General features: G+C 35.6%; 402 protein-coding genes, 3 tRNA genes and 3 pseudogenes (2 of these 408 only partly in view). 221 read left to right on the forward strand and 187 right to left on the reverse strand.

The window, feature by feature from the left end; translation table 11 throughout:
- Positions 1–539: the start of an ABC transporter permease gene (locus tag FEZ18_RS06795; protein ID WP_153267626.1), read on the reverse strand. Its footprint begins 664 nt before the window's first position; only the first 539 of its 1,203 coding nucleotides appear in the window; it begins with the start codon at positions 537–539; its stop codon lies beyond the left edge, outside the window.
- A 58-nt stretch (positions 540–597) separates the two neighbouring features.
- Positions 598–996: a 30S ribosome-binding factor RbfA gene (gene rbfA / locus FEZ18_RS06800; protein ID WP_153267627.1), complete on the reverse strand. Its 399-nt coding sequence runs from the start codon at positions 994–996 to the stop codon at positions 598–600.
- Between the two features lie 178 nt (positions 997–1,174).
- On the opposite strand from rbfA, the gene mce reads away from it, so the two are divergent.
- A complete protein-coding gene (gene mce, locus FEZ18_RS06805; RefSeq protein WP_153267628.1) occupies positions 1,175–1,579 on the forward strand; it encodes a methylmalonyl-CoA epimerase in 405 nt (134 codons plus the stop codon).
- Between the two features lie 85 nt (positions 1,580–1,664).
- Positions 1,665–1,738, forward strand: a tRNA-Ile gene (locus FEZ18_RS06810).
- A gap of 250 nt (positions 1,739–1,988) precedes the next feature.
- Here FEZ18_RS06810 and FEZ18_RS06815 read toward each other — a convergent pair.
- From FEZ18_RS06815 to FEZ18_RS06845, 7 genes are all read right to left on the reverse strand, one after another.
- The gene (locus FEZ18_RS06815; protein WP_153267629.1) at positions 1,989–2,447 is read right to left on the reverse strand and encodes a hypothetical protein; all 459 of its coding nucleotides are present in this window, start codon (positions 2,445–2,447) and stop codon (positions 1,989–1,991) included.
- A 387-nt stretch (positions 2,448–2,834) separates the two neighbouring features.
- Complete coding sequence (locus FEZ18_RS06820) at positions 2,835–3,263, reverse strand: hypothetical protein (protein ID WP_153267630.1); 429 nt, start codon at positions 3,261–3,263, stop codon at positions 2,835–2,837.
- A gap of 157 nt (positions 3,264–3,420) precedes the next feature.
- Positions 3,421–4,044, reverse strand: a complete 624-nt coding sequence (locus FEZ18_RS06825; RefSeq protein WP_153267631.1) for an SIMPL domain-containing protein — start codon at positions 4,042–4,044, stop codon at positions 3,421–3,423.
- A 70-nt stretch (positions 4,045–4,114) separates the two neighbouring features.
- A complete protein-coding gene (locus FEZ18_RS06830) occupies positions 4,115–4,726 on the reverse strand; it encodes a collagen-like protein (protein ID WP_153267632.1) in 612 nt (203 codons plus the stop codon).
- A 182-nt stretch (positions 4,727–4,908) separates the two neighbouring features.
- Positions 4,909–5,607 carry a hypothetical protein gene (locus FEZ18_RS06835; RefSeq protein ID WP_153267633.1) on the reverse strand — a complete coding sequence of 233 codons (699 nt, stop codon included), beginning with the start codon at positions 5,605–5,607 and terminating at the stop codon, positions 4,909–4,911.
- 33 nt (positions 5,608–5,640) lie between these two features.
- Positions 5,641–6,534 (reverse strand): GAF domain-containing protein, encoded by an 894-nt coding sequence (locus FEZ18_RS06840; RefSeq protein WP_153267634.1) that lies wholly within the window; start codon positions 6,532–6,534, stop codon positions 5,641–5,643.
- 298 nt (positions 6,535–6,832) lie between these two features.
- On the reverse strand, positions 6,833–10,675 hold the full coding sequence (locus FEZ18_RS06845) for a hybrid sensor histidine kinase/response regulator transcription factor (protein ID WP_153267635.1): 3,843 nt from the start codon (positions 10,673–10,675) through the stop codon (positions 6,833–6,835).
- A 628-nt stretch (positions 10,676–11,303) separates the two neighbouring features.
- Here FEZ18_RS06845 and cas6 point away from each other — a divergent pair.
- The 4 genes from cas6 (at position 11,304) to FEZ18_RS06865 (ending at position 16,770) form a co-directional block, all read left to right on the forward strand.
- On the forward strand, positions 11,304–12,092 hold the full coding sequence (gene cas6, locus FEZ18_RS06850) for a CRISPR-associated endoribonuclease Cas6 (RefSeq protein ID WP_153267636.1): 789 nt from the start codon (positions 11,304–11,306) through the stop codon (positions 12,090–12,092).
- 27 nt (positions 12,093–12,119) lie between these two features.
- A complete protein-coding gene (locus tag FEZ18_RS06855; RefSeq protein WP_153267637.1) occupies positions 12,120–12,740 on the forward strand; it encodes a plasmid pRiA4b ORF-3 family protein in 621 nt (206 codons plus the stop codon).
- Positions 12,741–13,223: 483 nt separating this feature from the next.
- Positions 13,224–15,677, forward strand: a complete 2,454-nt coding sequence (gene hypD, locus FEZ18_RS06860) for a trans-4-hydroxy-L-proline dehydratase (protein ID WP_228122896.1) — start codon at positions 13,224–13,226, stop codon at positions 15,675–15,677.
- A 184-nt stretch (positions 15,678–15,861) separates the two neighbouring features.
- Positions 15,862–16,770: a glycyl-radical enzyme activating protein gene (locus tag FEZ18_RS06865; protein ID WP_153267638.1), complete on the forward strand. Its 909-nt coding sequence runs from the start codon at positions 15,862–15,864 to the stop codon at positions 16,768–16,770.
- 17 nt (positions 16,771–16,787) lie between these two features.
- Here FEZ18_RS06865 and FEZ18_RS06870 read toward each other — a convergent pair whose 3' ends face one another.
- On the reverse strand, positions 16,788–17,387 hold the full coding sequence (locus FEZ18_RS06870; protein WP_153267639.1) for a riboflavin synthase: 600 nt from the start codon (positions 17,385–17,387) through the stop codon (positions 16,788–16,790).
- 76 nt (positions 17,388–17,463) lie between these two features.
- On the opposite strand from FEZ18_RS06870, the gene pdxA reads away from it, so the two are divergent.
- The 18 genes from pdxA (at position 17,464) to FEZ18_RS06960 (ending at position 32,513) form a co-directional block, all read left to right on the forward strand.
- The gene (gene pdxA, locus FEZ18_RS06875; RefSeq protein WP_153267640.1) at positions 17,464–18,510 is read left to right on the forward strand and encodes a 4-hydroxythreonine-4-phosphate dehydrogenase PdxA; all 1,047 of its coding nucleotides are present in this window, start codon (positions 17,464–17,466) and stop codon (positions 18,508–18,510) included.
- 74 nt (positions 18,511–18,584) lie between these two features.
- Entirely contained in the window at positions 18,585–19,124 is a 540-nt protein-coding gene (locus FEZ18_RS06880; protein WP_153267641.1) for a YceD family protein, read from the forward strand.
- A gap of 8 nt (positions 19,125–19,132) precedes the next feature.
- Positions 19,133–19,336, forward strand: coding sequence for a 50S ribosomal protein L32 (rpmF, locus tag FEZ18_RS06885; RefSeq protein WP_153267642.1), 204 nt, complete (start codon positions 19,133–19,135; stop codon positions 19,334–19,336).
- Positions 19,337–19,518: 182 nt separating this feature from the next.
- Positions 19,519–20,514: a beta-ketoacyl-ACP synthase III gene (locus tag FEZ18_RS06890; protein ID WP_153267643.1), complete on the forward strand. Its 996-nt coding sequence runs from the start codon at positions 19,519–19,521 to the stop codon at positions 20,512–20,514.
- Positions 20,515–20,540: 26 nt separating this feature from the next.
- The gene (gene accB, locus FEZ18_RS06895) at positions 20,541–21,035 is read left to right on the forward strand and encodes an acetyl-CoA carboxylase biotin carboxyl carrier protein (protein WP_153267644.1); all 495 of its coding nucleotides are present in this window, start codon (positions 20,541–20,543) and stop codon (positions 21,033–21,035) included.
- A gap of 73 nt (positions 21,036–21,108) precedes the next feature.
- Positions 21,109–22,461, forward strand: a complete 1,353-nt coding sequence (gene accC, locus FEZ18_RS06900; protein ID WP_153267645.1) for an acetyl-CoA carboxylase biotin carboxylase subunit — start codon at positions 21,109–21,111, stop codon at positions 22,459–22,461.
- Between the two features lie 489 nt (positions 22,462–22,950).
- Positions 22,951–24,066 (forward strand): NAD(P)/FAD-dependent oxidoreductase, encoded by a 1,116-nt coding sequence (locus FEZ18_RS06905; RefSeq protein WP_153267646.1) that lies wholly within the window; start codon positions 22,951–22,953, stop codon positions 24,064–24,066.
- A gap of 91 nt (positions 24,067–24,157) precedes the next feature.
- A complete protein-coding gene (gene mtgA / locus FEZ18_RS06910) occupies positions 24,158–24,835 on the forward strand; it encodes a monofunctional biosynthetic peptidoglycan transglycosylase (protein ID WP_228122899.1) in 678 nt (225 codons plus the stop codon).
- Positions 24,832–25,281 carry a 3-oxoacyl-ACP synthase gene (locus tag FEZ18_RS06915; RefSeq protein WP_153267648.1) on the forward strand — a complete coding sequence of 150 codons (450 nt, stop codon included), beginning with the start codon at positions 24,832–24,834 and terminating at the stop codon, positions 25,279–25,281. The genes mtgA and FEZ18_RS06915 overlap by 4 nt, the downstream gene beginning before the upstream one ends.
- A 62-nt stretch (positions 25,282–25,343) precedes the next feature.
- On the forward strand, positions 25,344–25,859 hold the full coding sequence (locus FEZ18_RS06920; RefSeq protein ID WP_153267649.1) for a YceI family protein: 516 nt from the start codon (positions 25,344–25,346) through the stop codon (positions 25,857–25,859).
- Entirely contained in the window at positions 25,860–26,990 is a 1,131-nt protein-coding gene (locus tag FEZ18_RS06925) for an NAD(P)/FAD-dependent oxidoreductase (RefSeq protein ID WP_153267650.1), read from the forward strand.
- Positions 26,990–27,700 (forward strand): methyltransferase domain-containing protein, encoded by a 711-nt coding sequence (locus FEZ18_RS06930; RefSeq protein ID WP_153267651.1) that lies wholly within the window; start codon positions 26,990–26,992, stop codon positions 27,698–27,700. The genes FEZ18_RS06925 and FEZ18_RS06930 overlap by 1 nt, the downstream gene beginning before the upstream one ends.
- Positions 27,701–27,773: 73 nt before the next feature.
- The gene (locus FEZ18_RS06935) at positions 27,774–28,826 is read left to right on the forward strand and encodes a type III polyketide synthase (RefSeq protein ID WP_153267652.1); all 1,053 of its coding nucleotides are present in this window, start codon (positions 27,774–27,776) and stop codon (positions 28,824–28,826) included.
- Complete coding sequence (locus tag FEZ18_RS06940; protein WP_153267653.1) at positions 28,827–29,621, forward strand: SDR family oxidoreductase; 795 nt, start codon at positions 28,827–28,829, stop codon at positions 29,619–29,621.
- Between the two features lie 19 nt (positions 29,622–29,640).
- Entirely contained in the window at positions 29,641–30,081 is a 441-nt protein-coding gene (locus FEZ18_RS06945) for a 3-hydroxyacyl-ACP dehydratase FabZ family protein (protein ID WP_153267654.1), read from the forward strand.
- 271 nt (positions 30,082–30,352) lie between these two features.
- Positions 30,353–31,639, forward strand: a complete 1,287-nt coding sequence (locus FEZ18_RS06950; protein WP_153267655.1) for a beta-ketoacyl-[acyl-carrier-protein] synthase family protein — start codon at positions 30,353–30,355, stop codon at positions 31,637–31,639.
- 57 nt (positions 31,640–31,696) lie between these two features.
- Positions 31,697–31,948, forward strand: a complete 252-nt coding sequence (locus FEZ18_RS06955) for an acyl carrier protein (RefSeq protein ID WP_153269070.1) — start codon at positions 31,697–31,699, stop codon at positions 31,946–31,948.
- Position 31,949: 1 nt separating this feature from the next.
- Positions 31,950–32,513, forward strand: coding sequence for a 4'-phosphopantetheinyl transferase superfamily protein (locus FEZ18_RS06960; RefSeq protein ID WP_153267656.1), 564 nt, complete (start codon positions 31,950–31,952; stop codon positions 32,511–32,513).
- A gap of 353 nt (positions 32,514–32,866) precedes the next feature.
- Here the strand turns inward: FEZ18_RS06960 and FEZ18_RS06965 are convergent, their stop codons facing one another.
- The 7 genes from FEZ18_RS06965 to FEZ18_RS06995 form a co-directional block, all read right to left on the reverse strand.
- Positions 32,867–34,228: a hypothetical protein gene (locus FEZ18_RS06965; protein WP_153267657.1), complete on the reverse strand. Its 1,362-nt coding sequence runs from the start codon at positions 34,226–34,228 to the stop codon at positions 32,867–32,869.
- Positions 34,229–34,557: 329 nt separating this feature from the next.
- Positions 34,558–35,124: a hypothetical protein gene (locus tag FEZ18_RS06970; RefSeq protein WP_153267658.1), complete on the reverse strand. Its 567-nt coding sequence runs from the start codon at positions 35,122–35,124 to the stop codon at positions 34,558–34,560.
- Positions 35,125–35,275: 151 nt separating this feature from the next.
- The gene (locus tag FEZ18_RS06975; protein ID WP_153267659.1) at positions 35,276–36,133 is read right to left on the reverse strand and encodes a universal stress protein; all 858 of its coding nucleotides are present in this window, start codon (positions 36,131–36,133) and stop codon (positions 35,276–35,278) included.
- Positions 36,134–36,136: 3 nt separating this feature from the next.
- Entirely contained in the window at positions 36,137–37,768 is a 1,632-nt protein-coding gene (locus FEZ18_RS06980) for a BCCT family transporter (RefSeq protein ID WP_153267660.1), read from the reverse strand.
- A gap of 66 nt (positions 37,769–37,834) precedes the next feature.
- The gene (locus FEZ18_RS06985; RefSeq protein WP_153267661.1) at positions 37,835–38,986 is read right to left on the reverse strand and encodes a hypothetical protein; all 1,152 of its coding nucleotides are present in this window, start codon (positions 38,984–38,986) and stop codon (positions 37,835–37,837) included.
- 787 nt (positions 38,987–39,773) lie between these two features.
- Positions 39,774–40,685, reverse strand: a complete 912-nt coding sequence (locus tag FEZ18_RS06990) for an ABC transporter ATP-binding protein (RefSeq protein ID WP_153267662.1) — start codon at positions 40,683–40,685, stop codon at positions 39,774–39,776.
- 129 nt (positions 40,686–40,814) lie between these two features.
- On the reverse strand, positions 40,815–42,959 hold the full coding sequence (locus FEZ18_RS06995; protein ID WP_153267663.1) for a prolyl oligopeptidase family serine peptidase: 2,145 nt from the start codon (positions 42,957–42,959) through the stop codon (positions 40,815–40,817).
- Between the two features lie 97 nt (positions 42,960–43,056).
- On the opposite strand from FEZ18_RS06995, the gene FEZ18_RS07000 reads away from it, so the two are divergent.
- Positions 43,057–44,013: a M28 family metallopeptidase gene (locus FEZ18_RS07000; RefSeq protein WP_153267664.1), complete on the forward strand. Its 957-nt coding sequence runs from the start codon at positions 43,057–43,059 to the stop codon at positions 44,011–44,013.
- Between the two features lie 59 nt (positions 44,014–44,072).
- On the opposite strand, the gene FEZ18_RS07005 is transcribed toward FEZ18_RS07000, so the two are convergent.
- From FEZ18_RS07005 to FEZ18_RS07020, 4 genes are all read right to left on the reverse strand, one after another.
- Positions 44,073–45,062, reverse strand: coding sequence for an aspartate-semialdehyde dehydrogenase (locus FEZ18_RS07005; RefSeq protein ID WP_153267665.1), 990 nt, complete (start codon positions 45,060–45,062; stop codon positions 44,073–44,075).
- A 131-nt stretch (positions 45,063–45,193) separates the two neighbouring features.
- Positions 45,194–45,598, reverse strand: a complete 405-nt coding sequence (gene mscL / locus FEZ18_RS07010; RefSeq protein ID WP_153267666.1) for a large-conductance mechanosensitive channel protein MscL — start codon at positions 45,596–45,598, stop codon at positions 45,194–45,196.
- Positions 45,599–45,637: 39 nt separating this feature from the next.
- Positions 45,638–46,744 carry an alanine racemase gene (gene alr, locus FEZ18_RS07015; protein WP_153267667.1) on the reverse strand — a complete coding sequence of 369 codons (1,107 nt, stop codon included), beginning with the start codon at positions 46,742–46,744 and terminating at the stop codon, positions 45,638–45,640.
- On the reverse strand, positions 46,737–47,387 hold the full coding sequence (locus FEZ18_RS07020) for a thymidine kinase (RefSeq protein WP_153267668.1): 651 nt from the start codon (positions 47,385–47,387) through the stop codon (positions 46,737–46,739). The genes alr and FEZ18_RS07020 overlap by 8 nt, the downstream gene beginning before the upstream one ends.
- Positions 47,388–47,521: 134 nt before the next feature.
- On the opposite strand from FEZ18_RS07020, the gene FEZ18_RS07025 reads away from it, so the two are divergent.
- The 4 genes from FEZ18_RS07025 (at position 47,522) to FEZ18_RS07040 (ending at position 51,624) form a co-directional block, all read left to right on the forward strand.
- Positions 47,522–48,259, forward strand: a complete 738-nt coding sequence (locus tag FEZ18_RS07025; RefSeq protein WP_228122902.1) for a hypothetical protein — start codon at positions 47,522–47,524, stop codon at positions 48,257–48,259.
- 186 nt (positions 48,260–48,445) lie between these two features.
- A complete protein-coding gene (gene rsmI, locus FEZ18_RS07030) occupies positions 48,446–49,120 on the forward strand; it encodes a 16S rRNA (cytidine(1402)-2'-O)-methyltransferase (RefSeq protein ID WP_153267669.1) in 675 nt (224 codons plus the stop codon).
- A gap of 297 nt (positions 49,121–49,417) precedes the next feature.
- Positions 49,418–50,224, forward strand: coding sequence for an SDR family oxidoreductase (locus FEZ18_RS07035; protein WP_153267670.1), 807 nt, complete (start codon positions 49,418–49,420; stop codon positions 50,222–50,224).
- 23 nt (positions 50,225–50,247) lie between these two features.
- Positions 50,248–51,624, forward strand: a complete 1,377-nt coding sequence (locus tag FEZ18_RS07040) for an aldehyde dehydrogenase (RefSeq protein ID WP_153267671.1) — start codon at positions 50,248–50,250, stop codon at positions 51,622–51,624.
- Between the two features lie 5 nt (positions 51,625–51,629).
- On the opposite strand, the gene FEZ18_RS07045 is transcribed toward FEZ18_RS07040, so the two are convergent.
- The 7 genes from FEZ18_RS07045 to FEZ18_RS07075 all read right to left on the reverse strand — a co-directional run bounded on the left by FEZ18_RS07045 (position 51,630) and on the right by FEZ18_RS07075 (position 57,060).
- Positions 51,630–52,172, reverse strand: a complete 543-nt coding sequence (locus FEZ18_RS07045; RefSeq protein WP_194269527.1) for a CIA30 family protein — start codon at positions 52,170–52,172, stop codon at positions 51,630–51,632.
- Positions 52,173–52,420: 248 nt separating this feature from the next.
- Positions 52,421–53,080, reverse strand: a complete 660-nt coding sequence (locus tag FEZ18_RS07050; protein WP_153267673.1) for an HD domain-containing protein — start codon at positions 53,078–53,080, stop codon at positions 52,421–52,423.
- Positions 53,081–53,143: 63 nt separating this feature from the next.
- Positions 53,144–54,136, reverse strand: a complete 993-nt coding sequence (locus FEZ18_RS07055) for an acyl-ACP desaturase (protein ID WP_153269072.1) — start codon at positions 54,134–54,136, stop codon at positions 53,144–53,146.
- A gap of 10 nt (positions 54,137–54,146) precedes the next feature.
- Positions 54,147–54,884, reverse strand: coding sequence for a lysophospholipid acyltransferase family protein (locus FEZ18_RS07060; protein WP_153267674.1), 738 nt, complete (start codon positions 54,882–54,884; stop codon positions 54,147–54,149).
- Between the two features lie 70 nt (positions 54,885–54,954).
- A complete protein-coding gene (gene nadD / locus FEZ18_RS07065) occupies positions 54,955–55,533 on the reverse strand; it encodes a nicotinate (nicotinamide) nucleotide adenylyltransferase (protein WP_153267675.1) in 579 nt (192 codons plus the stop codon).
- Between the two features lie 10 nt (positions 55,534–55,543).
- Positions 55,544–56,131: a guanylate kinase gene (gene gmk / locus FEZ18_RS07070; protein WP_153267676.1), complete on the reverse strand. Its 588-nt coding sequence runs from the start codon at positions 56,129–56,131 to the stop codon at positions 55,544–55,546.
- A gap of 71 nt (positions 56,132–56,202) precedes the next feature.
- Positions 56,203–57,060 (reverse strand): YicC/YloC family endoribonuclease, encoded by an 858-nt coding sequence (locus FEZ18_RS07075; protein WP_153267677.1) that lies wholly within the window; start codon positions 57,058–57,060, stop codon positions 56,203–56,205.
- Between the two features lie 297 nt (positions 57,061–57,357).
- Here FEZ18_RS07075 and FEZ18_RS07080 point away from each other — a divergent pair, with 297 nt between their 5' ends.
- From FEZ18_RS07080 to FEZ18_RS07110, 7 genes are all read left to right on the forward strand, one after another.
- Entirely contained in the window at positions 57,358–57,744 is a 387-nt protein-coding gene (locus tag FEZ18_RS07080; protein ID WP_153267678.1) for a hypothetical protein, read from the forward strand.
- 188 nt (positions 57,745–57,932) lie between these two features.
- Complete coding sequence (locus tag FEZ18_RS07085; protein ID WP_194269528.1) at positions 57,933–60,206, forward strand: TonB-dependent receptor domain-containing protein; 2,274 nt, start codon at positions 57,933–57,935, stop codon at positions 60,204–60,206.
- A gap of 148 nt (positions 60,207–60,354) precedes the next feature.
- Positions 60,355–61,080, forward strand: a complete 726-nt coding sequence (locus FEZ18_RS07090; RefSeq protein WP_153267680.1) for a class I SAM-dependent methyltransferase — start codon at positions 60,355–60,357, stop codon at positions 61,078–61,080.
- A gap of 298 nt (positions 61,081–61,378) precedes the next feature.
- Positions 61,379–62,863, forward strand: coding sequence for a potassium/proton antiporter (locus FEZ18_RS07095; RefSeq protein ID WP_153267681.1), 1,485 nt, complete (start codon positions 61,379–61,381; stop codon positions 62,861–62,863).
- Between the two features lie 108 nt (positions 62,864–62,971).
- The gene (locus tag FEZ18_RS07100) at positions 62,972–63,481 is read left to right on the forward strand and encodes a DUF3124 domain-containing protein (protein ID WP_153267682.1); all 510 of its coding nucleotides are present in this window, start codon (positions 62,972–62,974) and stop codon (positions 63,479–63,481) included.
- 263 nt (positions 63,482–63,744) lie between these two features.
- A complete protein-coding gene (locus tag FEZ18_RS07105) occupies positions 63,745–64,662 on the forward strand; it encodes a ClpXP adapter SpxH family protein (RefSeq protein WP_153267683.1) in 918 nt (305 codons plus the stop codon).
- A gap of 144 nt (positions 64,663–64,806) precedes the next feature.
- Positions 64,807–65,175 carry a hypothetical protein gene (locus tag FEZ18_RS07110; protein ID WP_153267684.1) on the forward strand — a complete coding sequence of 123 codons (369 nt, stop codon included), beginning with the start codon at positions 64,807–64,809 and terminating at the stop codon, positions 65,173–65,175.
- A 147-nt stretch (positions 65,176–65,322) separates the two neighbouring features.
- Here the strand turns inward: FEZ18_RS07110 and FEZ18_RS07115 are convergent.
- Positions 65,323–65,404: transfer RNA gene (locus FEZ18_RS07115), tRNA-Leu, on the reverse strand.
- A gap of 147 nt (positions 65,405–65,551) precedes the next feature.
- Between FEZ18_RS07115 and FEZ18_RS07120 the strand changes: the two genes are divergently transcribed.
- The 3 genes from FEZ18_RS07120 to pth all read left to right on the forward strand — a co-directional run bounded on the left by FEZ18_RS07120 (position 65,552) and on the right by pth (position 67,903).
- Positions 65,552–66,493, forward strand: a complete 942-nt coding sequence (locus tag FEZ18_RS07120; protein ID WP_153267685.1) for a ribose-phosphate pyrophosphokinase — start codon at positions 65,552–65,554, stop codon at positions 66,491–66,493.
- 76 nt (positions 66,494–66,569) lie between these two features.
- Positions 66,570–67,196, forward strand: coding sequence for a 50S ribosomal protein L25/general stress protein Ctc (locus tag FEZ18_RS07125; protein ID WP_153267686.1), 627 nt, complete (start codon positions 66,570–66,572; stop codon positions 67,194–67,196).
- A gap of 80 nt (positions 67,197–67,276) precedes the next feature.
- On the forward strand, positions 67,277–67,903 hold the full coding sequence (pth, locus tag FEZ18_RS07130) for an aminoacyl-tRNA hydrolase (protein WP_153267687.1): 627 nt from the start codon (positions 67,277–67,279) through the stop codon (positions 67,901–67,903).
- Between the two features lie 80 nt (positions 67,904–67,983).
- On the opposite strand, the gene FEZ18_RS07135 is transcribed toward pth, so the two are convergent.
- Entirely contained in the window at positions 67,984–71,022 is a 3,039-nt protein-coding gene (locus FEZ18_RS07135) for a reprolysin-like metallopeptidase (protein WP_153267688.1), read from the reverse strand.
- An 83-nt stretch (positions 71,023–71,105) separates the two neighbouring features.
- On the opposite strand from FEZ18_RS07135, the gene FEZ18_RS07140 reads away from it, so the two are divergent.
- The 13 genes from FEZ18_RS07140 (at position 71,106) to FEZ18_RS07195 (ending at position 90,473) form a co-directional block, all read left to right on the forward strand.
- The gene (locus FEZ18_RS07140; RefSeq protein ID WP_153267689.1) at positions 71,106–72,044 is read left to right on the forward strand and encodes a bifunctional riboflavin kinase/FAD synthetase; all 939 of its coding nucleotides are present in this window, start codon (positions 71,106–71,108) and stop codon (positions 72,042–72,044) included.
- A gap of 140 nt (positions 72,045–72,184) precedes the next feature.
- On the forward strand, positions 72,185–73,456 hold the full coding sequence (gene serS, locus FEZ18_RS07145) for a serine--tRNA ligase (RefSeq protein WP_153267690.1): 1,272 nt from the start codon (positions 72,185–72,187) through the stop codon (positions 73,454–73,456).
- Between the two features lie 176 nt (positions 73,457–73,632).
- Positions 73,633–73,758 carry a hypothetical protein gene (locus FEZ18_RS14845; protein ID WP_255473338.1) on the forward strand — a complete coding sequence of 42 codons (126 nt, stop codon included), beginning with the start codon at positions 73,633–73,635 and terminating at the stop codon, positions 73,756–73,758.
- Positions 73,759–73,922: 164 nt separating this feature from the next.
- Positions 73,923–75,698 (forward strand): tetratricopeptide repeat protein, encoded by a 1,776-nt coding sequence (locus FEZ18_RS07150; RefSeq protein WP_153267691.1) that lies wholly within the window; start codon positions 73,923–73,925, stop codon positions 75,696–75,698.
- Positions 75,699–75,702: 4 nt separating this feature from the next.
- On the forward strand, positions 75,703–76,215 hold the full coding sequence (locus FEZ18_RS07155) for a GNAT family N-acetyltransferase (RefSeq protein ID WP_228122905.1): 513 nt from the start codon (positions 75,703–75,705) through the stop codon (positions 76,213–76,215).
- Between the two features lie 48 nt (positions 76,216–76,263).
- Positions 76,264–76,587 (forward strand): DUF4286 family protein, encoded by a 324-nt coding sequence (locus tag FEZ18_RS07160; protein WP_153267692.1) that lies wholly within the window; start codon positions 76,264–76,266, stop codon positions 76,585–76,587.
- Positions 76,588–76,742: 155 nt separating this feature from the next.
- A complete protein-coding gene (gene rsmA / locus FEZ18_RS07165) occupies positions 76,743–77,543 on the forward strand; it encodes a 16S rRNA (adenine(1518)-N(6)/adenine(1519)-N(6))-dimethyltransferase RsmA (RefSeq protein WP_153267693.1) in 801 nt (266 codons plus the stop codon).
- A gap of 55 nt (positions 77,544–77,598) precedes the next feature.
- Entirely contained in the window at positions 77,599–78,972 is a 1,374-nt protein-coding gene (gene mgtE / locus FEZ18_RS07170; RefSeq protein ID WP_153267694.1) for a magnesium transporter, read from the forward strand.
- 616 nt (positions 78,973–79,588) lie between these two features.
- Positions 79,589–80,020: a deoxycytidylate deaminase gene (locus FEZ18_RS07175; RefSeq protein ID WP_153267695.1), complete on the forward strand. Its 432-nt coding sequence runs from the start codon at positions 79,589–79,591 to the stop codon at positions 80,018–80,020.
- Positions 80,020–81,621 (forward strand): S41 family peptidase, encoded by a 1,602-nt coding sequence (locus FEZ18_RS07180; RefSeq protein WP_153267696.1) that lies wholly within the window; start codon positions 80,020–80,022, stop codon positions 81,619–81,621. Before FEZ18_RS07175 ends, FEZ18_RS07180 begins: the two co-directional genes overlap by 1 nt.
- A 308-nt stretch (positions 81,622–81,929) precedes the next feature.
- Positions 81,930–82,688 (forward strand): UDP-2,3-diacylglucosamine diphosphatase, encoded by a 759-nt coding sequence (locus FEZ18_RS07185; RefSeq protein ID WP_153267697.1) that lies wholly within the window; start codon positions 81,930–81,932, stop codon positions 82,686–82,688.
- A 430-nt stretch (positions 82,689–83,118) separates the two neighbouring features.
- The gene (locus tag FEZ18_RS07190; protein WP_228122906.1) at positions 83,119–88,155 is read left to right on the forward strand and encodes a translocation/assembly module TamB domain-containing protein; all 5,037 of its coding nucleotides are present in this window, start codon (positions 83,119–83,121) and stop codon (positions 88,153–88,155) included.
- Between the two features lie 89 nt (positions 88,156–88,244).
- Entirely contained in the window at positions 88,245–90,473 is a 2,229-nt protein-coding gene (locus FEZ18_RS07195) for a BamA/TamA family outer membrane protein (protein ID WP_153269075.1), read from the forward strand.
- 218 nt (positions 90,474–90,691) lie between these two features.
- Here FEZ18_RS07195 and FEZ18_RS07200 read toward each other — a convergent pair whose 3' ends face one another.
- Genes FEZ18_RS07200 through FEZ18_RS07210 form a run of 3 tightly spaced genes read right to left on the reverse strand, consistent with a single transcriptional unit; the run spans position 90,692 to position 94,119 of the window.
- The gene (locus tag FEZ18_RS07200; protein WP_153267698.1) at positions 90,692–91,957 is read right to left on the reverse strand and encodes an MFS transporter; all 1,266 of its coding nucleotides are present in this window, start codon (positions 91,955–91,957) and stop codon (positions 90,692–90,694) included.
- Positions 91,958–91,972: 15 nt separating this feature from the next.
- Entirely contained in the window at positions 91,973–93,667 is a 1,695-nt protein-coding gene (gene recJ, locus FEZ18_RS07205; RefSeq protein WP_153267699.1) for a single-stranded-DNA-specific exonuclease RecJ, read from the reverse strand.
- A 29-nt stretch (positions 93,668–93,696) separates the two neighbouring features.
- Positions 93,697–94,119: an OsmC family protein gene (locus tag FEZ18_RS07210; protein WP_153267700.1), complete on the reverse strand. Its 423-nt coding sequence runs from the start codon at positions 94,117–94,119 to the stop codon at positions 93,697–93,699.
- Positions 94,120–94,194: 75 nt separating this feature from the next.
- On the opposite strand from FEZ18_RS07210, the gene FEZ18_RS07215 reads away from it, so the two are divergent.
- Positions 94,195–95,658 (forward strand): M14 family zinc carboxypeptidase, encoded by a 1,464-nt coding sequence (locus FEZ18_RS07215; RefSeq protein ID WP_153267701.1) that lies wholly within the window; start codon positions 94,195–94,197, stop codon positions 95,656–95,658.
- 7 nt (positions 95,659–95,665) lie between these two features.
- Here FEZ18_RS07215 and FEZ18_RS07220 read toward each other — a convergent pair whose 3' ends face one another.
- Entirely contained in the window at positions 95,666–96,928 is a 1,263-nt protein-coding gene (locus FEZ18_RS07220; RefSeq protein ID WP_153267702.1) for a D-alanyl-D-alanine carboxypeptidase/D-alanyl-D-alanine-endopeptidase, read from the reverse strand.
- Positions 96,929–97,141: 213 nt separating this feature from the next.
- On the opposite strand from FEZ18_RS07220, the gene FEZ18_RS07225 reads away from it, so the two are divergent.
- The gene (locus FEZ18_RS07225) at positions 97,142–100,273 is read left to right on the forward strand and encodes a SusC/RagA family TonB-linked outer membrane protein (protein ID WP_153267703.1); all 3,132 of its coding nucleotides are present in this window, start codon (positions 97,142–97,144) and stop codon (positions 100,271–100,273) included.
- Positions 100,274–100,284: 11 nt separating this feature from the next.
- The gene (locus tag FEZ18_RS07230) at positions 100,285–101,766 is read left to right on the forward strand and encodes a SusD/RagB family nutrient-binding outer membrane lipoprotein (protein ID WP_153267704.1); all 1,482 of its coding nucleotides are present in this window, start codon (positions 100,285–100,287) and stop codon (positions 101,764–101,766) included.
- Positions 101,767–101,843: 77 nt separating this feature from the next.
- Here the strand turns inward: FEZ18_RS07230 and FEZ18_RS07235 are convergent, their stop codons facing one another.
- From FEZ18_RS07235 to FEZ18_RS07260, 6 genes are all read right to left on the reverse strand, one after another.
- On the reverse strand, positions 101,844–102,869 hold the full coding sequence (locus FEZ18_RS07235; protein WP_153267705.1) for an aminotransferase class I/II-fold pyridoxal phosphate-dependent enzyme: 1,026 nt from the start codon (positions 102,867–102,869) through the stop codon (positions 101,844–101,846).
- Between the two features lie 7 nt (positions 102,870–102,876).
- Positions 102,877–103,884: a dipeptide epimerase gene (locus FEZ18_RS07240; protein WP_153267706.1), complete on the reverse strand. Its 1,008-nt coding sequence runs from the start codon at positions 103,882–103,884 to the stop codon at positions 102,877–102,879.
- Between the two features lie 553 nt (positions 103,885–104,437).
- Complete coding sequence (locus FEZ18_RS07245; protein WP_153267707.1) at positions 104,438–105,220, reverse strand: enoyl-CoA hydratase/isomerase family protein; 783 nt, start codon at positions 105,218–105,220, stop codon at positions 104,438–104,440.
- A gap of 4 nt (positions 105,221–105,224) precedes the next feature.
- Positions 105,225–106,712 carry a sensor histidine kinase gene (locus FEZ18_RS07250; protein ID WP_153267708.1) on the reverse strand — a complete coding sequence of 496 codons (1,488 nt, stop codon included), beginning with the start codon at positions 106,710–106,712 and terminating at the stop codon, positions 105,225–105,227.
- Positions 106,713–106,903: 191 nt separating this feature from the next.
- On the reverse strand, positions 106,904–107,491 hold the full coding sequence (locus FEZ18_RS07255; RefSeq protein ID WP_153267709.1) for a HupE/UreJ family protein: 588 nt from the start codon (positions 107,489–107,491) through the stop codon (positions 106,904–106,906).
- A gap of 95 nt (positions 107,492–107,586) precedes the next feature.
- Complete coding sequence (locus FEZ18_RS07260; protein WP_153267710.1) at positions 107,587–108,552, reverse strand: NAD-dependent epimerase/dehydratase family protein; 966 nt, start codon at positions 108,550–108,552, stop codon at positions 107,587–107,589.
- A 156-nt stretch (positions 108,553–108,708) separates the two neighbouring features.
- Between FEZ18_RS07260 and FEZ18_RS07265 the strand changes: the two genes are divergently transcribed.
- Complete coding sequence (locus FEZ18_RS07265) at positions 108,709–109,233, forward strand: hypothetical protein (RefSeq protein WP_153267711.1); 525 nt, start codon at positions 108,709–108,711, stop codon at positions 109,231–109,233.
- Between the two features lie 113 nt (positions 109,234–109,346).
- Complete coding sequence (locus tag FEZ18_RS07270; protein WP_153267712.1) at positions 109,347–111,431, forward strand: M13 family metallopeptidase; 2,085 nt, start codon at positions 109,347–109,349, stop codon at positions 111,429–111,431.
- Positions 111,432–111,506: 75 nt separating this feature from the next.
- On the opposite strand, the gene FEZ18_RS07275 is transcribed toward FEZ18_RS07270, so the two are convergent.
- Positions 111,507–112,220 (reverse strand): hypothetical protein, encoded by a 714-nt coding sequence (locus tag FEZ18_RS07275; RefSeq protein WP_153267713.1) that lies wholly within the window; start codon positions 112,218–112,220, stop codon positions 111,507–111,509.
- A gap of 176 nt (positions 112,221–112,396) precedes the next feature.
- Between FEZ18_RS07275 and FEZ18_RS07280 the strand changes: the two genes are divergently transcribed.
- The gene (locus tag FEZ18_RS07280) at positions 112,397–112,864 is read left to right on the forward strand and encodes a CBS domain-containing protein (protein ID WP_153267714.1); all 468 of its coding nucleotides are present in this window, start codon (positions 112,397–112,399) and stop codon (positions 112,862–112,864) included.
- A 2-nt stretch (positions 112,865–112,866) separates the two neighbouring features.
- Here FEZ18_RS07280 and FEZ18_RS07285 read toward each other — a convergent pair whose 3' ends face one another.
- From FEZ18_RS07285 to FEZ18_RS07345, 13 genes and pseudogenes are all read right to left on the reverse strand, one after another.
- Entirely contained in the window at positions 112,867–113,217 is a 351-nt protein-coding gene (locus tag FEZ18_RS07285; protein ID WP_153267715.1) for a hypothetical protein, read from the reverse strand.
- Between the two features lie 2 nt (positions 113,218–113,219).
- Positions 113,220–113,750, reverse strand: coding sequence for a GNAT family N-acetyltransferase (locus FEZ18_RS07290; protein WP_153267716.1), 531 nt, complete (start codon positions 113,748–113,750; stop codon positions 113,220–113,222).
- Positions 113,751–113,978: 228 nt separating this feature from the next.
- The gene (locus tag FEZ18_RS07295) at positions 113,979–114,203 is read right to left on the reverse strand and encodes a type II toxin-antitoxin system RelE/ParE family toxin (RefSeq protein ID WP_228122658.1); all 225 of its coding nucleotides are present in this window, start codon (positions 114,201–114,203) and stop codon (positions 113,979–113,981) included.
- Positions 114,196–114,435, reverse strand: a complete 240-nt coding sequence (locus FEZ18_RS07300; RefSeq protein WP_153267717.1) for a type II toxin-antitoxin system ParD family antitoxin — start codon at positions 114,433–114,435, stop codon at positions 114,196–114,198. The genes FEZ18_RS07295 and FEZ18_RS07300 overlap by 8 nt, the downstream gene beginning before the upstream one ends.
- A 452-nt stretch (positions 114,436–114,887) precedes the next feature.
- Positions 114,888–115,862 (reverse strand): permease, encoded by a 975-nt coding sequence (locus tag FEZ18_RS07305; protein ID WP_153267718.1) that lies wholly within the window; start codon positions 115,860–115,862, stop codon positions 114,888–114,890.
- A gap of 126 nt (positions 115,863–115,988) precedes the next feature.
- Positions 115,989–116,261: an OsmC family protein gene (locus tag FEZ18_RS07310; RefSeq protein ID WP_228122660.1), complete on the reverse strand. Its 273-nt coding sequence runs from the start codon at positions 116,259–116,261 to the stop codon at positions 115,989–115,991.
- Positions 116,262–116,269: 8 nt separating this feature from the next.
- Entirely contained in the window at positions 116,270–116,506 is a 237-nt protein-coding gene (locus tag FEZ18_RS07315; RefSeq protein ID WP_153267719.1) for a thioredoxin family protein, read from the reverse strand.
- 50 nt (positions 116,507–116,556) lie between these two features.
- A complete protein-coding gene (locus FEZ18_RS07320; protein WP_153267720.1) occupies positions 116,557–116,862 on the reverse strand; it encodes an ArsR/SmtB family transcription factor in 306 nt (101 codons plus the stop codon).
- A 182-nt stretch (positions 116,863–117,044) separates the two neighbouring features.
- Positions 117,045–117,391, reverse strand: a pseudogene (locus tag FEZ18_RS07325) (arsenic resistance protein); the annotation flags it as partial.
- Between the two features lie 60 nt (positions 117,392–117,451).
- Positions 117,452–118,084 (reverse strand): low molecular weight phosphatase family protein, encoded by a 633-nt coding sequence (locus FEZ18_RS07330; protein ID WP_153267721.1) that lies wholly within the window; start codon positions 118,082–118,084, stop codon positions 117,452–117,454.
- A gap of 190 nt (positions 118,085–118,274) precedes the next feature.
- Entirely contained in the window at positions 118,275–119,069 is a 795-nt protein-coding gene (locus FEZ18_RS07335) for a cation transporter (RefSeq protein ID WP_194269457.1), read from the reverse strand.
- Between the two features lie 181 nt (positions 119,070–119,250).
- Positions 119,251–119,427 (reverse strand): hypothetical protein, encoded by a 177-nt coding sequence (locus FEZ18_RS07340; RefSeq protein ID WP_153267722.1) that lies wholly within the window; start codon positions 119,425–119,427, stop codon positions 119,251–119,253.
- Between the two features lie 177 nt (positions 119,428–119,604).
- Positions 119,605–119,856 (reverse strand): hypothetical protein, encoded by a 252-nt coding sequence (locus FEZ18_RS07345; protein ID WP_153267723.1) that lies wholly within the window; start codon positions 119,854–119,856, stop codon positions 119,605–119,607.
- 552 nt (positions 119,857–120,408) lie between these two features.
- Here FEZ18_RS07345 and FEZ18_RS07350 point away from each other — a divergent pair.
- The 3 genes and pseudogenes from FEZ18_RS07350 to FEZ18_RS14990 all read left to right on the forward strand — a co-directional run bounded on the left by FEZ18_RS07350 (position 120,409) and on the right by FEZ18_RS14990 (position 122,135).
- The gene (locus FEZ18_RS07350; protein ID WP_255473342.1) at positions 120,409–120,885 is read left to right on the forward strand and encodes a tyrosine-type recombinase/integrase; all 477 of its coding nucleotides are present in this window, start codon (positions 120,409–120,411) and stop codon (positions 120,883–120,885) included.
- Positions 120,780–121,001 carry a tyrosine-type recombinase/integrase gene (locus tag FEZ18_RS14850; RefSeq protein WP_255473280.1) on the forward strand — a complete coding sequence of 74 codons (222 nt, stop codon included), beginning with the start codon at positions 120,780–120,782 and terminating at the stop codon, positions 120,999–121,001. Before FEZ18_RS07350 ends, FEZ18_RS14850 begins: the two co-directional genes overlap by 106 nt.
- A 2-nt stretch (positions 121,002–121,003) precedes the next feature.
- A pseudogene (locus FEZ18_RS14990) lies at positions 121,004–122,135 on the forward strand (IS91 family transposase).
- Between the two features lie 271 nt (positions 122,136–122,406).
- On the opposite strand, the gene FEZ18_RS07360 reads toward FEZ18_RS14990, so the two are convergent.
- The 7 genes from FEZ18_RS07360 to FEZ18_RS07390 form a co-directional block, all read right to left on the reverse strand.
- Positions 122,407–122,859: a hypothetical protein gene (locus FEZ18_RS07360; protein WP_153267724.1), complete on the reverse strand. Its 453-nt coding sequence runs from the start codon at positions 122,857–122,859 to the stop codon at positions 122,407–122,409.
- Positions 122,856–123,182, reverse strand: a complete 327-nt coding sequence (locus FEZ18_RS07365; RefSeq protein WP_110476697.1) for a hypothetical protein — start codon at positions 123,180–123,182, stop codon at positions 122,856–122,858. The genes FEZ18_RS07360 and FEZ18_RS07365 overlap by 4 nt, the downstream gene beginning before the upstream one ends.
- Positions 123,183–123,334: 152 nt before the next feature.
- Positions 123,335–123,850, reverse strand: coding sequence for a VOC family protein (locus FEZ18_RS07370; RefSeq protein ID WP_317164428.1), 516 nt, complete (start codon positions 123,848–123,850; stop codon positions 123,335–123,337).
- A gap of 61 nt (positions 123,851–123,911) precedes the next feature.
- Positions 123,912–124,637 (reverse strand): helix-turn-helix domain-containing protein, encoded by a 726-nt coding sequence (locus tag FEZ18_RS07375; RefSeq protein ID WP_153267725.1) that lies wholly within the window; start codon positions 124,635–124,637, stop codon positions 123,912–123,914.
- A 355-nt stretch (positions 124,638–124,992) separates the two neighbouring features.
- The gene (locus FEZ18_RS07380; protein WP_153267726.1) at positions 124,993–126,300 is read right to left on the reverse strand and encodes an MvaI/BcnI family restriction endonuclease; all 1,308 of its coding nucleotides are present in this window, start codon (positions 126,298–126,300) and stop codon (positions 124,993–124,995) included.
- Positions 126,263–127,546, reverse strand: a complete 1,284-nt coding sequence (gene dcm / locus FEZ18_RS07385; RefSeq protein WP_228122663.1) for a DNA (cytosine-5-)-methyltransferase — start codon at positions 127,544–127,546, stop codon at positions 126,263–126,265. Before dcm ends, FEZ18_RS07380 begins: the two co-directional genes overlap by 38 nt.
- 291 nt (positions 127,547–127,837) lie before the next feature.
- Positions 127,838–128,746 carry a hypothetical protein gene (locus FEZ18_RS07390; RefSeq protein ID WP_153267727.1) on the reverse strand — a complete coding sequence of 303 codons (909 nt, stop codon included), beginning with the start codon at positions 128,744–128,746 and terminating at the stop codon, positions 127,838–127,840.
- Positions 128,747–128,841: 95 nt separating this feature from the next.
- Here FEZ18_RS07390 and FEZ18_RS07395 point away from each other — a divergent pair, with 95 nt between their 5' ends.
- Positions 128,842–129,099, forward strand: coding sequence for a hypothetical protein (locus FEZ18_RS07395; protein ID WP_153267728.1), 258 nt, complete (start codon positions 128,842–128,844; stop codon positions 129,097–129,099).
- A gap of 87 nt (positions 129,100–129,186) precedes the next feature.
- Here the strand turns inward: FEZ18_RS07395 and xerA are convergent, their stop codons facing one another.
- Positions 129,187–130,329, reverse strand: coding sequence for a site-specific tyrosine recombinase/integron integrase (xerA, locus tag FEZ18_RS07400; RefSeq protein ID WP_228122665.1), 1,143 nt, complete (start codon positions 130,327–130,329; stop codon positions 129,187–129,189).
- Between the two features lie 337 nt (positions 130,330–130,666).
- On the opposite strand from xerA, the gene FEZ18_RS07405 reads away from it, so the two are divergent.
- Positions 130,667–130,999: a single-stranded DNA-binding protein gene (locus FEZ18_RS07405; RefSeq protein WP_153267729.1), complete on the forward strand. Its 333-nt coding sequence runs from the start codon at positions 130,667–130,669 to the stop codon at positions 130,997–130,999.
- A 360-nt stretch (positions 131,000–131,359) separates the two neighbouring features.
- Here FEZ18_RS07405 and FEZ18_RS07410 read toward each other — a convergent pair whose 3' ends face one another.
- The 14 genes from FEZ18_RS07410 to FEZ18_RS07475 form a co-directional block, all read right to left on the reverse strand.
- Positions 131,360–132,484 (reverse strand): hypothetical protein, encoded by a 1,125-nt coding sequence (locus FEZ18_RS07410; protein WP_153267730.1) that lies wholly within the window; start codon positions 132,482–132,484, stop codon positions 131,360–131,362.
- A 341-nt stretch (positions 132,485–132,825) separates the two neighbouring features.
- Complete coding sequence (locus FEZ18_RS07415) at positions 132,826–133,728, reverse strand: sugar-transfer associated ATP-grasp domain-containing protein (RefSeq protein WP_153267731.1); 903 nt, start codon at positions 133,726–133,728, stop codon at positions 132,826–132,828.
- Between the two features lie 2 nt (positions 133,729–133,730).
- On the reverse strand, positions 133,731–135,308 hold the full coding sequence (locus FEZ18_RS07420; RefSeq protein WP_194269458.1) for a 7TM domain-containing protein: 1,578 nt from the start codon (positions 135,306–135,308) through the stop codon (positions 133,731–133,733).
- 401 nt (positions 135,309–135,709) lie between these two features.
- A complete protein-coding gene (locus FEZ18_RS07425; RefSeq protein ID WP_153267733.1) occupies positions 135,710–136,480 on the reverse strand; it encodes a 3-hydroxybutyrate dehydrogenase in 771 nt (256 codons plus the stop codon).
- Positions 136,473–137,258, reverse strand: a complete 786-nt coding sequence (locus tag FEZ18_RS07430; RefSeq protein ID WP_153267734.1) for an alpha/beta fold hydrolase — start codon at positions 137,256–137,258, stop codon at positions 136,473–136,475. Before FEZ18_RS07430 ends, FEZ18_RS07425 begins: the two co-directional genes overlap by 8 nt.
- A 27-nt stretch (positions 137,259–137,285) precedes the next feature.
- Positions 137,286–139,757 (reverse strand): TonB-dependent receptor, encoded by a 2,472-nt coding sequence (locus FEZ18_RS07435; protein WP_153267735.1) that lies wholly within the window; start codon positions 139,755–139,757, stop codon positions 137,286–137,288.
- Between the two features lie 155 nt (positions 139,758–139,912).
- Entirely contained in the window at positions 139,913–141,331 is a 1,419-nt protein-coding gene (locus tag FEZ18_RS07440) for a hypothetical protein (protein ID WP_153267736.1), read from the reverse strand.
- Positions 141,328–142,275 carry an alpha/beta fold hydrolase gene (locus tag FEZ18_RS07445; RefSeq protein ID WP_153267737.1) on the reverse strand — a complete coding sequence of 316 codons (948 nt, stop codon included), beginning with the start codon at positions 142,273–142,275 and terminating at the stop codon, positions 141,328–141,330. Before FEZ18_RS07445 ends, FEZ18_RS07440 begins: the two co-directional genes overlap by 4 nt.
- On the reverse strand, positions 142,272–143,777 hold the full coding sequence (locus FEZ18_RS07450; RefSeq protein WP_153267738.1) for a class I adenylate-forming enzyme family protein: 1,506 nt from the start codon (positions 143,775–143,777) through the stop codon (positions 142,272–142,274). The genes FEZ18_RS07445 and FEZ18_RS07450 overlap by 4 nt, the downstream gene beginning before the upstream one ends.
- Entirely contained in the window at positions 143,765–145,261 is a 1,497-nt protein-coding gene (locus tag FEZ18_RS07455; RefSeq protein ID WP_153267739.1) for a sodium/pantothenate symporter, read from the reverse strand. Before FEZ18_RS07455 ends, FEZ18_RS07450 begins: the two co-directional genes overlap by 13 nt.
- 351 nt (positions 145,262–145,612) lie before the next feature.
- The gene (locus FEZ18_RS14675; protein WP_228122667.1) at positions 145,613–145,774 is read right to left on the reverse strand and encodes a putative toxin-antitoxin system toxin component, PIN family; all 162 of its coding nucleotides are present in this window, start codon (positions 145,772–145,774) and stop codon (positions 145,613–145,615) included.
- Positions 145,775–146,139: 365 nt separating this feature from the next.
- Complete coding sequence (gene nadB / locus FEZ18_RS07465) at positions 146,140–147,699, reverse strand: L-aspartate oxidase (RefSeq protein ID WP_153267740.1); 1,560 nt, start codon at positions 147,697–147,699, stop codon at positions 146,140–146,142.
- A 5-nt stretch (positions 147,700–147,704) separates the two neighbouring features.
- A complete protein-coding gene (gene nadA / locus FEZ18_RS07470; protein ID WP_153267741.1) occupies positions 147,705–148,631 on the reverse strand; it encodes a quinolinate synthase NadA in 927 nt (308 codons plus the stop codon).
- A gap of 118 nt (positions 148,632–148,749) precedes the next feature.
- A complete protein-coding gene (locus FEZ18_RS07475) occupies positions 148,750–150,558 on the reverse strand; it encodes a hypothetical protein (RefSeq protein ID WP_153267742.1) in 1,809 nt (602 codons plus the stop codon).
- Positions 150,559–150,808: 250 nt separating this feature from the next.
- Here FEZ18_RS07475 and FEZ18_RS07480 point away from each other — a divergent pair, with 250 nt between their 5' ends.
- The gene (locus tag FEZ18_RS07480) at positions 150,809–153,400 is read left to right on the forward strand and encodes a phosphoenolpyruvate carboxylase (RefSeq protein WP_153267743.1); all 2,592 of its coding nucleotides are present in this window, start codon (positions 150,809–150,811) and stop codon (positions 153,398–153,400) included.
- Positions 153,401–153,444: 44 nt separating this feature from the next.
- Positions 153,445–154,551 (forward strand): DUF6920 family protein, encoded by a 1,107-nt coding sequence (locus FEZ18_RS07485; protein ID WP_153267744.1) that lies wholly within the window; start codon positions 153,445–153,447, stop codon positions 154,549–154,551.
- Positions 154,552–154,602: 51 nt separating this feature from the next.
- On the opposite strand, the gene rnc is transcribed toward FEZ18_RS07485, so the two are convergent.
- The 3 genes from rnc to FEZ18_RS07500 all read right to left on the reverse strand — a co-directional run bounded on the left by rnc (position 154,603) and on the right by FEZ18_RS07500 (position 156,937).
- Positions 154,603–155,343, reverse strand: coding sequence for a ribonuclease III (gene rnc / locus FEZ18_RS07490; RefSeq protein WP_153267745.1), 741 nt, complete (start codon positions 155,341–155,343; stop codon positions 154,603–154,605).
- Between the two features lie 99 nt (positions 155,344–155,442).
- Positions 155,443–156,693, reverse strand: a complete 1,251-nt coding sequence (gene fabF / locus FEZ18_RS07495; RefSeq protein WP_153267746.1) for a beta-ketoacyl-ACP synthase II — start codon at positions 156,691–156,693, stop codon at positions 155,443–155,445.
- A 10-nt stretch (positions 156,694–156,703) separates the two neighbouring features.
- Positions 156,704–156,937 carry an acyl carrier protein gene (locus FEZ18_RS07500; protein WP_007647141.1) on the reverse strand — a complete coding sequence of 78 codons (234 nt, stop codon included), beginning with the start codon at positions 156,935–156,937 and terminating at the stop codon, positions 156,704–156,706.
- A 275-nt stretch (positions 156,938–157,212) separates the two neighbouring features.
- Here FEZ18_RS07500 and purN point away from each other — a divergent pair, with 275 nt between their 5' ends.
- The 4 genes from purN (at position 157,213) to FEZ18_RS07520 (ending at position 162,118) form a co-directional block, all read left to right on the forward strand.
- Entirely contained in the window at positions 157,213–157,785 is a 573-nt protein-coding gene (gene purN / locus FEZ18_RS07505) for a phosphoribosylglycinamide formyltransferase (protein ID WP_153267747.1), read from the forward strand.
- A gap of 40 nt (positions 157,786–157,825) precedes the next feature.
- Complete coding sequence (locus FEZ18_RS07510; protein WP_153267748.1) at positions 157,826–158,467, forward strand: viroplasmin family protein; 642 nt, start codon at positions 157,826–157,828, stop codon at positions 158,465–158,467.
- Positions 158,468–159,186: 719 nt separating this feature from the next.
- The gene (locus tag FEZ18_RS07515; RefSeq protein ID WP_153267749.1) at positions 159,187–160,113 is read left to right on the forward strand and encodes a PfkB family carbohydrate kinase; all 927 of its coding nucleotides are present in this window, start codon (positions 159,187–159,189) and stop codon (positions 160,111–160,113) included.
- A 106-nt stretch (positions 160,114–160,219) separates the two neighbouring features.
- A complete protein-coding gene (locus FEZ18_RS07520) occupies positions 160,220–162,118 on the forward strand; it encodes an amidophosphoribosyltransferase (RefSeq protein WP_153267750.1) in 1,899 nt (632 codons plus the stop codon).
- A 350-nt stretch (positions 162,119–162,468) separates the two neighbouring features.
- On the opposite strand, the gene FEZ18_RS07525 is transcribed toward FEZ18_RS07520, so the two are convergent.
- Complete coding sequence (locus FEZ18_RS07525) at positions 162,469–163,077, reverse strand: superoxide dismutase (protein ID WP_153267751.1); 609 nt, start codon at positions 163,075–163,077, stop codon at positions 162,469–162,471.
- Positions 163,078–163,195: 118 nt separating this feature from the next.
- Between FEZ18_RS07525 and FEZ18_RS07530 the strand changes: the two genes are divergently transcribed.
- From FEZ18_RS07530 to FEZ18_RS07545, 4 genes are all read left to right on the forward strand, one after another.
- Entirely contained in the window at positions 163,196–166,339 is a 3,144-nt protein-coding gene (locus FEZ18_RS07530; protein WP_153267752.1) for a UvrD-helicase domain-containing protein, read from the forward strand.
- A 17-nt stretch (positions 166,340–166,356) separates the two neighbouring features.
- Positions 166,357–167,550 (forward strand): glycine C-acetyltransferase, encoded by a 1,194-nt coding sequence (gene kbl, locus FEZ18_RS07535; RefSeq protein WP_153267753.1) that lies wholly within the window; start codon positions 166,357–166,359, stop codon positions 167,548–167,550.
- Positions 167,551–167,694: 144 nt separating this feature from the next.
- Positions 167,695–169,080 carry an OmpA family protein gene (locus FEZ18_RS07540; RefSeq protein WP_153267754.1) on the forward strand — a complete coding sequence of 462 codons (1,386 nt, stop codon included), beginning with the start codon at positions 167,695–167,697 and terminating at the stop codon, positions 169,078–169,080.
- Between the two features lie 104 nt (positions 169,081–169,184).
- Positions 169,185–171,944, forward strand: coding sequence for a PD-(D/E)XK nuclease family protein (locus FEZ18_RS07545; RefSeq protein ID WP_153267755.1), 2,760 nt, complete (start codon positions 169,185–169,187; stop codon positions 171,942–171,944).
- A 126-nt stretch (positions 171,945–172,070) separates the two neighbouring features.
- Here the strand turns inward: FEZ18_RS07545 and FEZ18_RS07550 are convergent, their stop codons facing one another.
- The 10 genes from FEZ18_RS07550 to panC form a co-directional block, all read right to left on the reverse strand.
- Complete coding sequence (locus tag FEZ18_RS07550) at positions 172,071–173,363, reverse strand: erythromycin esterase family protein (protein ID WP_153267756.1); 1,293 nt, start codon at positions 173,361–173,363, stop codon at positions 172,071–172,073.
- A gap of 307 nt (positions 173,364–173,670) precedes the next feature.
- Positions 173,671–174,540 (reverse strand): patatin-like phospholipase family protein, encoded by an 870-nt coding sequence (locus FEZ18_RS07555; protein WP_153267757.1) that lies wholly within the window; start codon positions 174,538–174,540, stop codon positions 173,671–173,673.
- Positions 174,541–174,671: 131 nt separating this feature from the next.
- Positions 174,672–177,776, reverse strand: coding sequence for a VPS10 domain-containing protein (locus FEZ18_RS07560; protein ID WP_153267758.1), 3,105 nt, complete (start codon positions 177,774–177,776; stop codon positions 174,672–174,674).
- Positions 177,777–178,212: 436 nt separating this feature from the next.
- Positions 178,213–179,388, reverse strand: coding sequence for a P1 family peptidase (locus tag FEZ18_RS07565; protein WP_153267759.1), 1,176 nt, complete (start codon positions 179,386–179,388; stop codon positions 178,213–178,215).
- A 2-nt stretch (positions 179,389–179,390) separates the two neighbouring features.
- The gene (locus FEZ18_RS07570; protein WP_153267760.1) at positions 179,391–180,158 is read right to left on the reverse strand and encodes an aspartate/glutamate racemase family protein; all 768 of its coding nucleotides are present in this window, start codon (positions 180,156–180,158) and stop codon (positions 179,391–179,393) included.
- 317 nt (positions 180,159–180,475) lie between these two features.
- On the reverse strand, positions 180,476–181,834 hold the full coding sequence (gene radA / locus FEZ18_RS07575) for a DNA repair protein RadA (protein WP_153267761.1): 1,359 nt from the start codon (positions 181,832–181,834) through the stop codon (positions 180,476–180,478).
- 33 nt (positions 181,835–181,867) lie between these two features.
- The gene (locus FEZ18_RS07580) at positions 181,868–183,016 is read right to left on the reverse strand and encodes an alpha/beta hydrolase (protein WP_153267762.1); all 1,149 of its coding nucleotides are present in this window, start codon (positions 183,014–183,016) and stop codon (positions 181,868–181,870) included.
- A 104-nt stretch (positions 183,017–183,120) separates the two neighbouring features.
- On the reverse strand, positions 183,121–184,101 hold the full coding sequence (locus FEZ18_RS07585) for a lysylphosphatidylglycerol synthase transmembrane domain-containing protein (protein ID WP_153267763.1): 981 nt from the start codon (positions 184,099–184,101) through the stop codon (positions 183,121–183,123).
- Between the two features lie 4 nt (positions 184,102–184,105).
- A complete protein-coding gene (panD, locus tag FEZ18_RS07590) occupies positions 184,106–184,456 on the reverse strand; it encodes an aspartate 1-decarboxylase (RefSeq protein ID WP_153267764.1) in 351 nt (116 codons plus the stop codon).
- Between the two features lie 12 nt (positions 184,457–184,468).
- Positions 184,469–185,320 carry a pantoate--beta-alanine ligase gene (panC, locus tag FEZ18_RS07595; RefSeq protein WP_153267765.1) on the reverse strand — a complete coding sequence of 284 codons (852 nt, stop codon included), beginning with the start codon at positions 185,318–185,320 and terminating at the stop codon, positions 184,469–184,471.
- Between the two features lie 143 nt (positions 185,321–185,463).
- On the opposite strand from panC, the gene FEZ18_RS07600 reads away from it, so the two are divergent.
- The 7 genes from FEZ18_RS07600 to FEZ18_RS07630 all read left to right on the forward strand — a co-directional run bounded on the left by FEZ18_RS07600 (position 185,464) and on the right by FEZ18_RS07630 (position 196,731).
- Positions 185,464–186,273: a glycogen/starch synthase gene (locus FEZ18_RS07600; RefSeq protein WP_153267766.1), complete on the forward strand. Its 810-nt coding sequence runs from the start codon at positions 185,464–185,466 to the stop codon at positions 186,271–186,273.
- 70 nt (positions 186,274–186,343) lie between these two features.
- On the forward strand, positions 186,344–188,026 hold the full coding sequence (locus tag FEZ18_RS07605) for a DUF4270 domain-containing protein (RefSeq protein ID WP_153267767.1): 1,683 nt from the start codon (positions 186,344–186,346) through the stop codon (positions 188,024–188,026).
- A gap of 315 nt (positions 188,027–188,341) precedes the next feature.
- Positions 188,342–190,189, forward strand: a complete 1,848-nt coding sequence (glmS, locus tag FEZ18_RS07610; protein ID WP_153267768.1) for a glutamine--fructose-6-phosphate transaminase (isomerizing) — start codon at positions 188,342–188,344, stop codon at positions 190,187–190,189.
- A gap of 217 nt (positions 190,190–190,406) precedes the next feature.
- Positions 190,407–193,172, forward strand: coding sequence for a TonB-dependent receptor (locus FEZ18_RS07615; RefSeq protein WP_153267769.1), 2,766 nt, complete (start codon positions 190,407–190,409; stop codon positions 193,170–193,172).
- A 10-nt stretch (positions 193,173–193,182) separates the two neighbouring features.
- Positions 193,183–194,670 (forward strand): SGNH/GDSL hydrolase family protein, encoded by a 1,488-nt coding sequence (locus FEZ18_RS07620; protein ID WP_153267770.1) that lies wholly within the window; start codon positions 193,183–193,185, stop codon positions 194,668–194,670.
- A 170-nt stretch (positions 194,671–194,840) separates the two neighbouring features.
- Positions 194,841–196,349 carry a F0F1 ATP synthase subunit beta gene (atpD, locus tag FEZ18_RS07625; protein ID WP_153267771.1) on the forward strand — a complete coding sequence of 503 codons (1,509 nt, stop codon included), beginning with the start codon at positions 194,841–194,843 and terminating at the stop codon, positions 196,347–196,349.
- A gap of 103 nt (positions 196,350–196,452) precedes the next feature.
- Positions 196,453–196,731 (forward strand): F0F1 ATP synthase subunit epsilon, encoded by a 279-nt coding sequence (locus FEZ18_RS07630; protein ID WP_153267772.1) that lies wholly within the window; start codon positions 196,453–196,455, stop codon positions 196,729–196,731.
- A 90-nt stretch (positions 196,732–196,821) separates the two neighbouring features.
- On the opposite strand, the gene FEZ18_RS07635 is transcribed toward FEZ18_RS07630, so the two are convergent.
- Positions 196,822–197,262 carry a LexA family protein gene (locus FEZ18_RS07635; RefSeq protein WP_153267773.1) on the reverse strand — a complete coding sequence of 147 codons (441 nt, stop codon included), beginning with the start codon at positions 197,260–197,262 and terminating at the stop codon, positions 196,822–196,824.
- Between the two features lie 698 nt (positions 197,263–197,960).
- Between FEZ18_RS07635 and FEZ18_RS07640 the strand changes: the two genes are divergently transcribed.
- Positions 197,961–199,235, forward strand: a complete 1,275-nt coding sequence (locus tag FEZ18_RS07640; RefSeq protein WP_153267774.1) for a ribonucleotide-diphosphate reductase subunit beta — start codon at positions 197,961–197,963, stop codon at positions 199,233–199,235.
- Between the two features lie 73 nt (positions 199,236–199,308).
- A complete protein-coding gene (locus FEZ18_RS07645; RefSeq protein WP_228122925.1) occupies positions 199,309–201,030 on the forward strand; it encodes a ribonucleoside-diphosphate reductase subunit alpha in 1,722 nt (573 codons plus the stop codon).
- Positions 201,031–201,347: 317 nt separating this feature from the next.
- Here the strand turns inward: FEZ18_RS07645 and FEZ18_RS07650 are convergent, their stop codons facing one another.
- Positions 201,348–201,911, reverse strand: coding sequence for a DUF3109 family protein (locus FEZ18_RS07650; protein WP_153267776.1), 564 nt, complete (start codon positions 201,909–201,911; stop codon positions 201,348–201,350).
- A gap of 319 nt (positions 201,912–202,230) precedes the next feature.
- Between FEZ18_RS07650 and FEZ18_RS07655 the strand changes: the two genes are divergently transcribed.
- From FEZ18_RS07655 to FEZ18_RS07685, 7 genes are all read left to right on the forward strand, one after another.
- Complete coding sequence (locus FEZ18_RS07655; RefSeq protein ID WP_153267777.1) at positions 202,231–202,818, forward strand: MarC family protein; 588 nt, start codon at positions 202,231–202,233, stop codon at positions 202,816–202,818.
- A 516-nt stretch (positions 202,819–203,334) separates the two neighbouring features.
- On the forward strand, positions 203,335–203,538 hold the full coding sequence (locus FEZ18_RS07660; protein ID WP_153267778.1) for a hypothetical protein: 204 nt from the start codon (positions 203,335–203,337) through the stop codon (positions 203,536–203,538).
- On the forward strand, positions 203,538–204,137 hold the full coding sequence (locus FEZ18_RS07665) for an FAD-dependent oxidoreductase (protein ID WP_153267779.1): 600 nt from the start codon (positions 203,538–203,540) through the stop codon (positions 204,135–204,137). The genes FEZ18_RS07660 and FEZ18_RS07665 overlap by 1 nt, the downstream gene beginning before the upstream one ends.
- 490 nt (positions 204,138–204,627) lie before the next feature.
- A complete protein-coding gene (ileS, locus tag FEZ18_RS07670) occupies positions 204,628–208,032 on the forward strand; it encodes an isoleucine--tRNA ligase (protein ID WP_153267780.1) in 3,405 nt (1,134 codons plus the stop codon).
- 4 nt (positions 208,033–208,036) lie between these two features.
- Positions 208,037–208,414, forward strand: coding sequence for a TraR/DksA family transcriptional regulator (locus FEZ18_RS07675; protein ID WP_153267781.1), 378 nt, complete (start codon positions 208,037–208,039; stop codon positions 208,412–208,414).
- A gap of 269 nt (positions 208,415–208,683) precedes the next feature.
- A complete protein-coding gene (locus FEZ18_RS07680; RefSeq protein ID WP_153267782.1) occupies positions 208,684–209,304 on the forward strand; it encodes a lipoprotein signal peptidase in 621 nt (206 codons plus the stop codon).
- 90 nt (positions 209,305–209,394) lie between these two features.
- The gene (locus FEZ18_RS07685; protein ID WP_153267783.1) at positions 209,395–211,278 is read left to right on the forward strand and encodes a hypothetical protein; all 1,884 of its coding nucleotides are present in this window, start codon (positions 209,395–209,397) and stop codon (positions 211,276–211,278) included.
- Here FEZ18_RS07685 and FEZ18_RS07690 read toward each other — a convergent pair.
- The 4 genes from FEZ18_RS07690 to FEZ18_RS07705 are packed head-to-tail and all read right to left on the reverse strand — an operon-like array spanning position 211,275 to position 214,168.
- A complete protein-coding gene (locus tag FEZ18_RS07690; protein ID WP_153267784.1) occupies positions 211,275–211,838 on the reverse strand; it encodes a 5-formyltetrahydrofolate cyclo-ligase in 564 nt (187 codons plus the stop codon). The genes FEZ18_RS07685 and FEZ18_RS07690 overlap by 4 nt on opposite strands.
- A gap of 38 nt (positions 211,839–211,876) precedes the next feature.
- The gene (locus FEZ18_RS07695) at positions 211,877–212,848 is read right to left on the reverse strand and encodes a succinylglutamate desuccinylase/aspartoacylase family protein (protein WP_153267785.1); all 972 of its coding nucleotides are present in this window, start codon (positions 212,846–212,848) and stop codon (positions 211,877–211,879) included.
- Between the two features lie 25 nt (positions 212,849–212,873).
- A complete protein-coding gene (gene rimK / locus FEZ18_RS07700; protein ID WP_153267786.1) occupies positions 212,874–213,749 on the reverse strand; it encodes a 30S ribosomal protein S6--L-glutamate ligase in 876 nt (291 codons plus the stop codon).
- Positions 213,746–214,168, reverse strand: coding sequence for an ATP-dependent zinc protease (locus tag FEZ18_RS07705; RefSeq protein ID WP_317164430.1), 423 nt, complete (start codon positions 214,166–214,168; stop codon positions 213,746–213,748). Before FEZ18_RS07705 ends, rimK begins: the two co-directional genes overlap by 4 nt.
- A gap of 86 nt (positions 214,169–214,254) precedes the next feature.
- On the opposite strand from FEZ18_RS07705, the gene uvrC reads away from it, so the two are divergent.
- The 10 genes from uvrC to FEZ18_RS07755 all read left to right on the forward strand — a co-directional run bounded on the left by uvrC (position 214,255) and on the right by FEZ18_RS07755 (position 229,584).
- Complete coding sequence (gene uvrC, locus FEZ18_RS07710; RefSeq protein WP_153267787.1) at positions 214,255–216,054, forward strand: excinuclease ABC subunit UvrC; 1,800 nt, start codon at positions 214,255–214,257, stop codon at positions 216,052–216,054.
- A gap of 350 nt (positions 216,055–216,404) precedes the next feature.
- Positions 216,405–218,567: a patatin-like phospholipase family protein gene (locus tag FEZ18_RS07715; RefSeq protein ID WP_194269459.1), complete on the forward strand. Its 2,163-nt coding sequence runs from the start codon at positions 216,405–216,407 to the stop codon at positions 218,565–218,567.
- Positions 218,568–218,740: 173 nt separating this feature from the next.
- A complete protein-coding gene (locus tag FEZ18_RS07720) occupies positions 218,741–219,898 on the forward strand; it encodes a homogentisate 1,2-dioxygenase (RefSeq protein ID WP_153267788.1) in 1,158 nt (385 codons plus the stop codon).
- 236 nt (positions 219,899–220,134) lie between these two features.
- Positions 220,135–221,295, forward strand: coding sequence for a 4-hydroxyphenylpyruvate dioxygenase (gene hppD, locus FEZ18_RS07725; protein ID WP_153267789.1), 1,161 nt, complete (start codon positions 220,135–220,137; stop codon positions 221,293–221,295).
- 295 nt (positions 221,296–221,590) lie between these two features.
- Positions 221,591–222,370 (forward strand): DUF3108 domain-containing protein, encoded by a 780-nt coding sequence (locus FEZ18_RS07730; protein WP_153267790.1) that lies wholly within the window; start codon positions 221,591–221,593, stop codon positions 222,368–222,370.
- A 13-nt stretch (positions 222,371–222,383) separates the two neighbouring features.
- Positions 222,384–223,295 carry a tryptophan 2,3-dioxygenase family protein gene (locus tag FEZ18_RS07735; RefSeq protein ID WP_228122670.1) on the forward strand — a complete coding sequence of 304 codons (912 nt, stop codon included), beginning with the start codon at positions 222,384–222,386 and terminating at the stop codon, positions 223,293–223,295.
- A complete protein-coding gene (locus tag FEZ18_RS07740; RefSeq protein ID WP_153267791.1) occupies positions 223,277–224,584 on the forward strand; it encodes a peptidoglycan DD-metalloendopeptidase family protein in 1,308 nt (435 codons plus the stop codon). The genes FEZ18_RS07735 and FEZ18_RS07740 overlap by 19 nt, the downstream gene beginning before the upstream one ends.
- Before the next feature lie 2 nt (positions 224,585–224,586).
- Positions 224,587–226,206: a glucose-6-phosphate isomerase gene (gene pgi / locus FEZ18_RS07745; RefSeq protein WP_153267792.1), complete on the forward strand. Its 1,620-nt coding sequence runs from the start codon at positions 224,587–224,589 to the stop codon at positions 226,204–226,206.
- A gap of 166 nt (positions 226,207–226,372) precedes the next feature.
- Positions 226,373–229,003, forward strand: coding sequence for a TonB-dependent receptor (locus FEZ18_RS07750; protein WP_153267793.1), 2,631 nt, complete (start codon positions 226,373–226,375; stop codon positions 229,001–229,003).
- A 146-nt stretch (positions 229,004–229,149) separates the two neighbouring features.
- Complete coding sequence (locus FEZ18_RS07755; RefSeq protein ID WP_153267794.1) at positions 229,150–229,584, forward strand: hypothetical protein; 435 nt, start codon at positions 229,150–229,152, stop codon at positions 229,582–229,584.
- 284 nt (positions 229,585–229,868) lie between these two features.
- Here the strand turns inward: FEZ18_RS07755 and FEZ18_RS07760 are convergent, their stop codons facing one another.
- Complete coding sequence (locus FEZ18_RS07760) at positions 229,869–230,930, reverse strand: endonuclease/exonuclease/phosphatase family protein (RefSeq protein ID WP_153267795.1); 1,062 nt, start codon at positions 230,928–230,930, stop codon at positions 229,869–229,871.
- 121 nt (positions 230,931–231,051) lie between these two features.
- On the opposite strand from FEZ18_RS07760, the gene FEZ18_RS07765 reads away from it, so the two are divergent.
- From FEZ18_RS07765 to FEZ18_RS07785, 5 genes are all read left to right on the forward strand, one after another.
- Entirely contained in the window at positions 231,052–233,856 is a 2,805-nt protein-coding gene (locus FEZ18_RS07765) for a carboxypeptidase regulatory-like domain-containing protein (protein ID WP_153267796.1), read from the forward strand.
- A gap of 11 nt (positions 233,857–233,867) precedes the next feature.
- Entirely contained in the window at positions 233,868–235,313 is a 1,446-nt protein-coding gene (locus tag FEZ18_RS07770; RefSeq protein WP_153267797.1) for a DUF5689 domain-containing protein, read from the forward strand.
- A gap of 206 nt (positions 235,314–235,519) precedes the next feature.
- The gene (locus tag FEZ18_RS07775; RefSeq protein WP_153267798.1) at positions 235,520–236,287 is read left to right on the forward strand and encodes a hypothetical protein; all 768 of its coding nucleotides are present in this window, start codon (positions 235,520–235,522) and stop codon (positions 236,285–236,287) included.
- Positions 236,284–236,766, forward strand: a complete 483-nt coding sequence (locus FEZ18_RS07780; RefSeq protein WP_153267799.1) for a PIN domain-containing protein — start codon at positions 236,284–236,286, stop codon at positions 236,764–236,766. The genes FEZ18_RS07775 and FEZ18_RS07780 overlap by 4 nt, the downstream gene beginning before the upstream one ends.
- 71 nt (positions 236,767–236,837) lie before the next feature.
- The gene (locus FEZ18_RS07785) at positions 236,838–237,215 is read left to right on the forward strand and encodes a hypothetical protein (RefSeq protein WP_153267800.1); all 378 of its coding nucleotides are present in this window, start codon (positions 236,838–236,840) and stop codon (positions 237,213–237,215) included.
- Between the two features lie 345 nt (positions 237,216–237,560).
- Here FEZ18_RS07785 and FEZ18_RS07790 read toward each other — a convergent pair whose 3' ends face one another.
- Positions 237,561–238,529 carry an endonuclease/exonuclease/phosphatase family protein gene (locus FEZ18_RS07790; protein ID WP_153267801.1) on the reverse strand — a complete coding sequence of 323 codons (969 nt, stop codon included), beginning with the start codon at positions 238,527–238,529 and terminating at the stop codon, positions 237,561–237,563.
- Between the two features lie 151 nt (positions 238,530–238,680).
- Between FEZ18_RS07790 and hflX the strand changes: the two genes are divergently transcribed.
- Both hflX and FEZ18_RS07800 read left to right on the forward strand, forming a co-directional pair.
- The gene (gene hflX, locus FEZ18_RS07795; protein ID WP_153267802.1) at positions 238,681–239,895 is read left to right on the forward strand and encodes a GTPase HflX; all 1,215 of its coding nucleotides are present in this window, start codon (positions 238,681–238,683) and stop codon (positions 239,893–239,895) included.
- Positions 239,896–240,193: 298 nt separating this feature from the next.
- Positions 240,194–242,464 carry a penicillin-binding protein 1A gene (locus FEZ18_RS07800; protein WP_153267803.1) on the forward strand — a complete coding sequence of 757 codons (2,271 nt, stop codon included), beginning with the start codon at positions 240,194–240,196 and terminating at the stop codon, positions 242,462–242,464.
- Positions 242,465–242,661: 197 nt separating this feature from the next.
- Here FEZ18_RS07800 and FEZ18_RS07805 read toward each other — a convergent pair whose 3' ends face one another.
- Both FEZ18_RS07805 and FEZ18_RS07810 read right to left on the reverse strand, forming a co-directional pair.
- The gene (locus FEZ18_RS07805) at positions 242,662–243,615 is read right to left on the reverse strand and encodes a DUF3078 domain-containing protein (protein WP_153267804.1); all 954 of its coding nucleotides are present in this window, start codon (positions 243,613–243,615) and stop codon (positions 242,662–242,664) included.
- A gap of 113 nt (positions 243,616–243,728) precedes the next feature.
- Entirely contained in the window at positions 243,729–244,235 is a 507-nt protein-coding gene (locus tag FEZ18_RS07810; protein ID WP_153267805.1) for a DUF2480 family protein, read from the reverse strand.
- 298 nt (positions 244,236–244,533) lie between these two features.
- Here FEZ18_RS07810 and FEZ18_RS07815 point away from each other — a divergent pair, with 298 nt between their 5' ends.
- The 5 genes from FEZ18_RS07815 to FEZ18_RS07835 all read left to right on the forward strand — a co-directional run bounded on the left by FEZ18_RS07815 (position 244,534) and on the right by FEZ18_RS07835 (position 248,083).
- Entirely contained in the window at positions 244,534–244,854 is a 321-nt protein-coding gene (locus FEZ18_RS07815; RefSeq protein ID WP_153267806.1) for a hypothetical protein, read from the forward strand.
- 22 nt (positions 244,855–244,876) lie between these two features.
- Positions 244,877–245,851: a PQQ-binding-like beta-propeller repeat protein gene (locus FEZ18_RS07820; RefSeq protein WP_194269460.1), complete on the forward strand. Its 975-nt coding sequence runs from the start codon at positions 244,877–244,879 to the stop codon at positions 245,849–245,851.
- A 151-nt stretch (positions 245,852–246,002) separates the two neighbouring features.
- Positions 246,003–246,440 carry a hypothetical protein gene (locus FEZ18_RS07825; protein WP_153267808.1) on the forward strand — a complete coding sequence of 146 codons (438 nt, stop codon included), beginning with the start codon at positions 246,003–246,005 and terminating at the stop codon, positions 246,438–246,440.
- A 1-nt stretch (position 246,441) separates the two neighbouring features.
- On the forward strand, positions 246,442–247,440 hold the full coding sequence (locus FEZ18_RS07830) for a PQQ-binding-like beta-propeller repeat protein (protein ID WP_153267809.1): 999 nt from the start codon (positions 246,442–246,444) through the stop codon (positions 247,438–247,440).
- 139 nt (positions 247,441–247,579) lie between these two features.
- Positions 247,580–248,083 (forward strand): hypothetical protein, encoded by a 504-nt coding sequence (locus tag FEZ18_RS07835; protein WP_153267810.1) that lies wholly within the window; start codon positions 247,580–247,582, stop codon positions 248,081–248,083.
- A gap of 153 nt (positions 248,084–248,236) precedes the next feature.
- Here FEZ18_RS07835 and FEZ18_RS07840 read toward each other — a convergent pair whose 3' ends face one another.
- From FEZ18_RS07840 to FEZ18_RS07875, 8 genes are all read right to left on the reverse strand, one after another.
- Positions 248,237–248,563: a DUF59 domain-containing protein gene (locus FEZ18_RS07840; protein ID WP_153267811.1), complete on the reverse strand. Its 327-nt coding sequence runs from the start codon at positions 248,561–248,563 to the stop codon at positions 248,237–248,239.
- Positions 248,564–248,661: 98 nt separating this feature from the next.
- The gene (locus FEZ18_RS07845) at positions 248,662–249,084 is read right to left on the reverse strand and encodes a SufE family protein (protein WP_153267812.1); all 423 of its coding nucleotides are present in this window, start codon (positions 249,082–249,084) and stop codon (positions 248,662–248,664) included.
- 39 nt (positions 249,085–249,123) lie between these two features.
- Positions 249,124–249,552: a hypothetical protein gene (locus FEZ18_RS07850; RefSeq protein ID WP_153267813.1), complete on the reverse strand. Its 429-nt coding sequence runs from the start codon at positions 249,550–249,552 to the stop codon at positions 249,124–249,126.
- Between the two features lie 36 nt (positions 249,553–249,588).
- Positions 249,589–250,803, reverse strand: coding sequence for an aminotransferase class V-fold PLP-dependent enzyme (locus FEZ18_RS07855; protein ID WP_153267814.1), 1,215 nt, complete (start codon positions 250,801–250,803; stop codon positions 249,589–249,591).
- Between the two features lie 108 nt (positions 250,804–250,911).
- Positions 250,912–252,225 carry a Fe-S cluster assembly protein SufD gene (gene sufD / locus FEZ18_RS07860; RefSeq protein ID WP_153267815.1) on the reverse strand — a complete coding sequence of 438 codons (1,314 nt, stop codon included), beginning with the start codon at positions 252,223–252,225 and terminating at the stop codon, positions 250,912–250,914.
- A gap of 126 nt (positions 252,226–252,351) precedes the next feature.
- Positions 252,352–253,104, reverse strand: a complete 753-nt coding sequence (sufC, locus tag FEZ18_RS07865; RefSeq protein WP_153267816.1) for a Fe-S cluster assembly ATPase SufC — start codon at positions 253,102–253,104, stop codon at positions 252,352–252,354.
- A 106-nt stretch (positions 253,105–253,210) separates the two neighbouring features.
- On the reverse strand, positions 253,211–254,659 hold the full coding sequence (gene sufB, locus FEZ18_RS07870; protein ID WP_153267817.1) for a Fe-S cluster assembly protein SufB: 1,449 nt from the start codon (positions 254,657–254,659) through the stop codon (positions 253,211–253,213).
- A 20-nt stretch (positions 254,660–254,679) separates the two neighbouring features.
- Positions 254,680–255,009 carry a HesB/IscA family protein gene (locus tag FEZ18_RS07875; protein ID WP_153267818.1) on the reverse strand — a complete coding sequence of 110 codons (330 nt, stop codon included), beginning with the start codon at positions 255,007–255,009 and terminating at the stop codon, positions 254,680–254,682.
- 430 nt (positions 255,010–255,439) lie between these two features.
- Here FEZ18_RS07875 and thiL point away from each other — a divergent pair, with 430 nt between their 5' ends.
- Positions 255,440–256,492 (forward strand): thiamine-phosphate kinase, encoded by a 1,053-nt coding sequence (gene thiL / locus FEZ18_RS07880; protein WP_153267819.1) that lies wholly within the window; start codon positions 255,440–255,442, stop codon positions 256,490–256,492.
- Between the two features lie 74 nt (positions 256,493–256,566).
- On the opposite strand, the gene FEZ18_RS07885 is transcribed toward thiL, so the two are convergent.
- Together FEZ18_RS07885 and FEZ18_RS07890 are read right to left on the reverse strand one after the other, a co-directional pair.
- Complete coding sequence (locus FEZ18_RS07885; protein ID WP_153267820.1) at positions 256,567–256,815, reverse strand: hypothetical protein; 249 nt, start codon at positions 256,813–256,815, stop codon at positions 256,567–256,569.
- A 60-nt stretch (positions 256,816–256,875) separates the two neighbouring features.
- Positions 256,876–257,652, reverse strand: a complete 777-nt coding sequence (locus tag FEZ18_RS07890; protein WP_194269461.1) for an alpha/beta hydrolase — start codon at positions 257,650–257,652, stop codon at positions 256,876–256,878.
- A gap of 33 nt (positions 257,653–257,685) precedes the next feature.
- On the opposite strand from FEZ18_RS07890, the gene brnQ reads away from it, so the two are divergent.
- Positions 257,686–258,978, forward strand: a complete 1,293-nt coding sequence (gene brnQ / locus FEZ18_RS07895) for a branched-chain amino acid transport system II carrier protein (RefSeq protein ID WP_153267822.1) — start codon at positions 257,686–257,688, stop codon at positions 258,976–258,978.
- Positions 258,979–258,980: 2 nt separating this feature from the next.
- Here the strand turns inward: brnQ and FEZ18_RS07900 are convergent, their stop codons facing one another.
- Positions 258,981–259,637 carry a hypothetical protein gene (locus tag FEZ18_RS07900; RefSeq protein ID WP_153267823.1) on the reverse strand — a complete coding sequence of 219 codons (657 nt, stop codon included), beginning with the start codon at positions 259,635–259,637 and terminating at the stop codon, positions 258,981–258,983.
- Positions 259,638–259,733: 96 nt separating this feature from the next.
- On the opposite strand from FEZ18_RS07900, the gene FEZ18_RS07905 reads away from it, so the two are divergent.
- Entirely contained in the window at positions 259,734–261,059 is a 1,326-nt protein-coding gene (locus tag FEZ18_RS07905) for an aspartate kinase (protein ID WP_317164431.1), read from the forward strand.
- 156 nt (positions 261,060–261,215) lie between these two features.
- On the opposite strand, the gene FEZ18_RS07910 is transcribed toward FEZ18_RS07905, so the two are convergent.
- A complete protein-coding gene (locus FEZ18_RS07910) occupies positions 261,216–262,508 on the reverse strand; it encodes an aminopeptidase P family protein (protein ID WP_153267824.1) in 1,293 nt (430 codons plus the stop codon).
- A gap of 455 nt (positions 262,509–262,963) precedes the next feature.
- Here FEZ18_RS07910 and FEZ18_RS07915 point away from each other — a divergent pair, with 455 nt between their 5' ends.
- The 7 genes from FEZ18_RS07915 (at position 262,964) to FEZ18_RS07945 (ending at position 273,327) form a co-directional block, all read left to right on the forward strand.
- On the forward strand, positions 262,964–265,807 hold the full coding sequence (locus FEZ18_RS07915) for a VPS10 domain-containing protein (protein ID WP_153267825.1): 2,844 nt from the start codon (positions 262,964–262,966) through the stop codon (positions 265,805–265,807).
- Positions 265,808–265,915: 108 nt separating this feature from the next.
- The gene (locus tag FEZ18_RS07920; protein WP_153267826.1) at positions 265,916–266,602 is read left to right on the forward strand and encodes a succinate dehydrogenase cytochrome b subunit; all 687 of its coding nucleotides are present in this window, start codon (positions 265,916–265,918) and stop codon (positions 266,600–266,602) included.
- A 2-nt stretch (positions 266,603–266,604) separates the two neighbouring features.
- Positions 266,605–268,620, forward strand: coding sequence for a fumarate reductase/succinate dehydrogenase flavoprotein subunit (locus FEZ18_RS07925; RefSeq protein WP_153267827.1), 2,016 nt, complete (start codon positions 266,605–266,607; stop codon positions 268,618–268,620).
- Positions 268,621–268,630: 10 nt separating this feature from the next.
- The gene (locus FEZ18_RS07930) at positions 268,631–269,371 is read left to right on the forward strand and encodes a succinate dehydrogenase/fumarate reductase iron-sulfur subunit (RefSeq protein ID WP_153267828.1); all 741 of its coding nucleotides are present in this window, start codon (positions 268,631–268,633) and stop codon (positions 269,369–269,371) included.
- Positions 269,372–269,896: 525 nt separating this feature from the next.
- Positions 269,897–270,658, forward strand: coding sequence for an exodeoxyribonuclease III (locus tag FEZ18_RS07935; protein ID WP_153267829.1), 762 nt, complete (start codon positions 269,897–269,899; stop codon positions 270,656–270,658).
- A gap of 40 nt (positions 270,659–270,698) precedes the next feature.
- Positions 270,699–271,658, forward strand: coding sequence for an OmpA family protein (locus FEZ18_RS07940; protein WP_153267830.1), 960 nt, complete (start codon positions 270,699–270,701; stop codon positions 271,656–271,658).
- Between the two features lie 631 nt (positions 271,659–272,289).
- On the forward strand, positions 272,290–273,327 hold the full coding sequence (locus FEZ18_RS07945) for an aldo/keto reductase (protein ID WP_153267831.1): 1,038 nt from the start codon (positions 272,290–272,292) through the stop codon (positions 273,325–273,327).
- A 400-nt stretch (positions 273,328–273,727) separates the two neighbouring features.
- Here the strand turns inward: FEZ18_RS07945 and FEZ18_RS07950 are convergent, their stop codons facing one another.
- The 7 genes from FEZ18_RS07950 to FEZ18_RS07980 all read right to left on the reverse strand — a co-directional run bounded on the left by FEZ18_RS07950 (position 273,728) and on the right by FEZ18_RS07980 (position 280,572).
- Positions 273,728–274,519, reverse strand: a complete 792-nt coding sequence (locus tag FEZ18_RS07950; RefSeq protein ID WP_153267832.1) for a heparin lyase I family protein — start codon at positions 274,517–274,519, stop codon at positions 273,728–273,730.
- On the reverse strand, positions 274,516–275,400 hold the full coding sequence (locus FEZ18_RS07955; protein WP_153267833.1) for a hypothetical protein: 885 nt from the start codon (positions 275,398–275,400) through the stop codon (positions 274,516–274,518). The genes FEZ18_RS07950 and FEZ18_RS07955 overlap by 4 nt, the downstream gene beginning before the upstream one ends.
- 11 nt (positions 275,401–275,411) lie before the next feature.
- Complete coding sequence (locus FEZ18_RS07960) at positions 275,412–276,008, reverse strand: hypothetical protein (RefSeq protein WP_153267834.1); 597 nt, start codon at positions 276,006–276,008, stop codon at positions 275,412–275,414.
- A 250-nt stretch (positions 276,009–276,258) separates the two neighbouring features.
- Positions 276,259–277,191: a heparin lyase I family protein gene (locus FEZ18_RS07965; protein ID WP_153267835.1), complete on the reverse strand. Its 933-nt coding sequence runs from the start codon at positions 277,189–277,191 to the stop codon at positions 276,259–276,261.
- 542 nt (positions 277,192–277,733) lie between these two features.
- Positions 277,734–278,117: a PQQ-binding-like beta-propeller repeat protein gene (locus tag FEZ18_RS07970; RefSeq protein ID WP_153267836.1), complete on the reverse strand. Its 384-nt coding sequence runs from the start codon at positions 278,115–278,117 to the stop codon at positions 277,734–277,736.
- A gap of 189 nt (positions 278,118–278,306) precedes the next feature.
- On the reverse strand, positions 278,307–279,854 hold the full coding sequence (locus FEZ18_RS07975; RefSeq protein WP_153267837.1) for a ribonuclease E/G: 1,548 nt from the start codon (positions 279,852–279,854) through the stop codon (positions 278,307–278,309).
- A gap of 409 nt (positions 279,855–280,263) precedes the next feature.
- Positions 280,264–280,572 (reverse strand): HU family DNA-binding protein, encoded by a 309-nt coding sequence (locus FEZ18_RS07980; protein WP_255473345.1) that lies wholly within the window; start codon positions 280,570–280,572, stop codon positions 280,264–280,266.
- Between the two features lie 123 nt (positions 280,573–280,695).
- Here FEZ18_RS07980 and mutY point away from each other — a divergent pair, with 123 nt between their 5' ends.
- The 4 genes from mutY (at position 280,696) to gldD (ending at position 284,364) form a co-directional block, all read left to right on the forward strand.
- On the forward strand, positions 280,696–281,736 hold the full coding sequence (gene mutY, locus FEZ18_RS07985) for an A/G-specific adenine glycosylase (protein WP_153267839.1): 1,041 nt from the start codon (positions 280,696–280,698) through the stop codon (positions 281,734–281,736).
- Between the two features lie 261 nt (positions 281,737–281,997).
- A complete protein-coding gene (locus FEZ18_RS07990; RefSeq protein WP_153267840.1) occupies positions 281,998–282,447 on the forward strand; it encodes a single-stranded DNA-binding protein in 450 nt (149 codons plus the stop codon).
- Positions 282,448–282,478: 31 nt separating this feature from the next.
- Complete coding sequence (locus FEZ18_RS07995) at positions 282,479–283,783, forward strand: gliding motility-associated protein GldE (RefSeq protein ID WP_153267841.1); 1,305 nt, start codon at positions 282,479–282,481, stop codon at positions 283,781–283,783.
- Complete coding sequence (gene gldD / locus FEZ18_RS08000; RefSeq protein WP_153267842.1) at positions 283,783–284,364, forward strand: gliding motility lipoprotein GldD; 582 nt, start codon at positions 283,783–283,785, stop codon at positions 284,362–284,364. Before FEZ18_RS07995 ends, gldD begins: the two co-directional genes overlap by 1 nt.
- 368 nt (positions 284,365–284,732) lie before the next feature.
- On the opposite strand, the gene FEZ18_RS08005 is transcribed toward gldD, so the two are convergent.
- Positions 284,733–285,110, reverse strand: a complete 378-nt coding sequence (locus tag FEZ18_RS08005; protein ID WP_153267843.1) for a heavy-metal-associated domain-containing protein — start codon at positions 285,108–285,110, stop codon at positions 284,733–284,735.
- Positions 285,111–285,579: 469 nt separating this feature from the next.
- Here FEZ18_RS08005 and FEZ18_RS08010 point away from each other — a divergent pair, with 469 nt between their 5' ends.
- From FEZ18_RS08010 to FEZ18_RS08055, 10 genes are all read left to right on the forward strand, one after another.
- On the forward strand, positions 285,580–286,581 hold the full coding sequence (locus FEZ18_RS08010) for an ABC transporter substrate-binding protein (RefSeq protein ID WP_153267844.1): 1,002 nt from the start codon (positions 285,580–285,582) through the stop codon (positions 286,579–286,581).
- 91 nt (positions 286,582–286,672) lie between these two features.
- Positions 286,673–287,707 (forward strand): FecCD family ABC transporter permease, encoded by a 1,035-nt coding sequence (locus FEZ18_RS08015; RefSeq protein ID WP_153267845.1) that lies wholly within the window; start codon positions 286,673–286,675, stop codon positions 287,705–287,707.
- Positions 287,704–288,468, forward strand: coding sequence for an ABC transporter ATP-binding protein (locus FEZ18_RS08020; RefSeq protein ID WP_153267846.1), 765 nt, complete (start codon positions 287,704–287,706; stop codon positions 288,466–288,468). The genes FEZ18_RS08015 and FEZ18_RS08020 overlap by 4 nt, the downstream gene beginning before the upstream one ends.
- Before the next feature lie 8 nt (positions 288,469–288,476).
- Entirely contained in the window at positions 288,477–289,157 is a 681-nt protein-coding gene (locus tag FEZ18_RS08025) for a class I SAM-dependent methyltransferase (RefSeq protein ID WP_153267847.1), read from the forward strand.
- A gap of 12 nt (positions 289,158–289,169) precedes the next feature.
- Positions 289,170–291,518, forward strand: a complete 2,349-nt coding sequence (locus tag FEZ18_RS08030) for a TonB-dependent receptor (RefSeq protein ID WP_153267848.1) — start codon at positions 289,170–289,172, stop codon at positions 291,516–291,518.
- Positions 291,519–291,868: 350 nt separating this feature from the next.
- Entirely contained in the window at positions 291,869–292,321 is a 453-nt protein-coding gene (locus FEZ18_RS08035; RefSeq protein WP_153267849.1) for a DUF4199 domain-containing protein, read from the forward strand.
- A gap of 76 nt (positions 292,322–292,397) precedes the next feature.
- On the forward strand, positions 292,398–293,015 hold the full coding sequence (gene rplU, locus FEZ18_RS08040) for a 50S ribosomal protein L21 (protein ID WP_153267850.1): 618 nt from the start codon (positions 292,398–292,400) through the stop codon (positions 293,013–293,015).
- A 42-nt stretch (positions 293,016–293,057) separates the two neighbouring features.
- A complete protein-coding gene (rpmA, locus tag FEZ18_RS08045) occupies positions 293,058–293,318 on the forward strand; it encodes a 50S ribosomal protein L27 (protein WP_153267851.1) in 261 nt (86 codons plus the stop codon).
- A gap of 383 nt (positions 293,319–293,701) precedes the next feature.
- On the forward strand, positions 293,702–295,291 hold the full coding sequence (locus FEZ18_RS08050; protein WP_153267852.1) for an FMN-binding glutamate synthase family protein: 1,590 nt from the start codon (positions 293,702–293,704) through the stop codon (positions 295,289–295,291).
- A 377-nt stretch (positions 295,292–295,668) separates the two neighbouring features.
- Positions 295,669–297,696, forward strand: coding sequence for an FUSC family protein (locus FEZ18_RS08055; protein WP_228122673.1), 2,028 nt, complete (start codon positions 295,669–295,671; stop codon positions 297,694–297,696).
- Positions 297,697–298,109: 413 nt separating this feature from the next.
- On the opposite strand, the gene FEZ18_RS08060 is transcribed toward FEZ18_RS08055, so the two are convergent.
- Complete coding sequence (locus tag FEZ18_RS08060) at positions 298,110–300,524, reverse strand: protein-disulfide reductase DsbD family protein (protein ID WP_194269462.1); 2,415 nt, start codon at positions 300,522–300,524, stop codon at positions 298,110–298,112.
- Positions 300,525–301,062: 538 nt separating this feature from the next.
- Positions 301,063–302,211 (reverse strand): universal stress protein, encoded by a 1,149-nt coding sequence (locus tag FEZ18_RS08065; RefSeq protein WP_153267854.1) that lies wholly within the window; start codon positions 302,209–302,211, stop codon positions 301,063–301,065.
- Positions 302,212–302,679: 468 nt separating this feature from the next.
- On the opposite strand from FEZ18_RS08065, the gene FEZ18_RS08070 reads away from it, so the two are divergent.
- Positions 302,680–303,699, forward strand: a complete 1,020-nt coding sequence (locus FEZ18_RS08070) for a LacI family DNA-binding transcriptional regulator (RefSeq protein WP_153267855.1) — start codon at positions 302,680–302,682, stop codon at positions 303,697–303,699.
- Positions 303,700–303,791: 92 nt separating this feature from the next.
- Here FEZ18_RS08070 and FEZ18_RS08075 read toward each other — a convergent pair whose 3' ends face one another.
- Entirely contained in the window at positions 303,792–304,295 is a 504-nt protein-coding gene (locus FEZ18_RS08075; protein WP_153267856.1) for a DUF456 domain-containing protein, read from the reverse strand.
- 141 nt (positions 304,296–304,436) lie between these two features.
- On the opposite strand from FEZ18_RS08075, the gene FEZ18_RS08080 reads away from it, so the two are divergent.
- From FEZ18_RS08080 to FEZ18_RS08090, 3 genes are read left to right on the forward strand one after another with little or no spacing between them, the layout of a single operon-like run.
- A complete protein-coding gene (locus tag FEZ18_RS08080) occupies positions 304,437–304,802 on the forward strand; it encodes a BlaI/MecI/CopY family transcriptional regulator (RefSeq protein ID WP_153267857.1) in 366 nt (121 codons plus the stop codon).
- Positions 304,799–306,685, forward strand: a complete 1,887-nt coding sequence (locus FEZ18_RS08085; protein WP_228122675.1) for a M56 family metallopeptidase — start codon at positions 304,799–304,801, stop codon at positions 306,683–306,685. The genes FEZ18_RS08080 and FEZ18_RS08085 overlap by 4 nt, the downstream gene beginning before the upstream one ends.
- Complete coding sequence (locus tag FEZ18_RS08090) at positions 306,678–307,457, forward strand: tetratricopeptide repeat protein (RefSeq protein WP_153267858.1); 780 nt, start codon at positions 306,678–306,680, stop codon at positions 307,455–307,457. Before FEZ18_RS08085 ends, FEZ18_RS08090 begins: the two co-directional genes overlap by 8 nt.
- 71 nt (positions 307,458–307,528) lie before the next feature.
- Here the strand turns inward: FEZ18_RS08090 and FEZ18_RS08095 are convergent, their stop codons facing one another.
- From FEZ18_RS08095 to FEZ18_RS08105, 3 genes are read right to left on the reverse strand one after another with little or no spacing between them, the layout of a single operon-like run.
- Complete coding sequence (locus FEZ18_RS08095) at positions 307,529–308,251, reverse strand: N-formylglutamate amidohydrolase (protein ID WP_153267859.1); 723 nt, start codon at positions 308,249–308,251, stop codon at positions 307,529–307,531.
- A complete protein-coding gene (locus FEZ18_RS08100; protein WP_153267860.1) occupies positions 308,248–309,474 on the reverse strand; it encodes a glutamate-cysteine ligase family protein in 1,227 nt (408 codons plus the stop codon). The genes FEZ18_RS08095 and FEZ18_RS08100 overlap by 4 nt, the downstream gene beginning before the upstream one ends.
- A gap of 2 nt (positions 309,475–309,476) precedes the next feature.
- Positions 309,477–310,922 carry a RimK family protein gene (locus tag FEZ18_RS08105; protein ID WP_153267861.1) on the reverse strand — a complete coding sequence of 482 codons (1,446 nt, stop codon included), beginning with the start codon at positions 310,920–310,922 and terminating at the stop codon, positions 309,477–309,479.
- 499 nt (positions 310,923–311,421) lie between these two features.
- Here FEZ18_RS08105 and FEZ18_RS08110 point away from each other — a divergent pair, with 499 nt between their 5' ends.
- The 7 genes from FEZ18_RS08110 to FEZ18_RS08140 all read left to right on the forward strand — a co-directional run bounded on the left by FEZ18_RS08110 (position 311,422) and on the right by FEZ18_RS08140 (position 319,210).
- The gene (locus tag FEZ18_RS08110; protein WP_153267862.1) at positions 311,422–311,898 is read left to right on the forward strand and encodes a hypothetical protein; all 477 of its coding nucleotides are present in this window, start codon (positions 311,422–311,424) and stop codon (positions 311,896–311,898) included.
- A gap of 140 nt (positions 311,899–312,038) precedes the next feature.
- Entirely contained in the window at positions 312,039–312,668 is a 630-nt protein-coding gene (locus FEZ18_RS08115; RefSeq protein WP_153267863.1) for an outer membrane beta-barrel protein, read from the forward strand.
- Positions 312,668–313,222, forward strand: coding sequence for a crossover junction endodeoxyribonuclease RuvC (gene ruvC / locus FEZ18_RS08120; protein ID WP_153267864.1), 555 nt, complete (start codon positions 312,668–312,670; stop codon positions 313,220–313,222). The genes FEZ18_RS08115 and ruvC overlap by 1 nt, the downstream gene beginning before the upstream one ends.
- A gap of 40 nt (positions 313,223–313,262) precedes the next feature.
- A complete protein-coding gene (gene hemW, locus FEZ18_RS08125) occupies positions 313,263–314,519 on the forward strand; it encodes a radical SAM family heme chaperone HemW (protein ID WP_410505106.1) in 1,257 nt (418 codons plus the stop codon).
- A 12-nt stretch (positions 314,520–314,531) separates the two neighbouring features.
- Entirely contained in the window at positions 314,532–315,281 is a 750-nt protein-coding gene (locus FEZ18_RS08130; RefSeq protein ID WP_153267866.1) for a cyclase family protein, read from the forward strand.
- Positions 315,282–315,682: 401 nt separating this feature from the next.
- Complete coding sequence (locus FEZ18_RS08135; protein ID WP_153267867.1) at positions 315,683–316,309, forward strand: hypothetical protein; 627 nt, start codon at positions 315,683–315,685, stop codon at positions 316,307–316,309.
- A gap of 51 nt (positions 316,310–316,360) precedes the next feature.
- Entirely contained in the window at positions 316,361–319,210 is a 2,850-nt protein-coding gene (locus FEZ18_RS08140; RefSeq protein ID WP_194269463.1) for a CHAT domain-containing protein, read from the forward strand.
- Here FEZ18_RS08140 and FEZ18_RS08145 read toward each other — a convergent pair.
- Complete coding sequence (locus FEZ18_RS08145; RefSeq protein ID WP_153267869.1) at positions 319,193–319,909, reverse strand: tetratricopeptide repeat protein; 717 nt, start codon at positions 319,907–319,909, stop codon at positions 319,193–319,195. The genes FEZ18_RS08140 and FEZ18_RS08145 overlap by 18 nt on opposite strands.
- Positions 319,902–320,459 (reverse strand): RNA polymerase sigma factor, encoded by a 558-nt coding sequence (locus FEZ18_RS08150; protein WP_153267870.1) that lies wholly within the window; start codon positions 320,457–320,459, stop codon positions 319,902–319,904. Before FEZ18_RS08150 ends, FEZ18_RS08145 begins: the two co-directional genes overlap by 8 nt.
- A 109-nt stretch (positions 320,460–320,568) precedes the next feature.
- Here FEZ18_RS08150 and FEZ18_RS08155 point away from each other — a divergent pair, with 109 nt between their 5' ends.
- From FEZ18_RS08155 to FEZ18_RS08235, 17 genes are all read left to right on the forward strand, one after another.
- On the forward strand, positions 320,569–321,174 hold the full coding sequence (locus tag FEZ18_RS08155) for a collagen-like protein (protein ID WP_153267871.1): 606 nt from the start codon (positions 320,569–320,571) through the stop codon (positions 321,172–321,174).
- A gap of 113 nt (positions 321,175–321,287) precedes the next feature.
- Positions 321,288–322,031 (forward strand): hypothetical protein, encoded by a 744-nt coding sequence (locus FEZ18_RS08160; RefSeq protein WP_153267872.1) that lies wholly within the window; start codon positions 321,288–321,290, stop codon positions 322,029–322,031.
- Positions 322,032–322,089: 58 nt separating this feature from the next.
- The gene (locus FEZ18_RS08165) at positions 322,090–323,403 is read left to right on the forward strand and encodes an OmpA family protein (protein ID WP_153267873.1); all 1,314 of its coding nucleotides are present in this window, start codon (positions 322,090–322,092) and stop codon (positions 323,401–323,403) included.
- Between the two features lie 11 nt (positions 323,404–323,414).
- On the forward strand, positions 323,415–323,759 hold the full coding sequence (locus FEZ18_RS08170; protein ID WP_153267874.1) for a DUF4870 domain-containing protein: 345 nt from the start codon (positions 323,415–323,417) through the stop codon (positions 323,757–323,759).
- Between the two features lie 3 nt (positions 323,760–323,762).
- Positions 323,763–324,803, forward strand: a complete 1,041-nt coding sequence (locus FEZ18_RS08175; protein WP_153267875.1) for a hypothetical protein — start codon at positions 323,763–323,765, stop codon at positions 324,801–324,803.
- A gap of 15 nt (positions 324,804–324,818) precedes the next feature.
- Positions 324,819–325,385, forward strand: a complete 567-nt coding sequence (locus tag FEZ18_RS08180; protein ID WP_153267876.1) for a hypothetical protein — start codon at positions 324,819–324,821, stop codon at positions 325,383–325,385.
- Positions 325,386–325,424: 39 nt separating this feature from the next.
- A complete protein-coding gene (locus FEZ18_RS08185) occupies positions 325,425–326,228 on the forward strand; it encodes a hypothetical protein (protein WP_153267877.1) in 804 nt (267 codons plus the stop codon).
- 11 nt (positions 326,229–326,239) lie between these two features.
- Positions 326,240–328,303, forward strand: coding sequence for a hypothetical protein (locus tag FEZ18_RS08190; protein WP_153267878.1), 2,064 nt, complete (start codon positions 326,240–326,242; stop codon positions 328,301–328,303).
- Positions 328,304–328,413: 110 nt separating this feature from the next.
- Positions 328,414–328,992 carry a hypothetical protein gene (locus FEZ18_RS08195; protein WP_153267879.1) on the forward strand — a complete coding sequence of 193 codons (579 nt, stop codon included), beginning with the start codon at positions 328,414–328,416 and terminating at the stop codon, positions 328,990–328,992.
- A gap of 35 nt (positions 328,993–329,027) precedes the next feature.
- Entirely contained in the window at positions 329,028–330,050 is a 1,023-nt protein-coding gene (locus FEZ18_RS08200) for a hypothetical protein (RefSeq protein ID WP_153267880.1), read from the forward strand.
- A 40-nt stretch (positions 330,051–330,090) separates the two neighbouring features.
- Positions 330,091–330,576: a hypothetical protein gene (locus FEZ18_RS08205; protein ID WP_153267881.1), complete on the forward strand. Its 486-nt coding sequence runs from the start codon at positions 330,091–330,093 to the stop codon at positions 330,574–330,576.
- Positions 330,577–330,612: 36 nt separating this feature from the next.
- Positions 330,613–331,209, forward strand: a complete 597-nt coding sequence (locus FEZ18_RS08210) for a hypothetical protein (protein WP_153267882.1) — start codon at positions 330,613–330,615, stop codon at positions 331,207–331,209.
- A gap of 22 nt (positions 331,210–331,231) precedes the next feature.
- Positions 331,232–331,834 (forward strand): hypothetical protein, encoded by a 603-nt coding sequence (locus FEZ18_RS08215; RefSeq protein ID WP_153267883.1) that lies wholly within the window; start codon positions 331,232–331,234, stop codon positions 331,832–331,834.
- Between the two features lie 11 nt (positions 331,835–331,845).
- Entirely contained in the window at positions 331,846–332,343 is a 498-nt protein-coding gene (locus FEZ18_RS08220; RefSeq protein ID WP_153267884.1) for a DUF3592 domain-containing protein, read from the forward strand.
- Positions 332,344–332,443: 100 nt separating this feature from the next.
- Positions 332,444–333,229 carry a hypothetical protein gene (locus FEZ18_RS08225; protein ID WP_153267885.1) on the forward strand — a complete coding sequence of 262 codons (786 nt, stop codon included), beginning with the start codon at positions 332,444–332,446 and terminating at the stop codon, positions 333,227–333,229.
- A gap of 506 nt (positions 333,230–333,735) precedes the next feature.
- Complete coding sequence (locus FEZ18_RS08230; protein WP_153267886.1) at positions 333,736–334,098, forward strand: MmcQ/YjbR family DNA-binding protein; 363 nt, start codon at positions 333,736–333,738, stop codon at positions 334,096–334,098.
- A 52-nt stretch (positions 334,099–334,150) separates the two neighbouring features.
- A complete protein-coding gene (locus FEZ18_RS08235) occupies positions 334,151–334,729 on the forward strand; it encodes a PhnA domain-containing protein (protein WP_153267887.1) in 579 nt (192 codons plus the stop codon).
- Between the two features lie 173 nt (positions 334,730–334,902).
- Here the strand turns inward: FEZ18_RS08235 and FEZ18_RS08240 are convergent, their stop codons facing one another.
- The gene (locus tag FEZ18_RS08240) at positions 334,903–335,751 is read right to left on the reverse strand and encodes an AraC family transcriptional regulator (RefSeq protein WP_153267888.1); all 849 of its coding nucleotides are present in this window, start codon (positions 335,749–335,751) and stop codon (positions 334,903–334,905) included.
- A 363-nt stretch (positions 335,752–336,114) separates the two neighbouring features.
- Here FEZ18_RS08240 and FEZ18_RS08245 point away from each other — a divergent pair, with 363 nt between their 5' ends.
- The 4 genes from FEZ18_RS08245 (at position 336,115) to FEZ18_RS08260 (ending at position 342,839) form a co-directional block, all read left to right on the forward strand.
- Positions 336,115–338,373: a S9 family peptidase gene (locus FEZ18_RS08245; protein WP_153267889.1), complete on the forward strand. Its 2,259-nt coding sequence runs from the start codon at positions 336,115–336,117 to the stop codon at positions 338,371–338,373.
- A gap of 257 nt (positions 338,374–338,630) precedes the next feature.
- Positions 338,631–339,923 carry an aminopeptidase P family protein gene (locus tag FEZ18_RS08250; RefSeq protein ID WP_153267890.1) on the forward strand — a complete coding sequence of 431 codons (1,293 nt, stop codon included), beginning with the start codon at positions 338,631–338,633 and terminating at the stop codon, positions 339,921–339,923.
- 12 nt (positions 339,924–339,935) lie between these two features.
- Positions 339,936–341,153, forward strand: coding sequence for a M24 family metallopeptidase (locus tag FEZ18_RS08255; RefSeq protein WP_153267891.1), 1,218 nt, complete (start codon positions 339,936–339,938; stop codon positions 341,151–341,153).
- 360 nt (positions 341,154–341,513) lie between these two features.
- Entirely contained in the window at positions 341,514–342,839 is a 1,326-nt protein-coding gene (locus tag FEZ18_RS08260; RefSeq protein ID WP_153267892.1) for a S28 family serine protease, read from the forward strand.
- Positions 342,840–342,996: 157 nt separating this feature from the next.
- Here FEZ18_RS08260 and FEZ18_RS08265 read toward each other — a convergent pair whose 3' ends face one another.
- Both FEZ18_RS08265 and FEZ18_RS08270 read right to left on the reverse strand, forming a co-directional pair.
- Positions 342,997–343,491 (reverse strand): GNAT family N-acetyltransferase, encoded by a 495-nt coding sequence (locus tag FEZ18_RS08265; protein WP_153267893.1) that lies wholly within the window; start codon positions 343,489–343,491, stop codon positions 342,997–342,999.
- Positions 343,492–343,494: 3 nt separating this feature from the next.
- Positions 343,495–343,926, reverse strand: a complete 432-nt coding sequence (locus tag FEZ18_RS08270; protein WP_153267894.1) for a YybH family protein — start codon at positions 343,924–343,926, stop codon at positions 343,495–343,497.
- A 213-nt stretch (positions 343,927–344,139) separates the two neighbouring features.
- Between FEZ18_RS08270 and FEZ18_RS08275 the strand changes: the two genes are divergently transcribed.
- Positions 344,140–344,418, forward strand: a complete 279-nt coding sequence (locus tag FEZ18_RS08275; RefSeq protein WP_153267895.1) for a hypothetical protein — start codon at positions 344,140–344,142, stop codon at positions 344,416–344,418.
- A 56-nt stretch (positions 344,419–344,474) separates the two neighbouring features.
- On the opposite strand, the gene FEZ18_RS08280 is transcribed toward FEZ18_RS08275, so the two are convergent.
- Together FEZ18_RS08280 and FEZ18_RS08285 are read right to left on the reverse strand one after the other, a co-directional pair.
- Complete coding sequence (locus FEZ18_RS08280) at positions 344,475–345,341, reverse strand: DMT family transporter (RefSeq protein WP_153267896.1); 867 nt, start codon at positions 345,339–345,341, stop codon at positions 344,475–344,477.
- Between the two features lie 123 nt (positions 345,342–345,464).
- Entirely contained in the window at positions 345,465–346,853 is a 1,389-nt protein-coding gene (locus tag FEZ18_RS08285; protein ID WP_153267897.1) for a dipeptidase, read from the reverse strand.
- 180 nt (positions 346,854–347,033) lie between these two features.
- Here FEZ18_RS08285 and FEZ18_RS08290 point away from each other — a divergent pair.
- The 15 genes from FEZ18_RS08290 (at position 347,034) to FEZ18_RS08360 (ending at position 364,468) form a co-directional block, all read left to right on the forward strand.
- Positions 347,034–347,115 (forward strand) — tRNA-Leu (locus FEZ18_RS08290).
- Positions 347,116–347,497: 382 nt separating this feature from the next.
- Positions 347,498–349,285: a ParB/RepB/Spo0J family partition protein gene (locus tag FEZ18_RS08295; protein WP_121666353.1), complete on the forward strand. Its 1,788-nt coding sequence runs from the start codon at positions 347,498–347,500 to the stop codon at positions 349,283–349,285.
- 261 nt (positions 349,286–349,546) lie between these two features.
- The gene (locus FEZ18_RS08300) at positions 349,547–349,708 is read left to right on the forward strand and encodes a hypothetical protein (protein WP_153267898.1); all 162 of its coding nucleotides are present in this window, start codon (positions 349,547–349,549) and stop codon (positions 349,706–349,708) included.
- A 16-nt stretch (positions 349,709–349,724) separates the two neighbouring features.
- A complete protein-coding gene (locus FEZ18_RS08305) occupies positions 349,725–350,561 on the forward strand; it encodes a DUF932 domain-containing protein (RefSeq protein ID WP_153267899.1) in 837 nt (278 codons plus the stop codon).
- Between the two features lie 973 nt (positions 350,562–351,534).
- A complete protein-coding gene (locus FEZ18_RS08310) occupies positions 351,535–351,879 on the forward strand; it encodes a single-stranded DNA-binding protein (RefSeq protein WP_092205827.1) in 345 nt (114 codons plus the stop codon).
- Positions 351,880–351,957: 78 nt separating this feature from the next.
- Positions 351,958–352,338 (forward strand): DUF6876 family protein, encoded by a 381-nt coding sequence (locus FEZ18_RS08315; protein WP_117157994.1) that lies wholly within the window; start codon positions 351,958–351,960, stop codon positions 352,336–352,338.
- 12 nt (positions 352,339–352,350) lie between these two features.
- Positions 352,351–352,548: a hypothetical protein gene (locus FEZ18_RS08320; protein ID WP_153267900.1), complete on the forward strand. Its 198-nt coding sequence runs from the start codon at positions 352,351–352,353 to the stop codon at positions 352,546–352,548.
- Positions 352,549–352,980: 432 nt separating this feature from the next.
- Positions 352,981–353,361, forward strand: a complete 381-nt coding sequence (locus FEZ18_RS08325; RefSeq protein ID WP_153267901.1) for a BfmA/BtgA family mobilization protein — start codon at positions 352,981–352,983, stop codon at positions 353,359–353,361.
- Between the two features lie 11 nt (positions 353,362–353,372).
- The gene (gene mobB, locus FEZ18_RS08330) at positions 353,373–354,404 is read left to right on the forward strand and encodes a MobB family relaxase (protein ID WP_153267902.1); all 1,032 of its coding nucleotides are present in this window, start codon (positions 353,373–353,375) and stop codon (positions 354,402–354,404) included.
- Between the two features lie 3 nt (positions 354,405–354,407).
- The gene (locus FEZ18_RS08335; RefSeq protein WP_153267903.1) at positions 354,408–355,988 is read left to right on the forward strand and encodes a type IV secretory system conjugative DNA transfer family protein; all 1,581 of its coding nucleotides are present in this window, start codon (positions 354,408–354,410) and stop codon (positions 355,986–355,988) included.
- Positions 355,989–356,111: 123 nt separating this feature from the next.
- Positions 356,112–358,094: a DNA methyltransferase gene (locus FEZ18_RS08340; protein ID WP_153267904.1), complete on the forward strand. Its 1,983-nt coding sequence runs from the start codon at positions 356,112–356,114 to the stop codon at positions 358,092–358,094.
- Positions 358,091–360,664 (forward strand): DEAD/DEAH box helicase, encoded by a 2,574-nt coding sequence (locus tag FEZ18_RS08345; RefSeq protein ID WP_228122676.1) that lies wholly within the window; start codon positions 358,091–358,093, stop codon positions 360,662–360,664. The genes FEZ18_RS08340 and FEZ18_RS08345 overlap by 4 nt, the downstream gene beginning before the upstream one ends.
- A gap of 44 nt (positions 360,665–360,708) precedes the next feature.
- A complete protein-coding gene (locus FEZ18_RS08350) occupies positions 360,709–360,969 on the forward strand; it encodes a winged helix-turn-helix transcriptional regulator (protein WP_153267905.1) in 261 nt (86 codons plus the stop codon).
- A 73-nt stretch (positions 360,970–361,042) separates the two neighbouring features.
- Positions 361,043–362,206, forward strand: a complete 1,164-nt coding sequence (locus FEZ18_RS08355; protein WP_153267906.1) for a hypothetical protein — start codon at positions 361,043–361,045, stop codon at positions 362,204–362,206.
- Positions 362,207–362,209: 3 nt separating this feature from the next.
- Positions 362,210–364,468 (forward strand): hypothetical protein, encoded by a 2,259-nt coding sequence (locus FEZ18_RS08360; protein ID WP_153267907.1) that lies wholly within the window; start codon positions 362,210–362,212, stop codon positions 364,466–364,468.
- A gap of 39 nt (positions 364,469–364,507) precedes the next feature.
- Here the strand turns inward: FEZ18_RS08360 and FEZ18_RS08365 are convergent, their stop codons facing one another.
- The 8 genes from FEZ18_RS08365 to FEZ18_RS08400 all read right to left on the reverse strand — a co-directional run bounded on the left by FEZ18_RS08365 (position 364,508) and on the right by FEZ18_RS08400 (position 371,734).
- Positions 364,508–364,870 carry a hypothetical protein gene (locus tag FEZ18_RS08365; RefSeq protein ID WP_153267908.1) on the reverse strand — a complete coding sequence of 121 codons (363 nt, stop codon included), beginning with the start codon at positions 364,868–364,870 and terminating at the stop codon, positions 364,508–364,510.
- Positions 364,871–364,877: 7 nt separating this feature from the next.
- Complete coding sequence (locus FEZ18_RS08370; protein ID WP_153267909.1) at positions 364,878–365,738, reverse strand: DUF4138 domain-containing protein; 861 nt, start codon at positions 365,736–365,738, stop codon at positions 364,878–364,880.
- The gene (traM, locus tag FEZ18_RS08375; protein ID WP_153267910.1) at positions 365,735–366,664 is read right to left on the reverse strand and encodes a conjugative transposon protein TraM; all 930 of its coding nucleotides are present in this window, start codon (positions 366,662–366,664) and stop codon (positions 365,735–365,737) included. The genes FEZ18_RS08370 and traM overlap by 4 nt, the downstream gene beginning before the upstream one ends.
- Before the next feature lie 52 nt (positions 366,665–366,716).
- A complete protein-coding gene (locus FEZ18_RS08380) occupies positions 366,717–367,331 on the reverse strand; it encodes a conjugal transfer protein TraK (protein WP_153267911.1) in 615 nt (204 codons plus the stop codon).
- A gap of 11 nt (positions 367,332–367,342) precedes the next feature.
- A complete protein-coding gene (locus FEZ18_RS08385; RefSeq protein ID WP_153267912.1) occupies positions 367,343–368,185 on the reverse strand; it encodes a hypothetical protein in 843 nt (280 codons plus the stop codon).
- A 2-nt stretch (positions 368,186–368,187) separates the two neighbouring features.
- Positions 368,188–368,769 carry a conjugal transfer protein gene (locus FEZ18_RS08390; RefSeq protein WP_153267913.1) on the reverse strand — a complete coding sequence of 194 codons (582 nt, stop codon included), beginning with the start codon at positions 368,767–368,769 and terminating at the stop codon, positions 368,188–368,190.
- A 10-nt stretch (positions 368,770–368,779) separates the two neighbouring features.
- Positions 368,780–371,176 carry a TraG family conjugative transposon ATPase gene (locus FEZ18_RS08395; protein ID WP_153267914.1) on the reverse strand — a complete coding sequence of 799 codons (2,397 nt, stop codon included), beginning with the start codon at positions 371,174–371,176 and terminating at the stop codon, positions 368,780–368,782.
- 270 nt (positions 371,177–371,446) lie between these two features.
- Positions 371,447–371,734 (reverse strand): hypothetical protein, encoded by a 288-nt coding sequence (locus FEZ18_RS08400; protein WP_153267915.1) that lies wholly within the window; start codon positions 371,732–371,734, stop codon positions 371,447–371,449.
- A gap of 189 nt (positions 371,735–371,923) precedes the next feature.
- On the opposite strand from FEZ18_RS08400, the gene FEZ18_RS08405 reads away from it, so the two are divergent.
- The gene (locus FEZ18_RS08405; RefSeq protein ID WP_153267916.1) at positions 371,924–372,571 is read left to right on the forward strand and encodes an N-acetylmuramoyl-L-alanine amidase; all 648 of its coding nucleotides are present in this window, start codon (positions 371,924–371,926) and stop codon (positions 372,569–372,571) included.
- Between the two features lie 97 nt (positions 372,572–372,668).
- Here FEZ18_RS08405 and FEZ18_RS08410 read toward each other — a convergent pair whose 3' ends face one another.
- The 4 genes from FEZ18_RS08410 to FEZ18_RS14860 all read right to left on the reverse strand — a co-directional run bounded on the left by FEZ18_RS08410 (position 372,669) and on the right by FEZ18_RS14860 (position 375,851).
- The gene (locus tag FEZ18_RS08410) at positions 372,669–373,694 is read right to left on the reverse strand and encodes a CBASS cGAMP-activated phospholipase (RefSeq protein ID WP_153267917.1); all 1,026 of its coding nucleotides are present in this window, start codon (positions 373,692–373,694) and stop codon (positions 372,669–372,671) included.
- Entirely contained in the window at positions 373,675–374,163 is a 489-nt protein-coding gene (locus FEZ18_RS08415; RefSeq protein ID WP_153267918.1) for a hypothetical protein, read from the reverse strand. The genes FEZ18_RS08410 and FEZ18_RS08415 overlap by 20 nt, the downstream gene beginning before the upstream one ends.
- Positions 374,160–375,398, reverse strand: coding sequence for a nucleotidyltransferase (locus tag FEZ18_RS08420; protein ID WP_153267919.1), 1,239 nt, complete (start codon positions 375,396–375,398; stop codon positions 374,160–374,162). Before FEZ18_RS08420 ends, FEZ18_RS08415 begins: the two co-directional genes overlap by 4 nt.
- A 327-nt stretch (positions 375,399–375,725) precedes the next feature.
- Entirely contained in the window at positions 375,726–375,851 is a 126-nt protein-coding gene (locus tag FEZ18_RS14860; RefSeq protein ID WP_255473292.1) for a hypothetical protein, read from the reverse strand.
- 146 nt (positions 375,852–375,997) lie between these two features.
- Here FEZ18_RS14860 and FEZ18_RS08425 point away from each other — a divergent pair, with 146 nt between their 5' ends.
- Genes FEZ18_RS08425 through FEZ18_RS08435 form a run of 3 tightly spaced genes read left to right on the forward strand, consistent with a single transcriptional unit; the run spans position 375,998 to position 377,793 of the window.
- Complete coding sequence (locus tag FEZ18_RS08425; RefSeq protein ID WP_153267920.1) at positions 375,998–376,687, forward strand: sigma-70 family RNA polymerase sigma factor; 690 nt, start codon at positions 375,998–376,000, stop codon at positions 376,685–376,687.
- On the forward strand, positions 376,674–377,018 hold the full coding sequence (locus FEZ18_RS08430) for a hypothetical protein (RefSeq protein ID WP_153267921.1): 345 nt from the start codon (positions 376,674–376,676) through the stop codon (positions 377,016–377,018). The genes FEZ18_RS08425 and FEZ18_RS08430 overlap by 14 nt, the downstream gene beginning before the upstream one ends.
- Entirely contained in the window at positions 377,005–377,793 is a 789-nt protein-coding gene (locus FEZ18_RS08435; protein WP_228122678.1) for an ImmA/IrrE family metallo-endopeptidase, read from the forward strand. The genes FEZ18_RS08430 and FEZ18_RS08435 overlap by 14 nt, the downstream gene beginning before the upstream one ends.
- A 43-nt stretch (positions 377,794–377,836) precedes the next feature.
- Here the strand turns inward: FEZ18_RS08435 and FEZ18_RS08440 are convergent, their stop codons facing one another.
- From FEZ18_RS08440 to FEZ18_RS08600, 33 genes are all read right to left on the reverse strand, one after another.
- Positions 377,837–378,886: a nucleotidyl transferase AbiEii/AbiGii toxin family protein gene (locus FEZ18_RS08440; protein WP_153267923.1), complete on the reverse strand. Its 1,050-nt coding sequence runs from the start codon at positions 378,884–378,886 to the stop codon at positions 377,837–377,839.
- A 24-nt stretch (positions 378,887–378,910) separates the two neighbouring features.
- On the reverse strand, positions 378,911–379,741 hold the full coding sequence (locus tag FEZ18_RS08445; protein ID WP_228122679.1) for a DUF6577 family protein: 831 nt from the start codon (positions 379,739–379,741) through the stop codon (positions 378,911–378,913).
- Positions 379,710–380,372, reverse strand: a complete 663-nt coding sequence (locus FEZ18_RS08450) for an ATPase (RefSeq protein ID WP_085767712.1) — start codon at positions 380,370–380,372, stop codon at positions 379,710–379,712. The genes FEZ18_RS08445 and FEZ18_RS08450 overlap by 32 nt, the downstream gene beginning before the upstream one ends.
- Positions 380,356–381,108, reverse strand: coding sequence for a hypothetical protein (locus tag FEZ18_RS08455; RefSeq protein ID WP_085768267.1), 753 nt, complete (start codon positions 381,106–381,108; stop codon positions 380,356–380,358). The genes FEZ18_RS08450 and FEZ18_RS08455 overlap by 17 nt, the downstream gene beginning before the upstream one ends.
- A gap of 3 nt (positions 381,109–381,111) precedes the next feature.
- On the reverse strand, positions 381,112–381,396 hold the full coding sequence (locus FEZ18_RS08460; RefSeq protein WP_085767713.1) for a helix-turn-helix domain-containing protein: 285 nt from the start codon (positions 381,394–381,396) through the stop codon (positions 381,112–381,114).
- 347 nt (positions 381,397–381,743) lie between these two features.
- Positions 381,744–382,595, reverse strand: a complete 852-nt coding sequence (locus FEZ18_RS08465; RefSeq protein WP_085767714.1) for an RteC domain-containing protein — start codon at positions 382,593–382,595, stop codon at positions 381,744–381,746.
- A 60-nt stretch (positions 382,596–382,655) separates the two neighbouring features.
- A complete protein-coding gene (locus tag FEZ18_RS08470) occupies positions 382,656–383,828 on the reverse strand; it encodes an MFS transporter (protein WP_228122681.1) in 1,173 nt (390 codons plus the stop codon).
- Between the two features lie 60 nt (positions 383,829–383,888).
- Positions 383,889–385,085: an IS256 family transposase gene (locus tag FEZ18_RS08475; RefSeq protein ID WP_153267032.1), complete on the reverse strand. Its 1,197-nt coding sequence runs from the start codon at positions 385,083–385,085 to the stop codon at positions 383,889–383,891.
- Between the two features lie 128 nt (positions 385,086–385,213).
- Positions 385,214–387,301 (reverse strand): copper-translocating P-type ATPase, encoded by a 2,088-nt coding sequence (locus FEZ18_RS08480; RefSeq protein WP_153267924.1) that lies wholly within the window; start codon positions 387,299–387,301, stop codon positions 385,214–385,216.
- Positions 387,302–387,320: 19 nt separating this feature from the next.
- On the reverse strand, positions 387,321–387,614 hold the full coding sequence (locus FEZ18_RS08485; RefSeq protein ID WP_099647571.1) for a phosphoribosylpyrophosphate synthetase: 294 nt from the start codon (positions 387,612–387,614) through the stop codon (positions 387,321–387,323).
- A 6-nt stretch (positions 387,615–387,620) separates the two neighbouring features.
- On the reverse strand, positions 387,621–388,217 hold the full coding sequence (locus FEZ18_RS08490; protein ID WP_228122683.1) for a hypothetical protein: 597 nt from the start codon (positions 388,215–388,217) through the stop codon (positions 387,621–387,623).
- Between the two features lie 44 nt (positions 388,218–388,261).
- Positions 388,262–389,155, reverse strand: coding sequence for a ribose-phosphate pyrophosphokinase (locus FEZ18_RS08495; RefSeq protein ID WP_153267926.1), 894 nt, complete (start codon positions 389,153–389,155; stop codon positions 388,262–388,264).
- An 8-nt stretch (positions 389,156–389,163) separates the two neighbouring features.
- Positions 389,164–390,666, reverse strand: a complete 1,503-nt coding sequence (locus FEZ18_RS08500) for a thymidine phosphorylase family protein (protein WP_153267927.1) — start codon at positions 390,664–390,666, stop codon at positions 389,164–389,166.
- A 3-nt stretch (positions 390,667–390,669) separates the two neighbouring features.
- A complete protein-coding gene (locus FEZ18_RS08505) occupies positions 390,670–392,046 on the reverse strand; it encodes an MBL fold metallo-hydrolase RNA specificity domain-containing protein (protein ID WP_153267928.1) in 1,377 nt (458 codons plus the stop codon).
- Positions 392,047–392,061: 15 nt separating this feature from the next.
- Positions 392,062–392,316 carry a hypothetical protein gene (locus FEZ18_RS08510; RefSeq protein WP_008616402.1) on the reverse strand — a complete coding sequence of 85 codons (255 nt, stop codon included), beginning with the start codon at positions 392,314–392,316 and terminating at the stop codon, positions 392,062–392,064.
- A 36-nt stretch (positions 392,317–392,352) separates the two neighbouring features.
- Complete coding sequence (locus FEZ18_RS08515; RefSeq protein ID WP_008616403.1) at positions 392,353–393,195, reverse strand: restriction endonuclease; 843 nt, start codon at positions 393,193–393,195, stop codon at positions 392,353–392,355.
- A 2-nt stretch (positions 393,196–393,197) separates the two neighbouring features.
- Positions 393,198–394,028, reverse strand: coding sequence for a universal stress protein (locus tag FEZ18_RS08520; RefSeq protein WP_153267929.1), 831 nt, complete (start codon positions 394,026–394,028; stop codon positions 393,198–393,200).
- 18 nt (positions 394,029–394,046) lie between these two features.
- Positions 394,047–395,042, reverse strand: a complete 996-nt coding sequence (locus tag FEZ18_RS08525) for a 2-hydroxyacid dehydrogenase (protein WP_153267930.1) — start codon at positions 395,040–395,042, stop codon at positions 394,047–394,049.
- Between the two features lie 3 nt (positions 395,043–395,045).
- Positions 395,046–396,020 (reverse strand): ATP-dependent 6-phosphofructokinase, encoded by a 975-nt coding sequence (locus FEZ18_RS08530; protein ID WP_153267931.1) that lies wholly within the window; start codon positions 396,018–396,020, stop codon positions 395,046–395,048.
- On the reverse strand, positions 396,010–396,927 hold the full coding sequence (locus FEZ18_RS08535) for an alpha/beta fold hydrolase (protein WP_153267932.1): 918 nt from the start codon (positions 396,925–396,927) through the stop codon (positions 396,010–396,012). The genes FEZ18_RS08530 and FEZ18_RS08535 overlap by 11 nt, the downstream gene beginning before the upstream one ends.
- Positions 396,924–398,267: a dicarboxylate/amino acid:cation symporter gene (locus tag FEZ18_RS08540; RefSeq protein WP_026813300.1), complete on the reverse strand. Its 1,344-nt coding sequence runs from the start codon at positions 398,265–398,267 to the stop codon at positions 396,924–396,926. The genes FEZ18_RS08535 and FEZ18_RS08540 overlap by 4 nt, the downstream gene beginning before the upstream one ends.
- Positions 398,268–398,275: 8 nt before the next feature.
- Positions 398,276–399,337: a class I fructose-bisphosphate aldolase gene (locus FEZ18_RS08545; protein WP_026813301.1), complete on the reverse strand. Its 1,062-nt coding sequence runs from the start codon at positions 399,335–399,337 to the stop codon at positions 398,276–398,278.
- Positions 399,338–399,438: 101 nt separating this feature from the next.
- A complete protein-coding gene (locus FEZ18_RS08550; RefSeq protein ID WP_026813302.1) occupies positions 399,439–400,452 on the reverse strand; it encodes a type II glyceraldehyde-3-phosphate dehydrogenase in 1,014 nt (337 codons plus the stop codon).
- Positions 400,453–400,472: 20 nt separating this feature from the next.
- Complete coding sequence (locus tag FEZ18_RS08555; RefSeq protein WP_153267933.1) at positions 400,473–401,828, reverse strand: NAD(P)/FAD-dependent oxidoreductase; 1,356 nt, start codon at positions 401,826–401,828, stop codon at positions 400,473–400,475.
- Positions 401,825–402,286 carry a universal stress protein gene (locus tag FEZ18_RS08560; RefSeq protein ID WP_110473908.1) on the reverse strand — a complete coding sequence of 154 codons (462 nt, stop codon included), beginning with the start codon at positions 402,284–402,286 and terminating at the stop codon, positions 401,825–401,827. The genes FEZ18_RS08555 and FEZ18_RS08560 overlap by 4 nt, the downstream gene beginning before the upstream one ends.
- Positions 402,287–402,298: 12 nt before the next feature.
- Positions 402,299–402,913 (reverse strand): lycopene cyclase domain-containing protein, encoded by a 615-nt coding sequence (locus tag FEZ18_RS08565; RefSeq protein ID WP_228122685.1) that lies wholly within the window; start codon positions 402,911–402,913, stop codon positions 402,299–402,301.
- A 114-nt stretch (positions 402,914–403,027) separates the two neighbouring features.
- Positions 403,028–403,306 (reverse strand): DUF5676 family membrane protein, encoded by a 279-nt coding sequence (locus FEZ18_RS08570; RefSeq protein WP_008616426.1) that lies wholly within the window; start codon positions 403,304–403,306, stop codon positions 403,028–403,030.
- 17 nt (positions 403,307–403,323) lie between these two features.
- Positions 403,324–403,542 carry an SHOCT domain-containing protein gene (locus FEZ18_RS08575; RefSeq protein ID WP_008616427.1) on the reverse strand — a complete coding sequence of 73 codons (219 nt, stop codon included), beginning with the start codon at positions 403,540–403,542 and terminating at the stop codon, positions 403,324–403,326.
- A 22-nt stretch (positions 403,543–403,564) separates the two neighbouring features.
- On the reverse strand, positions 403,565–403,780 hold the full coding sequence (locus FEZ18_RS08580; RefSeq protein WP_008991346.1) for a heavy-metal-associated domain-containing protein: 216 nt from the start codon (positions 403,778–403,780) through the stop codon (positions 403,565–403,567).
- A gap of 10 nt (positions 403,781–403,790) precedes the next feature.
- On the reverse strand, positions 403,791–404,060 hold the full coding sequence (locus tag FEZ18_RS08585; RefSeq protein WP_008616429.1) for a hypothetical protein: 270 nt from the start codon (positions 404,058–404,060) through the stop codon (positions 403,791–403,793).
- 24 nt (positions 404,061–404,084) lie between these two features.
- Positions 404,085–404,534: a hypothetical protein gene (locus FEZ18_RS08590; protein ID WP_153267934.1), complete on the reverse strand. Its 450-nt coding sequence runs from the start codon at positions 404,532–404,534 to the stop codon at positions 404,085–404,087.
- 75 nt (positions 404,535–404,609) lie between these two features.
- The gene (locus FEZ18_RS08595) at positions 404,610–405,191 is read right to left on the reverse strand and encodes a helix-turn-helix domain-containing protein (RefSeq protein WP_153267935.1); all 582 of its coding nucleotides are present in this window, start codon (positions 405,189–405,191) and stop codon (positions 404,610–404,612) included.
- A gap of 169 nt (positions 405,192–405,360) precedes the next feature.
- On the reverse strand, positions 405,361–405,783 hold the full coding sequence (locus tag FEZ18_RS08600; RefSeq protein ID WP_153267936.1) for an HYC_CC_PP family protein: 423 nt from the start codon (positions 405,781–405,783) through the stop codon (positions 405,361–405,363).
- 290 nt (positions 405,784–406,073) lie between these two features.
- Here FEZ18_RS08600 and FEZ18_RS08605 point away from each other — a divergent pair, with 290 nt between their 5' ends.
- The 30 genes and pseudogenes from FEZ18_RS08605 to FEZ18_RS08745 all read left to right on the forward strand — a co-directional run bounded on the left by FEZ18_RS08605 (position 406,074) and on the right by FEZ18_RS08745 (position 440,317).
- Positions 406,074–406,490, forward strand: coding sequence for an HYC_CC_PP family protein (locus FEZ18_RS08605; RefSeq protein ID WP_153267937.1), 417 nt, complete (start codon positions 406,074–406,076; stop codon positions 406,488–406,490).
- A 134-nt stretch (positions 406,491–406,624) separates the two neighbouring features.
- Complete coding sequence (locus FEZ18_RS08610; protein WP_153267938.1) at positions 406,625–410,365, forward strand: efflux RND transporter permease subunit; 3,741 nt, start codon at positions 406,625–406,627, stop codon at positions 410,363–410,365.
- On the forward strand, positions 410,362–411,573 hold the full coding sequence (locus FEZ18_RS08615) for a TolC family protein (RefSeq protein ID WP_153267939.1): 1,212 nt from the start codon (positions 410,362–410,364) through the stop codon (positions 411,571–411,573). The genes FEZ18_RS08610 and FEZ18_RS08615 overlap by 4 nt, the downstream gene beginning before the upstream one ends.
- A 48-nt stretch (positions 411,574–411,621) precedes the next feature.
- On the forward strand, positions 411,622–413,994 hold the full coding sequence (locus FEZ18_RS08620; RefSeq protein ID WP_153267940.1) for a multicopper oxidase domain-containing protein: 2,373 nt from the start codon (positions 411,622–411,624) through the stop codon (positions 413,992–413,994).
- Positions 413,995–414,015: 21 nt separating this feature from the next.
- Positions 414,016–414,402, forward strand: coding sequence for a DUF302 domain-containing protein (locus FEZ18_RS08625; RefSeq protein ID WP_008991354.1), 387 nt, complete (start codon positions 414,016–414,018; stop codon positions 414,400–414,402).
- A gap of 57 nt (positions 414,403–414,459) precedes the next feature.
- The gene (locus tag FEZ18_RS08630; protein ID WP_153267941.1) at positions 414,460–415,062 is read left to right on the forward strand and encodes a DUF3347 domain-containing protein; all 603 of its coding nucleotides are present in this window, start codon (positions 414,460–414,462) and stop codon (positions 415,060–415,062) included.
- Positions 415,063–415,515, forward strand: coding sequence for a heme-binding domain-containing protein (locus FEZ18_RS08635; protein ID WP_153267942.1), 453 nt, complete (start codon positions 415,063–415,065; stop codon positions 415,513–415,515). It begins immediately after the preceding gene.
- A 23-nt stretch (positions 415,516–415,538) separates the two neighbouring features.
- The gene (locus FEZ18_RS08640; RefSeq protein WP_153267943.1) at positions 415,539–416,105 is read left to right on the forward strand and encodes a DUF3347 domain-containing protein; all 567 of its coding nucleotides are present in this window, start codon (positions 415,539–415,541) and stop codon (positions 416,103–416,105) included.
- 761 nt (positions 416,106–416,866) lie between these two features.
- Positions 416,867–417,577 (forward strand): PepSY domain-containing protein, encoded by a 711-nt coding sequence (locus FEZ18_RS08645; protein ID WP_153267944.1) that lies wholly within the window; start codon positions 416,867–416,869, stop codon positions 417,575–417,577.
- Positions 417,578–417,599: 22 nt separating this feature from the next.
- A complete protein-coding gene (locus FEZ18_RS08650) occupies positions 417,600–418,082 on the forward strand; it encodes a DUF305 domain-containing protein (protein ID WP_153267945.1) in 483 nt (160 codons plus the stop codon).
- A gap of 11 nt (positions 418,083–418,093) precedes the next feature.
- Complete coding sequence (locus FEZ18_RS08655) at positions 418,094–419,896, forward strand: efflux RND transporter periplasmic adaptor subunit (protein WP_153267946.1); 1,803 nt, start codon at positions 418,094–418,096, stop codon at positions 419,894–419,896.
- 262 nt (positions 419,897–420,158) lie between these two features.
- Entirely contained in the window at positions 420,159–420,725 is a 567-nt protein-coding gene (locus FEZ18_RS08660) for a helix-turn-helix domain-containing protein (protein ID WP_110473897.1), read from the forward strand.
- Positions 420,725–420,928 (forward strand): annotated as a pseudogene (locus tag FEZ18_RS14690) (GDCCVxC domain-containing (seleno)protein); the annotation flags it as partial. The gene FEZ18_RS08660 and the pseudogene FEZ18_RS14690, both read left to right, overlap by 1 nt.
- Positions 420,929–421,053: 125 nt before the next feature.
- Complete coding sequence (locus tag FEZ18_RS08670) at positions 421,054–421,386, forward strand: hypothetical protein (RefSeq protein ID WP_228122689.1); 333 nt, start codon at positions 421,054–421,056, stop codon at positions 421,384–421,386.
- A gap of 118 nt (positions 421,387–421,504) precedes the next feature.
- Complete coding sequence (locus tag FEZ18_RS08675; RefSeq protein ID WP_110473895.1) at positions 421,505–425,920, forward strand: CusA/CzcA family heavy metal efflux RND transporter; 4,416 nt, start codon at positions 421,505–421,507, stop codon at positions 425,918–425,920.
- 17 nt (positions 425,921–425,937) lie between these two features.
- Complete coding sequence (locus FEZ18_RS08680; RefSeq protein ID WP_153267948.1) at positions 425,938–427,191, forward strand: efflux RND transporter periplasmic adaptor subunit; 1,254 nt, start codon at positions 425,938–425,940, stop codon at positions 427,189–427,191.
- Between the two features lie 115 nt (positions 427,192–427,306).
- Complete coding sequence (locus tag FEZ18_RS08685) at positions 427,307–427,645, forward strand: P-II family nitrogen regulator (RefSeq protein ID WP_110473893.1); 339 nt, start codon at positions 427,307–427,309, stop codon at positions 427,643–427,645.
- Between the two features lie 15 nt (positions 427,646–427,660).
- Positions 427,661–428,083 (forward strand): Fur family transcriptional regulator, encoded by a 423-nt coding sequence (locus tag FEZ18_RS08690; RefSeq protein ID WP_153267949.1) that lies wholly within the window; start codon positions 427,661–427,663, stop codon positions 428,081–428,083.
- Positions 428,084–428,127: 44 nt separating this feature from the next.
- On the forward strand, positions 428,128–428,481 hold the full coding sequence (locus tag FEZ18_RS08695; RefSeq protein WP_153267950.1) for an STAS/SEC14 domain-containing protein: 354 nt from the start codon (positions 428,128–428,130) through the stop codon (positions 428,479–428,481).
- Positions 428,482–428,487: 6 nt separating this feature from the next.
- On the forward strand, positions 428,488–431,016 hold the full coding sequence (locus tag FEZ18_RS08700) for a heavy metal translocating P-type ATPase (protein WP_153267951.1): 2,529 nt from the start codon (positions 428,488–428,490) through the stop codon (positions 431,014–431,016).
- 50 nt (positions 431,017–431,066) lie between these two features.
- A complete protein-coding gene (locus FEZ18_RS08705) occupies positions 431,067–431,504 on the forward strand; it encodes a Fur family transcriptional regulator (protein WP_045079535.1) in 438 nt (145 codons plus the stop codon).
- An 81-nt stretch (positions 431,505–431,585) separates the two neighbouring features.
- Entirely contained in the window at positions 431,586–432,902 is a 1,317-nt protein-coding gene (locus FEZ18_RS08710) for an APC family permease (RefSeq protein WP_153267952.1), read from the forward strand.
- Positions 432,903–432,912: 10 nt separating this feature from the next.
- Positions 432,913–433,089 (forward strand): hypothetical protein, encoded by a 177-nt coding sequence (locus FEZ18_RS14595; RefSeq protein ID WP_165586669.1) that lies wholly within the window; start codon positions 432,913–432,915, stop codon positions 433,087–433,089.
- An 84-nt stretch (positions 433,090–433,173) separates the two neighbouring features.
- Positions 433,174–433,473, forward strand: coding sequence for an STAS/SEC14 domain-containing protein (locus FEZ18_RS08715; protein ID WP_410505107.1), 300 nt, complete (start codon positions 433,174–433,176; stop codon positions 433,471–433,473).
- 24 nt (positions 433,474–433,497) lie between these two features.
- Positions 433,498–433,764, forward strand: coding sequence for a hypothetical protein (locus FEZ18_RS08720; protein WP_110473888.1), 267 nt, complete (start codon positions 433,498–433,500; stop codon positions 433,762–433,764).
- Positions 433,765–433,934: 170 nt separating this feature from the next.
- Positions 433,935–434,477, forward strand: a complete 543-nt coding sequence (locus FEZ18_RS08725) for a hypothetical protein (RefSeq protein WP_045079774.1) — start codon at positions 433,935–433,937, stop codon at positions 434,475–434,477.
- A 32-nt stretch (positions 434,478–434,509) separates the two neighbouring features.
- Positions 434,510–436,465: a heavy metal translocating P-type ATPase gene (locus FEZ18_RS08730; protein WP_153267953.1), complete on the forward strand. Its 1,956-nt coding sequence runs from the start codon at positions 434,510–434,512 to the stop codon at positions 436,463–436,465.
- A gap of 574 nt (positions 436,466–437,039) precedes the next feature.
- Positions 437,040–439,298 carry a heavy metal translocating P-type ATPase gene (locus FEZ18_RS08735; RefSeq protein ID WP_153267954.1) on the forward strand — a complete coding sequence of 753 codons (2,259 nt, stop codon included), beginning with the start codon at positions 437,040–437,042 and terminating at the stop codon, positions 439,296–439,298.
- 20 nt (positions 439,299–439,318) lie between these two features.
- Entirely contained in the window at positions 439,319–439,531 is a 213-nt protein-coding gene (locus FEZ18_RS08740; RefSeq protein WP_027884418.1) for a heavy-metal-associated domain-containing protein, read from the forward strand.
- A 12-nt stretch (positions 439,532–439,543) separates the two neighbouring features.
- Positions 439,544–440,317 (forward strand): zinc-dependent peptidase, encoded by a 774-nt coding sequence (locus FEZ18_RS08745; RefSeq protein ID WP_153267955.1) that lies wholly within the window; start codon positions 439,544–439,546, stop codon positions 440,315–440,317.
- Between the two features lie 117 nt (positions 440,318–440,434).
- Here FEZ18_RS08745 and FEZ18_RS08750 read toward each other — a convergent pair whose 3' ends face one another.
- From FEZ18_RS08750 to FEZ18_RS14915, 9 genes are all read right to left on the reverse strand, one after another.
- A complete protein-coding gene (locus tag FEZ18_RS08750) occupies positions 440,435–441,214 on the reverse strand; it encodes a hypothetical protein (RefSeq protein ID WP_092205751.1) in 780 nt (259 codons plus the stop codon).
- 3 nt (positions 441,215–441,217) lie between these two features.
- Positions 441,218–442,123: a hypothetical protein gene (locus FEZ18_RS08755; RefSeq protein WP_228122692.1), complete on the reverse strand. Its 906-nt coding sequence runs from the start codon at positions 442,121–442,123 to the stop codon at positions 441,218–441,220.
- Between the two features lie 91 nt (positions 442,124–442,214).
- The gene (locus tag FEZ18_RS08760) at positions 442,215–443,429 is read right to left on the reverse strand and encodes a site-specific integrase (RefSeq protein ID WP_153267956.1); all 1,215 of its coding nucleotides are present in this window, start codon (positions 443,427–443,429) and stop codon (positions 442,215–442,217) included.
- Positions 443,430–444,230: 801 nt separating this feature from the next.
- Complete coding sequence (locus FEZ18_RS08765; protein ID WP_153267957.1) at positions 444,231–446,210, reverse strand: putative porin; 1,980 nt, start codon at positions 446,208–446,210, stop codon at positions 444,231–444,233.
- A 145-nt stretch (positions 446,211–446,355) separates the two neighbouring features.
- Positions 446,356–447,708, reverse strand: a complete 1,353-nt coding sequence (locus tag FEZ18_RS08770) for a DUF4302 domain-containing protein (RefSeq protein WP_153267958.1) — start codon at positions 447,706–447,708, stop codon at positions 446,356–446,358.
- Between the two features lie 6 nt (positions 447,709–447,714).
- Positions 447,715–448,569, reverse strand: coding sequence for a putative zinc-binding metallopeptidase (locus tag FEZ18_RS08775; RefSeq protein ID WP_153267959.1), 855 nt, complete (start codon positions 448,567–448,569; stop codon positions 447,715–447,717).
- 22 nt (positions 448,570–448,591) lie between these two features.
- Positions 448,592–450,097: a RagB/SusD family nutrient uptake outer membrane protein gene (locus FEZ18_RS08780; protein ID WP_153267960.1), complete on the reverse strand. Its 1,506-nt coding sequence runs from the start codon at positions 450,095–450,097 to the stop codon at positions 448,592–448,594.
- Between the two features lie 11 nt (positions 450,098–450,108).
- Positions 450,109–452,988: a SusC/RagA family TonB-linked outer membrane protein gene (locus FEZ18_RS08785; RefSeq protein WP_317164461.1), complete on the reverse strand. Its 2,880-nt coding sequence runs from the start codon at positions 452,986–452,988 to the stop codon at positions 450,109–450,111.
- The gene (locus FEZ18_RS14915) at positions 452,989–453,477 is read right to left on the reverse strand and encodes a carboxypeptidase-like regulatory domain-containing protein (RefSeq protein ID WP_317164432.1); all 489 of its coding nucleotides are present in this window, start codon (positions 453,475–453,477) and stop codon (positions 452,989–452,991) included.
- 452 nt (positions 453,478–453,929) lie between these two features.
- Here FEZ18_RS14915 and FEZ18_RS08790 point away from each other — a divergent pair, with 452 nt between their 5' ends.
- From FEZ18_RS08790 to FEZ18_RS08805, 4 genes are all read left to right on the forward strand, one after another.
- Positions 453,930–457,013, forward strand: a complete 3,084-nt coding sequence (locus FEZ18_RS08790) for a SusC/RagA family TonB-linked outer membrane protein (protein WP_153267961.1) — start codon at positions 453,930–453,932, stop codon at positions 457,011–457,013.
- Between the two features lie 36 nt (positions 457,014–457,049).
- Positions 457,050–458,390, forward strand: coding sequence for a RagB/SusD family nutrient uptake outer membrane protein (locus FEZ18_RS08795; RefSeq protein ID WP_228122694.1), 1,341 nt, complete (start codon positions 457,050–457,052; stop codon positions 458,388–458,390).
- A gap of 220 nt (positions 458,391–458,610) precedes the next feature.
- Positions 458,611–459,210 carry a ribonuclease HII gene (locus FEZ18_RS08800; protein WP_153267963.1) on the forward strand — a complete coding sequence of 200 codons (600 nt, stop codon included), beginning with the start codon at positions 458,611–458,613 and terminating at the stop codon, positions 459,208–459,210.
- 123 nt (positions 459,211–459,333) lie between these two features.
- A protein-coding gene (locus FEZ18_RS08805) for a ribonuclease HII (RefSeq protein WP_153267964.1) crosses the window boundary here: on the forward strand, positions 459,334–461,373 show its 5' portion. Its footprint extends 384 nt past the window's final position; the window shows 2,040 of its 2,424 coding nt (coding positions 1–2,040); it begins with the start codon at positions 459,334–459,336; its stop codon lies off the right edge, out of view.

The raw sequence follows: 461,373 nt of genomic DNA on the forward strand, positions 1-461,373 counted from the left end.
ATGGAGGTTATGGGGCCTTTTCCCGGTTTTGGCACATACAAATTTAGGGGTTTGGTGAAGTTTAATGCGCCTAGGGATAGGTTGTTAGAAATATTCCAGCCAACAACAATCTCGTTGGATTTGTCGTCTAGCCAACGGCCTTCAGAAATTACAGAATCTATGGCAACCACGTTTTTAAAATGCCCATCGACGCCTTTTATGGTGGCTAAATAATTCTTGTCGTTTGTGGCTATAATAACCCGTTCTTCAATAATTTTTGAAACTTGTTCAACCGATTCTAATTGTCTTAGTTTATCGAGGTCTTCGTCGCTTATAAAAAACGATTTGCCTACGGCGCTTTCGGCTTTTAAATCGGGGTCGACAATAGAGGAGAATTCTAGCGTAAAATCTTTTAATCCCGCAAATCCAGAAAGTGCTATAAATAAGGATGCAGCTCCTAAAATAATACCTAAAATCGCAATTTTGCTAATAATATTAATGGCATTATTGCTGCTTTTAGAGATTAAATAACGTTTGGCAATGTGAAGTGACACTTTCATGCTTTAAATATAAAAATAAAATGCGTTTTAATTTAAAGCATCATGCTTTTAGGACGGTTTAAGATTTTTTGCGTTTATCTAAAGACGTTGGATCTTTTATTGGATTGTCTTCTCCTTTTAAGGACTTATCAATTTGGTCGATGTATTCTAAGGAATCGTCAATAAAAAACTCCAATTTTGGCATACGTCTTAACTGGTGTTTGGTGCGTTGCGCTAATTCGTGCTTAATTAAGGGTGCGTTCGATTTTATGCCCTCGATAAGCTCTTGAGCTTTTTGGTTTGGAAAAATACTTAAATATACTTTTGCAAAGGCTAAATCGACCGTTACTTTTACCTTAGATACCGAAATGATAATGCCATGTAAGCCCCCCTCGGTTGCTGCACGTTGTAAAACGTCTACTAAATCGCGTTGCAAAACCGACGCTATTTTTTTTTGTCTTTGACTTTCTTCTTCCAATGAATTGCTTTTTTATAAGTTGTTAGTGTATAAATTACTGGTTTGTAGAATATACCTAATAACATATTCTCGGGCAAAAATAATGGATATTTAAAGATTATCTTACTATTTTAACGAAATTTGTATAATTAGGTTTGTGCGATAACGCAGATTTACACCTATACTTAAGCATTTTGTTATGAATAAGATTGAACATATTGGTATTGCTGTTAAAAACCTTGACGATTCTAACGCATTGTTTTCTAAATTATTTGGGAAGCCCCACTATAAAATTGAGGAGGTGGCGAGCGAAGGCGTAAACACGTCTTTTTTTAAAGTGGGCGATAATAAGATTGAATTATTAGAAGCCACGACTAAAACCAGCCCTATTGCAAAATTTATTGAAAAAAAAGGCGAAGGTATTCATCATATCGCTTTTGATGTAGATGATATTCGCGCCGAAATTAAAAGGCTTAAAAATGAGGGCTTTAAAATGATAAATGAAACCCCAAAGTTGGGCGCCGACAATAAATTAGTGGCTTTTTTACACCCAAAATCTTCAAATGGTGTTTTAATTGAGTTGTGTCAAGAGATAAAAAAATAATTTTTCTTGTAAACAATCAAAATAAGTAGTAATATTGCACTCTCTTTGAAAAAGGAGAAAGTAATAAGTTAGCCTTAGGCTAATGGGTCCTATAACTCAGCTGGTTAGAGTATCTGACTCATAATCAGAAAGTCCCTGGTTCGAGCCCAGGTGGGACCACCCAGAAACCCTTCAAAACATTGATTTTGAAGGGTTTGTTTTTTTAAAGAGAATTTTAAGTCAAGACTATACAGGGATCAAGACAAAATGTTGCGTCTAAGCAAAAAATGAGGTTAATCTAAAAAGGAAAATTTCCGCATTTGATCGCCTCTAAACGGTGATTAATGGGCTTTTATTTATTTCTCTTTAGTTCGTAATTTATCTTGGCTGTTTTAAAATAGAGAACCTGTAGGTTTAAAGTGGTTTATTGTTATTTCCAAAACTGCCACCAGCTCTTTTTGTTTACATGAGATTCTGGAATTGTACTGGCTTTTTTTGTTGTGTTTAATTGGCTTGCTGCAACGATTTCATCAAAAACTCCTGCGATTTCGTAAAATGAACTTATAGAATCGAACAGGCCTTGGGCACTTATAAACTTGTATACTTTTGAGATGGGTGACACGGTATAAGACCTTATTTTAATGCAAAAACCATGTTTGTTTTCTATCCAAGTGCCGTTATAATTTTTAACCATACACACCCCTATGAAGGAGCCAATTTTATAAGAAATATGTTGTTTTTCTTTGTCACTTTTTTGTTCATAATGGGCTCTATTATCATTTATTTCATTTTCAATAATTTTGATTCCTTCAAGATTATAATCTATAGAGAAGTGGGATCTTACTTTTTCGGCGAGATCGTTAATCTGAGTTAAAGTATCATTATCCATAGTTTCGATGACATCATTTTATTGAGCTGTTTTCATTACGATTAGAAATCAACCTTGCAGCCAATATTTAAATTAAGTGATGGCTTCGTTGCTAAATTGTTGATAAAGCATAGTGATGCGTTTAAAGGTCTCATTTACAAGTAAGATTAATTAGCAAGTGGGACACGGTTTTTTGAGGCAGGTTTTGTACTGTTTAATGTGCTTTTCTTTAAACGATAAATGCCATTGGTTGGCTCTTCGTTAATTTCAAAGTGGTTTAGTCGATATTTTTTTGTTGAGGTTTTAAGCTCTAAAAATACTTGGTAGTCAAAAAACCGATAGTATTGTTGATGTGATCTTGATTTATTGATGTGTTTTCTTATTTTTTACTCAGTATTTTTTTTTTTTTTAATTGGCAATCACACGCTTATATATAATGCCTTCAGTTCTATATACAATAAGCATTGTATTGGCTAAATTATTGGTGTAAAATTCTGGTGTACTTGTTGTTTTCCAGTCTTTTGCGCGCGCTTCAATAATTTTTTCAGTCCAATTTAAATTGTAATCTGTGAAATCTATTTTTTGCATGCCTTCCGTCCATTTGTCTACGTTAGACGGTGTTACTCGAATCGCAAATTTATAGTCCCAAGACGATGCGCCAGGAATCGAAGTTGGTCTTCTTTTGGAAAACCCATTAACATTAAACAATTCAAATTCGGCGTTATAAAAATCACTATTCGACTTAATTTCTTTTTTTAATTGCGCCACACGTTCTTCTGTAGTTTTAAATGCATCGCTATCCAATAGACTAGAGCTGTTTATGTCTGTACAGCTCATGCAACCCATTGTTATTATCACTATTATAAGCGTTAATCTTTTCATTATGATTATGAGATAAGACTGCGTATATGGTCTTTATAATTTCCTTAAGGTAAGGAATTCCAATAGTAAAGGATTATAATGTTATTGGATTTTGCTTCATTTTTTATAGGATTCACTTTACCGAAAATACCACATTAAGCGAATAAATATATTGAGCAGCAGGTTTGTCGTGGTATAGATACGTTTCAATGTCTTCTCCCAATCGGTTATTTAAATCTTCTATTTCCTGTATGTCCCCAAGTTCTTTGCCCATGGCCGCTGCAATGGTTTTTGCGCTTTCTTTAGCGCTATTTATGGCTTTTTGGCTTAATGCTATAGCCTCTGCTTTGTCTATAGTAAGCACCGAAACATAACTTGTAATGTTCACGCCTAACGATTTTACCTTAAGGAAGTTTATCATTTTTTCTATGGATGTAGTTCGGTATTCATAAAGCGTTCCTTCTTTACCATAGTTCATCGTTTCATAGCCAAAATCGTTGGGGTTTTCTTTTAAATCAATCCAAGAAATACCTTTGGCCTCAAGAGCCGATCTGTATTGTTTTTTTAGTATGTCTATTGTAGTGAGTTCAGACTGAAGACTTGAATAGGTATTGCTAAGTGAAATGATGGCCTTAAATTCTGGCGTATCATCGATGTAAAATGCACGCGCATTTACTTTTATTGTTGTTGGCTTTTGTTGTGCTATGGTTAAAAACGGGACCAACACGATTGCTATTAACACTATTGTTTTTTTCATGATGCTGTCTTTGTATTAAAAAAAATAGCCCTTACTTAACATTAGGGAGAAAAGTTAAGGGCTATAGCTATTAATCGGGGATGTTAAAGTGGTCTATAATTTCTTGGTAGGTCATGGTAGTGTAATCCAAACCCGAGGATTTTGAACCTGTCGATTCTGAGTTACCATTGCGATTACTACTAACAGGGTTGCCTCCAGGGATAATCACATATCTAAAGTCATCAAAAAAAGTAAATAAATTAGATCCCCCATCTAGAGTTGACACTTGAATTCTGAGCGAATAACCACCATTAAAACTCGAGATATTAAAACCGTAATACTCTTGTTGCGATGCTAGGATGTAAGGAAGTTGATAGACCTCAGATACAAGAACATTCACCTCATTTCTTCCATAGACTAGTAGTACATCTTCATCAAAATCAATATCGTTAAGCCCCAATGTAGCTATCAATTGTTGATTAGTTTCAGATGCAACCGCAATATCAAAATCACGTACAATCCAATCAGAATAAATAACATTGGCGGTACCTGTATCTCCTTGGGCTCCATCAGCTCCAGCTTCACCTGGTTCTCCCTGTTCTCCTTTGGGACCAGTAGCGCCATCTCTACCATCATCTGGCGAGCAAGCGAATAGCATACTTGCTATAAAAAGAACACTAAATAATTGTTTTGTAAATTTCATAATTGTTTTTTTTAAGTTTATAATTCAAAAGTATGCTTAGCTTACAATACTAAAGTCCAGTTTCTTTAACTGTTAAAGAATTGGGACAATTTTATATCGGTAAAGAGGCATATTGTGTGCCTTTTTCTAACACAACAGGTTAATTTCTAATGAAGTGGTAGTTTAGTGGTTTTGTCTTACCACTATAGTATGCCGCAATATCCTATTGTGAGGTAATGAATATTTCCTGTATTATTTTGAGAGTTACCCGAAGGTCTTTGCACACCGAAACCATATCTAATTCTAACAAAAGTGATAGCGGTATTATTATTTTTAGAGCCTCTTTTTATATCAAAATTAACCCCGAAATTATAAGTTTTAGATTTCAATAAAGGGTCCTTTCTCCATGTTGATTGCTCTGAAGGTTCTCTTATCGGGTTTAAGCTTATAGAACCAATACCTAAAAAGGGTGATAATTTAATGCGATTTGTATGGTAAACCTCATAGCTTAATGACAACTCCGCTAAAAAACTGATGAGCCGATATCCTTTGTCCAACGTTTCAGAAGAATAATCAAATTCGGTTTTTGTTTTATTAAATCCAATAGCGTTTCTTACAGAGATATCAAGTGTTTTATAGCGCAGATAAATGGCAAGACCAACAGGCGCATAGTTTGTATAATTTTCATTTAGACTCCCTGTATAGAAGATATAACCGCTATAAACCTCAAGACCAAAGCCAATATCTTTAAAACTGAAGGGTTTATTCGTGTTAATATGGCTTTGTAATGAGTGCTTTCTAACATCTCTAACTTTATTTAAGCCTTCGTTTGTAAAATAAGTTTGGCTATAGAGACCGTTAGATAGTATGAGCACAAGCAAAAACCTAAATATTTTAATCATAGTACTTTTTAATTGTGTTACTGGTTGCTTTTCTTATGAATTGCTACACTTTAAAAAGCGTTGACTTTTATACGCCATAGGTGTAAAACCTGTATGTTTTTTAAAGGCTGAATAAAAGGTAGATTTTGAATTAAAACCAGCTTCTAATCCTAGTGATACGATGGTGTAATGGGCAAATTCTTCGGAATGAAGATGCTTTTTTACATCTTCTACACGGTATTCGTTTATAAAATCGATAAAACTTTTATTTAGTAACGTATTTATCATGCTTGAAAGATAGCAGGCCGAAATCCCTAAATTTTCTGCAGTAGAGGATAGGCTTAAACAAGGGTTTCGATAGATTTTACTTAAACGCATTAAAGCTTCAAGTTTTTTAAAGTATTGATTGGCTCTTGAAAATGGTTTACGTGTTTTAGTCTGAATTTCTCTTATTCTTTGTGAACATAAAGCGGCAACTATGGTAAGCAGGTGTAGATGTTTTTCGGTAAAGAAATTGGGCTCAGGATGTTCGGAGTCTATAATACCAAAAAGCGTATCGTCCATAAGTATTGGGATACATATTTCAGAACATCGTGCTTCGTCATCAATAATATAACGCTTATCTTGCGTAGTATTTGGAATAATTTCTGCTTGTTTACTTAGTGCAACATGGCCTACAATGCCCTCCCCAAGTGATATCTCGATACAATTGTAGATAATATTTTCAAAAGGATTTTTTTGACCATAAGCAGCCTTTTGATGCAGTATGCCTTTTTCTTTATCAAGCACGTAAATAACGCAGTCCACAAATCCTAATTGATGAATAACGTTTTTAGTAATGGCCCAAAGCACTTCCTCTACTGAATCTTTCTGATAAAGTGATGTTGAAAAAAAACTAATGGCTTTAATATCGTCTAATACATGGTTTGAATTATATGTGTTGTTCATGACTTTAGGCTTTTAAATTAAGCAAGAGCGTTTATTTTGAAAACGGGAAATAGACAACAACTTGGGATGGTGTTTAGTATAGTCTGAAATACGCTGTTTTCTCTTCTTAGAGGTTAATTATAAGTCCATTTTTAAAAGACCCAGTATTTATTAAGTGTCTTTGTTTTGGGCATGATCTAATGTTTAGAAATATGTTGTTTCCAAAATTACATGCAATACTTATAAGTGCATATCAGATATGTTTCAAGACGTCGTAGAAATGTAACATTTCTAAAAAAAAGCAACCAATTTGTAAGTGTTATTCTTCTAAGAACTGCGAAGGTGTTTTATGGTAAGTCTCTTTAAAGCATTTAATGAAATAACTAACGGAATTAAAGCCTACAGAATACGCTGCTTCTGAAACAGAGACATTTTGATTGGTTAAAATATCTTTAGCTACAGCTAGGCGTTGCGATCTTATATATTCTGAAGCCGACATATTAACTAGCGCTTTTAATTTTCTGTGTAATTGTGTTCTGCTCATCAACATTTTTTCTACAAATTTTTCACTTGTAAACTCTGAATGGGTTAGATTTTTATTGAGCACATCTTGAAGTCTATTTAAGAATTCGGTTTCGGCTGAGGTGATTATTATTTTTGGATGGACTCTAAAGCCTTTGCTGTAATGTTCTTGTAATTGTAGTCTGCTTTCAAGCAGTTTTTTTACTCTAACTTTTAATTTTTCTACACCAAAAGGTTTTGTTATATAAGCATCTGCGCCAGAGCTTAAACCCGAGATTTCATGGGCTTCACCAACCTTAGCTGTTAACAATACAAAAGGGATATGACTTGTTAATGGGTTATTCTTAATGTGTTTACATAAAGCAACGCCATCCATTTCGGGCATCATAACATCACTGATAATAAGATTTGGAATATGCTTTAATGCCGCTGCTAATCCTTGTTTACCATTTGTGGCTTCTATAATTTTATAGTTGTTTTTAAATATGGATTTTACGAATTGACGAATATCCTCCTCGTCTTCTACAATAAGAAGAATGTCGTCATTGTTTAAAACTTCAGTATGGTCTGGCTCTAAATTATTAGTTAATGTGTCGTTCGACTTTATTTCTGTATTGGTAAAAGCATTTTTAACAATTGGCATAGTGACTTTAAATAGAATCTTGTTATTATTTATTTTTTTAACAATCACATGGCCTTTATTAAGATTAACCAATTCTTTAACCAAAGCCAAACCCACACCAATCCCTTCAGAAGACGCATTACTCTGATAAAAACGCTTAAAAAGTTCACTCAAGTTTTTATTTTCCAGAGACATACTTTCATTGATAATGGATATGATAAGATTGGCACCTTCTTGATGGGCTTCGAACTCTACTATTGTGTTGGGTTTTGAGTATTTTACCGCATTAGCTAGTAAGTTCGATACTATTTTTTCAATACTATCGCTATCAAACCAAACCTCTTCTAGACCATAGATTTTAGATCTAATTTCAATATTCTTTTTATTGGCTTGATATTGAAACGCAGAAATCGACTGGTTAAGGAGTAAATTTAGATTTCTTCGGGTGACGTTTAGTTTTAACTGACCAGAATCAATACGCGCTAAATCCATTAATTGATTGACTAAATTAAGTAATCGATCGGTATTTTGTTTCACTAAAACCAGTTCTTCTTTATCGTCCTTATCAAGTTTTTGTTTGGATAATTGGTGTTCTATGGGACCCGAAATTAAAGTGAGTGGTGTACGCAGTTCATGGGAAATATTGGTAAACAGATTTGATTTTACACGGTCTAAATCTTCAACCACCTTTAATCGGTCTGAAGCTAATTTTTGCTTAAACCTCAGTTGAAAAAATAATAATATAAGCAGAGCCAATACTAATGCAAACAGTACATAGGCCAACGTGGTTTGGTACCAAGGTTTTGAAATTTTAATTGTAAGCCTAGCTATAGGTGTTTCCATTTCGGTTTGATAAGATGCCTTGAGTAAAAAGTTGTAATTACCAGGATTTAAATTGGTGTAATTTACTCGATTAGCAGCTGCTTTTCTCCAATCGGTATGGCCGTTTTCTAAAATATAATAGTAGTTTATCTTTTCAGGAAACCTATAGTCGTTAAGAGAAAAATCTATAAAAATATCGGTTTGCTCATGATTTAGATTAATAGTTTTTCCGTTGAGAATAGAAACCTGGTTTTCTAATGGTTTTTTGCCTAAAACACTAAGGTTGGTAATTAAAGGTGCTTTGTTAATTTTTGGGGTAATAATAAGATCGGGGTTAATGATTTGTATGCCTTTATCTGTCCCAAAGTAAAGTTCGTTACCGTTATACATGCTGGATGTATAAAGACAAGCGTTAGAGAGTAAGCCGTCGGTTTTTCTTAAATTAATTAAACTTTCTTCGGCTTTATTATAAACATAAATACCATTGGAAATTGTACTTATCCAAAGTAAGTTGTTGGCATCGGTTTCAATGGCCATAACTTTTTTATCAAAAACCTCGTTTTTAATTTTCATTATCTCAAAGGCATCCTTTTCTGGAAGGTATCTATTAATGCCAAAATCTGATCCTATCCAAATATTGCCTTCACTATCTTCATGTAAATCAGTAGCTGTGTTAGTGTTTAGAGAGCTTGTATCCCCTGGTATATGATGGTAATGTTTATAGTTGAATGCTACTTTATTCGAGCTGATGTTTGCTATTTGTGGTACTTTATATATGCCATTTCCTACGGTTACAATCCATAAATTTCCGTGTCTATCTATGTGAATTTTAATGGCTTTTAATTCTTTTTCGTCTTGGTTTTTATTGAATTTATATTGTTTAACTATTAATCCGTTTTTTTTCATGAGGTAGATGCCTTCCCAAGAACTTACCCATAAAAAGCCATTTTTATCTTCTGCTAAACCGTATAGTTTTAAAGATTTATTAGCCTGGTCTTGTAAATTATAGGTGGTCACGTTATGGTTACTAGGTATAAAAAAAACTGCACCAATCATGTCGCCAGCCCAAATCCCTTCTTTGGTTTTAAGCAAAGAAAAAATAGATTTGTCCTCTATAATTACTTTTAGGGCTTTTGTTGCTTTTGAGTAGTAATAAAGCCCATTTTCACCGCCAATATAAAGTCCGTCTTTATCGTCTAGAATACGCCTAGCATGTAAATCGATAGAATTTAAAAATACATTTCCAGCTTTATTTTCTTTAAAGACACCCTTACTTGTGCCTATCCAAATTATGTCATTTTGGTCGAGATATAGGCTGTTAATTTCCGAGAGGTTAATGCTTTCTGTGCTATAGCGCAATTTATTGGTTTTGTTGGTCTTAAAGTCGTATTTATAAACATGCTTATTACCAATAAACACACATTTATCATTTACGACATTAGAGATGGTATGTACGAATTCAGGAATAATAATAGGGGTTGGGGCTTGGTTACTCTGCTGGGTAAAAACCATGCCGTTATAATTATAAACTAATTTGTTTTTTGAGTTGACCGATAGCTGATTTAAAGGCGCATTTTGGTATAGTAACTCTAGTGTATTGTTTAAAGGGTTATAAGTATAGATACTTTTATCAATAGATAAAATGACTTGTCCATCTAGCGTTTCTGAAATACTAGTTTTTCCTGGGGGTCTTTTTATTTTGATAAAAGTACTGTCATCTCCCGATTTTCTAAAAAGACCCGTATCTGCATCTACCCAAACAGCATTATTGGAGGTTACAAATGTTGAAAAAGTAATAGTGCTATTAAGACCTTCTGGTGTATTCGATGAGATTCGTTTAAATGTGTTCTTATCCTGATCAAATCTCACTAAGCCTTCTCCTAAAGTAGACAACCAAAAAATGCCATCTTTATCTTGGCTAAGATGTCGCACCCAATTAGCTGGAAGCGAATTTAACTGCAACGGATTGTATTTATAGGCGTAAAACCGATATCCATCGTATTTATACAGACCATTTTGAGTGGCAAACCACATAAAGCCCTCTTTGTCTTCTAATATAGAGGAAACCCACTGATTTTCTAAGGCTTTGCCCAGGTAGGTAAAGTTTATAGACGCATTGTTGTCTATAATTGTTGCTGGTGTTTGAGAAAACACCATATAGTTTATTAACACGACAAGAAATAAAAACAACCTCATTGGTCTAAAATTAAAACAAACATCGAAAAAACTAGTATTATTGGAAATACTCTAACCAATTAAAATGGTGAATACCACCTACCTTTTATAAAAATAAGAAATGAGGCGCATAAATAACACCATTAAAATTGTAATTAAACAGAGTCTTTTTCCTTTATAAATTTTTATTTACAATCCTCTAAATATCGCTTTTTTTTGGGGTGTTATGTTTTACCTATGTTTCAAATAGTATAACGAATGTTACATAAGCTTAAAAATTCAATAAACTTTTAAGGTTACTGCAAATTGATATTTACTAGAAAGGTTTTTAGAGTTGGTCTAACCTAACTACAATGTGCTTTTGGCAAATTACGCAAAGTTAATTGATGGACGGCGTTGCGCAAGCGGCAACTTAAATCCTTTAAGCATCCTATTGGTGCAAGCACCGAAGCTAGTCGCTTTCTAGAGATTTGTTATCCAGTTTAACACAAAAACCAATCCAATTTAATGTCTTATTCTTTTTCTAAAATAATGAAATCTAGCGGTTTTATATTAAGATTTAATGGATGGTAATTTGTAATTTATTCCTAATGTTTTTTGTAAGTTTATAGGTTAATTGAATTACAGACTATTTAATAAGAGAATTAACATGCGTTTTCAACTACAACTGGATTCTAAAAACAGGAGTCCAACTATCCCAATAAATTATCAGTATCCTTTAAGTGCTGCGATATATAAAATACTAGACAAAGCAGATTCTCATTATGCTACATTTTTACATGAAGAGGGCTATACTGTTAATGGTGGTCTAAAACATTTTAAGCTGTTTACGTTTTCAGATTTAAAAGGTCGCTGCAAGGTTAATCACGATAGGTTGCATATCAACTCAACTATGGAGCTTATAGTTTCTTTCCATTTGCCCGAAGCTGCTCAGCATTTTGTAAAAGGCTTGTTTCTATCGCAAGATATGGATATAGCAGATAAGAAAAGTAAAGCCACCTTTAAGGTTAATAGTGTTGAGGCCTTGTCTTATCCTTTTGCTGAAATTGAGAATAAAGATAAGAGTACAATTACAGTGCGCGCTATTTCGGCTTGTATCGCTGGTATAAAAAATGACAAAGGTGAATACGACTTTATACCGCCAACCGATGCGCGCTTTGCATTTTGCATCAAGCATAATTGGGAACAAAAACTAAAAGCGTTAAAAATTCCCTTTCATGAAAACGAACTAAAAGTTGCTGTAAATCTAAAAAACACTAAACCTAAGTCCCGATTAATAACTGTTAAAGCGTTTACCAAGCAACAAACGCGAATAAAAGGTTACTTAAATTTTGAGATGGAGCTTACAGGAAACCAAGAACAATTGCAGGTAATTTATAATGCTGGAGCAGGTTTGTATAATGCTTTGGGGATGGGGTGTTTGGAGGTTGTAAAGTAAAAAATCATAACACATAAAACTAGTACTATGGCGTATATTTTTAAAATTAAACTGGAAGGCTCCTCCAAACCTCCAATATGGAGAAAAGTGAAATTAAATGAAAACCTAACTTTTTTAGATCTCCATTTGGTGATACAAGGTGTTTTTAATTGGTACAATACACATTTATTTAGGTTTTCGCCACGAGGATGGGGAAGCACACCTTGTTTACAACAAAAGCTAGATGATGAAGATAATTGGTATGAAGAGCCTTTTTCCAAACCTAATACTTGGCCTTATGGAGAACTTTATGATGCCAGTAAGATTAAGTTAAAAGATTATTACAAAAAGCTAAAACAGAAAATAATATATATCTACGATTTTGGTGATGATTGGAAACATAGTATAGAACTCGTTGAAATAACCAACGAAACCATTTTGACGCCAATATGTTTGGCGGGTAAAGGCGCAGCTCCCATCGAAGACTGCGGTGGTATTTGGGGTTATTATAATATGGTAGAAGCTCTAAATAACAAAAAGCACCCAGAACATAAAGATTTTAGAGATTGGCTAGATTTTAAAAAAGGCGAAAAGTGGGATTTGAATGAATTTGATTTAGAAGATACCCAAGAACGATTGCGAGTTTTTTGGACACTTGATAAGGAATAGGAAAATAGTAAAACATTTAAAAAAAAGTGTTTTACACAAAATGGATTGAACTCTTAATCGTCCCATAAAGGAATTGAAATTGAAAAAAAAATCGCTGCGCTTTTCTCGATTCTTTTTTTAGGAGTTACTGTTAGTTTTTGGCTAATTTTAAAGCTTTTTTTACTCATATTAAGCTTAACTATTTTTAGCCATAGCGTTGTTTCAAATAATAAATTTTGTATATTGCTCAGTTAAAGCTTTATTACAGCAGGTTTAGGTATTAAATAACAAGCTGCTTTTTTGTTAAGCTGCTCTCGGTTTTAATATCGAAAACTATAAAAACAATTGGGTTTACAGCCATGTATTTAACTAAAAACATATCGAATTTAACCAAAACATACAGACAATTGTTTGAGTGTTTAATGTTTTTCGCCTAGTTTTTTTAGTTGCTTTTTGTTTTAAAACCTGTTTTTTTCAATTTCCTATTTAATATTTTTATCACTTATGAAAATTGCACATACATCTGTACAACCAGAACGCCCAGCGGCAGTTCAAGGTAATTTTTACGAGCCTATAACCAATGCCATTGGTCCTGGAATGAATACCCGCATTCAAAAACTTAGAAAATTAAGTTTCGAAACTCAGCCGTCGTTATCTATCGAGCGCGCTTTAATTCAAACTAGATTTTATAAAGAACACTTCGGGAAACATTCAATCCCAGTGTTACGCGGGTTAAATTTTCTAGAAATATGTAAGCAAAAAACCATTTACATAGGCGATGGTGAATTAATTGTGGGGGAGCGCGGTCCTAAACCTAAAGCAGTACCCACGTTTCCAGAGCTTACCTGCCATAGTGTTGAAGATTTTCACGTGTTAAATACGCGCGAAATGCAACGTTATACTATTCCGCAGGAAGATATCGATACTTACGAAAAAGAAGTGATTCCTTATTGGGAAGGAAAAACCATGCGCGAGCGTATTTTTAGTCACGTGCCTACCGCCTGGCGCGATTTGTATGAAGCCGGTCTCTTTACCGAGTTTATGGAGCAACGCGCACCAGGGCATACCGCTTTAGATGGTAAAGTTTATGAAAAAGGCATGTTGGACTTCAAAAAAGAAATCCAGGAACATTTAGACCGTTTAGATTTTTTAAACGACCCAGAAGCGACCGATAAAAAAGAACAATTAGAAGGCATGAAAATTTCTTGCGATGCCGCCATTGTCTTTGCCGAGCGTCACGCCAATTTAGCCGAAGAGCTGGCCGAAAAAGAAACCGACGACACGCGAAAAAAAGAACTACAAAAAATAGCTGAGGTTTGCCGTTGGGTGCCTGCAAATGCACCACGAACCTTTCACGAAGCGATTCAAATGTATTGGTTTACACACTTAGGAACTATTACGGAATTAAACGGCTGGGATGCCATGAATCCCGGGCATTTCGACCAACATTTAGCCCCGTTTTACGAAAAAGAAATCGCCGAAGGTACCTTAACACGTGAGGAGGCTAAAGAATTATTAAGTTGTTTTTGGATTAAAGTAAACAATCATCCAGCACCTCCTAAAGTGGGGATTACCGCCAAAGAGAGTGGCACATATAACGATTTTACCAACATTAACATTGGTGGTGTAAAGCGCGATGGATCCGATGGGGTTAGCGAAGTATCGTACATTATGTTAGAGATTATTGAGGAATTGCACGTGTTACAGCCCGGAAATTCGGTGCATATTAGCTCCAGAACCCCAGATCGGTTTTTAAAAGAAGCCTGTAAGGTTATTCGTCAAGGACACGGCTATCCGTCCATTTTTAATCCAGATGTTTATATTCCAGAAATGTTACGTCAAGGCAAGTCGTTAGAAGATGCCCGAGAAGGCGGATGCAGTGGTTGTATAGAAGTGGGGGCTTTTGGTAAAGAAGCTTATATTTTAACAGGATACTTAAACGTGCCTAAAATCATAGAAATTACACTTAATAATGGTGTAAATCCGCTTACAGGTAAACAAGTGAGTATAAAAACTGGCGATCCAAGAGATTTTAAGAGCTACGACGAGCTGTATAATGCCTTTAAAACACAGCTTAATTATGTGGTTAATCAGAAAATTTTAGTCAGTAATTATATCGATAGGATGTTTGCAAAATACAGTCCAGCCACATTTTTATCGGTAGTTATTGAAGATTGTATTTCTAAAGGCAAAGATTACTACAATGGTGGTCCGCGCTACAATACCAATTATATACAATGTACCGGTTTAGGCACGGTAACCGATAGTTTAGCCACTCTAAAAAAACACGTTTTCGAAGAGCAATCTGTGGCAATGGATACTATTCTTGAAGCCGTTTCAAAGAATTTTGAAGGTGAAGAGATTTTGCGTCAAACCATAATTAACAATACCCCATTTTATGGGAATGATGACGATTATGCCGATGCGATTGCCCTACAAGTTTACGACGATTTACTTGATGCCATAGATGGAAAACCCAATACAAAAGGCGAAACTTTTCATTTAAATATGTTGTCTACAACCTGCCATGTGTATTTTGGTAAAGTTATGGGGGCTACGCCAAATGGGCGTTTAGCGCACAAATCTATTTCCGATGGAACCTCACCCTCGCATGGGGCAGATACCAATGGGCCATCGGCAGTTATAAAATCTTTAACAAAACTCGATCAAACCAAATCTGGAGGCACTTTATTAAATCAGCGCTTTTTACCAAGTTTATTAAAACGCGACGAAGATTTAAAAAAATTAGGACAATTAGTACGCAGTTATTTTGCTTTGGGTGGTCACCATATTCAATTTAATATTGTAGATACTGCAACCTTGTATGCCGCTCAAAAAAATCCTGAAGATTATAAAGATTTGTTGGTGCGAATGGCGGGTTACAGCGACTATTTTAACGATATGAATGCCGATTTACAACAAGAAGTTATTGATAGAACTGAGAACGAATCGTTTTAGTAAGTTTTCACTAGTTTAAGTTTTTTTTTTAGAAATAAAACAGATATAAATTTACAGGTCTCTAGCCTTTAGCTAGCTCAGGATTTTATTTGTAGATGAAAAGATGGCTGGTGTTTCTCAAATACATTTGAAGTAGCTAAACGAACGAAAATATGGGGTTTAATACCGGTAAATAACACTAAAAATGAGCACAGGATTAATTTTCGATATTAAAAAATATGCCATCAACGATGGGCCGGGTATTCGGTTAACCGTATTTTTTAAAGGTTGTAATTTAAATTGTAAGTGGTGCCATAATCCTGAAAGTATTTCTCCAAAAATTCAGAAAATGTACAATGCCAAAAAATGTATTGGCGCTGCAAGTTGTGTAGAAAATTGCCCTCATGAGGCTTTAAAAATGACTCCCGAAGGCATTGTAACCGATTTTGATGCCTGCAATTTATGCGGAAAATGCGCAGAGGTTTGTCCTACAAAAGCCTTTGAAATGCTGGGGTCTCAAATTCCGATTTCAGAACTCATGAAAAAAATTGATAACGAAGCTATATTTTTCGATCAATCTGGCGGTGGCGTTACATTTTCTGGAGGCGAACCTTTAATGCACTCCGAGTATTTGCTAGAGGCCTTGAAAGCTTGCGGCAAACGTATGTATCATCGCGTTGTCGATACCACAGCTTATGGACGCTTAGAAACGGTACTTGAAGTCGCTAAGCACACCGAACTTTTTTTAATCGATTTAAAAGTAATGGATTCAGCCAAGCACAAAGAGTATACAGGAGTTCACAATAAAAAAATAAGGGAAAATATTAGAGCCTTGGCAAAAACCCCCTGCGAAATTATCTTTAGAATGCCTTTGATTGAAGGCGTAAACACTTCAGAAGAAAATATTATTGAGACCGCAAATTTTATAAATTCACTAGAAGGGAACAGAAAGGTAATCAATCTACTACCTTACCATAATATTGCTGAAAATAAACATGTAAAATTAGGAACTCCAAAGAATAATCGAGTCTTTGAAGCTCCAAATTTAAAGACTATTGAATATATCATAGAATTGTTTGCAAAACGCGGTATAAGCGCTACTGTTGGTGGGTAATTAAACAGCAACTAACTTTAAGTGTTTAATAAGTTTTGCTCTAAAATTTTAGCCACATATTTACCCAAAACATCAAATTCTAAGTTAACCACGGTGCCAACTTTAAAGGTGTTAAAATTAGTGTGCTGGTAGGTGTAAGGGATAATAGCCACACTAAAAGAATCTTTTTTGGAGTCCAGTACAGTTAAACTAACCCCATTTACAGTTATCGATCCTTTTTCAATAGTGATGTTATTTAATTTAGAATCGTAGTTAAACGTAAATATCCAGCTCCCATCTTCTTCTTTAATGCTAGTGCATACCGCGGTCTGATCGACGTGTCCTTGTACAATATGACCATCGAGTCGGTCGCCAAGTTTCATGGCGCGCTCTAGGTTAACCTTATCCTTAACTTTAAGGTCTTTTAAATTGCTTTTCTCTAAAGTTTCGTTAATTGCCGTAACCGTGTACTCATCGTTATTAATGTTAACAACGGTTAAACAAACACCATTATGAGAAACACTTTGGTCTATTTTTAACGCAGATGTGATACCACTTTGTATTGAAATATGAAGATTGTTTAAGTCCTTTCTTAAATCTGTAACAACACCTATTTCTTCAATTATTCCTGTAAACATAATATTGTCTGTTTATTTGGTTAAATTTGCACTATAAATCAAAAGTCAAAATTACAAACAATAGTTGTTATTTTTTATGAAGAACCCAGAAAATATAATTGTAGGCATATCTATAGGAGATTTAAACGGTATTGGTGGCGAAATCGTACTAAAAACCTTTGAAGACGATAGAATGTTAGATTTTTGTACTCCTGTAATTTTTGCTTCTGCTAAAACCATTGGGTTTTTAAAAACCCATTTTAAGTCGGCCATAAATTTTAATAACATTAATAATATTGAGCAATTAGCCATTGGAAAGGTAAATGTACTTAACTGTTGGAACGAGCTTGTAAAGATTAATTTCGGTAAAGAAGACCCAAAAATTGGCGAATATGCTATAAAGTCTCTGGAATCGGCTACAAAAGCCTTAAAGGAAAACGCTATTGATGTTTTAGTGACAGCGCCAATTAACAAACACAACATACAATCTGAACGGTTTAATTTCCCCGGACATACCAATTACTTGGCACAAGAGTTAGAGGGCGACAGTTTAATGTTTATGGTGCATGATGATTTACGAGTGGGTTTGTTAACCGATCATGTGCCCCTTAAAGATGTGGTTACGCACATCACGGAAGAGCTGATAATAGAAAAAATCTCGACGGTTTATAAATCTCTTAAACAAGATTTTAGAATAAGAAAGCCTAAAATAGCCGTTTTGGGTATTAATCCGCATACGGGAGACAATGGTGTTATTGGAACTGAAGACGATACCGTTTTAAGGCCAACACTAAAAAAAATAAAAGATGCTGGCAAGTTGGTTTTTGGACCCTATGCGGCCGATAGTTTTTTTGGTTCAGACAATTATAAAAATTTCGATGCCATTATTGCGGCTTACCACGACCAAGGCTTAACACCGTTTAAAACGCTGTCTTTTGGTAGAGGGGTCAATTTCACAGCAGGATTAAATAAAGTAAGGACATCGCCAGATCACGGTACCGCTTATGAGATAGCTGGAAAGGGCAAGGCCGACGAGAATTCGTTCAAAGAGGCACTATTTACGGCTTTAAAAATTTATAAAAACCGAATAGAGTATGCAGAGATCACTGCAAATCCCTTAAAAAAAGCACCAAAAAAGATATAAACAAAAAAATGTTTATAAGTAGAGTGGTGTAAATAAAAAAGTTATATATTTGCAGGCTCAAATAAGATGTGATAATGAAACCATTAAAAGAGTTTACAATTCCTTTTGTAGGATTAAAGCTGGGTGAGCATCATTTCGATTTTGAAATTAAACGAGCGTTCTTTGAGTATTTTGAATATGAAGAGTTTAATGATGCAAACATTCAAGTAGATGTCGATTTTGTAAAGAAATCTACACTGTTAGAATTGCATTTTAAAGCCTCGGGTTATGTTAACATTAATTGTGATGTAACCAACGAACCCTACAATCAAGATATCGACAACGAATTTGATTTGGTGGTGAAATTTGGAGATGAGTTTAACGATGAAAACATCGATATTCTGGTTATTCCGCATGGCAGTTATGAGCTTAGTATCCAGCAATATATATACGAGTTAATCGTGCTTTCGGTACCGATTAAACGTGTGCATCCTGGAGTTACAGATGGTAGCTTAGGCTCAGAAATACTCGAAAAATTAGAAGCATTAAGCCCAAAGCTTAAAGACAAAAAAGAAACTAACGAGGAAATAGATCCTCGCTGGAATACATTAAAGAAATTATTAACGGATAAATAATATAAAAAATGGCACATCCTAAAAGAAAAACTTCGAAAACCAGAAGAGATAAAAGAAGAACACATTATAAAGCAACTGTGCCACAGATTGCGACATGTCCAACTACTGGAGAAGCACATTTATATCACAGAGCGCACTGGCACGAAGGTAAATTGTACTATAGAGGTCAAGTTTTAATTGACAACTCAGAAGAAGTAGAAAACGTAGCATAAATATTATGCACGCATATTAAAAACGCTCATGAATGAGCGTTTTTTTTTGCGATAAGCAATTTTTATAAAGACAAAAACAAATAATTGCTATTGTTATTTAGCTAATATTTAGTAGTTTTCGGAAAAATTTTGAATGTTTTTGTCGAGATTAATTTTTATTTAGTCGAATTAACTATAAAGTTATGAGTAAAATCTCAGCAGCAATTACGGCCGTAGGGGCGTATTTGCCAGAATATGTATTAACCAATCAAATTCTTGAGACTATGGTTGATACAAACGATGAATGGATAACTAGTAGAACAGGAATAAAAGAACGTCGCATTCTCAAAGACGAAGGCAAAGGCACCTCTTTCTTAGCGATTAAAGCAGCTAAAGATCTCATCTCTAAAAGAAACATCGATCCTAAAGACATAGAACTGGTAATCGTAGCTACCGCAACACCAGACATGAAAGCAGCGTCTACCGCAGCTTATACAGCTTTTGAAATTGGAGCTACAAATGCCTTTTCATTCGATATGGATGCCGCCTGTTCAAGTTTTCTTTACGGCATGTCGGTAGCAGCTAGTTATATTGAATCGGGACGCTATAAAAACGTACTGCTTATTGGCGCAGATAAAATGTCTTCCATTGTAAATTATAAAGATCGCGCAACTTGTATTATCTTTGGAGATGGTGCAGGTGCCGTTTTGTTCGAACCCAATGAGGAAAACTTGGGGCTTCAAGATGAATATTTAAGAAGCGACGGTTCGGGTAGACCTTTTCTACAAGCTACTTATGGTGGCTCTTCTTACGCCTTAACACCAGAGGTGTTAGAATCTGGAGGGCATTACGCTTTTCAAGAAGGTCGAACCGTATTTAAAAATGCCGTTTTTAATATGGCAGATGCTGCCATAAAAATATTAGAACGTAATAAATTAACCAATAACGACGTTGATTGGTTAGTAGCACATCAAGCGAATAAACGTATTATTGATGCGACGGCCAACAAAATGGAACTAGAAGATAGCAAGGTCATGATGAATATTGAGAAATACGGCAATACCACATCGGCAACCTTACCTTTACTTTTAAACGATTACGAAGCCAATTTAAAAAAAGGCGATAATCTTATATTTGCCGCTTTTGGAGGCGGCTTTAATTGGGGCTCCATTTATTTAAAATGGGCATACAACTCATAAACTAACCATTAATTAAACTCAAGATTATGGATATTAAAGAAATTCAAAATTTAATTAAATTCGTTGCTAAGTCTGGTGCTAACGAAGTTAAATTAGAGATGGATGATATAAAAATCACTATCAAAACAGGATCAGACTCAGAGACTACAATAGTACATCAAGTACCAGCTGCTGCACAAGTACCTCAAATGATACCAATGCCTCATGCTACAGCAGAGCCTAATGCTCCGGCACCAGAAGCTGGCAAAGCGGTAAGCACTGAAAGCACTGAAGACTCTAAATACATTACCATTAAATCACCAATAATTGGAACCTTTTATAGAAAACCTGCCCCAGATAAACCATTATTTGTGGAGGTCGGACAGACGATTGGAGAAGGTGACGTGTTGTGTATTATTGAAGCAATGAAACTTTTTAACGAAATTGAGTCTGAAGTTTCAGGGAAAATAGTTAAAATTTTAGTTGACGATGCCTCTCCAGTAGAGTTCGATCAGCCATTATTTTTAGTAGATCCGTCATAACCAAATTTAAAATTCCAAAACAAATCCCAACACGCTGGAATTTGGAATTTGAAATTTTAAATACTTAGAAGTTATGTTTAAAAAAATATTGATTGCCAATCGAGGTGAAATAGCCTTACGTGTTATTAGAACCTGTAAAGAAATGGGTATTAAAACGGTAGCAGTGTACTCGACTGCCGATGCCGAAAGCTTACATGTAAGATTTGCTGATGAGGCCGTTTGTATTGGGCCTCCTGCTAGTAACGAGTCTTATTTAAAAATATCGAATATCATTGCGGCTGCAGAAATTACTAATGCCGATGCCATTCATCCCGGTTATGGGTTTTTAGCAGAAAATGCTAAATTTTCTAAAATCTGTGAAGATCACAATATTAAATTTATTGGTGCCTCTGCAGAGATGATTGAAAGGATGGGCGATAAAGCCAATGCCAAAGAAACTATGAAAGCTGCAGGCGTACCTTGTGTGCCTGGTAGTGATGGAATTATCGAGAACTTCGAACATTGTAAAAAACTAGCCGTGGAAACAGGCTACCCTGTGATGCTCAAGGCCTCCGCTGGTGGAGGAGGTAAAGGCATGCGTGGTGTATTTAAACCCGAAGACCTCAAAGAGGCTTGGGAGTCTGCAAGGAAAGAAGCTAAAGCGGCCTTTGGTAACGACGATATGTATATGGAAAAACTCATTGAAGAGCCTAGACATATTGAAATTCAAATTGTAGGAGATTCTACAGGTAGAGCTTGTCATTTATCAGAAAGAGACTGCTCGATTCAACGTCGCCATCAAAAGTTAACTGAAGAAGTACCATCGCCATTCATGACACCAGAATTGCGAAAAAAAATGGGAGATGCTGCGGTTAAAGCTGCCGAATATATAAAGTACGAAGGTGCCGGAACTATTGAGTTTTTGGTAGATAAACACCGTAACTTTTACTTTATGGAAATGAATACACGTATTCAAGTAGAGCATACCATTACAGAGCAAGTTATCGATTTCGATTTAATTCGAGAGCAAATACTTTTAGCAGCCAAAGTGCCAATTATTGGTAAAAACTACATCCCAAAATTGCACTCTATTGAATGTAGAATTACCGCCGAAGATCCGTATAACGACTTTAGACCTTCGCCAGGTAAAATTACAACTCTACATGCGCCTGGAGGGCATGGTGTACGTTTAGATACGCATATTTATGCGGGTTATACCGTACCGCCAAATTACGACTCTATGATTGCAAAGTTAATTACCACTGCGCAAACAAGAGAAGAAGCCATTAATAAAATGAAACGCGCTTTAGACGAGTTCATTATAGAAGGTATTAAAACATCAATTCCTTTCCACAGACAATTAATGGATCATCCAGACTATAGAGCGGGTAACTATACCACGAAATTCATGGAAGATTTTGAGATGGACGAATCTCAAAAAGAATAAATAATTTAAAACTCCGAAAGAAATTTTGGAGTTTTTTTTTGCGTAGTGTTTTGGGCTGGTTACAAAGAATAGTTTAGAACAAAATCGGCTATCAATCTATTTGGTGATAAAGACCTAACAGGTTTCAGAAACCTGTTAGGTCTAAATAAAGTATAAAATAAGATGTGTTGATAGCTTTCTATCATGTGTTTTAAAAATTTATTTTCCTTATTTAAACTTATATTGAGCTCACAAACACAATAGTTTAAAAGGATAGTGGTCTTATATCTTTTATCGAACATTAATGGTATATAACAAATTATGCCTATTTTTATCGGATTATGTATCCTTCTTAGACCTAAAGATTTTCACTAGCAAAGCCCATTATCATTAGTTTTTTGTCGTTTAAATTTTTAAAAAGAGGGTACTCACTAGTATTACAATTCAAAAAAATTAATCCGAAATAAGACGCCTTAAAGCACTCCTTAACCACTTAAAAACAATATTATTTTGAAACTCTCCTATTGGGAAATTAAAACCTGGCTCACTCAGGTAGATTATACTATTGTGGGCAGTGGTATTGTGGGTTTAAACTGCGCTCTACAATTAAAAAAGCGTTTCCCAAAAGCAAACGTTCTAATCCTTGAAAAAGGCATATGGCCTCAAGGGGCTAGTACAAAAAACGCGGGGTTTGCTTGTTTTGGAAGCCTTAGTGAAATTATAGAAGACTTAAATCACCATTCTCAAGAAGAAGTGATCCGGCTTGTTAAAGAGCGCGTAAAGGGTCTTAATCTGCTTCGTAAAAATCTAGGAGATACCACTATTGATTACCAAAACTTGGGCGGCTATGAGTTGTTTTTAGATTCCGATGAGGCACTTTATCAATCCTGTCTTAACAAACAAGATGAAATCAATGCGCTTTTATATCCCATTTTTAATGCCGATGTATTTTCATTTGAAAAAAACGCACTCAGATTTAAAAACATAAAATCTCATTATAGTTTTAATGCTTTTGAAGGCCAAATCGATACGGGAAAAATGATGGAAGGTTTATTGAATAAAGTACAGACTTTAGGTGTAAAAATACTTAATAATGTTACGGTTGAAGCATTTTCAGAAATCTCAAATTCAGTGAACATAAAAACCAATGTATTTGAGTTTTCTACTTCAAAACTGTTCATTACAACAAACGGTTTTGCTTCACAACTTTTAAACGAAGCTGTAAAACCCGCTCGTGCTCAAGTGTTAATTACAAAACCTATAAATAATTTACAAATTAAAGGCACGTTTCATTTGGATAAAGGTTATTACTATTTTAGAAATATTGATGGTAGAATTTTACTTGGAGGAGGCCGAAACCTCGATTTTAAAACCGAAGAAACTTCAGAGTTTGGCGAAACAAAAATTATTCAAAACAAGCTTGAAGACCTACTACAAAACACAATTCTACCTAATACAAATGTTGAAATTGAACACCGCTGGTCTGGAATTATGGGCGTTGGTAATCAGAAAAAACCTATTGTAAAACCATTGAGCAATCATGTGTTTTGTGGTGTTAGGTTGGGGGGTATGGGTGTTGCTATTGGTAGCACTATTGGTTATCAATTAGCCAATTTGTTAGATTAATTTATGAAACATCTATAACTAAAACTTGTAAGCAAGGAAATGATGAGGTGTATGTCGCCTATGGCCGATGAAAAAAAAGAAATATAAACACATGAAACGATTTTTTCGGTTTTTTGCCAAACTTGTGTTCTGGGGTATCGTCTTTTCGGTGTCCATTGTGGTTTTATTTAAGTACGTTCCAGTACCCCTCACGCCATTAATGGGTATTCGTTACTTTGAAGGCACTAATAAGGCTTGGAAACACGAGTGGGTCGCCATCGATAACATATCAAAAAACATGCAATTGGCCGTTATTTGCAGTGAGGACCAAAAGTTTTTAGAACACCATGGATTTGATATTAAGGCCATTGAAAAAGCCTACGAAAACAATAAAAAAGGAAAACGCATTAAAGGCGCCAGTACCATTAGCCAGCAAACCGCTAAAAATGTGTTTTTATGGCCTCAGCGCAGTTGGTTACGTAAAGGCTTAGAAGCGTATTTTACATTTTTAATTGAAACGCTATGGTCTAAAGAACGGATTTTAGAGGTGTATTTAAACAGTATTGAAATGGGGCCAGGTGTTTATGGAGTAGAAGCTGCCGCAAAACATTGGTTTAACAAATCGGCGGCAAATTTAAATGCCTACGAAGCTGCGGCTATAGCGGCCATATTGCCTAACCCTATAAAATATAGAGCAAATCCTGCTTCGGCGTATATCGAAAAGCGAAAACAGTGGATTGTAATGCAGATGCGGTTTTATGGTAAATTAAATTTAAAAGGTAGGGAATGACAGTTAAAGAGAATTTATATAGTTTATGTTTAGCGTTTATCGATAGCCGTTTATTGGTGGTTAATAAAACCATAAACGATATTCAAAACGCTCTACAGTCCGAAACCAAAAGCAGTGCAGGCGATAAGCACGAAACTGGACGCGCTATGTTACAATTAGAACGTGAAAAAGCGGGTCATCAACTCGCCGAAATTGAAAAACAAAAGCAAATTCTTCAAAAAATAAATACAGAGGTAAATCATCAGAAAGTAACTTTAGGAAGTGTGGTTTATACTTCAAAAGCCCATTATTTTATTGCCATTAGTGCGGGTGAAATTAGCATAGCCAATGAGCAGTTTTATGCCATTTCCATAGCGACACCAATGGCAGAGTTACTGCTTTCTAAACAGGTTGGTAATACAGTGCAATTTAGAAATGAAACCATTACAATCACAAAAATTCTTTAAAAACTACAATTTAATTTTAAAGGCTTTAAACTATGCCGTAACTTAACATTTTAAAATAAAAAATGTTGAGTTACTTCGTATTGATACTTTCTATTGGGTTTTCGTGTTTAGGCTTCGCTCAAAACGCGTCTGCAATAGATTTTACAATCCGTAATATGGGTTTTAACGTAGAGGGTCGTTTTGAAACCTATAGTATTACGACACAGTTTAACAAGAATGGTAATTTAGACGATCTCTCGGCTAAAATTGAAGTCGCGAGTATACAAACTGGGATCGAGGCTAGAGATCAGCACCTTTTAGAAGCAGATTATTTTCATGCGGAAAAATATAAAGATATCAAGCTTCAAAGTGTTTTAATCACAAAAAAATCCGACTCCAGTTATTTGGTAAAGGCCACACTTCGTATTAAAGGAATTACCAAGACTATTATTTTTCCAGTTCAGGTCGAAAAGCATCCCCACCATTATAAAATCACATCTAATTTTGAGTTAAACCGTCGTGATTTTGATGTTGGCGGCGGTAGTTTTATAATGGGTAAAAGTGTTAAAGTTAAGGTTGTCTATTTTCAAGATTTATAAATGAAAGCTAAACAGTACGATGTGATAATTATTGGTGGTGGCTTGGCCGGTTTAACCAGTGCTATTCATTTGTCTAAAGCAAAGTTTAAGGTCTTACTCATCGAAAAAAACGCCTATCCTAAGCATAAGGTATGTGGCGAATATGTGTCTAACGAAGTCTTGCCATATTTAGCCTATTTGGGCTTTAACCCTTTTAAGTTTGGCGCCAAAAAAATCTCTAAATTCGAGTTAACTACCCATAACAATAAAAGTATTTCGGCTAATTTGCCTCTTGGAGGTTTTGGGATGAGCCGTTACGACATGGATTTCAGGTTGTATCAATTAGCGCTTAAAAACGGAATTGAAGTGCTGCAAGACACGGTTGTCGATGTTCATTTTGAGAACGATAATTTTCAAGTGAAAACAAAATTGCAATCAAATTTTAATACTAAAATCGTTATTGGTTCTTATGGCAAACGCTCTAATTTAGATGTACAATTCAACCGAAAATTCATAAAAAAGAAGTCGCCTTATTTGGGTGTTAAAATGCATGTTTCAGGCGATTTTCCCGAGGATAAAGTCGCCCTTCATAACTTTAAAGGTGGATATTGCGGCGTTTCAAAAGTAGAGAATAACCATATTAATTTATGTTATATCACCAATTTTGAAGCCTTTAAAAAACATAAAGACATTGAGGCTTTTCAAGAGCAAGTCCTATTTAAAAATGAGGCCTTAAAGTGGTTATTTACAAACTCGAAATCAGCATTCGAAAAACCATTAACCATCAGTCAGATTTCATTTAAAACAAAGCAACCAATAGAAAATCATATCATCATGTGTGGCGACACCGCAGGGATGATTCATCCCTTATGTGGCAACGGTATGGGTATGGCCATTAGAAGCGCCCAATTAGCATCGGTATTGATTATTGATTATCTTCATGGAAAAATTGCGTCACGCAAAACCCTGGAAACCGCCTACACCAAACGTTGGAAAAAGACCTTTGGTCTGCGTTTAAAAGCCGGACATGCTATCGCTTATTTGTTTAGGCAAGACAGCTTGGCACCAAAACTATTAACCGTTTTAAGATGGTTTCCTTTTTTAATGCCACTAATTATAAAAATGACGCATGGTAAACCAATGAGTACATAATGAATTTATTTGTAGACACCTCTAAACGAAGCGATAAGACCGAGATTATGGACGATTTTTCCATTAACGGCGCATTACTTCGCGACACCTTAGACAAGCTTGGAAATATTAATAAATGGCTAGGTGGCAACCGCGTCACGCTAAATGGTATTGAGCAACTTTTAAAAAACCGATCTAAAGATAAAGTGTATACCATTATAGATTTGGGTTGTGGCCATGGCGATATCCTGCGATTGGTCTCAAAATATGGAAAAAAGCATGGCTACAAATTTAAATTAATCGGTATTGATGCCAACCAAGAGGCCATCGATTATGCCAACGAATTATCGGCAGATTACCCAGAATTGACCTTTGTAAACATCGATATCTTCTCAGGGGCCTTTGAAGCCTTAGATTTCGATATAGCCTTAACCACCTTGTTTTTGCATCATTTTAAAGACGAGGCGATTTTAAGTCTTTTGGCAAATCTTTCAAAAAACGCTAACTTAGGTGTGGTGGTTAATGATTTGCACCGCAGTGAAATCGCATACGGCTTGTTTAAATTATTGGGTTTAACCATTTCAAATCACATGGTGGTTCAAGATGGTTTAACCTCTATTTTAAGAGCCTTTAAACGAAAGGATTTAGAACAGTTCTCAAAAGCCCTAAAACTCAAATCTAAAATTAGTTGGAAATGGGCTTTTCGTTATCAATGGCTTATTATGCGTTAAAAATTAGTAGTGATTAGGATGAGAGTGCAAACGAATAGTAATAAAAACAGTACCGCTTTCGCGGAAATAAAATATGAGTGTAAAAATTACAGCAGTAGCCAAACAATTACCAAAATATGCCAGAGCAACTAAGGATATTTTACCTTTAGTTGAATTTTGGTTAGAAGGGCAGGAAGAACGTTTTAAGCGAAAAGTTTTGAAAATTTTTGAAAATGCAGCCGTCGATAAACGCTATTCCATTATGGATCCTGAAGACGTGTTTTTAAAAACATCTTTTGAAGAGAAAAACGATATTTATATTAAAGAATCCATAAAACTTGCAGAGCAAAGTTTAACTAAAGCGCTCGATAAAGCCCAGCTAAAAGCCACCGATATCGATTATATTATTACCGTAAGTTGCACAGGTATTATGATTCCGTCTTTAGATGCCTATTTAATTAATAGCCTAAAAATGAAACAAGATATTGTGCGATTACCAGTTACCGAAATGGGTTGTGCCGCTGGTGTTTCGGGCATATTGTATGCCAAAAACTTTCTAAAGGCGAACCCCAATAAACGAGCAGCTGTTGTTGCAGTAGAGGCGCCAACGGCAACCTTTCAGCTCGACGATTATTCGATGGTAAACGTGGTAAGTGCAGCCATTTTTGGCGATGGTTGCGCCAGTGTTATTTTATCGTCTTATGAGGAGGAGAGCGGACCAGAAATTAAAGCAGAAGGCATGTATCACTTTTTCGATACCGAGCACATGATGGGTTTTAAATTAAGAAATACGGGCTTGCAAATGGTGCTGGACCAATCTGTACCAGAAACTATTGCAACTCATTTCCCGAAGATTATACATCCGTTTTTAGCACAGAACGGACTAAGCATTAAAGACATCGACCATTTAGTATTTCATCCTGGCGGCAAAAAAATCGTGCAAACCGTCGAAGATTTATTCGAAGATTTAGGAAAAAATATTAACGATACTAAAGATGTTTTAAGACTTTATGGCAACATGAGTAGCGCAACCGTACTTTATGTTTTAGAGCGTTTTATGGATAAGAATTTACCCAAAGGCGATACGGGTTTAATGCTTAGTTTTGGTCCTGGCTTTTCGGCACAACGTATTTTATTAGAGTGGTAAATGAAAACATTTAAAGATAAAAATTATTGGGCTATAATTTTAGGTGGCAGTAGCGGTCTGGGTTTAGCCACAGCAAAAAAATTGGCAAAGCATGGCTTGAATATTTGTGTAATTCATAGAAACTCCAGAATGCAAGAAGCAGCCATTCAAGCAGCATTCGAAACTATAAAACAAGATGATATAGAATTTAAGGCCTATAATATAGATGCTTTTAAACCTGAAAAACGAGAGGAAGTCATTTTAGAATTAAAAGTGTTATTTAAAGACCATCAAAAAGTAAAAGTTCTGGTGCATAGCGTGGCCAAAGGCAATTTAAAGCCAATGGTTTCTCAGGACAAACCGGTATTAAAAAACGACGATTTTGCCTTAACCATAAATACTATGGCGATTAGCTTATACGATTGGACTAAAGCACTTTTTAATGCCAATCTTTTTGCCAAAGATGCTAGAATTATTAGTTTTACAAGTGAAGGCAATACCAAAGCTTGGCAAAATTACGCGGCTGTTTCGGCAGCAAAAGTCACTTTAGAAGCGCTAACACGAAATATCGCATTAGAGTTTGCACCTTTCGGAATTAAGGCCAATTGCATACAAGCAGGCGTTACAGATACGGCGTCTTTAAGGCTGATACCAGGAAGTGAAACCATTATAGAACACACGCTAAAACGCAACCCTAATAAGCGGTTAACACAACCAGAAGATATTGCTAATGTGGTGTATTTGTTGTGCAAAGATGAAGCCTCTTGGATTACGGGAACTGTTATTCCTGTTGATGGTGGTGAGCATTTGAGTTAATAATAGTTAGTCCGCAAACATGGAAACAAACCAAATTATAAAACACTTACCCTACCAAAAACCATTTCTATTTGTAGAGGGTATTAATGCGGTTTCAGAAAACGGTATTACGGGTTTTTATACGTTTAAGGCAGAAGAGTTTTTCTATCAAGGGCATTTTAAAAACAACCCCGTTACACCTGGTGTTATTTTAACCGAATGTATGGCACAAATAGGTTTGGTTTGTTTCGGAATTTATTTGTTAAAGGATAAGTTAGACGATGTAAGTGTTCCTAAAATAGCATTAACGGCGCATCAAATGGATTTCTATTTGCCTGTTTTACCTAATGATAAAGTAACCGTGATTTCAGAAAAGGAAGTGTTTCGGTTTAATAAATTAAAATGTAAGGTAAAAATGATTAATGAAAAAGGAGCCTTAGTTTGTAGAGGACAAATTTCGGGCATGATACAAATGCCTTAGAACGTTGAAATTAAAAACGTATTAATAAATTGAGTTTAACAAAAATTATTAATATTTTAAGACATGACGAATAGGTATCGACCGCAGGTAAACACTTTTTGCTAAGCGCTTTGTGGTTTATTCGTTTCGGAGACCTAGCAGGTTTCCGAAAGCTGTTAGGTCTTAATTGTCGAGAAAATAATAGTTGTTAGCCATCTAAATTATATTTTATCATAGGACAAGAATTACCACGTTTAATTAAAGAGACTCCCACTTTGTTGGGAAGTGAAAAATGGAAAAAAGAGTAGTCATAACAGGATTAGGCGTTGTCGCACCAAATGGCGTTGGTGTGGTAGAATTTACCCAAGCTTTAAAAGCTGGCAAATCTGGTATAACCTATCACCAAGAGCTTAAAAACCTTAATTTTTCCTGCCAGATTGGTGGTGTTCCCCAAGTTTCAGAAGCCAAAATATTAGACTATTTTACAGCCTTGCAGTTGCGCGGTTTTAACAGCTCAGGCATACTTTATGGTTGTATGGCCGGTATCGATGCTTGGCGAGATGCGGGTTTTAAAACAGAGGCTGAAAGTGAATTGGATTACGATACCGGACTCATTTTTGGCGCGGGAACCTCTGGTGTAGAAAAATTCCGTGAAGCCATTTACAATATTGATAAAAGGAATGTAAGGCGTTTAGGTAGTACGGTTGTGCTACAAACCATGACCAGCGGTGTGAGCGCGTATTTAAGTGGTATGTTGGGTTTTGGAAATCAAGTAACGAGTAATTCATCGGCATGCACCACAGGAACTGAAGCGTTATTAATGGGTTTTGACCGCATTCAAAACGGAAAAGCCAAACGGATGTTGGTGGGCAGTTGTAGCGACCATGGCCCTTATATTTGGGGCGGTTTTGACGCCATGCGGGTTATGGCTTATAAATATAACGATACTCCTGAAGTAGCCTCCAGACCCCTTAGTGCCACTGCAAATGGTTTTGTTCCAGGAAGCGGTGCTGGCGCTCTAGTTCTCGAATCTTTAGAAAGTGCTTTAGAACGTGGGGCGAATATTTATGCCGAGGTTTTAGGTGGCGAAGTGAACTCTGGCGGACAACGACAAGGCGGCACTTTAACCGCTCCAAATGCCAGCGCTGTAAAGCGTTGCATTGAAAAAGCTGTTGAAAACTCAAAACTATCGAAAAACGACATTGATGTTATTAATGGGCACTTAACGGCCACTTCTAAAGACAGTCTAGAGGTTAAAAATTGGTCTGAAGCTTTGGGAAGAAAAGGCGAAAACTTCCCCTATATTAACGCTACAAAATCTATGATTGGGCATTGTTTAGCAGCGGCAGGAGCAATTGAGTGTGTGGCAAGCATTATTCAATTAAAAGAGCAGTTTGTAGCGCCTAATATAAATTGCGACGATTTACACCCTGAAATTGAGGCGCTAGTGACCTCTAAAAAAATCCCCACTAAAAAAATAGATTTTGATTTTGATGTGATAGCCAAAGCGAGTTTTGGTTTTGGCGATGTGAACGCTTGTGTAATTTTTAAGAAATTTGAAGATCTAGCTGGTTTTTGAAATTGTTAGGTCTTATTTTCAACAGACATTCATTAACTTTACAATAAAAAGATTATGATGACAAAAGAAGAACTCATTAGCAAACTTAAAGCCATTATCGCGCCGTATATTCAAGATGAAGACGCTTTTAAAAACTTATCTGAAGACACCGATTTTGTTAAAGATTTAAAGATAAATTCGGCAAATTTGGTAGATATTATTTTAGATATTGAAGATGCCTTCGACATACGGTTAGAAAACGAGGATATGGAAAAAATGCTCGATGTAAAATCGGCAATGCACATCGTGAATACCAAACTAAAAGCTTAAAATGGTTGGTAACGATATTGTTGATTTGGAGGAAGCAAAAAAAGCTTCGAATTGGAAACGCCCACGTTTTTTAGACAAACTTTTTACTTCAAAAGAGCAGCAGTTAATCCATAATTCTAAAAATGCGTTTCTTATGGTGTGGCGTTTATGGACTATGAAAGAAGCGGCTTATAAATTGTATACGCAATTACATCCGAGTCGCTTTTATAACCCGAAAGGTTTTGAGTGTTTTATCGATAATGGAAACGGAACCGTAAGATTTAAAGATTTTCATTGTCATACTAAAACTCAAATAGAATCTAAATATATTGTATCTGAAGCGCGATTAACCGAGGCTAAAATGACTTCAAAAGTCATCAAGTTTAAAGAGAATTCAAGCTCAGAAAAACAAGGTAATCTTATTAAAAATAGGGTATTACATGCACTGTCTAAGCTTAATAAAGTTCCTGTAGCCCATTTAATATTTAAAAAATCAGAATTTGGTATTCCTGCGGTTCACTTTAATTCTGAAACAATAGAAATAAGTATGAGTCACCACGGATGTTTTGGCGCTTATGCGATATAAATTGATAACCGTTTAAGTTTCATCATTTTTAATTTTTAAGAGGACAACTTATGTTTTAGTATTGCTTCTCATACCAATTTAATTTTGAAATGTCATATGGTTAATTTGAATTATTTTTAGCCCAGATGAGATAGAAATCGCAGATTCACGAACTCGTTATTTTACTATAGTATGGGCGTGAGCTAAAATCAAAGCATAGCCAAAGTTATGGTTTTATGTTGCACCGAAATGTGGGTTAAAAAGAACTGCGAAGCACATCATGAACACCTATTTTATAAAATAGAAAAATGTGAGTAAACAAATTATATGCGGCATGACATAGGTAATTTGGTATAAACGAAATATAGGTGACATTACATGGTTAATTTGGTATTATTGCTTTTATTGAGTTGGTTTTTAACCAGTTGTTTTCTTATTCGATAGCTAGAAATAATTTTGATTAATGTATAACCGGCAAACACTATTATAATAGTGCATATACTCACAAGTCCGAAAGTTTGCCGAATTTTCGCATTCAGTCTTTTTTGATTGCTGATCGAAATCAAAGTATTCTCTTTCGGGTCGTAAAAACCAGTAACAGTCACTGGGTTTTCTAGACTTTTTTTAATAGAGTATAAGGCTGTTTTTGGAGCATTAAAAGTATGGGGATCTAGAGATAAAATAGGATTTTTTGGTTGTAAACTGTCCAGTATTTTTTGAGCTTCAATGGCCTTTAATATGTTTCTATTATAGATTTTGAGTTTTCTACGTAATTCTTCTTCAACATTTTTATTCCATATAGAATCTGGTATCTGTTTATAATCTAAATTTTTAATATGATAGTAGTCTTTTAGTGCGGTTTCAAGGCTTTGTTTGTTGGGTTTTACGAGGTGATTTGGTAGAGATACCAGTTGGTAGTAAAAATCTGAGTTTGGATGATTATATATTCGATTTCTTTCAGCCTCAGCGATTAAAAAATAGTGGCCTAAATAATCTGTGCTTGATTTAAATTGGTGCACCCAAGCTTTCTTTATAGTGAGATAACTAGGCGAGGTAACGTTGGCGAGATCGTTTGATGAGTTTAGGTCTATCATCCGATTTTCATTTTTAAAAACCTGTTGTATTTTAAGTGCTTTATCGAGATCATTACTAAAAAATAGTGATAGTAAAACAGGAATAAGTAAAAACAGACATAAAGCCCCAAAAAAGGAAGGCGGCTTTGCTTTTTGCAGGCCATGTTTAAGTTCGTAGTCTAGAGTCAAGACCTGGTTAACAGCCACCACATAGCGCGTAGCTCCTTCGGTTGCGGCAACTTGTTTATCTCTATAAACATACTCGTAGGTAATTGCTGTTTTTTGCGATTTCAGGTATTTTCGCCAATGCCACGGTATGCTTACACTTATGCCATCAATGGTATCGTAGTATCGACCAGACCTGCCATGTTGCACATAAATACGTTTGTAAAGACCACTGTCTGTATAAACTGCGGGATTAATTTTATGTTTTTGGTAGCCTTTAAATATATAATAAAGCAATGAAATGAGTAAAATCATCATACCAAAAGCCAAATTCACACTTAAGTTGTTTTCGTCCAACTCTACGTATACTGCAAAGGCAGTTATAGAGATGATGAGCACTGCTATTACAAATAGTATGAGTAGTATATGCTTTGTTCTACTAATTTGTTGCTTTATAAAAGCTGTTTCACTGGGGTTTAAATCTCTGGTATTAAACATTTACTTAGCTTAGGGTTTAAATGTAGCTCAAAAAAAAATAATTTAGTAGCTTGAAAGAGAAAATAGCTCTTTAAAACCTTTTAGAGTTTATATTTTAAAATTTTTAACCTAAGGTGTTTATGCAGTTTGGATTTAAAGTCGAATACCAATTTAATATTGAAATGTCGTATGGTTAATTTGAATTATTTTTTATTCAAATGATATAGAAGGTGCAGATTCACGAACTCGTTATTTTACTATAATATGAGCCTGAGCTAAAATTAAAGCATAGCCAAAGTTATGGATTGACTTTATTTGATAAACTTTAAAACAGAAATTTTTCTCATGCCTTACTGCTCTGTTCCCCACGGGGCATCTGGTGTTTTAATAGCTTTAGTTAGGTCGAAACTTACTGAAAAGTAACGTTCTGAGCCTAGGCGACGTAGGTTATAGGTTAGCGTGGTGTTGTTTATGGTAAACCACCATATGTTGGTTGCAGCTGCAGGTAAAATGTTTGCCGTATGGGCATCTGCAGGAAACATTTGTAGGTTTTCTAAGCCCACATTCGTACTTGTACCACCATATTGAGTAAGATCTTCTTCTGTGCCGTCTGGATGACGATGGTCGTGCTTTAGGCTCATTATTTTATCGTCATTCATACGCAAAACCCAGGTACGCGATTTATTTTCGCCAACAAAAAACGGAATTTTAATCGTGTTGGGCTCACAAGAACGCACGTGCATAACTAATTTTTCTCCTGTAAAACCATCACCTGCAACACCGCCAGCAATAATTTCACCTTGGTAAGCCTTACCACAATGCGCTTTTAATTGGTTCCAAAATTTCTCGGAACTTGTTTGTTCTTGGGCGAGCATATGTAGGGGTAATACCAATAAAAAAAAGATAAAATTTTTCATGTTATGTCTGTTTTAAAATGGAAATATACAAATAATACGTTTCGAAAAATTGCGTTGGCGATAATAAAAAATGATAGGAGTGAGATTTGTTAATTTAATGACGTTTCTATTCGTTTTTGGCATAATGTGAATAGAAACGCCATTTAAATCTTTATTTTACAACCCACAAAGGCACTTGTAAATCTTGATTAAATAGTTCTTCAGTAACACTTCCTATAATAAGGGATGAGAACGTATTACCGCCTTTTGCACCAACAATTATGAGGTCTGCTCCAGATCTTTCTGCCAGAGCTCTAAATGTTTCGGCTACACCACCTTCTTTGGCCTTAGTAATAAGATTGGTTAGCTCACCTTTATAGTCAACCTTTTTAATGAATTTCTTGTACTTTTCATTTAAATGATTTTCTATTTTACGGTCTAGATGGTTTTTAGGGATATAGGGTGAGAACTGCATGGGTATGCTATACACGTGCAAACTTTTTACTTGAGCGCTGGTAAGACGTTGTAAATGTTGCGCAACGTTTAACACTCTTTTAGAGGCGTTAGAAAAGTCTGTTCCAGCCCAAATATTACTAATTACTGGTTTGGCATCTTCAGGAATGGATAAGATGTTACATTTAAGTAAACGCAGTAATTTACCACTAACCACACCAATACCCTTTGATTTATTTTTATTTCCGATTAAAGCGAGATGAATTTGATACTTGTTTACTATATAATTAATGAGGGACTCAGAGTTTGGATCTTCTGATATGAGTACCTCCCATTCTACAGCCGATTTGAATGTTGCTTCAACTTTATCATTTAATTCATCACCAATGAGTTCATCCAAATTTAAATCGCGTAACTGTTCTTCAAATAATTCTGAAATAGCATATTTTTTTATATTGTGAACAAAGTACACTTTTTCAGCCTGAAGCGTATCGGCAATAAATGAAGCGTAATTAATTAAAGTATCGTCTGTATCGGATAGATCTAGGGCAACTAGAATGTTTTTTATATCTGTCATAGCTTAAGATTCTTTTAAGGTTTTTTGAGGGGTAATATTACGTTTTTTAACAATAGTAGATACAATTTCTTCGTAGTTTTCAAGCTCTTTTCTGGATTCTCGCTTTTTAAGTTCTTGGAGGTCTTCACTCAAGCCTTTATACAGCGAAAAACACATGATGATTAAAATTATGGCAAAGGGTAAACCCGTTACAACCGTTGCGGTTTGTAAGGCTTGTAAACCACCGCCTAACAATAGTACTGCTGCAATGCCACCTTCGGCAAATGCCCAAAAAATACGTTGTCCCACAGGGGCATCAATTTTACCACCGGTTGTTAAACTATCTACGACTAAAGAACCAGAATCAGATGAGGTTACAAAAAATCCTGTAATTAAAACGATTGCTACAATGTTAAGAATAAATGTAAACGGATAATCTTCTAAAAACACAAAAAGTGCAGTGGCAACATCGTTATTAACGGCATTCACTACAATTTCACTTCCCAGCAGGGCGTCGTGTAAAGCCGTACTACCAAAAGCAGTCATCCAGAAAAATGTAACTATAGACGGTACTAATAACACACCAAGAACGAATTCTTTTACGGTGCGCCCTTTAGAGATACGCGCAATAAACATCCCTACAAAAGGCGACCAAGCAATCCACCAGCCCCAGTAAAAGATAGTCCAAGCATTCTGCCAATCGGTTTCGGTGTAACTGGCTGTCCAAGTTGAGATTTCAAGAAAACTAGATAAATAATTTCCTGTATTTTGAACAAAGGATTGAAAGATAAATATCGTAGGACCTAATATAACAACAATTATAAGTAATAAAACGGCAATCCTCATATTCCATTCACTTAAAACCCTCACGCCTTTATCTACTCCTAAAACTACAGATATAGTGGCTACAGCAGTAATGCCCAGAATTAAAAGTATTTGTGTTTGTACGCCGCTATCAATTTCAAAAAGATGATTTAAACCCGCCGAAATTTGTTGTACCCCAACCCCTAAAGAGGTTGCAAGACCACATAAGGTTGCTAAAACCGCAAAGATATCGATGGCGTCTCCAATTCTACCGTATATTCTATCGCCTAAAAAGGGATAAAAAACAGATCGAATGGTAAGCGGAAGCCCTCGAGTATAGGTAAAATAAGCTAGAGATAAGCCCACTAAAGCATAGGCTGCCCAGGCATGAAATCCCCAGTGTAAAAAAGTAAAGCTCATGGCTTCTTTTGCAGCTTCTACGGTGCCACCCTCTGCCATTGGTGGATTTGCAAAATGATAAATAGGTTCTGCGATACTGTAAAATAATAAACCTATACCCATACCAGCGCTAAATAGCATGGCAAACCAAGATAGTGTTTTAAATTCGGGTTTTGCATTTTGCCCTCCAATTCTTAGTTTCCCGAATTTACTGAAGGCTAAATAGGCCATGAATACCAGATAAATATTTACAGATAGAATAAAAAACCATCCTACATTATTAGATATTAGACTCAGGGTATCTGAGAAAAATTTATCAGCCTTTTCTTCAAATAATAGGACCAAAGTTATGATAATAACAATGGTAATTGCCGATGTAAAAAAGACGGGCCCATTAACTTCTAATCCGAATTTGGATTTTTTTTCGTCACTTCTTATAATTTTCTTAGCCATATAGCATTTTATTTTTTATGTTATCTAGTTGTTGCGCTTAAAACGCATTGATTTATTGTATTGTTCTTAAAAATAATAACCCAAATTGATGTTAAAACGCGCTTCCCATTTGGCCTCTGGATTGCCCTTAGAAAAATCGTCAACAAAATTTCCTCCTAACCAAGAGTGGTTGTAACCCGCAGCATAATCAATATAAGTGTATAAATTTCCTGCCGTAATTAAAACCCCAGTAACATTCATATAAGAGTCTGTAAAGCCATTAGCTTTTTTCTGCATGTATCCAAAATCATTATAAAACCGGAGGTTTGTTAAAGGGCCCCATTCTAAAGGCAGGTTTCTGGCAATACTTAAGGAATACATGTTAAAATCTGCCGCGACTTCATAAGGTGCTCCGTAGGCCGCCATAGAAATCACATCTCTAGATTGACCAACAGCATTTTTGGGGTTGTGCGAGGCCGTAATATATTGAGTTTTAGCATTCCATTTGCCAAGAGTAATTTCGTAGTGAGCAGCAAGGGCAGCGCGATCTCCCATGTCTTCAGTATCTAGGTTATATAAACCACCATATTCTAAAGAGATACCTAATCTACTTGTAGCGTTTTCTCCAAATTTATAGACAAATTTTCCGTTAAACTGATTGACTTCCTTGTTTCTACCAGTAATATCGTAAGCGTAGCGACTTGGAGAAGTTTCGCTGTTGTTGCCAAACTTTAATTCTTCAGCATTTTTAAAAAAAGCTAAATGATATTCAAATTTTTCATCATTATGAATGTATTTTATGCCCATATCGTGATCGTCTTCCATACCAGCATAATAGGCTAAGCTAAAAAAATAGCTGTTAGAATTATATTGTTGAAGCCCAAAAGGCACCTGAGTTAAACCAATATGAATTTGATTTTGTGCATTAAAACTATAACCTATCCAGCCCTGTTTTAGGAAGTCCCCTCCAGAATTTTCAGCATAAAATCTATATTCAGCATTAAGGCGTAGTCCTTTATAAGCAGCCTCTGCATTTAGCCTAAATACATCGTAGCCAAAATCACCACCACGGTTTTTTTGTCCATCTTTCCAAGACGATAAATTATAATTGTACCGTAATGCACCACCAATTTTTACTTTCGGTTTGTCTTGAGCTATGGCTGGTGCAGATAGTATAAAACTTAGAAATGTAAAGTTAAAGGGTTTTAAAAATTTTAAATAAGTAATTATTTTAAACATATAGCTATGCTATTTATAAAAATGAATTAGCGGTTAATTATAAGTATAAATTATCGGGATAATGTGTAATACAGAATCCTTACGATAGAAGAGAGGGGCGATAACTCTATGTTACCCAATTTTTTTTGTTCTGTACGAGCAAAACAATTAAATAAAAACCTTGTAATGGTTTTTTTGAAATTTTAAAAGTAGGGTTAAGCTTAATGAAATCCTTTAGTTTATTGAGTTCTGAAGAAAATGGCATGTGAAGAGTTTTTTGATGCGCTTTAAGGTTGTCGCGTTCAATTTGAGTAAAACGCTTAGGTGTTGCAAAGCCAGCAATACGGTTCTGGACAGAACGAATTTTGTAACCATTAAAAATTAAAGCATCAAACATTACTTATTTTTTTAAATATGCTTGGAAATTATTTAGATACCATTTGTAATTAAAAATACTAGTACAATGGTTGTAAAGGCATTCCGATTGTCGCCTTTGTATGGGGGTGCATGAAAACCCGAAGGTGCAAATGTAAAAAAAAATAAGCCCTCATGCAAATTGGCCGTCAATACAGCTCATAAAACCTGGGTTATACCAATTTAATTTTGAAATGCCGAATTGTTAATTTGCTATGAGAACTTGCGAAAACAATAATTGTAAAAAAGTTAAGCTAAAACAGTGCCCTGCTATTTCTTTAAATTTAGCTGAAAAAAAGTTGAATGGTTAATAGCGCACACTAAAATAATATACTTTGAAGCCTGAACGTTCTGGCTTTTTTTGAGCATTAATGTTTAGAGCAAAACATTAGAGTTATGAAGCTATAGATAAATATACTTCTTGGTTTTTTTCTAAGAAAAATGGGTGCTCAAAAAAGATGTTATTTCCATTGAAAAGGGCTTCAATCACATAATAATGCCCTTTAAAATAGCACTGTTTTACAACGGCTTTTATGTTGGATGTGGTAACTACTTTAAGCTGGTGTGCATAAATAATTTGATTATTAATCTCATTAAATTCTCCAAAAAAAGAAGCTATTAATTTATTTTGAGGATTTTTATAAAGGTGTTCAGGTGTGTTATTGGCTATAATTTTACATTGATCTAAAACCATCATACGGTCTGAAAACGCTAACACATCATCTTTATCATGAGTGGCTACAATACAAGTTATATTGTGGGTCTTTAGGTATTTAAATAGGCGACGTCTTAACGATTGTTTTTTAAAATTATCGATATGGCTAAAAGGTTCATCCAGTAAAATTATTTCGGGTTGTTTGGCTATAGCTCGAGCTAAAGCCACACGTTGTTTTTGTCCGCCACTTAATTCTTTAACGAATACATTTCTAAAAGAAGTTAATTCTACAACTTCTAAAAGTTCATCAATACGGTTTTCTTTTTCTTCAGGATAAAAGTTAGAGAGAAACGCGCCAATATTTTCTGCGACAGTAATAAAGGGCATCAAATCGAATTCTTGAGCAACATATTTCATATACTCTGGGCCAACAATAAGATTGTGTTTTGGTCCTAGAATTTCTTTATCCTTCCAGAATATTTCACCTGTGTTTAAATCGTATGTGCCGTATAAAAGTTTTAAGATGGTGCTTTTACCAGAGCCACTTTCTCCAATAAGTGCAACGTGCTCACCAGCGTTTATTTTAAAAGAAATGGACTTTAAAACAGGTGTTTTTTTATAAGAAAATGTTAAGTTTTTTACTTGAAGCATAAGGTTATAAAAAGTATAAAAATAGTAAAAAAAATTCGCCCAATTTTTGGGCGAATTTTAAATAATATATGGTCTGTATTAAATTTTTAGACCAATTTAATTTTGAAATGTCGTATTGTTAATTTGGTATTACTCTTCTTTAGAACTTGCTAGTGATTCTATACCCATGTTAAAAAGCGTAAAGCCAAAAATATCTACGTATTGATTAATAATTTTAGTTACTGGAGTACCAGCACCGTGACCTGCATCGGTTTCAATACGAATTAAGGTTGGGTTGGTTCCTGTTTGCTTGCTTTGTAATTCGGCAGCAAATTTAAAACTGTGAGCTGGAACCACTCTATCGTCGTGATCGCCCGTAGTGATTAGGGTTGCTGGGTACTCAACACCTTCTTTTACATTATGTACAGGAGAATACGCTTTTAGGTATTCGAACATTTCTTTGCTTTGATTGGCAGTACCATAATCGTAAGCCCATCCTGCCCCGGCGGTAAATGTATGGTAGCGTAGCATATCTAAAACACCAACGGCCGGTAAGGCTACTTTGGCTAAATCTGGACGTTGAGTCATTACGGCACCCACTAATAAGCCACCATTTGAGCCGCCTCGAATAGCCAAATAATGAGATGATGTATAATTGTTTTCGATTAAATACTCGCCTGCCGAAATAAAATCATCGAATACATTTTGTTTTTTAAGTTGCGTGCCTGCATTGTGCCATTTTTTTCCGTACTCACCACCACCACGTAAATTTGGAACAGCATAAACGCCGCCTTGTTCCATCCAAACGGCATTAGGGATGCTAAAAGAAGGTGTTAAGCTAATATTAAAACCACCATAACCATATAAAATAGTCGGGTTTTTTCCATTAAGCTCTAACCCTTTTTTGTGCGTAATCATCATAGGAATTTTAGTTCCATCTTTCGAGGTGTAAAACACTTGCTTCGACTCGTAATCTGCACTATTAAAGGCGATAGCAGGCTTCCAATACGATGTGGTTTCTCCAGTTTCTGGCGTTAATGCGTACAGACTAGAAGGTGTGTTGTAGTTGGTAAACGAATAATACAATACGGTGTCTTTCTTTTTACCGCTAAAACCATTGGCGGTACCCAAGCCTGGAAGCTCAATATCTCGAACCAATTCACCGTTATAGTTATATTGTTTTACTTTAGAAATAGCGTCGACCATGTATTTAGCAAAGAAAAAGCCACCTCCAGTTGAAGGACTTAAAACGTTTTCGGTTTCTGGAATAAAATCTTCCCAATTTTCTGGAATTGGATTTGAGGCATCAACAGTAACTATTTTTCCGTTTGGCGCATTTAAATTGGTAACTAGAAACAGTTTGCTATCCTCATTTTCAATACAATAGGTGTCGCTATCGGTGTGATCTAAAATAGTTTTTAATTCGCTATTTGGTTTAGACAGGTCTTTAATAAAGAGTTTATTACCCGATGTTGATGTTTTTGCAGAGATTAACAAATAACGGTTATCTTCAGTGACATAGCCAGAAACGTAGCGGTGCTTTTCCTCTGGTTTGGCACCATAAACAACAACATCTTCTTTTTGTGGGGTGCCCAACTTATGATAGTATAATTTGTGTTGGTCGGTTTTTGCAGAAAGCTCACTACCTTTTGGTTTGTCATAACTAGAGTAATAGAAACCTTCATTTTTATACCAAGACATACCACTAAATTTAACATCTATAAGCGTGTCTTCAATAATGTCTCGAGTTTCGGGATTCATAACAATAATTTTTCTCCAATCGCTACCGCCTTCAGAGATCGAATAGGCGAGAAACTTACTGTCTTTAGAGAAATTTAAACCACTTCCTAGAGATACTGTACCGTCTTTAGAGAAGGTATTCGGGTCTAAAAACACTTGGGCGTCTTCATCTTCTTTTTTTCTATAGTACACATTTTGGTTTTGTAAGCCATCATTTTTAGAAAAATAAGTGTATTCGCCTTCAATAAAAGGAGCTCCAACTTTTTCATAATTCCACAGCGTAGATAAACGGTCTTTTAAATCGTCGCGAAATGGGATGTTTTCAAGATACGCATTGGTAGTTTCATTTTGTGTTTTTACCCAAGCTTCGGTTTCGGCACTTCTATCATCTTCTAACCAACGATAAGGGTCTTTAACCTCAACATCAAAATAGTTGTCTACTGTATCGACTGTTTTTGTTTCAGGATAATTCACGGCAACAGCATTTTTCTTGTCCTCTTTCTTGCACGATACAAAAATTGTAAGTACTAAAAGACTAGTTAATAGTTTTTTCATAATTAATTAAAATGATTTAATCTTCAAAAATAGGGAAAACAGATTAGATTTTATAGCAAGTAGTTATATATTTAGGGGCTTAAAAACACAATAAACCATGAAATCTATATTTTTTTGTTTATGGGTAGCGAGCCTAAGTTTTAATGGATTCGCTCAAGTTGAGATTACAGAAAATGAACTACAAGGGCATCTTGAGTTTTTAACTTCTGAGCGTAATGCTGGTCGATTTCCTGGTGGACGGTCCAATAGGCGTGTTGTTAGTTATTTAAAAAAGGACTTAAAAAAAATGGGAGTTTCTGCTTTTGATTTGGGATATATTCAAAAATTTAGAGCGAGGCTTCGAGTAGAAAAGGGGTTGGATAAAAAACCTATTGTAAAAACAAGCAATGTGGTTGGCTTTATTGAAGGTAACGATGCTGCTCTTAAAAATGAATTTATTGTTTTGGGTGCGCATTACGATCATTTGGGACTAGGTGGGCCATCTTCAAGATCTGATAAAAGAAACACAATTCATTATGGCGCTGATGATAATGCGAGCGGAACAGCAGCTTTATTAGAAATTGCTGAAAAGTTAATAAGTGAAAAACACCGTTTAAAACGCAGCATTATTTTTATAGCTTTTGGTGCCGAAGAGCAAGGCTTACTGGGAAGTCAGTTTTTTGTTGAAAATCCCTTAGTACCTCTGTCTCAAATTAAGCTGATGATTAATATGGATATGGTGGGGCGATTAAACCCCGAAAAACACGTTTATATGGGTGGTGCGGGTACATTTCCTGATGTTGTAAATTTGATGCAAAATCTAGGTGAGTCTTTAAATTTAACGCCTATTGTACATGCGGGCGCTGTTGGCGGATCGGATCACGTATCTTTTTATAAAAAGGGAATCTCGGTGTTAGGGATACATACGGGTGCACATCCTCACTACCACACGCCTGAAGATACTTTAGACTTAATAAATATTGAAGGTCTTAAACAAGTTAGTGACTATGTTTTTAAAACCGTCATGAGGCTCTCTACAACCCATTACGAGATGGCATTTATTAATCAAGATTAAATCAAAAAAAAAGCTCTTGCAATACAACAAGAGCTTTTTATAATTCTAAAAATATAAATTTAAACGAGCTTATTTTTAACTAAATACTCTGCGATTTGTATGGTATTGGTGGCGGCACCTTTACGCAGATTATCTGCTACAATCCACAGGTTTAAAGTATTGGCTTGTGTTTCGTCTCTTCTAAGTCGGCCTACAAATACTTCATCCTTATCGTGTGCATAAATTGGCATAGGATAGGTATTTGTATCGGTATTGTCTTGTAAAACCAGACCTGGAGTGTTATGAATCATTTTACGAACATCAGATAAATCGAAATCGTTTTCAAACTGCACGTTTACGGCTTCAGAGTGTCCTCCAGAAGTTGGAATTCTAACGGCGGTGGCGGTTATAGAAAAGCTATTATCGTCAAATATTTTTTGAGGCTCGCGTGCTAATTTCATTTCCTCTTTAGTGTAACCGTTGTCTAAAAAAACATCGCAATGCGGTAAAGCATTTTTGCCAATAGGGTAAGGGTAGGCCATTTCGCCATTAATACCAGCTATTTCGTTTTCGAGCTGTTTTATGGCTTTAACCCCTGTTCCAGAGACCGATTGGTAAGTAGAAACTACAATGCGTTTCATCTTGTATTTTTCGTGAAGCGGTGCCAAAGCCATTACCATTTGTATGGTTGAGCAATTGGGGTTGGCTATAATTTTGTCTTCTTTGCTAAGCACGTGGGCATTAATTTCTGGAACTACTAATTTAATATTAGGATCCATTCTCCACGCCGAAGAGTTATCTATAACTGTAGTACCAGCTTCTGCAAATTTGGGCGCCCACTCCAATGAGGTTTCACCACCAGCAGAAAAAATCGCTATTTCGGGTTGAGCTTTAACCGCATCGGCTAAGCCTATTACGGTAAGCTCTTGATCTTTATATTTTAGTGTTTTGCCCACAGAACGCTCTGAAGCTACTAACAATAATTCAGTAATAGGGAAATTACGTTCTGCTAATACTTTTAGCATGACTTCGCCAACCATTCCTGTGGCACCTACAATGGCTACTTTCATCGGTTTGATTTATTAAAATTAATTGGTAAAATTAGGTAATATTTCTATTATTGATACCAAAAAAGGCCTCAAATTATTGAATTTGAGGCCTTTTTTGCGGATATATTATTAAAAAGCGAATTATTTTAAATTTATTTATTTTTAAGTAAGTCTCTAATCTCTGCTAGCAAGTCTTCTTGAGAAGGTCCAGCAGGAGCTTCAGGTGCTGGCTCTTCTTTCTTTTTCATTTTATTAACCCCTTTTACGAGCATAAACATTACAAAAGCTACAATTATAAAATCGATAACATGGGTTAAAAATGTACCGTATTCTAAAAATACTTCGCCAACCATCTCTCCAGCATCATTTAAGGTGCCGTCTTTTAATTTTAATTTTAGAGCTTTAAAGTCTGATTCGAAAATTAAGCCCACTAACGGTGAAACTATACCTCCAGTAAAGGCAGTGACTACTTCTTTAAAAGCGGCACCCATTACAAAACCTACGGCAATGTCTATAAGGTTGCCCTTCATGGCGAACTCTTTAAATTCTTTTAGCATGATTATTTGTTTTGGTTAATAGATTACTAATTTAACAAACTATTTTAAAACAATACGCTTTACACGTTGAGAAATGGCGCTTAAAAGTTCGTAAGAAATAGAGTTTACGGTTTCTGCTAGATTTTCAGAGGTGTGTTGGGCATCAAAAACAATGGCTTCGTCACCCTCTTCACAATTAATGTTGGTAATGTTTACCATAATCATATCCATACAAACATTGCCTAAAATGGGAGCTTTTTGGCCGTTAATGGTTACAAAGCCTTTACCCTTACCATATTGTCGACCAATACCATCGGCATGGCCAATGGGAAGTGTTGCCGTTTTTACTGGCAACTCACTTTTAAATGCACGGTTGTAACCCACGGATTCTCCTTTGTCGATATGGTGTATTTGAGATATAACTGTTTTTAAACTAGCAATAGGTTTTAAATTTTTGTTTTCTACAGTAGAATTGCCAAAACCGTATAAACCAATACCGCTTCTAACCATATCGAAATGGGCTTCGGGATAATTTAATATACCAGACGTGTTACACATATGCAGCATGGGTTTGTAGCCTACGGCCTTTACGAATTTTTCAGATATGGTTTTAAAGGATTGTATTTGGTTTAAGCTGAATTCTTTTTCGTTTAAATCTTCACTCGCTGCGAGATGCGAAAAGATAGATTTTGTTTTTACTACAGCCGATTTTTTTAGTTGTGAGGCGATACCATGTATATCATTTACACCAAATCCCAATCGGTTTAAGCCGGTATTAAATTTAAGGTGTATGGGGTACTGATGGAGTTTTTCCGCGGAAGCGAAACCTATAAATTCTTTTAAAATTTTACTGCTATACAAGCTAGGCTCTAAACAATGTGCGACACATGTTTTAAAATTTACGGCTTGAGGATGCAAGACCAAAATAGGTGTTGTAATACCAGCTGCTCTTAATGCAATGCCTTCATTTACATAGGCTACAGCAAAATAATCGACCTTTAGATCTTGTAAATAATTTGCTATTACACAGGCATCGCTACCGTAAGCAAACGCTTTAACAACAGCTAGAAACTTAGTGTTAGAATCGAGTTTAGATTTTAAATGCTCGAAGTTATGTTTAAGTGCTTTTAAATCGATTTCAAGGGTGGTTTCTTGTGCCTTACGCATTGTTGTTCTGGTTGGTTTTGTTAGGAGGTGATTTAGCGTCTTCGGTGTTTTTATTTCTAGCTTTATCGCGCATCATGGCTTTATAATACGCAGCTCTACTTAAGGGCTCGTACTCGTCTACTTCGCCCAGTAATACCAAATTATCATTCTTAGACTTGCGATAACTGTACTGCGCCAAATTGCCTGTTCGGGTGCAAACAGCGTGTACTTTTGTCACATACTCTGCTGTTGCCATTAAATTAGGCATGGGACCAAAAGGGTTGCCTTTATAATCCATATCTAGTCCGGCAACAATAACACGAACGCCTTTATTGGCTAAATCGTTACAAACACGTACAATCTCATCGTCGAAAAACTGAGCCTCATCTATACCAACCACATCGCAACCATCCGCAAGAATGGGGATATTAGCTGCAGCGGGAACAGGGGTTGAGGGAATCTTGTTGGCATCGTGAGAAACGACTAAATCATCATCATAACGCACATCCATAGCAGGTTTAAATATTTCAACTTTTTGTTGTGCGAACTGTGCGCGCTTAAGCCTACGGATAAGTTCTTCGGTTTTTCCAGAGAACATGGAGCCGCAAATAACTTCAATCCATCCAAATTGTTCTTTATGATTTACAGTGTTTTCAAGAAACATTTCGTAATTTTAACGTTGAAATTTTTGTTCACACTAATTTGTTGGTTTAGTATGTAAACTTTTATTTGTTTGTATAAAGGTGATGCAAATTTATTAAAAACAAAAATCTAAATAGTAATAATATAAAAATATAAATGATGAAGAAGAAGTTAGAGGCAGAGCTCATAAGTATTGCACATAGAATATTGAAGCTAAAGGGAAAAGAAGATGTTTTGAAAATGCATGCAGAGGTTGTCGCACTTCATGAAAAACTATCGGTGCTTAAATTTGCACAAGATAATTTTGAAGACGATTTACCATCTCTAGGAAACGATTCTTCCTTTTTTGGTATGTTAGACAGTGCTTTTAATAATAAAGTGAGCGATAATATTGAGGTAGAAGACAAGATATATGTGAATCTTGATGAGGATGAAAACGAACCCATAACAGAACCTTTAATGGAAACTATTAAAGATATGGTTGCCCAAATGCCACAAGAAAGTTTGCAGGCCGATATGCTTTTTGAAGAAGCGACATCAAACTCAAAACCGGTTAACAAGGATTTTGAAACACTTACAGCTGGATTTGAAGAAACACCAGTTTTTGTGCCGGTGTCGAATCTCCACTCTGGCAGTAGAAAATCGTTAAATGACATTCTTAAAAATGGCGGTCTTCATGTTGGACTCAACGATAAAATCGCCTTTATCAAGCATTTGTTTAATGGTGAAAGTGAAGATTACGATCGTGTTATATCGCAACTTAATACGCTGAATTCGTTTGAAGAATCTAAAGAATTTCTACAGGACTTAGTAAAACCAGATTACAATAATTGGCAAGGTAAAGAGGAATTTGAAGAACGCTTTATGCAAATTATCGAGAATAAATTTGTTTAAAACAACTGGTTTTTGGCGTAGGGCTATCAGCATAAAAAAATTGCGACTTTAATTTTTGTCAGGTCTTTTTGTGAATTTTAATGCCAGGCATGCATGGTTTGTTATTCTTTTATCTGTTACGGTTGAAAAAGCAAAGAAATAGCCCTTAAATAAATCAAACTATAACACAGTAGTAATTATAATTACATGAGTAAACTCTATATTGTACCTACACCTATTGGAAATTTAAAGGATATCACCTTTCGAGCTATTGATGTATTAAAGGCAGCCGATTTAATTTTGGCCGAAGACACCCGTACCTCAGGAAAGCTTTTAAAACATTATGAGATCTCCACGCCAATGCAATCACACCACATGCATAACGAGCATAAAACGACCGATAGTGTGATTCAAAAAATAAAAACAGGCACGGTAGTGGCCCTTATTAGCGATGCGGGTACTCCAGCGATTTCCGACCCGGGGTTTTTACTTACACGAGCTTGTATTGAAAACCATATTGAAGTAGATTGTTTACCTGGAGCAACAGCTTTTGTACCAGCTTTAGTAAATTCTGGTTTGCCAAACGATAAGTTTGTTTTCGAAGGCTTTTTACCAGTTAAAAAAGGCCGACAAACACGCTTATTACTTTTAGCCGAAGAGACCAGAACGCTTATTTTTTATGAGAGTCCGCATAAATTGGTGAAAACTTTAGGGCAATTTTGTGAGTATTTTGGTGAAGACAGACAAGTTTCGGTCTCTCGAGAACTCACCAAATTATACGAAGAAACTATTAGAGGGACAACTAAAGATGTTTTAGAACATTATACTAACAAACCTCCAAAAGGCGAGATTGTAATCGTGGTAAACGGAAAGCAGAAGTAGGTAGTTCATCCCGATAACGGGATAAGTACTGTTTTAAACACATTGGAGCTTAAGGGATAGCTTTTCAATTTATAGTAAAGAATTTTAGAGATAAATCCCATAAACGACCACTTGAATTTTAGACCATTTACTTAACCTTATTGGTGTTTTTTACTTCCTCATGTTAGGCTAAGAGATTCTAATTAGCTGGTTGTGCTTCTTGATCGAGGATTACAGCCCGTTTGATAATAGGCTAGCAAGTATTCTGGAAAAACTAAATGTTGGTTTAATTTAAAAAAACAATCAAATTATAGCATTATGACAGACCTTTTCGGGAAAACAGTTTTAATAACGGGTGGTGCTGCTGGGATTGGTAAAATTATGGCACGATTACTATTAGAGCGTGGTGCCAATGTGGTTATTTGGGATATTGATGCGGTAAAAATTGACGAAACTATAACCGAGTTCGCTAAAAAAGGTAACATTTACGGGTATCAAATAGATGTTTCTAATATTCAAAAAATTGAAGATACTGCAAAACAAGTAAAAGCCGATGTTGCTAAGGTTGATGTGCTTATAAACAATGCGGGAATTGTTGTTGGCAAGTTTTTTCATGAGCACAGCACCAAGGATATTACTAAAACTATGACTATAAATGCCGAGGCGCCCATGCACGTAACCAAGGCATTTATTGGCGATATGATAGAGCAGAACTCTGGCCATATTTGTAATATAGCGTCTTCTGGAGGGCTTATTTCAAACCCGAAAATGTCGGTTTATGCTGCGAGTAAATGGTCTGTAATTGGATGGTCTGATACCTTACGTATTGAAATGAATCAATTGCAAAAGAATATAAAAGTAACAACCGTAATGCCCTATTATATTAATACAGGTATGTTTGACGGTGTAAAATCAAAAATACCCATTTTAGATCCAGAAGCCGCTGCACTCACCATTGTAAGAGCCATTGAGAAAAACCAAAAAATGCTAACTATACTGGGTTATATTTACAGATTGACACGATTAGGACAGGCGATTATGCCTGTTAGCGTGTTCGACTGGTTTGCGGGTAAGCTTTTAGGAATTTATAAAACCATGGAACACTTTAAGGGTCACCAAAAATAACAATTTCAAAAGACGATATTTTTATGAACGATACAGCCGAACACATCGTAGATGAACTTATAGAAAATCAAAAAGTATTTTTTGCCACAAATCAAACCAAATCGGTTAAATTTAGGTTAAAACAGCTTAGAATACTCAAAAACGCCATAGTAAAATATCAAACTAAAATCGAAGAGGCTTTATGGAAAGATTTACATAAATCGCCAGAAGAAGCCTACTTAACCGAAATTAGTTTAGTGAACAGCGAAATTGATAATCATATAAAACATTTGAAAAACTGGACTAGAATAGCGCGTGTCGCTACACCTTTACACGTGTTGCCGTCTTCAAGTAGGGTTGTATATGAGCCTTTAGGGGTTGCTTTAATTGTAGCCCCATGGAATTATCCATTTCAATTACTTATTAACCCGCTAGTTGGAGTCATATCTTCGGGCTGCTGTGGCGTTTTAAAACCTTCGCCTAGAGCCCCCAATACGGCCAAAGTTGTAGAGGAGATGATTGCAGATAGTTTTGCTCCAGAATATATTAATACCGTACAAGGCGGAAGAGCGACCAATACCATTTTGTTTAATAAGCGTTTTGATGTCATTTTCTTCACTGGAAGCCCTAAGGTTGGCAAAGTGGTGATGCGGGCTGCTGCCGATCACCTTACACCCCTAATATTAGAGTTGGGCGGAAAAAGTCCTTGTATTGTTGATAAAGATGCCAATATTGATGTTGCTGCAAAGCGTATTGCTTGGGGTAAGCTCATTAATGCTGGCCAAACCTGTATTGCCCCAGATTATCTATTTGCCCATAAAACTATAAAAGCAGAGTTGCTGGACAAAATTGCCCAAAACATCGTAGTGATGTATGGCGAAAATATAAAAGAGAGCCGGTTTTACCCGCGTATTGTAAATGAACAGGCCATGGATAGATTAGAGGCCTTATTAAAACAAGGGGAAATTCATTCGGGCGGACAAATGGATAGAAAAGAAAAGTTTATTGCGCCTACAATTATTGATAAGGTCGACCCTGATTTTGCTGTAATGCAAGACGAGATATTTGGACCTATTTTGCCAGTAATGGAGTTTGAGAATCTGGATGAGACTATAAATTACATCAATAAAAACGAAAAACCTTTGGCGCTATATTATTTTGGCAAATCTAAGACGGGAAGGCGTGTGTTAGCCCAAACCTCATCTGGTGGGGCTTGTATAAACGATACGCTTATGCATATAATTAATCACGATTTACCTTTTGGGGGTGTGGGAAATAGCGGAATGGGGAAGTATCATGGAAAAGATAGCTTTCTTGCTTTTACCAATAGAAAGGCGGTAGTAGTAAGTCCTACTTGGATTGATATACCTCTTAAATACGCACCGTTTAAACACTTTAATATTATAAAAAAATTAATTTAAAAATCTTATTCAAATTTTATATAATCAATTTCAATATCAAAAGCCCCGGCTTTACTATCGCTCACAATTAAAGCAATGTTGAAGACTTCAGGTAATACATCAAGCGGCATATTATCGCCAATAATTTCTGAAATGCGGTAATGTTTAAATTCGGAAATATTAACTTTTAAAACTTCCCAGTCGCCCGATTTTGGTTTAAACGTAAATTTATGATAAGGCACGTAATAGCGTTGAGAGGTTTTAAGCGAAAGCCCGAAAGTTCTATCGGTGCTAGAGCTTTTAAAACGTATTGTCATGGTTTTACAATTTTTTAAACTGCCTTTTTCGATAAGGGTTCTTATACTTGCAAAACCACCATTGTTCTCTAAAGAGGTTTCGCCTTTAAAAAGAACCGTGTTTTTATTTTCGGTTATACTGGAGGTTGACAAGCCACCCATAACACCATCGTTAACAATACGCCATGTTTCGGTGTGGTTCTGAGTTCCAAAATTAAAGATAATGCCAGGAGAAGAGGTGATAAGTGCCATAAGAATGATTAGATTTTTCATAAGCTTAAAGCTAATACAAAACGATTTAAAACCCAATAGACTTATGAGAATGTTAACAGTTTTATAGAGTACACCATAAGAACCAATCATTTCTTTTGCCTTAGAGTCTTCAAAGGTTTCAAAAACCTGTGAGACTTCCCAGCGAAATTATATTTAAGGTGCTAAAAACAACATGTTTATGTTTTAAAAATCTATACTGTTCTAAGTAAATTTTTAATTGGAAAATATATTAATTTACAAAGTAAGAACTATAGCTTACCAAGCCACTCGGCATAAAACTGCTCAAGAAAACCCAACATGTAGATGTGTCTAGCTTCTGCAATTTGCTGGCCTGTTTTGGTGTTCATTTTATCTTTAAGTAACAATAGTTTTTCGTAAAAATGATTAATGGTTGGTGCAGTAGATGCTTTATACTCCGCTTTAGTCTGGTTGAGTTTAGGCGCAATCTCTGGGTTATAAAGGGGTCTGTTTTTAAAACCGCCATAATTAAAACAACGTGCAATACCTATGGCTCCAATAGCATCTAGTCTGTCGGCATCTTGAACAACCTCTAATTCTTTGGATTTAAAGGCTTGCTCATGTTCTAAAGACTTGTTAAACGATATGTTTTCTATAATTTTTACAACATGCTCAATAACTGCTGAATCTACATGTATTTTAGATAAAAAATCTCGCGCTTTTTTAGGACCAATAGTATCGTCGCCATTATTAAACTTGCTATCGGCAATATCATGTAGTAATGCCCCTAATTGCACTACAAAATCATCAACGTCCTCATTTTTTGAGATAAGCAGGGCATTATTGTATACTCTTAAGGTGTGAAACCAATCGTGCCCGCCCTCGGCATTTGCAAGAGTTTCTTTAACAAAGCTTATGGTTTGATGTATGATGTCTTCAGAATTGTACATGATATAAAAATAAAAATTCCTTTCGGTTAAGAAGGGAATTTGTTTCTAAATTAAAATGGTATGTTATCTAACAACCGCGGGTTCTACCCATTTAAATTGAAAAGAGTTTTCAGGAATTTTAATTCTATCAGCCAAACGCAACATGCGACTTGGCAGTTTCATTAAGTAATCTCTTGCTTTTTCTGCCTCGTCTGTTAGGTTGGTAATTTTATCAATTTCCCAACGGTTAATTAGTTTTTGTAAGATTTCTACATAATCTCTCGAGGTGTATACGCCTATGCGCTGTGCGGTATTTGAAAACTCTTCAAAAGCCGTACCTATTTGATTGCCCGATTCTCTTAAGAAATGAGCCGGCATGGTTATTTTTTGTTTCATCATATAATGAAAAGCCATCATCATTTGGCTGGGGTCTACTTTAAAAATGCGTTCTACAAACTCAGAATAAGCATGGTGGTGGCGCATCTCGTCGCCCGAAATAATTTTACACATTTTAGCGAGTTGCTTATTGCTTTTGTCTTTAGCAAGTTTTGCCACTCGATTGTGAGATACATAGGTGGCTAACTCCTGGAAACTGGTATAGACAAAGTTTTTATAAGGGTCTCTATCGGTACCAATATCAAAACCGTCGGCAATTAAGTGTTGTGTGGTTTTTTCAATTTCGCGCATATTTACACGCCCAGAAAGATATAGGTATTTATTAAGCACATCGCCATGGCGGTTTTCTTCACCTGTCCAATGGCGCACCCATTTTGCCCAAGCGTTTTCCCCGTCTACTTGATCTACACCTTCAACATCCATAAGCCAAGATTCGTAGGTTGGCAGCGCTTCTTCGGTGATCATATCGCCAACTAAAACGACCCAAAAATCATAAGGTAATTCTTTTGATAATTCTCGTATTTCTTTCAATTCATCAAAAAAATGCTCGCCTTCAGAATTGGGTAAAAAATCGGATGGTTGCCATATTTTTTCTACAGGAATTAGATATTTTTCTATTAAAGAATCCACATCTTTTTCTATAAATTTCATGACTTCTAATCTGATGTTTTTTGCCGACATGGTTAAGGTTTTAAGTATGCACATGCTCCTTTATAGTAGTTTCAATACTACTTATAAGCGCTTGCTTGTCCTTAAAGGTACTCAATTTGATTGGTTTATGCACCGTAAAAGTGATATGAGTTCCTAGATTTATGGGAAAACTACCATATTTCATGGTCTTCCATGAGTTATTTATAGAAACAGGCACCACAACTGCCGATGGTATTTTTTTAAATAAAATCTCTAGTCCTTTGGTTTGAAATGGTTTTAAATGCCCATTTTTGCTTCGGGTTCCTTCAGGAAAAATAACAGCAGTGCGTTTGTTGGTTTCAATGTATTCACCAAATTTCATGAGTGCGGGTAAGGATTGTCTTGGGTTTTTGCGGTCTATTAATGCACCACCACCATGACGTAAGTTAAAAGAGACACTTGGTATGCCTTTACCTAATTCTATTTTACTAATAAATTTGGGGTGGTGTTTGCGTAAAAACCAAGTAAGCGGGTAAATATCATGCATACTCTGGTGGTTTGCCACCACAATTAAAGGCTGATTGGTGTCTATTTGATTTGGGTTGTTAAAGGTGTATCGCATACCCACTACTTTCCCGCAAAGCATGAGGACAAGCTGTAAAGCATCAACACTTTTTTTATGGGCTTGATATCCAAAAACATGAAAACTAACCCATTGTATGGGATGAAATATAAGTAAAGCTATTAAAAAAGAGAGGTAATAAATAGCAGTTAACGGGTATGATAATAATTTTAACATAAACAAAAATAATTAAAAACTTGTTTTTTGGTAACTGTGAAGTCGAACGTTATTTATTTTAAATTCCGTGCTATCTGTAGAAAAGCATTTGGTCTATATATTTCCAAACCGGTTCTGGGAGCATGGGTTTAACATTTTTTCCAGCTTGTATGGCGTTTCTAATAAAGGTTGAAGACAGCTCTATTCGCGGTGCATCGACATGATGAATTTTTTGGTGATTATCGAAAGGTGTTGCTACTTTCCCGCTTGAAATTCTAGGATAGACATAGATATGATGATTTTCTAATATTAATTCATAGTTCTTCCATTTATGAAAACTTTTTAGATTGTCTTCTCCCATAATTAATGAAAACTCATGGTCGGGGTGCTTTTCTTGCAGATAAACTAAGGTGTTAATCGTGTAATTAGGCTGAGGTAAATCGAATTCTATTTTGCTTGGCTGCAGTTTTGTATAGTCTTTTGTGGCAAGATATACCATTTCTAAACGCTCATAATCATCTAAAAGACTACTCTTTTTTTTAAAGGGATTGTGAGGTGTAACCACAAACCAAATTTGATCTAAATCACTATGTTCTACCATATGATTTGCGATGATAAGATGCCCAATATGTATAGGATTAAAGGAACCAAAATACAATCCAACTTTCATTATTCTAATTTTAAGAATTTACAAATTCACTTACTAAAGTTTCTGCTTCTTGAAGTGCTGTTTCTAAATTATCGTTTTCAATAATAACGTCGAATAAAGGTGCGGTTGCTAATTCTGCTGAAGCTTTAGCAATACGCATATTAATTTTATCATTACTTTCTGTTTTTCGCTTTTTCAATCTAATTTTAAGCTCGTCTATACTTGGGGGTTTTACAAAAATTGCAAGTGTTTCTTCTGGGAACTTGCGCTTTATACGTAGTCCGCCAGACACATCAATATCGAAAACCACGTGTTTGCCTTCGGCCCAAATGCGTTCGATTTCGGTTTTTAAAGTACCGTAGAAATTATCGCGATACACTTCTTCCCACTCTAAAAACTCTTCGTCTTTTATCTTATTTTTAAACGCACTTGCTGTTAAAAAGTAATAATCTTTTTTATCGACTTCTTCGCCGCGTTTTTCTCTAGATGTTGCCGAAACAGAAAATGCTAAATTTAAATCCTTATTTGCCAATAAGTGCTTTACAATGGTGGTTTTACCAGAACCCGATGGTGCTGAAAACACGATAAGTTTGCCTTTTTTTTGATTGGTTTTTGTCACTAATACAAAATATTTTATGTTAATCTCACTAATTACAGTCTATTACATATGCCATGTAAACGGTAATCTAATTATAATACATTTAACAATTGTTCCTTAATTTTTTCGAGTTCGTCTTTCATTTGCACAACCAATTGTTGCATGGGCGCATAATTACTTTTCGAGCCTATCGTATTTATCTCTCGTCCTATTTCTTGGCCAATAAATCCAAGTTTTTTGCCGTTAGAGTCGTTGGAGTTTATACTCTCTGTAAAGTAGTTTAAATGATTTTTTAAGCGAACAATTTCTTCGGTTATATCAAATTTTTCTATGTAATAAACCAGTTCTTGTTCAAATCTGTTTTCGTCGTATTTCTCTTTTAATTCTTCAATACCTTTTGTTAAACGTTCACGCACGCCATCAATACGATCGGGGTCTATGGCGATTACTTGTTCAAGTAAATCATCTATAACAGCAATGCGGTTATTAAAATCTTGTTCCAAGACTTGGCCTTCTGTTCGTCGGTAATCGATAAGATTGATTACCGCTTTATTGATTTCATCTTGAATGGCTTCCCATTCGTCTTCGTCTATGTCTTCACGAATGGTGTTTAAAGCATCTGGAAAACGAACAGCCATTTTAAGTAAATCCATTGCATCACCATCAACCACATTTTTTAACTGACTCATGTATTGTTTAACAACAGGGGTGTTAATTTGTGTCGAGGTATCTTCAGCAGTGGTTTCAACATAAATGGAAAATTCTATTTTACCCCGCTCTAATTTTTTAGCGAGAAGCTTTCTTATAGCGAGTTCTTTCTCTCTATAAATCGAGGGCATTCTAGCGTTTAAATCTAAGTTTTTACTATTTAGAGATTTTAGCTCGATAGTAATTTTTTTTGTAGGTAATTGCAAAACAGATTTTCCGTAACCCGTCATTGAATGTATCATATTCAAAATATATTAAGTTGCGCAAAGGTACGTAAAACCAAAGGTTTAGAAAACCTATTAGTTTAAAAATAGCGGGGCTTTTTCTGCTTCAAATTTATCAACTTACAAAGAATAGGCTTGTTTATTTAGTTTTTAAAACAAACTAAAATGCTTAAAACGATGTTTGTAGCCCTAAGAATTCCAGAATTCTATTGGCGATTTAGCTGTTACTACCATTAAAAATTGATATCGATTTAATGATAAAAATCATATTTAAGCATAATATTAGTTTGTAATTTTGTTTGAGAAAGCAATTTAGTGAAAACACAATACGCTTATTTTTTTATATTATTATATGCAACGGCATTAATACGACCAATTATTCCAATAATTGAGTACAGTATTAATTTTGATTACATATCAAAAGTGTTGTGTATAAATAAGGACGAGCCTGAACTTGAATGTGCAGGTAAATGCCAGCTTGCTAAAGAAATAAAAAAAACGATGCCCACAGAGACAGGAGATAAGAAACCTGTATTGCCTTCAACAGAATTTGATAAATTTCCAATTACTTATCATAACACCGTACAGCAGATATGCTTTATATTTGCGCCTTTAAAAACATTAAATTGTTTTGGAAACCATGTGGGTAAAACCATTAATTACATCTCTTCTGTTTTCCATCCACCCGATGTTTTAGTTTAATCGATTCGTGTCTGCAGCTTGATTTGTGGACTTCCTTTTGAGCTCTTATTAGAGCGGTCAAAACTATGCTTTTGATAGTTTTGGTTTAGGATTTCATGTTTTTTTCAATCGAATACATGCGATTTGGAAACTATAAACCTACCCTAGAATTACTGCAAAGTTTTTCGAGGATTAAACTAAAAACAAAAATGAAAAAATATATTTTAATGATGCTTTTAACGGCATCGTCAACCCTTATGCTTTTTGGGCAACCATTAACTGTAAAAGGCAAAATTGTAAATGCTAGCAATAATATGCCTATTGAAGCGGTTTCTATTCATATTAAAAACACCTCTAAATTTACTTCTTCCAATCGCGATGGCACATTTGTATTGGATGCCCGTATTAATGATATTCTAGTTTGTAATCATGTAAGTTTCAAAACCAAAGAAATTGTGGTCGATGGCAGTACCCTATTAATTACACTAGAAGAAAAAATAATTAATTTAGATCATATTATTGTCGAGGCCAATGTTTTGCGAGATATATCGCAATCTACCGTAGTGGTCGATAATGTTAAAAGCGCCACCCAACCAAGAAATGTAGGTGATCTTTTTAGAGACATAAGAGGATTTGGAGTGCAAAAAAGAGGGGCCTATGCCTCAGAGCCAACTTTTAGGGCTTTTAAATACGAGCAACTCAATATTCAATTAGATGGCGGTATGAAAATTTTAAATGCTTGCCCTAATAGGATGGACCCCATAACCACACATATTATTTCTGATGAAATTGAGAGAATTGAAGTGGTAAGAGGGCCTTTTACAGTAAGATTCGGTCAGAATTTTGGAGGGATTATCAACTTAGTATCTAAAAACCCAAGTGCTTTAACTAAAGGCATTCACGGTAGTGTTAGTACAGGTTATGAAACCAATGGGGATAATTTGTCTACCACAGGAAACATAACGTACAGAGGCCAGAAACTGGATGTATCTTTAAATGGTGAGTATCGCGATTATGGCGATTATAAAGATGGAAATGGTACAGAAGTCACATCGTCTTTTAGAACCACAGATTATTCTGTAAAACTGGGTTATAACCCCACCGAAAACCAACGTATGCAGTTAAGCTGGAGGCAATCTTTTGGTAGGGATATAGACCATGCGGGTTTGCCAATGGATTCCCCTTACGACGATAGCTTTCTTGCGGGATTAGATTATAAAATATATGGAATCTCCGATTTTATAAATTCATTTGCTTTTAAAGGGTTTTACTCTGAGGTGGATCATTTAATGACTAATGAAAATCGCCCAAGTTTTATGGCTACCGATGCAGCTTCAAATGTGTTTGCAACAACTTACGGTGGTAAAATGGAATTGGTGTTATCGCCAAGCGAAAACATGCTTGTTTTCACAGGATTAGACGCCAATCTTATTGAAAGAGAAGGCGATAGAATAAGAACAGTTAAGATAATGAACGGCAATCCCTTACCAATACCCCGAGTTTTTACAGATAAAATTTGGCAAGATGCAAAAATAAACGATTTTGGTGTTTTTGTAGAGGGCAAATATAGAATTGGAGATGCTTATACCTTAACTGCTGGTATACGGTCGGATTTTGTGAGAGCTTCGGTAAACGATCCAGCACAAGACTTCTTGATGCTGTATGGTGGTACTATTGATGCTGTTAATGAGACCAATATTAGCGGAAATGTTTCCGTAAAATACAAAGCAAACCACAGCCAAATTCAATTGGCATTGGGTAGAGGTGCACGAACGGCGTCTATGATAGAGCGCTTTGTAAATCATTTTAGTGTGGGTGTCGACCCGTATGAATATGTGGGAAACCCCAATTTGAATCCTGAAATTAACAACCAAGTTGAATTGTCTTTCAATAAAAAACACCATCAATTTGAGTTTGGTGCTAGTGTATTCTATTCTTTTATAGAAGATTATATTGTGCCTGTTGTAGACCAAAGTATACCACGAAAGTTCATGCCTATGGCACAACCAAGATTTGCCAAACGTTTTATTAATATTGATGAGGCCACACAATCGGGATTTGAGATGTATTTTAATTACGACATCAACAATAACTTTAAATTCTCGTCGGATATGTCTTATACATACGCAAAAAACGTCGATTTCGATGAGCCATTACCTCAAGTAACACCATTTACTGCACATGCAGCGTTAAAGTACGAAAAAGCCAAATATTGGTTTAACTTAAATTCAAGATTTGTAGCCGCACAAAATCGAATTTCTGAAAGTTTTATGGAAACTAAATCCAGTGATTTTGCAACTTTAGATTTTAGCGTAGGTGTTATGCCATTTCATAATTTAACCCTTGGCGCTGCGGTTTTAAATATTTTCGATACGGCCTATTACGAGCACTTAAATTTCTCATATAAAAACTCTAACCTCTTGTCTGGCAGAATATACGAGCCTGGTAGAAACTTTACGGTTAAGTTAAATTATAAGTTTTAATACGCGTTTTATTTATCTATTATAAACTGTGGTTGAAAGTAATTTTAATCACAGTTTTTATTTTAAATAGTTCATTCAAAAAAAATACAGGCACAAAGGGAAACTAAAATTAGCGCACATCAACTATCTTTGAAAGAAAATAATTATTATGAGTTTTTACCAGCAAATCGCCCCCTATTATCATCATATTTTTAAAATTAATGAGAAACAAGTCGAATTTATCACCTCCAGAATACCAAAAAGCGAGTCTAAAATTTTAGATATCGGCTGTGGTATTGGAACACTTTCTTTTGAATTGGCCAAACATTACAACAATGTTTTAGGTATTGATATGGATTCTGAAATGATTCGAGTAGCCCTAAATAAAAAGGAGAACCAATCTGAAGCCGTTCAATTTAATCAAATGAGTATGCTTGACTTAAGTACAGCTTTAAACAAGCATACTGTTGGAGGCATCGTTTGTTTTGGTAATACTTTAGTCCATTTAAAAGCTTTAGATGAGGTGGCAGATTTTTTGCAGCAATCAAAAAACGTTCTAAAACCCAAAGGAAAACTGCTATTACAAATTGTTAATTACGACAGAATTATTGAAAACAACGTTAAAAGTTTACCAATTATAGACAATGATGTTATCACTTTTAAACGTCAATACAACTACCGAAAATCTGAAAATAAAATAGATTTTAACACCTATTTAACCGTTAAATCAACCCAACAAACTATTAAAAACACCGTTGAATTATTACCTCTATTAAAAAACGAACTCGAAGAGCTTTTGCACAAAGCAGGTTTCAATAATTTAAAGTATTACGGTAGTTTTAATTTAGAAGCCTATACTTTAAATAGTCCTGCTTTAATTGTAGAGGCTTGGTAGGCGGTTTTATTTTAAAAGAAAGCCATAAAGTTTTAGTAAAAGAGATTTTTAAGAACCAAACTAATTTGTATATTAACACGCCAGCATTGTAGCGCCTTGTATTAAATACCAAATTAGCCATGTCATGTCGCATATAATTGGTTTTTTTTTCGCTCATATTTCGGTATAAAATAAAACCATAGCTACGGCTATGCTTTGATTTTCTACCTCATCTGAACAAAAAATAATTCAAATTAATTATACGACATTTCAAAACTAAATTGGTATAATAGGCGTAAATTCAAATAACTTTTAATTAATGAATATAACAATTGAAAATATACTTTTAATAGGTTCTATTTTACTTTTAATAAGCGTTGTAGCAGGTAAAACCTCCTATAAATTTGGAGTGCCTACCTTATTGCTTTTCTTGGCAATAGGGATGTTGGCTGGCACCGATGGTATAGGGGGCATTAATTTTAATAATCCTAAAATTGCACAGCTTATAGGGGTTATTTCACTTAATTTTATTTTGTTTTCGGGGGGTCTAGATACGAATTGGAAATCTATAAAGCCCATACTTGGTGAAGGGATCGCTTTATCTACCTTAGGCGTGCTGTTAACGGCACTTAGTATTGGGGGTTTTGTTTATTATATTACCGATTTTACCTTTTATGAAAGTATGTTACTGGGTTCTATTGTCTCTTCAACCGATGCTGCAGCCGTATTCTCAATTTTACGCTCTAAAGGATTGGCATTAAGAGAAAATTTAAGACCTACCCTTGAGTTAGAAAGTGGTAGTAACGACCCTATGGCTTACGTCTTGACACTCTCTTTTTTAACCTTAGTGGTTAATCAAGATCAAAGTATTTTATCGATTATTCCAGCGTTTTTTCAACAAATGATTGTTGGTGCTATCGCAGGTTTTGCATTTGGTATAGCAAGTAAGTTTATTATCAATAATATAAAGTTAGATTTTGAAGGGCTTTACCCTGTTTTGGTTATTGCCTTGATGTTTATAACCTTTTCGGCAACCGATTTTATTGGTGGTAACGGTTTTTTGGCTATCTATATCTGTGCCGTTTATCTGGGTAATCAGGTTTTAATGCACAAAAAAGCCATATTAAAAATGTACGACGGTTTGGCTTGGCTTATGGAAATTGTACTGTTCCTCACCTTGGGTTTGTTGGTCTTTCCGTCACAAATCATACCTTTTATGGGCATTGGTTTGCTAATTTCTGTGTTTTTAATTGTGGTAGCTCGTCCCGTAAGCGTGATGATAAGTTTAATGTTTTTTAAAATGAAATTTAGAAGGGGACTGTATATTTCCTGGGTGGGTTTGCGTGGAGCCGTTCCAATTGTGTTTGCAACATACCCGCTCTTGGCAGGTGTAGATAAGGCAAACATTATTTTTAATATTGTCTTTTTTATTTCGGTAACTTCGATATTAATTCAAGGCACAACACTTTCGGTGGTGGCAAAATGGCTAAATGTGGCCTTGCCGCAGAAATCGAAAAAAATTACCCCAACCGATCAATTTATGTTGGAATTACCTAAATCTTTACTTCAAGAATTTAATGTTTCATCAGATTTTTATTGTGCTAATAAAAGAATTGTGGATTTAGATTTCCCTGAGAATGCTTTTATAGTTATGATAAAACGGGATAAGGAATATATTCGTCCAGTAGGCTCTACCGAGATTAAACCAGACGATATTTTAATGGTTCTAGCAGATACCGAAAACGATTATAAGAAAGTTTACCAATGTCTTAAGTATAGAAAGCAAACAGCGGAGTCGCAATAAAAATGAGGGAAACCCAAAATATTGGGCTTTTAGAATAAAGATGCACAAAGGGCTATGATTTGATTATGGTATAAGTATAATAACAAATTCTAAAAACATAATTTTCAAATGAAAACAATATATGTATTTCTAATCTTACTATTTGTTTTTTTTAGTTGTAATGATAAGAGAGAGCTGAGCTCTATAAATCCAGAAAATTGGGAGAAACGGCGTGCTGTTATTAAAACAAGCGATTCGCTAGACTACGGTAAATCTTACCTTTCGGTGTATTCTGAAATTTTTAGCTTGTCAGAGCACACCACTCATAATTTAACCTCTATGGTAAGCCTAAGAAATATTAGCGAAACCGATACCATTTATATTTTAAGAGCCGAATATTACGACACTCACGGTAAATCGGTTAGAACCTATTTCAATTATCCCATTTATTTAGCACCTTTAGAAACCACCGAAATAATTATAGATGAAATTGACGTTTCTGGTGGGACAGGTTCAAATTTTATATTCGAATGGAAAACTCCAAGAAACTGCCCAGAGCCATTATTTGAAGGTGTCATGAGTTCTACGATGGGGCAACAAGGCTTATCGTTTACAACGCAGGCCAAGCGCATAAATTAACATATGCGTTTGGGGTTGTTGCTACAGGCATTCAATAAAATGATTACTAGGAGTTTTACATAGAGGTAGGACTTATACATAAGCTTAAATACAACAATTTAACCCTTTAAAATGATAGTAAACCTGATAAAAACCGACCAACGAAATTAAAATCACGAGACCCTCAAAACATAGCTCTAACACGAGTTTATAAAAACAACAAGGTTAGCACATCTACTATAATTTTACAGGGTACTCGCTAAAATAATTGAAGATCTAAAAAAATGAAAAAAGAAAACAATCCGCTATTATGCGATATAGAAACTGGAATTTGCCAAACAACTGGCGAGAATATAGAAGTGCAAACAGAAACTAAAAAGGCCTCTCATAATAACCAGATAAAAGCCATTTATTATACAGATCCTATTTGTTCTTCCTGTTGGGGAATAGAACCGCAATTGCGCAAACTTAAATTGGAGTACGGGCACACCATCGAGATCCAATATAAAATGGGCGGCTTACTGCCAGATTGGAATTATAATAGTGGCGGTATTAGTAAACCATCAGATGTGGCCGGACACTGGGACGAAGTCAGTGTGCACTACGATATGCCAATTGATGGCGATGTGTGGCTTGAAGATCCGTTAGCCTCATCTTATCCACCTTCAATTGCTTTTAAAGCCGCACAAATGCAAAGTCAGGAAAAAGCCATTTTATTTCTTCGTGAAATAAGAGAAATGGTGTTCTTAAAAAAGATAAATATCGCCAAATGGGAACATTTAGAAGTAGCGGCTAAAAAAGTTGGCCTCGATATCGAGCAGTTTAAAACCGATTTTAAAGGCCCGGCAGAAGCTTTATTTCAAGACGATTTAAAGTTTGGAAAAGAACTAGGGGTAAGAGGGTTTCCAACCATATTTTTTGTGGATCATGCCGGAAACAAAGAAGTTGTTTATGGTGCAAGACCTTATGCTTTTTACGAAATGGCCATTCTAAAACTAAATCCGAATCTTATAAAAAGTGAATACAGTAAACATTGGGAGTCACTTTTCAAAATTTACCATTCACTTACGGCCAAAGAATTTTCAGAACTATCTGGAACCCCAAGACACGAAAGTGAACAGGTTTTAAATACGCTTTCAAATGATGTTAAATTGGAAAAATTGACCACAAAAAACGGATCTATTTGGGTGTGGTTGCCATAAAGCTTTTGTTCTGTTTTTAGTTGGTATAAAAATCTTATTGGGAGTGTTTTTAAAGCAGTAAACAAGATCCTTAACTGGTAAAGACCAATATAAATTATAGCTTTTTTACTACTGTTATTACTTCTTTTTTACTACATTTAAGGTATGAAAATAGTAAAAACCATTTTTTGTAATAATAAAATGGCTTCCTGTTTAATTTGCAATACCACCTATCGAGCTGGGGAGTCCATTATTCCGTTACCTAGTTGTAAATGTGGCAACATCCCATTTTTTGATGTTACAGTACATCAGGTGAGATGCAGTGTTAGCTGGGAGTATGTAAAAGTAGACTGCAAAAACAACTGGCAACATGTGGTTTTAGAGCAAATTAAACAATTTGGTAAACCAAAGCATGTGATTAAATTTAAGACTGAAGAAGAAAAAATAGATTACAGTCTTTCTTTATTACTGCACCCACATGATATACATTTCGAAACGTCAAGAAAAGATGGGTTTAATTATTTTGATGATTAATTATTTATATGCTTCACAAGCTCTTTAAATCTTAATTGAAGTAACCGGATAGCGGTGTTATTTGAATAAATTAGCTAAAAGTCTGCAAGATTTCGGCATTTTAAATTAAAAAACCCTTTAAAAACGAATGTTTCAAAGGGTTTTGTGTACTCAAGGCGGGAATCGAACCCGCACGTCTCGCGACATTGGATTTTGAATCCAACGTGTCTACCAATTCCACCACTTGAGCGTGTAGTAGGCTGCAAAAATAAATATAATTTCTATAATAATCCTAAAAATACTAGACAATATACTTTTTAGGTTAAAATAAATGTATAAATTTGCACCTCGGTAAAATAAAGTGCGCTTTTTTGCGCTAAAAAACAACTAGTTAACTATGTCCACTGTCATTACAGAAGCCAAAATTTTCTCATGTACCCAAAGTACAGAACTTGCTCAAAATATTGCTGCGGCCTATGGCACCAGCTTAGGAAAGGTTATAACTTCAACATATAGTGATGGTGAGTTTCAGCCGTCTTACGAGGAGTCTATTCGAGGGACAAGAATTTTTATAATTGGATCTACAAATCCGAGTTCTGAAAATTTAATGGAGCTGTTGTTAATGATAGATGCTGCAAAACGCGCATCGGCCAGACACATTACAGCTGTAATGCCTTATTTTGGATGGGCAAGACAAGACAGAAAGGATAAGCCTAGAGTACCCATCGCTGCTAAACTTATAGCTAAAATGCTTGAAGCTGCAGGAGCAACTCGAATCATCACAATGGATTTGCACGCCGATCAAATTCAAGGCTTTTTTGAAAAACCTGTAGACCACTTATTTGCGTCTACCATTTTCTTGCCGTATTTAAAAAGTTTAAATCTGCCAAATTTAACCATAGCTTCGCCAGATATGGGCGGATCGAAAAGAGCTTATGCTTATTCTAGAGCCTTAGAGAGCGATGTCGTGATTTGTTACAAGCAACGCGCAAAAGCTAATGTGGTTTCGCATATGGAGCTTATTGGTAATGTTGAAGGTAAAAACGTCGTCTTGGTTGACGATATGGTAGATACCGCAGGAACCTTAACGAAGGCTGCAGATTTAATGATGGAAAGAGGCGCTTTAAGTGTGCGCGCCATTTGTACTCACCCGATATTATCTGGTGATGCTTATAAGAAATTACAAAACTCGAAATTAGAAGAGTTAATAGTAACAGACTCGATTCCTTTACAGCAAAAAAGTGATAAAGTAAAGGTTTTAACTTGTGCCAACTTATTTGCTAATGTGATGCATAAAGTACATCACAACAAGTCTATTAGCTCTGAGTTTTTAATGTAATTTCGGCTTTGCTAAACAGCCCAAAGGTTGTAGTTTAAGCTAAAAAAAGAATATTAATTAATTATATAAATAGAAAATGAAATCAATTACAATTAACGGATCTCAAAGAGAAAGCGTGGGCAAAAAAGCAACAAAAGCCTTACGTAATGCTGGTCAGGTTCCTTGCGTATTATACGGAGGAGATAAACCAGTGCATTTCTCAGCACCAGAATTAGCCTTCTCTAAACTTGTATACACGCCAAATGCGCATACAGTTGTAATTACTTTAGATAGTGGCGAGACTTTTAACGCAGTACTTCAAGACATTCAATTTCACCCGGTAACAGACAGAATCTTACACGTAGATTTCTATCAGTTATTTGAAGATAAGGAAATTGCTTTAAATATCCCAGTTCGTCTGGTTGGTAGTTCAAGAGGTGTTAAAAACGGTGGTGTTTTAAGAAGAAACAACAGAAAATTACGTATTAAAGCGCTTCCAGCAAACTTACCAGATTTTATAGAGATCGATATTACGCCTCTTAAAATTGGTGATAAAATTGCTGTTGGTGATTTACCTACCGATGGATACACATTCTTACATAACGACAACACACAAGTAGTTCAAATTAGATCTTCTAGAGTTGCTGTTGCAGATGAAGAAGATGAAGAAGAATTAGCTGAAGGCGCAGAAGCACCAGCAGAAGAGGCTAAGGCTCAAGAATAAATAAATATTTCGATATTTAATAAAAAAAGCATTCTGTTTTATTCAGGATGCTTTTTTAATTTTGCATAAATTGGTTTTTTATGTTTAAATTTTTATTCAGATTATTTAAAAAGAAAACGCATACAGAGGATTTAGATGCTATGAAAAAATACTTGATAGTTGGTCTTGGTAATATGGGGGCGAAGTACGAAAACACCCGACACAATATAGGCTTCAAAATTTTAGATTACTTTGCAGATAAAGAAAATTTGGTTTTCGAGACTCAAAAACTGGGTGATGTTTGCACCTATAAATTAAAGGGCAGAACATTTGTATTCTTAAAACCCAATACTTACATGAATTTAAGCGGTAAAGCCGTTTTGTATTGGTTAACGAAAGAGAAAATTCCTTTAGAAAATTTATTAATTATCACAGACGATTTAAATTTACCTTTTGGTACTATTCGGCTAAAAACCAAAGGGAGTGATGGTGGCCATAATGGGTTAAAAGATATTCAAGACAAGCTGAATACGACTAAATACAACCGTTTTAGATTTGGAATTAGCGATGCCTTTGGTAAAGGCAGGCAAGTAGACTATGTTTTGGGAGATTGGTCTGAAGAAGAAAACAAAACCCTTCCCGAGCGTCTAGAAAAAGCCGTAGAGCTAATAAAATCTTTCGCTTTGGCTGGTGTAAGTAATACCATGAATGCTTTTAATGGCAAGTAATATGATTTTAAAGCAAATAGAACCCTATCCTTTATATCATGTTTATAGTCGTCTAGAAACAGCGTACCGATCTTAATCTGCTATTTAAAAATCAACTTTTTAGTAGACTTTCGTTTATTGTCGCTTACATTTAAAATATACATGCCCGATTGCGGGTAGTTTAAAGCTATTTCTTCTTTAAAGTCACCGCCATCCTGGAATGTTTTTTTGTAAATTAATTGTCCAGTAAGGCTAAAAATTTCAACTACGATATTACTAGACAAAGAGCTGTTGAGTTTAATGTAGAATTGACCTTTGTTAGGATTGGGGAACACCACAAAGTTATCAAAACCAAATTCTTCTATGGCTTTAGAGGCTTGTACAGTGAGTGTATAATCTTCAACTTCACCATCAAAACCATTTTCACAAGATCTTGGGCTAGTACCATCGTTAAACTTTGTAGTAACCCGCATGGTTGTGTTTCCTAAAACGGCATCAGTAGGAATGGTTATAGATAATGGTGAGTTAGAAGTTTGGCCGTCTAACTCATTAAAAGTAGTGCCTAGATTGTAGGTTTCGCCCGCATCATCAAAATCACAATCTTGGTTCCAATCAATCCAGACCGTGGTGTTGGTCCCAAAATTACCGTCGGTGTTTGTATTTACGGTTAAATTATAAGCGCTGCCTCTATTAACATCGGTTGAAATAGCAGTGTAATCAGAATAACCAGAAGGTTTCAGGGAGCTATTGTTAATGGTATTAAATTCAACAAGTGTGGTACTTGTTGCATAGTCTGTATTTGCCACCGACGGGCAAATTTGGTTATAAAACGGAAATAACACATTCCTGGTTTTCGGACTTCCTGCGGTTGGTGTTCCTGTTATTGTTATAGGATAATCATCTTGTGCCACGCCCTCTAAATTAGAAATAGTCATAGTTACCAGCCCCGAGGTACTTAAATTCTCTGGTAAAAAAGTAACTGTAGCTCCTGCAGGAATACCAGATGCACTAAAGGTGGTGTTTTCAGAAAAACCATTGGCAGCAACATATTCGAAGGTGAAATAGGCCGTAGTCTCCTTACAGTCTATAGGTTCTAGGGTTTCGTTAGCTATAAAAAAATCTGGATTTGTAGAAATTGAGAAATCAAAATCAGACACATCGTAAAAAATATTATCGGCAGCTTCGATAAGTAGTCTAGCCATTGAGGTGTTTGTTATGGCTGGTACCATAAAAGTGTATGACCCGGTATTGGGTATGTTTGAGGCAATTAAAGTATCAAAAGTAGTGCCGCCATTTGTAGAGAGAACAATGTTTACATTTTGACAATTAATGGGGCTATTATTTGTTTCTCCTACATTCCAATTAATGGTTTCTGTTACACCTTGAGTCCACGATATTGGGTTTACTATGCTAAAGGGTGTGACGTCTTCTACCGTTATTTGCATCGTGTCGTAACTTGTTTGACCGCCACTGGGTAGAGCAGGCGATCTATCTCTAACAGTTAATGCCCAATTTAAAGTGCGAGGTACTGTCGAGACGGTTTCCCAGTCGCTACCTAGTGTAGGATTAGTCTGAATGGTGTTGCCGTCTAAAACACTCGTAAGTTTGGGGATATATCGATTTGGTGATGCCGATGGTGGTAAGGATCTATTCATTGCGCCTGAGTTTAAATTGGGGCCAAAATTTAAGTAGTTAGTGGTGCCACTATCTATTTGTTCCCAAGTATAGGTAAGCATATCACCGCTATCAAGATCTGTTGCCGCCCCTTTTAAAACATAGGCTGTCCCTTTGGGAATACTATAGTTGCTTCCCGCATTAGCAATAGGTGGATTATTTAAAATAGGCTGAGAGGTCTGGCAAGTTTTGGTAGCGAGATTGTCTAATATTTGCTTTATACTGTGGTAATGAAAATAATCATCACTGTTTAGGCTTACGTTGTTCGGTCCTGTAATTCCGGCGTAAGCCATAATGGTTGTGCCGCTTCCGGGTTCAGAATTCACCCCAGTACCCTCAGATTCAAAAGCAAAGGTGTGGGACGCACCCATTTGGTGTCCAATTTCATGCACCACATAGTCAATATCGAAGGTGTCTCCTTCTGGTCTGTTATCAGATGGCGAGGTGTAAGCACTTCCTTTATTTCTGTCATTGGTGTTTAAGGGGTCGTCGTCCACACAAACACAGCCAATACAACCAGCGTTCCCTCCACCGCCAGAGGCGCCAAACAAATGGCCAATATCATAAGCGGCATTACCAATAACACTGGTTAAGGTGTTTTGTACTTGTAAGCTCCATCCGTCTAAGCCGTTAGATTCTGTACCTATATTCGCATCAGAATAGGGGTCTGTTAAAGCATCGGTATATATAAGCTGCGGGGCGTCTACAAGCTCAAAGCTCACGGCCATATCGGTTTCAAAAACGGCATTTACTCGCGTTAACGTAGCGTTTATAGCAGCTAAGGCACCAGCAACTGTTCCGCCGTGGTATGCGGTGTATTCTCCTGTTGCAGATATAGCTATTCTAAATTTTTGAAGGGTTTGGTTATTTGCTCCGCCTTCATTTTTGTTATGATTGCTTGATTTTTTAGGACTTGTACTTAAGGCTGCCATAGTAGTACAGCTAAAGCGGTCTAGTGTTGTCTTTTTAGAGTTTTTTTGATAAACCACATAAGTGTTTAAACCTTTTGTTACAGGTTGCATAAATACTGTGGGTTTATCGGGGTAAGATATCATGGTTTGGATGCCCTGAGGAGAAACACTCATACGTAAACGTATTTTAGCATCTTTTGTACTGTACCCGACGTAAGACTTTATGTTTGGGTATTTTGCAGCAAGTTCTGGCGTAAAAACTGGAGCTTCATAAACCCTAAAAGATTCAAGTATACCGTTTAAACCAGGAACACTTATTATTTTTCCAGAAGTTTTGGTCTGAGCTTGTCTTAAAGGCGCAGATGAAACAAGTTGTTTAAATCCTGAGGTATCTAACTTAAAGAGATGTGTTTTACTCTCGAGGAGATTTAATGCTTTAAAATCTTGGGTATGTTCTATTTGATTAACTTTATTCCACGTGTCATCTTGAGCTAAAACTGAAAACACACATAAAAGCATTGCTATTGTTAAAACATAATGTAGTTTTGTTTTCATGAATTTAATTTTTGTGCAAAACTTTTAAGAGATTGTCAACAAATCTAATTTTTTAAGTCGAAACCTGCAATTTTATTTATTACATGAAAAGCGTAAATACTATTGAAACCTATAAAGCAAATGCTCCAGCAGTGGTTACTATTGGCACTTTTGATGGTGTGCACATCGGTCATCAAAAAATTGTTGAACGCTTAATCAATACAGGTAAAGCAGAGGGTTTAAAATCTGTAATTCTCACTTTTTTTCCGCATCCGCGAATGGTTTTGCAAAAAGAGTTATCTATAAAACTTATAGATACCATTGCCGAGCGTCAGGCTAAATTAAAGGCCTTAGGTCTAGATCACTTATTAATAATAGAATTTACCGAGGCCTTTTCAAGACTCTCTGCCGAAGAGTTTGTGAAAACGATTTTAGTCGATAAGCTCCGTACAAAAAAGGTAATTATTGGTTACGACCACAGGTTTGGCAGAAATAGAAATGCCGATATAAACGATTTAAAACACTATGGGAAGCTGTATAATTTTGAAGTTGAAGAAATCTCTGCCCAAGACATTAACAATGTTGCTGTGAGTTCGACAAAAATAAGAAAAGCTTTAAATGAGGGCGATATAGCTAAAGCTAATGCCTTTTTAGGTTATAATTTTACAATTACTGGCACTGTAATTACAGGTAAAGGTCTGGGGAGGCAATTGGGCTTTTCTACAGCCAATATTAGAGTAGAAGAAGATTATAAGTTAATACCTAAGCAGGGCGCTTATGTGGTGAGTTCTCTTATTGATGGTGAAAAAGTTTTTGGAATGCTTAATATTGGCTTAAACCCTACAGTTCGGGGTAACAACACACTAAGCATCGAAGCGCATTTTTTTAATTTTAATAAAGATATTTACAACAAAACCATTAAGATAGAATTGCATAAACGCCTGCGTGACGAACAAAAGTTTGAATCGCTAGAGGCCTTAAAAAGCCAGCTAGAAAAAGATAAAAAAACCGCTTTGGTTTATTTTCAAGAGCCCCAAGGTTAGTATGTGCCTAAAAATAATTGCTAATCATTCGGCATAAATTGTTTCTGGACACGAATTTAAATAACACAGTTGTATTTTGCCTGTAAATTTTTATGTTTTATGGAGTAATTCATTAAGTTTGTTGTTTAAATTTTTAAAGTATGTTACAAGTCCCTTTTATTAGAGAGAACAAAGCCTTGGTAATTGAAAGATTAGCAAAAAGAAATATAGACGCAACCGAAATGATTGAAGCTGTTATAGCGCTTGATGACGATAGGAAGCGGTTGCAATCGGAGTTGGATAATACTTTGGCAGAATCAAATACCTTATCTAAACAAATTGGGATCTTATATAAATCTGGCGAAGCGCAAAAAGCAAATGCTTTAAAAGATAAAACTAGTGCGCTTAAAGACAGTTCTAAAACACTTAATGATGACCTTAACAACACCGTTGTAGCCTTACATGAGTTGTTGTGTAAAATACCAAACGTACCGAACCAAATCGTCCCTTCTGGAAGTACAGAAGACGATAATTTAGAGGTTTATAAAGAAGGAGATATTCCTGTTTTAAGCGATAATGCCCTGCCACACTGGGAGTTAGCTAAGAAATACGATATCATAGATTTTGAACTTGGTAATAAAATAACTGGTGCGGGATTCCCAGTTTATAAAGGTAAGGGGGCTAAATTACAACGTGCTTTAATTACTTATTTTTTAGATAAAAATACGGCAGCAGGTTACACCGAATATCAATTACCACTTTTGGTGAATGAAGACTCTGGTTTTGGTACGGGACAATTGCCAGATAAAGAAGGGCAAATGTATCACGTAACCGGAGATAATTTATACTTAATACCAACGGCAGAGGTGCCAGGAACTAATATTTTTAGAGATGTGGTGTTAAATGAAACCGAATTGCCTATTGCAGTTACGGGTTATACGCCATGTTTTCGTCGAGAGGCTGGCAGTTATGGTGCGCATGTTAGAGGTTTAAATAGGTTACACCAATTTGATAAGGTTGAAATTTTACGGGTAGAACATCCCAGCAAATCATACGAAGCTTTAGAGGGTATGGTAAACCACGTTAAAACTATTTTACAAGAATTAAAACTGCCTTATAGAATTTTAAGACTTTGCGGTGGCGATTTAGGGTTTACTTCGGCACTAACTTACGATTTTGAAGTGTTTTCTACAGCCCAAGATCGTTGGTTAGAAATTTCTTCAGTATCTAATTTTGAAACTTTTCAGGCCAATCGTCTAAAATTACGTTTTAAAAATAGTGAGGGTAAAAACGAATTAGCACACACGTTAAATGGCAGTGCATTGGCTTTACCAAGAGTGTTGGCTGGAATTTTAGAAAACTACCAAACCGAAGAAGGTATTCTAATTCCAGAAGTATTGCAGCCTTATACAGGGTTTTCCATTATTAATTAAATGGATGGAAAAAACGGTAAGCTAAGAATAGCAATAGATAAAAATCTCTGTTATCGCAAATTTTATCGATAAAATGCTAATAAAACACGTTGTTTAACGTTTTTTGATTGGATTTCTTTTGAGATTTAATTTTTTTTCAGAGCTTAGCGACTAGCAAAAGAATAAAGCTTGGCAACATGAAAAATATTTTACGTTTATTGCTTTTAATAGTTTTGGTGCTAGTAGCGAGTCAGGTGCTGTTTTCAGATTTTGAAATTTCTAAAAACGAAAATACCACTACCGCGGTCTTAGTAACCGAGTAATAGCTTCCCAGTTAAAAAGGCCGTTTTACGGCAATGAGAATTCTTGACTATGTGTAGTCGTTTGTACTTGTTAGTTTTTAATTAACAGATTTTAACCTCCTAAGGACTTAGAATCGCTTACGCAATGGTTTTTAAGTGACATTCACATTTGTTATATTTACACCATGAGAATTCTTTTTCCAATATACTTTTTGTGCTGTTTCACGCTTTTCGCGCAAAGCGATGAGCTTGCAAGAGATTATTTTGAAAATGGTGATTTCGAAAAGGCATTATACCAGTATGAAAAACTGCATGAACAATCGCCGTCAAACATAAATTACATCACCAGTCTTGTTTCTACACACCAACAATTAGAGCAGTATGACCAGGCCGAAACCTTTCTTCTTAGTTTAATAAAACGCATTGATTATCCCGCTTTTTTTGTTGAATTAGGGTATAATTTCCAACTTAAAAACGATTTAGAGAAAGCCCTTATAAATTATCAAAAAGCAATTCAAAGCTTAGACGATAATGTTAGTAATGCCTTTTCTGTGGCACGCAGTTTTCAAACACATAACTTGTTAGACGAAGCTATTGTGGTTTACGAAAAAGCCATGCTTATCAAGCCCGAATTAAATTTTAAATTTCAACTTGCTCATCTATACGGTGAAAAAGGTGAAATTGAGAAAATGTTTCTAAGCTATATGGAGTTTGCTGAGAGAAACCCCGTCGCCTTAAACAATATAAAACGTTATCTAAACGATTTTATAAGTGACAATCCGAATAACAACAACAATATATTGTTCAGAAAAACCTTGCTAAAAAAAATGCAGCAGGAACCTAATTTACTTTGGAATGATATGTTGAGTTGGCTTTTTATTAAGCAAAAAGATTTTGAAAAAGCCTTTATTCAAGAAAAAGCTATTTTTAATCGAATGCCAGAAAGTTTAACTGGTATTGAAGCACTTGGAGATATGGCTTTTAACGAAAATGATTATGAAGTTGCTAAAGCCATATATACTTTTTTAATTGAAGCCGCTCAAGATTCAGACACACAGCTCCATGCTCATTATAATTTGTTACAGCTTGAAACTAAATTAAGCGCAGTTAAAAATTACGATGTCATAAACGACAAATATGTAGAACTGTTCAAGCAATACGGTATCTTTCCGCAAACTTTAAAACTTCAACTCGCTTACGCTCACTTTTTGGCTTTTAATAAAGATGAAACAGGGAAGGCTACCGAGTTTTTAGAAAAGACCTTAACACTGCCCTTATCGCAATTTGAAACGGCTAAGGTTAAACTAAAATTAGCAGATATTTTGGTGCTGCAAGAAAAGTTTAATCAAGCCTTGATTTATTACACACAAATACAACGTAACTTAAAAAATAGCACCATCGCACAAGAGGCGCGCTTTAAAGTAGCTAAAACAAGTTATTACAAAGGCGATTTTAAATGGGCAGAATCACAGCTCAATATTTTAAAAGCCTCAACATCGCAGCTTATCGCTAACGATGCCCTCAACTTAAAATTATTAATCGCAGATAACAAATACCAAGATTCCTTGCAAACCGCACTAAAATTGTACTCGAAAGCCGATTTGTTAGCGTTTCAGAATAAAAATGACGAGGCTATTTTGGTTTTAAATTCTATTTTAGAGCATCATAAAACCGAGCCAATAATAGCCCAAACATTATTAAAACAAGCGGCCTTATTTGAAGAAAAAAAACAATTTAAAAAGGCACAAGCTAATTACGAATTAATAATTGCAAATTACAGAGACGGCATTTTAGTGGACGACGCCTATTATAAATTAGCGCTTATTTTAGAGACTCATTTAAATGCACCCGAAAAAGCCAAGGCGATGTTCGAGCAAATCATTTTTAATCACCCCGACAGCATTTATTTTGTTGAAGCTCGAAAAAGATATAGAGCGTTGCGCGGCGACGCCATAAATTAATTTTATGATAATAGTCGAAACAGAACGATTGTTAATTTCAAAAGTCAGTTTAAAAGACGCCCCTTTTTTTGTGGAGTTGATGAATACCCCACATTGGCTCAAGTATATTGGCGACCGAAATATTAAATCTGTAAAAGAGGCTGAAGAACATCTTAAAAACGGCATTTTAAAAAGTTATAAAATCAACGGTTTTGGATTGTATAAAATTTTATTAAAAGCTGAAAACAATAAAACAATCGGAACTGCAGGACTTATAAAAAGAGAACAATTAGACCATGTGGATATCGGTTTTGGTTTTTTGCCAGAATACGAAGGTAAGGGGTACGGTTTTGAAGCCTCCGTTGAAATTATAAAGCTTGCAAAATGGGAATTTAAACTAAAGAAAGTGGTAGCCATAACCAATCCCATTAATAAAAACTCGATTAAATTACTGGAAAAACTAGGTTTAGTTTTCGAAAAAAGAGTAAAACCTTTTGATGATGATGCAGAACTTCTGTTATTTGCAAAAACATTTTAAATCTTGGTTATTTCTAGATTAGCTGGAAATATCGCAATATCTCACAATATGATTATATACAACGAAACATTAAGTATAGACGACTCCATTCACGACGAATGGTTGGTTTGGATTAAAGAGCACATACCGCAAGTATTAGCGACAGGTAAATTTGAAAAAGCCACATTAACTAAAGTTTTAGTAGACGAAGAAATGGGAGGCCAAACCTATTCCATTCAATACCGCTCGTATTCTCGCGAAGCTTTAGACGCTTATTATCGTGAAGATGCCGATAGACTTAGGCGACTTGGTATGGAAAAATTCGCCGATAAAATGTTAGCGTTTAGAACAGAGCTTCAAATTGAAGATGAATATACCGTTAGTTTTAAATAAAAACCTCCAGTAAAGGTACATAGTGAAAAGGTTTAAAGCAACACGTTTTATACCTTAACGTTTTGGCGAATCAAAAAAAATCTTCATGCACATTACCCTTTTTGAAGCTTAGTTTTCTATCTTCGTAAACATCATAAAAAAACATTCGCGAATTCGTGTCAAACAAACCCAATCAACAGCAGGTAAAAGCAAAAAAACACTTAGGTCAACATTTTTTAACCGATGAGGCTGTTGCACAAAAAATTGCTAACACTTTAACCTTAAAAAATAACGATAATATTCTGGAAATTGGTCCGGGAATGGGAGTGCTTACCAAGTATTTACTTCAAAAAAATATTAAAACCCATGTTATAGAAATCGATACCGAATCGGTAGCCTATTTAAAAGCTAACTATTTGAATTTAGCACCAAGAATAATAGAAGAGGATTTTTTAAAGTACGATTTAAATGTGGTTTTTAAAGGAGAACCCTTTGCAATTATTGGAAATTTTCCTTATAATATTTCCACACAAATTATTTTTAAAACTTTAGACATGCGCGATCAGATTCCAGAATTTTCTGGGATGTTTCAAAAAGAAGTTGCGCAACGTATTTGCTCTAAAGAAGGTAGTAAGGTTTATGGTATTCTATCGGTGTTGGTGCAAGCATTTTACGAGGCGGAGTATTTATTTACGGTACCGCCTTCGGTATTTAATCCACCACCAAAGGTAGATTCGGGTGTGTTAAGACTCATTAGAAAAGAAAATTACAGTCTAGGCTGTGATGAAAAACTATTATTTAGAACCGTTAAAACAGCTTTTCAGCAACGCAGAAAAACACTGCGCAACAGCTTAAAGAGTTTCGATTTATCAGATGAGTTGAAAGCGAACCCTCTATTTAGCAAGCGCCCAGAACAGCTTAGTGTAGAGGCTTTTATTGAGCTTACACAATTAATTGAAAAAGACATTAATTCGTGACTTCGAGTGGTTTTAGAATGTGATTTTGAAATAGTAACGCGAAGTTTTAGACCTTATGGCAGACGAAAAAGAAAACATAAAATTTGAGCTAACCAAGGACCTCGTTAGGCAGGTTGAACAACTTATTGAAGTCCAAGATAACAAGGCGCTTCGAAAGCTGCTTAAGGAATTTCATTATGCCGACATAGCCGAAATTCTTGACGAATTAGGTCTGGAGGAGGCCATGTATGTGATCAAGCTTTTAGATTCTGAAACCACCTCAGAAATACTCATGGAACTCGATGAAGACAATCGAGAAAAGGTGTTAAAAAATCTATCGGCCCAAGAAATTGCCGAAGAAGTTGATGAATTAGATACCGATGATGCGGCAGACATTATCGCCGAACTTCCCGAAGAACGCCAGCAGGAGGTTATCAATAGGTTAGAAGACCTAGAACATAAAGCCGAAATCACAGAACTTTTAGCCTACGATGAAGATACCGCAGGTGGTCTTATGGCAAAAGAACTTGTTAAGGTTTACGAAACCTGGACTGTCGCAGGTTGTATGCGTAGAATTCGCGGTCAAGCCAAAGAAGTAACCCGGGTACATTCCATTTATGTGGTTAATAAAGAAGAAAAACTTATTGGTCGCTTGTCTTTAAAAGATTTAATAGTAGCTAAAAGTGACCAAAAAATATCAGACTTAGTCAAGGTTAATGTAGACTATGTTAATGTAAATGATGATGCTGAAGATGTGGCCAAAATCATGGCAAAATACGATTTAGAAGCCATTCCTGTTGTAGACGACAATCACGTATTATTAGGAAGAATTACGATTGATGATATTGTAGATGTTTTAAAAGAAGAAGCCGAAAAAGATTACCAGTTAGCCGCGGGTATCACCAAAGATGTTGAGGCCGACGATAGCATCTGGAAACTCACCTTAGCACGTTTACCATGGCTACTTATTGGTATGTTTGGCGGTTTAGGTGCTGCCAGTATTATCGAATATTTTAACGAAGAAATGGGTTCGTTTATCGTACTGCTTAGCTTCGTACCTCTTATACAGGCAACTGCGGGGAATGTAGGGGTACAATCGTCGGCAATTGTGGTTCAAGGTTTAGCAAACAATGCAGTAGACGGCAACATTGTAAAACGCCTTTTTAAAGAGTTTTTTCTCGCCGTGGTTAATGGTCTCGCCATAGCTCTTGTTGCCCTAATTGTAACACATTTTGTGTTTGGTACGCCCTATATTGTATCATTCACCATTGGTATAGCGCTTATTTCGGTAATTATTATGGCGGCTATAATAGGGACATTCATCCCTATTTTCTTATACAAAAGAGGTATCGACCCGGCAGTAGCCACCGGACCATTTATTACAACTAGTAATGATGTTTTTGGTATTTTAACATACTTTTTAATAGCAAAGCTTATTCTAGGGTTTTAAGTTTTTGCCACCTCTAAGTTTATTTCATGCTCCTAAAGTTTCGGTGTTTTGCATGTCGTTTTTACTGTGTTTTAAAACCAGCGTAAATGGTACCTATGCTGTTTATTGGTTTTTCTAAACTAGACGTTCTTATATATGGCGTTCCAATAACTCCCAAAACCCTAAAAGCATACGATTAATGTTATAAATTAAGAAGCTAGTTTCAACTTAATGTATAAATTTGCATTTTTCGTAAAAGTTTAACGAACAAGCGTTGTAATTAAAATACGAAGCGAGTATATTCGTGATATGAAACATCCATAACTATAATTTGATACCCAACGAAATGATGAAATGGATGTCGCATGTGACCGATGAAAAACAATGAATATAAACACATGAAACATCCATAACTAAGACTTGATACCCAAGGAAATGATGATGTGGATGTTGCCTATGAGCGATGAAAAAAATAAATATAAACACCTATTAGAATTTAGCGTTTGCGTTAAGGATTGCAGCGGCATCCTTTTGCTTTTTTGCAAAAGATATAGCGTAAAGCCTGACCTTTTTTTACGCTAACAACGTTTATATCTACGGTTATGAAAAAAAGGTAACGCCCAAATTAATGACATAAATGCCAGAACACAAACAACTAAAATACGATAAAGCTTATTTGAGAATAGCCAAAGAGTGGGGTAAATTATCGTATTGTAAACGCCGTCAAGTTGGCGCAATTATTGTTAAAGATAGAATGATAATTTCCGATGGATATAACGGTACGCCCACAGGATTTGAAAACTTTTGTGAAGACGAGCAAGGCTACACCAAATGGTATGTCCTGCACGCCGAGGCCAACGCCATTTTAAAAGTAGCATCGTCTACACAATCTTGTCATGGCGCAACGTTGTATATTACGATGTCGCCTTGTAAGGAGTGTAGCAAATTAATCCATCAAGCAGGTATTATAAGAGTGGTTTACAGTCAGGCCTATAAAGACGACTCGGGATTGCAATTTTTAGAAAAAGCAGGTATAGAACTTAAAAAAATAGATGCCATAGACGAATAATGTCCTACCAAAAAAAATATTTACCATTAGTTATAGGCACTGCAATTGCGGTGGGCATTTTTATTGGCGGAAAGTTAAATTTTTCTGATGCCCCAGACCGCTTATTTTCTACTAATAGTAAGAAGGATAAACTAAACAGGCTTATCGATTATATCGATTATGATTATGTGGACCATGTTAATACCGATAGTATTGTAGACGTTACCGTGAATGCCATTTTAGATAATCTGGATCCCCATTCTGTATACATTCCAAAAGAAGATATGCAGCGTGTTAGTGAAAACATGAAAGGTGATTTTATTGGCATAGGCGTTAGTTTTTATTCTTATAAAGATACAATCGCTGTGATTAGACCAATAGAAAATGGTCCCAGTGCTAAAGCGGGTATAAAAAGTGGCGACCGCATTATGATTGCTAATGGCGATACGCTTTTTGGTGGTAATTTTAAAGACGACGAGATTATTAGAAAGCTTAAAGGCCCCATAAATAGCAAAGTAAATCTAAAAGTGTTTAGAAAAGGTGAGCCCGATTTGTTAGATTTTACGGTAAAACGTAGCGTTATACCTATAAAAAGTGTAGATGCTGCTTATATGATTACCGAAAATTTAGGTTATATAAAAATTAACCGTTTTGCAGAATCTACTTATAAAGAGTTTAAAAAAGCATTAGAAAAATTAATAGCCAATGGCGCTGCCGAAATTGCTTTGGATTTACGCGATAACCCTGGAGGTTTTTTAGGTATTGCCGAGCAAATTGTCGATGAGTTTTTAGAAAAAGATAAACTTATTTTATTTACTAAGAATAAAAGCGGTCGTATTGATAAAAGCTTTGCATCAAGTAAAGGTGATTTTGAGAATGGCCATGTGTATGTCTTAATTAATGAGAATTCGGCGTCGGCAAGCGAAATTATTGCAGGGGCTTTACAAGATAACGATAAGGGCACTATTATTGGTAGGCGTTCTTATGGTAAAGGGCTCGTACAACGCGAAATGGCTTTGGGCGATGGCAGTGCTGTGCGATTAACCGTATCTCGCTATTATACACCAACGGGACGCTCTATACAAAGGCCCTACCAAAATGGCGAGCAAGATTATTTCGATGAGTACTTTAACAGGCTAGAAAGTGGCGAACTTTTAGATCCAGAAAAAATTACAGTGGCCGATTCGTTAAAATTTACAACTCCTAAAGGTAAAATAGTGTACGGCGGCGGCGGTATTATTCCCGATGTTTTTGTGCCTATAGATAATAGCTTGCACAATGAAACACTAATGTATATTCAGCGTCACGGTTTTATTGCTTATTTTGTGTTTGAAGAGTTAGAAAAAGACAGGCAAATTTACAGCGGTATTTCTAGGCAAGATTTTATTGATAATTTTGAGGTGGGTCAAGATTTAGTATTCGCTTTTGAAGATTACTTAAACGTGCGAACAAAATCTGAAATTTCTTTCCAAGACTATCACGATAAAGTAAAACAATACCTTAAGGCGACTCTGGCAGATCAACTTTATGGGAATGGTGCTTTTGAAGAGGTGTTTAATAAACACGATATGATGATTAAAGAGATTGTCAAATTAAGCGAAGCCAAACAAGATGTTAATTAAAAGCTTTTGTTTTTCAGGAAACCTAAAAACGAGATATTGAATGAATTTATACCAATTTAGTTTTGAAATGTCGTATTATTAATTTGAATTATTTTTTGTTCAGATGAGATAGAAAATTAAAGCATAGCCTGAGTTATGGTTTTATTTTATACTGAAATATGGGCGAAAAAGAAACAAATTATATGCGTCATGACATGGCTAATTTGGTATTAAAAGGGAATTATATTCTGGGATGCCGATAAAATTGAAAAAATTAATACTAGAACTGAAGTTTTTGTCTTAGGCAGAATATACTATATATTTACAGCATGCAAATTCCCGAAGGAAAAAAAATATATTTCGCCTCAGATAACCATTTAGGTGCCCCAACCATGGAAGCTTCTCGTATTCGCGAGAAAAAATTTGTGGCTTGGTTAGACACTGTTAAACAGGATGCCGCAGCCCTATTTTTGTTGGGTGATTTGTTTGATTTTTGGATGGAATACAAGTATGTTGTGCCAAAGGGCTTTACCAGAACTCTTGGTAAACTGGCAGAAATATCAGATTCTGGCATACCAATTTACTTTTTTGTAGGCAATCACGACCTCTGGATGAATGGGTATTTTGAAGATGAGCTCAATATTTCTGTACATCACAAGCCAGCCGAATTTACCTTTAACGATAAAACATTTTTTATAGGTCATGGCGATGGTTTAGGTCCAGGTGACAAAGGCTATAAACGCATGAAAAAAGTGTTTACAAATCCGGTTTTTAAATGGCTCTTTAGATGGCTACACCCCGATATTGGCGTGCGAATAGCACAATATTTGTCGGTAAAAAATAAGCTTATTTCAGGCGACGACGATGCTATTTTTTTAGGAGAAGACAACGAGTGGCTCGTGCAATATTGCAAAAAGAAATTAGAGGATAAACACCGCGATTTTTTTGTGTTTGGTCACAGACATTTACCTTTAGATATAAGCCTAAATGAGAACTCTAAATACCTCAATTTGGGCGATTGGATGCAGTATTACACCTACGGCGTTTTTGATGGCGAAACACTTCAGCTTAAAACCTTTGAGCCATAAAGTTTAGTTGCATATCTTATCTCAATTAAATTTTACGCTTTGTTTTTGAATGGGTCACTATTCCTATGGAAATTATTAATAAGTTGTACTTTAATGTGTTAATTTTACGTTTACACCAATTTAATTTTGAAATGTCGTATTGTTAATTTGAATTATGTTTTGTTTCGATGAGATAGAAATCGCAGATTCACGAACTCGTAATTATAAAATAATATGGGCGTGAGCTAAAATCAAAGCATAGCCCAAAGGTATGGTTTGATGTTATACCTAAATATGGGCGAAAAAGAACTGCGAAGCACATCATGAACGCCTATTTATAAAATAGAAAGATGTGAGTAACCGAATTATAGGCGACATAACATTGTTAATTGGGTATTTACCGCACTTATGTTTCAATTAAAAACATCTGAAATAGCCATTTTATTACACCGTGACTAATACTAAAGAGACCACAGAAAAGAAATCTAAAACGAAAAATAAGATTCTTAAAACAATTAGCAAGATTGTTTTAGGCCTTATCTTGGTATTCGTTGTGGTTATACTTTTTGTGAGAAGTCCGTGGGGACAAGATATAATTGTTAATAAAGCGGTTTCTTATATTTCAGATAAAACAAACACTAAAGTCGCTGTTAAAAACTTGTTTATTACCTTTAGTGGCGCTATTCAATTAGATGGTTTATATCTTGAAGATACCAAAGGCGATACGCTTGTTTATTCAAAATCGTTAGAAGCCAATGTGCCACTGTGGTCTATCATTACGGGGAAAGGAGTAGGTGTAGATGCACTTACTTGGGAAGGGCTGCGTGCAAATATTATAAGGAAAGACTCCATTTCGGGTTATAATTTTCAATTTTTAGTCGATGCCTTTACAACACCAGATCCCACTGCGGTTAAAACTGATACAACTGCAGCACCATTGCATTTAGTTTTGGGTAAACTCAACTTTAAAGATTTCGATATTGTTTTCGACGATGCTGTTGCCGGTATTGACAGCCATTTTAAAATTGGGAATTTGGCTGCCGATATGGAAAAAACCGATTTGGAGAACATGGTATTTAAAGCTTCTAAACTGGAGTTGTCAGATTCAAATATGACATTCATTCAAAATCCTGTTCCTGAAATACCCGATACAGAACCTAGCATTTTACCTGTTTTAGCCGTAGATAATTTGAACGTGACACAAGTTTCTGCCAACTACCAATCTTATACCGATAAGATGATAGCAGAGGTTACTATTGAAGACTTATCGTCTAAAATCCCTAATATCGATTTAGCAAATAATATTGTTGAGGTAGAGACTTTCCAATTACACAATTCAAGCCTTGTTTTACGCACAGAAACCAAAACAAAAGCCATAAATTATACGAGCAAAAAAGCATCTGAAGCCTTAGTTAAAGAAACTCCTGCTTTTAATTGGCCAGCTGTTCAGGTGGCAGTTGGTCATCTCGATTTGCAAAACAATAATTTCAGCTATTTTGTTGATAATACACCCACAAGACAAGGTGTTTTTAATCCTAATGCGATTGCGGTGACCAATTTTAATTTGCTTGCGAATACAATCAATCTTAAAAATCAAAATGCTGAAATGCAGGTTGAAAATATCGGGTTTCATGAGGTTTCGGGAATACACTTAAAAAACTTGAGCTTTAATTTTAAGGCAACCCACCAAGCATTAAATATTTCAAACCTAGAAACGGTCTTAAATAATAATGCCTTAAGCGCGAATTTAAGCATAGATTATCCGAGCATTTCGGCTTTAATTAAAAACCCAGAAACATCTAAATTCAACTTAGATATAGCTTCATTTCAAGTGGGGTTGCAAGATGTTTTTTTAATCGAGCCAGAATTGAAAAACATTGTACAACTCGAGACATTAAGTAAAAAACAGCTTAAAGGTCGTTTAAAAGCCAATGGTAATCTTTCAAACATTAAGGTTACTGAAATGAACACCCATTGGGGCAGCGATACCCAAATTTCACTGTTTGGAACACTTGAAAATGCCACCCAACTAGATAGCCTTCAATTTGATGTTCCAGAGTTTTCAGCAGTGACAAAAAACTCAGATATACTTCAATTTGTAAACGAAAAAGACCTCGGGGTACATCTTCCAGAAGATGCTGTATTAAAAGGGAGTCTAAGCGGAACGCCTAAAGCTATTTTCACCCAAGCCACACTAAGCACGACCCATGGAGTTGCCAAAGTTGATGCCCATTTTAAAAACGATAAAAAGTTAGCATTCCGTGCAGACATCAACATAGAAGATTATAAGTTAAACGCGCTACTTGATAATCCGCAAATGGGCCCCTTAAGCCTCAATCTTCAGGCTAGTGGCGAAGGCGAAAATATTAATGAGCTGGATGCTCGCCTTGACCTTGACCTTTTGAGTTTTAAATACAATGATTACGATATAAGTAATTTAAAAATCCTTGGTGATATTGAAGATGGCCGTGGCACCATCACATCAAAATACAAAGACACCAACCTCAATACCAATTTTTATGCCTTTGTAGTTTTAGATTCTCTAGCCTCACAGGCGAGTATAAAACTGGATATTAAAGGGGCAGACTTGCAAGCCTTAGGACTTTCACAACGGCCTATAAAAACAGCGATGATAGTGTATGCCGATTTTAAAGGCCATACTAATAATTTTGATCTGGCTGCGCTGGTAGATGAAGGTGTGGTGGTTTACGATAAAAAAAACTATTTAATAGGCGATATAAATGCCGTAGCACATGTCGATGCCGATACCACATCGTTTTCATTTAATAATAAGTTGATTAATATCGACTTACAATCTAATGCAGACCCAAGCAGGTTTACTAAATCTCTGCAGCGGCATGTGGCTCGTTATTTTTCGCGAGATATAAAAGTTACAGACACGATTAACAAACCGGTACGTTTAAAACTCACCGGAAACATTAATCAAAGTCCCATTTTAAAAGAGGTGTTTTTTGATAATATTAAAACATTAGATACTATTAATTTGGCGGTCGATTTTAATGAAAGCCATCGACAACTTAAAGCCAATATTACCGCACCGCGAATTAATTATTCGGGCGCAGAATTGGATAGCTTGTCGTTTTCTATGAATACCCATGCCGAAAAATTTAATTTTAATCTTGGTTTTAAAGCACTAAAGGCAGAACCGCTTCATATTCAAAAAACCGAGATTAAAGGCGAGCAAATTGACAAGACCCTTGTTCTAAGTTTTTTAGCGTATCATAATGAAGAAAAACTCATTCAGATTTTAAGTGAAATCACAGGCGACCAAGAGCAATTGCGTTTTCATGTGAAGCCTACGAATTTAATTTTAGACAAGCAGCTTTGGAATACCCCAGATAATAATGAAATCCTTATTACTAACAACAAACTGGAATTTAATGATTTTAGGTTTTTTAAAGACCAACAATCGGTTGAAATAACCGATAAATTAGCATCACAAACCAGAGACCATATTGCTATAAATTATAAAAATTTTAAAATAAGTGAGTTTTTAAGTTATTTAAATCCCGACGAAAAACTAGCCACAGGAAATCTAAATGGCGATTTTATTATTGAAGACCCGTTTACAAATCCTGGTATTGTTGCTAATTTACAGATATCACAATTCAAGTTTATGGATGTGAACTTAGATACTTTAGAGGTTGACGCCAAATCTTTGGGAGAAAATAGCTACGATTTTCATGCCAATTTAAGAGGTGGCGACATCGATTTAGATGTAAAAGGCGATTATATCGCGCTAAATACGGGTCCAGAGCTGGATTTAAACTTGGATATTAACCAATTTAACATGTCGGTTTTAAAAGCTTTTTCGCAAAATCAAATTACCGAATCGAGCGGGTGGTTTTCTGGGCAATTTAATTTAAGTGGGCCGCTAAGTAAACCGCAATACCAAGGACAACTTAACTTTAAAAATGCAGGGTTTAAACTCGCTGTTTTTAATGCCGCTTTTACTTTAAAAAACGAAAGCATAACAGTTAATAATAGTGGTTTTTTCTTAGATAATTTTACGATTCTAGACGAAAACAATAACCCCTTTGAAGCTACCGGATCCATTGGAACAAAATCGTTTACCAACCCCAGCTTCGATATCGTAGCAAAGGCTAGTAATTTTCAGTTTCTTAACGCGACAAAAACCGACAATAATTTTCTTTATGGTCAAGCAAGTTTCGATGCCGAAGCTAAAATTACGGGTAACTTGCAAATTCCCAAGGTTAAAATGAAGCTGGCCGTAGGTGCAAATACTAACATTACTTATGTATTGCCATCGGCCACCGCCAATATCGAGGAGCGTGATGGCGTGGTAGTTTTTGTAAACCGAGAACATCCAGACGCCATCTTAACACGCACTGAAGAGCGAAGAGCAACCATTAGGGGCTTAGACATTGAAGCACTTTTAAACATAGATAAAGATGCGGCAGTAAGTCTTATTATTAATGAAGATACGGGCGATAATTTTAAAGTCTCGGGTGAAGGGGATTTAAACCTTAGCATAAAACCAAATGGTAGCATGACCCTTGCTGGTATTTACGAAGTGCAAGACGGCCATTATGAAATGAACCTTTATAATGTGGTAGACCGCAAGTTTAAACTAAGTCCTGGAAGTCGGGTTATTTGGTCTGGCAACCCGTTTGATGCCGATTTAGATATTAAAGCCCTTTACGAAATAAAAACCTCAGCCTCGGCATTAATGGCACCTGTACTTTCTGGAGATGATGTGGCGTCTCGAGGTAAATTCCGTCAAGTGCTTCCCTTTTACGTCTTTTTAAACATAGATGGCCAATTAATGGCACCAAAAATTAATTTCGGTTTAGATATGCCAAAAGATTCTCAAGGTGCTATTGGCGGGCAAGTGTACGGACGCGTGCAACAACTCAACCAGCAACAGGATGAACTTAACCGTCAAGTATTTTCATTATTAGTACTTAACCGTTTTTATCCTAACCCGGGGAGTGATGGTAGTGCAGGTGGTGCAACATCTATTGCAAAGCATAACTTAAATGATGCCATTTCAGACCAATTAAACATATTTTCAGAAAAGGTTTTAGGCAAAACAGGTTTCGACCTCGATTTTGGCTTAGACAGCTATACCGATTATCAGGGATTAAACCCCGAAGAGCGCACCCAATTAGATATTGCTGCTCAAAAAAAACTGTTTAACGATCGCCTAATTGTAAGGGTGGGTAGTGAGGTAGATATTCAAGGCGGCAGCTCTACAAACAAAGAAACACCACTTATTGGAAATGTAAGTATAGAATACTTGATTACTGAAAACGGCCGTTATCGTTTAAGAGGTTTTAGACGTGACGAATTTGAAAACGTTATTGATGGCCAAACCATTGTAAGTGGTATTGCCCTAATTTTTACTAAAGAGTTTAATAAATTTAATGAGCTTTGGAAAGCGCTATTAGCCTCAGAACAAGAAGCTGAAGCTGAAAAACAGAAAGCTAAGGGCAACAAAAAATAAAATACTATCATAAGCATTATAAAAAAATAAAAGTCTTAAATACATTGGGTACTCATATTAAATACGGTTTCATTCTTTTTGCCATAGCCATGCTATTGTCATGCAGCATAAATAAATACATTCCTGAGGGAGAGCAGCTTTATACAGGCGCGCGTTTAAGCATAGAAAAAGATACCATCATAAGAAACGAAAAGGCTTTAAAATCAGAACTTGAAGCGGTGATACGGCCAGAGCCCAATAAAAAATTTCTAGGAATGTACCCCGGCTTATTTTATTATTACAAAAACCAAAAAGAAAACCCCGGTTTTCTAAACAAATGGCTCTATAAGAAAATTGGTGCTACCCCAGTTTACCGTTCTTATGTAGAAGCAAGTAGCATTGAAGAACTACTTTTAAACCGATTAGAGAATAGAGGGTATTTTTATAGTACTGCGACTTCAAATTTTGAAGACCAAGAGAAAAGGACATCTGTGAGCTATACCGTGAATATTCCTAAGCCCTACAGAATGGAAAGCTACCACTTAGATACCATGCCCAAACCCATTTATAATGCGGTTAAAACTTTAATGAAAAGCAGTCCGTTTAAAAAAGGAATGCGTTTTGACTTAGGTAATATGAAGAAGGAACGACAACGTATTGATGCCCATTTAAAAACAAAAGGCTATTATAATTTTAATGAAAATTTCTTGATTTTTGAAGCCGATACCAATTGCTTAAAGCGGAAAAAATTCGATTTATTTTTAAGATTAAAAAAAGAGGTTCCAGAAAAAAGTATCATACCCTATAATATTGGTAAAATAAATATTTATACCAACTATAAAATTGAAGATTCGGCAAACACCCAGATCACGCGGTACAAGGAAAAAAACTTCATTCAAAAAGAAACCTTTTTTAAGCCCAAATATTTAGACCCTTTTATAAAACTAAAAGAAGGCAGTTTGTACAACCCCGAAACCTCGCGTAATACCGCAAGGCGACTTTCTAGTATTGGGGCATATAAATATGTAAACATTCAATACAAAGAAGTCGATTCGGTTGCTTCAGACAGCTTAGGTAAGTTAGAAGCCAATATTTATTTGTCGCCCTTAAACAAGCGTGCGCTTAAAGCCGAGTTACAGGTGGTTTCAAAATCCAATAATTTTTCTGGCCCCGCCTTAGCTTTTACCTATAGTAATAGAAATTTATTTGGTGGTGGTGAAACCTATAACATCAGCTCTAAAATAGGGTACGAAACCCAGTTTGGTGGCGGTCAAAAAACCGGTAAAAGCAGTTTGGAATTGGAGATTAAAAATGAATTAATTTTTCCTAGAGTGCTTTTCCCTATTAAGATAAACGAAGATTTTTTTAAATACGCCATACCCAAAACTAGAACGTCTTTAGGTGTTAATTATCTTAACCGAAGCCAGTTGTACACCTTGCTATCAGGCTCGATATTGTTTGGTTATACCTGGGATGGCAACGCCTATGTGAGTCATCAAATTAATCCTATTTCGGCAAATTATACCGAGTTATCTAATACCACTCAAGAGTTTGAGCAAATTTTAACCGACAATCCTTTTTTACAACGCAGTTTCGATCAGCAATTCATTTCAGGATTAACCTATTCCTTTACTTATAACGGCATGGTAAACCCCAATAAAAAGCATCAAATCTATTTGAATTTAGGCTTAGATGTGGCGGGGAATTCCGTTAGTTTATTTGGAAAAGAAATGGGACCTAATGAACCAAAAACAATTTTAGGTCTGGCCTATGCCCAATACGCCAAAGCCGATATGGATTTTCATTATCATTTTAATTTAGGCAAAGAGCAGGTTATCGCTTCAAGAATTTTTGCGGGTTATGGTTTAGCTTATGGAAACTCGGAGGTAATGCCCTTTGTAAAACAGTATTTTTCAGGAGGACCTTATAGCGTGCGTGCTTTTGGCATTCGCGACTTAGGTCCCGGAACTTACAGTGGTGATGCGTCGACAGATAGTGGAGCTTTTTTTGATAAAACAGGAAATATTAGGTTGGAAGCCAATATAGAATATCGATTCCCTATTTATTCGTTTTTTAAAGGTGCTGTATTTGCCGATGCCGGAAATATTTGGAACTCTAAACCCAATCCAACATTTAATGGAAAAGATACGTTTACCAGTAATTTTATAAATGAATTGGGTATGGGTGCTGGTTTCGGACTTCGAATAGACATTCAAAGTTTTGTGATTCGTTTTGATTTAGCCGCACCGTTTCACGACCCTTCGCTACCCAAAGGTAAGCGTTTTAATTTCGATGTTGGGGAATCCGTTTTTAACTTCGCTATTGGCTATCCGTTTTAATTTTATTGGGTTTTATTACGAATATTTCGATATGTGGGACTTCTTGACTTCATGACATAGGACTTAAGGCCAAAATACTGGTGATATTGATGTCTTTAGTATTAAACGATGAATCGATTTTTCATCAATCTAGGCTGTTAAGTCTTGCGTCCTTTTGTTTCATGTTTTATTCAATACATCAAAATACCTACCCACAGGATTAATGTTAGAACCTAAACTTAAGAGGCTTCGTGGGCTTTTATATCTTCGGTTAAATCTAATGTTCTAAGAGCTGGGTTTTTAACACCGATAGTTAGAGCCGTAATTAAGGTCATACTCCCACCAAAAACAACGGCAGCCACGGGGCCAATAAGTTTTGCTGCTAAACCACTTTCAAAAGCACCTAATTCGTTAGACGACCCTACAAACATGGAGTTTACTGAAGATACACGACCACGCATATCATCGGGCGTTTTTAATTGTAAAATGGTTTGTCTAATAATCATTGAAATACCATCGGCAGCACCGCTAATAAAGAGCATTAAAACACTTAGCCAGAATACAGAAGATAAACCAAAACCAATAATACTCAGGCCAAAAACAAATACCGCAACCAATAGTTTCTTACCAGTATTTTTGTTTATAGGAATGTAAGTGGTAATAAACATAGTTACAATACTCCCCATAGAAATCGCAGCATTCATAATCCCGAAACCTTTACTGCCTACCTCCAAGATATCTTGTGCAAATACAGAAAGTATGGCCACTGTACCACCAAATAAAACCGCAATCATATCTAAAGTTAAGGCCCCAAGAATTACTTTGTTTTGGAAGACAAATTGGATACCCACTTTAAGACTTTCTTTTAAAGGCTCGCCAATTTTGGTATTAAGTACGGGTTTTTTCTTAATTAAAAACACCAAAACGAAGGCTATTAATACCAGAACAAAAACCAGAGATAGGGTTTTTGCAACGCCCATCCAACTTATGGCAAAACCACCAAAAAGTGCGCCTAAAACCGTTGCCGTTTTCCAGGTGCTGGTGCTCCATGTGGCTGCATTAGGATATGTTTTTTTGGGTACAATAAGACCTATTAGCGAAAAAATTAGGGGTCCAAAAAACGACCGTAAAAATCCGCCAAAAAACACCAGAGCATAGATAGAGTACAGCACGCTATGGGTAGACCAATCGCTTACTACGGTTTCTGTGGTGAGTAAAAATAAGCCCAAGCTAATTAAAGAAAAAAGAGCAATACAAAGCGCAAAGAGATTGCGTTTTTCTTTTTGATCCACAATATGACCAGCAAATAAAGCCATGGTAAATGCGGGGATAATCTCCATAAGCCCGATAATACCTAGAGATAATGGATCTTTTGTAATGCTATACACCTGCCACTCAATAACAATAAATTGCATAGACCAGCCAAAAACCAAAAACAAGCGCACTAATAAAAAAATGTTGAATTCTTTAATGCGCAAGGCTGCATATGGGTCTCTTTTTGCCATGTTAGCTCATCGGTTTTAGGCTTTAATATCGCGTAATTTAAGTTGCAGAGACACCTCGCCTCTAAACTCATTTTCGTCGATAGAATAAACGGCTTTAAAAGGTTTTTCTTCAGTAATAAGATCAATTTTATCGCCCATACCAAACCCAATACAAACGATATTTTTAGTAGATTGGGTCTGTTTTACGGTTAAGCGCAAGTGGGTTTTATCTTGTCCTACACATTTTCCGAAGCCTGTATCGTTTAAATTATCGGTCATGAAAATGGGTGTCATATTCGCCGGACCAAAAGGTGCAAATTGTTTTAAAATTCTGTAAAACTTTGGGGTGATATCGTCTAGATTAATTTGAGCATCAATTTTAATTTCTGGAGTTAATAAGTTTTTATCGATGGTTTTAGAAACCTCATCTTCAAAAGCTTGTTTAAAAGCCTCATAATTTTCTTCTTCAAGGGTTAATCCCGCCGCGTATTTATGACCTCCAAATTGCTCAACGTGTGCGCTACACGCTTCAATAGCATTGTAAACATCAAAGCCGCTAACCGAGCGCGCAGAGGCTGCTAATTTATTGCCACTTTTAGTAAATACAAGGGTGGGTCTGTAATAGGTTTCTATTAATCTTGAGGCTACAATACCAATAACCCCTTTATGCCAGCTTTCTTGGTAAACCACGGTGGTGTAGCGGTTTTGTTCATGGTTTTCTTCAATTTGCTGCAGCGCTTCCTCGGTAATTGTTTTATCGGTTTCACGCCTGTTTAGGTTGTACTGGTCAATTTCAGAGGCGTATTCTCGTGCTTTTTCCAAGTTTTCTTCAGCTAAAAGGGTAACCGCATAATCTCCGTGTTTCATACGGCCTGCAGCGTTAATTCTGGGGGCAACAATAAACACCACATCGGTAATGCTAAGCTCGGTTTTTTTTACCTGTTCTAGAATGGCTTTAATACCTGGTCTCGGGTGGGTGTTAATTACTTTTAAACCTAAATAAGCTAAGGCTCTGTTTTCTCCATTAATTGGCACAATATCGGCACCTATGGCAGTAGCGACTAAATCGAGATACTCGGCTAAATCTTGAGCTGTTTGTCCTTCTTTAGCGGCTAAGGCTTGAATCAATTTAAAGCCTACGCCACAACCACATAATTCCTTAAATGGGTAATTACAATCGTTTTGTTTGGGGTCTAAAACGGCAACAGCTTCAGGAATTTGGGCACCAGGGCGGTGGTGATCGCAGATTATAAAATCGATACCTAGGGTTTTGGCATAGGCGACTTTTTCTATGGCTTTAATACCACAATCTAAAGCGATGATAAGAGAAAAATCGTTATCGCATGCGAAATCTATGCCCTTATACGAGATTCCATAACCCTCATCGTAGCGGTCTGGAATATAGGTGTGTACTTGTGGGTGTTTTGTTTTTAAGTAGCTAAACATTAAAGCAACGGCCGAGGTACCATCAACATCATAATCGCCGTAAACCAGAATATTTTCGTTGTTGGCGATGGCTTGTTCTATACGAGCCACGGCGAGATCCATATCTTTCATTAAAAAGGGATCGTGCAAATCACTAAAACTAGGTCTGAAGAAAGTTCTAGCCGCTTCAAAAGTTTCAATACCACGCTGAATGAGTAAGGATGCAATAGTCGCATCTACTTGTAAAGCATCTTTTAACGCCTTTATTTTATCAGCTTCTGGTTTGGGCTTGAGTGTCCAACGCATAAAGTTTTTTCAGAAAGAATTATAAGTTTTTAGTTTGTGTGGTAGTGTATTCCAATCTTTACTTCGGCAAATTGACGGAACATTTCCATAACGCCACAATATTTTTCAACCGATAAATCTACGGCATTTTTTATTTTATCTTCTTTTAAATCTTTACCATAAAAATGATAGTCGACACTAACTTTATGATAAATTTTTGGATGCTCGTCGGTAAGTTCGCCTTTAACAATCATTTTAAAATCGTCTACTTTAACCCGCATTTTGTTTAAAACCGAAATCACATCTAAACCTGAACAACCGGCAAGCGATGATAACATCATGGCCTTTGGTGCCATACCTGAGTTGGTGCCACCAAATTCTTCAGAAGCATCCATCATTATGGAATCCCAACGCGGGTTATCCGATTCAAAAACCATATCACCTTTCCATTGTGTTGTAACTATATCTGCCATTGTGTAAATATTTTTGTTTCTTGTAGTATCAAAAGTACCATTTATATACTTAAAACAATAATCTGAATTATTATTATGAAGTCTTTTTTTAAATTATTCGTCATATTTATCACCCTATCGGTTACAAGTCAAACTACAGATTTCACTTCGGCGATTTACGATACTTACGACAATTATAAAGCCACTAGCTTAGAAAAACGACGTATAAAACATCAAGATATTCAACCTTTAATACAGGCGCTTAAAACTCGACCAGAGTTTACTGTAAACAAAGTGGGACAATCTATTGAAGGACGTGATTTAACCTTGATTAGTGTAGGTTCTGGAAAAACCAATGTGTTCTTGTGGTCGCAAATGCATGGTGATGAGCCCACGGCAACACTGGCTATTTTCGATATTGTTAACTTACTAGCCAGCAGAGATTTTATCACAGAAAAAGAAAATATATTAAATCGTGTTACGCTTCATTTTTTACCAATGTTAAACCCCGATGGTGCCGAAAAATTTATGCGCCGAAATGCCTTAGGCATTGATATTAACCGAGATGCCTTGCGTTTACAATCTCCAGAGGGGCAAACCTTAAAACGGGTTAGAGATAGCCTTGATGCCGATTTCGGGTTTAATTTGCACGACCAAAGTATTTATTACAATGCAGAACGCACCAATAAACCCGCAACTATTTCTTATTTAGCACCCGCCTTTAATTACGAAAAAGACGTTAACCAGGTACGTGCAGATGCTATGAAAATAATTGTTTTTATGAATGCGGTTATTCAGAAATATGCACCTGGTCAAGTAGGAAGATACAGTGATACTTTCGAGCCTAGAGCTTTTGGCGATAATATACAAAAATGGGGCACGAGTGCTATTTTAATTGAATCTGGAGGTTATAAAAACGATGTTGAAAAACAAGAAATTAGGAAACTAAATTATGTGTCTATTCTATCGGCTATTTACGCCATTGCCAACCAGCAGTACCAAAATATTCCTATTAGTGATTATGAAAGGATACCAAGAAACGACAGGAAACTATTCGATTTAAAAATTGAAGAGGCTACCTATAACTTGTTAGACAAACCTTACACTATTGATGTTGGTATTAATCGATTTGAAATGGATAACGCCAATAATACCGATTTTTATAATGTGGGAAGGGTTGTAGATCAAGGCGATTTATCGACCTTTTACGGCTATAATACGTTTAATGCCAAAGGTTATACCATTGTTGAAGGAAAAATTTATGCTGAGGTATTTAATAGTGTTGAAGACACTTCTGGTTTAGACGTTTACGAACTTTTAAAATCGGGTTACACTTATTTGCAAATGGAACACTTACCCAAACACCAAATCGAAGCCCAAAAACCTATTCATTTGGTTAAAAAAGGCTATAAACTTCCGGGTTTTAAAATTAATCCAGGCGTAAATCCAACTTTTTTATTACAAAAAAATAACATTAACGAGTATGCCGTAATTAACGGATTTTTAATTGATTTAAAAACCAAAAGTACTAGGCTTAAAAACGCTTTAATTTACAAATAAACGGCAGTTAATATGTATCGCGCAACCACTCTAAAATAGTTTGCATGCGTTTTTTAACATCGCTTGTTCGTGTTTTGTAATGGTTGTTCATAAAACTAAAAATTAAGGTGTCTCCAGACTTTGTGATTAAATAACCACTTAACGAATAATTATTACCTAAGGTACCCGATTTGGCATAAATATAAGGTTTACTTGTTCCGGCAAAATAATCTTCTAAGGTGCCTGATACGCCACCAACAGGGAAGAAATTAAATAAGCGTTGCTCAGGTATTTGCTGGTGTAATTTGCTAAGCACTTCCACAAAAGAGCTTGGTGTAAATAGGTTGTAACGACTTAAACCAGAGCCGTCTACCCAGCGGGGTTTGTGTTTTAAATCTTTTAATTGATTATTTAAAATGGTATCTCTAATACGTTGTGAACTCAAGGTGTCTGAAAGTGTTGAAGACGCCATAATGAGCATCTGTTCTGCTAAAAAATTATCGCTAACAAGCATCATGCGTTTGTATAAAGAATCGGCACTCACGCTATAAGCGGTTTTGTCTAAAGTTTTACCAGCATACTTGGAAACAGATATTTTATTGGGTTGTAGATCATCCCACAACTTTCTTACTAATAACGAATCTATAACCATGGGGATTTCTAGGCTGTCTTTTCTCCTATGGTTGACATAAAATATATTGGCATCAAGTTCTCTTTTTTTATACGAGGGAAATACATTAATGTTGTTTTTTAGAATCTTAGGGATACTTTGTAAGCTGTCTTGGTAATGTATTGTTAATACGTTGCCATACATAGGAAAACTGCTTTTTTCTGTACTAAAATAACTGTCGTAATCTTCCCAAGCCCAACCAGGACCAAATTTATCATCGGTTAAATTTCCTAAAACAATATTGACGTTTTTGTAATGGCTGGCCATTTTTAAGGCTGTACTATCATTAAAAAAAGGATGTAAAAACGAGGGATCCCCAACACCTTGAATTGTGAGGGTATCCTTGTCTACACGATATTTAAAGGCTGGTATTTTTTCAGGTAATACTTGTAAGGCGGTATATAAAGTAAAGATTTTAGTATTACTAGCAGGTGTAAAATACTTGTCGGCATTATACTTAAAAACCGTATCCTTTGTTTTGGGGTTATAAACTATTAAGCCTGTAAATTGGTTGTTATAAAAGTTATCGTCCAGTTGTTTAGCAACATATTTGCTTTTACAACTGTGTAAAGCAATAGTTAAAAAGTATAAGCAAATCCATTTTGTTGTTAAACCACGCATATTTTTACTAATGATATTGATAAGTATTGTTTTTCTGTTATTTATTTTTTTAAACCAGCGATAAATTTGGCGTAGGTCTTACAAGTTTTAAATTTATCAAATATGCGGAAAAGATGTTTAAAAACCATTAAAAACATAAAAAAATTTATTTAATAATACATATTATGCAGATAAATTGTTACATTTAAAGACTAATTAATCTATTTTAATCCTATGAAAAAAAAAACGACTCTCTTATTGCTTGTTTTTTTCACCAGCACATGCAGTTTTTTGTTTTCTCAAAACATTACTGTAAATGGTCAGGTAACCGATGCTTCTAATATGCCGTTACCTGGTGTAAACATTCAAGTTAAAGGAACAACAACAGGAACAGCAACCGATTTTGATGGTAATTATACCGTTTTGGCGAATCGAGGTGATGTATTAATATTTTCTTTTTTAGGTTTTAAAACTAAAGAAGTTGCGGTTTTAAACGCGAGCTTAAATGTGAGGCTTGAGGAGGATACTGATCAACTAGACGAAGTTGTTATTACGGCCTTTGGTGTTGCTAAAAGGCAGAAATCTTTAGGTTATTCTGTGACTCAAATAGATGCAAGCGATGTAAGTTTTAACGGGCAAAACAATGCTTTAGAAGCGCTCCAAGGACAAGTCGCTGGAGTGCAAATAAACCGAACCTCTGGATCTGCGGGGGGAGGTGTAGATATTTTGATTAGGGGAATTACCTCTGTTAACCCCGCTAGAAGTAACCAGCCACTTATTATTGTTGATGGTCTAGCTCTTAATAACGACACCTTTTCTGGAGAAGTAAGACCAAGTGCAGGCTCTAATTCTGCTAGCAGTTCGGAACAATTCGCATTTTCTAACAGAGCAGGTGATATTAATTCTGAAGATATTGAAAGTTATAGTATTTTAAAGGGAGCGGCGGCAACTGCTCTTTATGGTGTTAGAGCTTCTAACGGAGCCATTATTATTACAACCAAAAAAGGTAAGTTAGGTAAGGCCAAGTTAAACTTAACGGCTTCCACTACGTTTAGAAATGTGCAAACAACACCAGATGACCAAACGGAGTATCGAGAAGGATTTAACAACCTACCAAGAACGTTATATACACCAGAAACAGATCTTGGCTTTACCAGATTGGGCGGTACCTCATTTTATTCTTGGGGACCAAGATTTAGTGAAAACTCAGCAACTTTAGACAATGGTAATGTGGTTGATTTATCAAACGATGCTTATTACAGCCCTTATGATATTTTTAGAACAGGTTTAAACACGCAAATTAATTTAAATGTTAGTGGGGCTTCAGAAACTATGGATTATTTTTTATCTGTTGGTAATAGTAACGACGAAGGCATCTTACCTAATACAGACTACGAGAAGACCAATCTTAGACTAAAAGCCGGTTATAAAGTGACCAACAACTTTAATATTAATAGCTCTGTATCATATAGCAAGTCTGGTGGTAAAAGAGCAAATGGTGGGGACAAATCGGTAATGAGTGCATTATCTTATTTTTCTGGTACATTTCCCATAAACGATTTTCGAAATCCAGACGGTTCTGAACGTGATTATTCTTTCGGGATTATTGATAATCCAAGATATTTAATGGAAACCAGTAGTCTTGTTGACGATGTTAACCGATGGATTGGGAATGCAACTTTTAATTGGCAACCAAAAGAATGGGTTAATATTACTTACGCCGCTCAAATTGATAACTATTCAGACAGGCGTAATCGCTATGTAGGTCCAGATTTAGATGGTGGTTCACAAGTTGGAGGCTTTATTTTAAATCAAAATATAAACTCTACGGCTTTAGAGTCCAATTTTTTAGTGGCATTTAGTAAAACTTGGTCTGAGGATTTTACAACAGATTTAACTTTAGGTCATCAACTCTCCGATACGAAAAGAAATTATGACGAGGCACGAGGAGAGGGTTTAAATATAGCTGGTGTTAATGAAATAGGAAACACGACCAATTATTTTATAGACAGTACGGTAGAGCAATTACGTAATATGGGGGTGTTTGGAGAGCTTAAATTAGCTTACAAAGACAAATTATTTTTAACACTAACAGGTCGAAACGATTGGTTGTCAACGCTACCAAAAGAAAACCGTTCATTCTTTTACCCTTCAGCCAGTTTAGCTTACGACATCTCAGATCTTTTTGGAGATAATGATACGTTCACTTTCGGAAAATTAAGAGCTTCGTGGGCAGAAGTTGGTAAAGGACCGAATTTTGGTGAAACAGGGAGCTACTTTGTAGTTGATGGCGATTTCCCTTTTACTGGTGTTGGAGGCTTTAGAAGAAGCACCTTATTAGGAGATCAAACTCTAATACCAGAGCGAAATCAATCTATTGAGTTTGGTGCCGATTTACGCTTTTTTGATAGCCGTTTTCGTATAGACTACGCTTATTTTAACACACGGGTTAAAGATCAAATATTTAATGTTGGTACAGCTTATTCTTCAGGACTATCGGCCATAACGAGAAATGCTGGAGATTATGAGGTTTTTGGACACGAACTATTGTTGAGTGCAGATATTATTAGAAGAGACAGTTTTAAATGGAATATGTCTTTAAACTGGTCTACGAGTGAAGGTAATGTTTTAGACATTCCAGATGATATCCAATCTATAATATTTGCTGATTCAGGATTTGCAGGCGTAACCTCCGAAATTAGAGAAGGTGACAAAATGGGAAATCTATACGGTTACAAATGGCGTTATGAAAATGGCCAGCGTTACATAGGTAGCGACGGCTTACCTCGTGTTAATTTAGACGAAAAAGTAATAGTCGGCAATGCTTTTCCTGACTACATAGCATCAATTACTAATAGTTTTAAATGGAAAGGTCTCGGATTTAATTTTGTTTTAGAATACAAAAAAGGAGGTGACCTTTATGATTCTGGTTTACGTAATTCTATTAGAAACGGTGTGCGTGGTCTAACTGCATTTAGAAATGTAAATACCGTGTTACCTGGGGTAATGGACGATGGAAATGGTGGGTTTATAGCCAATACTATTGAAACCACAATAGACCAAAATTATTACCGAAGTTCAACGCGATATAACCGTGCCTCAGAAATTTTAGTGCAGGACGCCTCGTGGGTAAAACTTCGAAACATTGGGCTGTCGTACGACTTGGGTTCTAACATCCTTGAAAAATTAAAGATAGAAAGACTTAGTTTTAACTTGAGTGCCAATAATATCTTACTATGGACACCCTTTGATGGTTTTGACCCAGAAGGCAATCAGTATAGTGCGGGAAGTAATGTATACGGATTTACTGGGCTAAGTATCCCATTAAGCCAGAGTTATTCATTTGGTATAAATGTCACATTCTAAAAAAGGAAATCATGAAAAAAAATAATATTATAACAACCATTTTTACTCTATTGGTAATTACACTGGTAGGGTGTAGTGATGAGTATTTTGATGTTAATACACCATCCAATACAGCGACCTTAGAACAATTAGGAATGAAAGATTTAATTGCGCCTGTTATTCACAGCACTATGGAAGGTCAACGTTCGGCAGAATTATCTTTTGGAAACTACACACAGTATTTTGTTTCAACCGGAGGAGGTGCTGCGGGTCAAACCTCTGCGGAGGGATTATGGAATCAAGTATATCTTTACATTTTACCTAATTTACAAGTTGTAAAAGCAAAAGCTATTGAAAATAATGCTCCTCATATCGGCGCCATATCAGACATTTTAATTGCCATTAATCTGGGGATAGCTACTGATACTTGGGATAATATACCTTATTCGGAAGCTATTCAGGGACCAGAATCAAATTTTCCTGCTTTTGATACGCAAGAAGAGATTTATACCGAAATTTTCAATCTTTTAGATGGTGCCATAGCAGCTTTAAATAGTGCGGATACCTCTGGGTTTAATTTAGGATCTGCCGACTTAATTTACGGTGGAGACTCAGAATCATGGTTAAGAGCAGCGTATACAATAAAGGCACGATATCAGTTACATCTTGTAGGTAAAGGTGTTACAACTGCGAACGATGTCTTGACAACCATAGCAAACGGATTTACATCCAATAGTGATAACTTCGCAATGTTTTATGATGATAAAAGTATAAATCCATGGTATGCTGCTGAGGTATTAGCTCGAGAAACGGGTAACTTAAGTAATGATATTGCTAGCCAAATTGTAAGTTCAATGAATGGTGATTATTATCCATTTAATGGAGCAATAAGTATAGATCCTAGATTACCTGAAATTGCCGAAATACCCGATGGAGAAACTGAATATAGGGGCTTTATTAGCGGTGGTGCAGGAAAATCTCCAAGTGGATTAGAGGATGCCAATACGAGATTTAAAACCAATGGTTTTTATACCAGTATAGATTCCCCTTTAATTTTAATTTCTTATGCCGAAGCGTTATTTATAAAAGCAGAGGCCGCATTTTTAGCCAATGGAGGTACTACTACCAGTATTGGCTCAAGTGCTGTAGCCTATGATGCTTACATGGAAGGTATCGCTGCAAGTATGGAAATGTGGGGTGTAGATGGTACAGATTATTTGGCAGATACAGCTATTGATGTGGGTGCAGGTAATTTAGCCTTGCACCACATTATGAAAGAAAAATATATCCATAATTACCTAAATCCTGAGACTTTTGTGGATTTTAGAAGATACGATTTTTCAGATGATGTTTTCACTGGGTTAACTATTAGGGAGGAATTAGAGAGTGATGCCGATTTTTTTGGACAATGGTTTAGACGTGCTAATTATCCATCTACAGAATTAAATAGAAATGAAGCCAATGTGTTAGCTAATCAAAAAGATCCTATAGCCCCAGTATGGTGGGACGAATAGATTTTTTAGTCTAAAACTGCCTAAAACCACTCTTTGAAACAGTTGAAGAGTGGTTTTTTTCTATATTAAATTAGGTTTCAAAAACTCACCAACATCGCCTTCAACCTTACCAAATCTGATTTGGTGTGGTTTGCCGTGATTACAATTCTGTTCATACCGTTTTTATAATTGGGGTATTTAAAATTTGTAATTATAATGCCGTTTTCTTTTATGCTTTCGTAAAAATTAGCAATGTTGCAATAGAGAACAGGATAATTGTTGTTAAACTTAAAAGCGTCTTTTAATTTTAAATTTTCAAACAAAAAAGCTAAATTGTCTTTAAGCATTTGATGTTGATTTTGGATTAAATCTTGCGACATCATATAACTTTCTAAATAGGCTGGGTTCGCACAAGATGATGAGACAAAAAGCGCTTCTTCTCGTATAGTATCAATAAACTTAGCATCGGCAGCGATAATACCTCCAGAGATTCCCAACGCTTTCCCTAAAGAGGCGATCATTATTTTTCTTTTAATGTTTTTACTACAAATGGTATTAAAAATACCCTGTCCTTGTGTTCCTAAAATACCTATACTATGCGATTCATCAACCACCAAGGTGATTTGCTTACTGGGAGATATATCGTCTAAAAAATTAAAAGCAGTAGGTAAAACCTCTAAGGCTAAAACGGCATCTAGGGTTATAACAATATCTTCTTTTATGTTATTGCGTAAATTTTGGTGTAGTATACCATTTTCAAATAAAGGTAAACTATAACTTTGCAGAATAGCTGGATGGGTTTTTGGATAGTGGTAAAACGTGTTTTTGGTTTTTGATAAATACTCTAAAACCAATTTTCCGGCTAAAGTTCCAGACGATGTCGTTAGCGTTTTTTCTACACCTATTTGTCGAGCAAATAACTCTTCTGTTTTGTCAAAAATCGATAGTTTTATGTTTGAGCTTCTGGAACTCCCATAGAAAGATCCCCATTTTGTTATGCTTTTTGCTAGTGTGTTTTGAAAATTTGCATTTGTAGGCAAGCCTAGATAGGCGGTACCACCAAAATACAAATACTCTTTTTTATTGATAATGATGGTTCTATCTGGAAAGCTATCAACAATCATGAGTGTGCTATATTAAAGAAACGCCAGTTCCGTTTAAGTGACTGTATGTTACAACACCATTTTCTATGCTTACGCCTTGAGCAATATCTTCAGACAATAGTAAGGCGCCATCCATATCTACATAATCCAACAAGGGCAATAAATGTGCTATGGCCGAAATACCCACAGAAGACTCAGTCATACAACCCACCATGGTTTTCATACCAAGTGTTTTGGCATGGATAAGCATTCTTCTTGCTGGGGTTAAACCGCCGCATTTTACAAGCTTTACATTAATACCGTGAAAGTGGTTGTGGCATTGGTCTACATCTGCTTCAACTTGGCAGCTTTCGTCGGCAATAATGGGTAATACCGATTTCTTATACACTTCTTTATGTCCTTCCCAGTCGTCTGCTTTTAGGGGTTGTTCTAAAAACTCAACACCCAATTCTTTTAGCAGTTTGGCGTTTTTTATGGTTTCTTCGACCGTCCACCCGCAGTTGGCATCAATTCTAAAGATGGCATCGGTTTGTTTTCTTAAAGCTTTAACAATGGCTATATCTTCTTTTGTGCCTAATTTTATTTTATAAATAGGCCATGGTAAGGCTTTCATTTTTGCCACCATTTTATCAATGGTATCTATGCCAATGGTGTAATTGGTTAAGGGATTATTCTGGGTTTTATAGTTCCAGAGTTCATAAAGTTTTTGTCCTTTTTTACGTGCATATAAATCGTTATACGCCATATCTAAAGCGCATAAGGCAAACATATTGTGTTTTAAATTTGGGTAGATTTCTTCCCAAAACGCTTCGAGTGTTTTATTATGAGATGTTATTAGATGCTCAATACGCCTAAGGTCTTCTTCCATTTTCTGTACTGTTACGCCGTAATAGGGGTTTGAAGTCGCCTCGCCATACCCACTAAACTCACCCTCTCGAAGTTCAACAATTAAAGTGGGCTGTGTATTGTACGAATCTCTAGAAATAGTAAATGTGTGCCTAAGTTTTAATTCGAAAGTTCTTAAAATCAGTTTCATGTGCTATTGTTTAATGTTTTTTCATGGGTCACATGCGACATCCATGTAATCATTTGCTTGAGTATCGAGTTTTAGTTATGGATGTTTCATGTGTTTATATTAATTGTTTTCTATCGGTCTCACGCGACATCCAAATAATCATTTTCTTGTGTATCAAGTTTTAGTTATGGATGTTTCACAAAATAGGAATTTGCTATACTTTGGGAAGTTAATAAAATTTGTAATTACATTTTCTAAATTTCCTTTAATGTTTTTAAAGCTAACTAGTGGTCATGGTTTATAAATAGAAAGGGTCTATAAACTGCTGAAGTGCTTAAACTGCAAGCGTTTTTAGCTGCATGATAGTTGTTTTAGGTCTTATACCAAATTAACCTTGACCCGTCGCATATAATTTGTTTACTCACATCTTTCTATTTTATAAATAGGTGTTCTTGTTGTGCTTCGCAGTTCTTTTTCGCTCATACTTAATTAAAGCCGATTATAAATATGATTAAACGACTTGCAAATACTTCCCAAAGTAAAGAAGGTAGAGGTTTAAAGCGCAAACCAAAATTTAGTTTCCTGGGAAATGCGCCTTGCGTTTTTCTAAGAACGCGGTTGTACCTTCGGTAAAATCTTCGGTATCGAAACAGTTACCAAATTCTTCAATTTCAATTTTAAAACCATTTACACCGTCTTTAAAACTAGCATTTATAGCTTTTATGGCAGCGCTAATGGCCACAGAGGAGTTTCTGGATATTTTGTTTGCAATGTTTTGGCAAAGAGGCATTAAGTTTTCGGGTGAAGTCACATGGTTAACCAGACCGAAATTATGGGCTTGATCTGCGTTAATCATGCCTGCGGTCATAATGAGCTCCATGGCGCGTCCTTTACCAACCAGTTGTGGTAAACGCTGAGTGCCGCCATAACCGGGAATAACCCCAAGCGATACTTCTGGTAAACCCATTTTTGCGTTATCGCTGGCGACTCTAAAATGGCAAGCCATGGCTAATTCTAGTCCGCCGCCAAGTGCAAAGCCATTAATTGCAGCAATGCTTGGGGTAGATAGGTTTTCAATAAAATCGAACAATAACTCCTGTCCTTTTTTGGCTAATTTTTTACCATTTGTAGCGTTAAAATTTGCAAATTCGGAAATATCGGCACCAGCAACAAAAGCTTTTTCGCCACTTCCTGTTATTATGATCACTTTGGTATTTTTATCGGTATCGGCATGTTTAAAAGCTTGGTGTAACTCTTGAATGGTTGCCTTATTTAATGCGTTTAATTTGGTTGGGCGATTAATGGTTATCGTGGTAATACCGTCTTTAAATGCTGTTAAAATGTTGTTGTAATTCATGGTGTTATGCTTTAGGAATGGTTACTGTAAATATGGTGCCTTTATCTTTTTTTGAAGTGAGTGTAATGGTGCCGTTATAGGTTTCTACGATGTTTTTTACCATAGCTAAACCCAAGCCTGTACCACTAGTTTTGGTGGTAAACTTGGGTTCGAAAACCTTTGTTTTATTATCTTCAGATATGCCTTTACCATTATCTATAACCTGTATTTGAACGTGTTTGTTAGCAGATTTCACTTCGACAATGACCTTCGGGTTATTTTTATTTTCAGGAATGGATTGTATGCTGTTTTTTACTAAATTAGTGACTACTCGAATAAGCTGCGTACGATCCATTTTAGCGATAATCTCGTCTTCTTCGGCTTTAAATTCGATATAATCTTCGTTAAAAATATCTAAGGCCAGTTTTACAATTTCAACCACATTTAAGGTTTCTTTTTGTTGCGCCGGCATTTTGGCGAAATTGGAAAAGGCTGAGGCAATGGAGCTCATAATATCAATTTGCTGGATGAGTGTTTTGCTATACTCATCGACTTTCTTATAAATATTCTCGTCATTTGGATTGAACTTTCGTTGAAAATTCTGAACCGTTAAACGCATAGGTGTTAAGGGGTTTTTTATTTCGTGGGCAACCTGCTTTGCCATTTCCCTCCAGGCTTGTTCGCGCTCGTTTCGAGCTAGCTGTACGGCACTATCTTCGAGCTCGTCAATCATGTTATTATAAGAATTTACAAGTGTAGAGATTTCTTCGCTAGTGGCCTCGATATTTATTTTTTCATTCCGCTTTTCCAGTCTGGTGGTTTTAATTTTATCGCTAATGGTTTTAAGCGATTTGGTGATGTATTTTGATAGTAGAAAAGCAATACCCACGGCCATGAGTAAAATAAACAAATAAGCATAGCTTATAAGCTCCAGAAATTCGTTTAGTTCTTTAGAGAGAAAATCGTCGTTCTCTAAATAGGGGATGTTTAAGATAGCTAAGGGTTTGGAGTTTTTATCGCTAATGTAGGTGTATAGCGATTGAAAGGTTTCGCCGTTTTCTTTATGAAAATCTACATAGCGATGTTCGGCAGTATTGGTGATGCTATTTAATTCTACGGTGTTGGAAAGGGCGTTTAGGGTTTCGGCTGCTATGCATTGTTCTTTTAAACTGGGTTGTAAATTGGCTTTTGATGATATTAAAAGCGCTCCTTCTAAATCGTATAAGTTTATTTGAAGTCGGTGTATTTCTGCGATATTCGAGATGACTTCTTTAAAGATTAAGGGAATGTTTTCGGTTTTAACTTCCCAGGTGTTTTGTCGGCTATTTAATACGCTACTTATGTGCGTTTTTACACTTTGTTCTTTACGTTCTAAGCGCTGTTTATGATAGTCTTTAGTCTCTTCGCTATATTGATAAATGGCGACTACTGCGATTAAAACAGAAGCCACCAACACCAAGAGTATCATGGTTAAAAAAATACGTGTTCGAAGGGAAAGTTTTTTTAATCTCATTAGCCGTAATAATCTATAAATATAGCAATAATCGAACCAAATAACATCATGCTAATTTTAAAAACTGCCCTTAACTGGTAAGTGCGTTAGGGATAGTAACGGAAAGCCCACAGTAGCCCTTTTTGGGGCGTACGCGGACTTGCAGTGATAGCCCGACCCCATTTTTGGGGTAACGCCCAAATGTTTTTAGCTTAAAAGATGGGGTTTTTTAATATCATAGGTATGGTTAAACCTACTACGATTGCCGATATTATCATGACCCAATCGCGTTTGGTAAACCTAAATATGGTTTGTACAACGTAGCTTATAAATAGGACTAGAAATACGATAATAATTTGAGCAATTTCGATGCCAAGGGCAAATTCTAGTAACAGGATGAATTTATTGTCTGAAGGTTTTTGTAGCTTTTCGAATTCTCGAGCAAAGCCTAAACCATGTATTAAACCAAAAAATAAGGTTGTTATAAAGAGTAAGCCTATTTTTTCTTTTTGTGGACCTTTGCCTGCTGTGAAAATATTGTAAACCGCGACAATTAAAATTGTGATGGGTATAAGAAATTCTACAATTTGGCTGTTTATACGCACCACATTGTAAGTGGCCAGAATAAGCGAAAGGGTATGGCCTAAGGTAAATACAGTAACGAGTACGATAACGCGTTTCCAGTCTTTAAATACAAATGGAATGCTAAGCATAATTAGAAATAAAATATGATCGTAGGCGTGAATATCTAAAACATGATTAATGCCATGTTTTACATTAAATAGGAAATTATCTAGCATGTTATATGGTTTTTGGGGTTCTTCCGAACTAGAATTTTGGGGTTAATTTGGTATAATTCACAGTTTAGAATACAAATTTGCTACTAAGGTACGCATTATGGTGTTTTGGTATTGTTGTATTTTCTACCTAATTGAAGCAACATTTCTTTTGTAATATCTTCGAGAGTAAAATCGGGTTTCCAGCCCCAATGTTGTTTTGCACAGTCGTCGTTTATGCTTTTTGGCCAACTGTTTGCAATATCTTGTCTAAAGTCTGGAGTGTAGCTAATTTTAAACTCTGGGATATGGTTTTTAATAGAAGCAGCAATTTCTTTAGGTGTAAAACTAATAGCCGCCAAATTGTAAGACGATCTTATTTTAACACTATTGGCATCGGCACGCATGATATCTATGGATGCCTTAATTGCATCATCCATAAACATCATAGGGAGTTTGGTATGCTCTGATAAAAAGCAGTCGAAGTTTTTATGGGTAATGGCTTTGTGGTAAATATCTACAGCATAGTCGGTTGTGCCACCACCCGGCAAGGTTTTCCAGCTAATAATACCAGGGTAGCGCAAACTTCTAACATCGACACCGTATTTTTGGTGGTAATATTCGCACCAACGCTCGCCAGCCAATTTCGTAATACCATAAACGGTTGTAGGTTCTGTAATGGTGTATTGCGCGGTGTTTTCGGCGGGAGTAGTGGGGCCAAAAACGGCAATACTTGATGGCCAGAATACTTTTTGTATCACTTTATCTTTTGCTAAATTTAAGACATGAAACAGAGAGTTCATGTTTAAATCCCAGGCTTTCATAGGTGATTTCTCGGATGTGGCACTAAGCATAGCAGCCATTAAATACACCGTATTTATTTCGTGCTTTTTAATACAGGCACTAAGGCTATTAAAATCTTGGGCATCTAAAATTTCAAAAACACCAGAATTTACAACTTCCAAATTACTGTCTCTTATATCGCTTGCAATAACATTTTCATTGCCATAAAGTGCTTTAAGTTTTAATGTTAACTCCGAACCTATTTGTCCGCAAGCGCCAATAACTAAAATTTTAGGATCCATTTATAACCGTATTTAAAATAATAATTCGACTAAATTAATAAGATTTTAGTGATAATAATTCATTTAAAAGCTGAAAAATATCGACTGAATCGCTAATTATTTAAATAACACAAACTATTGCTATATCTTTGTAACGCATCTAAAAGTTGTAGCGCTATGAATTTTAAGGTTTTAAGTGTGTTAAGTTTCTGTGTCGTACTATGTTCCTGCAAAGACACTAACGAGCATACTATTAATGACGAGGTTATTACAGAAAACAGCAGTCGAGAGTTAACAGAAAGTGACATCTCAAAATTCGACTATGTTGAGTTTGGTTTGGATGGAAAAACCGAGCAAGTTATTGCAAACTGGCAAGAATATCACCAAATACAAGATGTTGTAAATGCTGTAAAAAGTGGCGATCTTGTTTTTTTTAGTTCTAATGTAGAGACTATAAAAACCCTGTTAAAAGATTTAAAAGAAAATATTCCAGAAACTGTAAATACGCCAGCAACTTTAGCTAGAATTTTGGTTCTAGAAACTAAAATTTATAAGTTAAGAGACCTTTATAATCTCTCTACAACCTCTAAAGCAGAACTTTCTGAAGAGGTCAAGGGCTTTTTAGTGTCGTTTTCAAATTTAAACTTTCAGATGAATAAAAAGTTAGAAAGAGACAGCCAGAACATTCAAAAACCTCAATAAAATAGAATATTTGGGTTTTGATGGCTGTTAAAACTTTCTCAAATAGCACTTATAATGGCACATAATTGTTAACTTGTGTAACATTTTTTAAAATTAACCTTTAATATAATTAAATGAAAACCAAATTGAATTATTTGTTTTATGGCTTGGTCTTTTTAGGACTAGTGGCTTGTAAAAACGAGACCAAAAAAGAAACGGCTCAAATCGACGTTGTTCCAGGTATTAATTTGCAATACATGGATACCACAGTAAAACCTACTGAAGATTTTTTTAGATACGTAAACGGTACATGGCTAGATAATAACGAAATTCCGGCCGACAGAACACGCTGGGGTAGTTTTAATGAGCTAAGAAAGAAAACCGACGATGATGCTTTAGCCATTTTAAAATCGGCGATGTCTACTAATGACAGTCCGGGTGCTACCCAGGTATTACTAGATTCAGATCAAGAAAAGGCGGTTTTTCTTTTTGAAACTATTATGGATACGACAACCCGTGATGCCCAAGGTATTAAACCTTTAGAGGCCACATTAGCAAAAATCGATGCGATTAAAACCAGTAACGATTTACAACAATTTTTAATTGAAACCACGCCAAAAGGAGGGCGTGCTTTTTTTGCTGTTAGTGTAGGAGCACATCCTAAAAATAGTAATATTAATGCAGGTTACTTAAGAAACGGTGCGCTGGGTTTAACACGCGATTACTATGTAGATCAAGATGAAGACACGCAGGAAAAAAGAGAAAAATACCGTGCTCATATTGCCAAAATGCTAACCTTTGTTGGAGACTCTGAAGCCGAGGCTAAATTAAATGCCGATAAAGTATTGGCTTTCGAAACTAAATTAGCAGAGCCAAGAATGACGAAGGAAGATAGTCGTGACGCCAGAAAAAGGTTTAACCCAAAATCTATGGACGATTTGGCTAAAATGACACCTTCAATACAATGGGAGGCTTATTTTGAAGGCATAGGTGTAAAGGAACTAGACACTATTATTGTTACAGATCCTGGATATTTTAAAGCTTTAGAGGGCATTTTAAAAGAGAATAATGTAGACGATTGGAAAAACTATTTGCGTTGGACTGCAATTGATGGGAATGCCGACTTATTGTCTACCGAAATTGATAGAGCTAACTGGGAGTTTTACAGTAAAGCTATGCGAGGTTCTAAAAAACAATTGCCTAGAGAAGAACGTGCACTAAGCGTTATAAACGGTACAATAGGTGAGGCTTTGGGAAAATTATATGTCGAAAAACACTTTCCTGCAGAAGCTAAGGTTAAGGCTAAAAAGATGATTGATAATGTGATGCTAGCTTACCAAAATAGAATTGACAATCTGGAGTGGATGACTCCCGAAACTAAAGAAAAGGCTAAGGAGAAGTTAAGCAAAATGAATGTTAAGATTGCCTACCCAGATCAATGGAAAGATTACTCTGATTTGGAAGTGAAAAGTGCAGCATCTGGAGCAACTTATTTTAGTAACATGCAAAATATTAGAGCATGGCGTTTTAAAGAAGGGTTAGATAAATTAGGAAAACCCGTTGATAAAAGTGAATGGCTTATGGCTCCACAAGTTGTAAATGCGTATTTCATGCCGCCATACAACGAAATTGTGTTCCCAGCGGCTATATTACAACCTCCATTTTACAATTTCAATGCAGACGAAGCGGTTAATTACGGTGGTATTGGTGCTGTAATAGGGCACGAAATTTCACATAGTTTTGATGATTCTGGGTCGCGTTATGATGGCGATGGTAATTTAAATAACTGGTGGACCGAAACAGATTTAGAGCGTTTTACTGCTTTGGGTAAAAAACTGGCCGATCAATATTCTGCTGTTGAAGCGTTACCAGACACTTTCTTAAATGGCACGTTTACTTTGGGTGAAAACATTGGAGATTTAGGGGGTGTGAATGCCGCTTACGATGGGTTACAATTACATTTAGCAGAGCATGGAACACCAGAAAAAATTGATGGATTTACACCAGAACAACGTTTCTTTTTGTCTTGGGCAACCATTTGGAGAACTAAGTTCACCGACGATGCTTTACGTAATCAGATAAAAACAGGACCACACTCTCCTGGTATGTATCGCGCGGTAATGCCACTTCAAAATCTAGATACGTTTTATGAGGCCTTTAATATTACAGCCGGTGATAACATGTTTGTAAAACCAGAAGATCGGGTTAAAATTTGGTAGGATTTTAACTTTCTTCCACAAAAAAAGCGCAGTTTCAAAACTTTGAAACTGCGCTTTTTTATATTCTTGTAATTCCTACTTTTTTTCTTGGTTAGCAGCTTGTGCTAACGCTTGTTTCTGTCGAAGTAATTCGTTTTTCGTTAATTGAATTAAGTTGAAATTGGGTGACGCTTTAAGTGTCGCATCTAGGATATCGACGGCTTCATCAATATTCTTCTTTTTGTCCTTATTGTATACAACAAGAGCTTTTAAATACATAAAAGCCGATTTTAAAGCGACTTGATAGGGTTGTTGTGTTTCGTAAAAGGCCTTCATCATATCGGTTTTAGAATTGGCAATACCGTAAGCTATATGTTTAGAAGCCGCATCGAAGTTATTAGTTTGCATGTTTAGTTCTGCTAATTCATAAGCTACAAGCGGATTGGGATCTCTGTTAAACAAGGCTTGAAAATGCACAATAGCTAATTCTGGTCTTTTAACAGCTTTTAGCGATAAAGCCTTAACCTCTAAGGCGATATCGGAGTCGCCAACATTCTCTTCAATCCCAATGGTATTTAAGGCTTGTACGTACTTGCCTTCGCTCATATAAATATACGCTAAAGTGTCTTTTCTCGCTACCGATGGCGATAAGACGTTTAAATGCGTCATGGCATTAATCATACCCTGCACATCGCCTTGTGTTCTCATCTGTTTATAAAAGGCTTCGTAATGTTTTAACAATTCTGGGTTTTTTTGAGCGTTTAAGTTAAAACAGCTTACCACTAAAATTAATACTAAAAATCGTTTCATGTTTATTTTTATAATTTTTGCTAAAACTATAAAAAAATAGCAGGTAAAGCCTTAAATATATACTAATTGTTTTGGTTTTTGAATTATTTATTGGAGAAATATTTTGTGTGAATGATTGTTTTTTTTGGAAAATTCGATAAAAATAAGTACATTAAATTCTTTAAAGGATTGAAATTATGGGGATTAAAAGTTTTCAAGGATCGAGAAGACAGCAAAACAATGCTGAGAATACTATACTTTTAAGGGTTAGTGACTATATGACTAGGGATTTGATTACGTTTACAGCAGACCAAACCATTGAGAGCGTGATGCAGTCCTTAATTAAAAATAGAATTTCTGGCGGACCTGTAATTAATGATAAAAAGGAACTCATTGGTATTATCTCTGAAGGCGATTGTATTAAACAAATTAGTGAGAGCCGTTATTACAATATGCCTATTCAAGATAAGTCTATTAAAAATTTTATCACGTTAAACGTGGAAACCATCGATGGAAATATGAATATTTTCGATGCCGCCAATAAGTTTTTAGAATCAAAACGCCGTCGATTTCCTATCGTAGAAAACGGTAAATTGGTAGGTCAAATAAGCCAAAAAGATGTACTTAAAGCGGCCATGGCTTTAAAAGGTCAAAACTGGAAATAGTGTTATTCTTCTCTTTTAACCAGCGCGTAATAGTCGCCCTCTAAAGGCAAATACCCTTGGTTGTACACAAAGTAATACACTGTGCCTGCTTTGGTAGTGTATGTGCTTGTAAAGTAATTAAAATCGAAACCTGCCTCAATAAGTTTAGCTCTTGAGGTTTTTGTTTTTTGATTGGGGTTTAGTGTCTCTAGAATTCTATAGTTTTTTCGAAGCCTGTTATTGGTATTTCTAATGAGGTTTTTATTGTCTTTATTTATGCGGTTGTTAAATGCGTTTCTGCAACCATCACTACAGAATTTTTTATCGATTCTTCCAATTATTTTATCACCACATTCGGGGCATTTTTTTTCCATAACTAATGGTTTTCTATTTTATACCAACGCAAGTTGAGTTGCTCGTGCTCGCAATAAAAATCTTCGACATAATGTAAACCAATTTTTAATAGCGCTTTGTGCGAAGCTTGATTTCCAATCTCGGTTGTGGCATAAAGTTCTGGGAGTTTAAGTGTTTTAAAGGCATAATTTACAGCGGCTTTTCCAGATTCGGTGGCATAGCCTTTTCCCCAATATTTGGGTATAAAGCGATAACCAACATCGTAATATTTTGTATAACCATTCATGTTGTATTCGGTATTAAGCCGTATACCAGACCAGCCTATAAAATTACCCGAAGCTTTTTCAATAACCGCAAATCGGCCAATGCCACGTTCTTGGTATTGCTTGAGAACACTTTCAATATTTTTTTTAGCGGCTATTTTTGTAGTTATTGGTTTGTTGCCTAAATATCGGTGTACTTCTGGGTTAGCATCGAGCTCAAACATAGCCTCTATATCGGTAATTCTCAGGTCTCTTAATAGGAGTCTTTTGGTTTCTATATGGAATAACATCTGTTATAAATATGATTCAATATACAAATAAATCAGTCATTTACAAACGACTACAAGAGTTTACGGGTGGTTTTAAATCCGCAACACGCAATTATCTTCGCACTATATCACTCCATTGGATTTTTGTGTGTATCTAAAAAATTAATGTAGTTTAAAGCAGGAGGCTGCGCTCTGCTTTCTTGAATGAATTAGATAAGGCGAATAAATTTTGTCTTCCAACGATTGCAATTATTGCCACAATATTTTCATTGATTTTATGGTAAATACGGTCAACTCCACATACGCATCGTCTATATCCTTTTTTATATAATCTACTGAATCAAAAGAAAAAGGTCGTTCGGCAATACTGTCAAAATATTTGTCTGCTTGTTTCATTCCAAATTTTTCAACTCCGTCGTGGTGATTCCGAATTAAGTCATTTTTTGCTTCATTAGTCAGTTTGTATTTAGCCATTTAGCAAGGACTTTGATTGGGCTAGAATACGTTCTTTACCGTCGTTCGTAAATCTGCTATTTTCAGCTTTTTCCAATTTAGCTCTAATCCAGTCAATTCGAACTTGTTGCTTTCGAGCTTGTCTAATTAAATCGTTAATTAACTCACTTTTACTCGAATATTTTTTATTGTCCACTTGAGTTTTTAGCCACTCATCGTTAGGCACTGTAAATGGTATACTTTGCTTGGCCATAATTTAATATGTTGGTGTAAATACACACCAAAACCGCATCTTCTACAAGTGTGATAGTTTGTTTTAGAAAGTTAGAATATTTGACCATTTTAAAACATATATCACTAAAACTGTTCCGGCTGTACTTTAAAATATTGAACTCTGCCAGAAGTAAACTTTGTTTCCCCAAACATTTAACCACTTTTTCCCCAATGATTCTTTAATGAAGCTTTTCATAATTTTATAATGAATAAGATTAATAATCAAGAAAATTGTTGTGGCTGTTACGATTATCAAAATTTTATTCATATCTAAATTTATATTATTTGGTAGAGGTCTTAAATGTTAATAGGCATGGCTACAGGTAGTTGTGGTTGTTTTGTTTTTGTCTTTACTATTGTTAGATATTAGTATTGGACTAATTATGAGCACTAAAAAAGTTTGATTGTTTTTTATTTTTATTAAATTATGATTTATAACATTATATTAAATAGAAACCCTGAAAAGATGATAGCGAGGGTAATAACACTAAAAAATATCGCAATTAATTTTAACGACATCACTTTTTTAAGTAGGGTCGCTTCGGGAATTGATAAACCTACGGTTGCCATCATAAAGGCAATGGCAGTTCCCAGCGGCACCCCTTTCGCAACAAATACTTCGATAATAGGAACAATTCCCGCTGCATTGGCATACATGGGCACGGCAACAATTACTGCGAGCGGAACAGTCCACCACTCTCCACCTCCAAGATATTGCTCAAAAAAGTTTTCTGGAACATAACCGTGCATAGCTGCACCAATAGTAATACCTATAACTACATAAAGAAGAACACCTCTTACAATGTCCCAAGATCCCCGAGTGATTTCGGGTAAGCGTTGGTAGAACGATTGTTTTTCTTCTTCGTATTCAGCTTGTTTCATTTTATTATCAAGAATCTTTTTAACCCAATCAGAGAGTAAAGGTTCAAGCTTGAATTTGCCAAGTAGCCAACCGCCAATTGTACCTAATAAAATACCTGAAACAGCATAAATTAACGTTGCTTTTACACCAAACATCCCAAGAAACATGGCAATAGCAACTTCATTTACTAAAGGAGAAGTTATTAAAAAAGAAAAAGTGACACCTAGTGGGATTCCTCCTTGAACAAAACCAATAAATAAAGGAACTGAAGAGCAGGAACAAAAGGGTGTTAAGGCACCAAATACAGAAGAGAAAAAATATTCTAAACCGTATAGCTTTTTTTTGTTTAGATAATTTTTAAGCCGTTCGATAGGAAAATAGGCATTTACAATTCCCATTAAAAAAACAATGAAAAATAGCAGAATGAGAATTTTGAGTGTATCATACACAAAGAAATTCAGGGCTGTGCCAAATTTAGTTTCCGCTCCAATCTCAAAAATCGAATAAATTAACCAATCGGCAAAATTTTGTAACCAATCAAACATTTTCAATCGTGTTAATCGTTCCTGAAATTGAACAAGACATTTTTACAGTATTGTAAATAGTACCAAATTTTTCAATATTTTTTTTAAGTAAATCTGAATTCAATTTTTTGTCGTTGCTGTAAATTGTTAAATTGTAAACGATATTTCCATTCTAGGTGGGTTTTCAAGACGTGTCGCACTAACTTCAATGGTGGCTTTTGAATAGGCGAATTTCATCATTCCTGAAAATCTTTCAACATTTTTAAGAATGCAGGAAGCGAAAGAACCCAAGAATAATTCAGCTGGATTCGGTAAGGTTTCGGCAGACTTTGAAGTTATGCCAAAATCTATATGCGATTCTTTTATATGAACAACTGCATCTTGATTAGAAATGGATGAAGCCTTGATATGATAATTCACAGTACTTTTTAGTTTAAAAGAGCCAATACTTCATCTTTTGAAGGCACTCTACCTTTAATGGTGATCACATCATCTATTACTAAAGCTGGTGTGGTCATGACGTTAAATTTCATAATCTCCATGATATCTTCAACTTTTTCAATAGATGCATCGATGTTGTTTGCTGAAACCACCTCTTTAACAACACCTGTCATTGATTGGCATTTTGGACAGCCTGTACCTAAAATTTTAATTACTTTGGTCATAATATTTATGTTTGTTTATCGCCAATAGACGATATATTAATAAAAAAATATCAATTAAAAAATTCTTGAAATAACGTTTTCGCAATTTCCCAATTTTCTTGATGGATACAATACTTTATTTTTGGTGGTTTTAATTCTCCTTGAATTAAACCTGCGTTTTTTAATTCTTTTAAATGTTGTGAAACTGTTGATTGAGAAATTGGCAATATTTCAACCAAATCTCCTGTAAAACAACAAGATTGATTTTCAAGATGTTTTAAAATAGCAATACGAGTAGGATGTCCTAAAGCTTTGGCAAATTTTGCTAAAACTTCGGTATCTTCTTTATATTCTATGTGTTCTAAACTTCTTTTCATATTTCTTATCGCAAATTTACGATAAGTTTTTTAATTGAAATATAACTTTTGTCATATTTACTTAATACAACAGAACCAAGTTTAATTTACGTAATATAATAATTGCCGTTTTATTTGGTCACAAACACGAGAAACTCACTCCAAATAAATGAGTCTAAACTTCTTACTTGGGTTGGGAAATCCAAACCTGCAACATATTCGCTACTTCTTTCTGCAAGGTCGTTCTAAACCAAATCCAATCAAGATTAGACCAACCATATATTCAGGATAATCTCGTAAAAATATAATGGCTAAAACAAACATTAAAACAGAACCAATTATCCAATTTAAAATAAGTGAAATAGAAAGGATTTTTGTGTTTCTAAAAACCTACCTATGGCAGCAGAGTATAATTAACCTTTGCCAAAGGTGGATTTATAGTTATAATCAAACCGATTACAAGCGGAAAATTGACTCTTCCGCGATTAAATGGGTTTATACCATTTGTGAAACTTGGATTAAAGTATCCAAGTCGAACACCAAAAGCCATTGCGACAAATATTCAAAACGTTAGTTTTCTGTCAAGACTTAATTTTTTTGAAGACATTTTTTACGCTTTTATTTGTGAGAAAACGTAGAATAATTCATTTGCAATTTGCAGACTTCTTTCATGGTATTTTTCTGCTTGTTGTGGTGTGTTGTCAAATGCTTTTGGGTCTTCAAAAGTAATTGGTATGCGTTTTTCAGCTCCAGGAACAAATGGACAGGCTTCATTTGCTGAATCGCAAGTCATAATTGCTACAAATCCAGATTTTGGGTTGAAATCGTCGTCTAATTTTTTTGAAAATCCTAGTATTGGATGTTCGTTTTCTGCATATTTAATGCTGTAAACAGGATTCTCGGTTTTTGAAATGATTCTTATCTGAAAACCTGAATTTTGCAAAGTTTCTGCAACCATTGGAAAAAGTGCTGTGGCCTCTGTTCCTCCTGAATAACAAAACACATTTTTAATGTTAAAGTAATGTGCCATAGTTTGCGCCCAAACTTGCGATAAATGGCTTCTTCTTGAATTGTGAGTACAAATAAAGTTGATTCTAATTTCTTGATGATTTGAAACTTTAGACTGAATAAAATCTGTTAGCGGTTGTAAAACTGCTTTACGTTCCTCCGAAATTGTTTGAGGATTTAATTCTTTGATTACATTTTTTATTTCTGAAAACAGGGTTGTTTTGGTTGTTATCATACTTAGTTATTTGTTGCGATTAATATGTTCAATTTTTTTAACAATAATAAGAGGCTATTTAAAGCATTTTAAACAAGTCTTGAATACCCTTGAAATAAATGGTGTGTTTTTAAAAATAGCGATTTATCAATTTTAGTTCGATTCCCCAGGTTGTGCAACGTTTATTGGTGTTGTAAATAGTGCTTTTCGTTCACTTACTTAATTTTAGTATTCGAAAGGCTCCTTGAATTACCAAAACAAAAACAATTGTTCCGATAATCAAATCAGGTTTACTCGAACTTAACCAATTCACCAAAAGTCCTGCGATTATTACACCTAAATTAATTATCACATCATTCGAAGTAAATATCATACTCGCTTTTATATGTGCCTCTTCTTTGTGCTTTGATTGTTGTAAAATATAAAGACAAATTCCGTTTGCGATAAGTGCAAAAACCGAAACGATAATCATTGTCGAAAAATCAGGAAGTTTCTCGTCTCCGAAGAATCTTCTTAAAACTTCTACAAATCCAATAATCGCAAGTATTATTTGAAAATATCCAGCAAGTTTGGCAATCCGTTTTTTCTTTATTACTGTTCCGCCAACCGCAAACAAACTAATTCCGTACACAAAACTGTCCGCAAGCATATCTAAACTATCGGCAACAAGTCCCATAGATTTTGAGATAATTCCTGTTGTCATTTCAATAATGAAAAAAGCAAAATTTATTGCAAGTACAGACCAAAGTAGCTTTTTTTGGTTTGCGTTTTCTTTAAATTCCGTTCGGTCGGTTTGTTCCGTTGAGATTTTTTTTCCACCTAAATTCAATTCGATAACGGACTTTTCGATTTGGTCAATTTCTCCGCTGTGAAAAACGGTCAATTTTCGATTCGGAATATCAAAGTCCAAATTCGCAATGCTTGAAATTCCGTCCAATTTCATTCGGATAAGATTTTCCTCTGAAGGACAATCCATTTTGGTAATTTCAAATATTGTTTTATTCACTTGGTTTCTGGGTTTTTCGGCATTACTTACAACGTGTTTGTGTATGATTAGTGGCGTGTTTTAAGCACCTAATTTAGCAAATAAAAACCGAATAGAAAATCCGCGAGGATTTTCGTAAGTAGGCGAGAACCAGCCATTAATTATACACGGTGTTGGCATTTCGTTATTTTTATTCAGTTTATTAATTTTCATCCTTCTTCTTATTCGCTCTAATTGTCAAAACCATTGATATTATAATTAAAACACTCGATAATGTTGACATCCAAAATCCTCGATCAATTTCATCGGTCGTTATAAAATTCCCAATCATTAAAATTGCACTTGCAATAATTACTATTAAAGGTAAATTCTTTTTCATTAATTCAGTTTTTGTTTATGAGCGAATTCGGTCAGCGTCTTATTCCGCAAACTTTTGCAATTCCGATTGAGTGAGCAAATCTGCAACTTGCTAAATTCCGGATTCAATTCGGGTTTTGCTTTTCAATTAATTTTCCGATTCCGCAAACGAGCTAAAAGTCAAATGTTTTGTTTTAAATCACTCTTTTTTATATTTCTTATGTTCTATTTTCTTTTTTTTTAAAATCGCATAAAATTTTCGTGGCGAGATTTTCAAGTCTTTTGTTATTTCGCTTACTTTTTTCTCTCCTTTTTTATATAGCTTTAAATCCTGGTTTACTTTTTTGTCAAAGTAATGTTTTTCTAGTTTCTCAATGATTTGTAATTCAGTCAGATTTGAGTCAGTTGTATATTTTTCAATTTCCGATTTAATGTCTTTTAAATTACTCATAATTGTCATTTTTAACGGTTCTGCTCAATGAATGCCAACGGTCTTGTATATGAAAAGTAGCGGATTTTAAGTACTAACTTTTCGGATTTTAACAGACCTTTAATTTATTCATTTTGTTTCGATTAAGCGATTAAACCGCTATTTTTTATATACGTTGTTGAACTAAACCTAAAGGTAGCTTCACGAGACAGTTACATCACGATTCACTACCTTTAGGATCAAGGTTTAATCTAATACTCAATATTATGAAAAAAAAATGACACTCTCATTGAAAGAGCCATTATTTCCGTTCCAGAGTTTGCAATACTCTACCACAAACTCAAGCGCTCCGTTGAGCTCGCTGGTAAAAGCCAGAGCACACTTACCAACTATGCTCGCTGTCTGGCGCACATCGCACTCCATTTTAACTGTAGTCCACTTGAGCTCGATGAGGAACAGATCTTAGATTATCTACACGTTTTAAAGTCACAACATAAGACCCCCTCAGATAGTTTTTTCAAGCACACTGTTTATGGGCTTCGCTATGCTTATCGCATCTTTGGGATGAAAGAAATGCGGGTCATACTTCCTTCTATTGAACGCCCCAAGAAGCTCCCCGTGGTATTAAACCAAAGGGAGGTAAAAAAACTGCTTCGCACTCCAAGACTGCTCAAGCACCGATTGGTACTTGCCATGCTCTATGGCTGTGGGCTCCGCAATTTTGAACTTCGCAACCTACAACGCAGGGATCTAGATTTTGACAGGAAGTTGCTGCACGTGCGCCAGGGCAAGGGGCGCAAGGATCGCTATGTTCCCTTATCCGAGATACAGATCCGTGGCCTTAAGAAGTACCTACAGGCAGAGAATCCGGTCACTTGGTGCTTTACGGCAATGATAGAACAGGCAGTCCGGCGCAGCTTTCCTCGCAAGGGATACAGTGGATCGTGCGTGAGGCCCGCAAGCAAAGCGGTATTACAAAGGAGATTACCGCCCATATCCTGCGCCATAGCTATGCCACCCATCTTTTGGAAATGGGTCTGGACATTATGAGCGTGAAGGACCTCTTGGGACACGCAGATATTCAGACCACTCTTATCTACCTCCATGTGGCACAATCAGGTAGGCAAAAGCCGTTCAGTCCGCTGGATAGGCTTTATGGTCAATAGGGATGTGCTGTCCCGATCATGAAGTAGCGCACGTATTGGAGCGCAACAGGGAGCACCTTGCCAATCATTGTGCCAACAGTTGGCAAGTCCGCACCCTGCATGCCCTGCGCAAGTGCCGCACCGCGGCCCTTGGCGGCCACATTGATTGTTGTAATAATCCTGCCTGTTATAAGCTCCATCTTAGCTACAACAGTTGCCGTAACCGTCATTGCCCCAAGTGCCAGGGACACAAGAAGGAAGCATGGATCCAGGCAAGGGAGGCAGATTTATTAAAGGTTTCTTACTTCCACGTGGTCTTTACCCTGCCCTGTGAGCTGAACAGGTTATCTCTGTACGAGCCAAAATTGGTGTACAACCTTTTGTTCACAACGGCCTGGGGCATCGTTAAGGATTTTGGCGCTAATCCCAAGTTCTTGGGTGGCAGGATGGGAATGGTCGCTATACTGCACACTTGGGGGCAGAACCTCTCGTTGCACCCACACCTGCACTGCATTGTCCCGGGAGGTGGGATTACCAAGACTGGCAAATGGAAGAACACCAAGAGCAAGGGAAAGTACCTGTTTCCGGTAAAGGCGATGAGCATAGTTTTTAGGGCTCGGTTTGTTGCTGGGCTGCGCAAAGAGCTTGGAAAATCACAACCCGCTTCATTTTACGAAAGCCTGTTCAAAACCAGTGGGTGGTCTATTGCAAACGCCCATTCTTTGGGCCTTCACAGGTAGTGGAATATCTAGGGCGCTATACCCATAAAATTGCGATAAGCAACCATCGTTTAAAAAGTCTTGAAAGTGGAAACGTACGGTTTATGGTAAAGGATTATCGCCAAGGGGGTAAGAAGTCGGTACTTGCACTATCCGATGCCGAGTTCATCAGGCGTTTTTCATTGCATATCCTGCCCAAAGGGTTTACCCGCATCCGGCACTATGGTATCTTGAGCAGCTATTATAAAAGAACCATAATCCCAGAACTACAAAAAGATCTGGGTAGGCCAGAACTAGCGGAAAAAGTACTTTAAAGCACCGCAAGTGTCCCAGCTGTAAAAAAGGAAACCTGGTTACCATTGCAACCTTCCCCGCTCGTGGACCACCGAATGGTTGGCGCGAACAGATCGAGAAACACCTAAACAGACCAATATGAAAAAAACGCAAAACCGACGTAACGGGACTGCTATGGCCAAAACTGAAGAAAACACATCAAAGCAGTAATGAACAAGGAAAAATAAGTCCTAAATCTGCCATGTTCTTTTAATATTCCAAAGAAAGGGAGGCCAAAAACTCCCAAAACAGAAAAAACCAACTCCTAAAAATCCAATCCAAAACAGACCATTCCCCATAAGGGCGAACCGACAAACACCGGTTCAGTCAACACGGCATTCATGTTGGGTCGTACCGACCACACGAATGCTTAGTTATTGCCACCAGTTTTTATATTCAGTCGTTTTCTTTTGGGTTAATTTCAAAAATTGATAGTTGAATAAAACTCCCAAAGCTCCGAACACATAAAAATACCATTGAGGTCTCACTAATTCTGGAAATATTTCAGGCCATTGCCAAGTCGCACCAAAAATAATTCGGTAATCCCAAGCAATTGACGTACACGCAAAATAGTAAAAAACAAGATAGAATATTATAATACCTATCCTGTATAGATACTTGCGAAATAATTTAGGTGAAAGCCATAGAAATAAAAAAGTTAAAATAATAGATAGAACACTAAAAATTAAAATTCCATCACGATAAATTCCAAAGAAATCATTAGTTTCAACATCTAATATTCTAAATGCTTTTTCAAAGGAAAATATCGGTAAAAAGTAAGTTCCCCAAAACAAAACTCCTATGAAAAGTTTATAGAGTAATTTCATTTCATATATGTTTTTTCCCAACTACAACATTCTTTTGTCAGTTGATAAGTTAAACGTTCTAATCTAAAATAGGCTTTCATACCGCCAACTCTTTCGTGAAAATCAAAACTACCATACTTATTAGGACGCATTCTAATAAAAATATCTTTCCAATTCGTTTGATTATAATCGTGTTGTTGATATTCAAATACTTGAAATCTGAACATACAATATGGCATTTCTCTGTACCAACCTATATGGATTGGAACGAACCATATAATAGCTAAAGCAAGAATTAAAATTGAAGATAGTAATCTTTTAATATTTTTTCTTACTCTATTCATTTGTTCAAATTGGTGGCAACGGTCTAGTATAAGAATAGTAGCGGATTTGTAGCACTACGTTTCGGATTAAACACAGACCTTAAATATAAAAAAAACGGTTTCGATTAAGCACCGAAACCGCTATTATTTTTATACATTGTTGGCGGTAGTTTTTATTCCGCACTTTGAATTGGTGTACAAATCTCAATTATAAATCCGTTCAAATCACGCAGGTAACCAACTTTTTGTCTCCAAGGTTTTGTTACCGTTTCTTCCAATAGTTCAGCTCCGCTTTTAATTGCACTTTCCATTACTTTCTCAACTTCTGAGGTCGTAAATGCTAATTCGATTCCAAATGGTTTTTCACTTAATTTACTCTCTGAAAATCCTTTTTTAAAGTTAGAATTACCAAGTTCAATATTCGCAAATGCGATTGTAGTAGTTCCCGAAATTAGTTCTCCGTAATCGTTTTCCGGTGTCAAGAATTTTTGCTCAAATCCAAATGCTTTTTTGTAAAACTCTATTGTTTTTGGTACGTCTGGAACGTAGAGAATTGTGTATGCGTACTGAATGTCCATTTCTAATGTTTTAGATTGTTGATGTTTAACAATACTTTTTTCTGTGCTGTTATCTTTGTTTTTGCAAGAAATTAGTAAGACTAAACTAATTGATAATAGCCAAAATTTCATATCGTTGATTTTCTCACAAAGTTACTCGACCAACAAAACAATGCTTTGTAAAAAAACGACATTATCTAAAAAAGCTGGGATTTTCCCCTGAAATACGTTTAAATTCATAGGTCATATGGGAATGGTCAAAAAATCCCATATCGAAGGCTATTTCCAAAAGGCTTGTTTTGGTGAAAGTTGCTATTGAATTCTTTGTATTGTTGAAACGTACAATGTTTGAAAATTCCTTGACTGTCACACCAATATAACTTTTGAAACGCCTTTCCAATTGCCTTAAACTTATATGATGCAATTTTGCTAAATCTCCAACATTTACAATTCCCTGTAAAGTCCTTATTTTTTCTGCAACTGTTAAAATGATTTGGTCTTGACTTTCAACGTCTTGTTTAAATGATGTTGCTACAAAGTTTTCGAGAAAGGATATCTTATCCGTTAGCTTTTCTATGTCAGTTAGTTGGTTTAATACTTTCAGGTTTTGCGTTGGAAATATTTCTGCTAATTCAAGGCGTAAGTTTTTAGTTTGGTAAAGAGGTATTTTAGATAGAAAACCAAACTTTTCGGATTTAAAACGAACTCCAATTAAATCCGATTCGGTCGCTAATTCTCGATATTGGTAATTTGTCATAATTCCCGAGAGAAATCCCTTATTTTGGTTAAGGTCAAAAATCAAATCCACACAAGTATCAGGAAGTACCTTGAAATTCTCACTTGATTTATTATTCGAGAAAGCCCAAAATGAGTCGATTAAATTATCAATTCCTTTTGATGGTTTTATTTCTTGGTACATTGTTTTTTTAAATTACCGCCAACGGTCTTGTGTATGAAACGTAGCGTATAAATAGACGCTAACTTTTCGGATTTAGCACGAGCCGAATTTTTTATTTTTATGTTTAATTTTCTTTTATAAATATAACCAAATAAAAAATTTGGCGTACTTTGTAAATATACAAAAACCTCTCGGAAAGCTTATAATAGCTATGTTTTATACACGTTGTTGTAAGTAGTGCTTTTTACGTTCAGCTTGGTTTTCCGATGTTTGTTATTTAGTTCAAATGTGAGCGTTGGCAAGACATACTCTTTTGCAATTTTTGGTGTAGTGTTGGCTTTAGCGAATTGCAAATGTGTATGGCTTTAAGCGTTGGCTATTCCGCAATATCAATTATTTCATTCTGTTTATATAAATTTGGTAAAAAACCAGACTTTATTCTAAACTGACTTCGTTTCTTAATTTTAGGTTTGGTAGAAATATTTTCCAATTTAATTCCTGGGTCGTAATAAATATTCCCAAGAGCCATTTGCGAAAGAAATAGTTGGAAATCAGTTCCTGTTCCTAAAATTATTTCATTTCCATATCTGTACTTTCTTTCAGGTTTAATTTCTGATAATGAAGGTACATAACAAGCTTGATTATGTTTTCTGTTCCAATGTGTTAGCATTGAGGAAAAACTCCAAGAAGCTGTTTCATTCTCTTTTTCGTCCAGTAATGCAATTCTACCATTCGTATTGCGTATTTTTCCGCTTTCAACGTCAAATCCGATTAATTGCATTGTTAAATCTGTTAGATGATTTTTTTCTCCAACTTTGTGAACTCCACCAAAATTCAATCTATCTGGTCTTCCTCTTTTGTCTTCGTAACCATAAGTTCTGACAAAATATTCTGTTCCTTCGGTTTTGTATAATCCGTCCGTTGGTTCAGGTGTCATTAGAGTTATTGCTTTGGATTTGGTTCTATTGAAATTAGCAACTCCGAACTGTTTGACTTCCCAACCCATAAAATCAGGTTCGGAATATCCATTTGGCGTAACTCCTAATTCTGCTTCCAAAGTATAACCTCCACAATTTGGTGCTCGACAATCCATTATGTTTCCATTGCTGTCTAACCTTTTTGAGTTAATCCAACCTAATTCGTGAATACGTTTTAATTCGCTCAATAAAACTGCTCGATTGTTTTTAGCTTTCGGTAAATCTATAACAGAGAAAACTCCGTGAACAGAATCAAATTCAGTTTGATTAAATTCATTTGTGATTTCTGAATCAGGCGAAGTTACATAGCCTAAAATTGTTCCGTTTTGTGCAACAGAAAAGAAAAGTAGACGACCAGCTAATCTTTGTGTCATTAATTCCGAAGGTGCTTTTTGACACCTTGCAAGAAATCCAGAAAATCTAACTTCAGGATATTTTGGATAGAGGATAAGCTGTGCTTTTGGTGCTGGAAAAACTGAACCTTCGTCATCAATCCAAGAAAAGTTGATTTTAGCTTTAAATCTTTCTTTATTCCAATCTCCAGCTTCTTCGGTAACTATTTCCGAAAGTGGTAATATGTTTAAAATTTCGAAACTGCCACCAAAATAAACTTGATTTTTAGAGTTGTCATTTGGTGCGAGAGTTTTTACATAAATCTTCTTACATCCATTATTTATGAACAGCGATTTTAGATTGGTTAGATTCATTAATTTTTGAAAGTTCTTTTACAATATTTTTTGCAACTGCTTGTATTAAAGGTGTTACAACAGAATTGCCAAATTGTTTATATGCTTGATTATTTGAGACAGGAATTATAAATTTATCTGGAAATCCTTGAAGTCTCGCACATTCTCTTGGTGTTAATCTTCTTGGGTTTTTTCCTTTTTGTGGAATTAAAACCTCTGAACCATCTTTATAATATCTTGCACTAATTGTTCTTGAAATACCATTTAAGTCAGTCAATCCAAAACCAAAACCATTTCCTTTAGCTTTATGTTTTCGTGCGTGTTCTTGTAGATAATTCCAGAGTTTATCAGACAAAGTATATTTGTCGTCAACTTTAGGTTCAAGAATATCTTTGAAAACAAAGTTTGATTCTTGTGGGTCTGGAAACTCAAACGTTTCTTTACTTTTAAAAACTGTCTTTTTGAATCCTACAATTATAATTCGTTCACGATTTTGAGGAACATAGTGTTTGCCATTTAGAATCTTGAAATGAACGTTGTAGCCTAATTTTTCTAAAGTACTAATTATGACTTTAAATGTTTTCTTTTTGTCGTGAGACACGAGATTTTTTACATTTTCAAGCATAAAAGCCTTTGGCTTTTTATGTTTTATTATTCTTGCGATGTCAAAAAATAAAGTTCCTTGAGTTTCATCCAAAAAACCGTGTTTTCTTCCCAACGAGTTTTTCTTCGAAACTCCTGCGATTGAAAATGGTTGACAAGGAAAACCACCTAACAGAATATCGTGGTCAGGAATATCCTTTTCTGAAATTTGAGTTATGTCTCCAAAAGGTACTTCTCCAAAATTAGCTTCGTAGGTTTTTTTTGCATAAGTGTCCCATTCACTTGTGAATACACACTTTCCGCCATTATTTTGATAAGCCAATCTTATTCCTCCAATTCCAGCAAAAAGGTCAATAAACTTGAATGTTGGGTTTTCTGTTGGTGGAAATGGAATATCCCATTTTATCGGTAAATAATATTGAAAGTTTGGTTCTTCTGCTATATTCAGTTCCTCGTGCAGTTCGTTCAAATATTCAGTTGCAGATGGTCTAAAATATTTAGAAACACCATTTTTGTGATTTTGAAAATAGTGTGTCAAATGTGCCAAGTCGTTAGTAGTTTTCTTATCTACAACGATTTGAAGTTTCTCTTTTATGTCTGAATATTTTTTGCCCATAACTAATCTGTAAAGTAACGAAAATTTAGGATAAATTCCATTTTTCATTTTTCAATTTTTTAACAATCTTATGAACGTGTGTAAGCATTGGAAAAAGGCAAGCTCTTTTTATTTTTTGAGGCACGAAAAAAATGAAATGTGCTTGACTATGCGGTTGGCTTTTTTAGTTCAAATGTTCAATTTCAGCTCGATTTCCGCATTACTTACAACGTTGTTGTATAAGATTAGTTGCGTGTTTTAAGCAATAAAGTTAGCAAATAAATCACAGATAGAAAGTCCGCTAGGACTTTCGTAAATAGGCTAAAACCAGCAATTAATTTTATACGGTGTTGGCGTTAGTTATTTCCAATCAACATTTAAATTTGTTAATTCTATTGTTCCATATTCATAAGAACCACCATCATCAGCTTTAAACCCTACTTTTATAGTTGAAAAACTCATTTTTGATTTGTCTGACAAGACTTGTTTAAATATTATTTTACCTTTTACTGGTACATTTGTTGGTATTTTATTACAAGCAAAGTTTCCAAATCCACTTGTTTTATTAATAGCTCCGACTTCAACTCCTTTTGCTAAGTACTCATTACCCTCAAAGTCATATAATTTAGCATCATTTTTCCCATAATTAAAACATACTTTTTGATGAACAATTTTGTGTTTTAAAAGTAATTCAATTTCAACTGTTTGATTATTTTTATTTCCAATAACTGATAATAGTTTTATTTCAAAATTAGGGGAAAAACTTTTCACATAAGTATCTTGTTCTTTAGTTTCAATTTCTACAGATGAAATGTAGTTTGGATTTTTTGAATTTAATTCGCCAAGACTTAAAGCAATATTAATCGGAATTGCTAAATATATTTCGGTCGTGTATGGAACTATTGCGTATTGCGTAACTATGCCATCTTTCGATTTTAAAATTTTGAAAAACTTGATTCTTGCGTCTTGCTTATTTCTTAATTCTTTAGGGCTTAAATTAAATTCTGTAGATTTTATGTTCTCACCTGCTAATGTTCCTGTAACATCACTTACATTATCTAAGAATGTTTTTCTTTTAAATGAAGTTATCGCAGCATATTTATCTCCTTTCATAGGTTGTCCAAAAGTAATAATATCTCCAACTTTGTAAGTCACACTATCTATAGCTGTAAAATCTGCTTTGCTTCTTTTTCCAGGAAATTGGGCGTTTACTAAATTGATGCTCAATAAAAAAATCAAGATTAAAGTAATAGAGTATTTTGTTTTCATTTTATATTTTTTAATACGTTAAGGTTTTCTTAATTCAAATTTCGTGCCGTTCTCATTTTAATTAACGCCAACTCTACAGGTATAACCGTAGTTGCGTGAAATTAAAAACAAAATTAGATATGAACACAGACAAAATAGTAGATAACAAAGTAACAATAATGACTGATTTAAGCGGTAAAAAATCAAAAGTATTACTGCTTAAAAACGAAACTGAAATAGAAGCCTTTAAAGAGCAATTACGGTTATACAGTGTTGTTGTGCCGAAGGGTACGTTGTGCGATGTATGCGGTAGTGAAAATACAATTACTGTATCTCATAAAGGCGAGAATTGCGGTTGGTGTAACCCACTTTAAGCACAATGCACTACAACTAGTTATATAACAACGAAAATAAACTTTAAAACCTTAAATTCACAGGATAACACAACTTTTTAGTTGTCTTTATCGAAGTAATTTAAAATTTCTTACTGCTACATCTAATGGGTTTTCTATTTCTAGTAAGTCCGATTTGCGTACATGCGTATAAATCATCGTTGTTTCTGGTCGGGAATGGCCTAATAAGCTTTGTATGTAACGAATATCTACACCGTTTTCTAATAAATGCGTCGCATAGCTATGCCGTAAGGTATGTGGTGTTACTTTTTTTATAATACCAGCTGTTTTACAACTTCGCTTTAAAAATTGCCTCACAGATTGCGGACTGTATGGTTTCCCATTCGTGCCTTCAATAAAATAATACTTCGGTTGGTAGGTGTTTAAATAATTTTTGAGTAACGGCAAAAAACTTTTTGCAAAACCAACATATCTATCTTTTCTACCCTTACTATTTTGAATATGAATTTGCCGTCTCTCAATATCAATATCAGAAACGGTTAAATGCATAGCTTCACTTATTCGTAATCCGCAAGAATACAGCATCACAATAATAGCTCTATGTTTTAAATTTTTTGTTGCTGCAATGAGATCAATAACTTCTTTCTGACTTAAAACAACGGGTAACTTTAATGATTTATAAGGTCTTACCAGTTCTAAACCTTCAATTTGTGTACAAGGCTCAAACAATATAAACGCTTTTAAGGCACTTATAAATTGACGTTGCGAACTTATACTATAGCCACGTTTTATAAATACAGACTCAATAAACACTTCTACATCCCTGTTGTTTAATGTATCAACTGGCTTTTCAGAATAAAACTCTACAAAATCTGCCATAAAAAACACATATATATTTATGGTGCTTTTACTGTAGCGTTTGCCACGTAAATACTTGTAAAAATTATTGAGTAAAGTTTTTTGCGAATCATTTAATTGTCGTTCTACTTTAGTCGAAGTGTTCTTGACTTTGGCCATATTATTAGCAGACAAACCAGTTTCGTCCACAAAGGCATGGTTCTGATACTTTTGTTTAATAAGTTGAATATTTTCTTCTGAAAACGAAACATACCATGTCTTATGGGTATCACTCCATCGACATGACGGGAACGATTTGGCAATCAGTTTTAAAGTTCTATTATAGTCATATTTAATACCAATTTGATACTGCTTTTGATATTGGAATTTAATAAGTTGAACTCGAGGAAGCATATTTATAAAAAAACGAACAGAAATATAGAGATTAAAAACCACAAATCAAAATGCTAATGTTGTACCGTCTCCTCTTTAATCTGTCTTCCTTCGAGCCTGCCATCTTCACATGCTAACATACCTTAAACTCTAGTTGTTAGTGCAGCAGAGACTTCATTAATATTGTTGCCTTTATTTGATGTCTTTCATTTGCAAACGACTACAAACGACTACAAGCATTTACAAACGATATTAAATAGGTAACAACCGATTAACGTTTGCATGCCGTCGCATATTTGCCCTGTCGAACCATAAGAACTCGATAGTATTAACTGTTTAACAATAAAATTTAGAAATTATGAGCACACTTAGAAACAAAGTACAGTTGATTGGTAACTTAGGAAACGATCCAGAAATCATCAATCTTGAATCGGGAAAAACCTTAGCAAAATTTAATTTGGCTACCAACGAAAGTTATACCAATAATAAAGGGGAGAAAATTACTGATACCCAATGGCATAACATCGTGGTTTGGGGAAAAACAGCCGAAATTGTTGAAAAATACGTCACCAAAGGCAAAGAAATTGCTATTGAAGGCAAATTAACGTCACGCAGCTACGACGATAAAGAGGGAAATAAACGCTACATCACAGAAGTGGTTTGTAGTGAGCTATTATTACTAGGAAAATAACCTATTAATTTTCCCATATAAAGCGCCTACGTACATAAGGCGCTTTGTGTTTAATCTTAAAATTCCCCGATGGCCAAGCCTTCGGGGTTTCTGCTTTTATCTTCTCTTTATATAAATTAAACCAATTTAACCATATAAAGTCGTAATAAATAGCTTCTTTTTTGCTTGCTTTTCATCAAAAATAATTACCGTAATGATGCTATGCTATTTATTTTTTATTTCAATTAATTAAAAAATAATTCAATTTATTTACAAGATGTTACAAAGTTAAATTGGTATAACGTGCAAACTTCATCATAAAGAAGATGTGCGTTTTGTGTTTTTATTTTGAAATTTTTGTCATGTACAAAGCTAGTTCTGTTATATTTCCCATTTTATACCAATACCAGCATATTGATGACGGTACCCTCTAAAAGAACGCGCTGCTACACTGGTATAATTTGTTTGGCGAATGCGGCTATACACTGTTGTTGTTAAAAAAAAGTGATCGCTTAGCGCATGTTCGGCGTTTAATACAAAATCGGCATAGTTATATTGTATTTTTTCATTAATAAGACCAGTGTTATCTCTAGCTTCTATTTCGTTATAGTTTCTGGTTATGTATTTAAAAGCCGATCTTATTTTCGTGTTTTTATTAGTAAATCTTAGCGCTAATTCTGGTCCATATTGCTTAAAACCAGAGCGTTTATCTTGGTCTGTTCGCACGTAATACATAAAACTAGGCTTTAGTTCCAATTGCTTACCAATAGGATAGGTGTAAAAAGCGGTTGTTTTTACATAACCCCAATTACGCTCGCCCTCAGGTATCACATCTGATGCATTAAAGGTTTTGTACTTTCGTTTTTTTACAAATCCGGTTAGCCCATATTTATGTGTAAGGCTATTTACCCTAAAAGCTTGCTCGGTTTTAAACTGTACACCCATTTCCTTAAATTCTAAATCTCGAATTCCGAAGGCATCAAAATTTCTAAAATTATATAAGGCCATAATGGTAGTTTTATTGTTTTTTAGAAGGCCGAATCGCATTCCTGCTTTTGCCCCGTAATTGGTATATCCCAAAGGGTTAATTAAAACGTCTTGGGCGCCATCAAGACCTTCGCGATTCATCCGTTTAAAAGATATTTCGGCTAATAATCTGGTATTTCGGTTAAATCTGTAATCGTATTTTCCATGGGTTAAAAAACTCCAATAGCTATCGTCTGTATTCTCATAAAAGACAATAGCCTCGGGTTGCGCAGAAAATCGAAATCTGTGTTTCCCCCATCTTTTCCTGTAGTCGTAATCTAATTTAAGATATTGATATAGGCTGCTTGCAATCAAATCGTCTGCTGTAAAGATTTCTCCATTTTGGTGCACTTCATTCGGACTTTTAAAATAATTGTATTCATAACCGGTTTGAGTTTCTGCCTCAAAACTGTGCTTAACTTGCGCTGTGATTACTACCGAAAATAAAAGTGCTAAGAGTGTGATTTTTGTTTTTTTCATTTTTTAAATTTTAAGGGATCTTGTGTTTTCAACAGATTTTCAAACGTGTGACGAGAAATCTTATAATGATGCGACTCCAGTTTTTTTATACATTTTAACGGCAAAGCATGCCCTTAAAAGCAGTTATGCTTCTGTGAAAACAATGGACTTTCGAGTTTATAGGTCTATATGACTTCTAAGTACATGACAAATAATAATTTTGAGTGCTAACAGCTATGCATTCTCACGATAATAAAGAGATTTTAGAAACTGTTAGGTTCGCTAACATGTAAAACACAAAGTGTTAATAACAAAGTGTTAATGTGCGCTCACCAAGTATTTGTTATGTACTTAAATATGTTTTAATTAAATAAAGCTGAGTGGTTTTGGGTTCCAAAATTATCTTCAATCGCTTTTTGCAATCCATATTGATTAACCAATTGAATGCCTAATCCTGAACGTACGTTAACTTCCATGATTTGAGGGCCTTTCTGGCGGTCTATCACAATATCAATCCCTAGAAAATTTAAAGGAAATGCTTTTGAAGTGGCTACCACCAAATCCATAATCTCTTTCCAATAAGGAATGGTTTTGCCAAAAACTACAGTCGGGTTATCGGGGTGGTGGTGCGCATAACGCTTGCCATCAAACACTTGTGTTAATGTTCCTTTGCCCATATCAACACCAATGCCTACACCGTTTTGATGAAGATTGGCCTTGCCATCAGACTTTGAGGTTGGCATTCGAAGCATAGCCATAAGCGGCTTGTTTTTTAGGGTGATGATTCTAAAATCTGGCACCCCATCGCCATAAATTTCAGCGAAAAATGGGTGCGGGACAATACACTCTTCAATTAAGCAAGTATCTGTAGTACTCATAGAATACATGCCCGAAATAATGCTTGTAATATGTCTAAATATGTCGTCTTCAGATATCTTTTCGCCACTACTAACCCAATGGCCATCTTCATCTTTTTTAAGAATTTTTATACCGTCTCCGCCAAATCCGTTGGATGGTTTTATAGCAAGGGCTTGGTAATTTTTACATTTTTCCCACATGGTTTTCATGTCTCTTATGCTTTCTATTACGGCATAGGTTTCTGCACAAGATATTGCATTATCGTGTAAAATCTCTTTGCTCCTTACCTTATCATCTGCTAAATGATAATCTTCACGGTTGTTATGCGCATAGATTAGTTCTAAGTTTCGTTTGTTAAGGCCTATCACGCCTTTAGGGTTTCTTATTTTTAATAATCGTTGTAACATGATTAAACAGTTTTTGTAGTTAATAAAGGTTTAAATCGAAATAATTCTGTAAGGCGCAAGCCAATGTATCTTCCCAATAGCATGGCTATTACAACAACTATCAATAAAAACTCAGGGAAAAGTATAAGGCACGACGTTAACCATTCGCTAGACAGTAGAAAATAGCAAAAGCTTACTGCAATAAGGGTTTGAAATAAAGTGCTGGTTGCTTTTTGAAAACCATCTTCAACAATTAATGTTGAAAAGCGCTCTGCAGAAATGGTTAAGATAATTGTAGGGAATAAGGTTAGGGATGTTAACCACATCGTGTCGGTTTTCATGCCTATGTAGGTGCCCAATACCATTATCAACACCATCAAACTCAGTGAAATAACCAACTTTGGTGTGTGTAATAAACCTAATTTGTTAAATGGTCTTGCTATAATCCCTACAAATAATATTAGAAATATAAATAAAAGCATACCTATAATAAAACCGGTTTCCAATAAAGAGAATGCTATAAGTACAGGCAGAAAGACGCCAAAAGTTTTTAAGCCAATCACGTTTCTTAAAAAGGCAACTAACAACCCGCCAACAGGAAGCATGAGTAAAAGCAGTATGGCATCTTTAGAAATAATTTGGTTTTCCAATAGGCCCAAAAGCGAACGTGGTATAATTTCGCTCAAAGAACTTTCGTTGGCTTTTAAGAAGTGAATGTTGTTTCTTTCTTCGATTTCATAAGTATAATCGAACTCAATATTTGCTGTACGGGTAATTAAAAACTCATCACCTTCATACAGTTCTAAATAATTTGCCGGTAAAAACCCAAAATGATGGTTTAAGGCATCAAAAGGCACCCATGTCCCATCAATGTTTATTTCAGTCCAAACATGAGACGTTCGCTTATTGCTTTTCTCGAGGATAATCCCTCCTTTTATACGTGCTGGATAGCCTAAGTTTCTTGCTAAAGCAGTTAATAAACGGCTTTTACCATTACAAGAGGCGCGATTTTGGTGTATTGTTGTTACCGCATCGGTAAGTGTAATAATGGGTGCTGCAGGGATTTCATACACATAATTAAAAATAGCCCTTATTTTTTGTTTATCTGTTTTTAAATTAGCTGTTAATCGGGTTGCGACACTATCGATTATGGAGTCGTTAACTTGAATATATTCACTGGGCTTTAATTGGTGGTTATATAAGGCTGAAGGACGCTTAAAATTATCGGGAAGGTCTAATGTTTTTGATTTACCCTCGAAGATAAATTGGTAGCTAATGTTTTCATAATGGTCTGCTTTGTTGCTCGTCCAAACCCCAAGCAAATTATTATCTCGATTTGTTTTTTGAAATTGCAAACCGTTGCTAGTCTCAATGGTTTCGGCACTAATTCTCTGGCGATTATTATTCTGGGGTAAAAAAGTCTTTACTTTTGTTTTTCCTTCATGGGTTTTAAAGAAATATAGGTAATTAACTTTATAAACTTTTTGAGCATAAAAATCATCGAAATGATCGTTTATGGTCTCGAACTTAAAAGCCATTGATAGTATTGCTATAACCAATAATATTGTAATTGTGATTCTAAAATAGTTGCGTGAATTCATATTAAATACGTTTTGGTACTTTATGGATAGAACAAGCCAAATCATATTTCACCCACCCCCGTCGTTGAAAGAATTATTTAAAAGCCCTACAGTAAAACCTTTAAAACGAGGCGTAGATTGCTATTGAAGAATAACACAATTTTTTTAAATTTATTGATTTGAGCGTCTTATAAAACTTAAAAACCAAGAGTTGCATAATAACATTTAAACAAAAATACAACAGCGTGGTTTAGAGGTAAACCACTTAATAATTATAGTTTTTGCGTTTGATTTAGACGTATCATTACTGAAGTAGTTGTAATGTATCGGTCTTATTAAAAATACAATCATAAAAACAGCATCAGAAATGGAAGGACTAATTCTTGTTTTCTGATGCCGAAGATTTATAAATAAAGAACCAGTTATTGCGCACTCCAGCCACCATCTAAAACAAAAGAAGATCCTGTTATGGTAGTAGCGCTATCTTTTGCTAATAATACGGCCATATCTGCAATAGCGTCTAATGGCACAAATTGTTTTACCGCTTGTTTTTTGAGCATTACTTTTTCTATCACCTCGTCTTCAGTCATATTATGTGCTTTGGCCTGGTCTTTTATTTGGCCTTCTACCAAAGGGGTTTTAACATAACCTGGGCAAATCGCATTGCAGGTAATATTAAAAGCTGCGCCTTCCAGAGCTAGCACTTTCGTCATACCAATAACACCGTGTTTTGCGGTGACGTAAGCCGATTTAAATTCGGATGCTCTTAATCCATGCACAGATGACACATTGATAATCCTTCCAAAATTCTGCTTTTTCATCTGGTTCCAAGCCGCTTTTGAAGCGTAGAAAACGGCATTCATGTTTATGGCGATAATATTTTCGTATTTATTATTTGGAAATGCTTCAATGGGCGATACGTATTGTATTCCTGCATTATTTATTAAAACGTGTAAGGCTCCAAAGCTTGTAATGGTCTGCTTAATTAAATCTTCAATCGCTTCAGATTTCAATAAATTAGCACTAGAAAAAGCGACTTTCACATCATACTTTTCACCGACTTGTTTTGCTATGTGTGCTCCATCTTTTTCTAAACCATGAAACATTATATTATAGCCTGCTTTAGCAAAACGTTTTGCGATTCCTAAGCCAATACCACTGGTGCTTCCTGTTATTAAAACGCTTTTATTCATGTTTTAAAAATTTATTAAGTTCAAAATTAAAAGCATCTGGTTGGTCTATAACCACGCCATGTCTTGAGTTTTTTATAACAACCAATGTAGCTTGTTGTAGTCTGTTTACATAGTCTTCTTTAAAAGCCACTGGTGTATAATCCATATCTGAAGCCACAACCAAGGTTCTTGCTGTGATATCATGTATTTTTTCGCCCAAGCCCCAATGCATTAAAGTGAAAAAAGATTGGTAATAGGCCTTATAATCGTTGTTTTTACAGCGTGCTTCAAATTCGTTTCTTAAATCCTTTTGATGGTCTTCTGGAAACATATTAAAAGCGATCTCTTTGGCCAAGGGGGCTAGACCTTTAGTTTCTAAAAATTCAATTCTATTGTTTAAAAGGTCTTCACCTATTTTGCCCATATTATTAAAATCTGGACCACTATTTACAATTACCAAATTATCTACATATTCAGGATAACTTACAGCCATTTGGAAAGCTACGGCACCGCCCATTGAAAAACCAATAACCGTGGCTTTTTTAATATCTAGATGATCTAAAAACTGTTTTACATCTTCTGTCATTAGTTCTACACCATAAGCGTCTTTTGGCTTTGTAGAATCGCCATGACCTCTTAAATCTAATGTAATTACGCGATGTGTTTTAGAAAAGAACGGGACTTGAGCGTCCCAATCTTTTTTGGTGGACCCTAAACCATGAAGGAATACAAGTACGTTTCCTTTGCCGTGGTCTTCATAGTCAAGTGTTATGCCCTTATTTACTTGTATTTTTAACATACCAAAGATGCTTTCTAACAATATTGTTTATTTGTTTTCAAAAAAATTGATATTGTATTTTAACTCTAAAGAAATTAAGGTTTCTATAACTGGCGAGGCCACAAACTCTCTAATTTCGGCATTAAATAAATTGGTAATGCTAAGGCCTAAGGATAAGTTGTCATTAAAGTTATAGCCCGCATTGGCATCGACCGTGAAACCGCCAAGTTGACCGTAATTCCAAGTTCTGCCATTTTGAGCATTTTCAACAATTTCATTAACCCCATCGCCATCTAAATCTTGTGTTTTGGCTGCCACGTTTATACCGGAGAAGAAATCGTATTTCTGAACATATCTTCCGTAAATAGCACTGTAAAACTTCCCTTTGTTGTAGTGAAAACCTAAACTAAATTTATGGTTTGGGGTGTTAATGGGTAATTCGCTTTCTAGAACTTGACCATCTAAATTTCCATCGTTTGCAAGATCATTTTTATCTAAATCACGATCAAAATACGAGTAGTTAACAGTGGCTCTAAAGCTATCAGAAAAATAATAGTTTAAGCCCAAATCAAAACCATAAGTATCTACGCTACCAAAGTTTAAATACGTTAACACAAATGCTCCAGTAGAACCTGGAATTACATCTGCTAAAGCTTGGTCGCCTATCTGGGTTACAAAATTGCCGTTGGCTGCATCGGCAATATTTACTAAGGGACTAATAAAATTATCAGATTGGTTATAATACGCATTGGTGTCGATAAATAATTTATCAGATAACTGGCCTTTAAATCCTATTTCGTAAGAGTTAATGGTTTCTACATCTAATTTCGCGATTTTGGTGCCATCTGTTAATGTAAACCCTTCGCCATTACCTAAAACTAAACCACCAAACAGGTTGCCTTTAAGATTCAAAATAGAAGGTACCGCAATACCTTTACCATAAGTAATTCTAAAAGTACCCTTATTTATTTTTTTGGTTACCGCTACTTTTGGAATAAAATTAGTGCCGTATAATTCATGATTATCAATACGTCCACCTAACAAGAAATTTAATCCAGAATCTAACTTATACTCTAATTGCGTGTAAACTCCGGTCTGATCTAAGTCGATACCTCCTTCATCTAAAAGATAAGTGCCTTTAGAGTCTGCCATATCCAACTGGTATTGTGCGCCTAGAGTTAAATAAAACCGGCTCCAATTATTATTGTACTGGGCCTCTGCATTAAAACGTTTTGAGGCATCTTTAAAAAGGGCACCACGTGGAAGTACTAATCCAGTTCCTGGGCCAGTAGGGAACCATTGTTCTGTAAACGAACGCTCGCGTGCTTCTGCCTCAGAAAAACCATTATTTATAAACGACACATAATTTTGTGTGCGTTGATTAATGGCATAGGTGTCTTCTGTTTTACTCCAGGTGTAATAGGTGTTAGCAAAAAAGTTTTTCGACACAAATTTTAATTGCGCCACGTCAATACTCCAATCTTTTATTTGGTTTCTACCGGCATTGGTAACCCCTAAATTGTTGTTGTTACTATGGCCGTAATATCCAATAATCTCAGAATCATCACTTGGCTTAAAGTATAATGACGCTCCATATTTTTGAGAATCGAAATCGCGATCTAAATCTAATTCTTTATAAGCTGTGGTTCCCACATATACGCTATCGGTGTAGTTAAATTCTGTACCTTGAGACCTTTCAAAATGAAATTTATAGGCGAATTTATCGTTTATTACTTGGGCATGTCTCAGCCTAGCCGTGAGCACATTTTGGTTTCCCGCACCTATGGCAAAAGTTGTACCTTCAGATTGTCTTGGGTTTTTAGTAATGGTGCTTACCAGACCATTATGTGCGTTTGGACCATAGAGTGTGCCATTTGGCCCTAGTAATATTTCAACACGCGAAATATCATCTTTTGTAACCGTAGAGAAAGAACCCATTGGTAATCCTGTAGCGATTAAGGTTGACAACCTGTCGTCGGTAACTTGTAAGTTTTTAGAATTAAAAGCCGAGTTAAAACCTCTAATATTTATTCCTGTGCCCAAAACACCGCTTCTTACAAAATCGACACCTTTTTGTCTAGCCGCCAGTTCTCCTATATTAAAGCTTGGGAATTCCTCAATATCTCTTGCCGAAATGACATTTACCGTGGCGGGTACATCGGTGATTTTTTGTGGGGTTTTGCTTGCCGTTAAAATTACCTCATCTAAAATGCTATTAGACTCGCTTAACTGGGCATTTAATTGCGTTACGCTCCCAGAAGTTACAGAAACACTTTTATTTAAAGTGCCGTAACCAATAAAAGATACAGACACATTGTAGGTGCCTTCTTCAAGGTTATCAAGACTAAAATTTCCGTCGTAATCGGTAACGCTTCCTTGGTCTAAATTTTGGATATATACTGTGGCTCCAACGAGGGGCAGGCCCGATGTATCTGTAATTTTTCCCTGAATACTTCCAGTGGTTTGAGCACTTACAACCAGAGAACTAAATAATATAAATAAAGAGCATAATTTTTTCATGACACAAATAGGATTTAAGTTCAATTTATATGGCAATCTATTATGAAAAAGGAAAGCAGTGCTTAAAAAAAATCTTAATACGAAGTATGACTTTAATTGTAATTTTTAAAGAGCAATAAATAGTTTTACTTTATTTATAGTACTATAAAGCGATTTTAATTGATGTGTGACTTTAGTTTTAAAAAGGCCTCTGGTAAATTATTGGAAAGGGTATCGATAACCCGAATCATGAGTTGTTTTTGATTTTTTGTGGGCTCAATACCTATTAGAGGTGCTTTTATCTCATCTAATAAGCGTGAGGTATTTATCTTGCCTTCCATATATCTGGAAAGCGATATGCTCCAAGAGATATTAGGTACATAATTACTTTGTTTTTGTCGTTCAATCTCTTTTTCAGTCAAATTATATTTTGCTGAAAGCTTTAAAACTTCGTTGTATTTTTCTTCAATAATTAAGACGTTAATAAAAGACGTAAAAAAATGATGCCATCGGTGTTTAAACACCTCCTTTTTATATTTTCGCAAAAATGTTTTTGCTGTATTTTCAGCAAGGGTATTTTTTTTAAGTTCGGATAACACACGTATTTGGTATGAACAGTAGCCAATTTTTTGATGGTAATTATGTGTCTCGACGTATAAATCTTGATAGTCTTCTAGGAGTTTATAGGCTTTTTCTGGTTTGTTATTTCGTAATAAAATAGCTACCAAATTATTTAAATACATTAAAACATCGTTATTGTATTGCCTAATCGATAAATAGCCATAGTACTCGGCTTCTTTAAGCTCATCTTGTTTGGAATGCAACAATACCCGGCTGGCATAATAGTTAGAGAGCAAACGTCTGGAGTACATTTCGCCTTGACTAAAGTAATCGTCAATTTGATCAAAAACCACTTTTAACTTATCATGCTCGTTGTAATTGGTATACATAAAAGCTACTAAAACAAAGGCTTGGTATCTGTTTTTACCATCAATATTTTTATTGTTAAACACTTCAAGCAACCAATTTTCTAAATGTTTGGTTTCGTTGTTATGGAGTGTGTATTGGTTTGTAATTTCTGTAGTTGCTCGATAGAGTTTCTCCTTAATGGTTATAGCTTGGGCATAATCTTGTTTATAAGTTTCTAAAAAATCGGCTATGATTTGATGGTCCTTATAACGCATTCTCACTAAGAGATAAGGTTTGTATTCTTTAGCCAGTTCAAACAAAACCTGAAAACTGAAGTCTGGATTTTTATAATCTTGAATATAGTTTAGGAACTCTTTTTCTTCATGGGAAGTAATGGCATCGGTAAGAATCTTTTTTGTTAACGACATCAACCAATTAATTGTATTATCGACATCAAGCTTAGTTAATTTGTTTTCAACCCAGTCTTTAATATAAGAATATTTGCGTTTGTTGATGGATGTGTCGAAGTCCTGAAACCTGTTTTGAGACAGTGCATTAGCAATTAACAATTCCACGATTTGGAGTTTTTCAGGATCGGTAAATCGGTAGCTGTCTTTTAGATATTTGGCCTCGTTTGGTAATATAGTTTTACTAAATTCGGTAAATTTTTTAAGCTTGGTTTTCATTGTTTAAAATCAACAAATTGCTGAATTAATTGGTTTACTTCAAGAGGTTTTTCAAATTGAACAAAATGACCTGCATCTTCAACAAAGGCAAGTTTTACCTGTTTTATTTTTCCTGAAGTGCTATTAGCCACACTTTTAACGGTTAAACCAGGATTAAGGTAACGATTAGGTATTAACATATCTTTATCCCCGAAAATGACGAGCGTGGGTTGTGTTATTTTACTTAAATCCTCATTTACAGGATCGTCTAGCATTCCAGAAATACTCTTTACAATGGCTTGGCAATGGGCATTAAAATCTGAGGCTAAGGTAATTTGTTTTCTATCGTTAATCATCTTAAAAGCTTCTTTTGGCTGTACATAAAAATTAAGGGCATAGTTTTTTTCTATCTGCTGGTCTGTGGTATTTTTTATCACTTCTGGGGTAAAAAAGCCCTTTAAAATACCTGCATTAATCTCAGAAAACTGTTCGAGACCCGCAGGGGCCACAAGAATTAGTTTTTCTATGGCTTCTGGATAATTTACGGCCAGCTTTACACTAGCTTGTCCGCCCATAGAATGTCCTACAAGGACAACTTGGTTTAAATCTAATTTCTCAATAAATTTATTTAGATGATCGGCAAAATAAGAGGGGGTGTAATCTGCTTTGGGCTTAGACGATTTCCCGTAGCCAGGGAGGTCTAAAGCAATGCAGGTATAGGTTTGTTTTAAGGTTTCGATGTTTTTGTACCAGGCATCGGCATTACTGCTTAAACCGTGTACAAACAGTAAGGTTGTTTTACCAGAACCTTCTTTAATATAACTTATTTCTAAGCTATCAATTATGGCGGTATGGTTCTTAAAATGGTAAGGAGAAAGTATGTCTTTCATAAGTTTTTCTGGATTTTGCGAGAATAGAGTCGTGTTGGTTAATATGAGGATACACAGAAATGCTAATCGTTTCATTGTTCAGATGTTATAGAATTAAAGTAATTGTAAAGTTGTTTTCTAGACACTTTACCTAAAGATGTTAAAGGAATCTTATCTAAAATAAAAATATATTTGGGGTGTTTATAAGGCGCTAAGTTTGTTTTTAAAAACGCACGTATTTTTGCTACCGACATGTCTTTTTTAGAACTGGTTACAAAGGCTATGCCGCATTGTCCCCAAGTGTTATGTGTGGTGCTTAACACGACGGCTTTTTTAATACCTTTTAGGGCTTCTAATTGTGTTTCTATTTCTTGCGGATAAATGTTCTCGCCCCCCGAAATGTACATATCGTCTTTTCGTCCTTTCATATATAAAAAACCATCGCCATCGCGAGTTACATAATCGCCCGTAAACAGCCAGCCCTTTTTAATTTTTTCGTTTGTTTTAACCGAGTTGTTCCAGTAACCAGGGGTTACAATAGGGCCTTTTATACATAATTCGCCTACCTCATTTGGTTTCACACGAACGCCTTTTTGGTTTACAATTTTAGTTTCTAAATAAAAATTAGGTTTACCAATCGAGTTGGGTTTTAATTGAGCCATTTTATGATGCAGTGAGGTGATGCTTGGTCCTGCTTCGGTTAAACCGTAACCTGGGCGGATATAAATATTTTTTTTACTTTTCCAAAACGACACCAATTCTTGTGGTACTTTTTCGCCCCCAGAAATAATATAGCGCAATTTTTTTAGGTTTACGGCTTTAAAAACAGCTGTTTTTTGCATCATGAGGAGCATGGTAGGTAAAGCCATAAATAATGTGGTTCTGTTAAGTTCTAATAAACACAGTATTTTTTCGGCATCAAATTTTTCTAACAAACCAATGTGTGCACCTTTGTGCAACAGAGGAGTTACAAAAATATTCCAACCAGATGTATGGTAAGGCGGTAGGGTATTTATGGTAGAATCTCTAAAGGTTATGCCTAGTTGCATAGAGGTGTTTAGGCTATTCCAGAACAGCATCTTATTGGTGTAAATCACCCCTTTTGGCTTGCCCGTAGTTCCAGAGGTATAGAAAATAAATAAGGGGTTATTTGCTTTTATCTGAAAGGTTTTCACTGCTGATTCTTGAGCGTTGTTATAATGGTGTTTTAGAGTTTTAAAAGTGATTTTTTTAAAATTAGTATGGGGTAGCAATTTAACTTTGGCTTCATGCGTTGTACTGTATACAAGTAAACTTGGTGTACAATCTAAAATAAGTTTAGAAGTTTCGTTTACAGATAAACGATAGTTTAATGGGACCATAATAATCCCCATACGTTGGCAGACTACAAAAAGCACGATATATTCTAAACGGTGTTCTGATAAAACGGCTATTCTATCGCCTTCTTGTAAATCTAAGGTTTTAAATTTTTGTATTAAACGATTGGCATAGTGGTGTAGATTGCTGTAGGTATAACTCGTATTGGTGTCATACGAGGTAATAGCAATTTTGTCTGGCGTATAATCTGCCCATTTCGCTATCCAATCTAGTGTACCCACGTTTTATTTTTAGCATCTAATTTATAAAATATATAACCAACTAGCACAGAACAAACAATACCAATAGCAGCCGAAACCCCAGGATTGTTTACGGGCTCTTGCATATAAGGTGTTATCCGGCCGTAATAAACCCCAAAATGTACCACAATGGCCGTGATGCTGGCTATAAAAACCGATCGTGTTGACACATTTTTTAGGAAGGTGCCAAAAAGAACGGGCACAAAAGCGGCTGCAAAGTAGGCGTATACGCCATTTTGAGCAAATATGGCAACGCTAACGTTGGGGTTTTGAATTTGCTGCCAGCTGAGCAAAAAGCTTATCAGCCCCAACACAATTATCACGCCTTTATTAATGGCAATTGTGTTTTTGTTATATTTATTTTTAAATAAGGGGTTAATAATATCTGATGTAATGGTAATGGATAGCGATTGTATTAAACTCTCTAAAGTAGAAAGCCCAGCAGAGATTAAACCCACTACAATAACCAATCCAATACCAACAGAAAATTTAGTGACCACATAGGTTGGTATTATTTCGTCCATTCTTAGTTTTTCGTCGTTAACCATAAAATCTGGAAAACTAATTCGGGCATACAAACCCACTACCACCACTAAAAAGAAAATAATCATAAACGAGATACCACTAAATAAGTAGGTGTTTATCTTGCTAGGGTCTTTTAATAGTAAAGATTTTGTAATAATGTGTGGTTGGCAAACGATAGCTACTCCAATGACTACTTGAGCCACAATAATTTCAAAATAATCGCGAAACAAAAAACTAGAGGCGTTTGTTGGTTTGGTTAAATTAGGATCTATGGCGTTTAATTTATCTATAAAACCAGTTATTCCTTCAGAAAAATAATGGTAACCTGAGCCAATTAAAATAAGAGCCACGACACACATAATTATAGCTTGAATGGTGTTGGTATACACCATCGAGTTAGCGCCTCCAAACATCATATATCCGAATACAAATATGGTAATTGCCATAAGCACATAAAAAGGATCGGCGTTAAGGGATTTGGATATTACTTGTGTGAGCCCGACATTAATAAGCACTATAAATGTAATGAGTAATAGCGCTATAATACCAAAGAAAAACGCGTAAGTTTTACTTTTGTAACGTTTTCCTATCCATTGCGCCATGGTTGTTGCTTTTACCGCATTTCCTTGTTTAACAAAGCCTTTTGTAAAAACAATAAGGGAAATAAAAGCAGCAATGGGCAACACAACAGCAAAAGAAATCACGCCAGAAAGTCCGTAAAGTGCTATAAACCCTGGGTTAATAATAAATGTCGCAGCACTAGTCATAGACGCCGCTAAAGACAAACCTACTACCCAAGCAGGAAAGCCAAGATTACCAACGGCATAATCTTTTATACTCGTGTTTTTGCGAGCGCCACGCACAACAAAATATAAAATGACTACAGCGTAAACTGCCAATAAAATCCACATGTAGGTTACCCATTGATTTGATGCTATCATTTTTATAAAAGTCTTTAAAAAACAAATAACAACCTTTAAATTATTTTAGTTATTCATTTTTATTTTTTGAGAGGTATGACTTTTGATTAAAATATGAATAAAATTGAGTTATTAATATAATATCGGTACTTTATTTGAGTATGACTTATAATGTGCTTGTATGATTGGTTGCATGATTAAAGTACTAAATTAGCAAACCTATCTGCTGGGTTAATTACAGGACTTCTTGTAGGAGTTACATTTATTCAATACGCTCAATACTTTCTGAAAAAATTAAAATCTTGTTGTTCTCGATTTTTTCAAGTATCAATAAGTCCTTATCTTCAGTAATTAAATATTCAGCTTTGGAAGCTACAGATAGTTAAGTAAAAAGTTGTCTTTTTCATCTCGACAAATCTTAATATCAGATTTAACTTCTATTAATTCTCCAAATTGGCCAAGGTGCTTAAGGATTTTCTCAATATCTTTTTTCGAGAAGTACTTTTTAAATTTTGGACCACTTACAACATCCATAGATTCTTCGAGTAATTCGCTAGAAAAAAATTAATATAAAGCTCTTGCTTTTAGTTAGTTAGTTAATTTCACTGAATTTTTTTGTAATTAGAAAGCTAATCCAAAGATTTGTATCGCGGATTATTTTCTTATTTTTCATATCGTGATTTTCTCGCTTGCTCAACTTCTTTAGTTATTTCCTCTAATGAAATTTCATCATTGGATTTAGCTCTAATCTTTGATTTAATGAATTATACTCAAATAACGAATCTTTTCAGCATGTAGTAAAATACTTTTACAGCTTTTTGGGAAACTATAAAAATCAAACTTAGAGGTTTTAAACAGGATTATAAAAAAATCAAGCCAAAATATTCCAAACAGATTACTTAATTAACAACATTATCCACATTAAAATAACCACCCTTATTTTCTTTTCTACTCAAAGACTGATTGATAATTAAATGCGCCACATTTATCATATTGCGCAATTCGCAAAGTGGGGTCGATAGTTTTGATGTTTTATAAAAATCTTCCACCTCGTTATAAATTAAATCCAGGTGCTTTATGGCTTTTGTTAACCTGTCGTTGCTTCTAACAATACCCACATAATTGCGCATTAAAGCTTGTAATTGTTGCAGGTTGTGTTGAATTAAAATATGCTCTTTAGGGGTCATGGTACCTGCATCATTCCAAACGGGAATATTCAAATTTAAAGTTTGAGAGCGATCTTCACTTAAATATTTAAAAATATTATGAGCATAAACTAAAGCTTCTAATAAAGAATTTGAAGCCAAGCGGTTCGCACCATGCAATCCTGTTCTTGCACATTCGCCGCAAGCAAATAGATGGGGTATAGAGGTTTTTCCGTTTTTATCCACATGAATACCACCACACAAATAATGCGCGGCTGGCACCACTGGAATCCAATCGGTTTCTATGCTAATATTATGTGATTTGCACTTATTATAAATGTTGGGAAAGTGCTTTTTAAACGCTGTTATATCCAAATGGGTGCAATCTAAAAACACATGCGTATCTCCCGTTTTTTTTAATTCACTATCTATACTTTGCGATACGATATCTCGGGAAGCCAATTCTGCTTTTTCACTGTATTTGGGCATAAAGCGTTCGCCTGCTTTATTTCGTAAATAGGCGCCAAAGCCTCTAACCGCTTCCGATATTAAAAATGAAGATTGATTGCCCAGCGCATTGTACATGGCTGTTGGGTGAAACTGCACAAACTCCATATCGGCTATTTTTGCCTTAGCTCTGTAAGCCATTGCAATGCCATCGCCAGTAGCAATTACTGGGTTTGTTGTATGCCCGTAAACCCAACCAATACCACCTGAAGCCAAAACGGTATGCTGTGCTTTTATGGTTAAAATGGTTTCGGTTTTTTGGTCTAAAACATAAGCCCCATAGCAGGCATCAATTTTTGGTTTCACCTCTGTTAAGTGGTGATTTGTAATTAAATCTATAGCGAAATGATGGGGTAAAATACGAATGTTTTCCAATTGATGTGCCTTAGTTAATAAGGCCCGCTCAATTTCAAATCCTGTAATATCTTTATGGTGTACCACACGATTTTCTGAGTGGCCACCTTCTTTGCCTAAATCTAAATTTCCGCTGGTATCAAAATCAAAATTAGCGCCCCAAGTTATCAGTTCTTCCAAGCGTTTTGGGCCTTCCTTTACAACCATTTCTACTATAGTAGGGTCACAAAGTCCGTCGCCAGCATTTAGAGTGTCTTGGATGTGTTTCTTAAACGAGTCCTTTTCAGAATTTAATACCACAGCTACACCACCTTGTGCGTATTTGGTGTTAGATTCTTCTTCGTTAGACTTCGTGATTATAGTTACGGTTCTATCTGGAAATTTTTCGGCAATTTTAACCGAAAACGTTAAACCTGCAATCCCAGAACCAATAACTAAATAGTTTGTAGTCATTTGGGTTATTTTGATAATTCTAACATGCGCTCAATAGGCAATAAAGCACGATCAATAATAGCCTTATCCACTTCTATTTGAGGCGATTCGTTAAGCAAGCAATCGTGTAATTTTTGAAGCGTATTCATTTTCATAAAATGGCATTCACTGCAGGCACAGGTATTATCTTCTTTAGCAGGCGCAGGAATTAATTCGGTATTCGGCATTTCCTCTTTCATTTTGTGCAGAATACCAGCTTCGGTGGCCACAATAAATTTATGATCTTGATGCTGTTTTACATAATTAATCATACCTGCTGTAGAGCCTATATAAGTCGCGGTATTTAAAATATGCTCCTCAGATTCTGGATGGGCAATAATTTTGTAATCTGGATATTTTTTATGAAGGGCAATAAGCTTATCCATCGAAAATGCTTCGTGCACCACACAACTACCATCCCAGAGCAACATATCGCGTCCCGTTTCTTTAATGATATAAGCCCCAAGGTTTTTGTCGGGTGCAAAAATAATTGGGGTGTCTTTAGGAATAGAATTTACAATTTTTAAAGCGTTAGATGAGGTACATACAATATCGCTTAGTGCTTTGATTTCTGCCGAGCAGTTTACATAAGTAATCACCACATGGTCTGGGTGTGCTTTTGTGAACTTCTCGAAAGCCTCTGGCGGACAAGAGTCTGCTAGAGAGCATCCTGCATTTAAATCGGGTAGAACCACTATTTTATCAGGACTTAAAATTTTTGCAGTTTCTGCCATAAAATGGACTCCCGCAAAAACGATGATATCAGCATCGGTTTCGGCAGCTTTTTGTGATAATCCTAAGCTATCACCAACATAGTCTGCAATATCTTGAATTTCTGGTACTTGATAATAATGGGCAAGAATAACAGCATTCTTTTCCTTTTTAAGCCGATTTATTTCTTTTACTAGATCCATGGCTTTTAATATTTTTAAAATTAAAACAAGGGATAGCTCTATCAATTACTTAGAGGCTATCCCAATTATAATCATGTTATACTAAAATTTATTTTTAATCTTAATTTAAAAACGGTTACTAAGCAGCTACAGCAGATAATTTTTTAATTTCTACATGAATTTCGTTTAAGGTTAATTCGCTTTTTTCCAATTCCTTTAAAGCCGAAATTTTTATATCTTCAAATACACCTTTTACGCTTTTAAATAGATTTTGATAATACAACACGCCTTCTTTCATATTATTGGTAAAGTTAACGAGGTATTTTTCTTCTTTTTTATTAAAGGAAGCTTTGGCTTCTTCTAACTTATTTTTTAAATAATCAATATAAATATCCAGCTCTTTGATAAATAGATTTGGACGATCTTGACGGGTTATCATGTTCGCTCTTCCGTAGATATGGTCGGTCATTTCCTTTAAACTCATAACCTTAGAGTAATACGCCATGTTTGGACCTGGACAAATAGAAACACCTGCACCTTCAACTTTAGTATCTAAGTTGTATTTTAATAAGGCCGACGTGCCTAAACCAACACAGGTACAGGACTTCTCTATAATTTTATGATAAGCTTTCTCATATTCTTCTTTAGGGAGTTCTTGTTCTTTTAGAGCTTTTATCTTTAAGTGTTGAAACTCTCTAGAGGCCGTACAAATACCAGTTTCTTTAAATTCTTTGTTCAAGGCAACAAACTTTTTAGGGCACGAACTTCCTGGCCTATTTTTGTCGATTAACACCTGTTTTTCTAAATCTTTGGTATTGCCTTTTAAGCTGTTAAATGGCACGCCTAATGGTGAGATGTCACTTAAATACAAGTCTTTTTCTTCAGCATCAACCAATTTCTGTATGGTAGCATCATCAACCGTAGTGGCTTCGGGTACAAGTAAAAATGGCGTTCCCCAACCCACAGCGTCAAGATTGTAATGCTCTAATAAAAACTCATGTTCTTCGTTTGTACCCACACCACCTTGAGCTGTTATTTCGAAAGATAGCGCATTAGGAACCACTTTGTTTTGGTTTAAAAGCTCTTGCTTTAAAAGGGCTTCAATGGTTGTTTGAAGTTCTTCTTTCTTCTCTTTAAACTCGGCTAAAACAGGACCTAAAAGGTAGCCGTCTGTGGCAAAAGCATGGCCGCCACAATTTAGTCCAGACTCAATTCTATACTCAGACACCCAAAGGCCTTTTTTAGCTAAAAACTTTCCTTGTATTAATGCCGATCTGTAATCACTAACTTTTAAGATTAGTTTCTTTTTAAAGACCCCATTTTCATCAGGGAAGAAGTCTTTAAACTGAGACATATAGGTGTAAAGCCTCGGATTCATACCTGCAGAAAGTACAATCGAAGAATTTAATTTACTTTCTGCAAAGCCTCGTAAAGCCGCATGTGCATCGTTGTACTCTGTGGGTAATTTTTCTTTCTTAACATAATTTTCTCGATCCAGCTTAGTCATGATATTCACATCTATACTGCCCATATATAAATTATTGTTCGCCCATTTTCTAATCTCAGAAAAATCGAATTCTTTAGATGTTAGTTTTTTAAATTCAGCCTTTAATTTAGAGCCGTCTGGCAGCATATTAATATAGGCTTGTAAATCATCACTTTTATTATTAGCCATTTGCTTTAAAGATTCGAATTTCTCTTCGGCTAAATCGTTTATTAAATTTAAGTATGATGTGATTCTTTTTGCTCTAAAATCTTCTATTTTATCTGTAATCTCAGTGTAAGGAATTTTAAATTTTTCGCTATACATTTTCCTCAACTTCTCAAGTAAAATATCATCAACTAAAGAAATTACAGAGTCCATACCATATTGCGCTACTTTTAGTGGCGAATCTATTGTAAATCCAATACCCATAACTGGAATGTGGAAAGAGTGTGTTTTTTTCATATTGGTTACATAATTAATCTGCAAATATACTCATTTTCTGTAGACTGCATCATCTGTGAGCGTTTTAACGTATTGTAAACATATTTTATAAATTTAGAATAAATTATATAGCAATAAGATGAGTTATTAGTTAATTATTCTTAAAAGAAATTTAGTAAATCCGCAAAATCAATAAAACTGAAACACAGTTAAGTTGATTCGTTAAAGCTTTAGTATTTTTACGTTTCACTTTTTAGCAACCTTATTTTTTATGTCTGTAGAACCAAAATTAACGCGCTTTAATCAAAACGTATTGTCTAAATTTCAAATATACAACAGTATATTTATGACATTGCCTTTTGATTCTATAACCAAAACCGGCGTATTACTTCCCTTATTTCACGAAACTTGTAAAAAAGGTTTTGCCAGTGGCGACGATCCCATAACCATAGTAGATACGTTTTTTAGTAAATACCAAGCCCGACGAAACAAAGAAAGTCAGATTAATTTATTATTCCGCTTTATTCAATACATTGAAAGACAGGTTGTTTTGTTTGATGCTGTTGAAGATGCTGCTTTTCCAATTATTAATAATATGGAAGGCTTAGGCACATTGCGAAACCTTAAGGAAACCGCAATGTCTCAAAATAAAATGGAAGATTTACGTGCTTATCTTGAAGAATTTAAGGTACGTATTGTTTTAACCGCGCATCCTACACAGTTTTATCCGGGTTCTGTTTTAGGGATTATTACCGATTTAACTGAAGCTATAAAGGACAATAACTTAAATGAAATAAATAATTTGTTCGCCCAATTGGGTAAAACGCCGTTCTTTAAACGTGAGAAACCTACACCCCTAGACGAAGCAAAAAGTCTTATTTGGTACTTAGAAAATGTGTTTTACACCTCGTTTGGAAAGATTTATAATTATATACAACAAAATATATACACCGATAATAAAAAGCATAACGAAATTATAAATATTGGTTTCTGGCCAGGTGGCGATCGCGATGGAAATCCGTATGTAAAGCCAAAAACAACTATAAAAGTAGCTAAGAAATTAAAGACGGCTGTTCTAAAAAAGTATTATCAGGATTTAAAAGCTCTAAGACGCAAACTTACCTTTAGAGGTGTAGAAGATAGAGTTATAAAATTAGAAACTCGCCTTTACGATTTTAGCATTAATTTAAATACGGCAAATCCCATTTCTTTACAGGAGTTAACAACGGAGTTAGTTAGCATTAGAGATTTTATTGTCGAGGAACACCAGTCCTTATACGTTAAGGAAATTAACAGTTTATTAAACAGAGTCCAACTTTTTGGTTATCATTTTGCCACTCTTGATATTAGACAAGACAGCAGAATTCACAACAGTGTTTTTAACACCGTTATAAACAGTTTAATTGAAAACGGAAGTGATGTATTTCCTGAGAACTACAATGATTTGTCTGAAAGTGAACAAATAAAAATATTGTCTGAGGTTGGTGGTGCCCCTATTGATGTTAATGCTTTTGAAGATGAAATGGTTAGAAACACTTTAAAAAGCATGCAAGCCATTAAAACCATTCAGGTCACTAATGGCGAGCGTGGTGCCAACAGGTATATTATTAGTAATAACCAAACCGCTTTAAATGTGATGCAATTGTTTGCCATGCTTAAAATGGTTGCCTTTAACGATAACTTAACGGTAGATGTTGTACCGCTTTTTGAAACTATTGACGATTTAGAAAATGCGCCTGCGGTTATGGAGCAGTTGTACACTAATCTGGCCTATAAAGCCCATTTACAAAGTCGGGGAAACAAACAAACCATCATGCTTGGTTTTTCCGATGGCACAAAAGATGGCGGGTATTTGATGGCCAATTGGGGTATTTTTCGAGCTAAAGAATTATTAACAGAAATCTCTAGAAAATACGATGTTACGGCCATATTTTTTGATGGTCGTGGTGGCCCTCCAGCTAGAGGTGGCGGCAAGACTCATCAATTTTATTCGTCTTTAGGATCAACTATTGAAGATAAAGAGGTACAGCTTACCATACAAGGACAAACCATTAGCTCTAATTTTGGCACACTAGAATCGTCGCAATACAACTTAGAGCAGCTTATTAGTTCTGGCGTTGGAAATAGAATTTTTGTAAATCGTAATGAGTTATCTGATGCCGATAGAGTAGTGATGACAGATTTGGCTGAAACCAGTTATCAAACCTATAAAAATTTTAAAAGTCACCCTATGTTTTTACCGTATTTAGAACGCATAAGTACGCTTAAATACTATTCTAAAACTAATATTGGAAGTCGGCCATCTAAAAGAGGGAATTCAGATAGATTAGTATTTTCAGATTTAAGAGCCATACCTTTTGTGGGCTCGTGGAGTCAACTAAAACAAAATGTACCTGGTTTTTATGGGGTGGGTACGGCACTTAAAAAATATGAAGATGCTGGCGAGCTAGATAAAGTAAAACAGTTATATAACAACTCGAAATTCTTTAAAACTTTAATAGAAAACAGTATGATGTCTTTAACAAAATCGTTTTTCGATTTAACGAAATACATGGCTAAAGATGAAGAGTTTGGCGAATTTTGGCGAATTATTTACAACGAATATGAAATTACTAAAAGCTTGCTTTTAAAACTAACGGGTTATGCCAACTTAATGGAGAACGAGCCTACAGGAAAAGCTTCTATTGATATGCGAGAAGCCATTGTTTTGCCTTTGCTTACCATACAACAGTATGCTCTTAAAAAAATTCAAGAGTTAGAAAAAAATGGGGTGGGTAAAGATAATAATGAAAAGAAAATTTATGAAAAATTAGTTACCCGTTCGCTTTTCGGAAATATTAATGCGAGTAGGAACTCCGCTTAAATAGGTAGATTGTGTTCTTGGTTTAACCACAAATAGAAAGTGTTATGCGATTAGCTTTAATTATATGGATTGGAATACATGCAATTATCCATTTGTTTGGGTTTTTTAAATCGTTTGGTATATTCGAATTTAGTGCGATTTCTCAACCTATTTCCAAAACATTAGGCTTGCTATGGCTGTTAGGTTTTGTATTGTTCGCTATTACCGTAGTGCTTTTAATCGCACAATCGAATTACTGGTTTATCATGGGCATGATGGGTGTAATTATCTCTCAATTTGTAATTATAAATCATTGGAGTGATGCAAAATTTGGCACGATAGCAAACCTATTTATATCTATGGCGATAATAGTGGCCTATTCAAATTTTAGTTTTAAGAGTACCATTAAAAAAGAGAGAATAGCACTTTTTAAAAACTTAGAACCCACAAAAGATGATATGGTTACCAAAGAGGCGTTGGTAAACTTACCACCTGTTGTTCAGAAATGGTTAACTCACAGTGGAGTGATTGGTAAACCGTATATTTCTAGCGTGCACTTGGTTCAGGAATTGAAACTAAAGATGAAGCCCGAACAAGCGGCATGGTACACGGGTAGAGCCGAACAATATATTACAGTGGAACCTCCCGGATTTAATTGGAGTATTACTACTCAGATGAACCCTGTTTTAAAAGTTGCTGGTCGCGATAAATTTGAAAATGGCAAGGGGGAAATGACCATTAAATTATTATCACTTATTCCAGTTGCACAAGCTAAAAATGACAAAAAATTAAATCAAGCCGCACTACAACGATACTTGGCAGAAATAGTTTGGTTGCCCTCAGCATCTTTAAGCTCGTATATTAAGTGGGAGAGCATAGATAGCCATTCTGCTAAAGCTACTATGGCGTATAAAGGAACAATAGGATCTGGAGAATTTTATTTTGATGAAAACGGGAATTTTATAAAATTCGTTGCTATGCGTTATCAAGATTCAAAGGCCAGTGAAGCTACTAGATGGACGGTAGTTGCAACAAAGACAGAGGAGCGGAATGGCATAAAAATACCAGTAGAATGTGAAGCGAGTTGGGCCTTAAAGGAGGGTGAATGGACATGGTTAAAATTAGAAATAACCGATATTCAATACCATGTTACGGAGATTAGCAATGACTAGTGAATGACTAAAAACAGATGAAATATTCAAAACAAAGGAATTGGTTAACCACTAAATTTCCCTTGATATTTTATCTTGAAAAGCAAAGAAAGCACGTTTAGAGGCTTTTTCTTCGGCCTTTTTCTTAGAGGTGCCTCTAGCCTTAGAAACCACCTTGTTATCGATAGATAGCTTGACTGAAAAATGCCTAACCTCATCTTTACCCGTGTCTTCATACACTTTATAATCGAAGGTTTTCTTTTCTTTTTGGCACCACTCAATTAGCAAACTTTTATAGCTTATAACCTTACCTTCTAAAGTGGCAATATCTACATAGGGAATTATAACACGCTTAAAAATAAATTTTTCACAATACTTATAGCCTCTATCAAGAAAGATAGCACCTACTAAAGCCTCAAACAAATTACCGTGAATGTTGTCTCCAAATTGTCCAGTAGGTATTTTGCTTTCTACAAAATCTATTAAATTTAGGTCTTTACCAAGCTGGTTTAAATGTGCTCTACTTACAATTTTAGAGCGCATTTTTGTAAGATAACCTTCGTCGCCGCTAGGAACTTCAAGATATAAATGCGATGCAATAACAGCACTTAACATAGCATCGCCTAAAAACTCTAGGCGTTCGTAATTAATAGCATGACCTTTACTGTCTTTAATGTTCATAGAACGGTGTGTAAAGGCTGTGCTATAAAACTTGACATGCTTAGGTTTAAACCCGAGAATTTTAGTTAATTGTAAAAAAAAATTCCCGTTACCTTTAAAACGGGAATTTAATATGTTACGAATGCTTTTCATCTGATGGTTAATATAATTATTGAAATGTCAGATGTAATAAACCTTGTTTCATTTTACTGTAAAAATTAATTTATCGTTAAGGTTTATTGCATTCAGGATTTAATCCATTTTTCTAAATAATACACAAGCATTGTGTCCGCCAAATCCAAATGTATTACTCATGGCTACTTTAACATCTCGCTTTTGAGCCTTGTTTAAAGTTAAATTTAATTCTGGATCAATGTTTTCATCTGCAGTGGTATGGTTAATCGTTGGAGGTACGATACCGTGCTCCATAGCCAATATAACCGAAATAGCTTCAACAGCTCCTGCTGCACCTAACAAGTGCCCTGTCATCGATTTGGTCGAATTAATATTTATATTTTTCGCGTGGTCGCCAAATACTTTTGAGATGGCTTTAAGCTCTGCCACATCACCTAAAGGTGTAGAAGTACCATGCGTGTTAATATGGTCTATATCTTCTGGCTTAAGCCCTGCGTCCCTTAAACAATTTTCCATAACGGTAACAACGCCAACACCTTCTGGGTGAGGGGCCGTCATGTGATGGGCATCAGAAGATAATCCACCTCCTAAAACCTCAGCGTAAATTTTAGCACCTCTTGCTTTGGCATGTTCGTACTCTTCTAGAATTAAAGCGCCACCACCTTCGCCTAAAACAAAACCATCACGGGTACTGTCGAAGGGGCGAGAAGCAGTTGCTGGACTCTCATTTCTAGTAGATAGGGCATGCATAGCGTTAAATCCTCCCATTCCAGCAATGGTTACTGCGGCTTCACTTCCTCCAGTTACTATAACATCGCAATAGCCTAAACGTATAGAGTTTAGAGCGTCGAATATAGCATTGGCTGAAGAAGCACAAGCAGAAACTGTCGTGTAATTGGGTCCCATAAAACCATGTTTTATGGAGATGTTTGCAGGCGCAATGTCCGATATCATCTTAGGTATAAAGAACGGGTTAAATCTTGGTGTACCATCGCCCGCAGCAAAATTTAATACTTCTTGCTGGAAGGTTTCTAAGCCACCAATACCTGAGCCCCATATAACACCAACACGCAACTTATCAACCTTATCCAGATCTAAATTCGAGTCTTCAATAGCCTCGTCTGCTGCTACCATAGCATATTGCGCAAACTTGTCCATTTTTCGAGCCTCCTTTCTATCGAGAAAATCGGTAGCGTTAAAGTTTTTTAATTCGCAAGCGAATTTCGTTTTAAACTTTTCGGTGTCATAATATGTTATAGGCGCAGCACCACTTTTACCACTAATGAGGCCTTCCCAAAATTCGTCTTTGGTATTTCCTATTGGTGTTAAAGCCCCTAATCCTGTGACTACAACTCGCTTTATTTCCATAAATTTTTGCTTATTTTGCAGCTTCTATATAAGATATAGCTTGACCTACTGTAGCAATATTTTCAGCTTGGTCGTCTGGAATTTGGATATCGAATTCTTTTTCGAACTCCATAATTAGTTCTACAGTGTCTAATGAGTCTGCTCCTAAATCGTTAGTGAAGCTTGCTTCTGTAACAACTTCATTCTCGTCAACGCCTAATTTATCAACGATAATAGCTTTTACTCTTGATGCAATGTCTGACATAATTTCTTAATTTTAAGTTTTAATTAAGTCGCAAAAATAAAAAACTTTATTATAATAAACACCTTTACTTGAAAAATGTGTTGGTAATTTACTAAAAATGGTTGTAAGTATTTATATTTTCGCACTTAAATTGTTTGTTATTTTTTTATTTATTTACATAAAACTGGTCTTTTCGGGCTAAAACAAAACACATTTAATTGTTTTGTGAGCCCCTGTTTTTAAAACGGATTAGTGGTTTACAAAACATATTAAATGCTATAATATACACTAAATTTATGAAACGTATTGTAATTTTTGCCTCTGGAAGCGGGACGAATGCCGAAAACTTAATTACCTTTTTTAAAAACAGCAATAAAGCCTCTGTTGTTCAGGTGCTTACCAATAATCCGCAGGCCAAAGTTTTAGAGCGTTGCAAAAAACTAAAGGTTAGTGCGTTAAGTTTTAATAAAATAGCTTTTACAGAAACCGATGATGTTTTAAATATTTTAAAAGCATCAAATCCAGATATTATTGTTTTGGCGGGTTTTTTATGGAAATTTCCAGAAAATATTTTGCAGGCATTTCCTAATAAGGTAATTAACGTACACCCGGCCTTATTGCCTAAATACGGCGGAAAAGGGATGTATGGCATGCATGTACATGAGGCGGTTGTAGCAAATAACGAAACTGAAACAGGCATAACCATTCATTATGTAAATGAACATTATGATGAAGGCGCCATCATTTTCCAGGCCAAATGCGAGGTAAACTCAAATGATTCTGCTCAAGATGTTGCGGCTAAAATCCATGAATTAGAGATGGCGCATTTTCCTAGAGTGGTTGAGCAACTAATCCTTAAAGAAACTTAGAATTTATATTTAAAAGATTTCCGCTTTAGCGGAAAAAAAAATGAGTAAAAAAAAGAAAAAATATTATACCGTCTGGAAAGGCCATAAAACTGGTGTTTTTGAATCTTGGAATGCATGTAAAGCCCAAATTCAAGATTATCAAGGTGCTCTATATAAATCGTTTCCAACTTTTAATGAAGCACAAAAGGCATTTAAAGGACATTATAAAGATTATATTGGTAAAGCCTCGAAGTTTAAAAGTGATTTATCTGCCGAGCAATTAAAGAGAATAGGACAGCCCAATTACAATTCTATTTCGGTTGATGCCGCTTCTAGCGGAAACCCTGGTATTATGGAGTATAGAGGTGTAGATACCAAAACAAAAAAACAACTCTTTATTCAGGGTCCATTCGAGCAGGGCACCAATAATATAGGCGAATTTCTAGCACTTGTTCATGGTTTAGCATTGCTGAAAAATAATAATAGTGACCGAATTATATATACCGATTCTAAAACGGCCATGAGCTGGGTTAAAAATAAAAAGTGTAATACAAAATTAGAGCGTAACGAAAAGAACAAAGCGCTTTTTGATCTTGTGGATAGAGCTGTCGAATGGCTAAAAAACAACAGCTATTCTACCGTTATTGTAAAATGGGAAACTAAGGCTTGGGGAGAAATTCCTGCAGATTTTGGACGAAAATAACGTGTGGCATCTTTCTAAAATAGAATTGAGCCTTAAAACTCGTGTTGATTTAGAAATACGAAGAGGGCATTGGTACGTTATTCTCTTCATACATAAAGGTCTGTTTTTAAATTCTATGAGCAACTTATTTAAAAATCATTAATGTCCGATAAAAGACATAAGACCGCTTCGCTTTTAGACGTTAGAACCAAGGCTAGATTCTAACTAGCTGATTGGCAGAAGTGAATTGAATAATAAAACATCTCATCGCACTCTTTATAATTGTTTTATATAAACAAGGTATCATTTTAAAAGACGCGTCAAGTTCTTTATTTAAAAGAGATTAACGATTATAAAACGTTTTTAGTCGGACACTAATGTTTAAAAATAGTAAATTGATTAAATTTTGAGGAAAACGCTTTTTTTCTTTTGCTATATTTTATAATTAATTGTCCTTTATATGTCATAAACCTATAAATTAGTAACTTATGATGACATCTTTGTGCCGAAACGACAATAGATATTTATTTTTATTCCGCGTAAATCTGCGGGGTAATTATCCCTTATCTAATATTTGTTTTCTCGCTGATTTCGCAGATGGACGCAGATTTTTTCGTCGTATGACGAAAAAAGGGACATACAGATATAATTATTAATATGATAGTTATCATATAGTCATAAAAAAATATTATTGTCTTCGTTTTTAAAACACTTATATTTGCAAAAATTAGAACACCAGTATGGGTAAATTAGTGATAGTAGGTACAATGGCTTTCGATGCTATTGAGACACCTTTCGGAAAAACCGATAAAATTCTTGGTGGCGCAGCTACTTTTATTGGGCTTGCAGCCTCTCATTTCGATATCGATGCCGCAGCCGTTTCAATTGTAGGTGGCGATTTTCCTCAAGAGTATTTAGATTTGTTATCAAATAAAAATATTGATCTCTCAGGCGTAGAAATTGTTAAAGATGGTAAAACCTTTTTTTGGAGCGGTCGCTATCATAACGACATGAATTCTCGCGACACTTTAATTACAGAGCTTAATACCTTGGCCCATTTTAATCCCGTTGTTCCAGAAGCTTATCAAGATGCCGAGGTGGTTATGTTGGGTAATTTGCACCCCATAGTGCAGTCTGCTGTGTTAGATCAAATGCAAACCAAGCCCAAATTGGTTGTTTTAGATACGATGAATTTCTGGATGGATTCTGCTCTAGACGACCTCTTAAATGTTATTAAACGCGTCGATGTGATAACTATAAACGACGAGGAGGCCAGGCAGTTAACCGGGGAATATTCCCTAGTAGTGGCGGCTAAAAAAATTCATAAAATGGGACCAAAATATGTGGTTATTAAAAAAGGCGAGCACGGTGCTTTGTTATTTAATAACGACCAAGTGTTTTATGCTCCAGCTTTACCACTTAAAGAAGTTTTTGATCCTACAGGAGCAGGCGATACGTTTGCAGGGGGCTTCGCGGGGTATATGGCTCAAACTGGAGACACCTCGTTCGAAAACATGAAAAATGCGGTTATATTTGGCTCTACTTTAGCCTCGTTTTGTGTAGAAAAATTTGGTACAGAACGCATGGTTAATTTACAAAGTGAAGAGGTGCGTAAACGCTTATTACAATTTAAGCAATTAACGCAATTTGAAATAGAATTGTCATAAATTAACGCGCTCTTATTTAGAGTGCGTTTTTAATTTTAATAATACTGCTAAGGTAGGAATTCAAAATATTTAAAAATAAGAACTAAAGCGATAACCTTTTATAATTATGAGTGATGCATTAAAGCACGAATGTGGAATAGCAGTAATTAGACTTTTAAAACCACTAGAATATTATAAAGAAAAATATGGAAGTGCATTTTATGGAGTGAATAAAATGTATTTAATGATGGAAAAGCAGCATAACCGCGGTCAAGATGGCGCTGGTTTTGCAAGCATTAAGCTAGATACGAAGCCTGGCGAACGCTATATAAGCCGTGTGCGCTCTATAGCCCAACAACCCATTCAAGATATTTTTTCACAAATTAACCAACGTATTAATAAAGAGTTTGTTGCGCATCCGGAGTATGTTGATGATGTGGCTGCGCAAAAAAAGAATATACCATATATTGGCGAAGTGCTTTTAGGGCACGTCCGTTATGGTACATTTGGAAAAAATAGTGTGGAAAGTGTACATCCCTTTTTAAGGCAAAACAATTGGATGCACAGAAACTTAATAATGGCTGGTAACTTTAATATGACAAACGTTAAAGAGTTATTTAGCAGTTTGATAGATTTAGGGCAACACCCTAAAGAATATACCGATACTATTACCATTATGGAGAAAATCGGGCATTTTTTAGATGATGCTGTTAGTAAAATTTACAAAGATTTAAAGAAAGAGGGTTTTTCCAAAAAAGAAGCCTCGCCACTAATTGAAAAGCGACTTAATATCGCCAAAATATTACGACGTGCTGCCAAAAATTGGGATGGTGGTTATGCCATGGCTGGTCTTGTTGGGCATGGCGATGCTTTTGTTTTAAGGGATCCAGCAGGGATTCGTCCTACGTATTACTACAAAGACGACGAAGTGGTGGTTGTAGCTTCAGAGCGACCAGTAATACAGACCGTTTTTAATGTGAATTTTGAAGATGTTAAGGAATTAAAACCTGGACATGCTTTAATTACCAAAAAATCTGGTAAGGTTAGTATAAAAAAAATATTGGAACCTTTAGAGAAAAAGTCCTGCTCTTTCGAACGTATTTATTTCTCTCGTGGAAGTGATGCTCAAATATATCAAGAACGTAAAATGTTAGGTAAATTATTAATGCCTAAAGTTCTTAAGGCTATTGATTGTGATACAAAAAACACGGTCTTTTCGTACATTCCAAATACTGCCGAATCGTCGTTTTTCGGGATGATAGAAACTGTTGAAGACTATTTAAACGAAAAGAAAACAGAAGCTATTTTAAATGGAGGTGGAAAAATGTCTGCCGAGAAAGTTACCAGAATTTTAGAAGAACGACCACGAATAGAGAAAATTGCCATTAAAGATGTAAAATTACGAACTTTTATTACAGAAGATAGTAGTAGAGACGATTTGGTAGCTCATGTTTACGATGTAACCTATGGTGTTATAAAGCCCACCGATAATTTGGTAATTATAGACGATAGTATTGTGCGCGGTACAACACTTGAAAAGAGTATTCTTAAAATGCTAGATCGACTGCATCCTAAAAAAATAATTGTAGTGTCCTCGGCGCCTCAAATTCGCTACCCAGATTGTTATGGCATTGATATGGCAAATCTTGAAACTTTAATAGCCTTTAAATCGGCATTAGCACTATTAAAGGATAGAGGTATGTATCATATAGTAGAAGAGGTTTATAACAAATGTTTAAGTCAAACCGCGTTAGACGATAAAGATGTAAAGAATTTTGTTAAAGAAATATACGATCCTTTTACAGATGAAGAGATTTCAGATAAAGCTTCAGAGTTGTTAAGTGATAGTACCTTAAAGGCCGAAGTAAAAATTATTTTTCAATCTGTTGAAAATTTACACAAAGCCTGTCCAGAACACATTGGCGACTGGTATTTTACTGGGAATTACCCAACAGCTGGAGGAAATAGAGTAGTAAATAGAGCTTTTATAAACTTTTACGAGGGTAATAAAGAACGTGCGTATTAAAATTTTAGAACCCTTTTCGGCGTAATTATTGGGATATGCGGCGTTTTGACGAATAAAGAAGTAGTTTATCTAAAAAATATTTTTTTTCTACAAATTACATCTACTTTAGTAAAACCATAACATAAGTAGGTTAAGTTCATGGTAGATTTGGGGTAAGAAGGTGAACGAAAGTTCACCTTTTTCATTTTAACGAAAGTTTTAAAACTAAGTTGGTTTTTAGAGTTATAATATCTATCTAAAGGTTTTGCCTAACTTTAAACAACTCAAATATAATCCCTATAGCAACGTGATGAAACAAAAAAGCAAACCCTTTTCAGGATTTGCTTTGGTATGTATTAAATAAAAAACGCTTATTTCGCTTCGGCGTAACGTCTTTCTACCTCATTCCAGTTAATTACGTTAAAAAAGGCATTAATATAATCTGGACGACGGTTTTGGTAATTCAGGTAATAAGCGTGCTCCCAAACATCTAAACCTAAAATGGGTACACCGCCACAACCTACTCCTGGCATTAATGGGTTGTCTTGATTTGGTGTCGAACAAATTTTAACCGTTCCATCTTTATGCACACACAGCCAAGCCCAACCAGAGCCAAAGCGTGTGGCCGCAGCTTTACTAAATGCAGTAATAAACTCGTCTTTAGAGCCGTAAGCCGCTTCTATAGCATCTTTTAACTCTCCAGACAAATACCCTCTATCTTCTGGGTTCATAACGGTCCAAAACAAATTGTGATTGTAATATCCACCACCATTGTTTCTTACGGCTGTATTATCCATGTCCAAATTTGTTAGAATATCTTCAATAGATTTCCCTTCTAAATCTGTGCCTTTAATAGCATTATTTAAGTTGTTTGTATAACCTTGATGGTGCTTGGTATGGTGTATTTCCATAGTACGAGCATCGATATGAGGCTCTAAAGCATCGTAAGCATATTGTAATTTCGGTAATTCGAAAGCCATAGTTTTATTTTTTTTAAATTAATAGTATTCCAAATTTACGGATAAAACACATCAATTAAAAATAATATATACTTATGAAATGATTGATAGTTTTTATATTGTGTTTAAATTTGTCTTTATGCAGACTAAACATCCTTTTACTATCTATAATGCTTCTGCCGGAAGTGGAAAAACCTACACTCTAGTAAAGGCCTATTTAAAAATCCTTTTTAATTCGGATAATCCCTATCTTTTTAAAAACATTTTGGCCATCACATTTACTAATAAAGCGGTTGCCGAAATGAAAGATCGTATTATTGAAATGTTAAAAGCCTTTTCAGATAAAAGTGTTTTAGAGTCTGAAGACAACAGTATGTTTTATGACATTTGTGAAGACATCAACATGGCACCTGAAGTGCTTTTTGAGAAGTCAGGAAAACTGTTAAACACCATTTTGCACAATTATGCCGCTTTTGATATTAGCACGATTGATGGTTTTACACATAAACTGATACGCACTTTTGCCTACGATTTGAAAATACCCTTAAATTTCGAAGTCGAATTAGACCAGGATTCCCTTTTAAATCAAGCCGTAGACCGTTTAATTGCTAAAGCGGGAACAGACACAGCCTTAACGCGAGTTTTAGTCGATTTTGCGATTGAAAAGGCAGACGATGATAAAAGCTGGGATGTCGCTCTCGATTTTAATAAAATTGCAAAATTATTGGTTAACGAGAACGATAAGCCGTTTATTGAAAGCTTAAAGGGTAAAAGTTTAAAAGATTTTAGTACACTTAAATCACTGTTACAGAAAGAAATCACTCTGGTTGAAAATACATTAACCGAAGGTGCAGAAGGCGTTTTAACCTTAATCGAAGAGGCGGGCTTAGCGCCAAACGATTTCTCCAGAGGCTCGCTACCAAAGCATTTTAAAAATCTGGCTATTAAAAATTACGGAATTAAGTTTGACTTGGTTTGGCAAATCGATCTTTTAGAGGGTAATGGGCTTTACCCGAAACGTGTTAGTGAAGAGGTTGCAGCTATTATTGATAGTATTCAGCCACAGCTCGCCAAGGCTTTTTCTACCACAAAAAACGCTGTTTTTCATATTAAATTTTTAAAAGCGTTTTATAAAAATGTTACCCCACTTTCTGTTTTAAATGCCATAAATATGGAATTAAACGCCTTAAAAGCAGAACAGAATAAAATGCTAATTTCAGAGTTTAATTCTATAATTAGCAAAGAGATAAAAGACCAGCCTACGCCGTTTATATACGAACGCATCGGAGAAAAATTTAATCATTATTTTATTGATGAGTTTCAAGACACCTCAAAAATGCAATGGGAGAATTTAATTCCGCTTATAGAAAATGCGCTCGCTTCCCAAAATGGCAGCGCCATGATTGTTGGCGATGCTAAACAAGCTATTTACCGCTGGCGTGGTGGCAAAGCAGAACAGTTTATAGATTTGTTTGATCAAAAAACACAACCGTTTCATTGTAAACAAGAGGTTAAAACGCTAGAGGAGAATTATAGGAGTTATAAGGATATTGTAGATTTTAATAATGGCTTTTTTAAGTTCGTATCACATCAAGTTTTTACCGCCGAAGCTTATAAAACGCTTTACGAAAACGCGCACCAAAACAGCACGAAAACAGAAACTGGCTATGTGTCGTTAAACTTTTTAGAAATTGAAAAAGATGAAGATAGGGATGAGGTATTTTCGCAATACACTCTAGAAGCCATTAGACAGTGTTTAGAAAACGGTTTCGATCTGGCAGACATTTGTATTTTAGTGCGTAAGAAAAAAGACGAAAAAGCTTTAGCTAAATTTCTAGGTACTCAAAAAGATATCAAAATAATTTCTGCTGATGGTTTATTGTTAAAAAACGCGCCCGAAGTTAATTTTATAAATAATGTTTTAGCACTTTTAGTTCAGCCAAACAACAACGAAACAAAAATGGCGGTTTTAGAACATCTAACAACGCTGTTTAATATTGAAAATAAACACGAGTTTTTTACAAATCACATTCAATTAGCAGTGCCAGAACTTTTTAAAAGCTTCGAAGTTTTTAATATCTATTTAAGTAGTGCAGCCCTATTACAGCTGCCACTTTACGACTTAGCAGAAACTGTAGTGAGAAGTTTTAACTTAGTCGAAAAATCTAATGCTTATATTCAATTTTATTTAGATGTCGTTTTAGATTTTTCTCAGAAAAAAGGCTCTGATGTTTCCGGGTTTTTAGAGTATTTCGATAAGAAACAGGAAAATTTAAGTGTCGTTTCGCCACAAGGTCAAAACGCCGTCCAGATTATGACCATCCACAAATCTAAAGGCTTGGAATTTCCTGTGGTTATTTTTCCTTATGCCGATTTAAATATTTACGAAGATATTGAACCTAAAGAGTGGTTTGCAACCAATCAAGAAAAATATAATGGCTTTTCTTATGCACTTTTAAATTACAATAAAGATTTTGAGTTTTATGGAGACGAAGGCTTGCGTATTTTTAAAACCCACACCGCAGAACAAGAGTTAGATAGCATTAATTTACTTTATGTAACTTTAACAAGAGCTATAGAGCAATTGCATGTAATTACTACGAAAGACATCTCTTCAAAAGGCGAAGTTAATACAAAAAGATATTCTGGATTATTTATTGAATATTTAAAGCGTATTAACATCTGGAAAGATTCAGAATTAACGTATAGTTTTGGCAATGCAAAAAGAACGTTTAAAAAAGCAACTATAAAAGACAAGACTCAAATACAGCAACAATTTATATCCACAGCAAAAGAAATACATCATATAAAAGTGGTTACAAAATCGGGTTTACTCTGGGATACCAGTCAACAAGACGCCATCGAGAAAGGAAATCTTATACATGATATCATGTCTAAAATTGAGATAAGCGACGATGTCGATGCAGCAGTGAACGAGTTTTTAGTGGCATCTTCTATAAATAAAGAACAGGCCGAAATGTTACAAGAAAGTATACATAGAATTGTTAATCATCCACAATTAAAAAACTATTACAGTCCAATAGGTGCGGTGTATAACGAACGCGATATCATCACAAGTAATGGTGATATTTTACGTCCAGATCGCGTGGTTGTCACGCCTAAAAATGAAGCCGTAATTATAGATTATAAAACGGGGTTCGAAGATTATAAGCATCACGAACAATTGCAAGCTTACCAAACGGTATTAGAAGCTATGCACTTAAAAGTGATAAAAAAGTTTATCGTATATATTAATGATGATATTGAAGTAAAAGACATTTAAATTAAAAAATTAAAATTATGAAAAGTGATTTAATAGCACATTTAAAAAGAGAAATTGAGGACATTAAAGACCAAGGGCTTTATAAGGAGGAGCGCATTATAACTTCAGCTCAAGGTACAGAGATCACCTTAAATACTGGGGAAACCGTTTTAAATTTTTGCGCTAATAATTATTTGGGTTTATCGTCGCATCCCGATGTTATTCAAGCGGCAAAAGATGTTATGGATACTCACGGTTTTGGTATGTCTTCGGTACGTTTTATTTGCGGAACCCAAGACATTCATAAAACTTTAGAGAAAAAAATTGCAGATTTTTACCAAACCGAAGATACCATTTTATACGCAGCAGCTTTTGATGCTAATGGTGGTGTTTTTGAGCCTTTGTTAACTAAAGAAGACGCTATTATTTCAGACTCATTAAATCATGCCTCAATTATAGATGGTGTACGGTTGTGCAAAGCAGCCCGTTATCGATACCAAAATAATGACATGCAAGATTTAGAAAATCAACTTATCGAAGGCAATAAGAATGGTGCACGTTTTAAGTTAATAGTTACAGATGGTGTGTTTTCAATGGATGGCTTAGTGGCGCCACTTGACAAGATATGCGATTTAGCCGATAAGTACGATGCTTTAGTTATGATAGATGAGTGCCACGCCACAGGATTTATAGGCAAGACAGGACGGGGTACTCTTGAAGAAAAAAACGTCATGAATCGTATAGATATTATTACAGGTACTTTAGGAAAAGCCTTAGGAGGCGCTATGGGTGGGTATACCACAGGTAAAAAAGAAATCATTCAAATGCTACGCCAGCGATCAAGACCTTATCTGTTTTCAAATTCCTTAGCGCCTGCCCTTGTTGGCGGAGCTATTAAAGTTTTTGAAATGCTTGAAAACAATACTGAACTTAGAGACCAACTGGAATGGAATACCAAGTATTTTAAAAAAGGAATAAAGGCAGCTGGTTTTGATATTATTGATGGAGAATCGGCCATAGTACCGGTAATGCTTTATGATGCCAAATTGTCGCAGAACATGGCAAATATGTTATTAAAAAAAGGTATTTATGTTATAGGATTCTTTTTTCCAGTGGTTCCAAAAGGGCAGGCTAGAATTCGAGTTCAGTTATCTGCAGCTCATACAAAAAGTCAGCTAGATCAGGCTATTACTGCCTTTACTGAGGTAGGAAAAGAATTAAAAATCATATAAAAAAAATCGGTTAAGCAAATGAGTTAATTTATTCATGGAATGAACCTGACAGAACGCTTAATATTTTATACATTTGGCTTTGTTATTATAATTTAACAACTTACTTTTGCATTTATAAACTTTTAAAACTTAAACTTTTTAAATATGAAAAATCTTAGCAGATTATTGTTCGCTATGTTGCTAGTACTCGGTTTTAGCAACGTAAACGCACAAGACGAAAACAATCCATGGCAAATTACCATTGGAGTTAACGCTGTAGATGCCTATCCAAACGGTGATGGTGGTTTATTTAGCGAAACTATTTTTGACGAATATTTTAACGCTGAAGATCACTGGAACATTCTACCTTCGTTATCTACCATTACAGTATCTAGATATTTAGGAGATGGTTTCTCTCTTGGTGTTACAGGATCTCTTAACAAAATCGATAAGTGGGGAGATAGTAGTAAAGGCCCAGATGTAACTAATACGGTAGACGATTTGTCTTACTATGGTTTAGATGGTACAGTTAAATACAGCTTTAGAGATATACTTAACACCAAAACTTTAGATCCGTACTTAGGTGCAGGTGGTGGTTACACTTGGATTGATGAAATTGGTGCTGGTACTTTAAATGGTACTTTAGGTTTAAATGTTTGGTTTAACGATAACATTGCCTTAACCCTTCAAACAGGTTACAAGCACGCTTTCGAAGATTACTTAGATTCTCACTTCCAACATTCGGCTGGTATTTCTATCAAATTTGGTGGAAAAGATACAGATGGCGATGGCATCTATGATAAAGATGATGAGTGTCCAGACGTTCCTGGTTTAGCTGAGTTTAACGGTTGTCCAGACACCGATGGTGATGGTATTCCAGATCACTTAGATGATTGTCCAGATGTTGCTGGTTTAGCTGAGTTTAACGGTTGTCCTGATACCGATGGAGATGGTATTCCAGATCATTTAGATGAGTGTCCTACAGTGTTTGGTTTAAAAGCCTTAAACGGTTGTCCTGATGCTGATGGTGACGGTGTTCCAGATCATTTAGATAAATGTCCTAACGAAGCAGGTCCTGCAGCTAACAACGGTTGCCCATGGCCAGATAGAGATGGTGATGGTGTTCCAGATAAGGATGATAACTGTCCAGATGTAAAAGGTACTGTTGCTAACAACGGATGTCCAGAAGTATCTGAGGCTGTTCAAAAAACACTTAACGAGTACGCTAAAACGATTTTATTTGATACCGGTAAATCTTCAATCAAGGCCGAGTCGGCTCAGGTTTTAAACGATATTACTGCAATCTTAAAAGAGTATACTAATGCTAAGTTTACCGTTGAAGGACATACAGATAGTACGGGTAGTGCAAAATTAAATCAAACATTATCAGAAGCTAGAGCTCTTTCTGTGAAAGAATACCTAGTAAATAATGGTATTGATGAATTTAGATTATCTGCGCTTGGATATGGAAAAGATAGACCTATCGACACTAACAAAACTAGAAAAGGTAGAGCTAATAACAGACGTGTTGAAATTAACTTAGTAAAGTAAATACTTTATAATAGTTTCAAACAAAAGCCAAAAACGCTTCGGAAATTCCGAAGCGTTTTTTATTTTTATAACATACCAAATTACACCAAAGCCCACGTCTCAGTATGTCTACTTTTATTTTCGATGTTTTAAAAGATCTTCAAAAGAAAAATAAACCATTCTCCGAAATCACCTTTATATTACCCAGCAAAAGAGCTGGTTTGTTCTTAAAAAATCAACTTTATAAAGTCAGTCAGCAAACAATTTTTGCGCCTCAAATTATTAGTATAGAAGAGTTTGTTCAAGACATTGCTCAGCTTACACCAATTTCGAATACCGAGCTTTTATTTGAGTTTTATAACAGCTATTTAAGCATGACCGATAAAGAAAACGTCGAGTCTTTCGAATCGTTTTCCAAATGGGCGCAAATACTATTACAAGATTTTAATGAGATAGATCGATACCTTATTCCTCAAGAAAAAATTTTTAATTATCTGGGTGAAATTCAAGAGGTAAATCATTGGTATTTAGAAAAAGAGAAAACAGATTTTGTTAAAAACTATTTGAAATTTTGGTCTAAACTCCATGAGTACTACAACCATTTCTCTAAGCGGCTTAAAGCTAAAAACCTGGGTTATCAAGGTTTAATATACCGGGAGGCCGTTGTTAATTTGGAGTCTTATGCCCAGAGTAACAGAGAAAATAACTACGTGTTTTTGGGTTTTAATGCCCTTAATACCGCTGAAGAAACCATAATACAGTACTTACTTGAACATAACACGGCAGATATTTATTGGGATATCGACACCCATTTTTTTAACGATTTAAAACACGACGCAGCTTGGTTTCTTAGACAACACAAGACCAACTGGAATTATTTCGATACCAATCCTTTTAATTGGATTACCAATCACTATGCTGAAGATAAAAGCATTTCCATTTTTGGGGTTCCAAAAAATATCGGGCAATCAAAACATATTGGTACACTTTTAAAGCAATTAAGTGAAGAAGATAAGTCTTTAAAAAGTACAGCTGTTGTTTTAGGCGATGAGAACCTGCTTATACCAGTGTTAAATTCGCTGCCTTCAAACATCGACGCACTTAATATTACAATGGGTTTTCCACTAAAATCTATTCCCTTGGCATCGCTTTTTGAAAGCTTATTTAATCTGCATAAAAACCCCTCAAAATCTTTTTATTATAAAGAGGTAATAAATATCATTTCGCACCCTTTTATACGACCATTATTTTATGGTGATGCTACAGATTATGCATCTGTAATAATCGAAACCATCCAAACTAATAATATTATATACTTAAATGAGGTTAGATTAAAAGAAATCGCTAATAAATGTCATCATATTATAGATGTACTTTTTACAGATTGGGATGTTTCGATAGATAAAGTTTTAGATAATTGTGGGCAATTAATTGTAATAATCAAAAACGATCTGAGTAAAAATAAGGCTTCAAATGTTTTATCTTTAGAGTATTTATTTCGTTTTAACAGCTTATTTAATGAGTTAATTCGTTTAAACAGTGCGTATAATCATATTAAAGATGTTTCAACTTTATTTACTGTTTACAAAGAGCTTTTAAGTAGTGAAACTCTCGATTTTCAAGGCGAGCCCTTACAAGGCTTGCAAGTTATGGGGATGTTGGAGTCTCGTGTTTTGGATTTTGAAACCGTAATTATTTCGTCTGTAAACGAAGGTATCTTGCCGTCTGGAAAAAGTAACAATTCTTTTATTCCTTTTGATGTGAAAGTGGAGAATAACTTACCAACGTATAAAGAGAAAGATGCCGTTTATACCTATCATTTTTACAGGCTGTTGCAACGCGCAAAACGCGTTTATATTTTATATAATACAGAAGCCGATGTTTTAACTGGTGGCGAAAAAAGTAGATTTATAACACAATTACTTTTAAGGAATAAGCACGATATAAACCATTGTTTAATAACACCTCAAGTGCCTGTAATACCACCTACTTTAAAAGCAATAGACAAAACACCTGAGCTTTTAAATGAAATTGCTGCGGTGGCAAATAAAGGGTTTTCACCGTCCTCACTTACCAATTACATTAGAAATCCTATAGTTTTTTATTATCAGAAAATTTTAAAAATTAAGGAGCATGATGAGGCTGAAGAAACCGTAGCAGCCAATACCTTGGGTACCGTTGTGCATAATACACTAGAAGATTTTTATAGACCCTTTATCGGTACATTTTTAACGGTGGAAAAGCTTCAAAATTTGAAATCAAAAATTAGTGAAAGAGTGGGGTACCACTTTTCTAATGAATATAAAGAGGGTGATATAACCAGTGGTAAAAACCTTATAATTTTTGAAATAGCAAAGCGTTTTGTCACCAATTTTTTAAATTTAGAACTAGAAGAACTACGTGCAGGTAACGACATAAAAATTTTATCTATTGAGACAGAAAACAGCATTGTATTGGATATACCTGAATTAAATTTTCCTGTTAAATTAACTGGAAAAGTAGACAGAGTTGATGAATACAATGGGGTAACGAGAATTATTGATTACAAAACGGGTCAGGTTACCCAAGCCAATGTAGAAGTAGTAGATTGGGATGCTATTACCACAGACTACAAGAAATACAGTAAAAGTTTTCAGGTACTTAGTTATGCTCTATTGATGCAGCAATCTGGAGAAATAAAAGGGGCTGTGGAGGCTGGAATTTTTTCGTTCAAAAATTTAAGTAGTGGTTTTTTAAAATTCGCTAAAAAAGAAAAGTCTGGTAATTCTGCTAAAAAAGAGGTGTTAATAACTGAAGAGACTTTAAAAATGTTCAGTGAGCAACTTAAGAAGCTCATTGTTGAAATTTGTGATATCGAAACGCCTTTCATTGAAAAAGAAGTGTAAAACATAAGTGTTTAAAGATGCTGGAAAACCCCTTGTTTGTGGTCTCGGAGTACCAAAAAACACGTTTAACTACTGGAGTTAAATACCATAAGAAGGGAATACAGCTGCTTTTTAAATGGCTTTGTTTTATTTTTTTAAAACACGTAAGGCAGTGGTGTTTTTAAAAAAGAATAAGGCGTCGTAACGCAATGGGACAATAGTGGGTACAAATTGTCTTTGATCTCTTCTCGGGTTGTACACGACACCAACGGCTCTATTGCCTATGGGTTTTAGGTTTTTGCCTTTTCGATCTTCTGGATTGAATATGAGATAGAATTTATCCTCATTAATTTCATTCAATTTGTATTCTATACTATTTGGAATGGCTGGAGGGATGGTCATTTTTCTCATAGGAGCGCCCCAACTAGAGCCCGCCATAACTTGGCCTTCATAGGTTGTAAAACCCACTAAAAAAACATTGTTTTCTCCAAGCTCATTCCGTGTAAGCTGGCCAATATTTTCATTACCACTATTTCGCATGTTGGTATATTCTGCATCTCCAATATGGGTATTATGTGCCCAAACAATACCTTTTGAATTGTCACCATAAAGTTCTAATAAATTTTGAACAGTACCGTGCATATGATTTACTCTAGAATTCCACGATACCGAGCTTTTTGAGAGCACACTCTCCCTGTAAAATTCTTCGGCATGATGTACTACAATAGTATTTTGTAGTAAGTAAAAATAATCATCGTCATTAAGTTCTGGGAAGTTATTTCGATTGTTTTTAACAAAATTCACAACGTTTAGAGTCGCGGAGGCACAATCTTTTTTTCCAGCTTTAACGGCATGAGCATACCGCCAACTATCACCTTTATGAGGATCAAAGCAACGGTATTGCTCTTTAACGTAGGTGTAAGCTGTTCTATTGGTTGATTCAAGTAGTTCTAAAACCACTTTTTTAGAGTTCCATTCATCGTAAACATCCATGCCATAAAAGCCTACTTTTTTGTCTTGTGATAATGAGTCGTTGTGCTTACGAAGCCATTCCGCTAGCACTACTACCTCTTCATTGGCCCACATCCAAGTGGGCCACCTGTCGAGTTTTAACAAAACCTCCTTTGCAGATGATCCTGCACCGTCTAGATTTTTTACATAACGATTAAGGTGATATAAACTAGCGAAATCGCCCTCTACTGCAATAAAACTAAAATGGTGCTCTGTTATTAGGCGCCTACTTATTTTATCTCGCCAAAAGTAGTATTCGTGAGTACCGTGACTGGCCTCTCCTAATAACACCAATTCTTTGTTTGCAGCAGCTGAAATTAGCTGATCTAAGCTCGCACTCCCTTCTAACGGAATGGCTTTTTGTTTTATATTTTGAGTTGAAGTATACATGCTTGTAAAAAACAATAAAAATCCTAAAAAGGTTTTCATAATTAACGGAATTATAGAGAAGCTAAGGTACTTAAAATTAATGAGTTAGTCAAGTGGTGTTTTTGTTATGAGGATAAGCTAAATAAACTGTAAAGAAGGGTTTGCCCTAGAAGAATAATACCAATTTAATTTTGAAATGCCGTATTGTTAATTTGGCATAAAGGCTCAAAATAAACACTTCTAAAAAATACAATAGATAGCTTTTTAAAACTAATTTTTTTAAAAATTATGTCAGAGCTTATAGGTCGTTTATAAACAGAATATCCTGGTGTAGAACTCAATTTATGGCTTTAGAGAATTAGACTTTCTACACGTTGAAATTATTTTTAGCAATGCGATTTCGTGTTGTTTCATAGCCCAAAACAATTAAATCTTCAGCTCTGTAGAAGTCGTAAATATTACAGAAATTGCGAGATATTTCGATTAAAACATCTGGAGGATCAATTTCAAGGTAAAGCTTAACCAATTGATCTCTCATCATTTCGTAAGATTTGTTCATTATGTCGAAATAGCCCAAGCTATTCTTATTATCTGTTGGTAGTAATTTGTGTATGCTCTTATTAAAACTATTTAAAAGATTTTGGTATTTAAAGTCTTCCTTTACTTCAGGCTCGTTTTTCTTCGGAATAGGAACATTGGCGTTAACATTAACTGCGATTAAAACATCTTCGGCAATTCGTTTGGCATGATTAATAGGGATGTTATTAACGACGCCTCCATCAACAAGAATAGCATCGTTGTTTTTTACGGGAGTAAAAACGCTAGGTATCGATACCGATGCTCTAATAGCGCTTAATAAATTACCTTCTGTAAAGACAATTTCTTGCCTGTTTGTTATGTCGGTTGCTGTTGCCGCATATTTAATATCTAAGTCTTCGATATTAATATCTGGTATAAATGTTTTTAGTTCATTAAAAACTCTATCTCCTTTAACAAATCCGTTACCAATTAACGTAAAATCTATGAGTTTAAACACATCGACTTTGTCAAGATTGATTATCCATTCTTTAAAGGCCTTTAAATTTCCTGCGGCGTAAACGCCACCTATTAAAGCACCCATTGAGGTGCCTGTAATGGCGTGTATGTTATAGTTTTGGTTCTCTAAGGCTTCAATAACTCCTATGTGTGCAAGACCTCTTGCTCCTCCACCTGACAATACTAAAGATACGTTTTTCATGTTTTTATTTCTTTGTGCTTTACTTCCAATACAAAAGGAAGCGTTGTTGTAGCGCTTCCTTTTTGTTTTTTGAGAGAGAATGTTTGTTATTTCAATTATTTTAATGAACAAACCCAATTTAGTTTTCTCGCTTAGTCTTCAACAAACAAATAATTTAATTGCTTAGCATTAAAAGTGATATTAAAAGCTTTAACCTCTTCACTTAAAATGGTATTAAAGGTGGTGAGCTGCTTTTCAATTTTAGCGGTTAATTCATTTTTTACAGCAATATCTTGTTCTGTTGGAGCAAAATCACCCATGGCCACTAAAGCATTTAAATGTCCTAATTTGTTGGTTAACTTTATCGGGAAATTTAAAGGGTCTTGGGCGCTTCGGTTTTTAGTTTGGTATAATTTCTTTTCAATATTAGACAGCTGCTCTTCTAGAGCTTTAGCCTTTTCTAACAATGCCTTAACCTGATTGTCACCTTTATATTGTTTTTGAAATGCGCCTAATTGTTTATTTATACGTCTTATTTTTTTAATGGACTTATGGGCTTGGTCCATAGTTTTGTTTACGTCTTGTATGAAATCAAATTGCGTTTGCATATCTGCCAATGTGCTTTCTGCTCTTGGGTCTGCTAGTATTTTAAAGGGCTGCGAGAGTTCAACTGTATTAAGCGACAATGAATCTTCAATTTTTAAACTTACCTTATAATCTCCTGGAACTGCTTTAGGGCCTTTTAAACTTGCCCACCATAAAATCATGCCTGGTAAACGCTCTGCGCCATCATATGTCATATCCCACACAAATTGATTGCCGCCTTTTTTAACGGTAAGTTTGTTCTTTTTATCGGCGTTTGTAAAGGTTTTAATAGTGTCTCCTTTCGCATCGAAATAGGTTAAAGACACTTTGTCGTTTTCTTTTAAATCTTTTAAATTGAAATAGGTTATAACCCCATTTGGATGGTTTGTACCCTCAGTTTTGCTAGCTTTTTTGCTACTGCCTCGCATTCTGTAAGAGTCTTTTGGCTTAAACAAAACATCCTGACTCAAATCGGCATTGTACAATTGATGCATAACTGTTAAGTCATCTATCATCCAGATGCTTCGCCCTTGTGTAGCCACAATAAGATTGTCTTCTTTAATAGTTAAATCTGTAATGGGTACAATGGGTAAATTTAACTGAAATGGTTTCCAGTCTTTACCGTCATTAAAGGAAATATACATGCCAGTTTCTGTACCTGCATACAATAGACCTTTTCGCTTTGGGTCTTCCCGAAGCACACGTGTAAAGTGCTCCTTGTGAATACCGTTGGTTATTTTTGTCCAAGTTTTACCATAATTGGTGGTTTTGTATAAATAGGGTTCAAAATCACCTGTTTTGTATTTTGTTCCAGCCACGTAGCAAGTGCCTTTATCAAAAGCACTAGGCTCAATACTGTTAATCATCATCCAATCTGGCATGCCTTTGGGCGTTACGTTGTCCCATGTTTTACCGCCATCTTTGGTTAGGTGAATTAACCCATCGTCGCTACCCACCCAGAGTAAACCTTCTTGTAATGGGGATTCGTTAGCCGCAAAAATAGTACAGTAATATTCTACCGAGGTATTATCTTGAGTAATGGGACCTCCCGACGATTTTAGCTTTTCGGGGTCGTTTCTTGTTAAATCTGGGCTAATAATTTTCCAAGATTGTCCTTCGTTTTCAGTAACATGAACGTGTTGAGAGAAAGTGTAAAGTTTATTTGGATTGTGTTTTGAAAACATAATAGGGAAATTCCATTGGAAGCGGTATTTCATGCCTTCGGCACCATGCCCCATGGGGTTGTCCGGCCAAACGTTTATGGCTCTAACCGTTCCTGTTTTATGATTTTTTCGGGTTAAAAAACCGTGATAACTTCCGCCGTAAACAATGTCATTATTTTTCGGATCTACAGCAATATGTGCCGATTCACCTCCAGCTGTACTTTCCCAGTCGTCTTCGGTAATGGCGCTGCCATCCGTTCGGTGTGAAATTCTTAGCGTAGAGTTATCTTGCTGGGCAACATAAATGCGATACGGGAACGCATTGTCTGTAGTGACGCGATAAAATTGAGCTGTGGGTTGGTTGTGGTAGGTGCTCCAAGTTTCGCCACCGTCGTAACTCACTTGAGCACCACCGTCGTCGCCAATAATCATACGTTTTGGATTTTCAGGGGCAATCCATAAATCGTGATGATCGACATGTGGTGCATTGAAGCTTTTAAACGTTTCTCCGCCATCGGTACTTTTGTGGTAACTTACATTTAAAACATAAACAGTGTTTACATCTTCGGTGTCGGCATACACACGTGTATAGTACCATGCACGTTGGCGCAGTTTACGTTCGTTATTCACTTCTACCCATGAGGCTCCACCATCATCACTACGGTACAGTCCGCCAGCCTCTTTATTTTCTACAATGGCCCAAAGCCGTTGGTTATTAAGCGGTGATACGGTAATGCCCATAATACCGAGAATACCCTCTGGGAAACCTTTGTTTGTCGAGATTTCTGTCCAAGTTTCGCCACTATCGGTACTTTTCCATAGGGCAGAACCTTCACCACCAGAATTTAAGCTGTAAGGTGTCCTATTAACCCGCCAGGTAGAGGCGTAAAGAATACGTGGATTTGTGGGATCCATTATTAAATCGACCACACCCGCATGTGGGTTTACAAATAGTGTTTTTTTCCATGATTTACCGCCGTCAATACTTTTATAAACACCACGCTCTTGAGTGGGTTTATAGATATTTCCCATAACCGCAGCGTAAACCATATTGTGATTCGTTGGGTGAATAGCAATGCGTGGCACATGTCTGGAGTTTTCTAAACCCGATGCTGTCCATGTTTTACCAGCATCTACACTTTTCCAGATGCCATAACCCGACGATACGTTACCACGAACGGTTTTTTCGCCGCCACCTACATAAATGACGTTGGGATCACTTTTAGACACACTTATTGCACCAATACTTCCGCCAAAATAGCCATCAGAAATGTTTTCCCATTCACGACCGCCATTGGTTGTTTTCCAAATGCCACCACCAGTAGCGCCAAAATAATATAAATTGGGTTGGTTTGGTACCCCTGTTACAGTAGCACTTCGGCCACCACGAAAGGGACCTACGAGCCTGTATTCCAAAGCCTCATAATGAGATTCCTCAAAGGTTTGTGTGTAACTATTTAAACTGAAAAGAGTGAGTAGAACAACCGAAAATAATTTTATAGGACGCATAGTAAAGAAGTTTAGTTGTTTACCAAATATAAGGATTTTACTAAAACATATACTTTGCTCACTCAAGTTATATCAAACTTTAAAAGATAAATTAACTCTCGAAATTGCATTTTGAAATATGTTCATAGAGGCACCATGGCTTGTAGTAGCAGTCATATTTACAACAATGCTTCCAAACGAATTGATTTCTTATTAGGTTCATATCATTTGTGTCCGACAAAAACGTTTTAGCATCATCAATTTCTTTAAAATAAAGAACTATACACCTCTTTTAAAATGACACTTTATTTTTCTAAAACGTTTATAACGCGTTCGATGAGATGTTTTATTAATCAATTCACTTCTGCCAATCAGTTAGTTATAATCTAGTCTTGGTTCTAATGTCTAAAAGCGAAGCGTTCTTATGTCTTTTATCGGACATTAATATATTTACATACTAATTAAGCGCGTTATATTGCTTTAAAATCTTTAAAGTGGCATCAATAGGTAAAGCTTTCATTTCTCGACCTTGTTTTCCTTTGGTATCTGTGGCCATAAATAACGAATTATATATGGCTTCTTCAGTAGCTTCTACAACCGCTAAAAATAGCGGTGACATAGCACTGTTTTTTAAATCGGGCTTTAAACTTACGAGCATGTCATTGGTATTGGATATTCTACAATCGGCGTTTGTGCTAAAAGCAATCACATAATCGCCACTTCCATTTGAGGCAAACGATCCCACTCGCGCTAAGGCCATAAAAGCACGTTTTGATAAACGCTCTAAATTTCTTGAAGATAAAGGCGCATCTGTAGCTACAATAACCATAATAGATCCATCTACATCGTAAGGCACATGAGTTGCCATATAATGATTTTTCATTTCTTCGCCCACGGGTGCACCATTAATGGTTAAAATACCACCAAAATTTGACTGTACTAATACCCCTATGGTATAGCCGCCATCTTTTTCAGGTAGGACTCTCGATGAGCTCCCAATGCCTCCTTTAAAACCTAGGCATTTTGTGCCTACACCTGCACCAACACAACCTTCTTCTACAATCCCGCTTTTACTGTTTTCTAATGCGTAATATACATGTTGTTTTTCTACGTGTTTGCCTCTTATGTCATTTAGCCAACCATCATTGGTTTCACCAACTACCGGATTTATAGAGCCTACTTCTTCATTGCCCTTTAGCGATAGCATATAATCTGATAGAGCATCTGCAACTTTAGGTGCGTTTAAGGTGTTTGTTAAGGCAATAGGTGTTTCAATATTGCCCAATTCTTTAATTTGAGTTGTGCCAATAGCTTTACCAAAACCATTGCCTACAAAAATGGCAGCAGGTACTTTCTCTTGAAAAATATTTCCTCCATGTGGTTTTATTACCGTAACTCCTGTTCTAATGGAATCGCCTTCTATCACCGATGAATGACCTACAGTAACGCCTTTTACATCGGTTATATTATTCCATTTTCCTGGCGTTAGAATTCCAGGCTTTATTCCATAATCTCTCACTCTCTTGCGCGCTTCTATTTCTGTTTGAGCAGGGCAAGTCTGACTAAAAATAAGCAGGCTAAATAGAATAAGATTTTTACCGAAGAAGCGACTTGCTGAATTGAAATATTTCATAGTTATTGTAGTTTATTTTTATCGAATTCAAGGATTAATGCTCTTGCTAACACCCAATTGGGATCGATTAAAACGGTGTTTCCAATTTGTTTTTCTGTTATAGCCAATGGTATCTCTGTACATCCTAAAATGATAACCTCAGCGCCTTCTGCTATAAGCATATTTAAGGCCTTTTTAAGCTTTTTAGTCGCTATTGGATGTATTTCTGGACTGGTTATTTTTATGCCATATTCCGGATTATAAATACTAGCATGAACTAACGATTCTTGCCATGCTTTTGGCATCCGAATAGCTTTTAATCCCGCATTTTTAATAAATTTCTCATACAATTGAAACGTATAAGTCCCACTGGTAGATAAAACCCCCACTTTATTCAAATGAGGATGACATTCTTTGATGAAATTTATGGTAGCCTCAACAATGTGCACCAATTTTATTTGGAATCCGGAATTTAACAACTTTTCTTTTACAGCGGAATATATTTTGGGAACATGAGCGGTATTACAAGCAATTGCAGCAACTGAAACACCTACTTTGGCCATGCGCTCGATAACATGAAATAGAGCATCGGCTGGGTTTTCTTTAATATGTTCGAGTAAATATTCTGTTCTGTCAGGAATAGTATTGGCATAAGATAAAAGGGTAATTGGGAGATGGTCTTGCTCTGTTTTAATACTAGTTTGTTTAAGTATTTTAGACATTAAATCTAGACCTGCATAAGGTCCAACACCTCCTATAATTCCAATGGATTTTCCGTTGTAGTTGCTCATTTCACATGGTAATAAAATCCTTCATTTGTTTTAGCCTGATTTCACTCTCAACTTTGGTGTGTTTACTATATTTTTTGCATAGCATTCTAAACAAACCATAAGTTTTTGGAGTAATAGGAAGGTAATTTAAGCATTTTATAAATATTATGCTAAACGACATGACATCAAAATAGTCGAGGTCTGTTTTATGCTTTAAACGATAAACACGTTAAAACAAAATAGAATAGACCAGCAAATCCGATTAAAAAACTTTTATCGCGTTAATTTAATTGCTGACCATGGTAGCAAGTTATAAGCTCAAGAAGATTCGAGATTTGTTACACCACAAAGCCAACCAAATCCTCAATTTTAGAAATTAATTGAATTTTAATAGTGGTGTTTTTAAGAGAGATTTTATTGTATTTAGACACAAAAATAGTTGAAAACCCTAGTTTTTCGGCCTCTAGGATACGTTGTTCTACACGCTGTACCGGTCTAATTTCACCAGATAGACCAACCTCGGCAGCAAAGCAAAAGTCTTTTTGAAGAGCCATATCTTCATTAGAGGATAAAATAGCAGCGACCACTGCCAAATCGATTGCTGGGTCGTCTACGGTAATCCCTCCGGTAATGTTTAAAAACACATCTTTTGCACCAAGTTTAAAACCAGCTCTTTTTTCTAGAACAGCCAATAGCATGTTTAATCGTTTGGCATTAAAACCTGTGGCACTTCGTTGTGGTGTGCCATAAACTGCGGTACTTACCAAGGCTTGAACCTCGATCATTAAAGGGCGCATGCCCTCCAGAGTGGCTGCAATAGCGTTTCCAGATAGCTCTTCGTCTTTTTGGGAAATTAACAATTCGGAAGGATTTGAAACTTCGCGTAGCCCCGAGCCTTGCATTTCGTAAATGCCGAGTTCGTTGGTAGATCCAAAGCGGTTTTTGTGTGCTCGTAAAATTCTAAATACATGATTGCGATCACCTTCAAATTGTAAAACCGTGTCGACCATATGTTCTAATATTTTTGGGCCTGCAATATGACCGTCTTTTGTGATGTGGCCTATTAATAGTACGGGGGTCGAGGTTTCTTTGGCAAATTTTATAAGCTCGGTGGTGCATTCTTTTATTTGTGAAATACTTCCCGCGGAAGCTTCAATATAATCGCTATGAAGCGTTTGAATAGAATCTATAATAACAATATCCGGTTCTAAATTTTCAATTTGTTTAAATATGTTTTGAGTCTTGGTTTCTGTTAGAATGTAGCAATTACTATTACTGGGATTAATGCGTTCTGCACGCATTTTTATTTGTTTCTGGCTTTCTTCACCCGAAACATATAAGGTTTTATAAGGGAGTTTTAAGGATATTTGAAGCATTAAGGTACTTTTTCCAATACCAGGTTCACCCCCTAAAAGTGTTAAGGATCCCGGTACAATACCGCCACCTAAAACACGATTTAATTCGCCATCAAAAGTATCTAACCTAGCTTCTTTTGTGCTGTCTATGTCGTTAATTCGTAATGGTACGGCCGCACGTTTTTTAGTTGATGTTGGTGTTTTCCAATCGCTTTTTTCAGGCTTTTGTAACACTTCTTCAACAATCGTATTCCATGCTTTGCACACGGTACATTGGCCTTGCCACTTTGCAAATTGGTTGCCACAACTTTGACAGAAAAATGTTGTTTTTAGTTTTGCCATATTTATTTTCCGCGAAAGCGTTATTGTTTTTAATTAATAGCCAAAATCGGTTTTTATTAAATCGGCTTTTTCTAGCAGTAATTCTTGCGTAATACCTCCAATTTCACTTAGCGAATAAGCCGACTGATAGATGTGCATCGCTTTTTTAGGCTTTCCCGTTTCCTCGTAAAAGCGCCCTAAGTAATAATGACTTAATATTGTTTTAGGATATTCTTGACCTGCCATTTTTGCGAGATCTTCATAATATTCAAAGCTTTGGTTTTTTTCTATGGCTGCAGAAATCGCATTAAAATCGTTAACAAGTATTGGCTTTTCAATTCTATAGACGTCTGTAATATTTTGATATTTTTCTTGAAGATAGGCCACAGGGGACGACTCTAATTTAAGAATAACCTCTAAATATTCTTTTTTACTTATGGGCTGGTAGGCATAAAAAATGTGCTCTAAGGCTTTGGGTAAAGCATATGTTGGAACGGCGTAATGCGATGGGTTATCGAAACTATTATAGCTGTAAAGTATATTTTCGTTTTTTAAAGCCGATATCTCTTTATGTAAGGCCTTTGTCATTACTGTTACTGCAGGCCTATCTTTGGCCGTATGGGCTAAATAATAAAAGGTTTTAGACTCTATTTCTTTTAATCGCTGTGGGATGTAATTGAGCATGTCTGGTGCTAATTCTGGGCTAATTACCACATAGGCTTGAAATAGGGGTTGTGGTTTTAATAAAAAATAGTTAATAAAATTGGCGGTTTCGTCGTGGCCAATGGCTACTTTAAAATTGGCGGTTCTATATGTTTTTTCGATGTATGGAATAAGTTCGAGGCCTATAAACTCGTAAAAGGCTGCTCCAGTATCGATTGGTAGTGAGTTTTGCTCGGAATACATACAGTCGTCATATCGTTTATCCAGTTGATTAACACCAACAACAATGGCCTCGGGCATTTCTTCCCAATAGGCGTAATAATCTACATTTCCAGCAACGGCTTCAAATAAGTAGTCGCCGTCTAAGACAATAAATATTGGGTATGATTTATCGTCATTATAGGAGTAGCTCCTCGGTAATTGTATTTTAAGTTCGCGAGTTTCTTTTAGTTTAGTCGATTCAAAGCTTTCGTATTTTACTTGTGCGTTAATAGAATTTATAATAAGTAGTATTAATAAAAAAATAGTTGATTTTTTCATTTTAAGTAGGTTTGGGGTTTGAGCTTGCAAGGTAATAAATTAAGAGAACCTTTAAAAAGCTGTTCTCGATACTTTTTAATGTTCAGAAAAATAGAAGCTAATTTTTAACTGTCGTCTTCGTCTTCTTTTAAAACCGTAATTCTGTTGTAAATAGGCAAGTAAATTAAAGATAAGCCACCAAAAACTATAATCATTAGGGTTTGAGACGACCACATAATCCAACCAAAAGCAATACTCGGTGCTTCGGCAATACCGAAAATTGAAAAGGCAGCGTATATGGCTAGGGGATAAGAGCCAATACCGCCATTGGTAGCTGCAATACTAAAACTGGCTGCAATAAATCCTATTAGCAGAGCTGTAAACGGAATATTTTTGGTGTCTTCTAGTGAAAAAGATGTCACATAAAACATTAAGACATACATCGACCATATAAACAGGGTATGAAAAATAAACGCCCATTTTTTTTTCATCTTAAAAATGCTTAAGGCACCTTCAAATAGACCGTTTACAAAGCCTTTAATCTTTTGTGCTAGTTTTGATTGGCTTCTTTTTACATATCTAAAAAAAACTAGGACTAAAATTAGAAATCCTGCCAGAATGATGCTGGTTTTTAGGAAATTAAATTTTGCGAATAGGAAATTATATATAAAATCGAATTCAAGAAAAAGTGTAATCGCAATAATGCATAGCATGACTAGGGTGTCTGCAACTCGTTCGGCCACAATGGTGCCAAAACCTTTTTCGAAGGGCACATTTTCATAATTTGTAAGCAAAGATGCTCTGGCCACTTCACCAGCTCTTGGAATGGTATAATTAATTAAATAGGTAACAAAAACGGCCATAATACTATTGCCTAATTTAATGTTGTAACCTAAGGGTTCCAATTGAAAGCGCCAACGATAGGCACGCGACAAATGACTTAAAAGGCCTAAAAATAAACCTAGAACTATATAGGTGTAATTGGAGTTTTGGGCGTAAATTAATAGCTCTTTCACAGAGACTTTAGACAATGAATACCAGACTAAAAAAACTCCCAGAATTAGTGGGAGTAATGTTTTTAGTATTCTTTTTGTCTTTGCGCTCAAAGCTTTAGTTTAACAAGTTTGTAGCTTCATTTGGAAACACTAAGGCGGGTTTAAAGCCTTTCGCTTCTTCTATGTCCATGGTGGCATAGGTGATTAAAATTAGCGTGTCGCCAACCGAAACCTTTCTAGCAGCAGCACCGTTTAAGGTGATTTCTCCGCTATTGCGAGGCCCAGGAATACAATAGGTTTCTAAACGTTCGCCATTATCGTTGTTAACAATTTGGACTTTTTCGCCTTGTATAATGTTGGCAGCATCCATTAAATCTTCGTCAATAGTGATGCTTCCAATGTAGTTAAGTTCGGCTCCCGTGCACTTAACTCTGTGAATTTTAGATTTTACGACTTGAATTTGCATGTGTAAAGATAATTAATTTAGAGCAATATTATCTATTAATCTAATATCGCCGGCATACACAGCTATAAATGCTCTATATGTTTTTTTGTTTGTTGTTTTAGTTATAGGTTTTAAGGTCTCGATGTCTGCAATAGTGAAATATTCTAATTTTAATAAGTCATGATTGGCAAAGGCTTTTTCAACGCCCTCAATAATTTTATCTGCACTTTTTGTGCCAAACTCGTTTTTAGCTTCTAATAAAGTTTTATAAATAAAAGGCGCAGCGTTTTGATAGTCTTGCTCTAATAATGTATTTCTTGAGCTCATGGCCAGACCGCTAGCCTCTCGATAAATTGGACACCCTATTATAGTGACAGGAATATGGTGTTTTTCTACTAATTTTTTTATAATCGCTAATTGCTGATAGTCTTTTTCGCCAAAATAAGCCCTATCTGGTTTTATAATGTCGAATAAACGTTTTACTATAGTGCCCACACCATCAAAATGTCCGGTTCTAAATTTGCCTTCCATTTCGAGCTCTAAACCGTCAAAATCAAAGTTTTGTGCTACGATATCGTTCTGGTAAATATCTTGTATCGTTGGGGCGTATACTACAATTTTATCTTCAGACAGTGTTTTTAACAAGGCAATATCGCTGTCTAATGTCCTTGGGTAGTTTGTTAAATCGTCTTTATTATCAAATTGAGTTGGATTTACAAAAATACTTACAACAACGACATCATTTTCGTTTAAAGCTTTTTGTACCAAAGCTAAATGGCCTTGATGAAGGGCACCCATGGTTGGCACTAGACCTACCGAGAGTTGCTTGTTTTTTAAGTGGTTTAGGGCAGCTGTGATTTCTGATTTTTTAGCAAAAAGCTTCATGGTTTAATAAAAGTTTAACGGGTGCAAACTTAATATTTTACTGGCAATTAGCATAAAATTTTGTATTTTTGCGTGTTTTTTATTTTGAATTTTCAAAAGCTACTCAATAATGTAGCCATTAAAAAAACATCAAAAACTTAAATATGAAAGATAAGAGGGTATTGTACGTATCATCTGAAGTAGTGCCTTATTTGCCAGAGACTGAAATTTCTTCAATGTCTTTTGAGGCGCCTAGATTAGTAAACCAACAAGGAGGGCAAATTAGAATTTTTATGCCTAGGTACGGTAATATAAATGAAAGAAGACACCAGTTACACGAAGTTATTAGATTATCTGGTATAAATCTTGTGATTAACGACCTAGATATGCCACTTATTATTAAGGTGGCCTCAATACCAAAAGAGCGTATTCAAGTTTATTTTATTGATAACGACGAGTATTTTAAGCGCAAAGCTACACTAACGGACGAGAATGGGGAGTTATTTCCAGATAACGACGAGCGCGCTATTTTCTTCGCAAAAGGCGTTGTAGAGACCGTAAAAAAATTAAATTGGGCACCAGATGTTATTCACGTTCATGGGTGGTTAGCCTCGCTATTGCCGCTCTATTTAAAACAGTTTTATAAAGACGAACCTCTCTTTACCGAAAGTAAAATTGTGACCTCGGTATACAATCAAAGCTTCGAAGGTTCGTTAAACAAAGACATGATTAACAAAATTAAGTTTGATAAAATTGATGAAGCCGTTATTAAAACTTTAAAAGATCCAACGTATAACAATTTGATGAAAATTGCAATTGATCATTCTGATGCTGTTATTATTGGTTCTGAAGATATTCCTGAAAACATTGCATCTCATATAAAAGCTTCAGAAAAACCTGTTTTAGAGTATAAAAGTAAAGATGAATTTGGCGATGCTTACACCGCTTTTTTTAATACAGAGGTTTGTGTTTAGAAACCTGAACTCGATACGGTAAAATAGATAATTAAACACGAAAAAACGTCACAGTAATATACTAAAATTAATGAAAAAAACATTTAAAAACCTAAGAGTTTCTGGCATTTTATTACTAGTTATGGCACTGTTTCTTGCCTGCGATGAAGAGTTTAACAGTATTGAAAGTGATGTTTTAGGTAAAAACAATGCTAATTTTAACACCAATACGTTAGATTATCCCATAGTGGCATACAACAAGAAATTAGCCGCCCTGAAAATTAACGACTTGTCGTCCAACTTGCTTGGTGTTTTTAACGATCCTGCTTATGGTCAAACTGCTGCAAGTGTTATTACCCAAGTGATTCCTGCCTCAACAAGTCCTAATTTTGGAACTAATCCGGTTATTGACTCTGTAGTTTTAAACATACCGTATTACAGCAAAGAAGTGGGTTTTGAAACAGGGACTTCTAATGCCATATATTCAATAAAAGATTCTGTTTATGGGAGTGATCCCGTTAAATTAACTATTTACAGGAGTAATTATTTTTTGAGGGATTTCGATCCGAACTCACAGTTTAACGATCCTCAAAACTACTATTCCAATGCGAGTAGCTCGGTAAACTATGTCCTTGATGGTACCAGTACGGTAAATTTTGACGACCATATTTTGGCAACTTTAAAAGATACCGTTTTTACCCCAAGTTCTGCACCCATTATTACCACAACGGGAACAGGTGCTGATAGCGTAAATGAGCGGTCGGCACCGGCGTTTAGAACGTTATTAGACAATTCCTACTGGAAAACTGTAATTTTAGATCAAGAAAATTCACCTTTTTTAAGTAGTGCAAATAATTTTAAAGATTATTTTAGAGGATTGTATTTTAAAACCGAGGCAGTCAATGGCTCTGGTAGTATGATGCTTTTAAATTTTGCGAATGCCAATATTACTATCTATTACTCCAAAGATTCGGCTGTAAGTGGTGAGCGAGATCAAGATACCTATGTGTTAAACTTTGTTAGTAACAGTACGTCTGTAATACGCTTAAATACCTTTATAAATAATTTTAATATAACGCTAGCCGATGGTGATAAAAACTTAGGCGACAACAAGCTGTATTTAAAAGGCACCGAAGGATCAATGGCTGTAGTAGACCTGTTTGGAGGTATGGTAGATTGTAATGGTACTTTAGAAACAGCACTTGATTGTTTTAAAAAAACTTACAGAAAATTGGATGACAACGGAAACTATTTACCTAAGGAAAACGGAAACTATCCTATTAAAAGACTTATAAACGAAGCGAATCTTGTAATTTATGAAGATGAAACTATGGCCACTGGCGGAGATTCTGATTTTCATAAGTACGACAGGATATATGCTTACGATATTAAAAACAACATTCCAACTATCGATTACGCGCTTTTCGACGAGACGGAAGATACGTCTAACCCTTTATTTTCTAAATTCCAAAGTCTGGGGGTTCGTTCAAAAGATGAAAACGATAATTTTAGATATAAAATACGACTTACAGAGCATTTAAATAACATTTTATTAAAAGATTCAACCAATACAAAGCTGGGATTGGTGTTATCTACAAATGTTAATGTAACGCGTACAGTCAATATTCTGGATAGTCAAGATGAGGTTACTCAAGTGCCTTCTACGGCGTTGTTAGCACCTAGAGGAACTATTTTGTACGGTTCGAATGTGGCTGCGCCAAATGAATCGAAAAAAATGAGACTTGAAATCTTTTTTACAGAGCCAAACTTATAATAAGTCAAGATTACCAATAGGTTATTTTCATATTGTACATTGGCGGACTTTGAAAAGGGTTTGTTAATGATAAATAATAACCTGGTTATCGCGTGAAATACAAAAACCTTTTACAGTAAATTTTCTGCATTGAAAACTCTGTAAAAGGTTTTTTTGTTTTTGTTATGGTGTTTTTAAAACAAACCATTTAGGTTCTCATACGTTAAAAAGCGCTGAGGTGCGTTATAAAAAACATGAAGTTCCTGTGCTATTTTGTTATTAGTTCTTAATTTTATCAGATATTTGTTAAGTTTTAAATAAAATTAAATTTTTGTTATGTGTGGAATTGTTGGATATATAGGACATAGAGAGGCTTACCCTATTATTATTTCGGGGCTTAAGCGTTTAGAGTACAGAGGGTATGATAGTGCTGGAATTGCATTATATGATGGTAATGATCTTAAAGTCGCTAAAACAAAAGGTAAAGTCTCAGATCTTATAGAAAAATCCTCAAAAGAAATTACTAAGACAGGATCTATTGGTATTGGTCATACAAGATGGGCAACCCATGGTGCTCCAAACGATGTAAACTCACATCCGCACGCTTCAAATTCGGGCGATTTGGTTATCGTTCATAACGGTATTATTGAAAATTACGAAGGCCTTAAAAAGGAGCTGATGGCCCGAGGTTATACTTTTAAATCGGATACAGATACCGAGGTTTTAATTAATTTAATTGAAGACGTAAAAAAGAAGGAAAACGTAAAATTAGGCAAGGCTGTGCAGATTGCCCTAAATCAAGTAATAGGTGCCTATGCCATTGTTGTTTTCGATAAAAACAAACCCAACGAATTTGTTATTGCACGCTTAGGTAGTCCCTTAGCTGTTGGGATTGGAAAGGACGAGTTTTTTATTGCAAGTGATGCCTCCCCGTTTTTAGAATATACTAAAAATGCCATTTATCTAGAAGATGAAGAAATGGCCATTGTTAGACCAGGAAAGGAAATAAAGGTTAGAAAAATTAAAGATGATTCCTTAGTTGTGCCTTACGTACAAGAGCTTCAAATGAATCTTGAGGAAATTGAAAAAGGGGGTTACGAGCATTTCATGTTAAAAGAAATTCACGAACAACCAAGAGCGATAAGGGATACTTACAGAGGTCGATTATTGAGTAATGAGGGCATTATAAAAATGGCTGGTGTTGAAGATAACATGAAAACCTTTTTAAACGCCAATCGAATCATCATAATAGCCTGCGGAACCTCTTGGCATGCCGGGTTGGTTGCCGAGTATATTTTTGAAGAATTTACGAGAATTCCAGTAGAAGTAGAGTATGCGTCTGAGTTTCGTTACAGAAATCCTGTAATTTATGAAAATGATGTGGTTATTGCCATATCACAATCGGGTGAAACGGCCGATACCTTAGCGGCTATTAAATTAGCAAAATCTAAAGGGGCTTTTGTTTTCGGAGTTTGTAATGTTGTGGGATCTTCTATTGCTAGAGAAACACATGCTGGGGCATATACCCATGCTGGTCCAGAAATTGGTGTAGCCTCAACTAAAGCGTTCACAACTCAAATTACGGTGTTAACGCTTATGGCTTTGCGTTTAGCTCGAGCTAAAGGCACCATGTCTAGTTCAGTTTTTAGAAGTTATTTATACGAATTAGAACTTATTCCTCAAAAAATTGAAGAACTTTTAAAGGTTGACGAGCACGTAAAAAACATAGCTAAACAATATTTGCTTTCTACCAATTGTTTATACTTGGGTAGAGGTTATAACTTTCCGGTGGCTCTCGAAGGCGCCCTAAAATTAAAGGAGATATCTTACATACATGCTGAAGGCTATCCTGCAGCCGAAATGAAACACGGTCCTATTGCTTTAATTGACGATAGAATGCCCGTAATTGTCATTGCACCTAGTAAAGGGCATTACGAGAAAGTGGTTAGTAATATTCAAGAGATTAAATCCAGAAAAGGTAAAATTATTGCCATTGTAACCGAAGGGGATACAGCGGTAAAAGAAATTGCCGATCATGTTATTGAAATTCCAGATACCGAAGAGGCACTATCACCGCTATTAGCGACCATACCTTTACAATTAATATCCTATTATATTGCCGTAATGCGTAATTGTAATGTGGATCAGCCTAGAAATTTGGCTAAATCTGTAACGGTTGAATAATTAAAATTCTCGGGCAATCTTGGATTTGATGCTGGACACTTATTTTTGATGAGATGCCCTCTTTAGTCCGTAATTTTTTCAAGACCATAATTTTAATATTTATTAGTATATGTCAAATTCATCTAAATTTATTGCATATTTTTTTATGATTTCATGAGGAAATCATATTTTATATTTTTATATTGCTTACTTAACCAATTAAATTAAATCTTATTAAATGAAAACTATACTCCCGTATTTACTATTGTTATGTTTTGGATTGTCTTATTCCCAAACTACAATATCCGGATCAGTTAACGACGATAGTGGCCAGCCGCTTCCCGGAGCAAACCTTATTGTTGCTAACACCTCTATAGGAACTGTAACCGATTTTGACGGTAGATTTACACTTAACGTAAATCAAAGCCTACCCTTTACTGTACAAGCCAGTATGGTTGGTTTTGAAACTGTTAGTATTACCGTTACCAGAAACAATCAGGTATTAAATTTTGTTCTCAAAGAGGGAACAGCACTAGATGAGGTAGTAATATCTGCATCTAGAACCCCAGAACGTATTTTCGAATCGCCAGTAACGGTAGAGCGTTTTGGATTAAAAGAAATTCGAAATACAGCATCCTCTAATTTTTATGGTGGTTTAGCCAATTTAAAAGGCGTGGATGTAAATACGAGTAGTTTAACCTTTAATTCTGTAAACACTAGGGGTTTTGCGACAACGGCTAACACCCGTTTTATGCAGCTTGTAGATGGTATGGATAATTCCACACCGGCCCTAAACTTTCCAATAGGTAATTTAGTGGGTTTAACAGAAACCGATGTTTTAAGTGTAGAATTACTCCCAGGAGCATCTTCAGCTTTATATGGAGCTAATGCCTTTAATGGTATTCTTTTTATGCGTAGTAAAAACCCTTTCGATCATCAAGGTATTAGTGCTTCCATCAAACAGGGAATCACATCTCAGGAGGCTGCGGGCGATAATCCTTATACAGATGTTAGTATTCGTGCTGCTTATAAATTTAGCGATAAGTTTGCAGGTAAGGTCAATTTTGGCTACTTAGACGGTACCGATTGGGCGGCAACTAGCGAGGTAGATAGCGACAGGTTTGGAGGTACAAGAGCTACCAATACAAATTACAATGGAATTAATGTTTACGGAGATGAGGTGTCTACGAATCTTAGAGCGGTAATTGAAAATCCTGATTTTTTAGCACAATTACCTAATCCAGCTCTAGTGAGTTTGGTGCCTTTAGTTAATGTGAGTAGAACGGGTTACAACGAAAAATTCTTAACCGACAATAAAGCCCAAAGTATCAAAGCAGATTGGGGATTGTATTACCGCCCTATAACAGATAGTAATTTTGAAGTGTCTTATGTTGGTAAAGTAGGTACTGGTACAACCATATATCAAGGTACCAACCGTTACAATATAGATCGCTTCTTTCAAGAACAACATAAACTAGAATTTAAAAACGATAATTATTTTGTAAGAGGTTATGTAGTTTCAGATAAAGCGGGCGACTCTTACGATATGGTATTTACTGGAATTAATATTAACAGGTCTTGGAAACCTGATAATGTTTGGTTTGGTGAATACACAGGAGCATTAATAAATGCGACACTTGGAGGCGCTACTCAAGACGAAGCACATGCCATTGCCAGAGCGACAGCCGATACGGGTAGACTCGTGCCAGGCACCGCCGAGTTTGAAAATGCTTTCAATAGGGTTATTGGTAATCCAGATTTGGCTTCAGGCTCAAAATTCCAAGATGCCTCTAAGTATTATCATGCCGATGGGAACTACAACTTTAGCCATTTAATAGACTTTGCAGACATTCAAGTTGGTGGATCTTTTAGACAATACGATTTGAACTCTTTTGGATCTATTTATACAGATTACGATGGAAATATCAATTACAACGAGTTTGGTGTTTATACACAAATACAGAAAGATGTGGAGTTAAATGACATTATGGATTTAAAAATAACGGCTTCAGCGCGTTACGATAAATCGGAGTTTTTTAAAGGTTTTGTGTCGCCTAGATTGTCTTTAGGATTAACTCTAAACGAAAATCATAACATTCGAGCTTCGGCACAAACCGGATTCAGAAACCCAACCACACAAGATTTATTTATTGGTTTAGATGCTGGAAGAGCCATATTAGTAGGTTCGGCACCAGATAATTTAGATCGATACTCACGTGAATTTGAAGCTGCTAACGGTACAATTTACACGCAAACGGGTGCAGCGGCATATAACAATTCATATACAGCATCTTCTGTACAACAATTGGCTGCAACTGGAGACCCAACTGTTTTAGAAGTGGCTAATCCAAACCTTGTAACGCCAGAAAAAGTAACATCGGTAGAGATAGGATATCGTGGTAAGTTTAGTAATATTATTGTAGACTTTAGTACTTATTACAATAGTTACAAAGATTTTATTTCTTCAGAAGTTGTTATTGCACCATTATATGGTTCGGTAACCGATGGTTCTGCAATTCCGGCAATTGCTACAGGCGATTTTAAAACTTATAGTGCTTATACTAATTCTGATGTTAATGTAAATTCTTATGGAGCGTCTATAGGCTTGTCAACAAAAATATTTGGAGATTTTGACCTAGGAGGAAGCTATACCTTTACCAAGCAAGATTTTGATCAAGCGGCAAATCCAAATTTTGAGACTAACTTTAATACCCCAGAGCATAAATTTAAAGCCTCTTTTGGGAATACCGAATTGGTTAAGAATTTAGGCTTTAATGTGTCGTACAGATTTAGTGATGATTTTTTCTGGCAAGCCACCTTCGGTGATGGTATTGTTCCAGAATTTCATACGGTCGATGCACAAATTAATTATAAAATTCCAAGTTTAAAATCTGTCTTTAAAATAGGAGGGACAAACATAGGGGGTAAAGAATATTTCACGGTATTTGGTTCAGGCTTTATAGGCTCAATGTATTACGCTTCTTGGACCATTAACAACTTATAAAATTAGCAAAATGAAGAATAATATAAAATACATATTACTATCTGCTGTTCTAATAGGATTTACGGCCTGTAATGATGAAGCAGATTTTGAAGAATTATTAGACAACCCAACTCAAGAAATAGCCTTGCCAGAGCTCACAGCTGGTACGGCAGATTTTTCTAATTATGTTGCTGTAGGGGCATCGTTTACCGCGGGTTATACCGATGGCGGACTGTTTATTGCTGGTCAAGAAAACTCGTTTCCTAGTATCTTAGCCAAAAAATTTGAAGGCGTAGGAAACGCCGGTTTTTCCCAGCCATTAATGAGCGATAATACGGGTGGTATTCTTGTTGGCGGCACAGTGGCTAGAGGACATAGATTGGTTTTTGGAGGTTCTGGTCCCGTTCCTTTAGATGTCTTTTTAACCAGTATAAGTGCACCCGTGCCACCAATAACAACCGAGGCTGGAGTAAATATAGGAAGCGACTTTAATAATTTCGGTATCCCTGGAGCCAAAAGTTTTCATTTAACAGCTCCTGGTTATGCAGCTGCGAACCCTTTTTATGCTCGAGTGGCATCTTCTGGATCTGCAACGGTATTAAGTGATGCTGTGGCCCAAAATCCAACATTTTTTACCTTATCTGAAGTTGGAGGAAACGATGTTTTAGGTTATGCCCTTTCTGGTGGCGATGGTACAAATCCAATTACACCAACACCACAGTTTGATGCCGCTCTTAATGCCATAGTAGACGGCCTAACGGCGAATGGCGCTAAAGGTGCCATTGGTAACTTACCAAATATTACAAGTTTATCGCACTTTACAACAGTGCCACATAACCCAGTGCCTTTAGACGCTGCAACAGCTGGAGCTCTTAATCAAGGGTATGCGCAATATAATGGAGGCATTCAACAGGCGCTTGCTGCCTTGGCTGGCACAGGATTATTTACAGCTGAGGAAGCGGCAGCAAGAACCATAACTTTTGCTGCTGGCACAAACAACGCTCTAGTGATTATAGACGAAAACTTAACCGACTTGGGAGCAATTAACCCTGCTTTTTCTGGATTACCTAAATTTAGACAAGCGACTGAAAATGATTTATTTGTACTGCCACTTTCGGCTTTAATACCTCAAGGCTATGGGACTCAAATTCAATTAGAAGACAAATGGGTTTTAACACCCGAAGAGCAACAAGAAATTGCCATGGCAACTCAGGCCTATAATGCTAGTATATCTGACGTAGCAGCCAATCACGGTTTAGCACTAGTAGATTTAAATGCTATTTTAGTCGAAGCTTCTACAACAGGTATTCAGTTTGATGCCTATGTTATGACTACAGATTTAGTAACTGGCGGTCTTATTAGTCTCGATGGCGTACACCCAACGTCTAGAGGGTATGCCTTAATGGCCAGTAGTTTCTTAAAAGCTATAGATGCTACTTATGGTAGTAACTTTGAAGCCTCAGGTAATTTACCAAAGGCGGGAGATTATCCTACAAATTATAGCCCAACACTACCATAATATACCGTTTTATATTATAAAGAAAAACACGCTCGGAAAGAGCGTGTTTTTTTATGCTTAAAAAAGCTTGATAAACAACTTTCTTATTTAAATTAAATCTTCTATATTTGCACGCGAAAACTTCAAGTGTTTTCATACAAGTAAAACGCATAATATTAAACACATAAGTAATGTCTAAAGTTACAGGTAAAGTTGCTCAAATAGTTGGTCCAGTTATCGATGTCGAATTCGAATTTGGTGCCACACTTCCAAAAATCTATGATTCGTTAGAAATTAACAAGCCTGATGGTTCTGTTCTAGTACTTGAAGTTCAATCTCACATTGGTGAAAATTCTGTGCGTACTATTGCTATGGATTCTTCTGATGGTTTAAGTAGAGGAATGGAAGTGATCTCTACCGGTGCACCTATTCAAATGCCTATTGGTGATGATGTTTATGGTCGTCTTTTCAATGTTGTTGGAGATGCTATCGATGGATTAGGAGATTTACCTAAAGAGGGAGATGCTGGATTACCAATTCATAGAAAGTCGCCTAAGTTTGAAGATTTATCAACATCTACTGAAGTGTTATTCACAGGGATAAAAGTTATCGATTTAATCGAACCTTATGCAAAAGGTGGTAAAATTGGTTTGTTTGGTGGTGCTGGTGTTGGTAAAACCGTATTAATTCAAGAGTTAATTAATAATATTGCTAAAGGACATGGTGGTCTTTCAGTTTTCGCAGGCGTTGGAGAAAGAACTCGTGAAGGAAACGATTTACTACGTGAGATGTTAGAGTCTGGAATTATTCGTTATGGTGACGATTTTATGGATTCTATGGAAGAAGGCGGATGGGATTTAACCAAGGTGGATAAGGCTATAATGAAAGAGTCGAAAGCTACTTTTGTGTTTGGTCAGATGAATGAGCCTCCTGGAGCACGTGCACGTGTAGCCCTATCTGGTTTAACTATTGCTGAGTATTTTCGCGATGGTGCTGGAGAAGGACAAGGAAAAGATGTTCTTTTCTTCGTAGATAATATATTCCGTTTTACCCAAGCAGGATCAGAAGTATCGGCTTTATTGGGTCGTATGCCGTCTGCTGTAGGTTATCAGCCTACATTAGCAACAGAAATGGGAGCTATGCAAGAGCGTATTACTTCAACTAAAAGAGGGTCGATTACCTCGGTGCAAGCGGTTTATGTGCCTGCAGATGATTTAACAGATCCTGCACCAGCAACAACTTTTGCGCATTTAGATGCGACAACGGTTTTATCGCGTAAAATTGCCGAGCTGGGTATTTATCCTGCTGTAGATCCTTTAGATTCTACATCTCGTATTTTAACCGCAGAGATTTTAGGAGACGAACACTACAACTGTGCACAGCGAGTAAAAGAGTTATTACAACGTTATAAAGAATTGCAAGATATTATTGCCATACTTGGTATGGAAGAATTGTCTGAGGAAGATAAATTGGCTGTAAGTCGAGCAAGACGTGTACAGCGTTTCTTGTCTCAGCCTTTCCACGTGGCAGAGCAGTTTACTGGACTTAAAGGTGTTTTAGTAGATATTAAAGAAACAATTAGAGGGTTTAATATGATTATGGATGGTGAATTAGATCACTTACCAGAAGCCGCATTCAACCTAAAAGGAACTATCGAAGAAGCTATTGAAGCTGGAGAAAGAATGTTAGCTGAGGCCTAGTATTTACTAGTGCCGAACTTATATCAGTAGGCATCCCAATGGAGTTAAGATAAATAATAAAAAGACCCTGAATTAAATTCAGGGTAGTTAAACAAGTTTAACTATGTATTTAGAAATAGTATCGCCCGAAGCCACTTTATTTAGTGGAGAAGTAACAAGTATAGCGGTTCCTGGGGTAAACGGTGAGTTCGAGATGCTTAAAAATCACGCACCTATAATATCACTTTTAACTGAAGGTAACGTTAAAATTTACGGGTCTATTTCCCTAGATGAGGAAATAGCGTCTAAGTTTACCAAACCTAGCGATAAGGTGACATGGTTACCTATTAGCTCTGGGGTTTTAGAAATGATTGATAATAAGGCCATAGTTTTAGTCGATTAAACGATCTCCTTATACAGAATAAAAAAAGCCGCCTCATTGAACTAAATGAGGCGGCTTTTTTATAATATAAAACATGAATATTTTAAAACATCATACTTTTTTAATCACGTTGGTAACAATACCCCAGATAACAAAATCATTCTGGTTAGTAATTTTTATAATAGGATAATCCGTATTTTCGGGTTGTAGCCAGATGCCTTCAGCATTAACTTTTAATCGTTTTACGGTAAATTCTCCATCTAGAAAACATACTGCTATTTTATTGTGCGCGGGCTCTAAGCTGCGATCAATTACCAATAAGTCATTATCATTGAGACCGGCACCAATCATCGATTGTCCGCTTACCCGTGCAAAAAACGTGGTTTCTTTATTTTTAACAAGTGTATGGTCTAGAGATAAACGATGTTCACTAAAATCATCTGCTGGTGATGGAAAGCCAGCCGAAATTCCAGTATCAAAAAATGCTGCTCCAGAATTTTTTAAAATTTCGGGTTTAAAAAGAGTGAGTGCTTTCGATTTATAAGTTTTCATGTATTGTTTTATTTTATTGAGTTATTAACAAGCCATAGGGATTATACTATAATGTACATACTTTTGGCAAGAACGCAATAGCTTAAACTAGACGTTCTAAAATTAGGTTTAATTTACGAGATATTTACGTATCCGTCATTTTATTTTCCAATGTTATAACGCAGCTTTACAGATGTTTTTGTTCTGATAATTATATCGTTATTTTTTTGTCACTAATATGTGATAATCTGGGGTTTCATAGTTCTTATGTTATAAGGTTTTATCGTCGGTATTTTTCGTTTTGTTTAATGTACAGAAATAAGTTTAACACTAGTTTTAGGGTCAAAAATCATTTCAAAATCATTGATTACACGTGTTTTAGTGCTCTTTTAAACTCTAAATTTTTTGTAAACTTTTCACGGCACCTCAATAAACAAAATACTGTTTGTCAATGTTTTATAAAAAATATCTGTAAACTTCTAGTTCTAAGCGATATAATTTATTTGTTGAAAACTTGTTCATAATCTTTTTAGAACACCGTTATTTTTGTGATAAGAATTAACAATATTTGTGTGTATTTTAGATGGTAAAACTGCTATTTCTGCAAGACATGCGCTAGAGATAGTTTGTAGTTTATTTGTAGTCACCGACTTTTCCCTTAACAGTTGTCGTGTGTCTAAAAGCGTGTCACACAATTAGCTAAAAACAAATCAGAAGTTATGCAAATTACACAAATTATTAAAAGAGATTATGAAACAAGTCCTTTTGTTTTAAACAAGATCTCTAAAGCTATAGAAAAAGCAATGCTTTCTGTTGGTAATGGAACAAAAGAAGACGCCAACTTAATTTCAATTAACGTTTTAAATGCCTTGTTGGATAGAAAACAAAAAGATAATAATTATACACCAACAGTAGAGCAGGTTCAAGATCTTGTTGAGGAGAAACTCATGCAAAGCGCATTTCATGATGTTGCTAAGGCCTATATTTTATACAGGGACGAGCAAGCAAGAAATAGAAGAACTAATATTTTTGAAAAGCGTATAAATTTAAAACCTTACGAGTACCCGGCGCTTAATGAATATGTAGATGCCATTAGGCATTCGTATTGGATCCACTCGGAGTTTAATTTTACGAGCGATATTCAAGATTTTAAAACAAAGCTCACAACTCAAGAACAAAATGCTATTAAAAACACGATGCTTGCTATTTCGCAGATTGAGGTGGCGGTTAAAACGTTTTGGGGCGATTTGTACAATAAAATGCCTAAACCAGAAATTGGCTCTGTAGGGGCAACTTTTGCTGAAAGTGAAGTGCGTCATCACGATGCTTATTCCCATTTGTTAGAAATTCTCGGGTTGAACAATGAGTTTAAAAATTTAAAAAAGCAACCCGTTATTATGCGTCGTGTTCATTATTTGGAAACGGCTTTAAAAAACGCTAAAAGTGAAGATAATAAGGAGTTTGCAGAGTCCATTTTATTATTCTCGTTATTTATTGAACATGTGTCTTTGTTTTCTCAGTTTTTAATCATAATGGCTTTTAACAAGCATAAAAACATGCTTAAAGGAATTTCTAATGTGGTAGAGGCTACATCTAAGGAGGAGCAAATTCATGGGGATTTTGGTATCGACGTGATTAAAATAATAAAAGATGAAAACCCGACTTGGTTTGATGAGGATCACACCATTTTAGTACAGAATTTATGTCGGGATGCCTTTCAGTCTGAAAGTGAGATTATCGATTGGATTTTTGAAGAAGGAGAATTAGACTTCTTGCCAAAAGATGTTATTAATGAGTTTATTAAGAATCGCTTTAATAATTCTTTAGAAAGTATTGGTATTGAAAAAGTATTTGAGGTTAACCAAGAATTAGTTGAAAAAACAGAATGGTTTGACGATGAAATTATCGGAACAAAACATGGCGATTTCTTTGTGAAGCGCTCTATAAACTACAGTAAAAGAACAAAAAGTATAACCAGCGACGATCTATTTTAATATGAGCAATTACACAAAACACCACAGCGAAGAAGACTTAAGTCAACAGAGTAAAGCGTCAAATTACGACGAAATGATTAAGGCTAGACATGAAGCCAGAGGCGAAGCTGCTAAAAAGCCCGAAATAGAATGGCTCACAGAAAATAGTCGTAAATTTTTATCTTCTGGATATCTTACTGAAGGAACAACACCAGAGGTTAGGATAAGAGAAATAGCCGATAGAGCCGAAGAAATTTTAAAAATAGATGGTTTTGCCGATAAGTTTTATGGCTATATGGCCGCGGGTTATTACTCGTTAGCTTCTCCTGTTTGGTCTAACTTTGGTAAAAAAAGAGGCCTGCCAATTAGCTGTTTTGGTTCTCATATTGACGATGATATGGGCGATATATTATATGGCCAATCTGAAGTTGGTATGATGTCTAAATTAGGAGGAGGTACTTCTGGGTACTTTGGCAAATTAAGACATAGAGGAGCTCCCGTGAAAAATAATGGAGAATCGTCTGGGGCGGTTCATATTATGCAACTTTTTGAGAAGATGGTCGATGTTGTTAGTCAGGGTTCTGTTAGGCGTGGTCGTTTTTCACCGTATTTACCAATTGATCATAAAGATATTCATGAGTTTTTAGAAATTGGGACCGAAGGGAATCCAATTCAAGAATTAACCCATGGGGTGACCGTTGGAAACCAGTGGATGCAAGACATGATAGATGGCGACCAAGATAAAAGAGCTATTTGGGCAAAAGTATTACAACGTCGTGGTGAGATTGGCTATCCTTATATTTTCTTTAAAGATAATGCGAATAATAATGCGGCAGATGTTTATAAAGACAAAAACATGGAGATTTATGCCAGTAACTTATGCACAGAAATCATGCTTCCTACTAACAATAGGTGGTCTTTCGTGTGTGTGCTATCTTCAATAAATTTACTGCATTATGATAAATGGAAAGATACAGATGCTGTAGAGACCATGGTGTACTTTTTAGACGCTGTTTTAGAAGAATTTGTTACCAAATTAGAAGCGTATAGAGATTCTACAAACAGAGACGATAAACAAACTTTTCTATTTATGGAAAAGGCTTATAATTTTGCGAAAGAGAACAGAGCTCTAGGTTTGGGTGCTCTGGGATGGCACTCTTTATTACAGTCTAAAATGCTAGCTTTCGATAGTCAAGAGGCTTTTAATTTAAACAGTGAGATATTTAAAACAATACACGAGAAATCTAAAAAAGCTTCAGAAGAATTAGCAAAACTATTTGGTGAGCCTGAAGTATTAAAGGGGTACGGAAGACGTAACACTACAGTAAATGCTGTGGCACCAACAACCTCTTCAGCGTTTATTTTAGGACAAGTGTCTCAAGGTATTGAGCCTATTTGGTCTAACAGCTATGTAAAAGATATTGCAAAAATAAAAACGACGATAAAAAATCCGTTTTTAGAAAACTTGTTAGAAGAAAAAGGATTAAATACAAGTGCTATTTGGAAGAGTATTCGCGATTACGATGGTTCTGTTCAGCATTTAGAAGAGCTCACCGATCACGAACGTGAGGTATTTAAAACCTATTCTGAAATCGATCAAATGAGTATTATTTATCAAGCCGCAAATAGGCAAAACCACATAGACCAAGGGCAGTCTTTAAACATTATGGTACATCCGGATATGCCAGTAAAGGATATTAATAAGTTGTATGTTACAGCCTGGAAACTGGGCTTAAAGTCACTTTACTACCAGCATAGCATGAACGCCGCACAAAAATTTAAGCAAAAGAAGGATTGTGTGAGTTGTGAAGCTTAGAGAAAATCATAAACAAACACTAGTGTCCGATTAAAAATATTATAATGCTGTCAATCCTTTTAAAATTAAGAGCTTTGCACGTTTTTTAAAATGTCACCTTGCTTATTTGAAATAATTATTAAGATTTAAAGGAGCTATTTTGTTAATTAAAGCACTTCTGTTTATCAGTTAGTTAGAATCAAGTCTTGGTTCTTATGTCTATTAGCGAAGCGGTCTTATGTCTTTTGTCGGACATTAATCATAAACAAATTAAAAAGCACCTCAATCTAGGTGCTTTTTAATTTATCTCTGGACTACAACAACTCGTGTTCTATGTCTTATAGTTTGTCTGCAACTTTTTCTAATTCTAAATACCAGTCTTCTCCAAACTTGCGTATTAAAGCCTCTTTCACAAACTTATAAACCGGCACTTGCAGTTCTTTTCCTAGAGAGCAAGCATCATCACAGATGTCCCATTTATCGTAATTCACGGCCGAAAATTCGGAGTATTCCTTAATTCGAATGGGGTACAAATGGCAAGACACTGGTTTTTTCCAAGAAATCTCACCCTGATTATAAGCTTCTTCAATGGCGCAAAGGGCTGTGTTTTTATCATCAAAAATAACGTAAGCACAATCGGCACCATCAATTAAAGGCGTTTCGAACTCTCCAAAATCTGTCGTAATATAAGTGCCTTGTTGCTCAATAGCATCAATTCCCGCTGGTCTTAAAAAAGGTTTTACTTTGGGATAAACAGAATTTAGAATTTGAATCTCTTGCTCATCAAGCGGAGCTCCAGCGTCGCCATCAATACAACAGGCCCCTTTACAGGCCGATAAGTTACATACAAAATCTTTTTTTATAATATCTTCCGATACTATGGTTTTTCCTATTTGAAACATACTTTATTACTTCTAAAATATTCGTGCTTAATAACGCATAATTAAAATACCACTTAGTGTATTGTAGTTTTACAGTTTAAGCCGTAATTCAACGCTCTAATATATCAGATTATTTAAGCACTAAATTGCGTTTGCAAAAATAGACAAACTTTTACTCAAATTTATGTTAGAAATAATTATTAATCATCTACTTTTGCCGAAAAATTAAGAATTTCAATATTATGAGCTTTTATTTTTTTTAAAAGGCTCGCTTTTGTGAGAATATTGAAAAAATCAATTAACACAGCTAGAACTGTTAAACCTTTAAAATTTACAAAAAATGCAATTCGATTTAAAAGAGATTTTCACCGCTTTTATGGTGCTATTTGCGGTAATTGATATTATTGGGAACATCCCAATTATAATCGATTTACGAAAAAAAGCAGGTCATATACAAAGTGAAAAAGCCGCTATTATTGCTGGTTTTATTTTAATTTTATTTCTTTTTTTAGGAACTAGCATCCTTAATTTAATTGGTATCGATGTCAATTCGTTTGCGGTAGCTGGTGCTTTTATCTTATTTTTTATCGCCTTAGAAATGATTTTAGGTATTACACTATACAAACAGGAGGATCACGACTCTATGACAACTGCGGTATTTCCTTTGGCATTTCCGCTTATTGCAGGACCAGGAAGTTTAACCACCTTACTTTCATTAAGGGCAGAGTTTAGTATAGAAAATATTATTGTGGCCGTGTTGTTAAATGTTATAATCATTTATATTGTGCTTAAAACCTCTTCTAGAATAGAGCGCCTTTTGGGGAAAAACGGTATAAATATTATCCGTAAAATATTTGGTGTGATATTATTGGCTATTGCAGTAAAATTATTTGCTCATAATATTAAAGCGCTTTTTGATCTGGTGTGATTTTTAAAAAAATAGTTTAAACGCAATGCCGTTTTTAAGGCTTTATTGCATTTGTTAAATTATTTTTTAGCTAAGACTAAATAAGATTAGAAATTGTACATCCGTTTTTAGTCTTACAAGATAAAAATCTGCGTTACCTGCCTGTCTGCAGGCAGGTCTGCGTAATCTGCGAAAAAGAACTGCGAAGCACATCACGAACACCTATTTATAAAATAGAAAGATGTGAGTAAACCAATTATATGCGATATTATATGGTTAATTTGGTATGATAATACAGTAGAGAATTGTTCCACAAATCACGTCGATTTACGCAGAATGAAAACAAAAATTTGTTTTCGTTAATGAAATAGAAGAGCCCCTATATCGCAATAAATGATGAATTTAAAATACTTTAGGAACAATCATTTTAGAAAACATATTTTCTCTTAGACTTGTAATTATAAACACTAAATTGGTTTTGGTGTAACAAGAAATAATTTTATTCTTGTTATATTTACAGGTCTTGAAATAAAAAATATGAAAATATTAACCTTAGTATTAAGCCTTATAGCTTTAGGATTTATTGTTTTTAATGCCACAAAACTCGATTTTAATGCGCCTTTAGAGGGCGATAGTATAGTGGCTTTAATTACTATTGTCGCCTCTTTATGTGTTATCTTAATGATGCGTATTTTACAAATTTCTAAACGTATTGAGCAAAAAGTAAATCAAAATAAATAGTGCTGGATGTCTTAATATTAGGAGGGGGTGCGGCAGGTATGTCTTGTGCTTTGGTTTTAGGTTCGGCTAAAAATAAACCTTTTGCCGAAAATAAGCGTATTGCAATTATAATGCATCAAAGGGCCTCACATTTGCAAACCGCTGTTTTTAATAATGTTTTAGGATTAAAACCAGGTACAACGGGTAAATCTATTTTAGAAAACGGTAAGCAACAATTACAAAGTCTTTATGCGCACATTAACCAGATTGAGAACGAAAAAGTCACTGCGATCTCAAATCTTACAGAAGGTTTTAAAGTAGAAACCAATAAAAACACGTACAAAATTAAATGTGTTGTTATTGCTGTGGGTTACACCAGTTTACTTCGTATTAAAGGCTTAGAAGCCTACATTGAGCCACACCCTCGAGCAACCCCTAAAAAGAAACGCGTTTGGTTGAGAAACCAAGACCATCGTATTAAAGAAAACCTGTACGTCGCAGGAACACTTGCGGGATGGCGTAGTCAATTTGCTATAGCATCTGGGAGTGGTGCCCATGTGGCTACAGATATTTTAACCCATTGGAATCAAGGGGAAGATGTACACGTTCATGATAAATAGATCTTCCATAAATCCGTAATTAATCTGGGTTTTTGCTATTTTGTGAGTTTGGTTAAAATAATATTGTAAAACCTTCGAGACACTTTTATGGTGTTTTCTATTTGCGGGCAGAAGACTATAGGAGCAGATTTGCGGTCTTCTAAACTTGGCTACCTTAACAATAGTCATCAATATTACGAGGTAAAAGTTTAATTTAAGAGATTTTCTTGTCGTCTCTTAATAAATCACGACTTCTAATTCGGTCTCAAAATCATCAGAAAAGACTGTAATAAAATTAGAAACAACACCGATGTTTAGTGAAATACATTCCCCATATTGTGGTTGTATTATGCTGTTTAGCCTTGTGAAAATTATAAAATGTTGAGCTAGAATAAACAAAAGGTCAAGGGTTTGTATTTTAACTTCAGCATACTTCAGCTTTTTCGACGTAATCGCACCGCTATTTTCCTAAAATTATGTAAATTCGCGAACTGATAAGAAACGATAATAAATGAGCGCTAAATTTCCTGAATACAAAGGACTTGACTTAACAAAAGTAGCAAACGAAATATTGCAGTACTGGCAAGAAAACAACATTTTTGAAAAAAGTGTTTCTACTAGAGAAGGTAAAAAACCATATGTGTTTTATGAAGGGCCTCCTTCTGCAAACGGGCTTCCTGGAGTGCATCATGTTTTAGCACGTGCCATTAAAGATATTTTTCCACGATATAAAACCATGAAAGGCTACCAAGTTAAACGTAAAGCAGGTTGGGATACGCATGGTTTACCTATAGAGTTGGGTGTAGAAAAAGAACTGGGAATAACTAAAGAAGATATTGGCAAAACCATTTCGGTAGAAGATTACAATGCTGCTTGTCGTAAAGCCGTGATGCGTTATACCGATGTTTGGAACGACCTAACAAAAAAAATGGGCTATTGGGTAGATATGGATAATCCGTACATCACCTACGAGCCTAAATATATGGAGTCTGTTTGGTGGCTTTTAAAACAAATTTATAACAAATCGTTAATTTATAAAGGTTATACCATACAGCCATATTCTCCAAAAGCTGGAACAGGATTAAGCTCGCATGAGTTAAATCAACCAGGAACCTATCAAGATGTTACCGATACAACGGTTGTTGCCCAATTTAAAGCGAATGAAAATTCGTTGCCAGAGTTCTTAAAAAATGAAGGCGATATTTATTTCTTAGCATGGACAACCACACCTTGGACGTTGCCTAGTAACACCGCTTTAACCGTGGGGCCAAAAATTGATTATGTTTTGGTTGAAACTTATAATCAATACACTTTCGAGCCTATACATGTGGTTTTGGCCAAAGCATTGGTTGCCAAACAGTTTGCAGGAAAATTTGTTGAAGTTCAAGAAAAATCGGAAGTTTTAAGCTATAAATCTGAAGATAAAAAAATACCCTACAGAATAGTTAAAGAATTTAAAGGAAAAGATTTAGTAGGAATAACTTACGAGCAACTTTTAAAATTTGCACTTCCAAATGATAACCCAGAAAATGCCTTTCGTGTAATTTCTGGAGATTTCGTAACGACTGAAGATGGTACGGGTATAGTACATACCGCACCAACTTTTGGAGCCGATGATGCTTTGGTAGCTAAACAAGCCACTCCAGAAGTGCCTCCTATGTTGGTAAAAGATGCACAAGGTAATTTGGTGCCTTTAGTAGATTTACAAGGTCGTTTTCGTCCAGAAATGGGCGACTATGCTGGCAAATACGTAAAGAATGAGTATTACGACGAAGGAGAAGCACCCGAGCGTTCGGTAGATGTCGAGTTGGCCATTCAATTAAAAACCGAAAACAAAGCCTTTAAGGTTGAAAAATATAAACACAGCTATCCAAATTGTTGGCGTACCGATAAACCTATTCTGTACTATCCTTTAGATTCTTGGTTTATTAAAATTACAGAGGTTAAAGATCGCATGTACGCGTTAAACCAAACTATAAATTGGAAACCAAAAAGTACAGGTGAGGGTCGTTTTGGAAACTGGTTAGCCAATGCAAACGATTGGAATTTATCTCGTTCTCGGTACTGGGGAATCCCGTTGCCAATTTGGAGGACCGAAGATGGTAAGGAAGAGATTTGTATCGGTTCGGTTGAAGAGTTAAAGAATGAAATGCAAAAGGCGATTGTAGCCGGTGTTCTTGATAAAGATATATTTGAAGATTTTGAAATAGGAAACCTTTCTGATGAAAATTACGCCAAAATCGATTTGCATAAAAATATTGTAGATGACATTGTTCTCGTGTCTGAAACGGGTCAAAAAATGTTCCGCGAAAGCGATTTAATCGATGTTTGGTTCGATTCTGGCAGTATGCCTTATGCACAGTGGCATTATCCATTCGAAAACAGTGATCTAATCGATAAAGGTATTACATTTCCGGCCGATTTTATTGCCGAAGGTGTCGACCAAACAAGGGGCTGGTTTTATACCTTGCACGCTATAGCCACTATGGTATTCGATTCTGTGGCCTATAAAAACGTGGTGTCTAACGGGTTAGTATTGGATAAAAACGGACAAAAAATGTCGAAACGTTTAGGTAATGCTGTCGATCCGTTTGAAACCTTAGCAGATTATGGCGCCGATGCCACACGTTGGTACATGATTAGTAACGCCAACCCTTGGGATAATTTAAAATTTGATTTAGAGGGTATTGAGGAAGTAAAACGCAAGTTCTTTGGAACGCTTTACAATACCTATTCTTTTTTTCAGTTGTACGCCAATTTAGATAATTTTACCTATGCTGAAGCTGATATTCCTCTGGAAGAACGACCAGAAATAGACCGCTGGATCCTTTCTGAATTGCATACTCTAATTGAAAAAGTAGATGCCTACTACGCCGACTATGAGCCTACAAAGGCAGCACGTGCCATTTCAAACTTTACCCAAGATTATGTAAGCAATTGGTTTGTGCGTTTAAGCAGAAGGCGTTTCTGGAAAGGCGATTACGGGCAAGATAAAATTTCGGCATACCAAACGCTCTACAACTGTATGGAGACCATTGCAAAGTTAAGTGCACCAATAGCACCTTTCTTTATGGATAAGTTGTATTTAGATCTCAATTTGGTAACCAAAAAAGAGACTTTTGAGAGTGTCCACCTAACCGATTTCCCTGTTTTCGATCCCGCCTTTGTCGATAAAAGCTTGGAGCGTAAAATGGAAGCCGCTCAAACAATATCGTCTTTAGTTTTATCGTTAAGAGCTAAAGAAAAGATAAAAGTGAGACAGCCGCTGCAAAAAATTATGATACCGGTTACTAATGCACAACAAAAAGAGGAACTTTTAGCCGTTTCAAATTTAATCAAGCACGAGGTAAACGTTAAAGATATTGAGCTTTTAGAAGATGCCTCAGAAATTTTAGTGAAGCAAATAAAACCCAATTTTAAAGTGCTTGGGCCACGTTTTGGTAAAGATATGAAAGCCATAGCAAGTGTGGTAAACCAGTTTGGTGCAAAGGATATTGACAAAATTGAGCAAAATGGTCATTTAGAGGTTGAAGTTAACGGAAAAATGATTATTTTAGAGTTGGGAGATGTAGAGATTACATCGCAAGATATTGAGGGCTGGTTAGTGGCCAATGAGGGGGCACTAACAGTAGCTTTAGATGTTACGATTTCTGAAGACCTTAGAAATGAAGGGGTGGCAAGAGAACTTGTAAATCGAATACAGAACCTACGAAAAGATTCTGGATATGAAGTAACAGATAGAATTGAAGTTAAGCTTCAAAAAGACCGTAATATTGAAAATGCAGTAATTAATAATATTGATTATATTAAAACAGAAACCCTAACAGAAAACCTTGAATTTATTGACCGAGTAGAGAGTGGTATAGAAATTGTTTTTGATAATGTAAATACCAAATTGTTTATTAAAAAACACTAAAATTATGAACTTAGATACAGTAAAGTATTCAGATAAAGATTTATCTGAATTTAAAGTGCTAATCTTAGAAAAAATTGAGAAAGCAAAACGCGATTTAGAGCTTATCCAGAGCGCATACATGAACGACCATAACAATGGTACCGAAGACACTGCCCCACAATTTAAAGCTTTTGAAGAGGGGAGTAACGTGATGAGCAAAGAATCGAATTCCCAATTGGCTATTCGTCAAGAAAAATTTATTCGCGATTTAAAAAATGCCTTAATTAGAATTGAAAACAAAAGCTATGGCGTTTGTAGAGTTACTGGCAAGCTTATTAATAAAGAGCGTTTAAAATTAGTACCTCATGCAACTTTAAGTATTGAGGCTAAAAATATGCAGTAATAGATAAAATATTTTAAATTTGAACGTCTCGATTTAAATCGAGACGTTTTTTTTATTTACTGTAATGGTTGTCTGGTAATTGTGGATCCGTTTTTTGCCATAAAATTTAAAAATCTGTGATTGTCTGCGACCCTTGCAACAGCGAACTGGCGAAGCAAATCTGCTGAAAATAATACCAATGTAATTTTGAAATGTCGTATTGTTAATTTGGTATAATACCATGCGGGCCAGTGCTATAGTAATGTATCTTATCAAGTAATTTTTTAAAAATGCCATTAAAAAAAACCGTTTTACTGATAGTAATAATTTTACTTATCGATCAAGTAAGTAAATTTTATATTAAAACTCATTTTGCACTCCAGGACAGTATTGAGGTTTTTAAATGGTTTAAAATCTACTTTATTGAAAACGATGGGATGGCATGGGGTACTAAAATAAGCGATTTTTTACCATCTCTAAACGATAGAGCGGCCAAAGTGGCCTTAACTTTATTTAGAATGGTTGCTATTTTTGGTATTGGTTATTGGCTTCTAGAGGCTACCAAAAAGAAAAGCGCTAAAGTACTAATCGTGGCCATTGCTTTAATTTTTGCCGGTGCTTTGGGTAATATTATCGACTCTGTTTTTTATGGTGTTTTGTTTAACGATAGCTTTGGCCAAGTTGCTACATTTTTACCTCAATCAGGGGGGTACGACTCGCTTTTATATGGTAAAGTTGTAGATATGTTATATTTTCCACTGTGGTCTGGGTATTTACCAGAATGGATACCTTTTGTAGGAGGGGACTACTTTACCTTTTTCGAGCCTGTTTTTAATATTGCGGATATGGCTATAAGTACAGGCTTTTTAATGCTAATTATTTTTAACAGAAAGGCATTTCCTAAAAATTAGATAAAATCACGATAATTATGTGTAAGTATTTTTCTATGTGATACAAATTGGTTAACTTTATGGATGAAGCGAATTCTAAAAGCCTGATCCATGAAAGTAAAGTATTTGTTGTTAGTAATTTGTTCAGTATTTGTTTCTATAAAGGCCTTTACACAGGAGACCTTCGGTATTATTTTTAATGCACAGGACAGAGACCAAAAGTGTAAACCCTGTACTCGTGCGTTTAATAAACGCTCTAATGGCGTAAGATATGCTATTAAAGAAATGGATGGCTATCTTTATCTAAGCATAAACGATAGAGACTGGTTTAATAATGTGTTTAAAAATCCAGATGATGGTATCGCCATAGATATTGTTTCAAAAACACGATACAAATGCATTTTAGAGTCTATTAATAAAACTCAAATAAAAGGGCATTTACTTAAACCGATATATGCCCAAGAATTAAAACAGGGGCTAAGGCAACTTGCAGACAATATTTACAAGGTTAAACTAGGAAAAGTGCCCAATCATCTTCTTAATCAAGATGTGGAATACAATATATTACTTATTGGAAATAAAAATCTTTGTCAGTACTTAGTGACCTACGACTTAGATTATTACTCCTGGGATTTACTAGATATGGGGATGTATTTAGACGATTTAACTTATGATGTAAAAAAAATACAATCGACAGATAAGGCTGAATATGTTGTAAAAAACAAAAAATTAAAATTTATTATACCCTTTAAAAAGAATAAATCTAAGTATTCTCAAGCCTCCATTAAACCGCTTTACGATTCTTTAAGATTAACAAATTACGATATTGTAAGATTGAATATTAAGGCGTATTCTTCTATTGAAGGGATTTCGAAACGTAATTTCGAGTTGCAAGAAGAGCGTGCTAACAGTGTCGTTAATGCTTTACAAACCTATCAAAAGCCAACCATTAAGACTACAGTTTCAACCTCAGAAAACTGGGTAGAGTTTTTTAATGATATTGAAGGAACTAAATTTGAGTATTTAAACTCCTGTAGTAAAAATGAAGTTAAAGAGGCCATTGCTGGAGCGGTTTCTAGAGAAATGGAGTATATTCTTGAAAATCACCGTAAAGCGGTTGTTGAGCTAGAATTGGAACATAAAGAAAAAAATAATAAGGCTACGAGTCTTATTCTAGCCGAATTTAATAAGGCCATTACTCAACGTCAATGGGAAGTGGCGAATACGAAGCAAAATTCAATTTTCAAAAAAATAGATGCTGGAGAAGAGTCTGTAGATGTTTTACAAAAAATGAATATTCCAAGACAGGCTAAGTACGCCGAGTTTTTAATTAAAAATGCAGCGTATAAATATATGTTAGACGACAGAGACGCCCTAAATGTTCATGCTGAATTGTTGGATATTCAAGAATTAGTTCCAAATAACACCAATTTAAAGTATAACATTTTAGCCATTGAATTGTTGTTATGGCGCTATAACGCATTAGACATTGAGGACTCGAAATTATTAAAAAAAATCCGTCAGTTAGAAGACGATGGAATCCCTGAAAGTCTCGTTTCAAGAATGCTGGTGAATTACAATATGGTGTTAGCTCATAGACTAATGAGAGCTGGAGACTTTGATAAAAAGGATAAACGCGTATTTTATGTGGATAAAAACCATAAGAATTTTCCTTTGTCAGATTATGATTATTCCAGTTTAGCTCAGTTTTTTTCTATTTATGGTAATTCTGATTTGGCTGCAAAGCTATTAGGAAAGAAGGCTAGAACTATAGATATCGATGAAGATTTATTATTCTATTATTTGAATTTAACATTGGTAAATAAGACCTTAACAAAAAAGTTGGATTACAGAACCATCATGTTAAACGCCATAAACATGAATAAAACGCGTTTTTGTAATTTGTTTAATAGTGTCGAAAATGGTGGGGTGACTTTTCAGTTATTAGAAGACGATTATCTTAGAAAAACATTTTGCGAGAACTGTAAGGATTAAAACTTATAAATTTTATTTGGCGTAATACAATAATCCAGCGGAATGTCTCCTTGGTGAATGTCTTCAATATGATCTTCAGCATCAAAAAACGAGAGCCCTATTTTTATGGTTTGGGGTCTGCATTTTGCTAAAAAATCATCATAAAATCCTTTGCCATAACCTACGCGATGGCCTGTTTTATCGAAGGCTAGAAGCGGTACAAAAACCACATCAATTTTCTTGTCGTCCATTTCTATACCATCAACAGGCTCAGGAATACCCCAGCTGTTCTTCTTTATTATCGTATTGTCGGTTAATAAAAAATGAGTTAGTGAGTTGTTGGTAAAATTAGATTTAGAAATAACTGCGTTTTTGTCCTTACCTGTTATAATGCTTAATATATAACCCGTATTAATTTCTGTATGTTCTTCAATCGTTAAAAAAATATGATAATTCAAAACGTTCCAAACCGGAAGTTCAAGTGTTTGGTTTGCAATAGCTATACTTAAATCATCTATTTGCTTTTGCGATAAATTTTTTCGTAGTGTCTTATATTTTTTTCTTAATTCGGCCTTAGTCATATGGTATATAGTTTTTAGAAATGCTAAAATTTAAATATTTAGGCTTCCAGTTTGGTGGATATATTAAAAAGGGCATCACCTTGATAAACTGTTGGAGATTCGTTAATAGTAATAACATAGCCAGAAACGTCTGCTTTTACAAAATAATTCATTTTGCCATAAGGGTCGGTTATGTAGCCCAAAAGATCTCCTTTTAGTGCTTTAGAACCTATATTAACAGCGACTTTAAACATGCCCGAGTATTTAGCGCGAATCCATTTGCTTTCGGCAATCATAACACAATCGGTTTTTGGTGCAAATACGACAAACTTCGAGTTTAACATGCCTAAATGGTCCAGTACACGTTTAGAACCAACAACACCGTGGTTGGTTATAACCTCGTCTATATGAATAGATTTACCACCTTCAAAAAGCAACAAAGGTTTTCCTAATTTATTGCAGGAGCTTCTAAACGATTTTTTAATATATTTTGAATGTAATATAAATGGTGCCCCAAAAACTCTTGCTAGAGTATTGAGTTGACTATCTGATTTTTCAATACGTATTTGGGGTGCATTAAAGCGACCAGAACCACCGGTGTGAAAATCTATGATATAATCGACATGTGGTATAATTTCGGTCATTAATTTATATGCTACCCGACTTGCTAAAGATCCGTTTTTAGAGCCGGGAAAAACCCGGTTTAAATCACGGCCGTCTGGAAATTCTCGTTTTAAATTTAAAAATCCGAAAATATTTATAATGGGGATACAGATAATGGTTCCAGATTTAGGTTTATTAATGCCTTTAGCAATAAGCTGTCTAACAATTTCTACACCATTAACTTCGTCGCCATGAACCCCTGCCGTAAACAATACGGTGGGTCCAGGGGTTTTAGAACGCTCTATAATAATAGGGACATTTACAGCAGATGCTGTGTGTAAATGGGCGACATCAAAATCTACTTCTTTACTTTCTCCAGGCTTAATCTCATGGCCTAAAATGTTTAGTGTATTATTAGCGGTACTCATAAAAACAATCTAAAGTTATTTAAATTTAATTCGTGTTGCGCTCAATAAAACGAATAATCGATGCGGCAATATCTTTACCTGTAGCGTCTTCAATACCTTCCAGTCCTGGTGTAGAGTTAACTTCCAACAATAAAGGGCCACGTGCCGATTGTAGCATGTCTACACCGCAAACAGGCAGTTTTAAAACTTTAGCAGCACTTAAAGCGACTTTTAGTTCTTCGTCGTCTAATGTAATAATATTTGCCGAACCACCGCGGTGTAAATTAGATCGAAATTCACCTGCTTTACCTTGGCGTTTCATAGCGCCAACAACTTGACCATCTACAACTAAAGCACGTAAATCTGCACCTTTTGCTTCTTTTATAAACTCTTGCACAATCACTCTAGCTTGTAAACCATTAAAGGCTTCTAAAACAGATTGCGCGGCATTTTGAGTTTCGGCTAAAACCACCCCTAAGCCTTGGGTGCCCTCCAATAGTTTTATAATTAAAGGTGTCCCTCCAACATGCTCTATAACTTCTTCAATATCTCTAGAATAGTTTGTAAATACGGTTTTAGGCATGCCTATTCCAGCTTTACTTAGGCTTTGTAAGCTGCGTAGTTTATCTCTAGATTTTAAAATAGAATCTGATGGAGAAATGGTAAAAACGCCCATTTCTTCAAACTGTCTAACTACAGCACAACCATAAAAGGTGATAGATGCACCAATTCTTGGAATAATGGCATCTACATAATCAAGGTATCGGTCTTTATAATAAATAGAAGGCTTTTCCTTTTCTATGATAATATCACATTTTAAAGGGTCGATAATTTCAACTTTATGACCTCTGTTTTCAGCCGCTTCAACAAGACGCTTTGTAGAGTATAGGGAGGCGTTTCTTGATAAAATTACGATATTCATTTTAGTTTGTTTTTATAAGATTCATTTACAGCATCAACATCTATAAGAAACTTTTTACTTAAAAATTGCCGACCTATAAGTACTGGGTATTTCATGTTGTCTCTTGTGGTAAGCGTTAAATAAATGGTATATGTTTTACCAAATAATACGGTTTTTGTTTTTATTTTATAACGCTGCTCTTTCTGGCCGTTACTGCTTTTTACAACGGTACGGGAGAAGGTCTTAAAAACAATGTTCTTACTATTAAAATTGGGGTGCTTTTTACTGCTAAACGTACATTTTAAAGCATCGTGCTCTTCAATAATTTCTGAGCAGTGTATGGCAGAAGTATAGGCTCCGGAATCAATTTTTGCACCAATATTCCAAAGATCTAACTCTGGAAAATCTATGAGGTCTGTTCGACCAATTATTTTTTTCATTATTCCAAACAATTATAGGGCTGCAAGGTAACGATAAACTACATTTATGAGATGACTTTTTAATAGTAATTACTACCTTTGAGGCAATGAGCAAACCAAGTTTAGAAATACAATTAAAAACACTACCAGAATCTCCAGGGGTATATCAATACTTTGATGCAGACGATACCATTATATATGTAGGTAAAGCGAAAAACTTAAAAAAAAGAGTGAGCTCATACTTTACTAAAACGCACGACAATGGTAAAACCCGAGTGTTGGTAAAAAAAATTGCCCATATAAAACACATTGTTGTCAAGACGGAGACCGATGCCTTATTGCTTGAAAATAATTTAATAAAAAAGCATAAACCACGGTACAATGTGCTGTTAAAGGACGATAAGTCCTACCCGTGGATTTGCATAAAAAACGAACGCTTTCCTAGAGTGTTTTCTACACGACGCGTGTATAAAGGTGGTGGCGAGTATTTTGGACCGTACACAAGTCGCAAAACCGTAAATACCTTGCTAGATTTAATACGAGGTCTCTACAGTTTACGAACCTGTAATTATCATTTATCTGAAGAGAAGATTGATGCCAACAAGTATAAAGTTTGTTTAGAATATCATTTAGGGAATTGCAAAGGGCCTTGTGAAGGTTTGGAAACCGAGCAGGAATACAACACGAATATTAAAGCCATTCGGGAAATATTAAAAGGTAATTTTAAAGATTCATTACAGCAGTTTAAAGCGCAAATGAAACAGTTAGCTGTTGACTTGCAATTTGAAGAAGCTCAAAAAATAAAAGAAAAAATTGAGGTTTTAGAAAACTACCAAGCCAAGTCTACTGTCGTAAACCCCAATATAAGTAATGTCGATGTGTTTTCTATTATTAGCGACGAGAGCTATGGTTATATTAATTTTTTACAACTGTCTTACGGTGCTATTATTCGGTCGCACACCTTAGAGATTAAAAAGAAGCTAGACGAAACCGATTTGCAATTATTAGAGCTCGCCATTACAGAAATACGACAGCGTTTTCACTCTAAGTCTAAGGAAGTTTACGTGCCTTTTAAAGTGAATTTAGGAAGCGATATTAAGGTAACGGTACCAAAATTAGGAGATAAAAAACACATCTTAGACTTATCTATACGAAATGCGAAGTACTTTAGAATGGAGCGTTTTAAACAAGATAAAATAGTAGATCCAGATAGGCATGTTAATCGAATTATGGCGCAAATGAAAGCCGATTTGCGACTCTCTGAAGAGCCCCGTCATATTGAGTGTTTCGATAATAGTAATATACAAGGCACGCATCCTGTGGCCGCTTGTGTGGTGTTTAAAAACGGGAAGCCCAGCAAAAAAGATTACAGACATTTTAATATAAAAACCGTAGAAGGGCCAGACGATTTTGCATCGATGGAAGAAGTGGTTTACAGACGATATAAGCGCTTACGTGATGAAAACCAACCACTACCGCAATTAATTATTATCGATGGTGGTAAAGGGCAGTTATCGTCGGCTTTAAAAAGTTTAGATGCACTGGGCTTAAGAGGAAAAATTGCAATTATAGGTATCGCCAAGCGTTTAGAAGAGCTGTTTTATCCAGACGATCCCATTCCGTTGTATTTAGATAAAAAAAGTGAGACCTTAAAAATTATTCAGCATTTACGAAATGAAGCACATCGATTTGGTATTGAGCACCACAGGAATAGACGCAGTAAAACGGCCTTAAATACCGAGCTTGAAACTATTGATGGTATTGGCCAAAAAACGGTTTTAGAATTATTAAAACACTTTAAGTCAGCCAAACGTGTGGCAAATGCTAAGTTAGATGAATTGGAAGCTGTTATTGGCGTGTCGAGAGCCAAAAAGATTTACAATTATTTTCACAAGGAGTCATTATAAATAAACAGATTAAGAAATTTATCTTTTTAGAATACTGTGGTTTTTGCTTATCGTAGAAAATGCCTAAACGTGAGAGCCTTTAAAGTTTAGCTACAATATTTTTTATGAAGAGGTGACCATAATATTTTTTAATTGTATGAATGATTTGTAATTTTATAAATTATGAAAGTCCAATTTTTTAAAATTATTAAAGATGTATTGTGGCAGGAATAATTACAGTGTTACTATCAGGTAGTTTAAAATTTAATTACAAATAAAAAACAGTTAGTCGCGTGCAAAAAAAAACAACAATTTTATTGATTTGGTTTTTGCTTTGTTTTTTTTCCGCGAAAGCGCAAAATAAAGATAGCGTGCCTAACCAGGCAAAAGTAGGCTTGGTTTTAAGTGGGGGTGGCGCTAAGGGGCTAGCTCATATTGGCGTACTTAAGGTTATCGATAGTTTAGGTGTAAAAGTAGATTATGTTGCGGGCACAAGTATGGGGGCCATTATAGGGTCGCTATATGCTGTGGGATACTCGGGCAAGCAACTAGATTCTATCTTTAAAGAGGTTGATTTTGATAAGATACTAAGCGATAATTTACCCCGCTCTTCTAAAGCTTTATACGAGCGTGAGAACTCAGAAAAATACGCTGTAACACTACCTTTTGATAGGTTTAAAATTGCATTACCATCTGCACTTTCTAGAGGTCAAAATACCTACAGTCTCCTCTCACGCTTAACCTTGCATGTAAGCGATATAAACGATTTTAGTAAGTTGCCAATTCCTTTTTTTTGTATCGGTACTAATATTGAAACGGGGGCTACTGTTATGTTAGATCAAGGCGATTTAACACAGGCAGTAATGGCCAGCGCGACCCTACCTTCTTTATTTCAACCTATAATAGTGGGCGACCAAGTGTTAGTTGATGGGGGTGTAACCAACAACTACCCAATAGACGAATTAAGAGCAAAGGGAATGGATGTTATTGTTGGTGTGGATGTGCAGTCTAATTTGGCCAATAGAGACCAATTGGTCTCGGCGCCCAGTATACTCATGCAGATTAGTAATTTTCGAACAATTAAAGATATGCAACAAAAGGCCGAGAAAACCGACGTTTATATAAAGCCTGAAATTTCAGATTTTTCGGTAGTTTCTTTTGGAGATGGGAAGCAAATTATAGAGAGTGGCGTTGCGGCTGCCAGTTCGAAAATAGAATTGTTAGAGCAATTACCCAAATACAACACAATAAAGCCTTCATATAGGAAACATCTCCAAAAGCGTGATTCTATAACCATTAATTCGTTTTCATTACACGGAAATAACCGGTATACTCGCGCTTATATTCTGGGAAAGTTGAGGTTAAAATTAAACGAAAAGATTGCTGTAAAAGATTTTTATAAGGGCGTCGATAATTTAATTGCAACCAATAATTTTCACTCGGTACAATATAAATTTAGTACCTCCGATAATAATAAGGCACTCAATTTGTCTACCACAGTAAAAGAGACCGATAATACGACCTTTTTAAAATTAGCAGTACATTACGATCGCTTGTATAAAAGTGGGGCTTTGATTAATGTCACTAAAAAACGCTTATTCGTAGATAACGATGTGTCGTCTTTAGACTTAGTATTGGGCGATAATATTCGCTATAATTTCGAATACTTAATTGATAATGGATTTTATTGGAGTGTAGGCATACGTTCTAGATTAAATAAATTTAGTAAAAACGTAAATGCCAAGTTGTTTTTTGATGAAACTGAAATAACTACCACAGGATTAAACAAGATTGATATCGATTATCAGGACCAAACTAATCAGGTATATTTACAAACACTGCTTAAAAAATATTTTGCCTTAAGTATGGGTCTAGAGCATAAGCGCCTTAAAATAAAGTCTGAGACAATTTTAACAAATAACGAAGAGTTTAAATTGGATAACACCGATTATTTTAGCGTATTTGGCAATATAAAACTAGATACTTACGATAATAAGTATTTTCCTAAAAGAGGTGTGTATTTTGATGGGAATTTGCACATGTACCTACATGCCTCTAAATTTAATATCGAATTTGATAAGTTTTCTATAGTTAAAGCCAATATGGGTTATGCTTTTAGTATTACCGATAAGTTCGCATTACAACTCACAACCAGTGGGGGGTTTAAAATAGGGGATAAATCGACTCAATCTTTAGATTTCGTTCTTGGAGGTTATGGCAATAATTTAATAAATAATTTTATACCTTTTTTGGGCTACGATTTCTTGACCTTAACAGGCAATAGTTACGTAAAAGCATATTTAGGTGGAAATTACGAGGTTTTTAAAAATCATTATATATCTGTAGAAGGAAACTGGGCCAATATTAGTAATGATATTTTTGAAAATAAGGAGTGGTTCTCACTTCCAGATTATAATGGTTATGCTTTGGGTTATTCTGTAGACACGCTAATAGGTCCCATTCAAGCCAAGTATAGTTATTCGCCAGACACTAAAGATAGCGTTTGGTTTCTCAATCTGGGATTCTGGTTTTAAAAACGCTTATAATTAGGTTTCTCTTGAGAAGACAGTCTTAAAAAACCTTTGTGTAGATGTGGGCTTACTTTTTTCTAAAAAAAGAAATCTTTAATAAATAAGTATTTTGTATCTTTAACTCAGGCTTATAGCGATTTACAGGTGTAAGCGAATAATTTTTAAAATACAAAAAGATGCCCTTTTATCATAAACTAGGAAACATTCCGCCCAAGCGCCACACACAATTTAGAAAACCAGATGGTAGTTTGTATGCCGAGCAACTCTTTGGAACAATTGGTTTCGACGGTATGTCTACAAACAGTTATCACGAGCAACGCCCAACCCAGGTAAAAGAAATTAGAAAACAATACAGTGTAGCCCCAAAAATTGCATTAAAAAATAATATAAAATCATACCGGCTAAAAGGATTTCAAGTTAAGCCAGAAAACGATTATTTAGAAAGTCGAAAAACCATATTAATAAACAGCGATTGTGCTATTATTTTAGCCGCACCAAAACAATTAACTCAATCTTATTTTTATAAAAACACCGATGCAGACGAGCTCATTTTTATCCATAAAGGCACTGGGAAATTGCGTACTATGTTGGGGAATCTCGATTTTAAATATGGCGATTATCTTCTAATTCCGCGCGGTATTATTTATAAAATTGATTTTGATACCGAAGACAACAGACTTTTTATAGTCGAGTCGCGCCATCCTATTTACACGCCAAAACGCTATCGAAATTGGTTTGGGCAACTTCTTGAACACGCCCCATTTTGTGAGCGGGATATTCGCCAGCCTCAAGAATTAGAAACCTATAACGAAAATGGCGATTTCCTTATAAAAGTAAAAAAGCAAGACGATATAATCGAGATGGTTTATGCATCGCACCCCTTCGACGTTGTGGGCTACGATGGGTTTAACTATCCTTACGCTTTTTCAATACACGATTTCGAGCCCATTACAGGACGTATCCATCAACCGCCACCAGTGCATCAAACCTTCGAGACCAGCGCTTTTGTGGTTTGTAGTTTTGTTCCGCGTTTGTACGATTACCACCCGCTATCTATCCCAGCACCGTACAATCACAGTAATATTGATAGCGATGAGGTTTTGTATTATGTAGACGGCGATTTTATGAGCCGTAACGACGTTGAAGCTGGACATATTTCGCTTCATCCGGCCGGCATACCACATGGGCCTCATCCAGGAGCAACAGAGCGTAGTATTGGCAAAACAAAAACCGACGAGCTCGCTGTAATGGTCGATACGTTTAAACCTTTGATGGTTACCGAAGAAGGCATGAAAATTGCCGATGAAAGCTACTATAAATCATGGCTGGAGTAATTTAGAGCTGCGAATCAAGACCTAGGCCTAACGGGTTTTAAAATCTGTTAGGTCTTCGCAAGAATAAAATATAACAAACCAATAGCGCGGTGTTTGTGCGCTAAGCGTTTGTTGTTTACTTAAAAAAATAATGAAACAAACCCGAAGGAAAAATAGCAGAGTTTTAAAATAGGACAATGGGTTTTCAAAACAAACCCAGTCTTTCCTCTCTATTCTAACTTCTCTATTCAATAACAATGAGTAAAAACATAAAATCAGTAAACTACGGTTTAGAAAAAATATTTGAAGGCGCGAAAGACTTTTTGCCACTTTTAGGAACAGACTATGTAGAGTTTTATGTAGGCAATGCTAAACAAGCGGCGCATTTTTATAAAACGGCATTTGGTTTTCAATCTTACGCTTATAAAGGATTAGAGACTGGTTCTAAAGACACGGTGAGTTACGTGTTAAAACAAGATAAAATCCGTTTAGTATTAACCTCTCCATTACACAGTAAATCTCCGCTAAACAATCATATTGTAAAGCATGGCGATGGTGTAAAGGTTATTGCACTTTGGGTAGATGATGCTACAAAAGCGTATAAAGAAACCACTAGTAGAGGTGCGAAATCATATATGGAACCCGTGGTAGAAAAAGATGAACACGGCGAAGTGGTGCGCTCTGGCATTTATACTTACGGTGAAACCGTGCATATATTTGTTGAGCGTAAACATTATAAGGGCGTATTTTTGCCCGGTTTTGGCGAGTGGAAATCCGATTATAATCCAACCGCCGTCGGTTTAAAGTATATAGACCATATGGTAGGTAATGTGGGCTGGGGAGAAATGAATACTTGGGTGAAATGGTATGAAGATGTTATGGGTTTTGAGAATTTCTTGTCTTTTGACGATAAGCAAATCCATACCGAATATTCTGCACTTATGAGTAAAGTAATGAGTAATGGGAATGGACGTATAAAATTTCCAATTAACGAACCAGCTAAAGGAAAAAAGAAATCGCAAATTGAAGAGTATCTTGATTTTTATGAAGGCCCAGGTGTGCAACACATCGCTGTGGCTACAGACGACATTATTGAAACGGTAACCCAATTAAGAGCTCGGGGTATTGAATTCTTGTCTAAACCACCAGAAGCTTACTACAAAGCCGTGCCAGGGCGTTTAGAAACTTACAGTCATAAATTAAGAGAAGACATCGAGATGCTTAAAAATTTAGGCATCATGATTGATGCCGATGAAGAGGGGTATTTATTGCAAATATTCACAAAACCTTTACAAGATCGTCCAACCCTGTTTTTTGAAATCATACAACGTATGGGGGCACGTGGTTTTGGAGCTGGAAACTTTAAAGCGCTTTTCGAATCTATTGAGCGCGAACAAGCTAACAGAGGAACGCTTTAATAAAAATATCCTTTTATAATCTGGTTATACGACACGTTTACAGTTTTGTAAGCGTGTTGTTATTTACTAATTGAAAGCCATTGTTGTTATTGATTGCTTAATGAATGCTTTAATTTGAATACCTCTTAAAATGCTGCAGTTTATCTTTTTAAATTTACAAACGCAAATTGGTCTTAACAATTATTATGGAATCGCTAAAAAGAAATTTCATATTTTTGGAACGGTAATTGTTTGTCGTAATATTTAACAATAAAAGTAGACTAAACAAGTTAGCATATCTACGACCCATTATAGCATGAAAAACACCATAATATTTTTGTCGTTAATCTTTATACAGCTGTCCTTTGCTCAGCAAGAGTCAGCATTTGCCGATGGCGAATGGTTTAAATTTAGAATGAGTTATAGTAATTGGCTAAAGGCGGGCGAAGCTACACTTACAGTTAAAGAAACTAAATTAAAGAACAAAGAGGTATATCATGTCGTAGGTAAAGGCAAAACAACCGGAATGATAAAATGGTTTTTTAAGGTTAAGGATCGTTATGAAAGTTTTTTTGACAAAAAGACCATATTGCCCTATAAATTTATTAGAGATATTAACGAAGGCGGCCACACGAAAGATATTGAAATAGAATTCGACCAAAGAAACCACAAAGCACACGTTAACGATAAAAAACACAATAAACAAACGGTCATAGATACCAAGCCGAATATTCAAGATATGGTGTCTACGTACTATTATTTAAGAAACAAAATTGATATAAATACCTTAAAAATTGGTGACGAGATTAAAACCTATATGTTTTTCGATGAAGAAAACTACGGTTTTAAATTAAAGTATTTGGGAGAAGAAATTATTACTACGAAGTTTGGTAGAGTGAAGACGCTTAAATTTAGACCGTATGTTATGGCGGGGCGTGTTTTTAAAGAAGAAGAAAGTTTAACGCTTTGGGTATCTAAAGACAAAAATAAAGTACCTTTGCGAATTAAAGCAGATTTAGCGGTGGGTTCGCTAAGGTCAGATTTAGAGGCTTTTAAGGGGTTAAAACATCCGTTTACTATAATTTTTGATAATTAAAGGCATTTTAAAATTGAGTATACACGATAAACTTAAAGAAAAATATAATCTATTGGACCAAGATCTAGAGGTTCATTTAGAAGGTTTGTTGTATAGTAAGCCTTTAAATTATTGGGATTATATTCAAACCGATGCCTTATTAAATCTTCAAACACAACGCAGCACTTTGCCAGACGAGATGGTTTTTATACTATATCATCAAATAAATGAGTTGTTGTTTAAAATGGTGCTTGGCGAAATTGAACAGGTTGCGAAACAAGACCATGTAAATGCAGAATTGTTTAGCTCAAAACTAATGCGTATTAGTCGTTATTTCGATATGTTAACCTCGTCGTTTTCTATTATGAGGGACGGTATGGATGTCGAGCAATACAACAAGTTTAGAACAACATTAACACCAGCCAGTGGCTTTCAAAGTGCACAGTACAGGAAAATTGAATTTGCCTCTACAGAGCTTATTAATTTAATAGATAAACGTTTTAGAGACACCATAGATAGAAATACGTCTTACGAACATGCTTTCGAGCACTTATATTGGCAAGCTGCAGGAAAAGATTATAAAACAGGAAAAAAAAATTATACTTTAGCAGCTTTTGAAAAAAAATATAAAGCAGAGCTTATCCAATTTACAGAGTTTTATAATACACATAATCTATGGTCAAAATTTAAAGCACTTCCTAAAGTCGTAAGAGAAGATGAGAACTTAATTAAAGCCATGCGACATTACGATTATACGGTAAACATAAAATGGGTAATGGCGCACTACAATACCGCAAATCATTATTTAAACATTGGTGGAAAACCTGCCGAAGCCACAGGAGGGAGTGAGTGGACAAAATATATGCACCCGAAATATCAAAAAAGAATATTTTTTCCAGAATTATGGACAGAAAAAGAATTAAAAGAATGGGGAACAAATGTGTAGTTCTTGCTGTTTTAGCAATAACTGGTATTGCTTGTAAAAACGAAAAACCAGAGTCAATAATACCTCAAGAAGATGTTGCTATAGTTGAAGCTCCAAAAGAAGTTTTGGAGTTTGGCTTTAATTTGAATGACTATATCGTTAAACGAGACACGATAAAAAATGGGGATAGCTTCGGAAAAATTTTAGAACGCAATAATATAGGCTATCCAAAGATTTTCCATATTGCCGAAAAGGCTAAAGACACCTTTAACATTCGAAAACTTCAAGTAGGTAAGCCTTATGCTTTAATGTATTCTAAAGATTCTAAGGACTCTATAAAAATACCAGAAAGTTTTATTTATCAGCCTACAAAAGAAGATTATGTAGTGATAAATTTCAAGGATTCCATTCATGCTTACAAAAGTAGTAAGCCTATAACCTATGTTGAAAAAACCATATCGGGTATTATAACCAGCAGTATTTCTGAAACTCTGGATGAAAAGGGTGTTAGCCCAGTGTTAACTAATAAATTAGCAGATAACATATACGCTTGGACCATCGATTTTAATCGTCTTCAAAAAGGCGATCGTTTTAAGGTGATATATACCGATAAATACATAGACGACAGTATTTACGGTGGCGTACACGATGTGAAAGCGGTGCTTTTTGAGCATAAAAACGAACCCTTTTATGCTTTTAGATTTCAAACCGATTCACTAAAAGGTATTATCGATTATTTTAACGAAGAGGCTAAAAATTTACGTCGTGCTTTTTTAAAAGCACCAGTGGAGTTTGCTCGAATCTCATCAAGGTATAACCTCAATCGACGTATCGCTCTGTACGGTTATAGTGTTCGTGCTCATAAAGGAACCGATTTTGCGGCTCCCATAGGAACTCCTATTCGGGCAACAGCAAACGGAACCGTTACAGAATCAAGACGAAAAGGCGGGAATGGTAACTATGTAAAAATTCGACATAACGCCACTTACGAAACGCAATACCTACACATGCAAAAACGAAAAGTAAAAGTAGGTGACTTTGTGAAGCAAGGCGACGTTATTGGGTGGATAGGCATGACCGGTAATACCAGTGGACCACATGTGTGTTATCGTTTCTGGAAAAATGGCAGACAAGTCGATCCCTTTAAACAAAAACTTCCAGAAGCTAAACCTATTTCAGATTCTCTTAAACTAAAATTTTTGGAGCATATTAAGCCCATAAAATATCAGTTAGACAATATTTTATACGAACCTGAAATTCCTGAAAATCAGTATCCGGAACAACCTGTAATAAGACAGTCAACTACATAAATATGCCATTACCATCTGTAAACCCAACCACAACAAAAGCTTGGGAAAAACTTCGTGTTCATTATAAAAACATCAAGCATGAACACATGAAAAATTTATTTGCTCAGGACGCAGAGCGTGCCAATAAATTTACCATAAAATGGGAAGATTTTTATGTCGATTTTTCTAAAAACAGAATAACTGAAGACACTTTTAAATATTTACTAGAATTAGCAGATGAGGTAAAGTTAAAAGACGCCATTAAAAGTCAGTTTTCTGGCGAGAAAATTAACCAAACCGAAGAAAGAGCCGTATTGCACACCGCCTTACGCGCACCAAAAGATGCACAATTTTTTGTTGATGGCCGTCATGTCATGCCAGAAATATACCAAGTAAAACAAAAAATAGAAAACTTTACAAACTCGATAGTTAGCGGCCAAAAAAAAGGCTTTACAGGAAAACCATTTACCGATGTGGTAAATATTGGTATTGGGGGCTCAGACCTAGGCCCTGCCATGGTTGTAGAGTCGCTACAGTACTATAAAAATCACCTAAACGTCCATTTTGTAAGCAATGTAGATGGCGATCATGTTAATGAAGTTATAAAAAAATTAAATGCAGAAACAACGCTATTTGTTGTAGTATCAAAAACCTTTACGACACAAGAAACTTTGTCGAACGCCAATACCCTTAAAACGTGGTTTTTACAATCGGCACCAAAAGATGCCATTGCCAAGCATTTTGTTGCGGTCTCTACGAATACAGAAAGTGTTAAAAATTTCGGAATAGATAAAGCCAATATTTTCCCGATGTGGGACTGGGTTGGTGGTCGTTTTTCACTTTGGAGTGCTGTTGGTTTGTCTATAAGCTTGGCGGTAGGATACAATAATTTCGACAGCCTATTAAAAGGCGCACATAAAATGGATACTCATTTTAAAGCCGAAGATTTTAAAACCAATATCCCCGTAGTTTTAGCTTTAATTAGTGTCTGGTATAACAATTTTTTTAAAGCCGAAAGTGAGGCCGTTATCGGGTATTCGCAATATTTAAACCAGTTTGCAACTTATTTGCAGCAAGGTATTATGGAAAGTAATGGTAAAAGCATCGATAGAAACGGTGAGGCTATCGATTATGAAACCGGAACTTTAATTTGGGGAGAACCAGGAACCAACTCCCAACATGCCTTTTTTCAACTTATACATCAAGGCACTAAATTAATTCCCGCAGATTTTATAGGCTTTGTAGAATCTTTACATGGTAATGAGGAACATCATGATAAATTAATATCTAATTTTTTAGCCCAAACCGAAGCGCTTTTAAACGGTAAAACTAAAGAAGAAGTTATTGCAGAGGGCACTTCAAAAGAAATTATTCCATTCAAAGTATTTAAAGGAAATAAACCAACAAATACTATTTTTATAAAGAAGCTTACACCAGAAAGTTTAGGGAAGTTAATCGCTATGTACGAGCACAAAATATTTGTGCAAGGAATTATTTGGAATATTTTTAGTTACGATCAATTTGGAGTTGAATTAGGAAAACAATTAGCCAATAAAATTTTAAGAGAATTTAACAATAGTGCGGTTAGCAATCATGATTCTTCAACTGCGAATTTATTAGATTATTATAAGAAATTTAAGTAGTTTATTGGTTTTTAGACGGCAATTGCCTTTAAAAAGATAATTATTACTAATATCGTGTTTTTTAAGTTTAGGTGTACTTGTTAAATTTCTTAACATTAAGTTAATGTTAATCGCTTAATTATATGTACTTTTGCAGCGACTAATTTCCATATAATTAATTTAAATTATGAAAAGAACTACTAAGTTTTTAATGTTAGCTGTAGCGTTTTTGTTCTCTACGGTTATTATGGCACAGAGTACCTTGAGAGGTACCATAATGGATGCCGAAATTAATGCGCCACTACCAGGTGCAAATATTGTCGAAAAAGGAACTGCAAATGGGGTTTCTTCAGATTTTGACGGGAATTTCACTCTAACAACAACAGCATCTTCTGGACAAGTTGTGATCTCTTTTGTTGGTTATGCACCAAAAACGGTGTCTTTTAGCGGTAATTCAGATTTAGGAAATATTGCTTTAAATCCTGATAATACATTAGACGAAATAGTAATTATTGGAACTGGAATTATTGATTTGGCAGAAGGTAGAGAAACTCCAGTAGCTGTTTCTACAATTCAAGGTGCCGATATTCAAATGAAATCAGCAGGTAATGTTGAGTTTGGTGAAGCTTTAAAAAACACACCATCGGTTTATGTTTCTAATCAAGCGGGAGGTTTTGGCGATAGTCAGATTTTCTTAAGAGGATTCGATCAAACAAACACAGCATACCTTTTAAACGGTCAGCCAATCAACGGTATGGAAGATGGTAGAATGTACTGGTCAAACTGGTCTGGTATGAGTGATGTGGCTAACGCGGTACAAATACAACGTGGTTTAGGTGCTTCAAAACTGGCAATATCTTCTGTAGGTGGTACTGTAAACATTGTGTCTAAAACTACAGACAGAAATGAAGGTGGCTTTGTTAGATTTTTAGGAGGTAACGACAGCTACATGAAAGGCACATTTGCTTACGATACAGGTTTGAACGATAAGGGCTGGGCATTTTCGGTACTAGTAGATCATTGGCAGGCACATAGAAAATACTCCATAGGTACTGCGGGTCAAGGACAAAACTATTTGTTCTCTGTAGGTTACAAGCCTAACGATAAACACTCATTTAATTTCTTATTAACAGGTGCACCACAGTGGCACGATCAAAACTTTTCTCAAGATTTGGAGTTTTATGAGCAATATGGCGAAAAAGCTAACGATAACTCAGGATTCTATAAAGGAGAGCGTTTTACCGAAAGAAGAAATTACTACCATAAGCCTGTAGCTAACTTAAACTGGGATTTTGATATCAACGAAAAACTAGAACTTTCTAGTGTTTTATATGCATCTTGGGGCCGCGGTGGTGGAACGGGTGCTGTAGGGCCGGATCGAACTGGATCAAGCAGAATACGAAATCAGGACGTTGGTATATTCGGTCTAAATGAGCAAGAAATAAATTTTGATGCTATTGAAGCAAATAATATAGCGAACGCTGATGCAAATAATAACGGAAGTTTTGGTAGTTCATATTTAAGAAGAGCGTCGGTTAATGCTCATAACTGGTATGGCTTCCTTTCTAACTTGAATTATGATGTTGATGAAAACTGGTCTTTAAACGTAGGTGTAGATGGTAGAACTTATAATGGTGTTCACTTTAGACAACTTGTTGATAAACTTGGTTTGAATGGTTATAACGATAACTTTAGAACCGATCGTCCAAACGATTATGTAATAACCGAAACTTTTAAGGCAAATCCATGGTCTGCTTTATTCGATTTTGCTGATGACGACCAAAGATATGATTACAACTATGAAGAGGTTATAAACTATTTAGGAACTTTTGGACAAGCTGAATATAAAAATGATAATTTTTCTGCATTTGTTCAAGGGGCATTATCGACACAATCATACCAAAGGGAAGGTTTCTTTTCTGGAAGAGGTAACGGTTTAGGAAAGTCTAAAAAAGTTGATAAAGTAGGATATCAAATAAAAGGAGGTGCAGCTTATAAATTTAACGAGCAGCATTCTGTATTTGCTAATGTTGGGCAATTTTCTCGCCAACCATTTTTAGATAATATTTTTGCCGATATTAGATATGATAACAGATTGGCAGAACCAGATGTTGACAATGAAGAAATCACGAGTATTGAAGGTGGGTACCGTTTTAAAAATAACGTTTTAAGATTAAACGTGGACGTTTATTCTACCGAGTGGGGTAACAGATTTTTATCCTTTGCAGGCCCTCGACAGCCAGGCGATGAGACCAGTACTTATAGGTTAACCGATGTTACTCAAGTGCACACTGGTGTAGAGTTCGATTTTGAATACAGACCCCTTACTGCGAATTGGAGCTTAAGAGGTTACGGATCGATTGGAAACTGGAAGTACGATGGAACTACGCCTTATAATTTACAAAATGATGAAACGGGCGATTTCCTTATTACAAATGAGACTATAGATTTAACAGATGTTAAAATTGGTAGTGCGCCGCACACTTCTTTTGGCTTTGGTTTAAATGTTGATATCTTAGATAACTTATCTGTTGATGGGGCCTACAACATTTACAGTAGTTTATACGAATTTGTGGATCCAGAAGATGTTGCTAGTGCGGCATTAGCTGGTGGGAAGTACGAGTCTGTTAGACTACCGGCATACACCTTAGCAGATGCAGGTATAACTTATAAATTTAAATTAGGTGAAAATAATATAACCTTTAGAGGTAATGTTTACAACTTATTTAATGAAGCTTATATTAATCAAAAGAACGCTTTTGGTTATTACTTAGGCATAGGAAGAACTTGGAATGCTAGTATTCGTTACAACTTCTAAAAAACATAGAATATAACAATTTAAAAACCGCTTCATACGAAGCGGTTTTTTTATGCCTTTTATTATTACATTTGTAAAACCAAGTTTGATACCAACCCTATAATAGCCATTTGGTATTTAATCAAAGTATTAAAAAAAAATGAACCATGTATAAAACTATACTAAACCTACATTCTTATTTAGCATATGTCATTTTAATCGTTTTAATTATAGCGGTAGCAAATGCACTATTTAAAACTTTTGGCGCTAAAGAGTACACCGCTAAAGATTTTAGAATATCACTTTTCACCTTAATTTTATCGCATATACAGTTGTTAATTGGTTTGATATTGTATTTTGTTTCACCTAGATTGGCCTTGTGGAGTGAGTTGGGTGCAGGTGTTATGGGGAATTCTTTAGCGCGGTTATACCTTGTAGAACATCCTTTAACTAATATAATAGCTGTCGCATTAATTACTATTGGGTATTCTAAGCATAAAAAGAAATTGACCTCTGGGTACAAGCTAAAAACACTAGCTATTTTTTATACCATTGCCTTGGTGTTGTTTTTATCAAGAATCCCATGGAGCACTTGGCTTTAATATATAATACCAAATTAGCCATGTCATGCCGTATATAATTCGTTTACTCACATCTTTCTATTTTATAAAATAGGTGTTCATGATGTGCTTCGCAGTTCTTTTTCGCCCATATTTCGGTATAAAATAAAACCATAACTCAGGCTATGCTTTGATTTTAGCTCACGCTTCTATTATTGTAAAATAATGAGTTCGTGAATCTGCGATTTCTATCTCATCTGAACAAAAAATAATTCAAATTAATAAAACGACATTTCAAAACTAAATTGGTATAATGCTATGGGCGATTAGTTTTTAAGATTAGAAACTTCTTTTATCACATAAACATAAACGGGATAATGGTCGCTAAAACCACCCGTAAATGTATTGCTGGAAAAACTTCTAAAAGGATAACCCTCGTACTTTCCTTTTTTATTGGTTAAATAATTTTTATTAAAAATACCGGCTTTGTAAAACCTAAAGGAAGAAAAATCTTTTTCTAGTAAGGGTTTAGTCATCATAATCTGGTCAAATAGAAACCAATTATCTCTAAAAGCATTGGTTCCCAAGCCTGCCTTATAAAGTTTTTCAAAAGGATTGTAGATGCCTTTTAATCCTACTTTTAATCTATCTTTTTCAGCTTTTAAAATAGTTTTCACACTCGCATCGGTTGGATTATCATTTAAATCACCCATAATAAAAATTTTAGCATAGGGGTCGGTCGATTGTAGGGAATCTATCAAACGTTTACTTAATTTGGCAGCCGCCATGCGCTTTGGACGGCTTCTTGCTTCTCCACCTCTTCTTGATGGCCAATGGTTAACCATAACATGAATGGTTTCACCATCTAAATCACCACTAACCAACAATTGGTCTCTAGTGTAAACACGCTCTTTACTGGCATCGTCATAAATTTTTAGCGTATGGCTACTGGTATGTGTAGGTGTAAATATTTTTTTCTGATAAAGCAAGGCGACATCAATTCCGCGTGTGTCGGGCGAGTCGTAATGTACAATCCCATAATCCTGAGACACTAATAAAGAATCGTTAACCAAATCTTCAAGAACAGCTCTGTTTTCAACCTCAGAAACGCCTATAATCGCTGGGCTATTATTGGTGATATCTTTACCAATGTCTGCTATTACCCGCGCCATATTTTTTATTTTCTTTTGATAAACACGACCACGCTCGTTTTTTATGGTCATTATGGGACTGAACTCATCAAATTTATTTGGATCGTTGATAGTGTCGAATAAATTTTCTAAATTGTAGAACCCTATAGTGTGGATTTTGTATTTTTTTTCTTGAGAATTTACAGTTGTAATAATGCTCAGAAATAAAATCGAAATACTAAGTCTTAAAATATTCATGTAATAATTAACTAAAGGTTTACTAAGGCTATATTACAAAACCTAAGCCAAAGTTTGTTAAATGAATGGGTTTTTTTGATTTACACACGCATCTATTGTAACAACTTAACTCTAAGTAAATATGGAGAAATATGCCTTAGTTTTTTTATTTGGGTTTTTTTCAGTGTGCTCAATTTTCGGACAACAAACAACGATTAAAGGTAGCGTAAAAGATGCTATAGCTAAAAAACCAATAGCCAATGTAACGGTTGCTATAGAAGACACCAAACAATCAACCCAAACCAATGCCTTAGGGGAATTTGCTTTTAATTTTAATGTACCTCTGGGAGAACAGGTTTTAAGAATTTCTAAAATAGGTTATATCTCCAAAAGATATCCCATAGTTGTCTATGAGAACGAAACGGTGAATATTACCGATATGACTCTTGAAACAGCAGCCTCTAGAAATCAAGATTTATTTACCATAACACTTACCGACGATGAGTTAAATGACGATACTAGCGCATCTGATAATATCTCAGGATTACTGGCTTCATCTCTAGATGTGTTCCAGCGCACAGCAGCTTTCGAGTTTAGTGCTTCATTTTTCAGAGTTAGAGGCATGGATTCCAACCACAGTTCTGTTTTAATTAATGGATTGGAGATGAATAAAATCTACAATGGGCGGCCGCAATGGAGTAATTGGGGTGGTATAAACGATGTGCTTCGAAATCAAGAATTGGCAGCCAATTTATCGCCGTCCAGCTATACTTTTGGTGGCGTTTTGGGTGCTGTGAATATTAATACTAGAGCCTCCGAAGCTAGAGCTGGTGGTCGCGTAACCTATTCCTCATCTAATCGCAGTTATACCCATAGGTTGATGGCAACCTATGCCTCTGGTTTGTTAAAGAATAATTGGGCGTACACCATTTCGGTGGGAAGACGTTGGGGAAATGAGGGGTATCAAGAAGCAACACATTATAAAGCCAATTCGTTTTTTACTGCCGTCGAAAAGAAAATTAGCGATGCCCATAGTTTAAATGTAACGGCCATTTACACACCAAATCGCAGAGGGAAATCGTCGCCAAACACACAAGAGGTTTACAATTTAAAAGGTATAAAATATAACGAATATTGGGGATTTCAAGATGGCGATAAACGCAACTCCAGAATTAAAGAAGTTAACGAGCCCATAATCATGTTAAATCATTATTGGGATTTTAACAGCAGAACGAGCTTAAATACGAATATTGGCTATCAATTTGGAAAACTTGGCAATAGCCGATTGGATTATAATGGCACCGATTTGGTTAATGGCTTTCCACAAGGCGGGGGTGCAAATCCCAGCCCGGTCTATTATCAAAAACTACCGAGTTACTTTGAACGCAACTTCCCAAACGATTTACAGTTTGCTTATGTGGCTTTAAACCAGTTTTTAGAGGATGGCCAAATAGATTGGAATGCCATGTACAGCGCCAATATTAATAATGCCCAACAAGGGGGAAATGCTATTTACGCCTTGTATGAAGATCGCGTGGATGACACACAAATCTCATTTAATTCTATTTTTAATACCGAATTGAATTCCCATACCACAATTAATGCCGCTGTAAACTACAAAACTTTAAAATCTGAAAATTTCGCACAAGTTTTAGATCTTTTGGGCGCAACTACCTACTTAGATATTGATGGTTTCGCCACAGATATCGATGAGGCTCAAAACAACCTATTAAATCCTAATAGACTGGTTAGCGAAGGGGATCGTTTTAAATACAATTACAATATATTGGCTAACGAAATGAGTGCCTACCTTCAAGCGCAATTTAAATATAGAAAGGTTGATTTTTATGTGTCTGGAAGTGTAAAAAATACGCAATACCAAAGAGAGGGTGTCTATCAAAATGGAGGTTTTCCAGATAATTCCTTAGGAAAAGGTGATAAATTAACATTTACAGGCTTTGGAGCCAAAACTGGCATCACTTATAAACTTGCAGGTAACCATATAATTGATGGAAATGCAGGCTATATTTCTAGAGCACCTTCCATTCAAAACACATTTTCTAACGCAAGGGAAAATCATAATGTAGTGCCTCAAATTTCAGAAGAAAAAATATTAAGTACCGATGTCAGTTATATTTTTAGATCATCAATATTAAAAACAAAATTAACAGGGTATTATACCAAAATAGAGGATGCCAGTGACATTGGGTTTTATTTTGCCGATGGTGTTGGTGGTGATAATGCTGTTTTTGTTCAAGAAATTTTACAGGGCATTGACAAAAAACATTTAGGAGTCGAATTAGGTATAGAGGCTCAAGTGACACCAACCATTACTTTGCGGGGTGTGGCATCTGTTGGACAGTTTACTTATGATAATAACCCGAATTTATTTTTATCTACAGAACCCGACGCCGAAGCGATTGCAGCGGGATTTGTAGATGGTTTTAAAGATTTTGGAGTATCTAATTTAAAAAACTATAAACTCGCATCTGGGCCGCAAAACGCTTATTCGGTTGGGTTTGATTACCGCGACCCCGATTTTTGGTGGTTTGGTGCCACCGCCAATTTTTTCTCTAAGATATATGTAGATGTCAATCCCTTAACACGATCGTCCAATTTTACAACAGATTTTGATGGTAACCCTTTTAATGATTTTGATGAAGATTTAGCAAGAACATTATTAAAACAAGAACGCTTCGACGATTATATGGTTATTAATTTGGTGGGCGGAAAATCTTGGAAAATTGGTAACTATTATGTCGGTCTTTTTGCAAGCATCAATAATCTTTTAGACGAAGTTTATAAAACTGGTGGTTTCGAACAAGGCAGGAATGCAAATTATAGAGAATTAAGAGATGATAAAGCGTTAGACAAACCCATTTTCGGATCAAAATATTGGTACGGCCGTGGCACGACTTATTTCTTGAATTTAAATGTTAGATTTTAAATGTATTCATTATGAAAAACTTCAGCAAATTAAAAATAGTACTAAGTGTTGTTTTAACGCTTTTGTTCATTATGTCTTGCGTAAAGGACGACGATTTTAAAGTCCCAGATGTTTCAATAACCGAACCTGAAATCCCTCAAGATAAAATAACAACCTTTAATGCTATTAAATCGCTTTACGAACAAGCCAAAAATAATGGTAATGCCACCGTTATTTTAGATGATGACAACCCGTTGTATATACAAGGTTATGTAATTTCTTCAGATAAATCGGGTAATTTTTTTGAAGAGCTTATCATTCAAAATAAAACCGATGGGAGTAGTCCAGATAACGACCCTAGATTGGGTTTTAAAATTAGTATAAATGCCAATAACTTATCCGACACTTATCAATTTGGGCAAAAAGTTTACGTAAAACTTGCCGGCTTAACCGTGGGTGAAAGTAACGGCGTTTTAACCCTAGGCAAAGGTGATGCGGTAACGGTAAAACAAATACAGGAAGCAGAATATAAAGATATTGTAATACGAAGCAACGACATTGCAAGTATAAGCCCAAAAGTTGCGGCCTTATCAGATTTAAATGCATGGGATGAAAACACCTTGATCCAATTAAATAATATGCAGTTAAATCGGTTTCAAATGGGAGCCACCTACGCCAGCGAATCTATTGACGAATTTGATGGTGATCGTTTACTGGAAAGCTGCGATTCTGGTATTTCAATGGTTTTGCAAACCAGTACCTTTGCCGATTTTAAATCTTTAATCGTTCCGCAAGGGCAAGGCACGGTTACTGGTGTTTTTAGTCGGGATTTTCGTGATAACTATAATGTGTTAATTATTAACAGTACTCAAGATATTAGCCTAGATGGTGAAGTGCGTTGCGATCCCATAGAACTGGACTGCGGTTTAGCTACAACTGTTGGTACGGGGAATTTACTCATGGAAGACTTTGAGTCTCAAAAAAACAACAAGCCTATAGTTATTGCAGGTTGGACCAATTATATGGAAACAGGCACAGTTGCTTGGGAAGGCTACTCGTCAACTTCATCGAATGCATCTTTGGGGCGCTCTGCAAGGTTTCAACCCGCTAGTTCTGGAGATCTTAGTAATATTGGATGGTTAATTACCCCAGCCATTAATTTAGATGCTCAAGAAGGCGAAACACTGCGTTTTAAAACCTCAAACAGTATGGCAGATAGTAGTTTTATGGAAGTCTTATATTCACTAGATTGGAATGGAGATGAAGCCACTATTACAAGTGCCACTTGGGGTGTATTATCTGCGGCTTATGTTGTGAAAAACACCGACTCTTTCGTACCGTGGTTTAACTCTGGAACTGTCGATTTATCTTGTGCTACAGGTATTATGCACATTGCATTTAAATATACAGGAAGCGGACAAGATACTTTTGATGGGGTGTATGAATTGGATGATATTCGTATTGATTATGTTGAGTAACACCAATTTAGTTGAGTAATGTCGTGTTAATAAATTTAATTATGACGTGATGAGTTAAAATAGAAAATTGTTAGTACCTGTTTTACCAAAAGGTGGGTAGTATTTAATAGTACAATGATTTTCGCAATTAGGATGGCACTATTATTAAAATATTTACGTTGTTGGCAGTAATTTTTTTATATTGAGTAAATTTGTATTTTAGAAACGTGGAAGAGCAAGGTTACATAGAGTTAAAGGTTAGTAATAAGGATAATACCTTAAGTCCTAAAGACATTGATTTAAACGAAGTAATAGACTTTATATCGAATGTAGAATCCTTCTTGTACCCAAATCGGAAAGAGAAACAAAATCGACCACATATATCCTATGATATAGAAGAAGGTTCAGCCAAGCATAAATTCTTTTTGCCAATAACCGCTGTAATATTATTTAATGGATTAACTAGTGAAATAAAAAACAGAAACAATCTTGATTTTTTAGATTACAAAAGACAATCTATAATTGATAAATTTCAAAAAAAGGCCATTAAAGAAGGGTATATAATTGAGTTTAATAATTCGATTTCAAAAAAAACCACTTTAGTTATAGATTATACTACAAATTTCGAGATGATTGCCCCAGCTTTTTATGAAAGTGAGTTTTATCTTTATGGTGAAATCTATCAAGAAGGGGGTAAAAACCCGAATTTACATATAAGCACTAATAAGTATGGTAATCTCACAATTGCTGCTACCAAAGAGCAGATAATGGATGGAGAGAAAAAAACATATAAGCCTTACGGAATTAAAGTTCGAGGAAAAAAAAGTTTTGAAGATGATAAATTATCTGATTTAGAATTAATTGAATTCATTCAATATAAACCTGTTTTTAACAAATCTCTGTTAGAAAAGGTCATTGAAAAAGCATCTGTCAACTTAAGTAAAATAACAAATGTCGATGCTTGGGTTGATGACTTAAAAACAGATGGGATATGAAAGGTATAAGAAGTGTTCTTTTAGATAATTCTTTTTGTATTCGATTACTAAAATCCGATGATGACTACCACCAAAATGCTATAAATTATTTTGAGCACTTTCTAGAAAATGGAATTGAGATGTACCTTTCTACTATTGTAGTCAGTGAATATGCAGTTGGTGATAATCCAGATAATTTACTTTCTTTAAATGCATTCAGATTATTGGAATTTGATTATGCTGATGCCAAAACTGCTGGAAGTTTTTTTTTAGAGCTCAAAGAAAATGAGGGTCTCAGAGAATCTGAACAAAGAAAAGTAATAATCAACGATATTAAATTGTTTTCACAAATTCATAATAGAAAAATTGACGCTTATATCACAAAGGATAGAAAATCTTTAGCTAAAATGATTGAACCTTTAGGGATATCACATAATTTAAACTTTGAGTTTATTGACTTGGCAATTCCGCTTAATGATAGATTGGGAAGATTGTTTTAAATTGTAACTAACTAATTAGGTTCAGTTATTAGAATCGCAGAAAGTATTTAATAAAACAGTAAATTCGCCAAATGACAGTTTTCGATCAGTTTTACTATTCTGTATTTTCGTTTTACAAAAAACGCTACAAGCAAAAAGCCAATACTATGGCTTTGGTTTACGTCTCTATGCTTCAAATAAGTTTATTGTTGCTTTTGGGGTGTTTTTCGGCCGCTTTTTTTAGTCAAATGCATGCCGATACCATGTCCAGCACCAGTGCATGGACTTTATTTGCTATAGCTTCTATTGGGATTCATTTTAAAAACTGGATCCAATACACCGGCAAAAAACGAATGATGATAAACGCCAAAATGGTGAAAAAGAAAAAACCACAGACTAACATTGGCTTGCTTTGGGCTTTACCTATTATTGCCTTAGCCTTGGCTTTTGTTATGCTTCAAGCCATTTAGTTAGAATTTTGAAAACCAGATAGCAATAGGTATTGTTATCTTTAAACCATTGGGCTTCTTGTTGGTTATACCAAATTAGCCATGTCATGCCGCATATAATTTGTTTACTCACATTTTTCTATGTTATAAATAGGTGTTCATGATGTGCTTCGCAGTTCTTTTTCGCCCATATTTCGGTATAAAATAAAACCATAACTCAGGCTATGCTTTGATTTTAGCTCACGCTTCTATTATTTTAAAATAATGAGTTCGTGAATCTGCGATTTCTATCTCATCTGAACAAAAAATAATTCAAATTAATAATACGACATTTCAAAACTAAATTGGTATTAAAACGCATTAAAATCAACGCTTAAAGACGATGTAGACTGGAAAATGATCGCTGTAACCGCCTTGGTATTTTTTACCGATATAGGTTCTAAATGGCGTCCCTTTAAATTTGCCATCTAAAACCTTTAAAAAATCTTCATCAAAAATATTGGCGGTATCATATTCAAAAAATTCATCTGAAGTTTTAAGAAAATGGTTCGAAATCAAAATTTGATCAAATAAATACCATTGTCTTCTGTAATAGGTAGACCCTCGGCTAAAAGTGCGCAGGGTTTCCATAGGATTGTAAAAATCAAAGGTATTTACCAATTGTTTTACGCTATGGTTATGCGGCTCGTCATTAAAATCGCCAACAAGAATAATTTTTGAGTTATCATTTGCTAAGCGTAATATATTAATAATTTCACCTAATTTATTTGAAGAAGCTATGCGCTTGGGCTCCGTTTCTTTTTCGCCTTCACGCCTAGAGGGCCAATGATTCACGATAACATGAATAGACTCCCCATCAAGTACACCAGAAACCAACAAAATATCTCGAGTGTAATTAGTTAAGCCGTCTGTATGGGGTAGTTTAATAGTAAATGTTTTAGAGGTAGCAACATCAAAAACATTAGCGTTGTATAATAAAGCGACATCAATACCACGTTGGTCTAAAGAATTGTTGTGAATATATTTGTAATTTAAATGCTTCAAATGCTTCGATGTTATTAAATCTTTTAAAACACTATCGCTTCCAACTTCGCACAATCCAACAATCGCTGGATGTTTTCCGGTTTCTTTTCGCCCTATTTTAGAAATGCTAAAGCCTAATTTTTCAATTTTATCTTGGTAGCGTTTGGCTGTCCAGTTTTTTAAGACGGTTGGCGAAAAATACTGATGGTTTGCATGGACATTCGTTCTAAAATCAAATAAATTTTCACAATTATAAAAGGCCACAGTTTGTGTGTTGTGTTTAATCGAGTTATCATCAAAAGGGTGAGTCATACTTCAAAAATAGATTTAAAAATCTTAAAAGATAGATTTTATCCCGTTGTCTTCCGTATATATAAATACGTCAAATGTAATGCAAACGATATAAAACCGATCAAAGCATTCTTTTTTAACAAAAATGACGGCAATTACGTAACTTTGCAACATGATAGAAGAGATAGACTTAAATTTAGAAAGAGCTGTTTTAATAGGTGTGATAACCAAAGAACAAAACGAAGAAAAATCTAAAGAGTATTTAGACGAACTAGAGTTTTTAACCTTTACCGCTGGAGGAAACGCCATAAAACGCTTTACGCAAAAAATGGACATGCCAAATCCTAAAACCTTTATAGGAACCGGCAAGATGGAAGAAGTGCGTCAATTTATTGAAGATAATGATATTGGTACGGCTATTTTTGATGACGAATTGTCTGCCGCACAAGAGCGCAACATCAGTAAAATACTTAATGTAAAGGTACTTGATAGAACCAATTTAATACTCGATATTTTTGCTCAACGCGCCAAAACCAGTTATGCCAGAACACAGGTAGAATTAGCACAATGCGAATATTTGCTACCACGCTTAAAAGGGATGTGGACGCACCTTGAGCGCCAAAGAGGTGGTATTGGTATGCGTGGTCCTGGTGAAACCGAGATTGAGACCGATAGACGTATAGTGCGCGATAAAATCACCTTATTAAAAGAACGCATAAAAACTATCGATAAACAAATGGCTGTGCAGCGTGGTAATCGGGGTAAAATGGTGCGCGTGGCTTTGGTGGGTTATACCAATGTTGGGAAATCGACCTTAATGAATGTGATAAGTAAAAGCGATGTCTTTGCCGAAAACAAATTGTTCGCCACGCTAGATACCACGGTTAGAAAAGTGGTGATTAAAAACCTGCCCTTTTTATTAACCGATACCGTAGGTTTTATTAGAAAACTGCCAACACAATTGGTAGATAGTTTTAAAAGTACCTTAGACGAGGTTAGAGAAGCCGATTTACTCCTGCATGTTGTCGATATTTCGCATCATAATTTTGAAGAGCATATCGAATCGGTTGAGAAAATTTTAGGTGAAATAGATTGTGGTGATAAGCCAACCATTATGGTGTTTAATAAAATTGATGCTTATGAAGCAGAGCCTTTTGAAGCAGACGATTTAGAAACAGAGCGCACCTCTATGCACTATTCTCTTGAAGAATGGAAAAAAACATGGATGAATAAAGTGGGCAACAATGCTTTGTTTATTTCGGCATTAAATAAAGAAAATATAGAGGATTTTAAGGCCCGCATTTACGATGAGGTACGAGATATCCATATTACACGTTTTCCTTACAACCATTTTCTTTATCCAGATTATAAAGAGGCTCAAGAGTAATATGAGTTTAGAAGTGTGACTTCATCAAAAAAATTAAATTATTTTTTTGGTTCTTCCACGCGTATAAAGGGAACTAAATTTCGATATGCCAGACTGTATGACTTAAGACTATATGACTTAGGACAATAAGACTATAATATTAGTGGTAATAGTTTTTTATTTAGGATTAATGGATGTATCGCATTTTCATCAATCGAGAGTTTTAGATCCTTCCGTACTATGTGAAATTCAATAAATAAAAATTTCTACCCACAGAAATATTGTATAATTTTTTTTTGATTTACTATAAATGATTTAAATGCCAGAGATTCAAATGAAACGCATATCGTTAATACTTAAAAACAAATGGATTAAGTGGTCCTTAAGGGCTGGCGCAGCCGTAGTTCTGTTTTTTGGTGTTATTTATATCAGTGTGTTTTTAGGGTTTTTTGGAAAACTGCCTACGGCTAAAGATTTAAGCTCTATTACACAAGCTGAAGCCACACAGGTACTTGATGAAAATGGAAAATTAATTGGAAAATATTATGTTTACGATAGGCAGCCTTTAAAATTTGAAGACTTTCCGAAGCATCTAATCGACGCCTTAATTGCCACCGAAGATATCCGGTTTTACAGTCACGATGGCGTTGATAACGTAAGCTTATTACGCGTATTTGTTAAAAATAGTATGCTTCGAGATAAGTCGGCCGGAGGGGGGAGCACCATTACCTTGCAATTAGCTAAAAATCTCTATGGTCGTAAAAATTATCTGATGTTCAGTATGTTAATTAATAAATTTAAAGAATCTATTATTGCCAAACGGATTGAAAACATCTACTCTAAAAACGATATTCTTACGCTGTACTTAAATACGGTACCCTTTCCAGATAACACCTATGGCATTGAAAGCGCAGCACGTAAATTTTTTAATAAGTCTGCATCGCAATTATCGCTTACAGAAGCTTCAACTTTAGTGGGCACGCTTAAGGCAACTACTTATTTTAATCCGCGGCTTCATTTAAAACGCAGTCAATCCAGACGAAATGTTGTTTTTCAGCAAATGTATAAATACGGTTATCTTTCAGAAGATTCTGTGGCCGTTTTAAAAAATCAAGATCTCGTTTTAAATTATAAGTCGTTTAATCACGATGTAGGTTTGGCACCTTATTTTCGGGCTCAGGTAAAAAAGGAATTGGCCGTAATTTTAGATTCTATAAAGAAGCCAGACGGCAGTGCTTACGATTTATACCGAGATGGTTTAAAAGTTTACACGACATTAGATTCTAGCATGCAAGCGATTGCCGAACAAGCCATGAAAGAACATCTCAAGGCTTTACAACAAGTTCACGAAAAATCGTTTGGTAAAAATGCGCCGTGGCTTACAAACAAGCGCATAATAGAGTCCGCCATTAAAAATCTGCCACAATATAAGGCGTATCAAGAAGCGGGATTAACCCAAGCACAAATATTAGATAGTCTTTCCGTTAAACGGAAAACAGAATTGTTTAACTGGTCGGGCGATACCATCATGAATATCTCGGCTATAGACAGTTTAAAACACCACTTAAAGTTTTTAAATACGGGCATGCTAGCTATCGAGCCCCAAACAGGCGCCATAAAAAGCTATGTAGGAGGTATTGATTACAGGTATTTTAAATACGACCATATTTCGCAAAGTGAGCGTCAAGTGGGCTCTACTTTTAAGCCTTTTGTTTATACAGCAGCTATTGAAAACGGCATGAAACCATGCACTTATTTCCCGTTAAAGGAAGTGACTTACACCAATTTCGATAATTGGACACCCACGAACTCTGGAGCAAACGAGGAAGACCCTCACCTCAATTATAATTTAGAAATGGCTTTAAGCAACTCGATAAACACCATAGCCGTAAAGGTTCTAAATGAAGTGGGCATTGAAAATGTGATACAACAAGTAGAAAAGTTGGGTATTGCAAAAACGCTTCCTAGAGAGCCTTCGTTGGCTTTAGGCGTGGCAGAGATTAACTTAAAACAACTTACAGGTGCTTTTGCAAGTTATGTAAACCATAGTAAAGGTGTAAAACCCTACGCTATAACCAAAATTGAAGACAAAAATGGCAATACAATTGCAAGTTTCGAGCCTCAAATTATGGAAGCTCCAGCTTATAGTGATTATACAAGACAAGTGTTGTTGCAAATTATGAAATCTACGGTTAATAATGGGACAGCTGCCAGATTGCGAACTACCTATAATCTAAAAAATGACATGGCTGGCAAAACTGGAACAACGCAAAACAATAAAGATGGTTGGTTTGTGGGTATTACCCCCAATTTAGTAACGGTGAGTTGGGTAGGGAATGACAACCATAGTATTGGGTTTAAATCTACAAGCATAGGTCAAGGTGCAAATTCTGCTTTGCCCATTTTTGCTAAGTTTTATCAGAAATTGAATACCGATGTTGCTTTCAACCACATTACTAAAGCCAAATTTGAAACCCCGTCAGCTTCAGTTTTAGAGGATTTAGACTGTAATCCAGAAAAACGGGATAATTTTTTTAAACGCCTTTTCGGAAGAAAAAATAAGAAGAAAAAATTTAAAACGGATGATTGACGACGAAAGACCGTTGTGCTTTTAGAATGAAGAATGAAGAATCAAGACTTGATAACAATGGAATCGGAAATTCTTAAAAGCCTACAAAATATACGTTATGTAAATCTAAAAAAGACCTTTAATATGTACTACCGATAAAATAAAATGCACTTCCGAAAAGAAGTGCATTTTATTTTTTTTGAAGACCAAAAATGTTTTTAGAACTTATAGCTCAACCCTACAGTATAATAAGTTTGTAATTTATTATCTACATTGTCAAAAGTTGGCTCAGTCTCATTTAATTGTTCAGCAGGTGTTAAGTTTTGATAAGCGATAGAAGCATAATTTAAGGCTTCTTGTTTATTGCTTCTCAACCCGAAATCAAACCCAATACCAATCATTTTCCACAAGGTGTAGCTAAAAGAATTGGTCCATGTAAAGTTCGATAAATCACTACTTTTATAACTTTGGAAGGTAGAGAAGTTCGTTTTAAAATTAATAGCCCCAATTTGTCTGGTGTAATCTGCAACAATCTTTGCACCTAAAGACGAGTCGAAAACAAGATCATTGTCGCTAAATACAAAGTTGTAGTTTAACGGGTGTACAACAACGATTAAATTTTCAATTGGCGTCCACGTAGCACCAATACCAACATCTAAATAGCCAGGATCGTTAAAATTGTCTAAAAGTGTTGTTCTGTACTCCACCAATCCAGAGGCTGCTAGGGTTTTAGTAATATTTCTACCGTATAAAGACGAGATATTAAACACATCGGTAGTAGGTTTAAAGCTATCGTCGTCGGTATCAATATCTTTATTGTCTAATTTTACCCAGTTTAAATTGGTGGTTAGCGCATTTCTCCAGAAAAACTTGTCTTCAATTAAATTGGCATAAGCATTAATGGTTATACCTATATTTCCAGATACATTATTTGGCGAGCCTTGTGAGTACCAATTATTAAAATGAGATAAGCTTCCGCCAATAGTACCAAAAGCTCCTTTTCTCCATCCCGGTAGGGCATCAATTTGTGCTTGTAACGCATTGGCTTCAGCTTGTGCAGCATCGGCTATAGCCTGCTTTTCCGCTTTTTGTGCTTGTAATTCTTCCTTAGTCTGTGCATTTATCGAAATCATACCGATAAATAACGTGAATAATAATATAGTTTTTTTCATTTTTTTGAACAATTTTAAGTTTCACAAAACGGTCTCAAATATTGTGGGGCATCTAAAGATACTAAAATCCTTAGGTTTATTTTAGTGTTCAATTAGTAAATGTTAAGCAGATACTACTTGTTTTTGTAGAGCGGCACCGAAGAACAGGCCTCGCCATACATAATGGACTTGGCAACCGGTTTTAGTTTAGTGGCCAGCATAATATAAGCATTTTGTGGTATGGGCTTATTGGTACAACCCTTAATAATTAGAGATTGATCTTTAAACTCAAGCACATCAAGGGTGTTAATAATATCTTGAAATATAGAGGTTTCTAAAAGTTCAAGATCACCAATCATTATTTTTTTTGCAAATGGCTCTAGTTGAAGGCTTAATAAAGTATAGGCCCAACCTGGAATTATAGCGTCTGTACTGCACATTAACGCAACATAGGTGTTTTTATATTGCGACCAGTCGTGCGCTAAAATTTGGTTTCTAAACTCTTTTTCTCGTAGCACAAGACCTTCGTGTAACCAATCTTTTAGGTCAAACAAGAGGCGTTTACCCTCAGGATAATAATCTTCAAGGTTTATGGTGACTAATTTGCTGTTCGCTACGCGATTTATAATTTTGTTCGACATATATTTATTTTTAACAAAGTTATTTAAAAAATATGATATTTATACACTAGAGATATTTAGCACAATGCTTTTAGCTTTCGTTATTTATCAATATAAAATTGATCTCCTTATTGTTTTTTTAGTTAAATATATTTTGTCCGTAATTCTCTTATTAATTTGATATAAATAAAATACATTCTACTGAGCAGCGTATCCAAAATTTTAATGACGCTTAATGTTATGGTATTGTTCATTCAGTTTTTGTTGTAATCTTAAGATTTTGTATATTTCACGGATAAAGAAACGACTTAAATTTTTAATGAAACTAAACAAACTTAAAGAAAATATAATTTTAATTAATACAATCAAACATCACTCAAACTTCTATTTCATTAGTACACGAAGTAAATTATTTTTTCAAAGTAAAAAAGAGTTTAGATATTATTTTAATGAAAATACAGCCGAAGCGAAACTGGCCTTTCAAAATATATTTAAAAATCCAAAAAGGGCGAAAGAGTTATGGGAATTAAATCCAGATTTGTTTAAGTCTTTAGACAAAAACATAATAGAGGATTTTGAAAGTCTTGTTGAGCTAGCTGAAACAGGAAAATTAATTAACTATATAAATTGGGTGTATTAATATGGAGCTGGAAAAGGTTAAAATGATTAATGAAATATATTCTGTTATAAAAGCACAGGGCAAGCTGTTAGTTTCTAGCACTAATAAAACTATAAGCTATTATAATAGCAATTTAGAATTGGAGCAGCAATTAGAATGCGAAATACAAATTTTGGATACATTTAAATTTGACTCTTCAATTTATTATATAAGCACTAGAAACGATTTATTTACGCAAGCAGAGAGATACATTACTCCATTTTTAAAAGAACGCATTCGCTTAAATGTACCTCAAATTATAGAGAATATCGTTTTGTACAAAGGAAAAATATTTAATCAAAAATACTCAGTATATTCCTTATCAAAAAAACAAATTCTATGGGAACTTGATGAACCTTTAGATATTATTGGTGATTACTGTTTTAGTAGAAAAAAATCGAATTTCAAAGCCCGCAACATAGAAACTGGAGAAGTTCTATGGAGTAAAACAATAACCGATGACTTTCCTGAAAGCACAGGCTATAAATTTTTAACGGTTTATAATAAAGTACTAGTTATGGCAATAAAAAATACTACGCTGGCTGGATACGATGTTGATACGGGTGAATTATTATGGTCTGTTAAGAAAACTAATAACAGAAATTTGTTAGTTGACATTGATGGTAAGTTAAAAGGAGTAACCTCTACAGGATATTTTGAAACAGATATTGCAACAGGCAATCATCGTAGATTAGAATTTGCGCCTATTGAGGCAATTAACAAGCCGAATTGGTTTGATTCGCAACGTGACAATTTTGTGATTGTGGACAACCATATTATTACCACTGATTTCTTCAGCAACCGCATTGGTGCTTTTAATATGGAAACCCAACAGTATGATTGGTTCTATACTGAAGAAAATGCAACAGGTTTTCCTGCATCTAGACCCATAAAGTATTTTGAACCTTATTTATGCCTTATTGATAATAAAGATACTTTACATATTTATGAAGTTAAAAAAGATAAACAAGTAGTGTAATGATAAAAAGTAAATTTATAGCATATACCGTTTTTTATCCCTGCTAGTGCGAGCGCTAGGTTCTTACCGTACAGGAGTAAGTAAGAGAGCATAAGCCAATTGAAATGGAAGAAAAATTAAGAAAAGAAAAAACAAATCATAACTAAAAATTATGAATAAAAGACACCTATTAATCATTGTAAGCCTGTGGGGTTTTGCACTAAGTGCAGCCACAAGTACGCCTGTTTTTAGTTTAGAAACAGCATATAAACTAGATTTATTATTTAGAAATTCTTCGGATAACCTTCAGCGAGCTATAGAACTTAAAAACTGGAAAAAAGTAACAAGCATTGCTGCAGATGAAAAAAGTCAGTTTTATCAATACATAAAAAGTAAAAAAGAGTTTAGATATAATTTTAATGAAAATACAGCCGAAGCGAAACTGGCCTTTCAAAATATATTTAAAAACTCAGAAAAAGCAAAAGAGTTATGGAATTTAAATCCTGAATTATTTAAGTCTTTGGATTCAGAAATTATAAAAAGCTCTGAAAATTTAGTCCAGCTTGCAGAAAAAGGAACATTAGTTAACTATATAAACTGGGTACGTTAGTATGGAGTTGCTAAAACTTAAGGAAATTAAAAATGTTTATTCGATTGTTCAATTGGACACCTCTTTACTGGTCTCTGATAAGAAAGGTATTTTAAACTATCATCAATTTGATAATCTAACATTAAAATTCAAAATCGAAGAAAACATAAGTGTAATTGATACAATCAAACATCACTCAAACTATTATTTCATTAGCACACGAAGTAAGTTATTTGTTCAAATTAAAAATGAGATAGTTCCTTTTTTAAATGAATTTTTGTGTGTCGATAGTTTAAAAGTAAAGAATTATATAGTCTTATATCAAGGCGATATAGAGTATCAAAAGAATAGCATTTATTCTTTAACAAAAAAGCAAATATTGTGGAGCTTAGAGAATATTTCACTATGTGTTATTGGTGATTACTGTTTCAGTAGAAAAAAATCAAATTTCAAAGCCCGCAACATAGAAACAGGAGAAGTTCTATGGGATAAAACAATAACCGATGACTTTCCTGAAAGCACAGGCTATAACTTTTTAACGGTTTATAATAAGGTATTAGTTATGGCAATAAAAGATACTACGCTAGCTGGATACGATGTAGATACGGGTGAGCTATTATGGTCTGTTAAAAAAACCAATAATCAAAATCTGTTAATGGACAATGATGGTAAGTTAAGAGGCATTTCTATTACAAGTTATTTTGAAACAGATATACAAACAGGTGTTTATCGTAGAGTAGAATTTGCCCCGTATGAAGCTTTTAACGAACCAGGTTTTTTCTCATCTGAACGCGACAATTTTGTAATCATAGACAACCATATTATCACTACCGATTTTTATAGCAACCGCATAGGCGCTTTTAATATGGAAACCCAACAGTATGATTGGTTCTATACCGAAGAAAATGCAACAGGTTTTCCTGCATCTAGACCCATAAAATATTTTGAACCTTATTTATGCCTTATTGATAATAAAGATACTTTACATATTTATGAAGTTAGAAAACAAGAACACGTGTGATGAAATTAGGTAAATTTATAGTAAATTTTATTTTTTATTTAATTGCGCTTCCGCTTATGGCTATAATGCTCGGGCCTCAAATGGTTTCAAAAGGAAAGCAAATAAAAACAAACCCTTTACCTATACTCAGGTTGATGCCATGTATATTAAGCCATTTCCACCAAATACAAGGGTTGTACAACTTGTAAATGTCGGTTTTATTTCGAATCAAGATACTATTGCATTGCAGTTTAGGCTTTATGAAAACAACCATGAGCGGTTGTTACAATTTCTCTATGAAAACGGTTTGCTTAAAAACAAAGAAGATTTTCGCAGTAAAATTCATAAGCATTACAATAAAGAAGATTTAGCTTTTATTAATGCATTAGATGTACTTTATGTGCAATATAACAATAAAGACCCTCAACCCGATTATCTGGCCTTAAATGGAGAGAACATTAAAGGGAGCATCCCCTATTTTAGAAAGTACGCTACTATAGTGTTTGGGTATATTATGATTATTGTTAGTGTTTTAATGACTATTTTGTTGTTTTGGGGCTCGTATTATCAATTAAAAGAATACAAACAAACAGGCAAAGCACCAACATCAACAAATAAATGGGACGGATTAAAGGAGGCTTTTAGATGGTTTAAAAAAGAGTGAGAAACCTCTGAGAGCCTGCGCGAATGTTTTGTCTTTGGCTCAGCCCATGAGCAAAAAGCATTTGGCTGTCATGACTTTAAAACATATAGAGCGATTTAATTATAAAATTATACCGCTCTATATGGTTTTATAAAAATATGGAAAGCCAGAAGTTTAAAGCATCCCCAATTCCAATTTCGCTTCTTCACTCATTAAATCTTGAGACCATGGTGGGTCGAAAGTAATTTCTACCTCGGCACTTTTTACTTCGTTTATAGATTTTACTTTCTCTTCAACTTCCAAGGGTAAGGTTTCGGCTACCGGGCAATTAGGCGTTGTTAGTGTCATTAAAATTTTAACGTCGTAATCTTCGTTTACAAAAACATCGTAAATTAAACCCAGTTCGTATATATCCACTGGAATTTCTGGATCGTAAATGGTTTTTATAACGTTTACTATTTTTTCGCCTAAAGCGTGTACATCTATAGTGGTTTTACTCATAATTTTATTTTTTTCTTTCCGCGAAAGCGAAAACAGATTAAACTTGGTTTGTTGTTTAGTCGGTTCTTATAAGAACAACATTACAGCAAACATAGTAGCTAATTAAGCTGGGTTTGGTAGGCTATGGCGTACATTTTAAGTTGTTTTACCATACTTACTAAGCCGTTGGCACGTGTTGGTGACAAATGTTCTTTTAAGCCAATTTTATCGATAAAATCGGTATTGGCATCGATAATATCTTTGGGGTGTTGATTTGAGAATGCACGAATTAAAATAGCGATTATCCCTTTTGTAATGATGGCATCACTATCGGCCGTGAATACTAATTTATTATCTACCATCTCGGCATGTACCCATACTTTACTTTGGCAGCCTTTAATAATATTGCTGTCGGTTTTGTATTTCGGGTCAATTAAGGGCAGGTCTTTGCCTAAATCAATCATGTATTGGTAGCGTTCTTCCCAGTCTTCAAACATGGCGAACTCTTCTATAATTTCGTTTTGAATACTTTCAATAGTCACAGTAACAGGTTTTATACAAAAATACAATAAGAAATCTTTCTATTCTTTATTTTTAGAAATTGATAAGATTTCTTTAACAAGGGCAGCGATTTCTTTTGGCGGATTGCCATGATCGAAACTTTGCGACTCGTAAGTGTTATTATGGTATTTAATTTTTAATTTCCCAATGGCGGCACCATCAAAAAAACGGTCTTGAGACGGTGCTTTTAAATGGGGTATGTTTTTTACGTCAATGGTTTTTAATATGGCCATGAGCTTCGTCCAATCCTTTTCGCTTAGTACATTATTAACGGGCTTGGCACCGTGCTTGTTTATTTTTGAAACCCGTTTTTTTTGTATGGTAATACTTTTATAAGCACTTTTTCCCTGTGTGGTATACTCTAAAGTAATGGCTTCTTGATTTATTTTAGAATTTGAACAGCCATTATCGGTAACCAGCAAAGTGAACATTATAAAAAGATACTTCATGTTGTTTCTAAAGTGGTTTTAAAGTTTATTCGGACTTTAAGAAAGCATCATTTTGGCTTTTTTAATACCTTCTACTAAAACGTCAATTTCGGCTTTGGTATTGTAAAAAGCAAAAGAAGCGCGAACGGTTCCTGGTATTTTATAAAAATCCATAATGGGTTGTGCGCAATGATGTCCTGTACGTACGGCAATACCAAGTTTATCTAAAATGGTGCCCACATCGTAAGGGTGAATACCTTTTAAATTAAATGAAATCACCGAGGTTTTATTTTTAGATGTGCCGTAGATTTTCAAGCCTTCAATTTCTAAAAGTTGGGCTGTCGCATAGTGCAACAAATCTTGTTCGTAGGCGTGAATGTTATCAAACCCAATACCGTTCATATAGTCTAGAGCAGCTCCAAAAGCGATACCTCCAGATATGTTTGGGGTTCCCGCTTCAAATTTATGAGGCAAATTGGCATAGGTGGTTTTCTCGAAAGTGACCTGATCGATCATTTCGCCGCCACCTTGGTAAGGGGGTAATTTATTTAGCCATGCTTCTTTGCCATACAGCATACCAACTCCTGTTGGGCCACAAATTTTATGAGCTGAGGTCACATAAAAATCGACATCTAATTTCTGCACATCTGGTTTTAGGTGCGGACAGGCTTGCGCCCCATCAATTAAAACGGCCGCACCAACGCGATGCGCTTGGTCTATAATATATTCGATAGGATTTAAAGTGCCTAGCGCATTCGAAATATGATTTACAAATACGAGTTTTGTTTTTTCTGAAAGCAGTTCCTTATAAACGTCCATTAGCAATTCGCCATCTTCGCTCATGGGTATAACTTTTAGAATTGCACCCGTGCGTTCACAAAGCATTTGCCAGGGTACAATATTGCTATGATGCTCTAATGCAGAGACGATAATCTCGTCGCCCTTTTTTAACAGACTTGTAAACCCACTAGCCACTATATTTATACTATGTGTGGTGCCTGCGGTAAATATGATTTCGTGCGAAAATTGGGCATTAAAATGGGTTTGTATTTTTAAGCGTGCTTGTTCGTACAAATCGGTCGCTTCTTGACTTAGCGTATGTACGCCACGATGAATATTAGCATTGTAATTAGAGTAATAGTCTACAATAACATCCATAACCTGTTGTGGGGTTTGCGAGGTGGCCGCATTATCTAAATACACCAAAGGTTTCCCATTTACTTTTCGAGAAAGTATTGGGAAATCTTGCCTAATATCGTTTACGTTGAACATAGTTTTTTTTTAGCACTGTATTCGCCATTCGGCTGTTTTATTAGCCTTAAATTTTTTTGTTTTTCAAGAAAGAAATGGTGTATGGCGGGAATTAGCTTCAAATTACAATTATAAATCGAAGCCCATATTTACTCCTAATTTGTTTGCAATTATTTTGGTAATACGTTGTTTAATTTCAGGAATTTTAACCGATTTTAAAACATCATTACTAAAGGCAAACATTAAAAGGGCTTTGGCTTCTTTTTCGGGAATACCGCGCGAACGCATGTAGAACATGGCACTTTCGTCTAATTGACCAATAGTACAGCCGTGTGAGCATTTTACATCATCAGCAAAAATTTCTAATTGCGGTTTGGTGTTAATAGTGGCCTTATCGCTAATTAAAATGTTGTTATTCGCTTGAAACGCATTGGTTTTTTGAGCTTCTTTTTCTACTATAATTTTACCGTTAAATACACCTGTAGCATTCTCGCCAAAAATGCCTTTATAATCTTGATGACTCTCACAATTAGGCTCGATATGATTAACTAAGGTATTGTGATCTACATGTTGTTTATCACCAATAATAGTCACCCCTTTTAAGATGGAATTAATGCGCTCGCCTTCTTGATAAAAGTTAAGGTTGTTACGTGTTAATTTACCACCAAAAGAGAAGGTGTGTACCGATGCCACACTCTCGCGGTGTTGTTTAACAAAAGTATTGTCTATTAACGAAGCGTTAGCTTTATCGTTTTGTAACTTGTAATAATCGACAATAGCACGTTTTTTGGTAAAAATTTCGGTAACGCTGTTGGTTAAAACAGGATTATCGGTTAAGCTTTGGTGGCGCTCAATAATTTGTACATGCGCGTTCTCCTCAACCACAATTAAATTACGTGGTTGCAACATGGTAGCGGCTTCATTTCCTGTGGCCAAATGTATAAGCTGAATGGGTTTGCCTACTATTTTATTTTTTGGTATGTGAATATAGGCACCTTCTTTAGAAAAAGCGGTGTTAAGCGACGGCAAGCTGTCTTTTGTTGCAGCTTTATTGAAGTAGTTTTCAATAACCAAACGGTATTTTGGTTTTGATAGGGCTGCAGACATTAGGCACACATCTACACCATCGTGCGTGGTTTCAGATAGGTGTGAGGAGTATTTACCATCTATAAACACAATTTTATAGCTGTCTATATTATGGATAAAATACTTTTTAATGTCGTTATAATCTAAATCTCCTTCCTTTTTTGGAAATAAACAATAATCTTCTTTTAAGATGGTATTTAAAGCGGTGTATTTCCATGCTTCTTCTTTTTTAGAAGGGAAGCCAGAGGCTTTAAATATGTTTATGGCATCGTTTCTAAGGTCCTGTAGGTAAGAATCGGCCTCGGCGTAGTCTTCAGATACTAGAAAAGATGATACTAATTTTTCTTTTAAATCCATGTTTTTCAGATTTCATTTGCTAGGTTTAGTCTCTATAAGATTAGCGGCTAAACCACAAACTTTTACGTTTTTAATATTTTGTGTAAGTAATGGTTGAGCATTTGTCAACTATTACGAGATAATGCTCTAGGCACCAACTTCTTCTTTAACCCAATCGTATCCTTTTTCTTCAAGTTCGTGTGCTAGTGAAGCATCTCCAGACTTAACAATACGACCTTCGTGAATGACATGTACAAAATCTGGCACGATATAATCTAATAAACGTTGGTAATGTGTGATAACAATTACAGCGTTGTCTTTAGATTTAAGCTTATTTACACCATTGGCAACAATGCGTAGGGCATCGATATCTAATCCAGAATCGGTTTCATCAAGAATGGCTAATTTTGGATCTAGCATGGCCATTTGAAAAATTTCGTTTCGTTTTTTCTCACCACCAGAAAAACCTTCGTTAAGTGAACGCGATAAAAATTTTCTATCAATTTCTAATAAATCGGCCTTCTCACGAATGAGTTTTAACATGTCTTTGGCAGGCATGTCTTCAAGACCCTTAGCTTTTCTCGTTTCGTTGATGGCTGTTTTTATAAAGTTAGTCACCGATACGCCCGGAATTTCTACAGGATATTGAAACGAAAGGAAAATGCCTTTGTGCGCACGTTCTTCGGCCGAAAGTTCTTCTATGTTTTCATTGTGTAAATAGATTTCGCCTTCATCAACTTCATATTCCTCTTTTCCAGCAATAACAGATGCCAATGTACTTTTTCCAGAGCCATTTGGCCCCATGATAGCATGTACTTCTCCGGGTTTAACCTCAAGATTAATACCTCTTAAAATGGCTTTATCGTCAACACTTGCGTGTAAGTTATTTATTTTTAACATATTTAATTTTTTCTTGTTTTTTTAATCTTTTTTATTTCTCAAAACAGGGTTTTTGTGCGGTCTTTTTAAATGGTAAGACTTGATTTAATCCCTGAAGTGTTGTTGCTTATCCTACGCTGCCTTCTAAGCTTATTTCTAACAGTTTTTGCGCTTCAACGGCAAATTCCATAGGCAGTTTATTTAAAACTTCTTTACTAAAACCATTTACAATTAAGGCAATCGCTTTTTCGGTATCTATACCACGTTGATTACAGTAAAAAATTTGGTCTTCACCAATTTTACTGGTTGTGGCCTCGTGCTCTATTTTAGCCGATTTGTTTTTAGCTTCAATATAGGGGAAGGTATGCGCGCCACATTCGTTACCCATTAGTAAACTATCACATTGTGAAAAATTACGTGCGTTTTCTGCTCTAGAGTTTATCTGTACCAATCCGCGATACGAGTTTTGCGATTTCCCTGCAGAAATACCTTTTGAAATGATAGTAGATTTCGTGTTTTTGCCTAAATGAATCATCTTAGTTCCGGTATCGGCTTGCTGATGGTTGTTGGTAACTGCAATAGAGTAAAATTCGCCAACCGAATTATCACCTTTTAAAATACACGATGGGTATTTCCAGGTTACAGCAGAGCCTGTTTCAACTTGTGTCCACGAAATTTTAGCATTCTTCTCACACAAACCTCTTTTGGTAACAAAGTTAAATACCCCACCTTTGCCCTCGGCGTTGCCTGGAAACCAGTTTTGTACGGTCGAGTATTTTATCTCGGCATCTTCTAAAGCAATTAGCTCTACAACGGCGGCATGTAATTGGTTTTCGTCTCGACTAGGGGCTGTACAGCCCTCGAGATACGATACATAACTACCTTCGTCGGCAATAACAAGCGTGCGCTCAAACTGACCGGTACCGGCTTGATTAATTCTGAAGTAGGTAGAAAGCTCCATTGGGCAGCGTACACCTTTTGGAATGTAGCAAAACGAGCCATCACTAAATACAGCCGAGTTTAAGGCTGCGTAAAAATTATCTTTAGTAGGCACAATGGTACCAATATATTTCTTGACAAGCTCTGGGTGCTCTTTAATAGCTTCAGAAATACTCATAAAAATGATGCCTTTTTCGGCAAGGGTTTCTTTGAATGTGGTGGCTACCGAAACGGAGTCGACAACGACATCCATAGCAACGTTGGCCAATTTTTTTTGCTCGTCAATAGAAATACCTAACTTTTCAAAAGTGGCTAATAATTCGGGGTCAACTTCATCTAAACTGTTGTACTTAGGTTTGCTGTTGGGAGCCGAATAGTACGAAATAGCCTGAAAATCTGGTTTTTCGTAGGTTACATTAGCCCAATCTGGTTCGGTCATTTCTTTCCAAACTTTAAAAGCCTCAAGTCGCCAATCGGTCATCCATTGTGGTTCTTCTTTCTTCTTAGAAATGGCACGCACAACGTCTTCATTTAAACCTACAGGAAATGTATCAGACTCTATATCGGTATAAAATCCGTATTCGTATTCTTTAGTTTTTAGCTCTTCGCGTAAATCGTCTTCTGTATATTTGCTCATCAATTTTTTAGTTAATAATGTTATAGGGAAAAGCTTTCACCGCAGCCACAAGTGCGGTTGGCATTAGGATTATTAAAAACAAATCCAGTGCCGTTAAGCCCCCCAGAATATTCGAGTGTGGTGCCTATTAAGTATAAAAAACTTTTTTTATCGACAATAATTTTCACGCCGTTATCTTCAAAAACTTTATCGTCGTCTTGTTGTTGTTTATCAAACTTTAAATCATATGATAAACCAGAACATCCACCGCTTTTTACCGATACGCGCACAAAATCGATAGCTGTGTTATAGCCATCTTCTTCCATAAGTTCAAAAACTTTTTTCTTAGCTTTCTCAGATACTTTTATCATAAATTTTAATCAGAATTAATCATGCAATACTTCTATTTATGACATGCAAACTACTTAATAAAAGATGGTTATTTCAAAAATTGAAACATATTTTTATTAAGAAGGTTTCTAAATAGACCACAAATATACGATATAACTCATGGTTTTTGGTACAAGATCACATTATATTCTTATATGGTTTTATAGGTTTTCTTTATTGAGTAATCTTGTTTGCGATATTGGCGTCTTAGAAGTGAAAAAATGGTAAAAAGAAAATGCTTCTGTCGGTATTTTTATAAATATTTAGGTTTTCGGGCCTCGAGTTTTATTTTTCAGAATTATAAAAATGAAGTATGTTGCGAAACCTTGGAAAAAATAAGTTAGATGTTTATAAGCACATTATATGGGGAAAGCCTATTGATAAATCAAAATAGCTTCTTATTTTTGCAATATGATAGAAGATAAAAATCAACAAAGTACACCGTTAAGTACTTTAGGAGAATTTGCATTAATTGACCATTTAACTAAGGATTTCAAAATTAAGCATAAATCTACGGTCAAAGGCATTGGCGACGATGCTGCTGTATTGGATTTTAAAGGCAAAAAAATTGCAGTTACTACCGATTTTTTGGTTGAAGGCGTGCATTTTAATTTGAGTTATATGCCGCTTAAGCATTTGGGTTACAAAGCTGTAGTTGTTAATTTGTCTGATATTTACGCCATGAATGCCATGGCTACACAAATTACGGTTTCTATTGCTGTATCTAACAGATTTCCGCTTGAGGCGCTTGAGGAGCTGTATGCTGGTATTCAAACAGCTGCAAACATTTACAATATTGATGTGGTTGGTGGAGATACTACCTCGTCTTTAACAGGCTTACTTATTACGGTTACTGCAATTGGGCAGTTTGAAGACGGAGATGAGGTGTTTAGGAGTGGAGCTAAACCAAATGATTTATTAGTGGTTTCTGGCGATTTAGGTGGTGCTTACATGGGTTTACAGGTGCTTGAACGCGAGAACGAAGTCTATAAAGTAAACCCAAAAAATCAACCAGATTTAGAACCTTACTCTTATATTATAGAGCGACAGTTAAAACCAGAGGCTCGGAAAGACGTTGTTAAATTATTGAAGGATTTAAAAATAAAACCAACGTCTATGATTGATATTAGTGATGGTTTGTCTTCTGAAATTATACATATTTGTAAGCATAGCAAGGTAGGTTGCGATGTATTTGAAGAAAAAATTCCTTTAGACCCACAAGTTATCTCTACCTGTGAAGAGTTTAATATCGATAGTACGACAGTTGCTTTAAATGGGGGTGAGGATTACGAGCTTCTGTTTACCATCGCTCAAGACGATTATCCTAAATTAAAAGGTAATCCTAACTTTAGCGTGATTGGGTTTATGAAAGAGGAAAGTGCTGGTATGCATTTAGTGACTCGTGGAGAGTCCAGAATACCTATAAAAGCACAAGGATGGAAATATTTCAATGAGGAAAACTAGGGTAAAAGCTATAACCCTGAGCGATTTCAAGTATAACCGGTGTAAGTTGTCTTTTTTGTAAAAGTTGCAGTAACTTAAGGATGTGTTCTTAGGCGTCTGGTTTTTGAATGGTGAATACGACTTAAAATGGCGTTTATCCCTCTAAATTTTGGAGTTAGTTCTATTAAAGCACCGTTACTATTTGTAGTAAGTTCTTTTTTACAGTGTTTACAAGCATATTCTTTAACGTGGTAAGTTACTTTTTTGGTAACTCGAAAATCGTGTCCAAAAAGGGCGCAGTACATTTTTGGAATAAAAGTAGGTTTGTTGGTAGTTTTACGCATAAAATTTTGATTTTAGACTATAAACATAATAAATTTTATAAACTAAAACGACAAAACGCATTAATATTCGATGAAATGCATGAGTTGAGGTAAAAGTTCTACCTTATTTTCAATAGGCGCCATGTGGCCATCTTGAAAAACGACTATATTAGCTTGGGCAGATTTTGCTTCTGTTATGAGGTCCTGGGAGTTTAATAAGGGATCATTTAAACTTATCATCATAGTGACATTATGTTTAAAAGCGTGCAGTATTTTTTCTCTATTAGGTCTAATTTTCATGCCTTCTAAGGCGGCGATAATGCCCTGTAATGGTGTTTTTAAGGCTTGCTCGATACAATATTTAATGTCTTCTTTAAAAACAGTTCTGTTTTTTTTAGTAAACAAATTGCTAATTGCGAGCCTAATAAATAGTTTATGATTGTGTTTTACAACCTGAATGCTACGGTCTCGTTGTGCTTTTTTGCTGTTCGAATCTGCCTTGGCAGTAGAGTTTATTAAACACAAACGCGTTACGGCGTTTGGATAGGCTTCCGCGAAAGCGAGGGCAACATAGCCTCCCATGGAATGTCCTATTAAGAGGCATGGTTTAATATTCAAATGATTTAATACAGCTTTAACGGCATCTGCCATAAGTTCCATGGAATGAACGTGTCCTAAACACCCTGTTTTGCCATGACCTAATAAATCAATACAAATCACTCTGTTTTTTTTAGTTAATTCCGGCAAAAAAGCCTGCCACATGGTGCTGTTTTCTAAAAAACCATGCAGCATCACAATAGCTTGTCCTTTGCCTTCATCTTTATAAAAAATATCGATGCCTTTGTAAGCTAAAATCATAATTATACTATCTTGCGCAAATATACGTAAGCTATGAGTAAAACAAGGGAAACACTTGTATTTGGTTTTGCATTATTTGCAGGTTTTTTTGGTGCGGGAAATTTAATTTTGCCGCCTTTATTAGGCTTTAAATCGGGGGCCGATTGGATGTGGGTTACTATGGGGTTTGTGGCTTCTGCTATTTTAATACCCTTTTTTGCTGTTTTGGGTCATGCGAGATTACAAGGTACCATGTTAGATTTTGGTAAAAAAGTATCTCCGTTTTTTAGTCTGATATTCTGCTTGTGTGTTTATGCCATTGCGGTTGCCTTACCTTCTCCTAGAACGGCAGCTGTAACCCATGAAATGGCTATAGCTCCATTTTTTAATTCAAGCACCTTATTAACTAGCATTGTTTATTTTTTGCTTGTTTTTATTTTCGTGATGAATAGAAACAATGTTTTAGATGTGTTAGGCAAATATTTAACTCCAATAATTGTGTCAATCATATTGGCTATTGTGGTTATTGGTGTTTTTTCTTCTGGCGGAACTATGAGGCCTTCAACATTCGAACGTCCCATAGTAAGTGGACTACTAGAGGGGTACCAAACCTACGATGCCGTAGCGGGTTTAATCATGGGAGGTGTTGTTTTAGTGTCCATCAATAACTCAAAAAGCAATTTATCTTTTATTGAAAAACGACAAGTGATTATGAAGTCTGGTGCTATCGCTATGCTTGGCTTGTTTATCGTTTATGCGGGCTTAATTGCTATTGGGGCGTTTTATAACCAGCAGTTTGATACAGACATTACTAGAACGGGCTTACTCGCTGGTTTAGCCACTAAAACATTAGGTAGTTTTGGTGCTGTTTTTTTAGGTATTCTTGTGGCTTTAGCTTGTTTTACAACCGCTGTGGGCATTACGGTAAGTGTATCCGATTTTTTTAAAGACTATTTTAATGGGTCTAAAAAGGCTTATGTAATTTCCGCTGCCTTATGTTGCCTCATTGGGGTTTTGGTGGGGCAAATGGATGTGAAGTATATTATTGATGTCGCCATTCCGGCTTTAATGTTTATTTATCCTTTATGTATCGTGCTTATTTTATTGAATGTAATTCCAGAGCATCTCGCAACAAAGCTTGTTTTTAGAGCGGTTGTTTTAATCACTTTTATTTTCAGTATACCCGATTTTTTAGGGTTTATAATCGCTGCCGATAGTCTTGAGGAGGTTAAAAATATTATACCATTAGCCCATTTAAATTTAGGTTGGGTATTGGCTGCTGTTTTCGCGTTTATTTTAACTAATGGGTATCAAAAGGCTGCAATTAAGTCCAATAAAGAAGCATAAGGCTATTGTTTTAGCCGTTTTATCGCTGTAAAGGCTTTATCGACATACTCATCTTCAACTAAAATAGTAAATTCATTGGTGGTTGAAATCACTTCGTAAAGTACAACACCTTCCCAGGCTAAACGTTTAAAAAAATGGTAGTATAAGCCCGCTACTTTTGAGTTGTTTTGAGGCAAATTTATCGTGATTGCCGATAAGCTGTCCTGAACAGCAAGCACATTTTCCTGCTTTAAATGTGTAGCCATATCATCCTTTAAGCTACTCGATATAATCATATTGCTTTCGTGAATACCCCTAGTAAAAGTGTAAAACAATTGAGATTCATCACCTATTTTTTCTAGTACTTTCGTATGATTGTGAATAAGCGTATTTGAATTTTTTACAGTAAAATCGGTTAAATTAGATCGTAAAGTAATATCGCCTAAATCCTTTAGCATTCGTTGCATTTTTACAGAATTAGACAATGCAACTGGTGGATGATATCGCCGTAATGCCATCATGATCGCACCGGGTTTAACCTCCTTTTTAAGCATAAGGCTAATAGGTTTTGTGAGTTCTACGGCTAAAGCACTAAAATTTATAATGTTTCGAGATAAAGCTTCCTCTAAAAAAGGCTGCGAAATTAAAATGTCTTCGACACAGTTGGATATGGTTCTCATGTTAATTATATAACAATTTGTGCAAATGTAAACATATTTTATAAAAAATATTGGTGTTGTGAAATGGAGCTTTAGTTTTACGCATTAAAATAAATAATGATGAAGGTATTAAAGTTTGGGGGCACCTCGGTTGGTTCCATTGAAAACATGAGTAATGTTAAGACTATAATTAATGATGGCCACAAGAAAATTGTGGTTTTATCGGCTATGTCTGGCACGACAAATCAGCTCGTTGCAATTTCTAATTATATTAAAGACGAGAAACGGGATGCTGCAATGGTAGAAATTCATCAGCTTTATGATAGCTATATCCCGGTAATTGATGGGCTTTTAACCGATAAAAATTTAAATACAGAGGTGAAACATTACGTTTCAGATATTTTTAGTTTTATCATACAGGCTACAAACAAAACTTTTTCAAAAACCTTAGAGAATGAAGTCTTAGCTCAAGGTGAATTGCTCTCTACCTTTATATTTAATGCGTATTTAACTCAAGAAGGCATACGATCGGTCGTACTACCCGCTTTAGATTTTATGCGAATAGACGCTGCTAAAGAACCCGATTTACCTTATATAAAAAGGCGTTTTCAAAACGTTTTTAACGCTTCCGAAGCTTCTGATGTATATATAACTCAAGGTTTTGTATGTTTAGATGCTGATGCTAAAATATCAAATCTACAACGGGGCGGTAGCGATTATACAGCCACTATTATTGCTGCGGTGATTAGGGCTGAAGAAGTGCAAATATGGACCGATATTGATGGTATGCATAATAACGATCCAAGAATTATAGAAAACACCAAACCCATCTCAAATTTATCTTATGATGAAGCCGCCGAGTTAGCTTATTTTGGGGCAAAAATATTACATCCGCAAACGGTAACACCAGTAAGGGCACACAATATACCTATTCGATTAAAAAACACGCTTAATCCTCAGGCTTTGGGGACTTTAATATCTTACCAAACCTCAGAAAATGGTGTAAAGGCAATGGCGGTTAAAGATGGTATTACGGCGATAAAAATTAAATCTGATCGTATGTTGCTAGCTCACGGCTTTTTAAGAAAGATATTTGAGGTTTTTGAGCTTTACGAAACGGCTATAGATATGATTACAACCTCTGAAGTTGCCGTGTCTCTAACTATAGATGATGCTAAAAATTTAGAATATATCATTGCAGAGCTACAAAAGTTCGCTGTGATTGAAGTTGACGAAAATCAAAGTATTGTGTGTTTAGTGGGGCATGAAGTTGCAAATCATCAAGATACTTTTAAGTTGTTTCATATTTTAAAAGATGTGAAAATTAGGATGATTTCTTATGGAGGCAGTAATAACAATATCTCCCTACTAATTAATACCAACGACAAGATAAAAACACTAAAAAAATTAAATACTTATGTGTTTGATTGGGTTGGGGTTTGATTTAGTTTTAGAACCTAGAACCTAGAACCTAGAACCTAGAACCTAGAACCTAGAACCTAGAACCTAGAACCTAGAACCTAGAACCTAGAACCTAGAATCTATAGAATAGAAAGTCTAGAGTCTAGAAATCTAGACTCTAGCTTCTAAAATTCTTTTTTATGAGTTCATTAAATCTTCAATCTCATCAGCTTCAATAGGAATGTTACGCATTAAATTAAAAGGTTCAGCGTTTTCTTGTATGACCACATCGTCTTCTAATCGAATTCCAAAGCCTTCATCTGGGATATAAATACCAGGCTCTACCGTAAACACCATATTAGCTTGCATAGGTTCTGTTAAAATACCATAATCATGAGTGTCTAATCCCATATGGTGACTGGTACCATGCATAAAGTATTTTTTATACGCCGGCCATTCTGGGTCTTCGTTATGTACATCGGCTTTATCGAGTAAACCTAAACCTAGCAGCTCACTAGTCATAATTTTACCCACTTCAACATGGTAGTCGGCCCAAATGGTTCCAGGCACTAGCATTTTTGTTGCTTCCTTTTTTACGCGATTAACCGCATTGTAAACGGCTTTCTGTCTTTGAGAAAACTTACCAGAAACTGGTATGGTTCGGGTCATGTCACTCGCATAATTTGCATACTCAGCCCCAACGTCTATTAAGATAAGATCGCCCGCTTTACAAATTTGGTTGTTCTCAATATAGTGTAGCACATTAGCATTATTCCCAGAAGCTATAATGGGTGTGTAAGAAAATCCTTTGGAGCGGTTATTTAAAAACTCATGCATAAATTCTGCTTCAATATTGTATTCCCAAACCCCAGGTTTCACAAAATTTAAAATACGACGGAAACCTTTTTCAGTAATATTACAAGCCTGCTGTATTAAGTCGATTTCAATAGGGTCTTTCACCGATCGCAAACGCTGTAAAATTGGATTACTTTTAGCAACCGCATGAGCGGGATACTTATCTTTTAACCATTTTGTAAAACGATCTTCTCGGGTTTCGGTTTCGTTGGTGGCACGGTAATGCTCGTTGGTGTTTATATAGACGGTGTCGCACTGTGTCATGATTTCAAACATGATTTTCTCTAAATCTTGCAGCCAATACACGGTTTTAACTCCCGAAGTTTCAAAAGCCTTTTCTTTAGTTAATTTTTCGCCTTCCCAAACCGCAATGTGGGCATTGGTTTCTTTTAAAAATAAGATTTCACGATGCTTTTCTTTTGGGCAATCTGGAAACAGAACTAAAATACTTTCTTCTTGATCTACACCACTTAAATAAAAAATATCGCGATGTTGCTCAAATGGCATGGTGCTATCGGCACTTATAGGATAGATGTCGTTAGAATTAAAAACAGCTAAGCTGTTAGATTTCATCTGGTCAGCGAAATTTTTTCTGTTCTTTATAAATAGTTCTGAATTTATTTGTTGGTATTTCATGTGTTTATTTTTATTGTTTTTTATCGGTCACATGCAACATCCCATTCTCGTAATCATTTCTTTGGAAATCAAGTTTTAAATAGGGATGTTTCATGATACGAGTTGTTTTAGTGCATAAAAGTAATAATAATTATAAGTATATCCATAAGTATGATTTGATAGAATTGAATATGACAGTAGTTTGCTTCTGTCTACTCGTTTTTTTTTAATTAATTTTCTTGCTTCTTGTTTTTATTATGAAAAGTGGGGTTTTATGTTTTTTCTGTTTAAAACGTTCGTGTATTATTGAAGCGAAACAGGTTTTAGATTGATCATTGAGGATGAAGCATTAAAGGTGTTACCTGCCTAGGTTGGTTATTGGTTGTGAAATGTAAACACTCCGGGTTGGCGATTAAATAAAAGTTTTGTTAAAACCACGAGAATGCGTAATTTTAAAAGATATAAAATTAGTCCATATGCGTATTCTACAATACTTTTTTGTTTGCTTTATTTTTTCGTTCTATGTTGGCTTTAGTCAACAAAAACCAAGCCCTCCAAAAGTAATACAGCAGGCCCTTGAGAACAAAAAGGATTTAACCGAAAACTCCATCGTTAAAAACCTAGCTTTCGAAAATATCGGGCCTACAGTAATGAGTGGGAGAGTGGTAGATTTAGATGTTAACCCGAGCGATCCCACCGAATTTTATGTGGCGTATGCCTCTGGTGGTGTTTGGCATACCAGTAATAATGGGAGTGCGTTTACCCCTATTTTAGACTCATCTGCTACTCAAAATGTTGGAGATATTGCAGTAGATTGGAAAACAAACACGATTTGGGTAGGTACAGGAGAGAACAATGCGTCGCGCTCTAGTTATGCGGGAATTGGAATTTTAAAATCGTCTAACCATGGTAAAACCTGGGATCATGTCGGGCTTCTAGATTCGCATCATATTGGTCGTATTCTTATCAATCCAAATAATCCAGATGAGGTTATTGTTGGAGTTACTGGGCACTTGTATTCTTCAAATAATAATCGAGGTATCTATAAAACAACCAATGGCGGAAAGACTTGGCAACACACCCTTTTTATCGACGAGATAAGTGGCGTAATCGATGTGCAACACGTCCCCAATAATTTTAATATTATGTTTGCTTCGTCGTGGACCAAAGATAGGAAAGCATGGAATTTTACAGGAAGCGGAAACAATTCAGCCATATATAAAAGTACAGATGCGGGAAGTACTTGGACCAAAATTTCTACGCCAGCAAGCGGTTTCCCAACTGGCGATGGTGTGGGTAGAATTGGTTTAGCCGTTTTTAGTGAAAATATCATTTATGCCTTACACGACAATCAGTTTAGACGTAGTAAAGAAAAATCAGAAAGTCCACAACAAGATTTAACAAAGGAGGATTTTAAAACCATGAGCGCGACTGCTTTTTTGAAGTTAGATGATAAAACACTTAACGAGTTTTTAAAAACTAATGGCTTTCAAGAAAAATACAGAGCTGAAAATGTGAAACAATTAGTGCGTAGTGGCCATATAAAACCAATCGATTTGGCCAAATATTTAGAAAACGCAAACACGCTACTTTTTGATACTCCTGTTGTTGGCGCCGAAGTGTATAAAAGTATGGATGGTGGCGACACATGGCAAAAAACACACGACAATTATATCGAAGATCTGTATTATAGTTACGGGTATTATTTTGGGGAAATACGGGTAGATCCCCAAAACGAATCCGCTATTTATATCATGGGTGTGCCTATTTTAAAATCTAAAGATGCTGGTAAAACCTTTAGCTCGATTAATAAGGAAAATGTACATGTCGATCATCATGCACTCTGGATTAATCCTGAAAAGACTGGGCATTTAATTAATGGAAACGATGGCGGCGTTAACATAAGCTATGACGATGGAGAGAGTTGGGAGAAATTAAATGTAACCGCTGTAGGGCAGTTTTATGCCATAAATGTAGATAACGAAACCCCCTATAATGTATATGGAGGTTTACAGGATAATGGGGTTTGGGTTGGTGCTCACAACGCTGTTATGGATAAGCGATGGCAGCAAACAGGGCATAATCCTTGGGAAAGTATTATGGGTGGCGATGGCATGCATATTCAAATCGATAATCGAGATGTTAACACGGTTTACACGGGATATCAATTCGGAAATTATTTTAGAATAAATAGAGCAAATCATAGCCGAAAATACATTCAACCCAAACATAAATTAGGAGAAAGACCATACCGTTTTAATTGGCAAACCCCCATTTTGTTGTCAATTCATAATCAAGATATCTTATACTTGGGTGCCAATAAATTAATGCGTTCTATGAATCAAGGCGATGATTGGACTGCCATTAGTAACGATCTCACTCAGGGCGAAAAACAAGGTAATGTGGCTTATGGCACTTTAACGAGTATTAGCGAATCGCCTTTTCAATTTGGCTTAATTTATACAGGAAGCGACGACGGATTAATTCATATTACTAAAAACGGGGGCGGGAGCTGGGAAAATATCTCCAATACTTTACCACAAAATTTATGGGTGTCGCGAATTGTGGCCTCTCAGCATAAAAAAGAACGAGTTTATGTGACTTTAAATGGCTACCGTTGGGACGATTTTTCGGTGTACGTGTACCAGAGTGATAACTACGGAGAAACTTGGCGAAATATTAGTTCAAACATCCCGCATTCGCCAGTAAATGTAATCAGGGAGGATCCTAAAAATGAATCTGTTCTGTATTTAGGGACAGACAATGGGGCTTATGTTACCTTTAATAACGGAGATCGATGGGAGGCGTTTAGCAAAGGCTTGCCAAGTGTGGCTGTTCATGACATGGTAATTCAGCCGGAAACAGGCGATTTGCTTTTAGGAACACATGGCAGAAGTATTTACAAAACCAATATTAAGCCTTTTCAAGATATGCATGTCGCAAAAATAAAACAATCACTGGTGCTTTTCGATGTAGATAATATAAAGCATTCATCCCGTTGGGGAAGTGGTTTTACGGTGTGGTCTGAGGTTGTTGAACCTTCAATTAATATTAATTTCTATGTTAAAAAATCTGGTGAGCAAACCATTGCGATTTTATCTGAAAACAATTTAGAGGTACATCAAATAAAAGTAAAAGCAGATAAAGGATTTAATACGGTAGCCTACGATTTAAGTATTTCTGAAGCTGTAAAAACTTCATTAAATGAGAGTCGTAACGGAAAGAAGATTACTAAATCGGATAATGGACGTTACTATTTGCCAAAAGGCGAATATACCATACAAATCGGGATGCAAACCACTCAATTTAAAATCGACTGACTTGCTATAGATTATAACGATTCTAAATAGCAAAACATACCAAATGTTATTTGTCTAAAACGCCTTCCATAGCTACCTTTGTATAACTATAAACTAATTTTATAAATAATGAGCGGATTTTTTAAATCTTCAATCGGAAGAAAAGTAGCCATGGCACTTTCAGCTTTTTTTCTTATGATATTTTTACTTCAACATTTAACAATCAATATTTTATCTGTTTTTAGTGCAGAAGCTTTTAACGAGGTGTCTCATTTTATGGGAACCAATCCCGTAGTGCAATTTGCATTACAGCCTGTTTTAATTTTTGGTGTTATATTTCACTTTGTTATGGGCTTTGTGTTAGAGCTAAAAAATAAAAAAGCGAGAGGTGTGGCTTACGCAAGAAATAACGGGGCGGCAAATTCTTCATGGATGAGCAGAAACATGGTTTGGAGTGGTCTTGCCATTTTGGCCTTTATAATTTTACATTTTATAGATTTTTGGTTTCCAGAAATTAACACGAAATTTATTCAAGGCGATTGGTCTGGAACCATGGAAGGTATCAAAGGGTTTCGTTACCACGAGGAGTTAACACATAAATTTCACAGCACGGCGAGAACTATTGCTTACGTTGTGGCCTTTGTGTTTTTAACACTCCATTTATTACACGGTTTTACATCGGCTTTCCAATCTATGGGAGTCACAGCTGGAAGAAAGAAAACTTTACAAAACATTGGAAAGATCTATTCAATTTTAATTCCATTAGGATTTATTTTTATTGCACTTTTCCATCACCTTAATTACATATTATCATAGATATGGCAACACTAGATTCAAAAGTACCAGAAGGTCCAATTAAAGATAAATGGACAAACTATAAAAATCATATAGAATTAGTAAATCCCGCCAATAAACGTCATATCGATGTTATTGTGGTGGGTACTGGTTTGGCGGGAGGATCGGCAGCTGCTACCTTAGCAGAATTAGGTTATAATGTTAAAGCGTTTGCTTATCAAGATTCTCCACGTAGAGCGCATTCTATTGCTGCTCAAGGGGGTATCAATGCGTCAAAAAATTATATGGGCGATGGTGATTCTGATTACCGCCTGTTTTACGATACCGTTAAAGGGGGCGACTACCGTTCCCGTGAAGCTAATGTGTACCGTTTAGCCGAGGTCTCTGGTAATATTATCGACCAGTGTGTGGCGCAAGGCGTGCCTTTTGCTCGTGATTATGGTGGCTTACTTGATAATCGTTCGTTTGGAGGGGTACTCGTATCGCGTACGTTTTATGCTAAAGGGCAAACAGGACAGCAATTACTACTAGGGGCGTATTCAGCAATGAACCGTCAAATAGCGCGTGGTAAAATAGAAATGTTTAACCGTCACGAAATGCTAGATGTTGTAAAAATTGATGGTAAAGCTAGAGGAATTATAGCACGTAATTTAATAACAGGAGAGCTGGAGCGTCATTCTGCTCATGCTGTGGTTATTGCCACTGGAGGTTACGGGAATGTGTATTTCTTGTCTACAAACGCTATGGGATCTAACGTGACTGCAGCTTGGAAAGTACATAAAAGAGGAGCGTTTTTTGCCAATCCTTGCTTTACACAAATTCATCCCACATGTATTCCACGTTCTGGAGACTATCAGTCTAAATTAACCTTGATGTCTGAGTCCCTGCGTAACGATGGTAGAATATGGGTGCCTGCGAAATTAGAAGATGCTAAAGCCATTCAAGAAGGACGATTAAAACCAACACAAATTCCTGAAGAAGATAGAGATTATTATCTAGAGCGACGTTATCCTGCTTTCGGAAATTTAGTACCTCGTGATGTGGCATCTCGAGCAGCTAAAGAACGATGCGATGCGGGTTATGGCGTTAATGCAACTGGCGAAGCGGTGTATTTAGATTTCGCTTCGGCTATTGAGCGCTACGGAAAAGAACAAGCAAAATTAAAAGGCTTAAATAATCCTTCAAAAGAAGAGATTATAAAATTGGGCCAAGACATAATCAAAGCCAAATATGGGAATTTATTTCAGATGTATGAAAAAATTGTGGCCGAAAACCCATATGAAACACCAATGATGATTTATCCAGCAACACATTACACCATGGGAGGGGTTTGGGTAGATTATAATTTAATGACAACCGTTCCTGGGTTATATTGTATTGGAGAAGCGAATTTCTCAGATCACGGCGCTAACCGTCTTGGGGCTTCCGCACTTATGCAAGGCTTGGCAGATGGCTACTTTGTTTTACCATACACTATTGGTGATTATTTAGCAGATGATATCCAAACAGGAAAAATACCAACAAATACACCAGAATTTGATGCGGTTGAAAATGAAGTAAAAGAAAGAATTGAATTCTTTGTTAATAATAAAGGCTCAAAATCTGTTGATTATTTCCATAAAAAACTTGGTAAAATAATGTGGGATAAGGTTGGTATGTCCCGTAATGAAAAAGGTTTGAAAGAGGCCATGGCTGAAATTAAAGCGCTGCGAGAAGAATTTTGGAAAGACGTTAATGTGCCTGGAAATGCAAACGAAATGAATGCCGAATTAGAAAAAGCTGGACGTGTGGCAGACTTTTTAGAATTAGGAGAGTTATTTGCCAAAGATGCTCTAACAAGAAACGAATCTTGTGGTGGCCACTTTAGAGAAGAATCGGTAGAATTAGAGGGTGAGCAAAAAGGAGAGGCAAAACGTAATGACGAAGAATACGCGTTTGTATCTGCATGGGAATATAAAGGCGAGCCGGCCGATGCGGTTTTACATAAAGAACACTTAGAATTTAACGATATTGAACTGAAACAACGTTCTTATAAATAGGATTGACATTATGAATTTAACGTTAAAAATTTGGAGACAGAAAGACGCCAGCTCAAAAGGTGCAATGGTCGAATATAAAGTTACTGATATATCGGAACACATGTCTTTTTTAGAAATGATGGATGTTTTAAACGAGCAATTAATAAACACTGGAGAAGCACCTGTGGCTTTCGATCATGACTGTCGTGAGGGCATTTGCGGTATGTGTTCGATGTATATTAACGGGCAAGCCCATGGTCCAGATCGCGGTGTAACGACTTGTCAGTTACATATGCGCTCATTTAAAGATGGAGATGTTATTACAATAGAACCGTTTAGAGCAGCTGCTTTTCCTGTAATAAAGGATCTAGTTGTAGATAGAACGTCTTTTGATCGCATTCAACATGCTGGTGGTTACATATCTGTTAATACTTCTGGAAACACACAGGATGCTAATGCCATTCCAATTTCAAAACACGCTGCCGATGAAGCTATGGATGCAGCAGTTTGTATTGGCTGTGGAGCTTGTGTAGCAACATGTAAGAACTCTTCGGCTATGTTATTTGTTGGTGCAAAAGTATCGCAATACGCTTTATTGCCTCAAGGACAAGTAGAAGCTCCCGATCGTGTTAAAAACATGGTCGCCCAAATGGATTTAGAAGGTTTTGGAAATTGTACCAATACTGGAGCTTGTGAAATTGAATGCCCAAAAGGCATTTCTTTAGACACTATTGCGCGTATGAATAGAGAACTGATGAAAGCTAATATTTAATACGTTCAGTTTTTATAGGAATTTTACAATATATTAATTAAAAAGTCCAAACTTTAGTTTGGGCTTTTTTGCTTTATCTCACACTATCTATTTTAGGATTTCCTTTTTTTTAAAAGTCAACAATATAATCTTATACCAATTTAACCATATAATGTCGTAATAAATAGCTTCTTTTTTGCTTACTTTTCATCAAAAATAATTACCGTAACGATGCTATGCTATTTATTTTTCATTTCAATTAATCAAAAAATAATTCAATTTATTTACACGACATTACAAAGTTAAATTGGTATTAAGCATCAATACGGTGTTTTTAATTCAGCAAACATTTAAATAGTCTAATCACTGTGTCTTTTTGTGTTTGTTAATACTAATACCAGAATTTTATAGTATTAATGTATTTAATTATTTTAGCAGACTTAAATCCATTTTACTAGTATTAATACTAATACTTTTGCAATATGGAATTGTTAATTTATAATAAAAAAACAAATGCTTCTTATTAGAAGCGAGAAAAATAAAGGGATGAAAATTATATCTTATAATGTAAATGGTATTCGTGCAGCTGTTAATAAAGGTTTTGTAGATTGGTTAAAAAGTGCTGGTCCAGATGTCGTGTGTTTACAAGAAATTAAGGCTAATAAGGAGCAGTTAGATTTAAGTTTGTTTGAAGCGGCAGGGTACAAATACCATTATTGGTTTAGTGCTCAAAAAAAAGGCTATAGTGGCGTCGCTATTTTAAGTAAAACGGAGCCCGACCATGTTGAATGCGGTACAGGTATAGAATCTATGGATTTTGAAGGTAGAAATATTCGAGCCGATTTTAACGGTATTTCTGTAATGAGTTTATATTTACCATCGGGCACCAACGATGCCAGATTAGATTATAAATTTGAATACATGGATAAGTTTCAGGATTATATAAATGAACTAAAAAAAGATTTCCCAAATTTAATTATTTGTGGAGATTACAATATTTGTCATCAAGAAATTGATATCCATAATCCTAAAATGAAAGGGGTTTCAGGATTCTTGCCAGAAGAGCGTGAATGGCTCGGAAACTTTATAGATAGCGGATTTATAGATTCTTTTAGATTTTTAAATAAAGATGTACAACAATACAGTTGGTGGAGCTATCGCGCCAATTCTCGGGCTAATAATAAAGGCTGGCGATTAGATTATGCTATGGTATCAAATCCATTACAAGAAAACATCAAAAGAGCCGTTATACTTTCGGAAGCTGTGCACAGCGACCACTGTCCAATTTTGTTAGAAATTGAAAATTAATAGAATTTATTTCGTTTAAAATTTTAAAAACTTGAGAGTTATGATTAAAAAAATCGTTTTTGCTGTATTAACCCTAACACTAGTTTCCTCTTGTGTATCACCTAAAATATATAAAGAATTAGAAAGTAAATATGCCAATCTAAAACAGGAAAATAGAACGCTTTCTGAGGAAAATGAAGCTCTTTTAAATGCGAAAAACAGTGCCGAAAATGAATTAAAGCAAGTTCAACTGGCTTACGACGAAGCTGTGGCAGAACGCGATAAATTACAAGCCGATTACAACGCAACAAAATCTAATTTAGATAATTTAAAGGCATCGTATAGTGCTTTAGAGAAAAACAGTTCGGCGGCTATTGCAGCAAATTCTCAGAAAAACAGGGAGTTATTAGCGCAGTTAGAGGCCAAAGGGCAAGCATTGTCTGCTGAAAATGCGCGCTTAGAAAAGCTAAAAAGAGAACTAGAAGATCGTTCTAATCGCGTAGCAGAGTTAGAAAGTCTAATCGCGGCAAAAGAAGCAGCCATGACGGCCTTAAAAAATGCCATTTCAAGAGCCCTAACCGATTTTGAAGGTAAAGGCCTAACGGTAGAACAACGCGACGGAAAAGTTTATGTGTCTATGGAAAATAAATTGTTATTTAGCTCAGGAAGTTGGGCCGTAGGTGCAGAGGGCCGAAGAGCTGTACAACAATTAGGTGCGGTTTTGGCAGACAATCCAGATATTGCAGTTTTAATTGAAGGTCATACCGATAATGCCCCTTATATGGGAAGTGGGAATTTAAGTGGTAATTGGGATTTATCAACCAAACGCGCTACTGCTATCGTTAAAATATTAAAAGAGAACAGCGCTATTAACCCAGAAAATTTAACAGCTGCTGGTCGTGGGGAATATGCACCCATCGCTACAAATGAAACGGCAGAGGGTAAAGCAAAAAACCGACGTATAGAAGTTGTTTTAACTCCAAAATTAGACGAGCTTTCTAATTTATTAAAAGAGTATTAATATCGTGGTATTTTTAATACTATGTAAAGCGTTTCTAACCAAGATGCTATTGTTTTATTAAAAAACCGCAACAATTTGGAAGACGAACCTTTTGAGGCTATTTGGTAATCCATCTGCTTTAGGAGCTCGTCTTTAAAATTATAGTGCTATAAAAAACCTTTAAAAGCTAATCATTCTTTTAAAGGTTTTTTATATTTACAAAAGGTTTGTAAGCCTGAGCGTCCTATAATTAAAATTGTTTATCCGTTTTTTGCCACAAAATTAAAAAATCTGCATGACCTACCTGCTTGCAGTCAGGTCTCTGTAATCTATGGGAAATAAATAGCAGCTCAACAGTGAACTGTCTCGCTGATTTCGCTGAATAAAAATAATTATTTGTTTCGATAATGAAATAAAAGTGTCAATGCATCGTAACAAATTATACCAATTTAGTTTTGAAATGTCGTATTATTAATTTGAATTATTTTTTGTTCAGATGAGATAGAAAATCAAAGCATAGCCTGAGTTATGGTTTTATTTTATACCGAAATATGAGCGAAAAAGAAACAAATTATATGCGGCATGACATGGCTAATTTGGTATTGTGGGATTATGACAGCTTACTGATAAGTACAAATTAAAAAACACTAAAATGAAATACACAACACTACCAAACACCAATATAAAAATTAGCAAAATATGCCTAGGTACCATGACTTGGGGAAACCAGAACACACAAGACGAGGGTTTTGCTCAAATGGACTATGCCTTAGATCGAGGTATAAACTTTTTTGATGCTGCCGAGTTGTATCCTGTACCTGCAACTCCAGAAAGATATGGGCATACCGAAACCATAATTGGCAATTGGTTTGCAAAAACGGGCAACCGCGATAAGGTGATTTTAGCTACAAAAATTGCTGGTAATGGGGATTACACAGCGCATATTCGTACCAATGGCTTTGCACCAGAAGCCCTTAAAGATGCTGTAAACCATAGTTTAAGGCGATTACAAACCGATTATATTGATTTGTATCAATTGCATTGGCCAGAGCGTGATACCAATTATTTTGGCGTAAGAGATTACCAACACCAGTCTGATGAGGCATGGCAAGATAATTTTAATGAAGTGCTGCACACGCTAGAAGAATTAATTAAAGCTGGAAAAATTGGTCATATCGGGATTTCAAACGAGAAAGCTTGGGGAACCATGCGTTTTTTAGAAGAATCTAAATTTAATAATTTACCAAGAATGGCAACCATTCAAAATCCATATTCCTTATTAAATAGAACCTTTGAAGGGGATTTAGCCGAAATCTCTTTCCGAGAAAACATAGGTTTATTGGCTTATTCGCCTATGGCATTTGGCGTATTATCGGGTAAATACATAAAGCAAACGGCGGCAGATAATGCGCGCTTAAAACTGTTTCCAAGGTTTTCGCGTTATTCTAATACGCAAGCCACCGAGGCGACTAAACGTTATTTAGAAATTGCAGAAGCACATAATTTGTCTTTAGCACAAATGAGTTTGGCTTTTGTAACCCAACAACCCTTTGTAACTAGTAATATTATTGGAGCAACTAATTTAGAACAACTCAAAGAAAATATTGATAGTATCGAGTTGGTTTTAGGTGAAGATCTATTAACTGAAATAAATGAGGTGCATGCGGTAATACCCAATCCAGCGCCTTAACTTTTGCGAAAACAAAAGTTTTATAACACGAAAATTTGTGTCATAGCTCTTATAATGCAAACAAAAAAAGACCAAAACGATTGCTTTGGTCTTTTTATATTATGTATGTGTTTGTTGCTTAGAAAAAGTAACCTACAGAAACTTGATTTAATATTAGAACCTTCAATATCGTTAATATCGCTTAGCCCTAAGTTATATCGTGCATCAAAGTTTAAACCAGACTCGAATTTATAACCTAATCCAAAATTAAGACCAAAATGGATACCAGGAGTTACATTTTTAAGATCTATGGATTCAGAGCTAGTTAATGTTGTAATTCCTAACACTCGTTTTATAGTTCAATCCTGTTTATAAAGCAATGTTCTCGGTAGCTTATTAACCTCCCGACCTATGGAGTAGTTTAATCTATAGATTCTTTCTTAGAAAAAACAACATTGTCGATCCATAAATGTGTGTCTTCATTGAATCCAGAATTAGACCAGCCTAATAAATATCCAAAACGGTAGCCATGTTTTTCATTCGCCGCATAATTATCCAGCAAGCCCTCATTATTCATTAATAATTTGTTGTTTTTCCAAAGCTTTAAAGTTCCTTTTTTGTTTGCTGTAGCGGCTTGAGCATATACTTTAATTCTCATCCATTTTCCTAAATCGGATGCATTGATAAAATCTTCAATTTTCTCACCCTTCGGACCTACACCTTGACCGGGTTTTGCCCAATCGGCAATGGCAACAGACATGCCTTTACCATTTTGCCAAGCAGAAACACCTACTTTTTCTGCATTACCATACTTAGTATGCCATAAACGAAGCATTTTGTTATTGTCGGAACTCGTGGCATCTCTATGATGATAATTAGAGGGGATAAACAAATCGTAGCTTAGCCAAAGTTCAGAATATACGGTACCTAAATCAAAACGTAATTCGGCAAAAGCATCTTCACTTAAATCGTGACTTCCAATATATGTAAAATTGGCAGCAGGGTTTCCGTCTTTTTCTACTACGCTTACCCTTACTTTACTTCCCCATTTGGCATTGCCTTGAGTAAAGGAAAAATCGCCACTACTAAAATCGTCGGCAAAAATAATACCGATATCTTCTTGTTCTGCTACCTCATTGTTTGGTGGTTCTGTGCTATCACAACTAGAAAGTAAGGCAGCGGCGACACATAGCGTTATTAGATGTTTTTTCATTTTAACAAACTATTTGTTGAAACCGTAAATTGATCCATAAGCCAGTCTGTATGTTCTTCATAGGGTGGGTTGATCCAACCCATAATATAGCCTTTAGCCCAGCCATTTGGGCCCGTTGATGGGAAGGGCATATTGATATCTTTTAATTGATGAATTAGTGTAAATTCCGCTTCGCTTTCCCATCGTCTGTAAGTTTCAATTAGTGCGTCGTTGGTATTTTTACCTGTAGAAGCTTTGGCGCGCAGCACGATTTGCATCCAGCGGCCTTGGTCTTCTGGATAGCTAATCCAAGGTTGTGATTGCATATGTCCTCCAGTACCTCCAGCACCACCTTCTTTGTAAACTATAGTAAGTGTGCTACCATTTTGGCCATCATTCCAGGGATTCCAAATAACCGTAGGGCCTGTCCCTTTTGTAGAATAACCGTCCATCCAAAGTGCGAATAGTTTTTGGTTGGTGGGATTGCTGGCACCGTGTTTAAAATTAGTAGGCACTCTAAGCCAATATTTAAACCATATTTCGGGATAGGCACCGCCTAGGCTAAAGCGCTGCTCGGCCCATTCTTTTCCTGCAGGGTAGTGAAATCTTAAGCTATGGGCGCCGTCTTTGGGGGTCCAATCTCTGCCATCGGGTTTAGGATTGTTAATTTCTCCATTGTTCCAGACTGCAGCCTCGTTGGTTACAATTGAGGTTCTGTTATTATTAGCCCACTTGAATCCATCGGCGTTTGTGGTTAACATATTGGCTGATTCGAAAGAATCGTAAAATAGGACATTTTCGGGTTCAGGATTTTGTTCTAGATTTTCTGTTGCGTTATCACTGTTGCAACTCATAAATAGTAAGCTAGAGATCCCTGTAAATAGTATTATACTTTTTTTCATTGTTATGTAGTTTAATTTCCTATAAATAAATTGCCATCCTCATCTTTTTTGGTGGGTGGGTTTGCATCTGTAGCTATAATTACATCATCTATATACATGTAGTTGTTAGGCGGGTTCTCGTTGTTCCAGTAGGTAAACAGGTAAAAATAATCTATAACTCCATTGGCTTCTGTAATGGTAGGCACATCGGTACGGTCGAATATAATTTTACCATCTCGCCAAATGCGCATTCTGCCTTTACCGCCATCATCAACAGGTACATTATCGATAAACAAATACATTTCGTAAGTTTCCCAAGTAGCTCTTGGTATAGGTGCGCCATTATAAACATTCCATTTGTTATGAATTTCTTTAATACAGCGTAAAACAGATTCGGGACCATCGGCTTTATGGATATACAAATCATTATAGCCGCCATTTTTGCCTGTTCCTGTTTTGTTATGTAAACGCAAAAACTTCATCCACGGGCTTGCTGTAAATTGGAAATTACTTGGCCAGAAAGCTTTTAAACTCACCCAAAATTCTCCGCCTTTTGGTATATTGGGTTTAATAGGGATAATGCCGCCCCATTTACCAAAGCCGCCTTTATTGCCTTCGCGAATTTCCATTTTAGCTGAGGTTTTGCCAGAATAACTTTGCTCGGTGCTTGCCGTGGTGTTGCCTGCGGCATCGAAAGGTTTGGAGTTTGATAATGATGAGCCGTCTTGATAAGACTCGAAATCATCGTAAAAAAAGGTGTAAAAGATAGTTCTTCTTCTTTTATAATAGTGTTGTCATCTTTGCTTGAGCAATTTAGAAAAGCAATTGATAGTATTATTAATAGTAGGATGGTGTTTTTGGTCATTCTAACGATTGAGGTTAAAAGTCTGATACTCTTGTTTTAGTGGAAATATAAGGTCTTCCACCATCGTCTAGGGTATTTGGTGCCCCATACCCCTCTAAATCACTGGCAATTATTATGTCGTCTATCCAAAAATCGGTTCGACCGGCTTTGCCATCTGTCCAAGGTACACCGTTCCAATAATCGCCAATGCCCCAATCTTTTACGGATGATCCGGGTGACATGGTTGGGCCGTTCATTTCGCCTAAGAACGTATCGTTTATCCAAGCTCTAATAAATCCGTCGGATTCGCTAGATATTTTAACTGCCATTTGAAGCGAAAACCATTGGTCTCGCGGTAAATTGGCTTCTAGATTGGTTAGGCCATGCCCAAATTCGGTAATGATGCGCATGGTGCCAGAACCATCACCCAGGCTTCTTCTATAGGCTTGCGGATTAAAATAAACTCGACCTGTGCCGTTTGTAGGTGAGATAACCAACCACTTTACGCGATTATTACCATCTTTGTTTTGTCCGCAGGCCTCTGCGGCTGCACGGTCGCCTTCGCCTCCATATTTGTAACCAAAACTAAAGGAACTGGGTATGTAGTGCATGATTCGAATCCAAATAGTTTTTCCAGGGGGAACACGTAAATTTTCATCTAAAAGTGTTCGGCCAGCAAATCTGTGGCTACCAGAACAATCGGGTAATACGCCGCCCGGATTGGTAGAAATTTTTATGCTTTGTTCGCCTGAAAAAGATTTGGAGTTGTCGTGTACACTTTTGGTCCAATTTAAAAAACTGTTGCCTACAGCACTGTTTTCCATATCGTAACGGAGTAGGGGTACATAATTAACTTGAGTTGGTACTTCTGAGTCGTTATTTGGTGTATCGTCGCTTTGACAACCCATATTGAAAATCAATAAAGTTGCAATTAGGGTTAAAAATGAAAGGATTTTAAAAATTTTCATTATTGGATGAAGTTTGTTTTAACTTAACATAACGATAAGGATGCGTTAAAATTGTATAGACGGTAACAGTTATTATATGCAATTCCTAATAAGCAAGATAGGTTATTTTATTGGGATGATTCGAATGCTTAATGGGTGTAAAAAAGATTTTATAGATTAAAGAAGAGACCAATCTAATTTAGATTGTGTTTACAAAAGCGCCAACTTATAGAGTTTTAAAGACAAAACATGTATTGTGTGTATAGTCCAATTTCAAAAATATAGCTTAACAAAAACACTAAAAAAAATGAAGCGCTCTTTTGATACCTGTTTAGGTTTGAAATACCACAATATTAATTTGAGTTATTTTTTAATCAGATAAGATAAAAAACCAAAGCATAGCATTGGTTATAGTGTTTTTTATTACAAATATGAGCAAAAAGCACGGCAAAGCACATCATGAACACTTATTTATAGAATAGAAAGATGTGAGTAAACACATTATAGACGACATGACATGGCTAATTTGGCATTTAATAAAAAAGCATAATTTACCAGGAATTTTAAATAAGAATACTAAAAGAATTGATCCAAAATAAAGCGGCTTCATGTGTAGAAAACACTTTGTATTTGTATTTATGATTGCTCGCAATCGCACCATAAAGCGTGCCAATGGCAGCTGTTGAAGGGTTATTTATTATTACAGCACTTATGAGCAAATCGTAGTTATCTACAAACTTATTTTTTTCTTTATTGAATGCTTGTATATCTGCAAAAGAAAATTTGGCTGATGCTTCTGTTGCATCTATAATTGTTTTTAATATTTTGGGGTAGCAGTTTTTTTTATTAAAGCTGCTTAAATAATCTATAATTTCTTTTCGACTAATAGGCCCTTTAAATTCTGTTTCTAGGATACTCAATTCATTGTTAAAAGTGGAAGTTATCATGCAGAAATTTTTTTAACAATTTAAGAATAAGAGAGTCTTTTCATTAAATAAATTAGATATTAAGTTCACGTAAATATATAGTTTTATTTATAGAGAAAAAAATCTTGATTTTCTTTTTTTAGTCATTTTAAACAAGAAATGGTGTAAAACAAAACCACCTTACTAAAAAAATAGTAAGGCAGTTTCTAATTATTTGATTTTATTACCGTCTTTATCGAAAAAGTGGTATTCTAAGTATGTGTAAGCATCTCTTGGTAATATTTTAACCCATTTTTTGTGTTCTAAAAACCATTTAAAACGCGGTGATGGAAAACCTTTTGTTAAGAAGGCTGCTATAAAAGGATGTGTGTTTAAAGTCACCTTTTTGTAGTCTTTTTTTAATATTTTTTCTAGATCGTGATTTATTTTTTGTATCAATCCTATTGGTGCTTCAACCTCAGTATCATTACTAGTCTCGTCTGGATTTTCCTCACGAGTTTTGATATTCATTTCTGGGCGAACACGTTGTCTTGTAATTTGTATTAAACCAAATTTACTAGGAGGCAATATTTTGTGTTTTGCTCTATCGTCCTTCATTTCATCGCGAAGGTGATTAAAGAGTTTTTGCCGGTTTTCTGCACTTTTTAAATCGATAAAATCGACTACTATAATGCCGCCCATATCACGTAGTCGTAATTGGCGTGCAATCTCTGTAGCTGCGATTAAATTGACTTCTAGTGCAGTATCCTGCTGATTATTTGCTTTGTTAGAGCGGTTACCGCTGTTTACATCTATAACATGCAGGGCTTCGGTATGTTCTATTACCAGATACGCACCTTTTGCCATAGAAACGGTTTTACCAAAGGAGGTTTTTATTTGTCTTTCTATTCCAAATTTTTCAAAAATAGGAACCTTAGACTGATACAATTTTACGATCGATTCTTTTTTTGGTGCAATTTCTTGCACATAATCTTTAATTTGATAGTAAAGCTCTTCATCGTCAACATAAATACTTGTAAAGGTGTCGTTGAAGATGTCTCTTAAAATAGAAGAGGCCTTGTTCATTTCTCCCAGTACTTTGCTTGGATGATGTGCTTTATGTAGCTTTTTACACATTGCCGTCCAGCGACTAAGCAAATTTTGTAAATCTTTATCTAGTTCTGCTACTTTTTTACCTTGTGCTACCGTACGTACAATTACACCAAAACCTTGCGGTGTGATGCTTTTAACCAAGCGTTTTAATCGGTCTTTTTCTTCTTTATCTTCTATTTTTTGTGAGATAGAAATACGATTTGAAAAAGGGACTAAAACGATATACCTACCTGCAATAGAGAGCTCGGAACTTATCCGTGGCCCTTTAGTCGAGATCGGCTCTTTGGCTATTTGTACTAATAACGATTGATTGGATTTTAAGACATCGGCAATTTTGCCATCTTTCTCAATATCTTTTTCAAATGGGAAATTTTTTAAAGAAAAATCGTTTAGTTTACCTGTGCTTACACGTTTTGTGAATTTTAAAAGGGAAGGTAGCTTTGGGCCTAAGTCATGATAATGCAAAAAGGCATCTTTCTCGTAGCCAACATTTACAAATGCAGCGTTTAAACCTGGAACGGCTTTTCTTATTTTGGCTATAAACACATCGCCAACCGAAAAGTCGTTACTATCTTCATCCTTTTGTAATTCAATAAGTTTTCCATCTTTTAATAAGGCAAAATCAACATCGTCGGAACTAGATCGGATGATCAACTCTTTATCCATTTCGTTAATTTTAATCCATCGCTTTAAAAATAAGCGACAGATGGATTATACATTATTTTTAAATTTGATAATTAAAATCACTTTTAATCACCAAATTTGATGCCTTAATTAATCTAAATAACTGAAGATTAACTTTTTAATAAGGCATTTCACAGGATTTTAAAAATCTGTGGAGTTTTGTAAAACATATAAAATGCATGATTACGAAACTCATTTCAAAGAACTTGTTTTTGTTAAAACCGAAAAAAGTAGCTAAACTAACTACTTTTTTGGGTTTATTTTTTCTTCTTGTGACGGTTAGCGCGTCTACGTTTTTTACGTTTGTGTGTTGCTACCTTATGTCTTTTGCGTTTTTTACCACTTGGCATAAATTGTGTGTTTTAAATTAATAATTTGTTTTTATGTGCTATTATTTTACTTCTACATTGGTTTTAACGCCTTCAACAAAAACTTTTGCTGGCTTAAATGCAGGGATATTGTGTGCAGGAATTTTAATAGTTGTGTTTTTTGAAATATTTCTTCCCGTTTTTTCTGCTCTTGTTTTTATAATAAAGCTTCCAAAGCCTCTTAAGTATACGTTATCTCCACTCTGTAATGAGGTTTTAACTTCTTCCATAAATGTTTCAATAGTTGCTTGAACATCTCCTTTTTCAATTCCTAACTTGTCAGAAATCTTTGCTACTAAATCAGCCTTCGTCATTTTTAATTTTTTATTTATAGTTATATTATAGATTATAAAAGGGATGCAAATATAGGAATTAAATTTTCAATATTTCAAACCTAATTCATTAAAATTTAAGAATATAAACCTTTACTTTTGTGCGTTATATTTGTGAAATTAATGAATTTTTCAAAAAGCATAACATCTTGGTATTCAATAAATAAGCGCAGTCTTCCTTGGCGAGAGACAAAAAACCCTTATTATATCTGGTTGTCTGAAATAATATTACAACAGACACAAGTGAAGCAAGGCTTGCCATATTACGAGGCGTTTATTACAAAATATCCAACAGTTTTTGATTTGGCTAAAGCCGAAGAAAATGAGGTTTTAAAGTTGTGGCAAGGTCTTGGTTATTATTCGCGTGCTAGAAATCTACATTTTACGGCAAAGCATATTGTTAATGGTTTAAACGGTGAATTTCCTTCTACTTATAAAGCGCTTTTGCAATTAAAAGGGGTTGGCGATTATACCGCTAGTGCAATAGCCTCTTTTTGTTTTAATGAAGTAACTGCTGTGCTTGATGGGAATGTTTATCGCGTACTGGCTCGGTATTTTGGTGTGTTTACACCTATAAATAGTAGTAAAGGCGCAAAAGAATTTAGAGCCCTAGCTCAAGAATTAATCGATAAAAACAAGCCTGCGATTTACAACCAAGCTATAATGGAGTTTGGTGCTGTGCAATGCAAACCCAAGAATCCGGAGTGTTTTAGTTGTCCCCTAAACACCTCTTGTATTGCTTTTAATACAAATGTAGTGCACGAATTACCTGTTAAAATAAAACAGGCTAAAGCAAAAATAAAACACTTTAACTTTTTGGTATTTGTTTCTCACGATAAAAAAACCGTGGTAGAGAAACGTAAAGGCAAAGGGATTTGGCAGAATTTATATCAATTTCCGCTTTTGGAAACCCAAGAAGAACAGAGTTATACCGCATTTAAAAAACTTGTAGAATCTCAAGATTATATGAAAAATCTGCCTTTTGAATTGTTGCTCTATAATAAGGAGGTTATTGTTCATAAATTATCGCATCAGCATTTATATACTAAATTTTGGATTGTTAATGTGGCAAGGCTTAACTCTGAAGGGATTTCTATTTCGAAGATTCAAGATTTTCCTGTTCCTATGGTTATTGAGAATTTTATAGAAAGCTTTAATTTTTAATACAATTATTTTGGGTGTCATATTTTTTTGTTAATTTTAAGTTTATCAAAAGCAAAAGAGTAGTTTTGCAAGTTATTAGTTAAATAATACCAAATTAGCCATGTCATGTCACCTATAATTCGTTTCTTTTTCGCTCATATTTCGGTATAAAATAAAACCATAGTTACGGCTATGCTTTTATTTTGTATCTCATCTGAACAAAATACAATTCAAATTAATAATACGACAATTCAAAACTAAATTGGTATAATACATAAAATTATGTCTGGAACATTAAATAAAGTGATGCTTATTGGGCATTTGGGTGATGAGGTTAAAATGCATTATTTTGAGGGTGGAGGTTGTATAGGGCGTTTTCCCATAGCTACTAACGAAACTTATATAAGTAAACAAACCAACGAACGTATTACAAATACCGAGTGGCATAATATAGTGGTACGAAATAAGGGTGCCGAAATTTGTGAAAAATATCTGAGTAAAGGCGATAAAGTTTATATTGAAGGCCGCTTGAAAACTAGAAAATGGACAGACGACAAAGGACTTGATCGATATTCGACCGAAGTGCATTGCACAGATTTTACGTTTTTATCAACAAAAAAAGAAAGTGATTCTAATGCAGCCAACAAATCAGCTGCACAAAATCCAGTTTCTGATAGAACATCTGAAATCAAGAATCCTGCTGAAAACGAACTAGACGATTTACCGTTTTAAATAATTATTTGTTTAATTAATACGATTTTAATTGGATCCTGACCCCGCGAATTTTTTAGCATTACTCAATTCAATTGATTTTTCGGTTGTAGGTGGTTTTGTGCTGTTGCTTTTACTCTTAATTTCTTCTGGACTTATTTCTGGAGCCGAAGTGGCTCTGTTTTCACTTACAAGAACCGATATTGATGAAGGTTTAGAGGCGAACTCTAAGCGTATTCAAATTATTGCAAAATTATTAGAGCGACCTAAAAAATTATTAGCTACTATATTGGTGGCTAATAATTTTATAAATATTGCTATCGTTATTCTATTTGCGTATTTGGGTGGAAATATTTTTAGTTCCATTACCTCTCCTTTGTTAAAATTTACCATAGAAGTTATTATTGTAACTTTTCTTATTTTATTATTTGGTGAAATATTACCTAAAATATATGCAAGTCGTAACAAGCTTAAATTTGTCACTTTTATGGCTAGACCTTTGGGAGTTTTAGATGTACTTTTAACACCTATAAGTATGCCTATGCGAGGAGTTACAGTGGCCATCCATAAAAAACTAGGTAAACAAAAATCGAATTTAAGTGTAGATCAATTATCGCAAGCCTTAGAGCTTACAAGTGAAGACGATACCACTAAAGAAGAGCAAAAAATATTACAAGGTATTGTCTCTTTTGGCAACACCGATACCAAGCAAGTCATGCGACCTCGAATAGATATTTTCGCCGTTAATATAGAAGCTAATTATGCAGATATTATGCCCGATATAATTGCTAATGGCTATTCTAGAATCCCAGTTTATAAAGATAATATTGATTCTATAGAAGGGGTGCTTTATGTTAAAGACTTATTACCCTATCTGGATAGAAAACAGTTTGATTGGACCGCATTACTGCGCGAGCCCTTTTTTGTTCCAGAAAACAAGAAGTTAGATGATTTAATGGCAGAGTTTCAAGAGCGAAAAGTGCATTTGGCCGTGGTTGTCGATGAGTACGGCGGCACCTCGGGTTTGATTTCTTTAGAAGATATTATTGAGGAAATAGTTGGAGATATTAGTGATGAGTTTGATGATGAAGATTTAATGTATTCTAAATTAGACGAGAATAACTTTGTTTTTGAAGGGAAAACGGCTTTAAAAGACCTATATAAAGTTGTTAAAGTTGAAGATGACAGTGTTTTCGAAAATCAAAAAGGAGAGGCCGAAACCATTGCAGGATTTGTTTTAGAAATTTCTAAAAGCTTTCCGAAATTAAACAGTAAAATATACTTTGAAAACTACGTTTTTACCATTGAAGCTTTAGACAATAAACGCATAAAACGTATAAAATTAACTAGAACATAATGGCTAAATTTTTCTATTTATTACTAATTTTAAGCCTTAGTGTATCCTGTCGAGAAGCTACAGTGCCTAAACCCAAAGCGTATTTAAGGTTAGATTATCCCAAAGCCGAATATGTGCCCTCTAATATCAACGTTCCTTTTACATTCGAGGTGAATACCTTAGCGACTAAGGTAGCATTAAAGCCTATAGAGTCTAATACGAGCAGTTATGGTGTTAACCTAGAATATCCAACCTTAAAAGGAACCATATTTTTAACTTATAAAGCGATTGAAAACGATCGAAAGAATTTAATCACTTTTTTGCGTGATGCTCAAAATTTTACCCAAAAACACAATATTAAAGCCGACGGAATTTTAGAAACTGTTTATGAAAGCCCTGAAAATAATACCTTTGGTATGTTTTATGAGGTTGAAGGCAATGCCGCTTCACAGGCGCAATTCTACGTGACCGACAGTACCCGCCATTTTCTAACAGGTTCGCTATATTTCTATGCTAAGCCTAATTACGATTCTATTCTCCCAGCCGCCCATTATCTACAAAAAGACATAAAGCATATTATGGAGACGGTAAGGTGGCGCTAATTAATTTAAGGATGTTTTAGAGGTTTGCTGGCAATTGCCTCAGGTTTTTTAAAGATGGAGAGAACTATACTCAAGCTTAACCCATCTAAATATGTATAACCGTTTTTTATTGGTTTATGGTATTCGAAGTTATATGTTTGCTTGATATTGCCCTTTCTAACAAAAAATAGGGCTTTAGTATATGTTCTATAAATAAAAAAATCTGAATTTGATGTTTACACCAATTAAATTCAGCATTTTTCAGGTCTGTTTATACGCTAAAATACGATACAAGCTTTTATTTGCAATGGACAGTGCAAGCTTATTTCTCGGCAGAATATTTTGGGCACAATAGGTCTTTTTATCCTTAGTGTCGCCGGCTTTTTTACTTAAAGCCCTTCAATGGTTTTCATATTACTAACTTTGTAAACATCTGCAACTTTAGTAACGGTTTCTTCAAGATTACTAGGTGTAACCAAAGCGGTGTTATACTCTACTACAGCTAATTTTTTTTCAAAATCGACGGTGGCAGATTTTACACCTTCCATTTTAGCAATTTTTTTCTCGATGGTCTTGGCGCATCCCATTTCGCAGGTCATACCGTCTATGGTAAATTCCGCTTTAGCGTAAGTTGCATTCGGGTCTAGTGTTTTAGCAGTTTCCGTGGCTGCTTCAACCGTTTTAATCTCAGCTTTAGTTTCGTTTTTACAACTAAAAGCAAATAGAACTAGCGCAGCGACAATAAAAATATTTTTTAATGATTTCATTTTTTTAAGAGTATTGATTATCAAGGCTAAATTAAGCAATAAAGAGATTCGTTTAACAAAAAAACTGAGTTTTGTAATTTTAAATTTACACTCGGTTTTATAATCTTACTTGAATGTTGTTTAATTAAACAACTCCTCGTTTTGTAGTTTCTAGTAGGAGAGCCGCTTGTTTTTTCAAATCTTCGCAAGATAAATTTTATTAATTGCTATGCCTAATCTAACAAAAGAAGCGGTTAAAGGTTTATATTAAAAGAAAAAATAGAATTCTCAAGGAAAATTATAAAAAAGCACCGACCATACGTAAATTGTTTTCTATATTTGCACTTAAAAAAATTTTTTGAACAATGAGTATTACGAATTTGTAAAAAAATATTATTAATTTGGGTGTAACCCATATATTTTTTACCGCTTGGGTATTACGAATTCATCAAATAATATTATGAATTTATTTAAAATAAACTAAAAAATAATGCTTAGAAATTTATTAATGACACCAAAAAGAATATTGGTAGCTCTAGTTTGCTTAACAATAATAACGTCTTGTAAACAAGAAAATTCTAAAAACACCAAAGTTTCGATTGAAAATAATAATGCCAGTACATCTTACAGCTACACATTCGATAATGGCACTACTAAGGCTGAGGTTACAGTTAGCAAAACGCCAGAGCGCGCAGTTATTTTTTCTCAATTTTTAACAGAAATGTTATTGGCCTTAGGCTTAGAAGACAATATAATTTTAGGTACTTCTGAAGGTGAAATACACGAAAGTTTAAGAGCGGCCTACGATAAAATACCTAATAAAATGCAAGGGCATCACAGCATGATCTCTAAAGAAGCCTTTTTATTACTTAATCCCGATTTTGTTTCTGGCTGGAGCGATGCCATTAAGCCACAAACTACTGGTGATGCTCAAGAACTGTTACAAAATAACATTTATCCTTATGTTTTAAATTCTATTAAAAGTAATGCAACGCTAGAAACGGTATACAGCGACTTTATAGAACTTGGTAAAATTTTTAATGTAGAAGACCAGGCAAATACTCTTGTAAAAGAATTGAAAGATAAATTAGCAGAAGCAAAAACCAGCTTTAAAACCGCTCCAGAAAACAAAAAGGTTAAGGCCGTTGTTATGGGAACCCTTGATAATGGAGCTTATGTTGCAAGTGCTTTAGTGAGTAATTTAATTGAAGAAGCGAATGGCGTAAATATATACAAAGAGCTCACTAATAACTACGAAATGGTGTCTTATGAAAGTATTGTAGAAAAAGATCCAGACATCATTTTTGTATATGTAACCGCCGACGGGGTTTCTGGTGAAGATAAAATTAACTTTTTAAAAAGTCATCCTGCATTAAAAAACGTAAGCGCAATAAAAAACAACAACATACACGCGTTGCTTCTTGCCAATGTGGCGCCAGGTATTAGAAATATTGATGTGATTATTAAAATGAATAAATTGTTTTATAAATAGTTTATTCCACTACCGTTATTAGTGTTTTATATTTTGAAATCCATTTTGGCTTCTGTTTCCACTCTTTATTTGATAAACAAGGTTTAAATTAATGAAATATTATATTATTACATTTTCTCTTATACTCTGTGTGCTATTTATTTTATCTATTGGTGCTTTTGCAACCAATATAAGTCCTTTAATGGCATATAAGATAAGTGTCAATAAAATTTTTGCTTCAGAAATTTTTCATCCAGAATGGAAACCCCTTATCGAGACGATAATATGGGAAATTAGAATCCCAAGAGCCTTACTTGCTATTATCTGTGGAGCTGGTTTATCTGTTTGTGGTGTACTTATGCAAAGTGTTACTAAAAACCCGATAGCCGACCCGTATATTTTAGGTTTAGCGTCTGGGGCTTCTACGGGAGCCGTTTTTATTATCATAATAGGTGGTGCATCGGTAGGTATTGCCTCGGTTACAGGTGGCGCATTTTTAGGAGCCATCGTTTGTAGTATTTTAATTTTTGTAATTGGCACACAATATGGCAAAAGTTCTTCTACAACCCGACTCATTTTAAGCGGACTTGCCATTTCAACAATTTTTTCGGCATTAACCGATTTGTTAATTTCTATGGCAGAAAATTCTAATCAAGTTAAATCGGCTTTATTTTGGAGTATGGGAAGTCTTGGTGGAGCGACTTGGAGCGTTTTATTACTTCCTTTAATTGCCCTTCTAATTACGCTAATTTTATCTGTGGGTATTTCAAAATCTTTAGACTTATTGCTTTTTGGAGACGACAATGCCATTATGTTGGGCATGAATGTTAATGTTATTAAATCTATAGTAGTTATTCTTACCTCACTACTTACCTCGGTTTTAGTGGCCGTTACAGGTGCCATTGGTTTTGTGGGGCTGGTTGTGCCACATTTAACCCGATTGGTTTGTGGAAATAATCATAAAAAGCTCCTGATACTATCTAGTATTATAGGCGCAATTTTTTTACTGTGCTGCGATCTTTTTGCAAAAAATATTATTTACCCAAAAGATCTTCCTATCGGTATTATCACGTCGCTAATAGGAGGCCCTTTCTTTTTATGGATGTTAACACGTTCTAACTATTCTTTTAAAAAAAGTAAATCATGAAACTAAGTATAGAAAATCTAAGCTTTAAAACTGCCAATACTAATATTCTAAGTGATATTAGTTTAGATGTGGAAGCAAATTCCTTCATTGGTGTTTTAGGTCCAAACGGAGCAGGAAAGTCTACGCTTCTAAAATGTATTTACGGTGTAAACACACCAGATAAAGGCAGTGTTTTTTTCGAAAACAAAAATCTGCTGACAATGCCAAGAAAAGAACGCGCTAGAAAAATTGCAGTATTAGCTCAAGAAAGTGGTAGTCAATTCGATTTTTCGGTAGAGCAAGTTGTAGAAATGGGAAGATATCCTCATAAAAAAACCCTAGAAAACTACTCTAAAGCAGACAAGAAAATTGTTGATGAAACTTTAGAAAAACTCAATTTAACATCATACAGAAATAGGTTCTTTAACACACTCTCGGGAGGCGAAAAACAGCGTGTACTTATTGCCCGTGTTTTAGCACAAGAAGCCGACTTTATAATTTTAGACGAACCTACAAACCATTTGGATATTGGGCACCAAATAGGCATTATGAATATTGTAAAGAACTTAGGGGTTACTGTTTTAGCTGCCATTCACGATATTAATATTGCCGCTTTATACTGCGACAACCTTGTTGTTTTAAAACAAGGACAAATTGTAACATCGGGTACCACGAACCATGTTATTAACAAAACTACAATAAAAGACACGTTTAATATAGATGTAGATGTTTACCAACACAAAACTTGTGGTAAAAATCATATCGCTTATAATTTAAATTAAACCGAAAAATGAAAACATTCACAACATGGACTAAAGAGGGGGCTGCACTTGAGCAAGAAATGGAGGACAGCCACCTTAACCAGTGGCAACAAACCATTAGCGAATATCTACCAGAAGATTTTAAAGACTATGCAGTCTTAGATTTTGGCTGTAGTCAGGGGGCTTTTTTAAAACACCTTTACAAAAAGTACCCATTTAAAAATGCTGTTGGTATAGATTTATCTGTAGAGGCTATTAAAACCGCTAATCAGAGAAAAGAAAATTTACCTGTAAGCTACTATACAACTGAAGAATTTGCAAACAAAACGCCTCAAAAATTTGATGTCGTAGTAAGTAATTCTGTCTTATTTTTTATTGAAGATTTAGAGGCTCATGCACAACAAATTTTTAATTATTTAAACGAGAATGGTGTCTATTACTTCACTTTTACTGACTTTAGTAAACTGTCTAACCTCAATCGCTTTATCGAAAAAATAGACCAGTGGGCAAACACGCCATTAGTGTTGCACACCTTAGACGATATTGTTAAAGTTTTCAATAAAAACGGTTTTGAAGTTCAGCTAAAGCAATTTGAAGCCAATAATTTTATCACTTTTAATAGTAAAGACGATTTGTATGCCAATGCTTACGAAAGGCTTACTATGCTTAAACATAAATACTTATTTAGATTAACTAAAACCAATTTTTAATTAAACACAAAAATGAAAAACAAATTTTTTACAGTCCTTTTATGCTTGTATAGTCTTACAAGTATGGCGCAAAACATTACAATTACTGGAACCGTTACCGATGAAGGCAATGTTCCCATTCCTGGTGTTTCCATTGTTTTAGAAAACACCTCCACTGGAACCGCAACAGATTTTGACGGTAAATACACCTTACAAGTACCTCAAGATGGACAAGCTCTATTATTTTCTGCTATCGGTTTTAGAACCATTAAAAAAGATATCAGTGCACAACAAAACCAAGTGCTTAATGTAAGGTTGCAAGAAGAAATTACGCAGTTAACCGAGGCTACCATAAAAATGGAGCGTCGATTAAAAGTTAACAAGCTTAACATTAAAAATCTTGAAGCGCCTATGACAACGCATACCATTAGTGCTAAGTTATTAGACCAAATGGATATTACGAATATCGAAGATGCCTCAAAAAGTATTGCAGGCTTACATTCTGTAAATCGTTACGGCGGATTCCACTTCTTTAATATTAGAGGTTTTGATAATTTTGTTTTATTATATGACGGTATTAGAGACGAACGCCATACCATTACCCGTAGTGCCCCAGTTGCCAATTTTGCCAACGTAGAGCGTATAGAAATGCTTAAAGGGCCTTCAAGTACAATGTTTGGACATTCTGCTTTAGGTGGTATTGTTAATATTATTAGAAAAAAACCGACAAACGAGTTGTCTGGTAATTTTAAATTTACAGCTGGAAGCTACGATACTTACAACATGGTTGCAGGTGTTGGAGGGCCACTTACCGATAAAATTCGTTATAGGTTTGATGCTGGTATTGGTAAGACCGACGGTTGGAAAGATGTTAAAGAAAACACTAACAACATGTCTTTGCATTTAGACTATAGAATAGACGATAGAAACAAATTAGACTTATACGCACAGTATAATAACGACTATTACGGACCAGATACAGGTGTTCCTGGAACTCCAGATGGTAAGCCATTAGCGGGTATTAATCCAGAAACTAACTTTGCAAATCCAAACGATTATTTAACAAATGAGAAAACAGAATTTCAATTAAAATACACTCATTTTTTCAACAATGGTTCAACCTTAACCAATAACTTATCTTATTACGATGATAGTATGGATTACTTAATGGATGAGGTGTTGTTTTATAACACGACAACAGAAACTTTCTCGAGAAGAAATGGCCCTTATCATTTTAATCATATCACAAAGCCATTAAGTAACCAATTAGATTACACATTCTATTTCGATACAGGTTCGCTTAAGCACAAAAGTATTGCAGGTACGTCGTTTACCTATCTAGATAGAGAAACCATTTATGGCGATATTGTTGTTGGAGACTCAGAATTAGATTTACCTGTAGATAATTTCGTTAATCCGGGAGTGAGACAAGTAACACCTGCAAGAGCAATTTCTATAAAAGAATATGTGACTGGAGTTTATTTTCAAGATTGGATCACGTTTTCTGATAGATTTAAAGTACTTTTAGGAGGTAGATTAGATATTTTTAGCGGTACTTACGATTTAAATCGTAATCCAATAGGTACGCCTCCAGATACATTTTCAGATACAAAAACCGATTTTAGCTACAGGGTAGCAGTATCTTACCAGCCAGTTAAAGACTTTTTAACTACTTACGCTTCGGTATCGAGTTTCTTCAAGCCTACACGTTCTCAAGACACTAGAACTGGGAAGTTATTTATACCAGAATCGGGTTATCAAATAGAAGGTGGTGTGAAGTTAGAAGAAACAGACAAATTAAATGTAACGTTGTCTGGATTCTACATTAAGAAAAACGATTTAATTATTGGCCATAATAGTAGAAGTCAAGTTGAAAGTGCAACGTCTACAGGTATCGAATTAGATGCCGACGCGCAACCTGTAAAAGGCTTATACCTTAAGTTAGGCTATGCTTATACAAATGCTTATTTCGATAAATATACACCAGATCCAGGAACCACAGACCTGTCTAAAAATAAAACGCCTTGGACACCAGAACATCAAATAAACTCATGGATTAATTATGAATTCGATAACTATTTTAAAGGTTTAGGTGTTGGCTTCGGTGTTAACTATGTTGGTAAGGCTTACCAAAATCCAAGTAACACACAAAGTTTACCAGCTTATACGGTTATGAATGGTACGCTATATTACAATGCAACAAGCAATGTAAGAATAGGTCTAAATATAGAAAACCTTGCAGATGAATTGTATTTTGATAATTCACTGTCTGAAGATGATTTGTATTATTATGATCCAGCTTATGCATCAGAACAAGCAACACACCAAATCTATCCAGGTAGAGGTAGAAACTTTAAATTAAGTGTATCGTACAACTTTTAATTGATAACAAACTGGTTTATAAAAGTGATCATTTATTTTAAATCTTAGTATTTTCAATAACATTAATTTTTTTAAACCGCCAGTTTAAAATAGGAAAATCCCATTGAGAAATCAGTGGGATTTTTTTTTTGATTTTTTTTAGTTTAATCATTTTTTAGTAACTTCAAGAGATTTTTTTATTGATGTACCATGCTAAACCCTTAAATTTAAGTGAAAACAGCTTTTTTTTATTTGGAGTATAAATAGGCTATTTATACTTTTTTTAAATGTATCTTAGTTGTAATACCATTTTAACCATACGACATTTCAAAACTAAATTGGTATCATTCACATTTTAATAATCAAAACAAATGAAAACAATATCAATCCCTATTCGTTTCGGTCTCGTTACAAGCGCTGTTCTTGTGGCTTACTTCTTAATTCTTGCTTTGTTTGATAAACACACCAATATTGGTTTCAGTTTTTTTAATGTTGTGATCACTTTGTTTGGTATTTATGAAGCTATACGATTAAAAAAGTTGGAAGATTATAAATCGTTTAGTTATGGCGAAGGATTTAAAACGGGTATCATCACCGGATTTGTAGCAACGCTTTTATTTACAGTTTTTTTCTTGTTTTACACCACAGAGATTGCTCCAGATTTTCTAACAAGATTGTTAGAGAAAATTGGTGGTGTGTTTAAAATAGATATTGGTCTAATTACATTTATTGTTGCGGTAATGGGGCTAACTACAACAGTGGTTTCTACCTTTACCGTCATGCAATTATTAAAAAAAGACAGAAATGATATTCAAAACCAATAAAACGTTTGTAGTTTAATAAATTAGATGTATATTTGCACTCGTTTTTTGAACAAAATTAATTTAATAAAAAATCGCTATGTACGCAATTGTAGAGATAGCAGGGCATCAATTTAAAGTTGAAAAAGACCAAAGAGTTTTTGTTAACCGTTTACAAACAGAAGAAGGTCAGGAAGTTTCTTTCGACAACGTTCTTTTAATTGGAGATGGTGACAAAATCACAGTAGGCGCCCCCGCTATAGACGGAGCTCAAGTAGGAGCAAAAGTCTTAAAACACCTTAAAGGTGACAAAGTAATCGTTTTCAAGAAGAAAAGACGTAAAGGTTACCGTGTTAAAAATGGACACAGACAATCTTTAACTGAAATTGTAATTGAAAGTATTGCTGCTTCTGGAGGAAAGAAAGAAGCAAAAAAAGCAGAACCAAAAGCAAAACCAGCAGCCAAGGCTACTAAAGCTGATGATTTGAAAAAAATCGAAGGTATTGGTCCTAAAATAGCAGAAACATTAGTTGCTGCAGGTGTTGTAACATTTGCAGATTTAGCGAAAGCTGAACCTGCAAAAATTTCTGAAATCATTGCAGACGTTCGTGGAAATCACGTAACAGATACATGGCCAGCGCAAGCTAAATTAGCTGCAGATGGTAAGTGGGATGAGTTAAAGAAATGGCAAGACGAATTAGATGGTGGTAAAGCTTAATTGCAAAACACCTAATTATTAACAAAATAAAAACTTAAGACAATGGCTCATAAAAAAGGAGTAGGTAGTTCTAAGAATGGTAGAGAATCAGAATCGAAACGTTTAGGTGTTAAGATATTTGGTGGACAGGCTGCCATTGCAGGAAACATTATATTAAGACAACGTGGCAATACGCATCACCCAGGTGAAAATGTATACCAAGGTAAAGATCATACTTTACATGCCTATGTTGATGGTATTGTAAAGTTTAAAAAGAAAAAAGATAACAAATCTTATGTTTCTGTTGAACCATTTGAGGTTTAATAAATTTCTTTATAACAATATGTAAAAGACGTTCTGAAAAGACCGTCTTTTTTTTGCTATGAATTTTACCAAATTAACCCATGCGACATTTCTAAATTAAATTGGTAGTAAAGTATGCCTTTTTTTAAAATTGGATAGAAGAAGAATGGCATGGCCATTTGTGAATAGATGTAATTAGTAGAAATGTGTTTTAGACCTTCTAATTTTATCTTTGAAAGGTGTTTAGTAGCTGTTATTTTTTGTCTATCCGATTGTGAATGTAAACGCCATTTTAATCGTATTCTTGTCTCACGCCAATTTTATTGAAAAATAATTAAACTTTTTACTTTTATTTGAGATTCTATTAACTAGAGTTATCTTTGCACAAATAAAATTTAGATGGTATGAAAGTTCGCGAAATGTTTTTTTTGATTTCGGTGGTAATGGTTTTATCAATAAGTATAACAGCCTTGTTTTGGCCGCCAATTTTATGGTTGTTTTTAATTGTGATACCATTAATTTTGATGGGGGTTTACGATGTCCTTCAGAAGAAACACACCATAAGGAGAAACTTTCCTGTTATAGGACGTTTTAGATACATGTTAGAGTCTATTCGTCCTGAAATTATGCAGTATTTTGTAGAAACAGATACCGAGGGCAGGCCATTAAATAGAATACTCAGATCTTTAATTTATAGAAGAGCAAAAGGCGCTAACGATACCGAACCATTTGGTACCCAACTTAATATTTATCACGCTGGTTACGAGTGGTTAGAGCATTCGATGTATGCTAAAAATAATCCGCAGGACATTGGTGAGTTTCCACGACTTATTATTGGTGGTAAAGACTGTAAACAGCCCTATTCTTCAAGTTTATTAAATATTTCTGCAATGAGTTTTGGCTCTTTAAGCAACAATGCGGTTTTAGCCATGAATAAAGGTGCTAAAATGGGTGGTTTTGCGCAAAACACGGGCGAGGGAGCTATAAGCGAATACCACTTAAAGCATGGCGGTGATTTAATTTGGCAAATAGGTACGGGATATTTTGGATGCAGAAAGGATGATGGTACTTTTAACGAGGTAACGTTTAGAGAAAACGCGTTAAGACCAGAGGTTAAAATGATTGAAATAAAACTATCTCAAGGGGCTAAACCAGGTCATGGAGGTATTTTACCCGCCATAAAAAACACCGAGGAGATTGCTCGAATCAGACATATAAAACCGCACGTGTCGATACAATCTCCACCGTCGCACTCGGCGTTTTCTGATCCGATACAGTTTATGTATTTTATAAAAAAGCTTAGAGATCTATCTGATGGGAAACCTGTTGGCTTTAAGCTTTGTCTTGGACGAAAGCAAGAATTCATGGATTTCTGTGAAGCTATGATTTACACCGGTATTCTTCCCGATTTTATTACGGTCGATGGTGGTGAAGGGGGTACAGGAGCTGCGCCTGTAGAGTTTTCAAATTCAATGGGTATGCCACTGCGCGAAGGCTTAATTTTTGTACATGATACCTTGATTGGCTTCGGATTGAGAAAAGAGATTAAAGTGATAGTGGCTGGTAAGATTATTACAGGTTTTCATATGGCTAGAGCGATTGCTTTGGGTGCCGATGGCTGCAACAGCGCCCGTGCTATGATGCTTTCGGTGGGATGTATTCAAGCCCTGCAATGTAATACGAATACCTGTCCGGTGGGCGTTGCTACTCAAAATCCGTCTTTAGTTAAGGGGTTGGTGGTAGAAGATAAGGCGACACGCGTGAAGCGTTACCACGAAGCTACCATACATAGTTTCTTGGAGCTTGTTGCAGCTGCCGGTCTTAACAATCCGAGTGAGCTTTGTCGCGAGCATATTAGTAAACGGGTTAGTCTTTATAAGGTACAAACCTATCATGATATTTATCCGCCAGTAAAAGAAGGTTCGCTTCTAAATATTGATACGATTCCAGAAGATTACAAAAAGTTTTTTCATCTTACTCGTATTATGAAATAATTAATTTTTGCAGCGCTAAACGTGAGATCAGCTGAGTTATCTTTCAATTTTTATAGTGGTACTTTAATTAGAGTTTATTTTCGTTTAATATGTTATTGAAAAAATGTATCATCAGATTTAGTTAAAGTAAACCACGTTGTTCTTTTGGATAATTTGTATTTTTAATTCTTAAATAATCTTTCATTTCGAAATTCATATTAAATATAAAAAGAGAGTTTATAGAATTCTTCAAGAGTACTGGTTTTTTAAAAGCCAGTTTAATTGGTATTGCGGTCGCTGTACCAGTTATTATTGGTAATGCCAGCAACCATTTAGAAGTTGGTCTTGCGATTTCTTTTGGTGCATTTTGGTGTTCGTCTAGCGATGTAACTGGAGGTTTGAAACAAAAACAATTAGGTATCCTCTTTTCTGCAGTTCTAGTTGTAATTGTTAGCTTTATTGGAGGTTATCTACATCATTTAAATGGGCTGCTTTATCCTGTTTTGGGTATGCTCACTTTTGGTATTGCTTATATTTCTATTTATGGTTTTAGGGCTTCGCTAATCAGTTTTTCAGGTCTAATGGCTTTAGTTTTAAGTTTTGGCCATATCTCTAGTGGTTTGGAAAACTATCAATATGCTTTGCTTATTGGTCTAGGAGGTTTGTGGTATTTAATACTATCTACCATTACGCAGCATTTAAACCCGAAAGCTCAGATTGAAGAAACACTAAACAATACCTTTAAACTCACAGCTGATTTTTTAGACCTAAGAAGACAACTTATAGGCGATCAATCTTCTCGTGATGAAGTTCAATCACAACTTATGGTCGTGCAGAGCGAATTGACCGAAGATCACCAAACCTTGAGGGAAATTTTGATTTTATCTCGAAAAAGTTCGGGTAAATCTCATTATCAAGATAAACGATTATTGGTGTTTATCCAATTTGTAGAGATTCTTCAAAAGGCTATGGCAAACCCCGTAAATTATGAGAAAATGGATGCCCTTTTTGAAGAGCTTCCTAGATTTAAAACCGATTTTCAGAATTTGATTTTAGAGCTCTCTAATCAATTGAGCTTTATAGGTCAAAATATTAATAAACCAAAACTGTTTCCGTCTAATAAGAAGCTGGTTAAGGCTATTGACGAACTCGAAGAGGCTATTTTGAGACTTAAAGAGGAACACGGTTTTGAAGATTATGAGAGTTATTTAATGCTTCAAAATTTTTTAGACTATCAAATCCAGCAATATGAAAATCTTAAAAGAATAAAACGATTGCTTGGTAATCCAGAATTATCATCTAAAGACCTAGTAAAAAACGATAAAATAAAACCTTTTATTGTTTTTAAGGATTATGACTTAAGACTATTAGTAAGAAATTTTAGTTTGAGATCTACGATCTTTAAACACTCTTTACGATTGGCAATTACTGTAGTTTTTGGCTATGGCTTAGGTTTGTTATTCGATTTTCAAAATCCTTATTGGATCATGCTTAGCATTATTGTCATTATGCGACCAAGCTATGGTCTTACAAAAACCCGAACAAAAGACAGGATTTTAGGCACCCTTTTAGGGGCGGCTATTGCAACGGGTTTGGTTTATGTCATATCAGATCCTTATATCTTCGGTGTTTTAGGTTTAATAAGTTTAGTGATTGCTTTTTCTATGATAAAAAAAAACTATCGAGCTGGAGCAACTTTTATTACACTAACCGTAATTTTTATTTATGCCATTTCACAGCCCGATATTTCAAAAATTATTCAGTTTAGAGTTATCGATACTTTAGTTGGAGCAGGTTTAGCCTATATAGCTATGCGGTGGCTTTTGCCAGCTTGGTCTTTTATGAAAATCGGAGACAATATTAAAGACAGTTTAAAGGCAAATACTAACTTTTTTAAATCCATTAGCAGCTATTATCAGTACAAGGGTAAAGTGCCTTCCGACTTAAAAATGAATAGAAAAGAGGCGTTTTTACAAATGTCTAACTTGAGTTCTGCGTTTCAACTTATGGCTCAGGAACCAAAATCTAAACAAAGACATATAGATGATATTTATGAGTTGGTGGTTTTAAATCACAGCCTTTTGGCGTCCTTATCTTCGTTAAATATTTATATTCAAAATAATAAAACAACGAGTGCATCTCGCGATTTTAAGTTAATATCTGATAAGGTGATCGAAAATTTAGATCGGGTTTACGAACAATTACAAAAGATTGATTTTGAAACACCAAAAAGTACAGCTTTAAATACGGCCGAAAAATCGAGGTCTTTTAAATTCTCTGCCGCACAGCTAACAAAAGAAACGGTTTTAGAAACCTCTAACGAACACACTCATAAAGAGGCGCATTTAGTCTGGGAACAGCTGCGTTGGTTGTTTAGTTTAAGCGAGAAAATGTTAACAATTACGGCGAAGTATACAGAAATCTAAAAGCAGCGAATTGTCTTTTTCGGCCTATGGGCGTTAGTACATTTTAAAGTGTGGTTATCGGAGGGAAGCATGTAAACTAAAAAAAAACCACTTAACACCAAATTAACCACCTCATGTCGCCTATAATTCGTTTACTCACATCTTTCTATTTTGTAAATAGCTGTTCGTGATGTGCTTCGCAGTTCTTTTTCGTCCAAATTTTGGTTTAAAATCAAACCATAACTTTGGCTAAGCTTTGGTTTTGGTTCACGCCCATATTATAGTAAAATAAGGAGTTTATGAATCTGCGATTTCCATCTCATCAGCACAAAAAATAATTCAAATTAACCATACAACATTTCAACATTAAATAGGTACAAGACACGATTAAGTGGTTTTTTGTTCACCTATTCTTGACAAATGCCAGCCCAAAATTAATTAAAACGATCTATTCCCGCCTTCATCCAACTGTAGTATTCCTCGGCATCGGGGGTATAGCCAATAGGCTCATTTATGTTTTTACCATCGAGATCTACAAACACATAGAACGGCTGTGTATTTGTTTTGAATTTAACGGTTTGAAACTCACTCCATTTCTGTCCGATATATTTTAACTTCTTACCGGGTCTTAGTTTAGAATCTACGACTTCGTCTTCTGGTAATTTTCGTTTGTCATCCACATAAAGCGATATCAATACGATGTCGTTTTTAAGCATGCTTAGTATTTCAGGATTTACCCAAACGTTTTGTTCCATTTTACGACAATTTACACAGGCATATCCTGTAAAATCTAGCATAACGGGCTTATTTACCTGTTTAGCATAGGCCATACCCTTATCGTAATCATTAAAACTTAAAATTTGATGAGGCGCTAATAAACGCGCACCTTCTGGTAGATTTTCTTCTATTGTACTAGGCACGCCGCCGCCTACTTTAGAATGCCCTACACCATAAGGGGATTCTGCATAATCTAACGGTGGTGGAAAGGCACTAATTAAATTTAATGGAGCACCCCAAAGCCCTGGAATCATATAAACCGTAAAGGCTAAAACGAACATGCCTAAGCTTAATCGACCCACAGATATATGCGTTAGGGGTGAGTCGTTAGGGAGTTTTATTTTTCCGAATAAATATAAAGCCAAAGTACCAAAAATAGCAATCCAAATGGCTATAAAGACCTCACGCTCTAAAAAATGTAATTGTAAAACTAAATCGGCCTGTGATAAAAACTTAAAAGCCAGTGCCATTTCTAAAAATCCTAACACAACTTTTACTGTATTTAACCATCCACCAGATTTTGGCAAAGAATTTAACCAACCAGGAAAAGCTGCAAACAAGGCAAATGGTAGAGCTATGGCTAACGAAAACCCTAACATACCAACTATTGGAGCGATACCCCCCTTAGACGCGGCCTCAACCAGAAGTGTGCCTACAATAGGTCCAGTACAAGAAAAGGAGACTAGCGCCAAGGCCAAGGCCATAAAGAATATGCCTATTAAACCACCTCTATCGGCTTGTTTGTCTACATTATTGAGCCATTTATTCGGTAAAACTATTTCGAAAGCACCTAGAAAGGACAATGCAAATACAATTAATAACAAAAAGAAAATAAGGTTAAACCATACGTTTGTGGCCATAGCATTTAAAGCATCGGCCCCAAAAATGGCAGTAACAGCAATTCCTAAAATAAGATATATGATAATTATACTAATACCGTAAATTATGGCGTTTTTCACACCTTTCGCTTTTGTTTTACTTTGTTTTGTAAAGAAGCTCACCGTCATAGGAATCATTGGAAAAACACAAGGGGTTAACAAGGCTGCAAAACCAGATAAAAAGGCGATAAAAAAGATGGCCCATAGCCCTTTATTAGCAGACTTCTTCGATGGTGCATCATCAACTATGATATCGGTGGTCGCTTTTGTGGCCTGGCTTAAATCGAAAACCAAATCTTTGTATGTTGGAGCAGTACATTGTTTATCGTTACAAGCCATATAAACCACTTCGGCTTGAATAGAAGTAATGTCTGCATTTAAAATCTCTATTTTTTGTTTAAACTCTGCTGTGTTTTTAAAATAGGTGATTTCCATTTCAAAAACTTTATCCATAACAGTAATACCTTTAGGCTCTTGAGTTTTACCTATTGGCTTAGCATGTTTTGCGAATTGATAATCGAATGTTGTTGGAATAGGACCATTTTCTGGGACGTTTTGAGCGTATAGATGCCAACTGTCTTCAATGGTTGCTTTAGATATTAAAATATAGTGGCTGTCGGATATTTTTTCTACGGAAGTACTCCATTTTACCGGATCTACTATTAGATTTTCAGAAGATGAATCTTCTAATTGAAAACTAGCCGAAACCGTTTTCGTGGGCTCGATGTTTTTAAGATTAAATTCTAAATCTATGTATTCGGGAGGCAAACATCTGGAATCATCACAAACCATAAATTCTACTTCACCTTTTACCAAAGCGAGTTCATTATTTAACACCTTAATGCGTTGTTTAAACTCTGCTTTATTATCAAAGTACTTAATACGCATGTTAAAAATGGGGTCGTCTACAGTATATCCTTCACCTTCAGAAACCTTACCAATTAATTCGAAGTCTTTATTAGTTTTAAAGGTAAATGTGGTTGGAATAGGGCCATTTTCAGGAACGTTTTGCGAGTATAAATGCCAACCAGAATCTATAGTAGCATTAACAATAAGATCGTATTCAGTTTCCGATATTTTTTCAATGGATGTACTCCATTGTACTGGTTCGAATACTTGCGAAAATGCACTAATACTAAACGATAATATTAAAAATAAAACTAGTTTGTGGAAGGCTACGAATTTATGGAACATGCGTTTTTGGGTCTTTTTCTGTTATTTCTATAAGTTAACTGCGGTTAAAATTACTTTTTTTGAGTTAAAATAAGGGTTTCAACAAACTCTGCTGGGCTTATATAAACCTATTAATACTACAACAAATGTTGTTTTTGCAAAACATACTGAGCGCCAAGCAGTGGTTTATAAAAAGCTGCAATTTACGTAAGAAAACGGTATTGTTATCAAACGTTTAAGATTATTTTATGAATGTGTTCTTTTTTGATTTAGCTGTTATTTTTCAAACCATTAAACTGTTTATTTTGAAAAAAATAAGACTGTTATAGGAGTACTACTGAAGAATAGAAGCATTATAACGAAAGCTTCAACAACACTTCTTTTAAACATTCAAGGCTTATGGAAAATTGGAGATAGAACTACGTTTTAATTTTGTTGAGATGCGTTTTATGCCAAAGATATACATCCTCGATTATAATAAATAAAAGACAACATTATGAGTTGCCTTTTATTTAGGTTTAATGTTTTTTTATTTAAAATGTGTTTAAATAAAAACCAATTAATTGTTTGAGGTGTAATGTTTTGTGATTGCTTTCTCAATGGTTTCATCCCACAAGGTTATTAACATATCTTTTGCCAAATTACTGTAATACTCTGCTTTGGCTTTATCGTCAATAATTTTAAAAATATTGGCGAGTTTATACAACGATGGAATATGCATGCTATTAATTTGAATACAAATTAAATATTTACCAATAGCTTGTTTGTAATCACCACTGTCAAACAAGGCGTTACCTTGTTTATAGTTGGATTCTAAATCTTTTATTTCATCATCAAATTTCAAGTCAAGAATATTATCTGTTCTGGTGGTTATAAACGAGCAAGGTACCTCGCGTGTAACTTTTTCTGTGACACTACCCATTACAAATCTGTTTAATCCAGAGCGGCCATGGGTTCCCATAATTAGTAAATCGTGATCGTCCTCTTTAATAGACTTCAAAATTTGAACATGAGCCAATCCAGATTTAATTTCTACGGTAAAGTTTAAACCTTGTAAATCGAAATTTTCGAGGAATGTCTTCATCTCATTCTCCATCTCTTCTAATCTTCGAGCGTTTTCTTTTTCAACTTCATCTTTAAACCTCACAGACAAACTCGAAAATTTACCATATACTCCTAAAATGGTTAAATCGGCATTAAAGAATTTCGCTAATAAAATGGCGTTTTTTAAAGCAAAACTAGATGGTTCAGAGAAATCGACAGGACACAATATTTTAGAGAGTTTGTTTTTTCTATCAGACTTCACAACCCACACAGGTTTTTCAGACTGTCTCATAAGATTTTCGGTAGTGCTGCCTCGTTTGTTTCCGTCTTTACTGTCTATACTTCCCGAGCCCATGAGAATAAGATCGACATTTTCTTCAGTAGCGACTTTAAGAATGGTTTTTACAGGATTGCCATATTCCATGATTTGTTCTTGCACTTTTAAGCCCTCTTTTTCAAAAACACCTTGGATCTTATTTAAAACCTCTGTTGCATTGTTAATAACTATATCCTTTATGGCCTCGTTTACACCATCTTCTGGCAGAACATGCATGATTATGATTTCGGAGTTACCCAACCTCGCAATTTTGATAGCGGTATTTAACTGTTCTTTGGAGTCCATGTTGACATCTATAGGAACTAATATCTTTTCAAGTAATTTCATGGTTTTTGGTTTAAAAATTATTTGCTAATTATTATAAATTCCATAATCTAAATCATTTTGATATTAAATTATGGAACAATTTAAATGTAAAAATATACAAACTTAGTAATATAACTACAAATTGCGTGTAAATGTCAGGAATATCCTGAATATTTAAACTCTTAAAGATTTTTTATGGAACTTAATGTTAAGTTTAAAGTGTTTTTAGGCTTAAATCTGCACAGTTTGTTAACATACTTAGCGTTACAAATTACAAATTATTACTCGCTTTTACAAGTTGAAATTGTTTTATAAGCACAACGAACTGTTAATCTTTTTTTCTCAGGTTTTTTCTTTATAATTACCTTGGCTAGCTGTTAAGAAAAATACTGAGTAACGATTTTATTATGGGTTATCTTTTGTTGTCTTACTACTGGGATGTTGTAATTTTGTAAATTGCGTTATTCATAACATAAAAGTGTTAATATTATGGTTACCTTAAAACAATTGGCAAAAGAGTTAAACGTGTCGATATCTACCGTTTCAAAAGCTTTAAATAACAGTGAGGAGATTGGTAAAGAAACGATTAAGCGTGTTAAAGAACTTGCAGAATTGTATAATTATAAACCTAATAAAGTAGCCTTAAGTTTAAAACAAAATCGAACCAATACTATTGGTGTTATCATACCAGACATTCTCAATTATTTTTTAGCCAAAGTTTTATATGGAATTGAGCGTGAGGCTTCAAAACATGGCTATAATATTATGACTTGTATTTCTAATGAATCTTTAGAAAAAGAGAAAGAAAGCTTGCAGATATTGGCTAATGGGAGTGTCGATGGGTTTATTTTATGTGTTTCTGAAGAGACGCAAATTAAAAATGAAATTAAACATTTTGAAAATATAATTAAACAAGGCCTACCTATTGTGATGTTCGATAGAGTGGCTCACGATGTGTTTTGCGATAAGGTAATTGTCGACGATTTCGATGCCACCTACCGCGCCACCCAAAAACTTTTAAAAGAAAATAGAAAGCACATTGCCTTTATAAGTACTATTTCTGATTTGAGTGTTGGTAAATTAAGAGAGCAAGGCTATAACAAGGCGATTTTAGAGCATCCCGCTAACAAAAAAATAACCTTAAAAATACAAAAAGAAGACAATGCTCATGAGAAAATAGAGGCTTTTTTACAGGCGCATAAAAATATTGATGCCGTAATTGCTGCCGATAGCACCTCGGGAATCACCTCCATTAATATTGCAAAAAGTTTTGGCTTAAATGTGCCTAAAGATATATCGGTTATAGGATTTTCTAGTCAAACCTTTGCCAAGCTTTCATTGCCTAAGTTAACCACAATTAGGCAGCATGCTAAAGAAATTGGCGCTAATGCCGCTCAAATGCTTATTGAACGTCTTCAAAGTCAGGATAAACTTAAAGAACAGCGTGATTTTAGAACTAAAATAGTAAAAACGAGCTTGGTAGAAAACGGTTCGACCTTAAGTTTGTAAAGTCAACAATATAAAAATTAAAGAACACTAAAGGTTTTGCGATGTCACCTGGTGCCAGAATTTTGTGCGATAGTTTTATGAGTAGAGTTTTTCTAAAATGAAAAAAGAGGAGCTCTATAATCCCATAACATTCCTATAAATAATCCCAGATAAATAATAGCGACTATAAATTTGATGAACGTTGAGGTTAAAAACCCAATAAAAGAGCCAAATGCTGCTTTTAATGCGGTTTTCGAATCGGCTTTGTTTAATAGCTCGCCAATAAGCGCACCAACAAAAGGTCCAATTATAATACCCCCTGGAATAGGCGCGATTAAGCCCACAATTAGTCCTAGAGTGGTACCAATCATACCATATTTAGTGCCCCCAAAACGTTTTGTGCCTATAACAGGAATGATATAATCCAGCACCCAAATCAAGATAGCAATAACCAATGTGATAATTACAAAATCTATATTCATTGGTATCGCATCTGTAAAATGTAGAAGTAATAAGCCCAACCAGCTAGTTAAGGGTCCCGGTAGTACGGGAAGAAAACTACCCAGAATTCCTAAAATAATAAATAGAGTAGAAGCTATAACTAAAATAATATCCATATAGAGGGGTTGTGTGTTTGACAGTTAGACGCTAAATTAAAGAAATTGTTACAATTTTTAAACTAAAAACTTAGTTTGAACTAATTTTTTAGTTATATTTGTTTACTAAGAGTTTAGTTGAATATAGAAAATCTATAAAAAATGAAACAGCTTACCAAAGCAGAAGAAGATATTATGCAAATACTATGGCAACTTAATAAAGCCAATGTAAAAGCGATAGTAGAAGAATTTCCGGAACCAAAACCAGCTTACAATACCGTATCTACTATTGTTAGAATTTTAGAAAGTAAAGGCTTTGTAGATTATGAAAAAAAAGGAAAGGGACATTTGTATTTTCCTTTAATATCTCAGCAAGAATACAGCAATCAATCTATAAATAAGTTGGTAGATAATTATTTTCAAGGCTCGTTTAAAAGTATGGTGTCTTTCTTTATGAAAAAAAATGACATCAGTTTAAACGAGCTTGAATCGGTTTTAAAAGAAATCAATAAAAAGGATAACGAATGATACATTATATTCTTCAAACAATAGTCTTCCAATTATTATTTCTATTGGCCTACGATGTTTTGTTTAAAAAAGAAACATTTTTTAGATGGAACCGCGTGTATCTCTTAGCAACTGCTATACTGTCTTTTGCACTTCCTATTATAAAAATTAATGGGTTTAAAGACACCTTACCAAAAAACTATATTATGGAATTGCCTGAGGTGGTTTTGGGTACATTATCTATCCCCCAGAATAATTCCATTCGTTTAAATACCGTGGTTTTAAAGCAGAACAATACTTCGAATTGGGAGTTTATATTTTTTATAGGCTTATGTGTGGCTTTTTGCTTGTTTATTTATAAAATTTTTAAAATTTACAGTTTAGCAAAAAAGAACCCAAGACAAACTAGGGGCAATATCGTGCTGGTTGAATTATTAAATAGTAGCGCCGCCTTTTCATTTTTCAATTATATTTTTTTAGGAGCGGGTATTAAAGCGGAAGATAAAGACGCTATTCTTCAGCATGAGCTCATTCACGTACAGCAAAAGCACATCTTTGATTTATTGTTTTTTGAAGTGTTGCGTATAGTATTCTGGTTTAATCCTTTCATCTACATATATCAAAGCAGAATGGCAATCTTACACGAGTTTATTGCCGATTCACATGCCGTAAAGCATCACAATAAAGCACAATATTATCAAAATTTATTGGCTCAAGTTTTCAAGACTCAAAATATATCATTCATCAATACATTTTTCAAACAATCATTAATCAAAAAACGAATTGTTATGTTATCTAAATCAAAATCAAAACAAGTGCATTTATTAAAGTTTGTGGTATTAGTTCCATTGGTTTTTGGAATGTTGATATACACTTCCGCCCAAGCGAAAGAGAAAACAAATGAGAATAGATTAGTGCCATTAGAGATTGAAAATTTATTCGATAAACAATTCGAAGAAAAATTACCAATGGTTTATAAACAAACGAAACTAACTGACGACACTAAAGGAAATCGCAAAGCGAAACCTGCGTTGATGGCCAAAGACGATGCATTCTCAAAGCTCGTTATAGTTGAAGAAGAAAAAACAACAACAAATCTTAAAGAAAAAAAACAAACAGCAACCAGTAAACAGGATTACAATACTATTGAAGTACCTTTTGCTATTGTAGAAGAAGTGCCCGTATTCCCAGGTTGCGAAAACTTAACAAAAGAAGAGCAGAGAACATGTTTTTCAGAAAATATTTCAAAGCATGTTAGTGAAAACTACAATGTAGATTTGGCAGAAAAATTAGATTTAAAAGGAAGACAACGCATTAATGTTATTTTTAAAGTCAATAAAGAAGGAAATATCGTTGAGATACGTTCCAGATCAAAACATCCCGCTTTAGAGTCGGAGGCGAATAGAGTAATTAAATCGCTACCAAAAATGATTGCAGGAAGACATAAAGGAAAACAAGTAACGGTAGCTTATTCATTACCAATAGTTTTTGAAATTAAAGAGGAAGCTAAAAAGAAAGAAACTGAATTAGTGACAATTAATGGGGTGGAAGTCCCTTTTGCAGTTGTTGAAGAAACACCAATATTTCCTGGTTGCGAAAACTTAACAAGAGATGCCCAAAAAAATTGTTTTTCAGAAAAAATAGCAAAGCATGTTAACGAAAACTTTAATACTGGTTTGGCAAAAAAATTAGGCTTGTCTGGCAGACAGCGAATACACGGTATATTCAAAATAGACACAGGCGGCTATATAACAGGTGTACGCGCAAGAGCGGCACAACCAGAATTAGAAGCAGAAGCCGAGCGTGTTATTAAATCCTTACCAAAAATGATTCCCGGAAAGCAACGAGGTAAAAAAGTAATAGTTCCTTATTATTTACCGATAGTATTTGAGGTCAATGAGTAGATTGCTTTGTGTTATTTTTATACTAGTAATATTTAAAACCCAAGCACAAACATCGGTTTTAAAACATGCCGATAGTTTGTTTGCTTATGGTCATTACAGTAAAGCCATTGTACAATATAAGACGCACAATAATCTACCGGAAGTTTATTATAAAATGGCAAAAGCATTCATCGCCATTGGAAATTATGACGAGTCATTGGTTCACTACAAAAAAGCTGTTGAAACAAACCCGAAAAACAGTTTATTAAAATATGACTTCGCTAGGTTTTTATACCAGATTAAAAAATACAAGAGCGCATCAAAAGTATTTGAAGAGTTGGTTTACACAGATTCTAAAAACCCGAATTTTCATTATGAGTTGGGGCTAGCTTTGGAGCAATTAAACGATTCTACCGCGCAACATAAGTTCTATAGTGCTTTTGAATTGGATAGCACACACCAAAAAGCCATTTACAAAATAGCTAAAGCGCATTTGAAGAAGAGACGGTTTAAAACGGCAAACAAACTCATCGATATTGGTCTGTCATCGTATAAAAACAACAAACAATTAATAAGCCTAAAAGCTCAGAATTATTATGCGCAAAAGCAGTATAGAGCGGCTATTATTTGGTTTGAAAAGCTATTAGAACTAGGAGAATCTTCTATGTTTATACATGAAATGCTAGCGACAGCTTATAGCTATTTATACCACTATGAGATGGCGATACATCATCAAGAAATAGTTTTAAATTTTAGAAAAGATAAATGCGCGTTGATTAAAAACAAAGTTTAGTAAAAAAAACTGTTGTTATACATGAATTTGAAGGAAATGCTAGTTTCTGTATTGGTAAATTCTCAAAGAATTTAAAATATCTTATTGGTTATTTCAGAATTATACTCTCTATGTTTTTGTTTAAATGAGCCTAAACATTCTAATATTGTTTGTTTTAAAATATGTGGCATCTTGTTATTTTGATAAAATTTCTGATTAATTTCAATCTCAACTCCAATGTAATTTATTGGGAATTGCTTTCTCAAATACGTAGTAAAACCGTCTGATTTCCCTAAATAGGGTTGATTTAATCGTATTTTATAATTACTCTGATTAATTAACTCCAATTTTAACGCTTTGGAGAACTGTTTTTCTTTCTGAATTCGGGAATCATATAATAAACCAATTTCCACTGAACGCTGTAAACCTTTCCAAACTGGCGTAAAACTATGCACAGATATATGTACAACCGTTTCTCCCTGTTTTATATACTTCGAAATTTCAGCTTCAATACCATCTCGATAAGGCTTGTAAAACTGATTTATAATTTTGTTCTTCTCTGGTTTTGATAGATTCTGAGTAAATTCAGAAAACAGACATTTATGATGTAACGAACGATTTAATTCGATTAGTAAGCGACTGGTTATGCTGTGTTTTGAAAAATCGGCTATCGGTTCTAGAGTTTTAAAAACATCCAAAGCACCCAAGTCATAACCACGATGGGAATTTAAAATAGCTTCTTGGTTCGAAAAAAGCGATTCGTATTCCTTTGGAATAATATTCCCACCATGTTCACACGTCAACACTATTTTCACGGCTTAAACATTTTGTTTTTATTTAAACAATCTGCTAAATGCTTATAAACCGATGCCATATGTGTTTCTGAAAAATTGTTGTTCATCGCTTTCAAAATTCGGGTTGCCAAAGTACCTTCCTTCAGCATATAACTTAAGGCCTCGTGATGAGATTCGTGAATGTCCTTTTTTGTCAATTCAAAAAGATATTGCCATAGTTCCTGAACGGCTATAGAATTTGACACTTTAAATAACTGTAAATAGTCTAAATTTGAAATAACCGTCGTTTCAGCATCCTTAATAGTTGTATTTAAAATATGAAATAAATCCGGTTCCAAACAATTTTTCTGTTGTTCCAGACTTGACAGTTTCTCATCGACCAAAATTTTTAAGACTTCAATAATTAGTGCGCAAATGGCAATATCTGCTTTTGGGCATTCTTGGATATCAACCAAGCGAATTTCAATAGCATTTCTATCAAATCGTGCTATTGCACCTCTAGAATTTAGAAAATGATGATCTAAAATGTTATGAGTGTCGTGCGGTTTTATTGCGCGTTTTATAGGTTCGAAAATTGTACGGTAATACGCGTCTTTACTAAAAACACGCTCTGGAATGACCATGCCTGTTAGTTCTGGAATTTCTTTTTGGTTTGTTTTATAGTATTCTAACCGCGCATCTTTAAAACCCGTATATTTTCCTTCTAATATGGGAGAGCTTGCACACAAACCAGGAATAAGCGGTAAAAGAATACGGATTGCTGCGTGTAACTTTTCGAACTCCTTATCATCATAAAAGGGCAAGTTAATGTGCGTGCTTTGTACATTGCTCCAACCATGCCCTTTACAGTTAAAAATGCGATTATATAGTTCGTAAACCTCGCTATAACTATGTTTCCAAAGTTCGGTGTCTGTTAAAGGATTTAACAAAGGATGTGCTGCAGTTGGCAACAAATATGTGTCAAACTCTTTTAATAGCTGATTGATTTCAACTACATTCTGATGAAATAATTCAGGCAAACTATTTAAATCTGCCGTTGGTCCATTGGTTTTTAATTCTACCACATGGGCAACCAATTCGTTACTCCAAGCGATAGCACCGTTTTCGATATCGGAAGTTAGTTTACCTGCCTTTTTAGTAAGCAGTTTATCCACAATAGCGGCTGGTTTTAAGGTGTTTGAAACAAGCATATATTCCAACTCAATACCATAAACTTCAAATAAATGATATCTTTTAGCGCTCATAATTAGTCTAATCTGGTTTTTAAAGCGTTTAAAATCTCTGTATATATAAGATCTCCATAAAAAGCATCTTCCACACCAAAGTCAATGTTAGGATTATCATTGATTTCAATAACCATTGGTTTTCTATTAATAACTTTAATGTCAATACCGTATAAGCCTTTCCCCATTAGTTTAGCAGATTTTACAGCCATATTTAATACTTTTTTTGGGACTTTTTCTATTGGTAAGCAATCGGCATTTCCATCTTGTTCGCCTTTCTTTTTTGCATCCCAATTATAAATTTGCCAATGGCCTTTAGCCATATAATATTTACAGGCATAAAACGGTTTGTGGTCAATAATGCCAATACGCCAATCGTAATCTGATGGGCAAAACTCTTGTGCAATAATTAAATCGGACTCTTGTAGCATGCTATTCACTAACGTGTGAAATTCTTCTTCTGTTTTTGCTTTCTTAACACCAAAGGAAAAAGTAGAATCTGGGGCTTTTAAAACACAAGGCAAACCGACTTGTTTAATTACATCGTTTCTGTTTTCTTTATGTACAATTACTGTTTTTGGTGTATCAATATTGGCATTACTCAAAGCTTCTGCCATATATACTTTGTTACAACACTTTAAGATAGCGTCGGGATAATCGACAATAGCAATGCCTTCCTGTTGTGCTTTTCTGGCAAAGGCGTATGCTTCGTTATTTACTTCTGTACTTTGACGTATAAATAACGCATCAAAAGACGATAATCGAGATAAATCTTTTGGTTCGATAATTTCGGCATAGATATTCATTTTCTCTGCGATATCTATGAACTTCTTTAGTGCTTTTGCATTGCTAGGTGGTGCGGGATCGTTAGGGTTTACTAAAATTGCTAAATCGAAATCCGATTTGGTTAATTTTGGTGTATCGTAGCGTTTTTTAGCAAAATATTGATTGGCAAATTCGTGCACACTCGACATATGTTCTGGCGGCATTTCCGATTCTGAAATAGCCCGAATGCTCTGCACATGCCATTTGTTACTATGATTAAATTTTACACGTAAAAAAGGCACTTGAAAATGCTTGTAAAACAGGGCGCTCAATTCTTTATACTTTTGAGCCACATTCTGACCAAAATAAATACTTAATATAAAGTTTTGTGATTTAATGTTTTTTAAACTTTGTTGAATAACATCATCGAACTCTTCTGATACAATCCTGACGAGTTTTAGAGCTTTTAAATCCACAATATTTTTAACCGTAGGAATAGCTAAATGTCCCCGTGCTTCAGCTAAAAGCGATACATAATAACCTTTAGATTGATAGGAGTAATCTCTACATAAATTAAAGATTCTCGCTTTTTTTAAGCGCGAAAATTCTGGGTTAGTAAGATATTCTTGCGATGAAATTACGGTAATGTTCTCGATTGAGAAATTCCATTTTTTAGGTTGATTAACAACAATGTACTTGTTCATTATTAGGGCATACGTGCGATGTATATTTTAATCTAAATTAGTTTATTTTTAAATACGTTTTACATGACATTAAAAATATTTTTAACCACGTTGTTGTGTTTTTAGAGCCCTTAAAAGCAGTGTTTTAAAAGGTGTTTTTAACACTTTTAACTCACGTTTTATTTTGCAAAATGAGAGACAGTAATAAACAATAAAAATCGATGATCATTAAATAATATGATGTGAGTACTAATAATAGAATGTTATTGTGGGTAAAGTAAAAACACAATGATTACAATTCAGGCTCAATCCACCGTTATTAGCATTTCTGGAGGCGATTTTTAGATATAACTACACGAATAGCCGAGGTTTTTGATCTAAAAATATAAATGGTAATGAATTTATTCTAGTTAAATTATAACTAAATCTTTGTAGAGTAGTTTTAATTTGGCATAATATCGATGCCAAACTAGATATTAAAATCTAAAAAAATTGTATTTTTCGGTTTCATTTTTAATTCATGAGGCAAGCTTACGTTTTATTACTGTTTTTAGTGTTTAATTCTTGCGAGAATTTTAAGGTAAGAAAAACATCTCCAGAAGCCATTTTAAAAGAGGAACTACAATCTTTTAATTGGAATGAGGTGGATGTCTACCCAGCATTTTCTGTATGTGATTCCTTGGCCAGTAAAGAAGAAAAGAAAGCCTGTTTTCAAGAGGTGTTAATAACGCATATTTCAGCGTTTTTACAAGATGAGATTATTATTGTTTCAAGAGATATTAGCGATACCATTGTTTTAAATTTTCAAGTGTCGGAAACTGGCGATTTAAAATTATTACAGGCCAAAATAGATTCTTTAACTATTCAAGAAATTCCCAATATTAAAGATTTACTCTATAAAAGCTTAGATTCGTTACCTGATATTTTTCCGGCCATAAAACGAGGCCAACAAGTTACTACAGCGTTTCAATTACCAATAATTGTAAAAGTAAATTAATCTTGAGTTGTTAAAATTAATTAATCGTTATTAGCGACACGAGATAATTGAAACAGCACAAAAAATAATTGCTTAGTTTTGTGTACTAATGTATTTCTTATCATTAGGAATATCATGTTAACTTAAATCCATAGTATGATATGGCTCTAAAAAATAAATCGTTTGTTTTTATTATATTTTTTACATTTTTTAGTTTTTTCGGATTTTCACAAATGGACTCGAATACTATTAAAGCCCAGTTTGCACTTGGTGTAAATAACCCGTCGTTAGATGGCTTTGTAAGTAGCTTTGAGCCGCAAGTCGTTAATTTTCCCAGTATTAACTTAGGTGTGCAGTATATGTTTAAACCCTTATTAGGGGCAAAGTTGGATTTTGGATATAATCGGTTTTCAAATTCAAATAACACAGCAGAGTTTAAAGTTAACTATACACGGTTTAATGCCCAATTGGTGTATAATACGTCCAGATTAACAAGTTTTTTACCTAAGCCTATGGCCACTTTTGTACATGCAGGGCCAGGCTATACAGCTATAAAACCCTTGGGTAATTATCCCCAAAACGATACCTCGTTTTTAAATGCGATGGCGGGCGTCGAGTTTCATTATGGCCTTTCTGAGAAGCTTTCAATGTATGTCGACGTGTCGTATATTTATGGATTTGCCAAAGATTTCGATCCTATTTCTAGTGGTTTTGGATCTTTTAACGGAAACGTATTAACCTTAACTATTGGCGCCTCTATTTCGCTTAGTGGTTGTAAATATTGCGATTAATGAGCAAGGAACGAATAATTTTAGGTATTGATCCAGGAACAACTATAATGGGTTTTGGGCTTATAAAAGTGGTAGGTAAAAATATGGTGTTTTTGCAACTTAATGAGTTAGATTTAAAAAAGTATAGCGATCATTATTTAAAACTGAAACTAATTTTCGAGCGTACTATAGAACTCATAGATACACATCATCCAGACGAAATCGCGATTGAAGCTCCTTTTTTTGGAAAAAACGTGCAAAGTATGCTCAAGTTGGGTCGCGCTCAAGGGGTGGCTATGGCCGCAGGCTTAAGCAGACAAATTCCCATTACTGAATACTTGCCTAAAAAAATAAAAATGGCCATTACCGGTAACGGTAACGCGAGTAAAGAACAGGTGGCTAAAATGCTGCAAAGTTTGTTAGGCTTAAAAACCTTGCCTAAAAACCTCGATGCTACCGATGGATTGGCGGCTGCCGTTTGTCATTTTTACAATTCAGGAAACGTTATTGTTGGTAAAAGCTATTCGGGTTGGAGTGCATTTGTAAAGCAGAATGAAGACCGAGTTAAAAAGTAAGCTGTTACCATCTTACAGTAACAAAACTAAAAACACCTCATTGAAAAATTCTAGAAAAGATAATATTGATTACAGTAACGCCTTGAGAGCAACAGGAACGAATGATAAGGCCTCAAACGCACTTGGTGCTGGCATCTACATTCATATCCCGTTTTGCAAGCAAGCTTGTTTTTATTGCGACTACCACTTCTCAACATCTTTAAAAAAGAAAGAAGCATTGATTCAAGCTCTTGTAAAAGAAATAGAGTTGCGAAAAGACGAATTAAAAAACCACCAGGTAGAAACCATTTATTTTGGCGGTGGAACACCCTCTATTTTAGCTATTGCTGATTTGCGGGTGCTAATTGATGCCGTTTATAAAAATTTTAACGTCGTAAATCGTGCTGAGGTCTCTTTAGAGGCCAATCCAGACGATTTAATGGCGGTTAAAGCACAATCCGGGAGTATTTTTCAAGCCTATAAATCTATAGGGATTAATCGATTAAGTATTGGGATACAGTCCTTTTTTGAAGACGATTTAAAAAGCATGAATCGCGCTCATAGTGCCAATGAAGCTAAAGCTTGTTTGCAAGAGGCCACCCGTCATTTTAAAGATATTACTATCGATTTAATTTACGGTATTCCTAATATGAGTTTAGAAAAATGGAATGAAAATTTAGACATCGCCCTTAGTTTTGGCATCAATCATATTTCGAGTTACGTGTTAACCGTTGAGCCAAAAACGGCTTTGAAAGCCTTTATAAAAAAAGGAAGCTATCCCCCAATCGATGAGCCTTTGGCTTTACAGCATTTTAATTATTTAATAGAAAAAACAAAGGCCCACGGTTTTGTGCAATACGAGATTTCCAGCTTTGGTAAACCTAATTGTTTTTCAAAACACAATACGAGCTATTGGCAGGGTAAACCCTACATAGGTATTGGGCCTTCGGCGCATTCGTACAGCAAAACCCAGCGCAGTTGGAATGTCTCAAACAACTCTAAATACATTAAATCTATTAATAATAATGAGCTTCCTCATACCATAGAGACCCTTTCTATAACCGACCAATACAACGAGTATGTTATGATAGGTTTGCGCACCATGTGGGGGGTATCTTTAAATAAGATTGAGCACGATTTTGGGCTGTCGTATCGTGTACATTTAGAAAAAGCATCAGAGAAATTTATAGATGAAGAGCTGCTTTCAGTATCCGTTATAAGCGACAAAGAGCAACAAAATGCCATAAAAATACTAAAGGCAACCCCAAAAGGGATGTTTTTAGTTGACGGAATGGTTGCAGAATTGTTTTTGATTTAATTATATTTGAATATGATTGCAACAATAAAATTCAAATCGAAAAAGCTTAAAATAGACTTATCGCAACCCATCGATATTTCTATGCCTTTACGCGCGTCTAAAAAAAATGTAAACGCTTGGTATGTAGATCCGCCAACTATAGAACCTGTGAAAGATGGTGATTGGATTGCAGCTGTAAAAGAAGGCGCTTGTATAAATTTTAATACCATAACTTTTAATCCGCATGCCCACGGCACCCATACCGAGTGTGTAGGGCATATTAGCGAGAAAGGACATTCTGTAAACGAGCTATTAAAGCAGTTTTTCTTTTATGCTGAAGTAATAACGGTAGCACCAGAAAAGTTAAATGGTGATATGGTGATTTCTAAAAAGCAGTTGCAATTCGCTATTGGAAATAAAAAACGCCAAGCTATTATTTTAAGAACGATACCAAATACCAACGAAAAATTATCGGCCCAATATTCTAATACCAATCCGCCGTATTTGCTAGAAGATGCTGCTATCTACTTAAAAGAAAAAGGTGTCAAGCATTTGTTAGTAGACTTGCCAAGTATCGATAAAGAAAAGGACGACTGCCTATTATTAGCACATAATGCATTCTGGAATACCAATGGAAAATTACGATTAGATGCCACCATTACCGAGCTTATTTATGTCCCAAATCATGTCGAAGACGGCGCATATATTTTAAACCTTCAAATTGCACCTTTCGAGAATGATGCCTCGCCTAGTAAGCCTATCTTGTATGGAATTATAGAGTAGATTTAAAAGGAACATAGCATGTTTATATTCTTTTTCACTAGTGTCCGATTAAAAATATTATAATGCTGTCAATCCTTTTAAAATTAAGAACTTTGCACGTTTTTTAAAATGTCACCTTGCTTATTTGAAATAATTATTAAGATTTAAAGGAACTATTTTGTTAATTAAAGCACTTCTGTTTATCAGTTAGTTAGAATCAAGTCTTGGTTCTTATGTCTATTAGCGAAGCGGTCTTATGTCTTTTGTCGGACATTAATGATTCTTTTTATTATTTTAACGAGCAATAAACCATTCGTTTTGTAAAATGAGGTTGATTTTTCTGACTTATCATGAATCCTTGAAAGAAAAATGTTAACATCAGCCAAAGTAAATGGACAAAAGAGAAATAAAACTTTTTAAAAATGAAAAATACAAACCTAATCCCATTAGTACTTAGTTTAATTATGATGTTTTCTTGTACGTCTCAAGAAGAGCTCATTGATCCTGAAATGGCGGTAACTCAATTTAAAACGGAAAAAGGTGCGCAAGAAGAAAATACGTATCTGTATGAGCGAGAAATACACTATCTCAGTACCGTTAGCAAAATCAATACCTTAAACGAAGAAAAAGAAGCAATTTTAATTGCTATTGAAAACGGCGACAAATCTTTGGTTGAAAAGCTAGAAAAGAATCAAAAAGACCAACGATGGTTAAATGACTTTAAGGAGTATCTTTTAAAACTACCAGATACGCCAGTCAGGATTCCGCCCAAAGGCTGTCTTGAAGAGTTTAATTGCGACCCAAAGAGAGATTTATCTGCAGTTAACGGAATAATCCTAGAAGATAGTTTTAAAGAATTACGTATGGAAATCGCAGATTCTAAAAATAATAGTGTAGAGACTAAAACCAAAACTATAAAAAATGACAATGGTGAGATGGTTATGCTTTTTGACACTAAATTTGAAGGAAGTGGGTATTTACAAATCACGACAAATACTGACAAATTTGGCAGGATAACATCAGAAATTCCCATTTTCATTTCTAAATAAACAAAATTATTAATGTATATTGAAGCTCTCTGTTACACGAGAGCTTTTTTTATGAAAAACAGTATTTTATATATCATTTTAATCGTTTTTTCTCTTCAGAAAGTTGCTTCTCAAAATACTGAAATAGAGATTAAAAACACATTTAATAAAGCTGTTGTAAATCATTATGCAAATAAAGATAGTGCTTATTTTTATTATGAAAAAACACTGGATTTGGCTCACAAAAACAACGATTTAAACTATGTTTTTAAAAGTTTTCTTTATTTGATCAATGCGAATGGACATTACTTAGATTTAGCCAACTATAAAAAAAATATAGAACGTGAAGAAGAATTTATTTTAGAAGATAATCGCGTCGCTACTTTTCCTGAGCTACAATTTTATAAAGATTATTTACTCTTTGATAAAGGAAATTATCATTATAAATTAAAACAATACGTAAATTCAAAGGGTTATTTTCAAGAGTTGTATGATAAAATAGACGCTATCCCAAAAACAGAACGAACAGCTATAGATTTAGCAATGATGTCGAGTTTATATAGCTTTTTAGGACTCATCTACCACCACACTAATAAGTACGAATTGGCTTCCTATTCGTTTAAAAAAGATATCGCGCATTTAACTAAATATAGAGACAGTATTGCAGAATGGGAGTCGGGCGTCAATAATTCGAAAAAGTTGCTTGCCCAAGTATATAGAGCAACGAAAAACTTTAATGAGGCTAATCGTATCTCAGAAGAGGTGTTAGCTTTTTATAAAAAAAAACAAGATAACCTCAGGTTTAAAAATAATATTTTATCATCGTATTTACTTATTTCTAAAAATTATAGTGAACAGGGTAAGCATGCTTTAGCGATACAAAAACTAGATGAGGTAATGGGTTATAAATACAAAGAAAATCCCTTTGCAAATGAGTTTGACTTGATTTATGGAGATAGTTATTTAGGACTAAAGAATTACGAAAAAGCATTAGCCAATTACAGCAATAGTCTCGATAAGGCTTTGAAAAAATACAATAATAATAAACATCAAGACATTGCTACTGCCTATGCCAGATTGGGAAAACTTTATATGGCACAGCGAGACATCAAAAAAGGTTTACAGTATTACCAATTGGCATTGATACAATTTGAAAAAGAGTTTAATTCTAAAGATTTAGAACTAAATCCAAATCCTTTAAAAGTGGATGATAAAACGGCATTTATCAAAGTTTTAAGGGAGAAATTAGAAGCGTTAAATACTTCCTACAGCATAAGCAAAGAGGTTAACTATTTAAAGATGGCTCATAATACTTCTAAAATTATAATTAGTACCTTAGATGTATTGCGACCAGAATTTGAAAGTAAATTAGACAAGCAGTTTCTAATCAATGAAACCTACCCTTCCTTTCAAACAGCCGTCTCCATAGCTTATAAATTATACGATACAACTAAAAACCCTATGTATATTGATGATGCTTTTCACTTTATAGAAAAGAGCAAAAGCATTTCGTTATTAGAAGCACATCGAAATGCTGAAGCCACAAAATACGGAAACGTGCCCAATGAAATTCTTGTAAAAGGCCAGGAACTCAGAGCTTCTATTTCGTATCTAGAACAGCAGGTGTTTAAAGCTTCTCCCGATGAGATTCAATCGCGGTTAGATACATTAAGTGCTGTAAAAAACAATTACTATAATTATATTGGAAAAATAGAAAAAAACTATGCTACTTATTATGCCTTGAAATATAATACCGATGTGGCTTCTCTGAATAAGACGCAACAGCAGTTACGAAATAATCAGGCGCTTTTGAGCTATTTAAACGCTGAAGAGCATTTGTTTTTAATCGTAATAGATAATCAAAAAAAGGAATTTTTAAAACTTCCGTTTAATGATGAGATAAAGACTTCTATAAAAAATTTATACAGAAAAAGTTCTAAACTAGATATTAACGATCGTTCAATTTATGACGATAGTTATACCATTTATAAAAGTATTTTAGAACCAGGCTTGCTCGAAACCAACGCTTCAGATTTAATAATTTTACCAGATGATGTTTTGTACTACATACCGTTTGATGCATTACATACTTCAATTAGTAATAAACCATCTTTTTTAATTCACACGCATGCTTTAAGTTATGCTAATTCAGCCACGCTATATCAAGAACAACAAGCTGTTAAAAAGGAAAGAGGCAATAGGTTATTGGTGTTTGCCCCCTCATTTAACGAAAACCAAATTGTTGAAGCAGAACGAGCCCATATGGAACCTCTCCTTTATAATACCAAAGAGGCAGAACATATAGCTCAATATTTTACAACAAAAATTTTTAAGAACAATGAAGCCTCTATTTCTAATTTACAACATGCGGTTAATGCCTATAATTTACTTCATTTTGCAACACATGCTTCAGCAAATGACGAATATCCAGACTATTCCTATTTGGCATTTTCAAAAGACAGCTCAAATTCGAATTTACTTTATGTAAAAGACATCTATAATTACACATTTAATGCAGATATGGCCACATTAAGTGCTTGCCAAACAGGCTTCGGAAAACTTCAAAAAGGCGAAGGTATGTTGAGTTTGGCAAGGGCATTTAACTATGCTGGAGTACCCGCTATTGTTACTACCCTATGGAAAATTAATGATCAAAGTACATCAGACATTATGACTAATTTTTATAAAAATTTAAGTGATGGTCTCAATAAAAAGGAAGCACTAAGACAAGCTAAAATAAAGTATTTAACTGCAAATGCCAATGACCCTTTATTACAACATCCTTATTATTGGTCTGGTATTATAATTTCTGGTAATACTTTAGCGCTCACAACAACCAACTATCTATTGTGGGCTTTTATTGGTGTTATTGGACTAACTGTAATTTTAATATGGGCTAAAAAATTATTCAAACTCTTTTAATAATTTTTTTGCTTCTTTGTTGTTGAATTTTTCTTCGGTAATTACATGTTGTAATAACTTTTTTGCATTTGCTTTATCTTCCAGTTTTAAATATGCCATGGCCATATACCAAGGTGTTTTATCGGTTAAGGTGTCCTTTGTTTTAAGATGTTCTTTTAACAAGGGTAAGGCTTCTTCGGCTTTATTTAACTTTAATAATGCATTTGCTTTATAGAATAAGTAATACGGTTCTTTGGTGGAAGTATATAAATTTGTAAATAAATTTACGGCTTCGTTATAGTTACCTTTTTCATAAGCCATAAAGGCCATCGTTTTTTCATTTTGTTCTGTTGTACCTCGTTCTATAGGCGCAATAACATTTTTATAAGGTTCAAAGTAATTGTTAAACAGCTCATTAGGGCTAGCGTTATTGTTGGCATTAAAGAAGTAGGTTAAGCCCAATAGTAAAACAATGCTTGCGGCAGCCAACCATTTTATATTAAATCTTCTTCGTTTTTGAGGTTTCTTAGCTTCAAAACCAGCAAGTAATGCTCTAAAAGCAGTATCGTCTTCGTGTTGCGTAACTTTTTTTAAATTAATATGGAAATCGACCTCTTTTTTAAAGGCATTATCATTTAATAGTAACGCATCAAACTCAGCCTGTTCTAGTGGCGAAAGCTTATTTTGTATATGTTTTTCTATTAATTTGTCTTTATTCATTCCTTAAGGGCTTAATCATTTCCTTCAAGCTTTTTAAACATCTTGATTTTTGACTTCTTACCACACTTTTACTCGTGTAATCCGTAAGTTCTACAATATCATCAATTGTTAGTCCTCTATAATAGAATAAGGTTAACACTTCTCTGCACTTTTTTCCTAATTTTTTAAAATGAGTTCTTAATAATTGTTGTTCTATGGTAAGTTCTTCGTTTTCGAATTCTATATCAACTTTTTCAATATTTGAATATTCAGAAAGTACATCTGTGTTTAGCGTAAAGGTTTTCTTTTTCTCTTTTAATAAATCAAAAATCATAAATTTCCCTATACCAAATAGATAGGTTTTTAAGGAGCTTTTTACGTTAGCTAATTTCCCATTGATGGCATGTTTTCTTAAGGCGATAAAAGCTTCTTGGTATATATCTATAAGATCGTCGTTATCTAAACCATACTTCTTTCCAAAGTTCAGAAAAGCATTTTTATGGGCAGCATAGAGTTCTTGAATCTCTTTAGGCTTTCCATGGATAAAAGAGTTAATGTGTTTTTCTTCCATTTAGTATGTCATAATTAAGCCAAAAGAAAAAAATGTAAAAAATTTAGAAACTAATGTTAACATTTAGATCCAGCAAGGTACTAAAGGTAAATATAAAAACTAAAATATTATGAACTTTTTAATGAAAAATCCCAGCCTATCTCGATTTAACGGGGGACAGCCAAAGAGCACTAGTAATTTTATGAGTAAAAATCTTAAAAACAAATTTAGTTATGCCGTTGTAATAATGCTAACGTTACTGTTTATCTCTTGTAGTGGTGACGATGGCGCCATGGGTCCAGCTGGCGCAAACGGACAAAATGGTGCCGATGGTCAAAATGGTCTAGATGGTAATGCCAATGTAACAACTGTTTTGGTAGAAGACACGCGTTTACTTAGCGGCCAGGATAACATTATTGCAGTAAATGGTATTACACAAGATATTTTAGACCATGGTGCTGTTTTGGTTTATATGCGAATAGGTGATATATGGTATTCGTTACCTTATTTTGGCTTTCTTAATACGATTAATGTTTGGAAGATAGATTTGAATTCTGTGATACTTCGAGTTGACCCTGGGAATACTGTTCTTTTAGATTTCAAATTCGTACTTATAGCTGGCAATAGCGCGAATGCTTCTGCAAACAGTAAAACTAACATCTTTTCTTCTCTAGAAAATAATGGTATAGATGTAAATGATTACAATCAAGTAGCAGCGTTTTTTAAATTGGAATAGCCTTACCCAAAACAACATGAAGACTTCTTTTCATGGACTAGCCGTGGGAAAAGTTGAATTGGAAACCCTAAAGGGAATAATTTAGTGATTTGAACCAAATAAAATAACAATCCATGAAAACATTAAATAACAACATTGTAATAGTAACACTACTTCTTTTTGCGAGTCCTGTTTTTTTTGCACAAAACGCTATTCAAGGCGATATAGAAAATTGGACTCATGGCGAAGTACTTTTACTATTTAGCGATTTTATATCCCGAGAAGAAATAACAATGGGCAGTATCTCGGCTCAGGGCAAAATTACTATCGATTTAGATGATGATTTTTTAGAGCAACAAAAAAAGGCTGCCGAAAAAGCTAAAGCAAAAGCCCCTAAAGGATGGAAAATGAAATTTAATACCGTAGCTACTTCTTTTGCTTGTAATGCAGAAGGTGTGGTGTGTGAAAATGATAGTATTGTTTTGTCTGGTCTCCCGCAATTAGAGGCTGTTAGTAAATATGGGCCATCCACTTATGGCTATTTATATTCTACCAATAAAGCACAACTTTCAAGCTGGCTATTCCATTACAGTCAAGTGGATGCGGTAAAGGGATATTATCTAAGGTGGTTTTTTGCGGAAGACAAAGCCTCGGTAAAAGGCTTATACAGTATACCAACTTATACAGGAAATGAAGATGAAAATTATATAAACACAACGGTTTATAATCTAGAGCTTCAAAAAGGATGGAATATCATTAAATATGAAATTACCGAAACTTTCACCTCTCAAACTGGTAAAGTAGCAGCTTCAAAAACAGAGGTAACAAAAATAGATGAGGTTCCTGAGGATGCGCAATGGTTTTTGGTGTCGGAATAGAAAGGGTGCCATTGTTAATTTTCAGAAAATAAAAAATAATAATTAAAATTTTAATGCGATGAAGAATGTTGTAAAAATAATGGCTCTGCTTCTAATGCTTTGTAGTGTAAATATGGAAGCTCAAATTTTTAAAAAGTTAAAGAAATCCGTAGAAAGAGCTGCTGAAGAAGCTGTAATTAGAAAAACAGAGCAAAAGGTTAACGACGAAACTGAAAAAGCTATGGATTCTATTTTAAATCCTAACATAGGAAGTAAAGACAAAAAGAAAAGAAATAAATCTTCTAAACAAAAAGGTAATCAGGATGATGAAACAAGTGAAGACAATTATAATCTAAATGAAGAAAACGGGCAAAATAATTTTGGGGTATATAGCAAGTTTACCTTTATACCAGGAAACAAGCTCTTGTTTTACGACGATTTTGCAAAAGATGCCATAGGCGATTTTCCTGCCAATTGGGAAACTGGGGGCTCTGGAGAAGTGGTAACAATAAGTAACTCTCAAAACAAATGGCTTTCACTTGTTAGACGTTCTGGTTACTTGCCTACTATGGAAAATACACTTCCTGAAAACTATACCATAGAATTCGATTTAACGAATAACGGCTATGGTGAACCAAAATCATTTAGTAAACTTAATTTTCTATTCATGACTAGAAAGGCATACGTTGGAGGTCGTGGGGGTACTTTGGCTGAAGTAGAGATTTTACTTTCGCATAACGGTTTTAATGTTAGGAAGGTTTCAAATTTTGGAGGGGAACTTGACACAAGGGTTGGTAGTACAATAAATCGGAATATACCCGACTATCTGAACAATACGGTTCATATTTCGTTGGCTGTAAACAAAAAAAGGCTAAGAATGTGGGTAAACGAGGAAAAACTGGTCGATTCCCCAAATTTGATACAAGCAAATATTGGCAGGTATTTTATTATAGAAGCAAGGGATGTATTGCCTGAAAAAGGACACTTTGTGGGTATTACCAATTTTAAAATTGCAGAATCTACCGAAGACTTGCGCTCACTATTACTTAAAAACGGAAAATTTAGTACCACAGGAATCTATTTTGATACCGCTGCAGCAACCGTAAAAAAAGAATCTTACGGTATTTTATTAGACATCGCCAATATGCTGCGCGATAACGACGGTATAAATCTTCAAATAGTTGGGCATACCGATAATCAAGGGGAAGCAGATTATAACCAGACACTATCCGAAAGACGGGCAGAAGCTGTAAAACAAATTCTTGTAGATGAATTTGGCATAAATGAAGGCAGGTTACAGTTTATGGGTAAAGGCGAAACGGATGCTATAGACGATAATACAACCGTGAAAGGAAGAGCTAATAATAGACGGGTAGAATTCATTAAAATTTAAAACCAAGAAAAATGGAAACCACAGAAAATAAAATGACAATTTCTGATGAAGGTAAGAAAATAGCCCTAATATCCTATATCACGTTCATAGGCCTTATCATCGCATTTATTATGAACAACGATAAGAAAGATGCTTTTGCGTCTTATCACATTAGGCAATCTTTAGGCTTGGCCGTTACAGGATTGGCATTACTGTTTATTGGCATGATTCCCATTTTGGGATGGATTATAAACATACTTGGCATGTTTGTGCTCCTTTATATGTGGGTAATAGGTTTAATGAATGCCATTAACGGAAAAGAAAAAGAAGTCCCTTTTTTAGGGGAAAAATTTAAAATCTGGTTTAAAAATATTTAAAAAATGAAAACAATACTAAAACTCCTTTCGCTAATACTACTAGTAAATATCAGTTTTTCTTGTAGTAAAGATGACGATACAACACAAGCCATTGTACCAGAGCCAACAATCGATGTGTATGTGGCAGGGTTTAAAAATAATGGCACCAATAACGTGGCCAAGTTATGGAAAAACGGACAATTTACAGATTTAACAGATGGCACAAAAGATGCACAAGCCCATTCTGTTTTTGTTTCTGGAGATAATGTTTACGTGGGTGGCTACGAATTTAATGGTACTAACAATGTAGCAAAAATTTGGATAGATGGTGTTCCTACCGTGTTAACAGACGGATCCCATTCGGCACAAGTGTATTCTGTATTTGTTTCAGGGAATGATGTCTATGCAGCAGGCGTAGAATATAAAGCAAATGGTTATGGCGTAGCAAAAGTTTGGAAAAATGGGGTAGCCACAAGTCTGTCTGCCCAAGCATACGATGGCATTGCCTTCTCTATTTATGTTTATGAAAATGATGTATATGTAGCTGGGAGGGTGTATGATGGCATAGAATATACTGCACAAGTCTGGAGAAATGGCGTGGCAATACCGTTAACAGATGGAAAGAATAACGCTAGTGCTAATTCGGTTTTTGTTTCTCAAGGCGATGTGTATGTGACTGGTTACGAGCAAGTAGAGCTTAAGTTTAATGCCGTTTTGTGGAAAAACGGAGAACCCACTTCTTTGTCTAAAGTCAACCATAATGCTGTTGCTAACGCGGTACATGTTGTTGGTAAAGATGTTTATGTAGCAGGCTATGAAAGTAGTGGTGAAGGTGCGGCCGTTGTTTGGAAAAATGGCGAAGCCATCCATTTAACAGACGGGATAATAAACGCTGGAGTTTTTTCGATTTTTGTTTTAGATGATGATGTTTACGCCTCGGGGTACCATTTTAACACAAATGAAGACAAAAGTATAGCCAAAATTTGGAAAAATGATACGGAAACCCTTCTAACCGATGGTGCATTGACCGCAATTGCCAAATCTATTTTTGTAACTAAAAATTAACTTAAACTAAAAATCATGAAAAAATCAATTAAAAATTCAGCAAAATATTTTTTAGCAGTATTTGCTTTAATTTCTTTAACAATGTCCTGTTCTCCAGAAGACGGCATAGATGGCAAAGACGGTAAAGATGGTATAGATGGCATAGATGGTAAAGATGGTAAAGATGGAGTTCCCACTTATTACAACCCAATAACTATTACAGATATGAACGTTGGTCGTGTAGATGTTTCAACAACAAATACCGATTTAAACATTGGCACAAAAACGTTTACTAAAATAGATGAAAATACGCAAATAGACATAAAATTTAGGGCGAATATCAAGTCTGGCACTTTTAGTAAAACTCCTGCTGCCATTAAATTCGAATTGTTTGTAAATGGAGGTAGGGGCAATGCATCATCTGTGTATTGGATACAAACGAGCAATACCACAGAATTTGTGATTTTAGATAGTGTTTTTTCTTATCTGCCCATTGGCACACATACTATTACTATTAGTGCCAGAATGAACCATGATACTTCAACTGGAGTGTTTGTAGATCCAGGGAATTTAGGAGGCAAAATTATTGTTCAAGAGCGTTAATAATCTAGTATCATAAAGCATAACAAAATATATAAAATCATGAAAAAAGCAATTAAAATTTTAGTCACATACGTTATTCTGCTGTTAACGTCTTTTACAATATACGCCCAGACCGATTATTGGACTGGAGCGTGGAATACCAAATTTGGTAAAGTAACCATAAGAAAAAATGGAGATAAATATTCTGGTTTTTTTCCAAAGGGACAATTAACACAAATAAGAGTACAAGATGGTGCACTCATAGGCTATTACTCTCGTATGGTAGCAAAATATGATAAAAGCAGTCTTGGAAAAAAAGGGACATTCAAATTTATACTGTCTAACGATAAAGCAAAATTCGATGGGTATCATAAATCGGAAACTGATGCAAGATGGCGTTCAGAAAACTGGAACGGCGAAAAAATATGGGGAACAGTTATGCCCGTAATTGTATCGAATAATCTCCTCACTGCGGTTAAGCCAACATGGACTGGGACTTGGGAGACAGATACTTTTGGGAGACTTAAAGTATGGGATACAGGCACTAAATATAAAAACAGTAAGAACGCAATCAGAATTGAAGGAAGATTCTTTATTAAAGGCGGTGGAGACTTTATAGACATTTTTGATGTAGAAGGCTACAGTAGTACTTCTAAACCTAAGGTGTTTAAAGGAAGTTTTAATCATAATGGAAGATATGGGTATTTCGAGTTAAAATTTGGCTCTCCAACCGATAATGATTTTAAGGGCTATTTAAATTACAATAAGTCACTTCCATCGGTAAAACCCGTTAGACACGAAAAAAGAGTGTATGTGAAGGGTAAAAGAACCTCATCGGCAAAGCCAAACATGAACACTTATTAATTTATAAAATTATGCGTTTCCTATTCTTAATATTACTGTCGGTTTTTTTGTTTTCGTGCAACAATAGCACAAAAGAAAAAGATGGCTTTGTGAACGGTATTTTAGAGGATTTCTCAAAAATGCCAGATTCTGTTATCTATAAAGGTTTTGCCATTTTGGATACCATCCAATTAAAGCCGGTAGATGAATTGGTAAAAGAGCTACGGCGAATTCCAGACTTACAGGAAATTGGTGTAGGAGACGAATTATTAAGGTTTAGGCTTAAAAATGGCCCTGTGATGTTAATAAAACTAAAAGAATTTTCTTCGTTAACCAAAGGAGGAGCGACTAACACAGCAATTCCTCCTAAACTCTTGTTGAATACAGTAATTGCCGAAGAAAACTCGGCTAACGTCGTTGGTGCACAACGTGGCGAAAACAGGCAACATAAAAAAGCATTGATACTAGCACCTTATGAATGGCAATTTGAAAATGACGATGCTAAAGTTCCTTATTCAAAACTTAAAAATCATAGAAATTATAAAGGTAATATTAATTACAAATCAAATAAAACAGAAGCTTCTCAAAACATTACTATTGATGATTATTTATCATTTAATGATTATGATATGGTGTATTTAAGTTCGCATGGATCAAAAACATGTAATATGAAGGGAGATGCCATAGAATCTACAAGTAATTGCCATTCCTATATATCATCAGGTATAAAATTTAGAAAAAATGAGCGCCAACAATTATTCGATTTGTTAAAAAGTAAAAACGTTAGAGGAATTGCATTTGGAGAAGCGGAAATGTTTTTTATACCTAAATTCTTTTCTAATGCTTATTCCGAATTAAATAATAAGCTTTTTATTTTTAGTGCTTGTCAGCTAGGACAAGAAGGCGACTTAGGTCGCACATTTAGTGGTATTCTAAAAAACGGACAACTTTTTTATTGGCAAAACACCATTGCTGTTAAAGATGCTTTTAAAGCTTTTGATAATATGTTCGATAGAATGTTGCAGTATGGAGAAACCGCCCCAACGGCCTTCGAAAATATGCCCGATAACCTAAAAAAAAACATACCACTCTATAAAAGCGAAAAAAAAAGAGGTGATTCTGTTGAGGTTTTTAATTACTTAAAAATGGCAACCAAAGGCCATGCCATGCACATCATAGAACCCATAAGTTTTATAGACGAAAAAACTAAAAAAGAACTACAAGAAGACACGGTTTATCCTTTTGAAGGTATTCTGGAAGATGACCAGCCAGAAGAGGCGAGTTTTACCTTAGAGTTTTTAGGTTACACCGCACAAGAAATGGAAGAGAAAAGCATGAGTTTTTCCTTAAAAGTAGATGGTAATACGGTGCTGGATCATGTTGCATTTGTTCCTGATGCCGATCCCTACGATAATATAGAAGTAAAAACTGGTAAAAACGAAAAAATAACGCGTGTTACTTTTAAAAGTGTAAATCTAAAAAAAGATCTTAAAAAAAATAGCAAGGTAAAACTAGAGGCTTTTTTTCATTTTAATGAAGAAAATTACGGTTACCAAATGATTAATGTAAGTACAGGAAGCTCTGATATGCGCATTGTCATGAAAGCACCAGGAGGGACGATTAATATGTTTTTTGATGCCGATAACTACGGCCTTAAAATGACTCACCCGTCAGAAGGCCAGACGATGTATTCAGACGCCGAAGGCTATGTATATGTAAACGTCCCAGGTAAAGGCTGGATGAAAACCAAGTTAGCTCAAATGTTTGGTGCTATGGCACAGCTTGTTCCCATAAAAATGGATATTACCGGGCTAAAGATGAACAAAGGATCGGTAATGCATAAAATACCCGCTTTTGCCGCAGAAATCAATATTTCTATGCTAGAAAAAGAACCTAAGGCGAAAAAAATTAGTGGTGGCATTGGTACAGAAAAAACAGTTTTTATTTATGAAGGTAGGCTTACCATCACTTTTGATAGTAAAAAAAGACTGGAATCTTTAGTTGAAAATGGTGCGAACATACATTATTACTATGAAGAACAGCATATAACCATGCCAAGTGCACAAACCCTTACCATGTCATCATTTATTAACTGACAGATTCTAGATTCGGTTTATTTATAACAATATACTCCGAATTTCTAAAAAAAAGCCTGATGCAGTGATAATCGCACATCGACATTGAAAACCTTAAAAAAAAGAAAAAGATGAAACAGCTTTTAAAACAACTAATAACTACACTAAAAGTAGGCGCAATGGCAATTCTATTGCTAAGTACCGTAGCATGCGATAAGGACGATGAACCAACTATTCAGAAGACCGCTTTTGAACCGACCTCACTTCAAGGCAATAATTTAAAATTGACCTATCCTGATGGTAAAATAGAATATATAAAAGGAGATAATATTATAGGTTGGGGGAAGGGAACGCTATTAGGGGGTAATTATTGGAAGCAAGTACGAGGTGGTAATTCAGATATATCATTTGGAATACGAATCAATATGCCCAAAGGCACCAAAAAAGATGAAATCATTGGTGTAGAACTAAAACTGGATGGGTCTAGACTATATCTTCAAAACTCGGCAGATATACCATTACGACCAGAACTGTGGATTAAGGGTACTGGTTTTGATGAATCTAAAAATGCTGTTGGAAAGATAAAAATACTTGAAACCGATAGTTATGATATTATAGGAGAAGTTATGAATGCTGAGGTTTACGACGTTAATGGGAAAACTGTAAAAATATCAGGTTTCTTTTGGAAGAAAAACGCAGAACCTTTTTAGAGATTTTAAAACACTTAATATAAAAACTTATAACTATGAAAACCATACTAAAACCCAGTGTCCTTTTACTACTTATTATGGTCATTTTTGCTTGTAGTAAAAATAATGATGCTGAAATAATCGATAAAGTAGAATCTGAAACCGCTGTATATGCCGTTGGATACGAATCTGATGGGGATAAAAATATTGCCAAAATATGGAAAAATGGATCGGCCACAGCCTTAACAAATGGCGATAATGATGCATACGCCCTCGGTGTATATGTTTCTGGAAATGATGTCTATGTAGGCGGATTTGAAAGCAATGGAACAAATAATGTTGCAACAATTTGGAAAAATGGTGTAAAAACAGAACTATCAAACGGAGAGACTAATGCACAAATATTTGCTTTACAAGTTTCTAGTAATAATGTATATGCAGTGGGACGTGAAAGCGATGGAACAAAAAATATTGCAACGCTTTGGAAAAACGGTGTGAAAACGCTTCTATCAGATGGTCCCTATAAATCGATTGCGAATTCAATACATATATCAGGTAGTAATGTTTATGTTGCTGGAGTGGTACACAATGGAACAAATTATATGGCAACTGTTTGGAAAAATGGTGCAGCTACTCCATTAACCGATGGAACAAATATTGCATCGGCCTCCGCTATTTCTGTATTAGGAAATGATGTATATGTTGGAGGTTACGAATTTCAAGGAAAAATAAAGGTAGCCACTTTATGGAAGAATGGCGAAAAAATAAAGTTATCAGATGGTTCCAGTCAAGCCAATGTGTCATCAATTTGTGTCTCTGGTAATAATTTACATGTAGTCGTAAATGATGGTTTTGTAGTAAAACTATGGAAAAACGGTGTTTTTACACCAATAACCGACGGAAAAAGTTTTGTCTCTGCTCAATCGCTTTTTATTTCAGATAACGATACCTATTTAACAGGTTATGAAAGGCTTGGTAAAAAAGACGTTGCAATGCTTTGGGTAAATGGTGTGAGATCACCACTTACCGATGGCAACTATAAGGCGCATGCTAACAACGTTTTCGTCACTAAAAAATAAAACAATTTAAAAACAATTCATAACATAAAACAAAATAACCATGAAAACAGCAAAAATCACATTCGTATTAATGGCCTTTCTATTCACAGCTTCATTTTCCTTTTCACAATCGGTTGAAGGCAGGTTGGCTATTAAAGGATTTACAAACGGTAAGACCATTAAACAAAACACACCTGTAGCATTATTTAAAGCTTTTAAAGATGGTGTTTATAGCATCAATTTTAACTTTAAGTCAAACGATCTCGGGCCTGAAGGTATCGTACTTTTTGATATGAAAACCACTGTAAAACACAATGGTAAAATTATTTCGGAAACTTCGCGTGGCGGCTGGCCTTGGATACCAGGCGATATGTTTGTGCCTATCGAAGCTTTCGACGCTATCCCAGCATGGCAGAAACATGCAGAAAAAGGACTTCCAGTTAGTATTCCCGGTAAGTATGAAATCATTTTACAATTTGTTCCATCAAAAGGGCAAAAAGTAAAAGGGAGTATTAGTCCAGCCACTATGCAATTTACTATCGAGTAATAATTAAAATAAACTGCTATAAATAACACAAAAACCATGAGAAAATTATTATATATATCTGTGTTCGCCCTATTGCTTTTTTCATGTAAAGGCAATGGGCAATCCACAAATGCTGTCGCAAAGCATGATAACGTGAAAGGCGTTGTTTCAGATTCAGACAATCAAGAGGTGTTTAGTGGCGATTATAACGATTTATTAACCTTAGAATTGGCATCAAGGATTACTGGTTTTGAGCCTTCAAAAGCAAGAAAAACTCATGCATTAAAGAGGATGACAGGAGAAATTTTGAGATATAATTGGGAAAATGGAAGAGAGGAAATAAAAGAGAAATCGGCTTCAAATCGTAAAAGAAAGACCTACCCACGTTCTGATCTTGTCCAAATAAAATGGGTTGACACCGAGGCAGATCTGGCATCCTTTTTAGAATTTATTGAGCCAGAAGAACATCCCGAATTGTTAAAAATAACAGATGTGGGAGACAGGGCTTACTGGAATTCGAAAAAGAGCTATTTACAGGTATATTATAATGGGGTTTCTTTTACCCTTCAAGTAGATATTTCAAATGATGAGGTTTCAGATAAAGAAAAAACAATAGCCTTGGCAAAATTAATTATAGCAGAGCGCATAAAATAAACAATTTTTAAAATTAATCATTATGAAAAATTTACTAAAACTAACACTGGTTGTTTTGCTTGTTTTGGCTTGTAAAGAATCTAAAGAAACCAAGATTATAGAGGGCTTAATGAACGAAGTAACGGGAAAAAACGAGGACATCAATGCGAAATATAATGTTTTAATGAAGGATTTGGCAACAAAAACCCTACTAACAAACGAGCAATTAGTTGAGGCTTTTCCAAAAAAATTAGGGCGCTTAAGTCTTGATTCTGATGAGGGCAGAATTACCTCAAGTAACACGGTTAAAGGAAGTTTTGGAAATGGCACTATTAGATTGGAGATTTTAGATGCCGCTGGTGCCAATGCTATGGGAGCAATCATTCCATTAAAAATGTTAGAAATCAACAACATAACATCAGAGAATAACAATACCATTCGCTATTCAAAAAAAGAGCGTAGTGGCATTTTAACCTTTGGAACTGATCGTGATACATCTGTTGGAGCAGATTATGAAGCTGAACTTCGGTTTCTTTACGATAATCGCTTTTATGTAACGCTGGAAGGTAAAGAGATGGATGTTGATGCGCTATGGAACCATTTTGGGGTTGAAAATTTAAAGACTTTTAAAGATTTTAACAAATAAGCGGTACAACTATGGAATTTTTCGCAACACTAAGTCAATCTCAAATAGCCAGTATTATTTTACAATTGGTGGTATTGCCTATTTTAGTTTTTAAATTGCGATTATTTTGGTGGGCAAAACAATCGGTGCATTGGCCAAGAGCAAAAGGCCTGGTGGTAAAAGGCCTCGATTTTCCACTTTCTAAAACCATAGATTTTTTATATACCTATAACGTCAAGGGCATAAGCTATAAAGGACAAAAACCATTTTTTGCCAATTCTTTTAAGCATTTTTCAAAAAGGAAGGCTTCATTATTAATGCACAACTACACTCAGGGCAAGGAAGTGAGTGTTTTCTATAAGCCTTCAAACCATAAAATATCAACATTAGAACCTGGTAGAAAAGATGGCTTAGTTGGTGTTTTAGTGCTACTTGCTTTGCTTTTTTTGTTGGGGTTTATAACGTATAGCAACCCTGCTTTAATAACAGAGATTATAGATTACTTTCAAAATTTATCCACTGGAAAATAAAATCTAATTGATATGAAGTATCCAAGACTAAAACTTGATATTCAAGAAATGCTTAAATGGATGTCGCATTTGCCCGATGAAAAACAATAAATATAAACACATGAAAAAGATCTTAATAATTGTAATGCTTTTATCAGTTCAGGTCGTTTTTGCTCAAACGCCAGAACAGCAAAAAATGATAGAAAAAGCCGAAAGGATGCGAGACAGTATTTTAAATAGCCCAGAAATGAAAGCGGTAATGCAGCAAGATGAGGTTATGAAAAAAAAACAAAAATCAAATACTAAAACAAAACAGAAAACCATCCCTAATGTTAAAGCCAAATACGATAAATACTGGACCAATACATTGTCCAGTAATAACGATACAAAACTTAAAGGATGGAATAATGGCGTTGCCTATTTAGTTTTCGATTATGGTTATGACCTAAGAAAGGATGAAGTCCAATACGTAAAGGTTGGTGGTATTAAAGCAGATGGGACTATTGAATTGAATCCTAAAAACAAAGTTCCAATATTAAAGCCTTTAAAAGACTTTAAGCATAGCAATAGGCTTTTTGATATACATGATCCAGAGTCCTATCAATTAACTAATGAGGATACAGGCTTTAAGCTTAATTCTTATTTGTTAGTGTATCAAAATGGTGTTAAAATTGGGACTTTAACCATTGGCAATTCTGTAAAAGTTACCCGAAACCTATTAACACCAGGCGATTTATATTATGGTGATGAAGGCTATTTGTTGTCTTGGGTTTATGCAGAAGAAGCCTGCACATTAAAAGCTAATGAAGATTTTAAAGGCGATTTAAGTAATACGGGCACGCCATTAATTGTAGAAACCAATGAGACTTACAATCTAATTTTTAAACCAGGTTGGAATTTAGTATAAACCGAAGTTATCGGGACTTATACATTCCCCGATGCTCCCGAAGAAGACCGATCGAGATATAAAAAACACAGACATACTGTTGTGTCTTCTATTCCTGAGGGTGCTACTTATTTCTTTAGAAAATCACCTCAGTATTAATTTTTATTAAAGAGGCATAAAAGAAAAATGCTACTAAACCCTAATTGTAAATTAAATTGGAAAGTGACTTTAAGATGATAATTTTATTTAGTAATTTTATAATTAATGTCCAACTAAAAACGGTTTAGAATCGTTAATCTCTTTAAATTAAAACAAAGAACTTGACGCGTCTTTTAAAATGATATCATGTTTATATAAAACATTTATAAAGAGTTCGATGAGATGTTTTATTAATTAACTCACTTCTGCCAATCAGTTAGTTAGAATCTAGTCTAGGTTCTAATGTCTAAAAGCGAAGCGGTCTTATGTCTTTTATCGGACATTAATGTAATTTTAAATACTTATAAATTAGCATTAAACGTGTTTTTATGAACATAGAACAGCTTCGAGACTATTGCATTTCAAAAAAAGGCGTCACAGAAGGCTTTCCTTTTGATGAAAACGCCTTGGCATTTAAAGTGTTAGGAAAAATTTTTGTCATCACCACTTTAGACAGTTGGGAAAACCGCGAAGCCACTATTAATTTAAAAGCCAACCCAGAATACTCCCAAGAGTTAAGAGCTGCATACAGTAGCATTCGACCAGGGTTTCATATGAATAAAAAACATTGGAACTCGCTATATCTCGATGAAGGCGAATTAGAAAACAAACTCATTTTAAAGCTTATCGATCATTCTTACGATTGCGTTGTTAAAACATTACCTAAAAAACTTCAAGACACCTTAAAGTAGCACATTTGCCTAATGTGCTTTTAAGCTGTATTATTGCAAAAAGTAAAATACCATGAGTTTATTACAAACACTACAAGAACGAAGTAATAATGCTTGCGAATTATGCACAGCTACCGAAAATTTAGAGATATACGAAGTGCCACCAACATCTACTGCTGGTGTCGATGGCAGTTTACTGGCTTGTACCACCTGTATCGCTCAAATTAATAATCCAGAAACTACAGATGCCAACCACTGGCGTTGTTTAAACGATAGTATGTGGAGCGAGCACCAAGCTGTAAAAGTGGTGGCTTGGAGAATGCTAAGCCGATTAAAAGCAGAAGGTTGGCCACAAGATTTGCTGGATATGATGTATTTAGAAGATGATGTTCTAGAATTTGCAAAAGCTACGGGCGAAGGTATCGATGAGGCCGATAAAATAATTCACAGAGATGTAAACGGTGTGGTTTTAGAAGCTGGAGATTCGGTGGTTTTAATAAAAGACCTTAAAGTAAAAGGCTCTAGTATGGTTGCCAAACAAGGCACAGCGGTTAGAAACATTCGTTTAGACCGTGATAACGATAAATATATTGAAGGTAAAGTAGGTGCCACTCAAATTGTTATAATTACCGATTACGTCAAGAAATTATAAGGTTTTGGATTTAAATTAGACATAATCGACTTAAGACTTTATGACTTAAGACTAAAATACTTGTATTAATTATAGCTTTAGGATTAATGGAAGCATCGAATTATCATCAATCGAGAATTTTAGATCCTTTTGTCCTATGTCAAATTCTATGAACCAATATTATTAATTCGCTTTTAGCGGTAATTGTTTTTCTTGTATTGCGACGGACTCATTTTTTTAATAATTCTAAACTGCCTGTTGAAATTAGACATATTATTGAATCCTGTTTTTTCGGCAATCTCGGAAACAGAAAAATCGTTGTCTGATAGTAAAAGTCTGCAAGCTCGTTCTAGGCGTACTTCGTTTAAAAATTGGATATAGGTTTTATTAGTACATTTTTTAAAGTACTTGCAAAACGCGTTTTTGGTCATACTAGAAACCTCGGCAATGGTATCTAAACTAATGTCGTTTTGAAAGTTGTTCATGGTATATCCAATAACACGTCGCATTCTTTGGCCTTCATTTGCCGAGAATTTTTTCTCATAGACAAAAGAAGATAAGCTCTTGTATTTGCATTTTGAAGTGATTTTTAAAATTTGAAGCAGGGCAATAAATCGGTTTAATTTAGTGGTTTTTTCAATCTTAAAAAACAAGTCTATCAAGGTTTTTTTTTTAGATGTTGCTTTAAAGCCATGCTTAGCACGTTTAAAAAATGCAGTAAGTTCTTTTAAGTCTTCTAACTGAAAAAAGTCAGTACCAAAAGAATTTTCAGTAAAAAACAAACTTAACATGTGCGATTTGCTAGACGCATTCAAATTACTTTTAAAAACGTGTGGTAAATCGCTTCCTATTACTAAAACATCATTGGCTTTGTAGTAATTAATAGAATCGCCAACAATTAAAGTGCCTTCGCCTTCAACAATAAAACTAATTTGAATTTCTTCGTGTTGGTGTAGTTTATCGTAAAACGAAGTACCATAATCCCGCTGAAAAACAAAGGCGTCATTAAGTTGTTTTGGTATGCTAAAAGGAAGTGCTTTCAAATAATTTAGTATTCTGTAGTTCCGATAAGAAAGTTTAGGCAAAAATACATAAATAATATGCTATTTTAAATGTTTTAGTTCATTATTGGATAGTTTAATATATATGTGCGAGTAAAAACAACTGGTTTATCACATTAAACTTTAAGGATTAAAGGCTTTTATCAAGTCTCATGTATTGGTCATCTAAAAAAAGATATTAAATTAGCGGCTTGCGTTAAATGTATGCTGGTATTAACATGGTAAAGGCTGTTACTTCCCATAACCATTTATTTTAATACATAAGAGGCTTAATTTTTTACAATGAATCATAGCCGGCTATCATCATTTTAAAATGTTTTAAACTTAAAAAATTAAAAAATAAAAATGAAACACATATCTGTTTTACTACTGGCGTTATTGTGGAGCTTAACCCCTGTGCAGGCACAACAACTTACTAAAAACGATTATAAACGTGCTGTAGGTTTTATGCACGATAATTTTAATAACAAAACGGTATTTAACCTCAATACCCCTGTGCATTGGTTTAAAGATAATTCTGGGATTTGGTTTGTAGATTATAGTAAAGACAAGAAAACTTATAAAACGGTTAATTTTAAAACTTATAAAGTCGTCAACCTTTTTAATCACGATAAGTTAGCAAAAGCTCTATCGCAATTCGCTAAAAAGCCAGTTGAAGCATATGCCATTTCCATTTCTAATATTGAAAGCTCTAAAAAAGGCAATCTAGATTTTACTTTTGAAGAAGAGAAATACCGTTTAAACCTGAGGTCTTATCAAATTCAAAACATAGAAAAAAAGCAAGAAGAAGCACCCGATGCTTTTGAAAAAAAATCACCCGACGGAAAATGGATTGCTTACACCGAAGCTTACAATCTGTTTATTAAATCGACTGAAACTAACGCGGTACATCAATTAAGTTTCGATGGTAAAAAAGGGTATGAGTATGGTACTTATTACGGTTGGTACGATACAATTGAAGGCGAAAATGGCGAACGACCAAAGCGTTTTAGCGTAAGTTGGTCTCCAGACTCGAAGTGGATTTCTACAAATCTCGTAGATTTTAGAAATGCCGAAAAAATGTATTTGCTAGACCATAGTATCGATTCGCTCTACCGTCCAAAATTACTGTCGTACTATCGTGGTTCGCCTGGCGATACTACCATGGTAAAGGTAACGCCTACTTTCTTTAATGTCGAAACCAAAAAACAAGTACATAGCAATTTACCAACCAATACGCATATTAATGCGGTTTCTATTCAAAGCTTAGATAAATCTGGAACCTTCTTGGCAAGCTATGCCGAGCGTGGTTATAAAAGAGAAGTGGTGAAGCATATTGATTTGAACCATGGGAAAGAAGAAACCTTAATAGAAGAAACCAGTGAAACGAATATTGATAACTTTTGGTTTAAAATGTTAGATGATAACCAAAACATCATCTTTTTATCGGAGCGTAGTGGTTGGAGACAGCTCTATATGGTTAATATACAGACTAAAGAAACTAAAGCTTTAACGCAGGGTGATTACTACATAAATTCGGTAGTTTATACCAATACAAAAAACGAGGAGATTTATTTTCTAGCCTCAGGAAAAGAGGCTGATAGCAATCCTTATCATCAAAAGCTTTATAAGGTTGGTTATAATGGCGATGTTACGAATTTAACCCCAGAAAACACACATCATATCGTCAGTTTTTCAAAAGATGGTAAGTATTTTGTAGATAATTATTCAACCATAAGCATCCCGACTACATCCGTTTTAAGAGATTCGAAAACGGGTAAGATACTGGCTAATTTAACGCGTGCCGATGTTTCGCAAGCCGAGGATATGGGTTGGAGAGCTCCAGAGCCTTTCTCATTAATGGCTAAAGATGGTAAAACAACTATTTACGGCGCTTTTTGGAAACCCACAAATTTTGATGCTTCAAAAACTTATCCCATAATTGATGCGACTTATACAGGGCCACATACACAGCGTTTCCCAAAATCGTTTAATCGTGCTTTCGATAATCAGTCTCTCGCCGAATTAGGTTTTATCGTGGTTCAAATTGATGGTCTTGGCACAGCAGGACGCTCAAAAGCCTTTCTTAACCACTCGTACAAAAACATGAAAAATAATTTGGAAGATCATGTGCTGGCTATAAAACATTTAGGTAAACAATATACTTGGGTAGATACAAATCGCGTTGGAATTTTTGGACACTCAGCGGGAGGTTACGATACAGGTAGAGCCTTATTGGCTTTCCCAGATTTTTATAAGGTTGGTGTCGCCAGTGCTGGAGATCACGATTTTAGAATGGAAAAAGCTTGGTGGCCAGAAATGTATCAAGGTTGGCCAGTAGACGAAACGTACGAGACGGCCTCCAATATCACTAACGCCAAAAATTTAAAAGGGAAGCTGTTATTGGTACACGGCGGTATCGACGAGAATGTAAACCCTTCGGCAACTTTTAAATTTGCCGAGGCTCTAATAAAAGCCAATAAAGATTTTGATTTGTTAATATTACCAAACCAGAGGCATGGTTTTACAGGAATACACAGAAAATATTTTATTAAAAAACGTTGGAATTATTTTGTTGAACACCTATTAGAAGCCAAACCAATTTGGGATTTCGAATGGGAATAATTGGTGTTGTTTTGTAATACGGCATCAAATGAAAAACGTTTTAAAAGTATAATAAATTTGTTTTATTTTGTAATAGAGACCTAACAGGTTTCAAAAAAATGTTAGGTCTTTATTATTGTGAGAATGATTAGTTGTTAACGTTCTAAATTTATTTTCGCTCAGCGCATCATTTTATTTCTATTAATAAGAAACAAAAAAATTAAAATCCGTAATATCATCCGAATAAAAAATCATTATTCAGAAAAATCATTAAAACCATGAGATACCATCCAATTTCAAATACGCTTTTCATAAAAAACAGAACACAGTTTTGTTCTAAAATGAAAGCCAATACCATTGCCATTTTAAGCTCTAATGATGTCAAGCACAACAATGCCGACGATGTTATGGGGTTCACTCAAAACAACGATTTGTTTTACCTTTCTGGAATCGACCAAGAAGACACTATTTTAGTTTTATATCCCGATGCGTACAAAAAAGAAAACCGCGAAATAATATTTATCAAGAAAACCAGCGAGCTTATTAAAATTTGGGACGGTGAAAAATTAACCAAAGCACAGGCCACTGAAATATCTGGAATTACCCGTGTAGAGTGGATTGAAGACTTCGAAATGGCATTGCAATACATGGCTTTTGAGGCCGACGGTTTTTATTTAGGACATAACGAACATTTAAAACGTGCCACAAAAGACCAACAAACCCAACAAGACAGGATGATTGCTTGGTGCAAACAAAAATACCCCTTGCACGACTATTATCGTGCCGCAAAAATCACACGTCAATTGCGTCAAATTAAATCGGAAACCGAAATAGAATTAATCCAAAAAGCGGCCAATATTAGTGTGGCATCCTTCAAACGGGTCTTAAAAGCTTGCAAACCCAATATTAAAGAATACGAATTAGAGGCCGAGTTAACTTATAATTTAATAAAATCTGGAGGCACTAGACATGCTTTTAATCCTATTGTGGCCTCAGGAAAAAATGCCTGTGCGCTTCATTATATTGCCAACGATGCCCTTTGTAAAGATGGGGATATGATTTTAATGGATTTTGGGGTGTGTTATGCCAACTACAACAGCGATACTACACGTTGTTTTCCTGTAAACGGTAAGTTTTCAGAACGACAAAAAGAAGTATATAGCTCGGTTTTAAAATGCTTAAAAGATGGCAGTAAGCTTTTAAAGCCTGGTGTAATCCCTTCTGATTACGAAAAGCAAATGGCCAGTTTAGTAGAAGCCGAATTGATTAAATTAGGACTATTAACTGCCGACGAAGTTCTAAACCAAGATCCAGAACAACCATTATATAAAAAATATTTTATGCATGGTACGGCGCATCATATCGGATTAGATGTGCACGATGTTGGTCTGTATTCGCGCCCACTAGAAGCGGGCATGGTTTTAACTTGCGAACCAGGCATTTATATTCCAGAAGAGGGTATAGGTTGCCGTTTAGAAAACGATTACCTTATCACAAAAGAGGGAAATATTAACTTAACTGAAGCGATGCCTATAGAAATAGAGGATATAGAAGCTTTAATGAATAATTAAAAATATAATTTTATGAGTACAATTGGAATTGGAGGATCAACAATCGAAGCCGAATTACAGGCCATAACACCAAGCGCCCATTTGGTAAAGCCTATTGCTAAAGAAGAATTTCAAACCCGAATAAATAAAGCTTGTAAGCTGATGAAAGCGAACGATGTGCAAGCCCTATATTTAAATGCTGGAACCAACTTGTATTATTTTACAGGGATGCGTTGGAATGCGAGCGAACGTATGGTTGGTGCTTTACTGTTTCCAAATGGTGACATTCATTTTATAGCACCACTATTTGAAGAGGGCACGATTTTAGATTTTATGAGTGTTGAAGGCAAAATTCATGGTTGGGAAGAGCATGAAAGTCCCTACCAATTATTTAATGATATTCTAAAAGAAAACGGCGTTCAAAGCGGGACTATTTTTATTGATGAAACCACGTCTTTCTTTATATCAGATGGTATAGCGCAAGCATCGCCCGCCTTTACGTTTACTAATGCTAACCCGATTATTTCGGCGTGTAGAATGGTGAAGTCTGAGGCCGAAATAGCAATTATTCAACATGCTATGAATATTACTTTAGAAGTCCAAAAAGCGACAGCTAGAATTTTAAAAGTGGGTATTAGCGCTCAGGAAGTAGTCGATTTTATCCATGAAGCACATAAGCGTTATGGCATTGCTTCGGGCTCTTATTTTTGTATTGTGCTGTTTGGAAAAGACACCTCGTTTCCGCATGGTGTAAAAACGCCTAAGAATTTAGAGCAGAACGAGATGGTTTTAGTCGATACGGGTTGTATGCTTCACGGTTATTTGTCAGATATTACAAGAACCTATGTGTTTGGTGAAGCTAACGATGCACAGCGACGCATTTGGAATATTGAAAAAGAAACCCAACAAGCGGCTTTTGATGCTGCACAATTGGGCAGTAGCTGCGAATCTTTGGATTATGCTGCGCGTAAGGTGTTAGAATCTCATAATTTAGGGCCAGATTATAAACTGCCGGGATTGCCACATCGCGTAGGGCATGGTATTGGCTTAGACATTCACGAATATCCCTATATTGTAAGAGGCGATAAAACTGTTTTAGAACCTGGAATATGTTTTAGTAATGAGCCTATGATTGTGGTACCTGATGCTTTTGGAGTACGCCATGAAGACCATATTTATATGACTGAGAACGGACCAGAATGGTTTACAAAACCTATGCACAGTATTGAAAATCCGTTTGGGATTTTATAGTAAATGGGAAGTTGTGTTCCGCATTTAAAGGTTCGAAATGGTATAAAATCAACACACTATACAATTTTTAGCACATGACATATTTTTAGCGAACGAGCCTAAATGCTTCGTTATCGCGGTGTTGTGGTGGTAATGGAGACCTAACAGGTTTCAGAAACCTTTTAGGTCTTGATTGTCAAGAGTTTAAGGCAGGGTATTATATAATTATGAAAGGTTTTAAAAACCGCTTAGGTCTTGAATATCCTGTAAGTATAAAGTTGTTCGTGTTTTCCAATTGATTTTTATACAAAATCGAATCAACGATCACAAAGCACATTAAAATTGAACCATAGTCATTTCAAAAATTAAAAGAATTACAAAATGAATACAATACGAAACATGATCTTGCTATTTGTGGTAGGTTTAACTCTTAATGGCTGCAAAAAAACGGAGCCTAAACTCGAGGGCTTGGCTTTTAAAGCGCAGCTAGAAGTTTTATTTCCTTCGGCAGAAATTAGTTCGATTACCGTTCAAGATCATTTCAAAGAAGCCTTTCAGCTCATTTTAAAGCAACCTTTAGATCATAATAATTTAGAAGCGGGCACTTTTAACCATTATATTTATGTGTCGCATTCAGATTATTCTAAACCAACTGTTTTAGTGACTGAAGGCTATAGCGCGAGTCCAAGAACTTACGAGTTAAGTCAGGTTTTACAATCGAATCAAGTTATGGTCGAGTATCGATTTTACGGTAAATCCAGACCAGAGCCCATTCCTTGGGAGTATTTAAAAAACGATCAAGCGGTTGAAGATTATCACAGTATAGTTACCAAGTTAAAGCAGCTCTATAAAAACAAATGGATTTCTACAGGAATTAGTAAAGGCGGCGAAACAGCATTAATCTATAAATCTAAATACCCAAACGATATGGATGTGGCTGTGCCCTATGTAGCGCCTTTAATAAACACTCAAGAAGATATTAGAACAGAAAATTTGATAAATACCGTTGGTACCAAGGCTTGCCGAAACAAGATTTCACAATTCCAAAGGCATGTTTTAACCCATAGAGATGCTGTTTTAAAAGATTTAAACGCTTACGCGGAAAAAGAAAACATGACCTTTACGCAAGTTCCCATGGCTGAAGCTTTAGAGTATGCCGTATTGGAATTTCCGTTTTCGTTTTGGCAATGGGGTGGCAACTGCGACGATATCCCAACCGAAGGGGCTTCTACAAACGCGTATTTCGAGTATTTAATTATAATCTCGGGTATGGGGATGTATAATGATGAAGGATTTAATCGTTATTTACCATCATTTTATCAGCACATGATCGAGTTGGGGTATTATAAATTTGATTTAGAGCCCGTAAAAGATTTATTACAAGTTGTAAAATCACCTTCAAATAAAAGATTTGCGCCTAGCGGAGTGGATTTAACCTACAACCCAGATTATATTAAAAACGTAAGGGAATTTGTTGAAAACATGGGCAATCATATTTTATATATAAACGGCGCTTACGATCCTTGGGGGGCTTGTGCGCCTACTCCAAAACCACATGTCGATGCTTTGAAGATGGTTTTAGAAGGCGGTCATCACGGCACTCGAATTAAAGATTTCTCTGAAGAAGACCAACAGAAAATTTACGATAAACTGCGGGAGTGGTTAGGAGATAAGGTGGAAGTGTTTCCTATTAAAGCATCGAAATAGTGTTTTATAAATTTAAGTTAAGTACACGACAAAAATTAATTTTGAGCGCTAAGCACTATCAATTTTCGATCGATTAGAGACCTACCAGGTTTTAAAAACTTGGTAGGTCTTTATTATGAATTAAACATAAGGCGCTAAAAACATGTTACTTATGTTTTTATGAAAGCTTATCGGGTACTAAAACATCGAAGTTTTCAATATTTAAACGCATGTTTATTAAGTGTTTTTTAAAGCCTACTTTTTCGTAGGCTTTTATTGCTGCTATATTATCATGATAAACATCTAACTTAATTTCATAAACCCCGCGTGATTGGCACCATTTTAATAAAGCGTTCATTATTAATTGGTTAAGCTGTTTGCCTCGGTGTTTTTCCGATACAAACATAAACCCAAGATAACCTTGCTTGTCGTGTTTTAAGTAAGGTTTATCGGGTTTAATTTTGGCGTAACCAGAGGCTACAATTTGCTTGTTAATTTCTACAACAAAAACGACTGAGTTTTCACTAGTAATCAATTCAGAAAGGTCGTAATAGGTAATGTGTTCAGCTTTAAGTGTCGTATCAAAAGATCTTTCGGCTTGAATTATGCCTTGTTCAAACTCTAATAAAATGGGTAAATCCTTTAAAGTGGCTTTTCTAATAGTGCTATCCATAATTTAACAAGTGGTATCTGCAATAATTTTCCATTCGCCCTTAATTTTTTTAAACACGAGCATAAAAAAACCACTGGCACGGCCTACGCTTCTTTTTAAATGGTATTCGCCTAGAACAAAGTAGGCACCTTCTCTTATTTTACTAATATCGTTTATTTTAAAATTCAATTCTCCTGTATGTTCTGGGCTTGGGTATCTTTTTTTGTAGCCCTCTAAGGTGTTTTTCCAGCCATAAGTTAAGCCGTTACTACCGTAAAATTTAAGAGAGTCGTTTTTCCAATAGCCTTGCATATAGCCCTCAAGATTATAGTTAGACCATGCCGTTTGTTGAGCCTTTAAAACGTTTTCAATTTCCTTTTTGTCCTCCTGTTCTGAAGATTGCGCCAAGCTAAAAAAAGATGTTGCGATGAATAGTGCCGTTAAAAGATGCTTCATAGTTTTTTGATTTTGATAGTTGTAAATATATAAAAACTTGAGGTGCAGATTGTTGTTTGTCGATTAATTTAGCATGTATTATACTTTCGTCTATCGTTAAAATCTATTCGTCGATTAAATAGTTAAGCTTCTGTTAAAGTTGTTTATTTTTAAATGTCTGACCAGGTATGTGGTTTGGTCATATTTTTGTTTAATTATCAAAACAGCTTCATTATGGAATTAGAGATTACACACTTCAACAATTTTTTCACTATTAAAGGAATTTTAAACAAACGTAATTTAGACGTTTTTAATGCAGAATTTTCATCAATTTTTGAACGTTTAGATAGCCTGACCATTAGTATTGAAAATGTGGAATGGATGGACAAGTCTGGCGTTAATGCTTTGGCAGATTTGCATTATGAGGCTTTAGCTAAAAACAAAAAAATGGCTATTGTTGGTTTAGGGTGTAAAGATTTGTACGAGCATTTTAATAGTAACGCCTTAGTATAAAAGCTCTAGTTTTTAAACAGGAAACACTTCAACACAAATAGTCGGTATCGCGTTGGTTAAGCATTGTCTTTTTTTGCTAAGACACTCTCGATAACAACGGTAGCTAGAATTAGTGCCCCTCCAAGATAGGTATTCATTTCAGGCTTTTCATTTAAAAAAAGGAGTGCAATTACAATACCAAAAACGGGCTGAGCACTACCAATAATGCTAGCCGTACTCACCGAGAAATATCGAAAACTTCCAATAAACATCGAATGTCCAATGGCTGTTGTAACTAGCCCTAATAGGATAATGTATGGGTATTGGGTTTGTATGTTCGTACTGTCCATGGTAAACATGACCGGAAGTAAAATAATACTAACTATTAAGACTTGTTGCATCATGAGTGTAGTACCATTGTACTTGGCAACGTGGCGTTTTAAAATGAGGTTTCGTAAGGCGTAACAAAGAGCTGATAGTAAACCAAATAAAACACCGCTAAAATGGGTGTTCTCGAAGTTAAAATCTGGTGCGAGTATATAAATCCCGAGTAGAACCATGAGTGCCATAACAATATGTATGGGATTAAATTTAGATTTGGTAAATACTGGTTCTAATAGGGCTGTAATTACAGGAAAAGTAAATAAAGACAGCATGCCTATGGCAACATTCGATAATTTTAAGGCATGAAAATAAGTAAGCCAATGGGCGCCCATTAATAGCGCACTTAAAATAATACTGGGCGCATCTTTAAAAGACTTAATTGTTATACTTATTTTTTTATAACGGCAATACATAAATAAAAATACTGCAGCCAGAGCACTTCTAAACCAAATAATAACTGGCGTAGGTAAATCGATAAATTTACCAAGAGCACCAGAGGTGCTCATAAAAATTGTAGCTAATAAAAGTAGAAAAAGATGGTTTTTATGTTCTTTGTACATGTTCTTACGCCTGATGTGTTAGGGATTGTAGTGGAAATCCTTTTGCTTTTTTTGCAAAAGATTGCAACGGAAAGCGCGACCGCCTTTTGCTCTTAAACAGCAAAAGGCGGTAACACCCAAAAACTATTTAGATAATTCGGCAAAATACTTATAAAATAGTGGGATAGTTTCTATGCCTTTTAAGTAGTTAAATACACCGAAATGCTCGTTTGGTGAGTGAATAGCGTCGCTATCTAGGCCAAAACCCATTAAAATAGTTTTACTTTTTAATTCTTGCTCGAACAGTGAAACAATTGGAATACTGCCTCCGCTGCGTTGCGGAATAGGGGTTTTTCCAAAGGTGTCTTGATAGGCTTTACTTGCCGCCTTATAACCCATGCTGTCTATTGGTGTAACATAGCCTTGACCACCATGATGTGGTGTTACTTTTACGGTAACGCCTGCAGGAGCAATATTTTCGAAGTGGGTTTTAAACAATTTTGTGATCTCTTCCCAATCTTGATTAGGTACTAAACGCATGGATATTTTGGCATAGGCTTTACTGGCTATAACAGTTTTTGCACCTTCGCCAGTATAGCCGCCCCAAATACCGTTAACATCTAGGGTTGGACGAATAGAATTTCGCTCGTTAGTGGTGTAACCCGCTTCACCGTATACGGCGCTAATATCTAAGGCCTTCTTGTAGTCCTCTAGATTAAAAGGCGCTTTTGCCATTTGGGCACGTTCTTCTTTCGAGAGCTCTTCAACCTTATCGTAAAAACCTGGTATGGTAATATGATTGTTGTCATCGTGAAGAGAGGCTATCATTTTCGATAAAACGTTTATAGGATTGGCCACAGCGCCACCATATAAACCCGAGTGTAAATCGCGATTTGGTCCTGTAACCTCAACTTCAACGTAGCTTAATCCCCGTAGTCCCGTTGTTATAGAAGGCACATCTTGTGCTATCATACCCGTATCTGAAATTAAAATAACATCGTTTTTTAACTTCTCTTGGTTTTCTTTTACAAATATAGCGAGGTTTGGACTGCCCACTTCTTCTTCGCCTTCTATCATGAATTTAACATTGCAAGGCAATTGATTAGTACGTGTCATAAACTCCAACGCTTTTACATGCATGTACATTTGACCTTTATCATCGCAAGCGCCCCTTGCAAATATGGCTCCTTCTGGGTGTGTTTCTGTTTTTTTAATAACAGGATCGAAAGGGGGGGAGTGCCATAGATTTAACGGATCTGGAGGTTGTACATCGTAATGTCCATAAACTAGAACAGTGGGAAGGTTTTTGTCTATAGTTTTTTCGCCGTAAACTATTGGGTATCCCGCAGTTTCGCATATTACAACATGGTCGCATCCTGCTTCTTTAAGACGAATTGTAACCTGTTCGGCGGTTTTAAGGACCTCCTTTTTATAAGCCGAATCTGCACTAATTGACGGAATTTTTAAAAGGTCGATAAGTTCGTCTAAAAATCGTTGCTGGTGTTCTTTGATATATTCTTTTGTGTTATCCATGTCTTGTTATGTATCGCTTGTTGAGCAAAAATAGAAAAAAAGAATGTTTTTAATGCTAAAGGTGTTTGCAATTTAAAAATGTTGTTTATATTTGCAGTCCTTAACAGCGGGCGTGGTGGAATTGGTAGACACGCTAGACTTAGGATTTAACCTAATAAAAGTTCTTAAAATATTGAAAAAGCGGATGTGGTGGAACTGGTAGACACGTCAGACTTAGGATCTGATGCCGCGAGGTGTGCAGGTTCGATTCCTGTCATCCGCACTTTTTCAACTGCAAAATTGCAGTCATAAAACCTCTCATTTCTGAGAGGTTTTTTTGTTTGGGTACAACATAGGTACAACATTTCCACTTTTATTAGGTGGAACTATAGATTGATACTATATGCTTTCATTTGAAATCAAACCCTATTTCTAACTTTAGAGATTAATAAATTTTGCGTTTTATCAACTTTAGTTCTTTGGTTGAGAGTTTATAATCATACAATATACCCGCAAGATAAACTCGTAAAATACTTCCATCAAAAGACTACGGCATAAAGCCAACGCTTCTTCCACTACTCATTTATTCCGTTTCCTTTTGAGCCAAGATTTTATCTTCCGTTTGGTTTCTGCTCAAATATTGTTTAATCAAAAATTTGAGTATTATGACAACAAAAGCGAGTACCACAAAAAAGCGCAGTCGAACAAAAGTAGCTGCCAAAAAAGAAGTGAACGGAAAAAAAGTCCAGGCACTTAAAATTGAGAATCTGCCTATTGCAAAAGTCAAACCCGACCCGATGCAACCCAGAAAAACGTTTGATGAAAAGTTGCTAGAACAGCTTTCAGAAAGTATTGAGAAGCACGGCGTACTACAACCTATTACGGTAAGGAAATCCAAAAAAGATTATATCATCGTAATGGGCGAGCGTAGGTATCGTGCCAGTAAGTTAGCTGGCAAGAAAACGATACCCTGTATTGTAAGAACGTATAAGGACGATGATGTTCTGGAAATTCAAATCATTGAAAATCTACAAAGACAGGATGTTGAACCTACCGAAGAGGCCGAAGCAATTGCCTTTCTGAGTGAAAAGTATGCACCTGCTGAAATTGCAAAGCGATTGGGCAGAACAGACAACTTTATAAGACAACGCCTAAAGTTAGCAGGATTGATAGAGGGCTTTAAGCACTTTGTACGAAATGGCGAAATGACCATATCCTTGGGCGTAGGTGTAGCGCTCTTTGAACCAGAAGAACAGCAGATGATGTTGGAAACTATGGGCGAGGATTTTAATGCACATCAGATAAACAGGATGATTAAAGACCAGACCTACGATTTGGAAAAAGCATCCTTTGATGTAGCCGATAAAAAATTGGTCCCAAAAGCAGGGTCTTGTGTAGAATGTCCTTTCAATGCTGCAAATCAAGGTAATCTGTTCGGCGAAGGAAAAATGGTCTGTACAAAATCAGCCTGTTTTGAAACTAAGAAAAGTAAATCGTTCTTAAACCTGATTAAGAAATCAAAAAAAGAGAACATCCTGCTAATTCCTGAGATACGACAGTATTGGGCAGATGACGAAAACAATCAGCTCATAATATCACAATTGGAAAAGAATGGATTGAAAGTCTATTTACTGGACGATGTTGAAATCTTAGAAAATCCGATTGAGCCAACAATCGAGGGTATCAAGATAGAATATCAGCATTACGATTATTCTGAAGATGAATTAAAGACAGAATTGGATGAAGCAATGCATAATTATAAAGAAGCATTGGAAAAATTCAATTCAGCAAAAGAAGATGGATTTGTAGATGGTGTTATTTTCCATCCTGAAACGTACAGGAACAAAGAGGTCTTTGTAACGATTATTGAAAAATCAAAGAACGATTCTACGGAATATTCGGCACCATTGGCCAACAGGAAAATGGCAGATTGTACGCCTGAAGAACAAATCGTTAAAATCAACGAAAGAGAAATCCGTAAGAAGCAAATAGAGAACAACAAGCAGTTTGAAGAAGTTGTGCAGATGATTCGTGAAACGAAATATATCGATACGAAGAAGACACTTTCAACGGATGAAATGTCGGCATTCTCGATATCGCTCTTTGAAAATAATGTGGACTATATGAGCCAACAAAAGTATTTCTCAAAGTTCTTGGGCGACACTTCAAAGATGACCAAAGTTGAAATGGTCGATAATTTCAAGAAGAAGTTCAAAAAGGAAATCTTTCACAAGTTGATACGCTATATGCTAACAAAGCAAGTGCATTTTGGCGAAAGCAATCACGTCAATAATCTGACAAACATTTCATTTTACAACGCAATGCAAGGATATTACAAATCCAAGATTGCCAGCATAGAAAAAGAATATGCCGAAAAGAGAGACAAGCGTGAAGCACGTTTGAAAGAGCGTATCACAGTTCTTGAAAAGCAAATTAAGGAACTCAACGATTAGCTTTTGTTGTTTGAAGAAGGGTCGGCATTCGTGCTGGCCCTTTTTCTTTTTTATGATAGTGTTTTAAAAGATGGGTTGATAAGGAAGGGGTTATCAATCAATAGTTAGCGCAAAGATAAACTCGTAAAATACACCCATCAAAAGACTACGGCATAAAGCCAACGCAACATCCTACGCTTATTTATTCCGTTTCCTTTTGAGCTGAGATTTTAGCTTCCGTTTGAGTACTGCTCAAATATTGTTTAATCAAAATATATCATTATGAAACGAGTATCTGAAAAACCTAAAATTTCGCTACAAGAAGCTGAAAAGCATTATCAATCGAGTAGTGAAAATTATGACATTGATAGTGGGGAAAGCCATTTCGCTTACTACAGGGATAAGCATCCCAACTATTACCGAGTATTATCACAAAATGTTTAATCTAAATTCAAAAGCTATGTATTTACAAAATTTGCAACAGGATGAAATCTTTGTTCCATCAGAAATGAAATCCTTAAAAAGTCTGACACAGATGGAATCCCGAAGAGGACTTGAAAATGCCATTATCTCAAATGGCAAAATCGTCAACGTGGTATCGAACAGCTATGGCCACATTCCGAACCAACTGTTCTTCAAGAAAGCTGAAGAAATGCTGACCGATGCACAGCTGAACTTTCACAAACGCACCATCAACAATAATGACAGGTCGTTCATTACCGACTTTATCATCGACGACAAAAGCCAGTTTACCGTCAAGAACGATAAGGACTTGATATTACCGATGCTTCGGTTCAAAAACTCGTATGACGGAAGTGAAAAAACTTCTGGACACTTCGGGTTTTATAGAGAAGTATGTTCAAACGGACTACACGTTTCTCAGGCAGAAATCGAGTTTTCCATCAAACATAGTAAGAACAATACGCACCTTATTATGCCAAGGTTGAACAATCTATTCGATAAATTTCTGGACAATGAATTCTACACCATTACAAAGAAATTCGACAAGATGAAAGAATTTAAAATCATCGATACACAGGAATTTGTGAAAGCGATTCTTGACAGGACGAAACTGTTCCGGTATGAATGTAGCGACAAGAACAGCGACCCGTCGAAAAAATCTCGTGAGGTCATCGAAATCTTAAACTATGAAGCTTTGTTGCTCAATGAAGAACCAAATCTTTGGTTAGGTTACAATGCGTTTAATTCAGTACTTCATAATGTCTTAAAGAAAAGCTTTGGCCAACAAGAACGATTGGATAAAAAGCTGTTTAATGAAGTCTATGCTATGGCATAAAGCCAAAAGGTTCATCCAGTACCTTAAACTGGATTTTTTTGTGCTTGCTATTTATAGGTTTAAAAGCAATACCGTTCAGCACATTCCCCTACATTTCGCGAAAAGCTTCATTCCGGGAAAAGCGCTTTCCTATAATAATCTTGGACACAACTTCAAAGCTTCCGTTTTCCATTCCACTTGCCCGTTCATTCCCGAGAAAAGTCGGGAAGCGGTCAAACTGCATTCCAACCTACACCTTCAAAGTCAAGTCCGCTTTAAATCCTGCATAATGAGAATAAATAATTTTCTTAATCCGTTCAGCACATTCCCCTGCATTTCGCGAAAAGCTACATTTCGTGAAAAGAGCTTCATTACAAAGGTCTTGGACACAATCCCCAATTTTAGCTTTCCATTCCGCTAACCCTTCCCGCTATGCTGGGAAGGAACACTTCATTCCTTTGCCAAAATTGAGAATTAAGTCCGTTTTTCATCGGAAAGTCATCCCTTCGGTTTTCTTAACAGGATTTTCGGCGCGGTCTTCTTGAGCCCTCAATCGAAAATCCTTAAAAACCGAACCGCTGCCTTACACATTTTAAGGGGTTTATAATGGATAAAGCCTTTGTTGTTTTTCGGGGCGTCGAAAAACAGGCACGACATAACCAATTCTAATATAAACACAGCTGCTTATCTCGCTTAACTGTCGGTACGCTCAAACGCAACTGCGTTTAAAAGAATTGCTAATGCCCTTATGGAACTTGTCAAGACTATACAAGTTTTAGTGAAAAATAAGGTTTCTACTTCCTTGAAAATCTAAGGATTTTACTACGTCGCAAACACACCTGATTTTGCCCGAAAAGTCTTGACAAAACCCACTCTATCCATTGTGCGGTGCACAGAAGAAAAGAACAAACACCCCTTAAAATTTAATTCAGTTTAAAACAAATAGGGGAAATATAAACCAGTCTGTAACAAAGCAGACACAAATCTTTTTATTATGAGTACTATTAGAAATCACGTACAATTGATTGGAAACGTTGGACAAGAGCCAACCATTACGAACCTTGAAAGCGGTAAGAAAGTAGCCCGCTTCTCACTCGCTACAAACGAATACTACAAAGACAGCAAAGGCGAAAAGCAAACGGACACCAACTGGCATACCGTAGTAGCTTGGGGTAAGACCGCTGAAATCGTCGAAAAATTTGTCGAAAAAGGCAAGGAAGTAGGAATTACAGGGAAACTAAAGACCCGAACCTACACCACCGATGATGGCAACCAACGCTACGTTACAGAAGTTGTAGCCGATGAAATCCTATTACTTGGAAGCAAAAACGACAAGTAAACTTCAAAAACAAAGAGGGCGTTCCTCTCGAAAGTTGCGCCCTCTTTTTCATTATTCACACATTTAAATATATGCACAATGAAAGCACAAGTTAACGAAATAAAAGAGCGATTGCAATATTTTACGGGAACAGAAATGTTCTATCAAATCCCATTATTGCGAACCCGTTTTACGGACGGATTGAAATATTTATCGGAAGTAGCAGAATGTTTTTGGCTCATTACGGACACGTCAGTAATCGCAAAAAGTCTAATGAACCGAAGCGAATTTGTAACCATAGACTTCAAAAGATTATCCGAAGAAAAGCAGGATTTTACAGGTTACGAAGCCGAGATAGTTTACAGCGATGGCAACGATAATATTTTAGAAAAACACGGTTACAGAGCAACCGATTTTCCACTCGATGAACTGCGGTTATTTTTTGTAAATGATACGCTGATGTTACCAAGCGAATACTAAAATTTTGAAGTTATGATTTACATTAAATTTCAAGATTTGAGCGAGGAAAAACAAGAGGAACTCTTACAGGTTTCGAGAGAACACGTTACACATCTTTTTGGGGAATCTATTCAAAAATATGTTGACGAAACTGGTGCAGATTATGAAAAGTTAATAGATGAAGAAATGATTAAAAATCTATACACCTACGATTATGTTTTCAATATCTGACACATTAAGATTATATGTGGAACACCTCTGAAATTTCAGGGGTGTTTTTATTTTGAAACAAATCCAAGTCAATAAAAAAGCGTATATTTATTTCGCTGAAATTCAGCATTCAAAATTACGTAGGGTTATCCACTTTTCGACTTTCGCCGATAACCCTGCACATCGAAAAATAACATATCGGAAAATAATTTTCCCTGAAAATGGCAATCGGCTTTTTAGCCGGATTGTATGGATTTTTGTCACGCTTGCGCGTGACGAAAAGGAATAGCAAGAGGGTAACACGCTGCGCGATGTTTCGGATTCCTTTTCGTTTTTAAATAGCTGATAACCAGTAATTTGGATATATCTTAAATTCTTGACAATCAACGATTTGCGACAAATGGGCTGGAAACGCGCATTTTTAGGGAAGATTTTGCGACAAATCGGCGAAATATGGACTCATTTACTGGAATTAGATTTAAAAAGGAAACCGCAAAACGTTTCCAAACTTTCTCACGCACGTACTTCAAATCACACACCGAGGCGATGTCCACGATGCTCGATTTTTTCTTCTACAATGAAATTTCGCCAAAGGAAAAATTAGGACCAACTGGACGTACCATTGAAGCTAAATTACTCAAAAGAATAAATGCGGTTATTGCCATAATGCGAGACGTGGAAAAGACACAAACCAAACCTACGGTGGCGATGATTCAATCCCTTTTTGAGACAGAAGAGCCAACCAAAAAACCGCTGATTGTAGAAAAGAAATATGCCGAAGAAAAGAAGGAAGTCCGTTTTCAAGAAAAGCAAAACACAAGTAATCAACTCTAATTTTTTGAACTATGTACATCACAATCACACCTCAAAAATTGGGTACTAATTATTCACAAAGTTCAGCTGATTTTGTAGGCTATTTGGAAAAGGAAAATCAAGGTTTGGAACAGCACGAAATGGAACATTTTTTCAACCAATATGGCGATGAAATTTCCGCGGAAGAAGTGGTCAAAGAAATCGATGGAAACACCGCAAAATTGAAAAAGAAAGAACCCAAGTTTTATTCGATTACGGTCAGCCCATCAAAATATGAATTGCGAAAACTTCAAAACAATAGTCAAGATTTAAAAACCTACACCCGTGAGCTGATGAAAGATTATGTTGCCAGCTTCAATAGGGAAATAAACGGGCGACCTATAACCATCGATGATATAAAATACTATGCGAAAATTGAACACCAAAGAACATTCAAGGGAACAGATTTTCAGATAAAAGAGAACCAACCGTTCGCAACAAAAATACTTCAGCTGAAAGCCGAAATCAGAAACATTCAAGAAGGACGAGCTGAAGGGAGTATTAAAAGGATGGAAAAGGAAATTGCCAAATTGGAACGCCAAGCACCACATCAGCAAAATGGCAAACGGATTGTCCAGGGAATGCAAAAAGATGGAAACCAAAGTCACATCCATATCATCGTGAGCAGAAAGGATGCTTCCAATTCGGTTAGCCTTTCCCCAGGAAGTAAGCACAAAGCATCAGAAGTTGAAATGCACGGTAAGAATGTGAAACGCGGTTTCGACAGGGATGCCTTTTTCGAGAAAGCAGAAAAGACGTTTGACAAAACTTTTGGCTACAAGCGAAACTTTGCCGAGACCTACAAAGCAAGAAAGGATTTTGTAAAGAACCCGAATCTCTATTTCGCTGCCTTGATGAAATTACCAGCCAACGAAAAAGCTTTGGCTTTCAAAATGATTACCAAAAGTGGCTTGCCAATTGTTCCAAGTATTCCAGTAAGTCAAGCACAAATTGCACTTCGGGTTTTCAAACGATTAAGACGTGGTGCAGAGGTTGCCATCAAATCAAGTTCAATAGGAATTTAGGGTATGGAAATAGACAATCTCATAACAATACTTTCAATTATTGCTGTGGCCAGTACCGTTTTCTATGCGATGTTTCGAGTGAGCAAGTATGCGCTTTTCTTGAATTTCATAATGCTTTCGTGCTTGGTTTTCTATTTAACCGAGCAGAACGAATTAGTATCGATACTGCTTTATCTGGTGTGTCCTTTAATGTTAATTAATATAGGACTATATGTTTTTTTGCATAAGACTGAAAATGCACAAAATAGCGACAGAAAATATCAAGTCAATTTTGCTACGACAAAAGGGAATTTCAAATTAGATAATATTAAACGTGGTGCATCTATCATCGGTTCTGCGGGAAGTGGTAAGACCGAAAGTGTGGTGTATGGCTTTTTAAAACATTTCCGAAAAGAGCGCTTCTGTGGAATCATTCACGACTACAAGGATTTTGAGTTGACCGAAATGGCGTATCCGCTTTTTAAGGATAGCGATATCCCGTTTAAGGTCATTTCCTTCGACAAAATCATACATAGGGTAAATCCTATTGCACCTCGCTATTTAGAGAACGAAGAAAGCGTAAACGAGGTGTCAAGAGTCTTAATTGAAAACCTTTTAGAGCAAAGAGAAAGTGGAACAACTGGAACAACAAAATTCTTTAACGACGCAGCTGAAGGTTTGATTGGTGGATTGATTTGGAAACTGAAATGCGATTATCCCAAATACTGTACGTTACCACATTTAATAGCCATTTATCAAATGCTCGATACCGATAGCCTAATCCAGTTTTTGGAAACCAACACCACATCGAGAGCGATGGCAGATGCATTTATTAGTGGTAAGGATTCAGATAGACAGACAGCTGGTGTAAAAAGTACCCTGGCGAATGCGCTGAAACGAATCAGTACTCAACGGATTTTTATGGCATTGTCCGCAGACGAAGTGCCATTGAATATCAATAGCGAGGAAAACCCAACAATCATTTCGGTAGTAAACAATCCAAAATATGAAACCTCGTATTCGCCTGTAATTGCCACCATCATTCACACCATTACCAAACAAATGAGCGTGCGGAATTCCAAACCGTCTTTCTTGCTGATGGAAGAAGCACCAACAATACGACTGTTAAATATGCACCGTATTCCGGCAACACTTAGAAGTTATGATATTGCCACCATTTACGTAATGCAGGATAAGATACAGAACGATATTATGTATGGCGACAAGGCAAGCAAAGCAATATTGAGCAACTTGTCTTACCAGTTTTTCGGTAAGGTAAATGACCCTGATACCGCCAAATACTATGAGCGCTTTTTTGAAATCATCAAAGACCCGACGAAAAGCATCAGTCGTGGCCATAATCTCGATTTTGATACACGCATTACTACAGGCGAAAAGGAAATCCCGAAAATTAGAGCAGATGTGTTCTTTCGATTAAAACAGGGCGAATTTATAACCTATGCTGATGGTAAGGATAAGAAAGTGCAGTTTAAATTGTCAAGAATACAGCGGCAGCTTCCTGAAGAATCCAAGCAATTTTCTCAGGTAGATTTAGCGGCTAATTTTGAAAAAGTTTACAATGAAGCACAGTCAATTTTTAGATAGCTTTAAACACCCGAAATCGTTGGGCAAGACAGCTAATAATAGACAATCTTAAAATTATCTTAACCCATCTTTTGAATCGTGAAATTATACCAATATCTTTAACACTTATTTTTTTACCAACCAATGACAGAATTAAGCCAAAGAGAAAAAGACTTTTTAATAGAAAAACTGCAACAAGGCGAGCAATTGCCAGATGACTTTAAGTATAAGCTATTTCCCACAACCCAAAAAGAATATGAGCTGGTATATGCCGGTAAAATGCGTAAGGAAGACATTCTCGCAGATGAAGATGGTGTAACCGCCGCACCCTTACAAATTGAAAGAACCTACAATGGCGACCGAGAATCTTATCCAGACGGTTGGAAGAATATGATTGTCTTTGGGGACAACCTTCAATTTCTCAAAACAATTTATAAAAACGAAGACCCTCTTATAAAAGATAAGGTCAAGGGAAAGGTAAAATTAATCTACATTGACCCGCCGTTTGCTACTGCATCTGATTTTAAGTCTAAAGAAGGACAATTGGCATATTCAGATAAAATTGTCGATTCTGATTTTGCAGAATACCTTAGGCGAAGGTTAATACTCTGCAAAGAATTATTAGATAAAGAAGGGAGTATTTATGTTCATTTAGATTCAAAAAAAGGACATTTAATAAAAATTATACTTGATGAAATTTTCAGAGATTTTGATTTTTATGAGATAGTTTGGGTTTGTGGTTTAATGGGTTCAAGTAATACCTATCCAAAATCTCACGAGACAATTTATTGCTACAAAAAGAGTAGTTCTACTTTTAATCCGCCTACTCGCATTGGATATTCTAAAAGAATCGTCAAAGCGTTGCAAAAGGATGATGAGGGCTGGTTTTATACCCGAGGTCGAGAAAGTAGTGGAGGTACGAATGCATTGAAAACTTATATTAGTAGAGACAGTTCTCTAACTAAAAAACAGGCTGTAGAAGAAGCTTCGGTCAAAAGACCTCAATATGTTTGGGATGTATGGATGGGTAAAAAAGAACTTGCTGAAGAATTTAATGATTATCCCGTTGGTACTTATGCATACACAAAACACGAGAAAACAGGATACCCAACCCAAAAACCTGAACTTTTATTAAAAAGAATTATAGAAGCGTCATCCAATGAAAATGACATTGTTTTGGATTTCTTTGGTGGAAGTGGTACAACCGCTGCAGTTGCTGAAAAGTTAAATAGAAAATGGATTACTTGCGATATTGGTAAGTATTCATACTATACTATTCAAAAAAGACTGCTAAGTATTCAACAATCTCGTGATTTAAATATTCGGTCTAAGAAATACCAAAATAAATCGAAAAGTTTCATTACTGTAAACAATGGGTTTTACGATATAGAAAAATTATTTTCTTTACAACATCAAGAATATCAAGAATTTGTATTAAATCTTTTCGAAGTAAGGCCTAAACCAAAGAAGATTGCTGGGATTGAATTTCAAGGCGAGCGCAAGGACGGCTATGACGTAATGATTTGGAAATATTGGGAACATAAGGATGCCGCAGTCGATGAGGATTACTTGGAAATTCTACATAAAAACATTGGCAAAAAAGTAGGCGACCGTATTTACATTATCGCACCTGCCAACTCTGTTCAGTTCATTGATGATTATTATGAGATAGGTAACGTTCGTTACTATTTCCTGAAAGTGCCGTACCAAATTATTCAAGAATTGCACAAAGAGAAATTTAAAAAATTCAGACAGCCCACAAGTTCCAGCAATGTCAATTCCCTTGAAAATGCAGTTGGCTTTCACTTTATCCGGCAACCCGAAGTTAAATCATCCTTTAAAAAAGGAACTATTACCATTGAGGCATTTAAGGCCTACTATCCCGATGAAGATACCTTAGAAGATATTCCTGGTCTTGAAGCTTTGGCTATGGTTGTTGTAGACAAAGATTACAATGGCAAGGAATTTTTGATGTCAGATGTATTTTTCGCAGCAGACATTGTTGATGAGAACGGCAGGGCTCAGATTACAATAGAAGATTTTGGTGCTAAAATAAGTGCCGTGTATATCGATATTTATGGCAATGAATTCCGTGAAGTATTTACCACTAAAAATGCCAACGGATGATTCAAGAAAAAAAGAGATATGACACAAAGGATTTAATTCTAAAAGTAAATCAGTTTTACAATCAAAATGAATTACCACTTCAGTATTGGGACAGATTTTTGGATGTACTTTGCGGGACGAGAGAATATCAAAAAGAGGCAATCAAAAATTCCGTTATTTATTTGGCATCCAAAGAGTATGCTAATATTCAAGATTTAGTTTCAAAAAATCATTATAAGAATCCGCAGTTACGGGAACGTTACCCAGAGCTTACAGATTATCATCGTAAAATTCAGCTACCCTCTAAGCTGTCCGCAACAATAGACCTTGCAACGGGAACAGGAAAAAGTTATGTGATGTATGGGATTGCACAGATTATGCTGGGCTTAGGTTTGGTAAAAAGAGTTTTGGTTTTATGCCCATCAACTACGATTGAAAAAGAACTGCACAAAAAGTTTTTGGCTTTGGTTGCAGACCCAATCTTAAAAGAAACAATTCCCGAATCTGCAATAATAAAAAACCCAAGTATTGTTGATGGAAGTGTTACGGTAAACGAGGGCGATATGTGCATTGAAAATGTTCACGCCGTTTATGAAAGAACAGGTTCTTCAATTGAAGATAGTTTTGGTTTCAAAAGAGGTTTTGACACCTTGGTACTGAACGATGAAACACATCATATTTATAATAAAATATCAGGTAATACAACAGAAGCAAGAGGACTTAAAGTTTGGAAGAAGTTTCTACTTGATGATGGCTACAACTTTAAATATATGCTTGGTTTTACGGGCACAGCATATATAGGAAATGATTATTTCAATGATGTCATTTACCGCTATTCACTAAGACAAGCAGTTGACGAGAAGTTTGTAAAGAAGATAAATTATGTTTCTGAAGACGATAGTATAAATGAAGACCAAAGATTCCAGAAAATTTATCAGAACCACGCCAAAAATAAACTTACTTATAAGAATGTAAAGCCGCTTACTATTCTCGTAACCAACAACATTACCAATGCCAAACGACTTGAAACACGTTTGGTCGAGTTTTTAATGTTAGAAGAAGGCTTGGAAGAGCAGGAAATTAGGGATAAGTTAGTTATGACCGTTACTTCGGATAAGGCACACAAGCATAACGTAATTCGTCTTGAAGAAGTTGACGAGCAGGATTCTACTGTAGAGTGGATTGTTTCGGTCTCAATGCTTACAGAAGGCTGGGATGTGAAAAATGTGTTTCAAATAGTCCCAATGGAAGAAAGAGCTTTCAATTCTAAACTATTAATTTCTCAGGTGTTGGGTAGAGGACTAAGAGTACCACCAGAATATGTAGGAAATGCAGAGGTAACTATCTTTAATCATTCCTCTTGGGGTTCAAAAATCAAAGGTCTCGTAGATGAAGTGCTTGAGTTAGAAATGCGATTGGAAAGCTCTAACATTACTGAGGGCGATAGGAATAAATTTCATTTTGACCTTTACAATATAGATTACAATAAGACTGAAAGAGCCGTTGAAAACAATAAAAAGGAAAAGGAATTTAACTACAAGGATTACATAAATTTAGAATCTTCAGTTGACCAAGTAAGCCAAGAAACAACCTATACAAATCTTGCGAGCGACTATAAGAGTGTTGAATACAAGATTAAAAACCGAATGACGCCGATAAAGGAAATCGTTGATAAAATCTATCACGAGTTCCAAACCAGAGAATGGGAAGGTGTTACACTCAACCTTCAAGAAGAACAGTACACTAAAAACAACCTTCCACCTAAAGAGGAAATTACTAAATTAATACGTCGCTCTATGGACAAGGTTGGTCTTGAAGGGGATGAATTAAACGAAAAGAATAAAAGAAACATTTTTTCATCCTTTAATACACTTCTAAGACGAAAAAACAAATCACTTGAATTGGTAAGGAAAGCTCAAAAACCTTACCCTATCTCAACAAAGGAAAGAATTAAGGAAACCTTGTCTGTTGGTAATTTACGTCATAATTCCACAGTAATGTATTCAAATAACTACAATGACGAAGTAAAGGATGCTGATGTTCTAAACTTTCTTCAAGATGTCATTGATGATGAAAGCTTACCACGAACTGCAATTAGACAGGCAAATAGTTACGATTTTAAAACGCCAGTTGACTTAGTTTTTCTCAACGCAACACCTGAAAGAAAATTTGCAGAAAAACTGGTAAAAAATGAAAATGCAAGTGTTTTAGATGCTTGGTTAAAGTCAACCAATCAGAGCTTTTACACTATTGAGTATTCATTATCAAGTAAATCTGGTAACCATACAAAACAAGGTAAATTCAATCCAGACTTTTTCTTAAAAACCTCTGATGAAGAAATGGAATACATTACTGTTGTTGAAATAAAAGACGACCAAGACTATTCAGACCTGAATAAAGCAAAGTTTAAATGGGCAACCATACATTTTCAAGAATTAAATAAACAACTTGAAGAAAACAATGTAAATCAGCGTTATAATTTTCATTTCCTTAGTCCAGAAAACTATGACGATTTCTTTGAGTATTTGAGAAATCGCAAGTTAGTACAGGGGTTATTTACGAGTAATCTGGATAATGAATTGAGTATGTAAAATAACAATGACCGAAATAAACTGCTGTTGAAGAAGGTGGTCTAATGGGTGGTCAAAAAGGTGGTGTAATAGGTGGTGCAATAGGTGGTGTAATTGATGCGACTGAAGCTCTAACTAACAGACAAAAAGAAGTTCTTAAACTTATTGCAGCTAATCCTTCCATAACCTATAATGAAATAGCTGAAACTTTAAGTATTAATGAATCTGCTGTTGGCAAACATATTACTGCTATCAAGAATAAAGGTTTTTTAGTCCGTCAAGGCGATACACGAGGCTATTGGGAAATCAATCTCGATAAAAAATAAAAATCTGAAAATTTTTTTTTCAGAATGAAAATTGAATGAAAATTATATATTTTGTGAGCAATTAAAAAGTTAAATGACCGAAATAAAAATCATTAAACATACCACCCCTAAGCATCTTGCAGAGACTTATTGCAAAATAAGTGACTTTATAGATGAACCTATAGTGTTATTAATTCCGAGTGATTTAGCGCAATACCGTTTTGGTCTATTGGCTGATATTTTAAAACTGATTATAACTATAAACAGTAATTGTGATATTAAAATCGTAAAACTTGATTTCGCTTTAAGTGAATTGGATAAATTCTATGAGCAGGAATATAGCTACCCAATAGTTTCTTTGTTCTGGAATACTGCTGAATTTGTAGACAAAGACGGAAAAAACATTAAAAGCTTGCTAAGAGAAAAACAAAATGAATTTTTCGTAAAGATGAACTCATTTGAAAAATTCAAAGGTAATAAACACATCTGGGTTAATACAGACCATCTATCTAAAAGTAAAGGTTTAATTAAGCTTTTGGAAAACTCAAATGGCTTTAATGATGATGAAGAGAAGATTGCTAACACAGTTAAGAAGATACTCACAAAAAATATTCTGACTTTCAAAAAGCAAAATTTAATTGAAGTAGAAGATATCCTTGAAGATATAGGAGCAATCGTTTATGAGTTAACAAAGAATACTTTCGAATGGGGAAGAACAGATTCAAACTCAGTAGTAATACCTTCAAGTGTTAGAGGTGCATATCTGCGTTTTCATATAAACAAAAAGGAAAAAATTATTGAAGAATATAAAAAAACACCAATAGCTACGTTTTTCAATCATCAGAGAATAGAAAAGGAATATCTTAATCATCTAAAGCGGGTGTATTATTTGGAAATTGTAGTTTTTGATTCTGGAGTTGGTTTCATTGATAAGTTTCACCAACAAGATGAAATTGATGATTTGACTATCATAAAAAAGTGTCTTATTAAAAATCAAACTTCATCTACATCAAATTTGAAATCAAAAAAAGGAATTGGTTTGGATAGAATTCTGAGAATTTTAGATAAAAAAGGATTTCTAAAAATCTCTACTGACAAGTATAATGTATATCGTGATTTGATTAAGGATAATTATGTTCCAGTCAAAAATAATAATCTTAAGGATTTAGTGATTGAAGATTGGAACCAAGATGGTTCCGAAAATCGAATTAAGGCTCAGGGTTCATTCATAAGTATTTTATACCCATTTAAAAATTAAATTATGGGTAAATACTATATATACAATGCCAAACTCGAAAACAAAAAGCATAAAAATGCTACGATAGTGTTCAACCCGGATGTCGATTTTGATTTTAACACCTTGAAAAATGAGCTTACAGAATACTTCAGATATTTCCATCAAACAAGCACATTAATTTTTTTGCATTGTAAAGGGAATAATGATGTAAAAAAAAGTGTTGAAGCAAATTTAGAAGCCATCTTTAAAAGTATTCCAAAGGTTGAAGAATCTTCACTTTCAGACAATATCTCTTATATACCTTATGATAAAGACTCTTTCAGTTTTCCAAAGAGAGGATTCTTGGCAAAAAATAAAAAAGAAATATTGAACCAAGGTTTGGTTAAAATTTTTGAAGATAATGGTGGCTTGGTTGAAAGTAATGGAATTTCCCACCATTTTGTATTTCCTTCTGGAAAGCATTCATCGAAATTTCTTAGAACTGCCAATGTTTTGGTCTTTAAAAGTCAAATTGATTTTATAGCACTCAATACACTACATCTATTTAGTAAAGTAGATTTCGATAATATATATTGTGATACTCTGTCTATTAATGTCATTGCATATTCAATGACCAAATATTTGAGAAGATATAATCAAGATAAGGAAATTAATATTGAATCTTTTAAGTCCTATGACGGATTGTACAATAGCAAATCCGTTTTCTATGACAAATCCATATTTCTTATTTCAGCATCTACATCTGGTGGGCTTATAAATTATATTCAGAAGAATCATCCTGAAATAGGTTCTAACGAAATATGCACTTTATATTATATGCCAATTGATAAGGACTCACCTATAATTCAAGAAAGAGTTTTATGTAATTTAAAGAGAAACGAAAAATTAAACTATGGCATTCCGCTATATGACCAATCAAAAAAGAATGAAAAATGCACCTATTGTGAAAACCATTCTACACCTATCAGTATTATAGGCGATTCTTTTAATTTAGATGAACCGGTAATTTATGCCAGAAATATAAGTGCATCTAAGTATATTTCAAAATCCTTGAAAAACTTTGTAGAAGTTTTTAAACTAAATAGCGAGTCCGGAACATCTCTTAAGGTTTCATATAGTGAGGATTCGACATCAAGAAAAAATTACAATCTTTATATAGATTACGAGAATATCATTAGAAATATTGCTAATGAAAGTTTTAAAAGTCACAAAAGTAAATTAGATGCTTATATAAATCAATACGTTCCAGCATCTATAACCCACATAGTCCATCTTAATGACAAAGGTTCCGGGCTTTTGTCACAGTACATTAGTGATAGAATTCAGGATTTTGCAAAAAATGAAGTCACTATAATTAATCAATCAGAATTGAAGGAAGATAATATAGATACCAAATCTTCAGGGTCTATACTAATTGTTGGTTCTTGTATCTCAAATGGTAAAAACCTACTCTATTTAAGTAGGTTTTTTCGAAATTATGAGAACATTAGGTTAATCTATTTTATTGGAATAAACCGAGTTAGCGATCCAAAGAAATTTGCTGAGCTCAGGACTAATATCAAGTATGGTCTTTATGGTCCAGATAATAGTTCTTTGGTAGAGATTGAGACCATAAACTGCGATAACTCAAGTTCGAATACACCTTGGGAACAAGAACTCGATTATTTACAATCAGTTCAAGAAGAATTGGATGTGCCTTCAAAATTTATTAATGATAGGATAGATATTTTGAGAGCATTTTCAGATTCTACAAATCGAGGTGGAAGCGAAAAAATTTTTTATTCAAGTGTAGGAGGTAGTGAACTTGAAATAAGAAAAAACTCAGCTTTTTTTAATGATAACGAGTACTATCAAAATGTAACTCAATCTGACGTATATTTTACTATATCCTGTGTTCTGAATAATATGCGTAATAATAAAAATGATGGCTTGTTTCAAACCAGTTTTGTGAAAAATGTTTTAGACCCCTTCGTTTTCAATCGCTTTAATGATGGAATAATTCAAGCATCTCTTTTGAGGGCTGCAAAAAATGAGGAATTAAATTATTCCTGCAGCAAAAAGATTTCTGCTGATATGCTTATGTTATTAAAGACTTTTCTAAAATCAGTCGATGAGTATCAAGGCGAGGCTATATTAGAGTTTTTATACGCTTTAGCAATAGGGAAATTGAGATTGTCCAAAGAACATTATAATGAGCTTATTATCGAACTAAATAATCATCCTAACCCAAAGTTTCAGATATTTAAAAATTCAATCGAACTAATCTTCAAAGATAGTTTTTAATGAGAATTAAATTTTTGATGTTTTCAGTAGAATCTTTTTTTAAAAAGGCCCTTTTTCCCTTGGTCCTTTACTGGTCACTTTCCATTGACCGTTTTCCTTAGTCAGTTTAAAAATGCCTGTTTTTCCATCGTAGGTAGTGCTGTATTTTACCCAGGCAAGTTCGCCATCAATAGCTTCGTCTAAAATTTCTACCTCAATGTCTTGGTCAGTATCTGGCATCATTTTCTGTACAGTAATCAAACTGGCATAGCCTTCAGAAGTGGTATGCTTTTTTAAGGCTGATTCATCTTTTGAAAAAAAGCTTGACGCAACAACTTTGGCAATTTCAGAAGGGGATTTTGTTGTGCTTTCTGAACAGGAAAGGAACAACAATACAAGCGAGCAAATGACTAATCTTTTCATAATAGTATTAATTTGGGTTATTGATATATCTATGCGATAATTTCATTTCTATATTACGTTCGCCATCTTTTTCATTCAATTCCAAAATTGCCCTGCGGTCATCGGATAATGAAAATTTGGGCAACACATAAACGAATCGAGCCATTTCATTTTCCTTAATCTTGGACGGCAGATTATGTTTATATATCGGTTCTTGATACAGTCGTTGCAATGATTTTCTTTTCCCTTTTTGTCTCGTTTCAATAGACAGGTTCAAGAAATTCAAATCGTAATCCAACGTAGAATTATTTTCAATCTCGATAACAAAATAGAGCTCATCTTTATCAAAAACAATATTCTCTACATTCAAGATAATACCTTCGCTTCGTTTCTTGATGCGCCCTATGCGCTGTTTTCTATTGAGAAGATATGAGCAGAATTTTTGGTAATAATAAGTGCTGTTATCTACAAGTTCTTCAGAAGATTCAACAAGAACCGAATCCTTTACAATCGGTTTTTCATTACCGATACTATTTGTTAGTGGAATGAAATAATTGAGTTTAGAAAGCTGTTTTTTATACCTTACAATATACGAAAAAATCGAACCATTTTTGTTGACTACCAAAAGATTACTTTCTGTTCCAGGCTGTGCCTGAAGCAGCCCGAAATACTGTTCTTTTTCCCGATTGTAAGTAAATACAAAATGATCTGAACCAGTTATGCCTTGCCTAATGGGTTCAGGAAAGAACAAAGCGACGTTTTTTGTGTCATTTGCATAAATGGTGTCGAGTATATGTGGTTGTTGAGAGTTCGTTTTAGCCTGTGCCGAGCAAGGTCGAGGTGCTAGAGCAAAAATCAACACAATTGTCAATAAAGCTGTTGTTTTCATAGTCGTGGTTTTAGGATTAATCTGTAATTATTGAGTATCGTAACTTTTACATTACGATTTCTTCGTTTGAGTACTTTAGTGATTCCACCAACTTGTGGAACTGTGGGAATATTAATGTCGCCGATAATATCATCGAGAACCTCGTTGGTTGCTTCTGCCCTAAAGTTGTTTTCTACATAGATACCTTCGCTTCCGTCCTGTAAATCGAACGCTTTAAGTTTAGTGGGATGATGTTTGATGTTCTCAATCTCAATTAAAGCGCGATTGGGTTGAAAACTGATAAATCCGAATATGAGCGTATTCTTGGCCATTAACTTGCCATTTATAGTCGCAGCTTTTATCAACCGCAATCGCAGTCTCGAATTAACCTTAACAATTTGGTCGCCATCCACGACGACGTAAATGGTTTCGTCAGTATTACCGAGAATTGAAACTTCGTTGGGTTTGGGTGCAGCAGCAAAGAAGAGTTGATGTTCCAGACCCAATTCTTTGGCTTCGATTTTTTGTTCTCTTTTTATTTCAGCGGAATCAATTGTTGAAGTTTTCGTTTGAGCTACTCTTTTCCTTCCAAAATTCCGATAGCGTTTTTCGGAATATTGAATCTTTCCGGCATCATAAATACTATCGACGATACGTTCTTTTTCACGTTCCGTCAAGTCTGGGTCGTAAAAACCCAATGAGTCAATCAGTTTTTCATCGTAAATGCTGGGTGCATTGTTTTCACGTACTTCCTTCAAATCATTAATCGCATCTAACTTAGATTCATATTCTTTTTGGTTTTCATCCAAATCGGGCATTAAGGTTTGTTGCAGGTTTTCCGTTTCACTTTCATCATCGCCCATAACCATTACAGAATAGGAAATGAGAAATATGAAAATCACGGCCAAGACCGTTGCAAATACTATTTTGTTCTTTTCTACTTTCATAAGAGTATATTTTTTAAATGCCGATTACCAATCTACCGTCAGGCAGGTCGGCTCAACTTTTATCATTTAGCTTTTTAAGGGTGTTCTCAAAATAATTGGTAATTAAAAGTCCGTGTGGATTGTTGGGAAAATTTCGGTCAACCATAATAAGGTTTCCAGTGGAAACCAATTCGTAAGTGTCAATTATAGAACCTCTATTGATTTCAAAAACAGTAACCGTCCTAAAAACATACGTCCCGTTTTGTTCTTCTATTTGCGAATCGATGCTCAACACTTTCTGCATCAGCGAATATTGTAAGAGACGGTTGTAAACACCATCTGCTTTTTTCTGACGATACAGGTTGTCCACAGAACTGTTTCCCAACCAGAGTGCCTTTTTTAAATTACTTTCATAATTACTCGCATCAATATTGTAAAAATAATTGTGGAACAAGTCTAAATGTGCCAAGGCTTCAACCCTAAAATTTTCTTTTTGGGTTACGAGCTTCAGCGGAATAATGCTGCCATCGGTATTTATGGCAAAAGCGCTATTTAGTGCTTTTTGATTTGTGGAATATGCCATCCATAAAGCGAAGGTGCTGGATAGTAATGCTAGGACCAAAACTGCCAAAACGATAAACCGGTTTAATTTTAAGACGTTGTAGATATTCTTGTATGGTGTTTTCATTCTGAATTGAATTAGTTGGTAAATAATCTGAGCGTAAAAGATGTGGCACGTTTATACAATTTGAATTTTAGGAATACGATAAAAGCCACAGAACCTAATTGAACGACCGGTGCAAAAAAGCCTTGGCCTGTATCGGTTCCGAAAAGGTTTGTCCAAAAGTTGGTATTGATTTCCGTATAAATAGCATTGATAAATACATTGACCAGAAAGAAGGCAGGCACCAACATATATACAGCCGCATATAATTTGAAAAATGTATAAGCAAGGGAACGGAATTTTTCAAAAACCGCTAAACTTATAACCAATGGGAAAAATGCCTGCATTATTCCCAACAGGAAAAAGCGTTCGGCTAAAAATAAAGGGTATATAAATAGGTCGAGAATCCAAAGAATGGTGCTTAAGATAAATGCTAATATTTTAAAGCCATACAACGGTGTTACCAATGCTTCGTACAAAAGCGTCATCGCTGAACTTGCAGCATCAAAAAGACTTACATCTTCCTCTAAAGGAATATCCTGCATCTGCAATGGAAGTAACGCAGGTGCTGTTCCCCTGTACTGTCCCTCGATGGCTACCAATATCCCATCAAAGAATCCTAACACCTGCGTTGAAAATATTACTAAAAGGACGATGGCAAAATTCTTTGCCAATTCGCCGGGACTCAAGCCCCAAGTATAACCGTCCTTATTGGCAATGCCTTCATTATACTTTTTTAAGATGTTGACCAAAAAGAACAGGACAGCAAGTGTTTTCATTCCTGCAATGGTATATTGTGAAAAGTTGCTTGCCTGTATGGTCTGGAACACCGTATCGATGTATTCCAACCCAATCCCTAAAAGTATGGTTGCGGTCATTATTAATAGTCTGTTTCTCGATTATTGACTTTATCCTGCATCTTTCGGAAAGAAATAATATCACGATAGCGTTTGGTTTTGGTTGTGATGCTGGACACCATTTGCTTTGATTCCATCTCTTTTTCCTTGAGTACTTTTGCACGTTCGGCATCGCTCATTTTTAGGTAGTCGCTAGACAGAACTTCGTCAATAAAATCAACCGTTTCCAATGAGTTTTGTACAATGGCATCAAAGGATTCCACCACTCTACTGATTTCATCGGGTTTGATGTAAGGCGAATTCAAAATATCCTGCAAATCGGTTTGCATTACATTGATGAGTCGTTGATTGTTGTCTGCAATTTCTTGGACAGCATTAAGCTGTTGTACCACACTCGATACTTTTTCGATGGCTTCTTTTGCATCTTTCAGAAATTTCACAGACTTGATAAGTTGGCTCGTCTGTTTGGCAGATTCTACCAAGGATTTTACCAAGCTGATAAAGTTGGTATTGTCATACACTGGCATTCCTTGGGCAGTAGCTTTGCTTGTCATAAATAAAGTCAGGACTACGGTCAGTACTAAAATTTTGATTTTTGTCTTCATAATATTTGTTCTAAGATGTAAATTGAATTATTGCTTTTTCCATATCGTGATGCTCGTCGTAGAGCTTCATAATTTCCTCATTTTCCTGCCCATCGGTTAAGTAAGCCGCATAAACTTCTTTTGGCACTTCCAACCGGAAAATGTTGCTTTCCCTACCGATTTTGATGAACATTTCGGTGTATTTCCGTGGACCGGAAAGATTGTTTTTAATAGACTTTAGTTGGTTTAAATCGTGACTGGATAGATTGAGCCTTTTTACTAATTCATCATATCCCTTTTCATTATTCAAACTGTAAATAACCTGTGTGTTTTCCAAAATACTCGCTGAAGTGGAATTGTTTGGAAGCTGATTGATGGATTGTAGAATAATCCCAATCGCACCGTTTTGTTTACGGATGGCTTGATAGTAGAACTCCACGCTTTCCAGTACATTTTCAAACTTCAGTTGCTTTGCAAACTCATCAAATAAGATAATGCCTTTTTCAGCACGGTTTTTCCAAATGGTTCTTTGGATGGCAGATTTAATCAGCTTCAACATTACGGACAGGATTTCCTTATTGTCCTTGACTTCATCGAGCTCAAAAACAATCAATCGTTTATCTTCGATTTTATAGGTTTGGTCTTCGCTTACTTCAAAAAGGAAGCTGTATAGACCATCACCGACATATTCGGACATTACGTGCAAAAAGCTCGTTATGTTGAAGTAGTCGGGATGGATTTTTAGGGTATCTAAAAGGTCTTTTTGTTTCCTTTCTATAAAGCTGTAAAAACCATCTAACGAATGATTTTCTGAAGTGTTATTATAATAGTGACGCAATATCTTTTTAACCGAGACTGATTGTGCTTTTGTAACTTTTAAATCTGAAGCGAACAGTTCAAAAAGGAAAACAGATAGGTCTTCCAAACGTTCAGGTGTCAAGTCTTTAACATCGCTGATGTAAAATGGATTGATGCCTAAGTTTTTACCGCTTTCATATCTGAGAACCGTATATTTTTCAGGATAGAGCTTGGCGAATTTGGTGTAAGAACCACCTAAATCAATAATGACCAACCGTACACCACTTTCAAAATATTGGCGCAGAATATTGTTTGCCAAAAAGGATTTGCCTTCGCCTGTTGGTGCAAAAATGGCAAAATTCCGTGCCTTGATCCGTTTCTTTTTTTCATCCCAAACATCTTTTAGCACTGGAATGTTATGTTCTCTATCATTGAAGATGATTCCGGTGTTATCGGATTTGTAATTGGTATTGTTAATGAACAGACACAGAGCGTGCTTTAAATCTGTCACATATAAATCGTGATTTGAAAAGTTGGAAGAAAAGCAGCAGTAACTATTAAGAATATAGTTTTTACGCTCTTCGCCACGTGGATAATATGGGATGATATCCAGTTCCTTAAATTCGGTCTTGATTTTGGACGTGATTTTGTCCAGTTTTTTGGCTTCCTTTGCCCAATAGACAATATTGAGGTGACCACGAATAATCCGTGCATTATCATCGGCATTGATTTGGTCAAGAATATGTTGGATTTTACCCAGAACCACTTTGTTCTGCGAACCGAAGTTGGAACTTTTATTCAATTCTTCAACTTTTTTATCGAGCAGCTTGCGCCACTTTTGTTTGTCATCGAGATATAGAATTTGATTGACAATATGATTTTCGTTAAGCGTAAGCCCTAAGCCATCAATAAACCCTTGATGAAACACAAAATCGTCTGAAGTGAATTTCTCATTGGTTTTGCTACTCTGTACACTTTCGCCAAAGCACAGTTCGCTATTGATGGCAAGGGCATCAAAATGGTTTTCGCCAATATTGACGCTTTTTTTATCTAAGATGATATCGGTATCAAATCCCTCATTGAAACCATTGAAATAACCGTTGGTTAGTTTCTGAATTTTCTCGGCATTGAGTGGTAGAAATTCCATTTTTCGGCTATTATTGATAAAAGAAACGGAATCGCTTACCGAGTTGGCAAAGCTTTTAATGTTGTCATCCAGTTCCTGTACAATTCCCTTTGAAACCTTTCGGAACGGATTGACATATTTTGGATTGTTGAGCGCTTTGTTTTTGGTCAAGATGAAAAACAAATAACATTTGTGTTCAATATGTCCACGACCTTTAAAATGCTCGTGTGTCGCCTTCTCTAAAAAAGTTTTATTCGGAAGCTGTTCAGAAGAATAGGATTTCTTCAGGTAGATATCTTGTTTGTGAACTACAGTACCAATCGGTAAAGATTTCAAAGCCTGAAACCAAGCACCGTGCATATCTTCAAAGTCTTTTTCGGACGACGAATAGATTTCTGGTAAGTTACCTTTATAGCACAAAACGACATTACCATTATTGGCAAATACGATATTGTCCTGAATATCTGCAATGGGTTGATATGCTGAAAGATTAATCTTGTTCATAATCGAAGCCTGAATTTCTTTTGTTACTGATAATTTTCGGGAAGGCTTTCGCCATCTGAAATAATTGTGGATTGTTTGTGATTCGGATTAATGCAATGTAAAGCGCAGCATTAAAAATTAAGACGCCTATAATTATTCCGAAACTGAATGAAAAAATGATAATCATTAAGGATCCAAGTATGGACATCATCATTAAGGCAAACAGGGAAATGGGCAGCCCAAAAATGACTGCTTTTTTCCTAATATTTCTATAGACCTCGAACCGCTTCATTATACTACGATTCCAATTAGATAGGTAAATATCCCAACAACAGCACCCGCAATTAACACGAATACCAAAACTCTGGTAATACCTTTTTTTAAATCTGCGTTCTCGCCAAAGAAGTGTCCTGCATTAAAAAGGAAACCAACTAAAAAAATAACACCGAGTAAAATTGGAAAGATTGTTCTTATGGTATCACCTACGTCATTTACAGAATCCTCAATGCCACCAATTTGTGCAAAAAGAGATGTTGAGATAAGTGAAATAAATACTGCGAAATAATTTGATTTTTTCATAACTGAAAAGTTTAAAAATTTGTGTTGTTTTTGTTATTGGAAAAATACATATATTTGTTTACAAATAACTGATAATCAAATATTTGTGAATAAAATATTATTTGATTTTGTTTGATTTCCGATGATATTATTTGGCATCAAATTCTATGATTTTTGGAAGTTGAATTGTTAATAACCCAAAATTTGAAAATGAAAAAAGTGCTCAAAAACGTCACTTTTGTGATTTTGCTCTTAAAAATGTGTATCATTTTTGGGCAGGAAAATGCAACTCAAAAACGAATAATAATTGATGTTGGACACGGTGGAAAAGATTCTGGTGCGATAGGTGTAAATGGAATTCAAGAAAAGGATGTTGTATTGGAAATCGCAAATGCGATTTTGAAGCTAAATAACAATTTGGCTAAACCATTAGATATTTACTTAACAAGGTATAATGACACTTTGATTTCGTTATCCGATAGACCGAAGCTCTCCAATGCTCTTAAAGCAGATTTGTTTGTTTCATTACATTGTAATCATTCGGATAATCCGAATGCAAGAGGTGTGGAAGTGTATGTGAGCAATAAGCAATCAAAATATCAAGATGATTCCGTCTGGTTTGCTTTTCGAATGCAAGATGCGCTTAATAAGAAATTGGGTTTTGAGAGTAGGGGTGTGAAGTCTGCTGATTTTCAGGTGGTGCGGGAAACAATTAGCGATTGTCCTTCTGTGCTTTTGGAATTAGGTTTTTTGAGTAATTGGGATGAGAGCTTTTATCTAGGAAAACCTGAAACGCTCAGAACTATGGCATTGATTATTTTAATGGAATTGAATAACTATTTAAATGCTGGATTATGAAAGAATTTTTAGAAAAAATAATTACTACTATAAAACAAATTATCATCATACTATTTAAAGAACTTAGACCTAAAGCAAAGAAAAAGTAATATAGTATTTAATAAAAGTGATTTTTCAGAATAGTAGTCCTGTTGTGTTGAAATTCAATAGATGCTAATTCTGCAAAATTCTTAATTTTAATTCTGTCAGATTCGTCCATTTCGATATTATTATCCTCGTTCAACAAAACATCTATCCGGTCATAGACAAAATTTGGATTATCTCTTTCACTTCTGTCTATCCCTTGGTAAAGCAGGCTTATGTAATTTGCAACTAATTGTGATTGGCTTTGCATAAATAAGTCAACAAGCCTTTTTCTACTATTCTTTACCATCCAATAATGCAAACCCCATTTTTTACGGGAATTACCATCGGTAAACTTTTTATATCCAGTTCCAAGTGAAAGGATTTCGAGCTGAGACATTTCAACTTTAAAAGCCTTTAAGGCTTCTAGAACCGCTACTAATGTAGGGTTGTTTGCCATTATACCACCATCAACTTTGTTTACAAAGTCTTTTTGTGTGCCATTAAGGTCAATATATTCTGAGGTATATGGGTCGAAATATGTAGGTGCAGCAGAAGTGGCCATAGCAGCTTGATAAGCCGGAATGTGATAATCTCGCTCAAAAGCTGGATGATATTTGGTTTTTAACACACTTGGGTTGCCTTGTATCAAATCATAGATAGGAATACAAACATCTGTTTTGCAATCGCTAAGCCTTGGTTCAATTCCATTGTTTGCATCTCTGAACTTTTCACGAATAAGGTTTTCCAAAAATTCTCTTTCGTGTGCTGAATTAAGGATTTGACCAATGAAAAAAGGTTTTTTGCTGCCAAAAATTTTCTTGGCATTATCCAAATAAAGTTGATATATTTCTTTTGCAGGTATTCCCAAGGCTAATGCAATAGCAATAATGCCACCAGTTGATGTTCCTGTAATCAAGTCGAAATACTGATAAATTTTAGTTTTGCCATCAGAGCGATTTTTCAATTCGTCTTCTAAAAGTGTTAAGAACAATGCAGGGAAAACACCTTTAATGCCACCGCCATCAATCGACAATATTTTAAATTTTGTATTCTTCATTTATCAAGATATTTGTTTTGTTCTCATTAGGGTATTCATTATGACCACCGCCAAACCATTTGCCTTCGGGCAACCATAATTCATAGTAGTATAGCCACTCACTTATCCAAGGAATGATTGTATCAATAATGTAATTGTGCGCATTCCACTCTTTTTTAGATGGCGAATAAAGACATAGCTGCTGCTTTTGACTGTCATAAACGTGAGGCAGTTTTGTTCTGCTTTTTGCGATTTCCAATGTTTTATTGACAACAAAAATTTTTACCCATTTGTTTTCCATATAAACAACTTTTACATCATATAACTCGCTTATAGCAGTGGGTTGAATTTGAACAATGATTTCAAAATTATCCCATCCGCTTTTTAAGACCTTGATTTCTGGAAATACTTTTTTTATCCTCTTCAATTGTTCAGTAGAGAGAATACCTTTTACTTTTCTTTTCCTGTTTGTCTTAAAAAATTTGCTCATAAATTACCTTCAAAATTATGGTTTGGTATTGAAGTACCAACCGACCCTAAAAGACCTGTTCTTCCTGCCATTTTTCTCAAACCAGATTCCCTTAGAACTCGATTATTTTCGCCATAGTCGGCAAAAGCTTTATTTACGACCTTGTCGCCGTATTGTGCTGAAAAGGATTCATTCAACCGTTGTAGGCCGACTCCTTGGCTGTACTTGATTGTTTCGAGGTCTTCCTCCAATTTATCCAACCATTTATAGAAATATTCTTCTTTTTGGGGAACATCGCTCCACTTGTCCGCAAAATTTTCCTCATCATTGACAGGGTTACTTACCCATCTTTCGTAACGGCCTGTCTTCCGGTTCAGTTTCGTTTCTATAAAGCCACGCATTGTGCTCACAATATTAACATAAGCATCAACGATGTTCTCGCTTCTGTCATAAGCTCTGGCAGCTAAAGTGGTAATTATAATAGAAATGGGCCTGTTTTCACTATCAAGTTCATCTGAACAAAACATAATATCCCTATGGCGTTTTAATAACTGAATTACACGTTGCAAGGGCATCTTTTCTTTTTGGTATGGCTTCACAGGATCAACAGATTCGCTCAGAGCGAACATTTTTGTTGAACTGTATATGGCTCTTTGATAAAACCATTTGGCATAGCCGAAAGGATTACTTTTCATCCACCATTCTGTGTCCGTTTCGGTCGAATAGTGGTACTCTTCCTTATCGGTTATACGAATCGCCAGTTTATTAGCATCTATATGTTGGCTATTGTTAAAGGATTCGCTCAAAAGAACCGTAAAATTTTTATCTGAAATAGATGGCAAAATATCCATATGGTAGTTAGCATTGTCTGAATATTCAAGTGTCCAACATCTTCGACCACCATCTTTATCCTCAATCATTTCCTTATAGGTAGAATGGTCTTTGAGCCTATTTCCAACAGCATCTTTTAAATGTTTTTGTGTCCAATAAATTGGTTTGCCATTCAGTTTACAAACGAGGTCTATATCAATATCATCTTCATCGTTAATAGGCTTTATAATTGTGCCCAGCATAAAGGAACCTTGAGGAAGTATCCTTGGGTTATATGGATAAAGTGGCGAGCCTTCTTTAGACAGCCAATCACCAACTGCTTCGTAACTTTTTACAGCTTCATTATATTGAGTTTCAGAAATATCGAGTTGCTTTCCCAGATTTTCCAAAATTTCAATCACTTCTTTTTTGTATTCTTCAGTCATAATAATTTTTATTTTAAAATTTCAATTATTAAGCCATTCATATCTTGTGACAGATTGACCGTTTAATAAATTTTGATTGTGGTAATTCTGCATACAAAATCACCACAATCAATCTTCTAATTAGATTGCTCTAATATTGAAGCTATGCCACTTATAACAACGAGTGTTGCAATACCAAAGACTACGGCTTTTGCCATATCTCCACTTACATTAACACAATTGCCCTTCCGACATACACTCAGTTTTCCTTTAGAGAAATTAATACTATTCATAAAAATGAATTTTTAGGTTAAACAATATCCATTCAGAGCTGTGGATTTCCGCTCATTACTTTCCTTTACTGTCTTTCCGGTTACTTCTAATATGTTCCTTGATAGTAATAGTTTTTCCGCCTACTTTTCTTTTGTACTCAGGAATTCTATTGAACTTTTTACCAGATGAATCTTTAGCCATAGTTTTAATTTTTAGTTGAACTTACTTTTTTTATATTTGATTTGCATTATTAATTATTTACTTATAGCATTTTGCTGTTTAACCAAAGGTTTTATGGGTGCTGTCCACTCATATACCATTATAGATATATCCGTTTTGGTATATAGATGAATACAAGTACTAATCAGGACATAGATTTTGAAAAACTACCTAGCGTTGACCTGCTGGATTACATTTCTTTTAAGGATGAATTTCCAAAAGAGGCAGAAGCCTCTTTTGTACAATTCTGTTATAGATTTGAGAAAGATTTGAAACGTAAGTCCGAGATTTACTGCAATAAGTATGGATATAACGAGGTGGTGGCTTTGGAAATAGCGCATTGTACTTTTGCCAGAGTTTGGAAATACCCAACTTTTGACAAAGACAAGTCCAAAGCGAAAGATTTGGATAAGGGCATACTTATTTGGATGTATCGAATTTTATACACCCAAATAATTAAATATGGCGAAAAGAACACTTGTGCAGAGCCTACTGAAGAAGAAGATTTAAGCCTAGTTACAAATGCAGAAGAGTTGTTGGCAAAGTTTGACGTACCAGACGATGCTGAGGCAAAAAGGGTAGTTGTGGCGAAACTTAAAACCATTGAAAGAGCTCTTACACGATTATCTGAAAAGCATCGAATCATTTATTTTACTTATAGAGCTTATCGAAAGGAAGGTAAAAAAGTACCAAGAACAATTACAAAACTGCTTAGGGATAAACTCTCTTTAACCCAAAAATCCGTGAACACCTATTACGGCGATGCGGATAGACACGTTACTAACTATTTAGACATTATGAATAATGGCGAAGCCTAAGAAAATAGAACTAATTGAAACAGCTCAATTGGACAGTTGGTTAGGTTCAACAGGGTTTTTATTCCCTAGTAATGAACTTGAACTAGATAGGTTCAATAAACTATATGAAGATTATGAGTATAAGTTGGATGATAAATCTATTGACCCAATTGCCGTAATCAATAATACGTTTTATAGAGAGCCAAAAGTCATAACAATGTTTGAAGAAGATGTTGTTGAAGAAATTGAAACCTTAAGAATGGTCGCTAGAAAAGGAAAAAAAGAATTGTCTCAACACATTATAGATAAAATGCGGAAAAAACATAACCAAGATTCTAGTGATTCGGAATAAAACAAGCATAAAGGAATTAGCCGAAAGCATTGCATTAGAATATGAAGAAAAGATTACGCCTCTTGACAAAATATTAGATGATGAAGGCCTATCGGTATTTTATGACAGCTACGGCAAGAACACCTTTGATGGAATGACTTACTATGATAATGGAAAGTTTTATATTCACATAAATACCGATTTGGGTAATAGGCCAGATTCTGCAAGAGGAAGGTTTACGTTGGCACACGAGCTGGGACACTACTATATAGATTCCCATAGGATTGGATTGAAAAGAGGATTGTTAGAACCACATCCGTCAAGAACTAATCAGAAGCAGTTTAACCAAATAGAAAGAGAAGCAGATTTTTTTGCATCCTGTTTGCTGATGCCAGAGGAAAGATTCTCAAAAGATTTTTATCGTAAAACCTTTAGTATTGAATTGGTAGATTATTTGAAGGACGAGTATAAAGTCAGCAGGACTGCCTGTGCATTCAGGTTTGCAGATATAGGAAATCACGATATTATGATTGTCTATGGCGAAAACGGAGAAATACGTTGGAAATATTGTAGTGAACATTTTCCCTATAAATACCTGTTATATGAAAACAAGGTGGCGCCAAATACAGTAATGGGCGAATACTTTAAGAACATTACTGATAACCTGTTCAAAAAAGAAGAGATTTGGGCAGTTGATATTTTCAACTACGTTAAGGAAGACAATATTCAAAGAAAGTTTTTTGAGCATTGCATTACTTTTAAGGGTAAAGCTCTTAGCATTATTTGGGAAGAATAGTATTTTTCTTTTTCCAAGTAAAGCCTCATTAAATTGTGAAATTTTAACTTAAAGTTATTGCCTTATACCAATAAAAGAAAGCTTCCGGATTGCTCTTTTTCAATTTATTTAGCTTGGTGAATTGAGGGTTCTTAATCAACCAATCTTTAACCTCAAGCGGATTTTTAAACCTTTCGATTTCGCTATCAATACCAGCCTTAATCAGTTCAGATAGGTATGCAACTTTTGAAGCAGCTGTAATGGCTTCTTCAATATTGAATCTTACCAATGTAAAATTGGTAAAATTGCTTATTCCAGTTTGTAGATGTTTAAACTCATCAGATTTAGTGTTACGGGTAGAAAGAACATAACACGCTTCTCGGGTGTCTTCGAAAACCTGTTTTGAGGTTATGTCTAATTTTCTAAACGCTATTTCCTCTGCAACTACTTTTGTGTAACTGTTACGGACTGTTGCCAAATCCGAAATATTATCCATTAAAAACGCTACGTCGAATAACTGTTTGATAATTTCAACTGGTCTTTCTTTGCTGTATAAAATCCCTGTGGTTTTTGGTGCAAACGCAGTCAGTTTATCGCCTAAAATGGCATCAAAAGTTGGCATTTTTACTGTTGTGATTTTCCCTTGTGTTTGAAGCCAGTTGTGAGCAATCGGAATTTCTGTAAGTTCGGGATAAGGATTTGGCGTGTATAGCACATCCAGTAAAATTGGCTCAACCCGAGCATCTACATTGCTTTTGTAGAACATCTTGAAATGACCAACTGGTGCATCAGGCGTGTGCTTTCTGTCATTGTCATCTTCCCAATGTGTAAACGCTTCAGTTTCCTTACTTATAGCTTCAAGAACAGATTCTATGTCGCTTTGTCTTTGCTCGGTAATAATATCGATGTCGATTGAAAACCTTTTAGGTTCTTTGGTGGCTAACAATAGGGCAGTTCCGCCTTTAAAAATAAAATCGAGCTCGTTGATTTTAAGTTGTTCCAAAAACAATAAGGCATAGATAACCTTTTCAATAAGTTTTGGGTCATACTTTTTACCTAGTCTTTTTTTGACTTCGTAAATCCACTCTGGTTGATATGTTGTTTCTTTAATCATTAAAATTAATGTTTGGCAATAAAATCAATTGTTTGACAAAGTTAAATTGCTTAAGTGTTCAACTTCCGTCTCTCTATTGCGCCTGTGAGCATAGCGTTTCATTTTACTTTTGCTTATCTCAAACTTTTCGAATGCCGATCGGTAAATAAATTCCAATTCACTTTGTTGTGCACCAAATAAATTAGTGTCTATAAGCATATCGACCAACAATTTTTCAAGGGATGGGATAACGATATTTTCGATTTCGGTTAAAGGTGCTTCGGATACCAATTGTTTAAGGATTATTACGTCATCACTATTATGAATGTACAGTTCAAATGTTTCAGCATCTGGTTCTATAAAAACGTTTTTACCCTGGTCTTTCAACTTGTAAAACACGGACTGTGCCACATCTTTTTCCAATTCAATTATGGTGTAAAACTTAAATGGTTGGTGGCGCATAAATTCGTTTAACCATAAAGTGTTCCATACACAGAATTCAATGAATGGATAGTCTTTTTTTATTTTATTGTACAGTCGTTTTAATTTGGTGTCAATAACTGGAATAAATCTATCCTTACCATTTAAAGCGTACATACCTCTGGATGGGTTTTTTAACACACCTTCTTTTTTAAGTTTAGACAAATACACAGTGATAGAACTTTCCTTTAAGGTTGGAAAATCTTTCTGAATAAGCTCTACCAGACTGGTTTTTGAAATAGCTTGCTGGTCAACAAAGTATGTTGATATTTTATCTTTAATAGTTTGTTCCAGAACAATGATATTTTGAGTTAAACTTTGGCAAAATACACATTTTTTGCCAAAGTTTAATAGTGAATAGCAATTACTTCCGTTTATCCGTAGCCTTTGTATCAAAAGCAATCAAATTAAAAAGTTCCCGCATTCTGCTACGAACACGGTTTCCGTAGCGTTCTTCCAATTCTTCGGCATTGAGGTTGGTGGTTGCGTGGGTTTTTATTTTACGCTTTGTCTGTAGGTAAAGCTCGTATCGAGATAAGAGCACTTCGCCCATTACGTTTAAATCCTTTCCATAAAACCGACCAGCTGGCTCTACGCCCAAATCATCAAAACAGAAAAATTTGGAGTTACCATATTCTTCAATGGTTTTAAAACCGAGATGGTTAAAACTAAACGCTACATTCCGGCAAGGAATCATTTCATAAGGTCGTTGCATTGGAACGATATGGCGCAGCAATTTCATCAAGGTGGTTTTTCCACATCCTACAGGTCCAGAAAGTAAAATACCTTTGTCGATATCAATTCCGTTCTTTTCACAGTTCTCTTTGTCCTTGATGAAATAATGGCAGAGGTTACGTATGATAGCCGTGTCCTCATCGTAGATTCGGAAATTTTTTCCAAAGAGCATTTTTCCCTTGGCATTCAGGTAAATCAGGATTTTGTCAAAATCGTAGAGAACACTCTTGCCGTCAAACTTGCCAAGCGAATATTCCACGCCACCTTCGGTGATTTTAGAGGGGTTGTCCATAATCTTTGTTTTTAGTGGTTCGCAAGTTGTCCTTGATTTGGGACGCTTGTTTTTTGTTTGGTTTGTTTTCTTTGGCATATAACTCTGTCCTGCCCATCCAGTTAGTGGCCAAGGCTCGCCAATCTCGAATTTCTTTTCCATCGCTCGTTTGCCAATTCCGAGTTTCATAATACTCGAAGAATTTTTTTCCTTCATCAGCATTAAAACCTTTTTCAATAAAAAAATCAATAACGGCCTGCCAGCCCTTTGGTTGTTTTAGATTGTTTACTTGTTTGGTATTGTTTATAGTAGATACCAATGCTTGTCCACTCACGGGACGGTTTGAGTCCACCACTTGTCCATTTTTGGGACGGTGCTGTCCCACAACAGGTTCACGGATGGGATGGTACTCTTCCGCAAGCTGTTCTAATATGGGATCGTACCGTCCCATATCCGGTTCATCACTTGTACCGATAATGGCCATCTTGATTTTGCTTCCTTTGTAAGGGTTATTAGAAGGAAAATAGGTGAGATAGTTCCAAGAATCAAGGTTTGTCACACATCTATGGTAAGTGGATTTTGAGCCAATCTTGGCTACACGCATTAATTCTCGACGGTTCACATAAAATTCATCTGCAAATCGGCTACTGTTCCATTCTTGGAACAGTGCCATATAGAGACTTATATGCGTTGGATTGAGGCGGTCATCAAAAAAGAACTTTTCAAAAGCCGCATTAAGTAGCTTTATGTAGTTCATCATTTAAGAATTTAGCTTATGCTGTACACGATTTGATGTCATCACGTTTTGAATTTCCTCGGCATCGTAGTAGATGATGCCCCCAACTTTGGTGTATGGCAATGTTCCGTTGATGCGAAGATTCTGTAATGTTCCTGGACTGACTTGAAGCAAGTCCATAACTTCGGAAGATTTGAGATATTTTTTGAGTTTTCCAGTGGCTTGTTTGGAAAGAAGGTTTTTAATGTCATCGAGCAATTCTATTTTAAATTCTCGAAGATCGTCTGTGGTAATAATATTTGCTGGCATAATAGAACGGTTTTAAAAGAAAGGGGCTATCATTATCGCTTTCAACTAATTTAATAGCCCCTGACTTGATTTAACTCACGAGCTTTAGTATTTTAATAAAAAAGTGTTCGTGAATCTGTCGATTTGACTTTCGTTCTACAAATTTGGGATGATTTATTGGATATTAATCCCAAGTCATACCCAAGTTGGGTGTTTTTATATACTCATTTTCAATGGTTTAAATTAGTTTTGTTTAGTGGTTGTCCTGAAAATAGTATATACCAAATGATAATAACTAAAATTAATTTTATTTTTTCCCAAGTAGTACCCAACTTGGGAAGAAATTTAACATTTAAGCGAAATGGATTTTATCCATCCGTTTCCTCCATTCTCCTTAAAAGTGTTGCTTTCAGTCTATCGATAAACTTGGTTTGGTCAATTTTCCGTTCTCTAATTTCGAGAAAAGTTCTATATACATTTCCAAGTTTTAGTTCAAAGATGTCTTCACAAGCCGAAGCCATTTCTTTAATCCCAGCCGTACCACTTTTTATCGCTCCTGAAGCCTGTAAGGCATAAATCAATTCAATTAGGTCTGTTTTTGAGGCTGTCCATCCAAGTCGCTCGCCATTTGATAAAGTATTCAGCTTATTCGGTACACCGTTTGACAGATCCCTTAAATAACTTAACTCTTCTACGTAATGACTGATTAATAAATCGTAGGCCATAATTTTGGCAATTGCATTATCGTGGCTTGTGGAAAATTCTGCATCGGTATAAAAATGAGATGTGTTTGACACCAGACTGATTTTATCGTTTCCTCGTAGAAAATAGAATTCATCCAAAAGTTCAGAATCCTCCCTGTAATATTTTATAAAATCTATATTTCGCCGATTGCTTTCTTGTAGTTTATTTATTTCTAAATCGATAAATTCCTGTTGAGATTTTATGGTGCCGGCAGGTCTGTTTATTAAAAAATTGTAGAGTTTGGCGTAAAACTTCAATCTGCTATAAACATAAGGTTTGTGCTTTTTAAAGAATATGATTTCATTTTGTTTGTCTTGAAATTCATTTTCCCTTACACAGATTCGCAGTTTCTGTAAGTATTGTCTTGAAATGGAAATACCTTGTTCAACATTATTGAAATCGTTGAGATTAGATTCCTCAACTGCTTTTATTTCCTCTTTGTAATTATCTAATATTTTATGAATCAGCTTATGCAAAATATTTGGGGCTTTAGATTTGGGTTAATTGTCAACAACTATGGTTATGTGCTTATTTTTTTATGGCGGGTTTTTGAAAAAGAATAAAAAACCAATAACAGCCAAAATAATGCTGCCAGCAATTATAAAAGGGTAGTAAAAACCGCCTGAAAGCAACCAAGTCCCTAAAACAGGCCCTAGAATTTGACCAACACTATTAGTAGAGCTCTGAATAGAAATGTTCCTGCCAGTATTTTGCTTTGATATTAATGAAACCGCAGAAAGTAAATTTGGGGTTACCATAGCACCTCCAGCAGCGAAAACAACGATTAATACATATACCAAGTATTCATTCTTAAAAAAAGGAAAGACAATTAAGGATAATCCAGATATAAACAACCCTAATGCAATTTGTTTCTTTGTCGATAAAAACTTCTCTCCATAAGTAGCGAACACAGGTTGTAAAACAGCCATTATTGAACCACATAGCATAAAACCAATACCTATTTGGTTACTGTTAAACCCTAATTCATCTTTCCCATATATTGAAAAGACGGTTTCAAACAGCGTTACTACAAATTGGATGACAAACGACAGAACCAGTAATACGGCAAAATATTTGGTAAATGTGAATCGCAACCTCACTTTTTGGGTTGTGAACTTATGTACACGTGTAGTGTTTTTTAACCATTTCATAACAATAAATAGGACAATCAATCCTAGTAGTGCTGCGAAAAGAAATGGCGTTGAAAATCGGTCTAAATGTAGCAGACCAAAAGAATATTGTAAATGAAGGTCAGTTTGTGAAAGTAACCCACCAATAACAGGACCAAAAATAACCCCAGAGCTAATGGCAACGCCTGACCAGGCCATTATTTTTGTTCTCCGTTTTTCAGAAGTAATGTCGCTTAAATATGCGTTGCTAACTGGAATAACTGCTGATGTGAAAATACCACCAAAAATTCGAGCAACATAAAGCATTGTTAGAGATGTGGCAAGACCAGTGAGCAATTGCATAATTACAAAACCGATTAGTCCACAAATGATTATAGGTTTTCGACCATATTTATCTGAAAGCTTTCCCCAAACCACTACGAATAGTAATTGAAAAAATGGATAGATGCTCGTAAGCAATCCAATATGGAAGTTGATAAGGTCGGTGTCGAGATTGCCCTTTATTGCTAGCCTTTCGGTATAGTAAGGAAGGGTTGGCAATAATATACCATAGCCCAACATCACTACAAATAAACTCAACAGAATTAAGACACTATCCCATTAAGTGTGTAAACTTAATTTATCGAGGGTTTGACTTTCTTAAAGTTGAACCCTTTTTTCAAATATAGTTAAAAATTGGTTTAAAATAATGCCCCAATTCCTAATAGGCATTGACCATTTCTTGGTAGCCTCCCTTAATGCTAAAAATGTGGATTTCATTACAGCTTCATCGGTTGGGAATGAGAGCTTGTTTTTGGTGTATTTCCTAATTTTTCCATTGAGATTTTCAATAAGGTTTGTAGTGTAAATGATTTTTCTGATTTCAACCGGAAACTCATAAAAAGCAGTAAGCTCTTCCCAGTTATCCCTCCAACTTTTGATGGCATAAGAATACTTGTGTTCCCATTTTTCAGCAAAGTCCTCCAGGGCGGCCTTAGCGGCGCTTTTGGTAGGTGCATCGTAGATGTTTTTCATGTCTTTTGTAAACTCCTTTTTATCCTTCCAGACCACATAGCGACAAGCATTCCTAATTTGGTGTACCACACATATTTGAGTCTTGGATTCAGGGAACACGTTTTTAATGGTGTCGGTAAAGCCATTAAGGTTATCGGTGGCGGTAATAAGCAAATCTTGAACGCCTCTGGCTTTCATATCGGTCAAGACGCTCATCCAGAAGGCTGCCGATTCGTTCTTGCCCAACCAAAGCCCCAAGACTTCCTTTTTGCCGTCTCTACGAAGCCCTACGGCAATGTACATGGTTTTGTTGATGACTTTGGAGTTTTCTCGTACCTTGAAAACGATGCCATCCATCCAGGTTATTAAATATACAGGTTCTAGGGGGCGGTTCTGCCAAGCCACAATATCGTTGGTAACTTTATCTGTGATGCGTGATATGGTGGATGTTGATACATCAAAACCGTAGACCTCTCGGATTTGTTCTTCGATATCAGAATTACTCATACCTTTGGCGTATAGACTGATAATTACGTTTTCTATGCCATCGACCATATTGGTTCGCTTAGGGACAAGCATGGGGTTAAAGGAGGCTTCCCTGTCCCTAGGTACTTGAATGATACTTTCACCTAAAGCGGTTTTTACCTTTTTGGAAGCATAACCGTTGCGTGAGTTCGGATTGGGCGATTGTTCGTGTCTGCTGTAATCTAAATGAGCATCCAGCTCGCCTTCCAGCATCTTTTCAATGCCTCGTTTTTGAATGGACTTTAGAAAAGAGGTTAGTTCTTCTCCTGTTTTAAACTGTTTTAAAAAGTCGTCGTTTAATAAATCGTCTTTGTTCATCGTGTATAAAATTTAAATTAATAAAAAAATATCGAGGGTTGCAACCCTCGATATTTTTAAACTTTACACACTTTGTGAGATACTACCAGAATTAAAAATATCCTGTTGAGTTTTTCTTTTCTTTCCATTTATTTTTTACCGATTTTTCGCTTTAATAATTGCGCATTAATGGCCACTATAATTGTACTCAAACTCATAAATACAGCTCCCACCGCAGGTCCTAAAACAAATCCTGAAGAATACAGAACTCCAGCGGCTAATGGTATTGCAACAACGTTATAACCCGTTGCCCATATTAAGTTCTGTATCATTTTATTGTAGGTAGCCTTTCCAAATAATATTAAGTTGGATATATCCTGTGGGTTACTGTTTACAAGAATAATATCGGCAGTTTCAGCAGCTACATCAGTACCAGAGCCAACAGCGATGCCTACATCAGCTTTGGCAAGTGCGGGTGCATCGTTTACGCCATCGCCCGTCATAGCTACAAACTCTCCTTTATTTTGTAACTCTTCTACAATTTCTACTTTTTGGTGTGGTAACACTTCGGCATAATAGCCATCCAGACCAAGGCTATCGCTTACAGCTTTGGCAGTTATTTCATTGTCGCCAGTTGCCATCAAAACTTTTATATTGTTCTTTTTAAATACTTTTATAGCTTCCGCAGATTCTGGTCTAATCTCATCGGCAAGAGCGATATACCCCGCCAGTTGTCCATCGATTAATACGAATACAACAGTTTCAGCGGCATCACTATAAGCATCTTTGGGGATGGTAATTTTTTCATCCCTTAAATAACCAGGACTAACCACTTTAATATCCTTACCCTCTACACTTGCCTCTACGCCTTTACCAGTAATAGCATTAAAGTTTTCAGGATTGGGAATGGTGATATTATCTTCTTTTACTTTTTTAATAATACCAACGGCAATAGGATGTTCTGAACTTAGTTCCAGAGCACTTGCAAGGCGCAATATTTCCTCTTTTGAAAATTTTTCATTTACAGATTCAATACGTGTCACCCCAAAATCACCTTTGGTAAGCGTTCCTGTTTTATCAAAAATCAAAACAGATATTTTACGTGATTCTTCAAAAGCGGTCCTGTTGCGAATTAATAATCCGTTTTGAGCTGAAACAGCAGTCGAAATGGCAACTACCAAAGGTATGGCAAGACCCAATGCGTGCGGACAGGCAATCACCATCACGGTAACCATTCTTTCCAATGCAAATACAAATGGAAACCCAAGCATCAACCAAACGGCCAATGTTCCAAAACCAATGGCCAAAGCAATATAGGTCAACCATTTTGCAGCCCTGTCTGAAAGGTTTTGCATTTTAGATTTGGTCTTTTGCGCTTCCTCAACCATCGTAATAACCTTATTGAGATAACTGTCTTTTCCTGTATGTTCAACTTTTACCTTTATGCTGCCATTGCCGTTTACCGAACCTCCAATTACTTTATCCTTTTCATCTTTTTTCACAGGTTTTGATTCTCCCGTAAGCATAGACTCATTTAGATAACTTGAGCCTTCAATAATAATTCCATCGGCAGGAACCTTCTCTCCGGGCCTAACTAAAATAATGTCGTCTATCAATAAATCTTCGAGTGGTATGTCTTCAACGGTATCCCCTTTTACGCGATGTGCTTCGGCCGGCATCATACTTACTAAAAGTTGTAATGCTTTTGAAGCACCTAAAACACTTCTCATTTCTATCCAGTGTCCAACAAGCATAATAGCTATTAGCGTGGCGAGCTCCCAAAAGAAATCGACACCTTCCAGTCCAAACACCGTCGCTGAACTATACACATAAGCTACGGTGATGGCCATAGATATAAGTGTCATCATCCCAGGTGCACCATCCTTTACTTCGGAAACAAATCCTTTAAGAAAAGGCCAGCCACCATAGAAATATACAATGGTAGAGAGTGCAAACAGGACATAAGGATTTCCAGGAAGTAGGAACTCATATCCAAAAAAATCTTGAATCATTGGCGAGAAGAACAATATGGGAATGGTAAGGACTAGCGTTACCCAAAACCGTTTCCTGAAGTCGGCAATCATCATTTTATGATGGTCGTGACCCATTTGACCGTGTCCAGGATTATGGCCAGAATGGTCGCCTTTTCCGTGGTTCATTTTAGAATGGTCTTCTTTTTTGTGTTTCATTTTCGAATGGTCCATTTCCTCGTGATTGTGATGTTCGTGATTTTCCATTATTGGTTTAGTTTAAGTGTTATCGTAATTTTTTTCTCATTGCTTCAGAAATATTTTCGGCATAGACACCATAGGCATCTACCAAAAGTCCCTTTATACCATCTTTGGATGAAATGGCATAAAGAACACTGTTATCGTCCGTACTGCTCATACCTTCAAAACGATGGGTTTCATCCACATCAAAATCTTCGGGCTGAATTTCTATTTTCAGTGAGGCACATTGCAAACATTCTGGTTTCAAGTTGAAATCATAGGCATATCCTCTTTGTTGAAGGTCATTGATTGCTTCTGAAAGGGTGTCGTAGTTGTTCATTTTCTTTTATTTATAGGTCATTGTGAAATAACTGTTGTCTTCTTCGGTAAATTTTTGAAAGGTCAATAGGCCGTTCTCATTTAATTTTTCTATTACATTATAATTTAATTGCTTGATACGAATACCCAACGCATAGGCTTTAATGTTGATTTTTGATTTAATGTTGTTTTGGTTACCATCCATTTTTCGGTCGTAAATCTTTATGGTGCTTTTTGAACCGAAGAAATTCAACAAGCCCGAATCAAAACTCATTTCCAGTTCAATATCCTCCAGATTATCCAAATCGTATAATTCCTTGAAATTTTTTGAAGTGGTGTTGATTTCGGTTTCCTTCGATTTTGGGTTTGAAAACGGAAACGCCATTACCATTACACTGGCTTCATCTGGCTTACATCGATAGGTCGTTGTATATTTATCGGTGGATTTTTTGTCTTTGTCAAATAATTCTGTGATTACATCAATTTCAAAATATCCATTTTTCTCCATTGTTTTACCAGCTTCAAAAGTTTGTTTGTTGAGAAAAGCACCTTTTTCATCAAAATTCTCCCGAATGACAAATCTTCCTGAAATCTGCCCAATGAGCATTTCAGTTTGTCCAGTCATTGTAATGCTGAATAAAGTAAGTAATACTATGAAGACTCGTTTTTTCATATATGGTGCATTAATTTCTTTACTTCTTTTGCCAGTATATCACTTAAATCAATCCCATTTGAAGGATGTGGAATAGTATTACAGGTCACTATTTTTTCTACTCCGGAATCCAACAAATCCCGATAGGCATTACCTGAAAAAACGGCGTGAATACCAACACATATTGGTGGTTTCATTCCTGCTTTTTTCAAATGTTGTACGGTTTCAATCATTGTTCTAGCCGTAGAAATAATATCATCTACCAAAATTGGTGTGGCGTTTTTATATTTTTCCACATCAGGAACCGAGACTTCTACATCGCGGTCACCGTGACGTACTTTTTGTAAGACGGTAAATGGTGCATCTGCGTTTTTAGCTACTTCAGATACCCATTGTTCGCTTTCGGAATCCGGACCTATTAATACTGGGTTTTTTATATTTTCTTTTATCCATTTTGAAATGTCATCTGCAGCGTGAATGACTTTGTTTGGAATTTGATAGACTTCACCCAATGAGTGTATCCTGTGTAGGTGAGGGTCGACAGTTGTAATGCTATCAGCAAAACCGGAAATTAACTTCCCGAAATAGGTAGAGGTAACGCCTTCACCCTCATTAAATATCTTGTCTTGTCGCATATATGCCAAATACGGTGCTACCAAACAAGTACACATAGCACCTAATGAATTTGCTGTATGGCTTAAAAAATATAGTGGTAATAATTTCTCATCAGGGTCGTGTAGGGTGCAGACCAAGACCACACATTTATTTTTTACGTCAGATAATATGCGCGTGTAGGATTCGCCGTCAGGGAACTTTCGTAAGGTGGTCTTTCCCACTTCAGCATTCATTTTTGTTGCCATTAGCTCTGTTAATTCCTCGTTTCCCGGAAGGCTAAATAGTATAGTTTTCATTTTATTTTTTATTTAATAGTTATAATGTCGTTATGACTGTTCTTGTACTCTAAGGCGTAATTTAATTCACCCTGCGATTCTGCAAAAAGCGTGAATAGTAAGTCATCTTTTTCAATTTTATCATTCAAATGCACATTCAATAAAATTCCAGCAGATTTAGATTGAGGTGCGCCTGAAAGTTTGGCAAGCTTTGCTATCTTTCGATTATCAATACGCTTTAGACTGCCTGATTTTTCTGCTCTGATTTCAATTTTATAAGGTGCTAAAACAGGTTTTGAAAAGCGGCCTTGGGCCTTACAAATGGCAAGGAATTTTTCATAAGCCTGACCAGATGTAAGCACTTCTTTGGCGGTTTCCGTTCCTTTTCCTTTTTCGACTTTGCCCGAAAGCTCTATAAGTTCTCCAGCCAAAAGCAAGGCTCTTTCCATTAGGTCGATTGGGGCATCTGCCTCATTTTGTAAAACCTTCAATATATCGATGGCTTCCAAAGTTGGACCAATCCCTCTTCCTACAGGTTGCGTACCATCAGTAATGACCACTTTCACATTCAACCCGACAGCGTTACCGACTGTTTCCATATGGTTCTTGAGTTTTTCAGCCATTTCTGCACTTCTGACTTTAGCAGTTTCTCCCACGGGAATATCTATAACAACGTGAGTGGAACCTGCCGCAGATTTTTTTGAAAGGACCGAAGCTATGAGTTGCCCTTCGCTATCAATATCCAAGGCCTTCTCAATCTTAATCAGTACATCATCGGCAGGGCTTAATTGCGCTGTACCACCCCAAACAAAACAACCTCCTTCTTTTTCTACCACAGCCGTTATTTCTTCGGAAGAGAGTGTCACATTGGTCAGTACTTCCATAGTATCTGCTGTACCTGCTGGCGAAGTGATAGCTCTCGAAGATGTTTTGGGCATCGTAAGCCCATATGCGGCTACAATGGCAACTACCAATGGCGTTGTTCTATTGCCAGGTAATCCGCCAATACAATGCTTATCGACTACGATTTCCTTGTTCCAATTCAATTGCTTTCCTGAAGCAATCATCGCTTTTGTGAGGTCGGATATTTCATTAATATCCATTCGGTCTCCTGCACAGGCGGTGATAAATGCTGAAAGGTGGATATTTGAATAATCTCCTTCAACGATGTCCGTGATAATTTGGTTGTAGGCGTTATAATCCAATTTTTGATTATAGATTTTTGCCCTGACGTGGCTTAACGATTCAATAGGTTCTAAATGGGAAACGTACAATGTGTCATTGTCGGAAACATTCAACTTTTTTGCTGCTGCGTCTGAAAGCCCGATTTCGTTAGGCAGCAGTATATCAGAATTTAAGACATTTAGACTTGCAACGATTGAGGTACTTGCATTGGATATCCTAATTCGAGTCAATGCTTCAAAACCTTCTGAAATACAGACGTGACAATCCTCACGCATATACACCACATTTTCGTTTTGGGTGTAGATGCCGAGGTGTTTGTATTTTAATATGTTTGAGTGTTGTTCCATAGTTTATTTTATTTCTTCAATGCTATATAATTGTGGGATTTCAGCATCCCACCCATAGGTCTCCTTGATACCTTTTTGTAGTGCTTCTGCACTTTCTTTTTCACCGTGCACTATGAAAATCCGCTCTGGTTTATTATTTATTTTACGCATCCAATCCATAAGTTCTGTATGGTCTGCATGTGCCGAAAGTCCTTCGATTTCTGCAACTTCCATATGAAATGGCACCCATTTTCCGTACACTTTTAATTCCTTATCGCCTTCCAATAGCTTTCTTCCACGAGTGCCTTCAGCTTGATACCCCACAAAAAGTAAGGTGTTATTTGGATTTTGTGCCTGTGTTTCAAGGTAGTTGAGCATTCTGCCGCCAGTAAGCATTCCACTTCCCGCAATCACGATTTTTGGCTTGTTATCTGTTCTTAATTCCATAGTTTCCCGATAACTACTTACGACCGTGAAATGTGAGCACATTTCATCACATTCATTGTCCTCTAATCTGTGCCAATCCCTTGTACGGTGGAAGAGTTCGAGTACATTCGCTCCCATTGGACTGTCCATTATCATTTGTACTTTCGGTATTTTGTTCTCTTTTACTAATCTCCAAAAAATGAGCATCATCAATTGGGCACGTTCTACCGAAAAGCTTGGAATAAACAGGCTGCCACCTCTATTGATGGTATCGTTGACCAATTTTTCAATATGTGGAAGTGCTTCTATTTCATCGGGATGAAACCTTCCACCATAAGTGGATTCAATGAAAAGCACATCCGCTTTTTTTGGTTTAAGGGGTGGATAGAGCAATAAATCATTGGTTCTACCAATGTCTCCTGAAAAGACAAAACGTTTTCCGTGCACATCCAACTCAATATAGGTTGCACCCAGAATATGTCCGTTGTATTGGAAGCGAGCCCTAATACCATCAAATAACGGAATCCATTGTGATTGTGGAATTCCTTTAAAGTGTGGGATAGTTTTTTCTACATCCTTTAAATCGTATAATGGTTCTGCGGGACTATGTTTGGAATAGCCTTCCTTATTGGCACGTTCGGCTTCTTGCTCCTGTATTTTTGCACTATCATTCAAAATGATTTTTGCAATGTCCAAAGTAGGATTCGTACCATAAATGGGACCATTGAAGCCTTGTTTTACCAATCTGGGTAAATAACCTGTATGGTCCATATGACCGTGGGTAAGCAAAACAGCATCAATATCACCTACATTAACAGGTGGGTACTCCCAGTTTTTAAGGCGTAATTCCTTTAACCCTTGGAAGAGGCCACAGTCTATAAGTATCTTTTTATCTCCTGTGTCCACTAAATATTTTGAGCCGGTTACCGTACCTGCTGCACCTAAAAAGTGAATATTTATTTTATTGTTATCCATCTTTATAGTATTTATTTAGAGTCCACCACAGCAAGAAGGTGTATTTCCTTTATCTTGTTTTGATTTGCTCAATTCCACTATTTCTTTATATAGATTACGAGAATCCTCTTTAATAAAAAGAGCCAATTTCTTTACTGATTTAGGTTCAAAGTGAACCATTTCCAATAATATCTCAAGGGCTTCTTCAAGTAGTTTAGAGTCATCTTCCAATGCTTGGTAAAATGGCTCTAAATCTATACTGTCCTTTTCTTTCAGTTCATCTGTTTTCATTTGTTCTATTTTTAAATTAAAAATGTATGTAGTGCTTTATTGAATTCTACATAGTTCTCTTGAATCTTCGAGAATCTTTTTGTGCCTTGACTTTGGCACTCCTACTTGTTCTAAAACTTTTGGGTTTTCGTGAAGCTCTTTGCAGAGCACAAGACCTTTATCCAATAATTTCGTTTTTTCGGCCTTAGTAAGCGTTGTTATTGCTGTTAATGGATGTAGCCCCGACTTATCTATTCTGTCTTTTAACCCGTTATCCATTGGGTAATCCCAACTTGTCAATAATAGCCCAACGCATTTACCATATTGTACCGCATCACTTGTAAATCGTGTATTTGTATAGACGCCTCCTTTGTGAAGTTTAGTATCGTGACCTTTTTGGCGTTCCCAATTTTTTTCTACATCTAAAAATCTTGAATTGATGTATAATGGAATCTTCACGTTGCAAACTCGGCCTTGATCGCTATGGTATTTGCATTCAATCATATAATGATTATTGTCTTTTTGCGCTATCACATCTATTTCGTGTTGAACACAATTACCTTGGACAATAACATCAACTTCTGTATCAAAACCTTCGTGTGCCAATAGTTTGCCTACTAATTTTTCAAATGGAAAACCGGTTGGACCTAGTTCCATTAAAGCTTTTTTGAGCTTGTACTTTGAGGCACTTACCCTAGATTTTCGTTTTAGCATCTTGAAAGCCAACTGATAGATTTTTTTGGTTGTCATTCCTTCTTCAATCTGCTCTTGTACTTTCCGGGCTATATCTTGAATAATATCCTCATCTGCCCGTGAACGCCGCAGGGAGTTGATGAGTTTGTTTACATCAAAGGCTTCGTACTCACCAGAGTATTTTTTTATTAAGACTGATTTATTCATTGTTACATTTTAATAGTCATTACTGGTAATTCGGAGTGATTGGTTACACCCTCTGCGATGCTTTTAGAGAATAAGCTTAAAAAGCCTGTACGTCCGTGAGTACACATTGCGATTAAATCGGCATTTTTATATCGTAAATAATTGTTTATCCCTGTTTCTACGTCTGGTTCGTTATATACATTCATTGAGAAGTTATCCAAATCGGGGAATTTTTTCAGGAACTCCTTGATGGGATCCAACCCTTGTTCTATACTGTTAAAATCGGTCTGAGTATTGACCCTCAATAAATGGATATGTGTGCCGCATTTTTCAGCAATCGAAATAACTTGCTTAAATGCATCGCTTACATCTTGAAGAAAATCTGAAACAAAAACGATATCCTTAAAAGGAAAGGATACTTCTTCATCCTTGACTACAACAACTGGTACATCAGCTTTCCTAACAATTTTTTCTACGTTGCTTCCCATTAACTCACGTATACCGCCTCGGGTGCCACTACTTCCCGTAACTATAAAATCGTGATGAAAATGACCCGAATGTTTAAGGATATTTGCCTGACCACCATCAAATTTAAGAAAAGTCCTGCATTCAAGGCCTTGTCGTTCTGCTTTTTTCTCCAGTTCTCTCAGGTAGGCTTTTGCGATGCCTATTTGCTTTACTGTTTCTGGGTACTGTTTTTCTTTTTGTTTATCCAACTTTACCCATTCTACCGGGGTTTTCATCAAATGGAAAAAATGGATTTCGGAATTGTAAAGCTTTGCCATTTCAATTCCGAGTTCTTCTGCTTTATTGCAATTTTTTGAAAAGTCTGTTGGTACGAGTATGTTTTTCATAATATTTGTTTTTAACTATTAATTAATGCTAATTTCATTTCCAGAAGGTTTTTGTTTTTCAAAACAATCCAGATTATATATGGTTGTTTCTGCAATATTGGTCAATACGGTTTTGGTTAAAAAAGCTTGATGGCTTGTAATTAGTACATTGTTGAAAGTCATTAAGCGTGCAATCACATCGTCTTGCAAAATGTCATCGGAATGGTCTTCAAAGAACAATCCTTCTTCTTCCTCATAAACATCCAGTCCTAAATACCCTATTTTTTTAGTTTTCAATCCTTCGATAACTGCCTTGGTGTCCACCAACCCACCACGACTTGTATTGATGAGCATTACTCCAGATTTCATTAGTGCTATATGCTCTTTATTTATTAAATGTTTTGTTGAAGCTTTTAATGGCACGTGCAGGCTTATTATATCTGCGTGCTTACAGAGCGTCGCACAATCTGAATAGATTACGCCATATTTATCAATTAGGTCTTTGCTTTCTTCTATATCCTGGGCAAGAATATTGCAGCCGAATCCGTGAAGTATTTTTACGAGTACAGACCCTATTTTTCCTGTTCCAATCACGCCAACGGTTTTCCCATTTAGGTCAAAACCAGTGAGACCGTTTAATGAAAAGTTTTGTTCGCGCACTCTATTGTGGGCTTTAATCAGTCTTCGGTTTAATGCAAGTATCAAAGCCATTGTATGTTCTGCAATGGCATAAGGTGAATAGGCTGGGACACGGGCCACTTTTATATTCAATTCAGCTGCTTTTTCTAAATCGACGTGATTGAAACCTGCCGAACGTAATGCGATAAATTTTATGCCTAGTTTGTGTAAAATATCCAAAACTTCCGAAGAGGCATCGTCACTTGAGAAAAGTGCTATGGCCTTTGAACCTTCTGCCAATAAGGCGGTTTCCTTTGTTAGCCTAAATTCCAGAAAATTCAATTGATGTTTTCCTTTATTAGCGTTTTCAATGGAAGGCTTATCGAATTTATGTGTGCTGTATATGGTTGTTTTCATAATTTATGTTCCAAATAGTTCTAAAAGTTCGTGCAATTCTTTATTGACCTGATGTTGCTTGACCACTTCATTAAAAGGGGTTAAGTGCAATTGATTGTTTAAAATCCCGACCATTACATTCTTTTTACTTTGTAAAAGTGATTTTACGGCTTCCACCCCAAGCCTAATACCCAACATCCTATCTAAAGCAGAAGGATTTCCACCACGCTGTACGTGCCCAAGTTTTGTAATTCGTAAATCGACATTGGGGTTGACTTCCTTTATTTTTGAAGAAACAAGTTCGGCACCAATTTCGTCACCTTCAGAAACTACGATTAGAAAAGCATCCTCGCTATCGTAATTTTTCACCTTACCCAAAAGGTTAATAAAGTCCGTACCGCTCTCCGGAATTAATATGGCGTCCGCACCAACCATCAATCCAGAATGAATACCGATGTAACCCGAATCCCTTCCCATTACTTCAACAATGAACACACGGTTATGGGATTCGGCAGTATCCCTTATTTTATCAATGTTTTCAATGGCTGTGTTAACAGCGGAATCGAAACCAAGGGTGTAATCCGTACCCGAAATATCGTTGTCAATAGTCCCGGGAATCCCTACGAATGGGATATCGCATATCTCTGAAAAAGCCAATAGACCTTTAAAAGTACCATCACCACCTATGGCAATTAAAGCGTCTATTTTGTTTGCATTTAGGGTTTGCAGGGCTTTTTTTCGACCTTCCAGTTCGAGAAAACGTTTGCTTCGTGCGGTCTTTAGAATTGTGCCACCCTTTTGGGTCAGTTTTTGTAATTCGTGTGATTTAAATTGAACCAAGTCACCGTCTATCAATCCTTCATATCCTTTTCTAAAACCACTAACTTTTATACCAGTTGCTTCAGCCGTTTTTGCAATGGCGTACAAGGCTGAATTCATCCCTGGACTATCACCTCCAGAGGTAAATACACCTATATGTTTAATTTTATTAGTATTCATTTAAAATTGTTTTTTGTGATTTTTTATCTGAAACAGAAAAATCTTGGATGGTCTTCCATACAAATTCTGCTTCTTTTAGAAAGAACTGATGGTCTCCCCCTGTAGAGGTAACAGTTTTTACGTTTGTAAATTCTCTTGATAAGTCTATAGCATTTTTGAGCGGTGCAGTAGTGTCCTTTGCTCCGTGAATGAAAAGCACTTTTGTGTTTCTAATCTTTCTTGCAATCCCGTATAAATCTGTTTTTAGGATTATCCTCGTAAGCGAATAATAGTAGCTCTGCCAATGGTGTTTTTTTGCATCTTCATAAACATCATCCGTGAGGTTGTCTGGTTTAAATGCACGCGACATAAAAATGGGATGAATCATACAGATGTATTTAGAGAATCTGCTTGTTGATATTCTGTTCACAAAGGAATGTGAGGACATAATTTTTTTAAATTCATCTGCATCCTGATAAACAGGTATTCCAATAAAAATGCCTGCTTTGAGCCAATTTGAGTGTTTTTCCAATAGGGCCATTGAAATTATAGCGCCCATAGAATGACCGGCAACTATGGTTTTTCCATCATTGAATCCTTCTTTTTGCAAAACCAATTCTAAAGCTTTAAGTTGAACTGAAAGCGAATAATCACTTTGTGGTTTTGGCGAATCACCAAAACCCAAAAGGTCTATTAATAGCAAAGTGTGTGTTTTTGAAATGCTTTCTAAATTGCGTTTCCAATAATTCAATGACCCTGTCAAACCGTGCAGCAAAACGAGTTTGTTTTCACCCGCACCTATAATTTCATAATTTAAGAGTGTTTTGTCAGCATCATAAGCTGGGTGCTTAACAATCTTATAATGTTGATATCCTGCTATAGAGACCACAGGAAAAATGAAAAATATGGATATGAGTAGTAATGTCATATTTTTAAAGTTTTATCATTAACCAATATTGGGGTTTTACCATAAAACCTATTAAAAACCATACAAGCTGTGAGGTCACCCGTTACGTTTACAGCAGTCCTGAACATTCCCAACAATCTTTCTACACCAATAATAATGATGATGCCTTCGGCTGGGATACCGACACTTCCCAAAACAGAAGCGAGTATCACCACACCACCTCCGGGAATGGCAGGTGTGCCGATTGAAGCAGCAACGATGGTTACGATGACCACAATAATATTGAGCAAACTCATTTCCAAGCCATAGGCTTGGGCTATGAATAGCGTAGTTATGGTTTGATAGAGTGCAGTGCCATCCATATTGACGGTTGCACCTATGGGAATAATAAAATTGCTAATGGTCTTGTCCACCTTCAATTCTTCTTCGGCTGTTTGAAGGGAAAGTGGCATCACGGCCGCAGAGCTTGTGGTTGAAAAGGCCAATAATTGAACGTCCCTTATTTTTTTTAGGAAATGCATAGGGTTTGCTTTTCCAAGAAGCACAATTAGCCCTAAATAGAAAATTACCAAAAGTAATAGACCGAGCAGGACGACGCCAACATAATAGGTGAGACCGGAAAGAGAACTTAAACCAACACTAGAGGTAAGCTGCGCCATAAGTCCGAAAACAGCAATAGGCACTAGAAGCATTGACCATTTTACTACTGTCATACAGACTTCCTGAATGGCAGTTAGAAGCAGCTTCACTGGGCGCAGTAAGGCATTTTCAAGTGATAGCACAGCTACACCAATAATGATTGTGAAAATTACAATGCTTAACATTTCACCACTTACCATAGATGCCAACGGGTTTTCGGGAAGTAAGTTTGAGATGGCATCAGGAATCGTTTCAATTCCGAAGGAAAGCTCTGGATTTTCCGTTGGAACAGCTGTAATTTCATTATGTTCAGCTAGAGCCTGTTGATGTAAAAAGCGACCAGGTCTAAAAAGTTGAGATAGTATGACACCCAAACTTACCGAAACTATCGTAGTACCTAGAAAATATAACAAAACCCCACCACCTAATTTTTTTAGATTGTCCTTATCATTACTTGCTATTCCAGTAATGATGGAAGCCACAATCAACGGAATCATAATCATTTGAACCAGTTTCAGAAATAGTACACCAGGCAATGCCAGCCAATTCCCCGCGATATCTGCTGTTTCTTTAGAAATCCATCCATTTTGTGGGCTCAATAGCAGACCAAATCCAACACCTAAAAACAAGGCAATGATTACCTTAAGCCATAGACGACTTTCTACCAATCTTATGAGGTAGTGGTTAAGTGATTTTAATGATTTTATCTCTGTGTCAAACATTCTGTTGATTATGCTATATTAATTTTATTATCCAGATACACTTCCTGAACGGATTGTAATACTCTCACGCCTTCGCTAAAGGGTTTTTGAAATGCTTTTCTTCCCATTATCAGCCCAGAACCACCAGCCCTTTTATTGATAACGGCAGTTGTTACAGCTTCGGACAAATCTGATTTGCCTTTGGAACCACCACCAGAATTTATCAGCCCTATTTTACCCATATAACAATTGGCCACCTGTAATCTGCAAAGGTCAATGGGATGGTCTGTAGTCAACGCTTCATACATATCATCGTCATATTTTCCGAATCCTATTTCTTTAAATCCGAAATTATTGGTCGGTAATTTTTGTTTAATGATGTCTGCTTGAATAGTTACGCCTAAATGATTTGCTTGTCCGGTTATATCGGCCGCTGCGTGATAATCTTCATTTTCTATTTTGAAAGCTTCATTTCGTGTATAGCACCATAGAATAGTAGCCATCCCCAGATTGTGGGCTTCTTCAAAAGCTTCGGCTATTTCGTTGAGTTGCCTGTTGCTTTCTTTGGAACCAAAATAAATGGTGGCACCCACAGCCACGGCTCCCATGTCCCAAGCACTTTTTACTTTCCCAAATAAGGTTTGGTCATATTTATTGGGGTAGGTGAGCAATTCATTGTGATTAATCTTAACTATAAATGGAATTTTATGGGCATATTTTCGAGCGTTCAACCCAAGGACTCCAAAAGTTGATGCTACACCGTTGCAACCAGCTTCAATAGCGAGTTTTATAATATTCTCCGGGTCGAAGTAGTCTGGATTTTTATAAAATGAAAAGGCTGCACTGTGTTCAATACCTTGATCCACGGGCAGGATACTCAGGTAGCCGGTACCGCCCAGGTTTCCGTGGTTGTACAATTGTGCAAGGCTTCGCAGTACCTGCGGATTTCTGTTGCTATTGCCAAATACCTTGTCAAGACTGCTCTTGCTGGGGGTTTGCAATTCATCCTTGGTTATTTTTTCACAAACGTGATCCAAATAGAAGGCTGCTTTTTCCCCCAAAAGTTCTGTAATATTTATATCTGTTTTCATCTGTCTATAATATTTGTTTTTTAAAGGACATATGGAACATCCAATTAGTCATTCCGCTGTGTGTTTAAAAATGAATAATGGATGTTTCATTTTAAATGAATTTATTTGATTCCTAGACTTTCATTGGTCTTTTCGATAGATTTGTTTGGATCGGTTTCGATTCCAGTAAGTGCGCGAATGGCATCAATGGTTTCAGGGATTACAATAGCTTGGTTATCGACCACGTAGGCATAGAAAAGTTCATCGCCCACCACTTTCAGCATATCTTCCCAAAGGGCAACTTCATACATATCACCCCAAGGCCTGCCCATATCTAAGAACATTTCTTTAATGGTATTGTTAGAAACCAAACCTTGATCATATTGAATTAGTTTGATGCGACTAGAGGTTTTAAAGGCATTCAGCACCTCTTCCTTCGAGGCCTGTTTTTTTAATTTCACGTTCCAGTAATGTAAATGGCTTAAGGTTTGGGGTACCTTTATTGCGGTAGTGATAACATCAAGATCAGGGTCAACACTTTGTGCGTCGGGACCTTGATGGCTTGGGATGTCTCTTTCGGGAACCATTGTGTTCATAATACCGCCTAAATGGCTTTCCCAAGGGTCTGTAGCTCTTCTTAAAAGTGTACCTCTGGCATAATCCAATAAATCGGCTCTTTTTAAAGCGGTCAAGGTTCTTAAAATAGACGTAGTATTACAAGAAACTACTCTTGTCGCATTCAAGTTTAGAGCCGATTTGTAATTATTTTCTGCACTAAAGGAATGCCCTGTGGTTTCGTGTTTTTCGCCACCGTGTAGAATAAATTTGATGTTTTGCTCCTTGTAGATAACGACATTCTGAGCGGCAATTTTTTTGGGTGTACAGTCCACAACCAGGTCTGATTTCTTTAAAAGTTCCTGTAAGCTTCCTTTTACTGAAATTCCTTTTGAGTCCATATCATTGGCTGCTTCTTCGGTAGCTGCATAAATATCATACTCCTTTCTTACGGCATTTTGAATGCGCCAATCGCTGATTATATCGCAAACGCCCGAAAGCTTCATATCATCTTGTAATTTGATGGCATCTGCCACTCTTTTTCCTATGACTCCGTATCCTATAACTCCTATTTCTTTCATATAAATTTTGTTTTAATTAGTTATTCTTCTGTATTATCGATTAATGATTTTGGCTTAAAATTTCTAATAATCAAGCGGTTGCTCTTTTCATAAGTGAAATAGCTAACCGCCCAATTAAAACCAACCTTCAATCTATTTCTAAAGCCACTTATGGACATAAGGTGCACGATAGACCATAACAACCAGGCAAAATAACCTGCAAATTTGAATTTACCCAAATCGGCAACTGCCTTGCGTTTACCTACGGTTGCTAAGGAACCTTTATCTTTATATTTGAAAGGTTTTATGGATTTGTTATTTATGATATTTAATATCGAATCGCCCAGGTATTTACCTTGTTGAATAGCGGTCTGTGCTACTTGTGGATGTCCTTTTGGGGTTTCTTTGGAAATGAGTGCTGCGATATCACCTATGGCAAAAATATTTTCGTAGCCTTCTACTTTTAAATTGGCATTGGTTTTAATACGGTTGCCTCTGACTACGTGTTTTCCATCAATACCATTTGGGAATTGTCCTTTTACGCCAGCCGTCCAGATAAGGTTTTTAGCCAATATGGTCTTATCACTTTTGGTAGTGACTTCCTTTCCATCATAATTGCTTACAGCTTCATTTAATAATACCTTTACATTTAAATCCTCTAAATATTTGAGGGTTTTCGAAGATGCTTTATCAGACATTGTACTTAACAACTCATCAATGGCTTCTATTAGATAAATATTCATAATGGAAGAAGGGTACTCTGGGTAATCTTTGGGAAGGATGTATTTGCAAAACTCTGCCAAAGCTCCTGCCATTTCTACGCCTGCTGGACCACCACCTACTATTACAAAATTTGTCAGCGCGTCGCGTTCTTTATCATCACAAGTAATAGCTGCCTGTTCCAAATTTTGCAACATCATATGACGGATGTTGAGGGAATCGCGAATATCCTTCATCCCCAAACTATTTTCGGCCACAGAATCCATCCCAAAGAAATTGGTGGTCGTGCCAGTAGCCAACACTAAATAGTCATAAGAAACACTTCCCTTATTGGTCAATATAGTATTTGAATCAGGTTGAATTTCCTCAACTTCAGCCAAACGAAAGAAAACATTTTTATAGCCATTGATTTGTTTTCTGAATGGAAATACAATACTGTCAGGCTCCAGGGCACTCGTTGCCACTTGATATAATAAAGGCTGAAACTGATGGAAGTTATTTTTATCGAGTAAAACCACTTGAACTTCTTTGTGTTTCAGTTTCTCAACCAATGCCAAACCTGCAAATCCTCCACCAACGATAACCACACGAGGTAATTTAGTATCTGGAAGACAGATTTCATCTGTTATCTTACAGGTGGATTCCAACGGAATGCTATGTGTTTGCTTTTCTTTCATTTTTTATTTCTATCTCTTGCAATGAGTACTGAACATTTGGCATTTGTGGTCAAATATTGGGATACAGAGCCCAATACTAAGCGTGAAAGTGCACCGTGACCCTGAGAGCCTACTACGATTAAATCTGCACCCCAATCTTCTGCTTTTTCATAAATAGTACTTTTGGGCAGGCCACTAACAACACTTGTGGTTATGGAAAGTGCCTTGTTTTCGGCCTTGATTTTATCGAAAGCTTCTGAAACGATTTTGTTTCCCAATTTTTGAGCGTTACTTCTAATTTCTTCTATGTAATTTCCTATCCTGCCGCCCATAGTATGCAATCCCAGGCCGTTTGTTTTCGGAACTTCATAAACATTTATAATATGAATTTCACTATTTGAGGATAGGGTCATTTTTATAAGTTCGTGAATGGCTACTTTACTGAAATCTGAACCATCTATGGCCAATAATATTTTCATAATTTGAATGTTTTAGTTGGTTGACATTTCTTTCGATTTTATAAGTTTTCTCCAATACAAGTGTTCATATAATCCAGACCAATACATACCAAAGGTGAAAGCGAACAGTAACTCTTCAATTGGGATTCCCAAAACAAGAATATGGGTCAGGTTGTCCAGATTCCAGTACAGCTCCACATATTGCGGATAAAACGGAAGGATGCTTCCGAAATAAATGAAGTACAGTATGGTAAACAAGATTCCTCCAACCCATATCTTTCCTTTTAAATCTGGGCGACAGTACAATGTTGCCAAACCACCAAAAAACATTGCAATGATGCCACAATAGATGTGGTTAAGCGTGGTGAAAAGACTAAATATGACGAATACAATGGCTGGAACAAAAAGTATATAAATATGTAGCTTATGTCTTTGGTGGCTCCGTTCGGTATGAGGCATATCTATATAGCCTTTTTTGAATATCAGATTATACAATACCGTCCCTATTCCGCCAATGGCAAAAGAGAAGATAAGGCTCTCAATATCAAAACCTGTTCTTTCCGCTAAATGGAATAAGGAAGGTGGCATCCAATATTCTGGTACAAATAATGGTTCTGTTAAACCAAAGGGCATCGTAATAAGGCTCATTTTGAGCATTTCTTTTCTATACCCCTTTTTTGACAAATAGATTATTGCCCAAAGAGCAAGAATTATAAGAGACCATATGAACCAGACATATTGCATAAATTTTATTTTACTCTCTTATTTTTTGACTTTTATTTGCGCATTATAAAAAGCCGCAATACAGGCACCTATTAGCCATCCTAAAATGAATATCTGTACTATTCCCAAACCAGCTTCCCATAGTGGCACATCCATCCTGATAATGCTTGTGGTATCTAAACCGTGCAATAGGCTGTTGAAAAAATCGATAGTGGCTTCTCGACCTGCTGTTGACATAACTATCATACAGCCTAAGTAAATTAGTGCCCCCGTAAGACCGAAAGCAAATCCGAGTTTTTTTACGTTTAATCGATACATAATTTTAAAGTTTTGAGTTAGTTGTCTGATTTTAATATCTTTTTTGATTCCTCAAATTCTTCCTTGGATATTTCGCCTTTTGCAAAGCGGTTTTTAAGAATATCCAGTGGGCTGTCCTTCTTTGTTTTTTGATAAGGGATATCTGCTGGGATAAAGAATATCCAAGCCAATAAAATAATCCATATAATCCACCATATTAGGTGCATACCTCCAAAATGTCCTTCGTAAAAATGCATAATTTTTGGTTTTAAGTTGTTGTTAATTTAATTCTGTAATTGTATAACCATTGAGCCCATCAAGTTGCTTTTGTAATTCGGCAACAGAAAGTGCTTCATTCATCGTGATAAGTGCAGCACCTTTTGGTGCCAAAAAGATCTCTGCTTTTTCTATATTGGGATGTTCTTCTAAAGTCTTTTTTACTCTTGATACACATCCACCGCAGCTGATTCCGCTTATTTGAAATTTTTGTTTCATCATTTAGTATTTAATGGTGATGATGCCCTTTGTGTTCATCTTTTGGTTCTGTTTTTGAAACATCTTTACCGTGTTCGTTTTCTCTTTGTCTATTCTGTGAATGATTGTGCCCACCGTGGCGATGTGAACCGTGAGGCATAAATAAGTGACAAGCAAACATAAAGAGGATGAAGATGAATAGAGACGAACTGCTTCCTATACCTAATGATGGTGCAAAAAAGATAAACAGTAATGGTAATCCACAACCGATGACCATCCATATCCAGTGATTATTTTTCATTGTTGTTTATTTTAAAAGTTAAAATTAATGATGCTCGGTATGCTCACCTTTGGTTGGACTATCCATATCGTCCATCTTGTCCATACCCTGCATATCCATTCCTTTTTCGCCCATCATCTTTGAGCAGGATTCCATACAGTCTTCGCTCATCATCCCTTTTTCGTGCATCATTTTCATCATTCCGTCCATCATTGAGTGCATCATCATACCGTCTTCCATCATCATTTGCATTCCTTCGCCCTGCATCATAGCGTCCATCATGTTCTTGTTGCCCTGCATCATTTGCATTGCTTGTGGGTTGTTGTGCATATTTTCCATAAACTCCGTCATATAATCGTCATTCTGGGCAATATCATTGAAGACTTCTGTGCGGGTTTCTGGGTTTTCCAGTACTGCTTGAGGGTTTGTTTCTTGTGTGCAACTGTTCAAACTTACAAGCCCAATCATCGATAAAATAATTGTAAGTGCTTTCATAGGTGTTTGTTTTGAATTAATACTATAAAATTATTGGTTTTGTACTATCTTGTTGTACATAACTTTCGCTATGATCTATATAATTTCATCGTAAAAATTTCGTTTCCAGTCTTCTGCATTTTTATAATCGGTCATACTTACTCCTATAACGTCCTTAAACTGTCTAGACAAATGGTTGACACTGCTGTAGTCCAATAGGTACCCTATATCTGAAAAGGAATGTTGTTTAAGCTGAATGAGCTCTTTGACTTTTTCTATTTTTAATTTGATAAAGTACTTTTCAATGGTTGTCTGTTGATTTGCTGAAAACAATCTGCTCAATGTCTTGTAATCTTTATGAAGTCTTGAAGCCAATAGTTCAGATGTTTTTACCTTAATATGTAACGGTAGCTCTTGCAATTGTTCTATTAGAATAATCTTGATTCTTTCTGTGAGCATTTCTTCTTCATTCTGAACAATTTCAAAATTATTGGCGTGAAGTACACTTGTAACGGTATCGATAATTTCATTGTTCGTTTTTTTTTGTGCTTCTACCAGCAACCTTCCTAATTCCAAGGAAAGCACTGTAACTTCAAGTTCTTGTAATTCTTGTTTAATTACTTTTAAGCAGCGGTTACAGACCATATTCTTAATCCAAAATTCTTTTGGTTTGTTCATAGTATATAATGTATTGTCATTGAGTTTAGCTCAATGGTCTGATAGGTTTAGCCTAACAGGATTAATATTGTGTAGCGTTGTTGAGAATAGGGTACAACAAATGTTAGCCAGAAGTGAAATATTGGCTATAGAGGCAATGCAGATTAATTTTAACCTGCGAAGTAGAAAATCAAATTAAAAAGGACTCGTTGAGGATTACAAGGTCTGTGGATAGCAAAGGTGGCCTATAAGCCTTAAAAGAAACTGTGTTTTTCTCTAAACCTTCAAAAAGGTTGATATAAGAATAGACGAAGTTGTTTAAGAAAACTAAAGTTTCAATCTCTGAAATTGTATTGGCCTTCTTGAAGGTGTCATCTCCTTCTTTCAAGATGGTCTTATTATCGCAACAGTCTTTCTCTTGTATTGTAGTACATTGCTTGGAATTATTATCTTTTTTCTGTGCAGTCTCCATACAAGATTCTACTTTACTAAAAAAAGCCAAATCCACCATTTCATTACAGCAAAAGTGCATATTTACCGTAAAGGATGTGGTGGAAAACAGTATAAAAACTGCTAAAAAGAAGGACATTATTTTAGTAAAAAAAGATTTCACACTATAAAATTAATAAATTTTGATTAACATTAAAGGATTTTGGAAAATAAAATTCAACTGTTCAATTATTTTATTATCAGTTTTTTACAAAAAAACAACAAAATTAATCAGTACAAATATAATTCTAAAAGTTCAACAGAACTATGATTTATATCATATAAAGGAAGCTGCAAAAGAATTTTATTTGCAAATAATATTTAAGCGGTTTCGTGCAAAATAAACATTGATAAATCAAAAAAAATTGTTAAATAAACAAATTGAGATAAATTTTTTATAAATTTGCAACATTAATGAAAAAAGTTTTTCATAAAATATCATCCGTTTGTTTGGCACTTATCGTGCTATTGTCAACAGTTTCTTTTACTATTGATAGTCATTACTGTGGCGATACTTTAGTGGATTCTTCTTTATTTGGGCACGTTGAAACTTGCGGAATGGATAAACAACTATCCAAAAATGATTGTCAAAGTGAAGTTCAGGATGATTCCTGCTGTTCAGATAAACAATTAGTTGTTGAAGGTCAGGACGACCTGAAGATGTCTTTTAACACCTTAAATTTTGAGCAACAAGTCTTTGTTGTCTCTTTTGTACATTCTTATATCAATCTCTTTGAGACTATTGATTCACACATTGTACCATTTAGAGATTATGCGGTTCCCTTTCTCATACGGGATATACAAAAACTGCACGAGACGTATTTAATTTGATTTTAAACAGTTTCCGATAAATATCGGAATAATTAGCCCTATGGTCAATACTATTTTGGGCTCAATTTCTTGTGTTTAATGTTTTGATTTTATCAAGATATTATTGGATGTATAACTGTTTAATAATCATTGTAATGCTGAATAAAAGCATCAAATTTTTAATCGAGAACAAGCTAGTAGCCGTTCTACTACTTGCACTTTTTATTGCTTGGGGAGTCGTAAACGCCCCGTTTGAATGGAATACAGGCTCACTTCCTCGAGACCCTGTTGCCGTAGATGCCATACCAGATATTGGCGAAAACCAACAAATTGTATTTACTAAATGGGATGGTCGTTCCCCTCAAGATATTGAGGATCAAATTACTTATCCTCTAACCACATCGCTTCTTGGTATTCCGGGGGTTAAAACAATACGTAGTTCATCTATGTTCGGGTTTTCGAGCATTTATATCATTTTCGAAGAAGATATTGAATTTTATTGGAGCAGAAGCCGAATACTTGAAAAATTAAACTCATTACCAGCCGGACTTCTACCAGAAGGCGTTAATCCAGCTCTAGGTCCCGATGCCACAGGATTAGGGCAAATATATTGGTACACCCTTGAGGGACGTGATAAAGATGGTAATGTTACAGGTGGATGGGATTTACAAGAATTAAGAAGCATTCAAGACTTCTACGTGAAATATGCGTTGTCATCTGCGAGTGGCGTTTCAGAAGTGGCTTCCATCGGCGGATATGTTTTGGAATATCAAGTGGATGTTAATCCCGAATTAATGCGGCAATACAACATAGGCTTGAGTGAGGTTGTAAAAGCAGTAAAACAAAGCAACAAAGATGTTGGTGCACAAACGCTTGAAATCAACCAAGCTGAATACCTTATAAGAGGATTGGGTTATATTAAGAAACTATCTGATTTAGAAAACGCGGTAGTTACTTCAAAAGATTTTACATCCATCCGTATAAAGGATATTGCGAAAGTAACACACGGTCCTGCTACAAGAAGAGGCTTATTGGACAAGGAAGGAGCCGAGGTTGTTGGTGGTGTTGTAGTGGCTCGTTATGGGGCCAATCCTATGGAAGTCATCAACAATGTTAAAGAAAAAATAAACGAGTTAAGTTCTGGGCTTCCATCAAAAACATTAAGCGATGGGAGGACTTCGCAATTAACCATCGTACCCTTTTATGATAGAACAGAACTCATTCAGGAAACCTTGGGGACACTTGATGAAGCCCTTACATTAGAAATTTTAATTACCATTTTCGTGATTATTATAATGGTATTTAATTTAAGGGCCTCGGTATTGATTTCAGGATTATTACCTGTTGCGGTTTTGATGGTCTTTATTTCTATGAAACTGTTCAATGTCGATGCCAATATCGTGGCCTTATCCGGTATTGCAATTGCTATTGGTACAATGGTGGATGTGGGTGTTATCCTTTCAGAAAATGTGCTGCGGCATATTGATGAAAATGAAGAAAAGCTACCTATGAATACGGTAGTTTATAATGCGACTGCCGAAGTTTCTGGCGCCATCTTAACGGCAGTAATGACCACTATTATTAGTTTCATTCCTGTATTTACTATGATTGGTGCAGAAGGGAAATTGTTTAGGCCATTGGCATTTACAAAAACGGCAGCACTCACCGCATCTCTTATTGTTGCCCTATTTTTAATTCCACCATTTGCGGCCTATTTATTTAAAAAGAGAAATTTAAAAACTTCTGTTAGTTATATGCTAAATGGAGCATTGATTGTTTTTGGCGTTTTATCTTTAATTTTAGGCTATCCGCTTGGATTAATATTAGTTGCATTTGGCGTTGTTGGCTTCCTTTCACTAAAGGAAAAGATTACGTCAAAACGCGCCAACATCATCAATATATTTGTTTCGGCTTTTGCTATCATATTCCTATTGGCGGAATATTGGAGACCACTGGGAGTAGATAGAAGTATCCTTATAAACTTAATCTTCGTTGGTCTTATCTGTTTTGGTCTTTTGGGTGTATTTACACTTTTTAGAAATTATTATGTTCGAATTTTAAATTGGGCATTGCGTAATAAGCTGTTATTTCTTTCGATACCAACTGCCATTGTAATTTTTGGAGTGATGATTATGCGTAATACTGGTAAAGAGTTTATGCCTTCACTCAATGAGGGTTCATTCCTGTTAATGCCCACTTCAATGCCACACGCAGGTGTGGAGGAAAATAAACGCGTCCTACAGCAACTCGATATGGCCGTTGCGAGCATTCCAGAAATTGAAACTGTAGTCGGTAAATCTGGGCGTACAGAATCAGCATTAGACCCTGCACCGTTATCGATGTATGAGAATGTTATTCAATATAAATCTGAATATATTTTAAATGAAAATCGCAAAAGACAACGCTTTAAGGTAAACGAAGACGGCTTATTTGTTTTAAAGGATGGCAGTTTAGTAACCAACCCTAATAGCGAAATTGAAGTAGAAGATGATGACTATAAAGCCTCAAAAATTACAGACCCATTCTCTGTGACAAGTTCACAGCTCATTCCAGATGACGATGGAGAGTACTTTAGAAATTGGCGACCTGAAATTGAATCGCCAGACGATATTTGGAAAGAAATCGTAAGGGTTACAAAGCTTCCAGGTGTTACTTCTGCACCCAAGCTACAGCCCATAGAAACACGCTTGGTGATGCTACAGACTGGTATGCGAGCACCTATGGGGATTAAGGTAAAAGGACAGGATTTAAAAGAAATTGAGGCGTTTGGGGTACAATTGGAAGATATCTTAAAACAAGCAGAGGGTGTAAAGGATGAAGCAGTTTTTGCCGACCGTATTGTGGGGAAACCCTACCTACTTATTGATATTGACAGAGAACGACTTGCGCGCTATGGTATAACCATAGAACAGGTACAGCAAGTTATCCAGGTCTCTGTAGGTGGTATGGTGCTCTCGCAAACGGTAGAAGGAAGAGAACGCTACGGCATTCGTGTGCGCTATCCCAGAGAATTACGTGCAAATCCAAATGACTTAAAAGACATTTATGTTCCAGTAGAAAAAGGGAGTCCGGTTCCGTTAAGTGAGTTGGCTACTATAAGATACGAACAAGGGCCGCAGGTCATTAAAAGTGAGGATACTTTTTTAGTTGGCTATGTACTTTTTGATAAATTAGATGGTTTCGCCGAAGTAGATGTGGTGGAAAATGCCCAAGCCCTTATTCAAGAAAAAATTGACAATGGCGAATTGACCGTTCCAAAGGGTATCAATTATCAATTTACGGGAACGTATGAAAATCAGTTACGAGCAGAAAAAACATTGAGCGTGGTAGTACCTCTGGCTTTGGCTATTATTTTTCTAATCCTATATTTCCAGTTCCGTTCTGTTGGAACGTCATTAATGGTCTTTACTGGAATTGCTGTCGCCTTTGCGGGAGGTTTTTTAATGATATGGTTCTACGGCCAAGATTGGTTCTTAAACTTCAGCTTTTTCGGAGAAAATTTACGAGACCTCTTTCAAATGCACACCATTAATTTAAGTGTCGCTGTATGGGTTGGTTTTATTGCTCTATTCGGTATTGCTACCGATGATGGCGTAGTAATGGCTACCTACCTTACGCAAACCTTTGACAAAAACAAACCTAAAGATAGAAAAAGCATTAGGGCATCCGTAGTTGAGGCAGGAGAAAAACGTATCCGTCCGTGTTTAATGACAACGGCGACAACTATTCTTGCTTTGTTGCCTGTATTAACATCAACAGGTCGAGGGAGTGATATAATGATTCCAATGGCTATTCCTTCTTTTGGTGGGATGTTAATTGCACTTATAACCCTATTTGTTGTGCCAGTTTTATTTAGCTGGAAAGAAGAATTTCAATTAAAACGAGCTACAAAATGAGATATATAATTTTAATAGCACTTGTTTTTTTCGCTTTCGCGGAAGTAAATGCACAAGATTTAGCATCCTATATTCAGGAAGCTGAAAAGAACAATCCAGAAATCCAAGCTTTTGAATTGCGGTACAATATCGCCGAAGAAAAAGTAAATGAAGTTAACAGCTTACCAAATACTGAATTTAATTTTGGCGTTATGGCTATAGCTCCTGAAATGGATATGCCTATGGAGCAATTTAGTGCCTCTGTAATGCAAATGTTACCGTGGTTCGGGACCATTTCAGCAAGGGAAAATTATGCATCATCTATAGCAGAAGCGCAATATGTTGATATAGCAATTGCGAAAAGAAAACTTTCATTGTCAGTATCCCAGTCATATTATAAACTTTATGCCATACGTGCAAAACAGCTTATTCTGGATGAAAACATTGAACTTTTACAAACCTATGAACGCCTAGCATTAACTTCATTGGAAGTTGGTAAAGCATCAGCTGTTGATGTACTTCGCCTTCAAATAAGGCAAAACGAATTAGTTCAACAAAAGGAAGTGCTAGAACAGGGTTTTCAGGCAGAACAGACGCTGTTCAATAACCTTTTGAATCGTGAAGAAAATATGTCGGTGGATGTTGTGGAAGAAATGATGATTCCGGACGTTGACCCTCTGGTTTTAAATGAGAACCTTCAAATAAACCCGGAACTTATTAAATATGATAAGTTATATGAATCTGTTGAGCAGTCAGAGCTGTTAAACCAAAAGGAAAGTGGTCCTATGGTAGGGTTTGGAGTGCAGTATATTAACCAAGAAAATAGTCCAATGATAACTAGCTCTTTTAAAGATATGGTTATGCCTATGCTTTCTATTTCTATTCCCATTTTTAATAATAAATATAAGTCTGTGACAAGACAAAATGAGTTGAAACAACTAGAAATAAAATTTCAAAAAGAGGATAGGTTGAATAAGTTAGAAACACTTTTGGCGCAAGGGCTTTATAATAGAAATGCGACAAGAATTAAGTTCAATGTACAAACCGATAATTTGAAACAGGCCATTGATGCCGAGGAAATTCTTATGAAAAACTACGAAACTGGAGCTATAGATTTTAATGATGTGTTAGATGTACAGGAATTGCAGTTAAAGTTTCAAATCAATTTAATCGATTCCATTAAAGAGTATTTTACAGAATATGCTTTAATAAATTATTTAACAAGATAAAAAATTGAACTAGGCCAAATTGGCTTTTGAACACTAAAATAAAGAATTATGATTAGAAAGATAACAATACTATTTGTACTTCTCGTTTCATTTGAAAGTGTTGCACAAGTAGGAACCAACGGACAAGATAGAAAAGAAGAAGGACGACCTATTAAAGAGTATAACCTTACCATTGAAGAAAATAAAATGACGCTTGGTGGTGTTACTGCTAATGCAATGACTATCAATGGTGATATTCCAGGACCCGTTTTGGAATTTAATATAGGAGACCTTGCCATTATTAATGTAACCAATAAAATGGATGAAGAAACTTCAGTGCATTGGCACGGATTGATACTTCCCAATTTTTACGACGGGGTTCCATATTTAACTACCCCACCGATTGAGCCAGGAACAACTTTCCAATACAGGATTCCAATCAACCAATCGGGAACATATTGGTACCATTCCCACACAATGCTACAAGAACAAAAAGGTGTTTATGGGTCTATTATCATTCATCCAAAAGAGAAAACCTTGGAATATGATAAAGATTTAGTCGTGGTATTATCAGATTGGACCAATGAAAAACCAATGAATGTATTACGAAACCTTAAAAGAGGTAACGAGTGGTATCAAGTTAAAAAAGGCACAGCAGTGCCATTAAGTAGGGTCATTTCAGAAGGTGCCTTTGGTGCTCAACTTAAATTTTGGAGAGACCGTATGGAAGGGGCTGATATTGCAGACATTTATTATCCCGCATTTTTGTCCAACGGTAAAAAACTGGCAGAGTATCCAGAATTTACGGCTGGCGAAAAAGTAAGGCTTCGCTTCATTAACGCATCGGCTTCTACCTATTATTGGATGGATTTCGGAGGGGGTAACCCAATGGTTGTTTCAAGTGACGGTATTGATGTGGAACCTATATCAAAAAGTCGCTTCCTTTTTGGTATTGCTGAAACCTACGATGTAATTGTCACCATTCCAGAAGGTACAGTTGAAATTACTGCCACGGCACAGGATGGCTCTGGTGATACCTCTTTACGTATAGGACAAGGAACACTTTATCCCGCAGAAAGAATTGACAGACCAGACAAAGTGGAAATGATGAAGCAAATGGCTAAAATGGATATGAAAATGGGAGCACCTGCAATGGTTGGAAACAAGAAGAAGAATACACCCGAAGTTTTAATGCAGAAGTACGGAATGAAGATGAATATGAAGGACGGCGAGATGAAAATGGGGAACGATAAGATGTCGATGAAAGATGGCAAAATGAATGACCAAATGGATATGAAGATGGATGATACAATGGGAATGAAAAAAGACTCGATGTCAATGAGCCATAATGGAGCATCAAATAAAATGGAAGGTCATATGCACAATATGCCAATGATGCAGAAGGATTCTACTTCTTTTGATTATGAGGAGCGAAAGACATACTTCAACTATGATTTTTTAGAGGCAAAAGAAAAAACTGAATTTAAGGCAGATTTACCAGTAAATGAAGTGTTGCTTAACCTAACAGGTAATATGAATCGCTATGTATGGAGTATGAATGGGGTTCCATTATCAGAAACCGATAAGATAAATATAAAAGGAGGCGAGGTAACCAGAATTACATTAAATAACCTGACTATGATGCACCATCCAATGCACTTGCACGGTCATTACTTCAGGGTCATTAATGAAAAAGGAGAACGTTCCCCATTAAAGCATACCGTGAACGTACCACCAATGCAGAAAGTTATTATTGAATTTTATAACGAAGAGTATGGCGATTGGTTCTTTCATTGTCACGTATTGTACCATATGATGGGTGGTATGGCAAGAGTGTTTAGTTACGATACCCCAAGGGATGATAGAATGAAAGATTATCCAGTTCAGAAACTTATCGATGAGACAGACCATTATTATTCGTGGGGATTGGCTCGTGCAGGTTCAAATTTTAATGAACTCTTTTTAACGTCGAGCAATATCCGAAATGAATTTGGTTTGAGAACAGAGTTCGATTACGACCAAAATCTTGAAGCCGAAATAAGTTATAATAGGTATCTGAACGATTGGGTACGTGTTTATGCAGGAGTAAATACCGAAACGTCAACACCAGATTCTTACGATACATTTAATACCGTAGGATTGGTTGGTGTAAAGTATTTTACGCCTTATAGATTTAATGTAGATGTGAGTATGGACCATCAGCTACGCCCAAGAATACGTTTGGACAGAGAATTATTGATTTTTCCAAGAATTTTTTTGGAAGGCGAATACGAATACAGAGCAGATTTTGGATGGGTCAATGATTTAGAGAATAATAAATCATTTGAAAGCGAAACACAATGGTTGGTAGGGGTTGCATACATTCTTTCGCGCAATTTTTCAATCCAAGCTAACTACAATAACCGATATGGATTGGGTGGTGGACTATTAGCAAGATTTTAAACAACTAAAAATTAAAAAAAGATGAACTATTATTTTAATAAAACAATCAATGGAACCTTCGAAGAGGTCATAGAGAAAGTGACACAAGGATTAAAGGAAGAAGGTTTTGGAATCCTTACAGAAATTGATGTAACAGAAACACTAAAGAAAAAACTGGATATAGACTTTAAAAAGTATAGGATACTCGGAGCTTGTAATCCGCCCTATGCACATAAAGCTTTGCAAGCAGAAGATAAAATTGGAACGATGTTGCCCTGCAATGTCATAGTACAGGAAATCGAAGCAGGTATCATTGAAGTTGCGGCCGTAAACCCAATGGCTTCAATGCAAGCTGTAAAAAATGAAAAATTGAATGAGGTAGCCAGCGAAATAACTGCAATGTTGGAAAACGTCATTGAAAAATTATAAGACACTATAAAAAGGCAGTAATAATAATTAATAAACACAAACTTAAATTAAAACAAAATGAGCAAATTAAAATCAACATTAGGTATAGTTGCGATAGCATTCATAACCTTAACAGTAATGTCTTGTAAAGACAACAGCAAAGAACAAAATAGCACGGATGGAGACCATTCAGAAATGAACCACGATAACAGTGATGGTCATCACGACGGCGAAAAGAGGGAAATGGCAATGGGTGGAGATAGTAATACACAAGCGGTATTAAATGACTATTTCAACTTAAAGAATGCCTTGGTGGGAGATGATAATGGCAAAGCCAAAGAACTTGGGGCAACCCTAGCAACATCCTTAGGAAATTTTGACGCCTCACAATATAACGATACCCAGCAATCGGAATTAAAGGATATTGTAGAGGATGCAGTTGAACACGCAGTCCACATTTCAGAAAGTGATATAGCACACCAGCGCGAACATTTTAAAGTTTTAAGTAAAGATGTTATAGATATGGTTGCTATAACAGGAGCAGAGATGAAGCTTTACGAGCAGTTTTGCCCTATGTATGATGGCGGTACAGCTTGGCTAAGTACTAAAGAGGAAGTGCGCAATCCATACTATGGTAGTCAAATGTTAAAATGCGGCAAAGTACAACGTGAAATTAACTAAATGAAAATTGTAAAGATTATAGCAATAGTACTACTGGTAGCGTTCGTGGGAATTCAATTTATTCCGACTACACGCAATCAAAGTGATACGGTACCCGAAACTGATTTTATGTTGGTTAACAATGTTCCGGAGAACATTCAAAATAAGTTACAGGTTTCCTGCTATGATTGCCACAGTAATAATACGCAATACCCTTGGTACAATAAAATTCAACCCGTTGCTTGGTTTTTGGAAGACCATATTAAAGAAGGAAAAGCTGAACTTAATTTCAACGAATGGGATTCATTATCCAGCCGAAGAAAAGCAAGTAAGTTAAGGTCTATTATCAAGCAGATTGAAAATGGCGAAATGCCTTTGGATTCTTACACTTTGATACATAGTGAGGCAACATTTACAGAAGCTGAAGCAGAAGAGTTAATCAATTTTATCACACAATTAAAAGATAGTTTATAAACAATAATTTAAAAGTAATTAAAATGAAAAATTTAAAAATGAGTATTGCAGCAATGCTATTGTTAGCAGTTTCTTTTACCAATGCACAGGAAAAAGAAAAAATGAACCACGATCACGGAGATATGAAAATGGACCATAGCAAAATGATGAATAAAAATAGTGACGCAAAAGCAGAAGCTATTTTAAGTGATTACTTTAATTTAAAAGATGCTTTAGTTGCGGACGATACAAAAAAGGCAGCACAAGCAGGAACAAAATTGGTAGCCACTCTTAAAGCATTTGATATGGGTAGTTATACAAAAGAACAACAAAAAGAGCTGGCCGATATCATAGAAGATGCTACCGAGCACGCAGAACATATTTCTGAAAGTGCCATAGACCACCAGCGCGAACATTTTAAGACCTTAAGTAAGGACATAACAGATTTGGTAGCTATTACGGGAACAAAAAACACGCTTTACCAACAATTTTGCCCAATGTACGATAAAGGTAGTGCGTGGTTGAGTACCAGCAAAGAAGTAAAAAACCCATATTACGGTAGCAGAATGCTTAAATGTGGAAAAGTGCAAAAAACTATTCAAAATAGATAATTCTTTGTAAAAAAATCTTCTCGATGTTCTGGTTATTAGTTAACAGAAGGTTGTAAGATGATAAAGATATCTGAATAGTGAAGTCCTGTCGTGGGAAGGGAATTAGGTTTAATAGTTAGTGAAATCCTTCCCGTGTACAGGCACAATAAATTTTGAAAAAGAAAAGTTGATTTGGTTAATAGCAGCCTGAATAAGGGAGAGAGATTAAACCCCTAAATATAACGTCTCTCTTCCTATGTCAGGTAATTAAAAACTTATGATGAAGAGAAATTTAGTGAAGAATGCTTGATTTTGAGGGGTAAATATTTTGGTTGGTTGATTAAAATTTACCTCTCACTTTCAAGTATTATTTATAGGCTTTTGTAAGTAACAATAGGGAAAAAAATAGATAGTAATGAAAGAATGTTGCAAAGATGGTTGTCACCAAACAACAGAAAAATCTGTTGTTAAAAAATGGCTCAATTATATAGTATATACAATCCTAATCTTAATAGTTGGTGGTGCATTGGCGCTTCAGTTATTTAGCTAAGAAAGTAAGTTAAAATGGTTAATGACAACAAGAAAAAAATCTGAAAACACAGGGTTTTACAAACAACTATTTAGGGTTCTTTAAAAATAAGGGCGTTGAAAGTACGATGAGCGGGATGGCACCTAAAAGCCCATTGCTTGAAAAGATTTTAAAGTATGTTGCCTATATCTGTTACGTCTGGTTGGTAGGTGGAATAATTGTCAAATATTTTGTGAATTAAATTATAGAAAGTATGGTCAACAGAAAGACAGCAAAATGGATTCGAAAAGCGCACCGATACTTGGGTATATTCCTCGGCATTCAGTTCTTGATGTGGACTATCAGCGGAATGTATTTTAGCTGGACGGACATTGATGAAATACACGGCGACCAGTTCAAAAAAGAAAAGCCACGGCAAACTGCTTTTTCCAACCTATTGGGGACTGAGCAATTAGCGAGTGAAGAACCAATCCAAACACTAAAATTATTGGAAATAGCCAATGAGCCGTACTATTGGATTAACGAAGCTAATTTATTTAGTGCTAAAACGGGAAATGAAAAAAATGGTATTACTAAAGCTGAAGCAAAACAGGTAGCCAATAGATATATGCTTCCCGATTTGGAAATAAGGGGTATAAAACGAATTGAGAAAGTAGATGCACATCACGAATACCGTGGTCGTCCATTACCAGCCTATGAGATTTCATATAAAACCCCACAAAACTTGAAGGCTTATGTCGCCATAGAAAATGGTGCATTTCAGACCGTTCGTCATAGAAACTGGCGCTGGTTCGATTTTTTGTGGATGACCCACACTATGGACTATCAAGGCAGGGACAACTTTAATACCATAATCCTGCGGGCGTTTTCATTGTTAGGGTTAATTACAGTATTAAGTGGGTTCTTACTTTGGTACATATCGTCGCCCACAATTAGAAAATTGGTTAAAAAGAAACGAAAATAAGTACCACTAAAACCAACATAAAATGGAAAGTTCAAATCAAAATTCAAAGAAAAAGAACTACACAAAATTTGTAGGTATGCTCGTGGCATCCTTCATAGCAATGTACGTTACAATGTACTTAAACTCTTATGAAATTGACCACGTCTATTTTAGTCTTACCCGATTTTATATGAGCTGTTTGGGTATTGCCGCTATGGCCATTATTATGTTTGTAACAATGCGTAATATGTACCAAAACAAAAAGAAAAATATAGCAATTGTTCTTGGAAGTATTGTTCTATTTGGTGGTGCGTTAGGCCTTGTGAGGGCACAGGCCCCAATTATTGGCGATGTGCTTTATATGAAGGCTATGATTCCGCATCACTCTATCGCCATTTTAACCAGTAAGCGAGCGGATATACAAGACCCGGAAGTGAAGAAATTAGCAGATGATATAATTAAAGCACAAGAAAAGGAAATTGCAGAAATGAAAGCAATGATTAAACGATTAAAAAATAACAAATAAAAACAAAAACAATGAAAAAAAACATCATTTATATAGGTATTGCCTTGATTGTTGGCCTTCTAGGCGGCTTTCTACTGTTCGGTGGAGATTCTACTGATAAGGCAACAAATAGTGCTAAAGACAATCACGAACATTCAGAAGAAATTGCTGCTAATCAAATGTGGACCTGTTCAATGCACCCACAAATTATGCAACCAGAGCCTGGCGACTGCCCAATATGTGGAATGGATTTAATTCCAGCTGAATCAGGTGCCGATGGACTCAATGCCAATGAAATCAAAATGACCGATAACGCAATGGCTCTAGCCAATATTCAAACGTCTCTTGTGGGACAAGGACAAATAGGAAATAATTCCCTAAAATTATCTGGAAAGATAAAAGCAAATGAAGAGTCAAATGCCGTACAGGTCACATATTTTGGAGGAAGAATTGAAAAACTATACGTTAATTCTACAGGAGAACGTGTTGGTACAGGGCAACGCTTGGCAACTATTTATTCGCCAGAATTAGTTGCGGCACAGCAAGAACTGCTTACCGCTTCATCCTTAAAAGAATCGCAACCAGAATTATATAAAGCTGTTAGAAACAAGCTTAAACTTTGGAAACTTTCAGAAAAGCAAATCAACGCCATAGAAAACTCTGGGAAAGTACAAGAAAACTTTCCTGTGTACGCAACCGTATCAGGAACGGTAACACAGAAAATGGTAGAGGAAGGAGATTATTTAAAACAAGGACAACCCTTATACAAAATTGCCAATCTCAATACAGTATGGGCAGAATTTGATGCTTACGAAAACCAAATTGCGTCCTTAAAAGAAGGACAAACCATTAAAGTAACCACCAATGCCTATAGAAATGAAGTGTTTGACGCCAAGGTCTCATTTATTGACCCCTTATTAAACTCTGCTACAAGAACGGTGGTCGTGAGAGCAGTTTTACAAAATAAAAAAGACCTCTTTAAGCCGGGAATGTTTGTGGAAGGAAAAATCGAGGGTGCTCAAACGAGCACAGAGAACACCGTTTCCATACCGTCAACGGCTGTTATGTGGACGGGCGAACGTTCTGTGGTCTATGTCAAAACAGACCCTAATAAAGCTGTTTTTGAGATGAAAGAAGTTTTATTGGGCAATGCCACTGGCGATAGTTATACCGTTCTTGAAGGTTTAAAAAATGGAGATGAAGTGGTAACTAACGGCACGTTTACAGTAGATGCCGCGGCACAGCTTCAGGGTAAAAAATCAATGATGAATCAAGAAGGAGGTAAAACTATGACGGGACACGAAGGGCATTTGGGAATGCAAGAAGATAGTTCTGGAGAAAATATGGATGTAACCGATCATTCTCAAATGAAGGAAAGAATTAAGGTTTCAAACAAATTTCAGATTCAGTTAGAACAGGTTTTTGATGATTACATTCTTTTGAAGGACGCATTAGTAAACACTGATACCAAGGGTGCTCAACAAGCAGGAGAACAAATCAACCAGTCCTTGAAAAAAGTAGATATGAAATTATTATCTGATGAAAAGGCACATAACCATTGGATGACCATTCAAAAGGAACTAAAGTCATCAGCAGATGCTATTGAGAACAGTTCAGACATAGCAGCACAAAGAGGGCATTTCAAGCATCTTTCGGCACATATGATAAGTGGTGTACAGCTTTTTGGGGTCAATCAAAATGTATATATCCAGTTTTGCCCAATGGCCGATAACAATAAAGGTGCCTATTGGATAAGTTTGGAAGAAGAAGTGCGAAATCCATATTATGGAGAGGCTATGTTAACCTGTGGAGAGGTAAAAGCAACTTTAAAATAAAACGAATTACGGATTAATCAAGTAATCTTCATAAGGCCAAAAAATAATCTTGGTTTTATAATGGCGAACGATAATGAGTGAAAGAAGAAGAAATAGACGAAAAAATGAAAGGAAGAAGCATCAACCTAAAAGTAATATCTCAAAAAAAGATAAAATTATAGCTTTTGTTGTGATAGTATTGGTTTTTGTAATTGCTGCGATAGCTGCTGTTTACTATTCACTAAACAAATCTGGGTTAACCTTGTTTTAAAACAAGTATTATATGAGTGAGATTATCTATATTAAAAATATGGTCTGCCCAAGATGTATCTCGGCAGTATCCAATATTTTAAAACAACTTGAAATATCCTATGCTTCTATTAAATTGGGAGAGGTTAAATTAATGTCAACATTAAATACAAACACCAAAAAAGAGCTTTCCGAAGCCCTTCAAAATTCAGGTTTCAATTTGATTGACGACCGTAAAAGTCAACTTATCGAACAGATGAAAACATTGGTTGTAAATAAAATTCATCTCTCATCCAGAGAACTGAACATTAAATGGGCAGATTATGTAAGCGACAACATACATCTTGATTATAAATATTTAAGCTCACTGTTTTCATCGGTTGAAAGTATCACCTTTGAGCAATACATTATCAACCAAAAAATTGAACGTGTCAAGGAACTAATAGTTTATGATGAATTAACCTTGAGTGAAATAGCCTTTAAAATGAATTACAGTAGCGTCGCTTATTTAAGCAATCAGTTTAAAAAGCTAACAGGAATGACCCCTTCGGAATTTAAAAAAAGTACTAATAAAAACCGTAAGTCATTAGATGAGATTTGATGAAAATTCAATTAAAATCAAAAATTACTTGTCCAAACTGTGGACACAAAAAAGTAGAAGAGATGCCAACAAACGCTTGTCAATTCTTTTATGAGTGTGAAAATTGTAAAACAGTCTTGAAGCCTTATGATGGAGATTGTTGTGTGTTTTGTTCTTATGGAACAGTTGCTTGCCCGCCAATTCAAGAAAATAAAGATTATTGCTCACACCTAAACAATCTTTGCACAACCTGTGCATCGATTAATTTGTATCTTTGTCAAACTTTATGAAAATATTCTTTTCCATATCAATGTCAATTTTATTCTTTTTTCAGGGAATTAGCATTGATATGGACTTTTGTGGACCAATTAAAGAAATTTCAAGCATTATTACCCATTATCAAGACCATAAAGTTTATGGAGACTCTTTCCTTGAATATGTAATTGAAGATTACATTGACAATGATGCAAAAAATGAAGGGCATCATAATAACCCAGATAAGGAGAATACACCAGTCCATTCCCATCATCAATGTTGTCACCCTTTAGTATTAATTATTGCGAACAACAATTCGGCTTTAACCAATCGACTAAAGTTTGAAGAGAAAAAACAGTTTAACTTACATAAAGTAAACTTCACTTCCAGATATCTGGAATCGCTTTTCCAACCCCCTAAAGTATAATTCAGTTTTTTTAAGGATATCTATATCCTATCGTGATGCTTTTCAAAGTAAGTATCACATCATAAACGTATTGCATCTATTTGCACTGCGAGGTTTAAACTGAATTAATACTTTTTCTATGATTAACAAAATCATTTCATTTTCCATTAATAACAAGTTTATTATTGGGCTTTTTATAGTGGCGCTTGTAGGTACGGGCATTTGGTCTATGGCCACTATAAAACTGGGTTCTGTACCCGATATTACCAACAACCAAGTACAGGTTATTACCGTTGCCCCAAATTTAGGGACTGAAGATATTGAGCAATTTGTAACCTATCCGGTAGAATTGGCAATGGCAAACCTTCCTGACGTTATCGAGCTGCGTTCCGTATCTCGTTTTGGGCTGTCTGTGGTTACCATTGTCTTTAAGGACGAGGCAGGTACTTATCTTCCCCGGCAATTAGTGCAGGAGAAATTAACGGAAGTTGCTGGCGAAATCCCCGAAGGCTTCGGCACACCATTTATGGCACCAATAACTACGGGTCTGGGCGAAATCTACCAATACACCCTAAAAGTAAAAGAAGGCTACGAAGATAAATACGATGCTATGGAGCTTCGTACCATACAGGATTGGATTGTAAAACGCCAAATGGCATTAGTCCCAGGAGTGGTAGAGGTTAATGCTTTTGGAGGCTATGTAAAGCAGTACGAAGTTGCCATAAACCCTGATAAACTAAAAAGTTTTGGCATTACAATGAATCAGGTTTTTGAAGCCCTGAAAGTTAATAACGCAAATACCGGAGGTGCGTATATTGAAAAAAACCATCAGGCCAATTTTATTCGTGGCGAAGGCTTGGCGCGTAGCATTTCAGATTTGGAAAACACCGTTGTAACCACACAAAACGGAAGCCCTGTTTTAGTGCGGGATGTCGCCGAAAAAGTGGGCTATGGAAATCAAGTGCGCTATGGTGCGTTTACCCAAGATGGCCACGAATCTGTTGGTGGACAAATACTAATGCTGAAAGGCGAAAGTCCAAGTAACGTTATAGAAAATGTTGAAAAGCGTATAACCGAAATCCAAAAATCCCTGCCGGAAGGCGTTTATATTGATGCTTTTTTAAGTCGAAGTGAACTTATTGAGGCAACCACAAGTACCGTAAAAACAAACCTAATAGAAGGAGCGCTTATTGTCATATTTGTTTTGGTCTTGCTTTTGGGAAGCTTCCGTGGAGGATTGATTGCTGCTTCAATCATTCCCTTATGCCTATTATTTGCATTTATTTTAATGAAACAATTTGGCATTTGGGCAAACCTGATGTCGTTGGGGGCAATTGATTTTGGGATTATTGTTGACGGGGCGGTAATTATAGTGGAGGGTACGGTATTCCACATTCATCAACGGATGAAAAAATCCAATGCCATTATAGGACAATCCGAAATGGATGAAATAACCTACGATTCTGCAAGTAAAATGATGAATTCTGCCTTTTTCGGACAATTAATCGTTCTCATTGTTTTCACACCTATTTTGTTCTTGACCGGCGTAGAAGGAAAAATGTTCCGGCCAATGGCATTCACTTTTGGTTTTGCTGTTTTAGGAGCGATTATCCTTTGTCTTACATACGTGCCAATGATGTCGTCCTTATTTTTAAAACCTGCTAAAAATCAAAACAGTTGGTTTGCCAAATTTGAAAACCAGATGGATAGGATAAGCGATAAAATTATGGATATTTTAAATCGGGCTTATTTACCCATACTTAATTTTGCACTTCGCTTTCGAGCCGGTGTCGTTATAGGTGCGATTGCATTGCTATTAATTACAGGATTTGTATTTAGCAATATGGGAGCAGAATTTGTCCCTAAATTTGATGAAGGAGATATTGCCTTTCAGGCCTTGATAAAACCGGGGAGTAGTCTTACAGAATCCATTGAGGCTTCAGAAAAACTTCAGAACTTAATCAATGAATTTCCGGAAGTAAAAACAGTGGTTTCACGGATTGGTGTGGCCGAAATACCAACAGACCCAATGCCTATGGATATTGCGGATAGTTACATTATTCTTGAAAAAGACAAGAGTAAATGGACTTCCGCAGACAGTAAAGAAGAACTCATAGAAAAAATTCAAGAAAAAATTTCAGTAGTTCCCGGAGTAAACTTCGTGTTTACACAACCTGTCGAACTTCGATTTAATGAATTGCTTACAGGTGTTCGTGAGGACGTAGCCATCAAATTATATGGAGAAGATTTAAACGTGTTGGCAGATAAGGTTCAGGAAATTGCTGCGGTCATACGGAAAGTTCCCGGTGCAGCAGACCTTAACGTAGAGGCTACAAGTGGTTTGCCCCAAATGACCGTGGTGTATAACCGCGCAAAAATGGCTCAATACGGAGTAACCGTTGACAAGCTGAATGATTATGTGAGTGCATCGTTTTCAGGAGAAGCCGCAGGTGTGATTTTTGAGGGCGAAAAACGCTTTGATGTAGTCATTCGTTTGGCGGAAGACTTTAGGCAAGACATCAACAGCCTTAAGAATTTGTATATCGATTTGCCAAACGGAGCGCAAGTGCCTTTAAAGGAAGTCGCGGACATCAGTTACAAACCAGGACCAATGCAGATTTCAAGGGACAATACCTCGCGGCGTATTTCGGTTGGTGTCAATGTTCGTGGGCGAGATGTAAAATCGATGGTTGAGGAGATTCAGCAAAAACTGGAAACGGAAGTGAAACTGCCACCGGGATATTATGTTACTTACGGAGGGTCATTTGAAAACCTGCAACGTGCGTCAGACCGATTGATGATCGTAGTCCCAATCGTTTTAATAACAATATTTGTTCTGCTTTACTTTGCTTTGAATTCATTTTCACAAGCCTTGATGATCTATATGGCGGTACCTTTGGCAGCCATAGGTGGCGTTTTCGTTTTGTGGATTCGTGGAATGCCTTTCAGTATTTCGGCGGGAGTCGGGTTTATCGTACTCTTCGGAGTTGCCGTATTAAACGGCTTGATTCTTATAAACAAATTCAATGAACTAAAAGACAGTGGAATGACAGATATAAAAAAACGTATATACGAAGCTACGCACGAACGTTTACGTCCAATTTTATTGACAGCCATTACAACAATTATGGGCTTTATCCCAATGGCGGTTTCCACCTCTGGTGGTGCCGAAGTACAACGACCATTGGCAACAGTAGTGATTGGAGGAATGCTTACGGCAACCTTTCTGACCTTGGTGGTTATTCCTATTCTTTATTACTGGCTCGAATCGAGAAAAGAACGAAACAATAACGATGGAGCTATAAGCTATGTCAACAAATCAACTAACATTGTAACCGTATTATTGATGGTTGGCGGTTTGATGGCTTCTGGAACTGCTTTTGCCCAAGACACCAATGCAGATGGAACAATTCCAAAAACCTTGACCGTGGATGAGGCCATCGCTTTGGCAAAACAGAATTATCCTTCTCTTAAAGAAAGTCAAGCCTTTATAGAACGTGAACAGGCTATGAAAGGCACAAGTTTCGACTTGGGCAGTACGCAAGTTTTTACGGGAAAGGAAGAATATGGCAATAATCTTCCCGGAGTACAGACTACCATTGGTGTGCAACAGGGCAACATTGATTTGCTTTCAGGATTTTCAAAATCGAAGTTTTACAAAGAGCGTATTGCCTTGGGAGAAAAGTTTTATGTGGCCAATGAACAACAGTTGGTGCGCAATGTGATGCAAGCCTATGACCAAATTAATTATTACAAGGCACAGTTGCGTTTTGCAGAACAGCTGGATAGTGTTTATATTAATTTTAGGGAGGCTGCTGAATTGCGTTATGAAACAGGGGAAACCGGGAAATTGGAATTTATTGCAGCATCTTCGGAATATCAGCAAATACAAGTATTAAAACAACAAGCCTATGATGATATTGAAATTGCCAAACGTGCTTTAAAACAGTATTTGGGAACGGATGAAAGCATTGAAACGGTGAACGATTTTTACGAGCCATTGGATTTTATGGCAAATTTGGATTCTACCTCGGTAGCAAACAACCCAATATTGCAATATGCGTTGCAGAACGCCGAAGTAAGTAAAGCAAATGTGGGTGTTGAAAAATCGCAACTCCTACCGAAATTCAGTTTATCGTTTGGAAGGCAAGTAGTGGATGATGTTTCTGGATTCAATACCTATCAGGCAGGTATTAGTATTCCGTTATGGTTTTTTCCGCAGAAATCGAGGATAAAGGCAGCCAAGGCAGATGCAATGGTCGCAGAAAATCAATATTTGGAGCAAAAGGCAACCACCGAAAGTAGGGTGTCGCAATTGTTCAAATCCCTTGAAAAAACGCGGAAAATATTGCAGTATTATGAAGAAGGCGCATTGCTTTTGGCGGAAGAACAAATAACCACCGCAGAATTGGCATCCAAGGAAGGCGAAATAGATTATGTCAACTATATAACCATCCTTAACAGTGCCATCAGGATAAAGCAAACACATTTGGAATACATCAATCAATACAACCAACAATCTATTGAGGTACAATATCAGTTGGGTAATCTATAATATAATAAAGAAGAAAAATGAAGAATATACTATTAGTAAGTACCGTATTATTTACACTTATGTTTATGAGTTGTAACGATGGCCAAAAATCTGAACTTGGGCATAACGAAGCTGAAGGCGTATCAAAAACCGAAGCAGGTGGCGAAGATGCACACGGCGAAGAAGGTCACGACGAAGAAGAAGGAGGCCATAGTGAGGAAGAAGGCGTTGTAGAACTTACAAAGCAACAGGCTGAAACCATCGGTTTGGAAATGAAACCTCTGGAGGAACGGAATTTAGGGAACAACATTAAGGTAACGGGTACGCTGGAACTTTACCCACAGGACAAGGCGAACATCAGTCCGTTTGTTGGTGGAAATGTGAGTTCCATAAAAGTTGTACCTGGAGATAACGTAAGCAAAGGACAGGTGCTTGCGTATATTGAGCATCCAGATATCATTGCAATGCAACAGGATTATCAGGAAAAAAATGATGAACTGGTCTTTTTGAAACAGGATTTTGAGCGTAAGCAGACTCTTTATGATAAAGGTGTTTCTTCTGGCAAGGAATTTCAGATGGCGCAGTCAAAATTTCGTTCCACAACATCCAGCGTCAATGGTTTGCGTTCCCAATTGAGACTGTTGGGCATCAACCCGGACAAGGTGGCTGAAGACCAAATATATTCCGCAGTTCCCATTATCACGCCCATAAGTGGCTATGTGGATGAAGTAATGATTAGTCTGGGCGATTATGTGGCACAACAATCCAAAATGTTCTCAATAAGCGATAATTCAAAGATTTATGTCAACTTCAAAGTATATGAGAAGGACATAAAGCAAATCAAGAAAGGGCAACAGATATATTTTTCAACGGCTTCTCGTCCGGACGAACTGCTTAAGGCAACCGTTAGGTCTGTTGGCAAAACCTTCAATACTGACCCAAAAGCATTGGAAGTTTTGGCAGATATTGAGAACAAGGATAAAAACCTGTTGCCGGGTATGTACGTGGAAGGACGCATAGTGCAGGGCGAGAAAAAAGGTTTTGCAGTACCGGAAGCTGCCATTATAAAAGAAGGCGAGCAATCCTTTATTTTTATTTTGGATGAAGATGAAGCAATGGAAGCGAACAAAATGAAATTTAAAATGGTACCCGTAACGGTTGGACTAACTGATTTGGGCTTTGTTGAAGTCAATCTTCCTGCCGAAGTTTCAACGGATGCCAAAGTGGTCATCAAAGGAGCTTATAACCTGTCTTCTGAAATGGTTAAAGGCGAACTGGAACACGACCATTAATTCAAGAAAAACCAAAGGTTTTGATTCCGAGTTTGTTTATCGTCTTAATTAGTTTGTTAAAAATTAGAAAACAGGCTCGGTTCAAAATCGATTAAAAATTTAAAAAATTCATAATATGAAGGAAATAAAAGCATTTATAAAACCGAACCGAATCCAAAGAGTCATTGAAGCACTATCTGATAATGGGTTCAAAAGTATGACCCTTTCACAAGCTGAAGGCACTGGTGCATTCAAATCAAAAGGTGCAAGACCGTCGCTGGATTTTCACGTTACAGACAGTCCAGTGGTTAAGCTGGAACTGGTCTGCCAAAATGAGGAAGCCCAAGCGGCCATTGAAACAATTATAGCCAACGCCAAAACCGACGGGCCTGGAGATGGTATTATATATATAGCCAATATAGAGAATGCCTTTCAGATTAAAACGGGAGATTCCTTAAAACGGTACGACCTATAAAACATTTTAGTGCAAATGGAAAAAATAGTCCAACTTCTGGAAAGCAAAGGAATACGACCTACGGCAATGCGCCTAATGACCTACAAACGTTTGGCAGAATTAGAGGTGGCCATCAGTCTTGGCGATTTGGAAAAGGATTTTAAGGTCAGCGAAAGAAGTACCCTATTTAGGACTATAAAAACGTTTGAGGAAAAAGGTATTGTACATCAAATTGAGGATGGGACTGGAGTTATTAAATATGCCCTTTGCGAAGAGAACTGTGAATGCGAGGTCGGCAACGACCTTCATTTGCACTTTCATTGCAACAACTGTAATGAAACGGTCTGTTTAACAGAACATAAAATCCCGCATATCAGCTTGCCCGATGGCTACATTACCGAAGATATTAATTTGGTGGTAAAAGGTATCTGCGAAAAATGCAGCGATAATTTGGGTTGAGTTTTAGGTTTTTCAATTCAATCATCATTTATAAATAATGAGCAATGATAACAATCTATAAAAAAGAAGCTACGGTATATATGGTGGCTGAAAACAAGCTGGATGCCAAGGATTATGAGAACTTGATACCGGTCTTAACAGAACATATAAATGCCTATCAGGAAGTGTTCTGGTACATTGAAATGCAAAATTTTGAAGGCTGGACGGTAAGTGCCTATTGGAAGGGCATTGAATTGAATCTTCCGAATGAAACACATTTAAAGCGTGTTGCTTTAGTGGGTAGCGTTAAATGGCAGGAGCAATTTACCGAGGTATTGCTTCCTTTTTCAGAAGCTCATATAAAATTTTATAAGCCAGAAGAAAAAGACGATGCCAAAGAATGGATTAAAAAAAAATAGTGAAAAATGAAAAAACTACAACTAAAAATCCCGGTTATCCTACCACAAGTTCCAAACGAAAAAGACACTTGTGTTAAAAGGCTTATTCAAGAACTACAGGCCAAAGAGGGTATCGAAAAAGTACACGTTACCGATACAAAGGAAGATACCACGCCACAGCTCTGTTTTCATTATGACCCCGATATCATTTCTATAGACCGCATTCAATCTCTCGCAGAACAGACAGGTGCCGAGATTACCGAAAAATATGGGCATTTGCTCATTGAGGTAAAAGGAATCAGACATACAAGACAGGCACGTTCCATAGAGAAAAGTCTTTTGGCAATCAATGGGGTTTTGGAGGCTTCCGTTTCGGCCTCTGGAATGGTGCGCCTTGAGTTTGATAAAAAGCAAACAAATTTTGATGAAATAAGTAAACAGATTGAAAAGGAAGACCTTCAGGTTCAGCGGAGTTCTTCAAACGAAAATAATTACACCGAAGCATCCAAAAAAAAACAGGAACGTTCAAAGAAGGAAGATACTAAAGAGCAAACTTCCACAGAGGGCCACGAGCACAAGGAGGGCGAGACCCACGAGGAAGGTGGAGCGCACACCCACGGTGGGGTTTTCGGTAAAAATACGGAGCTTATTTTTTCCATTATCTGTGGGGCACTTCTCGGGATAGGTTTCGGGCTTTCTTATGTGGAATCCATCCCGGATTGGGTCAGTCTTACTTTGTACATTGGCGCGTACTTTTTCGGTGGTTTCTTTACGGCCAAGGAAGCGGTTCAAACTGTGGCCAAGGGTGGTTTTGAAATTGATTTTTTAATGCTGGTCGCTGCCATTGGTGCCGCCATTCTGGGAGAATGGGCAGAAGGTGCACTGTTGTTGTTTTTATTTAGCCTTGGGCACGCCTTGGAACATTACGCAATGAACAAAGCAAGAAAAAGCATTGCTGCGCTTGCAGACCTTGCACCAAAAACAGCATTGCTTAAAAAAGATGGCAAGACCGAAGAAGTTGGAATTGAGGAATTGAGTATTGGCGATATTATAGTGGTCAAGCCCAATAGTAAAATATCCGCAGATGGCGTCGTGGTCAACGGAAAAAGTAGTGTAAACCAAGCACCAATTACTGGGGAAAGTGTACCTGTGGACAAAATCCCTGTGGAAGATAAGGACAGAAACTATTCGGCAGACGATGATATCAAGGATGAAAATCGGGTATTTGCTGGAACTATCAACGGTAATAGTATGTTGGAAATTAAGATAATCAAAGAAGCCAAAGACTCTACCCTGTCCCGATTGGTTAAACTGGTCAACGAGGCGCAGACCCAAAAGTCCCCCACACAGCTGTTGACCGATAAGTTCGAAAAATACTTTGTGCCATCCGTACTGATACTGGTTGGTATCCTACTCTTTGCCTTTCTGGTCATTGACGAACCGTTTAGTGCCAGCTTTTATCGTGCAATGGCGGTATTGGTAGCTGCAAGTCCCTGTGCACTGGCCATTTCAACACCAAGTGCCGTATTGAGCGGTGTGGCAAGGGCAGCACGTGGCGGCGTGCTCATCAAAGGTGGGCGACCACTTGAGGATTTAGGGGTCATAACCGCTTTGGCTTTTGATAAAACAGGCACGCTTACCGAAGGCAAGCCCAAACTTACCGAAGTAGTACCATTGGGGGATATTGAAGAAAATGAACTGTTAAAGATAGCCGTTGCCGTTGAAAACTTGAGCGACCACCCTTTGGCCAAAGCCGTCGTAAGGGATGGGAAAGAGCGTCTGAAAGGTACTGATATTATCGATGCGTCAGATTTGGAAGCAGTTCTCGGAAAAGGTATCAAAGCTTCTTTGGGCAAGGATAAAATCTATATTGGAAACCTTGACTTGTACGAAGACCTCGATGAAGCAAAACCATCCGAAGATATATCGAATAAAGTAAAAGAACTTGAAGGTGGTGGAAATACTACGATGCTCATAAGAAGGAACAAAGAATATATAGGTATCATCGCCCTGATGGACACCCCACGGGAAGCGGCCAAGGAAACACTGAAAAAATTAAAGGAAATCGGTATCAAGCGGATGATAATGCTAACCGGGGATAATCAAAAGGTTGCCGATGCCGTTGCTAAAGAAATTGGGTTGACCGATGCCTGGGGAAGCCTGTTGCCAGAGGAAAAGGTAGATGCCATTAAAAAATTAAAAGAACAGGAATCCAAAGTCGCAATGGTAGGCGACGGTGTGAACGATGCCCCTGCAATGGCAAACAGCACAGTAGGTATCGCAATGGGTGCAGCGGGCAGTGATGTGGCCTTGGAAACTGCAGACATTGCCCTAATGGCCGATAAATTGGAAACCCTGCCCTTTGCCATAGGCTTGAGCAGGAAGGCAAAGGCAATTATCAAGCAAAACCTTTGGGTAAGCCTCGGTATTGTGGCATTGCTTATCCCATCGACCATTATGGGTTGGGCCAATATCGGTATTGCAGTGGTCATCCACGAAGGCTCAACATTACTTGTGGTTTTTAATGCGTTAAGGCTTTTGGCTTATAAGAAATAGCATCAAATATATGTTTTGAAAAAAGGGTTTGCTTTTGAATTAATATTGCAATGACTAAAACGGAAAAGATACTATTAAATCACGGTATTCGACCTACTCAAATGAGGTTGAAGATATACAAGTTCCTGAAAAGGAAGCAAAGTGCCGTGTCCTTTTCCGATTTGAAAAAGGCTTTTGTTCAAAAGAGCGAAACCAATAAAACAGCAAACAGAACGACATTTTATCGAAATCTCAAGATTTTCGAGGATAAAGGGCTGATTCATCAGATTAATGATGGGGTCGGAGTGGCAAAATATGCTATTTCTGATGAAAACGCCAAAGATAAATACGGTATAGATTTACATCTGCATTTTCATTGTACCGATTGCAGAAGAACAATCTGTTTACCGAATAAGATATCGAAAGAAAGCTTGCCAGACGATTATGAAGTGAGAAATGTGAACCTGATATTAAAGGGAATATGTGAAAAATGCAGGCAAAAATATTAGATGGAAGTTTCAGAATTCTGAACCCTTGGGTCCAATGGTCAGGTTCAGGTTTCTTCCACCTTCTCTAACTTAAAAAATATTATGGCAGAATTAAAAAAATCATTGGGAACAATTCGTCTTACCTTTTATGGAGTAGGCACTATTGTGGGTGCAGGAATATATACTGTCATAGGCGCAGCAGCTGGACAAGCAGGTACCGACCTTTGGTTGAGTTTTGTTTTCGCTGCAATTGCTGCCAGCGTTTCGGCATTGTCTTATGCAGAGTTATCCTCTACCTATCCCAATGCAGGTGCCGAATTCATTTTTGTACGCAAAGCGTTTCCGAAAATTGACATTCCTTCCTTTCTCACTGGCTGGACAATTGCCTTTCACAGTTCTGCCACGATAGCCGCTGTATTGCTGGCCTTTTCAGGTTATTTCAACACTTTTTTTAGTGTGCCTTCCCTATTGATAAGTTATGGCGTATTGATAATTCTTTCATTGATAAGCATTACGGGAATCAAGAAATCATCTCCTGCCAATATTATAATGGTTAGCATACAACTTTTGGGATTGTTCATTCTTATTGTGGTCGGGCTTGCAGAAACTGGCCCGCCAAAGGCTGAATTTTTTAAAGTTGAATCCTTTTCCGGTACTTTGGCGGCTACCGCAACCTTGTTTTTTGTCTATACAGGTTTTGAGCATATGGCTGCATTGGGTTCTGAAGTAAAAAACTCTGGCAAGACCATTCCTCGTGCCTTTCTACTGACAATGGTTTTTACAACCGTTATCTATCTGCTCATAGCTTTTACGGTACTTAACATTGCCGACCCGTCAGAACTGGCAAAAGTAGATTCGCCACTTTCACTTGCGGCATCAAATCTCAACAGTTGGTTGCCCGTGACATTGGCGGTCGCAGCACTTTTTGCTACTGCCAATGCGGCCTTTAGCGGTATTATCTCTATCAGCAGGCTGCTGTTTGGAATGGCAAGCGTGGGCGAACTTCCGAAATTTATGACCAAAACCAATGCACATAAAGTGCCGTGGGTTACTACCATTGTGGTTATGGCGGCAGTTGCGGGTTTTATGCTATTGGGCGATATTAAAATCGTAGCGGGAATGTCGTCATTGGGTGCGTTGCTCGTCTTTGTCGCCGTGAACATTGCCCTTATCGTATTGCGTTTCAGAGCACCAGATAAAGACAGGCCCTTTAAAGTTCCTTTATCTGTTGGGAAAGTTCCGATACTGCCAATTTTGGCGATAATCATAAGCCTCTCTTTGGTCATACAATTTGATTGGAAAGTTTATGCCGCGTTTGTGGGAGCGATTGTAGTAGGTATCTTGCTGGATTATTTTTTGGATAAAAGAGAAAAAAAAGATATAGACCCCGAAAAGGAAAAGGAATTGTTTAACCACTAATATATTTTTTATGGACTGGACATTTGAAGAATTTAGAGCAGAGCTTGACACCCTTAATCCATCGGTAAGAAAAAAGGCAATTGAAATTGCGAAAGAATTAATCGAAAAGGAAGACTTTTCAAAAGAAAAGGCCATCAAAAAAGCAATTGTAATGGCTGAAGAATGGTTTTACGATTTAGAAGGATAATAATTAATTAAAAACTATATAAAATGTTACAGATAATTGAGTTAAAGGAAAAAAAATATTGTTGCAACAAAAGCTTCGGGCAAATTGAGAAAAGAAGACATCGAAAAAATCCATCCACTTATCCACGCTATACTGGACAAGGGGATGAAGGTTCGTTGGTATTTTGAGATGGACAATTTTACGGGTTGGGACTTGCCTAGTTTATGGGAAGACCTCAAAATGGATACGGCCCACGCCAGAGACTATGAAAAAATAGCAATGGTAGGAGATAAAAAATGGCAAGAATGGATAACCCAATTTATGAAGCCTTTTACCAACGCCGAAATTAAGTATTTCAATATAGACCAAAAGGAAGATGTCAAAAGTTGGATTGAGAGCCAGTAAGCTTACTTCCGTAAAAGACAGACGATGAATAAAAAGAATATTCTTATTACCATACTAATTGGGTTTGCCATAGGTGTTTTTATCCTTCAACCTTTGGGGATAACAATTTTCACGATTAGCAGTCAGAATTATGAAATTAATTGGTGGCAATATTTAATAAATAATTTCATTGAAATTGTGAATATCAATGGGAATCAAATTTTCGAGAATATTCTGTTTGGACTATTAGGTGCAAGTGTTGCTCTGATGTATTATTTCGGTAAAAGAGAAAAGGATATAGATAATAAATAGCGGTAAGTGGTTATGTGAAAGAGTGAAATTTTTTATTTAAAATAAATTAAGTGAAAACTTAATTAATAGCAGGCAGCTTTTATGATGCTTCTTAAAGCAAAATGATTAATAGCATTAAAAGCAAAAGTAGAAGCTGCTTTTTTTTAATTATACAATTAAAGATGGATATTATGAATGTTAAACATTGTATTTTAATAATCTTGTTGGTTAGTTATTATAAAGTAAACGCCCAAAAAATTTATACAACTGAAGAAGGTCATATTATGATGATGACTTTGGTTAACTCTAAACCCGTCAAGGCAGAAAGCCATAAATTGGCCTTATATCTTGATTATGATTCCAAAGTGGTTAATGGTGTACTCGACCTTAAGACTTTATCAACAGATATTCCTGAAATCAATACCATTTTACAACAGCAGGAAGCCCCTTTGATGCTTCGGTTCACGGGCACTATTCCATCACAGGATTTTTTATCAAAACGGCACGACCCTATCAACTTTAATTGGCTGATAGATGTTACTTATCAAGGAAAATCCTTTAAATCACAATTTAAAGCAACCATTACCCATATAGAACAAGGAGTAAGTATGTCCTGCTTGATAAGTGCAACCGGACAATTATTGGTTTCAAATACTGGTTTGGATTTCTTAATAGAGGGTATCGATGATACCATAGAAGTGCAGTTTGCGCAATTGGTGTTGAGATTGGAATAACTGTGAATTAAAATAAAATTATTATCAAACTAATGAAAAAAAAGAAAGTCAATTTAAGAGATTTGAATAAAACTTCTTCAGATACTCACAAGCGCAATGATGCCCACAACCAAAGCAGCGCAGAAAGCATAGGGAAATTTAAAGTTTATGTACCAGCAATTTTCAGCTTTGTAATGCTGATTATTGGCATTGCGATGGATTATTTTGACGTAGCATTTTTTAAAGATTGGATACGTATCGTCTGGTATGCAGTCGCATACCTTCCTGTAGGTTTTCCTGTGATAAAGGAAGGTTGGAACAGCATCAAAAATGGCGATTTCTTTACCGAATTTCTATTGATGTCCATCGCAACCATAGGTGCATTCGCCATTGGCGAATATCCGGAAGGTGTGGCAGTAATGTTGTTTTATGCGGTAGGCGAATTATTCCAAAGTGCCGCGGTTAAAAGAGCCAAAGGAAGCATCAAGGCATTACTGGATGTAAGACCCAATGAAGCTTTGGTTTATCGGGACAACAATTATGTTTCTGTAAATCCCGAAACCGTTGCTATTGGCGAAAAAGTGCAAGTACGTGTGGGCGAAAAAATTCCTTTAGATGGTATTTTATTGTCCGAAAAAGGCTCGTTCAATACCGCAGCATTAACGGGCGAAAGCAAACCTGATACCATTGCAAAAGGCGAAAAAGTATTTGCTGGAAGCATAAACTTGGACGGTGTAATTGAAATAAAAACTACTAAAGAATTTAAGGATAGTTCTATTGCAAGAATTTTGGATATGGTGCAAAACGCCACCGCACGGAAATCAAAGACCGAATTGTTCATTAGAAAGTTTGCAAAAATCTATACGCCTATCGTGGTATTCTTGGCAATTGCCTTGACATTTCTACCTTACTTTTTTGTGGACGATTATGTTTTTAGCGATTGGTTGTATAGAGCATTGATTTTCTTGGTTATTTCCTGTCCGTGTGCTTTGGTTATCTCTATTCCGTTGGGCTATTTTGGTGGATTGGGAGCAGCTTCAAAAAACGGGATTTTGTTCAAAGGCGCATCTTATTTGGATGAAATGACGAAGGTTAATACCGTTGTTATGGACAAAACAGGAACTGTAACCAAAGGTGTTTTTAAAATCAAAGAAATAAAAGCCATTGGCTGGAAAGAACCTGAATTTATGAAATACCTAATGGCGATGGAAGAACAATCTACCCATCCCATTGCCAAGGCAATTATGGATTATAAAGCCGATGGCGAAGATTTTCAAGCTTCCGAAGTAAGTGAAGTAGCAGGAAAAGGCTTAAAGGGAACAGTAAACGGCAAAACCGTATTGGTTGGGAATAAACCATTGATGATTTCAAACAATATCGAAGTTCCATCTGAAACCGACAACATTGTAGAATCTATCGTGATGGTTTCTATTGAAGGCAAATTTGCAGGCTATGTAATCATTGCAGACGAGCTAAAGGATGATGCACACGAAGCCATTAAGCAAATTAGGGAATCAGGAATTTCCAAAATCATAATGCTTTCAGGCGATAAGGATTCCATCACACAACAAGTCGCAAAAGAAATGGGCATCGATACCGCAAAAGGCGGATTGCTTCCAGAAGATAAATTGAACGAAGTCGAAAAATTGATGTCCGAAAATGACGGAAGAGTAGCTTTCATTGGCGATGGCATCAACGATGCCCCAGTATTGGCAGTAAGCGATGTTGGTATAGCAATGGGCGGCTTGGGAAGTGATGTAGCGATAGAAACGGCAGACGTTATCATCCAAACAGACCAACCGAGCAAAATTGCAAAAGCTATTAAAATTGGTCGTTCAACCAGACGTATTGTATATCAAAACATTGCGCTTGCTTTTGGAGTAAAAGCTGTGGTACTTGTTTTGGGTGCAGGAGGCCTGGCGACAATGTGGGAGGCTGTGTTTGCAGATGTAGGAGTGGCTTTGTTGGCTATCTTAAATGCTGTTAGATTACAGAAGATGAAATGGTAATAATCAAAAACGATGTATCAAAAACAGAGAAATAAAAGAAATAAAAAGGTTAGTAAATCATCGAATAACAAAATCACAAAAAAAGATAAGTTTAATGGGATTCTTGCAATAATCTTTGTGGTAATAACCGCATTCCTATTATACTATTTTGTGCTAAAAGGGAATATTCATAAGCATTGATTAACTGCGAGAATATAATTTTTGGGGTTACAGCAGATGAAGTGGAAGTGGTTGATTGGTTGGTTGGTTCATAGCAAAAATGATATTCTATGTTAGAAAATAGACGAAATAGACGAGATAGACGAAATAAAAAAAACACTAAAGTACCGTCTGTAAAAAATAGCATTACCAAAAAAGATAAAATAATTTGGATTGGTATTCTAATCGTTGTTATCCTGTTAATCTGCTTTGTACTGTTCTTACAGTTCCTAAAGTATTTTATATCTGTTTAGATACAACGCTTTTGCAATAGATGAACCGAATTCAGCAAATTCTACAAATCATTCAGCAAATAACATAATACATTAAAGTCTTTTAATCCTGAAATTTGCAGAGTACAAATTAGAATAGGACTATGGAGACAATTAACATATTTGAAACCAAAGAGAAAAACCATAAGCAAGGAATAAAAGAATCATTCCCAGTTACAGGAATGACCTGCGCATCGTGTGCAGCGAGTGTTGAATCTGTGTTAAAACACACAGACGGTGTATTTGATGCAAGCGTAAACTTTGCGAGCAGTTCTGTTCTTGTAGAGTACGACAAAGAGTTGAGTCCTAATCAGCTTAAAAATGCACTTCGCGAAGTTGGCTATGATATTATCATTGATGCGGAGAATCCTTCGGAAGTACAACAAGAACTACAGCAAAAGCACTATCAAGACATAAAAAATCGCACTATTTGGTCAGCCATTTTAACGCTGCCCATTTTTATTCTGGGAATGTTCTTTATGGCTTGGGAACCCGGAAAATGGATATCGTTGGTGTTGACCGTTCCAGTTTTATTTTGGTTCGGTCGTAGCTTTTTTATCAATGCTTTCAAACAGGCCAAACACGGTAAGGCGAATATGGATACCTTGGTGGCCTTGAGTACCGGAATTGCATTTTTGTTTAGTGTTTTCAACACCTTTTTTCCTGAATTTTGGTTGAGTCGTGGTATCGAGCCTCACGTCTATTATGAGGCGGCTACGGTAATTATAACTTTTATTTCTTTAGGGAAACTATTGGAGGAAAAGGCAAAGTCAAATACTTCTTCGGCTATTAAAAAGCTGATGGGATTACAACCTAAAACGCTTAAAATTATTGAAAACGGGGAAGAAAAGGAAATTTCTATTTCGGCTGTTCAAGTAGGTCAGACGATATTGGTACGTCCAGGAGAGAAGATTCCTGTGGATGGAGAAGTTTCCAAAGGAAGCTCTTATGTTGATGAAAGTATGATTACGGGAGAGCCTGTTCCTGTAGAAAAAACAAAGGATGAAAAAGTTTTCGCAGGAACGGTAAACCAAAAAGGTAGTTTCCAGTTTACTGCCGAAAAAGTAGGTGGAGAAACCTTGCTGTCCCAAATCATTAAAATGGTTCAGGACGCACAAGGAAGCAAAGCGCCTGTTCAGAAACTGGTAGATAAAATTGCTGGAATATTTGTTCCTGTCGTTTTAGGTATATCTATTATTACATTTATTGTTTGGATGTCAGTTGGTGGCGAAAACGGATTTTCTCAAGCTTTATTGACTTCTGTAGCTGTATTGGTAATAGCTTGTCCTTGTGCATTGGGGTTGGCGACCCCTACCGCCATAATGGTGGGTATCGGAAAAGGTGCTGAAAATAATATTCTTATAAAAGATGCCGAAAGTTTAGAACTCGGTTATAAAGTGAATGCTGTCATTCTTGATAAAACTGGCACAATTACGGAAGGAAAACCTTTAGTAACTGATATATTTTGGAGGGATAAACTTGAAGATCAAAATCAATACAAGCAAATTCTTTTGGCAATAGAAGCACAATCAGAACACCCTTTGGCAGAAGCGGTAGTCAATCACTTAAAGGATGAGAATATTGGAAAAGCTGAAATGACTTCTTTTGAAAGCATTACAGGCAAAGGTGTAAAAGCTCAAACAGAAAATGGTTCACAATACTATGTTGGAAATCATAAACTAATGCTTGAGAAAAATATTCAAATCGATACTTCCTTGATGCAAACAGCAGAAAGTCTTGAAGAGCAATCGAAAACAGTCATTTTCCTTGGCAATGAAAAAGAGGTGTTGGCGATACTCGCTATTGCAGACAAGATTAAGGAAACTTCAAAAAAGGCCATAGCAACGCTTCAAGAAAGAGGCATCGAAGTCTTTATGCTCACGGGAGATAACAATAAAACAGCATCTGCTGTAGCAAATCAAGTAGGAATAACAAATTACCAAGGCGAAGTAATGCCTTCGGACAAAGCGGCTTTTGTTGAAAAATTACAGACGGATGGAAAGATAGTAGCAATGGTGGGCGATGGTATCAACGATTCGCACGCCCTGGCGCAAGCCAATGTGAGTATTGCTATGGGCAAAGGTTCGGATATCGCAATGGATGTAGCAAAAATGACCTTGATAACATCAGATTTACAATCTATCCCAAAAGCATTGGAACTATCGAAAAGAACGGTGTTGGGCATACGTCAGAACTTATTCTGGGCATTTATTTACAACATTATTGGCATTCCAATTGCAGCGGGAGTTCTTTATCCTGTAAATGGGTTTTTGTTGGATCCGATGATTGCAGGTGCAGCAATGGCATTCAGTAGTGTATCCGTAGTTGCAAATAGCTTAAGACTTAAACGAGTAAAACTTTAATAATAAATAAATTCAATACTATGAAAACTTTAAAATTTAAAACAAATATCAATTGTGGTGGGTGCGTATCAAAAGTCACCCCTTTTTTAAACAAACAAGAAGGTGTAGAAAGTTGGGAAGTAGATACCGCCAATCCTAATAAAATCTTAACCATTGAAAGCGATGGTGTAACCGAAGAAGATGTAAAGGCGACTTTGCAAAAAGTGGGATTTAAGGCCGAACCTGTAGATTAATACGTTTTTAATATGGCTTATATTTTTATTTCGGTTGTGATTGTTCTTTTTGCTGTTCATTTTTATAGAAAAGCAAAACGTCATAGTGTAAAGCCATTTCCAGAACATTGGCATAAATTATTGACGGATAATGTGCTGTTTTATAGAAATCTATCAAAAGACGCACAGCTAATTTTTCAGCAAAAAATGATGCTATTTTTAAGTGAGGTCTATATCGATGCTGTGCAGTTTGAACTGGAAGAGTTGGATAAGGTTTTAATTGCAGCAAGTGCCGTCATTCCAGTTTTTGGCTTCAAGGAATGGCACTACACAAATTTAAGTGGCATCCTTTTATATCCTGATAATTTTAATGAGGATATGCAATTTAGCAGTAAGGATAACTCACGGAATATTGGTGGAATAGTTGGAAATGGAAGGTTCGAGAAACAGATGATACTTTCCAAGAAAGCATTGTACCACGGCTTTAAAAATACAACCGATAAAAGCAATACTGGCATACACGAATTTGTGCACCTTATAGATAAGCTCGATGATAGAACGGATGGGGTACCAGAACGATTATTGCAGCACCAATATGCGATACCGTGGTTAAACCTAATCCATAAAGAAATGGAAGCGATTAACGATAACCATTCCGATATTCGTAAATATGGCGGTACAAACCAAGCGGAATTTTTTGCGGTTGCGTCAGAGTATTTTTTTGAGCGTCCAGACTTGTTAAAAAAGAAACATCCGGAACTTTATGGGATGTTGGTGGAATGTTTTAGGCAAGAACCGAGCACTTGATAAAATGAATCAGGCAAACTATAGAGACTTCAGTTTACAATCTCGTGTAATGTGCTCAAACGTTAGTTTACTATGATGTCGGCATATCCCGCAAGTTCCTTTACGTTTCAAATTATCTTATGAATCCAGTTTTTTGATTTTATCAGTTAGTTCTTCAGGTTGTAAAACTGGTATTGCTTCACGCTCTACACGCAATCCTAATCCTTTGGTCTGATTTATATGGTTCGTAGTAAATTGATTAATGTGGACGTAAATAATTCCAATATCATCACTCATTCGGGTTTGCCAGTCAAAACCATACAATTCTTTTAGCCATTTTGAAGTAGTAGTTCTGAATATAACATTGGGGTTTTTGTAATGCCGACCATCATCCAATAGTATGATTAGCAGATAAACCCTGTTGAATCCAATTTTGGTATATCCATTTGCCTGAATAGTTCCCTTTTTTTGAACGCTTGTAATCTTGTTTATCTTTGGTGGTTGATTTTCAAGCGATTCGGTTTTTACTATTTTACATTCTATTCCAACCGCATTTTGTTCCTTTCCTTGCTCATACAGAAGAATGTCAATATCCCCAGGCATTTTGTTTGGGATTGTGATAGGTTCTTTAACGCCACAATGGTATTTCACCGAATTTGATGATGGAAATACATTGCTAAATAACATCCTTTTGAAATCTCGATTTCCCATAAGCCAATTAACAGCTTGGTCTTCACTATCAAAAGTTCTGGTAACACTTACATCTGGCTTGGGATTGTTTACGAAAAATGAAATGGTCGAAGAACCATCAAGAGGTTGTCTGTCCGAAAACACATATTCTGTTACCTCATATTCCAGTGGTGGTTCTTTTCGGAAAAATTGAACTATTCTATTTTTAATGTCTGCCCATATTCCCATACGTTAAAATGGAAATATTTGGTCAGTAAATTGTTTAAATATGTCGCTGGCCAAAGTTTTGTCAAAGGCTTTGGCTGCGACCAAATCGCCAAGTTTTGATTTTAATAACTGACCAAACGATTTTTTGCTTAGATGCGGAATGTCATTGCGCAACTCATCAAACTCATCGAAGATGATTTGTTGACCATATCCTGATTTTTTAATCTCGGATAATATCTCTTTCAAAAGTTCTTTTAATTCTTCATCAGAATCACTAATTTTTGAGTAGTCGGGTACCTGTGCTTTTCTGGCTTGTTCAATGGCATACTTTCCCTCAAGTTTTAGTTTGGCATTTACCTCACGACCATTCATAGTCTCAATAAGGCCTCGTTCTTCAAGCATTCTACCATAGTCCCAATCTTCGCTACGCCCACCTAACTTTAGGCCGTTACCTTCAAGAATCCACTTAATAGAATAGTATTTCCCATCATTATACAGTTCATATAGTTTAGAAAGTATAAGATCAAGAATGCCTTCGGTATCAAGGTTTTTACGCTCTTCTAAATCAATGTCATCAGCTCGCACAATAGCATCTGAAATGAATAATATTTTTAAATAGTAATCAAGCCCATTAATTTCATCTTTAATGGTTTGAATAGTGTTTTTGACTCTTTGGTCGATACCTAATTTCATTCCGAAATTATATCCTTGTTGAGCCTTAAACTCGTATGCAAAATTGGTGTGTTCAGGGTCAAAAGAAGCCTTTACATAACTGATTACATCGCTTTCCCACGATTGTTTTTCCTCTTTCAATTCATTTAATAAATCCTCAGTTCTTGCTGCTTTATATTTTTTAATAAGCGCATTTCCTTCGGACTGAAAATTTTCAAGACTACTTTTAAATTCAGTCCATTTAACCTTTAACACCATAAACATAAAATTATGTTGGTAAAGGTAAGGGAATGGCAATTGAATATGTTGAAATATGACTTTAAAATATTTGCAGATGGCTGATAATAGTTCAAAAATTTACCACACTATCCAAAGCATCATCTGCTTCTTTGTGAATAAAATTAGCTTGATAGTTCAATGTGGTTTTTAAATCGCTATGACGATACAATTTTTGCAGCATAAAGGGATGGATGGTATCACCAGCAATATTGCCAAAGGTATGCCTCGCAATATGCATTGTAATTTTCTTATCAATTTTCGCCTTTTTAGCTATAGATTTTAAGTTGTCATTAAATTTCTTGGTAGCTGTCTTTCTCTTGTTATAGACATCTTTTGCATCATCGAGATTCGCTTTTTTCAATTCGGGAAAAACAAAATCGGTTGCACATCTTTTGTCTTCTTTGTAATAATCTAAAATTTTGAAAACCTTATCTGGAATTTTTAATGATAGTAATTTTGAGTTTTTGTTCATTCTATAATGCAACCTTTTGTCGTATATGTCAGACCACTTTGTCCACAATACATCGGTAACTCGCATTCCGGCAAAATTAAAACTAAAGAGCCAGACATTTCGAGTGTGTATTTCACTCAAAGTTAAATTCTCAAGAGCTTCTATGGCTCTTACTTCAATAATATTCAACCCGACTTTGCTTGTTTCTGGAAACTTAATTTTAATCTTGTCACCACCAAAAGGATATAATTCCCTACTAACTATTTTGAGCTTAATAGCTCTGTTGAACAACAACCTAATGAGGACTAAGATGTTCATTACTGATGTTTCTGAAAGTTCGTGTTTGGCTTTCAAATATATCATCAGCTTTTTTAGGAAGCGTTCGTTAATTTCCTGAAAAGCCAACTGTTTTGATTTATTAAACTTTATGATATAGCTAACCAAAGCACTATCCGTAGATAAGCGGTTTAATTTTTCGGCGATTTCCAATTCGTCCAGATGCTCTTGTGCTAGTTCAAAAAAGGTAGAAGTATTACCCAATGCGTATAGCTCTTTTTTGATTTGGTTTGCAGAAGCATCTTTGTGTTCTGATTGCAAATCAATAAGTGCTTTATTGGCATCAGAAAGTTCTTGTGACAACAACTTGTTTAAACTGTCCGCGTTTGGATTTGATTTTTTTACTCGAATGTTTTTTTCGTCCCAATCCTCTAAGTCGATATAATGACCGACATATTGATATGTTGAGCGACGATTTTTTGTGATACGAATAGCTAGTGGATATAGACCTTTACTGTTCGGTTTTTTGCGTAGTACTATTTTTGCATTTGATGACATAATTGACCTGTTTTGAGTACGAAAGTCAAATCAGGTACAACATAGGTACAACATTCCATTTTGAATGTATTCCTTTACCTAGGAACACCATAAAGATACGAAATTATTGTTCTTTTCAGGTACAACATAGGTACAACAAATGTTGAAATCAATTGATATTAGATGATATTAAAGAAAATGCAGAAACATATAATCAATTGAAAATGAATGACTTTGATGTAATTTGGTGCAATATACGCTAGACTTAGGATCTAGTGCCGCGAGGTGTGGGAGTTCGAGTCTCCCCGCCCGCACAAAAAGTCAAAGAGTTTTCTTTGGCTTTTTTAGTTTAATAAAGTGTCGTGGCTTTCACCTTGTTTAAGCATTATAATCTATAAAGGTTAATATTTAATCATCGGTTTTTCGTACTGGACTAAACAAACAACTTACTCGTTAAACGAAATTGTACAATTCCTTTCCACAAACTCTCGTGCGAAATTAACCATGTCATGTTACCTATAGTTCGTTTACTCACATTTTTCTATTTTATAAATAGGTGTTCATGATGTGCTTCGCAGTTCTTTTTCGCCCATATTTCGGAATAAAGAAAAACCATAACTTTGGCTATGCTTTGATTTTAGCTCACGCCCATATTACAGTAAAATAACGAGTTCGTGAATCTGCCATTTCTATCTCATTTGAACAAAAAAAAGAATTCAAATTAACAAGACAACATGTCAAAATTAAATTGGTATAATACTTTTATTTATTACGTTGAGTGGTATGGAAGCTAAAGAATTTAATACGGCTTATAAGGCTTAACTACATAAAGAAATTCCAAACGATACCAAAACGTACAGTAAAATCGCGGTATGGATTGTTTGGCGCCGAGAAATAATTGTATCCTGTGAAAGAAGAATTAAAATGTTCTGCTTTTAAATAGATTCTTGTTTGGCGTACTTTGGCGTTTATAAAGAAATCTAATCTCGGGAAATTACCATATTTTTTATCGGTTTGAACATAAAATTCTGCCAATAACGGGTCGTAGGCATTCATATTATATTCTGTAAAATAATTAAAGGTTATACCAGTTTGTAAGAACATGGCTTTCTTAAACACATGGTTGGAATAATATAAGGTGTTACGGGTTGTAAATTGAGGTACGTTTAATACTTGGTTATCGTCTTGTGTGTTTTGGTAGAGTATGGTGTTATGTAATGCGAATTTACCAAACTTTATTTCTTTGTCTAATTTAACCCGTAAATAGCTTATAGATGTATTATTTTGGAAGGCTTTTAATGGTATGAAATCACCATCAGCAATACCAGTACTGTCTCTTTTAAAATAGGTGTAATCGTTTATTGTGGTATAATCGACAGAGAGGTTAGCTATTTTATCGGATTTGAGTTGGAATGCTAGTTGCTGTGTTTCGGTATTATTGAAATTATTTTTCCAATTGTAATTTAAATGATTGCTTTGGTACAATAATACATTGTAATTGGGGGCTTTAGAACTGTGATTTATCGAGGCTGTTGCCGATATATCGTTATTAAGATTAAAAGTTGCATGGGCTTTTAAGAAATTACCCTCGAAATCTCCAGAAATATTTAAACCCAACTCACCTTCTAATTCGAAGTTTCTAAATTGTTTGCGGTATTTTCCTCCTGCGGCAATAATATCGCCTTTTAATCTATTGGTAATGGTATTGCCGCCCAACACAACAATCTTGTCATATCCGTAATTGTAATTGTTATGACTAATATTAAATTGAAGATTACCAATTAAGGTATTGCCGTAATTTAAATGAAATTGATTGTAAAGGTTTTCAAGTGTTACCCGATCTCTAAATGCTGAGTTAGAAAAGGCCGCCCCAAAATACGACGTGCTTACTGAAGATTGATCGTATTGATAAAATTTATCGCTTAAAGAAGCCATGTGGCCTAGGCTTAATTTATGGTTCGATAAAGAGTCTGTTTTTTTCAATAGGTGGTATTGGTGTTCTAAATGAAACCGTTTTCCTTTTAAAACACTCTCGGCATTTTCAAAATTCACTTCTAAAACCGAGCGGTCTAAAAATTCTTCAATTCCATTCTCAAAAAATGGGACGTTGGAGTCTTGTAATCCGCCATTTTCTTGGTTTAGCAAATCCTGTGTTACAATATGGGCTCTTGCAATGTATCGATTATTCTTAGTTTGGTAGTTTGTTGTAAATCTAAAATTACCAGTACTTGTTAGTAGGTGTTGATATTTGCCCAGAGAACGCAGGCCTTTGTAAGCTATCGAAAAATTTAATTGTGGCGAAGTGTTAACTGTAAAAAACGAATCTGCTAATTGGCCTTGCTCGAAAGCCGTTTTGTACATAAGTTCTGTTAATGGTGTTGGTACACGGTAGTAGTAAATATCTTCTACTTCCATGTAATTAAAATGTCTAGCTCTGGCGCCAAAGCTTGGCATTAGTTTCGTGTTTTCGAAATTATAAGATAGGCTATTATAGGTTTGGCCTAAATTAGAGAAGGGCATTAAACCAAAATTGTCTTTTCGCAGGTAATTAAACTTGTATTCTTTTTGTATGGTAAGCGTGGTGTCTACATAAGTGGTATCGTTTTTATGCGAGATGATGAGATAGTCTTTTATTTTGGCTTTTGTTTTTTTTGATGATGTAGACTCCCCTAACTCCCTGTCTAAAGAGTCCTGTTTGCCACTAGTATCTAAATCAGTTTTTAACTGGCGCTGAGGAAGCGTTTGTCCAATTAATTTTGTAGATAAGGTTATAAAAAGGAAAATAAAAACTAATCTCTGCATAATGATTTTTAAACGTTGCAAATGTAAAACAATATATCATAACGATATAATTTGATAAAATATTTGAAGTAAGAATAAAAAGCTCAAGTAAAATTAAATTTTACTTGAGCTTTTTAACTATTTCATAAGTTAGGAGATTAAAAGGTTAAAATGTCCAGTAATCGATTTTATAAGATGGGTTATCGGCATTTATTAAACTAAACGTTCTATTTGAGAAATTCTGATAAGTCCCAGAGTTTACTGTATAGTACCCAGTAGATGAAAGGATAAATACATCTAGCAAGGGTTGCAAAAGATCTGTAAAAAAGCCTGGTGCGTTAGTAGCTCCGGTGAGGCTAAATATTACAATCCCGGTGTTTTCATCGTAAGTGAAATCAAGATCGTAGAAAACGTTTCCGTAGTTCGTTCTAATATCGATATAGGGAATACCACCAGTATTTAATTCCCAAAGAATTATGTTTGTAATTTCAAGACCAGGCAAAGTTGGGTTTGCGGCGAGATTGGTGGTGTAATTTTCATAAAAGTTGTTAAATGGCGCACTGTGTTTAAACATTTCTGCGAGATTAAATACGGCAACTTCATGGGCCGTTCCAAAATCGTAAGAGTCTAAAGGGACGACGGGTACATTGCCATAACCTATTTTAACCTTTATATTATTGACTTCTGCGATATAATCTGATCCTGAAGTTTGGTCTAGTACGAAATCTTCTATTTTAGTTTCACCTAGATCCAGAGCAGGGCTAATTGTAAAACCTTCCTCAGTAAAGGCTAGTCCAAAATTAAGATCAGAAATAGAGCCATCATCATTTATGGTGAATGGGTTTGCAAAAAGTCTAAAACCATCGTAATTAAGAGAGTATTCTTTTATATTTCCCGTACCGTCATCAATTCTCATAAACGGAAAAGATGTAACCGCACTTGAATTTACAAAGCTATCTCGGTTTTGTAAAGACGCTTCTACACTGGCAATACTCTCGGTTTCAAAGTTAGAAAAGTTGGTTGGAGTAAGTATTAAGGTTGCGGTATCTCTGTTTCTAGCATCTTTAAAAATTAACTTTCCATCTTCATTTGCGAAAAGCTGAAATACTGATGTGCCTTTAAAACCCGTACCTATTAGGCCAGGTAAGTCTGGGTTGCTTACTTTTTGTATGTGATTTCTTGTGGTGAAAACCAATTCTGTCGTGGTGCCGAGTCTAACCTCATACGACGAGGATTCAATGGCTGTATTGGCATCAAAATCTGAAGTCATTGCTACGGTACCATCGGCAGCGAAATTCATAAAAAATGTAAAGCCGCCAAACTCATCGTTTTTGGTAAAGTAAACTGCTTTAAAGCCGTTTTGCTGAGCTAAAAGAGCGTTTAGTAATTCGCTATTTCCTTGTGCAATTCGGTCTGCTGGTGAGTCTGCAAAAACTTCGTCTACATTGTCATCATTACACGAAGCGAGCGACAGGAATAAGAAACAGATAAACCAATAATTGTTATATATTTTTTTCATAATTTTTTAATTTACTAGTTGTTGAGTAGCTTCATGAGTTAAGGCTTGAAGTTCGTAAAGATCTATGCCAAAATTTGTTTGGTAGTATTCTACCACAAGCGATTCTTTAAGCCTAATTATTTCTCTAGCCCTATCGCTGGTAATGCCGTCTACAATAGCATCGAATTCTTGTTTGGAGTTGGTAAGCATTTCTGAAACCATTTCAACAAAGTCTTCACCTTCTTGGCTTGAGCCATAAGCGGTGATAAAACCCAACTCTCTGGCCTCTTCATTGGATATGTTAAACCACTGTGCTGTATAATCGGCAGGGTTAATTAAGCCGTAAGAGATATCGAACGGGATATTTTGATTTAAGATATGTGCATATTCGTGATGTAATGTTTTTAAAGGCTGTTTAATACTGTTAATATTTGTAAAATCTAAAAAATCGATGTTAAACAAAGTGATTTTTGTACCAGCTTCAGCCAAACCTAAGGTAATGGTTGGGCTATTGGGGTTATAGTTAAAACTGCCGACAAGTGTGAATTGACGTGGGGCAATTTTTTTAATAAAATCTGGGCCTCCTAATTGGTTATAGGGTTCTATCCAAGCTTTCTGTATGGCTTCTGCAACAGGTCTTACACTCGACTCGAAAGGAGGGTGTAAAAACCTATCGACGTCGGTGTCGTTAATATCCCATTTGTACTGTATTTCGATGTTGTAAGGCTGTACAAAATTATTTCTAAGCCATATATCTAAATTATTTAAAATTGGTGGGGTTGTATCTATTTGGCTTTCTGTAATGGAATCAGAAGAGTCGCTACACGAGGTGGTAAACATCAGCGCGAAGCAAATTAATATTATGTTTATATAGTTTTTCATGTTTCTTAGGTTTTTGGTTTAACTATCTTGGATTTTGCGGTATTCCAAAGGCTTGAGCCGCTTCGGGAATTTGTAATAATCTTCTATTGTCGCCTTTTGGTAATGTGTACGTATTCCCAAATATATCTTGATGCTCTATAACCATGTTGTGTCTTTTATTGTCGAACCATCGCAAGCCATCATTGTAAAAAATAGTTCTTTTAATGGTTAATACGGCATTGACAAAGGCTAGCGACGGTGCTGGAATTTGGTAAAATGGTGTATATAAGGTATTATCGCTAACGGCAAAAATGGTTTGTATATCTGCGGCGGTTAACGCATCTAACGCAGGATCATAAAACCGTGTTTTTACGGCATAAGATAAGTTAATATCTGAAGCGGCATTATCTAATTGTCCCAGCATAGCGTAGGCTTCTGCTCTGTTCAATAAGGCTTCATCTGTAGAGAGCAATACATAGGTTACAAAAGGGGTGCCTATGTTAGCCGCCTGATTGGTAACTTTAAAATATTCTTGAAATTTTGGGACGTTATAAAACAAATCTCCACTACCAAACACGGTATATCCCCAAGGCAGACCAATGTCGTTAGTTGTTGGAAAAATCTCGTCTCTTTTGTCATTATTCAATTGATATCGCGCAGAAAAGTGGTAGCTATTATATACCGATTCGGCAGAAACCAATAACAAGTTCGCAGGCTCGAAAGTTGCCGATGTGTACAATGCCACTTGTTGCGAATAGGATGCAGGTCTATAATTAGCCGTTTGTTGTCTTAAAACTGAGACGGGATCTGATCCTAGGGCTAAAGTACTATGATCTACTACTTTTTGCCATTCAGCCGTATTTAAATAAAATCGGGCCGCAAAAGCATGCGCTGCTTTTTTTGTAAAATGAAAGGCTGGTACATTGTAGTTATCATCAATTAGAGGTAGACCTGTTTCTATATCTGCTCTTATTTTATTGTATACATTTTCTACGGTGCCTCTTTCGTAATCGCCTAAAAGTACTGTTTCAGGTAAATCTACATAGGGAATGCCCACATCTGAAGCTGCTGTTGCAGGATTATAGGCTTTAGAGAAAATGTTAACTAACATAAAATGAGCATAAGCTCGGCAAATAAGCGCTTCTCCTTTTAAGTGGTTAAGCTCTGAGCCACCACCTAACTCTTCAATAGAAGCTAAAGCCTGATTGGCTTGTGCAATGGCTTTATATGCTCTGTTCCAGTAATATGTTGGGGTGTCGCTATCGATATTATTAAAATCTTCCCAAAAGAACATTCGAGCATTTAGGGTTGTTGCAAAATCGATACCTATGTCTGCACTCGGACCTTTATCACCAGCATTGTCTGACATGGGTTCTAAAAAAGGGACATAAGCTGCATCTGGATAGGCTCCAACTAAGAGTTCTGCTACTTTTTCGGCAGAATCTATCGTTGTTCTGTTATCTGGATTTTCGTCTAGTGTATCGCTACAAGAAGTAACCCAAAGCCCTAATGAAAGTAGTATTATTATATTATATTTTAAATTTTTCATATTTTATTTTTTTAAAATCCAACGTTAAGAGAAAAAGTGAATAATCTTGATATTGGGTAGGCAACACCACCAGATCTAAAAAATTCTGGGTCTTGACCGCCTAATTTCGAATCGGAATAGATTAAAAACGGATTGGTGCTTTGTAAACTCATTCTAACATTGGAAAGGCCTAATCTATCAATAACGGTTTTATCTAAAGAGTAACCCAATGAGATGTTTTTCATTCTTACAAATCCGCCATCGGCGACACGTTCGCTCGAGTAGTTATATGCGCTGTAAGCTCTTCTAAGTTCACCAGAACCATAAGATTGTATTAAGCTTTGTGAGGCAATTACAGGAACATTAGTCCTGTTTTCATCACCTGGTACTATCCAGCGGTTTACAAATTCTCTAGGAAAAACATCTAAATCGGTGTACTCGGAATCGTATGTTGGTGCTAGTCTAATCTTATTTCCACCTGAAAAAGAGATAAAGAAACTAAAGTCCCAATTTTTATAAGTGAAACTATTGGCTAAACCACCCGATAAATTGGGTTCTGTACCACCTTCGTACTTTAAATACTCCAAAACATTGTCGGTGTCTTGGAAGTCTATCTTATCATATGGTTTCGCTGGATCGTAATCTGGCTGTTGAGTTAAAAATTGTGGTAGTCCCCATTCGTTAAGGCCTTCAAATTGAAAAGAGAATAAGGCTCCTTTTGGATAGCCAATGGCATTGCCATTTCCGGTACCCGTCACCAAATCGAACACATTGGTTTCTTGTTTTAACGAGGTGATTTCTTGTGAGAATTTCGAGATGTTAAAGCCAGTTTTCCACCTAAAGTTTTCGGTATCTATATTAACCGTGTTTAACTGAAATTCGATACCATTGGTTGTCATTTCAGAGTTATTCCCTAACTTTAAAGACTCTCCACCTATACCTGTAGTTCTTATTAAGTCGATAAGGTCTTTACCTTTTTTAAAGTAGGCATCAAAATTCATCATCACTCTATTGTTGAATAAACCCACATCTACACCTAAGTTTAATTCTAGTGTTTTCTCCCAGGTTAATTCGGTGTTTTGTAAATCTTCAATATTGATAAAATTTTCACGGTCGTCGTTATTAAGTCTATCGGTAATTTGATTTCTAAAAACAGCTAAGTTGTTTGTGGCATTATCTGCTAACAAAGCCACTAGACCGTAACTAGGTCGAATTGCCAAACTGGAAATGATATTAGAGTTTTGAATAAAATCTTCTTTATCTACGTTCCATCTCGCTCCAATGGTGTAGGTTGGAAGCCATCTCGATTGTGAAGATTTACCAGCTCTATTCGAGCCTTCGTAGTTACCAGTAAGATTTAAAACGTATTTTCTATCATAATCGTAAGTCATATTAGCGATAAAAGCAACTTCTCGTTGTCTAGTCTCTGATGCTGAAAAATATGGATTGCCTTCTAAAATGGCCTTTTTCAAGATGTCTGGATCGGTGAAAACCGTTCCGCCTCTATCAAATTGATAGCCATATCCGGTGTTGCTACTTTGATTTCTATCAGCATAACGGTATTCTTGCCCGCCATAAATTCTTAATCCGTGTAGATTGTCTTTGAAACGTTTAGACCAATCTAAAGTATTTCTAATAGTGTAAGTGACTAAGGCATTTTTTGATGTGATTAAAATGCCTCCTACAGGTAAAACGACTCTTGGTGGCGCATTAGGTCTATCTGGGTCTGAAAACAAGAAATTATTTTGGTCTCTAACAATGGTCGTTTCATTTGATCTGTATGCTGCGGCAACATTAGAGTTTTCTGTAATGGCATGTTCGTTGTTCGATGTAGCGTAGCGAGCAGAACCTAAAAAGTTATAGGTTAAGTTATCATTAAACTTGTACTCTGCTTGAGCTTGAAATTTAATATCGGATACATTTATTTCAATGCCATTGTTAGCCAGTTCATCAACAATATTAAAAGGCGCCCAATTATAACGCGAGTATTCTAGGTTTCCGTTATTATCTTTCGGGCGTAATGCTCTACTTGTGTTAAGAGAATAACTAAAAGGATTAACATCAAAATCTCTGGTGTATGATCCATTTACCAAATCTTCCTCTCTTGAAAAAGTTCCGGGAGCTAATTGATTTCTTATAGAACCTTGTAATTGCGTGGTTATTTTTAATTTATCGTCGCTGAGATAAAATGTGTTTCTTAGATTTCCAGTAATTCTTCGTACGCGATCGGCAATGGTCCAGCCGCCATCAGTATAATATCCTAAAGAAGCATACATGGTAGAATTATCGCTACCACTAGAAAAACTTAGACCATGCGTTTGGGTTGGTGTGGTATTAAACAAGGTTTTAAACCAATTGGTATTGGCCAGCTCGTATTGTTGCAGAAAACGAGCTCTGGCTTCTGGGGTGTTTTCCAGTTCAAATTGTCCAGAGATGGGGTCGTAGTTGTTTATGGCTCTGTACATGATATTATAAATACCGCCATATCTTCCTTGAAAAGACGACGGGAGGTCTAAGAACCCTTTAGATTCCATTTCTCTATACACAGAAACGGTTTCTTGTGAATTTAACAAATCGTAGTTAGAATATCTCGGGAGATCTCTTACGGCGTATTCTGAAGTGTAATTAAAAGTGGGCTTTTGATTTTTTTTACCAGATTTAGTAGTTATAACAACAACACCATTTAATGCTCTTGCGCCGTATAATGCTGTGGCAGAGGCATCTTTAAGTATTTCGAAGCTTTCTATGTCTGATGCATTTAAGCCTGCTACTGCCGAACTTAATAAGGTGTTGGCATCGCCAGAAACCAAGTCTGCAACCGAAAGATTAACAATTTCTTCTTGAAGCACCCCATCAATAATCCAAATGGGTTTGGTGTCTCCTAAAATGGAAGACGATCCACGGATGGTAATTCAAGGTGCAGCACCAAAAGTACCAGTAACATTTTGTACGCTTACACCGGCTGCTCTGCCTTCTAGTGCTCTCGAGACATCTGCAACTCCATCTAGTTTAATATCTTCAGCTTTAATGGTTTGAGAGGCCCCAGTAAAGAGATCGCGTTGTACGTTTTGAAAACCAGTTATTACTACAGTGTCGAGACCTTCTATCTCTTCAACTAAAGTTACATTAATAATAGGTGCAGTTCCAATAGTTATTTGTTGCTCTTTCATACCAATGAAACTGAATTGCAGGATTTCGCCTGGTTCGGCATTGATGCTGTATGTACCTTCGTAATCTGATACGACACCTCTTCTTGTATCTTTAATTAGTACAGTAACACCTACTAATGGAAGACCATTAATGTCGGATATTTTTCCACTTATTCGGTTTTCTTGAGCATGCGAGGTTTGCAATGAAAACGCCATAATAAGCATTAACAGGCAGGTTGATTTTAAGTTCATATATATATTATTTGTTTTAGAAACCACTAATTTATTAAAAAAATCTTAATAAATTCTAGTTTTAGTTAAGGTAATGCTAAAAATGCGTATCATTATTTGAAGAAAAACATGTTATTGTTGCGATTGTCCAGACGGTTTGCTCTCGGTGGTTTTACGGGATTTATTGGCTTGATTTTGTTAATTTGTTTAATTTAAGTAGAAATTGTTTTTTTATATTGGGGTAATTAATTTTAAATCTAATTTGATTAATTTCTTTATTAAATTTATTAAAAGTTTGGGGTCTGAAATGATTTGTATTTTATGGAGTTTGCGTTTTTTGCAATCATTTTATTTTTTTTAAATTGAGGGAAATTAAAACAAATTGTAAAATTGATATTTTTCTTAGTGATAATATTTTGTTTATTAACTTTTTTTTATGAATTTCGCGGGAAGATTAATCAAAAATAAAAAACATGAAAACAAAGTTTAGTGGAATTCTAACGCTATTATTAGCGTTTGTTGTGCAACTAACGTTTGCACAAGAAAAGACAATTTCAGGTGTCATTTCCGACGAATCGGGAATGCCTTTACCTGGAACAACTGTCTTAGTTAAAGGCACCACAACAGGTACATCATCAGATTTTGATGGTAACTACACTATTAAAGCGAATCAAGGGGCTACCTTGGTGTTTAGCTTTGTAGGATATACTACTCAAGAGGTTATGGTGGGTGCGTCAAACAATATTAACGTGACTATGCTAGAAGATACAGCTGCATTAGAAGAAGTGGTTGTGATGGGGTATGCTACAAAAAAGAGAGCAGACGTTACAGGTTCTACTGTTCAAATTGACCAAGAGGCTCTTCAGCAAACTCCTGTTGCTTCTGTGGATCAGGTGCTTCAAGGTAAAGTTGCCGGTTTATCTTTAACAGGAGACTCTGGAACACCCGGTTCTACATCGGATATCAGAATTAGAGGAATCAGTTCTATTACAGCTGGTAATGAGCCATTATATGTAATTGATGGTGTTCCAATGACAAACCCAAACTTAGGCGTACTCGATTCAGGTTCAAAATTGTCGGCTCTTTCATCTTTAAATAGTAATAATATTGAAAGTGTTACTGTTTTAAAGGATGCATCTGCAACGGCGGCTTACGGTGCTAGAGGGGCTAATGGTGTAATAGTAATTACCACCAAAGAAGGGAAGTCTGGAAAAACACAGTTTAACTTTAATAGCTATTTTGGTTTTACTAATGATGCCATTGATGGACCAACAGTTTTAACAGGAGCAGAAAGAGAACAGCTTTTTTACGAAGGTGTTTTTAATACCTTTGGAACGGCTCAAGGCTTTGCTGATTATGAAGAGGCTGGAGTATGGGCTAGAGCAAATACGTCTTACGGTAGATCATATCAAGCTTGGAGAGATGCAGGTAGTCCAGAAACAAATTGGGCCGATTTAATTACTAACAGAAATGCACCAATTCAGGAGTATAACCTATCTGCTACAGGAGGTGAAGAGACTTATAACTTTTATGCTTCATTAGGCTATTTTAGTCAAGATGCCACAGTAATAGGTTCAGAATTTGATAGAGTTTCTGGTGCCTTAAATTTTTCAAAAGATTTTTCTGATAAAGTAAAATTCTCTTCGATTAATTCTGGTTCACACTCATATCAAGATGGTTTGTTAGAGACAAGTGCTTATTTCTCTTCTCCTAGAGCTGTAAAGTATTTTATGCCTGCTACAGAACAAGCTTATAATGACGACGGCACTCTAAATTTAGGTACTAAATTACCAAATCCTTTATGGATAGCTCAAGAAGATATTGATGATAATAGGACTACTAGAATCATGTCAAATAATTCTTTATCTTGGGAAACTCCTATTGAAAATCTCGTGTTCACGACAACCGGAAGTATAGATTATGTTGTAGCCAACTTTAAACGTTACCGCAACCCTGTGAGGGGGGATGGTGATTCGTCAAATGGTTATGGCTATCAATCACATAGGAGCTATACTACTTATGTGTTCCAAAACTCATTGGATTATAGCTTTAATATAGGCGAAGATCACAACTTTAATGTTACAGCTTTACAAGAGTGGCAAAAAAATAGAAATTATTTTCTTGCTGGTGAAGCCGATAATTTTAGTGATGTAGGTTTAACAAATTTAAGTTCTGCTGGTAATAAAACAGATGGTACAGAATCTACGTATTTAGATTGGTCTATTGCGTCTTATTTAGGAATGATAAACTATAGTGCTTATAACAGTAAGTACGTTTTAAATGCTACTTATAGAAGAGAAGGAAGTTCTAGATTTGCTGCTAGCAATAGATGGGGTAATTTCTGGTCTGTTGGGGCTGCATGGAACTTACATAAAGAGAACTTTATGCAGAATGCAGACTTTATTAATAATTTAAAGTTAAGAGCTTCTTACGGGGTTACAGGAAATGCAAACATAGATTTAAACAGCTACCAGCCGTTATTAGGTTTTGATTCCAATTATAATGGCGAAGGAGCATCATACCCTAACCAATTTGGTAACGAGGAACTTTCTTGGGAAACTTCTTATACTTTAGATATGGGGATGGATTTTGGTTTCTTAAAAAACAGAATCACTGGTTCGTTTGCATACTATGAAAGAGAATCTAAAGATTTACTTTTGGATGTGCCATTATCCCTTACTAGTGGCTTCTTTGACCAAACTAGGAATATTGGTAGAATGGAAAACAAAGGTTTTGAGGTAGAATTAAATTTTGAAGTATTAAGAGGTCAAGATTTCTCAATGTCGATAGGTGGTAATTTAGCTACCAATGAGAACGAAGTATTAGAATTAGCTAAAGATTTAAATGGGGAAGAAATTAATATTACTTCATCTTATGATAGAGTTCAAACAGGCCATAAAGTATATGAATACTACATGCCTACTTGGGCTGGTGTAAATCCTGACACTGGTAATGAGGAGTGGTTTGTAAATGGTGTTGACGGTGCTAAAACAGCAAACTATAGTGAGGCAGAACGTGTATTTCAAGGAGGAAGTGTACTACCTACATTAACAGCCGGAATTAATTTCCATGTCGATTATAAAGGGTTCTTTTTAGATGCTAGTGGTTATTATGCGGGTGGACACTCAGTATATGAATCATGGGCGAGATATACTCAAGGTACAGATTTGTATCCTACTGCGTTGTATCAAGGTTATAATACTCTTTTAGACAGATGGCAAAAACCTGGTGATATTGCTCGAAACGGGAAATTCGAATACACAGGAAGAGCTTTTCAAACGAGTTCTAAATTTTTACACGAAGGAGATTATTTCCGTTTAAAGAATGCTACAATAGGTTACGATTTTAATGATAAATTTACCAAAGCTGCTAAGATTGATGGTTTAAGATTATTTGTTAGAGGAACTAACCTTTTAACTTGGGTTAAAGATGATAATTTAAAATATGACCCTGAGAGTATAGATACCGATGGGAATGATGGTGGAACTAGAGGACAAACTACATTAACTACACCACCAACAAAGTCTATCGTTTTTGGTATTAACTTAAAATTTTAAGAAAAAATGAAAAAAATAAACATTTTAATTGTTTTAATGATTGCATCTTTATCAATCGGTTGTAACACTGACGATTTAGATCCAGCACTAGAACAAAATAAGGATCCAAGAGTTAGTATAAGTAAAGTTGATAATTTATACGCTCTTATAAAAGGTGCTTACAGTAGAATGACGGGGTCTGGTTATTATGGTCGAGATCTTATTGTGAGTAATGAAGTAAGAACAAACAATGTTTTTTCTAATGGTAACTCGGGTAGATTTATTACGGAAGCAGGTTTTAATTATTCTCCTACAAACACTTACTTTTGGGATGATGCTTACAGAGTAATCTCTAGCGCTAACTTGGTTATAAACACTGATTTAACACAATTAGAAGGCGATCAAGACTTTGGCAAGCATTTACAAGGCCAAGCTTATGCATTACGCGCACTTGCTCATTTTGATTTGCTAAAGCAGTTCGGACAACAACACGTTACTGGTGGAACAACACCAGGAGGTATTCCTTATGTAACAACATACCGCACAAGTGATTCTTCTCAAGAAGATTTGTTTCCTCCAAGAAATACCGTTGAAGAGGTGAAAACTAAAATTTATGAAGATTTAAATAGTGCTTTTAATTTGTTGGAAGATACTGGTGAGAAAAATTTCTTTAGTAAATATGCTGCCAAAGCTTTAGAGGCGCGGGTAGCTACTTACTTTGGTGATTGGCCTAGAGTTATTACGACTGCTGAAGACGTAATAAACAATACTAGTTTTGCAATTGTACCAAGTGCTGATTTTGTGAATTCTTTTGCCTCAGATGGTGGGAACAATATTATTTTTGAACTTGAGTTTAGTGAGGCCGACAATCAAGGCTCTAATAGTTTAGCTTACATCTATAGAGGAAGTAGCTACGGTGATATCCAAGTTATTGATGATGTACTTAATCTTTTTGAGCCAACCGATGTTAGAGGTCTGGGAGGTATTTTAGGTTATGAAGGATCCATGTTAAGAAATCTTGGTAAATATCCTGATAATCAAGGTTATGATAACGTTGCTATTTTAAGATATGAAGAGCTTATTCTTAACTACGCAGAAGCCTTGTTCGAAACCGGAGGGGATGCTTTAACTCAGTTAAATAAAATACCGGCAGAGCGTGGGGCAACTTTATATGCTGTTGCTAGTAAAGAGAATATTTTATTAGAACGAAGAAAAGAGCTTATGTTTGAAGGTTTTTATTATGATGATTTATTAAGAACTGGAAGTGATATTGAAAAAACATCAGCTCAACAAAATATTTTGACTACAATTCCATATGGAGACCACAGACTGTCTTGGGCAATTCCAAGATCTGAAATGGATGCCAATTCTAATATGATTCAGAATAAAGGCTATTAAGAGTCATAGTTTTTACTAACTAATGTAAACCGTCTTGATATTATATATTAAGACGGTTTTTTTATAAAACGATTTAGAATATTGATTTTAATCAACTATCACTAAAACAGTTTTTAGTGAGGTCAACATTAAAGTTCACCCGAACCCCGCAAAAACTATTGGTCTAAGCTCCAGTTTAATTAGGTATAAAATTTATAAATTTGAAAATATTTATAATATCATGTTGCTACATAATTATTCGAATAAGCCTTTGGAGTGCGGCACAGACGAGGCTGGCCGGGGTTGTCTCGCGGGCCCAGTAACAGCTGCTGCTGTGATTTTGCCTCAAGAGTTTACCAATACGGTTTTAAATGATTCTAAACAACTAAGTGAGAAAAACCGTGTATTTTTAAAACCAGTAATAGAATCTGGTGCTTTAACTTATGGGGTAGCCCACGTTTTTGAAGAAGAAATCGACACCATCAATATTCTTAACGCCTCTATTTTGGCCATGCACAAATCTATAGATAATTTAAAAGCAATGCCTGAGTTTATTATAGTAGATGGTAACAAATTTAAACCTTATAAGGGTATTAATTTTAAAACGATTGTTAAAGGGGATACTAAATATTTGAGTATTGCTGCGGCTTCAGTTTTAGCAAAAACCTATCGCGACCTATATATGAATAAAATACATGAGGAATTCCCAATGTATAACTGGAAACAAAATAAGGGCTATCCCACTAAACAGCATCGAGAAGCTATTAAAAAATACGGGATAACCAAATACCACAGAAAGTCGTTTAAATTGATTCCTGAACAATTAAAATTAGAAATATAAGTTTGCTTTTTACAATTCGGTGTTTAAACCCTGTTTTTTAAGGCTAAAAATATGTAGGTTTGTGTTAATTTGTTTTACTCGAATATTGTACAAAACTTCTAGAATTTAAAAATTATTATATTCATGAGATATTTTTGTTTTGCCCTGCTATTAACCTTTTTAAGTTGTTCTAATAATAAAACAAAGCGAAGTCAGTTAATTCATTTTATACCGCAGCACACTATCGCAGTTTTAAAAACGGGAAATATTGAGGGCTTAAAAAGCGATATTCAAAATAGCGATCTTATTCAAAAATTATCCAAAACCACAAACTACATTAATCTAGAACAGCAATTAGAGTCTTTAGCCCTTTTGGAGCCAGAAGGCGAATTGTTAATTTGTTTTACTAAAAATAAAAACGATAGTTTATCGTATTCAATAATAACGAAACATCATAAAAACTTGTTTAAAACAGATTCGTTATCTAATTATACCGAGGAGCGTTTAGCTTACAAAAACAAGACCATCACAAAATCAAACCTAAATAATAACACGTTTTATAGTACAGTAGTAGATAGTATTTTTTTTGCCTCATCCTCCCAACAGTTGGTCAATGCCGCTTTTTCAAATTCTTACAACCAAACATTCGAGAAGTTTTATAAAACCACGAATAAAAATAAGTCGTTATCTGTAATTATGAAAACCGATAGCGCGTTTGTTAAGTCCTTTTTTATTGAAGATGCTTTAAGGTTTAAAAGCTTCTCTAATCATTTTGCTGTAGATACCGATATTAGTCAAGATGAAATTTTAATTAACGGGATTACAAAGGCTAGCGATTCATCAAAAAGTTTAATTAATATTTTTAAAGGTAATATTCCCCAAGAAAATCAAATTCAAAAGATAACGCCCTCAAACAGTGATGGCTTATTAAGTTTCACCTTTAATGACATTCATGTTTTTAGAACGAATTTGTTAAAATTCAACAAAAAAGATTCAATTCCTGCTACAACGCTTTTTGATAACCTAGCAGAAATTGGGGTTATCTATCATGGCGATAAACGCGCTGTAGTTTTAAATGCTATCGATATTTTGGCCACCAAAGAAGCCTTGTTAAGCGAACTTAATACTCTGGGAACCTACCGGCAAGTACAAATTTTTAACTTTAGTAAACCTACTTTATTTTCAGATTCATTTTATCCCTTAGTTACATTTAATAAGGCAACAAAATACTGTTTAATAGATAATTATGTGGTGTTTGCCAACAGTATGGAGCTGCTTCAAAACATTATTGCTAATTATCAAAATAAAACCACACTAGGTGAACGCGCTTATTTTAAAACCTTAAAAGAAAATTTAAGCGACGAGTCTTCGTTGCTCTTACTTGCCAAGCCGTCTATTTTAAAAAAGGTTTTACAAGATAATATGGCGAGTAATTCTGCCATGGCGTTGGATGAATATAAACTGTCTGCCATACAGTTTATTTACGACACTAACTTTGCACACGTTAATGGGGTTATTAAAAAGGCGAAAATAAAAGGTGTTCAAAACTCAATTACCGAAACGTTTAATATCAAATTGGAAGCCGCATTATTAAACAACCCGCAGTTTGTTACGAACCATGTAACTAGAGGAAAGGAAATTGTAGTTCAAGATGTTAATAATAACTTGTATTTAATTTCTAGTAAAGGAAAAATACTCTGGAAGAAAGAATTACAAGGCCCTGTTTTAGGAGATATCGAGCAAATAGATATCTATAGAAATGGCAAGCTTCAACTTGCATTTGCGACTCCAAAACGGGTTTACGTAATAGATAGAAATGGTAAAGATGTTTCTCCTTTTCCTAAGCGATTTGCAGACCCGATTACACAGCCATTATCTGTTTTCGATTACGAGAATAATAAAAATTACAGATTGCTTGTAACTCAGGATAAAAAGCTTTTTATGTATGATGTTGGCGGTAAAATTGTAAGTGGCTTTACCTTTAAATCTGCTAATAATACTATTTTTTGTCAGCCTAAACATTTTAGAATGGGTGGCAAAGACTATTTAACCTTTAAAACCGAAGATAAACTTTATATTTTAGACCGCAGAGGCCATACTAGAATAGTCCCTAAAACCTCAAGCAAATTTTCAGAGGAAGCCGTTTATTTATACAACAATAAGTTTACCACAACCACGAGTGCT

The sequence above is a fragment of the Oceanihabitans sp. IOP_32 genome, assembly GCF_009498295.1.
GTDB classification, from domain to species: domain Bacteria; phylum Bacteroidota; class Bacteroidia; order Flavobacteriales; family Flavobacteriaceae; genus Wocania; species Wocania indica.

Excerpts from the sequence above, each read along its gene's own strand:
- mce (WP_153267628.1), top strand. The coding sequence starts at position 1,175 with ATGAATAAGATTGAACATATTGGTATTGCTGTTAAAAACCTTGACGAT.
- FEZ18_RS06815 (WP_153267629.1), bottom strand. The coding sequence starts at position 2,447 with ATGGATAATGATACTTTAACTCAGATTAACGATCTCGCCGAAAAAGTA.
- FEZ18_RS06820 (WP_153267630.1), bottom strand. The coding sequence starts at position 3,263 with ATGAGCTGTACAGACATAAACAGCTCTAGTCTATTGGATAGCGATGCA.
- FEZ18_RS06825 (WP_153267631.1), bottom strand. The coding sequence starts at position 4,044 with ATGAAAAAAACAATAGTGTTAATAGCAATCGTGTTGGTCCCGTTTTTA.
- FEZ18_RS06830 (WP_153267632.1), bottom strand. The coding sequence starts at position 4,726 with ATGAAATTTACAAAACAATTATTTAGTGTTCTTTTTATAGCAAGTATG.
- FEZ18_RS06835 (WP_153267633.1), bottom strand. The coding sequence starts at position 5,607 with ATGATTAAAATATTTAGGTTTTTGCTTGTGCTCATACTATCTAACGGT.
- FEZ18_RS06840 (WP_153267634.1), bottom strand. The coding sequence starts at position 6,534 with ATGAACAACACATATAATTCAAACCATGTATTAGACGATATTAAAGCC.
- FEZ18_RS06845 (WP_153267635.1), bottom strand. The coding sequence starts at position 10,675 with ATGAGGTTGTTTTTATTTCTTGTCGTGTTAATAAACTATATGGTGTTT.
- cas6 (WP_153267636.1), top strand. The coding sequence starts at position 11,304 with ATGCGTTTTCAACTACAACTGGATTCTAAAAACAGGAGTCCAACTATC.
- FEZ18_RS06855 (WP_153267637.1), top strand. The coding sequence starts at position 12,120 with ATGGCGTATATTTTTAAAATTAAACTGGAAGGCTCCTCCAAACCTCCA.
- hypD (WP_228122896.1), top strand. The coding sequence starts at position 13,224 with ATGAAAATTGCACATACATCTGTACAACCAGAACGCCCAGCGGCAGTT.
- FEZ18_RS06865 (WP_153267638.1), top strand. The coding sequence starts at position 15,862 with ATGAGCACAGGATTAATTTTCGATATTAAAAAATATGCCATCAACGAT.
- FEZ18_RS06870 (WP_153267639.1), bottom strand. The coding sequence starts at position 17,387 with ATGTTTACAGGAATAATTGAAGAAATAGGTGTTGTTACAGATTTAAGA.
- pdxA (WP_153267640.1), top strand. The coding sequence starts at position 17,464 with ATGAAGAACCCAGAAAATATAATTGTAGGCATATCTATAGGAGATTTA.
- FEZ18_RS06880 (WP_153267641.1), top strand. The coding sequence starts at position 18,585 with ATGAAACCATTAAAAGAGTTTACAATTCCTTTTGTAGGATTAAAGCTG.
- rpmF (WP_153267642.1), top strand. The coding sequence starts at position 19,133 with ATGGCACATCCTAAAAGAAAAACTTCGAAAACCAGAAGAGATAAAAGA.
- FEZ18_RS06890 (WP_153267643.1), top strand. The coding sequence starts at position 19,519 with ATGAGTAAAATCTCAGCAGCAATTACGGCCGTAGGGGCGTATTTGCCA.
- accB (WP_153267644.1), top strand. The coding sequence starts at position 20,541 with ATGGATATTAAAGAAATTCAAAATTTAATTAAATTCGTTGCTAAGTCT.
- accC (WP_153267645.1), top strand. The coding sequence starts at position 21,109 with ATGTTTAAAAAAATATTGATTGCCAATCGAGGTGAAATAGCCTTACGT.
- mtgA (WP_228122899.1), top strand. The coding sequence starts at position 24,158 with ATGAAACGATTTTTTCGGTTTTTTGCCAAACTTGTGTTCTGGGGTATC.
- FEZ18_RS06915 (WP_153267648.1), top strand. The coding sequence starts at position 24,832 with ATGACAGTTAAAGAGAATTTATATAGTTTATGTTTAGCGTTTATCGAT.
- FEZ18_RS06920 (WP_153267649.1), top strand. The coding sequence starts at position 25,344 with ATGTTGAGTTACTTCGTATTGATACTTTCTATTGGGTTTTCGTGTTTA.
- FEZ18_RS06925 (WP_153267650.1), top strand. The coding sequence starts at position 25,860 with ATGAAAGCTAAACAGTACGATGTGATAATTATTGGTGGTGGCTTGGCC.
- FEZ18_RS06930 (WP_153267651.1), top strand. The coding sequence starts at position 26,990 with ATGAATTTATTTGTAGACACCTCTAAACGAAGCGATAAGACCGAGATT.
- FEZ18_RS06935 (WP_153267652.1), top strand. The coding sequence starts at position 27,774 with ATGAGTGTAAAAATTACAGCAGTAGCCAAACAATTACCAAAATATGCC.
- FEZ18_RS06940 (WP_153267653.1), top strand. The coding sequence starts at position 28,827 with ATGAAAACATTTAAAGATAAAAATTATTGGGCTATAATTTTAGGTGGC.
- FEZ18_RS06945 (WP_153267654.1), top strand. The coding sequence starts at position 29,641 with ATGGAAACAAACCAAATTATAAAACACTTACCCTACCAAAAACCATTT.
- FEZ18_RS06950 (WP_153267655.1), top strand. The coding sequence starts at position 30,353 with ATGGAAAAAAGAGTAGTCATAACAGGATTAGGCGTTGTCGCACCAAAT.
- FEZ18_RS06955 (WP_153269070.1), top strand. The coding sequence starts at position 31,697 with ATGACAAAAGAAGAACTCATTAGCAAACTTAAAGCCATTATCGCGCCG.
- FEZ18_RS06960 (WP_153267656.1), top strand. The coding sequence starts at position 31,950 with ATGGTTGGTAACGATATTGTTGATTTGGAGGAAGCAAAAAAAGCTTCG.
- FEZ18_RS06965 (WP_153267657.1), bottom strand. The coding sequence starts at position 34,228 with ATGTTTAATACCAGAGATTTAAACCCCAGTGAAACAGCTTTTATAAAG.
- FEZ18_RS06970 (WP_153267658.1), bottom strand. The coding sequence starts at position 35,124 with ATGAAAAATTTTATCTTTTTTTTATTGGTATTACCCCTACATATGCTC.
- FEZ18_RS06975 (WP_153267659.1), bottom strand. The coding sequence starts at position 36,133 with ATGACAGATATAAAAAACATTCTAGTTGCCCTAGATCTATCCGATACA.
- FEZ18_RS06980 (WP_153267660.1), bottom strand. The coding sequence starts at position 37,768 with ATGGCTAAGAAAATTATAAGAAGTGACGAAAAAAAATCCAAATTCGGA.
- FEZ18_RS06985 (WP_153267661.1), bottom strand. The coding sequence starts at position 38,986 with ATGTTTAAAATAATTACTTATTTAAAATTTTTAAAACCCTTTAACTTT.
- FEZ18_RS06990 (WP_153267662.1), bottom strand. The coding sequence starts at position 40,685 with ATGCTTCAAGTAAAAAACTTAACATTTTCTTATAAAAAAACACCTGTT.
- FEZ18_RS06995 (WP_153267663.1), bottom strand. The coding sequence starts at position 42,959 with ATGAAAAAACTATTAACTAGTCTTTTAGTACTTACAATTTTTGTATCG.
- FEZ18_RS07000 (WP_153267664.1), top strand. The coding sequence starts at position 43,057 with ATGAAATCTATATTTTTTTGTTTATGGGTAGCGAGCCTAAGTTTTAAT.
- FEZ18_RS07005 (WP_153267665.1), bottom strand. The coding sequence starts at position 45,062 with ATGAAAGTAGCCATTGTAGGTGCCACAGGAATGGTTGGCGAAGTCATG.
- mscL (WP_153267666.1), bottom strand. The coding sequence starts at position 45,598 with ATGCTAAAAGAATTTAAAGAGTTCGCCATGAAGGGCAACCTTATAGAC.
- alr (WP_153267667.1), bottom strand. The coding sequence starts at position 46,744 with ATGCGTAAGGCACAAGAAACCACCCTTGAAATCGATTTAAAAGCACTT.
- FEZ18_RS07020 (WP_153267668.1), bottom strand. The coding sequence starts at position 47,387 with ATGTTTCTTGAAAACACTGTAAATCATAAAGAACAATTTGGATGGATT.
- FEZ18_RS07025 (WP_228122902.1), top strand. The coding sequence starts at position 47,522 with ATGATGAAGAAGAAGTTAGAGGCAGAGCTCATAAGTATTGCACATAGA.
- rsmI (WP_153267669.1), top strand. The coding sequence starts at position 48,446 with ATGAGTAAACTCTATATTGTACCTACACCTATTGGAAATTTAAAGGAT.
- FEZ18_RS07035 (WP_153267670.1), top strand. The coding sequence starts at position 49,418 with ATGACAGACCTTTTCGGGAAAACAGTTTTAATAACGGGTGGTGCTGCT.
- FEZ18_RS07040 (WP_153267671.1), top strand. The coding sequence starts at position 50,248 with ATGAACGATACAGCCGAACACATCGTAGATGAACTTATAGAAAATCAA.
- FEZ18_RS07045 (WP_194269527.1), bottom strand. The coding sequence starts at position 52,172 with ATGAAAAATCTAATCATTCTTATGGCACTTATCACCTCTTCTCCTGGC.
- FEZ18_RS07050 (WP_153267673.1), bottom strand. The coding sequence starts at position 53,080 with ATGTACAATTCTGAAGACATCATACATCAAACCATAAGCTTTGTTAAA.
- FEZ18_RS07055 (WP_153269072.1), bottom strand. The coding sequence starts at position 54,136 with ATGTCGGCAAAAAACATCAGATTAGAAGTCATGAAATTTATAGAAAAA.
- FEZ18_RS07060 (WP_153267674.1), bottom strand. The coding sequence starts at position 54,884 with ATGTTAAAATTATTATCATACCCGTTAACTGCTATTTATTACCTCTCT.
- nadD (WP_153267675.1), bottom strand. The coding sequence starts at position 55,533 with ATGAAAGTTGGATTGTATTTTGGTTCCTTTAATCCTATACATATTGGG.
- FEZ18_RS07075 (WP_153267677.1), bottom strand. The coding sequence starts at position 57,060 with ATGATACATTCAATGACGGGTTACGGAAAATCTGTTTTGCAATTACCT.
- FEZ18_RS07085 (WP_194269528.1), top strand. The coding sequence starts at position 57,933 with ATGAAAAAATATATTTTAATGATGCTTTTAACGGCATCGTCAACCCTT.
- FEZ18_RS07090 (WP_153267680.1), top strand. The coding sequence starts at position 60,355 with ATGAGTTTTTACCAGCAAATCGCCCCCTATTATCATCATATTTTTAAA.
- FEZ18_RS07095 (WP_153267681.1), top strand. The coding sequence starts at position 61,379 with ATGAATATAACAATTGAAAATATACTTTTAATAGGTTCTATTTTACTT.
- FEZ18_RS07100 (WP_153267682.1), top strand. The coding sequence starts at position 62,972 with ATGAAAACAATATATGTATTTCTAATCTTACTATTTGTTTTTTTTAGT.
- FEZ18_RS07105 (WP_153267683.1), top strand. The coding sequence starts at position 63,745 with ATGAAAAAAGAAAACAATCCGCTATTATGCGATATAGAAACTGGAATT.
- FEZ18_RS07110 (WP_153267684.1), top strand. The coding sequence starts at position 64,807 with ATGAAAATAGTAAAAACCATTTTTTGTAATAATAAAATGGCTTCCTGT.
- FEZ18_RS07120 (WP_153267685.1), top strand. The coding sequence starts at position 65,552 with ATGTCCACTGTCATTACAGAAGCCAAAATTTTCTCATGTACCCAAAGT.
- FEZ18_RS07125 (WP_153267686.1), top strand. The coding sequence starts at position 66,570 with ATGAAATCAATTACAATTAACGGATCTCAAAGAGAAAGCGTGGGCAAA.
- pth (WP_153267687.1), top strand. The coding sequence starts at position 67,277 with ATGTTTAAATTTTTATTCAGATTATTTAAAAAGAAAACGCATACAGAG.
- FEZ18_RS07135 (WP_153267688.1), bottom strand. The coding sequence starts at position 71,022 with ATGAAAACAAAACTACATTATGTTTTAACAATAGCAATGCTTTTATGT.
- FEZ18_RS07140 (WP_153267689.1), top strand. The coding sequence starts at position 71,106 with ATGAAAAGCGTAAATACTATTGAAACCTATAAAGCAAATGCTCCAGCA.
- serS (WP_153267690.1), top strand. The coding sequence starts at position 72,185 with ATGTTACAAGTCCCTTTTATTAGAGAGAACAAAGCCTTGGTAATTGAA.
- FEZ18_RS14845 (WP_255473338.1), top strand. The coding sequence starts at position 73,633 with ATGAAAAATATTTTACGTTTATTGCTTTTAATAGTTTTGGTGCTAGTA.
- FEZ18_RS07150 (WP_153267691.1), top strand. The coding sequence starts at position 73,923 with ATGAGAATTCTTTTTCCAATATACTTTTTGTGCTGTTTCACGCTTTTC.
- FEZ18_RS07155 (WP_228122905.1), top strand. The coding sequence starts at position 75,703 with ATGATAATAGTCGAAACAGAACGATTGTTAATTTCAAAAGTCAGTTTA.
- FEZ18_RS07160 (WP_153267692.1), top strand. The coding sequence starts at position 76,264 with ATGATTATATACAACGAAACATTAAGTATAGACGACTCCATTCACGAC.
- mgtE (WP_153267694.1), top strand. The coding sequence starts at position 77,599 with ATGGCAGACGAAAAAGAAAACATAAAATTTGAGCTAACCAAGGACCTC.
- FEZ18_RS07175 (WP_153267695.1), top strand. The coding sequence starts at position 79,589 with ATGCCAGAACACAAACAACTAAAATACGATAAAGCTTATTTGAGAATA.
- FEZ18_RS07180 (WP_153267696.1), top strand. The coding sequence starts at position 80,020 with ATGTCCTACCAAAAAAAATATTTACCATTAGTTATAGGCACTGCAATT.
- FEZ18_RS07185 (WP_153267697.1), top strand. The coding sequence starts at position 81,930 with ATGCAAATTCCCGAAGGAAAAAAAATATATTTCGCCTCAGATAACCAT.
- FEZ18_RS07195 (WP_153269075.1), top strand. The coding sequence starts at position 88,245 with ATGCTATTGTCATGCAGCATAAATAAATACATTCCTGAGGGAGAGCAG.
- FEZ18_RS07200 (WP_153267698.1), bottom strand. The coding sequence starts at position 91,957 with ATGGCAAAAAGAGACCCATATGCAGCCTTGCGCATTAAAGAATTCAAC.
- recJ (WP_153267699.1), bottom strand. The coding sequence starts at position 93,667 with ATGCGTTGGACACTCAAGCCCAAACCAGAAGCTGATAAAATAAAGGCG.
- FEZ18_RS07210 (WP_153267700.1), bottom strand. The coding sequence starts at position 94,119 with ATGGCAGATATAGTTACAACACAATGGAAAGGTGATATGGTTTTTGAA.
- FEZ18_RS07215 (WP_153267701.1), top strand. The coding sequence starts at position 94,195 with ATGAAGTCTTTTTTTAAATTATTCGTCATATTTATCACCCTATCGGTT.
- FEZ18_RS07220 (WP_153267702.1), bottom strand. The coding sequence starts at position 96,928 with ATGCGTGGTTTAACAACAAAATGGATTTGCTTATACTTTTTAACTATT.
- FEZ18_RS07225 (WP_153267703.1), top strand. The coding sequence starts at position 97,142 with ATGAAAAAAAAAACGACTCTCTTATTGCTTGTTTTTTTCACCAGCACA.
- FEZ18_RS07230 (WP_153267704.1), top strand. The coding sequence starts at position 100,285 with ATGAAAAAAAATAATATTATAACAACCATTTTTACTCTATTGGTAATT.
- FEZ18_RS07235 (WP_153267705.1), bottom strand. The coding sequence starts at position 102,869 with ATGATTGTTGATAGCTTTCCAGATAGAACCATCATTATCAATAAAAAA.
- FEZ18_RS07240 (WP_153267706.1), bottom strand. The coding sequence starts at position 103,884 with ATGAAACTGATTTTAAGAACTTTCGAATTAAAACTTAGGCACACATTT.
- FEZ18_RS07245 (WP_153267707.1), bottom strand. The coding sequence starts at position 105,220 with ATGAATTACAACAACATTTTAACAGCATTTAAAGACGGTATTACCACG.
- FEZ18_RS07250 (WP_153267708.1), bottom strand. The coding sequence starts at position 106,712 with ATGAGATTAAAAAAACTTTCCCTTCGAACACGTATTTTTTTAACCATG.
- FEZ18_RS07255 (WP_153267709.1), bottom strand. The coding sequence starts at position 107,491 with ATGCTAGATAATTTCCTATTTAATGTAAAACATGGCATTAATCATGTT.
- FEZ18_RS07260 (WP_153267710.1), bottom strand. The coding sequence starts at position 108,552 with ATGGATCCTAAAATTTTAGTTATTGGCGCTTGCGGACAAATAGGTTCG.
- FEZ18_RS07265 (WP_153267711.1), top strand. The coding sequence starts at position 108,709 with ATGAATTTTAAGGTTTTAAGTGTGTTAAGTTTCTGTGTCGTACTATGT.
- FEZ18_RS07270 (WP_153267712.1), top strand. The coding sequence starts at position 109,347 with ATGAAAACCAAATTGAATTATTTGTTTTATGGCTTGGTCTTTTTAGGA.
- FEZ18_RS07275 (WP_153267713.1), bottom strand. The coding sequence starts at position 112,220 with ATGAAACGATTTTTAGTATTAATTTTAGTGGTAAGCTGTTTTAACTTA.
- FEZ18_RS07280 (WP_153267714.1), top strand. The coding sequence starts at position 112,397 with ATGGGGATTAAAAGTTTTCAAGGATCGAGAAGACAGCAAAACAATGCT.
- FEZ18_RS07285 (WP_153267715.1), bottom strand. The coding sequence starts at position 113,217 with ATGGAAAAAAAATGCCCCGAATGTGGTGATAAAATAATTGGAAGAATC.
- FEZ18_RS07290 (WP_153267716.1), bottom strand. The coding sequence starts at position 113,750 with ATGTTATTCCATATAGAAACCAAAAGACTCCTATTAAGAGACCTGAGA.
- FEZ18_RS07295 (WP_228122658.1), bottom strand. The coding sequence starts at position 114,203 with ATGGCTAAATACAAACTGACTAATGAAGCAAAAAATGACTTAATTCGG.
- FEZ18_RS07300 (WP_153267717.1), bottom strand. The coding sequence starts at position 114,435 with ATGGCCAAGCAAAGTATACCATTTACAGTGCCTAACGATGAGTGGCTA.
- FEZ18_RS07305 (WP_153267718.1), bottom strand. The coding sequence starts at position 115,862 with ATGTTTGATTGGTTACAAAATTTTGCCGATTGGTTAATTTATTCGATT.
- FEZ18_RS07315 (WP_153267719.1), bottom strand. The coding sequence starts at position 116,506 with ATGACCAAAGTAATTAAAATTTTAGGTACAGGCTGTCCAAAATGCCAA.
- FEZ18_RS07320 (WP_153267720.1), bottom strand. The coding sequence starts at position 116,862 with ATGAAAAGAAGTTTAGAACACATAGAATATAAAGAAGATACCGAAGTT.
- FEZ18_RS07330 (WP_153267721.1), bottom strand. The coding sequence starts at position 118,084 with ATGATAACAACCAAAACAACCCTGTTTTCAGAAATAAAAAATGTAATC.
- FEZ18_RS07340 (WP_153267722.1), bottom strand. The coding sequence starts at position 119,427 with ATGAAAAAGAATTTACCTTTAATAGTAATTATTGCAAGTGCAATTTTA.
- FEZ18_RS07345 (WP_153267723.1), bottom strand. The coding sequence starts at position 119,856 with ATGAGTAATTTAAAAGACATTAAATCGGAAATTGAAAAATATACAACT.
- FEZ18_RS07350 (WP_255473342.1), top strand. The coding sequence starts at position 120,409 with ATGCGGGTCATACTTCCTTCTATTGAACGCCCCAAGAAGCTCCCCGTG.
- FEZ18_RS07360 (WP_153267724.1), bottom strand. The coding sequence starts at position 122,859 with ATGAAATTACTCTATAAACTTTTCATAGGAGTTTTGTTTTGGGGAACT.
- FEZ18_RS07365 (WP_110476697.1), bottom strand. The coding sequence starts at position 123,182 with ATGAATAGAGTAAGAAAAAATATTAAAAGATTACTATCTTCAATTTTA.
- FEZ18_RS07370 (WP_317164428.1), bottom strand. The coding sequence starts at position 123,850 with ATGAAATTTTGGCTATTATCAATTAGTTTAGTCTTACTAATTTCTTGC.
- FEZ18_RS07375 (WP_153267725.1), bottom strand. The coding sequence starts at position 124,637 with ATGTACCAAGAAATAAAACCATCAAAAGGAATTGATAATTTAATCGAC.
- FEZ18_RS07380 (WP_153267726.1), bottom strand. The coding sequence starts at position 126,300 with ATGAATCTAACCAATCTAAAATCGCTGTTCATAAATAATGGATGTAAG.
- dcm (WP_228122663.1), bottom strand. The coding sequence starts at position 127,546 with ATGAAAAATGGAATTTATCCTAAATTTTCGTTACTTTACAGATTAGTT.
- FEZ18_RS07390 (WP_153267727.1), bottom strand. The coding sequence starts at position 128,746 with ATGAAAACAAAATACTCTATTACTTTAATCTTGATTTTTTTATTGAGC.
- xerA (WP_228122665.1), bottom strand. The coding sequence starts at position 130,329 with ATGCTTCCTCGAGTTCAACTTATTAAATTCCAATATCAAAAGCAGTAT.
- FEZ18_RS07405 (WP_153267729.1), top strand. The coding sequence starts at position 130,667 with ATGAGCACACTTAGAAACAAAGTACAGTTGATTGGTAACTTAGGAAAC.
- FEZ18_RS07410 (WP_153267730.1), bottom strand. The coding sequence starts at position 132,484 with ATGAAAAAAACAAAAATCACACTCTTAGCACTTTTATTTTCGGTAGTA.
- FEZ18_RS07415 (WP_153267731.1), bottom strand. The coding sequence starts at position 133,728 with ATGTTACAACGATTATTAAAAATAAGAAACCCTAAAGGCGTGATAGGC.
- FEZ18_RS07420 (WP_194269458.1), bottom strand. The coding sequence starts at position 135,308 with ATGAATTCACGCAACTATTTTAGAATCACAATTACAATATTATTGGTT.
- FEZ18_RS07425 (WP_153267733.1), bottom strand. The coding sequence starts at position 136,480 with ATGAATAAAAGCGTTTTAATAACAGGAAGCACCAGTGGTATTGGCTTA.
- FEZ18_RS07430 (WP_153267734.1), bottom strand. The coding sequence starts at position 137,258 with ATGTTAAAAATACAAGTAAATAAGGGCATAACACTTGACTATGAAGAC.
- FEZ18_RS07435 (WP_153267735.1), bottom strand. The coding sequence starts at position 139,757 with ATGAAAAAATTATGCTCTTTATTTATATTATTTAGTTCTCTGGTTGTA.
- FEZ18_RS07440 (WP_153267736.1), bottom strand. The coding sequence starts at position 141,331 with ATGAAAACCAAGCTTAAAAAATTTACCGAATTTAGTAAAACTATATTA.
- FEZ18_RS07445 (WP_153267737.1), bottom strand. The coding sequence starts at position 142,275 with ATGAAACGATTAGCATTTCTGTGTATCCTCATATTAACCAACACGACT.
- FEZ18_RS07455 (WP_153267739.1), bottom strand. The coding sequence starts at position 145,261 with ATGATAGCATCAAATCAATGGGTAACCTACATGTGGATTTTATTGGCA.
- FEZ18_RS14675 (WP_228122667.1), bottom strand. The coding sequence starts at position 145,774 with ATGGATGTTGTAAGTGGTCCAAAATTTAAAAAGTACTTCTCGAAAAAA.
- nadB (WP_153267740.1), bottom strand. The coding sequence starts at position 147,699 with ATGACTACAAACTATTTAGTTATTGGTTCTGGGATTGCAGGTTTAACG.
- nadA (WP_153267741.1), bottom strand. The coding sequence starts at position 148,631 with ATGGATCTAGTAAAAGAAATAAATCGGCTTAAAAAGGAAAAGAATGCT.
- FEZ18_RS07475 (WP_153267742.1), bottom strand. The coding sequence starts at position 150,558 with ATGAAAAAAACACACTCTTTCCACATTCCAGTTATGGGTATTGGATTT.
- FEZ18_RS07480 (WP_153267743.1), top strand. The coding sequence starts at position 150,809 with ATGTCTGTAGAACCAAAATTAACGCGCTTTAATCAAAACGTATTGTCT.
- FEZ18_RS07485 (WP_153267744.1), top strand. The coding sequence starts at position 153,445 with ATGCGATTAGCTTTAATTATATGGATTGGAATACATGCAATTATCCAT.
- rnc (WP_153267745.1), bottom strand. The coding sequence starts at position 155,343 with ATGAAAAGCATTCGTAACATATTAAATTCCCGTTTTAAAGGTAACGGG.
- fabF (WP_153267746.1), bottom strand. The coding sequence starts at position 156,693 with ATGGAAATAAAGCGAGTTGTAGTCACAGGATTAGGGGCTTTAACACCA.
- FEZ18_RS07500 (WP_007647141.1), bottom strand. The coding sequence starts at position 156,937 with ATGTCAGACATTGCATCAAGAGTAAAAGCTATTATCGTTGATAAATTA.
- purN (WP_153267747.1), top strand. The coding sequence starts at position 157,213 with ATGAAACGTATTGTAATTTTTGCCTCTGGAAGCGGGACGAATGCCGAA.
- FEZ18_RS07510 (WP_153267748.1), top strand. The coding sequence starts at position 157,826 with ATGAGTAAAAAAAAGAAAAAATATTATACCGTCTGGAAAGGCCATAAA.
- FEZ18_RS07515 (WP_153267749.1), top strand. The coding sequence starts at position 159,187 with ATGGGTAAATTAGTGATAGTAGGTACAATGGCTTTCGATGCTATTGAG.
- FEZ18_RS07520 (WP_153267750.1), top strand. The coding sequence starts at position 160,220 with ATGAGTGATGCATTAAAGCACGAATGTGGAATAGCAGTAATTAGACTT.
- FEZ18_RS07525 (WP_153267751.1), bottom strand. The coding sequence starts at position 163,077 with ATGGCTTTCGAATTACCGAAATTACAATATGCTTACGATGCTTTAGAG.
- FEZ18_RS07530 (WP_153267752.1), top strand. The coding sequence starts at position 163,196 with ATGCAGACTAAACATCCTTTTACTATCTATAATGCTTCTGCCGGAAGT.
- kbl (WP_153267753.1), top strand. The coding sequence starts at position 166,357 with ATGAAAAGTGATTTAATAGCACATTTAAAAAGAGAAATTGAGGACATT.
- FEZ18_RS07540 (WP_153267754.1), top strand. The coding sequence starts at position 167,695 with ATGAAAAATCTTAGCAGATTATTGTTCGCTATGTTGCTAGTACTCGGT.
- FEZ18_RS07545 (WP_153267755.1), top strand. The coding sequence starts at position 169,185 with ATGTCTACTTTTATTTTCGATGTTTTAAAAGATCTTCAAAAGAAAAAT.
- FEZ18_RS07550 (WP_153267756.1), bottom strand. The coding sequence starts at position 173,363 with ATGAAAACCTTTTTAGGATTTTTATTGTTTTTTACAAGCATGTATACT.
- FEZ18_RS07555 (WP_153267757.1), bottom strand. The coding sequence starts at position 174,540 with ATGAAAAACGTATCTTTAGTATTGTCAGGTGGAGGAGCAAGAGGTCTT.
- FEZ18_RS07560 (WP_153267758.1), bottom strand. The coding sequence starts at position 177,776 with ATGCGTCCTATAAAATTATTTTCGGTTGTTCTACTCACTCTTTTCAGT.
- FEZ18_RS07565 (WP_153267759.1), bottom strand. The coding sequence starts at position 179,388 with ATGAAATATTTCAATTCAGCAAGTCGCTTCTTCGGTAAAAATCTTATT.
- FEZ18_RS07570 (WP_153267760.1), bottom strand. The coding sequence starts at position 180,158 with ATGAGCAACTACAACGGAAAATCCATTGGAATTATAGGAGGTGTTGGA.
- radA (WP_153267761.1), bottom strand. The coding sequence starts at position 181,834 with ATGGCAAAACTAAAAACAACATTTTTCTGTCAAAGTTGTGGCAACCAA.
- FEZ18_RS07580 (WP_153267762.1), bottom strand. The coding sequence starts at position 183,016 with ATGAAAAAATCAACTATTTTTTTATTAATACTACTTATTATAAATTCT.
- panD (WP_153267764.1), bottom strand. The coding sequence starts at position 184,456 with ATGCAAATTCAAGTCGTAAAATCTAAAATTCACAGAGTTAAGTGCACG.
- panC (WP_153267765.1), bottom strand. The coding sequence starts at position 185,320 with ATGAAGCTTTTTGCTAAAAAATCAGAAATCACAGCTGCCCTAAACCAC.
- FEZ18_RS07600 (WP_153267766.1), top strand. The coding sequence starts at position 185,464 with ATGAAAGATAAGAGGGTATTGTACGTATCATCTGAAGTAGTGCCTTAT.
- FEZ18_RS07605 (WP_153267767.1), top strand. The coding sequence starts at position 186,344 with ATGAAAAAAACATTTAAAAACCTAAGAGTTTCTGGCATTTTATTACTA.
- glmS (WP_153267768.1), top strand. The coding sequence starts at position 188,342 with ATGTGTGGAATTGTTGGATATATAGGACATAGAGAGGCTTACCCTATT.
- FEZ18_RS07615 (WP_153267769.1), top strand. The coding sequence starts at position 190,407 with ATGAAAACTATACTCCCGTATTTACTATTGTTATGTTTTGGATTGTCT.
- FEZ18_RS07620 (WP_153267770.1), top strand. The coding sequence starts at position 193,183 with ATGAAGAATAATATAAAATACATATTACTATCTGCTGTTCTAATAGGA.
- atpD (WP_153267771.1), top strand. The coding sequence starts at position 194,841 with ATGTCTAAAGTTACAGGTAAAGTTGCTCAAATAGTTGGTCCAGTTATC.
- FEZ18_RS07630 (WP_153267772.1), top strand. The coding sequence starts at position 196,453 with ATGTATTTAGAAATAGTATCGCCCGAAGCCACTTTATTTAGTGGAGAA.
- FEZ18_RS07635 (WP_153267773.1), bottom strand. The coding sequence starts at position 197,262 with ATGAAAACTTATAAATCGAAAGCACTCACTCTTTTTAAACCCGAAATT.
- FEZ18_RS07640 (WP_153267774.1), top strand. The coding sequence starts at position 197,961 with ATGCAAATTACACAAATTATTAAAAGAGATTATGAAACAAGTCCTTTT.
- FEZ18_RS07645 (WP_228122925.1), top strand. The coding sequence starts at position 199,309 with ATGATTAAGGCTAGACATGAAGCCAGAGGCGAAGCTGCTAAAAAGCCC.
- FEZ18_RS07650 (WP_153267776.1), bottom strand. The coding sequence starts at position 201,911 with ATGTTTCAAATAGGAAAAACCATAGTATCGGAAGATATTATAAAAAAA.
- FEZ18_RS07655 (WP_153267777.1), top strand. The coding sequence starts at position 202,231 with ATGCAATTCGATTTAAAAGAGATTTTCACCGCTTTTATGGTGCTATTT.
- FEZ18_RS07660 (WP_153267778.1), top strand. The coding sequence starts at position 203,335 with ATGAAAATATTAACCTTAGTATTAAGCCTTATAGCTTTAGGATTTATT.
- ileS (WP_153267780.1), top strand. The coding sequence starts at position 204,628 with ATGAGCGCTAAATTTCCTGAATACAAAGGACTTGACTTAACAAAAGTA.
- FEZ18_RS07675 (WP_153267781.1), top strand. The coding sequence starts at position 208,037 with ATGAACTTAGATACAGTAAAGTATTCAGATAAAGATTTATCTGAATTT.
- FEZ18_RS07680 (WP_153267782.1), top strand. The coding sequence starts at position 208,684 with ATGCCATTAAAAAAAACCGTTTTACTGATAGTAATAATTTTACTTATC.
- FEZ18_RS07685 (WP_153267783.1), top strand. The coding sequence starts at position 209,395 with ATGAAAGTAAAGTATTTGTTGTTAGTAATTTGTTCAGTATTTGTTTCT.
- FEZ18_RS07690 (WP_153267784.1), bottom strand. The coding sequence starts at position 211,838 with ATGACTAAGGCCGAATTAAGAAAAAAATATAAGACACTACGAAAAAAT.
- FEZ18_RS07695 (WP_153267785.1), bottom strand. The coding sequence starts at position 212,848 with ATGAGTACCGCTAATAATACACTAAACATTTTAGGCCATGAGATTAAG.
- rimK (WP_153267786.1), bottom strand. The coding sequence starts at position 213,749 with ATGAATATCGTAATTTTATCAAGAAACGCCTCCCTATACTCTACAAAG.
- FEZ18_RS07705 (WP_317164430.1), bottom strand. The coding sequence starts at position 214,168 with ATGAAAAAAATAATTGGTCGAACAGACCTCATAGATTTTCCAGAGTTA.
- uvrC (WP_153267787.1), top strand. The coding sequence starts at position 214,255 with ATGAGCAAACCAAGTTTAGAAATACAATTAAAAACACTACCAGAATCT.
- FEZ18_RS07720 (WP_153267788.1), top strand. The coding sequence starts at position 218,741 with ATGCCCTTTTATCATAAACTAGGAAACATTCCGCCCAAGCGCCACACA.
- hppD (WP_153267789.1), top strand. The coding sequence starts at position 220,135 with ATGAGTAAAAACATAAAATCAGTAAACTACGGTTTAGAAAAAATATTT.
- FEZ18_RS07730 (WP_153267790.1), top strand. The coding sequence starts at position 221,591 with ATGAAAAACACCATAATATTTTTGTCGTTAATCTTTATACAGCTGTCC.
- FEZ18_RS07740 (WP_153267791.1), top strand. The coding sequence starts at position 223,277 with ATGGGGAACAAATGTGTAGTTCTTGCTGTTTTAGCAATAACTGGTATT.
- pgi (WP_153267792.1), top strand. The coding sequence starts at position 224,587 with ATGCCATTACCATCTGTAAACCCAACCACAACAAAAGCTTGGGAAAAA.
- FEZ18_RS07750 (WP_153267793.1), top strand. The coding sequence starts at position 226,373 with ATGAAAAGAACTACTAAGTTTTTAATGTTAGCTGTAGCGTTTTTGTTC.
- FEZ18_RS07755 (WP_153267794.1), top strand. The coding sequence starts at position 229,150 with ATGTATAAAACTATACTAAACCTACATTCTTATTTAGCATATGTCATT.
- FEZ18_RS07760 (WP_153267795.1), bottom strand. The coding sequence starts at position 230,930 with ATGAATATTTTAAGACTTAGTATTTCGATTTTATTTCTGAGCATTATT.
- FEZ18_RS07765 (WP_153267796.1), top strand. The coding sequence starts at position 231,052 with ATGGAGAAATATGCCTTAGTTTTTTTATTTGGGTTTTTTTCAGTGTGC.
- FEZ18_RS07770 (WP_153267797.1), top strand. The coding sequence starts at position 233,868 with ATGAAAAACTTCAGCAAATTAAAAATAGTACTAAGTGTTGTTTTAACG.
- FEZ18_RS07780 (WP_153267799.1), top strand. The coding sequence starts at position 236,284 with ATGAAAGGTATAAGAAGTGTTCTTTTAGATAATTCTTTTTGTATTCGA.
- FEZ18_RS07785 (WP_153267800.1), top strand. The coding sequence starts at position 236,838 with ATGACAGTTTTCGATCAGTTTTACTATTCTGTATTTTCGTTTTACAAA.
- FEZ18_RS07790 (WP_153267801.1), bottom strand. The coding sequence starts at position 238,529 with ATGACTCACCCTTTTGATGATAACTCGATTAAACACAACACACAAACT.
- hflX (WP_153267802.1), top strand. The coding sequence starts at position 238,681 with ATGATAGAAGAGATAGACTTAAATTTAGAAAGAGCTGTTTTAATAGGT.
- FEZ18_RS07800 (WP_153267803.1), top strand. The coding sequence starts at position 240,194 with ATGCCAGAGATTCAAATGAAACGCATATCGTTAATACTTAAAAACAAA.
- FEZ18_RS07805 (WP_153267804.1), bottom strand. The coding sequence starts at position 243,615 with ATGAAAAAAACTATATTATTATTCACGTTATTTATCGGTATGATTTCG.
- FEZ18_RS07810 (WP_153267805.1), bottom strand. The coding sequence starts at position 244,235 with ATGTCGAACAAAATTATAAATCGCGTAGCGAACAGCAAATTAGTCACC.
- FEZ18_RS07815 (WP_153267806.1), top strand. The coding sequence starts at position 244,534 with ATGAAACTAAACAAACTTAAAGAAAATATAATTTTAATTAATACAATC.
- FEZ18_RS07820 (WP_194269460.1), top strand. The coding sequence starts at position 244,877 with ATGATTAATGAAATATATTCTGTTATAAAAGCACAGGGCAAGCTGTTA.
- FEZ18_RS07825 (WP_153267808.1), top strand. The coding sequence starts at position 246,003 with ATGAATAAAAGACACCTATTAATCATTGTAAGCCTGTGGGGTTTTGCA.
- FEZ18_RS07830 (WP_153267809.1), top strand. The coding sequence starts at position 246,442 with ATGGAGTTGCTAAAACTTAAGGAAATTAAAAATGTTTATTCGATTGTT.
- FEZ18_RS07835 (WP_153267810.1), top strand. The coding sequence starts at position 247,580 with ATGTATATTAAGCCATTTCCACCAAATACAAGGGTTGTACAACTTGTA.
- FEZ18_RS07840 (WP_153267811.1), bottom strand. The coding sequence starts at position 248,563 with ATGAGTAAAACCACTATAGATGTACACGCTTTAGGCGAAAAAATAGTA.
- FEZ18_RS07850 (WP_153267813.1), bottom strand. The coding sequence starts at position 249,552 with ATGAAGTATCTTTTTATAATGTTCACTTTGCTGGTTACCGATAATGGC.
- FEZ18_RS07855 (WP_153267814.1), bottom strand. The coding sequence starts at position 250,803 with ATGTTCAACGTAAACGATATTAGGCAAGATTTCCCAATACTTTCTCGA.
- sufD (WP_153267815.1), bottom strand. The coding sequence starts at position 252,225 with ATGGATTTAAAAGAAAAATTAGTATCATCTTTTCTAGTATCTGAAGAC.
- sufC (WP_153267816.1), bottom strand. The coding sequence starts at position 253,104 with ATGTTAAAAATAAATAACTTACACGCAAGTGTTGACGATAAAGCCATT.
- sufB (WP_153267817.1), bottom strand. The coding sequence starts at position 254,659 with ATGAGCAAATATACAGAAGACGATTTACGCGAAGAGCTAAAAACTAAA.
- FEZ18_RS07875 (WP_153267818.1), bottom strand. The coding sequence starts at position 255,009 with ATGATAAAAGTATCTGAGAAAGCTAAGAAAAAAGTTTTTGAACTTATG.
- thiL (WP_153267819.1), top strand. The coding sequence starts at position 255,440 with ATGATAGAAGATAAAAATCAACAAAGTACACCGTTAAGTACTTTAGGA.
- FEZ18_RS07885 (WP_153267820.1), bottom strand. The coding sequence starts at position 256,815 with ATGCGTAAAACTACCAACAAACCTACTTTTATTCCAAAAATGTACTGC.
- FEZ18_RS07890 (WP_194269461.1), bottom strand. The coding sequence starts at position 257,652 with ATGATTTTAGCTTACAAAGGCATCGATATTTTTTATAAAGATGAAGGC.
- brnQ (WP_153267822.1), top strand. The coding sequence starts at position 257,686 with ATGAGTAAAACAAGGGAAACACTTGTATTTGGTTTTGCATTATTTGCA.
- FEZ18_RS07900 (WP_153267823.1), bottom strand. The coding sequence starts at position 259,637 with ATGAGAACCATATCCAACTGTGTCGAAGACATTTTAATTTCGCAGCCT.
- FEZ18_RS07905 (WP_317164431.1), top strand. The coding sequence starts at position 259,734 with ATGATGAAGGTATTAAAGTTTGGGGGCACCTCGGTTGGTTCCATTGAA.
- FEZ18_RS07910 (WP_153267824.1), bottom strand. The coding sequence starts at position 262,508 with ATGAAATACCAACAAATAAATTCAGAACTATTTATAAAGAACAGAAAA.
- FEZ18_RS07915 (WP_153267825.1), top strand. The coding sequence starts at position 262,964 with ATGCGTATTCTACAATACTTTTTTGTTTGCTTTATTTTTTCGTTCTAT.
- FEZ18_RS07920 (WP_153267826.1), top strand. The coding sequence starts at position 265,916 with ATGAGCGGATTTTTTAAATCTTCAATCGGAAGAAAAGTAGCCATGGCA.
- FEZ18_RS07925 (WP_153267827.1), top strand. The coding sequence starts at position 266,605 with ATGGCAACACTAGATTCAAAAGTACCAGAAGGTCCAATTAAAGATAAA.
- FEZ18_RS07930 (WP_153267828.1), top strand. The coding sequence starts at position 268,631 with ATGAATTTAACGTTAAAAATTTGGAGACAGAAAGACGCCAGCTCAAAA.
- FEZ18_RS07935 (WP_153267829.1), top strand. The coding sequence starts at position 269,897 with ATGAAAATTATATCTTATAATGTAAATGGTATTCGTGCAGCTGTTAAT.
- FEZ18_RS07940 (WP_153267830.1), top strand. The coding sequence starts at position 270,699 with ATGATTAAAAAAATCGTTTTTGCTGTATTAACCCTAACACTAGTTTCC.
- FEZ18_RS07945 (WP_153267831.1), top strand. The coding sequence starts at position 272,290 with ATGAAATACACAACACTACCAAACACCAATATAAAAATTAGCAAAATA.
- FEZ18_RS07950 (WP_153267832.1), bottom strand. The coding sequence starts at position 274,519 with ATGAAAAAACATCTAATAACGCTATGTGTCGCCGCTGCCTTACTTTCT.
- FEZ18_RS07955 (WP_153267833.1), bottom strand. The coding sequence starts at position 275,400 with ATGAAAAAAAGTATAATACTATTTACAGGGATCTCTAGCTTACTATTT.
- FEZ18_RS07960 (WP_153267834.1), bottom strand. The coding sequence starts at position 276,008 with ATGGAAATTCGCGAAGGCAATAAAGGCGGCTTTGGTAAATGGGGCGGC.
- FEZ18_RS07965 (WP_153267835.1), bottom strand. The coding sequence starts at position 277,191 with ATGAAAATTTTTAAAATCCTTTCATTTTTAACCCTAATTGCAACTTTA.
- FEZ18_RS07970 (WP_153267836.1), bottom strand. The coding sequence starts at position 278,117 with ATGATAACTTCCACTTTTAACAATGAATTGAGTATCCTAGAAACAGAA.
- FEZ18_RS07975 (WP_153267837.1), bottom strand. The coding sequence starts at position 279,854 with ATGGATAAAGAGTTGATCATCCGATCTAGTTCCGACGATGTTGATTTT.
- mutY (WP_153267839.1), top strand. The coding sequence starts at position 280,696 with ATGAATTTTTCAAAAAGCATAACATCTTGGTATTCAATAAATAAGCGC.
- FEZ18_RS07990 (WP_153267840.1), top strand. The coding sequence starts at position 281,998 with ATGTCTGGAACATTAAATAAAGTGATGCTTATTGGGCATTTGGGTGAT.
- gldD (WP_153267842.1), top strand. The coding sequence starts at position 283,783 with ATGGCTAAATTTTTCTATTTATTACTAATTTTAAGCCTTAGTGTATCC.
- FEZ18_RS08005 (WP_153267843.1), bottom strand. The coding sequence starts at position 285,110 with ATGAAATCATTAAAAAATATTTTTATTGTCGCTGCGCTAGTTCTATTT.
- FEZ18_RS08010 (WP_153267844.1), top strand. The coding sequence starts at position 285,580 with ATGCTTAGAAATTTATTAATGACACCAAAAAGAATATTGGTAGCTCTA.
- FEZ18_RS08015 (WP_153267845.1), top strand. The coding sequence starts at position 286,673 with ATGAAATATTATATTATTACATTTTCTCTTATACTCTGTGTGCTATTT.
- FEZ18_RS08020 (WP_153267846.1), top strand. The coding sequence starts at position 287,704 with ATGAAACTAAGTATAGAAAATCTAAGCTTTAAAACTGCCAATACTAAT.
- FEZ18_RS08025 (WP_153267847.1), top strand. The coding sequence starts at position 288,477 with ATGAAAACATTCACAACATGGACTAAAGAGGGGGCTGCACTTGAGCAA.
- FEZ18_RS08030 (WP_153267848.1), top strand. The coding sequence starts at position 289,170 with ATGAAAAACAAATTTTTTACAGTCCTTTTATGCTTGTATAGTCTTACA.
- FEZ18_RS08035 (WP_153267849.1), top strand. The coding sequence starts at position 291,869 with ATGAAAACAATATCAATCCCTATTCGTTTCGGTCTCGTTACAAGCGCT.
- rplU (WP_153267850.1), top strand. The coding sequence starts at position 292,398 with ATGTACGCAATTGTAGAGATAGCAGGGCATCAATTTAAAGTTGAAAAA.
- rpmA (WP_153267851.1), top strand. The coding sequence starts at position 293,058 with ATGGCTCATAAAAAAGGAGTAGGTAGTTCTAAGAATGGTAGAGAATCA.
- FEZ18_RS08050 (WP_153267852.1), top strand. The coding sequence starts at position 293,702 with ATGAAAGTTCGCGAAATGTTTTTTTTGATTTCGGTGGTAATGGTTTTA.
- FEZ18_RS08060 (WP_194269462.1), bottom strand. The coding sequence starts at position 300,524 with ATGTTCCATAAATTCGTAGCCTTCCACAAACTAGTTTTATTTTTAATA.
- FEZ18_RS08065 (WP_153267854.1), bottom strand. The coding sequence starts at position 302,211 with ATGAAATTACTTGAAAAGATATTAGTTCCTATAGATGTCAACATGGAC.
- FEZ18_RS08070 (WP_153267855.1), top strand. The coding sequence starts at position 302,680 with ATGGTTACCTTAAAACAATTGGCAAAAGAGTTAAACGTGTCGATATCT.
- FEZ18_RS08075 (WP_153267856.1), bottom strand. The coding sequence starts at position 304,295 with ATGGATATTATTTTAGTTATAGCTTCTACTCTATTTATTATTTTAGGA.
- FEZ18_RS08080 (WP_153267857.1), top strand. The coding sequence starts at position 304,437 with ATGAAACAGCTTACCAAAGCAGAAGAAGATATTATGCAAATACTATGG.
- FEZ18_RS08085 (WP_228122675.1), top strand. The coding sequence starts at position 304,799 with ATGATACATTATATTCTTCAAACAATAGTCTTCCAATTATTATTTCTA.
- FEZ18_RS08090 (WP_153267858.1), top strand. The coding sequence starts at position 306,678 with ATGAGTAGATTGCTTTGTGTTATTTTTATACTAGTAATATTTAAAACC.
- FEZ18_RS08100 (WP_153267860.1), bottom strand. The coding sequence starts at position 309,474 with ATGAGCGCTAAAAGATATCATTTATTTGAAGTTTATGGTATTGAGTTG.
- FEZ18_RS08105 (WP_153267861.1), bottom strand. The coding sequence starts at position 310,922 with ATGAACAAGTACATTGTTGTTAATCAACCTAAAAAATGGAATTTCTCA.
- FEZ18_RS08110 (WP_153267862.1), top strand. The coding sequence starts at position 311,422 with ATGAGGCAAGCTTACGTTTTATTACTGTTTTTAGTGTTTAATTCTTGC.
- FEZ18_RS08115 (WP_153267863.1), top strand. The coding sequence starts at position 312,039 with ATGGCTCTAAAAAATAAATCGTTTGTTTTTATTATATTTTTTACATTT.
- ruvC (WP_153267864.1), top strand. The coding sequence starts at position 312,668 with ATGAGCAAGGAACGAATAATTTTAGGTATTGATCCAGGAACAACTATA.
- FEZ18_RS08130 (WP_153267866.1), top strand. The coding sequence starts at position 314,532 with ATGATTGCAACAATAAAATTCAAATCGAAAAAGCTTAAAATAGACTTA.
- FEZ18_RS08135 (WP_153267867.1), top strand. The coding sequence starts at position 315,683 with ATGAAAAATACAAACCTAATCCCATTAGTACTTAGTTTAATTATGATG.
- FEZ18_RS08140 (WP_194269463.1), top strand. The coding sequence starts at position 316,361 with ATGAAAAACAGTATTTTATATATCATTTTAATCGTTTTTTCTCTTCAG.
- FEZ18_RS08145 (WP_153267869.1), bottom strand. The coding sequence starts at position 319,909 with ATGAATAAAGACAAATTAATAGAAAAACATATACAAAATAAGCTTTCG.
- FEZ18_RS08150 (WP_153267870.1), bottom strand. The coding sequence starts at position 320,459 with ATGGAAGAAAAACACATTAACTCTTTTATCCATGGAAAGCCTAAAGAG.
- FEZ18_RS08155 (WP_153267871.1), top strand. The coding sequence starts at position 320,569 with ATGAACTTTTTAATGAAAAATCCCAGCCTATCTCGATTTAACGGGGGA.
- FEZ18_RS08160 (WP_153267872.1), top strand. The coding sequence starts at position 321,288 with ATGAAAACATTAAATAACAACATTGTAATAGTAACACTACTTCTTTTT.
- FEZ18_RS08165 (WP_153267873.1), top strand. The coding sequence starts at position 322,090 with ATGAAGAATGTTGTAAAAATAATGGCTCTGCTTCTAATGCTTTGTAGT.
- FEZ18_RS08170 (WP_153267874.1), top strand. The coding sequence starts at position 323,415 with ATGGAAACCACAGAAAATAAAATGACAATTTCTGATGAAGGTAAGAAA.
- FEZ18_RS08175 (WP_153267875.1), top strand. The coding sequence starts at position 323,763 with ATGAAAACAATACTAAAACTCCTTTCGCTAATACTACTAGTAAATATC.
- FEZ18_RS08180 (WP_153267876.1), top strand. The coding sequence starts at position 324,819 with ATGAAAAAATCAATTAAAAATTCAGCAAAATATTTTTTAGCAGTATTT.
- FEZ18_RS08185 (WP_153267877.1), top strand. The coding sequence starts at position 325,425 with ATGAAAAAAGCAATTAAAATTTTAGTCACATACGTTATTCTGCTGTTA.
- FEZ18_RS08190 (WP_153267878.1), top strand. The coding sequence starts at position 326,240 with ATGCGTTTCCTATTCTTAATATTACTGTCGGTTTTTTTGTTTTCGTGC.
- FEZ18_RS08195 (WP_153267879.1), top strand. The coding sequence starts at position 328,414 with ATGAAACAGCTTTTAAAACAACTAATAACTACACTAAAAGTAGGCGCA.
- FEZ18_RS08200 (WP_153267880.1), top strand. The coding sequence starts at position 329,028 with ATGAAAACCATACTAAAACCCAGTGTCCTTTTACTACTTATTATGGTC.
- FEZ18_RS08205 (WP_153267881.1), top strand. The coding sequence starts at position 330,091 with ATGAAAACAGCAAAAATCACATTCGTATTAATGGCCTTTCTATTCACA.
- FEZ18_RS08210 (WP_153267882.1), top strand. The coding sequence starts at position 330,613 with ATGAGAAAATTATTATATATATCTGTGTTCGCCCTATTGCTTTTTTCA.
- FEZ18_RS08215 (WP_153267883.1), top strand. The coding sequence starts at position 331,232 with ATGAAAAATTTACTAAAACTAACACTGGTTGTTTTGCTTGTTTTGGCT.
- FEZ18_RS08220 (WP_153267884.1), top strand. The coding sequence starts at position 331,846 with ATGGAATTTTTCGCAACACTAAGTCAATCTCAAATAGCCAGTATTATT.
- FEZ18_RS08225 (WP_153267885.1), top strand. The coding sequence starts at position 332,444 with ATGAAAAAGATCTTAATAATTGTAATGCTTTTATCAGTTCAGGTCGTT.
- FEZ18_RS08230 (WP_153267886.1), top strand. The coding sequence starts at position 333,736 with ATGAACATAGAACAGCTTCGAGACTATTGCATTTCAAAAAAAGGCGTC.
- FEZ18_RS08235 (WP_153267887.1), top strand. The coding sequence starts at position 334,151 with ATGAGTTTATTACAAACACTACAAGAACGAAGTAATAATGCTTGCGAA.
- FEZ18_RS08245 (WP_153267889.1), top strand. The coding sequence starts at position 336,115 with ATGAAACACATATCTGTTTTACTACTGGCGTTATTGTGGAGCTTAACC.
- FEZ18_RS08250 (WP_153267890.1), top strand. The coding sequence starts at position 338,631 with ATGAGATACCATCCAATTTCAAATACGCTTTTCATAAAAAACAGAACA.
- FEZ18_RS08255 (WP_153267891.1), top strand. The coding sequence starts at position 339,936 with ATGAGTACAATTGGAATTGGAGGATCAACAATCGAAGCCGAATTACAG.
- FEZ18_RS08260 (WP_153267892.1), top strand. The coding sequence starts at position 341,514 with ATGAATACAATACGAAACATGATCTTGCTATTTGTGGTAGGTTTAACT.
- FEZ18_RS08265 (WP_153267893.1), bottom strand. The coding sequence starts at position 343,491 with ATGGATAGCACTATTAGAAAAGCCACTTTAAAGGATTTACCCATTTTA.
- FEZ18_RS08270 (WP_153267894.1), bottom strand. The coding sequence starts at position 343,926 with ATGAAGCATCTTTTAACGGCACTATTCATCGCAACATCTTTTTTTAGC.
- FEZ18_RS08275 (WP_153267895.1), top strand. The coding sequence starts at position 344,140 with ATGGAATTAGAGATTACACACTTCAACAATTTTTTCACTATTAAAGGA.
- FEZ18_RS08280 (WP_153267896.1), bottom strand. The coding sequence starts at position 345,341 with ATGTACAAAGAACATAAAAACCATCTTTTTCTACTTTTATTAGCTACA.
- FEZ18_RS08285 (WP_153267897.1), bottom strand. The coding sequence starts at position 346,853 with ATGGATAACACAAAAGAATATATCAAAGAACACCAGCAACGATTTTTA.
- FEZ18_RS08295 (WP_121666353.1), top strand. The coding sequence starts at position 347,498 with ATGACAACAAAAGCGAGTACCACAAAAAAGCGCAGTCGAACAAAAGTA.
- FEZ18_RS08300 (WP_153267898.1), top strand. The coding sequence starts at position 349,547 with ATGAAACGAGTATCTGAAAAACCTAAAATTTCGCTACAAGAAGCTGAA.
- FEZ18_RS08305 (WP_153267899.1), top strand. The coding sequence starts at position 349,725 with ATGTATTTACAAAATTTGCAACAGGATGAAATCTTTGTTCCATCAGAA.
- FEZ18_RS08310 (WP_092205827.1), top strand. The coding sequence starts at position 351,535 with ATGAGTACTATTAGAAATCACGTACAATTGATTGGAAACGTTGGACAA.
- FEZ18_RS08315 (WP_117157994.1), top strand. The coding sequence starts at position 351,958 with ATGAAAGCACAAGTTAACGAAATAAAAGAGCGATTGCAATATTTTACG.
- FEZ18_RS08320 (WP_153267900.1), top strand. The coding sequence starts at position 352,351 with ATGATTTACATTAAATTTCAAGATTTGAGCGAGGAAAAACAAGAGGAA.
- FEZ18_RS08325 (WP_153267901.1), top strand. The coding sequence starts at position 352,981 with ATGGACTCATTTACTGGAATTAGATTTAAAAAGGAAACCGCAAAACGT.
- mobB (WP_153267902.1), top strand. The coding sequence starts at position 353,373 with ATGTACATCACAATCACACCTCAAAAATTGGGTACTAATTATTCACAA.
- FEZ18_RS08335 (WP_153267903.1), top strand. The coding sequence starts at position 354,408 with ATGGAAATAGACAATCTCATAACAATACTTTCAATTATTGCTGTGGCC.
- FEZ18_RS08340 (WP_153267904.1), top strand. The coding sequence starts at position 356,112 with ATGACAGAATTAAGCCAAAGAGAAAAAGACTTTTTAATAGAAAAACTG.
- FEZ18_RS08345 (WP_228122676.1), top strand. The coding sequence starts at position 358,091 with ATGATTCAAGAAAAAAAGAGATATGACACAAAGGATTTAATTCTAAAA.
- FEZ18_RS08350 (WP_153267905.1), top strand. The coding sequence starts at position 360,709 with ATGGGTGGTCAAAAAGGTGGTGTAATAGGTGGTGCAATAGGTGGTGTA.
- FEZ18_RS08355 (WP_153267906.1), top strand. The coding sequence starts at position 361,043 with ATGACCGAAATAAAAATCATTAAACATACCACCCCTAAGCATCTTGCA.
- FEZ18_RS08360 (WP_153267907.1), top strand. The coding sequence starts at position 362,210 with ATGGGTAAATACTATATATACAATGCCAAACTCGAAAACAAAAAGCAT.
- FEZ18_RS08365 (WP_153267908.1), bottom strand. The coding sequence starts at position 364,870 with ATGAAAAGATTAGTCATTTGCTCGCTTGTATTGTTGTTCCTTTCCTGT.
- FEZ18_RS08370 (WP_153267909.1), bottom strand. The coding sequence starts at position 365,738 with ATGAAAACAACAGCTTTATTGACAATTGTGTTGATTTTTGCTCTAGCA.
- traM (WP_153267910.1), bottom strand. The coding sequence starts at position 366,664 with ATGAAAGTAGAAAAGAACAAAATAGTATTTGCAACGGTCTTGGCCGTG.
- FEZ18_RS08380 (WP_153267911.1), bottom strand. The coding sequence starts at position 367,331 with ATGAAAACACCATACAAGAATATCTACAACGTCTTAAAATTAAACCGG.
- FEZ18_RS08385 (WP_153267912.1), bottom strand. The coding sequence starts at position 368,185 with ATGACCGCAACCATACTTTTAGGGATTGGGTTGGAATACATCGATACG.
- FEZ18_RS08390 (WP_153267913.1), bottom strand. The coding sequence starts at position 368,769 with ATGAAGACAAAAATCAAAATTTTAGTACTGACCGTAGTCCTGACTTTA.
- FEZ18_RS08395 (WP_153267914.1), bottom strand. The coding sequence starts at position 371,176 with ATGAACAAGATTAATCTTTCAGCATATCAACCCATTGCAGATATTCAG.
- FEZ18_RS08400 (WP_153267915.1), bottom strand. The coding sequence starts at position 371,734 with ATGAAAAAATCAAATTATTTCGCAGTATTTATTTCACTTATCTCAACA.
- FEZ18_RS08405 (WP_153267916.1), top strand. The coding sequence starts at position 371,924 with ATGAAAAAAGTGCTCAAAAACGTCACTTTTGTGATTTTGCTCTTAAAA.
- FEZ18_RS08410 (WP_153267917.1), bottom strand. The coding sequence starts at position 373,694 with ATGAAGAATACAAAATTTAAAATATTGTCGATTGATGGCGGTGGCATT.
- FEZ18_RS08415 (WP_153267918.1), bottom strand. The coding sequence starts at position 374,163 with ATGAGCAAATTTTTTAAGACAAACAGGAAAAGAAAAGTAAAAGGTATT.
- FEZ18_RS08420 (WP_153267919.1), bottom strand. The coding sequence starts at position 375,398 with ATGACTGAAGAATACAAAAAAGAAGTGATTGAAATTTTGGAAAATCTG.
- FEZ18_RS14860 (WP_255473292.1), bottom strand. The coding sequence starts at position 375,851 with ATGGCTAAAGATTCATCTGGTAAAAAGTTCAATAGAATTCCTGAGTAC.
- FEZ18_RS08425 (WP_153267920.1), top strand. The coding sequence starts at position 375,998 with ATGAATACAAGTACTAATCAGGACATAGATTTTGAAAAACTACCTAGC.
- FEZ18_RS08430 (WP_153267921.1), top strand. The coding sequence starts at position 376,674 with ATGGCGAAGCCTAAGAAAATAGAACTAATTGAAACAGCTCAATTGGAC.
- FEZ18_RS08440 (WP_153267923.1), bottom strand. The coding sequence starts at position 378,886 with ATGATTAAAGAAACAACATATCAACCAGAGTGGATTTACGAAGTCAAA.
- FEZ18_RS08450 (WP_085767712.1), bottom strand. The coding sequence starts at position 380,372 with ATGGACAACCCCTCTAAAATCACCGAAGGTGGCGTGGAATATTCGCTT.
- FEZ18_RS08455 (WP_085768267.1), bottom strand. The coding sequence starts at position 381,108 with ATGAACTACATAAAGCTACTTAATGCGGCTTTTGAAAAGTTCTTTTTT.
- FEZ18_RS08460 (WP_085767713.1), bottom strand. The coding sequence starts at position 381,396 with ATGCCAGCAAATATTATTACCACAGACGATCTTCGAGAATTTAAAATA.
- FEZ18_RS08475 (WP_153267032.1), bottom strand. The coding sequence starts at position 385,085 with ATGAACAAAGACGATTTATTAAACGACGACTTTTTAAAACAGTTTAAA.
- FEZ18_RS08480 (WP_153267924.1), bottom strand. The coding sequence starts at position 387,301 with ATGGAAAATCACGAACATCACAATCACGAGGAAATGGACCATTCGAAA.
- FEZ18_RS08485 (WP_099647571.1), bottom strand. The coding sequence starts at position 387,614 with ATGAACAACTACGACACCCTTTCAGAAGCAATCAATGACCTTCAACAA.
- FEZ18_RS08490 (WP_228122683.1), bottom strand. The coding sequence starts at position 388,217 with ATGACTGGACAAACTGAAATGCTCATTGGGCAGATTTCAGGAAGATTT.
- FEZ18_RS08495 (WP_153267926.1), bottom strand. The coding sequence starts at position 389,155 with ATGAAAACTATACTATTTAGCCTTCCGGGAAACGAGGAATTAACAGAG.
- FEZ18_RS08500 (WP_153267927.1), bottom strand. The coding sequence starts at position 390,666 with ATGGAACAACACTCAAACATATTAAAATACAAACACCTCGGCATCTAC.
- FEZ18_RS08505 (WP_153267928.1), bottom strand. The coding sequence starts at position 392,046 with ATGGATAACAATAAAATAAATATTCACTTTTTAGGTGCAGCAGGTACG.
- FEZ18_RS08510 (WP_008616402.1), bottom strand. The coding sequence starts at position 392,316 with ATGAAAACAGATGAACTGAAAGAAAAGGACAGTATAGATTTAGAGCCA.
- FEZ18_RS08515 (WP_008616403.1), bottom strand. The coding sequence starts at position 393,195 with ATGAATAAATCAGTCTTAATAAAAAAATACTCTGGTGAGTACGAAGCC.
- FEZ18_RS08520 (WP_153267929.1), bottom strand. The coding sequence starts at position 394,028 with ATGAAAAACATACTCGTACCAACAGACTTTTCAAAAAATTGCAATAAA.
- FEZ18_RS08525 (WP_153267930.1), bottom strand. The coding sequence starts at position 395,042 with ATGAAAACAACCATATACAGCACACATAAATTCGATAAGCCTTCCATT.
- FEZ18_RS08530 (WP_153267931.1), bottom strand. The coding sequence starts at position 396,020 with ATGAATACTAATAAAATTAAACATATAGGTGTATTTACCTCTGGAGGT.
- FEZ18_RS08535 (WP_153267932.1), bottom strand. The coding sequence starts at position 396,927 with ATGACATTACTACTCATATCCATATTTTTCATTTTTCCTGTGGTCTCT.
- FEZ18_RS08540 (WP_026813300.1), bottom strand. The coding sequence starts at position 398,267 with ATGTTTGACACAGAGATAAAATCATTAAAATCACTTAACCACTACCTC.
- FEZ18_RS08545 (WP_026813301.1), bottom strand. The coding sequence starts at position 399,337 with ATGAAAACAGATATAAATATTACAGAACTTTTGGGGGAAAAAGCAGCC.
- FEZ18_RS08550 (WP_026813302.1), bottom strand. The coding sequence starts at position 400,452 with ATGAAAGAAATAGGAGTTATAGGATACGGAGTCATAGGAAAAAGAGTG.
- FEZ18_RS08555 (WP_153267933.1), bottom strand. The coding sequence starts at position 401,828 with ATGAAAGAAAAGCAAACACATAGCATTCCGTTGGAATCCACCTGTAAG.
- FEZ18_RS08560 (WP_110473908.1), bottom strand. The coding sequence starts at position 402,286 with ATGAAAATATTATTGGCCATAGATGGTTCAGATTTCAGTAAAGTAGCC.
- FEZ18_RS08565 (WP_228122685.1), bottom strand. The coding sequence starts at position 402,913 with ATGAGCCTTATTACGATGCCCTTTGGTTTAACAGAACCATTATTTGTA.
- FEZ18_RS08570 (WP_008616426.1), bottom strand. The coding sequence starts at position 403,306 with ATGTATCGATTAAACGTAAAAAAACTCGGATTTGCTTTCGGTCTTACG.
- FEZ18_RS08575 (WP_008616427.1), bottom strand. The coding sequence starts at position 403,542 with ATGCATTTTTACGAAGGACATTTTGGAGGTATGCACCTAATATGGTGG.
- FEZ18_RS08580 (WP_008991346.1), bottom strand. The coding sequence starts at position 403,780 with ATGAAACAAAAATTTCAAATAAGCGGAATCAGCTGCGGTGGATGTGTA.
- FEZ18_RS08585 (WP_008616429.1), bottom strand. The coding sequence starts at position 404,060 with ATGAAAAATAATCACTGGATATGGATGGTCATCGGTTGTGGATTACCA.
- FEZ18_RS08590 (WP_153267934.1), bottom strand. The coding sequence starts at position 404,534 with ATGAAAGCACTTACAATTATTTTATCGATGATTGGGCTTGTAAGTTTG.
- FEZ18_RS08595 (WP_153267935.1), bottom strand. The coding sequence starts at position 405,191 with ATGAACAAACCAAAAGAATTTTGGATTAAGAATATGGTCTGTAACCGC.
- FEZ18_RS08605 (WP_153267937.1), top strand. The coding sequence starts at position 406,074 with ATGAAAAAAGTTTTTCATAAAATATCATCCGTTTGTTTGGCACTTATC.
- FEZ18_RS08610 (WP_153267938.1), top strand. The coding sequence starts at position 406,625 with ATGCTGAATAAAAGCATCAAATTTTTAATCGAGAACAAGCTAGTAGCC.
- FEZ18_RS08615 (WP_153267939.1), top strand. The coding sequence starts at position 410,362 with ATGAGATATATAATTTTAATAGCACTTGTTTTTTTCGCTTTCGCGGAA.
- FEZ18_RS08620 (WP_153267940.1), top strand. The coding sequence starts at position 411,622 with ATGATTAGAAAGATAACAATACTATTTGTACTTCTCGTTTCATTTGAA.
- FEZ18_RS08625 (WP_008991354.1), top strand. The coding sequence starts at position 414,016 with ATGAACTATTATTTTAATAAAACAATCAATGGAACCTTCGAAGAGGTC.
- FEZ18_RS08630 (WP_153267941.1), top strand. The coding sequence starts at position 414,460 with ATGAGCAAATTAAAATCAACATTAGGTATAGTTGCGATAGCATTCATA.
- FEZ18_RS08635 (WP_153267942.1), top strand. The coding sequence starts at position 415,063 with ATGAAAATTGTAAAGATTATAGCAATAGTACTACTGGTAGCGTTCGTG.
- FEZ18_RS08640 (WP_153267943.1), top strand. The coding sequence starts at position 415,539 with ATGAAAAATTTAAAAATGAGTATTGCAGCAATGCTATTGTTAGCAGTT.
- FEZ18_RS08645 (WP_153267944.1), top strand. The coding sequence starts at position 416,867 with ATGGTCAACAGAAAGACAGCAAAATGGATTCGAAAAGCGCACCGATAC.
- FEZ18_RS08650 (WP_153267945.1), top strand. The coding sequence starts at position 417,600 with ATGGAAAGTTCAAATCAAAATTCAAAGAAAAAGAACTACACAAAATTT.
- FEZ18_RS08655 (WP_153267946.1), top strand. The coding sequence starts at position 418,094 with ATGAAAAAAAACATCATTTATATAGGTATTGCCTTGATTGTTGGCCTT.
- FEZ18_RS08660 (WP_110473897.1), top strand. The coding sequence starts at position 420,159 with ATGAGTGAGATTATCTATATTAAAAATATGGTCTGCCCAAGATGTATC.
- FEZ18_RS08670 (WP_228122689.1), top strand. The coding sequence starts at position 421,054 with ATGGACTTTTGTGGACCAATTAAAGAAATTTCAAGCATTATTACCCAT.
- FEZ18_RS08675 (WP_110473895.1), top strand. The coding sequence starts at position 421,505 with ATGATTAACAAAATCATTTCATTTTCCATTAATAACAAGTTTATTATT.
- FEZ18_RS08680 (WP_153267948.1), top strand. The coding sequence starts at position 425,938 with ATGAAGAATATACTATTAGTAAGTACCGTATTATTTACACTTATGTTT.
- FEZ18_RS08685 (WP_110473893.1), top strand. The coding sequence starts at position 427,307 with ATGAAGGAAATAAAAGCATTTATAAAACCGAACCGAATCCAAAGAGTC.
- FEZ18_RS08690 (WP_153267949.1), top strand. The coding sequence starts at position 427,661 with ATGGAAAAAATAGTCCAACTTCTGGAAAGCAAAGGAATACGACCTACG.
- FEZ18_RS08695 (WP_153267950.1), top strand. The coding sequence starts at position 428,128 with ATGATAACAATCTATAAAAAAGAAGCTACGGTATATATGGTGGCTGAA.
- FEZ18_RS08700 (WP_153267951.1), top strand. The coding sequence starts at position 428,488 with ATGAAAAAACTACAACTAAAAATCCCGGTTATCCTACCACAAGTTCCA.
- FEZ18_RS08705 (WP_045079535.1), top strand. The coding sequence starts at position 431,067 with ATGACTAAAACGGAAAAGATACTATTAAATCACGGTATTCGACCTACT.
- FEZ18_RS08710 (WP_153267952.1), top strand. The coding sequence starts at position 431,586 with ATGGCAGAATTAAAAAAATCATTGGGAACAATTCGTCTTACCTTTTAT.
- FEZ18_RS14595 (WP_165586669.1), top strand. The coding sequence starts at position 432,913 with ATGGACTGGACATTTGAAGAATTTAGAGCAGAGCTTGACACCCTTAAT.
- FEZ18_RS08720 (WP_110473888.1), top strand. The coding sequence starts at position 433,498 with ATGAATAAAAAGAATATTCTTATTACCATACTAATTGGGTTTGCCATA.
- FEZ18_RS08725 (WP_045079774.1), top strand. The coding sequence starts at position 433,935 with ATGAATGTTAAACATTGTATTTTAATAATCTTGTTGGTTAGTTATTAT.
- FEZ18_RS08730 (WP_153267953.1), top strand. The coding sequence starts at position 434,510 with ATGAAAAAAAAGAAAGTCAATTTAAGAGATTTGAATAAAACTTCTTCA.
- FEZ18_RS08735 (WP_153267954.1), top strand. The coding sequence starts at position 437,040 with ATGGAGACAATTAACATATTTGAAACCAAAGAGAAAAACCATAAGCAA.
- FEZ18_RS08740 (WP_027884418.1), top strand. The coding sequence starts at position 439,319 with ATGAAAACTTTAAAATTTAAAACAAATATCAATTGTGGTGGGTGCGTA.
- FEZ18_RS08745 (WP_153267955.1), top strand. The coding sequence starts at position 439,544 with ATGGCTTATATTTTTATTTCGGTTGTGATTGTTCTTTTTGCTGTTCAT.
- FEZ18_RS08750 (WP_092205751.1), bottom strand. The coding sequence starts at position 441,214 with ATGGGAATATGGGCAGACATTAAAAATAGAATAGTTCAATTTTTCCGA.
- FEZ18_RS08755 (WP_228122692.1), bottom strand. The coding sequence starts at position 442,123 with ATGGTGTTAAAGGTTAAATGGACTGAATTTAAAAGTAGTCTTGAAAAT.
- FEZ18_RS08760 (WP_153267956.1), bottom strand. The coding sequence starts at position 443,429 with ATGTCATCAAATGCAAAAATAGTACTACGCAAAAAACCGAACAGTAAA.
- FEZ18_RS08765 (WP_153267957.1), bottom strand. The coding sequence starts at position 446,210 with ATGCAGAGATTAGTTTTTATTTTCCTTTTTATAACCTTATCTACAAAA.
- FEZ18_RS08770 (WP_153267958.1), bottom strand. The coding sequence starts at position 447,708 with ATGAAAAAAATATATAACAATTATTGGTTTATCTGTTTCTTATTCCTG.
- FEZ18_RS08775 (WP_153267959.1), bottom strand. The coding sequence starts at position 448,569 with ATGAAAAACTATATAAACATAATATTAATTTGCTTCGCGCTGATGTTT.
- FEZ18_RS08780 (WP_153267960.1), bottom strand. The coding sequence starts at position 450,097 with ATGAAAAATTTAAAATATAATATAATAATACTACTTTCATTAGGGCTT.
- FEZ18_RS14915 (WP_317164432.1), bottom strand. The coding sequence starts at position 453,477 with ATGAACTTAAAATCAACCTGCCTGTTAATGCTTATTATGGCGTTTTCA.
- FEZ18_RS08790 (WP_153267961.1), top strand. The coding sequence starts at position 453,930 with ATGAAAACAAAGTTTAGTGGAATTCTAACGCTATTATTAGCGTTTGTT.
- FEZ18_RS08795 (WP_228122694.1), top strand. The coding sequence starts at position 457,050 with ATGATTGCATCTTTATCAATCGGTTGTAACACTGACGATTTAGATCCA.
- FEZ18_RS08800 (WP_153267963.1), top strand. The coding sequence starts at position 458,611 with ATGTTGCTACATAATTATTCGAATAAGCCTTTGGAGTGCGGCACAGAC.